This is a genomic window from Alkaliphilus crotonatoxidans, assembly GCF_054658015.1.
In genome coordinates this window covers 1268775-1730147 of the sequence record NZ_BAAHXS010000004.1, presented here as the reverse complement: position 1 = coordinate 1730147, position 461373 = coordinate 1268775, and the positions used below count along the sequence as shown (strand labels likewise).

The window sequence follows — 461373 nt, the reverse complement described above, 5'->3', positions numbered from 1 at the left end:
ATGGCTATTTTTTTCTCTTCCGTTTCTACGCTATAGATGGGCAGTACCCTGTTTTGAGGTGCAAAAACGCCCAAAGCCAATTCCCTAAAGCCCGTAAAATATATCAGTATTCCAGCTATAATCACCAGAAGAACCAGTACCAAAATCACATTTTTCTTGGGTAGTATAAAAAGCCTCATCGGTCTCCCCCTGTCCTAAAATTATTCTATTAAAGTTTATTCCATTGGGTCAATTTTATGACTACCTTTTTGCTCCACCGTCTCTGTAAAAATTAAACTGCATGAAAGGAGGCCTGCCCACGTATATTTTAGCAGGGGGTGATTTTATGTTTTCCTTTATTTCATTAGCCCTATGCGGCATCAGCCTTTTTTTATTGGGAATGAGCCTGCTGACCAGGGGACTCCAATCCCTTGCCAGTACCCGTCTGAAAAAACGAATCAAGCAAAGGAGCCCTCACCCCCTTCTGGGAATGCTAATGGGCACCTTGATTACCATGGTAATTCAATCCAGCAGTGGAACCACCCTTTTACTGGTGGGCCTAGCAGAGGCAAAGCTCTTAACACTGGATGGAATTGCCCCCATGATTATGGGAGCTAATATAGGCACCACCATTACGGCCCAGCTAATTGCCTTTAATGTTGCAGCCTTAGCCCCCTTCTCATTATTCCTGGGCGTATTTACAGGCCTAGTATGGAAACGGGGCAGAAGCCTGGGAGACACGATAATAGGCTTTTCTCTAATTTTTATCGGAATAGACCTCTTGAGTAAGGGTCTTTCCCCTTTACAGGAGGTTCTGCGCTTTCAGGAAATCCTGTTGGAATTGGGCAGAAAACCCTTTCTGGGAATGCTAATGGGCTTATTTAGTACCGCAATTATTCAAAGCAGCAGCACGGGGGTGGCAATTTTGCAATCCATGGCTGCCGGCGGCAGCCTTACCATTACCTCTGCCGTTCCAATTCTTTTGGGGCAAAATATTGGAACCTGTGCCACCACCCTTTTAGCCAGCCTGCAGCTAAGCACAACAGGAAAAAGAGCCGCCTTGATTCACCTGCTTTTTAATTCATTGGGAGTCATGCTGATTTTTCCATTTATCAACTGGCTATGTCGTTTGGCTGTTTTTCTCTCCCCCAATAACCCGGTCAGACAAATTGCCCATAGCCATAGCCTCTTTAACCTTATCTCAACGATCATACTACTGCCCTTTTGCCCTTATTTGGTGAGGATTGCCAGGGCCCTGGCAAGGGATTAATCACGATGTTCAATGGTTAATCCCTTGACATATTTTTTCTCCATTATTTTTTTCTTTTTTCGATTTTCCTTGGTCTCTAATACAATATCCAGATCGTAGTCTTCTGGATACAGCTCATCACGGTCTATATAGGGGGAGAGTCGCTTGTGGTTGATTTTGAGCTTTTTTTTCATCACCATTACCCCCACCTCACCTTTTTGGTTGGGCAGCTCACATACAATCCCTATTCGGTTTAGATTACTGATATAAACACTGTCTCCTATTTTAAACTTCTCGGCCAGTTCCTTCTGGGCATTTTTTGCCTTGCTCTGAAATAATATTTCTTTTTTAACAGATTTGTTTTCCTCAAGGATTTCAGAAGCCCTTGCCACATTCATTTCCGCAGTCTTCTCTAATTGTTTAATGATTTCATGGTAATCCTTGGCCTCTTGATAGGTAAATTCATGGGCCCTGGAAATAACCTGCTGTGGCATGCCCAGCCTTAATGCGATTAAAAAGCCATTGCTTTCCCCTGCTTTACCAATGCTCAATTGATAGAGGGGTCTTAAGGTTTGAATATCAAATTCCATACAACCATTTTGAAAGCCTGGCTGCTTCATGGCAAAGTTTTTGATTTCACTATAATGGGTAGTGGCCAGGGTAATGGCTCCCCTTTGATATAACAGCTCCAGCACAGCCATTGCCAACCCCATTCCCTCACCGGGGTCTGTACCAGCCCCCAATTCGTCTACAATGACAAGGGTTTTTTCTGAGACAAAATTGATGATATTAATTAGATTTTTCAAATGGGCCGAAAAGGTGCTCAAGGATTGCTCGATACTTTGACCGTCCCCAATATCCACCAAAATATCTTCAAATACTGCAAATTGACTTGCCCCCTCCACAGGGACATGAAGTCCTGACTGAACCATCATGGTCAAGAGGCCCACCGTCTTCAGTGCCACTGTTTTTCCGCCGGTATTGGGACCAGTAATGACCAAGGTACGATAATCCTTACCGATGCTAAAATCCAGTGGAACACTGTCCTTTATAATTAAAGGATGTCTGCCCCCCTGAATATGAATTTGATTTTCTTCGTTCAGCTCCACCGGGTTTCCATTCATACTGCGGCTGAGCTTTGCCTTGGCAAAGAGAAAATCGTAGTTCACCATAGTTTCTTCATTAATACGAATTTCCCTTTCATGGGCCTCGGCCATGACTGTAAGCTGGGCCAATATTTTGTATTCCTCTTGTTCCTCTTGAATCTTTAATTGGCTAAGCTCACTTTGAAGCTTTTGGACTTCCTTTGGTTCGATAAACAGGGTTGAACCACTGTTGGAATGGTCCAGAATCTCTCCTTCGAGATTTTTTCCATATTCTTTTTTAACCGGTAGAACATAACGACCTTGTCTCATGGAAACCACCTGATCCTGAAGATAATCCTGGGCACCCATTGACTTCATGAGGCCTTCCAGCTTATGCTTCAATCGTTCCTCTAAAATTTGCATTCGCTTTCTGATTTTTGACAGGGTGGATGAGGCCCTGTCATCTACCCGGTTATGACGTATACAACGCTGAATTTCTTCAATTAAATCTGTTAATTGATAAATAGATTTTCCATAGCTGCTGACCAAGGGGGCCATTTCCTGAACTTTTTCCATAAACCGTCTCATACGAATGGCATTTTCTAAAAAGTCCCCCAGATTTGATAATTCACCGGGCCGCAGCACCATTCCCTTTCCCAGCTTTTCAATTACATCATCAATTCCCTTCAGGCTGTGGAGGGGAATTGATGATGTGACCCCCAGGATCGATTTTGCTTCGGTTGTTTCCGTAAGCCACGTTTTTATAACTTGCCCCTCGGTAATTGGTTCAAGGGCTTCCACCCGTTGAAGCCCCTTGGGGGATAAAATATACTGAGCAAGCATTTCCTTAATTTTATTGAATTCTAGTTGTTCCTTTGCTGAATGATTCATGTTTAAAGCCTCCTTTTTAATATTTTTTTGCATAAAAAAAACCGTAAATGAACACAGTCATCTACGGCCTGGCTTGACAATAAGCTGCACTATTGTCTCTAAAAGGGATAACAAATGGAAAAATTAACCATTTATTGGATGCAAAAAAACCGTGGTTCACACGGCTTCATTTACTTCTATAGGGGCCTGTGTTCTTAACAATTGGCAGAAGAAAGAAAGCACAACAAAGCAACCCAGCTTGCAGGCAGAAATTAAGAAGGCTCTATTTCTTCTACTATTCAATTACTTGTTAAGAACAACCTCTATCATAAAACAAACTCCCTTTAAATTTACTTTTACAAGGTAATTATATGATGAAAAAATGGTATTGTCAACCATGGCCTATTCCAAGGAATAGGTTTTAAGGCTGCGCCCTTCTATCGCGCCATCAAGAAGGTCGGCATATTTTTCTGGAACCGTTACGATTTCAGGGTTACCATCACTGATAAACCGGATTCTTCTTCCCTCTTCAAAGGCCCGCAGCCAATCATACATACCCACCCCGTCTACCTTGGTTTCGCTGGCTCTGACCCGTCTTATCCGCTGGGGATCAAAGCCTTGGTGGTAGGGGGAATGATAAGGGTCCCAGCCCACCTCCAGGATAGCAATGTTTTCATAATCCCTTCCCTGCCAGCGGCTCTTTACAATATGCTGAAACAGCTCTTGATTCCTGGGCTTTGAGCCAAAGGGAAGGGCCAGGGTATTGACCTGGTAGTCGGGCAAATAGGTGCTAACCAGTTCAATTAAGCTTCCGATTTCTGATTCGATCACACCTTGATCAGCACTGGTAAAATTTACATGGGTATTGGTGTGGTTTCCAATATCCATGCCATTTTCAACTAAATAATTTAATTTGTAATCCACCCATTCCGGTTGTCCGAAGGGAACCCCGCCATTAATAAAAAAGGTTGCCTCCAAGGGGAAATCCGGATGCCTTTCATGAAACTCTGTCAAGATTCCAACTGCCGAATCTGGGTCAATCCTCCATTGACCATCTTCTTCCTGAAGCATATTGAAATTATTTTGATTTCCATCATCGAAGGTCAAGACCACCGGCGTAAACCCGGCCTTTGTGGTAATATTCCCCCTTACATAGTCTGTAAGGCTAATAGGACGAAAACCCTTTTCATAAAGCACTTCCAAATCTTTTCTAAAATTTTCAGGGGTTCTGGACCACTCTGCTTCGGGCTCTTTGATATGATGATACATTAATACCATGATTTCCCCCGCTTCATTGGGTTGAATTTCAGCCAGGTCAATAGGCTGATCCCCTTCTTCTATCTCTTCTTCCTTAGTCACATCGGAAGCATGATTTATTGCTGGCTGACCTTGACCGACTTCCTTCTCAGGGGGATATTCATCAGCTACGGGCTTTTTTGAACAGGCAGCTAAAAAAAGGGTCAAAGCCACAATTAAGAAAATAATGATTTTTTTATTTAACATAATTTTCCTCCCGACCTTAATCTTTCATTGTTTTTAATCCTTCATGGCGGTAATAATATGATTACAATTTATCTTTTTAAAATATGAGTGCCTTTGCTGCAAACCTTAACACAAATTCCGCAGACTGCACCTCTGCCAATTTTCTGGTATTGCCGTTTCATGTGATTACTGCAAAGCTCAGGGTCAAAGAGATCCTCCCGGGGATCACCAGGCACCCATTCCTTACCGGTTAATGCAGCCGCCGGACAGGCTTCAACACAGGCTTTACAATCACCACATTGGGATTTCAGTATTGGTGTACCATATTGAAATTCCATGTTGGTTAAAACGGTACCTAACCGAACCCTTGGCCCAAATTCCTCGGTAACTAGGCAGCAATTCCTTCCAATCCACCCCAGGCCCGACATGACCGCCCCGGTTCGGTGGGGAAAAAGACCACGATAATTCCAGCCCTCTATATTAATAGATTGGGAGGCAGCAATGGGTAGCGCAGAATAACCCCATTCCTGAAGCCTTGAGCTAATTTTAAAGGTAACCTGATCAATTAAAGCATTGGCCGTGCGATAATGATGGAAATAGGTGGGGGTTGGTCCATTTTTTACATCAATTTCACTTACCACCTCGTCTGCCAGTCGCAGGGCAATGGTAATACCGCTTTTTAAATGACGGTATTTTGTCGGCAGCAGCTCTGACAATTGACTGTAGCCGACCCGATTTATTCCTTGCTCTAAAATATATTCTGTCAATTGCTTTTGTTTTTCCATATTTTCACCTCATTTATTATTATAGCAAAATTTCACAGGACAAGCATCCTCTAGTATCTTATGTATTAATATAAGATAAGACCTGAGACAAATTTACCACCATTCCATTAATTCATATTTGTACAAGGAACTTCCTAACATAATATTTTTGTTGGGGGAAAAAATATAATTAATACAACAGCCATCTGTTGTATTTGGCTCAGTAGTTTAAACTTCATTAGATAGCTTGAAGGAGGCGGATATTATGGCAGCAAGAAATCGAATTGTTGTTCCCGAAGCTCGACAAGCATTAAATCAATTGAAGATGGAAATTGCCAATGAGCTTGGTCTTTCCAACTACGAAAGCATTGACAAGGGAAGCTTGACTTCTCGACAAAATGGTTATGTCGGCGGATTTATGACAAAAAGACTTGTCGAATACGCTGAACAGAACATGAGCAGACAGTAATATAACTATTTGTAAAAAGGAGACGCTAATTTTTAGTGTCTCCTTTTTTTAATTGTTGCATTACATTATCATTTTCTCGACAATTATTCCTCTTTAAAAAATCATCAAAATGAATTAATATATTAATAAGGGCATCGAAAGGAGGGTGAAAAATGTTTGTCAATTCATCCCAACAACTGGCTGAAAAGAAGCTACTTCTATTATATATTTTTGAAAAGCTTGAAATTCCCATTACCCATAGTCAGATCACTGATTTTGTTTTAGAGAATGACCTGATGAATTACTTCATGTTTCAGCAGTTTTTTTCAGAACTACAGGAATCTGGCTTCATCATCGAAGAACATAAAGAACAGCAGCAATTTATTATAACCGATAAGGGAAGAAATACACTAAAATACTTTATTAATCGGTTATCAAGGGAGCAGCTGGAAAAAATCGATCATTTATTAAGCATCAAAAAAAAGCAGCTGTTAAAGCGTGCCGAGGTGGAGGCAGACTATGTCAAGCTTGACGAAAATGATGTTTTAGTCACCCTTAAGGTGATTGAAAGGGATACACCCCTGATCAACATCAGCTTGAATGTTGCCAATACAAAACAGGCTAAAATTATATGTCAAAATTGGAAGGAAAATACACAAAAAATTTACAGCAATCTCATTTCCATGTTAATAGAAGAAAAAAATATAAAGGGCTGATGTCAACCCTTTAATTTTCTTTATTATAGGTTGTTGAATAGATTAAATATTTTGCATAATTTAAGGCCTTGTATTGATTTATCAACCTCTATTAGATTATAACAACACTGGTGGGCTCCTTCCCTACGTTAATCTGATTAATCAGGGTAAGCCTGCCGCAATCTATAATATCTACTACGTTTTTTTGTATACTTGTGACATAGATCAAGCCCCGCTCATGGTCCATATCAATACCATGGGGCATGGGACTGACGGGAATTTCAGCAATGATTTTTTTATGCTTCAATTGATAGACATAGACTAGACTGGCATCAGAATCTGTAATATATAAATGCTCATTATGGATATCTCCAATAATCTCTACGGGCATCCTGCCAATTAGTATTCTATCTATCTTTTCCATGACATGAAGGTCGTAAACATCAATGATTCCCTTTTCACCGTTAAGATAGCCGTAATTCACCACATATAAAAGCTTCCCGTCTTTACTTAGTCTTAGATGCCAGGGATTTAAATCAACTGATATGCTTGACCCCTTTTGATTTGTCAGGGTTGAAATTTCGGTAAGGGTTTTGGTATCTCGATTTGCTACAAATAATCGCTCCTGATCCCTTGTCAGGGCCATGCCATGGGGCATTTCTCCTGTGGGTATCTGCAATAATACCTCAAAGCTGTCTAAATCAAGAACAGTAATACTATTAGAATCAGAATTGGCCACATATAATGCGTTGTACTTTTTGCAGATTATCACCTGACTAGGACAGCTTCCAACAGAAACTACCTCCAGGGTTTTTTCCTGTATTAAATCCACCTTTGACAGACTATTGTGATGCGAGTTGGTTACATATAAATACATTAAGTTACTGTCAATGGCAATATGGTGAGGTCCTAAAGGCTCCGGCGGGAAAAGCTGCCTTGTTTTATTCAATGAAATCCTTTTAATTTCCTTCCATTCCTTGCCATCAACTATTGAGATCGTATCCTCACTAAAGTTGGAAATAATCAAATTGCCTCTCGCTAAATAACCCATTCCATCACCCCATCATCACCCTACCCCTTCCAGACGTCAAAGCTATATATCTAATATATGAAGGGTTGATAGATGTGTGATTGAATGGCAAACTGCTAATTACTCATCTATATAATATAATATTTTTCTCCACATTTCCTCCTGCTGTAAAGCCAGTCCCCTTAATTTAGCTTCACGAAACAGTTGATTTAAATTATCTAAATACTGGTGCTGATGATTTTCTCTGTTTCGTTTCAGCGTATTTTCTATTTCCTCCAGAATCCGTTCCTCGCTCCAGTGCTTATATTGCCGAAAGGGAATTACCCTCATAAAAAAACCCCCTTAACCTTGTTTATAAACAGTATATTCAAGTTAGGGAGTTGTATACTTATTCTGTTAAGAGATTTTTAATATACTTCCTGGCTTCACCAATCATATAAAGGGAACCGGCCACAATTATTGCTTCATTTTCTTTTGTTATTCCATAGGCTTCTTCAATTGCCCGGGGTATATTTTCCTGTATCCATACCGGCTTTGAATACCCTTTAATTAGCTCTGCCAACTGGATCGGCTCCATGGCCCTGGGATTATCGGGTCTTGTTACAACCACCCGTTGAACATGGGGAATAATCAGATCAAGGTATCCCTTCACATCCTTATCGGCCAGCATACCAATGACCAGTGTAATCTGGTAATCCCTTAAAAGCTCCACAATACTTTGCTTCAGGGCCTCGGCTCCATGGGTATTATGGGCACCATCAATAATGGTCAGGGGGCTTTTTCTTAAAACCTCAAGTCTTCCTGGCCAGATGGTTTCATTAAGACCCTTGTACAGATCCTCTTTTTGAATTTTTAAATCGGCATACCGCTTAAGGGCTTCTATAACCCAAAGGGCCGTACAGCAATTGTCAATTTGATGCTGCCCCAGCATTTTTATTTTAACCTCATGATAGAAAGTATCCATCATTTCTACCGAAAAGCATTGGCCCTCCAGGCTGCTGGAATGGACCTTAAGATTTCCTGGCTGGACTGGAACATATCGGCTGTTCCTTTCCAGGCACAGCTCCTTCAAGACCGTCATTGCCTCCTCCTGCTGGGGAGATATGACTGTTATACAATTATTTTTAATAATTCCCCCCTTTTCAAAGGCAATCTCTTCAAGACTGTTTCCCAGGTATTGCATATGATCGAAGCCAATGGGAGTAATGACAGAAACCAAGGGGGCTTCAACCACATTGGTGGCATCCAACCGTCCTCCAAGACCCACCTCCAGTACTAGGTAATCCACCTGTTCCTCTTGAAAATAAGTAAAGGCAATGGCAGTAACTACCTCAAACTCAGTGGGGTGGTTTTTTCCCTCCTCCACCATCTGCTGTATTTTTTCCTTTACCCTTGCTGTATAATGAGCCAGCTTTTCCTCTGGAATTTTTTCACCATTTATTTGTATTCGTTCTGTAAAGGTTTCTAAATAGGGTGAGGTATAGAGACCTACCCGATATCCTGCCATTTTTAAAATACCGTGAAGAAAGGCCGATGTAGAGCCTTTGCCATTGGTACCGGCCACATGGATTATCTTCAGCCCTTGCTGGGGACTGCCCAATAGCTTCAACAAGTATTGTATGTTTTCAAGGCCCAGCTTGCTGCCAAATTGATTGGTACCATGGATAAAGTCCAGTGCTTCAAGATAATTCATTGTTGTTTTCCTCCGTTTTTATAATGTATGCTCTATCTATCCTCTTAACAAAACCCCAATGGAAGTGGTAAGCCCCTGCTTAACCAGTGTCGGCCAGAAACTCCTATTTAAGAATAATCGTCTGTAGGCCGCCGGTCAGCAGGAGCTTAAGTATTTATTGTTTTTTTCCTTTAAGTGAATTCAATCTTTCCATCACTGTTGACATCATCTGTTGAAATTTGACTTCTTTTTGACGTTCCTCCTGAATCAAAGCCTCTGGAGCCTTAGACAGGAAGCCCTCATTGGAAAGCTTTCCAGTTACCCGCTTTATTTCGGCCTCCAGCTTTTTCTTTTCCTTTTCCAGTCGTTCTATTTCCTTTTCAAAATCAATCAAATCATCCAATGGAATGAAGAGCTCAGCCCCCTGCACCACAATGGAAACTGAATCAGACGGAATTTCATCCTGGTTTGAAAGCACATTTATTTCTGATATCCCTGCCAACGTATTGAAATATTGTTTTCCCTCTAGAATTATATCTGCCGTTATGGAAGAGGCCGCCACCATGAACAGCTTGGCCTTTTTAGAAGGAACCACATTCATTTCGGCCCTTACATTACGGATATTTTTAATGGCACTCATAATTAATATCATTTTCTCTTCCGCTTCCCGATGGCTTTGATCCTCCTGGAATACCGGCCAGGGAGCAGTAATAATGTGACTTTCTTCTTTTTTTGGCAGATAACTCCATATTTCCTCGGTAATAAAGGGCATATAGGGGTGCAATAGCTTTAGAATATCCTTTAATACATAAATCAGCGTGTATTGGGCTGCCCTTCTTTTTTCCTGATCCTCTCCATAGAGCCTTGGCTTTGCCAGTTCAATATACCAGTCACAGTATTCACTCCATATGAATTCATAGAGTTTTTGAGCCCCCAGCCCAAGTTCGAACTTATCCATATTATCGGTTACATCTTTAATTAATTCATTTAATCTCGACATAATCCAATAGTCGGCTGAGCTAAAATGATCCTTAACCCCTTCATAGTCGGGGGTCTCCTCATCAAGGTTCATAATCACAAATCGGGTGGCGTTCCAAAGCTTATTGGCAAAATTTCTGCTAGATTCCAGCTTTTCCATATGGAACCTCATGTCATTTCCCGGGGAATTTCCTGTCAATAGGGTAAAGCGTAGGGCATCGGCTCCATACTGCTTGATTACCTCAAGGGGATCAATGCCATTTCCTAGGGATTTACTCATTTTTCTTCCTTCATTATCCCTGACAATCCCGTGAATCAACACATGCTTGAAGGGAACCTCCTTCATAAATTCCAGACCTGAAAAGGCCATTCTTACAACCCAGAAGAAGATAATGTCGTAGCCTGTCACCATCACATCGGTTGGATAAAAGTATTCTAATTCTGGTGTTTTTTCCGGCCAACCCAGGGTGGAAAAGGGCCATAGGGCTGAACTGAACCAGGTATCTAATACATCCTCATCCTGCTTGAAGGTGTTTGACTGGCATTTTGGGCAGGCTTGAGGAGCTGTTTTTGAAACAATTACTTCACCGCAGTCCTGGCAGTAGTAGGCCGGAATTCGGTGACCCCACCAAAGCTGCCTGGAAATACACCAGTCTTTAATATTTTCTAGCCAATGAAGGTAGGTTTTGCCATATCGCTCGGGTACAAATTTGATGCTGCCATTTTTGACTGCCTCAATGGCAGGAGCGGCCAATTCCTCCATCTTAACAAACCATTGCAGCGACGTTACAGGCTCTACAACTGTATTGCACCGATAGCAATGGCCCACATTATGATTGTGCTCCTTTACCTTTACCAGATACCCCTGGGCCTCTAAATCCTTTACAATTTGCTTTCTGGCATCATAACGGCTTAGCCCAGCATATTGACCGCCCTTTTCATTAATAGTAGCGTCTTCGTTCATTACTAAAATCTGAGGAAGATTGTGTCTTAACCCAACCTCAAAGTCATTGGGATCATGGGAAGGGGTAATTTTCACGGCCCCTGTTCCAAATTCCGGATCAACATATTCATCAGCTACAACGGGGATTTCCCGATTCATTAAGGGCAATATAAGGGTTTTGCCAATAAGATGCCGATAGCGTTCATCATTGGGGTTAACTGCTACAGCCGTATCACCCAGCATGGTTTCCGGCCTTGTGGTGGCAATCTCAACTGTTTCATCACTGCCCTTAACCGGATATTTGATATGCCAGAAATGGCCGCCTCGTTCCTCATGCTCTACCTCTGCATCTGAAATGGAGGTTTTACATTCGGGGCACCAGTTGATGATTCGGTTTCCTCGATAGATTAAGCCCTTTTCGTAGAGCTTGATAAACACCTCAGTGACTGCTTTGCTAAGGGTTTCATCCATGGTAAAGCGCTCCCGCTCCCAATCACAGGAATCCCCCAGCTTTTGCATTTGCTCCAGGATTCTACCGCCATATTCTTCCTTCCACTGCCATGCTCGCTTCAGAAAGCCCTCTCGGCCTATATCCTTCTTTGTTAAGCCCTCTTCTTCCTTAAGCCTTTCCACCACCTTTACCTCAGTGGCTATACTGGCATGATCGGTACCCGGCTGCCACAGGGCTTCAAACCCCTGCATTCTCTTCCAGCGAATTAATACATCCTGTAGGGTATGATCTAAGGCATGGCCCATATGAAGCTGCCCTGTAATATTGGGGGGAGGTAATACAATACAGAAGGGCTTTTTATCAGGATTCACCTTGGCATGAAAATAGTGATTATCGAGCCATTCCTGATAAATTCTGTCTTCAAATTCCTGGGGGTTGTAATTTTTTGGTAAATTGTTATTCATAAGTTTTCCCTCCTAAATTTATAAATCGTAAAAACTCCAATTCCTGCGGAAATTCACTTAATATTATCAATATTGCGCCCAAAATAACCATCAAGAGACCCACTGCTTTAACCCAAAGGGCCTGTTGGGCCGTTAAGGAAGTGCGTTTTTCAATGAATTTGTTTAAATACACGGCAATGGCCCCTATCAATAGAACCACCAAACCTAAATAAAACAAGGCTCCCTCTCCTTCCCCTTAATACTTGATTATGTGCACTAAAAAACCCTTCATCCTCAATAAGGACGAAGGGTTCGATTCGCGGTACCACCTTAATTCCTGCACTTATAACAATAGCAGGCACTTCAACAAATTAACGGTCACCCGACTGTATTTACTACGATTTCAATACAGCAGCTCCAAAGCTACCTTCGATAACTCACTTCCCTGAAGAACCTTTCAGCCAAGGGCCCTTCTCTCTGATGGGGCTTATTATCTACTCCTCTTCTTCTCAGCCTTTACTTTATCAAATTGTGTCTTTAAGAATAACCTTTAATATATATTTTGTCAAGTATTAAAAAATATTATAAGGGTTTTATAGGATTTGTCAAGACAATTTTTCCGGTTCATTCTCCATTGAAGCTTGATTTTTGACAATTTTTAATCCCAGAATGAAATAATTAATAAAGGCACCGGCTGTAAAGGCTACTGCAAAAATCGTCAGGGGTCTGGCGAGGGGCAGCCCCAGGGCAACCCAAATAACAACTATATAAAATAGCACTGTTGCTATTTTACCGTAGTGATTAGCCGGTAAAACCGCCTTATTTTTTCGAGTGTAAAGGAAGATGCCCCCCATCACCAGCATGGTTTCCTTTAGACCTACAATCAAAATAACCCACGGAGGAAACAACCCCTTGATGGTAAAGGATATTAACACGGTTATTAACATGAGCTTATCGGCCAGGGGGTCCATAGCCTGGCCCCATTTAGTAATAAGGTTATACTTCCTGGCAATATAGCCGTCAAGCATATCTGTGGCCCCTGCCAAAAGAAAGATAATCAGTCCGTAAATTACATAATTGGATGAAGCTGAGAAAAATATCAATATAAATATCGGTATTAATGCAAATCTTATGGCGGTTAGTATATTTGGTATATTCATCGTATCCCTCTTTTCCTGCTGCTTACTGCTTTTTAATTATTTTTTCCTTATTATATCATATCATCTTTTTAACAAATTAGGAAGGAGCCTACTAAAAAGCTTGCAGCGAAAAGTCTTAAAAATATACCTTTAAGCAGTTTATTTCACCAGCCTAATTGAATATATCCTCTCTAAATATTCTATCAGGTATCGAATCATGGCATCATAACTGTTGTTGAAAACTTCCCATTTCCTTTTGTAATTGGCATAAATCAGCCTTTTGGTATAGGCCGACATAGGGATATCCTTATAAATGCAGAGTCTTGAAATCCTTCCCTTTCCATATTCCAGACTATAGGGATTGATCCCATATTCAACTGCTTCCTTATGAACCAATGCATACCAGCTAAAATGATCTATTTCACCTTTTATATATCCATAACGATTCTTACCGGGGTATATTTTAATGTTCCAGGACATCTAATCTCCTCCAAGTCCAATCAATCCTTTATTTCCATTGTATGCCTTTTTTAGTATTACTATTCATTACTGGGTAACACTTCACAGCAGGGCCGAATATGATAGATTATATTGTTAAATTGTAGAAATTAATGAATGGAGGAAAATTTATGCGGTCAAAGGTTATTGCTCTGGCAATGCTGTTATTGCTACTGCTTACTACTATTCTATTCTATGGCTGCCAAAAGGATACAATGACAAAGATTCAGCTGATGGAGGTTACCCACTCGGTCTTTTATGCACCCCAATATGTAGCTTTAACCGAGGGCTTTTTTGAGGAGGAGGGCCTCTCGGTGGAAATAATCGATGGCAAGGGGGCAGATAAGGTAATGGCGGCTCTGCTAAGCAACCAGGCTGACATAGGCTTTATGGGCCCTGAGGCTTCTATTTATGTTTATAATCAAGGAAAGGACGACTTTGTGGTGAACTTTGCCCAATTAACCCAGCGGGATGGTTCCTTTATTGTTTCAAGAATTCCCGAACCCGATTTTCAGCTGGAGGACCTGCGGGGAAAGGAAATTTTAGGAGGGCGTAAGGGGGGCATGCCCAATATGGTACTGGAATACGTGCTAAAGCAGCACGGCTTGATTCCTGGAAATGATTTGAACGTCAGAACCGATATTCAATTCGGTGTTATGGCCGGAGCCTTTGCAGGGGGCGAAGGGGATTATACTACATTGTTTGAACCCAGTGCCACCATTATTGAACAGGAGGGTAAGGGCTATGTAGTAGCCTCTGTCGGCGCAGAAAGTGGTTACATTCCCTATACTGCCTATTCCGCCACCAAGAGCTATATTGAAAATAATCCTGAAGTTATTCAGAAATTCACCAACGCCATCTACCGGGGAATGCTTTGGGTGGAATCCCATAGTGCTGAAGAGGTGGCCAAATCAATTCAACCCCATTTTCCTGACACTGATATAGCAACCCTTACCACCGTGGTGGAGCGCTATCGTTCCATCGGTTCCTGGGCCCCTAACCTGGTATTAACAAAGGATGGCCTGGATCGCCTTCAGGACATTATGATTGACGCCGGTGAGCTGACTGAACCAGTTCCCTATGAAGAAATTGTTATTACTCGATTTGCTGAGGATGCAATGAAAAATATACAATAAAGCTGAATAGCCAGGGCTTATCCCTGGCTATCTTTACACATTATATTTATTAATACCGAAGGACTAATCCTTAATCCATGGCACCGATGGCTGCCCTCAGCCCTAACAGGTAGCTGTCTAACCCAAACCCACAAATTTGCCCCTTAACGATATCGGCAAAAACAGAGTGGTGCCGGAATGCCTCCCTTGCATGAATATTAGACATATGTACCTCTACAATTGGTACTGTCAAAATAGCCAGGGCATCCCTTATACCATAGCTGTAGTGTGTCCATGCTCCGGCATTAATCACCACAGCATCCACCTTTTCTAAAAAGGCTTGATGGATTCTTTCGCACATTTCACCCTCATGATTTGTTTGAAAGGTGATTAGTTCAACCCCCAGCTCCTCCGCCAGGTTCTTTAATTTTTCATCAATTTCCTCCAGGGTCATATTTCCATATTGTTTTGGGTCCCTTAAGCCGAACATATTGTGATTAATACCATGGAGCATCAGCACCTTTTTCATCTAAATCGCCTCCTGCTTATCAGAATAGTTTAAAGCCGATCAAAACTACTAAGGCTAAACCCAACGTAATCCCTTGGGATAATGATTTTTCAGCCTTTGATCTACCAGCTTCCCCCAGCCCAGACTATAGCCCTCTACAGTCACAAGGTACCAGCCCTTGGGCCCCTGAGCTATAAGGGCTTCACCCTTTAAATATTTTACGACTTCGGGGGAATCAATTTTTAGGTTTATATGGTGGTTTACCTCCTCTGGTGTTAATGTCAATGCCAGGGCATGGGAGGGCTCAAAGCGATTTTTTTTAAGGGTACCCAGATGCCAGCCGGGGCGTACTACCCTCAGGTTTTTAAGGGAAATCATTTCCTCAGGCAATATATATAACTGGTCTCCAAAGAGATGATATTTTCCCCGGGGGGAATCTATCATGGCTTCCTTTAGAAATTGAAGATAATCCTTAGGAATTTTTGAATCGGTCAATCCCTCTGCCTCTTGTAAAACACCCGATTCTTTCCCCGTCGTCTTTTTTAATACAGCAATGTAGTGGCCTTCCCCATGAAGCCTGTGGGGCCACAAGCGTAGGGTTTTCTCAAGATATTCAGATCCCTCCGGAACCCACTGGGCCCTGCCCCGGCTGAAGCCTTCGTAGACTTGAACCCCTTCTATTTCAAAGAATGGATTGAGGCCAATGAAACGATTAATCACCCCTTCATTTTCCTCCGGTGAGAAGGTACAGGTGGAATAAACCAGCCTGCCTCCGGGTTTCAGCAGCTCTGCTGCCTGGGCCAGTATTTGACTCTGTCGATCTGCACAGGCCAGTACATTTTCCTTGCTCCATTCCAGACAGGCCTGGGGGTCCTTCCGGAACATTCCTTCCCCTGAACAGGGGGCATCCACCAAGATTCGGTCAAAATATGCAGGGAAGTACCTAACCAGTGCTTCTGGTTTTTCGTTCATCACCACAGCATTTTTAATTCCCATTCGCTCTACATTCTGGGCCAGTATCTTCGCCCGGGCAGGATGTATTTCATTGGCCACTAAAAGGCCCTGCTGGTTCATTTTAGCCGCCATATGGGTGGTTTTACCTCCCGGAGCTGCACATAAATCCAGTATCCGTTCGCCGGGCTGAGGGGCCACCAGCTCTGCCACTGCCATGGCACTGGGTTCTTGTATATAATAGAGGCCGGCCTCATGATAGGGGTGCTTGCCGGGCCGATCCAGGGAACCATAATAAAAGCCTGTTTGGGCCCAGGGCACCGGCTTCAACATAAAAGGGCTTTTTTCCATAAATTCCTTGACATCTACCTTCAGGGTATTGACCCTTAAGCCCTGTTTTTTTTCCTCTGAGTAGCTTTTTATAAAGGCATCATACTCTTCCTTTAAAAGGCCTTCCATTTTAATCAGGAAATCCTTGGGCATTTCCATATTTGTCACCTCAATTTCTTATTCAGACTCATCTGACCCGGCAGCTTTGAAAATAGGGCTTAATGATTTCAGCTATGGCTGCCAATTTCTTTTGTTCCATTGGTTTAAGTCTGCCCACTCCGCCTAAAACCATGTCTGAATCTCTAAAATTCTGTAAAAAATACCCCCTGGCCCCCTTTATATATTCCGCTATTTCCAGTATATCCTCCTGGGTAAAGAATTCCTCACAGACAGTGGTTCTAAATTCATAATCGATTGATGAAGCGCTGATCAGTTCAATGGATTCCTTAATTTTTTCTATCGCCACCGCCGTCTTTGTGATTGCTTGATATTTTGACAAGGGGGCTTTAATATCCATGGCTACATAATCTAAAAGTCCTTCCGACAAAAGCAGTCTGATAAGCCCCGGAGCGGTACCATTGGTGTCGAGCTTAACAAAAAATTCAGCCTGCTTCAGCTCCTTAATAAAATGGTACAGCCCCTGCTGCAGGGTTGGTTCTCCTCCTGAAATACAGACCGCATCAATATATTTTTTTCTCTTCATTAAGAATTCCAGTACCTCCCGGGCTTGAATGGGCTGCCCCTCACCTAAAACCATTTGCCGGTTATGACAATAGGGGCACCTAAAATTACAACCGCCGGTAAAGACGACGGTTGTAATTTTATCAGGATAATCTATAAAGGAGGATTTTTCTATTCCTAAAATATTCACTTTATCACCCTCTATGAAACGGCAAATGCCTCTTTTTCCTCAATTTTTTCAACATTCAGCAGGCTTTCTTGGGTATTGAATTCCCGCCGGTCCTTATATTCCTCTTGCTTTCCCTTGTTCCACGCTTGAACCGGCCGATGGAAGCCCACCACCCTTGTCCAGACCTCTGATTCCTTACCACAATCAGGACATTCAAAATGTTCACCTGAAAGATAGCCATGATCCGGGCAGATGGAGAAGGTTGGCGTAATGGTGATGTAGGGTATGCTGCTGTTTTCCATGACCTTTTTCAATAGCTGCTTACAGGTTTCGATATTATCTATTTCTTCTCCTATAAAGCCATGTAACACCGTTCCCCCTGTATAAAGGGTTTGAAGGCGCTCCTGCAATTCAATGGCCTCGAAGATATCACTGGTATGACCCACTGGTAATTGGGTAGAGTTGGTATAATAGGGCTCATCCTGCCCCTGGGCAAAGATTTTAGGAAACATCTTTTTGTCGATTCTGGCAAAGCGATAGGCAGTCCCTTCGGCTGGAGATGCTTCCAAGTTCCAAAGGCTTCCGGTTTCCTCCTGGAAAATTTGAATGACTCGATTCATAAATTCCATTACCTCTACGGCAAATTCATTGCCCTCAGGTGTGGTAATATCCTTGCCAAGGAGGTTAATACAGGCTTCATTCATACCATTCAGCCCAATGGTGGAAAAATGATTTTTAAAATATTCTCCTGTGCCATCCTTTACCCCCTGCAGATAATATCTTGAGTAGGGATATAGACCGGCATCCATGTAGCCCTCTAATATCTTTCGCTTGGCCTCGCAAATTTCCTTGGCATACTCCATTAATTCCCTTACACGTTTTTTAAAATCCTCTGGCGTTTTTGCCAAATAACCCACCCTGGCCATATTTAAGGTAACAACATTAATAGAGCCTGTTAAGGGGTTAGCCCCAAATAATCCGCCTCCCCGTTTTCGAAGCTCACGATTGTCCAGCCTAAGCCGGCAACACATTGACCGAATGTCTTCCGGCGAAAGGTCTGAATTAACAAAGTTTGCAAAATACGGTGTACCAAATTTCCTTGTCATTTCCATGATTGAATTAACCACCTCAGAATTCCAGGGGAAATCATCAGTAATGTTAACGGTAGGAATAGGGAAGCTAAAGGCCCTGCCTGCTCCATCGCCTTCCATCATAACCTCACAGAAGGCTATATTGAACATATCCATTTCTTTTTGAAATTGCCCATAGGTTTTATCCATATGTTTTCCGCCAATGATAACGGGTTGATTTTTTAGCAGCTGATGAGGGGTAATATCCAGTGTTACATTGGTAAAGGGGGTCTGAAAGCCAACCCTGGTCGGCACATTCAGGTTAAAGACAAACCGTTGAATCGCCTTTTTTACCTGATCGAAACTCAAATTGTCATAGTATATAAAAGGGGCCAGGTAGGTATCAATACTGGAAACCGCCTGGGCTCCTGCCGATTCACCCTGCAGGGTATATAATAGGTTCACCAGCTGCCCCAGGGCCGATTCAAAATGCTTTGGAGGCTTTGATTCAATTTTTCCCTTGGCACCTTTAAAGCCCATGGTCAAAAATGCCTCTAAATCCCAGCCACAGCAATAGGGGGCCAAAAGCCCCAGGTCGTGAATATGTAAATCGCCGCGGATATGGGCATCCCTGAGCTCCCTTCGGTATATTTTATTTAGCCAATATTTCGTAGTAATACTCTCAACTATGTGGTTGTTAAGCCCCTGCAGTGAAAAGCCCATATTGGCATTTTCATTGACTCTCCAATCCTCCAGATTGATGTATTCCTCTACCATTTTTTCGGCATCCATGAAAAGATTTTTGACCTCCCGCATCTCTTCATGCTTTTTTCGATAAAGTATATAGGCCTTTGCTGTTTTAGCATGGCCCTCTTCGATTAATACCTTTTCCACGACATCCTGAATATCCTCCACCGATGGAACCCCGGCGCCATAGGTTTCGTTGATAATGTCAACAACAATCTTGGTCAGCTTAACAGCCGTCACTTCATCATTTCCCTCAACTGATTTTGCCGCTGCAAATATGGCATCTCTAATTTTTTGGGAGTCAAAATCTACTATTTCCCCACTTCTTTTTTGTATCTTTGTCACAGCCATAATACCCCTCCTATTGTACTGATCTATGTCTTTTTCTACTACATATTGTATATATTACATGATTTAACATTCGATTTACAAGGATATTTTGGAGCGATATGATGGTTTTTTTCCCGGAATAGCTGGCCTTTACTTTCGTTTCCTTCTTAATTTATTTATTATAGCACTGGCCCCTTAATAATGGAATTAACGTTGAAATTTCAAGAAATCATATTCCAAAAATAAAAAAGATTTGGTAGGGTGTGTCTGAATGCTCCGAAGGGTGCAGATTTTACTGAATTTTTGTTCCAAGCAAGGCGCTTTTTTGAAGGCATACTAGGAGTACGTCAAGGAAAAGCAACGCTTTCAGACACGCCCTAGCCTACAGGTATTAAAAAGCTGTGGGCTAACCAACGGAAATATATAAAAGGGTTACTCTATTTTCAGGTCCATTTCGGAGGATTAAACTCGTTGTTAAAGGCTTTAATACGTTCTCCCTCATCCTCTGAAAGGATATAGGCCTCAATACCATCCCTGGCATACTGCTTTACCATTTCAATGGCCTGGTCTCGGCCCATGGGTGACGAGATGCCGGCTTCGGTTCTGATCACAAATTTCTGCTCCATAATGGTTCCTCCCTGTTTCATAGTTTTGAAAAAAGGGCCCCTATGGGCCCTAAGAAGTGATGTTTTATTGAAGCCCTCCACCATCCAGGGCCTCTTCTTCGGTGATAATATGGGAATTAATGCCATGATCTGCATAAATCATAACCTGTCTAACGGCTTCATGCTCTGTTAGCGGATCTGAAAGACCATGCTCTGACTGTACAACATATCTTTTTTCCATATCATTAATCCCCTTTCTTTTGATTATTTATTTAATTTTATTATTCCACCAATGGCCTTCATAATATAAAAGAAAAACCTCCCATTACGGGAGGTAATTCCTGCTATTTCAAGGCTTCTGTGGCTAATTCTACAAATTTTTCTGAAGCACTGGTGGCACCAGTGACCATATCAACCTGCTCAGGATTTTGATTTTCAATTAAGGAATTTTCCAATTGCTCATAGGCTTCGGGGGCACTAACCCCTGAGGCTTCTTCCCATCGTTGATTATATTCCTCATCTTCAGACTTCAGGTTTCCTTCTTCATTTTCTTCCTCATAGTTAACTTCTGTAATTCTTCCATCGGCCACTGTAATCTCGATCATTGCCTTCCAGCCCCGCTCATCGGGCTCTCCTTCTGCCGTATGGGTACCATCCTCGTAGTTTACTTCCTCATTGTTGCCTGTTGTGGGCGGTGGAGTAGTATTTTGTGGGGGAGTTTCAGGTTCTTGCGGCTCCTCGGGCTGCTGTGGCTGGCACCCTACCGTAAAACCCAGCACCAATAATACAACCAATAGGAATGTAATACCTTTTACACGTTTCAATGTAAAACCTCCTTATTCAAATAACTGGTTTTTTTAAAAAACCTTACTTCTATTATTTTGGACAAAATTATACCCACTATTCATTAAAAATTGAAAATAGTGGGATTTTTTTATTCAACTGATCTTAAATTTACTAAAATAGACGCCTTTTTTCAAAATCAATTGCACCAGTTAAATATAGTACAACAAAATAAATTATGCCGCCGATAAAAATCCCCCCCAGGGTAGCCACAGCTTCCCTCAAGGTTACACCATAGATAAAATGAAATGCACCCTTCACACAAGCTGCCATTACCAAGGTTGCCAGCCCCGGCTTAATGAAAAGCTCCAGGGGAGACATTTTAAATTTAATTAATCTTCTCAGCTGCAAAAAATTAAGGGCCATTATGACAAAATAGCTACAGATGGTACCAATAACCGTACCGATGATATTCAGGTGACTGGCCAGTAAAATATAGCTCACCACCAGCTTTACCAATACCCCTATTAATAAATTAAACACAGGAATAAATACACGGTTCATTCCCTGTAGAATTCCTGTCAGGGTTTGGGCCAGAGCAATGAAGATGACATTAAGGGCCACAATCTTTAAAATGTCTCCCCCGGCTTCATTGCTTCCCCACAGCAGGTGAACAATCTCCTCTGACAGCAGCGACAGCCCCACAGTGGCTGGCAAAGCAATGATGATGGTGGTTTTGATTCCTGAGGTTATTTTATCTGTAAGCTCCATGAGCCTTCTTTTACTAAGGGATTCTGAAACAGCCGGCACCAGACTGGCAGACATGGCCATGCTAAAGGTTAAGGGAACATTCATTAGGGTAGTGGCCTTTCCCGTTAATCTGCCATAAAGAATCGTGGCTCCCTCTAGGGTATAGCCACTTTGAATCAGCCTGGAATGAACAATAACGGAATCAATTACTCCCATTACAGAGCTTAAGACCGCCCCTATGGTGATGGGCAAAGCCAGCCAGGTTAATCTTTTTACAATTGCCCAGGCGGTATCACGATTGATGGATCTTCCCTTTTTTACTTTATTTTTTCTGTACTTAAGGTAATATACCAACAGAACCACAGTTCCCAAAAGGGCACCGCCGGTGGCCCCAAAGGATGCCGCCCCGGCAGCAAAGCCGATGCCCATTTCAATGGTGACATAGGCCAGGGAAAGGCCCACGACAACCCGACCGATTTGCTCTATAATCTGGGAAACCGCCGTGGGATGCATAATTTGCATTCCTTGGAAATAGCCTCGAAAGGCTGACATGATAGATACCAATAATGGTGCAAAGGCAAGGCCCATAACTGAATAATAGGCCTCCTGGGGCCAATCAAGCAAGCGAATAATGGTATTGGCACAGAATAGCAAAAACAACGAGCTACCGAGGCCTATGACTAATAGCATAAAAAAGGACACTCGAAAGACCTTATCAGCCCCTGCTTCATCCCCCAGGGCTATTTTTTCGGAAATTATTTTCGAGATGGCTGCCGGAAAGCCAATTAATGAGACAGAAAGCAGTACCGTATAAATGGGGTAAGGTAACCCAAACAGGCCCATTCCTTCATCGTGCAGCAGATGCTGTAGGGGAATTTTAAAGAAAATACCCAGAAATTTTGCAAATAGCCCTGCAGCAGCTAAGATAAAAGCACCCTTTAGAAAACTTTTATTGGACTTTAACATGGAAGGTCTCCTTCATATGGAAAATATTCTAATTAAATATATTCCAATACCTTATGCCCTTATGAGTGTCTTTATGCGAATGTGATTTTATCAATCCGGCTTACATCATATTTAATTAAGTTAAATCGTTGTCATGATCCTCTGTTCCCTTCAAGGATCATATTGTCAGAAACAATTTTCCCGTCAGACAATTCGATGACTCGCTTACTTTTTTTGGCAACATTTTGATCATGGGTTACTACGACAATTGTGATTTCTTTTCGATTTAGCTCTTTAAAAATATCTAGAATAATTTGCTCGTTTTTATCATCAAGGGATGCCGTTGGTTCATCAGCCAAAATTATGTCCGGGTTATTAACTAGGGTACGTGCAATGGCAACTCTTTGACTTTCTCCCCCTGATATATGCCGTGGAAAACGCTTTAATAAATGATTAATATTCAACATTTCTGATACTTCTTCAACCTTCTTTTCAACTTGTCCTTTTGTAAGACCTTGATACATAGAGGAAGTGAAATGTTATAGAAAACAGAATTATCCGGTATTAATGCAAAATTTTGAACTACAAAACCAATCTTGTTTTTCCTTAAATTTAATTGCTTCTTAAAGTCTCTTTGTCCAACCCTTTGATTATTATAAAAATATTCTCCCTTTGTAAAATGATCAAGAAAGCCTAGTATATTGATCAGTGTGGACTTTCCCGCACCGCTTCTACCGCATATTGCTATAAATTCACCCTTATCAATGGATAAATTAATATTTTGTAATGCAAATGTATTATTAGTTTTATATAACTTGCATATATTTTTTAATTCAATCATTTTTTATCTCCTTATTTGTTCAGGTATATTCATATTGTAAATTTTAATCAAAGATGGTATCGGTATTAAAACTAAAACAAGTAAGATTGAAGCCACCAGATACCAATTAGTTGCACTGTTACTATAAAATAAATACTGTAGTAAATATACAACTATCATTCCTATTAACATTGCCAAAAAGACCTCAAGTAGAATAAATGAAAGGATTGTTTTTTTCTTAGCACCACATATATAATGAATCGAGTAACACTTTAACATCATATCGGTTTTAGACAAAAGATTAATCATGATGGCAGCAATTGATATAATTAACAGCAATATGCTGATAGCTGCAAATATAATGACTATTTCTTTTGTTTTCAACCCCAGAAAACTAACATTTGGTAATCCGATTAAAACATACGGCGGTTCAATATCTAATTCCTCACAGTACCGTTGTATTTTATCCAGTATAACAATTGATGATAAGTCTGAATAGATAATTCCATTGGTGTTTTGAAGATATACTCTTTTTTGGAATTCATGATCTAGTCCGCCTACTGGATCATTAACACAGTCAATTGCGGGTAGTACAAAATATCTGTCTAAAAATACAGTATTTCTATTTCTGTCGACAATATAGCTGTCTTTTTCTAAGAAACCAACCACTTCATATTGTATCTGCCTTCCCAGATACCCAATAAGTAAGCTATCGTTCAATTTAAAGAATTCCTTTAACTCATAACCGATCAACACAGGTAGAGTTTTTCCGGCTTCATAACTGTATTCATCTTCATTAAATACTCTGCCATCTATTAGATTAATTGCTGAGTGTTCTAATACCACAGCATTGATTTGTATAGAATTATATGAATTATTAACCAAGTATTCGATAGGCCTTTGTCCGTAGCCTTCAAAAAACTTCATGTCTAAATCTAAATCGGGAATGTATATAGGCTGCTTCGTTAAAACACCATATTCAAAGGACTCGTCAGCCAATAATTTATGATATAAAGATTTTATTTTTAGAACACCATCTGTTCTGCTAAAAAAATCATCTTCATCTTTACCAAATAAAGAATCTGATAAACTATATGTGCTTTTATTAAGACTTTCAAATTGCTCATTCTTAGATGTAAATTGAATCAATAAATTCGTTGAAATCATGATGGCGATTAATGCCAATACTAAAAGTGATACTAGAGAATTAGATAATTTTCTTTGATTCATGAAGATTCGCAAATAATTTCGCAAAAACTCGCCCCCTACCTTATCTTGTCGCATATTGGTAAATTCCTTTTGTTGATAAAAGAAGCAACAAGAAGTATTGAATTACATCCGGTGATAAATAACAGTATAAATAATGTTACTAGAAATATTATATTTAAACAGGTTACCAAGAAAACTGAATATTATTAAATGAAACCTATGCCCGCACATCCTTCTTATAAAAAACTCTCTATGGCTCTTCTTTATCCAAAACAGAATTAGTACTATATAACCAAAGGATAGCATTGAAAATATTAATAGAAAGATGACACTACCAAAATTTCTTAAACCCAAAATTCTCTGAGCATTTGCATATTCCTTTTCGATTGTTATAATATCCTTTAAAATAGTCTGATTTTCTAAAAAATATTGAATATCTGATTTTTTATTTCCATCCACTATATATAAGCCTTCCATTTTGATGTTTTGAAGATTTGCAGACAGAAAAACAGTGTAGTCCAGCATACTGGCTTGATCATACCCTATGATGCCTATCACTTCATATGTTAAATTACCATATGTTAGATAATAAGTACCTTCTTCCGATTCAAGCTGATTCAAAATCTGACTTCCCACTACAGCATAATTAGATTGACCAAAAAAATCCTCTTTTTGAAAAAACCTGCCTTCGATCAATTGCGGGTGAATAAATTGATTAGAAGAGAATACAACCCTAACATCCTGTACTGGATTCACTAATTTATATAGCACCAAGCCTCGATTTGAAAATTTTGAATCTAATTGTTCAATATTGTCTATGTAAAACTCACCCTCTAAAGTGACTGCATTTTCACTATAATAATGATTGCTTATTCTTTGGTGTTCAACTACCCTTTGATAATTGTTGACCAGAATAATTGAGGCGAATACAAGAATAAAAGTCATAATTATGATTAGCATTGCAGTAGGTTTAACTAAGGTCATGAAACACCTCCTAAAAGTTTAATTAAAAGAGTAGTTTGAAAGGTTTAGTTTAACTATATCAAACATACGTTTATATTTTCAAGCAATAAATTTCCAGTATCATCCACAATTTGTTTTTTACGCATTTATCACAGAAGGGTATCTGCTCCTTATGATTTTCATAGATTAACATATCAGTACACTTTTAAGAAGTCTCCTTCCTAGTAATTTAAAGAAAAAGGCCACCCTATAATAAATTTAAAGGATGGCGATTTAAAGAATTCAGAAATCTATATGATTAATAAATTACCCCATGTACTGCTTTAAATCCAAACCCTGGATCATCATGAAGGATTATTTTATCCTTCTGGAATACAGCTCCACCCTCTATGGGATCCTCCTTGCACAAAACTGGTCCATCCAGGTCAACTTTGGTAATAATACTTTTTGCCGCAGCAAGATGTACTGCCGCAGTCACACTGATTTTACTTTCCAGCATACATCCGATCATACATTCCACGCCATATATCTCAGCCATGGCACATATTTTTAAGGCATGATGAAGCCCGCCGGTCTTCATCAGCTTAATATTGATTAAATCCGCAGCCCTCATCTGGATAATCTTCATGGCATCCATGGGTGAAAACACACTCTCATCTGCCAAAACTGGAATTGATATATTGTCTGTAACCAGCTTCAGCCCTTCCAGGTCATGGGCGGCAACGGGCTGCTCTACCAATTCTATCTTGAGTCCTGCATCCTCCATTTTTCTCAGGGTATAAATCGCCTCCTTGGGTTTCCATCCCTGGTTGGCATCAATTCTAAGGTCAATATCATAGCCCACGGCCTTCCGGATTGCCTTCATTCTCTTTATATCAGTATCAGCATCCTTTCCCACCTTGATTTTCAGTGTTTTGTAACCTTCAGCTACGGCCGCCGCACTATCCTGGGCCATTTCTTCAGGATCATTGACGCTGATGGTAATATCCGTTGCGATCTCCTTTCGAAAACCTCCCAAGAGCTTATATACAGGGGCCCCATATAATTGACCAAATAGATCATATAGGGCAATATCTATGGCTGCCTTGGCACTGGTATTCTTTACGACTGATTGGTCAAGCCTAATCATGATTTCCTCAAAGCAGGCAATATCCATCCCTATTAAATGCTTTTTAATATGCTCCTCGATGGCCCCTATGATGGCCCCCGTGGTATCTCCTGTGATCACCCCTGTGGGAGGCGCTTCCCCATAGCCAATATGACCTGTATCTGTTTCAATTTTCACAATTACATCCTCCACCCTATGAACCGTCCTTAGGGCAGTTTTAAAGGGTCTCTTTAATGGTATTGATATTTTTCCAAGGCTTATATTGGTGATTTTCATTGTCATTCCTCCAGTCAGGTCTTAAATATAAAAAAATCCAGCAAAGGCACAATCTAAATTGCTCTTTACTGGATTTTATTCATGATGGTATCCTGCGTATGCAACCATACCGATTGAATAAAGCAGCTTTAATAATACTTTTCCTTAACTTCGCAATATTTTTTCAGTGCATCCTTATAGGCAATGATGATTGCCTTTTGGGATGATCCGAAATATCTTCTCATTACTTCCTCTTCAATACCTTCATGGTATTTATCCAGCTTCTTTCCGACGAAGATACTGGCTATGAACTCCCGTGTCGTGTCTACGGTAGCCGCACAGCCCAGGTCAACAATCTCATCGGTAGTTACGTCGACTACAAAGCCGATAAAAAATATCTTGAAGTGGTGGGTTATGGCATTGTCATTACTGGTTCTTCCGTGCCCAATAATATAAACCGTATTTTTATCATACATATAATCACCCTTTATTGTCATTCTACAATTTGTTATTTTTCCAAAATGAACCCTCGAGCCCCATATAGGGCTTCCATGTATGTTTTTCCTGATGTATTTTGCACGATACTCAGGGGGGTTACCGCTACTTCCCATGTAGGATAGTAAACTAGTTTTCCATCATGATCATAGTCGTAAAACCCTGAAAAATCATGAATGATATAGTGCTCATCCTTATATTTTCCTAAATATAGCATAGCATGGCCATTCATATAAAGTCCAGTACCAGGTTCAAGCTTGTTAAGTATTTTTTCTCTTTCTTCAATAGACATCCCCTCTTCCATTTCATGAAATACTCCCGCCGCAAGCCTTCCCTGCTCTGAGGAGTTTCTTGGCAGCTTTATCCCCATGGTTCTGAAAATATCCATTAAAAAGGCCGTACAATCTCTGCCGTTAAACATTCCGCCCCAGCCGTATCGTTCCCCTTGCAGTTTAAAGGCCTGCTTAATTATATTTTCCTTTTTATAAGGCAAATAGCCAATGCTTACATCCTCTAGCCGAGGTATTAAAGCATAATCAATGACCAGCTTGCCTTCATCATTTCTGGTGGGTACCTTCACCACATAGTTTCCGGCGGGATTTTGTTTATATATATTCTGGGGAATTTCACCTGACTTTGCCAGCGGCAATTTAACCCCCATATCAAAGCCTATTTGAGATAATTTTTCATTTAATGGATTATAATTGGAGTACACCCTTTTCCCCGTCACCACTATAAAGGGCTCACTATTTACATAGGAAAATAACGTTTCCTTCGTTGTTAATGCCACATCCTCAACGGGAATCCAAGCCAGATAATTGTACATTTGTGCAAAATACCACTTTCCATCTTTACTTGTGGCTAATATAATTAGGGGTTCAGCAGGGTAGACGGCCGTCTCCATCAGCCTGTCAATTTCATAGTCCTCCGGGCTGCTGAACAATCTTATGTAGGTAGGAAACATCCTCATCTCTGTTCTTCTTACCACGATGCCATAGCTGATTTCATTATTGTCCTCTAGACTATCCAGATTTAAATTTTCCAGTAGAATAGCGTAATCAGCATCTGTCATGAGCTTTCCCCTTTGATCGTATCTCTTGGCAGAAGGCTTTTTGCTGATTTCTTGAATTTTTTTTATTAATTCTTCCCTGGTAAAATATTGCTGGTAGTTTTCTAAATCCACCACCGGGTCACAGCTTAGTATATTCTCTAAATTATAGGCTTCAATTTCATCCGGTGCAGCAATGATTTTTTTTGGTGCATGGGTATTTTTAATCCAAAATTCAGGATATAGCATAGCTTCAGTAACCTTCGGAATATTGGACTCAAATTGCCTGTACTCACCGGATGCAGCAGCACCTGCTGAGGTGGTTGAAAAAAGAGTCATAAAAATTAATATACAGCTCAATATATACTTTATATTTTTCATACCCAGCCCTCCATACATATTTTTATAATAAAGATAAAATCTTTCCTACCAGTAATCCGCCGCCGGTACCTACCACATATCCCATCATCGCCATTAAAACCCCTATGGGGATTAATGCCTCACTGTAGGAGGCAGCCAGAATCGGAGCCGAGGCCACCCCTCCAATGTTGGCCAGGCTGGCGACACCACAGGTAAATAAATCTAATTTAAACAGCTTTGCGATTAAGGCAATTACCAATGCATGTACTCCCAAAATCATAAACCCAGAGATAATATATAATGGCGCTTGGGTAAGCTCAGAAAAATTAGCCCTTGAAGCGATTAAGGCTACGATAATATACAGCATCGTATTGGATATTTGAGATGAGCCGGGAATCTTAGCCAAAGGAGTCATGGCTCCTAAAATTCCTGTAATGGTTACCAATATCACTGTCCAGGTCGAAGCAGAGAGAAAATCTGACTGGGGAAGCTTACCGGCCAGAAAGGTTGCCATGGCCGCAACAAATATACTGGTTCCCACAAGGAATATTAAGTCGGCAAATTCAATATTAGTTCTGACATTTTCCTGAGAACTGGCTATTTCTTCTCCAACCTGATCAATCACGGTTGTATCTGCCCCAGTCCATTTTGCAAATTTACCTGCAAAGGGAACCAAGGCCAATAATATCATAACCCATACTGAATAATTTATTGAATCCATTAGAAGGGCATACCCTAACTTAGCGTCTGGCACATTAAGGGCTCCCTGGACAGCAACCATATTACCGGTTCCCCCCATCCAGCTTCCGCACAGCGCTGCAAAGGCCTTCCACGTATCTGGTTCATAGAAGCCCTTAAAGATGGCATAGGTAACAATAAAGCCTATTCCGATACTAATGGAGGCAGCAAAGAATCCCAGCAGCATCCTTGGGCCCAGCTTAAGTATTTTTCTCAGGTCACATCGTAATAGCATTAAAAATATCATGGCTGGAAGTAAATTACTTCTAAAAATGCTGTAATATAAATTCACATCATCGGTCTTCTGCCATAGCCCGAAGGTAGAAAGCAGCATCGCTCCAAAATAAATAACCACAACAGCCGGTACATACTTAAAAAATTTCCCCGTTGACTTTTTTTCTGCCCACACCACCATAGCGGCGAAAAAAACCAAAAAAGCCAGGTAGGTAAAACCATTGGTAATCATAAATTAACCCCCTTTTATATATTGATTTGATCATGTTAGATCAAAAATAATAGCTGTATGCCTTATCCCAGGTCTTTACAAAAAAAAGGCCAAATAAATAAGTGCTATTTATCTGGCCTTGTTAACGATAATACCATTGGTATCTAATTAAACAAGTGATTATTTTTAGAATATTCAATTATTATTTATAATATAACATAACTTGTATAAAGTCAATATTTTATTCAGGGGGTACTGATCTTGCCCATCAAGAATCTGGCCGGATTGATTTCATAAATGGGATTAACTGACTTAAAAAATGGAGATTCCCCTGGGGAACCTCCATTAGCTTCTGATTCTCTCTTGTTTGTATATTAAGCCTCAATAATCGCTTCTTTATCCTTGTAGCCCTTCACCTTGTACAGGAAGAAACCAAATACGACAACTGCCGTAACTATTCCCACCGGGTAAGAGATGGATGTGGAAAGCTTAAAGCCTTCGGGCGCCTGCAGAATATAGGTGGTAATGACGGCTGTCATGAATACCGCCGGAATGGTGGCAATCCAATGGAATTTCTTTGTCTGCACCAAATACATGGCTGAAGCCCAAAGCATTAAGGTTGCCAGGGTTTGATTAGACCAGGCAAAATATCGCCAAATAATGTTGAAATCAATGAGGCTTAAGCCGAATCCAACGGCAAAGAGAGGTAATGCAATGGTTAAACGCTTACCAATTTTAGTTTGATTTGACTTCATAAAGTCTGCAATGACCAATCGAGCACTTCTAAAGGCAGTATCACCAGAGGTAATGGGACAGGCAATTACACCAAGCATTGCCAACAGCCCACCAAAGCCACCTAATAAAGCAGTTGAAATTTCATGTACCACGGCTCCTGGTCCACCGGCGCCATTTACCGCTGCCAGTCCTTCAGTACCATGATAAAAACTCATTGCCGCGGCAGCCCAAATTAAAGCGATAATTCCTTCTGCAATCATTGACCCATAGAAGATCGGTCTTCCATATTTCTCATTCTCAACACATCTTGCCATTAAGGGTGATTGGGTTGCATGGAATCCACTGATGGCACCACAGGCTATGGTGATAAACAATAAGGGCCAGATGGGCAGATTGTCGGGATGAATGTTTTCCACTCCCAGGGCAGGCAGTTGATATCCTTTCGCCACTAGCATTACACCAATTCCAACGGCCATAACTAATAAGGAAGCACCAAAAAGGGGATAAACCTTACCAATGATTTTATCTACTGGTAAAATGGTTGCCAAGAAATAATAAACTAAAACGATTCCCAACCAAATCTGATAGTTTTCTAGCCCTAAGAAATTTAAGTTGGCCAATAACCTGGCTGGGCCTGTCATAAATACGGTTCCTACCAGTACCAGCAATACCACAGAGAAAACCCGCATAAATTGTTTAGCACCATTTCCTAAATATTTACCAACGATTTCAGAAACACTATCACCATTGTTTCTAATGGAAAGCATACCTGAAAAATAGTCATGTACCCCACCGGCAAAGATACTACCGAAGACAATCCAGAAAAATGCCTTGGGCCCCCAAAGGGCACCGGCAATGGCACCATAGATTGGCCCTAGCCCTGCAATATTAAGAAATTGAATTAAGAATATCTTGTGCCAGGGCATCGGTACATAATCAACACCATCTTTCATGGCATGGGCTGGAGTTTGTCTCTCTTCTCTGATTCCAAAGATTTTTTCGACAAATTTTCCATAAACTAAGTAGCCCACTACCAGGACGACAACAGAGATTAAAAATAAACCCATATAAAAAACCTCCCTATAATAAGATAATAGCGGTCATCTTTATTATATAGGGAGATAAGGTAAGCGTTTTCAAAATCATCATGAAATGTCGAAATTACTGCTTGAAATGTTTTGATTGTAGTATGTTTTGTTTTAAGTTTGTCATTCTGGTTAATTTTCTAAACCAACCAGCTCTTTAAATTCCTTCAGCTTGTTTCTGCTGATGGGTATATGGTGATTATCAACACCCCTCATTTTTACCTGTAGGCTATTATTAAACCAAAGTACAATTTCATCGATTTCATCAAGATTAATCAAGTAGCTACGATGGGGCCTGAAAAACCCCAGGGCCTCTAACCGTTCCTCCCATTCTGTCATGGAGGTGGTGGTTATATATTCGCCCCGTTTACTAACCACCTTGGTATTACGCTCCTCTGTTTCAATATAAATAATATCCTTTAAGCAAAGAACAAATAGCTTTCCATCCTTCTCAAGGGTAATTTTTCGATTGTTATGCTCCAACTGCAGATGCCGCTCCAGCAATTGATGAACTGAGCTTAAGGTATGCTGGGGGCTATTTTTTAATTCCTCCCTCAGCTTTTGAAGGGTTTTTTGAAAACGTCCTTCATCCACTGGCTTGAGCAAATAATCAATGGCTGAAAATTCAAAGGCATCGATGGCATATTCATTATAGGCCGTAACAAAGACAATTTTAGGTGGTTTCCTTAATTTTATCAATCCCGCTGCAATTTCAAAGCCAGTCATGTCCTGAAGCTGTATATCCAATAGTACAATATCAGGCAGTTTTTCTCTGCAAAGCTCCAGGGCATCTTCACCATTTGAAGCTTCCCCTACTATAGTAAAATCCTGGTACTGACCCAGTAGATTTTTTAAATTTAATCTTGCCGGCATCTCATCATCAATAATTACTACTGAATAGCCCATCTGCCTACCCCCTAGAGATAATACTTGGTATTCTAATTTTCACACTGGTACCACCATTAATCATGCTTTCTACAGCCAGCTGATAATCCTTTCCATATAGGTTCACCAGTCGTCTATTTACATTGGTCAGCCCTACAGATTTGTCGTCTCCTCGGCCCTTTAAAAGGGCTTTAACCTTTTCTGTTTCAATTCCGACTCCATCGTCAATTACCTCTAAAAGCACATCATCCACCTGTTTTCTGGAGCGAATGGTGACAGACCCTCCATTTTTTTTAGGAAGGATACCATGTATCACTGCATTTTCAACAATAGGCTGGAGTATTAAGGGAGGAAGCTTACAGGTAATGGTTTCGTCTAATTCATAAGCTACCTTGAGCCTATCTCCAAACCGGGCCTTTTCTATTTCCAGATAGGAGGCAATATGGGCCAGCTCTGTTTCAATATCTACCATATCCTGATTACTTTTTAGGCTTTTTCTAAAGAGGTCCGCAAGGGAAATCAGCAAATTTTTTGCCTTAATGGTATCGAACTGCATAAATGACACAATGGTATTGATGGCATTAAAAAGAAAATGAGGATTAATTTGGGCCTGCAGGGTTTTCAACTCTGATTCAATTAATAATTTTTTTTGATAATCCAGCTTACTTAGCTCAATCTGGGTGGAAAATAGCTGGGCCAGCCCCAGGGCCAGCTCTATATCTACTGAGGTAATGCTGTTTTCATCCTTTTTGTACAGCTTCAGGGTTCCAACCACCTGTTCACGATCCTTCAGGGGAACGATGATAGCTGATTTTAACTGACAATCCCTTCGATTGCATTGAATATCTTTTTGATTTTCAATAATTTTAAATTTCCCCTTTTGAATAACATCCTTCGTCACCTCGGTTTGAACCAGGGCTCCTATAGCATGATGGTCTTCGCCAATCCCCTTGTGGGCTAAAATTTCTTTATCATCGGTAATGGCCACCGCAGCCACATCGACTGATGCATATATTATTTCCACAACCTTCTGAGCTACACTGTAGTTCAAGCCCTTTCTCAAATAAGGCAGTGTTAGATTGGCAATTTTTAATGCCTTTTCTGCCTGACTTGCAGCAATTCGTTCGTATTCGGTATAAATATTCTCAATAATTCCGATAAAGATTGAAATTCCCAGGGAATTTACCAGCACCATGGGCAATAGAATGATCTTCACCAGCTCCAGGGCATCCCAGAAGGGTCTGACAAGGAGGAGGATGATCACCATTTGAACGATTTCTGCAAAAACTCCGATAAAAAAGGCATATTGCCATTTACCTCGTTTATTTTTAATATAATAATAGCCATAGCCGCCAATAAGACCTTCTACAATGGTGGAAACAGCACAGGCAAAGGCAGTGAAGCCTCCGATGTCAATTAAATAGCGATGCCCCCCTGCTATGATCCCGGAAAGCAGCCCCACCAGGGGACCTCCCAGTAAGGCCCCCACCATAACCCCCACGACACGGGTGTTGGCCAGGGCACCGTAGATGGGTACACTGGAATAGGTACCCATAATTCCTACCAAGCCAAAGAAGAGTGCCAGCACAATTTTTTCCCTGACCCCTACATCCTTCTTGGTAATCAGCTTACGAAATATACCGATTTTAGATACAATAACCGCCAGTATAATAATGATTCCCAGTTTATTAATTAAGGCCAGTATCATTTCAATAATAATCATGGCTACACCTTCCTTCTAGGGGTATTATACCATAAATCGACGGTATTTGATCTATCCTAAATTTACATGCCTTCCTGCTGCGTAATCTCTCCCTTCAGGGGCAAGGATACCTTGGGCTCTCTAATTTTTGTGGTCAAATAGACGCCAAAGATAATGAGCCCGCCACTTAGCAGGGTTAACAGGGTCACCCTCTCTTTTAATATTATCACTGAAAGGAGCATGGAAAAGACCGGTACAAGGTTAATAAATATGGCTGTTTTACTGGCACCAAGCTCTTTAATGGATATTTGCTGTATCAAATATCCAATGGTCGAAGGAAAAATGGCCATATAAAATACACCGCCCCAGCCCAGGAGACTGGTATTTGGCAGGTATTCCAGGGGTTTTTCCAAAAGGGCAAAGGGCAGCGTAAAAATCCAGCAAAGAAGAAAGCTGTAGTTGGTTAGTATTAAAGGAGAATACTTGCTCATTACCCTGCGACTAACAACAGAATACAGAACCCAACAGACAACCGCCACCAGCATTAGCAAATCTCCCTGATTAACAGTAAACTCCAGTATTACCCTTGGATTCCCCCGGCTGATGGTTAGTAATACCCCCATCAGGGCAATCAGAATAGCTCCGATTCTTTTAAGGCCCAGCTTCTCTTTTAAGAGAAACGATGATAATAGCGTGGTTAAAAGGGGGTTAATGGCAGCAATCATTGAAGCATTTACAGCGGTAGTATATTGCAGGGCCTTAAAAAACAAGACATGGTACCCCACCATCCCAACGATTCCCAAAAAAAGCATGACAGGGTAATCTTCTCTCTTGAGCTGCCAATTCTTCTTTTCATATTTAACCATAATGGCAAACATCAATATTGAAGCAAAGAAAAACCGTAAAAAGGTTAAGGAAAAGGGCGGAAATTCTTCACCTGCTATTTTTCCCCCTATAAAGGCCCCGGCCCAGAAGACCGAGGACAGGATCATTAGTAAAACGATTATTTTCGTTTTTTTATCGGATTTCAAATTTACTCCCCCTTATTGAGCTGCCTAAACAATATTATCTACAGCGATATCTAAATCTCTTTTTAAGCTCAGTTCCAACTTCCCACTGAAATGAAATTCAGACAATCTTTGCATTAAAAGCTCTTTACTTAAATTCAAGAGATCCTGCTGCCCAGAAGAATTATACATTGTAACCTTGGTAGTACCTTGTTCCTGAGGCTGAATTAAGTTGCCCTTCCTCAGCAACCGCTCCACCTGCTTTACGGTACCATGGTTTCCATCAATTAGCTTGATCTGATCTCCCAGCAATTTTTTTATGGTTTCCTGAATAAATATATAGTGAGTACAGCCCAATACAATGGTATCTGCGGCCGTTATCCTGTATTCGTTAAACTTCTTTTCCAGATAGGCTTCCAGAGCGGACCCTCTGGCCCCTTGGGCTTCAATGATTTCCACAAGCCCCGGGCAGGGTAACCTGGTAATACATTGTCGGTTTACCTGGTTGATTAATATATCAAATTTTTTCTCCTTAAGGGTGACCGGCGTCGCCATGACGAAAATGGTTCCACCCCCATGACATTCTGTGGCCGGCTTCAGGGCGGGCTCCATGCCAATAATGGGGATAGCAAACCGTTGCCTTAGCACCTCAATAGCCGCACTGGTAGCTGTATTACATGCCACCACCAGGGCCTTTATACCTTGCTTAATCAGCAGATCTGCAATTTCTACGGATCTTTCTTTAATGACCTCAGTAGGCTTAATTCCATAGGGGGCATTACCTGAATCGCCGTAATAAAGATAACCTTCATTGGGCAGCCGACGAATCAGCTCTGCCAGCACACTGATGCCCCCTACACCTGAATCAAACACGCCAATTGGCAGTTGGACTTGTTCTTTGTTCATTGTTCCCACCATTCTTTCGATAAATTTAATATTAATATATTAGCACAAAGAATGAATATGAGCTACCATTTCGGTAGCTCATTCTCTGAAATATTATTGGCCTAATTCATCTATTTTAGTCGCTGAAGCAGCCTTTCCCTTTCCAGCTCATAGCCCGGCTTTCCTAAAAGGGCAAACATGTTTCGCTTATATGCCTCTACCCCCGGTTGGTCAAAGGGATTTACCCCCAATAAATAACCGCCAATACCACAGGCCTTTTCAAAGAAATAGACCAGGTATCCAAAATAATAGGGGCTAATTTCTGGAATTTCAATTACCAAATTAGGTACACCGCCATCCTGATGGGCCAACAGGGTGCCTTCAAAGGCACGCTTGTTCACATAGTCCATTGTCTTTCCCGCCAGGTAATTTAAACCGTCAAGGTCCTTTGACTCAGCCTTTAATTCGATATTTTCCGTACTCTTTTCTACATGAATTACAGTTTCAAACAGAATCCTTAGACCCTGCTGTATGTATTGCCCCATTGAATGCAAATCGGTTGAAAAGCTGGCGGAGGCAGGAAAAACACCTTTTTGATCCTTACCATCGCTCTCGCCATAGAGCTGCTTCCACCATTCCCCCATATAATAAAGGGCTGGCTCATAATTCACCATCATTTCTACGGTTTTTCCCTTATTATATAGAATATTTCTAATGGCTGCATATTGATAGCAGGGATTCTTTAATAAATCGGGCTCCCGATAGGCTTGACAGGCATCCTTTGCCCCCTGCAGCAGCTCTAGAATATCAATATCTGCAACGGCTATGGGTAAAAGGCCAACGGGAGTTAATACCGAATAACGACCCCCTACATCATCTGGTATGACAAAGCTTTCATAGCCTTCTTCGTCAGCCAGGGTCTTAAGGGCTCCCCTTTGGGCATCGGTTGTGGCTATAATTCTTTTACGGGCTTCCTCTTTGCCATATTTTTTTTCCATAAACTCCTTTAACACTCGAAAGGCTATGGCAGGCTCTGTAGTAGTACCCGATTTTGAGATGACATTAATGGTAACCTCTTGATCTTCTATTATCTCTAAAAGCTGCTTCATATAGGTACTGCTGATATGATGACCAGCAAAATAGATTTGAGGGGCTTTTCTTTTTCCCCTTGGCAATTGATTATAGAATTGATGCTTAAGCATTTCAATGGCAGCCCTTGCCCCTAGATAGGAGCCGCCGATCCCTATAACAATAAAAACATCCGATTGTGCTTGTACCCGGCGGGCTGTGGCTTTAATTCTTTCCAGAAGCTCGAGATCAATTTCATTGGGCAGCTCTAACCAGCCTAAAAAATCATTGCCCGGTCCACTTTTTTGGTGCAGTAATTCATGGGCCGCCCTTACCAGTGGTGTCATATATTCCAGCTCATGTTTTTCAACAAAACCTGCAGTTTTTGAATAGTCAAAGGTAATCGCTCTTTTCATAATTTCCTCCTTACAATAAACCCCTTTGGGTGGTCGACTCGGCCATTGGCTATGATATATAATTCTTTATATATATATTATTAACGATTAAAGCAAAAATTCCTCCCTTAGATCATTGTGAAATTTAATATAAAACAATTTTTCCCATCTAAAATTCACCAGTAATCACCTAAAGATCGTTATGTTACAATAGATTTAGGAGGTTGACGCCATGGAATGGAACGGTGCTTTACCCTATTTGTACTTATTTTCGGCTGTAGGATTGGTCATAGGGGGCCTTTGGCTCTATCGATTACGGCCCTTTTATCGCTATTTTGAAATTTCCTATGAAGAGACCTATAATTTGAATGATCTGTATCAAATTAAGCTGGTGGGAAGGATTACCCCTAAAATGGAATATTTAGATATTCCCTACAGCACCCTATCGGTTTCCATAGACAAGCCTGCAATCAAGGGCCATATTAAAAGTAATGAATTTACTGTGGAACTGATTCGCCCCAGGGATCGCCGAAGGGCCCTGGGATTGATTTGCAGGCATTATTTTAAGGCTGTTAATCCCTATATTACAGAGACCCTTCAAAATAAGAAGGAAGAAATTCGTCTTATTAAGCTCTCTAAAAAGCAGCTTCCCAAGCTCCAAAAATTAGCCTGCAACACTTGCAAACACAAGCTGCTTTGCCAGATATCCTTTGATAAATGCAGCTATGAACGGGAATATAAGGATAGTCTTTTAGGCAGGGGACTCAAGGTGAATTTCAAGGCCTCAAAGGAATTTCAATTTCAAAAGAGTACGGTAAAATAAAAGAATCCCTTCCAATGAAGGGATTCTCTTATTATTCAACCTTAAATTCTTTGTCCCTGCAGCCCAATTTTAACCTTATTAACAGTTACATCCACCTGGGCATTTTTTATTGCTTGATCGACAGCCATGACAATTCCCATACAACAGGGAACCTCCATATAGGCTACTGTAATTGATTTAAAACGATTAGCCTTAAACATTTCAGTTAGTTTATCGGTATAAAATGCGATATCATCCAGCTTCGGGCATCCAACCACCACTGCTTTTCCCTTTAACAGGTCTAAATGGTAGTTTGGATAAGCAAAGGGTACACAGTCTGCTGTTACCAGCAGATCGGCATTTTCAAAATAGGGTGCATTGACAGGCACCAGCTTTAGCTGAACGGGCCATTGCTTTAATTGAGATTTAATTTTGATTTCAATATCATTATTTCCCACTGCTGTAGCTGTTGTATTGACCGGCTCGTCATTAAAGGTCATCATTCTGCTGCCGGGGCATCCGCCTCCATGGCCATGACCATGGACTGGCTGGGGATGGTGCTGATGCTTCACTACATTTGGCTTACTTGGGGCTACACTGTGGCCCTCCAGGGTTCTACCTTGGCTTGCCAGCAGAGCCACCACTGCTTCTTCATCAAATTCCCCGGCATCTCTTTTTACTATTTTTAAGGCTCCCTCGGGACAGTGACCCAGACAGGCCCCTAATCCGTCACAGTATATATCATTAATTAGCTTTGCCTTTCCATTAACAATTTGAATGGCCCCTTCTGCACAATTGGGTACACAAAGACCACATCCATTACACTTTGATTCGTCTATTTCAATAATTTCTCTGATTGCCATGATTAATCCTCTCCTTTTGTTTTTATTCTAAACCTATTTTACCTGATTAATCATTGGCTGGTATGTGACGATTCGCACAAAATATAGTTTTTTTTAATTCATGCCTTTGCTGACGGAACGGCCACACAGGGGGCAATACCGTGCATCTTCCTCCAGCTCAATCTGGCAATGGTCGCAGTAGGCAATGTTTCTAATACTCAAAATAAGCCGCTCGTAGGTACGAATTTCTTCCTCTAAAGCCTCAACCTCTCTAAGCATTTCATATAGTTCATCCCTTGTAACAAGGTTTAGCTTTTTCAGTCTTCCGTAAATATATTGACCCATTTCCTCAAATCGCTTCGAGATCTCTTCTTCCTTTCTTCTAATACTCATACTCAATTTACTGATTTCTACCACTTCCGTAGACCTTTTTCCAATGTTCTTTGCAGTTTCCGAAACACCATTAGATAGCCTTTCGATCCAACTCATTTTTTTCCCCCTTTCCTTTCTCTTATATTATTTTTATTCTTAAGTCTGGTTTTGGTACCATCTGCCCTGTATCTTCATGCTGAGGCTCAACATCAAGAAGCCAACGACTGAAAACTAGCCATTGGCTTCTTAAGGTTGTTGTTTAACTTTAACTTTATATTAGATTACCAGGGTTCCATCCTCCTGTTCAATCATCAATAATACAGCCCTTTGCTGCCCATCGGCCGCATCAATATAGATTAAATAATCATCTTCTCCGAACTTAACCTTAAACTCATAGCACAGCGATTCCTTTCTTCCTGCAATGGGAATAATAGCCAGTCTGCTGTTTTCTAGCTTAACCCCGGAGGAAAGTCTTTCTCTGGCCGCCTCCTCCGATATTTTAGGCGCTGGGATCTCTCGTTCATGATGATTGATTAGAAAGCCCTCACTTTCAAAGCCTATGATTTCGCCATTGTCTAAGGCCACCTTTACCTTGATCAGGTCGGTGTAGATAATAACATCATCCTCTTCATAGGCAAAATTAATTACGATTTCCCCTTCAGCTGCCATGGAATAGGTAGGAGTCATAGATTCGTAGCCCTTATTCGCTAAAAATTTCTGAGCCCGATCAAAGGCTTCTTCCTTGCTTAATTTGCTTTCACCTATGGCCCGGGGATTCAAGTACCAGATCACCTTTCCACCGATTTGGCTGATGGCCGCCGAAACCTCCTGACCATTATTGCTTCCATTTTTATCAGCCTTTAAATAATAGCCGTTAATATTGGAATTTTCTATTTTTCCCACTACCCTTGCATTTGAAATGCCTTGATCCTTGAACTCTGATTCTAGTATTTGTATGGCTTTCCTTTCATCGATAGGCTCTCCCTCCAGCTTAGCCTGAATATCCTTTATATGCTCTGAAAAGGGGCCATCGTAGATCAGCTCCGGGTAATCCTGCATTCTTTCTTCAATATTAATTAAATTAAGATCCTTCATTTTATCATTTACAAGCTCTAAATTTTCATTGCCTTCCCGTCGCAGGTCTCCAAAGTTTACACCGCCCTTTACCACCTCTTGCTGTAATCCAACCAGCTCCTGGGATAAAAAGTTAGCATAGCTGTGGAGCTCTTGAAGCGTGTTAAGCTCCTCTGCCTCCAGTACAATTCCCTCCAGGGTCTTATTCACCATGGCAGTACAATAGTCACCCAACTGACTTAGAAATTTTTCTGTCTGCCGAATGGCTCCATGATAAAAGGGAAGCTGGGTTAGCTTTTCCTGTGCCATATAGCTCTGTTGAATGGTGTCATTAAGAAATTTAACCATATCTTGATTGGACCCCGAAACCATGGCCTTGGCAAGATCCACCTGAACATTTTCTACATGGCCTATTAAATCATAAAATTGTCTTTGAAACTGTATGTCTAAATAAGTATGGTAGTCATTTCTTTCGTTATATTGATAATAGCCCCAGACCCCCGTAATCACCAGGGCAATGGCCAATATAATCGGCAATATATATCTTCTCATTTGATCCCTCCTATTTAATCATGGGCAAAAACATGTTTTCCAATCCTTAAGGTAACCTTCCTTGACCAGATCCATTGACTGGTGGCAGTGGCAGGATTCCAGAAATAGATTGCCCCACCTGTGGGATCCCATCCATTTAAGGCGTCCCTTGCAGCACGGTAGGAGTCATCGTCAGGGGTTTCGTTGATAGCTCCCCGTTTAACCGGCTCGAAGGCACAGGGTTGGTAAATTACCCCTGCAATGGTGTTGGGAAAAGCTGCATTCCGTACCCGATTCAATATGACAGCCCCCACAGCTACCTTTCCTTCATAGGGCTCGCCCTTTGCTTCGGCATGGATTGCCCTAGCCAATATGTTTACATCATCGCTTCTGGAAACACCACTTCCCGCCGGGGTCGAGGAGGAGGGCGCCGTACCTGGCAAGCCCAGGGCACTTCTGGTTTGAGAGCCGATTATTCCATCTACTGTTAACCCGTTCCTCTGCTGAAATAATCGAACCGCCTGATAGGTCTCATATCCATATACGCCATCTACCGTTCCATCCAGATAACCCCAATCCCTTAGCTTGGTTTGGGCCTGCCTTACGACTTCCCCCCTTGAGCCCCAGCCAATATTTTGGGCGTAGATTCCCTCTATGTACAGGCTGGATACCATGACTAGTGAAAACACAGCGATAAATATCAAAACTCTTTTTTTCATCTGTTTCCCTCCCTATATTTGACTAATCCTATTTTTGGCTGAAAGGAAAAGAATTATCCAAAAAACAAAAATAAAAACCGAGAAGGTTTTTCTCGGTTATATGGCCATATTAAGGAATTCTTTGATATTCAATTTCTATGGGAAGCTCCAAGGGTTCATTGAAAATTTTATAGTAAAAACTGACTTCTTCCAACACGATCAAGTTAGATTCAAGAGGCTTTCCCTGGTAGAAAATATTTCCTGGCTCTGTATTAAGAACGACTCCCCATATTACGCTCATTCGATTATCTGTTGTACTATTTGTACTCCAATAATATGGACTGCCGCTTAATTCATACTCTTGCCAAACTTTATCAATGTCAACTACTCCGCCCATTAAGATTTCGCTATCTTGAAAAACGTAATAATGAATCTTACGTTCATCCTGGTAAATTGCTATATCTCTAGCAGATGAGGCAATTTCTATTAAATTTTCTCTATTAATATCTTTTCCCAGGACCTCTTGAATTGACTTAGCCGTATCATTCCTTTTATTATAATTACAACCACTGAGTAAGAAAAGCAGCGCTAACAGTATAAAAGATTTTTTTATTGTCACAATAATCACTCCCTAATCATGAGGCCAAGAAAAATTTAGTTTTTCTTTTTAGAATTTAATACTATTATAATTAGGTCTGTCCCATCTATCTTTTGAAGATGACCATGAAAGTCCAAAAGAACTTTTACCTATGGAAAATCCAGTCAATGAAGTGCTTTTCCAACTATGGGCATAGGTTGCATTAAAAGTGACTGTTTTTCCACTAGGATATCCATCATAAAAAGTAAAATATGCCCATCCACTACCTCTATACGCATTATATGTTCTGGCATCATAATTTATCCATGAGTCTTGAAATCTCATTCCTACTCCATAAGCTGAAGTCTCGGGTGAGAAATCTGAGTGGTAATATACAGTTCCTCTTTCATCATAAGTACGTAATCCCATTTCTATAACTGTTATTCTCTCATGTTCATTTCTTAAGCCAAAACCATCTGGACCACCCACTGTAGAATCAGGGTACATTTTATTCCATTTCCATCCTCCTAGCATTACATACATTCCCATATCTGGTTCATAATAGACAGAAGGTTTGTCAGTAGTTACATCAAATTCACTAGAAGAAATACTAATTAAATCGTCATGTCCATTCTCCTCCATCTTTATTATTCCTGCAATTTCATAAGAATGATTATCTAAATAGAGGTATCTATCTTTTGCATTTTTTAAAATAGCCTCATTATGCGCAGAATAAGCGTCATTAATTTTCTTCTGTTCCATGATTTCAACTCTAACCTTAGCCTCACTAAGTTCTTCTAAATATTTGTCTATTTCCCGGATCCTTCTCTCCAGTCTTAGTCTTAATTTATCTGGAATTTCATCCATTTTAAATCATGCAAACTTTCTATATCTTGATTTTTATTGATTACGCTACCTTCTTCTGCAAAAACTACAGTATTGGCCAGAATACTACACAACAACATTCCAAAGATAATAACCATTGATAATATTTTTTTCATTTGATTACCTCCTTATATTGCATTTTTTAAAATTTAATTATAGTGGCCACCATTTCTCATATTGTAACATATCACTATCAAACTATATAGTAATTAAATATATTTAGCCGCATTAAAATATTATTTAGCCATTTTTAACCATAATTATGTATTAATTCAAAAAAAGCATATTTTATCCATTGTTTTCATTAGAAGGTTATTTATATTCAGATAAACTTAAAGAAATCCCAAAATAATCTTATAAAAATTTATTGTAATTGTATCGTAAAGAGAACTTAACCTGAATTATTCATGAATCATAACCATACCCCAAATCATCATTAGAATTTGATTTTTGGGTCTGAACTTCACGTCAAAGAGACCCATATGCTTCATAACTCTAATAGAATTTAACCTATTTCGTATGGCCTTGAGATTCGAAGGATATGCTCTTTAATTAGTTTGTTTTCAATGATTCTAGGAGATTCTATAGGCTTTTGAAAATCGTAATAAAAACTACGAGGAATACCTAAGGTTTCATAGACTGATTTTATAGGATATTTGCTAGATATAATGTTTATTGTCTCGAAGATGCTACTTTTATCTATTTTTTCGCTAATATGGCCATAGCCTTTTTTAAGATTTCATTTTCCTCTCTATCTGTGCAATTTTCTTCTTTAGTTCAGCAATTTCACGAGGACTTAGAGAATTTTCATCGGTAGGATCAGTAGGGGTTAGATTTTAACCCATCTTTGTATCGTTGTAGCTGTTACGCCATATTCGCTTTCGAGACTCTTGAAAGTATGATTAGTAGTATTGTAAAGATCAACTAGCATTCTTTTAAAATTATCATCATATCGTTTACCATTTTGTTTCATATCGACACTTCCTTTCAGATATAAATATTATATCCTACTTTTCGTGTCCATGCTTTTATACAAACACCACGTTTATTTTATAGTACTACTGTGTATAGCAGATCAAATATACTTTACTACGACAAATTTTGTTAAAAATATTTAGAAAAAAAAGTGTTTCTTATATTACATTCTATATATTTTCTTAATCTGTATTTTACTAAATTTAGTTATAGTTATATAATCAAATTTTTATTCAATTTCTCAAATTTATATCTACTCATGTAGGCAGTTTTGTCTGTATTATGAAATTCGATAACATAAGATCTATTAACAAATTCAGTTATTCTTTTAATATGATCAAGGTTTATTATAAAAGATTGATGTACTCTGTAGAAATTATCAAACAATTGGTTTTCTAATTGTTTTAAAGTTTTGCACATTGTATATTCCGCTTGGGTTGTATGAACCATTATTTTTCTTCCATTTTTTTCAAAATATATAATTTCTTTAAGCGGTAATATTATTGTAGAATTACTATTATCTTTAACCGAAATCAAATATGTTAAATCAAGTCTATCGCTATAATTTCTTATCTCTATCCTCTCTTTGAATTTGAATAGATAATTGTATATTTCAATTAGAGAATATTCTATATTATCTTCTATAAGTGTAGTTATAAGTATACTTTGAACAAAATGATAGAGCTTGGATATAAGTTTTAATATTTCAAAATTATTTACTTGAATTGTACCAATATCAATTACAACAATATCAATCTTAACATGCTCCAATAAATCAATTACATCTTTTATCTTTGTTACCATATACAGTTTAATTGTAAAGTGAGTTTCTTGGATATTTGTTTGTAATACTTTACCTTTATCTTCATCATTACTGTATATTATTATGTTATACATTTAACTCCTCCTAAGCTTTTAACCCAAAAATTCTTCAATGAAAAATATAAACAAAAATTATTATAGGCATTCATATTTGAAAATAGTCTTTACTAATATCAGATATTGTAATAAATTACAAAATTACAATAAAGTGAATTATTTGTATATTGTTATATTTTCTTCATATTTCTTGGAAATCCTTTTTATTATTGAAGTCAAAAAAGAATAAATTAGCAAAATCTTTCTGTGGAATTCTCTAAAGTATAAGCAATTTGAGTAATTGTCTGCACTTCTCTTTACTCCTTCTAGTACTTTGCGTCTATTAAACATTGTGATGGTGAATTATTATGAAAACCAAGAAATATAAGGTGTTCTTGAGTCAAGAGCAACGAAGTGAGCTTGAAGAAATCACAAAGCGTGGCAAACACTCAGCTGAAACTATTAAACGTGCTAATATACTGTTAAATCTGGACGAAAACCATGGTGCTGTACAACAGCAGGATTAGATAGCCAGACTGCTTCATACAACTACAGTAACTATCTACAATGCCAGCAAAAAATTGCTGAGGAAGGACTTGAAGCTACTGTCTACCGTAAAGTCCGCCAAACTCCTCCTGTACGGCGTAAGGTTACAGGAGATATAGAAGCCAAAATCATAGCACTTGCCTGTTCTGAACCTCCTTAGGGAAGAACCAGATGGACCTTGCGTTTACTTGAGGAAAAGGTTGTTGAGCTGCAAATAGCCGATTCCATATCAGATAATACAATTGGACGTCTGTTAAAAAACATCACTTAAACCTAACCTAAAAAAAGTGCTGGTGTATTCCTCCTAAACAAAATGCAGCCTTTGTTGCAAACATGGAAGATGTGCTGGAGGTATATCGTCGACCCTATGATGAATCCTGCCCTGTTATTTGTATGGATGAAAAACCTTATCAATTATTGGGTGAAAACAAGGAGTCAATTCCAATGAAATCTGGTAATGTGAAGCTGGAATATATCCGTCATGGTACATGCAGCATATTTATATTTACCGAGCCACTCAAAGAATGGCGGACCGTTTCTGTATTGGAACGCCGGACCAAGAAAGACTGGGCAAGGCAGATTGCAGAACTATTGGAAGTTCATTATCCTGATGTTCCTAAGATTTGCCTTGTAATGGATAACCTGAACATCCACTCCATTGCATCTCTATATGAGACTTTCCCCCCAGTTAAAGCTAGCGAACTGCCAGAACGACTTGAAATTCACTATACACCCAAACACGGAAGTTGGCTGAATATCGCAGAAATTCAGCTTAGTGTAATGACAGCACAGTGTTTAGACCGTCGAATACCTGATATGACTAGTTTGTCTGAGGAACTTACAGCCTGGAAAATTGTCCGAAATGAAGCCTCCAAAGATGTAAAGTGGCAGTTTACTAATTTGTTCCACTACACTTTTTAGCATAACACTATCGTGTATATTTCCAGGAGTAACCTCTAGCCCTAGAACAAACTCTCATCACAAGCAGTATGGCATGAATATGCAAAACATCTTTATTTCTCACTTTTAAAGAACATACCTGCCTCAGAATCAGTTTTACTAACTGTTACTTCTACTGTATCTATTTTCTCTTTTTTTAGAGGAGCTTTACCGAGATTAGCTCTTTCAATGTTAATCTCAGCTTCTAAATCTTTTTGATAAAACTTAGCAGCAGATTCAATTAGAACTTTATCAAACTTGTTCTTATTGGCATTAGCTTTAATATGAGTTGAGTTTAGAAATTAAGCCTCGCTATTTACCAAGCCTTGATTTAAACACATTTGCAATATTTACTCAAACAAAACCTTAAACAATTGATTTTCACCAAAGTACCAACGTAGTTTTTAATATATGTAGTGAAATGAGGAATTATCTCATCCAGGCCATAGCCTAAATACCACCTATGTACATTATTTAACATTAATCTCATTTAAAGTTTTTCATAGAGTAGGGTATACCAAATATCTTTTTAATTAGAGCAATTTTTCACTAATATAACAAGGTCTATACTAGGTTTTACGTTTATTTTAACAGTAAGAATCTTTAACTTTATCATAAACAAAGTCTAAATTTAAATATTTATCAAGTTTTCTAACCATATGATCCTTTTGCACAAGATTCTCAAGAACAGCAAGTTTAATTTCATTACTTTTATCTATTTCACGAATTGTCATTACTAAGTATATATTCGCCATAAGTCCTCAGAAGTGCATGAATGGTCCGCCTTACGCACTAGTGTTCTCAATTTGCTGGAGGCCATAGGGCTTACCCTTATTCAGTCGCCTGCCTGAATACCTATAGGATGTATCCATGAACCGATAGGATTGAGATTTCATCTCTGCCATCTTATTACCATATATAAACAATTGTGGCAATCATCCTATGCCCCTATTTCAGGTAAGGCGTATTATCTTCATTTCGCCTTCTATACTTGACGATTCTGCAATACTTCACTTTTGACTGCACTTGTAAGTCTTAACGATGCTTCTTCAGTTCTTTACTTCGTTCAGCTTTATGGCACACACCTGACAACTTATGCTGCCTTTTATCCATGCGCTCAGTACCATAGCTACAGCACCCATGGGTGGTTTCTGATCTGCACCTGTATGCCGACCACGGTAGGCCCACTTCCACCTCTTAAAAAGTAATGCTTGAAGAATTGATTCATTCCCCCTCTCGATATCCTCTAGCATTCAGGACACACTATGTGCTAAACTTGATTGTAAATTTGGGACATACCTCCTTTTAGTTTTAGAACGGTCGGCAAACAATCAAATGGAGGTTTTTTGCTTGAAGATAAAGCTAATGTTACCCACTTGCATAGAAAGCTTTTTTTGTTTTAAAAGCTTGGCAATTCAAAATACACTAAAGTGTACAAAAAAGAAAAAGCCCTTAAAGGGACTTTTTCATCAGTTTGACCCCAATTTAAAAATTGGGGTTTTACAACAATCTGAAAAGATTAGATTTTTTTGTGAATATTAAGGCTTATTACTATAAACCTAATAAAAGCGTAGCCACATTAAAGTAAACAATGAGTGCCAGGGCATCGACAATGGTAGTAATTAGGGGCCCGGCCATAATGGCAGGGTCCAGCTTGAGCTTTTTAGCCAGCATTGGCAGGGTACCGCCTACCACTTTGGCCATGACAATGGTTATACCCAGGGTGAAGGAAACGGTAATGGCAACATTGACACTATTCTTTAGCAATATCATTCTTCCGAAGTTAACCAATGCCAACACAATGCCCACCACCGAGCTAACCCTTAGCTCCTTCCAGAATACCTTTAAATAGTCATCTATGCCTACTTCTCCCAGGGCCATTCCCCGTATAATCAGAGTTGAGGATTGTGATCCTGCATTTCCTGCAGTATCCATCAGCATTGGTATGGAAGCTGCCAAAATCACCACCGATTGAAGCACCTCTTCAAAACGGTTGATAATACTACCCGTAAAGGTGGCTGAAAGCATTAGAATCAAAAGCCAGACAATTCGTTTTCGAGCCAGTGAAAACACACCGGTCAAAAGATATTCCTCTTCGTTAGGCTCCATCGCAGCCATTTTTTGAAAGTCTTCTGTGGTTTCCTGATCAATAACATCAATAATATCATCAATGGTTATAATTCCAACAAGGCGATGCTCTGTATCTACCACCGGCAGGGTAATTAAATCGTATTTTTTGAACAGGCTGGCCACTTCCTCCTGATCGGCCAGGGTGGTGGTATAGATTAAATCTTCATTCATAATATCTGATATTAAAAGATGATCTTCTAACAGCACCAGCTTTCTCAAGGAAACAATTCCTTCCAGCTTTCTGCTGGCATTAAGTACATAGCAGGTATAGATCGTTTCCTTGTCAACTCCGGTCTTCTTAATATGGGCCAGGGCCTCTTTAACGGTCATTTCCTTTTTCAAGTCAACATATTCAATGGTCATGAGGCTTCCAGCAGAATTTTCAGGGTAGTTCAGGAACTGATTAATCAGTTTCCGTTCCTCCTCCGTTGAAGCCTTTAAAATACGCTTGACTACATTGGCTGGCATTTCTTCTAAAAAGTCAATCATATCATCGAAGTACAGCTCTTCAATAATCTCGGTCAGCTTCGTTTCGTGAATGGCGCCAACAATATCCTTTCTTTGCTGTGTCGAAAGATAAGAGAAGACATCTGCCGCCTTATCCTTTGGTAATAGGCGAAACAAAATGATACTGTGTTTTTTGTCCAGTTCATCAATTACCTCTGCAATATCAACGGCAATCATTTCTGCTAACTCACTACGTAGCAATGAAAACTTTTTTTCTTCAATTAAGTATTGGATTCTTTCATTCATTCTTTCACCTCTCCATTATGAAGAGAGGAGCTTCCTGGCTTGTAGTGAAAACTTCCTCTCTCCTATTAATTTTTCCCGTTTTTGACTAGTATCCGGGCTGGGATCCATTTCCACCACCTCCTTAAATTAGGTCTATTTTAAAAATCAGATAGACATTTTTTTAGAAATTAATTTTATCACGCCTCATATTGACATTCAATATAAAGCCTAAGGCAATCATATTAGAAAGCATAAAGGTGCCTCCATAGCTAATAAAGGGCAGGGGTTTTCCCGTGACCGGCATTAAGCCGATGGTCATGGCAATATTGGCAAAGATGTGGAAGGCCAGCATAAAGGTAAAACCCGTTACCAAAAGGGCCCCGTAATCATCCTTTGCATCCCTTGCAATATTAATACAACGGGAGAGCATTAATATATAGCATATAATCAGTAAAGAGACTCCTATAAATCCTGTTTCCTCAGCAACAACCGAAAAAATAAAATCAGTCTGCTTCTCCGGCAGGAATCCAAATTGAGTCTGGGTACCATTAAAAAGCCCCTTTCCTCGGATCATCCCGGAACCCACCGCCAGCTTAGACTGAATAATCTGATACCCCTTATCGATTGGGTCCATTTCAGGATTCAAGAATACCCTTATACGATCCTTGTGATAATCCTTAAGAATTCCGGTAAACCATGCAATAGGCAATAAAATGATCCCTGCAACAGCCGTGGTCAGTATATATTTATAATTTAACCCTGCGGCAAAGAGCATCCCAAATATGAAAAATGCAAAGGCCATTGTGGTACCTAAATCTGGCTGTTTATAGATCAGCGCCATGGGCAATGCAGCATAGGCCAATATTTTAAATAATGTAGCAGGTTTGTTAATGTGCTCTTTATTTTCTACAATAATTCGAGCCATACAGACAATAATACCAATCTTGACAAAATCCGAAGGCTGAAATTGAAAGCCTCCTATTCTGATCCACCGGCTGGCGCCCCAGCTCTCTCCTCCGGCTCCAAATAGAATAACTGCCAGAAGCAGTGCATTACATAGGATGTAGATGGGTATATGAAAACGGGCAAAGGTATGGTAGTCAAAAAATAAGATCACACCAATGCAGATTAAACCCAGTACAATAGAAATTACCTGGGTCTTAATAAACCCCTCACTTCCCATTGACATGGTTGAAGTGGCACTGCCGATCATGATTACCCCAAAGGTACAGATAATTAAAACAATAATCAACAGCTTATAATCAATTTTTTTAATTAATCTACCGTCTATTTTCACTGCTTTCCCCCCATTTTTCAATGGATATTTTAAAGCATATATTTCAAATCTAATTTGAGCAAAGCCTTCCTCAGAAAGACCTATAGGTGGACTTTCTTGAAATATATTATGGAAACTTTAACTTATCTTCATGTATAAAGGATATAATTTCTCATCCATTACAAAAAAGCCTTCTTTTTTATAAAAGAAGTTATTTTAAGACAGCTTTCTCGTAGCCTGTCTTTCAACCCAAATCCCCTGGTAAAATATGCTGAAAGACGCTGTAAAGGGTTCTTCCTAAGTACATAATAAGTTTACTCTAAATTATTTCATTTTTCAACCTAAATTATGTTTAATCCAGTCTCTGTAATCTTAAAAAAATGATATAGTTTTTTGACAGCCCATTATACTGGCAAAATAAAAGCGAAGCCTAATGGCCTCGCTTTTATTTTTTTAATGCTTGGATATTATCTTCCACTCATAGTTCTTTCAGCATATTCTACTAATCTCTTAGTAATTGTTCCGCCAACATAACCATTTTGTCGAGAAGATAAGTTTCCTTTGTCGATTTGCTCGTAATTAGAGATTCCTAATTCATTAGCAATTTCAACCTTCATTTGGTTTAATGCTTGACGAGCTTCTGGAACCACGATAGTGTTTCTTCCAGTTCTGTTCACATCATTAGTTGTACCTGTTTGGCTAGTAACGTTAGGTGTTGTATTCATTTATATTGCCTCCCTTCGAGATGTGTTTTTTAGTAGCGCTTGCTACAGTAGTATTATTTGTAGGAAATTCACTTTTACCCATTGTAAATTTTAACACCAGTTGAATTATTTAGAAATTTCCTCAAGATCCTTTACAAACCTCGATTTAAAGCCATTGATCATCATAACCCAATACTATTATTGTTCAATTGAATTTAAAAATTATAGCAATAAAAAAGACAGATTTTAAAATATAGGTCTCCCTTTAGCAGGAGTCTTATATTTAAAATAAATCTGTCTTAACTTCTAAAGGTAACGTTCTAACAGGGAAAGATCATCGATAATGATCTTTTTATTTCCGACTAATTTAAGTATACCCTCTTCCTGCATTATGCTCAGCTTTCTGCTGATGGTTTCCCTTGTAACACCAATGTAATTAGCCATATCTTCCCTGGTCAGGGGAATTGACAGCTCTATTCGATTATCTTTATTCTTGCCAAATTTATTAGTTAAATCCAAAAGCATCTGGGCTATTCTAGCTTCCACATCCTTAGTTCCCAGGCTTTGCACCAGATTTTCCAGCTTAGAAAGTCTACTGCTGATTACCTGGAGTATTTTTAAAGTAATTTCATTGTTATTTTTTAAAATTACTTCAAAATCCTTTTTTCGAATCAAGCATATTTCTACTGGTTCCATAGCCTCTACATTAAAACCAATTTCTTCTGATTCCAGCAGGCTTAATTCTCCAAAAAAATCCCCCTCCGATAAAAAATAGAGAATTTGTTCCTTCCCTTCTTTCGTATATTTAAATATTTTAATCTTCCCCTTGTTAATTACATAGAGCCCGTCCAACTGATTTCCCTGCAAAAGAGCTATTTCACCCTTTTTGTACCTTTTTCTAATGATTAATTGCACAATTTTTTTTATTTCAACTTCATTAAGCTCAGAAAAAAGAGGTACTTTTTTGGCACACATGGTATGTCGGCAATGTTGGCATTGATGAATAGCATTACTCATATTCTAACCTCCATGGTTCAATATCATCATAAATTGCGACTGATAAATTCGTTTCCATTAAGCCTTCGATCTAGCTTACTGTAAGTTTATCCATAGTATCGACTGTATACAAGGATATTTATCACAATTGATGATAAAAAAAGAAAAGCCAGATATAATCTGGCAATGACTAAAATTTAAAGGATTTAGAACCGCTAAACAGGATAATGAATAGTAGAAAAATAAGTATCAAATTTTCATCAAATTTTCCAAAAAAGCCGCCGCAGCCCTTTCCACCGCCGGCAAACAACAGCAGTATCACGATTAGAATGATAATAAAGCTGCTATTTTTTCCTCCTCCAAACCCACCAAGGAATTGACTTATCAGGTCTTTATTGTTTGTTTCACTCATTTTTTCACACTCCCTTTACTGGAATTAAAGAATCTCTTTCATGTTTACTGTTATCTTATGCACCATGGATAATTGTGTGCCGATGATTTTTCTTTTTTGTGATATTCATCATATTAATTTTCATTAAATAGGGCTATGCTAATAAATAATTACGGTTTAAAGGAGGAGTATTTCATGAGTGCCTTTTTAGGACCAATTCATCATTGGTTATTTAACAAAATTCGATTATTTGAGGAAATGGAAAATGCTATTAATCAAAACGCCATAGCAGCCTTCGGATCTGAAGCTGCTTCCATCATCGAGGCCACCCAAAGGGAATTTGGCAATCCCCTACCTGCCGTTCCCCTGGAAAATTTAATTGATACAAATAATATTCACGGATGGCTACAGGATAAAATTCAAAGGGCTGAAACCAGGCAGGCGGCTACGCTTCACCAGTTAATCCAACGATTTGGTAAGGATGCCTTAGCCATTGCCGAAGAAGAACATAAAAAACAAGGTACTTCCCTTGGCAATAGCCTGAGGGCCCAGCAGGAAAATTTGTCTGCTCCCGATTTATATCAACAGCTTAATAACTATCTGCTGGATGGTATGCCCTGTGATCATGTTAATAATGTAGTACAATCAGAAGACAACTTACTTCATTGGAAAACCAGCCGTTGCCTGCACCGGCCCTATTGGGAATCTGTTGGCATGGACATTGAAACCATGTATCAGCTTAGAGGGCAATGGATTCAATCCTTTATTGAGGCCGCCAATCCTGCCCTGACTTATCAATATGAAAGAAACCATGACAATGAAGGCATTTCTCATCAGATACTACTTAGATAGTCTTTAAAGAACACAAAAAAGCCAGGTCTGATTAAATTATCCTTGCTTCGGATCATTTAACAGGCGCTGGCCTTTAATTTGCTGTCTCAACAGGATTAACCGCTTCTAATAGTTTTTTTACTGCTTCAGTATCAACAACGTAGTATTCTTCTGCCGTCATGCTACCTGGCAGGGTATGGGCCCTAATATTGTCGTTGGTAAGGTGCTGGCTCAGGCTGGTGATTTCGGTGAGCTGCATCATATTTAGGTCACTTTCTGAATTTCGGTAGGCAGTATTCATAATGATGGGCAATTTCCCTGCCATGGCTTTTTCAATTGCACTCAGGATAAATTCCTGTTGAAGCTGATTTTCCTTGGTACCGTTTATGTATCGAATATATTTCAAGCTTTTTTCTCCATTCAGGGTATAGCTTCCAGGGCTCAATTCCAGTGACTGGTCATAATGGATGGGCTGTTCTATTGTAACATCAACGCCCCCAAGGAAATCAATAATTGTTTCAAATCCCCCAGCGTCTATCATTACATAATGATCTAGGGTTAACGAAGGCAGCAGGGCCTCAACCGCCTGTAGAAGTCCTTGTATTTTTAGAACAGAATAGATTTCTCCAATTTTATCTATATTGCTTCTGTTTCCTCCAGTAACCTGATAATAGGTATCTTTGGGGATAAAGATCAAATCAAGGCCTCCATTGTTTTTTGAAAGGGAGGCCACAATAGTCAGTTGATGATCCTTACCATCTATTGCAGCAACCAATATATTAATCCGTTCCTCTTTTTTCTGATTCTCATTAGGCTCCTTTTTGATCTCTTTAATGGTGGTATGAATGATGTCTTTACTGCCCAAAACAGTCTGTGGATGAGCATCCCCCCTGCTGGTAACCACCATAAAGCTAATAAAGGCGGAAAAGAACAGCAGAAAAATACATATCAGTATAAACAGGGCAGTTTTCAATAGGGCATTTTTCATCGACCTTCCCCCCTTTACTAAAATTTCTGCAAGATACACCTGCTCCTACTATTATACTATAGGAGGTTGTTAAATAAATACCAGTATTCAACAACCCTATATAGAACTTACGAATTTTTTATCTTTTTAAGGCCTTCCTCCCGCAGTTGCCGTTGATATAGGTCGTAAGCCTGTATTAGCTTGACAAAGGATTGTATCGCCAATTCAATCTGCTCATCTCTAGGTTCCCAAACGGTCAGCCTTTGGATTTTCATAAACACCCAATCCCAGGTCTTTGAAGCCTTATTAAAGGTCTTTTTTACAATCTGTATTGCCAGTAGAAAGAGCCCCAAAGTAAGGAGGATAGATTCCAGCTTTAGCAGATTGGCAATACCATAAAGCACTAGAAAAACAGCCACCAGATTGGTTCCGCATCGACGATTATAGCACTTAGCATCCTTTACCAAGGAAAAGCTGACCGCACCGTGCTGACAATAGCAGTTAATGACCTTATGCTCTGCTCCATGGTATCTTAACAGATTTTCAATTTTTTTATAATTCAGGATTAACAGAGCAACAATGGCAGCGATGGCCCACGGTTTATACGGCACCTCTCCCCTTAACAAGCCCCTTAAGGGAGGAATATAGATCCATTCATCCAACAGAAAAATCCCTAGTAAAAAAAGAAATAGCGTCTTCATCCGCTGATCAAAAACCTTCCACTGTAAATAAAGAAGACTGATCCCCCCGATAATTGGCTTTTTTTCCAACCTTCTAAGCCATTTAGGGGGAATAATCCAATCTATTTTATATTCATTTTTGCCACCCTTTTTGATTGTTTTCACCTTAAAAACATCACAAAAAAACGTAATTCCATTGGTATGGGAGTATCCTCCTAGTTTCATTGCTTCACATCGCTTTCTTTAAACTATCATTATTATTATAAGCCATATTTTCTTTTTTCAAAAGCTGCTGAACAAAATAAGAAAAGTGACAAATCTTACAAATTATTTTGATGTGAATCACATAGTAAAATAACCCAAGGGGGTATAATATAGAAAAAGAATTGAAGGAGGATTTTACCTATGAAGGCAATTGAAGTATTAATAGATGAACATCGCTATATATTAAGGATGCTGAAGGTAATTAGAAGGCTTTGTATTCATACCCTTAATACAGGAGAGGTCTATTATGACGGTTTTCACCAGGCCATCGATTTTGTGCGAAATTTTGCCGATAAATTTCATCATGGCAAGGAAGAGGATATTTTGTTTGAAGTAATGTCTAAAGAGCTTGGGCCGGCCATTAAGCAGGGGCCAATTTACGGGATGCTGGCGGAGCACGACCTGGGAAGATTATTTATTAAAACCCTTGAGGAAGCTTTATTGGAGGCTGAGAAGGGAAATAATGAAGCCAAGGTAGATATCATTGCCAATGCCATCTGCTATACCGACCTGCTTCATCGCCATATTGACAAAGAGGATAATGCTATTTTTACCTTTGCCCAGGGGCAGTTGAAGGAAGCTGTTTTGGCACAGCTAGATCAAGATTTTGAAAAGGCAAAAATTCGCCTGGATAGTGATGCCACCCGGCAAAAATATATTGCCCTTTTGGAATCTTTGGAAGGCTATGTTGCTAAGCTGCCATCATAAAAACGGTAATGGGAAAAGCCCGAATTTCATGAGCTATGAAAATTCGGGCTTTTATTTCTTATTCCCCTGAAACAGCCAGGGCTTTTATTTTTAATGTAGGTGACCCAATATAGCTTCCTGTAGGTAACCCGAAAATTAAGTCGTCGCCTATGGACTCAATGTCCTTTAAAAGGTCTAGAAAATTACCTGCAACGGTAATTTGCTTGACCGGTTTGATAATTTTGCCTTCCTTGACATAAAAACCATTGGCAGCCAAGGAAAAATCTCCTGAAATTTCATCGGCACCCGAGTGAAGCCCTTGTAGTTCAGTAATGATTAATCCCTCTGAAAGGGAAGCAACCAAATCCTCATAACGATTAGCTCCGGCTTCAATGTAAAGATTAGAAGGAGCAATGCCCAGGGTTCCCTTATAGGATGGCTTATATCCATGACCAGTTGATTCAACTCCATCTTTTTTTGCCGTCTTTAAGTTGTGCAGCAGACTTTTTAGCAGGCCATCCTCCACTAATTGAACCCTTTTACTGGCTACCCCTTCGCTGTCGAAGCTTCGGCTGGCCACTCCCCCTTTTAATAGGGGATCATCTACAATTGATACCGATGGACTGGCAATGGCTTCTCCCAGCTTATTGTTCAACCGGGAGCGACCTTTTTGAACATTTTCTGCCGAAAAGATACCGCTAAAGGTTTTTAATAATTCAGCCGCAGCCTTGTTTTTCATTAATATTGGGTAGCTCTTGCTCTTTACCGAGGTTCCTCCCAGCATGGCTACTGCCTCTTTAACCAAATCCTGGGCAATTTCCTCGGGGTCTAGCTTTTTAAATTCTTCAATAATTTTAACCTGATAGCTGCTTTGAATATCGTCCTGCTCCTTTACCACAACAGATAGGTAGAAATAGGCCAAATTGCTTTTTTCGGTCTTTGCTAGCCCCTTGGTATTAAAAAGCATCCGTTCTCCATAGTAATCCTCAAACACGCAAGAATCAACCTTGAAAACCCTTTTATCGGCCCTATAGGCAGCCTCCTCTAAATCCTTTAAAAATTTAATTTTTTCTTCTGTCGTAATTTTTTTCAGTTCTTCGTTATACAGGTCCAGCTTTTCATAAAGGGGTGATCCTTCAAATATCTCCTCTATATCATCACTATCAATGACCATGGCATTTTGCCTGGCGGTATTAATTAACATATCAATTGAGCTTTCATCTATTTTTTCTGTATAGGCATAGCCCATTTTCCCCTGATAAAGTCCTCTGAATGCCAGTCCTCCATTAATTGAAAGACTATAATCATCTATCTGGCCTTCATATACATTACAGCTAAATTTTTCGTTACTGCTGTAGCCAATTTCCATGTCTGAAAATCCTGCTTCTTGGCCCTGGGCAAAAATAAGCTCCTTTAATGCTTGTATTTCCATCATTATTCCCCCTTTCTGCCTCCAACAGTAATTTCACTTACACGAATCATAGGCTGCCCCACATTGGTTGGAATAGAACCGCTAATTGAGCCGCACATCCCTTGTCCATAATCCAGATTATCAGCTACCATGTCTATCTTTTTTAAAATTTCAGGGCCATTACCAATTAATGTAGCCCCCTTTACCGGCCGGTCTATTTTTCCATTCTTGATAAGATAGGCCTCCATCACTGCAAAATTAAAATCTCCAGTGGCAGGATTAACAGAGCCTCCACCAAGGTTTTTAGCATATATCCCGTGGGATGTATTGGCTATCATTTCCTCGGGCTTCGTGTCTCCTGCAGCAATAAAGGTGTTGGTCATTCTTGAGGTGGGAGCATATTTATAGGATTGCCTTCTGCCCGACCCCGTTGAAGGCTTGCCCATCCGTCTTCCATTTAATTTATCAATCAAGTATCCCTTTAAAATACCCTTTTCAATCAACACATTTCTTTGGGTTTTTTCTCCTTCATCGTCGATGTTGGATGAACCCCAATCATTGGCCAGGGTTCCGTCATCAATGGCAGTCACCAGTTCCGAAGCCACCTGTTCTCCCAGTCGGTTGGCAAAGACAGAGTTGTTTTTTGCCACAGCCGTTGCTTCAAGGCCGTGACCGCAGGCTTCATGGAAAATTACTCCGCCAAACCGATTGTCAATGATAACGGGAAACTTACCAGAGGGGCACAAGTCACCATGAAGCATGGTAACTGCAACCCTTGCTGCTTCTTTGGCAAAATCCTTTACATCGATATGCTCAAAAAGTTCAAAGCCCCTTTGGGCCCCCGGTCCGAAATAACCCGGCTGCATCTCCGCTCCCTTTACTGCAATGGCTTCTATCATCATTCGGGTACGAATCCTACGATCCTCCACCAGCTTACCTTCTGAATTGGCCACCAGTATTTTTTGATCCTCGTCTAAATAACCAACCGTTACCTGGGCAATTTCTGGGCTATAGGACTTGGCAGCCTGGTAGGCCTCATTCATAACATATATTTTGTCCTTGGCACTGACACTTCTTGGAATTTTACGAATTAAATGTTGATTATATATTGCTTCCTTAACGAGATTAATTGTAATATCTCCCGGCTGTTTTCCGATGGCCTTGGCAGCCTGCCGAGCCATAGACAGCAGCGATTCCCTGTCATGCTGATTGGTATAGGCATAAACCGAATTAAAGCCATCGAAAATTCTAACCCCCACACCGAAATCTCTTCCACAAATGCTTTTCTCTACTTTGCCCCCCTGTAGGCGGATACTGGTGTTATCCTTATCCTCTACAAAGACCTCTGCAAAATCTCCTCCCGTTGAAAGTGCCGCCATTAATATATCATCAATTAGTCTTTTATCCAGCATTGTTTCCCCTCCTTATGGCTTAAAAGTTATTTTTTAAATTAGATAACGACAGGCTAAAATCCTTTTTTATATCAAATCTTTTTTATAATAAATCAACCAATCCTATTCAAAAGCATCAAGGCCTTGAATTCGGATTTTAGGATTATCTGATTGTAGAATGTCCAGACTATTTTCCTTGGAGCCTTTGCATCTTTTTCGACTGTCTTCACTGAACAGATTATATTGCTCGGGATGCTTCAGGGCCTCCATTACCGGCACAATTTCATAATACCCTCTTTGGTTAATATAATATCGGTGAACCCAGGTGGGAATACAATCCACCGTCTCGATTGAAATTTCCTGGGTTTGCATATTTTTTTTCAGTGTGACAGACACCATCAGACCATCCTCGGTATAGCGATTTTTTAATATTTCATACCGTTGATTGGAAAGAAAGTTTCCCATGGAATAAACTACGAGGGTTTGGTGCTGATTAACCTGGGATTCTATGATTTCAATGGGCTGGACTACATGGGGATGACTGCCGAAAATAATGTCGACACCAAGGTCTGAAAGTCTTTGGGCAATTTTCCTTTGATAGTCATTGGGCTCCCTTTGATATTCTTCACCCCAATGGATATAAAAAACGATGATTTCTGCTCCCTCAGCCCTCATATCCTGAATTCGCTGCTTGATTCTTTCAAGGTCTTCCTCCAGATACTCGTAACTGAAGGTATCAATTAAGCCCGCTGCCTCTTCGGAAAGCTTTAAAGCATTGATGGTTTTATGACCTTCCCATCGTGGGGTTTCGTAGGTAAAGGCTGTTAACCCTACCTTAATCCCCTTTTCCTCGAGAATTACATAGCTTTTTTCTTCAGGACGCTGTCTTGTGCCCATGGTTTTTAAACCACGCTCCCATAGTACCGATAAGGTTCGCTTTACCCCTACTGTTCCTGTATCATAGGTATGATTATTAGCCGTAGAAATGGCATTGAAGCCTGCATCGACCAGGGAGTCGGCCAGGGCATCAGGGGTATTGAATTGGGGAAAGCTTGAATAGCCCCTTTCAGCCCCTGCAAAGGTGGTTTCTAAATTGGCTATGGAAATGTCTGCCTTCTGGATAAAGGGCTTGATATACTGAAAATTATTTCTAAAGTCATATGTCTTTGTCTCTGGCTGAAATTGGGCGCTAATTTGTGGCCCATGAACCATGATATCACCCACTCCGCTGATGACAATTGTTTTAAAGGCAGGTCCTTCTATCACTGGCTCCTTATGGTCTGTTAGATTAGGATAATCACCATCGGTTTCCCGCCCCTTCACTGGATTACAGCCAACAATTAAAAATAATGCCATCATCACAGCTATTAATCTATACTTTTTCATTTTTATCACCTACTCTTAAGATTGACCTGGTGCTGAACAAAACAATTTAAAAGCCTAGTACCCTGCATCTTTAAATGATGCAGGGTTTTCCCTAGAGAAAACAAACGAAGGACTAGAGCTAGATTAGCTTAGGTTTGGTATTTTTCAAGGTTCCCAAGGTTTTATCCAGGAGCTTGTATACAGATAATTGTCTTTGCTTTTCCTCCTGGTCCTGAATTTCCTGGATTTTTTGACCTAGCCTAGCAAGATCCTTTTCGGCATAATGAATAGCTCTAAAGTGAATTTCCGCCATTTCCTGATATAAAAGGGCCCGATACCGTTTTTCCTTCCTACTGCCTCGGCCCATGAGCCATTTTGTACTATGGTAGGCTCCGTAGGAAACTAAAATAACCGTAGCAATACCTGTAATAATTGAGTAATCCTTTGTATACTTTTTCATACCGAGCCTTTTCAAGCCCTTTACTATTCCCACCGGGCCAAAACCATGGAAGCTGCCGCCACTAAAATAAATCATACCTAAAGGAATCCCCAGAGCCATGGCCTTGGCCGTGGCCTCCTGGGCAATTTCTTCGTGTAAGTGGTGTTCTATGTTTACCTGAAAGGTTTGATCCTGTTCATGTTCGTCTAAAAAGAATTGAAGCTGTTCTTCACTGATGTCCAACAGATTAACCAGCTTTAACAGCAGTAGATTTTCTTCTGAGTCAACCACATAATCTGCCTTCATAATGATGACTAAATCCTTAATCAGGGAAAATCTAATGATATTCTTTTCCTGTTGATTGACTCCCTTCATCAGGCTATTGACCAATAAGGCCAAATTTTCATCATCCCTTATTAACAATTTAAGCAAGTTAATCCTCGCCTCGGCCCTAAGCTTAATGTTCCCCATTAACCGATATAGCTCTGCCAGCTTTAGCTGATTTCCTCCGTCTCCAGCCTTAACCATCAGCATCAGCAATTTGCAATAGGCCTGTTTTATTGCGGCAGGCATTTGATCTAAAGATCTGACACTCTCTTTTTTCATCTTTTTTCACTCCTATGGAATTATTGGCAGACATCTACCCTCGCCTAGTGGAGGCTGCCTCCAATTATTTTAATATCATCCTGATCTTCAGCCAGGCTTTTCAACGCAGCAATGATTCCCGTTACAAGGTCTTTCAGCTTCATATGAAAAATTTCTGAACTGCCCTCGGCTTGTTCATCAATAATGGGAATATGCATAAAGCCTGCCCGGAAGCTCGGCGCTGTTTCCTGGTTGGCATAATGAAGGGCACCGTACATAACATGGTTACATACGAAGGTACCTGCTGAATTGGAGACCGCCCCCGGAATACCCGCTGTCTTAATTGCTTCAACCATTTTTTTGATGGGTAAGGTAGTAAAGTAGGCGGCAGCCCCTTCCGGGTAGATTGCCTCATCAATTGGCTGGTTTCCTTCATTATCCGGAATCCTAGCGTCATCTATGTTAATGGCAATCCGTTCCATGGTTAAGGCATCCCGCCCTGCGGCTTGTCCAATGGCCAACACCACGTCGGGCTTAAATTCGTCAATGTAGTCAATCATCTGCTGTATTGATTTTTTAAATACCGTTGGAAGCTGTTGTTTGATGATTTGAGCCTTTTCTATACTGTCTGGCAAATACCTTAAAACCACTGACGACGGGTTGATTTTTTCTCCCCCAAAGGGGTCAAAACCTGTAACCAATATTTTCATATTAAGCCCCCCATATTGTATTAAGCCGTACTATAATCGGCTCGTTCAATTCCTTAATACCTCTATTATATTCCCTTTTCCTGCTCCTTTACCATATTAATTTTTTGGATATTCCAACTGAAATATTAATTTACCTATATTGTACCATATAGTTTGATGTTTCATGTCAAAAAGTTCCTGTACCATAAATAAAAGGATTAAAGTATTATTGTATTTACAGACAAGGCGTATAGTGATAACCTTAATGCGATATCCCTGCTTCACCAAAGTAAAACAGCCGAATTTACAAATATCTGTAAATTCGGCTACAAAAAGGGATGATATGAACTTTTCTAACATCTGTGTTTCCTGTATTCTCATGTGACCAATTATGTGGACAATTATTTTCTGGTTACCTCAACATTTGCCAGCTTTTCATAATGCTTTACAATGCTTGAATGATCCTCTATGCCACAGCCGTCAACCTTAATTGCCTGCATAATTTCCATTACCTGAGCAGTTAAAGGAAGGGGGACCCCTACATCATGGGACGTATCAATTACATTGTTCAGATCCTTTATGTGAAGATCTATTCTAAATCCGGGATTAAAGTTCCTATCCATCATCATTGGCGCCTTTGCATCCATAACAGTGCTTCCTGCAAGACCACCTCTTATTGCTTGATATACTAAATCGGGAGCAACCCCAGCTTTTTTGGCCAATACCAATGCCTCTGAAACGGCCGCAATGTTAAGGGCCACTACCACCTGGTTACACAGCTTTGCAACATTACCGGCACCGCTTTCACCTACGTAAACTGCTGAAGAAGCCATTTCCATGATAATATTGTAATATTTATCGAAGATTTCCTTCTTACCCCCTACCATTACGGCCAATGTACCGTCAATGGCCTTTGGCTCTCCACCACTAACCGGAGCATCTAACAGGTTTATTCCCTTCTCCTCTAAAGCAGCATATATCTTTCTGCTGCTTAAGGGGGCAATTGAGCTCATATCAATTATCGTCGTTCCTGGCTTAGCCCCTTCAATAAGGCCTCCCTCACCTAAAACAACCTCCTCAACCTGTGGGGAGTTTGGAAGCATTGTAATGATTACTTCGCATTGACTTGCCAGTTCCAGCTTTGTGTTTGCAGTTTCAGCTCCCAGAGACTTTAATTCCGCTACCGAAGCTTTGTTTAAGTCAAGTACTATTAATTTATGGCCAGCCTTAATTAAATTTTTAGCCATTGGCTTTCCCATTATTCCCAATCCTATAAATCCAATTTTCATATCTAATCATCTTACCTTTCTATTTTTATTTTTTACATAGCAACACAACAATATCATTAACATTGGTTCCTGTTGGGCCTGTTATCAGCAGGTCTTCACTTGCCATTAATGCATGATAGGAATCATTATTGTCTAGATAGACCTCAGGAAGTATCCCTTTGGATTTCATTCTTTCAGTTGTTTGTCCATCAATAATTCCGCCTGCCGCATCGGTTGGTCCATCTGTTCCATCAGAGCCTACCGCAAATATTACAGTGTCCTCTAAGCCTGCAATACCTATGGCTGCTGATAGGACCATTTCTTGATTTCTGCCTCCCTTGCCCTTACCGGTTAACCGAACAATGGTCTCTCCTCCGGCTATTATGGCACAGGGCGGCTTTAATAAAGGATTTATCTTAGCACTCCCCTTAATCTCCCGGGCAATTGATGCCATAAACTTGCCTGCTTCCTTTGCTTCACAGTCAAGGGTAGAGGAAATAACAACGGGCCTGTATCCGAGTCTTTCGGCACTCATTGCAGCAGCACTACATAATGCACTGACGCTTCCTGTAACAATTGTTTCACAATTTTCAACGGTCTTTGGGGTTTCTATATTAAGAACCGCCTTAATACGGTCGCCAACCCTTAGCTTGTATTTTTCAATTATATTTAGGGCTTCCTCAGAGGTTGAGACATCTGGGTAGGCAGGACCCGAGGCGATTACATCTAGCCTGTCTCCCAATACATCTGACAACACAATGGCATAAATTTTGGCCTTTTTACATTTCGAAGCGAACCTTCCTCCCTTTACGGCGGAAAGGTGCTTTCTGATTGTATTAATTTCAACAATATCTGCTCCACATGCTAACAGTTGATTGGTAATATCCATAATATCTTCCAGGGTTATTCCTTCCATAGGCATTTCAAATAGCGCCGAACCCCCGCCGGATATCAGTAATATAACATGATCCTCCTCTGTTAGATTTTCCACTAATTCAAGGACTTTATTGGCTCCCTCGACAGAATTTTCATCTGGTATTGGATGACCAGCCTCAACAATTTCAAATCCCTCTATTGGCCCCTTAGAATGTCCGTATTTAGTGACTACAATCCCCTTTGAAATTCTACTGCCTAAGGTGTTTTTAGTTGCCTTTGCCATATTCCAGGCGGCCTTTCCAATTGCTACTACAACAATATTTCCACTGAATCTTTGGTTTGCTAATGCTTTTATTACTGCGGCCTCTGGCAAAACAGCCTTGATTGATTCATCAATTATTTTTAGAGCATCCTGTCTGACTGTACTCATATAACCACCTACTTTTCCTAGAATGGTATACTATTTAATTAAGCCTAAATCGGTGAGAACCTTTTTAATTCCAGCTAGCCTCTCTTCTGTACAATGGTCGATTGGCCTTACCGGGTGCCCTACATTGATCCCCATAAGATTTAAGCAATCCTTCATCACCACGGGAAAGCTTCCATAATTATAGGTATTTCGCAATGGAATGAGCTTATATTGTGCCTCCATTGCCCCGGCATAATCTCCAGCCATATATTTTTCATAAATGTCTACTACCAGCCTGGGGGCCACATTTGCTGTCCCTGCAACACACCCCACACCACCATATGCCAGGGTTCCATATATAAGATAATCTGAACCACTCAGTACTTTAAAATTGGGTATTTCCTTTGTTACTCGAATATATTCGACTGTTTGAACAAAATCAAAGGAGGTATTTTTAATTCCAACAATGTTATCAATTTTAGCCAGTTTTTCTAATAATGCTACTGAAATATTATTGGTTGTCTTACCTGGATTATTATATAAAAGTACAGGCAGCTTTGTTGATTTTGCAATGGCTTCAAAATGGTTGTACATTTCCTTTTCGTTGGGCTGAATAAACATTGGTGTTAGTACTGTTAAAGCATCTGCTCCTGCTTCCTCTGCCATTTGGGCCAGTTTAATGCATTCCCTTGTGGTAACAGCACTGGCTCCGGCATAAACAGGTACCCTTCCCTTTACATGCCTTACAGTTACTTCGATTGCTCTTTTTTGATTTTCGAAGTCAAAGGCATAAAATTCGCCGTTGCTTCCCAGTACGAAAACACCATGCACACCTCCCTCCAACACATGGTCTATTACTCTTTGTAAAGCCGCTTCATCAACATTTTCATCCAAATCAACCGGGGTAATAATGGGAGGAATAACCCCCTTTAACTCATTAATGTTTAGCATTGTAGACCTCCTCAATTAAGGAATTCTTATTGATTTAGTTTCTCTTAATACTTATTTTAAATTATAAAGTCATTGTTTACCATGTTTCATGTGTATCAAATTAATAGATTTTATCGTGCTAATTATACAAAACTAAGTAATAGTTACTGGATTAAAATGGTATAATATCCATTTAACTCACGATTATTATGCGGATCTTTTTTTGTCAAAATAGAAAAAACTCCCGAGGCGAGAGTTCTTTATATAGTATTTTATAAAGTTTTTTTATTCTGATAATTCAAGATAAAATCAGGTTATTTTCGACTAAAATAATAGGCAAGCTCGTTAAGAAATTCTCGATCTATGGCACTGGCAATGGGATCAATGTTCAGCATATCCTTAATCTTATTCAACCTAAAGAGCAGGGTATTTCTATGGATATAAAGCTCCTTTGCACTATTAACAACATTGTAGTTATTCCTGCTTAACACATCTACTGTTTGAATTATTAAGGCCTTTTCGTCCTCCTCAAAAAGTGAATCATAGACATTAAAAATATCATCATAGGTCTTTATGGTTACAAGACTTCGATAATAATTTAATATATAATCATTAAAGAAATAAATGCCATGGTGTGTCTTTATTTGTAGAGATAATTCCTGGGCATGAATATAAGACGCCTTGTATTGACTAATTTTATTTTGTAATGAACCTATATAAAGGCTGAATTGCTCCCTTTTAAAGTTGGGCTCAATTCTCTTGTAAAAATCCTCAATATATTCCTCAATGATATACCGATAATCCTTAAGAACATCGGGAAATTTGCCTTTAATTGATTTAAATATGATAATATCATCATTTCTGGTAATTGTCATGAAGTCTTGAATTGAATATCCCTCTGCGGCTGTTAGGGCCTCCATAATTTTTTGTGTATGATACGCTTGATTGAATTTTATAATGATACAGATCCTCAATACATCCTTCGATAATCCCAACTCATCTGCCATAGCATTGGCAACGGCCATATCAACATTTTCTTCAAAGAGCAAATAATGAATAAACTGCTCTGTTTTATCCTTCCTTCTGCGCTCTCCCTCCATATGAAGCTCGTATTCAAGCATAGCCTCCATAAAGGTTTTTATCATTTCAGCAAATACTTTAACAGTATCTGGGTTTCCAGTTACACAAATTACGCCTACATGCTTATTTTTATAATCAATAAATAAATTGACCCCTGGCTTGGTACCCAAAAACTTCTGATTTTCCTTTACTACTCCAGAAACAAGGGTTCCATTTAACATACCGTAGGCAACCTCGTGGAAATCCCCTACTCTGGAGGCGTCTTTACTGGCAATTATGATTCCCTTTTCATTCATAATGTTTATATTATATTCAAAGAACCTTGCTGTTTTATCTATAAACTTTTGAGCTAATGTTGGCTCTAAAACTGACACCCTAATTCCTCCTTCCCTTTATGCAGCTCTGGGGTTTGCCCCATTGGGAGGTAATTGCCTACTTGAAAAGTATTCGACAAAGTTTATTATTTTCCTTCATGATTAACTGGTGTGATTGTTTAAAGGGTAAGGAAATTTTAAATATTTCAACATCATCTTGACTTTGGGAATTTATATTAATTTATTTCGCTCCTTCATGTTATACCTCAGTATTAATAAATGTAAAATCATGAATGTCTGTAAATAGTATCACTTGCTCTCCTAACGTAAATATGAAATCGTATTGATCGTATAATGGATCATCAACGTAAATGGATTTTTCTAAATATTTATCAGTATTCTCTTTTCCAATCCGATTTTTTATATCTCTAATTGATATTTTAAAACGCTTTAAAAAGCTCTCTTTATTTTCTTTATCAAACTGAAAATAATAAATACTTTCATTATTTCTAGCCACAATAATTTCGTTTCTATTATCTCTCTCAAATACCAAATCAACACTTCTATAGTACTTTAATCCATGTTGATTTTTTAGCCATTTTATGAAATCATTATCTTCCAATAAATGAGTATAGCTCCTATATACGTAGACCCCTTCTGATGAATTAATAGCATTAATAATAATTTCGTCAATTATATTTGTATCGTCATCACAGTTCCAAACCTGAAATTCTGCAATATAAAGCTGCTTTTTAATATCATTGTCTTCTGTTTTCATAGTTATAAATCCTTTCATTCAGTTAATTTTTTTAAAAACATGTTATAGTCACCAGATTCCTACTCACAAAATTTTCAAACAGAAGGATGTAAGACCAAAGGGGCGTTTTGTTTGCCACTAAAATTATTTAATTTTATCTAATACGCCTCTTTCTATTTTTAATACTCTTGATAACTGTCTATTACTTGCATCAGTAGTCTCTTTTATCCTTTTAAGTAAATTATCTCTAGATTATTTATCTAATGTTTGTAGTTGGGAAATATCCTCTATTAATAAAGATAGTGTTTCTTTTAATCCTTCTCAATATATCTTTTTTCATTAATATACTTTAAATTTTGCCTTTTCCTTTGATTTTCTGACATACTCAAAAAATTTTTCATAGTCGGCCTTTCAAGGCAATATTTCTTTCATCTATTCTTCTAAGCATTATATGATATATTTTGTTTCACTTTTTTCTCTTGCTGTTCTTGCCATATTTTTCACCCATTTTTATTCTGTCATGCCAACAGGTATATGGCAAACAAAACGTCCCCTTGGCCCTTTATATGGATTTTATCAAGTTTTATTAGGTTTAATTTAAAAGGAATTGTTCTGATGTAATCAAATAGCGGGAGATATTGTTTTTTTGAATGACATCTTCCCCAAGATATGGTAAACTAGACGAAAGGCAGTCAAAAAAGCAGGTGTGGTTGCCGCTTCCACTTCACGATGAAGGGAGGTGGTGCGGATGGATAGTTACCAGGCAATTTACTTAATGATTGCATTTGGTTCATTTATCCTGGCATTAATCTCCTTGATTATTAGCCTGATCAGGATAATAATTAGAGATAAAAAATAACTACCCTGCTGGCACAGGATAGTTATGTGTAAATAACCAATCTTGTGGCAACCGCACCTTGCGGTATGACTGCCTTTTTTATATTATACCATAAAAATCAAAAAGTAAAACAGTAGAAAGAAAAGTTTCTTTTATAATTGATCACAAGTATTCTCTCTGATATTTATCGTTTGTGTTTTGAGATTCGTGAGAGATCAAGTACCTTGTCAATTATTTCCTTCAGTCATTCAAACTTTTCATCTTCGAGGGTCTCCCCTTCTTTTAGGTATCCTTTTTCCTTTAATAACTCAATTATTTCATTAGCGATAGTCTCTTCGCTAATTTTTGTACTAATTTTTGAAGTATCTTCCCCCAATAGAAAAGCAACGGTTGTGGGCCAAGGCCAAGGGGACGTTTTGTTTGCCACTAAAATTATTTAATTTTATCTAATACGCCTCTTCCTATTTTTAATACTCTTGATAACTGTCTATTACTTGCATCAGTAGTCTCTTTTATTCTTTTAAGTAAATTATCTCTAGATTGTTTATCTAATGTTTGTAGTTTGGGAAATATCCTCTATTAATAAAGATAGTGTTTCTTTTAATCCTTCTCAATATATCTTTTTTCATTAAGCAATATGCATATACTTTAAATCCTGCCTTTTCCTTTGAGGCCTTTCAAGCAATATTTCTTTCATCTATTCTTCTAAGTATTATATGATATATTTTGTTTCACTTTTTTCTCTTGCTGTTCTTGCCATATTTTTCACCCATTTTTATTCTGTCATGCCTACAAGTGTATGGCAAACAAAACGTCCCCTTGGCCCTAGAAACGTCCCTAAATCTTTTTATAATGATAACATTGCTAGGGATTTTTTTATGTCCTTTGTATAAGTACCTCCATGATAGCATATAATTTTCTCGATTTCATAATTTATTAGCTTTTTAATAGTTCTTTTTGCTTCTTTAATATCTATCGTATATTCTGGAAACGGAACCGCTAGTACACCCTTGTCTATTACTACGGCATCTCCTGCAATAAGTGTTTTACTATCTCTAACATAAATCGATATATGTCCTGGCATATGTCCTGGTGTAGAGATTATCTCAACACCTCCACAACAATCTAAAAAGTCCTTGTCTTTTAAGCATATATCTACATTACAGGGTTCTACTGATTGAAGCATGCTATGAAAATCTTTAGCATGTTCTTTTTCCTTCTGTGATAAAGAATGGTATATAATTTCTGCTTGTTGTAATCTTAATGATTTCATAACACCACTAATATATTTTTCATCATCAAAAGATGCTAATACTTTTATATCAGGATACTTTCTCTTAAATGCTGCCAAAGACCCCATATGATCAAAATCATGGTGAGTTATGATAATTTTAGTTAACCTTTTTATATCAATACCTTTATTCACTGCTTCTCTTTCTATTAGGTTTAAAAAATTTGGATATCCACAATCAACCAAGATCATCTCTTTTTCATCTTCCAATATCACAGGATAGATCGTATTTATTTCATCCTTAAAATTAAATTTGATTTCTAGAACATTTATTTTGTTCATACATAATCCTCCAATGCATATTGATTCTTCTATAAATGATATATTTTTTGAAATATAATACTAAACACAAGCAAGACACTTTTCATTATCACTTCCATTCCACCAAAAACCTAAATAACCGCTGATTAAATTCCTTTGTTTCCTCCTGGGCACCGTGGCCATAGCCTTCAAATAGTGCCAGTTGGGATTTAGGTATTAAAGCTGCCATTTCTTCTGCTGCTCTCTGCCCTACAATCTGATCCTCTGTACCACCTAAAATTAAAGTAGGCTGACTGATTTTGGGCAGTTCAGAGAGGGCCTGGTGATTCATACAGGCCCTGGCCTGAATAATAAAGGACTGGTAGGAATTAGGACGATTGATTTTCTTAATCATAGGATACAGGGGTTTGTATTCATTAATTTTAGCTGGTGTAAAGGTCTTTTCCAATATTTCTGTCACCAGATGGTCTCCCTCATTAGCCTCTGCCAGACTGACCCAATGGTTCAAAATGGCCTTCATTTTCTCGGTTACGTTGGCCGTAGTCACCGCCAGGGCCAAGGAAGCAACCTGTTCCGGAAAATCGATGGCCAGGTATTGGGCAAGCATGCCTCCCATGGAGCTTCCCAGTACCGCTGCTCTGGTTAGACCCAGGGTTTTAAGGGCAAGACCTTGGGTTTGGGCCATTTCTCTGATGCTACTGGATGGAGCAAGGTTTTTGCTTCTACTGAAAATATAGACTGTAAAATCCTCTGTAAACTGGTCATATTGCCAACTAAGGCTGACGGCCTGCCTCTGAACCGGTCGCAGGCTATCGTTGATGCCTGGCAAAATAATTAAGGGGGTATCCCCCCTGCCAAACACAATATAATCCAATTCCTGGCTATTTACAATAATTGTCTTGTTTTCTGGTCTGTTCATTTTTTCCCCCTTTACTATTATCTACGAAAACCAAAGGGCTATTTCCCGCTCTGCTGCAGCCTGACTGTCAGAAGCATGGATAATATTTTGGGTAAGGTTGTTGGCGTAGTCTCCCCGAATAGTACCGGGAGCAGCCTTTTCTGGGTTTTTATCGCCAATCATGCTTCGAGTAACGGCCACTATATTTTCTCCCTCGATCTCCATGATTAAAAGGGGCCCCTCTAAAATATACTGAACCAGCTCTTGAAAAAAGTCCTTTCCTTGTTACTATTTTATAATAATTATCACAAAATTAAAAATATTTTATTGCTACAATGACACCCAATTAAAAATAGGATGCCTTGAAGGTCTTTATTTTAAAGAGGATTCTCTCTTAATTGCTCTTCTTTTTCCTGAGCTGGTGATTTGAATTTCGGGAATTTCTACAAGGGCCTTTTTTACCTCCATCAGTTTTTCAGGATTTTCTTTCGTGATATATTTTGTTTCACTTTAAATTTTTCTAAACATTTTTGAGCTTCCATTATTAATTATTTATAGTCTTTTTATCTTAAAATCACTGTGGTTTTATCAATTTAATGTTAAATTAAAATCTTTAAAATTAAGTTTTGGATAATACTCCTCTACAGGACTATAATCGAGTATATGATTTTCATTAAGTAGCAGCGTTTCTAATTTGCTAAGCCTTTTAAGAGGGGTTATATCAGTTATTTTATTATTATTTAATTTTAACTCTGTTAGATTTACTAACCCACTTAGAGCTCTTATGTCTGAAATCTGATTATTAGACAAATCTAATTCTGTTAAACCCTCCAAATTGCTAAGAACACCTATGTCTGTAATCTCGTTATAAGCTAAATTCAATTTATTTAAATTCTTTAGACTTTGTAAAGAACTTATCTCACTTATTTCTGCATCGAACAAAATTAACTCAGTTAAATTCTCCAGTTTATTTAAAACACTTATATCTCTTAGATTACTTTTACCTCGAAAAAAATAACTAGATAAATGTAATTTTTGAAGATTGGATAGATTGCTTAGATGACTTATGTCTGCATTCCCATCATAGTCTAAATACAATTCAGTCAAATTAGTTAAGGTCTTAAGAAAGCTCAAGTCAATAGACTCATAGAATCCTAAATTTAACCAAGTTAATTTTGTTAATTTATTTAAGGCTTCCAAATCAGTAACCTTATTTAGATATAAACTAAGGTTAGTCAAGTTTGTTAGATTATTTAAAAAATTTATGTCACTTAATTCATAATTATAGAAGTATAATTCGGTTAAATTATTCAACTCTCCTAATACATCGATATTTTTCAAATCAATATGCTCACAATATGAAATATTAAGTATCTCCAATTTGGGTAAATTCCTTAGAGATGTTATATCCTCAACCAAGGTATTTCGTATATTTAATTGAGTTAAATTTTTTAAGTCATCTACAGCACTTATATCGCTAATATAATTATCAGACAGATTTAACTTAACTAAATTGGTCAAATTACTTATATTGCTTATATCCCTTATATCATTAAATGATAAGTTTAATTCTTCTAAATTGATTAAATTTTCAATTCCACTTAAATCTTTTATATTAGCCGAAATAACCTCAAGCTCAGTAATATTCTCCAAATCAACTTTATAAATTTGACCTATTGGCTTTGATATCTTTTCTCTAATTGCTTCCTCTAAAGAAGAATCAGCAAAAGCAATAGAATCATTATCGTAGTTTTCTGTAATACTATTAGAACTTTGGATTAGTCCCCTAGATCTACCTTGATTATAATGCATACCTATCCATATTATACAAATACAGGCTATAATAACGGCAAGATATCTTTTCATTAAAATCCCCCTTACACATTAAAAATCTTATAGTGTATATTTGTTTTATTAAAATTTAAAAATAACTTTTTCTCATAAGTATTGTTTGTATAAACCTACATATGTATTTTAAAAGAAATAGCCAAGAGATTCTGCATGAAGTTCTTAGCCTCTGCCAGACTGACCCAATGGTTCAAAATGGCCTTCATTTTCTCGGTTACGTTGGCCGTAGTCACCGCCAGGGCCAAGGAAGCAACCTGTTCCGGAAAATCGATGGCCAGGTATTGGGCAAGCATGCCTCCCATGGAGCTTCCCAGTACCGCTGCTCTGGTTAGACCCAGGGTTTTAAGGGCAAGACCTTGGGTTTGGGCCATTTCTCTGATGCTACTGGATGGAGCAAGGTTTTTGCTTCTACTGAAAATATAGACTGTAAAATCCTCTGTAAACTGGTCATATTGCCAACTAAGGCTGACGGCCTGCCTCTGAACCGGTCGCAGGCTATCGTTGATGCCTGGCAAAATAATTAAGGGGGTATCCCCCCTGCCAAACACAATATAATCCAATTCCTGGCTATTTACAATAATTGTCTTGTTTTCTGGTCTGTTCATTTTTTCCCCCTTTACTATTACTACGAAAACCAAAGGGCTATTTCCCGCTCTGCTGCAGCCTGACTGTCAGAAGCATGGATAATATTTTGGGTAAGGTTGTTGGCGTAGTCTCCCCGAATAGTACCGGGAACAGCCTTTTCTGGGTTTTTATCGCCAATCATGCTTCGAGTAACGGCCACTATATTTTCTCCCTCGATCTCCATGATTAAAAGGGGCCCCTCTAAAATATACTGAACCAGCTCTTGAAAAAAGTCCTTTCCTTGATGTTCCTGGTAGTGTTTTTCAACGGTTTCCCTTTGGGGTTGGATCAGTTTCATATTATGTATCTGATAACCTCTTTTTTCAAAGCGGCTGATGATCTCCCCCATTAATCCTCTTTTAATCCCATCTGGCTTAATCATTACTAGGGTCTTGTCCATATTTAATGGCTCCTTTCTAAAAATGATATACCCCTTATCGTTGCCAATTTCAAGCAATTATATTACTATTTTATAATAATTGTCTTAAAATTTGAAATGTTTTTTCAAAAAAAGACACCCGTTAATTAGGGTGCCATATGACACTTTATCGCTTTAGGTGAGCTTTATATCCTTTTTGGAAAGAAGCATTTTTATATAATGGACCCGTTCATAGGCCCAGGGGTCCTTTAAGTTCTTTTTGCTTAGCTTTCCACTGAAATCCTTGAGGCTGTTGTACTGTTTTTCCTCCATCCAGTCCTCAAGCTCCTTTAGCATGGTAAAGAGGTAATCTATTTTATTTTTGTACAGGGTACTGACCACCTGTACTGCTGCAGCCCCTGCCAAAAGCATTTTAATCACATCATCAGTTGTTATAATCCCTGTATTGCTGATTATATCTGCCTTCAATTCATCACTCAATAGTGCCGTCCATCTTAGGGTCAGCCTATTATCATAGGAATCAGAAAACTCAAAGGTGGCCTTTTCCTCCTCCCTGACAAGGTCGATATCGGGCTGAAATAGCCTGTTAAACAAGATAATTCCATCGGCCCCTGCGGCCTCAAGGGCCCTGGTGAAGGCCGTCAGATTAGTATAGTAAGGACTTAGCTTAACCGATACAGGTATTTTGACTGCAGCCTTTACTCCTTTTAAAACCGCCAGCTGATGCTGCTCTATTTCTGAAGCCGATAGATCACTGGCCCTGGGAAGAGAGTAGAAATTCAGCTCCAGGCCATCTACTCCTGTCTCTTCAAGGGCCTTGGCATATTCTATCCAGGCATCTGCATCAACAGCGTTAATGCTGGCAATAACAGGGATTTTCAAAGACTCCTTGGCTCGTTTTACCCAGAATAAATGCTCTCTGGCACCACCGTGTTCCAAATGGGGATAATGGGTCAACATTTCTGCGTGCAGGTCATTATACCGATTTAGGCTGTGGTCAAAATCAATGCTTTCTAGCTGAACTTCCTCTTGAAACAGGGATTTAATCACCACCGCCCCGGCACCGGCCTGCTCAATGGCCTTTAGGGCCTCCATATCTCCTGTCAGACTACTAGCCCCTGCCACAATCGGATTTCTCAATTGAATTCCCATATATTGAGTCGATAGATCCTTCATATTAATTCCCTCCATTCTCTTTGTTAATGATGCGGTTCTAATTATATTTATTTCTACCTGAATATATGCATCATAAACAAAATTTGGAGGGCTCATTTGGAAAATATGTTTTATTACAGGGGATTTTCTCCTAGCTGCTTTCTTGGATCAAGGATTTTTTTCTTTAGCAGATATTGAATTCCGTTTTCTTCATTACTTTTAGTGACCCAATCGGCAGCCTTCAACACAGCTTCTTCGGCATTGGCCATGGCGATTCCCAAGCCAGCAAATTTAATCATGGATAGATCATTAAGCTGATCTCCTACAGCCATTATTTCTTCTGGATCAATATTAATTGTTTTGGCCACTTCACTAAGGGCTGAGCCCTTGGTGGCCATAGGATCTAATATTTCCAGGTTATTTTTTCCTGAGCTGGTGATTTGAATTTCGGGAATTTCTTCAAGGGCCTTTTTTACCTCCATCAGTTTTTCAGGATTTTCATCATAAATAAACAGGCTGTTTAATTGCACTCCCTGGTTTGCGTATTCATTAATATTAATCCGTCGATGGCTATCCTTTAAAAATATGGTGCTTAAGGCTTTTATGGAGGCTTGGGGCCAGTTGAGTCCATGATTTCTCATAAACCCATGATAAAGCTTAATTCGTTCTTTGTAGGAGCGAATATAAGTATAATTAATATCTGCTCCATGATAATAGATTTCAGCGTCATTTAATATTGCAAGCACCTTTTTAAGAACAGCTTGCTTTAGATTAATCTGCCGAACAATCCTTCCGCCTTTGTCCCGTATAACGGCCCCGTTATTGGTCACCAGCCAGCAAGGGAAGCCTATTTGGGTTAAATAGGGCTTTAAAGCTCCAAAGGGCCGGCCTGTACAAATCACCAGCTCCATTCCCAGGTCTACAGCCTCATGAATTGCCCTTAAATTTTCTTTGGAAATTGTTTTATTATCCTTTAACAAGGTACCATCCATATCGGTGGCTAAAAGCCGGTAGTTCATTTTACATTCCTCCCCTAGCTGAAAAGCTTGTATGGCTTAATGTTAATTGTTAATATCTTGTTAGGATTGATGGACGATGGGTATGATATAAGATAGTTGCTATTGAATTGACTTTTAACTGATTTCATTTTAACATGAATAATGGGGTTATACCATTATATTTCATTAGATTAACTAAATCTTAAAAAAACAGGAGGGTTTTTTATGTTATCGGAAAGATTACTAAATGAATTTAACCTACAGGTTAAACACGAGTTTTTTTCTGCTAATTTCTACTTAGCCATGGCAGCCTATTGCAAGCACGAAGACCTGGATGGATTTGCCAACTTTTTTCTAGTGCAGGCTGATGAGGAACGATTCCATGCCATGAAATTTTTTAATTTCATCAACGAATTAGGGGGCCGGGCAGTCATTACCGCCTATGACGAACCTAAAAATGAATTTGCTTCCCTGGAGGAAGTATTTGCAGATGCTTTGAAGCACGAGGAATTTGTGACAGAGCGAATAAATTATTTAATGAACATTGCAGTTGAAGAAAAGAACTATGCCTGTATTAGCTTCCTTAACTGGTTTGTTGATGAACAGGTAGAGGAGCTTTCATTGTTTACTGGTCTTTTAAACAAGCTAAAACGAATTGGAGAAAATGGACACGCTATTTATATGCTGGATGCAGAGCTGAGCCAAAGAACCTTTACGCCCCCTGCAGAATAATATGTATAATATAAATTAGGAGCAGACAATGTCTGCTCCTAATGCATGATATGCTAATATCTTTTAGATTTTGCAACTTCAACGTTTATTTTTCTACCTTTAATTCTGTTTTTATCCATGGCATTCAGAACCTTCATTTCATATTTTTTGGGAACCTCAACAAAGGTAAATTTGTCGTACATGTCAATTACACCGACCAGCTTACCACTTATGCCGGCTTCTGTTGCCAGACTGCTTAATATATTGCTGGGTTTTACACCATGATTTTTCCCAATATTAATAAACATTCTTACCATACCATCTTTGCTTCGCCGCTCGTTGAAGGAAATTTCCTTCGCTGATTCCAGCGATTCCTCTTCATTGAAGTTAATCATTAGCTTTAACAGTGCTGCACCAATATCAATTGTACTGTAGTTTTCAGCCAATTGCTCAACAAAATTGGCATACTCTGAAAGTCCGCCCTGCTCTATGGCCTTGGCAATATCCTTGCCAATTAGCTCTTTTTGTTTTTCAACGATGTCATTTATTGATGGTACAGGCTTTCTCTTTAATCTGGATTTGGTATAGCTTTCCAGGGCCTTAAGGGTTCTAATTTGCCTTGGTACCACCAGGGTGTAGGCTAGCCCTTCCTTACCGGCTCTGCCGGTTCTTCCGATTCTGTGTACATAGTATTCAAAGTTTTCAGGCAGGTCGTAATTAATCACCAAGGCTACATTGTCAATATCGATTCCCCGGGCGGCTACATCGGTTGCCACCAGTAGATCCAGGGTACCGTCACGGAACTTTCTCATTACCCGCTCACGTTGGGTTTGACGTAGATCGCCATGGATTCCTTCCACAGAATAACCTCTATTTTGAAGCTTCTCAACTAAATCATCCACACCTTTTTTGGTGTTACAGAAGATAATACCCAAATCAACCTTTTCCATGTCTAATATACGAATTAAGGAATCTATTTTTTCATGGGGCTTTACTTCAAAATAATATTGCTCTATGAGGGGTACAGTCAGCTCCTTATGAACCACCTTAACCTTAACAGGCTGGTTCATATGCTTCTTGGCAATCATTTCAATGGCTGGGGGAAGTGTTGCAGAGAACATGAGGGTCTGTCTTTCCTTTGGAAGCTCATTCAAAATCAACTCGATGTCTTCTAAAAAGCCCATATCTAGCATTTGATCTGCTTCGTCCAATACAATGGCCTTAACATTACCAAGCTTTAAGGTTTTTCGATTAATATGGTCAATAACTCTGCCTGGGGTTCCCACCACCACCTGAACGCCTTGCTTCAGAGCCTTAATCTGACGCTCAATAGGTTGTCCCCCATAAATGGTCACTGACTTTAATCCATAGATATACTTAGAAAATTTTCCGATTTCATCGGTTACCTGCATTGCCAGTTCCCTGGTGGGGGTCAAAATAATTACCTGAACAGATTTATCTTTAGTGGAGACCTTTTCGATTAGGGGTATACTAAAGGCAGCGGTTTTTCCCGTTCCCGTTTGGGCTTGTCCAATTACATCTTTGCCGGCGATCACCTGTGGAATTGCCTGGGCCTGGATTGGCGTAGGTGCTTCAAAGCCCATTTCTTCAATAACTTTTAGTATTTCTCGGCCAATATTCAGTTTTTCAAATTCATTCATTTTCATTTAATCTCTCCCGATATTTAGATTCATACCGTAATATTATATCCTTTTTATCGGCTTATGTAAACATTATTCTACACAAGCCGATAAATATGACAATGGTACTAGGGGACTTCATAATATCTGATACGATTATTATTGACATTTATGACCATTAAAATTCCACCTCGATTCAACATACTATTAAAAAGCTATGACACAAATTCAACCGCACTTTTTAAATACTTTGTAAAATCAGACGGAAAATAATGACCTAAGGTATTAACCTTAATTAGCTTGCAGGGAACACCAGTATGCCTTAAGGCCCTTTGAAGGGAGGCCGCCCATGGAAAATATGGGTCCTGCTCACCTGCAATAATACAACCCCGAAGTCCCTTCCTCTTTGCTAAGCTTTGGGAGGAAATTAAAGCATCTATTCGTTCAACCGTTGGTATAACAGCAATAAAGCCCTTTAGGGGATAGGTATTATCACCAAGGGCAATTTTAATAGCCAGTCTGGCCCCCTGGGAAGCCCCTGCGATTATAATTTCCTTTTGATTGACCGAATATTGACCTACTAACTTTTTAAGGGCCTCCCCCACCTCCTGCTCTCCCAGAATTTCGTTATCCCAATTATATTCATTTACAGCCGAAATTTGGGAAGATTGAGGAAAGGCCATAATATATTCCTTGGCAAGGGGATGCTTCACCCATTGAACTTGGTAATCGGCTATATTTCCGTTTTGCCAATGGAGAGATAACAGCAAGGGGTATTCCCGATGACTGCCGTATCCCTTTGGAAGATGGACAAACAATTCCGGTCGAGCTTTTTCCTTCGCTTTCTCCTCCATAACTCTTGATTTTTCAATAATTTCATGGAAGTCAAGCTCCTGTTGTATAGGAAATAGGTCTTCATCCTCTATTAGTCTTTTTGGTGACCACCATATTTCGTTGTTAATACAGTTCCTTAAAAGCTCAATGGCCCTTTTTCTTTGCCCTAAGCGGCTGTACAGACATATGAGCCAGTAGCTGGTCTGCACCTTTTTTTCCGGAAAATGCTCTGCCGCCAGGATGGCCACATCCAGTGACTTCTCATAATTCAATTTGGCGTAATAATCAAAAACTAGCTTTTTTAAAACATCGAATTTAAGCTCTCCCATTTCAAATCGCTCCCCTGTTTGCCATACCAATGGCTATTCTGTTAACGATATCAGTCCATTGTCCATTTCAAATAAAGCTGCTGCTTCCAGTTGAGGGCCTTTTATTAACACACTGTCCTGCCTTACTCCCCATTCCCTTAATTTTTCGTCACTGCCTATCCATACGATGGTGGAGATTGGAACGATGTCGAACAGCTCCTCGACATCAGAGTTGATCATACGTACACATCCTAAGGAAGCGTTTGTTCCAATTGATCGAGGATTATTGTTTCCATGAATACCATACCGGCCTCCTCCTCCGTAGGATATTCCCATCCAACGATATCCAAGAGGATTTTGGGGGCTTCCTCCCTGAACCGGCTTGGCGACTCCCGCACCACCCCAATAGGGATTTACAACTTTGTTAACAATGGTGAATTTCCCAACAGGTGTCAGGGAGTCATTCTTCCCCTGGGCAATGGGATATTTCTTGACAACCTGGGTTCCCTGATACAAGGTCAGAACTCGTTTGGTTTTATTAATGGTGATCCAGTAAGCCTCTGTAGGAGCCTTTTCTACCACATCAGGATAGATAAATGACTCTGTAATTAAGAACTGCTCAAGGGCTGTTTGGGATTGGGGACCAAAAATGCCATCTACAATTAAATTATGTTGGCTTTGAAACCTTAAAATTCCATTTCTCAGATCAATTTCTGAACCGTATTCCTGCCGAATATAGCCAAAATCTGCAAGGGCTACTTGATAATCTACTTCTTGATATCTTTCAAAAGGAGCCTCTTGAATTTCTTCCTTTGCATCTTCTACTTCCTCATGCAGCTCTTCCTGTTGAACCTCTTCCAATATGACGTCGTTCCCTTCAATAATCAAATCCGGATTTTCGATAATTTCCATTTGTATTGAAGGAATAATTGCTGAACAGGTAAGCATTAAGGCTAGTAAAATGCTTTTCATTTCATCGACCTCTTTCAATTTAGAATATATTTTTTATGCCCTATAACAGCAAAAAAGCTGCCTTTTATAGTTTATTAAGGCAGCTTTAAATCTTGACTAATTATAATTAAATTTTTATAAAAAAATAAAACCCTCTTATATGATAAGAGGGTAATCTATAATCGAAATTGTGCTCTCTATGGGAAATTTACGATTATAACTTAGTTACGTTGGAGGCTTGGAAACCTCTTGGGCCTTCAACTACTTCAAACTCAACTTTTTGTCCTTCTTCTAATGTTTTGTAACCATCTGTTTGGATTGCTGAGAAATGTACGAATACATCATCTTCTCCCTCAACGGAGATAAATCCAAAACCTTTTTCACTGTTGAACCATTTTACTGTACCAATTTTCATTTAAGTTCCTCCTAAAAAAAATAATAATTTACACTTATTAAAAGTATCATGCCCAGTCAAATTTGTCAATAGCCATTGCGATAATTATTTAAAATTTTTCCACAATTTACTTTTTTATCTTAATTGACCAGAACACTACCTTTAAAGTTGCCCGCATTTTTTTATTTTATTCATATTTTTTGAATTTAAATTGTTTTTTCACAAATTCGTTTCATAAGCAGGGTCACAGCCCAAACCGGCATTGGTTCATCTATTTTTTCCTTCCACAGGTCTAAATCATTTAATATGCCAATTTCATGTAAGTAATTCAGGCCATCGTATTTCCAAGATCGATCATTAGCTGCCTTGATCTGCTTTAATTCTAATTCCACGGCATTTAAAAATTCCTGCCAGCGGGGCAACAGCTTGTTGGGGCAATTTTTACCGCTCCAGCTCTTGTGGGTTCTCACTTGAGTTGTCGTCCATTGTCTTTTATACAATAATTGAGCTGTCAAAGACACTGCATTGTTCCAGGTAATTTCCTGATTACCGCTTTCGCATACCTCAATTCCAATGCTGGTCTGATTTCCCAGGGAAGTACCTGTATGCCAGGCAATTTCATCCTCAGGAATAATGGCAACAGCCTCACGGTCGTCAACAGCATAATGAAAGGAGGCCTTATCAATTCTATTCAAAACCCAATTCCTCTCATTAGCTGCCGTACTGGTGGGATTGGCTGTATTGTGGATGGTAATCCACTGCATATTGGCCTTTGTACCCGGCCTGTTTCGATGACCCTGGGGAATGTAATCAATACGAACCTTCATTGTTGACATTAAAAATCCTCCTTTTTTCAAATCTAAAATATTAGTGTTGTTGTTTTCCCAAAAAAACAAGAAGCAAGGGAGTAAAACCCTTACTTCTTTATTCAATCTTCTTCTATCATTGATCTTCAACCAAATCAATGGCGCCCAGTAAAACATGGGCTAAACCAAAGCCAATGACCCCGCAAGCAACCATGGGCAAAATGTCATTGTTTCTCATGTCATCTCTTCTCATGCTCATGGTCTTCATGGCCAAGCCCGTTGCCGTAACACCGGTTCCTAATATGGTGGGAATCAAACCTTCTCGCATAGGTAATTCCTCCTTGTTTGAAGATATAGATGAAGATCTAAAGTTAGGATTTGTCTGTTTGATTTGTTTTATCCTTGGTAAATTTACGCTATAGCACGAAAAAGCAATTTAAAATGCCGGCATTCTATAATATTAATTTAACATATTGCCCATTGAAGTTTCGGTCTGTTTTCGGCTTTAGAACGGCTGTTATGAGGCATAGGTTTCGTTATAGCCAAAAATGGCAATTCTCATTTTTTTCAGGGCCCTGGTTTTTAATTCCCGGCACCATCGTTCATTGTACTGGGCCTCATAGGCCACTCGATACCATGGATACTGCTGAAAGTATCTTAATTCTATAATTTGCTTTTCTGCTTCGCACAATACCTCAAGGCCACAATCAATTTGGAAGATATAATTTTTAGACTTGGCCAGCTTTCGGTTTAGCCTGTTGCGCTTATCCTCCCGATGCATTGCCATTTCCTCGACACTGGATGACCCATAATAGCCATGGGTTGAGGTTTCCCGGGCCAGGTCGGCCGCCTGTACCGAAACGTCCCCCTCTAGCTCCTGAAGCTGCCTCTCCAAATTAATAATGCTCATTTTGATCGTGGTATAGTCATATAAGAGCTTTTCAATTTCATTAATTTCTGTATTTTTTTTCCTCATTTAACATTCCCCCTTTTATTCTCTCTCACTTACCCAACAATAAAAACAGCCCTGGTAGCAGATACCAGGGCTTCAGGAGCCTCCAACGGGAAAATAATTTAATGCTTTGCATCTCGGGCAAACAATTTCCAGATTAATACTTGACTTTCCCTTGGTTTTAGCCAATAGCTTGTTACATTTAATACACCTTAGCTGATTCGACTGATCAGTCTGCGATAAAAAACCCATCTTTTTATTCATTATTTAAACACCCCTTAATCAGTACCTCTCAGAAGCTTCCGTAGTTTTAGAAAACAATCGAACGTATGTTCTGTTTTCCCGTAACTAAATTATACCATCTTCTATTTTGAATATCAATGGTTTTTTAATTTAAAAATGTAACTTTTAATTGACGCATGGGTGTTTTTTAAATACACTATTTTAACCCTTTTCTTTTCCCTGGCAGAGGTAATTTTTAATGATTTATGTCATCTACATGGTAAATTCCATTATTGATATAGGATGAATTCTAGAAAGTGATTCCCCTCCGAAATAAATACAGCTTGGTCGATAATTCTTGTAATAGAGCTGTATCGAATTCTTGAATAATTTGAATAAATGCTGGTACCTTCGATCTTATCAAAAGAACCTTATTTAAACTAAGAATCGCCCATTTTTTCTTTAAGAGAAGATGGACGATTTTATTAAAAAATAACGATTCAATTTTCAATAAGAATTATTTAATGATCTTAATGCTGTCATCATTGTTTTCTTCTTCTATTAGCTCCATCCTGCCGCCGGTTACTCTATATCGCCAGTAGCTGATGGGTTGGGTGCCATTGATCTCTGCCTGCCAGGTTTTAGTAAGTAGTACTTCATATACCCCTTCTTCAACCTCGAAGCAACGGGTTTCCAAAAGGGCCCTGATGGCAGCACCAGGATGTTTCCCTCCGGTTCCTAGCAAAATTTCCGTTGTACCCTCCCAATTTGGAAAGAATGTTCGTATGTTTGTTACCAGCGCAATGGCACGATTTTTCTCTTGATCATCCCTATCTTTATCAACGAAATCCTTAATTTCTGTATCGGGTCTGCCAATTTCCTGTAAGTAATCTCTGGCCTTCATTCGCTGTATTTCCATCAGCTCCCCGATCCTATCCTTGTTATTGGCTAAAATAATCGCTACTATGTCATCAGGAAATAGCTGACGAATCGAGGTTCCCCACATTGACCCATCCATAGGCTCTTGATAGTCGACTACCTCGTAATGCCCTTCATTTTGCTGAAGCACCATTACCACCGGAGTTAAACCACTTCCAGAAACAGGTGTAAAGTAACCATTTTCGAAGCCATACCAGGAAAAGGCCACCTCCATATAAAGGGTTACTTGATTTCCCTTCTCCTCTATACGATGAATTTTGTGGGCCTCAATGGCCTTTTCTCCCAGATGATAATAGCGAAGCCTGTTCCTGGCTAAGATATAGTAGGAAACAACCTCCTCTAAATCCTTTGTATCGATACTATTGGGATAGATTATTTGATCTCTGATTTCCTCCCCCAAAAACAGATCACGATCTGCATCTACCAAACTAAATTGCTCTTCGGGCTTAATTACCTCTTTATATTTGTAAAACCATTCTCGCCCACTGTTGATGCCGATTCCCCTTTCCTCATCGTAGACCCCGATAATTTTGGCGCAGGCAATCGCCATGACATATTCCCGTAATCCGTCTTCATTGGCTTTTTCAAAGCTGCCCAGCATGTAGTCCAGGGCAGCGTAGCCAAGCTCCACCAGGTCGTCAACAGCCTGATGCTCATTAATATAATTGTAGGGATCAGAGGAAAGCTGCCCTTCTGCCAGGATTTTCTCCAATATGCCCTCCACCGCTTCTCCGACAGCTTGATCAAAGGTCTGCTCTATTCCAGGTTTGATAATTGGCTCAACGTCCTTTAAGGTCTTAGGCTCCTTCGCCTCGGTTAAAAGGGTGACACCCAGAACAATTACAAGCATAACTGAAGCAGCCCTGGCTATCATGGAATAACGTTTAAATTTCACCACATCCATCACTCGCTTTCTAAAATTGCTTTCACCAAAGGCCAGTCCCCTAAGGCCAACTTTTTGCTGCTTAAGGGATGCCATTTTCAACAGCGTAGCGGCGTATTCCCGTCTTTCTTCCTGACTGTATTTTCTAATTACCCTGGCATCACAGGCCGATTCACAGTCCCTAATCATGTGATGGAAGGCAAGCCATACCAAGGGATTAAACCAATGAAGGCCCTGGGCAAGGAGCATTAAAATTCGGATTGAATGATCCTGCCATTTGATATGCTGTAGCTCATGCCTTAAAATTGCCCTTAGCTGGGGCTCTTCCAGGCCATTAACGATCTCTGTCGGCAAAATAATCCTTGGCCGAAGAATTCCCATCACAAAGGGCTGGTAAAAGCTATTAACCCCCTGAAGCCTTACCCTTTGCATGATTCCTTCCTCTTGCAAAAGGCTTTTAAATTCCCTTTGAACCCAAGGGGCTAGATCACTGCCCTCACTTTCTACATTTCTACGGATTTTACCGTAGGAATAGAACCCACTGCAGCAGACTAGCAGCATCCCAGCCAACCAAAGGACCCCCAGAAGCTCCCAGTAGGTCGGTTGAATACCATGGGGCCAGTTTCTGGCTTCTTCTGCCCCTGGCCAGGCCTGACTCGGGCTAATTGGATTCTTTGGGATAGGCTCAGACTCTGGTAATATGCTATCCTGAACAGGAATGAATCTCTGCTCAATCCGATTCACCGGCTCTGGCTGTACAGAAGATTGGGGTAGATCAACCAATAGATTATTGATGCTCAAGCTGCTGGTTATGGAAAAGGGCAGCAGCAGTTTAATCAGCACCAATAGCCAGACAAAGTAGTGCCATTGGGGAGAAAAGCCATCTTTAATGATTTTCTTTAGCAGAATAATAACCAAAATGATAAAGGAGGCCCCTGCACTGATTTTTAGTATTCCTTTAAAGAGCAGGGCATTTTGCTGCAATAGACCCTTAAGTAGTGTAATCCCCATCATGACGCCCTCCTATTCACCCTTTTTCTCAATCAATTGCTTTAATTCATTAATTTCTTCCTCTGACAGCACCTCGTTATTAATAAAGCTTGTTACCAATACCTTCAATGAACCTTCATACATGCGATTTAAAAAGCTTTTAGCCTCGGCGACCCTTACTTCCTCTCTGGAATAGCGGGGGATGCAAACAAAGCCCGGCTCCCTTCGTTCTATAATACCCTTCTCCACCAAACGATTGATAAAGGTATAGGTCGTATTACGATTCCACTGGGCCCGCTCCTTCAGCAGTGCTACCAGCTGGCTGGCCTGGGCTTCTTCCATTTCCCACAGGGCCTCCAGCACCTTTAATTCTCCATCGGTTATTTTTGGTACCTCTTTTTTCATATTTTGCCTCCCGAATTGACGAATGTTTTAGTCATTTTTAGACTAACACATTCGTCAGCCCGATTCAAGATAATTTTAGATTACAATCTAATTACAATAAAAAAGCCCTGTACTGGCCTTTTGGCTTCCTACAGGGCCTATAGAAATTATTGAAACTGCGGCAGATATTCTTTATTTTCTGCCAAAATGTCTGCCAGTATTTTTTCAGCCACCAGGGCATCCTGCACCAAAGGATTGGCGATTAAAGCTAATAGGGCCTTTTCCCTGTCACCTTGTACTGCCGCTTCAATGGTTAGTTCCTCGTAGGCCTTGACGCTTTGCAATAGGCCTAAAATAGCAGGGGACAGGGGAGCAGCATTAAGGGGATGGGCCCCACGACAATCAATCACCGCATTGGTTTCGATGGCCACGTCCTTTGACAGCTCACTAATGGTACCGTTATTTTGTATATTAACTGTCATGATAATTTTCTTATCATTGTATATTCCATTGATCAGCTCACAGGCAGCATCTGAATAATATTGACCGCCACGTTTTTCAAGCTCCTTGGGCTTTACCTTTAAATCTGGGTTTTTATAGAGCTCAAACAGGGCCGCTTCGACCTTTTTTACCACCTCACCCCTGGTTCCTTCCTCCCTGGCAGCCCGCATTTCCTCTGCCAGCATTTTTTCAGGCAGGTAGAAATATCGATGATAGGGGCAAGGAAAAGCCCCCAGGGCCTTAATATGTTCAATAGACCAGCCCATATCCTTGATGTTTTTCATGGTGAAGGACTTTCCCTCTGCCAGTAAATTCAAAGCATGCTGGGTGACATCCTGATCCTTTAAATATATTTTTCTACCCCAGATTAGGTGATTTAAGCCCACCAGTTCCATATAAACATCCTCTGGCCTGGCCTGCAATATTTCGGCAGCCATCATCTTCATCACAATGGGTACGTTGCACAGACCTACGGTTTTGATATTACTATGCTTTAATACCGTTTCAGTAATGATTCCCGATGGATTGGTGAAATTCACCAGCCACGCATCGGGACAAAGCTCCTCCATGTCCCGGCATATATCCAGAATGACGGGTATGGTCCTTAAGGCCTTGGCAAAGCCCCCGGCCCCTGTGGTTTCCTGGCCAATTCGATTATACCGGAGGGGAATTTTTTCATCCCTTATTCTGGCCTCCAATAGACCTACTCGAAATTGAGTGGTAACAAAGTCTGCATCCTTTAAGGCCTTCCTTCGATCAAGGGTCAGATGAACAGTACAGTCTATCCCCGCTTCCTTTACCATTCGCTGGGCCAGCCTTCCAACAATCTCCAGCTTCTCCCTTCCTTCCTCGATATCTACCAGCCAAATTTCCTTTACAGGCAGCTCATGATATCGTTTTATAAAGCCTTCAATGATTTCTGGGGTATAACTGGAGCCGCCACCGATGGTTACAATTTTCAAGCCATTTTTCATTCAACCCACTCCTTCTTGATTTTTTTCACTGTATAAATCAAGGATTTCTTCTATCAAATCCTTTGCCAGTATCGATGTCATCAGATGATCCTGGGCATGGATCAGCAGTAAATTTAGTGCTGCCCTTTCACCCTTGGCCTCCCCCTGTATCAGCTGGGTCTGTACCCGATGGGCCTTAAGGGCCTCTTCCTTGGCAATAGTTAATTTTTCCAATGCCTCCTTTTGTTTTCCCCCCTTGGCCAGTCTTAGGGCCTGGAAGGCCTCGCTTCTGCAATTTCCTGAGTGGATAATCATTTCCATGGCAATTGTCTCTGTATTCATACCTTTAGTCCTTTCTACGGGTATTGATCAAGGCCATCAATACTAGGCCCCTTGAGCACCTTCACGATTTTTCTGCTCCTCTGCCAATAGCTGCTTTTCATAAAGCTTGAAGAAGGGATAATAGACAACACCAGATACAAAGAACAGCACAGCTACCAGCAATAGGGCACCTATATGCCAATTGGCGGCCCACATGGCTCCGATTGGGGCGGGTGTTGTCCAGGGGGGCATAGAAACAATCTTGGCCACTAGATTTAATCTTAATACAAAATAAGCTATGGTGGCATTAATCATGGGCGCTAGAATAAAGGGAATACCCAAGGTAGGATTCATCACCACCGGGGAAGCAAATATGATTGGCTCGTTGATATTAAATATGCCTGGGAAAACCGCCACCTTCCCGATGGCATTCAAATGGGAGGATTTACTCCTTAAATAAAGGAAACACAATGCCAGGGTAGCGCCGGAGCCCCCCAATACGATATAAAAGGCCCAAAAAGGTTGGGTAAAGATATAGGGCAGTGCTCCCCCTGCCTCTAGGGCAGCCTGATTTGCCGATAAATTGTTGAGATAAAAGGGTGTTAGAATTCCTCCCACAATACTGGCACCGTGGATCCCTGCAAACCACAAAATATGAGCCAAAAATACAACGAAAAGGATTGCAGGTAAGGTATCAACCCCCGCTACCAGGGGTCTGAAAAGGGCCATTACCCCTTCTGGAATACTCATACCGGTAAGATTTTGAAAGATAATACTGATGGGGTACAGGATACAAACCATTAGAAATACAGGAATCAGTGCTTCAAAGGAGGCGGCAATGGCCGGTGGAACCCCTTCAGGCATTTTAATAGTGATATTTCTGACCTTTAAAAAACGCATTAGCTCAATCGAGAAAAAGGAAGTAAACAGTGCTGTAAAGACCCCCTTTCCGTCCATATAGGTGGTAGGAAGGGCCCCATTTTGTGCTTGGGCTGCAATCAGTAAAAAGGCAGCCAGCGACAGCATGGCCCCTGAAAGGGGATTCAGCTTGTAGGTCTTGGCAAGGCTGTAGCCAATGGCAATGACAATAAACAGGGTCATAATACTCATGGTCATGTTATAGGGTACAATTAATGTGTCAAAGTGCCTGGTAGCAAAGCTAACCCAGGCCCTTCCGAAGAAATTAGTAGTTTCAGCGGGAAAGGGCGGGTAGGCTAATATTAATAACAGGCTGCCTATGATCATAAAGGGCATGGCTGCAATAAAACCATCCCTCATGGCGGAAATATGCCTTTGGTTTCCCACCTTAACCACCACGGGCAGCATTTTTTCTTCTATCCATTTCATCAATTGATTCATTTCTCATATCCCCCTTATATTAAAGCTCCCTTAGCGCTTCTTCTAAAATTTTCTCGCCCTTTAATAATCCATAATCCATTGAATTAATAACAAATACCTTAATTCCATACTCATCGGCGATTTTTTGAAAATCGTCCCGTTTAAATTTAACCTGGGGACCCAACAATACAATGTCGTATTCGCTTACCACTTCTGAAAAAGCTTCCACCGGCACGGCATCAATCTTCACCTCAATTCCCTTTAATTTTGCAGCCTGCTCCATTTTTGATACCAATAGACTGGTTGACATACCTGCTGCACAGGCCAATAATATTTTTTTCATATTCATCCTCCTTTCTTGCCAGCTAATAAGAGCAATTTTTGTGCCAATACAGAAAAACCCCTTAATTCCATAAGAGATTCTCAGAGAGGCTCAATTTCAATACACTTAAAACACTATTTAGCTGATCAGAATACACTTAGGAGGCCTTAAAAAAGAAGGGGGATATGGGCCTAGATGGCCCTGCAACCATCCAGGAGAATTGAAGTAATTAGCTGAATTTCATCGTGGGGTATGGTGACCTGATATTTTTCTTCCAGTACTTTTAAAGCTTTCTTTACAATTTTTTGGCTGTGGTGGTCTACCTGCCCCTCCAGCTTTCTGGTCTTTAATTCAAGGTTGTTCAATAGCCTTTCAAATAAACAGCCTATATGCAATATTACGCCTATTAACACATCATTATTCAATTGAATTTTCAATGAAGCACCAATGCCCATCAGGGCGGTCTTTATATCGTAAACCAGTTCATGGTGAGTTGAAAAATTCAGGTTGGCGGTCAAGGTGTCGGCAACCTGTAAAAATAAATTTTCATTATAAACAATTTCCTGCAGCTTTTTTCGGCCCTGCTCAGTAAAGATTTCTTCCAGGGTAAAAAAGGGAATAATTGGGATTTCAGGGTTGACATAGCTTATAACGGCAATGATATTTTTAATTCGGGACAGCCTATTGATTTGTCTTCTAAAATCCTTCAGGTCACAAAAGCTCAAGGGAATCACCTCCAGGGGACAATCGGTGAAATCAATGTTTTTTAGAATATAGGATTTGATCTTAACCGAGCCTCCCTCCCCTGTGTAGCAGCCTGTAATAATTACATTTTTAGTTAAATTTCCAGGGGATGGTTCCGTTGTCAGCCGTTTACCCAAATAGGGATTAATATCGATGGCGGCATGATAAACCTGCTCCAGGCTTGCCCCCATCATGGCCTTCCGTACGGCCTCAATCACCATAGGAGTGCTGACCATTTCCACTGTTTTGGTGACGATCCCGGTCTCCTTGGTAATCATGTCTCCAAAGTTAATTAGTGAACCCATATCGGCCAAAATTAATACTCCCTTCCCCTGATCAATCTTTTTTACTTTTCCCTTGGCCTCCTGATAAATTTTTTCAGGGTTAACGGTAAGGGGCATATCAATGGCACAGGCCAGATCACAGGACAATAGCGTATTGGCTACCTTGGCAATGCTGGCGGCAGCACTATTACCATGCATCAGAAGTAAAATCCCTACATTTTCAATTTTTTTATCGATCTCTCCATTGAATTGTCGATTGACAAAGAACATTGTTAAAAATCCGATTTCATCCAGGGGAAGCTCAATATTAAGGCGCTCTTCTATCATCGAAGCTGCCTCTACCGCAACAGTAAATTCCCTGGCATATTTCTTTCTGGCTTCATTAAGGTTTGGATTTACAATGGGCTTTTGCTGCCTGATTCGTTCCTGGGTGGCACCAATATGCATGGCCAATCCATATAGTAACGTATCCAGATGAGGATTTTTCAATCGTGCTTTGGCCAATGCCAGTATCTCCTTTGATAAATCTAAAAGCTCTCTGCCTATGAGCTTTTCCACCTCGGTATCCCTGGTACGCTGTTTAAACCTTCCCATAAAATTGATAAAATAGTTTTCAATGTCTGTACCCATGATCTCGCTGATATCTTCATCATTGATCCCCTCTTTCCGCAACCGTTCTACTCGCTTCTCCATCAGCTCATAAAAATTGTTGGGTACCGAATATTGGTCTTCTTTACTTGTATAAACCTCCTCTTGATGGGCACAAAATTTATATTGAAACTTTCCATCGCCCAGGAGCTGATTGATTTCCTCCCGGTAATCCTTTAGCTTCAAAATTCCCTTCTTTACCTCATCAGGTAAAATTCTACTATTTACCATCACAGTGTCCCTTGTCTGGCTCATAAGGTCTAAAAAAGCCCTGGCACAGCTCAACTGTATATCGCTTTTCAATTGACCAATATTGTTAGGGCATTCATATAGCAGCAGGCCCCTCAAGGCATTCAGACTAACTATGATTTCCTTCCCAATTCTAGCTGATTCCTGTCTAAAAAAATCCCGTATCAGCTTAAATCGCTCACATAGTCTGCGGTCCCTTAAAGGGGGAATATTGATCATCATGGGTATACGCCTAATGAATGTATCCAGTAGGCTTGATTTGGGCTCTTCGGTGGTGGCGGCAATGATTAAAACCCTAGCCTGCCTTGTATAGTCGGGCTCCCCTAATCGTTTGAATTTTCCCTTATCAATGAAGGTAAAGAGCATTTCCTGTCCTTCCGCAGGGAGACGATGGACTTCGTCCAGAAAAAGGATTCCTTCGTCTGCTCGTTCCAGCTGTCCCGCCTGATCATGGACTGCTCCGGTGTAGGCCCCTTTTGATACCAAAAATCTGCCCCATCAATAACTGGGGATTTTGGGAATAATCTGCACAATTAAAGGTCATAAAGGGAGCCTTGGCAGAAAATCGGCCCGTTTCCCTGCCATAATTGTACATCAGCTCTGCAAAGAGGGTTTTGCCCACTCCGGTTTCACCAAATATTAAGGTGTGAAGTCCATGGGGCGGATAAATGATGGCGGCCTTCCCCTGTTGAACAGCCATTGACAGGGTTCCTTTGGCTCCAATAATGGTATCGAATACATCCCCTTGGCCCTGAACTTTGATACTGCCTGCTGGCTTAAACAATACCGGACGGCCGATTTTCTTTTGGGCCTTGCCTTCCCTTACCAATATATTCAGGTCATTGCTGACATTGGCCCTGTGAAGCCCCAGCTCCCGGGCGATTTGTTCAGAGCTGATTCCTTGATAGCTCGTTTGGTACAGCCTTTGAAGTGCTTCCATAACCAAATCTATTCTACGCAATACAATCACCCCTTGGTAAAAAAGCTATGTGTTTTAATTAATTCACATTGCAATTTATATACCAAAATTCATCTGTTGATGTCTTTTGACCAAAAAGAATAAAGTCTTGCTCTGAAATATTCGTCGGTTGACTTTCTTGAAATACATGACGAAAATTAAAAAGCCCACCCTCTGTAGTAAATTCCAGAAGGTGGACTTTTTTTAAGCATATTAATTTATTTTCTGCTTTCTTCCCTGAACATAAACGTCCAGTAAATTCCAATTATCATCAATGACTAATAAGTCTGCATCCTTTCCTGCTTCAATGGAGCCTTTATCATGATCGACCCCAATATATCGGGCCGGGTTCTCTGAGGCCATTTTAACAATATCTTTAATAGAGGCATGGACATTTTTAACTACATTTCTTACAGAGCCTAAAAAGCCCAGCTCCAGCTCCTTAACCCTTTCATTGTCGTGCTTATTAATTCGCTCCTCGGTACCATCATCAAAAACCAGCTTAACATGATCACCATCTGGAATAAAGGTACATTTCCGAATATAGTGGTAGAAGGGCTCCTTTACATGGGCCAAGCCAGTACAATCGGTGGTTAATATAATTCCCTGGGGTCCCTTCAGGCGATAGATGATTGCAAAGGCCTCTGGCCGAACAGTCATGCCGGTTTGCTTCCCGAATTCTGCGTACATATCGTCAAAATACATGGCCGCCCCTACGACCCCCAGTCTTCGATGGTGAAAGCCCCGCATACCGCTGAAGGTATGGGTAAAGCCCCCCAGTCCCAGGTCCTTTAACCTTTTAATGTCTTCAAACTCAGCAGCGCTGTGGCCCACCGAAATTTGTATTCCCTTCCGGCTTACATATTTAATCAGCTCTTCAGCCCCCGGCAGCTCCGGAGCCAGGGTAATCAGCTTGACATTGCCTTCTCCCGCAGTATTCAGAAAGCTTGCCATGATTTCCACAGATGGTTCCAAACAATGGGCCTCTTTTTGCATACCTTTGAATTCCTTGTTAATGAAGGGCCCCTCCAGATGAAATCCAAGGATATGGGCCCCTTCCTCAGGATGCCAGGTCTCAAGGGCTGCTCGACCTTCCGCCAAATAGTTGTTAATCGTTTCAACGGCATCGGTGCCGGAGGTGGCCAGGTAGGAGGTTACCCCTACCTTCACCAGCTCTCTGGACATATTTTTAATGGATTGCTGGGTACCTTCATACCAGAAGGAGCCTGTGGCCCATCCATGAAGATGAATATCAATGAACCCCGGTATGATGATGTTGTCCTTGTAATCCATCACTGGTTCGTCTGTTTTTTCAATTTCCTCTGTAATTCCGTTAATCTTTCCATTTTCAATCTTTAAATAGCCCCGCTGAAATCCCTCGGGGGTATAGATATTCTCTGAATATAAATACACTGTATCACCCCATTTATTTTAGGTACCAATATTCACTGTTCACCGCCATTAAATCGTCCAATACAGCCTTGGCCTTACTAGGATCAACCACGGTACGGTTTAATGTGAGGGCCTGCAAGGCCTTCTGATAATTTGATTCCAGGCAAGCCTCCACCGTTAGCTTTTCGTAGGCATATTGGTTTTCCAGCAGCCCTTTATAGAAGGTTTCTACTTCCCCATAGGGGTACGCCTCTGCTCCATTTTTAGTAAGCTCTCCGGCACATTCTACCATGGCGTCACCGGGTAAATTAGGAATAATTCCTTTATTTCTTACCATGACTACAAATACCTTCTTTAGGTCGTAGGCAATGGATTCCGCCACTTCTACCATCATATTGCCATGAACCTCACCAATCAGCAGTGGGATATTGTCTAGGCTGTTTTGTTCCCTGGCCCTTCTGCATAGCTCCAATACCTGCTTTTCTCTACCGTTTTTCGCCTCATCGGCCCTGGTATATTCCGGGTTACTGTGGGCAGCAATTTCCTCTGGAAAGAAGTAATACTGCAAATAGGTATTGGGCAGATAGTCTGGAAAAAACTTCATCATTTTATTGACATTTCGGTAGGTTTCTAGCCAGGATGGGTCCCGTTGCTCTGCGTTAAAGGGTTTAAACTCATGGTTCATTAAATGGGCCTTCAGGCTAGGCAATAAATCTTCTCCCGTTGGGGTATGGTATAGCTTTGTAAACCAGCCGAAGTGATTCAAGCCAAAATAACGGGGCTCTATATCGTACATGTCAACCTCCAGAATTTTGGCAAAGGATTTGATCATGGAATAGGGCTGATCACATATATTCAGTATTCTTTTATCCTCTGGAAATACCTTATCTAAAGCCACTGCAACGATGGCAGCAGGATTAGTATAGTTTAATATCCATGCCTCGGGAGCAAATTCTCTAATCTTTTTCACCATGTTGATCATGGGCATAATAGATCTCATCCCATAGGCAAAGCCCCCTGGCCCGCAAGTTTCTTGCCCCACCAGTCCATATTTCAAGGGAATTTTTTCGTCATGGCTTCTCATTTCAAAGTTTCCGGCCCTCATCTGACAAAATACATAATCGGTTCCCTGATAGGCCTGATTTTCGTCATCGGTGAAGAAAAGCTCCACATCTGGACAATGCTTTTCCATTACCAGGCGAATGTAATCCTGCTGGGCCTTAATCCGCTCCATTGAAATATCAAATAAGATCAATTTTTTAAGGGGAAATCTCTCTTTATAGTTTACCAGACTGCCAATTAAGGCAGGGGTTCTGGTACTTCCGCAGCCGACAATGGTTACTACCTGTTTTTCTCGCTTCATTTGAATTACTCCTTTCTGTCTAGTCCAATGTAGGTAATCAGAATTTGAATCAGTACATGAAGCCCAATTCTCGAAATCAAGTCATTATATTTTGTTTCTGAGTCATGGGCAAAGCAAAACATATTGTAATTTGCCAATCTTTGCAGGGTATTGTTAGAAAAGGCGGTTAGGGCAATCACATCGATTCCCCGGGCCCTGGCGGATTTGGCTATGGTTAATATTTTTTCGGTTTCTCCTGATAAGGACATTACCAAAACGGTCTCATCAATTCCCAATCCCTCCCCCAGCACATCAATTAGGTTGGGGTCATTGATGAAGATAGATTTTACCTTCAGCATGGCCAGCCTGGAGCTTAAGAGGTCGGCAATGGGCTTAGAGGCTCCCCTGGCAATGATATAGACGATTCTTGAGTTGATGATTTTCTGAGCAATGGCTTTAATGTTCTCTTCCCGCTGGAGGGTCAGGGTTTTGGTCACCTCATCACTGATTGCACCCAGGATTCCTTCATAGGAAAACTGTTCTTCTTTTTTGTCTTGATTTTGGACATAATCCTTCACATAATATCTAAGCTCGCTGTAGCCGTCGAAGCCCAGCTTTTTAGAGAGATTGATAATGGAGGTTTTGGATACAAACAATATTTCTGCCACCTCATGGGCCGTTAGATGAATGATGGTCTCGGGATGATTCAAGATATATTCCACAATCTTTTTTTCGAGGCCTGTCAGCCTGTCAAAGCCTTCTGTTAATCTGTTTAAGGTCACTCCTTCACCACCCCACCCTGAAGCTCTTGATCTACAGCATTTTTGACAAATTCAACATTGGGCCCGAATACAATATGAATGTGATTCTTGGTGGGGAAGAAAATTCCTGAAGTACCTGATTCCTTCAGCATTTCCTTATCAACAGCCTTCATGTCCTTTAAGTCTATTCTAAGCCGGGTAACACAGTTTTCTACATGGACTATATTACTTCTTCCACCGATGGCCTTAATCACAATTTTGGCCACCTCGTCATAGCGTTTATCCTTCAGTAGGCTGTTGTGTCCCACTTCGTCCTCTTCACGACCGGGAGTGGCAATATTCCACTTTTTAATGGCCCAGGTGAAGACAAAATAGGTGATGACAAAGAGGGGAATTCCCACGATGAAAATGTTGTACCACCTGGTGTTTTCATACATTAGCCCAAAGATGGCAAAATCGAAGATGGTTCCCCTAATATAGCCCACAGAGGTTTTTAGAAGATAGAGGAAGGTTGAACCCACCCCGGCCAATAGGGCATAGAATACATACAGCACCGGTGCAATAAATAGAAAGGAGAATTCCATGGGCTCTGTTACGTTTCCTAAAAAGGGTGTTAATACCATGGTAATAATAATTCCCTTTACATAGGGCCTGTTTTTGGCATAGGCTGATTTATACATGGCCAGACCAATGGCAGGAATAATAAACAGGGTCACCAGCATTTGGGTTTGGGCCATGAATCTCGTTAGCTCAGGCATCATTTGCCATACTTCATGGTTAGGACCCAGTTCAAATAATATTTTATTCAGTGCCGGTAAAACCCCTACAAAGCTCTCTCCATCAATTACATAGGTTCCCCCTGCCGGTGTAAAGCGAATGAGGGCGCTCCAGACATGGTGCAGCCCAAAGGGAATGAGAAGCCTTACCATGATGGCATTTAAAAATGCACCAAAGGGACCATTAAGGATTATTGATGACATAGAGATTAAAGCATTGGTTACAAGCTTCCATAGGAAGGGAATAATAACCCCGATCACCATGGTAATACCGATGGAAATTATGGGTACTGATTTCTTACCACTGAAAAAGGCAAAGGCCACAGGCAGTTCCAGCTGATAAAAGCGATCGGCCGCTATAGCCCCCACCAAACCACTGATAATGCCGCCCAATACATCAAGTCTGAGGGTTTGTATCCCCAATACCATTCCCTGTCCCACCTGGGCCATTTCATCAGGTGAGGCCAGGCTTCCCGTTGCCTTTAACCATACATTGATGGTGGCATTTAAAATTAAATAGGATATAATGGCTGAAAAAACGGCAATTCCTTTTTCTTTTTTAGACATACCATAGGCTACCCCCATGGCAAATAGCACTGGAATATTGCTAAAGATAACGTTTGCAATATCCCTAAGGCTGGTCAATAAAAGCTGAATTGTGGGATTGCCCAGCAACGGAACCCTTTCAATCATGTAGCTTTGTATTAAGGCTCCCGCCAGCCCCAACACCATACCTACAGGAGCCATAACGGCGATTGGTAATAATAAGGACCTACCAAATCGTTGAATTTCTGAACTTAATTTACTGCCCTTTAACATTTTTCCACCTCTTTTTTTCAAATATTTTGATAACTGCTTCTATCATAGAATCTCATAGTCACAGCTGAAATTCAATAGTATCAATAGTTTTAAGACTATAGCTTTACAATTTAATTTTGGTTAATTTTAATTACTTTAGTCATTTTTTTTACATTCCCGTTGTACATCAATTCTATAATAATAATTTTCTAGAATATATCTGGGCGGACAGTATAAAAATATAGGACCCTATCCAACCAACCATTCCTAATAAGTATGAATCAATTACTGTAAAGCGGTTGAAGAAAGGGCGGAAATTACCTAATCAAAATGAAAAGAGCTATTTTGTAAATGATAATTAACTCTTATAAAGCCACCGTTGCTTTATGAGTAAAAAACGGTGGCTTTAATTTGTTTTTTCTGGCTACTCCATAAAGATGTTTTGTTTTTATGATTAATACAATAGACATCGGCCGGTTTTGCCATTTATATCAATGCCTTTTTATGCCCGGGGTGTTCCCAAAATAAAGAACAGTAAGGGCCATATAATGCAATGCGTCAACAATACGATCATACTTATGCCGATATTTTGTACCTGTCCGTTTAACATATCCATCAGCCCATAGAAAGTGGCACTTGAAGGCAGAAGATACGATAACAAATGTAAGGCGCTGCCTGCCGGTACTACCAAGTAGAATAGGATTGGGAGAGCTAGGAATAAAATCATTACGATTTTGATGTAGGTGATGCCTCCCATCAAACTATTTGCAGAATACCCGATAAATAACCCCACTAATGCCGCAATAAAAGCGGACAGTATGATAATTAGCAACAACGGAAAGATGTGTCTTGCCTCAACTCTCGTGCAAGCGAAAGCGGTTAGAATGGTAGATAGAACGCCACCACTAAACCCTAAACAAACTTTTTGTACAATAAAGTCCATTTTTGTTATAGGTAGCACTTCATTGATGAAAGCGATGCCATCTTCCTTTTCTCCGATCATACTCATAGCGTTAAATGTACAGCCCATAAACATAGCAGTAACCAACGTTATGGCAATCAGCAGCGATTTTCATCCCCTCGTTGCTATTAGCGGTGGGGATAACCGTTATTTTGGAGGCTACTACTGCTTCACGTTCAGCATAGAGTTTTGGAAGCGTGTTCCCAATAATTATATTCATTTGCAGTTCATCCCCGGACAAAATTGTTTTTATCCCGTTTTCATCCCGGAGAACACCAATCATTTGAGAAGCAGGATCAAGTACGGCAGCTTTTAGTTCGTCTACATTTTCAAACTCCGCTACCCTTCCATTGCTTTTAAGCCACTCGACGGACTGTTCGGAAAGATCATTTTTCACGGTACCAAAGGATATTTCACTTAAAGAAGAAAAACTCACTTCCGAAAGCATATTAATGGCCAAGCCCACGATTACAGGCAACAAAAAGGAAAGGATGCACATTTTATCCCTGCGTATGTTTTTTAGTTGATATTTAATGCCTTTCATGTTATCCCTCCTTTGCCATCTCACGAGTAAGGGCTCGGTGTGCAACCAGGAACAGCAATACAATTACCAACCCACAGGTAAGATAATAACTGGCACCAGGGGACGAGTTAGCAAAATACGCATTTTTCATTCCCATAAACAGGTGATACATGGGATGGTAATTGATCCAATTCCAATCAATACTCGTCTGCCCCACTAGAAAGACAGGCGTTGAAATAAAGATTGCAAGGACGAGATACAGCAAAGAGAACTGTTTGAAGTCAGGCAGTTGTACAGCACAGAAGAAGCCTACCAGAGCCATAATTAAGGACAGTATTCCAGCTTGAACTAGAACGACAGGTAAAACATTTAGCCCCGCCGATATGCCGAGATTTATAACGGTGAGTAAGCAGGTAAAAACGAGATCGGATAGCAGGAACAGACATAGCTTTGAAAAGATAAAGGCAGATTGATTCACAGGAAGTATGCTGTGAACGCGAATGACACCCATCTGCTTTTCCTTGAATAGCATAGCTGCCAATCCTAAAAAGCCTACCGCAGTCAATTCAAAAAATAAGAATTCACAAGTGATTTCCCGTCGGTTTTTCATTTCTTTATCATTTGTCCCGATAATCTCTGCAGTGTAGCTGCTCTCCGGTGACAGCAGGGAAAGCCCATAGGCAGCACGATAACGATCAGTACTAGTTATACCCGATGTAACCATGATAACTTCCAACTTGTTTCCCGAGGCGTCGATACCAACGGAATAGCCATCAGAGCATTGCGCCTGTAAATCCTCTATGGCATCAACCTGCGTGACTTCAGAAGATACTTCGACCTGTGTTTTTATTGGGTCATAAAGATAAACGGGATAAATGTCCTGATCTAATCTAATATAGACAATGTTGATATAGAAGGAGTACAGAAAAAGAGATCCGATGGCAAGGAAAAGGAACCTGCTTGACAACATCAGTTTGAAATCTTTTTTTAGTATGGAGGGAAAACCACGCCACATTAAGATAACCCCCTCCCTGTATAATGGATAAACATATCCTCCAAAGTTGGTTCTTTTGAATGGATACTGATAATCTCGTCATGGGGGAAAGGGATACTCGCACCCAGCTCAGCCACCTCGATTGTTACGGTGATACGCTTTCCTTGATATAGATAATCGATTTCCACCTGATGATTGCTGTTTTTCTCTTTAAGCTTCTTTGGCGTATCCAACGCTTTGATCTCTCCATCTGCAATAAAAGCCACCCGATCACACAATAAATCAGCATCCAGCATGTTATGGGTGGTTAAAAATACAGTAGTCCCTTTTTTCTTTTCTTCCTCAATAATTTTTCTGAACAGCACTGCACCCGACGGATCAAGTCCGCTGGTGGGTTCGTCTAAAAACAAAAGTCGTGGATTATTGAGAAGTGCCCTTGCCATGCTGACACGTTGCCGCATTCCTTTTGAGTACGAGGAAACAGGCTTTTTCAGATATTCCATTTTGAAATCCAGTATTTCTAACAATTCGTAGATGTCACGACATTTTTTCACGGGATAAAATGATGCAAAATAGTTTAGATTATCCAGTGCACTTAAATTGGTATAGAGATACGGAAATTCAAACAATACGCCGATTTTTTCTTGAAACTTTTTTTGCTTAACAGCGGGGGATTGATTGAAAATGCGCACTTCACCCCCGTGTCCGCTCAGTATACCTGTCAAAATTTTCTGCGTTGTAGATTTACCGGAGCCGTTTGGCCCTAAGAATCCAAAAATCTCGCCATCTGATACCGAAAAAGTGAGCCCGTGTAAAGTTTGCTTATTCTTTTGATAAGAAAAAGTTAAGTCCTTAACTTTTATCATACATCATCGCCCCACTTATCTTTTTGGTTGCTGCTTTGCCGGCGTTTTTCCCACCATTTTATAAACCTAAACTTAAATGGTATGGAAATAAGCAACAGGGCAATGAGAAGAAGCCACCAATACCAATCCAATCCCAGAAACATAAAAATCATCCTCCCTTTTTTAGTATAATCAATTTATAAAAACCCATTGAAATCGAAGTGTGGCTACTGTGAAATCGGTGTGAAATAGAAAATGCCTTGCCACCCCAAGATGGGAAGCAAGGCATTTTTATTGGTTTATCATCAGGCTGTTGTCGGGAATTGAAAATAAAATTCAACTCCATTCGGCAAGTTTTGTACTCCATAATCGATTTTATACATTGACAGGACTTGGGCCACTATAGCAAGCCCCAAGCCGGAGCCGCTGCAGCTGTTGCTTTGGGGACTGTCTCCCCGATAAAATTTCATCCATATTTTCGGTAAATCTTTTTCAGGTATCAATTTCCCTTGATTATAAATGGAAAATCGAAGATTATTCTTTCCTTGGGTTACAACCAACCGTATTTTACCCGCAGTGCATACATTCTTTTTGGCGTTTTCAATTAAATTATCAAGCACTTGTTCAATTCGGTGTTCATCGGCATGGATATAGATTTTTTCTTCAGGTAGTTCATAGCTAAAATGATAATTTGCGTTTGGTGTATCTATCAGTAAGCGCCCTGCTACTGTTTCAACAAGCTCTATAAAGTCGAATCGTTCTTCCGATAATTTTATTGCCCCCGCTTCCAATGCAGATAAATCCAACAAAGATACAATCATGCTGCTCATGCGCTCTGTTGCAGACAGAATCACATCCATATACTGCTGTTTTTTTATCTCGTCCGTTTCATCTTTTAATCCCTCTGTATAAGCGCGAATAATGCCTAGAGGGGTTTTCATCTCATGAGACAAACTATCAACCAATTCTTTTCTTTGGGCAAGTAATAACCGCTCCTGTGTAACGTCTTTTTTAAGCTGTGTATTGGCTATTTCCAGATTTTTGAGTGCTTCCTGAAGATTGGCAAACATGACGTTCAAGCTATGAGCTAACTCACCAAATTCATCATTTGTCTTTATTTCGCAATGTGCGGAAAAATCTAGTTGTGCCATTTTCTCTGCCGTATCGTTGATGGAATTGAGGGGCTTTGATATAAAACGATCGAGCATTACATCCACCCCGATGACAACAATAATTAGCAGTGTGACCCATATCCAAAATCCACGATTTCCGCTAATCGGCAATTCTTCCGCCATCATATAAAACAGTATCATGATGCCGCCAACCAATTTTGAAAGTAAAAAGACTTTCTTTCTAACTGTATTCATGCCGAATATCATATTCTTCTTTTTCATTTTACACCTCAAGCTTATAACCGGAACGGATCAGCGTTACAATACGTCGTCCCTCGTTGCCTAACTTCTGCCGCAGCGTTTTTATATGGGTATCTACCGTCCGGGTATTTCCCTCAAAATCATATCCCCAAATATGATTTAAGAGCTGTTCCCGTGAAAACACTTGGTTTTTGTTTCGTATAAAGAAGTATAGCAATTTAAACTCCTTATGTGTCAATTCTACCTCATTGCCGCCTACAATAACCATATGTGATGATGGAATCAGAACGATCTCCCCGACGCTTAAAGTGTTTTGCGGGGCTGTAATGGAAGAACGCCGCAACAGGGCATTTACTTTTGCCAGTAATACTTTTGGGCTAAAAGGCTTTGTCATATAATCATCCGCGCCATAATCGTATCCCTTTAATTTGTCCTCCTCATCCCCCTTTGCCGTGAGAAATATGATGGGAAGATTATACATTTCCCTTGCTAGCTTGCAGACTGAAAACCCGTCCAAGTGCGGCATCATAATATCCAAAATCGCTAAATCGACAGGATTGTTTTTTAATATCGTTACAGCATCTATTCCATCGCCTGCTGTAACACAGGAATGACCGCCTCGCTTCATATATTCCACAATAATATCCTGCATGCTCCTTTCATCTTCTGCTACTAAAATAACAGCCATATATTTTCACTTCTTTCCCATGTAATTTTCTTTTCTCCCGTGGGTTTTGATGTATGTATTTTAACTATTTTTTTCAATATAGTTGCTTATTAATTCCTTTTAAAAATATATGATAGATGCCACTTTCGCTTTTTTTCTTGTTTTTCTTGGCATAAAAATCACCTTCAAATATATATTACCATATATTTGAAGGTGACTAAACCCTAGAACCATCCCATCGGTCTTCTGTTCAAGCAAAAATTAATACTTCTTTGTATATTCCTGCCAAGTATCCGGGTAAAGCTTTTTTATTTGTTCAAGAGTGAACTTATTAATTTCAGCATCCCAATAATTTACGCCTTGTTGTACAAATTCTTCAACAATTTCCATTTTAACTTTATGTCTATCTGAACCCAAATCATAAACCCAATTTCTTAATATGCTTACTGAAAAGAACTCTTCATTAGGATCATCATTTCCATATGTCTCTCTTCTAAAATAAGGGTCTGTTATCTTTGCTTTCTTTTCAACAATCAAATAATGTGCATATTCAAGCTCTTCCAAAATTGCATTTTTACCTGTACCTAATGCTTTTATTGCTGCTGTAGTTCCAGTTTTTGTTTTGTAGTTAATATCAGCTCCTGCCTCTACTAAAGCCTTAGTTTTCTCAATACCACACCCAATTGAATTCATTAATGGACTGGTTCCTGGCTCAATAACTGTTTTACTTCCGGGAATATCCGATCCAATATAATTTATATTCGGATCTGCACCATATTCTAATAAGAGATTTACATATTTAGGATCTTTTTTAGCTTCTCTGCCTATCCATGAAAACCCGGCCGCTATGAAAAGCGGAGTCTCTCCATGCCTGATAATTGAAGCTATATTTGGATCTGCACCTAATCTTAATAATGCCTCTACTGAGTTGTATTTTTCCATTCCAACTGCCCATAATAGCAAAGTAGCATCATATTTGGGATCCTGATAATTTAATAGTTCAGGCTTATCTTTTGCAATTTTCTCTATGGTTTTAGTTTTTTGATCTCTTACGGCTAATGCTAATTCCCATACGGGAGTATTTTTGTAAATATTAATATTAGTAATCTCATAATCCTCCTTCTCTACTTCTGTGTCATCTAATTGACAAGAATATAATAACACAGAAAAAACAATAATAACTAGTATGACAGAAACTATTCTCTGATTCATTCCTTCCTTTCCTCCCATTCTTTTATTGCATTCTTTACAGCATCCATAGAATGGTTATGAATCGGATCCCAAGATTGTTTAGGTAAATACTCTACTTTATCTATTGGTTTTGAAATGGGACTAAAAATAGTATTTAAAATATCACATTTTACAATATAAGCAGTATTTCAGTAGTATAGTTTGAACTATCTAATCCATATGCTTTTAGGTTTGCTGTTGTAGGATTAAATATCTTTGCCTCCTGTCCAGTAATTTTTTTCGATTTTTTTATTTTTTTACACTTCACCAACTAGATCATGAAATGTTGTTGATGGAATGTTGTTCTTTTACTTGTATTTTTATCATTTCATCTTGTTGTTTACTTATAATTCAAAATTACAAATTTAAGGTGTATATCTTTTTAGCAACTTCATAACATTTGCGATAATCAAAAACAATACTTTTACTATCAATTCTACTTAAAAAAATTTTTCTTATTTTATGTGCTAGATTGCTAGTATCAATAATGCTTTCACTATCGATATAGCTTAAAATTTCACTTATTTCTACCTCATACTCATCAATAGGTGCATATGGTAGAACACCTATTGGATCCCAATCATTAATGATTTCGGTAATAATATCTTTTCTGTTAATAATAATCACCCCTTAATTCCCAAACAATGCTTCTACAATTTAACCACCAGAACCGTCCCCTCGGTTTTACTGCATGCTCCTTTCATCTTCTGCTACTAAAATAACAGCCATATATTTTCACTTCTTTCCCATGTAATTTTCTTTTCTCCCGTGGGTTTTGATGTATGTATTTTAACTATTTTTTTCAATATAGTTGCTTATTAATTCCTTTTAAAAATATATGATAGATGCCACTTTCGCTTTTTTTCTTGTTTTTCTTGGCATAAAAATCACCTTCAAATATATATTACCATATATTTGAAGGTGAATAAACCCTAGAACCATCCCATCGGTCTTTTGGGAATTTATTTTTGCCGAATAATTCTTATTACTTTCCCTTTTTTAGGATTCAAGATATTCCAACTATATGTAACCTCAAAGACTGCCTCTCCTTTAGTTACTTGTACCTCCCATATTGCAAATATATCAGAAAAATTGCATCTAAGTTTATGATGACCATCATCAAGGGCAATGTAGCGTTCACCATTCTCATTCAGAAGCTGGATTTGGTTAACCTTATCAATTACAATTGTTGATTCTCTTCTTAATATAATCACATTTAAAAGCGCAACCAGCGAAATAATAACCATTATATAGCAGCACAATTTTATTAGCACTTTCTTTATTTTTAAGTAATTTATCACTTACACTTCTTTTTAATAATCTTAATCCTCCCATAAATTGAATGATTATTACTCCATAAAACCCAATGGCTACAATACTTATAAGTTTTGATAAGTTCATTAAAGAAGCAAAGTCCTTTTGTGGTAATTACATAACCAACTTATGTATAGCTATCCCAGCTATAGGAAGTTTTTCTGTGATGTAGGAGCTAAAACAGCCCTATTCTTTTGGGAGAACTACCCATCCCCACAATATTTAAAGGTGCTTACAGTAGAAGAATTGGCAGCCGAATTAAGACAAGCCAGTCGTAATTCTTGCTCTGTAAGAAAGGCACAGCAGATTTTTGACCTTGTTGGGGATGGAGATACTAAAAGGGATTACCAAAGCGAAAGGGACTTTATTGTAAAAAGCATTTTATGCGATGATAAAGATGTTGCAGTTATACGCCAAGGGACAAATGGCATAGAACTTAAATGGTATGCAAACAAACAAGATTTAATTGTTCCCATTGATTGGATTACAAACTTACTATTTGAGACTAAAAGGCGATTAGAAAATAAAAAATAACTATTGGGTATGGCATGCTTTCGGAGTGGCTGACACCTTTTCAGCATAATAACTAGAGCAACAAGGGAAAATTCTAATTTCTTTTGTCGCTTTTCTTTTCTTCTCTTTTAACCACCAAAACCATACTAGGTTAAGCTTTTTAGAGTATTTAAAATATTTCCCCTCCCCCATCAAAAAAGTAAGCTGTGGAAGTCCACAGCTTTCATATTTTTGGGGGAGGGGAAAAGATTTAATAAGACCCTCAAAGGATTGCTTTAGTGGGATTTTGGGGGTTGAAATAAAAGGAAACTAAGCGACGAGGATTGAATATTTTCCAAGCCGCTTAGTTTATTATGTTTGGAGGTTCTCAACTACTCCTATCCCCTGACAACTTTAGTAGGTTATCAAACTACTCTGTCCCTTTGGCACTTTTACAACTTTTAATAAGAGCATCTGCTACTTCTTGTCCATATCTCCTAAAGTTTGACTCTAATTCAGTAAATCTTATCTCTTCAAGTCTATTAATAGCATCAAACAACACTTTTGAAAGAACTTCTTTATATTCATCAGATACTAAAACAGTTTCAAGTCTACTTTGGAATTCCTCAATCTCGAATTTGTTGTATTTATAAGCTTCACAAATATTAGTTATAACTTCTAGATTATTCATATTAATTCGCTCCCCTATTTAGTAATTATTGTAACTACTGCACCTTCTGGGTTAGTAATTACTCGTAGTGAGCCAGAAGTATAAGATAGATTTCCATTTGACTGTATAATTGGAGCAGTAGAATTAAGAACATCTTCTACATATTGAGGAGCTACACTTCTTCCATAATCTCCACCTGCTAGAGTTATCTGAGAACCATATCTATTGCCACTTGGTTGCATTCTATCAACAGCATGTTTTGAATATAGTCTATCTCCAACTTTAGCATACTCTTCATCATTCACAGTTGATTTGTTTCATACTCATCCCAGCTACCCCAATATGTTTTACCACCACTCGCCCCCTGTACACCCTTTGCTGAATTAACCTTATCTAGTCCCTCCAGTGCTCCTTGTGCCGCATTACTGATAACATAACCAGTCATTAACTTTGCTATTATCTCAGACTCTTCTTTTGACATTAATACGTATAGTTCCCCTGTTTCTGGATCATAGAAAACTGGCTGAGTATTATACAGCACTTCTCCATAAGGTTCAATAATATTTTTATTAAACCTCTGGATAAAATCTTTGCCGAAGTTGACAATACCTGTCCTAACTTCTTCTACCGCATCATTAGTTATCCCCAACATAGATAGATAATTATTATTTACTGCATTATTATTACTCGTCCCCTTACCGCCTCCTATTCCAGGATCCAAACTTGCTAACAATGGGCCTTGTACCATTCCAATTGATCCCCTGCCCTGGATCAGCTTCGTTACATACGCTATATCGGCGTCTGTTCCTCCGCCCATTCCATTTCCTCGATATACATCGTCTTTGGTTGCTTTGCTTTTTGTTGTTATTGAAGTATTTACAATAGTCCTGTTATATTAGGTAATGTTATTGTAGAAATAAGCCCCACAACAAGATTATTTAGAGTTTGTACTTCTCTTTCATAGCTTTTACTTTCACTTTGTTGATTTGAATAACCTTTACTGGAGCTACTGGTGCTATTATTCTTGCTATTCCTTACCCCTTGCTCATTAACGGCAGACTGCATAGTTTTTGGTATAAGCTGTTTTTGCGTATCGATTGTTAAATTATACTATTACCATAAAAAGTATTGGCAAAAAGCATTTTAAAGCGTAATTAGGTATGTCAGCGGCTGTAACTTAGGAATTTGATAAGAATCTATGTAATCAGAAATAGCCACCATTCGAATTTTAATTAATGGGCGGCTATTTCTTTCCTTTTTTATTCCTTTGGTTTATAAATACCTGCTATATTCATGTCTTGCCAGTAAGTGAATTGTGTATCTTTATCTTCAGCTTTGATTACACGCAATGTGTACAATCCTGCATTATTAGGGTTTATACTGTCTTCAGTATAATCAATAATGAAAAACATATATTTATCCTTATCTGTTTCTACTGTATACCAAGATCTGAGCATTACTGATTTTTTGCCATGTTCTATTGATTCGCCAGAAGACCACTTATCCCTCTTCCAAGACTTTACATCCCCCTGAAAAAAACTAAGTAAATAATCAATTCCACTATCAAAATCTTTGCTTTCATCCAATGCTTGATTAGAAAATAATGCTTTTATGGTTTCCCTATCTCTATCTTTAATTGCTGAAAGTATTTCTTCAATTCGTGCATCTGCTTTATTATCCTCATTGCTAACAAGCATTCTCCCACTTCTAAACGAACATGACGTCAATATGAAAGTACTTACAATAAATATTAATAATACTACTTTCTTAACCAATTATATCACCTCTTTCATTTAAATGTGAATGTTGCAGTATGTGTCTGCGCATTAAAATTCCATCTTTTATCACCGCTCCATGTATTATAAAAGTCATTATACATACCTTCCTTACCAGAAAAGCTAACTATGTAATTAGCTATCAGGTTACTGGACTGTACTTTAATAATCCGATTAAAGCCCGACACCCACCATTTATCTACGCTTTGCCTTTTGATTATCTTTCTTGGGATCATAAGCTATTATTTGCTTTCCGTTATAGTCCAATTTTAATGTCATTGGCATAGCAAGACTTTGGTCTACAAACCAGTGATCCGTTTGTGCACCTAAAACTTCCATTCTCGTATATATCCCCATTTCTGCCCTTGCACCTAAGTTCAAATAACCACCCTTCCATGCCCAGAAGATATAATCTTTACTGCCTGAATTAAATTCAAATTGACTCTTGCTACTTCCCACCTTAACTGTATTTCCATCACCAGTTCTGACTTCGTCTTCTGCCCTTTGGGTATTCCTTATTGCTTCTGCTGCCTTATGGGCTTGATCCTTAACTGATTGAATTCCCAGCTTATCTGCCATTACCCACATTCGGATATACTTCTCTATTTCCTTAATTTCTGAGGTGTTTAAGTTAGCATTATCCCACTCGGTTACGGCATGACCTGATGGGTCTACATATTTTATCGGGTCATTATGTCCATAAGTGTAGCGGTTTAAGCTCAGTGGGCTTGTTTCTTCTCCCCAGTAGCTGTCTTCACTGATAAAGCGTCCTGTATAGGGGTTGTAGTATCTTGCCCTTAGGTAATAGTATCCTGTTTCTTGGTTATAGAATTCCCCTGCATAGCGAATGGGGTTTTGATGCTGTTCTATTTGGAGGGTTGGGTTTCCGAATATGTCGTAGTAATACTAGTTTAGGATTTCCCCTGCCTCGGCCTTTTAATATTTTGCTATAACGTACAAGGGGACAAGGTATAAACTGACCCCTTGTCCCTCCTCAAACTATTCCTTGGTGCTGCAGTGCTACAGTTTATCTACATTAATTAATGTTCCTCTGTTTTTATTAGATTCACTCCACCTATAAGTTACCTTATACGTACTTGGAGTTTCTTTAGCAGTATTTTCTCTCATAGATTTAAACAAACGATATTCATCTTCGTTACATTTAATCTTTATATCTCTCTCTTTAATATAAATGTAGTAATTTTTGTTTTCTTGAATTGCAATTACTTGAGAAAATGAATAAATTACTATTTTATTTTCATGTTGATAGAATCTATCTACTGCTTTAAATAATATAAATATAATTACCATAATTATTATCAAAATTAATAAAGTTTTAATCATTTTTCTTATATCTCTTCTAGTATCTTTGATCGGGGTTGTTCTTATTAATCGAATACCTGCAATAAACTGTATGCCTATTAAACCTCCATATAATAATATTAATAGTGGTAACATAGCAAGTTGAGAATATATTCTAAAACCTTTAATTATCATTAGTATAAAAAATGGTACAGATATAACACTGCCTATTAACAGAAACCATCCAAGATACTTTTGTTTGCCTGGATTCGTAATGTAAGGAGGTAAATTTCCACCAGTATAAGCACCTGGGTTATATTGTGAATTTTGCCATTTGGTAATCTCCTTTATATAATTACTATCCTTTGATTTTTTTTCTGACTTCATATAATCAACCTTTCTGGGACATTAAAGAAGAGTTGGGACCTGTCAAGAAATTTGTGTAAAGTTATTGCCTAGTATCGTAGATGCTGGGTAATTCTGTCTTTAAATAATACCACTAGCTGATTGAGTACTTTTGCCCAATTCTGGACTGGTCGATCCCATGTTTTCTTAATATCGGTGACTCTAAGATAGACCAAACTTGAAGAGTGCTGTCTCACTGGGAAAGGCTCCTTTTCGATTGGTTACCTTCCTTAATTGGTTATGATAGCTTTCTATGGTATTGGTTGTATAGATGATTTTTCTAATATCACTGGGATAGTTAAAGAGATTTTCTACCGATGCCCAGCTGTTTTTCCATACCGCTAACGCGGCAGCGTATTCTTTCCACTTAGTCTCAAAGTCTTGGAATAAGCTGTTAGCTTCATCTAAACTAACCGCTCGATAGATTCCTTTGATATCTTTAGCAAATTCAGCCCAGTGCTTACGGGGGATATATCTGGTGCTATTTCTCATGAGATGAACAATGCACCGTTGTTGGATTGCACTAGGATAGATGGCTCCTATGGCTTCTTCTAGCCCTGGAAGTCCATCTAAAGAAATGAAGATTATGTCCTCTACACCACGGCTCTTGATTTCTTCTAGTATCTGTAGCCAGTGTCTACTGCTTTCATCTTCGGATAACCAAAATCCTAGAACATCTTTACGACCCTCTGGATCAATTCCTATCACGTTATAAAGGGCTTTCTGGCCTGTACCTGACTCTGTTTTTACTGGTGTGTACATGGCATCTACAAATACAAAGGGGTAGCACCTTTGTAGCGCTCTATTACGGAATTCTTTGATAAGGGGAATAATTTTGTCGGTAATCTTTGAAACTGTTTCATGGCTGATATCAAAGCCATAAATGTCTTGGATTGTGGCTTCAATATCTCTTTGGGATTGTCCTTTTGCGTACATAGCCAGGATTTTTTCTTCAATTCTTGCGACATCCTTCTGGCCTTTAGGAACGATGGCAGGATCAAAGGAGGCTTCCCGGTCTCTTGGAACATTAATCTGAGTATCTCCCAACTGACCGATCACGGTTTTGGTACTGTGACCATTACGGCGGTTACTGGTGGTCGCTTGATTGTTAGCATTTTTGGCGTAGCCAAGGTGATCATCCAGCTCTGCTTCGAGCATGGCCTCCAGGGTATCAGCAAACATGTCCTTAAGAGCATTATTCCTTCGGTTTATAAATACCTGCTATCTTCATGTCTTGCCAGTAGGTAAATTGTGTATCTTTATCTTCAGCTTTGATTACACGCAAAGTGTATAAACCTGCATTGTCGGGATTTATCGTGTCTTTGGTATAATCTATTACGAAAAACATATACTTATCTTTATCTGTCACAACTGTATACCAAGACACAAGCATTACAGATTTTTTCCCGTATTCACTCGATGTTTCAGAAGTGAATCTATCTCGTTTCCAAGAGTCTACATTACCTTGAAAAAATCCAAACAAATAATCCATACCACCGTCGAAATCATTAGCTTCATTCAGTGCTTGTTTAGAAAACATTGCTTTGAAGGCATCTTCGTCTTTGTTCTTAATAGTCTCAAGTAATTGTTCCATTCTGGCATCTGCTTTTTTATCGCTATCATCAGAAATCATCAACCTACCACCTCCCAATGAGCATGAACTAAATAACAAAATACCTATAAGAAGCAAAAGCATTATGAACTTTTTACTCATGTAATCCCCCCTAAAATTTAAGTGTAGCAGTATAATTTTTCTTGTCAAATGTCAATCGATCATCTTGACCATACCATTGCACATAAAAGGAATGTTCGATTCATTGTTCTCTTTGTTCCCCGAAAAATCAATAGATATGTAACCCTTAAGTCCAGAAGATATAATCTTTATCACCAGAATTAAATTCAAATTTTCTTTCGCCATACTTGTAGCGTAATGAAAAACAGTATCTAAAATTATTGTATCCTGAATACTCAGATAAAGGGTTGATGGAAACAGGAGAGCGAAAAGGAAAAATCTCTATCGCAGAATCATTTGTCGCCTTGTCACCTGTTCTATCACCTGTTGGTTCATTTCACCCATTCCGCAATTTCTTCTTCCTCTTCAAGATTTACTTCTTTAAAGTAATATACAGTTTTAAATATATCGTATTTCTTTTCTATATCTATTTTACTGTAATATTTCAGACCAGTTTATAGTTACAATCAAGTCACTATTATGGTGTTCACATTCATAAAAGTCTCATTAGGTTGCCAATCTCTTGGGAAATTTTTACTTTCCCTGTAAAAACATATTTCAAGATATTTAGGCTTATTATTGTTATCTACCGAACTATCTTCATTTAAAGAATTGTCTTTATAGAACTGTTCCACTAAGCATTTTAATTCCTGTAGATCTTCAGGTGGATTAATAATCATATAGTTTTTTCGTACAGTGATCATTATACTATCAGGATAATCATAAACCTCCTTTGTATTCTTAATTTCAAATATCTGAGTTGTTTCATCTAATGTTCTGTAAATATATGAATATGAAAATAGTAACACTGATAAAGTCAATAAAAGTAACAACACTTTCTTATTTTTTAAAGATATTTTATTCATTATTTAATTCTCCTTCAAATTCAGCGGATTTCTTTCTTCTCCCCAGTAGCTGTTTTCGCTGATAAATCGTCCTGTGGATGGGTTGTAGTACCTGGCCCTTAGGTAGTATAGTCCTGTTTCCTTGTCGTAGAATTCTTCTGCATAGCGAATCGCATTTTCGTGCTGCTCTATCTGTAGAATTGGGTTACCGAAAATGTCATAGTCATACTGATTTTGTATTTCCCCTGCCTGGGTAACGGTTTGTACCACGTCTCCATGACCGTCATAGAGGTAATACACCAGCTGCTCGTTTCTGTCATAGCGGCCTATATAGTTGTTGCCTCTGATATATCTTGCCCCGACTATTCCCGCTTCATCGGTTTCCAGAATTACGTGCTGACGGTCATAATGGTAATTGGTATAGACTGGATTATAGTTGTCCTTTGAGCTTCTGCTTTTCTTTTGGGTCCTTAATCCGTCTCCATCATAGGTAAAGCTGATAACAACCCTTTCGCCTCTTTGATTTTTTCTATTTCCTTCAGTCTGTTAAATCCATCAAATTGGCTGTTAACCTTCTCAACGAGGTAGTTTATTTCTTCTGTCTGATGGTCTCCATGTATGTCGCCTGTGGTGCTTTGCCTCATCTGTCTATTATGGGGCAATATATAGCTTACGGCCTGTCTTACTTCGTTTCCATTGGCATCGTATTGGTAGCTTGTTGTTTTTTGAATAACCTTCTCCTTTTTCATTCTCTAGCTTTTCTACCAGCTTAACGAGCTTATTGGCATTGGTATAGACATAATCGCTTTTCTTTATTCTATATTGTACCGCTTCCTCTGTAACCACGTCAATATAGCCGCTTGGCTGATCAGAGGTGTATTCTCCGCTTTCATCAACCATGGTTTCCCGATTTCCTACTGCATCATAGCTATAAGTAATATTATCCATTGGATCAATTATGGTTGTCAATCGATTCATAGAATCGTATTGATAACTGGTTATGTTTCCTTTTTCATCTACGGCCTTTATTTGGTTACCAAGTACATCATATTCGAACTGTTGGCTAACCTCCTGGCCACTAATGCTCTCACTGATTTCTATAACACGGCCCAGCAAATCGTAGCTATAGCTTACTTGGTTGCCCCTAGGACACTTTGAAATACGCTCCGTTATTGTGATTACATTCCACGGACCATCGTTTTACTGAATAGTCTCTCCCTTCATAAAAATATCTTTCCAGATAAAGGGTGTACCCCACGAAAAAGCCGTCGACCGGTTTGCCTGATCGACGGCTTCTTACCCATTATTCTGAACAGATCATTGTTCCTTCATCTTGAGTGACGGCATTATATGCATTCTCTAGGGATGTAATAATTGCTTTTCGATCCTTTCCATTCCGTGTAAATTTAATAGCCGCCTCAACCTTTGGCAGCATAGAGCCAGGGGCAAAATGTCCTTCTTTAATGTATTGCTCTGCCTCGCCAATTGAGATACTGTCCAGCCATTTTTGGTCGGGTTTACCGAAATTAATGGCCACCTTTGGCACCGCCGTCAAAATCACAAATATATTGGCATCGATAATATCTGCTAATTTTGCTGCCGCCTTATCTTTGTCAATCACAGCGTCAACGCCGTGAAGGATTCCCTTCTCCTGATATACGGGAATTCCCCCTCCGCCGCAGGCAATGACCACATCACCATTTTCCATTAAGCAGCGGATTGTCCCTTTTTCTTTAATATCAACGGGCTCTGGGGAAGGAACGACTCTTCGGTAGCCCCTCCCTGAATCCTCCACAAAGACATAGCCTTTTTCATTGGCGATTTCCCCAGCCTCCTCCTGTGTATAAAATGCCCCTACTGGTTTAGTAAAGTTCTGAAAAGCAGGATCATTTCTATCTACAATTACCTGGGTAATGGCTGTTGATACATGATTGGTCATTCCGTGGATACGAAAGGTATTTTGCAGAGCATTCTGTAAATGGAATCCGATGTAGCCCTGACTCATGGCACAGCACTCAGCAAAGGGCATTGCGGCAACATTGGGATTATCCTTACAGACCACTTCAAAGGCCTGATTAATCATGCCCACCTGTGGGCCATTACCATGCACAATAACGACCTGATAGCCTTCTTTCACAAGGTTCATAATATGATTAGCTGCTGCTGATACAGCCTCTTTCTGTTCCTCTGGAGTATTTCCCAGGGCATTGCCCCCTAAAGCAATGACTAATTGTTTTGACATTTTAATTCTCCTTCACGATAGATTTTGCAGCTTGGTGCTCCTGTTTTAAAATACTGTAGTCAATTTCCTTTTCACTGCCGGCAATTGCCAGGGCAGCCAAAGCATCTCCATCTACATTAAGGACTGTTCTGAACATTCCAGAAAACCAATCAATACCGGCTAGGAGTGCTATACTTTCTACAGGTAATCCAATGACAGGTACGATAATTGTCAGGGCTACCAGCCCCCCTCCTGGCACAACAACGGTTCCCAAGCAGGCAAGGGTTGAAATAATTACGATTTTAACAATTTCACCATAAGTGGCTTCTATTCCATAGAATTGTATTAATGTTAATGATGCAATGGCAAGATACATCGACAGGCCGTTGGAATTTAGAATCATTCCCAGGGGATTGACCAAATTAGAAATCCGTGGACTGACCCCCAGCTTGTTAACACTATCGTCCATTTTTACGGGAAGGGTCACAGCAGAGGAAGTAGTGGTGAAGGCCATGATGGTCATTGTCATCATTTTCTTCCATAGCACGATCGGGCTAACTTTGACATAGGCCGCAGTCAAGGTAATTATTAACATCAAATATATCAATGAGGTTGTTCCAAGGGTAAGTAAAAACTTGGCCAGAGGCTTTACAACACTAATACCATTTGTTCCGGTTACCCAAGCCATCAAGGAAAAAATACCGATAGGTGCAAGCTTCATCACCATTTTCAATACATTAACCAGTACCCTATTTAGATCTTGAATAAAGGATAAAACCCGCTCTTCATGATTTTTAGCTCGAATCGTACTAATGGCGATTCCAAATGGAATTGCAAATACAATTGTCTGTACCATGTTTCCCTCAGATAAAGAGCCCATAATATTCGTTGGAAAAAAGCCAAGAATGATCTCAGTTATGGTTTGGCTGGGCACCTTAGCAAAGGATTGGGGCAGTGCCATATTAATGCCCACCCCGGGATTCACCAGCATGGCTGCCAGGATTCCGAAGGCAGCAGCAACAACTGTATTTACGAGGAAAAGTAGAAACGTTTTCCCGCCTAGCTTGCCAATTTCTTTGGCCTCCAGGCTTCCCAAGGATTCAATAACAGAGCCCCCCACAAGAACCACCACAGACATTTGGATCAATCTTAAAAATACGTCTCCAATCACTTTGACTGGGGCAACAGCGGGTCCTATCAAAAGACCTGCTGTTATTCCCAATATTAAAGCAATCAATATTTGAAAGGTTTGATTTTTCAGTACTTTTTTCATAAATAACCCCCATGATTGGATTTAGCGTATCCTAAGCTTCAAAATTTACCTGTTTCAATGATATAACTATAGTTCTACATCTCGATTACAATCTTTAGAATAAACATAGCTGAAGTTTTCATCCCGCCCTACAGCGTAGCAGCCCTGTAAGCAATAGGCACTCATAAAAATATAATCACCTTTTTGAACAGGAATCCAATCATTATCCAGATTATACATTCCTTGACCGCTCATACAGTAAGCACCGTGCTCCTGAATATGAGTTTCAAGATATCCATGGGAGGCCCCTGGTTTAAAGCTGAGAATATGGAAATTGCAATCAAAGGCTAAATCCTTTGGTAAGAAGTCCTTGATCAGTACATCCTCCATCCCCTCGTAATTTGTCCATTCCATCGCTTCGGTATTACCTGTAACCACATAGGGCTCATATCCTTCCAGGGGAATATAATTTCGTTTATACAGGAATGCCTTGGCTGGTTCACCGCTTTCGTTAAAAAAGTAAAGCTTTGTTTCTGGAGGACAATATACAAAAGCGCCCTTTTCCATTGGATAGGATGTATCCCCTGCCTTTACAGTTAATTTTCCTTCCAGTAAATAGAATAATGTCTCTATTTGTCCGACACCGCCAAATCCAAGCTCGTTTTTTCCGCCCGCATGGATGGTAACTAAGTAATCTACAAAGCTGGCCCCCAGCTTTGGCGACCCAAGGATTGTGACATCACAATTTTCAAAACCAGGAATTATGTTTTTGACCAAACCGTCTGGTTCAATTAATACATAGTTATCCTTCTTCACAACTGAGCGATTGGTTAGAAGATCCGCTCGATATCCAGTAACTTGATTAAGATAGCTCATGATTTAACTCCTTTTTCATATTTTTATTGTTTTTATTGTTGGCAACATAGAACACAATAGTTCCAACCAATAGGAGCATTGCCCCCAGGTAGAATCCCCAAACTCCGGAACCGGTCTTATCTATAATATACCCTGTAAGGGCCGGAGCCACAACGGAAGAGGACATACCAAAGAAATTAAAGGTTCCCAGGGTAGTACCCATAGACTTTTTATCTGCCTGGTCAGAGACATAGGAAATTAAAACAGGGTCTACTGCCATTTTACCTAAAAATCCATATAATAGCAGGATCATAGACAGGGTGGCTGTATTCGGTGCAAACATAGAAACCGCAATCAAGGCAAATGCTGAAATTTCTAGGAACAGAATAATTTTAGCTTTTTGATCACGTTTTTTATCAGACATTCTTGCAAAGAACAGCGCCCCTGGAACAGCAGTAACGGCAATCATGGATACGATCAGGCCAATCATTCCCCCTGTGATTCCCCGCTCCGATTCTAAAAATTTAGGCAGCCAGGTTACGATCAAATAATAGGCATAGCAGGTGGTAAAATACAGGAAGTAGCAGGTTAACAGTGAAAGACGGAAGATAGAGCCCTTTGATGCCTCTGAAGCTTCTACTTTGATACCCGTATTTGACTTCTTGTTATCATCAGCCTCTGGTACCTGGGCAACCTTGCTAGGCTCAACAATAGCAAATATAAACCAAAGTACAAGGAAAATCAAGAGACAGCCTGAAACAATGACCATTGTCTGCCATGGCAGGCCGAGGGTTTTAACAAGGTAGCTTGAACCAGTCATTCCTAGAATCATCCCCAGGGCAGAGCCACTATTCACAATGGCTGTTTGCAAGCCCTTCTTTTCTGGCGGAACATGCTGAGATGTCAATGAGTACGCTGATCCATAATAGGTGCCGCATCCAATTCCAGCCAATACAGAACCAAAGTAAATAGGGGCAATGGATTTCGCAAAGGCGATGCTAAAAACACCAATAGTAAATAGGATAAACCCAGGAACCAAAACCCGTTTCTGTCCAAATCGATCCACTAAAAAGCCTGAAGGAATTTGTAAAGCAGTATAACCAAAAAAGTAGCAGGATGCAATAAGACCCATGGCGGCATTGCTCTGTTCCCCAATGGTACCTTGAATTTCGGTGTAGATGGGAGACAGCATAGACCGATAAATCCAAATAATTGTCCAGCCCATGCAGAAGGTAAATACTAAGAGCTTCCAATAATTTTTGGGGTAGGACTTGGTTGCTGCTTGTGTTTTCATAATCAACTTCCTTTCTTTTTGGATTAATAAGCAAGTCTGTATAAGGCATAGGCAAGGGTTTTAATTCCCTCACGCAAATCCTCAAGCTTTGTATCTTCTGCAGGGTTATGGCTGACTCCCTTAATACTGGGTACAAAGATCATTCCTGTAGGTACATGGGGAGCAATAATTTGAGAATCATGGCCGGCACCACTATGCATTACCTTGTAGTTAACTTGATTGGCTTTACAAACCTCCTCAATCATATCAACCACCTTTTTATTCATAAGAACAGGCGCTTCATTCATCCAGTTGTCAATTTCAATTGAAATTCCCATTTTATCGGCAATGGCCTTCATATCTGCCTCCAGACCGGCGGTAAACTCCTGTAGGAAAGCGGCATCGGTATGACGGCAATCCATCGTAAACATGGTCTCTCCCGGAACAACGTTTACAGTATTGGGCTTTGGTACTACTTTCCCGAAGGTAAGCACCAAGGGGTCCCCTTCTGCCTTTGCCTTATCGATTCCATTGGTGATTATTCTAGCCATACATTCCACTGTATCTTTTCTATAGCGCATTAAAGTAGTTCCGGCATGGTTTGCCTCCCCCTTCAGGGTGATGTTATAGCGTTTCTGCCCCACAATAGAGCTTACTACCCCCACCGTATAGTTTTCTTCTTCAAGGAAATTACCCTGTTCAATATGCAGCTCAATAAAGGCCTCTATGTCATCTCTTTCCTGAATCTCGGTTGGAAAATCGAAGCCACAGCCCCGCATTGCTTCAACAAAATCAATACCATTGGCATCTTTAATGCCCTCAACATCTTCCTTTTTGGCCAACCCGAAAATGTTTTTACTCCCCCAGAAAACATAAGGGAATCGAGAGCCTTCTTCCTCAGCCATTGAAATAATCTGAATATTTTTCTTTGGTTTACCGTAGGCTTTAATTAATTCTTTCACAGCAAGATAACCGCCAAAAATCCCTAATTGCCCGTCAAGCTTTCCTCCATTCACCACTGTATCCACATGGGAGCCTGTGGCAATGGTTTTATCTGGGTTTTCTGTTCCTTCCAGGGTTGCGTACAAATTACCGATGGCATCGAAGTGGCATTTCAATCCCAGGGCTTCGAAACGTGCCTTAAGGGTCTGCTGAGCCTCTAACCAGCTAGAGGAGTAAAGCAGTCGTGTTGTTCCAGGTCCCTTCCCATCACTAATGGATGACAGCCAATCCATTGTCTCCTGTATTTCTTTCAATTGAATGTCCATGTAAATCCCCTCCTATATCATTTTGACATCTTCAAGGGCAGCTTTGTCAGGAATTTTAACCCCAATAAAAATCCAAATAGTGTGTCACTTCCTGAGGTATGGCCCATAGACTGGATTGCATAAATGGTACTTTCTATTCCATCTGTTTCCCCCTGGTTTATCAGTTTTGCAAGGCTGATTAAGCTCTGGCTGGCATACCCCCTTAATAAAGCCTTAGTATAGGCCACGCTTATCATGGTAGTACGGCTGACTGTAACCGTTAAGTCCAGGGCCTTATCCCAGATATCAAATTGATCAAATAATCTCAGGGCAAGGGTGAATCCAATCAATATATCATCCCCGCTGGGGGTTAACCCTTTGCCTCTCCCTGCAAAATATTTGATTACCCTGGTGTTCATATCAAAATCAGCTTTATCTGTATTGAGCAGTAGCTCTAGATAACTTAAGGTTTTTTCATCCAGCGTAATTCCGATCGTTTCCTTCCACTCAATGCCTTCTAAATATTGAAATAATTTTGTATTTTTAATCTCTGATGTTGATAAAAATATTTTGGGAAGCTTTAAATCCACTTCTTCTGCATTGTGATAATCTACATTGATTAGCCCATAAACACTGTAAAAAATCAGCCGATTCCCTTTATTGACCACCACATCATCGATTGTTACAGAATCCAGCAGTACCTTCAGCTTACCTTCCGGGACATTCAGCCCAAAGACAGACAAAGGGGCTTTACTGCACCCGATATAAATCAAGGTATTAGCCAACTGAACATTAATCCCTTGACGAAATTTACTATGTACTTTACCTGCACAATGGTTATTTAGAAGGAGGGCGAGGAAATTGCTCTTCACCCCTCCAAAATTTGCACTTTCACCTTTACTCAACTTCTATTCCCAGCTTCTTTGCATAGGCTATAATTGCCTTTTCAAAGCAAGCCAGTGGTGCCCTTACGGTACCTGCGCCGATCTGACCTACCCCTGCATTTTTATGGGCAATTCCTGTATTGATTAATGGAGTAATACCTGTGGCGACCACTTTTCTAGCATCGATTCCAAGGCAGGTTCCCTTAAAATTCCATGTTGGAATACTCCAGTTGGAATTGCTGGCTATACAAATTTCATCCATTTCATCTGATACCTTTAAGGCATCGTCGAAGCCTCCTGCCCCAACAAATCTTGTTACCCCCGGGGCCGCCACCATTGCCATTCCCCCTACGCCAACGGTTTCTGTAATGGCACTGTCACCTATATCAGGGTTGGCATCTTCTTCAGAATATCCGGTGAAATACAGGCCATTGGGGGTGTTCACCGGAGCAGTAAACCACTCGTCTCCCATGCCGCTGATTCTGATTCCAAAATTCCGCCCATTTCTGCTCATGGTTGTGACTACGGTACCCTCGGTAATTTTTCTTGCACAATCTACAATGGCTTTACTGGCTGCCATCATAATATTTAAGAAGAATTGGTCAGTATCCGCCAAGAATTTAATGACGCTGTATTTTTCCTTTTCGTCAATCTCCAGGGCAACGATCAGTGGTGTAATTTCCTTAAGGAAGATCAACGAAGCGGCAATGTTTCTTTGGTGGAATTCGTCCCCCATAGTAATGGCTTTAGCAATGATGACATTCAAGTTCAGGCCTTCTGCCTTCCCTTTCAGTGCCTTTGACAATACAGGCCCCAATACATCCCGCATCCATTTCAAACGATTTACTACTTCCTCTGAGAAGGCCCCAAACCTAAGAACCTTTCCAATTCCTTCATTCATGGTTGAATAGGCGGTTGAGCCATCCAGCTTGTTTTGTACCACCAACACCGGCATATTCCCCGAGGTGATCCCGCCCATTGGCCCCACAGCATTAACATGGTGGCAGGGAACAAACTTGATTTCCCCCGCCTCCAGCATCTGTCGTGCCCCTTTTTCATCTTCGGCCCAGCCTTCAAACAATACTGCCCCTACACAGGAGCCCTGCATTGGTCCTGTCATCTCTTCATATTTGATTGGCGGCCCTGCATGGAGCAGCACCTTCCCATTTAATATGTCGATGACTGATTTTGCAGGAACCACATCCATCAAAAAGGGCTGTGAGCTCTTCATTAGACCAATCACCTCTTGATTAGATTGATCGATTGTTTCAACTGCAGTCAGTTGATTTAAAATGGAGATCAGCTTCCTGTTGCCTCCTGCCAGTGGCTTCCAATCATATTGTATGGTACTGCCACCATAGGCAAGAATTGATTCTGTAAAACTGGCCAGACCAATATTGACAATTCGAGGCTTTGAATTCAGCAGGTCCATAATCCCTTCACTGATTGGGGGCAATGTTTTTTTCTGCACTGCTTTCTCTATTACCGGTTTATCTGCTTCCCGATAGTCGATTCCCTTTAGCTTTAACGCCAATCTTACCGCCTTGGCATTACTTTCCTCTACTAAAACACCACACTGCTGCAGGGTCTTCACGGCTGCCTCATAGCTTTGAGGGTCACGCTTTGTACCACATACTGTGGCAACGAAGTAAAGGGCCTTTCCCTTTTCTTTGGCCATCTTCAGTGCCTCTTGAATCGCTTCAGCTAATGCCCCTGCCATATCAGGATGGGAGCCGTATCCCAGTACACAGTCCAGTAGAATTACCCCTGTATCTTCATCCATGGCATACTCTTTAATTTTATTAATTCGAATTTCTGGGTCAATCATTGGGTGGGGCTTACCCTGGGTGTAAAGGTCGTCTCCCAGGTCAATTACCTCATAACCCCTTGCCTTAAGAATGTATCCTTCTTTTTTGGTCAGCTCTCCAAGCTCCAGTGCTTCCGCTATCAACATTCCTGCTTCCGCCGCCAGGGTTCCTCCTGAATAGAGACCCTTTACTGTTTGGTTCGCTGCCAGGTAGGTATCGATACAATTGGCCACCTTCTCCAGGTAATTTAGCTTTACCGGTCTGTCATTGGCCAAGTCAACCGCTATCCTTGCTGTTTCTTCTAGGGTATGGGCCAAATACACTTTGCCTTCATGGTGTGTTGGCTTTTCCCCTAGAAAGATGGCCACCACAGGCTTTGAAAGGCTATGCAGCAATTCTATAATTTCATCCCGAACCCTTTTGGCTGGTGGCTTGGATATGACCACGATAACATCTGTAGGATCATGGTATTCTAGCCCCAGAATTGCATCTCTCATTGTAATTCCATTCACTGCTTCACTTAGATCCCGTCCGCCGGTTCCGATGGCATGAACAACGCCACCCCCCAGTCTGTCAATCATCGTGGTTACCTCTTGAATACCAGTGCCAGAAGCCCCTACAATACCAATATTTCCAGGTCTCACAACGTTTGTAAAGGCAATAGGAATACTGGAGATAATTCCGGTGCCGCAGTCTGGCCCCATCAGCAGAAGACCTTTTTCCTGGGCCTTTTTCTTAAGCCTTACTTCGTCTTCCAAGGGTATATTATCAGAGAAGGAAAACACATGTAGTCCTTTGTCAAGTGCCTTTTCAATTTCATCTGCAGCGTATTCCCCAGGAATTGAAAAAAGGGCTAGATTGGCATCAGGCAACGCCTCCAGGGCCCCAGCCAGATTGGTTACGTTTTCAATATTATTTTTCTTCTTTTTAACGGCCAGATCACTTAAGAATCGATCAGTTTCGGCCAGAACATTTTGAAGGATACCTTCGTCTGAAGCTTCCACCACAATTACCATATCACTTGGCTCAGCAGTTTCAACCTCTGCTGTAGCAAGACCACTATTTCTAAAAATATCTTTATTGGCATTTGTCCCCATCATAATCGAGCACTTTTTCACGCCTGGCAGGGTATTAATTGCATTGGTCAGCAGCATAAGATTGATTGAATCTTGATAAGTATTTTTTTTAATTACTGTATATAACACTTGAAATCCCCCTTTGATGTGCTAGTATAAATATATCACTATTTTATTAGATAATCATTGGCATAAACATATAGATTATAGGCCATTTTTTATACCTAAAGGATAAAGGGGTGGTAATTTGAAACTTAAATGAAAGGCGAGATGCCATTTTGTAAAGTGAAACGCAATATTTGAAACCGACAACTGAATATTTGTAAACGAAACGCAGTTTTTGTACTCGAGAAGCCAGTTTTGAAAACAAAAAGCCACTATTGTAACCCAAATGCAGTTTGATTTTCCGAAAAATCTGGTGTATTATGGGTTAAAATGGGCATGCCAAACAGAGATCGACTCCCTCTCGATTTTTTTGTAATCGGAGAATCCACCCCTGTTTTATGGATTAAGCATGGATAGTTGGCAGCGCAGTACTTAGTTTCTAATGTTACTTTTTGAGAAGACTTTGTTTTAGCGTGATGTTATCGGCTGCAACCGGTGAACATCCGAGTTTATGCAAAACCTCTTCTCCGTGGTAGAAGCTGAACGTTTCGTATGGGCTACGATTGTTCAGCTTTTTTCTTTTGTAGGAATTGATATGATTCATCATCGTTGTGATGTCTTCCTGAACTAGGTGATTAAAGCTTGTCCCTTTAGGAAGCACTCTACGAATCAGGCAATGATTGACTTCAATAGCCCCCTTCTGGTGAGGACAACCGGCATCGCAGTAATAAATCCGTGTGCGCAAATCAGGCCCATACTCAATAGCCTTGGGATTGGAAAACTCACTACCATTGTCCGTAAGAATAACAGGAAACAGTTTTCGAAACGGTTCACGTCCGAGCCGTTGATCAAGGTCATTAAATATATCAATTACCGATTGAGAGGTATTGGATTCCCTCAGGAAAGCAAGCATCAGATTAGTTTCTACGAAATGTATTGTTAGTAGGCACTTACCACCCTGGGAACCAATTACAGTGTCCATTTGGACGATCGCAGTATCAGGATTATCGTCAATGAAGCTTTGGAACGCCTCGTAGTTGCGACCAATTCTGCAGCCCTTGTCTACTTTAAATTCCGGCTTTTTATATCGCTCGCGGAACTTTACTTTCCTGGGTAAATCAATATTGCGCACATCGAGCAAGCAGGCATCGATGTAGTTATAGATGGTTTTTTCACTACACATTATTTCATCTTGATGAGTAACATAAATCTGATGGATGGATTGTCCCTGCTTCACCAGCGGACTGATAATTGCATTAAGTCTGGCTATCTCTTCTTCGCTGACACACAGACCACTACGGGATTCAGAAATAATTTTATGAGCTTTAACATGAGCATGCTCCGCATGGTAGAGGTTTTTCATCAAAGTACACTTACTGATCTGCTCGCAGCCATTGCAGACGTAAGGTACCCGAAATCTTGCAGTACAGATTTCCTCAATGAAGTCAGGGCAGTTGTGGTTACACTTTTGACAGAGTTTGCAGTATGCTGCTGAAAGCCTCGAGCATTCCTTGCCGCAGAGCCTTTTCTTTCTACAGTTAATACGGTTTTTGCAAGCATTGTATGGAAACCCTGGATATCCAGTGGCTACTTCTGCAAGATGCTTACGGACTTCTCTGGAAATCGTTGTCGGATTCTTATGCAATCTCCGAGCAATTTCTTTAAATGATACACTCTCTTTTAGGTATTTTTGAAGGGTTAGCCTCTCTTCGTATGTAAAAAACTTAGACATATTTTACTCTCCTTTTTGCCGCCAACCCATTTAGAATATATGGCAGAGAAAAGGTTTGTAAATAAAAAGATTGGTTCAAGACCAATCTTTTGTAAGCCAGATTGCAACCACCTGGAATTTATTCATTTTATCGCTTTATATATTTTAATTTCAATTGAAAGGGTTGCATTTCGATTTGCAATTAAAGGGGTGGTAATTTGAATATTAAAGACATGATGAAGATTAAATCCCTTCAAAGAGCCAAATTAATAGCAGGTCAAGACGGTATCTTAAACAAAATCAATGGGGTTAACGTGCTAGAGGCTATTGATATTGAAAACTGGGGCCAGCCTGGAGAGGTTATTCTTACCAGTTTTTTTGCACTGCACAATCTTAGTGACAATGAACTGGATCAATTTTTTCAAAAGCTCAGGGCCATCGGTACCAGTGCTATTATTATCAAAATTGACAGATTGGTTCAGCAGATTCCGGCCCACATTATTGGTTTGTGCAACAAGCATTCCATTCCCCTTGTACAGATTGGCAAGGAGGTAAAATATGAAGGGATTATTCTTGAAATATTGGGGCCTATTATCAACAAGAACGTTAATCTCCTGAACAAATACTATGAGGTACATAGTGAGTTAACATCCCTTGCACTGAAAATGCCCTCAACCGAGGAAATTCTTCGGGAATTTAAGAAGATGATTCAGCGGGAGGTGAGCTTAATTAATCTATTAAAGGGTACTGAAGTCAGCACAAATCCAAGGCTTTGTCATATTACCCCCCTTAGTACAAGGGCCATATCCCCGGAGAAATATATGCATTTTAATTATGAGCGTAAAAAGGTGATTTATCATGGTGCCAGCCCTGAGATGATCGGCCAGCAGATTCGGGTGAGAATCCCCTATTTGGGCTATGAGGATTATGAGTTGGTTATCCATGAGCTTCTAGATGAGATTAACGCAGAGGACTTCATGATTATTGAAAACGCCGTTAAATTTCTTCAAATGGAATTATTAAAGAAATACATGATCTCACAAAATAAGTTTCAGCAGAAAAATAGTATTACCAATGATTTATTAAATGACAGGCTTTATGAGGAAAAGGATATTGATGAAGTACTGGAATCTTTAGATATACACAATCATCGGTATTATCAGGTAATTTTAGTGGCTTTACATCAACAGGATGAAAATAAAAAGCCCGATAAAAACCGGATGCTTCAGATTTTAAGACAGGTTCGATGTAGGTTTATTGCCAGCTTTAAGAAAATAGCCTTTATGGAAAATTTGGACAGGATAGCCTTTATCATTAATTATGATGACCTTCAATATGGCCCAAACACTACTCAAATTGTAAAGATCATGAATGACATGGTCGAGGATCAGCTTTTTAATGGGCTTCACTACTATGTCAGCATCAGCTCAAGGGTGGAAAAATTGGGAATTCCCAAGGCCAACAGGGAGGTTTTAGATACCCAAAAGGTTCTCAGGCTATTTCACGATGGTAATAAAATATTACCCTATGAGGAGCTGGGAATCTACAAGCTTTTCTTAGAATCAAACAGCCTTGGAAATCTGGAGAAGTTCATTTCTCCAAGGATAAATGCCTTTCGACTGGATTATCCTCAGCTATTTGAAACCCTGAAGACCTTTTTAGATACAAATCAATCCTACAGCCTTACCTCAGAAAAATTATTTCTGCATCCCAAGACCGTGAGGTACCGAATTGACAAAATCAAGGAGTTATTGGATATCGACTTTAAAAATCAGGAAGAAGTCCTTCAAATTCAAGTTACGGCAAGATTATTGAAACTAATGGAGGGAAGAAAAAAATCATGAATCAAAAAGAAGTGATTAGTTTTAAGACAACAGCAGGAATCGAATTGAAGGGCAGCCTTTATCGGGCAACGACCCTTAGAAAGGAAATTACGATTATCTACTTCCATGGAGGAGGCCTGTTCTTCGGAGACAGGGACGATTTACCAAAGGTTTATGTTAATCACTTTTTAAGGGGTGGCTATGATTTCCTGGCCTTGGATTATCCCCTGGCACCCGAAACAAAGATTGGAGGTATTCTACAGGCCTCCTCTGAAGCCCTACGCTTCTACCTAAAAAATTACAATGACCCTTTGGGTCTGAAGAGCAATCAATATATTCTTTTCGGCAGATCAGCGGGGGCATATCTTTCCTTTATGGTATGGGATCAATTAATGTCTCAGGGAATAACCCTTCCGAAGGCAATCATTAGCCTCTACGGGTATACCCGCTTTGATGAGCCTGAATTTAATATGCCAAGCAAATATTATCATAAAATGGCCAAAATTCCCGATGAAATTATAAAGAAAATCGTCTCTGACACGCCAGTGACCTATGGGCCAATGAATACCCGATTTTTCCTTTATGTTAAGGCAAGGCAGGAGGGAACCTGGATAAGACAGCTATGCGACTGCCAAAGTCCTGAAGGGTATTCATTGGCCGGAGAGAAGCTGAAATTACTGCCACCAACCTTCCTGGCGGCGGCATCCCAGGACCCCGATGTTCCCTACCGGATTTCAAAGACCCTTTCAAAGGAAATTCCCGATGCGAAGCTCATTACCATTTATGGAGAGATGCACGACTTTGACAGGGAGCCCAGTAGCCCTTCAGGCAGCCTTGTATACGAAGAAATGACCCAATGGCTGGAATCCCGCGGCCTTTAGGGAAAAACTAGGTTAAAGATGTTTGGGTTGCAACATTAATTAAGGCCTTAACAAAATTGTTAAGGCCTTATAGTATGGATTAAATTGAAATGCTTTTAATTGGCAAAGGTACCCCTTCCATCATAGCCATTATAATGAACCACGTCACTGGTCAAATAATCATAGATTTCTTTTACAATGGGAATACCATTACGTTCATATTCCGCCGCAACTCGCTCAGAGGGCTCACCTGGCACCAAAACCTCATCGAACCCTGGGGCAGGCCGAAGCCTGTGGATTTCATCCACCATCTGGGACACATTATTTTTAAAGGTTTCAAGGGAGCTGAAATATTCAGGATTAATAACTAAATGGATCTGACCTAATTCACGCCCTGCTGAAAGATCTGCATACATGGAGGACACATGTTTGCCAAAGGGAACTCCCAACAGGGAGCCGCACAGAATATCTACCATCATCATTAGGCCATAGCCCTTAGGGCCTGCAATAGCCTGAAGGCCACCTACTGCAAAGGGGTCGGTGGTAGGACGTCCGTTTTTATCCACTGCCCAGCCTTCTGGAATAGGCTTGTTTTTAGCCCTGGCGTCTAAAATCTTTCCCCAGGCTCCCACCGTTGTGGCCATATCAAAGATTATGGGTTCTCGCCCGGCACATGGTGCTGCAAATCCAATGGGGTTTGTTCCAAAATATGGATCAGCTGCACCGTAGGGCACTACCATGGGATCAGATTGACACATGGACATCGCAATCATCCCTTCATTGGCCGCCATTCTCAGAAAATACGACAGGGTACCGCAATGTCCCAGCTCCCGCATCCCAACAAGACCGATACCGTTTTCCCTGGCCAGCTTAATTGCTTCTTCCATACCATTTTTAGCCACCACCATGCCTACAGCATTATCTCCTTCATAAATTCCCGTACATGGCCCGGTTTTTATAAAGGAGAGGTTTGGATGAATAGTGCTTCCCCCCTTGGCAATCCGTTCTGCATAATATTCAACCCTTACAGCCCCGTGGGAATGAACACCCCGACTGTCGGCATAGGTTAAATGGTTAGCCACCTCCTGGGCATGCTCCTCAATGAGACCGGCCTTCATCAGCTTATCTTTAATCAATTGATGCAACTCTTCATACTTTACTAATACCATTTCCTGACTACTCATAAGATAGCGCTCCTTTTCATTCTCTTTTCCTGAAACCAGGTTAGATCACTTACCTTTATTGTACAGATCAATGCTCTTTTTTGCATCATCCCCCAGGGATAATTCTTCCCTTAGTGATTTGTCCAATATAGATAAATCAGGGATAGATCATACAAATATGCCCCAAAAAGGGTCTTTCTTTAGCTAAGTAAAACTAAAAAATTCAAGTATACTTTTCTCTTGAATTTTGGTTAGATTATGTTAATTATTTATTATATCCCTTAAATTATTAAAACCAGTACCCTTATAACAGTACTGGTTCTTTGATGAAAACCCTATTCCAGCTCCATGGCCACGGCCCGTACCGGCGAACCATCGGCCTGATCATACTTTAGCGGCAGACAAGAGAACAAAAAGGTCTTCCCTTGAATTTGATCTAAATTCGTTAAATTTTCAATCACAATCATGTTTTCCTTAAATAATCGATGATGAATAGAAAAGCTGGTGGTTTCCATGGAATCAATGGAGATGGCGTCAATGCCGATTCCCTTTAAATGAAAACTGATGAGCCATTCAACCCCTTCAAGGGATAGGGCAGGAAAGTCTTTGAAATACTTTTCATCACCCCAGTTGTGGCTCCAGCCGGTATTGATCAGTACAAAATCTACTTCCCTTAAGGTTTCTTCATATCCCTTTAAATCCGCCAGTTGTATTTCCTTTCCCCTCAGGTCAGTACAATCAATAACCGTAGCCCTTCCTACGAAATGATTAATGTCCAGCTGATCAAGGCTCTTTGCTCCCCATACCATATGGGCCGGGGCATCAATATGGGTTCCGGTGTGGGAATACATTAAAAATTTCGTCTCGGCAAAGCCATGGCTTCTGATGGTGTTTGCAGGTAAAAAAATAGGCTCCTCTGTACCTGGAAAAACAGGCATCCTTCCATGCATTTTATGAGTTAAATCTATCACTCTCATCCTTCCACCTCCATATACTTTTCTAAATTTGTTGACCACATTAATTCGTATGGGCCTTCAGGCGTTTTCTGGCCTCCTCAGCCACCCATAGCCTGTTTCCTTGCTGGGCAATTTGCCGATATTTTTCCTTTGCTGCCGTTAAGTTCTTCTCCTGCTCTTCTATTTGGGCTAAGCCAAATAATGCACTTAATTTTAGACGGGTATTTAGCCTTTCCTTTAAAAGCGCCTGTAAGTGGGCTTTGCATTCTTCGTATTTACCTAAAATAAAAAATCGTTGCGCCACCAATAGCTTTGTGCTGATGGCTAAATCTCTTCTGACGGGGGCTAATGCAGGCAATTGACCTGTAAACAGACTTTCTGCCTGGTCCATCTGCCCCAGATTTTGATAGCAGACTATGAGATTAATGGTATAAGCCAGCAATGATCCGTTTTTAGGGGACAAATATTGTTGATCCTGAGCCAGCAGCAGCTCCTTAGCCTTTTCAAATTCTCCCATGGAAATTAGGCCGGCAGCCATGTCTATATTAAGATAGCATCTATACTTGGGATCCTTGCCAGTAACCTTGATTTGTTTTTCTGTGGCTTCAATAAAGCGCTGGGGATCACAGTCTTCATTTAAGAGCCTGCTTCTTTTTGTATTTTTCACCAGGACAATGATTATGTAGCCTGCCATGACGATAGCTAATGTAATGGCTCCGGCTAAAATAATACGATTCAATAGTATTGTCAAGGTAATCATTAAAACAAAGGTAATGGCCATAAGTTGACCTCTTCTAACCAGCATAATTATATTCAGTTCCTTTCTTTTTCATTCTCGATGCGATTAGTTAGAATGAATTATTTTTTTCTTTAGTTCATTATAGCCCATATAAAAAATCAATACAAATTTTTCCCCTTATGATTAATATTCTGGATGCAAGCTAAAATAGAAACAGCCCCTTACCTTTTACAAGGCCAATAGGGCTGTTTGATCATTCCTTTTTAACTTAAAATATCTGCTGCTCGATTCCTCCTGGTCTCTGCCGTGACGGCAAAAATACTACTGACAGATAAAAATATATACAGCAAAGGTAAAAAGTACTGGGGCATATTGATCTCTGTCATTCTATAAATCAACCATTTAAAAATAAGGCCAATGAATAAAGCCCCCAGTGGAATCTGAACACCAATCAACGTCATATAATTGGGTACCCGATTAGAGATAACGACTACAATTAAAGTTGTCACAAGGGCTAAAAGATAAATGCCTGCCACGGTTAGAAGTATATAATTCATAAAGGTCAGAGGAAACCATGATACAAAATAAGAGTTAAATGAGGTCACACTGGCCTTCAAAAACATGGCTGTTTCATTTTTGGTATATACCAGGAAAAAGAGCAACAGCTGCAATGTTGTGATGATCAAGGTTGCCCCCATGGCCGCCAGGAGCTTTTTATGAAATATACCTCTGCCTGTTTTAGAGGTATATTGAAGATAATTTACTCTGTTCAATCGATCCTTTAAATGAATAGGCGAAATCATCAGCATGATACTAATTAAAATGAGAGTCGCCATATAGGGAATCATATCATTGTAATTTTCAAATACGATATAGGAAAAAACTGCTGTTTCCTGTTCAGCATTAAAAATTTCATTTAATCGCTTTTCCTGTTCCGTTCCCAGATGGGCATAGGATTGCTTCAAATTGTTTTGTCGATTTTCATAGGTTCCGATAATCCTCTTTTTTTCCTGAAGCTGCCAGAAAACCTCTACTTGCTCCTGGAACAGGATCTGGTTTCGAAGCTCCTCCGTCACCTCATCATGCAGGGAAGTGTCTAAAAAGTCCTCATAGGTGGTAATACCGGCCTTAACGAAGTCCTCTCTGGACTGCAAATATTCATTGGCTTCATTGATTTGCCTTTCATAACCCGCTTTAAAATCTAAAAATTCTGCTTCATTCATATAAAGCCCGTAGTTTTCCAGCATTTCGATGCTAATACGGTATTCATCTAGTGCCGGTCTGCCATTGGGAAAATGGCTGATATAAAAGCTGATAAATAAAAAGTAAAACAGGCCTGTAATTAACACCATCAAAAGGACCTTTTTGAGGGTGAAAATCTGCTTTATTTCATTGACTATAATTGTCATGGTTCTTCTCTCCTTACAAAATATCTCGTCTCATAAACTTGCTAGTTAACAGACCTCCTAAAAGGGCAACCATCATTCCCCAGCATGCCATTGTCAGCACTTCGTAATACTGAAAAGTTGCAAAGGCGCCTCCTTCCATGAACCAAGCCATTGGATTCAATATCATCGTAAAGGGGGTAAAGCCTGCTGCCAGGATCAAAATACTGCTTTTAGGCATATAGCCCGGCAATAATAAAAGGCCCCCCATTAAAATAGCAAAGGCAAAAAATACTCGATAACTGCCAGAGATTATATTGGCCAGAAGGTAGGTAATGCCTGTAAATAATATCTGACAAAGATAAAGAAGACCTGCGCTTAACAATAAATAGCTCTGAAGGCTCAAGGGCCACCAGGAAATATAGGGTAGTCTATATTCACCGTTGAAATAGCTGCTGATGGGAACATTTTTCAAGGCTGAATAATCAAATATCATAAAATATGCCGTTAAAGTAATTCCTAATACAAGGGTGGTTGCCAGTATGGTACTGAATAATGAGGCCCAGAGCTTGTCTATCTGAAGGTTTCTTCCCCTTTTGGTACTGTAGGCCAGCAGATGGCTTTCATTTTCAAACTCGTAGCTCATTATATGACTGGTGATTAAAACTGCTAAAATCATTACCTCGAAAATAATCCACCTATAGAGGGTTTTAAAGAGCAGGCTATGCATATGATAAATGGGCCCAATAAAGAAAAGGTGCTTATGCTCGCCGGCATCCTTCAGATCGTTTAGGCGATCTGTCAGTAATAAATACTGCTTCCTTACAGCATCAGCAGCCCTTCCCTGAAGACCAAATTTTGTTATTTCATCCTCTGCCACCGCCCCTAAATCAATTTCCTCATAGATTTGATCAATATCATCAATCATATCACGAAGCACCTCCAACAGATTTCCCTTGATAATCAGAGACCGCTCCCCTTGACTCAGTTCATGGGGGTTTTCAAGCAGGCTGATGACCTCTACCCCCTTGTCCTTAGCAATACTATTTATGTCATCTAAGGCTTTCTGGTACTGTTCCTCTAGTTTCACCCTCATATCTTCATTTATTTCTGTTCCCACCTGCTGGAATATTTGATTCATGATTTTCAGTTCATCCCTTGCCCAGTAATGACCATAAATAACAAAGAGATTAAAGGCGATAAAAATCAGTATTAATGCAATTACAACGGGAGAAGCAGCAGCCTTTTTAAATTCGTTGATGATGGTAGTCATCCTGTGCTCCCTCCTCTGGGTTTTGGTCTTGATAGATGTATAGAAACACATCCTCCAGCCCGGGGGCTACAGGCTTCCATTGGGCTTGGAGCCGTTCCCTGCTAATAAACCTAATTTTCATCTTGCCCCCCTCCTGCTTTTCAGCAAGGGACAAATAGCCCTTTCTAAAGGCCGGCACATCTGAATATGGCATTTGGGTTTCGTATACCATGCCCTCAACCAGACTACAGATTTTTTCTACAGAGTCGTGATGAAGGATTCTTTGGTCCTTCAGCAGGATAATTTCATTGGCAATAGACTCCACATCGGAAACAATATGGGTGGAAAGTATGACAGTACGATCAATGGCCAGTTCTGAAATAAGGTTTCTGAAACGGGCCCTTTCCTTCGGGTCTAGGCCTGCCGTAGGCTCATCAAGAATAAGAATTTTAGGATCATTTAGCATCGCCTGGGCAATACCCACACGCTGGATCATTCCACCGGAATATTTTTTTAGCTTTTTATCCATGACCTCCTCCAGCCCCACCAGCTTTAAAAGCCTTGCTGTCCGCTCCTTGGCTGCTTTTCTTTCAATTCCCTTTAAGGCGGCAAGGTACATCAAATATTGCCGGGCACTATAATTCCGATAGTATCCAAAGGTTTGTGGAAGATACCCCAATATATTACGGTATTCCTCGTCCAGCTTGATAATATCCTCTCCATGATAAAGAATTTCCCCCTTGCTGGGAAACAACAGGGTAGTCAGCATCTTGATCAAAGTAGTCTTTCCTGCTCCGTTGGGGGCCAGCAAACCATAGACACCTTTATTAAATTCGATATTAATATCCTTTAATACACAAAAGCTGCCATAGCTTTTTTCTACATCCTTTACTAACAGCATTAAATTGTCCCTCCTTGACTTCTATAGTAAAATAGCTTTTTCAGTTTGTTGATATAAACCATCAGACCAGCCAATGCCAGTACCCAGTATAGAAAAACAGGTACACTGGTTAATATGCGGTAATACAGCTCAGTCGCAAAGTAGACTGGTAATAGATTACCCAAGATCCATCCGACAATCACTATTTGCTTTGAATAGGACCTGTTTGTTTCCATCATTCCATACAACAAAAGGGTTGAAAAAATGAACAAAGCGCTGATGGATATGGCAAAGGCCAGTATATAGTTAACCCCTTCATATCGCCCGGCAATCCAATACAGCAGCAAACCATTAATGAGGATAGTAATGATACTAAAAACCAACATTTTAAAGGCCGCCAGTTGATATAGATTGTATTTACATGCCATTTCAACCTCATAGGTGCTGCTCATTTTCATTTTGATTAAAAAAAATAGGGTAGTGGTCAAGTATAATAAGGGGGAAAAGGTAAACAGCATAGGATAAAAGGCAACGACAGTAAAGGTAGCCTTCAAATTAAATAGGATTGTCACCAGGGCCAATACCATGAGACTGATGACGAAAATAATTTCAGTAAAATCTCTAAATATATATTGAAGGCCCAGCTGCTTGTACATTTTGATCAACATTGTCAGGAAGCCTTCTCCTTCAGGAAGCCCCTTTTTAAGAATGATCTGTATTTCCTGTTGAATACGGTCGTCACTGGGATATGGAACATGAAGCCTTTCTTTTTTCATTACTTACCCTCCCCAAGGTTTTTTTTGATTTTCTTGATCATAGCGTAATATCTCGTTTTAACGGTGGATTCTGGTATTTTCATGAGGCTGGCTATCTCTAAAAAGCTATATTCACCAAAGAGCTTTAGCCTAAAAATTTCTTGATTGGATGTTTCAAGCTGTCCTACCAGTTCTGTAATCTTCTCGATATCTTCTTTGTACTCAATACGATGGGTGAAGTCGTCATATTCAGTGGCCTCCAGATTATTATGTTCATCAAGGGAAATTGTCAGCTGACTTAATTGATGGTGTCTGGAACGGAAATAATCAATTATACGGTTGGTGGCAATTCTATAGAGCCAGGTTCTGAAGGCGCTTTTTTCCTCATCATAATACTTGATGGATTTAAGCGCGCTGATGAAAATTTCCTGGGTTAAATCCATTGCCAGCTCTTTGTTAAGGGTTTGGCGGTAGGCATAGGAATAAATTTCTCTGTAGTATTTTGTAATTAAGCTGTTGGCAGCCTCCGAGTGATTTCTTTTTTTGATTTTCCTGATCCATTGCTTCTCTTCTTTCAATATTCCACCACCATCCCTTCGCCGGCATCGGTTTTAATGTCCTATTGATATATTCGTTATACTTACTAAAATAGTTTTAGTCAGATGAAAGTTTATTATTGCCAATTTATTGTTAATAAAAAGAAGCTACCTAAATCAATTTACTGATCTAAGTAGCTTCCAAATATGATAGTGTTTTGTACATTCATTTTAACACAATTCTGTTATCTCTAATCTCCTGAATTCACAAATTTTTACTTTACAATATTTGACATCAATTTCTTTTTGTGTTATTCTCACCTTGTAAGTTGTGTGGAGTTTAATAAGGGGATTATTATGATGAACACTGATTACATTTATATTATTTTAAGTTTTATATTTATAGTTGTATATATTTTAAGATATCGAAATAATCTAAGTAAGAGATTAGGGTTCTTAGCTATTGGTTCATTTATTATATATATGATATTAGCTAAAATGTTAACAGCAAAATTTAATTTACTATATGTATCGAAAAGTATATTACTATATATACTTATTGACCAAGCGATTTTTTATCTGAAAAACAGTAAAAATAAAAAATAATATCATTAAACTTTACACAACGAAGCATCTTTAGTATTAATGATTTTAAAAGATAATAACTAAAAACAAAATCATTGATAAAAGTTTTGCCACCAAGTAGTATGTATAAGTTTTATAGATCCTTTCTGACATTAATTATCAAAGTTCATGTCAGAGAGGACTTTTTTTATGATGGCCGTTACAAGGGTATTTTTAAGAAAAATAATAGCGAGGAAATCTATAATACATACCCTAATTTTTATGGATGCTATTCACTACAATCGCACAGACGAAGAATATGCTAGAGAAGTTAGTTGCATTGAAGGATAATTCTGGAAACCCCGGTTGGTTGGGCGAAATTTTTTCTTATCAAATGGTCGGTGTAGTTTACGGAGGATTAATTTTAATAGGTATTTACATTTTTATTTTGCCCAATCGTCAAGATGTACGTGTATTATATAATCAGGAAATTTAGTAAAATCAATGCAAAACCAAAAAGTTAATTTTTATATGGGGCTTAGAACCAGATTTTATTATTCCGTTCCAAGCTGTCAAAGTAACATAACCCATTGATTTTCATACTATACCATATAGGAAAATCGTATTTTCTTGGAAGGAGGAGCCCTATTGAATGCTGCAAAATTTGTTGAAATACAGGATATATCCATGACATATCATACCCTGGAGGGGGAAACCAAAGCTCTTCAGCATTTATCCTTTGTAGTTAACCAAGGCGAGATTATCGCCATAGTGGGCCCCAGTGGCTGCGGCAAATCAACGATATTATCAATTATTTCTGGTCTAATAAAGCCTACTATAGGCAAAGTATTGATAAACGGGCAAAGGGTAGACGGAACCAGTAAACATGTGGGCTATATGTTTCAAAGTGATCATCTATTCCCATGGCGTAATATAATGGACAATGTATTGATTGGCCTTGAAATTCAGAAAAAGGTCAGCGATGATAGTAGGCGTAAGGTAATAAGACTGCTGGATACCTACGGGTTGGGAGAATTCAAGTATCATTATCCCCATCAGCTTTCCGGCGGTATGAGACAGCGGGTTGCTTTAATTCGAACCTTAGCCATTGAACCAGATTTACTGCTGCTGGATGAACCCTTTTCCGCCCTGGATTATCAAAGTCGACTGGCAGTTAGTGATGATATTGCTAAAATTATTAAAAAGGAAAAAAAGACTGCCATCATGGTAACCCATGATATTGCAGAAGTGATGTATTGCTAAATACTACTCTTTTATTCTAATATTTATTATCTTCTATCTCATTAGTTTGCAGATACCATATATACTAACATTAATGGATTTTTTCAATTTCGATTTATATACAAATGAATTGTAAACCAAAGCCTTAAGAAAAATACCTCTACACTAAGGATACTTTTTTATTTTTTACATACCCTATACTTAATGATTTTTTTATAAAGGAGGGGTTTTTATTGCCTAAAAGAAAGCTGGTTGTTCCCAATGCACGCCAGGCCCTTGAAGAGTTTAAAATGGAAATTGCCCAGGAATTCGGCGTTGATGACCCAAGGTCTCTGGCCTCAAGGCATACTGGTCAAATTACCAGAAGATTGGTTGAAATGGGTGAAAAACAGCTAATTGACCAAAACAAGAATAAATGAGGTCAGCCTGTACAATATTTTATTTACCTAAGTCTTTTAGCTGTTATCTAATTTCTGTTTTGTCTTTAAATATTTCATTAAATTTTGATAAGTTGAAATCTGATTTTCTTCAGAAAGGCTCATAATCTTTATATGAATTAAATCAGCAATTGCATTGGCCATATTCTTACCTGGGTCTTCTTCACCAGGGTAGATAACGATATTAATTTGCCCCATTCCAAACACCTCCACTTTATCCTATGAAGAAAATAGATTGTACTATGTTCAGGAAGTACTGAAATAGCCTGCTGATAAAAAAAGTCCAGTTAAGAAAGGAAAACAACTTAACTGGGCTCTTTTAATGTTACTATCATCGCTTTGCTAATTTAAGTAAACCTAAGGAAATAAAATACCCCTGAATAGGGGTATTTCATATAGCATGCTATTAATCAATGAGGATTTGGATTATTAAAGCTTGGAGGCTGTGCATTGCTGGGATCAAAATATTGTCCGCCGGGGGTTGAAAGATTGAAGTACAGCTTAGAATCCTTTGTGATACCCCAGTCCTTTAAAGAGCCGGTATCCTGAATTCTGTTAAAGGCCTCTCTGAACATAGTATTATGAGCCTCTTCACGATTTAATAGGAAGTCAATGGTATTTCTAACACCTTTATCGCTAATTTGGCGATATAGATATTCATAAACCACCTTAGCTCTTTGTTCAGCAGCAATATTAGAGAGTATGTCGGCAGCTAAATCACCTGTTTCATTAATGTAGGCGGCTGTCCACAATTGACCGGAGGCATTACTTAGCATAGGGTTTAAACCCGTCAAAACGTGGGCTTCAATATTCCCTACAGTTGCCATATTGGCATCGGGATCGTGTCCATTTAGTAGATTAATGGTTGTGGCCACCATTTCCATATGGCTTAGCTCCTCTGCTGCTATGTCCAAAAATAAATCCTTTATTTCCGGGTCTTTGATACGAAAGCTCTGAGAAAAATATTGAAGCGCAGCCTTTAATTCTCCTTGGGGCCCACCCAGTTGCTCCTGCATCATAGCCGCATAGTTGGGATTAGGGGCATCAACCCTAACCTCATGTAATAGGTTTTTATCATGCTTAAACATTGGCTCATCTCCTTTTTTTATTTAGTTTTCTATTTATTCACCAGAATATTCATGATTATATTAAATTTTTTACATAATCTATGCTCCTCAGAGTTATACTAGGTTTAAAATCTAACAATAATTGAGGAGGCAAGAAATCAATGGGTATTTTAGGAGGAAATCAAAAAATGAACCAATGCATTATGGAGAGGTATTTGGCGTTTGGAGTCATTTAATGGAGGCACAGGCTGCCCTAGTGAATCATCAGGTTATGATTAATCACACAGGTGATAAGGAACTGAAGAAATTTCTTGAGGATTTAAACGATAATGTAGTTAAACCAGAAATTCAACAGATTGAAGACCTACTAAAGGTTAATGGTATTGCACTTCCACCAGCCCCTCCAGAGCGTCCTGTGGCCAACCTAGAGGATATACCGGTTGGTGCAAGGGTAATGGACCCAGAAATTGCAGCAGCCACAGCCAAGCATATTTCTGCCGGTTTAGTTTCCTGTAGTAGCATAATGGGTATGGCAACCCGAGAAGATATTGGTATGATGTTTGGTCAATTCCATATGAAGAAGGCTCAATACGGTAATATGCTGCTAAAATTACAAAAAGAAAAGGGTTGGCTGATCTTACCTCCGCTTCACAACCCAAGTCATTAGTAAGGAGGTGAAAAAATGAGTAATACAACAACTGCTCTATTAGTAAAGTTTGCTATGACCTTTGTGGCAGCTTGGCTTACTTTAGGCTATATGGACAGAAATCCGTTTATGTGGATTCTACTGGTAGCTATATTAGGAACCGTTCTAAATTATCTTTTAGGTGACCTAGTTGTTCTTCCTAAAATGGGAAACGTTGTGGCGGCCCTTGGAGATGGTGTAATGGCTGCCTTGGTGGCCTACGTAGTAGCATATTTCACTAGGAATTTCAATACAACCCTTCGTACCCTGGTAATCTTCGGAGTGCTGGTGGCAGTAGTAGAATATTTCTTCCATAATTATTTGCTTAAGTCAGACACAGTGGCACCAAGGGAAAAATAAAAAACAAAGACATTTATCCGTCAAAGTAAAACGCTTCATTTGTAGAAGACAACTGCAAATGAAGCGTTTCTTTAAATATATTGTTAAAGGGCCAAATACATTATAGTCTTTCTGCCAGCTTAACTCCATAGGCTCTGCATTGCTCCAGGGCTCCTTCATCGGGCTGCCATAATGCACCGAGGCCCTCCTCAGTAACGTTAAACCCACATTCCTTAAGGGCTTTAGTCATGATTTTAGGAGATTCACCGCTCCAGCCATAGCTGCCGAATCCAGCCGCTTGTTTATTTTTAAATCGAAGCCCCTTCATTATTTCAAGCATAGCTGCCATAGCTGAAAGAATACCGTTATTAATAGTAGAAGAGCCTGCTACAACTAGCTTTGCCTTAAAGACTTCAGCGATTACATCATTTTTATCTGCCTTTGCAACATTGAAAAGCTTAATGTTGAGGGTTGGGTCCACTGACTTAATTCCTTCTGCAATGGCTTCAGCCATTCGTTTAGTGGCATCCCACATGGTATCATAAATCAATGTAACTTGATGCTCCTGATAATTCTGGGCCCACTTGAGATATTGCTCTACAATTTGAGTTGGATGATCCCTCCAAATAACACCATGTGCTGGACAAATCATGCTTACTGGCACATTGAAATCCAGTACTTCTTTAATTTTCTTAACTACCAGTGGGCTGAAGGGTGTCAAAATATTGGCATAGTACTTAATCGCCTCTTGATAAAGCTCTGCCTGATCTACCAGGTCATTATACATTAACTCAGAGGCATAGTGCTGACCAAAGGCATCATTGCTGAATAGTATCTCGTCTTTGGTATAATATTCAAACATACTGTCCGGCCAATGCAGCATCGGCGCCTCAATAAAAACAAGCTTTCCTTCACCCAGGTCCAGGGTGTCGCCTGTCTTAATCTCAATAAAATTCCAATCCTGATGAAAATGCCCCTTTAATGATTTAATTCCGTTGGCTGTACAATAAATGGGAGTATCAGGTATTTCTTTCATCAATTCCGGCAACCCACCACTGTGATCTATTTCGGCATGGTTTGCAATGATGTAATCAATTTTCTTTAAATCAATTACTTTTTTGAGATTTGCCACAAACTCGTCGTCAAAGGGCTTCCAGACGGTATCGATTAAAGCTACCTTTTTATCCTGAATCAAGTATGAATTGTAGGAGGATCCTCTATGGGTTGAATATTCTTCTCCATGAAAGGTTTTAAGCTCCCAGTCTATTTTTCCCACCCAAGTAATTCTTTCATTAATTTTAAACATTTTAATACCCCTTTCTAAACAAATCTTTTAAATAGAATATTATTTTCTGTATGAACATGCATATACATGTCGGCTACAAAGGCCTTTAGCTTCTCATATACCAGCTGAAAGGTGGTACAGCCATCTGCCGGTGCTTTAAAATGCTTGGTCAAATCAGTAATTTGATGAAGCGCATCCCCGGCATCGTCATGTTCTCCTTCTAGGGCTTCAACTAACTCCTTAAGCCTTGGGCCACCTTCACTTATTTTAGGAAACAATTGAACCTCTTCCTTTACCAGATGATTCTCAAGCTCTGTTTTTAACCCTCCAAAGACTTTATGAAGCTCAAAAAGCTCTGGATGTTTATCACCATGTACCATAAGGATTTTAAATATCAATTCAGATATAACCGGCAGCTCTTTTTTTAAGTAGCTGTGGTGTTTGTTAACAATCCGTTCAATTAATTGCTCTGTTGAAAAATCGGAAAGCTTCATTTTTTTAGAATCAACTTCTAATTTTTCAGCCCTTTCCATCGCCTCCTCTGCATCCTTAATCAGCCCTTCGATATCCCTGGCATCCCTTTCTATAGCTTCTTTAATCGTTCTGTCACCGCCACAGCAAAAATCTACATCATAGTCCATATAAACCTTCACCAATTCCGGATGTAAAGTGACACTTTCTCCAATTGTAAGATTCATATCTAGTTTTTTCATAAATATAACCCTCCCTTAAATTATGGTTGTATATTGATTTCATCATACCACCCTATACACATTGATAATGTGATTCGCCTCACACCATCTATATTTTTTATGTATAGTCCTTCTGATCCTACAGCTTATTTTTACAGCAGCGCTGCTTTTACATGCCTTTATTTATTCAATATATTTCTTTTAATTTAGTATTCTTAAAGTATCTTTTGGCTATACGATTTTTCTATATTGATTAATTTTACGGATCATGTTACTTTTCAAGGCTTATGAAGTAAGTATTGAAAGTATCAGTATTGTAAATACTATAACCGGCAGAACTAATAATAATTGGAGGTGCAGTATGTACAGAAAATTATCTAGATTATTTATGCTCTCTTTTCTCATAATAAGTCTGCTGCTTATCTCATGTGGCAGAACAGAAAGGCCACCCGAAGGAGAAGGCGTTGAAAATCCCTATAACCCTGTCGGTGAGGATGTCAGTAATGAACTGAAGTTACAGTTGGAATTGGAATCAGGTGTTTCCAGTATTAGTCTCCTGGAAAAGACAGACTGGCTTATTGCCACCATTCTGATAGAAGAGGGTCTTAATGAAAATAAAGCTGAACAGCTGGCTAAAGGATATGGACAAAAAATTAAGGAAAGGTACCCGGATAGAAAGGTAAGAGTTCAGATTGAACAAAAGAAGCATATCGTTTATGATTACGAATTAGAATGAAACTACCCCTAATGTAAAAGCTTAGTACCTGGTCATCTAAATAGCGAAACCACCTGGAATATCCCAAAATAGCTTTATCTTTAATTCGCCATATTATCGATATGGCTTCCTTTTCGCTTGTTTTTGGAATAATAACACCATGCCCCTATCTCGTCATTTAAATGACCGGCGTACTGCAATAAAGAAGGGATTAAAAACAATCCATGGTACTGATACCAAAGGTATTGCAAAGATACAAATAAAGTTCTTCATCTATCTTTAGATTTTTAACATATTTTTTAGAAGTTGTAAATTTTTTAGGTTTACCCAGAACATGATAGTTTCCCCAATAAGTTATTTGACTGACGGAAAGATAAAAGCTATCCATACAGGTAAAGCATCTACGAAGCTTAATCCTGGTATATGTGTCCTTTGAAGAATCTATTTTATTAAGCATTATTAAAGATGAGTAGTAATGATTTTCAAGTTCCTTCTTAAGCTTTTTAGGGTCTGGTATAAGCTCTAAAGGCTCGATTATCTTCATATTTTCCACCCAATCTCTACACTTTTCACAGAAGGGTCTTACCTGTAATGATGGATAGCTTGCAGCAATGGCTGGTAATAACAGTATTAAAAACTTAACTAACCAGATTAAATATATCGTCTGGCCCCTTATGATATACGGATGATACCCACCTATGTATATTTCCCATCCTGAATCAGCCATAAACATTATGGCATACAATAAATCCCTTGGATTCCAAATAAGTAGCTTTCTCTTAAAGTTAAAAAATACCCAAAAGACTCCGGTAAAGTACTCCGCCATCAAAATAATCCCTGCGAACAGGAAAATAGCTATAATTCGATGTCTTACATTACTAATCCATATACTTACTCGGGCAATTAATCCTAAAATCCCCCCATAGATTAAGGTTCCAAAAGTAACCGCCATATAAAATATTGGCCCATAATTATATAGCAATATCACTGTTATTAAGCTATATATAAAGCTTAGCAAAAAGATTACAATGCTTGAAAGGAGTAACATAATACTAAAGGGTTTAATTGACAGCTTCAGAGATTGTTGATAATATAATTGTTTTTTCTTAAATAACCATTGCACAGACTTTTCTCCCCTTTAAATGGCAAAAATACTATATACTAAGATAGCACAGGACAAATTTAATTTGTGTCGAACATTGTATAATTATAGAAAATAGTGCCATATTCCTACCTTTTTCTTCAAAAACTAAAAAACCCAATATGGAATATATGAAAAAATCTCTTTTATCAGCATACACCAAGCCTATAACTAATATAAGATATTGTAGACAGAAATACTTTTCAATTTAAGGTGATGCGATGGGAGAGCACATTGTAGTGGCCATTTATGCCAGAAAATCCAAGGAAACTGACAAGGGAGAGTCCGTAATCAATCAGGTAAAATCCTGTAAGGAATACGCCGAGGCTTTTTTAGCTAATGAAAATATTCAATATCTGATTTACATTGACGAGGGCTTTTCTGCTAAGGATACCGATCGTCCCGAATTTCAAAAATTGCTTCATGATGCCAAGCTAAAAAAATTCCAAATTTTAATCTGCTACAGGCTAGATCGTATCAGCAGAAATATTTCTGATTTTACCGGCATCATTGATTTATTTGAAAAAAACAATATTGCCTTTGTATCTATCCGGGAAAGATTCGACACTGCTACTCCCATGGGAAGGGCTATGATGTATATATCCAGTGTTTTCGCACAGCTGGAAAGGGAAACCATTGGGGAACGTATTCGAGATAACTTTCTTAAGCTTGCCCGAACTGGCCGATGGCTGGGCGGAAAACCCCCAACCGGTTACTGTGGAAGCCCTGTGGAGTATCTGGACGATAATTTTAAGAAGAAAAAAATGCAGCAGCTAAGGCCTATACCCCAGGAGCTGGCTTTAGTAAAGCAGCTCTATCGTAAATACATTGAGTTGGGCTCTCTGAACCGACTTTTAAATTGGTCCCTCGAAAATCAGATTAAATCAAAATATGGAAATGATTTTAATCTTCGGTCCTTAAGGCTTATTCTCACCAATACCGTTTATGTGATGGCAGATGAAAAAATATATACATGGCTTCTGAAAGAAGGTATTGATATTGCCAGCGCTAAGGCCGAATTCAACGGTATAAACGGCCTATTTATTTATAACAAATACAATAATCAAAGAAACTGCTCTGCCAAAATTAGAAAAAAGGAGGAGTGGATTGCCGTGGTGGGAAGCCACCCCGGTGTTATTTCTTCAAATGACTGGATTCATGTTCAAGAAATGCTTAGAAGAAATTCCGCCAAGGCGCCAAGGAGTGATACCGGGGAATATGGGTTGATTACATCATTGTTAAGGTGTGCTTGCGGGTCTGGCATGAAAATCACCTTTAAATACACTAATGGCCGGGTTCGTCATTACTATTATAAATGCAAAATGAAGGAAGCTTCTCGGGGAAGCCGATGTCAAGGAACTAACTTGAATGGTGCTGAAGCCGATGCCTTGATAATTAAGGAAATACAGAAATTACAAGCCCACCCCGAAGAAGTATATTCCCTGCTGGCGGAAAAAAACAGTGGCCTTGAAAAATCTACTACTCAATTTAATGGAAAAAGGGGGCTATTTGAAAAGGAGTTAACAGAATGTAGGGCTGCTATTCAAAACCTGACAGTTCAACTATCCCAAAATCATAACTCTACGGCAGCTAAATATATGATTAATCAAATTGAAGTCCTTGACCAAAGGATGAAAGAAATCGAGCACCAGCTAAAGCTCATCAAAACCCCTAATATATCTTCTCTTGAAAAACAAAGCCTGGAAATTATCTATTCCCTGGCCAGTCAATCAAATGATTTTTTTCACAAGCTGACCATCACCGAGAAACGAAGAATATTAAAAGCAATCATCAAGGAAATTCAATGGGATGGGGAAAACTTGAAAATATTTTTTAAGTGAAGTTTTTCTGTACTGATGGCATCCACCTAAAGAATCTTGCCTGATATTTGCCTTTCATCATAAAGTTTATCCCTCCCTGTGTAAGTATATTGAAATATCCTACTTCTTATAGCTTCTGGGTTGCGGAAGGGGCAAGCGCTGAAAAATTAACAACTAAACTGCTATTTAGATAGAGAATTTTTGAAGTCTTTGGTATAATAATAGCAAATTCACCTGTAAAGGAGCATATCTAATGTATAAAACCATTCAAAAGGGCAGTAGGCGCAGGCATAAGGGGGGTATATTAAAAAAGCTTCTATTCTGCCTTTTCGGACTTATCTTTTTGGCTTTTCTTATTTTCACATATTGGCTGGGAAAGCAGGTCGCAGCAGGTTTGTTATATCAAAATGTCGACAACGATACGAAGGAGAATAGTGTTAAGCAGTTGGAAAAGTGGGGCTATGACCTAGCCGCCTTTGAGATGGCCTATACGCCTGAACAATTTACTTTAAAGGCTGAGGATGACAATATCATTCCTGTTTATGCCTTTACCGCCAATGGAGAAGCCGATAATGATACGGTGATTCTAGTACATGGAGCTGGCGGTGATCATGTTAGTGTGTACCCCGTAGCTGAAGTCTACTTGAAAAATGGCTGGAATGTAATTACTATTGATCAACGGGCCAGCGGAGATTCTCTAAATGAAATTGTCACCTTCGGTTATTATGAAAAACTAGATGTAAAGGCCCTGGTAGATTATACTCAAGAAAAGGTTAAGAATCATAAAGTGGTTGTCCATGGCATCTCCATGGGGGCTGCCACCTCAGGCCTTTATGCTGCAACGGAACATGCTAAAGATAGTCTGGATTATGTCATTATGGACTCCTCCTATGATAGCATGGAAAATATGTTTTTAGCTGTTTGGAATCAAATGGAAGAAGCTAAAAGCTTACCTACAGCTTATGTCCTATGGAGCGGAAATTGGTATTTAAAGCTGCGCTACGGCTTTGGTTTTAATGATGTTGATATTGTAAATGCCCAAAAGAGTAATGAAATTCCCACCTTGGTTATTCAGGGTACAAAGGACACCCTGTGCCCACCGGATATGGGTGAACAGATATATGAAAATATCGCCTCAGCTGAAAAGGAGCTATGGATGGTGAATAGTGCCCATATCGAAGCCTATATAGATTATCCTCAGCAGTATGCTGCCAAAGTAATGGACTTCTTGAATAAATAATCTTGCTGTAATGAATCGTTTAAGCATTATATGTATTAAGGTTACTTTCGTATTGTTCCTAAATTTTAAAGGCTAGTCTATTCAAAAGACCAGCCTTTTTTCATTCTTTAATAGCTATTCTTGGTAATTTAACTCCCAAATATAGTCGAAGGGGTCCTGCACCTTGGCGTAGATAGAACCCCAAAAGGTGGGTTCCAATGGAGTAATGACTTTACAATTCCTGTCAATAAATTCCTCGTAAATGGATTTAATCGCTTCTTCTGATTCGATTTCCAGCCAAATTGAAATGGTATTCCCCCTGGTCAAGGGATGGTTGTCCACCACATCGGTGGCAGATATGGTCATGTCTCCAAAGGCCATAGTGGCATTCATAATATAGTTTTTTTGATGAGCATCGACCTCCATTTCTGCCTCTCTGTAGGTAACCCTTTCCAGAATAGGCACCTTAAACACTGTGGAGTAAAAATCCAAGGCCTCTTGACAATTACCATTAAAATATAAAAAGGGAAGTATGGTTTTAATCATGCTACAGCCTCCTTCAATTTTTTATATTATACCACGCCTCCTTTAAAAAAACTTCTTATTATTGCTGTCTTATCATGCAAGTTTATTTTATCATACTATAATCCCTTTCATCTCAATAAGCTGTTATTTCTCCTGGTCGCATTTTTATTGACATACCTGAAGCCATCTCTATGGCAGACCGGGTTATGGTTCTTTCCAATCGCCCTGCCACTATCAAGAGCATATATGATATCAAGCTCACCTGCCAGGACGGAGAGGCTTCGCCGATTAAATGTCGAGAGGCCCCCGAGTTCAGACACTATTTTAATCAAATATGGAGGGAGTTGGATGTTTATGTTCAATAATCGTAGACAGAAGCTACAGGATGAAAAATATTCCCCCAGCCACTTGGCCTATTTAAAGGGATTAAAAATGGAAAAAACTCAAATCCTGCTCTCTCAAATAGGTCTATTGATTTTTCTTCTGGTATTATGGGAGCTGGCAGCCCATTTGAAATGGATAGACCCATTTTTCACCAGCAGACCCACCTCCATTGTCAAGCTCATTGTAAACTTGGCAAAGGATGGTTCAATTTTTATGCATACGGGCATTTCCCTATTTGAAGCAATTATGGGATTTTTATTGGGGACAGTTTTGGGCACCCTAATCGCTATTTTACTATGGTGGTCAGATTTCGCCGCCAGGGTTTTTGACCCCTACCTGGTGGTATTAAATGCCTTACCTAAAATTGCCCTGGGCCCTATTATCATTATCTGGGCCGGTGCCGGAATGCGGGGAATTATTGTAACTGCCCTGACAATTTCATTGGTGGTCACAATTCTGGCCACCTACAATGGCTTCAAGGAGGTAGATGAGGAAAAAATAAAAATGCTAAAAACCTTTGGCGCCACTAAGCTACAAATATTAAAAAAGGTCGTCCTTCCCGCCAATGTTCCCAATATGATTAACACCATGAAAATAAACATAGGTATGTCCTGGGTTGGGGTAATTGTTGGTGAATTTCTGGTTTCCAAGGCAGGATTGGGTTATTTGATCGTTTATGGCGGGCAGGTCTTTCGATTAGATATTGTCATGGCAGGGGTAATCATTCTAGCTGTGGCAACAGCATTAATGTATCAGTTTATTGCCAGACTTGAAAACAAATTTTTAAAATGGAAGCAATAATATCATGAGGAGGCCCTTCATTATGATGAGCCTCCTTCTTTACTCCTTTTCGCATTTATAAATCACACAAATATAAAATTCCCTCAATTAAACAACATTTGTACAGGTATTTATTTTTTCCAGATCATCAAAAATGTTCTTTGACTATAATTGATAGGCTTCACCTATATTATATTGTATACTAGGTAAATTACAAAAAAATAAGAATTGGCTCAAGGCGAATTCTTTATTCTTTCCGTATAGACCGTCATCCTCTAAAAACATGTTTTTCCTCTTGTACCATCCGAATTGATATAAAAACCATCAACAATTTCGTTTATTCCACCATCAAATAACCATTTATTTGATTCAATAAATTCTATGAATTGATTATAAAACATACCGTACGTTACCGCTTCCGGTACAGATACACATCCTCTTATCTCAAATCCTTTAATTTCGTTGAATCTATCCAAATATCATCCTAATAATCATGAATCCTATCGAAGGAACCAATAAACTTCCTAGCCCTGTATAAAAGGTCGCTATCATCGCCCCATAGGGGACAAGCTTAGCATCGGTGGCAGCTAATCCCCCAGCGACACCGCTGGTTGTACCGATTAACCCACCATAGACCATGGCAGCCGTTGGGCTGTTAAGTTTAATTACAGGTGCAATAAAGGGTGTAATTACCATTGTTAAAACAGATTTTACTACTCCCGCAGCTATGGATAAGGCGATGACTTCAGAGCTTACCCCTAAGGCTGTTCCTGCTACAGGACCAACAATGAAGGTAAGGGTGCCCCCACCGATCGTTGTGATCTCTGCTGGATCTGTATAGCCCAGTAATACAGCTACAAAAGCTCCTACAAAGAAGGAGAAAAACACGCCTACCAGCAGGGATACAATCCCTGGCAGCCCGGCCTTCTTTAAATTTTCCATTTTAACACCGTAGGCTGTAGAAATAATTGTATAGTCCCTCAGCATAGCTCCTCCCATTAGCCCTGTACCGGCGAATATTGGTATATCAGCAATACCACGGGAACCCCCGGTATATTTACCTGCAATATAGGCTAATATTAACCCCACTATAATGGCAACAGCCGAGCTCATTCTTTCCTGCTTGAGTCTTTTTGTAAGCCCGTAGGAGACAAGCATAATTAAGGCAATTAGCCCAAAGGCAGCCACTAATCCATAGGAAGTAAATATTGTTACAATATGATCCTTGACCATTCTATTCACATCTCCCTTTTATCCAAATAGGTACTAATTTTTAATCAATTGATGATTGACTTGTCGTCCGGAAATTCCTCCCGGGGTACTAGCTTTGAGATCAAAGGCACTAAAAACAGGGCACCGATAGTAGCGCCTCCCCCTGCTACAAAGGCTACTAAGCCTCCTGAAAAGGCAGATACTACATTTTGAATAGATGACATAGCCACAATAACAGGAATATAAAGGGCGCTTAACAACAAAATACCATTTTTTGTCTTTTGACTGAAGTCTTTTCCCTTCCCTTCATAGTAATTGCTTATTAAAATTAAAAGCAGCATGGCGAAGCCTACTCCACCCACATCACCCTGAACGCCAAGAATACTTCCCAATACTCTTCCAAAAAGAGTACCAATAAACATACAAAGTGCCACCAGGCCCAAACCATATATTTCCATATACTTTGCCGCCTCCTTTAGCTTTTATAATACTGGTGCTAGAAAATATTCATTTCCTTCAACCGCTGAATTTCTTCATGGGTAAGGCCCACAAAATCCTTCAATATTTCCTCTGTGTGCTGTCCTAATACAGGTGCGGGCATCCTAACGGTTCCTTGACTTTCTGACATTTTAATCGGAACCCCCGGTATTTTTACGCTTCCAGCCTTTGGATGCTCTACCTCCACCAGCATTTCTCTAGAAATAACCTGTGGATCATTAACAACCCCTTCCATATTGTTAATAGGTCCATTTGGAACTCCTGCATCATCCAATATGCTTTGCCATTCCCTGGTAGACCTTCGTTTAATTGCTTCTGCCAGCTCCGGCCGTAGGGCATTATAATTTTCTGCCCTCAATGGATTCGTTTTAAATAGCCCATGATCTGCCAGCTCTTCCTTACCAATTTCTACGCATAGCTTTCTAAACAGGGTGTCGTTACCTGCTGCAATCATAATCTCTCCATCTGCTGTTTCAAAGGGCTCAAATGGAACAATTGATGTATGTCTATTCCCCTCTGGCTTAGGTGCAACCCCAGTGGCAAAATATCTTGCTATTGCATTTTCTAATATGGATACCTGACAATCCAGCATGGCCACATCCACCTTCTGTCCTACACCAGCTATATTTCTATAATTAATGGCTGCTAAAATACCTATAGCAGTATACAATCCTGCTGTAATATCGCCGATGGATGGGCCAACTCGTGTAGGTCTACCGCCCTTTTCTCCCGTAATACTCATAATTCCTCCCATTGCCTGCACTACCCCGTCATAGGCAGGGCGGTTACTATAGGGACCTGTATGCCCAAATCCAGAGGCAGCTGCATAAATAATTTGAGGATTTACTTCCTTTAGAAGCTCATATCCCAAGCCAAGCTTTTCCATGGTACCTGGACGATAGTTTTCTACTACCACATCTGCTTGCTTCACCATTTTGATAAAAAGGTCCTTTGCCTCCTGCTTTTTTAAGTTCAAGGTAATACTTTTTTTGTTTCGGTTAATATTCATAAAATATGCGCTTTCCTCATTAATATAAGGACCAAACTGCCGGGAATCGTCTCCTGTTTTTGGGACTTCAATTTTAATTACATCTGCCCCCAGATCACCTAAAATCATTGTTGCATAGGGCCCTGCCAAAACCCTCGTTAGGTCTAGCACCTTTATGCCTGCTAATGCCTGTTTCATTTTCATACCTCCTTAAATGTAATTATTTTAATCATTTTAATTACATTGCAAAGTTCATACCAGCTACTAGGTCCCTATTTATGAGGATATTTAGGCATTACTGTATCAAAAAATAAAAATAAGTGGTAAATAAATTACCACTTTGGTAAAAACATTACCACCTTAATCATTCTTTTATATGCTTAATTTATATTTTTGTATCTTCCTTCTGAGGGTAAGCCTAGAAAGCCCTAAGTCTTCTGCCGTCCTGGTAATGTTCCAATCATGCTTTTCCAGTGTCTTTTTAATAATAGCTTCCTCAGCAATTTCTAAGCTGTTAAAGTCCTCTGGCTTTGGCTCCTTTGGAATAAAGTTTACAATTTCCTTAGGTATATCCTTTAAAGATATGATCTTATCTTTTTGAAAAATCATAACCCTCTCAATCATATTTCTTAACTGCCTTACGTTTCCTGGCCAATTGTATTGCCTTAAGACCGCCATAGCATCTGGGTCAATTCCAATAACTGCTTTATTTAACTTTTTATTATATTCATCAAGAAAATAGGCAGATAAAATAGGGATGTCTTCCCTACGTTCTCTAAGGGGAGGCAAATTTATGGGAACAATATTCAATCGATAATATAAATCTTCCCTGAAGGTTCCCCTTTGAATTTCTCTAAGAAGGTATTTATTGGTGGCAGCTACAATGGTAGCTTCAAATTTCCTTTCCTTTAAGCCGCCTACGCTTCGGTAACTTTTTTCTTGTAACACCCTTAGCATTTTGGCCTGGAGCTCAATATCCATATCAGCAATTTCATCAAGGAAAAGCACACCTCTATTGGCAGCCTCTATTAGTCCGGCTTTGTAAGATTTTGCATCTGAAAAGGCTCCTTTTTCATAGCCAAAGAGCTCACTTTCCTGTAGATTTTTGGGAATAGCTGCACAATTAATGGCCATAAACCTATGATTATCTCCAACCTTCAAGCTATGAATTAGTTTGGCAACAACCTCTTTACCGGTTCCACTTTCTCCCTCTAAAAGAATACATGTATCATAGGGTAGTTGCCCAATCTCCATTATGGTTTCTCTAATAGCTTGTATTTTCTCAGAGTTGCCAATTAATAAAGTATTACTAGTGCTAATGTCTATTTCTTTTTTTATACGTATATACTGTAGCGTTTGTTCAATGGATTGCTGTATTTCGTTTAAGGAAAAGGGCTTAACGAAATAATCATAGGCACCATCCTTCATTGCCCTTACTGCCAGCTTAATTTCGTTCAAGTAAGTAATCATAATTACAATGCAGGTGGGTTTTATGCTTTTAATATGCTTTAAAACTTCTAATCCATCTATGCCTGGCAGCCTAATATCAACTATAGCCAGGTCAGGTGATTCATTCTTTAATACCTTTAAACCTTCTTCTCCCGTTTCTGCTGCTATAACCGTTAATCCTAGCTTTTCTAAGCCCATCTTCAGTGAAAGTCTTATACTTTTCTCATCATCGATAACTAATATTTTCACCAGCTTCACCTCCGCTTAACGACAGCTTACACATCTGTAGGTAGCTCAACGCTAATCTTAGTTCCCACCCCCTCATTACTGTCTACATTAACAAGGCCATCATGCTCCTTAATTATTTTATAAGCAATAGAAAGTCCTAAACCATTTCCATCCTTTTTCGTAGTATAGAAGGGATAAAATATTTTGTCGAGACTTTGCCCATCTATACCAATACCATTATCCTGAATCGAAATTAACACAGACTTCTCCTTTCCCTGAATACTGATGGAAACGTTTCCACCCTCTTTGACTGCCTCTATAGTATTTTTAAAAATGTTTATGAAGACTTGTTTAAGCGCTCTTCGATCCCCCTTTAGGGAAATGCATCTATGTTCATAATTCTTTTTTATTTGTATTGCTTTCTCACTGGCTTTAGCTGTGAAAAGATAGACAATGTTATCGATCAAATCAGCTATGTTGATAATTTCTTTTGTTAGTATCGAAGCTCTGCTAAAGTCTAAATAGTGAATAACCAACTTATTTAAATCTTCTATTTCCTCTTGTAAAGTAATTAACACCTCATTTTTACTTACAGCATCATAGGAGTCATCCCTTAAAATCTCCATCAGATTCCTCATACCTGCCAAGGGATTACCAATATCATGAATAATGGAAGCCGATAGCTCTCCTAGGGTACGAATACGATCCTCTCTTCTAAGTTCCAGCTCTATCATTTTTATTTTAGTTAAATCCTTAAACAATAGGACTACGCCAATAATATTATTCATTTTATCCAATACACAGGAGACCGTAAAGCTGATAATCATCCTTCGCCCTGAAAGGCCCTTGGCAGTCATCTCAATATCTTTAACAACCTTATTGTTTATCATTACATCCTCAATGATGGAACCCAGGTCTACACCAATGCTATCTAAAAACACCTTAATATGCCTTCGCAGAAATGTATTCTGAGGAAATTCTAATAGATTCTCTGCTTCCTTATTATAAATTGTAATCAGGTATTCTTGATTAATTACAACGATACCATTAGCTACACTACCCAATATATTATTTAGATATTGCTGAAGATGATTTTCCCTGATATAAGACTGATTCAACTTATTAAAGCTTTCATTTAATTGAATTGTCATACCATGAAAGGCACCTTCAAGCTCTCCTATTTCGTCTTTAACCTGCATCTTTAAGTCTTCAGCTATTTCACCCCTGAGACCATAGCTTAACTGCCTGACTTTATTTACTAGCATTTCTATAGGATTAGTAATTTGTTTTGCCAATATAAAACCAGATAATAGGGCTATAAAGATAACTGCCATTATCACAAGCTTTAATTGTCTTTTTAACTGAATTACCTCTAAAAAAACTGTGTCTTGATGTTGCTCTACGACAACCATCCAATCCTCATCAGGTACAAAGGAAATCGCTCCATAATAAATTTCATCTTCAACCTTGTAGGAAGCCATCACATCCCGTTTATTCCTTAAGATGTTGATAAAATCAGTTACTTCCTCCTCTACTTGAACATGGCTGTTAGGAATCATAATTAAATCCTTTGAACTGGTAATATCAGGATGAATCGCCATAACCCCCTGGGCATCAGCTACCCATATGATACCGTTAAAATGGGCTTGCGTACGCTGAACGATCTGTATAATATTTTTTAAGGGGAGTCCAGCACCTATTAATCCAATAATTTCATTTTTAGAATTATACACAGGAGCAGCAATAATAAAGTGGGGTTCATTTAACACACTGCTAACTAACAAAGGGCTTACCGTAACCTCTTTACCATCCATAATGTCCCAATAATAGCTTCGATCCTCATAGCTTCTACTCTTAACATGGTCATTGGCTGGTTTAGAAAATACCATCTGGGATTCGTTACTCATATAAAAAATTAAATCAAAATAAGTAAAATTATCATATATTCTAAAGATCTCTCTTTTTACCTCCTCTAAATCTCCATAGCTTTGGGAGGAAAAATTTGCTGCGGTAATCACCGTACTTTTTGCATTTTCTAAGTAAATATGAATCTGCTGACTAATCATTCTGGAAATCACAAGATTTTTATTTACAACATTTACCTCTATATTTTGGGTTGCTATATATTGAGATAACATCCCCGTTAAGAGCACACATGCAATTGCAAAAACCATAACAAAAAATGGTATTTTAAATTTTAAGCTTCTTTTATTCATACCTTTTACCTCGTCAAAGATCATTCATTTAGTATTCTGTATTTCTATGACATATCCTGTTATCATAGTACTTTTTTTAAAGTTAATCTAATGTGGAATAGGGCTAAAACAAGGACAGTATTAATAGGGCTAGAAATATAGTTATGTTATGGATAGGCGTGATTGCGGATAAGCTTTTGCTTTAAAGACAGGGCTAGACTACGTTAATAGGGGAACAGGCCTCTCAGCTAAATATTGCTTTGACAAGAATTATTCTGGCTGTTACAAAAGTAAAACAAATTTTTAAAATAGAAGCAATAATACAGCAGGAGGCCCACTATTAGTAGTTGACCTCCTGCTCCTTTACTCAGCAGCCAGTAATTGCTGATAGCCGCCTTCTTTTCTCATTTTTTGAATCACCACGAAGCACACAATGGCTGCCGTTATACCCACCATGCTGTTACTGATCATCATGGCAAGGCCTACGCTTTCACTGCCTAAGCTGGTGAATCGCTGCAATAGGTATAAGCTGGGGATTCTAAATAAAAATAAACGAAGAAAGTTAATCACCAGTGTCAGCCTTGTATAGCCAAAGCCATAGAGAAGCCCCATAACCGATGAGGCAAGGGTCAGAGTCACAAGGGCATATCGTTCATACCGATAGATATTTTTAATTTCCTGGGCAAATTGAAGATCGCCCTTAGAAAATATGTTAATAATAGGGTCCATGAAAATAGTGGATAATACCAGGCCAATTCCTCCCATCACCAGGCTGATTACCAGGGTTTTTTTAAAGGCAGATATAGCCCTTTCAAAATTTTTATTCCCCAGGTTTTGGCTGATAATAGAGGCTTCACCATCCTGAAACCCATTGCAGGCGCTGGTTACGACTCCAGCTATATTATTTGAAACCCCCAGGGCCCCTACCACCATACTGCCATAGAAGGTACTCATGGAATTGACAATTACCTTTCCAAAGCTAAAGGCAAATTTTTCAAAGAATATGGGTAAGGCAAGGATGATAATTGGCCTTACCGTTTTCCTGGAAAAATCAACACTTTTTAATGACAATCTAAAAATATTATCTCGCTTTAGCATACTGATCATGGCATAGATTGTCAAAACAAGGTGAGCAATTAAAGTAGCTATGGCCATCATGGTAATACCATAGTTTAAAACATAGACAAATAGGGCCGTAAGGGGAAGCTTTATACCAATGACAATTAAATTCAAATATAATATTTTTTTGGTATTGCCCTTTGCCTTTTCTACAGCAATATAAACATTGTTGATAAAGATTGCAATAATCATAATAATTTCTACTATAAAATAATTGGTACCAACATTAATTAATTCTTCTGGGGTATTGGCCAGCCGCAGAATGGGCCTTGCCATGGGTACCATAATAAGTAAAATAAGGGCTCCAATTATTAAAGCCAGAAAAAATACCGTATTGACATATTTTTTTGCTATATCTATTTTACCTGCACCATAATATCTGGCTACAATGATTCCGCCCCCGACTGCCAGGCCGGCACCAATTGCGGCAATCATGGTTTTAATTTGAGCCAGATAGGCTACGGCTGAAACCACCTCTGTTCCCAAATGAGAGGCCATCATGGTGTCCAGAAAGCTAAATAGATGATTAAAACCATTATAAATAGCCAATGGCAGGGAAATAAGCCATACTACCCGCCACATGTTTCCCTCTAACACAAATTCTCTTCTGCTACGATCCTTAGAATTTAAAATTGCACTCATTTTTTGTCCGTCCTCTTTTATTTTGTCCTGGCCCAAGAAAAAGCCAACAGGCACTTACATTATACTTGAATCACAAACCCTATTCTGCACAAATCTTGCTTATTTTTTTATATTCTTTGCATATCTTGCTTTATTTTCGTAGCAGCATTATGATATATTTATGGTAGGTGATATTCGTGACTTAAATGAAAGGCGAGATGCCATTTTGTAAAGTGAAACGCAATATTTGAAACCGACAACTGAATATTTGTAAACGAAACGCAGTTTTTGTACTCGAGAAGCCAGTTTTGAAAACAAAAAGCCACTATTGTAACCCAAATGCAGTTTGATTTTCCGAAAAATCTGGTGTATTATGGGTTAAAATGGGCATGCCAAACAGAGATCGACTCCCTCTCGATTTTTTTGTAATCGGAGAATCCACCCCTGTTTTATGGATTAAGCATGGATAGTTGGCAGCGCAGTACTTAGTTTCTAATGTTACTTTTTGAGAAGACTTTGTTTTAGCGTGATGTTATCGGCTGCAACCGGTGAACATCCGAGTTTATGCAAAACCTCTTCTCCGTGGTAGAAGCTGAACGTTTCGTATGGGCTACGATTGTTCAGCTTTTTTCTTTTGTAGGAATTGATATGATTCATCATCGTTGTGATGTCTTCCTGAACTAGGTGATTAAAGCTTGTCCCTTTAGGAAGCACTCTACGAATCAGGCAATGATTGACTTCAATAGCCCCCTTCTGGTGAGGACAACCGGCATCGCAGTAATAAATCCGTGTGCGCAAATCAGGCCCATACTCAATAGCCTTGGGATTGGAAAACTCACTACCATTGTCCGTAAGAATAACAGGAAACAGTTTTCGAAACGGTTCACGTCCGAGCCGTTGATCAAGGTCATTAAATATATCAATTACCGATTGAGAGGTATTGGATTCCCTCAGGAAAGCAAGCATCAGATTAGTTTCTACGAAATGTATTGTTAGTAGGCACTTACCACCCTGGGAACCAATTACAGTGTCCATTTGGACGATCGCAGTATCAGGATTATCGTCAATGAAGCTTTGGAACGCCTCGTAGTTGCGACCAATTCTGCAGCCCTTGTCTACTTTAAATTCCGGCTTTTTATATCGCTCGCGGAACTTTACTTTCCTGGGTAAATCAATATTGCGCACATCGAGCAAGCAGGCATCGATGTAGTTATAGATGGTTTTTTCACTACACATTATTTCATCTTGATGAGTAACATAAATCTGATGGATGGATTGTCCCTGCTTCACCAGCGGACTGATAATTGCATTAAGTCTGGCTATCTCTTCTTCGCTGACACACAGACCACTACGGGATTCAGAAATAATTTTATGAGCTTTAACATGAGCATGCTCCGCATGGTAGAGGTTTTTCATCAAAGTACACTTACTGATCTGCTCGCAGCCATTGCAGACGTAAGGTACCCGAAATCTTGCAGTACAGATTTCCTCAATGAAGTCAGGGCAGTTGTGGTTACACTTTTGACAGAGTTTGCAGTATGCTGCTGAAAGCCTCGAGCATTCCTTGCCGCAGAGCCTTTTCTTTCTACAGTTAATACGGTTTTTGCAAGCATTGTATGGAAACCCTGGATATCCAGTGGCTACTTCTGCAAGATGCTTACGGACTTCTCTGGAAATCGTTGTCGGATTCTTATGCAATCTCCGAGCAATTTCTTTAAATGATACACTCTCTTTTAGGTATTTTTGAAGGGTTAGCCTCTCTTCGTATGTAAAAAACTTAGACATATTTTACTCTCCTTTTTGCCGCCAACCCATTTAGAATATATGGCAGAGAAAAGGTTTGTAAATAAAAAGATTGGTTCAAGACCAATCTTTTGTAAGCCAGATTGCAACCACCTGGAATTTATTCATTTTATCGCTTTATATATTTTAATTTCAATTGAAAGGGTTGCATTTCGATTTGCAATTAAAGGGTGATATTCGTGAAAAGAGAAAATATAGATTTTCATTATCCGGACGAATCCTTTTATCTTTCATATCGTGAGGTCTTTGGAAATTTCACTATGAAGGTCAATCATTTTCATAATCAATATGAACTATATTATCTTTTAGCCGGAGAACGGTATTATTTCATTAAGGATCGGGTTTTCCGAATTCAACCTGGTAATTTAGTCATGATTAATGCCCATGACCTTCATAAAACAACCGATGCTAACACCCAAAATCATATACGGATTCTCATTAATTTCAACAAAGATTTTTTGCCCTCCAGCCCAGGAATGAACCAGCTTTTAGAGACATTATTTGTTGATTCCTGTCATGTGGTTCCCTTTTTACCTGCCGATCAGCAATATGTTGAAACAGTCTTTAATCGCCTTATTTACGAGGCCCAGAGTCAGGGCTTAGGCTTTGAAATATCTTTGCAGTCTCTATTGATGGAGCTTTTGGTCTACACAAGACGATACATTGAAGAAAATCAAAATGTCAGGCTGGTTCCTCCCAGCCCAATGCACGAAAAGATATCTGAAATTGTTCAATATATTAATCAGCATTACGGTCACCCCTTATCCCTTCCTGGCCTGTCAAAAAAATTTTTTATTAGTCAATATCATTTAAGTCGAACCTTCAAACAAACTACGGGCTTCACTGTTGTTGAATATATCAATAACATACGAATCCGCGAGGCCCAAAGGCTATTACGGGAGACCAATCTTAAGGTAATTGATATTGCAGAAGTTGTAGGCTTCAAAAACGTATCTCATTTTGGAAGAGTTTTCAAAAATATTACCAATTATTCGCCTTTACTTTATAAAAGGCAGAATCGTTAGCCTAAAATCAAACAAAAAAAAAGGGACTGCTACAAGACGATTTTTTTCGTTTTATAGCAGCCCTTTTTTTAATTTTAGGCTTCCTTGGCAAAGGTTTTATACATAGACGCCTTGGCGCCACAGATTGGACATTTTTCAGGCAACTCTCCCGCCACTGTATGACCACAGACCTGACAGACATGGATGTCATCAATCTCCATATCCCTGCCCTGCTTCACAACATCCTGGGCATCCTGGAACAGCTTTGCATGGATCTTTTCGGCCTCCAGGGCATAATGAAAGGCCCTTTCTGCTCCTTTTTCTCCCTGAAATTGAGCTGCATTTAAATATACTGGGTACATTTGCTCTATTTCATGGAGCTCTCCATCAATTCCACCCTGCAGGTTTTGAACTGTATCTCCCAGTCCAAATACTGCCCCCGCAGTTACCGTATGATCCTTTTTTTCTGTTCCCAGCTCTCGAAAATGATTGTCTGCATGGGCATATTCTGCATTGGCGATGGCCCTGAAAAGCCTTCCGACATTGGGATAACCCTCTTGATCGGCAACATCGGCCCAGATTAAATACCGCATATGGGCCATACTTTCTCCACCATAGGCTGATCGAAGAAAGTCAGCGGTCATTGCATTTTTAACAGTCATATATAACTACCTCCTTTTGCTTTTATTTCTAATTATATCCATCTAAATTTAATATCATACCTACCATTCCCCCATGTTTTCTATCATTATTCATTGGTCGATCTGGCTGAATTCAAAAGTTTTTATCGCATCTTCCACCAACGTAGTGTCTGCAGCTGCTACAATTACGTAAAGACATAACAAAACTTTCCTGCCCCATTGTATACCTGGTCTTGTATTGGGGGCAAAGCTTAGCCCGCCAGTTCATTTCCTTCTTTTTGGCGGCCCAGCCCTTTCTGCCCGTGAAATATAAAATACCTGAAACCGCTACGGTTCCTATGGCTATTATGGAAACTAAAAATTCGTTATTCATAGTATCCACCTGACATTTCCTTTAATTTTTCATAATCTAATATCTTTAGCCCCTCACGGGTTCTTTTAATGAGCCCTCTTACGCATAGGTTCTTAATCACTCGGTTTAAATGCCTGTAGCTTACCCCCAAAAATGTCGCCAGCTCAGTCATATTACTGGTTTTAATCTCACTGATTAGTTTATTGTTATCATCACAGGCTATGGTGATCAAATAGCTGGCAAACCGAAGGGATAGGATTGATTTAAAGCCGTCATATTTGAAAGGGTATAGAGCTTATGGCTCAGGTTTTCTATGACAAATTTCAAAAAGATATGATCATTAGCGGCATATTCTCGTATATCCTCCATTTTTATACCAATTGCCAGGGTTTTTGTAATCGCCTCTACATTACATCTCACTTTATAATTCTTGAACATTTCCAAATCTCCAATAACCGAAGCGGGAAAGTAAAAGCGAACCAATACTGATTTGCCGTTTTCCAAGATGGTGTAGATCTTTAGCTTACCCTTTACAATAAAATAAAAGAATTTCAACTCTTCATCAATGCTGCAAACCAATTCCCCCTTTTCAAAGGAATAGAGGGTCATCAATTTTGCCATATCCCCACTAAACCTATCATCCAAATGAAAGGCCTTAATATAATGCCTTAGTAAACTTTCATTTTTTACTATTTCCATTGTTATTCCCCCTCTCCCTTTAGTATAGTGTTCTACGCTAAAGGAAAAAAGGACAGATGTCCTATTACTAAAAATAATATAGGTGCAGTTTTATGACAACCTATAGTAGTTACCTCCGAAGCTGAATATAATTATGAATTTTGTCATAAAAACACCCGCTGCAATAACCTTCTCAGCGGGTGAAATATAAATTTTAATATGGCTTTGTTGTGGTCAATCGGAATACATATATGGAAATTTCCCTATACATAACCTAAGTTTTAACTGCTTAGAAGTTCATTTAAAATAGCTTTTTCACCCCATAGGAATATTTTCTAGCATACTTAATTACTTCAATAAATCCCGAGACTGTATCTAAAGAGGTAAAGCAGGGAATCTTGTAATCAATGGAGCTTCTTCTCAGCTTAAAGCCCAGCCGGTCTACAAGCTTACCCTTTGTTGGGGTATTGATCATCATCACCGTTTCCCCTGCTTTAAAGGATTGAACAGCGGCAGTTAGGTCTTGATAAACCTCATCAACCTTAATCCCATTGTCCCTTAAGAAGCTGCCTGTTTTCTGGGTGGCCGTCAGCCTAAAGCCCAGGCTATGGAGCTTTCCGGCAATTTCAAGGGCTTCCCCCTTATCCCGGTCTGATATGGATAACAGCACTGATCCAGTGGAAGGGATTTTCAGTCCTGTGGCTTCAAAGGCCTTAAACAGGGCCTCCTGGTAATCAGCCCCTACCCCCATTACTTCACCGGTGGATTTCATTTCAGGACTCAGGCTGATATCCACCTCTGCCAGCTTTTCAAGGCAAAAGACCGGTGCCTTTACAATGACATAATCGGGCGGCTTGGCAACGCCATCTTCATAGCCCATTTCCTTCAGGGTTTTCCCCGTCATCACTGCCGTTGCCAGGGAAATCATGGGAACACCCGTTACCTTCGATACAATGGGAACCGTTCGGGAGGCCCTGGGATTCGCCTCCAGCACCATTACCTGTTGATCCTTTACAACAAATTGTATGTTAATCAGTCCCCTAACCTTTAAGGCCCTGGCCAGCCTGCTGGTATATTCAACAATATCATGAATGGCCTTTTCACTGACATTTTGTACAGGATATACACTCATACTGTCACCGGAATGAACCCCTGCCCGTTCAATATGCTCCATAATGGCTGGTATAAACACCGTTTCTCCGTCACTGATTCCGTCAATTTCTACCTCCTGGCCTTCTATATACTGATCAAGTAATATTGGGTAATCCTGTTGATCCTGCCAGAATTGGCCGGCATAGTGCAGCAGCTGCTCACGATTCCAAACAATTTCCATGGATTGACCGCCGATCACATAGGAGGGTCTTACCATTAATGGAAAGCCCAGCTGCTTCATTGCCGCTTCCACCTGCTGCAGATTAATTGCAGTGGCACCCCTGGTCTGGGGAACTTTTAATGATGTCAGGAGCTTTGAAAATTTTTCCCGATCCTCTGCTATGTCGATGGATTCCGGGGAGGTTCCTAAAATCGGAAGGCCGTGTTCATGGAGGGCCTTTGTCAGATTAATAGCCGTTTGGCCCCCATATTGAACGATGACTCCATCTATTTTTTCCATCTCTGCAATATTGATAACATCCTCAGGGGTTAGGGGTTCAAAGTAGAGCTTGTCGGAGGTATCAAAATCTGTACTGACGGTTTCGGGATTATTATTGACAATCAAGGTTTCGATCCCCAGCTCCTTCAGGGCCCAGGCCCCGTGAACACAGCAGTAGTCAAATTCAATTCCCTGACCGATTCGAATGGGCCCCGAGCCCAGTATCATCACCTTCCTTTTGTTAAGGATTGCTACCTCATTTTCCCTTTCATAAGTGGAGTAAAAGTAGGGTGTAGCCGATTCAAACTCCCCAGCACAGGTGTCCACCAGCTTATAAACCGGGGTCAGTCCTACCTCCCTGCGATAATGACGAAGAGCCGCCTCTTCCATATTCAACAGAAGTGCCAGATGACGATCGGAGAACCCCATCTTTTTACAGTCCCTTAATAGTGGCTCCCGAAGACCGACCTTTTTGATTTCCCCTTCAAGCTCAATAATATGATGGATTTTAGATAAAAACCATGGATCAATCCCCGTTAACCGGTTTATTTTCTCTAGATCCATACCCCTTCTGACAGCCTCAAAAATACCAAACAGCCTTTGATCATTAGGATAAGATATGATTTCATCAATGAATTCCTGACTCCAGGCTGCCATGGTGCTGGTATAAATATCTCGACGCTTCCCCTCCAGGCTTCTAATGGCCTTCAACAGGGCCGCTTCAAAGGTTCTTTCTATGGCCATTACCTCGCCGGTGGCCTTCATCTGGGTTCCCAGGCTTCTGTCGCCGGTATTGAACTTATCAAAGGGCCATTGGGGAATTTTAACCACCACATAGTCCAGGGCAGGCTCGAAGCAGGCAGTGGTTTTCCCGGTAACAGGGTTTTTAATTTCATCCAGGGTTAGTCCAATGGCAATTTTAGCTGCAATCTTGGCAATGGCATAGCCCGTTGCCTTGGATGCCAGGGCACTGGAACGACTTACCCTTGGGTTTACCTCAATGACCACATAACTCATATTATAGGGGTTAAGGGCAAACTGAATGTTACAGCCCCCCTCCACCTTCAGCTCCCGGATAATGTCAATGGAAGCGCTTCTGAGCATTTGGTACTCTTGGTCACGCAGGGTTTGGGAAGGAGCCACCACAATACTGTCCCCAGTATGTACCCCCACCGGATCAAAGTTTTCCATATTACAAATGATAATGCAATTATCATTTTGATCACGCATGACTTCATATTCAATTTCCTTCCAATTGGCAACACTCTGTTCAATCAATACCTGACCAATCCGACTGTAGCGTAGCCCTCTGGATACAATCTCTGTAAGGGCCGCCTCGTCAGGGGCAATTCCGCCTCCGGTTCCCCCCAGGGTATAGGCTGGTCGAACAATCAGGGGGTATCCCACTTGCTTTGCAAACGCCAGGGCTGCCTCCAAGGATTCAACGATGGTGCTGGCAGGAATGGGTTGGTTTATTTTTTCCATGGTTTCTTTAAATAACTGACGGTCCTCTGCCCGTTTAATTGCCTCTACTGAGGTGCCTAACAGCTTAACATCATATTTTTCCAAAATTCCTGCTTCATAAAGCTCTATAGCCAGATTGAGTCCGGTTTGCCCTCCCAGGGTGGGTAAGATTCCCTGGGGCCTTTCTATTTCAATTATTTTTTCCAGGGCAGGCAGGCTTAAGGGTTCAATATAGATATGGTCTGCAATATGCTGGTCTGTCATGATGGTGGCAGGGTTGCTATTAACCAAAACCACCCTTAGGCCTTCTTCCTTTAAGGACTTACAAGCCTGGGTGCCTGAATAGTCAAACTCAGCCGCTTGCCCGATAACGATTGGCCCTGAGCCGATGACTAGTACTTTACTGATTTTATTGTCCTTAGGCATTGTTATTCCTCCTATACCGCTTGCTGATCCCTTTTGACATAATTAAGAAATTGATCAAAAAGATATTTGGAATCCATTGGCCCGGAGCAGGCTTCAGGATGATATTGTACGCTGAAAACCGGTAAATATTTATGTTTGATCCCCTCGATGGTGCCATCGTTCAAATTTCTATGGGTAACTGTAAGAAGGTTTGTGTTTAAGGTGCTTTCATCGATGGCATAGCCATGATTTTGGGAGGTAATATAGACCCGATTGGTTTTTAAGTCCTTTACGGGATGATTGGCGCCACGATGACCGAATTTGAGCTTATAGGTCCTTGCCCCCGAAGCCATGCCCAATAGCTGGTGCCCCATACATATTCCGAATATTGGCAGCTCCTTCAGCAGAGCCTTAATGGTTTCAACGGAATTTTGAAGGTTTTCAGGATTTCCAGGGCCATTGGATAAAAATAGTCCGTCGGGCTTGAGCTTTAAAATCTCTTCTGCTCCTATATCATAGGGCACTACCGTAATTTGACAGCCATAGGATTGCAAAATCCGAATAATATTCAGCTTGACTCCGAAATCCATTAATACGATTCTGGGCCCTGAACCAGGAATCATATAGGGGCTTTTGGTTGATACCTCTTCGGTGTAATTCTTTCGAAGGATATCAACCTGATCTATGGCCTGAAACAGTCCATCCTGATCCGCCAGACTGGTGGTAATGATTCCCTTCATGGTTCCCTTGTCTCTTAAATGCTTCACCAGCATTCTCGTATCAATTCCCTCAATTCCCATAATTCCGTTGGTTTGAAGATATTCCTCCAGCATCATTTCATTTTTCCAGTTGCTGGGTTCCTTACAGTATTCCCGCACCACCAGACCTTTAATAGCCGGCCGTTGGGCCTCTATATCATCATAATTGAGCCCATAGTTACCAATCATTGGGTAGGTCATTACTAGAATTTGGCCATTGTAGGAATAATCAGTGAAGATTTCCTGATAGCCTGTCATGGCAGTATTAAAAACCACTTCACCTACCTCACCCTTTAGGCTGCCAAAGGCCTTTCCTTCGAATATACTGCCATCCTCCAATACTAAATAGGCTTTCATTGTGCTCCCTCCATTTCCTGAAAGATCTCCTTCAAAACTGCCACGAGGCCATCGATTTCTTCTTTGGTTACAATAAGGGGTGGTACAAATCGAAGTACCTTCTCTGCCGTACAGTTGATGATGAAGCCTTTTTTAAAGGCCTGCTCCACAATGGGAGCCCCCCCTATAGTTAACACCAGCCCCAGCATTAACCCCATGCCCCTGACTTCCTTTACAAAGCTGAATTCATCCACCAGCTTTTGAAGCCTTTCCCTGAAATAGGCTCCGGTTGCTTCCGCTTGTTTCCATAGCCTTTGCTTCAGCATCGCTTCCAAGGTGGCTACCCCTGCCGTACAGGCCAGGGGATTCCCGCCAAAGGTAGTGCCGTGGTCTCCGGGCTTCCAGGCGGAAGCCACCTCATTGGTAGCCACAATGGCCCCAATGGGGAATCCTCCTGCCAGGGCCTTAGCCAGCGACATGATGTCTGGGGTTACGCCAAAGTTCTCATAGGCGAAGAGCTTTCCAGTTCTTCCAATACCACATTGAATTTCATCAAAGATTAATAGAATGTTCTCTTGATTGCAGAGCTCCTTAACTGCCTTTAAATAGGCAGCTTCAGCCGGGGTGACGCCCCCCTCTCCCTGCAGGGGCTCTATGATGATGGCGCAGGTATTGGGGGTGATGGCCTTCTTGAGGGCATCAATATCATTATATGCAGCAAATCCATAGCCTTCGGGCAAGGGGCCATATCCCTCCTGATATTTTGGATTATCGGTTAAACCAAGGGTCCCCAGGGTTCTTCCATGGAAGGAGCCCTTCATGGCAATAATCTCATATTTATGGGCACCATATTTTTGATAGGCATATTTCCTCGCCAGCTTGATGGCCGCCTCGTTGGCTTCGGCACCGGAATTGCAGAAAAACACCTTATCACCAAAGGAGCTTTCCACCAACAGCTTTGCCAGCCTTACCTGACTTTCATTCCAGAAATAGTTAGATACGTGCATTACCTTGGCAGCCTGGTCTTGAATGGCCTCAACCAGCTCCTGAGGGCTATGTCCCAGGCTATTGACGGCGATTCCGCCAAGAAAATCGATATATTCCCTTCCCTCGGTATCATACAGGCGGCATCCCTTACCTGAAACAAAGGCAATGGGCAGCCTTTTATAATTATTCATTAAGTATTGATTGCCAGTTTCCACAATTTCGTCGATTTGCATTTCAATAACCCCCTTAGGTCGTAATCATCGTTCCAATTCCATCATCGGTAAATATCTCAAGCAAAATTGAGTGATATTTTCTGCCGTCAATGATGTGGCAACGCTCCACTCCCTGGGTGACAGCCCCCATGCAGCAATGGATTTTGGGGATCATACCCCCTTGAATAATGCCCTTTTCAATATAGCCCTTCACCTCGGTGGTTTTAATTTCAGTAATGATTGTCTTTGGGTCCTTGGGGTTTTTTAATACACCTTCCACATCGGTAATCAGCACCAGCTTTTTAGCCTCCAGGGCCACCGCCAGCCTACCTGCCACCTCATCGGCATTAATGTTATAGCTTTCACCGCCGGCACCCATGCCAATGGGCGATATCACCGGCACATAGCCTTCTTTAATGACGGTATGAATAAGGCCCGTATTGATTTTTGTAATTTCCCCAACATAGCCCAGCCTGGGATCTTTTTGGGTGGCTTCAATCAGCCTACCGTCTTTACCGGTAAGGGCCAGGGCCTTAACATCATTACAATTCAACAGGCTAACAATTTCGCCGGCAATCTTTCCACCCAAAACCATTTCTGTAATTTCCATAGTCTTTTCATCTGTTATCCGCAGTCCATCAATAAACTGCGGCTCCTTCCCAAAGCAAGCCATCATCTCTGTAATTTCTGGGCCTCCGCCATGGACAATCACCGGGTTCATTCCTACATATTTCATGAGGGCAATGTCTTTGATGACATATTGCTTCAGTTCTTCATTAACCATGGCGTTTCCGCCGTATTTGATCACAACAATCTGATTGTGGAATTTTTGAATATAGGCCAGGCTTTCCACCAAGACGTGGGCCTTCTGCTGAGGTGTTAAATCCATTTTTTGCTTCCCCCTAGGTTCGATATGCTCCGTTGATTTTTACATAGTCATAGGATAAATCACAGCCCCATCCTACTGCCCTTTCATTGCCATTATTCATATCTACATGAATTTTAATATCCTGATGCTTTAACAGGGCTGCCACCGATTCCTCCTGGTAATTGGTTCCCTGACCCCCCTCGACGATTTTCACAAGATCAGGGCCGCTGCTAAGACTGATTTCAATTTTGTTTATGTCAAAGTTCGCATCGGAATAGCCTATGCTGCAAAGAATACGGCCCCAGTTACCATCCTCTCCAAAGAAGGCTGTCTTTACCAGATTAGAGGTCAACACCGCCTTTACTGCTTTTCGGGCATCTGACACATTGGGGGCATGATCTACCGCCACCTCGATGAATTTGGTGGCCCCTTCACCGTCCCTTACAATGGCCTTGGCCAGATATTCATGAACATACAGAAAGGCCTGCTCAAATTCCTTTCTTTGGGGATGCTGATGATTCATTATTTCATTGCCCGCCAGGCCATTGGCCATTACTGCCACCATGTCATTGGTACTGGTGTCTCCATCCACCGAGATCATATGGTAGGTTTGATCAGTGGCCTCCTTCAATAGGTCATTAAGATAGTCTGCTTCAATTAAAATATCGGTGGTAACAATGGCAAGCATGGTGGCCATATTGGGATGAATCATTCCTGATCCCTTGGCCATTCCCCCTACGGTAACCCTTTTCCCGTCAATTTCCACCACCACCCCGATGGTTTTGGGGGCCGTATCGGTGGTCATAATGGCCTCTGCCCCGGAACCCCCGCCTTCAGCGGAAAGGGCCGCTACGGCCTGGGGAATCCCCTTCTTTAAGAGGTTCATTGGCAATGGTACACCAATAACCCCTGTAGAGGATACAATGATATTTTCTTCAGGTATTTTTAAAGCCGCTGCTGTAATGGCCCCCATTTCCCGGGCATCCGCCAGCCCCTGCTGACCGGTGCAGGCATTGGCATTGCCACTATTGATTATAATGGCCTGAATCTGATTATCCTTTATGTTTTCCTTTGATACAATAACAGGAGCGGCACAGGCCTTATTGGTGGTAAATACCCCTGCCCCCACTGCTGGTACCTGACTGTAAACCAAAGCCAAGTCTTTTTTTACCCTTTTCATTCCTATATGGACCCCACTGGCTAAAAAGCCCTTGGGGGAGGTTACATTTCCTTCTATTATTTCAAATTGTTCCATTTCTTTAAGCACCTCCATCGTTATGGCCAAAGGGGCGTTTGATTAATTCCCAGTGACTCTTCTATTCCAAGCATGACATTCATATTTTGAACCGCTTGACCGGCGGCACCCTTGATTAGATTATCAATGGCACTGACCAAAATAATTTTATTTGTTCGTTCATCGACAATATGGGCAATATCACAGAAATTTGATCCTGCCACGGCCTTTGTCTGGGGCAGCTCTCCCTGGGGAAGAAGCCTGATAAAATGCTCCTTGTCATAATGGCTTTGATAGATACGTTCCAGGGCAGCTTCATCCAGGCCCTTTGGATTATCTACGTAAATAGTACTTAAAATTCCCCTGTTCATGGGTGTTAAATGGGGAGTAAATTGGATTACCATAGCTTCTCCGGCCATTTTGCTCAATTCCTGCTCTATTTCAGGGGTATGCCGGTGGCTTCCAATGCCATAGGCCTTAATATTTTCATTGCACTGAGCATATAGCCCACCATCGTGGGGGCTTCTGCCGGCCCCCGATACACCCGACTTGGCATCTGCGATTACCCCGGAAAGGGATACGGCCTTTTCCTTAATCAACGGGTAAAGGGCCAAAAGGATACTGGTGGGATAACAGCCAGGATTAGCAATTAGGTCTGCCTGGCGAATCTCCCTTCGATATAGTTCCGTTAAGCCATAGACAGCCATTTCCAGTTCTTTTTGGGCAACGTGGCCGGTTCCATACCATTCCTCATAGATCTTCGAATCATTAATTCTAAAATCAGCAGACAAGTCAATTACCTTGATTCCCCGCCTCATACCCGCCATTACTGCTTTTTGGCTTAGACCGTGGGGTAAGGCACAAAATAGTACGTCAATTTCATCAAATTGACCGGGGTCCTCAATATTCACTGAAATGCATCTTTTTTCCAGCTTTTTTCTAAGGTTTGGATAAACCCTGCTGAAATCCATATCTAAATAGGTTCTTGAATCTAAAAAGCTGATTTCTACCTCAGGATGATTGGTCAATAGCCTTACCAGCTCTCCGCCGGTATAGCCTGTGGCCCCCAATATACCGATTTTAAACATACTGCCCACCTCACATTTTATTCATAATATGTATATTTATTATGTATACATGTATATTTATTCTAAAAACCTTGTTATTAATCATACAGCAATTTTTATAAAAATACAACTGTTTTTTTACAGATAGGCAAAAAAAATACAGCCCCCCTTTAGGGGCTGCAGTATGGCTAAATCCTTGGAATAGATTATAATATGTACATTGATTTAACAGCCTAATTAAGCCTGATCAATCTTTATTTTCGGAATAGACCTTTTTTCTTTTCCTTAATAAATATACCCTTTAAAAAGCTAAAGATTTGAAACAGCTCACTGATGGGCAGTACAACATCCTCTGTTAATACCTGGGCAGTTGATGCAGCATATTCCACCGTTTCTTCAATACTCTTAACTGTTCCGGAAACATGCTTCATTTGTTCATTAAAGCTATCCGTTATCTCTTCGGCATTATGTAAAATCTTTGGAATGGTATCGATTGAAGCGTTGATATTGGCCTCATTTTTAACGACGATATGATTCACCTGCTTAAGGATTTCATTTAGCTTTAATACCACATTAATCAAGGCAACTACCAGAACGATTCCAGCGATCATCAAAAACCCAATTAACAGTTGTCCTAGGGTAATACTGATTTCCATGGCTTCTATTCTCCCTTCACGAGGCTTTAAGCCTCTTGATCAACAATTTCTTCCTCTGCGTCTGCAGCTTCCTCGTCATCCAGACTACAGGCAGTCTTGGAATTTAATTTATTTTTAAGTACAACCATTTTTTCTTCCAGTACCTCTTTTTGGTCTTCAACAAATTCACTGACCTTCTCCTTGCCAACTGCATAATTAACCTCTAATATTTCCTTAGCCTTTTCAAGCTCTTCCCTGGCTTTTTGTCTGGTATTTTCCCCCTTGTCGGGTGCAAAGAGTACCCCTGCCAAGCCTCCCAAAAATGCTCCCAAGGCCAAGCCCTTCATCAGACCCTTAGAACGCTCAGCCCGCTTTTCACGCCTTGCCCGCTCTGGGTCAAGCAGATTTTTTAAATGATTCATTCGCCTTTCCACTTCTCTCAGGTTCATACCTGTCACTCCTTTATATATATTTATGAAGATATGGTAAATTATACCCCTGAATGACCTTAGAAAACAATGGATTTTTCAAGCCTTCAGTTATCAAGGGGCAAAAATCTAATATTTTCCTCTTAACTATATTTATTCGCTCCATGAAACTATTCTCCTTCCTTGTTCTGATTAAAAAAAGAAAATATGTAAATACAGACACATAAAAAGCCCGAGAAGTCAGCAGTCTATACTTCCCGGGCTGGTTTTGAACATAGATTTAAAAATCTCCATTGGTAATATCTAATAGGTTTCGCTTATATATAATATACAGTTGCTTTAGAAGGGTTATTTTTTCTGCCATCTCTATTTGCAGCTGTGAAGCCAATTCATAGTTTTTACCTTCAAGGGCATCTCTGATTTGGGTAAAGAGGGATTTCCGCTCTAGGCTATCCTTCATTAAATAGTTTCTGAGGCTGTTGATTTTTTCCCAATTGACCACATCAATATCTGTAGCATGGTCAGCATCGTGAAGCCTTTTACAACTACGAACAATGGCAGCGTTATTGGGAATAATTCTACCTAATATTTCTGTTACCCATTGATCAAGGGTAGCAACCTGATAGGAGCTTAAAATGGCCTCATCAAAACATTTTCCCGCAAAGAGAATATTCTTCTTTTCAGGGTAGCTGACAAAGCCCTGAAGATTTTCCCAAACCGTTGCCGGTGGTTTGCCGAACAGTCGATTTCTTTCTTCATCCGAATAGTCTTCAAAGACGTCATGCTCGCTTCTGTAGGCCCTGTCATTTTCAAGATATAGCTTATCTTCTCCGGCGGTTTTAGAAATTTCATTTTCCAGGTCCTTGCTGGTGAGCTTATTTTCTACTGCATATTTAATTCCGTCCATCATGGCCAGATAGCAGGCACTGATATACAAATAGGAATTTGAAGTGGGGTTTGGTGCCCTTAATTCATACCGGGTCGCCAGGGGATTATTAATGTCTCTGACCAATCCAACCAATACCGTTCTGTTTCGAGAGGGTGCTTCAGCATTATGACCCACTGAACTAACAATACAAACCGGTGCCTCAAAGCCTGGCTTTAATCTGTTAAAGGCATCGTTGGTGGCGGTGACAAAGGGATTAATGACTTCGTAATGCTTTAGCATTCCCATTAGGGCTCCCCATCCAAGGGGGCTGACAAAATCTGATTTCATATCCCTTGGTGAAAACAAGTTGATGTATTTTCCATTTTTCAGCTTTACATTGGCCCCCATATGGGTATGCTTGCCGCTGCCTGCCACCCCTTCAACGGGCTTTGCCTGAAAGGTGACCTCCAGACCGTATCGTTCAAAGGTTTCTTCTATAAATTCTCTGATAAACAGCTCATTGTCTGCACATTGCAGAGCACTGCTGTATTTCCAGTCAATTTCCAGCTGTTCCATAACATGATTTAGCTTTCCAGAGCCGGCAATGGTGGCCCGAATGCCCCCTACCTCCTTATGGCCCATTTCAGGTTCCAGGCCATAGCTTTCTAAAAGCATAATGGATTCCTCCAGGGCTGATCTGACTGACCCCTTAGTCCGTTTCCAATATTGCTCCTTCAGGGTTTGGGAGGTAGACAGCTTTTCTTCATCCGCCAGATCTTCAGGGGTTTTCACCCAAAACTCCAGCTCTGTAGCACTGGTCAGGTTGACGGCCTCAATCTCATCGGCCGATTCAATTCCGTATTCGGCCAATAGATGAGGATATTTTATAAATAATTCCTTTACTTCCTTTGTAAAATAGTCCACGGTTCTTTTTAATATAGCCCTGGAATCTACCCATTTGTTATTATGCTCTAAATATGCAGGAATTTTTAAGGTTCCAATGGGAAGCCCCGTACTTTCCTCCAGCAGCTCATAATTATAATCAATAAACCAGGTTACATCAAGGTCAGGGATGATATCTACCTTTGCATTATTCAGGGTGGCAATTTCATGCAGTACAACGCTGGAGCCGTCGGTTTGGACTCCTACCTTTAAAAAATCCTCTACGTCATCTAAAAACAAGGAAATAGGTACTTTTTCGTCGGTGCTGTTTCCCCCTAAATCTACCCCTACCAAGGAAACAAAGCGAATATTAGGGTGGCCCTCTAACAATTTAGTAATGCTTTCCTTATCGTGGGTCCAGGGTGGCAGAAAATAAAGCATTGGCTCGGCTAATAAGTCTTCAAGCGTCTTTTTCATCAATATCCCTCCTATTTTCATATAAATCACGAACAAAATAAACTCAATCTAGCTTTTCATTTGTATTAAAACGAAAATTTTTATTTGGTTTTGAATTTTAATAATGATTATACAAGAATTCTGCAAAAATGTAAACACTACAGCGTTAGAAATATTAAGGTTTGGTAATTTTTTATAAATAATTGTAATATTTCAATTATTTTTTGCAGCTGGTCATCCTTTAAATTCACCCAAAAACAATGGCATTGATATAGGCAGATGATGTTTAAAAATATATCGTATCAGTATAATAAAACAAACAGAATACCAAAGATAATTTTGGTATTCTGAATTCTGAATACAGTATACTTCAAAAGTGACAAGTAGGCTCGACCAAATTTCATCGACCCTATTCCCATTTTTTAATGTTTACCCCAAAGAGAGGGTTTTTTCTTTCTTTATCCCTCAGGGTCATTACTTGGCAGTCCCAATAAAGGAACTGATCTTTCTAATTTCCTGACAATTAATACTACCTACAGCTATTCATCTTCATTGAGCTTGTTCTCAATTAAATCTACCAATGCTTCCATTGCTTCTTCTTCATCAGAGCCATCTACCCTAAGAATAATCTCATCGCCCTTTTTAGCACCCATGCTTAACACATTCATGATGCTTTTACAATTGTATTTGTTCCCCTTTTTAATTAAAAATGTGTCTGCCTTAAACCTGCTGGCTTCCTTCACCAGTAAACTGGCAGGTCTGGCATGTAAGCCAATTTCATTTTTTATTGTTACTACCTTCTCTAACATCCCGATCAACCTCCTATTTTAGATTTTTTGATTTTATTATTAAATTGCTTGATTTTATCGGCTTTCCCTTTAAAGGGACAGAAAGCATTGAAAACTCAATCATACTGCTGAAGGTATTACATTATATCATAACAGCTTTATGCCTACATTTCAATTATCCTTTTTGAAAAATTACTATACAAATTTAATCCATTTCATTTCAATAAAGGATAAATCGTCCTTTAGCTTCAGCTGATTTCTTGACAGCTTCTTTAATCCCAGGGTATAGTGATGGCTTTCCATCTCAATTTCTTTCCTAAGGTGGTCAATGAAGCCGTCATAATCAATGTATCGCCCCTTTTCATCCTTTAGCTCCAGCACACCATCTGTATAGGCAATAATGGTATCGCCTGAATCAAGATATACTGTCTTTTCTTCGTAATCCTCTCCCAGCTCAAAGCCAATGGGGGTACCATATCCATCCAGCTCTATGATTTCTCCATAGGTCTTTATCAATAAGGGGGTAGGATGACCTCCCCGGACATATTTTAATACGCCTGTCTTTACATTTAGAATCATATAGACAATTGTGAAGTAATGCCCGTATTTCTCAAAGGGAAAACGTTTATTTAAATAATGGATGACCTCCTTGGGAGAAATAATTTCATAATAGGGGAAATCGTTAATTTTTCGTTTTAACGGTGATCCCCGTTCCACATCCAAAATTAAGGATTCTGAAAGGGCTACCGCCAGCATGGAGGAAGCTAATCCATGGCCCATCACATCAATAACATATAGCCCCATATGATCCTCGTCCAGCATGAATACATCGAAAATATCCCCGCCAACCCTACCGGAAGGCTGAAAGTGCCAAACAAAGGAGCAGTTAGGTATATTCCCAAGGCTTTTGGGTATTAAGGCCTCTTGAATTTTGGCTGCCAAGGAGAGGTTATTTTCTAATTCCTGTTTTTGATTTTGTATTAACAGCAGGCTTTCCTCCAAGGCCCTTCTGCACTCCGTCAGGTTTTTGTTTAAGTTCACCCGCTTTAGCAGATTGTTGATTTTTAGCAGCAGCTCTGATTCTAAAAAGGGGTACGCTACATAGTCATCAATACCCTGCTGTATTAATTTTTCCTTTCCTTCGGGTGAATATTGGTGTAAATTGGCCAAAACAGGAATATCAGCAGTATGCTGATTGTTTTTTAACTGCGCTATTATCTCTATTGTATGATCATCATCAGAAAAAGTATTCATCAAAATAATTTGAGGCAGCTCTTTCAGAACGACAGAAATCAAGTCTTCTGCAATATAATTCTCAATAATTTGAAAACCGTATCTTCTCAATAGGTTTTTCAAATAGCAAGGGGGGTTATCCTGCGGTTTGAGTATCAGTATTTTTTTCGTCATCATTGGGGGCCTCCCCTCCTATCCTTTGTGTAGTATTTTGGTTATTTAGAGTTAACCTCCCCACCCTATAAACCTATATAGTTGTAAATAAAACAATCCTTTTTATTATTATAACAGTCCGACCAGGGAAGGTATATATTCTTTTTCCCTTTTAATCTATTCTCCATGACGGCATGGAATTCCTACCAGAATTAATGAAATATTTTAATGAAAAAAAGCCTGGCCATTCCATAGAATAGCCAGACTTTTTAGCAGTTTATTAGAAGTGTATTGGCTTACCCATAATTCCGTGGGCCGCCTCCATTACAATTTCTGAAAGGGTAGGATGAGGATGAATAGCCTTCGCCACATCATGGGCAGTTCCCTCAAGCTCCATTGAAATTACAGCCTCTGCAATCATGTCAGTGGCATGGACAGCCATGATATGGGTTCCTAAAATTTCTCCATACTGCTGGTCTGCCACTACCTTCACAAATCCGATGCTTTCCCCTTCTGCCAGGGCCTTTCCGTTGGCACTTAAGGGGAACCTGCTGACCAACACCTGATACCCTTGGGCCTTGGCTTCCTCCTCAGTTAAGCCCACCGAGGCAATTTCAGGGAAACTATAGATGCAGGATGGAATAATTTTATAGTTCAAGTACTCTTCTTCACCCATGGCATTGCTGGCGGCTACTATTCCTTCTGCACTGGCCACATGGGCCAGCATATATTTTCCATTTAAGTCGCCGATGGCATAGACACCCTTTATGCTGGTTTCCAGCTTGTCATTGGTCACAATGCCCCGTTGGTTTACTTCCAGGGATAGGCCCTCCAGGCCCTTTAAGTTGGGTTTTGTTCCCAGGGAAAGCAGTATTTTATCACCCTTAAATTGCTTTTCTTCACCATTGATAGCGGCAATAACGATATGCCCATCAATGGCCTTAACCGATGCCTTGGTAATGATATTAACACCATTATGGGTCAAATGCTTGCTGAGGGTAGCTGCCATTTCTCTTTCTGTTCCTGACAAAATTCCCTCTGAACGCTGCAGCAGGGTTACCTTCACCCCCAGGGTATTTAAAAGGGTTGCAAATTCAACAGCAATTACACCGCCGCCCAGTATCACCATGGTTTCGGGCAGCTTTTCCATTGATAAAAGCTCTTTGCTGGTTAAAACGATCCCCTTCTCATAGCCTTCCTTCAGGCCCTTTATATCGGGCATCATGGGTGATGCCCCAGTGGCCAGGATCAGCCTGTTACCTTCAAGCCTTTGATCGTTAACCTCGACATGTGTTGCATCCAATACCTGCCCAAAGCCCCGATACAGGTCTATCTTATTTTTTTTCATTAATCCCTCGACACCCATGACAAGGCGTTTTACCACTTTATCCTTCCGTTTCAGCATTTGAGGCCAATTTACTTTAATTTTTTCCTTTTCTATTCCCTCAATTCCATAGAAATCGCTTTTTAATATGTCTTGGTAAACTCTGGCGTTTTTTAACAAGGCCTTGGTGGGAATACAACCCCAGTTTAAGCATACTCCCCCCAGGGCTTCCTTTTCTATCAGGGCAACTTTTCCGCCCATCTGGGCCGCCTTAATAGCGGCCACATAACCACCGGGCCCGCCGCCCAATACAATTACATCGTATTTCATATCGATTCCCCCTAGCTTAGTAACAATATATTGGGACGCTGGATATACTTCTTAAAGGACTTAATAAACCTGCCGGCGTCTCCACCATCCAGCACACGATGATCAATGGCCAGGGATAGAGGCAGTATCCAACGGATTACAATTTGATCATCGATAACAACGGGCTTCTTTTCGATTCTTCCTACACCCAAAATGGCCACTTCAGGATAATTGATGATGGGGGTTCCAAAGCTGGCTCCCAGGGCCCCGTAGTTGGTAATGGTAAAGCTACTTCCCTTCAACTCATCAATTTTTAGACTTCGCTCCCTTGCTCCATTGCCCAGCCGCTGTATTTCTTCCATCAATCCTACAATTCCCCTGTGGTTGGCATCCCGAATGACAGGCACCAACAGGCCATCCTCAGTGTCAACGGCAATACCAATATCAATCATTTGCTTGATTAAATAATGTTCACCATCTTCATCTAATTGACCGTTAAACTTAGGATTTTCCGCCAAGGCCAGGGTGGTGGCTTTAATTATAAAAGGTAAAAAGGTAATGGAAAGACCCTTTTCCTCTTTAAAAAGCTCCTTGATGGATTGACGGTATTCCACCAGCTCGGTAACATCTATTTCCTCCATCACGGTGGTATGGGGGGCAGTAAAGAAGGATTCCGTCATCTTCTTGGATATGGTCCTTCTCAGGCTGGATAGCTTAATTCTTTCTACCTTGGAACCCTCTGCTTCACGGCCCAGGGGAGCCATTTCCGGTGCTGGGCTATGAACGGCCTTGGCTTGATGAGCTTTTTGAATATCCGCCTTCATAATCCTGCCTGCGGGGCCGGTTCCAATGACATTTTCAAGGTTTATTCCCAAATCGTGGGCCATTTTTCTAGCAACAGGGGTTGCCAGAACCTTCTTCCTTGATTCGCTTAAAGGACTGTCAGAGGCCCTTCCTTCCTGGCTGACAGGTACTACTTCATTTGATACCTCCAGGGCCCCCACTACTCCTGCATTATCTTCCTCTACGGGCTCCACCTTCGTTTCCGTATCACTTTGGGATACTGGTTGAGCCTCGGAAGCTGTACCTTCACCATTGTCTATGACAACCAATATATCTTCAACATAAATGGTTTCCCCCACCTCTCCATGGAGGGATTGAATGGTACCTGCTGCAGGGGAAGGCAGTTCGGCATTTACCTTATCGGTTTCCACCTCGCACAGGGAATCTCCTTCCTTCACCTGATCCCCCACCTGTACCAGCCATTTTAGTAAAACACCTTCGGTGATACCTTCTCCAATATCTGGAAATCTGAACTCTATCATCATGCGTTCCCTCCCCTTAGGTTAAATAATTTACCACTTCAGTAATTTTCTTTAATATACGGTCTGGGCCCGGAATATAGTGATGCTCACCCCTGGGCAGCGGAAATACGGTATCAAAGCCTGTTAATCGGGTTGGGGGGGCCTCAAGATGCAGGAAGGCCTGCTCGTTGATAATTGAAATCAGCTCTGCCCCGACTCCCAGGGTTTTGACGGCCTCATGAACGATTAACACCCTGCCGGTTTTCTTAACGGAATCTATGACGGTATCCCTGTCAATGGGGGCTATGGTTCTAAGGTCGATCACCTCTGCTTTAATTCCCTTTTCCAGGGCCATTTCTGCAGCCTTAAGGGTTTCTCTCATGGAGGCTCCCCAGGAGATTAAGGTAATATCACTACCCTCCTGTACTACCTTGGCCTTACCAATGGGAATTAAATATTCCTCGTCGGGAACCTCTTGCTTAAAGGCCCGATAGATTCGCTTTGGTTCCATAAAGATAACGGGATCTTCATCACGAATAGCCGAGGCCAATAGCCCCTTGGCATCATAGGGGGTAGAGGGAATGACCACCTTTAATCCCGGTATATGAGCAAATAGTGACTCAGTTGATTCGGAATGGTGCTCCAGGGCCCGAATTCCGCCACCATAGGGCATTCTAATGACCATAGGAACTGTATATCTACCCCTTGAACGATTTCTAAGTCTTGCTACATGGGTAATAATCTGATTAAAAGCAGGATACACAAAGCCCATAAATTGTATTTCAACAACGGGAATCATGCCGTTGACAGCCATCCCAATACCGACACCTACAATGCCCGATTCAGCCAATGGCGTATCCATGCAACGTTCCCTGCCAAATTCTTTCTGAAGATCAACAGTGGCTCTAAAAACGCCCCCCTCATAGCCTACGTCTTCACCAAATACAACAACCCGATCATCTCTTTTCATTTCCTGCCTTAGGGTTTCATTAACAGCCTGTAATAAATTCATAACAGCCATTATGCTTCACCTCTTTCCCTTAAAAATTGTTGGTATTCAGCTAGTTGCTCCTGTAACTGAGGGGTCATTTCCTTAAATTGATATTTGAAGATATCCTCCAGCTCTGTTTGTCCGTTGGCTTCTACATATTTAAAGGCAGCCTCAGCCTCTTGGGCATATTGTTCAATAATTTTTTCGTTTTCTTCTTCACTCAGCAACCCTTCCCTGATTAGATATTTTCTCATGCGGTCAATCGGGTCCTTTTTCTTCCACTCCTCTACCTCAGTATTATCTCGGTAACGAGTTGGATCATCGCTGGTGGTATGGGCTCCCAGGCGATAGGTGTAGGCCTCAATTAAGGTAGGGCCTTCTCCCCTTCTGGCCCTTTCTACGGCGGCCTTGGTAGCGACATACATTGCGAAGATGTCGTTACCGTCCACCAATATGCCAGGGAATCCAAAGGCAATGGCTTTTTGAGCGATGGTTTCTGCAGCCGTTTGTATTTCCCTGGGTACCGAAATAGCCCATTGGTTATTTTGGCAGAGGAAAACTGTTGGTGTCTTGTATACACCGGCCCAGTTTAAAGCCTCTGAAAAGTCTCCCTGGGAAGTGGCTCCATCACCAAAGTAGGTGATTGCAACCTCATCCTTATTTTGTAGCTTCGCTGCCCATGAGATTCCTACTGCATGCTGCAAATGACTGGCAATGGGTACCGAAACGGGTAAAATCCTCAAATCCTCTGGTACATAACTGCCAAATTCATTTCCATACCAATAGAGGTATATCATTTTTAGATCGGCCCCCCTGGTAAGCCATGCCCCCAGCTCACGAAAGGCTGGTACCATCCAGTCTTGCTTCCTAAGGGGATAGGCACTGGCCACCTGGGCTGCCTCTTGCCCCGTATTGGGGGCGTAGGTCAACATTCTGCCCTGCCGCTGATACATTAATGCCTTTTTATCGGTTTCCCGGGTTTGAACCATTAGTCTATACATTTTTAATAGATCTTCCTTGGTTAGCGCCGGCATTAGTTCAGGCTTTACAATATTTCCTTCATGATCCATGATTTGGAGCATTTTCTTCTCTAAAGGATTATAATCTTGAAAATTCATAACCATCCCTCCAATTCTGATTTAGAATTTCTCTTGTTATTCTTATATCCGTACCCCAAAGAAAATAACAATTATTTTCAATTAACTATTATTTTTTTCAAAAAAATAAAGTGTCGAAAACTCGACACTTTATTTTATGCTATGTTATTTGGTTTTACATAATTTGCTTGGTCTTGAGGATGGGGCATTTCAAGAATAATTGCCAGGGCAATTAATGAAAAGGCTGTGCCCAACAGCAGCCATAGTATGGGATTCTGCTTCTTTTGCCTTGCCTTAAAGGCTGTGAAAATTCCCACTGCAACTTCGAAAAAAACGATATAATTTATTGGCATTTTATCCACTACTTTCCAGTTTCCAAATTTCATCCTCCTGGTCTATACTCTATATATGGGAAAACCTTTGCTTTCCTGTAATAAAATCATACCATACTTTTAATGGAAAATAAATAATAATGATTCTCCCTCGAAAATTTATTTAGATAACTGGACTGTAGCATATACTGATGCAGCGATCCAATATTTTCTCTTATTTTATTCCTTTATATCGGCAAACTCCGTCTGGATTTTTTCAGTAAAATTATCATTGATTTCATTAAATTCAATCCCCATGGCACCAATATTGATTTTTTTAGGCAGTACGACGGTAAATTCACAGCCCCAATCCGCTTCACTATTTAGACGAATTTCTCCTTCCATCAGCTCGACAAACTTCTTTACTAACGAAAGACCGATTCCTGTGCCATCGTTTTTTCTGCTCAAGGAACCATCGACAATATAGAAGCGGTCAAAAATTTTCTTCTGCTTGCTTTTAGGAATTCCGACTCCATTATCCTTTACACCAATATAAATGCAAGTTTCATCCTGCTGTAGGGTAATGATGATTTTCCCTTCTTTGTCTGAAAACTTGATGGCATTGGATAATAAATTCAGCAATATTCTCTCATACTTTTCCGGGTCAACGGCTATAACCAGATCCTGGCATTGATTGATGAAATAAATTTGGATATTTTTCTTCTGGGCAATGGGCTGGATAGATTCCAAAAGGGATTCCGTCAAGGCAGCAATTTCTACATTGCAATAATTAACGTTCATATACCCTGCCTCAGCCTTTGTTATATCTAAAAAATTATTAACTAGCCGCAGCAATCGATAGGTATTTTTCTCGATTTTCTTCAGCATTTTGATGTTACCAGCACTGAATTCTTTGGCATATAATTCCCCTGTCAGCAGCTGGATTGCAGAATGGACAACGGCAATGGGTGAACGAAGCTCGTGGGAAATCACCGAGAAATATTCCTCCTTCATCCTTGCCAGCTCTTCTGCCTCCTTCTTGGCATTGATCTGATTGGTAATGTCTACACCAACGGCAGTAATATTGCATACTTCCCCAGACTCATTCATAATGGGGGTATAAATTACTTGAAGATGCCTTTCATGGCCCTCTGGGTCTTTAAATTGTACTACCCTTGTATCGACCACCTTTCTTTCATAGGCAACGCTGTCGGCCACGTCATGCCATTCCAGTGCCACATCGGGGTCTAGGGTTTCCCTGAAGCTCTTTCCTTCAAGCTGCTGCGGGGTGTATTTCTTTCCCGTAACATCTTCAATAAAATTGCAATAACGACTATTCAATGCTTCAAAAACACATTGGGGATAGCTGATAACCACCATGGGAGCCCCCAGACTTTCCATGATGCTTTTAATGAATTGATTGTTCTGGTAAATCGTTATTTGCTGCTGTTGAATTTTGGTAATATCACTATAGCTTATGACAGCATATTCCACTTGGTTTTGGGAATTTAATACAGGAATACCATTAAAGGAAACATACTTCGTTTCTCCTTTAACCTCTACCTTAAATATCTTATTCCTGATTTCTTGACCCTTCAGCACTTTAAAGACAGGAAAATTTTCATGGGTAATGGGCTCACCGTTGAGTTCCATAATGTTTCCATAGGATAAAGCCATACCGGCATAGTAGTCTTTGTCTTTTACAAGGCTTTTATATTGAAAAATTTCATCGCAGGCAGGATTTAAAAGCGTGTATTCTCCCCTTGCGTTAATAATTGCTACCCCATCAGAAATAGTATTAATTACATTTTCTAGCTCATCAGCCTTGAGCTTATATTGATTTTTAAGGCTGTTCAGCTCTACAAAATCCGTTATATTTCTTAATATACCAATGGCAAAGTCTCTGCCCGAATGGTCCTTAAAGGAAATTGCATCCATATAATAATATTCCTTTTTGTCTTTAAAGTGTATACATATTTTTGAATTTCTGCAGCAGTAGCCTTTAAAAACCTGATAAACCGGGTCGTTATCAATAGAAATAATGTTACCCTCAAAGTCTGTGATCTTCATTTTGGAATAGATATCTGTCAAATTCTTAGCCTTCATTCGTTTTAACAGCTGTCTTCCTGTTTTATTGACCTTAATAAATGCCTTATCTTTATTCATAATAAAGACCATATCACTCACATTATCGAACATATGGTCCAACAGATTGGCCTGAACTCGATATCGATTATTTTGTATTTCTAATTGTTGATTAAGGGCTTCTATTTTTTGCTTATATTCCTGATGATATAGCTCCCGCTCAATCCCCTGTACTGCAGTCATCATCAAAGCATCAATGATTCGGGGCCTTGTTCCTTCTGGCAACAGCAAATTTAAGACGTAGATTACCTGTCCCTCAGTATCATAAATTGGCATACCAATGGCCCCATATTGATGATATCGTTCCTGGTAATGCTCTGTACCCGAAATTCCAATTGGGTCCTTATACTTCAATGCAATACCGGCGGCAGTGGTTCCTCTTTTTTCGATACTCCAATTGCTTCCAATGGTTAAGGCTAATTGCTCTAATACTTTATCAGCAAAATTGCTGAGTACCTCCAGTATAAATCCCTCTTGGTTAATGAGAAATACTGAAAACTCACATTCCTTAAGTAAAGCATCGGCAATTTTTACCATATACTGCTTGATCAGGAAAAGATTTTGTCGATTCCGCTCCTTTAACTGTTTAATTAGGCTTTGGTCAACCGGCGCCTCTTCGTAGGGGTCCTGATAGGGAACCTTCATTGTTTTGGATATTTGCCAGCTTTCTTTAATTTGTTGATGAACATCATCGTTGATGATTTCCTTCTCAACAAAATTCAACCAGGTAAAATAATTTGTCATTGTTTTCACCTTTCAATTCTGTTTTCATTCTTATTAATTAGTATTCCATTCATTTTACAAAAATCCTCTTATCGTGTTATAATATTTCATAAATTGTTTTATTTTGTCGTTTTTTGAGAATGAATCTTACTTTTATAAATAGCTGAAGCAACAAGACATAAAATTCGCACCCTTTTATTGTACAGAAAAACCGCCATAAATCAAATTGTGATGAAGAAAAAAAAACTCTTTGCTGAAATAGAAAATTAAAAGTGCACCTACAAATGTTTGTCTAACATTTAAGGTGCACTTCATTTACGGGGCGTCTTCATTGGTATACTTCTTTTTTGTCTATTCTCCAGTAATATTTTATACGTCTTCTCTATCTCTGTATGCTTTTTGGCTTGTTCTTTGATGAACCGATGTTCAAGATATTTTTTTTCGTCCATTCCCCTTCCTCCTTTAATAGAATGGTTTAATTATTCTTGTTTTTGTATATTCATTCATAATTTTATTTTATATTGCCCCTCTGAAATTGTCAATAAAAAGCCCCTAGCTTCCCTGTAAATAAAACTGTTCTTTATTCACAGGAATGTCTAGGGACCATTTTTCAGGTTTATAATACTAGGGCGTGTCTGAAAACCCACTCAAGGGCATCTTTCACCGCTTTTTTGCCCCACGCAGCGTTGCTTTTCCTTGACGTACTCCTGGTATGCCTTCAAAAAAGCACCTTGCTTGGAACAAAAATTCAGTAAAATCTGCACCCTTCGGAGTATTCAGACACACCCTATTACCTGATCTTTATAGAATTATTTTTGAGCTTCTGGCATTGCAGCATTGATCGCTTCAATTAGACCATTGCTGGTTCCTGTAGCCCCTGAAACTGTATCTAAGCCTTCAGCAGATTGCTTTTCTAAAAGCTGCTCTTTGATTCCCTCAAAGGCTGAGTCAGAAATTCCTTCTGTTTCTTCATGGGAAAGTACATTCATGTCAGAAATTTTTCCATTCTCTACTACAAGTTCAATTTCAATCGGGCCATTGTAGCCTTCACCAGTTCCTTTATATGTACCATCAGTAAAGGCTCCACCGTCGTCAGTTCCACCGCCACCGCCTCCACAGGCAGTTAAAGCTAACATACTTAAACCTACTACTCCAATTAAAGCCTTTTTCTTTAAACTCATTTTTCTTCCTCCTTCTTACTTATTCATCTTGACATTGATAAAATCAAGACAAATCGTGAAATAGATTGCTGATAAATTAATGAAAGACTGTTTACTATCATTAATTTATTAAACAAACCTTATTTTATTCCATATTTACATAAAAGTCAAATGAAATAAATGTAATTATTTGGATAACATTTTTTGTATACGACTTATTTTTGATAGAAATATATAATTTGGGTTAATCTATTTCATAAGAGACCAAATTACCTTATCATATGAACAAAAACAGGGGGTGTACTGATGATCAAAAAGCTAATGGGCTTATTTCATTATTTAAAATATCATTCCAGCAGTGGTAATCAAGATTCAGCTCCTACTTATGTAAAGGATAAAATCCCCCGCAGCTTAAAGGAGGTAGCCGATTTAATCAGGGAAGTAATCGGCGAGTCTACTGATGTCATCATTCGAAACCTTACGATCCATACGCCTGAACCACAGAAAATTTTAGTGGTCTTTATTAACGGTCTCAATGATTATCGTAATGTAGAAATAAATGTTTTGAAACCTATATTAAACCATGAATTTAAAGCAGCCCCTAAAAATTTGTTGGATTATCTGACAGAAGAGGTAATTACCTCCCTCCATAGTGCCCCTACCTATTCCTTTAATAATGTAATCGAAAGCATAATGTCGGGCCGTTGTATACTGTTTTTAGACGGCTATCAGGGAGCCATCTGCACCGGTGCAGTAGGCTGGGAAACCAGGGGAATTATTGAACCTGAAACGGAAGCCTCTATAAGGGGCCCTCGGGAGGGGTTTAATGAAGATATTCTCACAAATATAGCGTTAATTAGGAGAAAGCTGAAAAACCCAAGACTAAAGATAGAAAACATTACCCTGGGAACCATTTCTCAAACAGAAATTGCCCTTTGTTATATTAATGGAATTGTGGATGATAATATTTTGAATGAGCTTAAAAAGCGAATCAATAAAATCAATATAGATTCAATTTTAGAAACAGGCTATATCGAACAATTTATTGAAGATCATCCCCTTTCCCCCTTCCCCACCATCGGCTCTACGGAACGCCCTGATGTGGTGGTGGGAAAAATCCTTGAAGGCAGAATTGCCATTCTCTGTGACGGCACCCCTTTCGTTTTAACCGTACCAAGGATTTTTATGGAAAACCTCCAGGTAAGTGAGGATTATTATCGCCGCACCCTGTTTGCCTCAACCATAAGACTGATTCGGATTATGGCATTCCTGGTCTCGACATCATTGCCGGGAATTTATGTGGCTCTTCAAACCTACCATCATGAAATTATACCCTTTAAGTTATTTTTAACCATAGCCGGAGCAAGGGAAGGAATTCCTATTTCATCCTTTACTGAGGCCCTGATGATGCTTTTTATTTTTGAATTTTTAAAAGAAGCCGGGTTACGAATGCCAAAGCCCGTCGGACAAACCGTAACCATCGTAGGAGCCATTGTAATTGGCCAGGCTACGGTAGAAGCAGGAATTGCCAGCCCCTTAATGGTAATTGTCATTGCCCTGACCGCCATATCTGGTTTTATCACCCCTGAGCTGGATTTTACCATCTTTTTTATACGGATCGTACTATTGATTGCCGGTAATATTTTAGGTTTCTATGGCATTATCATGGCGGCCGTGGGGATATTTATTCACATGAACAATATTAAATCCTTTGGTATCGAATACCTGTACCCTGTAGCTCCCACCTCACAGGAGCTAAAGGACAGCTTGATCCGATTTCCCCTTTGGTCGCTGTTTTTTGACCATACCTCATTGAAATCGGAAAATCGAAAATAAATATGATTGGTATTTTAATAAAAGGAGCAAGCCTATGGAAAAGCGACTCATTTTAATTATCATATTATGCTTATTTTTAACAGGCTGTTGGAATAGTCGGGAGGCCAGCGACCTGGGTGTGGCAATTGCCATGGGAATTGATTTGATAGAAGACGATCTACTGGAGGTTACGGTTCAGGTGTTGGTTCCCAGGATGCTTGAAAGTGAAAGCCTTGAAGAAAACGCCGTGATTACTTTTAATGCTACGGGCAGTACGATATTTGAAATCCTGCGGAAGCTCACTAATATTTCCAGCAGAAAAATTTATATAGGCCATATTCAGATAATTGTTATCGGAGAAACCCTGGCTAAATCAGGTATTGATCAAATGGCTGATTTTTTCGCAAGGGACCACGAATTTAGACGCCAAGCCCTGGTGGTCTTATCAAAGGATGTAAGTGCCAAAACGGTACTGGAAACGAGAAGTATTTTTGAAGCTATTCCTGCCATGAATCTTGTAGGAGTTATTGAAAACAATGTTCATGTGGGAACGAGCCGAAAGATGAATTTATTACAATTTTTCGCCGAAATCAACAGTAAGGGACACAATCTAGTATTGCCGTCTATTAGTCCTCGCTTTAATGAAACCCCTAAGATTGTTCGTGATTTAGAGGCAGAGGGGTCGGGGGTATTTAAGGATGGAATGTTGGTAGGTTTTCTAAACGGGCAGGAGAACCGTGGATATCTTTGGGTGATTGGAGAGCTTTCCGGTGGAATTTTGGTTATTCCCGCTCCAGATGATCAAAATAAGCTGATTGCTATGGAAATTTTAAGAATGAATTCCCATATGGATGTAAAAATTAAAAATAACCAGCTTACCCTGATCGTTACCGTAGAGGAATATAGTAACATCGGAGAACAGCAAACCAATACCGATCTTACGACAGAAGAGATGATAAAATACCTGCAGGATAAGAAAAGCGAATTAATTAAAAATGAAATACAATTGGCCTTTTCTAAAGCCCAGGTTGAATATCAGAGTGATATCTTCGGTTTTGGTGAACTGGTTCGTAAAAATCACCCTCAAATCTGGAAAGAAGTTGAGGATCGGTGGGATGAGGTCTTCGCCACATTACCCGTTGAAATCAACGTTAGTACCAAGGTTGAAAGGAGCGGCCAGTTGCTCAAGCCAAGTAAAAATCAATAGGAGGGTTTTTCTTGACGATCGTATATTTATTTCTCATAGGCCTTGTTCTGCTTTCCATCGATTATCCACTACTAAAGGGAAATAAGTCTAAAACACTGAAATTTCTTTACGGATTCCTTTTAATCATTGGGCTGGGAATCAACTATATTGTCATAAAACGATTACCCATTGATTCTCCGTCTGTTATATTCGAGCGTATTATCATGTCTTTTATAGAGAGGTAATAATAATGAACAAAGAGGCAGGTATTTCAAATTATCAATTTTCCATATTACTAATGGGCTTTATTATGGGGAGTACCATGATCATTGTTCCTGGAAGTCATGCCCTGCAGGATGCCTGGATTGCCTATATTCTGGCCTGGGCAGGGGGAATGGTATTGTTTAGCCTATATTACCTACTTTACAGTTTAAATCCCAATCACACCTTAATTGAGATGAATCGCAATCTTTTAGGGAAATGGCTTGGGGGCTTAATCTCAATACTATATATATGGTATTTTATTCACCTGGCTGCCTTAATTCTTCGTAACTTCGGGGAATATGTACTCACCATTTCATTGCCCGAAACCCCTTTATGGTTCATTGTACTTTGCTATATTTTAGTTACGGGCTATTCCGTTAGAAGTGGCCTGGAGGTTACCTGCAGAACCGCTGAGCTGGTGGTACCTGCTATCTTCATTTTTCAATTAATTATTTTTTTCATACTGATGCCCCATTTTGATTGGACAAACTTTAAACCATTTATGCAGGGAGGCCTTAGCACCATCGGTAATGCTACCTTTTCTGTAATTGCCTTTCCCTTTGGTGAAACGGTTGTTTTCTTAATGCTCTTTCCCTACGTAAAGCAACAAAAAAAGTTAAAAAACACCTATCTGCTTTCCCTTTTATTGTCGGGAAGCCTTCTTTTTCTGGGAATTATCAGAGATATTGCCGTCATTGGCCCCGGTGGGATAGAACGGAGTATATTTCCTCCTCACCTGTCCATCCAATATATTCCTTATCTTAATATTGACACCTTAATAGGGGTAATCTTCTTTGCCAGTGGGGGAGCAAAGATTTGCATCTGCTTTTTAGGGGCCACCATTGGTATTTCTCAGTTAAGCAAAACAAAAGATCATCGCCCCTTTGTAATTCCCGTTGCGGTTATTTTAGTAGGCCTTACCATTTGGTTATACCAAAGTGCTCCTGAAATGCTCCATTGGGCCCTGAATATCTGGCCAATTTATTCGGTTCCTTTTCAAATGATTATTCCTGCAGCCTTGTTGATCGTCAGCTTTTTTAAAAGGGCCCTTGGAAAAAACCGCTCCCCTTCCATTTAAAAAGTCCTCCTTTAAAGGAGGACTCTTTTTTTAAGAAAATTATGGCTCTCGATTATCAGTATATTGATCTAATGCTAATTGCAGCTGATCGTAGGTATTGACCCCGACAACGCCGTCTGCAACAAGGTTAAAATCCCTCTGGAAGGCCCGAACAGCCTCCGTTAAAGCTGGATCAAAAATACCATCAATTTCACCATCATAATAGCCAAGGGTGGTTAGGGTTGTTTTAACAGAAAAAATATCAGGGCCTGGTTCAACACCCTCCCTTAGAATCCTTCCGGTAAAAACTTCACCAGTGATTTTTACCCGGGTACCCAGGGGAACAATGTCGTACAATTCATTGACATCCTCATTATACATTCTAATACATCCATTGCTGGCCGCTGTACCAATTGATTCAGGATTATTGGTTCCATGGATACCATAGCCACCCCAGGGGATATTACAACAAGCACATGGTATAATTAGGCCAATGGAGATTTAAAACGATAGTAAATTTTAATTTTACAATCTTCAAATACCTCGATTTTTTCTACCAGTTTTTCTAAAATTCTCTCATCAATAGATTCCATGTTAAGGAGCCCTTCAGCCATGGACTGAATATCTATTTTTTCATGGCCTTGCCTCTCAAGCTCAAGCAACTGGATATTAAGCTTTTCTTCCAGTAATAACAAATCATTCTTTTCATTGATAAACCCTTGGGTCAATTCAGAAAACTGCTGGGCAGTAATTAGCTGATTCACCCGATCGGTGTATAGGGTTTTAATGGCACGATCTATTTCAGTCACCCTACTATTTAGCAGCCTGATTCTTTTTTGCAGCTTCAGTAGGGGCCTCTGGGCCCCATCATTGGGAATTTTAACATATTGCCTCAACCTGCTGGCATCCAAAAATGCTGTTATCTGTTTAAGGTCTCCCAGCACCAGATTCTTAAGGGTTTCCTCATTAATGGAATGCCTGCTGCAATAACGTGCCGTATATCGCTTATAGGTTGAACAGATCAGGTATACCTGATCTGGGCCGCTGGTCTGAAATGTCATATACCTTCCGCAGTCGGCGCAGTAGACCATACCTGAAAAAATCCTCTTTGTTTTTCCATATTTGAAATGTTTCTTCTTTTTATTGATCTTATTTTTAACCTCCATAAAAAGGATCGGGTCAATAATCGGTGTATGGGTTCCCTCCGCAATAATCCAGTCCTCCTCCGGAACACGAATTAAGCCCTTTGATTTATAATTAATCTTTTTATTGACCCGCTGCCGAAGATTGCCCATATAGGTTGGATTCTGCAAAATCATCTTTACTGTAGCATGATTCCAGGGGGATGATTTTTTTATTTCTCCAAGCCCCCTTAGCTTATCTTTACGCTCCAGGGGGGTAATAATCCCCTCTTCATTTAACCACCGGGCAATTTGAGAAAGACCCCAGCCTTCGACGTACAGCTGAAAAATCTGTGCTACCACCGGCGCTGTCTCCTCATCAAGGATCAGTTTATTTTTATCTGTGGGGTCCTTAAGGTATCCATAGGGAGGAAAGGCCCCGATAAATTTTCCTTCCTTACGTTTACTGTCCATGGCAGCCCGAACCTTAACCGAAATATCTCTGGCATAAAGATCATTAATTACCGATCGAAAGGGTGTAATATCATTACCCATCGAATCAATATAGGTATCGATATTATCATTTACAGCAATGTATCTGACCCTTTTTTCAGGAAAATATCTTTCGATATAATGCCCGGTTGTAATATAATCTCTCCCTAGCCGACTAAGATCCTTGGTGATAACCAGATTTACCCTTTTAGCCTCAATATCTGCCAATAGCCGTTTAAAACCCGGCCGGTCAAAGCTTGTTCCTGTAAAGCCATCATCAATATACACATCATAAAGCTGCCAACCCTGCTCCTTTACGTAACGCTGTAAGAAATCCCTTTGATTCACGATAGATTCTGACTGTTCAAGTCCACTGTCCTCCCTGGAAATCCTGCAATATATTGCGGCTCGAAAGCCTGCCGTCAAGCCGCTGTTATTGATTAGATTCTGCACAAAAACCTCCCTCCCTGGAATCATGATCAATGAGCAGTCAATCCTTTAATACAATATCAAGATTGATTTTTTCCTGTAGTATTTCTGCCAGTAGAATCTCAAGAGCCTTCCCAGCCGGATTAAAAACAGACTCTACCGAATATGATTCATCCTTTCCCATGTCTTCGCCCCCTTTTGACTTATATATATGTTTCAATGGGATTGTCTTATATATAAAAAAATCCCTCAATATAAGGGAAGATAAAGGGGCTTTTATTGATGTGGAATACAAGGATGGATTTTAATGTAGCTATTGAATGGCTTCAATAAAAATGGCCCTCCCGGTTTAATCTTTACCAGCAAGACCATTTTATCCTTCCCTTACTTTTCTATCTTTATATGCTTTAAGTACTCTTCAAGCCAAGCAGCCTATAAACCCAGCAGTATAAATGCCATATCAATGGAGCGTCTTAGTTACTCATTTAAAATATAATAGAAAAACAATATAGATCATAAATTATATAAGAAATATTTTAGCCCATTCAAGCTAAACCTCCATTCTATTAACGTTGTTAGTTGATAGAATGACCGCTAATCCCCCTGCAACTATGGCCAACACCATAGCCCCTAAGCTCACTGTCACAGAACCTTCCATTAGTATATTACTAAGTATATTGCCTAAAATTGCAGATAAAATTACTGCCGAAAGGATTGTGGCAGGTAAAGATTTTTTGGCAAAGCCAATTCCCATAGCAATCAACCCCAATCCCCCCGATGTTAGGGCCGTAATAACAGTCATGTTTAACATTTTTATTATAATTTGCTTTGTCAACATATCCTCTACAATTGAAAAGATTGACTCAGTTCCACTAAAAATGCCAAAAACCAATAGGCTGCTTACTAAGGCGACAACCGTTGTAAATAGGAACACAACAATACATTTTGCAAAAAAGAGCTTTTTTCTTCCTATTGGATAGGAAAATAATAAATAGACACGATTGCCTGTGTATTCTGTTATTACCATACGGCCATACATTACCGCAGAAAGTACTGCAAAGCATACCATTGCCAAAGATGAAACAAATGCGACTATTGTATCGTAGCTAGTTAATATTTTTAAATCAGGTTCATTTTCTAACATTGTCATATTGGGCATTATAGCAAATAGGTAGATGAATCCCAGTAAAACTAAAGTGATAATTCCACTGGCCATTAAATAGGTTTGAAGTCTGTTTCTCTTCCACTCTAATAACATTAACTTAAGCATTTATATTTCCCCCTTCCATCATACTTAAAAAATAATTTTCCAGCCCACCAGCATACTGCTTTCTAACAGCAGATAAGGAAACCTCTTGACGAAGGGCGCCGTTTACAATAACACCAACTTTATCTGCAATATGTTCAACCTCACTGAGTATATGGCTGGAAATTAAAATTGTTTTTCCATATTCCTTAGCCAGTATAAGAAGTAAATCCCGCATATGACGAATCCCCATAGGGTCAAGACCATTTATAGGCTCATCTAATACTAGAAGCTTTGGATTATGAACTAAGGTCCTGGCAATCCCCAGCCGTTGGCGCATACCAAGGGAGAAGTCTGAGACAGGCTTTTTATTTATATGGTTAAGACCCACCATTTTCAATATCTCTGATAAATCCATCCCCTTTACGCCCATATAAGCTAAATGCAACTCCAGATTTTCTATTGCCGACAGATGCTCATAAAACACTGGCATTTCAATTATACTTCCAATATTTCTTAAAATTTTAATCTTATCCTTCCTCATATCCATTCCCAATACCATTACCTCACCAGCTGTTGGCTCAAATAGCCCTGTCAGAATTTTAAAAATTGATGTTTTCCCTGCACCATTAGCACCCAATAATCCGTATATCGTCCCAGTTTCAATCGTCATACTGCAATCCTTAATGATCTCTACTCCAGAAATTGCCTTAACAAGATTGCTTGTTCTTACTGCTATTGATTGATTCATTCTGTTCACTCCTTCATTAATGATACCGACTGAATGTATGTATAATATTAAAAAAATAATCTGCCTTAAGCAGGTTATTTTTAAAAACTATTTAGTAAGGAATTTGCAAACCCATCACATTTCTTTAAGATATCGTTATCTATAATTGGAACACCAATACGCTCCATCAGGTCTTTTAAAAAACGAAATTTATTCATTAATTGATCTTTGTCCACCTCAAAAATCATAGGATTACACCAGACATTAATTAGTAGCATAATCACCTCAGCGGCTTCCTTAGGTTGATTAGTATGAATTGATCCGTCGGCAATTCCTTCTTTCACTAGCTTTTCTACCAGTGGAGCAACAAAGGTAATCGTATCGGTTAAATGTTGGGTTATAAATTTAGGATTTTTCGTAAGGGAGCTCATAGAATGAAATAGTTGGAGCTGATTTTTATCACTTAATGCTAATGAAAGTATTTTTTGTATTTTCTGTAGCCCATTTAGTTCTGTTTCCGCTTCAACGGTGCCGAACCAATTATTTTCTTGAAAAATCCTTTCAGTGACTGCATCAATAATTTCTTCCTTAGATTTAAAATGATGATAGATGGCTCCCCTGGTAAGTCCCCCTAAATGATCTACAATATCTTGAATAGTGGTCTGGTCATAGCCCTTCTCTAAAAAGAGCTTTAACGAAACATCTAAAATTTGATTAACCGTCTCTTCCGGATACTTATTTCTAGCCATATTTTATCTTCATCCTTTTCATACATTCATTTGGTATGTTTGAAGAATATCATGAATTGATTTTATTGTCAATCAGAAACTTTCGTAATATCACGATGCCAAAGCTTATTGCAATACAATATATTGTTACTATTTTAAAATCTATTTCCAATGCGCTGGTCGAATCAGTGACTCAGGTATTCTGGTGGCGGCATCTCCCTTGGCTGCATTAATTTGAGATTGGATAAGGAAAATGCTTTTAAAAAGATCGGCCCCCCTTAGGTCGGCATCTCTGAAATCAGCTCCGATAAAATTAGCCCCTGTTAAATTACTCCCCCTCAAATCGGCAGCAATCAAGTAGGCACCTCTAAAGCTGGCTCCGACGAGGTCTCTTTTTCTAAGATCGGCACCAATTAAATCAGCTCCCCGTGGGAAGGCTTTCTGGGCCTTCATGCCCCTGCGTGCATCGGCCTGTACAAGCCGACTGACACTAATGAGCAGTTCATTAACATCCGACCGATATGGTTCTAAATCAAGGTTCATCAGATCATCGGCGTTACGGTGGGTTAGTTCCTCTATCCTGCCGAACATTGAACGAATCAGGTTATGAATAGATTGGGCTGGCTTCAGCCTTAAGGACTCCGCTAAATACCACAATAACTCATGGAGCTGCCGCATGATTAAAAACACCTGAAACATTTGTGAGGAATGTCGATTATCTTCCCAGCTAACTCCTCTATAGGTTCCTTGGGCCACCTTTTGGCCCGCTCCAATACAGTCAAAGCCTATACAGCCCGTAAAACCACGGTTCTTGAGGTCTTCATGGACACCGCATCGAAAATCGGCCTGTAAATATTGACAAGGCTGGCCCGGGGCTTTATCCACCGGAAAACCCTCTGAGGCAGAAAAATAGAGTGCAATACAGCATAGCCCAAAACAGTTTTTGCAGTCAGCCATGAGGCTCTTGACAGAAATATTAGTCGAGGAGGTCGATATATGCTTTGAAGATGGGCCCTTTGAGTTATTTTTATTTGAATATTTCATATTTTCACCTCATATGAACATATAAATTAGTCTTATGTTCCATTTTATCATAGTTCATAAACAATAGAAAAACATGATATAATAAAATAAAAAATTGAGGCGATAAAAATGATCATATTAAAATCAAAGCGAGAAATAGAAATTATGCGTCAAGCAGGCCGAATCGTCGCTGAATGCCATGCTTTGTTGGCTGAAACCATTAGGCCTGGTATTACAACAAAAAAGCTGGATGAGATGGTAGAACGGCATATTGTCAAAAGTGGCGCAATTCCCAGCTTTAAAGGCCACCATGGTTTTCCGGCCTCTATTTGTGTAGCCATAAATGATGTGGTCTGCCACGGGTTTCCGACTGATCTCCCCCTACAGGGAGGCGATATCGTAACCCTTGACATTGGTGCCCATTTTCAAGGCTATCATGGGGATTCTGCCTGGACCTATGGTGTAGGAGAGATTACAAAGGAAGCAAGGAAGCTAATGGAGATTGGAAGGCAATCCCTCTTTATTGGAATTGAGCAGGCTATAAAGGGCAACCATTTGGGGGCCATCGGTTTTTCCATTCAACGCTTTATTGAATCGGAGGGCTACAATGTAGTTCGTGATTTTTGCGGCCACGGAGTAGGCCAGGAGTTATGGGAGGAACCACGAGAGGTGTTACACTACGGCAATAATCCAAAGGAGGGAATCAAGCTAAAGGCAGGCATGACCTTGGCTATAGAGCCAATTATTACTGCTGGGAAATATTATACCACAATCGATAACGATGGTTGGACGGCTCGAACAGCCGACGGGTCCCTTTCAGTTCAATACGAGCATTCAATTGTCATTACAGAAAATGGCCCCGAAATATTAACTGCCTTGCCTGGAGCATAAATAGCTATCAAAATGGACAGCACCAATTGTAGATTGGGCTGTCCATAATTTGTTTTTACAGTTAGATTAAAGTCATTGCCCTTACCCCTGTCTCCTCTGGATTCGAGTAATTCCCTTAAACAGTATTGGTGTGACCACAATGGGGATGGACATATAGCCTGAATAATTGTAGCCCTTGGCCACCAGGGGAATCACCCTTAAGAGCAATGACCTAGGCAATTAAGACAGAATTGTAATTTTTAAAATAAATGCTCCCTTACGCCAGTAGAAATTAATATAATTTTCAGAAAATATCGTTAGATTTTCCGTTTAAACAACCTCTTCCTGGAAATATATGAATAGTAACAAATAATTGCTAAGGAGCTGATACTATGTTTAATTGGACACCGGATTTGGCATTGGGTAATACAACAATTGATAAGCAGCATCAGGAGCTAATTGAGCATGCATCTAAAATCTATGATGCTTTAAGGGCCGGCCAGGGCAAAAGTTTAGTGAGGGAGCAGACGACATTTTTGAAAAAATATATACAGGAGCACTTTGAAGAAGAAGAGAGACTTCATGCTCAGCATCAATATCATTATGCTCAAAATCATCGGGAAGCCCATCGAAATTTCCTAAAACATGTTACAGAACTAGAAAATGAACTGCTTTCAGCCGGAGAGTCATCTAGTCTTGCTATTAAAATCAATAAAATTATGAATATCTGGTTTAAGGAGCATATTAAACGAGCTGATAAGGATTTTATTGATTTTATGGCTAAGAAAAAGGCATAGGCCTTTTAAGATATGTGTTCCTGTTGAAAGCCACCCCAGGGAATGTTCAGTCTCATCCACCGGGTACCAAAGGCTCCCCCTGGATTCATGATTTTTTGTATGATCTGCCAATCCCCCACCGGGGTGGGTGTAGAGGGTTTTCCTACTGCAACAGGATAGGTATTAATTATTTCTGTGAATTGTTTCAAGGTTAAGGTCTTTTGCATTAAGTCAATTTCTATAGAATACCCCTCCTCTGGTGGTGGATAATACTGATTGGGGCTTAGCCCGATGGCATTCCATGTGTCGGGCCCCACAATGCCGTCAGGATTCAGGCCAAATTCTGTCTGGTAAGTTCTGACTGCCTCAAAGACATCTTCATCATATATACCGTCTATTGTCTGGTCATAGAAACCAAGCTCTGTTAGTCGTTCCTGTACATGTATGACATCTGGTCCTTCCATATAGGGGTCTAATAATCTTAAATATCTACTGGCTAACACCATCCTAAACGCCTCCTCTCTTTATTATACGATTAACTATTTAAAAGAGTGTCTTAAGCTGCTCTACAATAAAAATACCCTATGGAAATACCTTTTTATTTCCATAGGGTTGATTTTAAGCCTATTTTTTATTTTTCTATTACGTCTACTGCCTTAGGCGCCAATTGAAGGATTCCTTTACCCCAGTTTGTGGCACCAGTTTTTGTATCTACTTCGTCAATTGCTTTATTTTCCAGGAACTTATCAATCATTCCCTGTTTGATGTCTAATTGATTTCTTCCCTGTAGTACATCTGGTGTTCTGCCTGCCCATCTTTCCAAGTATGATGGATTGTGGGGTTTAGCTAAGGGAGAACCAGTTTGATATTCTACATAGTCAGCATCTACTATTTTACCACCTTCAGCCAGAGCTAGGAACTGTACATAATAAGCACTGGAAGCAGTAGGCTCTCCATGGAATACGTAGATTGTAGAATCTTCTGTTACTTCAATATCTGCTCTTTTTGCTTGATTTAAAGCTCCAGCAGTCAGCAGCTTTAGGTCAGTTCCCCATCCGGTTGCTCCTGTGGCAACGTCAACCATATTAGGATCTTGTGTTTTAACTAATTGAGCTTCTCTTTCTGCAATAATTGCCACTGGATCAACATCAGGATATCTGTTTGTCCAGTTGGTCAAGTACCCAGCACCATTTTCTCTCTTGCCTTCGCCTGCTTCGTTGTAGGAATTATACACAACAGATACAATTTTACCATCTTCTACCACAAGGTCTACCTGTGGAGTCCAACCGTTTGAAGCAGTTAGTCCAATAATTACATATTTACCATCTCTGTAGGAGGCATCTACTACTTCGCCGCCAAGGGCAACAATTTCATCTTCTATGGCCTTGGCTGCCATGGCTTTACCAAGGGCTTCCCTAACTAAGGCCTTGAAGCTTGAGCTGGCACCTGTGGCACCACTTACGGAATCAACCAATACTGGTGTTTGTACAGCAAGCAGATCTTTTTCAAGGGAATCGATGGCACTGGCCAAATCAGCCTCAGGGTATCTGGCCTTCCAGTTTGTATTGTATTCTTCATCGGTTTTCTTACCTCTGCCATCTTCAACATTGTATTCATTGTAGGTAACAGCAGTAATTTTTCCACCGGCAATTGTAACATCTACCTGTGGAACCCAGCCTCTGCTGTCTAATCCCACAGCAGTATATGTTCCGTCCTTTAATGCTGAGCCTTCGCTAAAGAAGTATACACTATTGCTTAAAACATCTTCATAATAGTATAGTCCCAGGGCAGCAGCAAAGTTGGAAGCTGGAATAAGAGCCTTATTATCCTCGTTGATAATTACAGGTGTATCGATCTTTGCATTTTGTACAAAGATGTTCATGGTTTCTGCCTTTTCAGCAGTTGGAAGATTGGAAGCGTTTTCACTATTTAAGATATAAACACTTCGGGTAGCTTCTGCATAATGAATATGTAGTCCTAATAATTCAGTAATCTCTCTTACAGGAAGATAGGTAACACCTCCCTTATATTGAGTTCGTGTTTCTAATGTTTGTTTTACCCCATCCAAAAAAACGATAGCAGGCTTAACACCAGGTCCTTCAAATGCAGTGGCAGGCGCGTCTGCAGCATTTACGAATCCAGCCAACACCATTGGTAAGACCATTGCTACGGCTAATAGTACAGCAAGCATTTTTTTCATTAAACGTTCCTCCTTTTTAAAATGTGTAGCATTTTGAGTCGTTATTTACAATAAACAACTTCTCGTTTAATATTTATTTAACAAAAAACTAAGAAATCCTTCTTTTTTTTTAATTTTTTTAAGATTATTTATTATTTAATAAAAATTAGGATGTGTCTGAATACTCCGAAGGGTGCAGATTTTACTGAATTTTTGTTCCAAGCAAGGCGCTTTTTTGAAGGCATACCAGGAGTACGTCAAGGAAAAGCAACGCTGCGTGGGACAAAAAAGCGGTGAAAGATGCCCTTGAGTGGGTTTTCAGACACACCCTAATTACATATTGTAGAATTGATGATATTTATGATTGTGCTGGTTTTCTTCCTTTCTTTACTTTTTTTATGACAGTTGATATAATAATCTGGAATTCAAAAGAGGAGTGTTATCTAATGATCAATAAAAAGCTAAAATATCTAATTTTATTTGTTACAGTTTCCCTTATAACTACATTATTGGCCGGCTGTGGTGAAACAAAACTGGAGCAGGCGGATATGGAGGACCTGGTGTTGGGAACCTTTGGTTCTATGCGGGTATTTGCCTCCTCTACCAAAAAGGGTGAAGCCGCCATGGAAAAGGCCTTTGAAAGAATAAACGAAGTTGAAAATAAAATGAGTACCTCCATCGAAGGCAGCTTTATTCAACAGATTAATCAATCGGCAGGCAAGGAGGCCGTTGAGGTGGACGATGATACTCTTTTTGTCATCAAGGAAGCCCTCAACTATGAAGATGTTACCCAGGGGACCTTTAATATTGGCCTTGGCTCCTTAATCGATCTATGGGGAATCGGCAAGGAGTGGCAGAAGGTTCCTACCCCGGAGGAAATTACCGAGGTGCTGAAGCATATCGATATCAATGAACTAGAAATAGATGGTAACAACGTTTTTTTAAGGGATAAAAATATGATGCTGGATTTAGGCGGCATTGCCAAGGGCTATGCCGTTGACGAGGCTGTAAAAACCTTAAAAGAGAATGGAATCGAAAGTGGATTTGTTAATTTGGGAGGCGATATTTACGCCATTGGAGCAAAGCCCGATGATACCCCCTGGATAATTGGTATTCAAAATCCGGTAATTGGCAGTAATACCGTTATGGCAAAGATTCCCGTTGTCAATCAATCAGTTGTCAGTTCAGGTGATTACGAACGTTATTTTATTGAAGACGATGTTCATTACCACCACATTTTAGACCCTGAAACCGGGTACCCTACCGACAATCAGCTTTCCAGCGTGACTGTGATTTCTGAAAAGGCTATTGATGGTGACGTCCTGTCAACCGCTGTATTTGTCATGGGGCTGGAAAAGGGACTTCTTTTCCTTGAGGAATTGGAAAATATAGAGGGTGTTATGATTACAAAGGATAAACAGGTTTTTGCCACCTCAGGGATCGTAGATAAGCTGGAAATTATGGATAACAGCTACCAGCTGGTAAGGTAGATTACATTTTCAAATAGATTTTACTTTTAAGCTAATTTAGCTCCAGGGTAGCCTGGGGCTTTATCTATGGATTTTTTATTATTGAGAGGACTTATAAAATCTCTACGTCGGCAGGGAGCTTATAAATAACATCCTTTCTCTCAATAATGACGGTGGTTCGATCCTTCAGCTCGGGATCCTTTTTAATGTTTTCCAGAAGCTCGTAGGCTGGGTTAATTGCAATGGGGTTTCCTACCCGCTTCAGCATCGAATAATCCCCGTTGGTGTCACCATAGGCGTAGCTAGCCCTTAGGTCAATATGATACTTTTCGATCAATTCATCTATAGCAGCATGCTTATTGATTGAATCCCACATTTGTGAGATTTCACCGGTGAAATTTTCCTTCTCATCGACATAATAAATGGTGGCCCGATAATCTGTAGCACCATATTTCTCAGCCATCTTTTTCACCAGATAATCAGGACTGCCAGAAATAAAGAAAACCAAGTGCCCCTGTTCCTTATGCCACTCAATACGGTCTCTGGTATAACGATAAACACGATCCCCCTTTACATCGATCACCTGGTTAGCGATAAATTCCATCTCGTTTCTATTTAAGCCCTTCATTGTATCTAGGTAAATGGCAGCCACCTCCAGCAAATAATCCTCAAAATTTCCCTGTCTTTTATCCCAGTCATGATAGGTCTTTTTTGCAATATTATGCCAGAGGGCAGGATCAATAATTTCATATTTTAGGAGCTTTTTAAAATGTTCAATCATTAAAGAGTTACGATATAAGGTACCATCAATATCTATGAAAACACCTATTTGTTTCATTTTTCAATTCCCCCCTGCATTTATGTTTACTCAAATTTTGTTACTTAATAGATATATTATTAATATATACACAAAAAAGTAAATTTTAAAACAGCATGATTTTTAGGCTGTCTGTTCTTTCAATCATAACGTTAATAAGAACCCCTTTCAATAGGAAAGGGGCCCTTATAATCCATTCAACCCTTATACGGTTACCAGGCTATCTTTGCTGCTGAAACCTCTGTTTCCTTGTTAGATAAAAGGGCGGCGGTGGACTGGTAGTTTTCTACCAATTTAATCAAGGGTTCCAGCTCCTCGTAAAATACAACAATCAGGTCCCCCTCCCGGGCATTACTGATGGCCATTTCCAGGGCCTGTACCTCACAGGGTTCAATGATAATTTTGTCTTCTGCCATTCCTGCCATGATACAGCCCTTTTTCAGGAGCTTTGCCACCTCCTCGGGGCTTCGACCTCTCAAATCCTTGTCCTCTTTAATATATACCTGGTCAAAATATTTACCTGACAGTTCCCCCAATTTAATAATATTGATATCGGTTCTGTCACCAGGTACACCGATTACTCCGACCAATCTTGAACCTTCCATCTCCTTTAAGGCATTTAGAACATTGATATAACCATCCAGGTTATGACCATAATCGATGATAACCTTAAAGGTATTCAAATCAAAGACGTTAAATCTGCCAGGATTATTTTTTACATCTGCCTTAAATTCCTTTAAGGTTTGTGCAATAACCTCTAAAGAAATTCCCATTCCGTAGGCACCTGCCACGGCAGCCATACTGTTTTGTAGATTATGCTTTAAAAGTCCCCCAAAGGATATTGCAATGTCCCTAACAGGTATTAATGGAAAGGCCTTTTCACCATCAAATATATATACATGATTATCGTATACATATACTGCCTTACCGCCTTTTTTTATGTGGCCTACCATCACAGGATGATCAGAGCTCATACTGAAGTATATTTGATTACACCTGACCCCCTTGGCAATTTCGCCGGTATAAGGATCATCAGCATTTAATACTGCCCAGCCGTCCTTTTTTACCGCTTCCACCACCAGCCCCTTTACATGGGCCATCTCTTCCAGTGTATTGATTCCATCTATCCCCAAATGGTCATCGGCAACATTAGTGATAATCCCTACATCCGCCAGGTCATAGCCAAGACCCCTATTAATAATTCCTCCTCTGGCGGTCTCCAGCACAGCCGCTTCTACCCGTTGATCCATTAACACCGTTTGAGCACTTTTAGGTCCGGTTGTGTCACCCTTATAAATTAGCTCTTCATCTATATAAATCCCAGAAGTTGTTGTCATTCCAACAACCAGCCCACTATTTTTCAACATTTTACCCAGCAATCGAGTGGTGGTGGTTTTTCCATTTGTTCCCGTTACAGATATAATTGGAATACTGGCATTTTTCCCATTGGGAAACAACAGCTCAACAATTTCCTTTGCCACATTACGGGCTTTACCCGCAGAGGGATAATGATGCATTCTAATGCCAGGACAGGCATTGACCTCAATTACGGCGCCGCAATTTTCCTTTATGGGAATGCCGATATCCTCTGTAGTGATATCGACTCCAGCGACATCTAATCCGATGATTTTAGCTGCCAAAATAGCCAGCCTTGCATTTTCAGGATGCACATCATCAGTTACATCAATGGCTGTTCCGCCGGTGCTCAAATTGGCATTTTCCCTTAAAAACACCACCTCATCCGGAGCCGGAATATCATCAAGAGATTTGCATGTCTTTTCTAAAAGCAGCGACATAACATCGTCTATTTTAATTTTTGTCAAGGGCTTTTCATGGCCATCCCCCCTAAGGGGATTTTGATTTTCCATTTCAATTAGCTCTCGAATGGTGTTTTTTCCGTTTCCAATTACATGGGCCGCCAATCGTTGGGCGGCTGCCACCATACGGTCACCCACCACCGCCACTCGATAGTGCTTTCCCTTTATATATTCTTCAATCAAAATTCTCTCACTAAAACCCCTGGCAATATGGAAGGCCTTTAAAACCTCCTTTGAACTTCTTAAATCTATGGAAACACCTTTTCCCTGGTTGCCGTTGTAGGGCTTTACCACCACAGGATAACCTAAGTCCTGGGCCGCTTCCATTGCCTCAATGGGGTCTCCAACAATTTTTCCCATTGGTACCGGTATGCCCGCTCCTTTAAGCATTTCCTTAGTCAGTTCCTTATCACTGGCCGAGTCAACGGCTAAACAGCTGGTTTGATCTGTAATGGTAGCCTGTATTCTTCTTGCATTTTTTCCATAGCCCAATTGAATCAGGCTATTTTCGCCCATTCTTATGACAGGTATCTTGAGCTTTGCAGCTTCCTCTACAATAGCGGCAGTGCTTGGCCCAAGACCTTTTTGATAAATTTTTTCTCTGATTTTGTTCAGGCCTTGACTAATATCTAATTTTTTAGAGTTAAGTAATGCTTGAATTAACTCAAAGGCCAGTTTACCAGCCTCCAGACCGGCAATGTTATTTTCATAGGCGTAGACGATATAATAAATGGTTTCATTCTCTAAATATCTGGCCTTACCATAGCTTAAATCATACCCCAGCATATTTTGTATTTCCAGAGCAGTATGCTCCATTACATGGGCCAGATAGGTACCCCTTTCTAATCTTTCTAAAAATCCCCCTTCTCTACCCAGGCAACAATGGTGCTTTTTCAGGCCAGGCAGAATCTCAATCAGGCCCTCATTAAATCCTTCAATATCACAGGTTGGAATATCTACATATTTGCCTAGGTCAACATGTATCCTTACCACAGGACAATGGCTATATATATTCCTTCCTGAATAAAGACGAATATCAATTAATTTCATTAAAGATCCTCCTCAACCTTTAATCACTCACTGTATATTTAATCTTCTTTAAAAAGAATTTTTCGCTTCTCCATATGAAAGCCATACTGGTTAGGTAAAATATGCACTTTTACATTGGTAATTACCAATGGCTCATCGGGGTATTGCTCAGAAATATTGGTAAATTCAATTTCACTTCCATCTACAATCGTTACCACACCTGAACCGATCACTTCAATTTCATTTTGATGATTTACGACTATAGCCGTATCTTCGTCAATTCCAATGCCCAGGGGATAGGGATTTTGGGCCACCGCTCCCAGTAACCTGCCAATTCTTCCCCGTTGGTTAAAGTGTTGATCAATGATAGCTCCCTTTAAAAAGCCCATGCCCGGAGCCAGGCGAATGGCACTTTTTTTAGGTGCCTCCTCTTCCATTCCTTCTACCACCATAATTTCGCTCATCATGGAGGCGCCAGCACTGGTGCCTGCAATGATGCCTCCTTCCTCCATAAAACGATAAATTGCTTTATGAAAGTCAGTTCCTCCCAATAGGCTCGATATTCGCAGTTGATCACCGCCAACAAAAAAAATACAGCTTAGTCCCTCAAGATTTTTAATTACCTGTCGGCGATTTGCCTCCTGCCGACTAAGTAAATTAATAGTTTCTACCCGACTAGCCCCCAGTTCATAAAATAGTTCCTTATATTCTTCTCCAACCTCTAAAGGGTAATTGGTGGCAGTAGTTACTATGGCTATTTTAGACTGCTCATTTCCAGCCCTTGATACAATTTCCTTTAATATTTCTTTTCCTGCTTTTTTGTCCTCTCCACCACCAATAATGATTAATTTTGTAGATTGATCCTTTCCCATAGGCTGCTCCTTCCAAAATAAACTATTGTTATTTTATCCTCAACTTTTGTAAATATACTCTTTCAGCTTTAAAAAACTAGTCATTTCCAATTATCACCAACACAGCAACTATTCTCTATAACGGCTGGACAATGGCTATGACCAAGTCACAAATAGCACGGGCCGGTGATTTTAGCGCAATATATGTACGGCTTATTATGGTAAGGATCATACTACAATCGCTACAGAAACGACTGTCGAATCAGGAGGCTCATTCAATATATCCGTTTAATTCTAATAAAAAAGATCAAAGCGTGCTCTCTAAAAGAACACGCTTTGATTAAAGTTGTTTTATTTATTCCGGTTGCTGGCCTTAATTTCGTCCAGCACTGCCATGGCAATGTTGGAGCTATGGTCTGAAATTCGTTCCATATTACTGATAATATCAAGAAAAATTACGCCGGAGCCGGGACTGCATTGTTGATTGTTAAGCCGATGAATATGATTTGCACGAAGGGATTTTTCCATCAGGTCAACCTTCCCTTCAATTTCAATAACCTTCATAGCCAGATTATTGTCAAGATTTCTCATGGCTCCCAGGGCATTGATATAACCCTTCATGACAAGCTCCTCCATTTCCTTCAGCTCCTTAAGAGCGATTTCAGAGAAATGCAATCCATTGTCTATTTTATATTGAGCCAGCTCTGCAATATTTTCCGCATGGTCTCCCACCCGTTCGATGTCATTGATCGTATTAAACAGGCCATCCACCAATTCACGGTTACGATTTGAAATATTTGTATTGGATAATTTAACTAAATATGCTGCCAGCTCCCGCTCAAGCTCGTTTACAACCTTCTCCAGTTGGAAGCATTCTTCCACCTTCTTCTGGTTATTCTTAAAGAAGCTTTCCATAGCATGGGTAAGGGAATCCTTGGCAACATTTCCCATGTGAAGGGCCTCTTTGATGGCACTCCCCAGGGCGATAGAAGGGGTTTCCAATATACGATCATCAATGTACTTAATTCCGTGGGACACCTCTTCTTCCCCGGGAATAATTTTCTTAGATAGGTAAACCAGCAAACCTGCAAAGGGTAATTGAATCAATGTGTTAGAAATGTTGAAAATAGTATGGGCATTGGCTATCTGCCTGGAAATATCCGTCGGATTCAAATAGGTAATAATTCGGTAAATGGGTTTTTGTAGAACAAATATGAAAATCAATGTACCCACAAGGTTAAAAATAAAGTGAACCGCTGCCGCCCGCTTGGCGGTTTTATTGGCTCCAATACTCGATAATATTGCTGTAACAGTGGTACCGATATTAATTCCAAACAGAATTGGAAGCCCCGATTCAATGGGAATTAATCCCTCCATGGCCAGGGCCAGGAGTATACCCGTTGAGGCCGAGCTGCTCTGAACTGCAACAGTTATGGCAAAGCCTGCAAGTATCCCTAAAAATTGATGATCCCCAAAGCTTACCAATAAGTCCTTAAAGGGCTGATAGGTTCTCAAGGGTCTTAAAGCTTCGCCCATATAGCTCATACCAATAAAGAGAATACCAAACCCGATAAAAGCCTCAGCAAATTGTTTAATTTTACGATTTTCGGTGAATAACCATACCCCCACTGCCAGTCCCACAATAATGGGAGCGTATTTTTCAATTTTAAAGGTTATAATATGAGCAGTAATGGTTGTCCCAATATTGGCCCCCATAATTACCCCAACAGCCTGGGTCAGCTTCATCATTCCCGCATTGACGAAACCTACCACCATCACCGTCGTGGCGCTGCTGCTTTGCACCACAGCTGTAACAAGGGCTCCAACTGCAACCCCCATTAAGCGATTGCTGGTAAGCATACTGATTATGGACTTAAGCTTGTCACCTGCCGCCTTTTGGAGTCCGGTACTCATAACGTTCATTCCGTAGAGAAATAGTCCCAAGCCCCCTAATATGCCAAAAACGATTTCCATTCAAGCGCCTCCTTATTGAGCTTCCAGCTCTAACTTACACCCTTTCTAGCTTAAGACTTTTTTCCTATTCTTTCGTTAATTACATGTTAGAGAAGTGTTAAATCTATGTTAAATGTTTTAACATAGATTTAACACAAATTTCACTTTTCTGATTATTCTAACTAATCATTTTCTCTGAGACTACAGCTATTTTCCCCATCGCTTTCTTGAAAACAAGGATCCAGGTGAACAATAACATCCTCCAAATGCTGTATTTCTTCCTTTACGATTGATTCAATCTGATCAGCCACCCGATGTCCCTCGTGGACTTCCATATAGGGATCAACGCAGACCTTGACATCAACATAGACCACCGAACCATGGACCCTAGTTCGAATGTCATTGATGTTGTATACATCCTTTAACCGAAGTATTCTTTCTTTAATTTTCGTTAAATCCTCCTGCTGTATTGACACATCAATGAGTCCGTGAAAGCTATCCTTTAGAATATCCCAGCCTACCTTTGCCACAATAAAGGAGACCACTACTCCCATTATGGCATCTAAGGTCATTATGCCGAAGGATGCGCCCACCAAACCAATCAAGGCGGCAACAGAGGAAAGGGCATCGGAACGATGATGCCAGGCATCTGCCTTCAGGGCATTACTGTTTAGCTTTTTGCTGACCCTGATGGTAACCTGATATTGTGCCTCTTTGATTAAAATAGAGACCAATGCAGAAAAATATGCCAGTTTGCTGACATAGACTATTTCACCCTCAAAAATAGCTTTAACCGATTGTATTCCCGTTCCCAGCCCTACCAATATCAGTACTATAGCTAATAAGAAGGCCGCTACGGTTTCTATCTTTTCGTGACCATAATGATGCCGCTCATCTCTTGGCTTCTTGGCTAAAAACATCCCCACAATTACTCCTAGGGTGGTAATCACGTCAGAGGCCGAGTGTAACCCATCGGCAATTAGTCCCTTACTGTTCGACACTGTTCCAGCAGTCACCTTTAATATCACCAAAAACAGATTCAGTAATACTGTCATGATTAAAACCTGATTCAGCTGCTGATTTTGGAAGTTCTCCCCTGGATACTCCTTCATATACAGTCCCCCAATTATCAATTGATATTTATATATCATTATATGTTGTAAAGTATAAATTGTAAACACATTAATTTTTCTGAATTTTATTATCTAAAGGGATTGATTTGTATTATCAATTGAAATTAAACACCCCCTACTCTGGTCCTTTCTCTAAAGAAATCGATAAAATCAAAGATTAGGGGATATACATTCAATATAATATGTGGTATATTATAAATGAACTTTTTGACAGTGAAAAAGGAAATTAAGGAGGCGTACATAGAATGTTTCAAAGAATCAGAGAAATTATCGCTGAACAACTGGGAATTGATGATGTTGATACCATTGAAAAAAATACTTCCCTCACAAATGATCTTGATGCCGATTCACTAGATGCAGTAGAAATTATCATGGCCATCGAAGATGAATTTGGTGTGGAAATACCAGATGAGGAAGCAGAAAATTTCAAAACGATTGGCGATATCGTTGAGTATGTAGAGTCCCATCGATAATTTTTGCTAATTAAAAATTAACCCAACAGGTACTGTTCAATAATTGACAGTATCTTTTTTTATTGAATAAGAAAAATATCTATTAGACAAGTTTCCTTTCCTGAATAACTTCATAACCTATATATTAAAGTAACTATGCTTTAAAATATATGGTTTAAGGAGGTTTTTCTGTGGAAGCAAATAATCATTTCATGTACCCTCCTATGGAGGATTTCCCTGCTAGTCCTTACCCTATGTCCCCTATGATGGCTCCTATGGGCGATATGGGTTATTTCCCAGGCCATGGTGGAATGCCCGGCTGCTACCCACCGGTTTCAAGTCCGTGTCCTCAAATGCCCATGCCCAGCCCCATGCCGCTGCCAACACCAATGCCTATGCCTATGCCCAGCCCCATGCCAATGCCAATGCCCCCCGGCATAATGCCTTTACCAGATCACTGCATGCCTGAAGATGCGGCTGATCATATGAAAAAGATGTATTATATGCATATGTATATGGCGGCAATGCACAAGGCAGAGGCTTATAAGCACAAGATGATGCATTGTGATCATGAGTGCCATAAGCGGGATGAAGACCACTGTTAGGTTGATGCAGGATACATAAAACAGGCCAGCAAAGCTGGCCTGTTTTATCCTTTTATTCTCATATTTTTTTGATTGACTAAAGCTGAATATCCTGAACAAATACATTGACTCGTTCTACACTGATTTCAGTCATATTTTCAATGGAATCTTTAATTCGTTGCTGCAGCGTTTTAATTAGGTCAGGAATGACTGAACCATAGGTCACCACCACAGATAGATTGATTTCCAATTGCTTTTCTTCATTATCTATTTTGACTCCCTTATTGCTGTCTTTGGCAAAGACCTCTGTTATTCCCTTCGATAGCCCCCCTGTAAAGGAAACGATACCTGGCACCTCCTCCACAGCTTTTTGCGTAATAGTCATAATTACATCATTTGATATTTTGATTTTTCCCTGCTCTCCTACTATTTCCATTGCATTTTTAGACATCCCGGTTCCTCCTTATTTCAAATAATATTTATGAACTGATTATTCCTCTTCTAACAATTTTCCTGTTAAGCAATTGATCAGTAACCTTTTTTGAATATATTACGGCAATCATAGCTGATCCGCAATTATAAAAAGTAATTATTTTTTTAAATTTAAAAAAGCCTGACTTACATCCAGATATTGCTGATAGGTGTTGATATTAACAAAGCATTTCATCTTTGGATCAAATTGTTTAATGATATCAGGCAGCACCTTCTTTACTCTTAACATCTTTAATAGCTCCGTAATCTTGAATCGATCTCTTTGAAGCATTTCTTTAATAGGCTCCATGCAATCCCTTTTATACAGGGCGTAAAGAGGCTCATAATGGGGTTCAATATAGGGAATAACCACATCCTGCCCCTCTATCTGCTCAATCATATAGTGCACCAGCTGCAGGTTGACAAAGGGCATATCACAGGCAATTACAAATATATAGGGGTGACTGGCAACCTCCAGCCCCGAATAAATCCCCAACAGGGAATTTTTCTTCCCCAATGCTATACTATCCTTAGTCAGCTTTACATCAATCAAGTGACTATATTCATCGGGACAGTCGGTTACAATAATGATCTCACGAAATCCTTCCCTTAGGACTTCAACAATTCGATCGATCATTGGCTTGCCCCCCAGCTCCATCAATGCTTTGTTCCGCCCCATTCGACTACTGGCCCCACCTGCCAATATAACTGCCGATACTGATTTAAAATTCATCATAACCTCCCAAAATAGGTCTATTAAAATTTGGCCTTATTTATTCGTCCTCCGGCAACCATTAGAACATTGACTGCAGTTATTTTGAGTCTTGGTTACAGCATCAAAATCTGCCTTTAAATCTATATCAACCATTAGAATCATCTGACTTTCCTTCTCATCAAAAAATATGATTTCACATTCATGATTTGTACAAATATAATAGCCTGCCTCAACAATTAAAGGCTTAATCTCATCCTTGACAACGGATTGAACTACTGGAGGATGAACGAATTCCCCCATACGATGACAAAGGGGGCAGGGTTTATATTGTTTTTCCTGCTTATGGCTACAGCCGCCACATTGACCCATAATATCACTTCCTTAATTTTATTAGATGACTTACTATTCTATTAATGGGCCCGGCAGCCAGATATCAATCCATATTAATTCATTTATTTAACTTCAGGCAATGCCAAAGCGAATTCATAGAAATCATCATAATTTCCCATATAATCTATATTATCTTCATTGGATTGGCCTATCTTATGGTTTTCAATTAAATAGGTTTTCATTCCCAGCCCCTTGGCCACCATATCCTCCTGAAGATCATTCCCAACCATCATGCATTCTTGGGGTAACCGTTCAATTTTTTCTAATATTTCTTTATAATAATTGAGCTGGGGCTTACAAAAATGCATCTTTTCAAAGGAGGTAATCAAAGTAAAGTCCTCTTCCATAAGACCTGCCCACGCTATTCGCTGTCTTACGGCCTCGTAGGGAAAAATAGGATTAGTCGCAACAATTAAAGTATACCCTTTTTTCTTTAAGACCTTAACCGCTTCAATCATTTTTTCATTTTGCCCAACAGCCTTTTTCACCTTGATAAAATCATTAAGATAAAAATCATTAAAAATAGGGTAAATCTCCTCTTGTTTGTGATGCGTACGGGTAAAAAAGTCTTCAAAAAATGCTTCTTCATTGGTTTTATTGGAATCTATATTTTGTACCATGTATTTTGTAGAGGCCCATACCAGCTTTGTCAATTGTCCCTTTGGAAAATAAGCTCCAAACCGATTCTCCAGGGCATCAAAATAATGCTTTAAAAATTCTTCCATTTCAAGGGGAAGTAGTGTACCATCTAAATCAAATAAAATTGTGTTAATCATTTCCCTAACTCCATTCGTTTTTTCTTATCTTATCATAAAGTATCATAATAGAAAAGACGCCGAATTAGTTTACGGCGCCTTTGATTTCCTGTTCCTTCTTACATTTTAAGCAGAATATCTCTGCTTCTGAATCGTCTTCAGAATTAAAAAAACTCGCTTCACACTGGCTACATTGCCTTTTGCTGAGGGCCTTCATTAAATAGAACCCTTCAAGCTTTGAAATTTTAAGCACGTCTTCTTTTATAGCACTTTGTGGGCATAGTTCCTGACATAGGCCGCAGCCTACACACCGCCCCGGCCCATGGCTTACTGTAATTGATTCAGATTCCTTTTTAACCTGCCATGCTTGCCCAGGGCATACTCCCTGACATAGACCACATCCGTTACAGGCTGCATCTACCCTCCAGGCATTTATAGAGGCCAGTTCTGAAGGAATTACCGTATTGTCTGACAGTTTTAAGGCTTTTAATGCACCTAAAAACAGATTACGGTTGATCTGCCGCTGATTTCTTTCCCCCACAAACTCCTCTGCCACGTGGTCAATGGCCCGCCCTGCCATCTGGGTGGTTTCCCTCTTAAAAAAGCTAAAAAGCTCTCGCCTGGTCAGCTCCGGCTGTGGTATCTGAAGGCTTTCACCTTCAGAGTCGACTGCATGAATCACAATTTCAATCCCCAGGGCCCTTCCTAACTCCTGAGCCCTATGGAGGATCTCATCATTCCATTCCTGATTCATATGCTCACAATGATGACATTGTGTTCTATTTAAAAAGATTTCCCGCTTTCCCGATAATATTGCCAGCGTAATATAATCCTCAACTGTCATACCCCTAAGACAGGGAACCGATAGATTCCCTTTGTTACCTTCCTGAGAACAGCCCAATATAACCTTTGGCTTTTTGGCAGCTTCTGTAATTAACCGTTCTAAACTAAAGCCCTTTAGGGTCAAGGCCTGGGTAGGACACAGCCCGCGACAGCTGCCACAGCCCTTGCATCGATTTTCATCTATTTTAATGGCAGCCCGAGTAGTGGTAATGGCCTGGTGGGAGCAGGCATCCTGACAAATTGTACAGCTTTTTAATCTATTTTTAAAATGAAGGCAATGTTTAATGGCCAATTGAGGTCGAATATCTTCAGTTAATTTTTCCAATAAAAATTTCATTAGCATTTTTTCCTACTCCTCACGCCATATTTTGGTGCTAATTTCACTTTAATAATAACAGCAGGGAAGGCTGCCAATTGACATTCTTCCCCTAATATTATGCTTGTGCTTTCTTACGGTATATGATTGAAGATAAGATTAAACTTAATTCAAATAATAAAATCATGGGCGCTGCCATTAAGCATTGTGAAATAATATCTGGTGGTGTTAGTACCGCTGAAACCACAAAGATTACCAGAATAATCATTTTACGATATTTTTTTAGGGCAGCAGGGGTAATTAGATTTAAATGGGTTAACAACAAAATAATTAACGGCATTTCAAAGGTTAATCCAAAGGCTAAAAGCAATGAGCTGATAAAGCCAATATAGTTTTCAAAGGAAAACAATGGTGCAATTTGTTGGGTCGACACCTTGACAAAAAACTGAATCGTTAGGGGGATAATTACATAGTAGGCAAACAAAATTCCAAGAAGGAAAAAAATGATTGCCATAAATAGGGCAAACAGTAAATTAGCCCTTTCCTTTTTAGTTAATCCCGGCTTAACGAATAACCAGATTTGAAACAGCGTAATAGGTAAGGTTAACACCACCCCTACCACCAAAGAAATTTTAATATAGGCCACAAACAGCTCCGGCGGACTCAAATAGATGAAATCCAACTGACTGGCAGGCTTGGTAACAATTTCGATAATAGTATCTATAAATTGGTAGCTGATCACCGCTCCTGCTATCATGACAATGGCAATAATAATAACTCTTTTCCTCAGTTCTTCTAAATGTTGTATTAAAGTAAGACGCAATTCATCCAACTGGGTGTCCTCCCTGAAACAGAAACTTTTCTACTACTCGCCCTTCTTTTCAATTTCTACTGATTCAGCAACATCCTGTGAGATTTTATTGGAATGGTCTTTAAATTCTTTGATTCCTTTTCCTAAGGCCTTTCCAATTTCAGGAAGCTTTGATGGCCCAAAAACAACCAATGCAATTGCTAAAATTAAAATTAATTCTGAAGCGCCTAATCTTCCAAACATGGGTACTCCTCCTCTTTAATAATCAAGATAATACTTCACAGCCTTATTGATGTTTTTTTAACAAGAATTGATATTTTTATTATAGCTTATCCTGCCCGTAATAGCAAGGATCGTCTTATCAATTGATATTTCCAGGTATATACAGCTAGTATCGAATTAGGCGCTGTTTTTTGAATTCAATCAAAGAACCTCCCCATGGACTTCTCCCCTGGTCTGCTTTAATATTTGGTTATTTTCCCCCAGAATGACCACCTTCGGCTGAAAATTACCGACTTCAGATTCCTCTATTAAACAATAGGCAATAATAATTACTTGATCACCGGGCTGCACCAATCTGGCCGCCGCCCCATTCAGGCAAATTACCCCGCTGTTTCGTTCCCCTTTAATAACATAGGTTTCGAAACGGGCCCCGTTGTTATTGTTCACAATTTGCACCTTCTCATTGGGATAAATTCCCGCTGCCTCTAAAAGAGCCTCATCAATGGTAATGCTGCCCACGTAGTTTAAATTGGCCTCAGTCACCGTTGCTCTGTGTAGTTTTGATTTAAAAAAGGTTAAATACATCTTAATGCACCTCCACAATAATATTATCGATTAGCCGCACCTTGCCTACCCGAGCTGCCAGGGCAATTAACACTTTTCCCTGTATATATGGTACGGAATTTAGCGTTTCAAAATCAACAGCTTCAATATAATCAACGGTCACTGCAGGCTCCCTTTTAATGCACTGTTCAATGCTTGATACGATCAATTTTCCATCCCTTTCTCCTGCTTCAATCATTGACTTGGCCTGAAACAGACTTTGAGAAAGCACCAGGGCTGCCCGTCGCTGCTCTGCAGTTAAATTGACGTTCCGGGAGCTCATGGCTAAGCCATCTTCCTCCCGTACAATTGGGCAAGGAACGATTTGAACATTCATGTTTAAATCCTTGACCATTCGGGTAATCACCGCCACCTGCTGGGCGTCCTTTAAGCCAAAGTAAGCCCGCTGAGGCATAATAATATTAAAAAGCTTGGCAACCACCGTCGTTACGCCTCTGAAATGCCCCGGCCTTGAGGCACCGCAAAGCCTACCTGTTAAGCTTAAAACCTCTACATAGGTTTCGTAGCCCTCGGGGTACATTTCCTCTATGGTTGGATGAAAAAGGTAGTGGGCACCACCGGAAGCCGCCACCTGTCGGTCTCTGTCCAGATCCCGGGGGTATACATCAAAATCTTCATTTACACCAAATTGAGTGGGATTGACAAATACGCTGACCACCACCACGTCATTTTCCCAGCTGGCCCTTTCAATTAATGAAAGATGCCCCCTATGCAAATACCCCATGGTGGGAACAAAGCCTATGGCCTTATCTTCTTTACGGGCTTCCCGAAGGATTTTTTTCATTTTTTCAATTCCAGTTATAACTTTCATCGTAAGCCTTCCTTCTAATATAATTTTTCCAGTATTGATGCCTCGATGGAAAAGCCATGCTGCTTCTCTGGAAAGCTGCCTTCTCTAACCTGCTGGCAATATTCCTTAACGGCAGACTGAATTTGGCTGCCGATATCAGCATAGGTTTTTACAAACTTTGGCGTAAAGTCTGGGAACATTCCCAGCATATCCTGTATGACCAATACCTGTCCATCGCAGCCCTTCCCTGCACCAATACCAATGGTGGGAATATCGAGATTATCTGTAATGAGGTCTGCAAGCCCTTCAGGGATACATTCCAAAACAATGGCAAAGGCCCCCACCTCCTGCAGTCGCTTTGCATCTTCAATTATTTTTTTAGCCTGCTCTGAATCCCTTCCCTGAACCTTAAAGCCCCCAAAGGCATGAACCGACTGAGGGGTTAGGCCTAGGTGCCCCATGACTGGAATTTGAGCCCTGACCAGGGCCTTGACCTGGTCAACCACCTCAGCTCCCCCCTCCAGCTTTACCCCCTGGGCACAGCCCTCCTGTATTAGCCTGCCAGCATTTTTTAAGGCCTCCTGGGGGCCCATATGGTAAGACAAAAAGGGCATATCTGCTACAATGAAGGCATTTTTAGCTCCTCGGGCTACCGCTTTGGTATGATGAACCATGTCATCCATCGTTACCTGCAGGGTATTTTCATAACCCAGCATAACCATTCCCAGGGAATCCCCTACTAAAATACAATCCACTCCTGCCGCATCCAAAAGCTTCGCCATGGAATAATCATAGGCAGTCAGCATCGAAATTTTACGCCCCTCCCTTTTACATCGGTTAAAGGACGTTGTGGTAAACTTATTCATTTTACTCCCTCTTTCCATAATTGATTCAATGCTTCTATTTGATCTGTCCCCTTGAGCTTTTCCTTCGACGCCAGCTCAGTGGCGGCTTTTCCCAGGGATTGATAAAGGGCCATTCCCCTGGGCATCTGCTCCTTTAGGGCGATTAAATGCTTCTTAACAGTTTGACTGTCACCCCGGGCGACTGGGCCCGTAAGGGCCTGACTTGTTCCCACACTTTCAATATTCCTTAAGGTGCCATTCATTAGAGGTAACAGGACTTGATAGGCCTCCTTTTCTTCAAATCCAGCGGTCTTCATCATATTTAAGGCCATATCAATTAGTGTAACTAAGTAATTGGATGCCACGCAGGCAGCAGCATGGTACATCGTCTTTTGATCTCCCCTGATTAAAAAATATTGGTTTCCACATTCTTTAAGAATTTCCTCAATTACCTCCGGCTGATCTGCCTCCAGGGTAAACATCGTATGGCTCAAGGCCTTGACAGCCTTTTCGACCCTGGCAAAGGCCTGTAGGGGATGCAGGGAATATAGTCGATTTAAGGGATGTCTTTTGGTAATTTCCTGCATAATAGATGCCCTGTGGGCACCGCTCATGTGTACAAAATGCTTATTTTCTATACTGGTCTGTAGATCGGCTATAGTACTGGCAATTTGCTGAATCATATCGTCAGGAGTAGTAATAAAAATAATATCAGCCACCTCAACCAGCTCCTCCATACGGGAAAAGCCCCTTCCCCCCACTAGTGCAGCGCCAGACCTGGCAGAATCAATACTGCGACTAAAATAACCCACAACATGAAATCCCTTTTCATAAAGATAGCTGCCAAAGCTCTGACCTACCTTTCCGCTTCCGATAAAGCCAATTTTCATCCGATCACCTCCCCAAAAACGTTAAAAAACCTCTTCCCAAGCCCAAAAGGACTTAGAAAAAGGTTAAGAAAAAATCCTTATTTGCAGTAGCAAAAAAGGCATCATATCCCTATCGTCTTTTTCTCTGTCTCGGTCCCCTATGGCTCAGAGCAGAATCATACATAAAATAACTTCATATTATCAAACCGGTATAGCTCCGAAGATACTATCCTTACCCACAGTTTATCATATGGGGCAGTAATTGACAAGAAAATCATTTTTTAACTTTTCCCCTTGTAAACGTTTATATTTTAACGATCAAACCAAATTACTTTACAACAGGTATTAGTACCTGGTATTATATTTATAGAAGCCTTTTAAGGAGTGATTATTGTGATGGCAAATATTCAAATTATTACTGATAGTACAGCCTATCTGGATCGTAATTTTGTTCAAAAATATGAAATAGAAGTTGTTCCCTTGTCTGTCAGCTTCGAAGGGGAAATTCTTCAAGAGGGGTTTCCAGGTGAGTTCGATGCTTTTTTTAATCGGTTATCCAGGTCAAATTCATTTCCCACCACCTCCCAGCCCTCGGTGGGAGCCTTTAAAGCTGTTTACGAAAAGGCCCTGAAGAATAAAAAGGAGGTCATCGTCTTAACCATTTCCTCAAAATTAAGCGGCACCTACAGCAGTGCCGTAACCGCTGCAACCCTGGTTGACCAGAGCAAAATTTCAGTTATTGATTCTCTAACTGCCGCAGCCAATTTAAAGGCATTGATTGAATCGGCTCTGGGTATGATGGCCCAGGGAAAAAGCCGACTTGAAATTGCAGCTGCCCTGGAAGTCGAAAAAAATCACACCGGTATTCGTTTAACCGTAGGAACACTGGATTATTTAAAAAAAGGCGGTCGATTGACTAATACCGAGGCCCTTATCGGTTCCCTCTTAAATATTAAACCCATTATTGCCCTGGTGGAGGGAAAGCTGGAGGCCGCTGGAAAGGTTCGGGGGAGAAAAAAGGCCATTGAAAAGCTAATAGAAGGAATTCCACCCCAGGCTAGGGTGATTCATATTGCCCAAATCGACGCCATGGATGAGGCCCTAACCCTAAAGGAAACCCTGCAAGGAATGTTTTCAGGTGCAACGGTTGAAATATGTGAACTGGGCCCCGTTGTAGGGGCCCACCTTGGCCCCAAGGCCCTGGGGGTTCTGTTTAAATGTTAATTTGATCATACCCTTAAAACTTTCTTAATTCAGCTCAAATCCCCTCTAAAAAACAGAAGAGGGGATTGTTGTTATGGTTAATTTAGTCTATACTAAGACTGTAGTAAAAGCATTGACAGAATGGAGGCAAAAAGGTGAAGCAAAAAATATGGAATAAGACCTTAAAGCTCTTGAAAATATCTGTATCCAGTATATTGATACTGTCCCTTATTTCCTTACTCTACAGCCTAATCAAAAAAGGGCCTATTTTAAAAAATATTTTCAATTTTAATTTCTTCCTCGCCAGCATCATCATTGCCTATGGGGTAGTAACATTTTTTCTGCCGATCAGCCTCAAAAAAACCAAACGTCTGGTGGACCATTCCAATGTGGCAGATGTGGTTCGGGAGGAAAAGGAAAAGAAATATGAAGGCGCCATTGAAAGCATTCTCTGGGGCATTATGAATATTCTAATTGTGGGTATCATTGAAATAATTGTCAAGGCTGCCATATAGCAATAGATATCCTCTTTTTACCAATTTGTTAAATAAGTTTAATCTTTCAGTGAAGAATTTTTAAAGAAGATTCGACTAGATTTAACCATTTCTTCTCCTTTTTACTGTATGATAGATGATAGCTTACACTTTAGGGGGAGAACGCATGAATACATTGCAATCTATTATTCGACTCTTTGAAATTAAAGAAACCCTGGAGGCAGGACCCCTTAGCCCGAACCTGCGGCCAAGGGTTCACAGTGAATTTAAAACCATTAAAGCAGCCCTTTTGGATTCTAACTTTGCCTTCGATAATGTCAAGGAATTAATATCGGAAATTGAATATATCATTGAAGAAAAATAGATTGCCTATTTGACAGCAATGACTCGTTTTATTGTTTTCCCCTGGGATCTAAATTTCATCTCATATTCCGTCATGACGACTCCTTGAGGATACAGACGATGAAGATCATAAGTAACCTCAAGGGGAGTGAACCCAGCTTTATCAAGCTGATCAAGGGTAAACTCAAAAAGATCAAGGCCATCGGTCTTGAAATGAATTTCCCCCTTATCAGATAATATCGATCGATATTGTTTTAAAAAATGAAGATGCGTAAGCCTTCTTTTTTCATGCCTGGCCTTGGGCCATGGGTCACTGAAATTTAAATAGATACGCTCTACTTCCCCCAGGGCGAAGTAGGAAGCTATGTTCTCAGCCTTTAAATTCACCAGCATCAGGTTTTTCAACTGGGCCTCCTCCAATGATTTGCATACCTTCCAAAGAAGCTCCTTTGACTTTTCAATTCCTATATAATTAATTTCTACATGATCAACAGCCAGCGTTGTCAAAAAACGTCCCTTACCCATGCCAATTTCAATGTGTATGGGATGTGGATTTCTAAATAGTTTATTCCATTTTCCCGGCGAAGGGGACCCTTCCTTAAAGAAATAGGGACACTGCCCAAGTAATGCTTCGACTCCAGGTATGTTTCTAACTCTCATAGGCTACACCTCGTCCAATAGTTTATAACAAATAATACTATATCATTATTCAAAGTGTCATGTCATCTGTGAATTTTCTATTCCAGCCATTTTATTTATCCTGTTGAATTGAGTTATCCTTGATAACTTTTATTTCAGTCAAAAAAATTGTATAATAAAATAAGGTTACGATAAAAAAAGAAAGGGGTGAAATATAATGTCCATTTACATAGAACGTCAAAAACTAAAGGCATTTTTACCCTTTATGATTTTTTTACTGGTCATTTTTTTAATCGGAATTAGCCTTCCAATGGAAAATTATTTGATAAATGAGCTTAATCCATCGAAGTCCATTTATTTTCACCGTATATCCTCTTCTTCACCCTCCATTGCTTATTTCCGTAACAGTGAATATTTTAAACAGCTTATCCGATCTACCCCTGTTAATTTACTATGGTCTTTACTATTACTTTCGTCACTTATATTAATTAACCATCGTCCTGCCATTGGCTATGAAGCCAAATGCTGCTTTTGGTTATACTTAAGGCTGCACCAATTATTGCTCCCTAAGCTGCATAGGAGCAGCTATAAAAAACCCTGATTAGGACCTTAGAATACTTCAATTAAATCCTGCTAATCCATGATATGTTCCTAAAACCTCGATTGATTTCTAATCAGTCAAATCAAAAACTGCTTTCCCAAAATTCAGTCAGAACAAACATCTAATCCAATGGAACATGTACTATTAATTGCTTTGTCATGGAGTTGATTAGCCAATAGTGAAAGGAAGTGAATTGCATTTGAATATATTTACTGAAAAATTTAGAGAAGTTCTTTCTTCAATTTTGCCTATTACGATCATTGTCTTGATCTTGAACTTTACCCTTACCCCCCTGCCCCTGCCTCTATTGATTAGGTTTTTATTGGGTAGTGTATTGATTTTACTAGGCCTGTCTGTCTTTTTAATCGGAATCGATATTAGTATAACCCCCCTCGGCAGCCTGGTGGGATCAACACTGGCCAAAACCAATAAGCTATGGGCTATTATCATCGGGGGCCTTGTGCTGGGCTTTTTTATCTCAATTGCCGAACCGGGCTTAATTGTCCTGGCCAATCAGGTGGATATGGTGACTTCCGGTCAGATATCCAGCTTAAGCATTTTAATTACCGTGTCAATTGGCCTGGCCATCATGCTTGCACTGGGGTTCATCAGAATTGTTTCAAATATTCCCCTATATAAGCTATTAACAGGATTATACGGTTTAACCTTTATATTGGCCTTATTTACCTCCACGGAGTTTTTGGCCATTTCCTTTGATGCCTCCGGGGCCACTACAGGAATTCTGGCGGTTCCCTTTATATTGGCCCTGTCCCTGGGGATATCCACCCTAAAGAAGGACAGTAAGGCATCGGAAAAGGACAGCTTTGGCCTCGTGGCCGTTGCATCTGTCGGTGCCATCATTTCTGTTATGCTTTTAAGTATTTTTACTACAACCGAAGAATTTACTTCTGGGCTGGAAATTAATATGGCTGAATCAGGCTCCATAATCGGACCCTTTATTCAGATCATTCCCACCGTATTAAAGGAGGGCTTTCTTACGATACTACCACTGTTAATCATTTTTCTTATTTTGTATCGAATGTCGTTAGATATGAGCAGAAGATCCTTTGCAAGAATGATTAAGGGCTTTGTCTATGCCTTTATTGGCCTGTTCCTATTTTTAGTGGGCGTTAATGCTGGCTTTATGGACGTAGGAACACTAATCGGCCACCGTCTTGCTTCCCTTGACAACAAGCTTTATGTTATAATAATTGGATTCGTACTAGGTATTGTGACCATTCTGGCAGAACCGGCGGTTTATGTATTAACCCATCAAATTGAGGAGGTTACCAGCGGTTATGTCAAGAGAAAGGCCGTTTTAATTGCCCTCTCCATCGGTGTAGGCCTGGCTGTGGCCCTTTCTATGATAAGAATCGTAATACCCTCGATTCAATTATGGCATTACTTATTGCCTGGCTATTTAATTTCCATTGGAATGACCTATTTCGTTCCCAAGCTGTTTGTTGGGATTGCCTTTGATGCCGGGGGCGTGGCCACAGGCCCTATGACGGCCACCTTTATTTTAGCCTTCACCCAGGGGGCCGCAGAAGCAGTGGAGGCTGCCAGTATTTTAATTGATGGCTTCGGAATGATTGCCACCGTTGCCTTAACACCAATTATTACGCTGCAGCTATTAGGTTTTATCTTCCAGTTAAAGTCTAAGAAAGGAGGTATTTTAGAGGATGTTCAGTAATCCTGTGGATCCAAGCTACGAATTATTATGTGTCATCGTAAACTATGGCTTGGCAAGCAAAGTTATCAAGCACGCAAAAAATTATGGTGTAACAGGTGGTGTAATCTTTCTAGGCAAGGGAACTATTCAAAATCCTATTTTAGAATTTCTTGAGTTAAATGAGGCGAGAAGGGAAATTATTCTAATGGCTGCGACAAAGGAAACGGCCTATACTGCCCTGGATGAGCTGAACAAAAAGTTCCGCTTTGACAAACCTCATCATGGCATTGCCTTTAGTACCTCTGTCATGAATATATTGGGAACCAAGAACTTAACCTGTACGGATGTAAAGGAGTGTAGGAAGATGGAAAATCAAAAATATAACCTAATTTTTGTGGTTGTCGATAGAGGAAAGGCAGAATTTGTGGTGGATGCCGCCAACAAGGCTGGCTCCAGGGGAGCAACCATTATTAACGCCAGGGGTTCAGGTATTCATGAAACCAGCAAGCTCTTTTCCATGGAAATAGAACCAGAAAAGGAGATTGTACTAATTATTTCAGAAAGCAGTCGGACAGAACCAATAGCTGCCTCCATCAGAAATAACCTTGAAATCGACAAGCCCGGCAATGGTATTATTTTTATCCAAGATATCAATAAAACCATCGGCTTATACTAAAGGGAACAGGCCCACCCATTGGCAGACTGTTCCTAGAAATAAAACCCATCTATATTAAAAAGCTATTAAGGCTGCTGATCAATGATTTATCATTTTCAGCAGCCTTATCTATTGTTTTTTGAAAACTTCCTTCTAATTCAGCTATTCACTTTTTGCCACAATAGGTATGAAACAAATTCCTTCTTCCCATACTATAGTTATCCTTGATAAACAACTATATTAGTGTTATATATATTACACCTAGCCAGGGTGTAACTTATTCAGATTGTCAACAATAATGTGGCAAGGAGGTGAACAGCATGTTAGACGAAAGAAAAACACAGCTAATTCAATGCTTATTGGGTCAGGATGATTTTATCACCATTAAGGAGATGGCTGATCAATTTCATGTGGGCTTAAGAACCATTCGTTATGACCTGGACGCAATCGATGCCTGGCTGGCAGAGAATGGCTTCAGGGTTTTAACCAGGGCTCCTCGTAAGGGCGTGTTCCTGGAGGCCGGGGAAGGCGACAAGGAATCAATTCAAGCCAAACTAAAGCCCAGTGACTACTATTCCTACGTGCTTTCACCAGAAGAACGCCAAAAGCTGGTACTATTAAATATTTTAAGTGAAAACAGGCCGGTAAACCTGATCGAACTGGCCGATAAAACCGCTGTAAGTAAAACCACTATTGCGAACGATTTAGATCATATCAGCAAATGGCTGAAGGAGTTTCATCTTAAGCTCATTCGCAGAAAGGGCTATGGAATCTATGTGGAGGGTACGGAAGAAAATAAGCGGAATGCCATCAGTACACTCCTTAAGATATTGGCGAACCCTGGCAGACAGGTTTACAGTGATCAATCCATTGAAAAATATATCGAATCATTAAAGGAATGGCTGCCTAAAATTGATCTGAATTTTATTAAAACGGAGATTGAAAGGGTTCAGGAGCGGCTAATGATCAAATTCAGCTATGAAGGCTTTGTCAGTCTAATGTCGCATTTAGCCTTGGCCATTGAGCGGGTTACCCTGGGAAAGGACATTTTAATCAGTAAGGAGCTTCTGCATGATTTAATGGCTAAGGAGGAATTTGCCATAGCCAAGGGCTTAAGCGAGCGTATTTCCCAATATTTTAATATTAAAATGCCTTTAGATGAAACGGGCTATATTACCCTTCATTTAATCGGAGCCAAGCTAAGCTTTGTGGGGGATCAGGACAAATACGTTAGAAAAAACAGTCAGTTGGCCTATGTAATCGATCAAATCATCAGCCATGTGGAACGGGTGCTGGGGGTTTCGTTTACAAGCCGATCCTCTCTTAAAAAGGATTTGTATATTCACCTGATGCCTACGATTCAACGGCTAAAATATAATAAGCCCCTACAAAACCCTTTGCTCAGTGAGATTGTTTCAAGATATAATGCTGTATTTCAGGCATGCAGCGGTGCCAGACAATACCTTGAAAGGGAATTTCATATTAAGGTAAATGACCATGAGGTAGCCTATATCGCTATGCATTTTGGAGCCGCATTGGAGGCTCAGCGACCCAAAAACAATGAAACATCCAATATTCTACTGGTTTGTGCCAGCGGTATCGGAACCTCCAAGCTGTTAGAGGCCAATTTGTTATCTTATTTTCGAGCCTTCCACATCATTGATATTGTTTCTCATCAAGATGTATCCAGGTATATGGACTCTGATGAAATTGACCTGATTATCTCTACCATTCCAATTCAGGAGTCTAAAATACCCGTTGTTGTAGTTTCGCCGCTGTTAGATCAAAAGGATATTCAAATGCTTTCCAGTTACCTGACGGCCAACCATCATTTTAAATATAACAGCACTGGTTTGATTATGGACGTGATGAATATTATTGGTAAGCACTGCACCATACAAAACTATGATGGCCTTCAGACTGAAATTGCATCCCTCTTTAACAATATTAATCGTTTATATAGCCCCCTTACTTCCACTCCCCAAAGAAGGATATTGTCGAAGGAAAATATTCAGCTTCAGGTTGAATGCAGCACCTGGGAGGAAGCGGTTGAAAAGGCTGCCCAGCCACTATTGGATAAGGGCTATATTGAAGGGGGTTATGTGGAACGAATTATTGAAAAAATAAAGCGCCATGGCCCTTATATGGTAATTGCCCCCGGTATCGCCATGCCCCATGGCGGAATAGATGATGGTGCCAATAAAACCGCCTTGGCCATTATGACTTTAAAAAAACCTGTTAAATTTTATCATCAGAAAAATGACCCGGTGCATACGGTGATTTTTCTGGCAGCAAAGGATAATTATACCCATATTGAAGCCCTGACCCATGTACTGGAACAATTATCGATAAAGGAAAACATTGATAAATTAATTGCTTCATCAAGCTCAAAGGAAATTTACGAGCTATTGAAATAGAGGAGGAATGACCCATGATTAATGAATTTATTAGCCCTGAAACCATAGCGGTAAAGGTAAAGGTTGATTGCTGGAAGGAAGCTATTAGAAAGGCAGGTGAGCTCTTACTACAGGCAGATGCCATTGAGGAGGGATATATTGATGCAATGATTCAAAGGGTTACGGAGCTGGGACCCTATATCGTTATTGCTCCCCAGGTGGCCATGCCCCATGCCAGGCCTGAGGATGGAACAAAGCGTACCGCTTTAGCCATGATTACCCTTGCAGACGGGGTTAACTTTGGTCATGAAAAAAATGATCCTGTCAGGCTGGTGATTGCCCTGGCAGCAGTGGACAATCAATCCCATATAAACGCCTTAGCAAAGCTAATGGATTTACTTGGTGACAATGAAAAGCTGAATCATATTTTAGAAAGCAAGTCCAGCCAAGCATTGTATGATGTTTTGTTATAGTAAAGTCTTCCTTTGAAAAATTGATAGGCGACTTTATTGAAATCATTACAAAAAAATTTAAACAAACACTAATTTAAAAAATGAAAGGATGATTAATTATGTTAAAAATATTTACTGTATGTGGTGCTGGAGTAGGAAGTAGTATGATGCTGAAGGTATTTACCCAACAAATTATATCAAGTGAAAATTTAGATGCACAAATTGAAGCCACTGATATTGGCTCCCTTGACCCAAATGCTGCTGATATCATTATAACCACTACTGATTTTGCCAATGTAATTAGAAATACCACTGCTAAGATAATCAAAATAGACAATCTTACTGATAAGCAATATTTAAAGGAGCAGCTATTAAAAACCATACAGGAGCTTGAAAAGTAGCTAATGCAGCACCTTATAAAAATATATAAGGAGGTAATCTTATGAACATTATTATGTATATTATTTCCAACGTATTAAGCGAAGCAGCCTTTCTTATTGGTATGGTGGCCCTGTTGGGGTTAGTGGCCCAAAGAAAGAAATTCAGTGATGTTGTGGCCGGTACCGTTAAAACCATGGTAGGATTTCTACTCATCACAACTGGGGCCCAAAGCATGGGTACAACCCTGCTGCCGATCCAATCTATGCTTCAGCATGTATTCGGCCTTGAGGCGAATCTGACAGATCTTAATACAGCCATCGGATCGAGTATGGCAGCCTTTGGGGCCTCTGCCACCCTCATATTTGCCCTGGGCTTTATCGTCAATATATTGCTGGCACGCTTTACAAAATACAAGTATATCCATCTGTCAGCCCATGTTTCCTTCTTTTATGCGGGATTAATCGCAGCCCTGTTAACGGTAGGAACAAGCCTTTCTCCCCTTTGGGTTACTGTAATTGGTTCTATCCTGCTGGGACTTTATTTAACCTTTACCTGCGCCTATATGGCACCATTAATGAAGGACGTACCCGGTGGTGAAGGCTTTACCATTGCCCATTCCAGCTCAATCGGCTGCTGGATTGCTGCAAAGGCGGGTAAACTGGTGGGGAATAAGGACAAAAGCCTGGAAGACATAAAGCTTCCAAAGGCCTTAGGCTTTTTAAGGGAAACCACCATTGCCTTAAGTGTAATCATGACGATAATCTTTTTCATTATTTCATTAATTACAGGGCCAAATTTTGTTATGAATAACCTCAGTGATGGAAAGGATATTGTTATCTTTTCAATTTTAAACGGTCTAACCTTTGGGCTCTGGATCACCGTTATTATTACAGGGGTTCGTATGATGCTTTCTGAAATTATTCCAGCCTTCCATGGTATTTCAGACAGACTGGTGCCCAATGCCGTACCAGGGTTAGATATTCCCCTATTATTCCCCAGCCACCCCACCTCTGTTATTGTTGGATTCCTGACAAGTCTGGTGGCAAGCTTAATTGGTATGCTGGTTCTGGGAATTGTTAAATATCCTGTTATTGTGTTTCCAGCCTTAATCCCTACCTTCTTCACCGGAGCAATAACAGCTATTTTTGGTAATTCCACAGGGGGTAGAAGGGGTGCAATTGTAGGTTCATTTATAAATGGTTTGATTTTAATCTTTGGGCAGGCCTTCCTGCTTCCCTATATTGGCGCCTATGAACCGATCATGCGGGTGCTGAGTGAAACAGACTATACCTTCTTCGGCCCGATTCTTGGGTGGCTATTGGGGTTAATTGGATAATGGAAAATATTAATAGAATTTTCAAGAATCAAACCAAATGTATTACCCTCTATCTAACCCTGGGGTATCCCAGTGTGGAAGAATTTTTCAGGCATGTTGATATACTGGTTGAAGCAGGTATGGATATTTTGGAAATCGGCATACCCGTTACAAACCCTTGTCTTGATGGCAATACCATTGCCGATACCCACCATCGGGCCATAGAATTGGGTTTTAATGAAGATATGTTGGTATCATCATTAAAAAAACTGAGGGAAAGATACCCAAAGCTGCCTATTGTCATTTTATCCTATCACGAGGGAATCAATCAATATCATTTACTTGATTGGCAAAAGACACAGCTCTACGACCTCATCCTTTGTCCCGACCACTTTGTTACCACCCGGGATGAGGACTCAAAGCTTGTACAGATCTACCATGAGGACATGTCTGATGAAGTCATTCAGGAAAGACTGGCCCATAATAAAGGCTTCGCCTACGTCATGTCAGGCCATGGCACCACCGGTGGAAAGGGTTCATTGCCCCAGGGATATCTTAACACCATGCAGCGAATACGGAGTTTTACCGATATTCCCATTCAGGTCGGCTTTGGAATTCACCATCCTGATCAGGTGAAAAGGGTCATTGAAAATGGTGCCGATGGTGTGATTATAGGAAGTGAAATTATTCGAATCATTAATCAAAGGGATGATGATCAGCTAAAGAGCTATGTACAATCAATTGTCAAGGCCAGGGGATAACCCCCTGGCCTTTTTCCTGCTTTATTATCTGGACTCAATTGAAGAATCCACTACAATAGGATAAAATAAATAGTATATTCTAAAGACAAAATACTCGATGATTGAACAGGAGATATTAACATGGAAGAAATCTGGATTGACTCAACCCTTTACACAACCAAACCAGATGGGGAAGGGAGGCTGGCCGTTGAAATGGCTGTTTATGACCTGCTTGACGACCTTGACATTCCCTACTGGCGGTTAGACCACGACGCCACCCCATCAATTGAGGCCTGCAGGCAGGTTGACCAGCGGTTGGGGATTAAGCTATGTAAAAATTTGTTTCTGTGCAACACCCAGAAGACCCGCTTTTATCTATTACTGATGCCAGGGGAAAAAAGGTTTAGAACAAAGGAGCTTTCAAAGCAAATCAACTCCTCTCGACTATCCTTTGGTGAAAGCCAGGATATGGAACGACTGCTAAGGGTGGCTCCAGGCTCAGCCACTGTTTTATCGTTAATGAATGATACAGATAAAGCGGTTCAGTTAATCATTGACCGTGAAATATTAAAGGAGCCCTATTTGGGCTGCCACCCCTGTATTAACACAACCAGCCTGAAAATTAAATTAGATGACATTTTGAACAAGTTCCTGCCCTATATAGGCCATAGCCCTCTTTGGGTTGAGCTGGAATAAAGGAAGGCTTTATTGACCCATTATGGTAAGCTTGCGTTGAAATCTTTTCACAGAAATAAAAACAAGTTTTTTGCAATCAATCCTGGATAGTATTTGATATTTTTCAATTATCTCCCTGATAGATTTGTACAGCCTTTCCATTAGCCATGATAAATGTAAAGGTCTGTTGAAAACCACCGGCTAAATCCGACTCCAATACCGCCAAAAACTCATCCCTTGAAACGGGTACCAGGGTCAATTCCGTTGCCATAAAGGCTGTAAAGTCATCCGATAAAGTTATCTTAATTGCTTCTCCGGCCTCTTTACCATCCTTATTTGTCTTCTTTACGGTTATAATAATTTCATTGTCGATTTCAGCCTCTACAATCTCACCACTAATTTTATCTAGCTGCAAGACTTTATATATTAAATCCTGCAGTCGGCTGTATTCAATTCGAGTGATATTAATAAATTGCTGCAGATCTTCATTGGGCAGATGTTCTTCTATTGTATTCAAACGATTGATCATGTCTGCCTGAATTTCCCCTATGTTTTTGATTGTCTCGTAAGAAGAACCTGCCGTCATTTCAGCTGCCCTCAATGTTTCTACAGTTTTGCTTAACTGAACCAGCTCAATTGACAAAACTAAAATTCCAAGAAAAAGTATTGCCATCACAATAGCGCTAGCCTTAGAAAATTTTAGCTTCAATTTCAAGACCCCCTTTTATCTCCGTTGGGAGTTATTTTATTTTCCATTTAGTTTGTCACCTACCTTTTATTTATCAGTTTTAATACCTTTTTATGGTATTTCACCTAGAAACAGGATTTACTGTTATGATTTTATCCCCAGGCTTCCTTTAAAATATTTCGAAATAGTTGGTCTAACTCTTCAATATTACTTGTCGATCTAATATTCAAGCTTTTTACATAAATGCTAAAATATTCAATCTTCGCTTCTAAAAATTCGTTAATTATCTTTATTTGCTTTTCTTCATTCATTTCCTTCCCTGCTTTTTTTCGAATGAGTAACTTATCGATCTCTTTTCTAAGCTCTTTATCTAATTGAAGCGAGTCTAATAACTGTTCAAATAGCATGGGTGGCTGAGTTCCATATCTTTCAACCCACATACAGGCCATAATCGGCCTTAGTACATAGAAATACTTTTTAATTCGAACCATATCACCTTTTAGATATTCACGATAATTCCCTTGAGCCATGTGCAGATAATGGTATATACAGGTCTTTGAATAGAAATATTGTCCAAGTAAGGCCTTTAATTGATCCACAAAAGTAGTTTCCTGTTTATATATAATTGGAGAGCTCAGCCACTCAAGTAAAGTTGGATTAGACTTTTTATATAAAACCAATGATTTTCTGATATCCCAACCATTAATATCTAACAAACTGTCTATCGGTAATTCTATGACATCTCTACGATCTTGTATGGAAAGATACCATTCCGGTTTATGAATATAAATGAATCTTACATCGTAATCACTATCCTTTGATTCAAATCCCCAGCCTCTACTGCCCGACTCAATTGCATAGAGTATTTTGATCTCATTATTTTTTTCAATCTCCTGCAATTTTTCAATAATTACTTTTTTTCAAATTTAACACCTCCTGATTAGGGTGTGTCTGAATACTCCGAAGGGTGCAGATTTTACTGAATTTTTGTTCCAAGCAAGGCGCTTTTTTGAAGGCATACCAGGAGTACGTCAAGAAAAAGCAACGCTGCGTGGGACAAAAAAGCGGTGAAAGATGCCCTTGAGTGGGTTTTCAGACACGCCCTAGTAGATAATGACATTATTTTATCATATTAAATACAATAATGTAATCTATTGTCTTATTTATATCAAAAAAGGAGGTAGCCCTTTAAAAATTTGTTATGTTGTTATCTCTATATTTTTAGTATGAACTGCTCAATAATGTGTTCAAAAAAGAAAAAAAATCACTCTACCCAAAGGCAAAGTGACCCTGTATGAAAATGTATCAGTAACAACACCGCTTATCACGTTATTATTTTTAGAAATCAACACTATGGTAAATATCTTTCTCGAACCTCTATTATCGTTCCTTCCTGTATCTTTAAAACATAAGGAGAAGGCTGGTAGTCTATTCTGACAGCCAGTTCTTCTTTATCGACCTTCTTCTCCCTCGGCAGATCCTCTAAGTCTAAAATGTACAAATCTGCATCGGTCGATAGTGGGTAGGACTCCTTTTCTTCTACTTCATTGTGGACCTTGAAACCAGTGGGAAGGTCTCTGGCAGCATTCAGATTCAATTCATTCAATCGCTCCTCATCTTCTGGAGTCAGCCACTCTACAGGGTCTATTAACAATGAGTTCTCTTCTATATTGAGTTCCAAAATATAAGCAGTAATTTCACCATTTTCATCAGTTTTAACACTATTTTGGCCCTGTTGGGAGGTTGATTGGGTACAGGCTGTAAGAACAAACATACCGATCAGCAATAAAATATAAGCTGCTTTGATATTTTTTTGATTGAACATATAATTATCCTCTCTTTATAAATAATATTCTCCATAGAAGGAAATGCTTTCTAATAATAGTATAATCGACAGTGAAGCATAGAACAAAGGATATAATAACCAATTATTTGACTTTTTATTTTTTTAGGGTATTATTAAAAAAGCAGACTAAAACGAGGTCCCTAGATTTTTTCGGTTAACCAGTGTGCCTAAACCAATTTTAATTTAATTCTAAAAAAATCTTAAGAATATTCTAATCAATCCTTAAGATCACTCCTTTAACATAAACGATAACAATTATAAAAGGAGCGATAAAAATGAAACCGATTAAAAAAGATATTATGGCTTTATGCCTTATGATTTCTATTCCCATTATCAATATCTTCTATCTCATTTTAAACCATGGAGAAAGAGGCGCCCGCACTCTTATGACAAATATAGATCAGGCAATCCCATTCCTAAAGGTATTTGTTATTCCCTATTTGGCCTGGTATTTATTTATATTTTCTACCTTTATTTATTTTTGCCTAAAAGATCGGGAAGTTTATTACAAAACATTACTTTCTACGAATTTAGGTCTTCTGGTCTGCTATATCGTGTATTTTTTCTATCAGACTACAGTATCCAGGCCTTTACTGGCAGGCGAGGATCTTTTAACTAAAATGGTGGGATGGGTATATGCTACCGATCAACCCTTTAATTGTTTTCCCAGCATCCACGTTCTAACCAGTTATCTAATGTTTAAGGGAATTAGGCACAGCCACATTAGAAATAAATTAAATCAGCTGGTAATTTCCAGCATTGCCTTTACCATTATTCTCTCTACCCTTTTTATAAAGCAGCATGTTATTTTAGATGTGATTGCAGCTATTATTCTAGGAGAAGTGCTATTTAATCTGCTTAGTACCCTCTTCCAGAAGCAAAGGGCGATAAATGGTCATTATATACCAAATGCAAAAAAGAACTATTAGCTGTAAAACCTTGATTAAATGTAATTCAAATTTACATTATGGGTTAATATTTCTTTACTTTGATTTAAATGAAAAAAGTAATCGGTACCCCATAATGCAGTAGCCAACACAGGGTGATTACTTCATTTATGTGAGTTATTTGAAAGAAGTTTAGATTATTTACTTTTTATGGGTTTATATTTTTCAACACTATGATATAATATAAAAAAAGGTAATCGGTACCGCATGGTGCGGTTGCCATAAGGGATATTTTACTTAATCACACTGCATGGCCGTGCAGGGTGATTATTTCTTTTGGTTGTTATTCCTATCTAAGTAGGAGATAAGCGATATTAGAAACGTACCGAATGCAATCATTAAATAGATCGCCTGATAGGCCTCCATCCGCACCACCTCCTTTCATTTCTGAAATGAGGTGACAACCAACACCCTGCTTTTCCCGATTACCTTATCTTTATTTTACCATAATTGTCTATTTATTGGTAATCAATTAATATGGTATGGAAGATTTGTTATTTTATTATTACAGAAAATGAGGGACAGTTTGTCTATTTATCATGCCCCTCGTAAGAACACTAATTCTATACTTCCTTCATAGTTGATTTTCTCCTCAAAATTATGAATCAAGTCCTATTTTTCACATATTGATCTACATTCTTAGCCTTAACCGTACCGCTCTACGCTTAAGTGTTTTTCATATTAATAAATCTAATTATAAAATTTTCACTCCATTAACACCTGGCAGCTCTCCTAAATCCTTTAAAAGATCACCCTTGGCTAAATGGCCGGGAATCTTTCCGATGGTGGTTAAAAGTGCATATTGGCTGTCCTCTGAATCCATTTCCAGGGATATTTGTACAATGGAAACCCCTTTTTTCCCTAGCTCCTCTGTTACTCTGCCTATTTGTCCTGGCCTATTTTCAAGGTTAAATTGAAATGTAATGGCATTTTTTCTATTGGGAATTAACCGTTCAACCCTGGAAAAAACTCTAAGGGAAATTAAAACGATGGCGGTTGTTATGAGGCCGCCCATTATGAAACCTGCCCCCAGGGCCAGGCCGATACAGGCCACAGCCCAAAGGCTGGCAGCGGTGGTTAAGCCCTTGATGGAGCTGCCATCCTTTATAATGGTTCCTGCTCCTAAAAAACCAATTCCACTGATTACCTGAGCTCCCAAACGGGTAGGATCAATATTGGTATAGCTTCGATAGGATTCGTACATAAAAAGGGACAGCAGCATGACCAACGCTGAACCACAGCAAACCAATATGTGGGTTCTAAAGCCAGCCGCCCTTCTGGCACTTTCCCGTTCCACCCCAATAATTCCCCCAAGAATAGTTGCTAAAACAAGCCTTAATAGGATGATTGGAAGCGATAGCATTTATTAACAACCCCATTTCATAACTTTATTTAATCCTATGCCCCACCCTCGGTGATCGTTCTCCCATTGATTATATTTAAAAAAAATTGTTCTGTCATTGAATAAATTTTCTTATTTTAATGATTTTTCATGGGCTTTCGGTTACAATATTTGAAGGAGTAAATTTTAGGAGGAGCTTTAATGGGTTATTTATATGCTGGATATAATCTACTCTTTGAGTGGTTTAAAACCTTTATTATTTTTTCAATTATTGATCGAATCTTCATGGGGCGGAAATTTAGTACAACCATCAGAAATCATGATACATATCTTTCTTCTTTAATTGTAGCAGCCTTTTTAATTATTTTAAGAAATCGCCAGCCTACCTTCTCCTCATTTCTATTATGGGCAGTAATGGTCATGGTTATTTACACCTTTGTAGGAATACTCTTCAGAATGTTTGTTAAGCCTTAATTTTCAATAATCCTGTTTTTTTTTCAATAATTACCTCTATATTTTTTGAAAAACTACAAAAAATAGATTTAGCCGAAAGTTTTAAAATAAAACTGCGGGGGACCCGATCAATTGGGGTGAATCGTTTTAAACGAAGGCTATTCCCAAGCCTAACCCGTCAGCTAACCTCGTAGGCTATAGGGAGGTAATAACCATGAAAAAATTGTTTGTAATGCTTTCGATTACCCTATTGTTTTCTTTACCAGGGGTCAAAGAAATCAATGCTTATAAGGATTATGAGTCTGATTTCTTAATTATGGAGGAGCCCCAGGAAACCTATGCCATGGCTCCCTCACTCAGGCACCGTTAATAGCCAATATTTCTTTGGTTATCATTATCAGGAGGTCTACTATCTGGCCAAAATTATCCATGCAGAAGCAAGGGGAGAATCCTTTGAGGGGATGGTTGCTGTAGGTGCGGTGGTTTTAAATCGGGTTGAGTCACCTGGTTTTCCTAATAGCATTGAAAAGGTAATTTATCAACCAAATCAATTTTCTTCCCTTTATGATGGTCAATTTGAACTGGAGCCTGATGATGTTGCTTTTTCAGCAGCGGCTAAAGCAATAATGGGCCATGATCCCACCGATGGTTGCCTTTACTTCTATAACCCCTCCATTGCTACGGCGGCATGGAGCTTTCAAAGGCAGCCCGAGACAAAAATAGGGAATCACGTTTTTACAAAGTAAAAAATAACAGATCCTTTTAGGATCTGTTATTTTTTGGTTAATTACTCTCTACAGCCTTCAAAAATTCTATAGGCTTTTCCCGAACAACGGCTGGAATATTAATTTCATCTTCAAATTGGATCGTTGAACGAATTCCATTATTTTTCATTATCTCAAAAATAAAGGTACCATGCTCTATATATCGTTGGAGCTTTTTGGTATCGCCAATGGCCTGAATTTGGTAGGGTGGCGCAATGGGTACACCATTAATATTAATATGATTTCCTGCAAATACAATCTCACTTCGGGCCGTTAAACGCTGTCCATTAATTGCTATTACCTCCGCATCAAAATACTTCAGCTCGTTGACCAGGGTAATTAAATACTTGTTGCCTTCAATGACAGGGGCAATGTTTTCCTCCAGTACTCCCTCTAAAATAACTGTAACCCCCGGCCCAACTGCAGGGCTATGGCCCGAGAGCATTTTATAGTGATTCACATCGCTTTTGAGCTTTTTTAAAATAATATTCTCAGTAGCCCATTCCTTTTCATAGGCCTCAACCTGGGCAGACAGCTCTTCTATTCTCTGCTTCATCTCTTCATTGGCTTTTATAATATCAGACACTTCCTGGGTCTCGGTTTCACGATTAGCATTGTAATTGTCTTCTTGCACCTTTATATTGGCATTCAGGTGACTGCCTGCCATTATTCCAAAGAGCACAAAAAATATAAATGATATAATAATTCCAGTATGCTTCAAGGCATCACATCCTTTACTTAACCACAGGTACAAAATTTTAGGCAAATTAGTCCTTATCAAAAATGATAACCTCTAAAGCCCCTTTAGTCAATGCTAAAACAATCCAAATATATATATTCCAGAAAATTTCAAAGCCATCGGAAATATAATGGGAAGCAAAGATTGCTCCTGGCTTCCCATTTTGCTTACCGCTCTGTATCTCTGCTTATCAAATTTTGTTCTGCCTCTTGCACCATTTTTTTCACCATGTTACCACCCACATAGCCTGCCCTGGTGTGGTTTTCCAGGCCCAGTTCCCGGGCAATTTCCTCTTTAAAGGAATCTAAGGCCTGTCTAGCCTCGGGTACAACATTTCTTTTGCGGTTAGCCATTTTTCATCACCTCAGTTATAGTATCATCCGTCTATCTGCTATTATGAATAACATTTTTTTCAAAACAATGCATATTCTGCTTATCAATAACTATAATGGATATACATATATATAATGCAGAGCATATCACGAATTGATAAGGAGGTCTGCCATGATTTCACTAAGCTTTTTATTAGCAAAGGAAAACCTGACACTGATTGACGGAAGTCTAAATCTTAAAGATGCACTGACTATACTGGAATCAAACAATTTTTTATCTTTACCCGTTGTCTCAAACAACAAATTTATAGGGGTTGTATCGAGGGAGCAAATACTTAAAAAAATGCTTGCAGAAAATAATTCTGATGAACAGGTCATTACCATAGCCCGCAGGGATATTCCCCATATCACCCTGGAAAACGAGGTGGAGGAAGCAGCAAGAATTTTAGCTGAAACCAATACTCCCTTTGTGGCAGTCAACAATGAGCTGGGAGATTTTATGGGCATCATTACCCACAAGACAATTTTCAAGCATTATACTCAATTATTTGGCATTAACAAAGGCTACAAGCTGGTTTTAAACACCTATGATGTGCCCGGAAGACTGGCGGTTTTAACGGAGCTTATTTCAAAAAATGAGGGCAATATCATTAGCCTTATTGTGGATAATCCCCAGGTTTCAACCAATGTGGTGAAGATTATTTTAAGGGTGGAAAGTAATAACATCGATAAGCTAAAGACAAGTATTGAAAATGCGGGCTTTTCTATTCGTAATTAGACATAAGACACATATTTGGGGCCTTCACTGAACAGTGAAGGCCCTGTATTGATTATTTTGTCACCAAACCTATATTTTTTCTTACCTTCTTCATGGTCTCCTCGGCCAGTTCAATGGCCCTTTCGGCTCCCCTTTTATAGATTCCTTCCAAATAATCCAGGTCATTCATATAGCTGCTGTACTTTTCCTTGAAGGGCTTTAATGTATCGATCATCAATTCTGCCAGTTCCTTTTTAAAGGCCCCATAGCCCTTGCCATCATAGCGGGCCACCACCTCTTCAATTGAAATACCGCCGATGGTTGAATAAATTATAATGAGGTTTTTAATGCCTGGCTGTTCATCGTTGTAACGCACCAGATTCTCACTGTCGGTAACTGATTTTTTCAGCTTTTTTAAGATAAGGTCTTCTGAATCCATTAGAAAAATCGTGCCATTTACATTTTCATCAGATTTAGACATCTTTTTGTCAGGCTCCTGAAGACTCATGATTCTGGCCCCCATTTTAGGGATATGAGCTTCTGGTATCTTGAAGGTTTCTCCATATATTTGATTAAACCGTATGGCGATATCTCGGCTCAGCTCTAAATGCTGCTTTTGGTCTTCACCTACGGGAACAATATCTGTTTGATACAGCAAAATATCGGCTGCCATTAAAACAGGATAGGTGTAGAGTCCTGAATTGATATTATCCCGATGTCTTTCTGATTTTTCCTTGAATTGGGTCATTCGATTCAGTTCACCTAAATAGGTATAGCAGTTTAGCACCCAGGCCAGCTCTGCATGCTGGGGCACATGGGACTGAAAGAAAATAATATTCTTTTCAGGGTCCAGGCCACAGGCTAAATATTGTGCTAAAAAAGACAGGCAATTTTTACGAAATTCCGCTGGATTATGGCGAATCGTCAAGGAATGTAAATCGACTATTGAATATAGACATTGATAATCAGCTTCCATGGCCTTCCAATTTTGTATTGCTCCGATGTAATTCCCCAGGGTTAGGCTGCCCGTTGGCTGTGCCCCGCTGAAAATGATTTTTTGCTTGCTTTCCATTGTTAGTCACCTTCCTCTATTTTTTGATTACATATAAAAAGCCCCTTGCCTCTAGTTAATCTAGAGACGAAGGGACTATTCTCCGTGGTACCACTCTAATTGTGCTTTAAACACCTCTTTACAGCTTCATTTTCTGAAGCCTTTCCCGATAACGGAGGAAAGCCGTCTTAACCTACTTTAATTCGGCCAGCACTCATAAGTCCATTCAAAACAGCCTTTGCATCGATCTCTCACCATCATCGACTCGCTATAGCAAAGTCACTGTTTCTACTCGTCTTAATCATCGCTTTAATATTATTATTTGCATTATAATCAAAAAATATTGATATGTCAACAAGAAATAACCATGATTGAAGGGCTGATTCATTATTCCTGCCTAATTATCCTGACCTCATCAATGTGCAGGGTGGTTCCTCCCGGGGAATCTACATAAAACCCTACATCTATTTTCCCACTGGTTACATAGATATCTTTAATTGTTATGAGCTTCCAAATCCCGCCCTTATGAATATCGTAGTAAATTGGAGCACCTCCATAATCCATGATTTCCGCCCTGGCAACCTGGGGAGTGGTATTTTTCAGCCTGACCCATGCCTCAAGGGAATAGTAGGCATTATTCTCTGGCACATTGATTACCTGATGGATACTTTGCTGATAGGGACCTGCGGCATAGAAATAGGCCCTTTGATTGCCATTAATGGGAGCTTCCGGGGGATTCACACCAGAACCGCTGTCTATTCCATAGGCCAGGCTCTGACCGCTGGGGTGCCACTCTGTCCAATTGCTGGGTAAACTAGCTTCTCTCTCAAAGCCTGGATTATCCAGCAGATTTTTTTCTGATTCAGAAGGCATAATTTCTGTATGAGAAACGAGAATACGGTCTAAATTCACATTTCCACTGTCTCCTGAATCGTACTGATAACGGATTGTATTTTTTCCTGCATTCAAGGGTACGGTCTGAATCAGTTGATTCCAAGTGCTCCAGTTACTACCGGGGCTAGGTAAGCTAATCTGATTCTGCTTCACCCCATTTAGATAGGTGCTTAATGTTTTTGTACTGCCTGTGCCGTTGGCATATTTTAAAGCCACCTGATGGCTTCCTGACTCTGGTACCCATACTTCAAACTCTACCCGGGCCCCAACACTGGTTATGCCATCCACAAAGCCTGTACCTGAATAGAATCCATGATTTTGATTCATGCCCGCTCCTCCTGAAAGCCTGGCAGCTTCAGCTTCATATTTGGCCTGCAGCGGATTAAAGGGAAGGTTAATATAGTCAATATTAACATTTCCTGTGTCACCGGCTGCTTCATCATTTTGCAGGGTGATAATGTTTTGACCGGCATTTAAGGGCAGTATCACTTCTTTGGTGACCCAATCGCTCCAACTGGAAAGATTGCTAAAGACAGCCTGCTTAACCCGTTGACCGTTTACGTATATGCCCAGGGTTTGGTCGGAGGTCGTTCCATTGGCATAGCCAATTTCGATTGGGTAGTCACCTGCCGTCTTCACATTGGCATAGAAGGTAACGGCTGCCCCTTTATGATGTAAGCCATTTACAAAGCCCGTGCCTGAATAACCTGGATGATTACTGGCTACTGCAGCCCTTTCATTGGTGGTCCTTCCTGAAAGGGAGGCTTCCTCTGCTTCGTACTGAAGGGAGTCGGTCAAAGCGGTTGTATTGCCTGTTATACTAATATTTTTATCATAGGCCTTGGCAGCTTCCACCTTAATATAGGTAACATCGCCATAGATTTCTCTGCCGGTGGCCCAGCCTTCGCCATTGGCCTGCTTCAAGCTCTCAAGGTTCTGATAAGCTGTTATAGGGCCATCATTGATGGTTACATCGGTTGCCCCCCTGCCCTGTACCTTGACTAAATAGTATTGAACATCCGGCAAATAGCTTCCCTCTTTAGCCTTTATTTTCACAGAGGTATCGGCTGCCCCAAGGTCCTGGCCGGTTATGGGCTGTTTGAAGTATTGACCTGCTTCATAACCATAGCTGTCACCATCATCATCATAGTAGGTAAAGCTGGTTTCCTGGTCATCGGGAAATACATCAATATTGACCATTGTAATGGGACTTTGACCCACATAGTCCAATACCCTTTGGGTGGGAATAATGGCACCCTTTTTAATAAACAGGGGAATATCGGTCCAGCTAACTGAATTCAACGGGTAATGGATGGTTTGTCCCCCTGTATAGGTATTACCTCTAAAGTAGTCAATCCAGGTTCCCTGGGGCAAGTAGATATTTTTGCTGGTCTGTTCCTGATGAATGACGGGGGCCGCCAGTAAATAATCTCCGAACATCCAGGCATCGGTGTAGTTCTTAACATGTTCATCCTCCGGGTAATCAAAGATTAACGGCCTTACCAGGCCTAATCCCTTTTCATAGGCCAGCCTTTCATAGGCATACATATAGGGAATGAAAGAATACCTCAAATGAATTGCAGCCTTGGAGACCTCCTCGGCGGTTTTTCCATAGAACCAGGGCTGGCGCTGCTGTTGATGATTGCCATGAACCCTAAATACCGGTGTCAAGGCGCTGAATTGCATCCATCTGGTATAGAGCTCAGGTGTAGGGTTATCTATGGTTCCATCCTGCTTATTGAAGCCGCCGGCATCCATTCCCCACTTCATTTGTCCCAGGTTGATGGAGGAAAGCATGACATCTGTCTGTTCCTGCATACCCGCTGCCCAATCGATTTTTTCTCCCTTATGGTATTGTATGCCAATATCACCAGACCAAAGGGTAGTAGCATAACGATGGGCCCCCGGGTAATAGGTTCTGGCGGTTTGCCATACCCGTTTTTTATCGTTGGTATAGCTTCTTTGCCCTTCATAAAATCCCTGGGAAAGATGGGTGGTGGTAAAGTTTCCGAACCAAAACTGGGCACTGCCGGAGGAAACCTTGTCTGTCTCATCATTCCACCAGCCTATGATTCCCTTATCAAAGGCATCAATAGAGCTTTCCCAGAACCAGCTTCTGGTAGCCTTCGAATAGGGGTCAATGCTTCTGACTGTGACGGGTATAAAGTAGTCTGTATATTCGCTGTGGCCTGGATACCAGTATCCCCCTGCCTCGGCATCATGATATTGAATCGTTCGCTGATTGTTTAAATCCCTGGTAACAATACGGGGCTTTGTAATTCCAATCATTTTAATTCCCTTACTGTCCATGGTTGATTTCAGGGAAGTGGTGGCGGCATCGGGAAAATTAGCTGTATTCCATCTGAATTCTCCATAATTGTTTTCACCATACCGCTTCCAATCATAGTCTAGGGCGTATCCGTCTATGGGAATATTTTTAGCTCGATAATTATCCACATGCTCCATTAACTCATTTTGATCCATATCCCATTCAAAGTTCATAAATCCCAGAGACCATTTAGGCAGCATAGGTGCCCTTCCAGTTACTTCAAAGTAAGCCTCCATAATGTCCTCAGGCTCCCCAATCATCACATAGTACTCCACATTATTTTTAACATAACGTCTTCCCTCCACAGGGGTTTCGCCATAATAGAACTCTAATTTCCCTGTCAAATCCTCTGTGTAGGGATACCCACCATCACTGTCAACTAAAATTCCATATCCTGAGGTGGACCACATAAAGGGGCCACCGGCATCTCCCTGCTCTCCGGCATGGGCCGGGTGATTGCTGTTGTTTCTTAATATTCCTTCGGCCTCTTCAAAGGCACCGAAGCTTCTGATTCCATAGATATTATCTCCAGTGGCGTGCTGAAGCCTGACACCGTCGTGGAATATCCCCCCCGATTGGGGTTCCCACAGCAAGGGGGTGCCATCGGCCTTTCGGTAGGTCATTCTGACAGGATACTTGCTAATTTCCACCCTCATTTCTGAAGTGGTAATAATGATTGGGTCACCGGAAATATCAATGGAAGCCCCAACCCCCTCCCAGGTTTTATTGGGGTCAATCATAGGGGTACCGGGACTCTGGCTGATGCCATTGGGCCGATAATCTACCCTTAAAATATTTTCACTTAGCACCTGGATTTCCAGTAAATCGTCCTGTGGCTCAGAACCATTGTCAATGACCAGGGTCAAGGAATCCTCTGAAGTATAGACATCGATTACATTGCCCAGGGCCTCGACATAGGCATGGGCAGGTATCGTTGGTATGGTTAACACCATGGTAAAAAAGATGACATGTAACAGCATAACAGACATTTTTTTGGCTATTCCCAATTGATAAGCAAGCATTTAATTCAACCACCTTTCTAGTTACTCCCCTTAACCTTGTTTATTTTACATTTATCGAATTGTAATGGGCTGCTTTATTGACTTCATTTAATATAACCGTTTTAACAGCTCCTGGGGCAGTTTTGATATAAGTAAAGCCCTCAGTTGAGTCATAGTACCATCCCTGGCCGGCTGAAATGAGCTGGTCTTTGCTGTTGTATTGGTTTAATTGGGAGCCGTTTACCATTACCGATGCCGGTTTTGAAGTAAATACCTGTAGGGTACTGACCGTATCCATGGCCGGCAGCGACACGGTTACCATGCTTTCTTCATAGGCCTCTGTAGCTGTAATTGTCTTTACTGCTCCAGACAGATCATCATACCAATCATAGGCTGTATTTCCACAAGGATAAATTCTAAAGGTTAAATTGGTATACTGGATCAGATCGTTTCCTATATTGCCTCCCAGCTCGTATTGCTGGTTCAAATTTAGGGGCAGAATACTTCCTGCCTTTACAAATACCGGAATATCATCAACTCCGGCATAATAGTCGATGCTTCTTTTGCCAGGCCTTGGGACACCCCACCAGAAATCAATCCATTCCCCCTCTGGCAGGTAAATACTTTTAATGGTCTCCCCTTCATGGGCGATGGGAGCCACCAAAAGATGATCGCCGAGCATATATTGCTCTGTTAAACCATAGGTATTGGTATCGTGGGGGTATTCCAATACCATTGCCCTCATTAAGGGTACACCTGTTTCGCTGGTTTTTTTAGCCTCACTGTAAAGATAGGGAATAATATTCATTCTTACATTGGCATATTTTCTAAAGGTACTGATAATGGTTGAATCCCCTGTTCTTGCGGCGGCATTCCAAGGAGACCGCTCTTCACTTGGCGATGGGTCGGCCTTTTCGGAGTGGAATTGCATTAAGGGCATAAAGGCTGACATGGAGGCAGATCGTTTATATAGCTCTGCTGAGGGATAGTTGCCTGTAAAGCCGGCTAAATCCCATGTCCAGAAGGGTACCCCGGAAATATTGGCGGTCATACCAGCCATTATTGCTTGACGATAAGCATTAAAGCTTGAATCCTGATCTCCTGCCCAGAAGGCTGGATATTGCTGCAAGCCCGTTGTCCCCGCTCGACTGAAGGTGATTGCCTCTGGATTCTTTGATTTTCCAAAATCATAATAGGCTCTGATATATTCGTTGGGATATTGGTTTCGCATTTCATCCCCGTTTCTGCCATCATTAAAGGTATTCCATCTGCCCCAAACCATTTCTCCACCGTCGGTCTTAAAGCCGTCAATTTTCAAGTCATCCAGCAGATAAGCCCTTTTTGACATCCACCATTGGGTCGCTGCCGGGTTGGTGAAGTCCAGTAACAGGCTATTATCGAACCAGGTTCCCCATGGGGTTCGATAGGCCCCACCCCTTCCGTCACCGACTGCATAGCCCTGGGAAATCATATAGGCTTCATCGTTGTCCCTTTGTTGATAGGGATATGAGGTATATTTCATAACCGGTATCTGCCATAATAAAACCTTCATATGATTGTCGTGTATCTTCTCTACCAGCCCCTTTGGGTCAGGCCATTTGCTGTTGGCCGGGAAGGTAAAGTCCTGGTAGGTAAGGGCCTCTTCCCCTGGCTTTGGTGTATATTGTGCCTCATTGAAAATGTAGAAGGTATGTTCGTCACTCCACTGCTCCAATACAATTACAGAGGCAGGTATATTGTGATTGTTGGCCTGCTCTATGGCCCCCAGCACCTCTGACTGCCGGTCCCACTCATTGGCCGACATCCATAGACCAAATGCCCATTTAGGCAATAAAGCAGGCTTGGCTGTGATGGTGGTATAATTAGATACTACATTCTTCAGGTCTGTTCCATAAATCAAGTAGTAATCTAGCATAGAATCTATGCTGCCGCTGGTATCGGCCGTAAAGCTGTACATGTCACTGCGTTCCGTAGCCAGCTTGAATTTGGAATAATAGGTGCTGTTTAAAAACAAACCGTATCCCCCGGTGTTGATGAAAAAGGGAATAGCCATATAGGTTCGTTCATTTTGGTTTAAGTATTGGTTATAGACATAGGTATCTACTTCAGTACCTCTTTTTCTAAAGTCATTGTATCGTTCGCCGAAGCCGTAAAACTCTTCATTGGTTGGGGTATAGAAGCTGTTTTGAACTTGATTAATTATTGAATTTCCATTGGTTAGCCACCCCATTGTGGGCTGAAGGGTACTGTCATATTCCTGGGTAATCAGGTTATTGTTTTGATCGTACACACTCATACGATAGGGTGATTTATCGATTCTTACCTTTAATTTTGATGTGCTAATCATATAATGGCTTCCCTTGTCAACAAGGGTATAGTTGTTGTTTCCCGTTGCAAAGGGTCCACTGCCATTGGGAGCCAACTGAACCCGAAGTACATCTTCATCTGTAAAGAGAATATTGATTATCGGAGTAAAGCTTCCCGTATTTGCTACTGCCTCCAGCATTACATGGTTCCCTTTGTCGGTATAGCCATTGACGCTGTTGACGTATTCCCAATCGGTTACGGTAAATTCAAAGGGACCAACAACCTTTTCATTGGTGCCGTTCTGATTGGCATGAACGCGATAACTGATTACATCTCCCTTGTTGAATTTTCCCAGATCGGCCTCCCAGTAGGAATTGTTATCACTGTTATACTTCCACCCTCCATTGATTATAGGCTGGCTGACACCATTTTTTGTCCAGGTAATCCAGGTGGCCTGGCCAAATTCCACCGGCCAGGTGTTCATTTTAATGTAGACATTTTCCCCTGCCATGGGGTCCCTGGGGAATCGCTCTGTTGCTTCAATATTGTACAGATCGTCTATTCCATAGGGATGATGCCATACCCCTTCAATGGCATGGACATTGACTCCCGCAGAAAGGAACAGTACCAAGAAAACAATGATTGAAATCCCCCTTTTTCTGCTGATTAACCTTCTCAACATGTGTAACCTCTCCTTTCATTGTTCAAATTTGAATTCTTCCCTTTTGAAAACCACCTTTATTTATATTTCATCCTCCTTTGGAAGAGAAATAACATAATAACCATTTTGAACGGGTATTTTCTCTATGTATTTAACGTTCTGATTTATGACAATGCTTTCATCGCTATTGATTAAGCTGTAGGGAATCATTATTTTGGTTCCCCTGGCCCCTTCAAGCCAAATATGCCACTGTTTTTGTTCCCTAAAAGCCTTAATATGCCATCTTTGGGAAAGATGATCCTGAAGGGTTGCCTCCATTTGATCCTTTAAATAAAGCCTGATAGCGGGTACGTGGTAACATTGAATATCGTTCCCCACCCAAGCGCCTAAGCGCAAGGACTCGTCACAATTGGTCAAAATAGCACTGCCCCTTCGTGCATAAACAGGAATCTCCATCAGCTCAGCCTTTACCCGTTTCCATAGGGGCCCCTTTATCACTTCATTTCCCCACAGGTTTACCCATTCCCCCTGGGGAAAATAGACCTTTCTTTCTGTCTGCCCGGCTTCTATGACCGGGGCTACCAGCAGGTCATCGCCAAGCAGGTACTGGTCATAAATTGTATGGGTAGCTTCATCCTCGGGAAATTCCAGCATCAGCGGCCTCATCAGGGGAATTCCCGTTTCACTGGTTTTTCTGGCCTGAACATAGAGATAGGGCAATAGATTCATTCTGGCATTGGCATAAAAACGATAGCCCTCGATGGCCCTGTGATCACCTGTACGGTCTGCAATATTCCATGGGGTACGGTCTTGATTAAATTCCCCCTTGCTCTCGGCATGGTATTGCATAATGGGGCAAAAAGCCGCCATTTGGGCCGATCGAACAAACAGCTCGCAGGAAGGAATGTCTCCATTAAAGCCTGCTAAATCCCAGCCCCAGAAGGGAATACCTGAAAGGGACGAGGTTAATCCTGCTATTAGGGAATGCCGAAAGGCTTCAAAGGTTGATCTTTCGTCCCCTGCCCAATGGGCGGGATAATTTTGCGCCCCGGTAAACCCAGCCCGGCTAAAGGTTAGACCATCTCCCCTACGGTATGCTGTTACAAAGCGATAGTAGGCCTCAATGTAGGCATTGGGGTAGAGGTTCCTCATTTCCATCCCCCTTTTTCCGTCATAGAACTGAAGGTCCCTGCCAAAGACAAATTCTCCCCCGTCGGTTTTGAAACCGTCCACACCGATCTCCAGCAAATATTTCCGTTTATTAAACCACCATTCTACTGCCTGGGGATTGGAAAAATCCATTAAAAGACTTCCGGTAAACCAGCCCTCCGGTATTCGGTAGGGGGTATTATCATGGTTCTTTACAGCATAGCCTGCCTCCAGCATGTGGGCTTCGTCGACATCCTTTTGGGGATGTACCTGTCGATTTAAATATTTCTGAATGGGTATCTGCCATAATATTACCCTTAAGCCATTTTCATGGAGATACGTTATAAGCCCCTTGGGGTCAGGCCATCTTCCCCATGAGGGAAAGGTAAAATCCTCATAGCTGAAGTAATCCTGCCCTGGCTTTAACTGATATTGGGCATCGTTAAAGATATAGTAGGTTGCTTCATCGCTCCACTGCTCCAACACCAGGACGGTACTGGGAATTTGCAAGGCGTTGCCCTTTTCCACCTGCTCTCTGACGACTGAATCCCGATCCCAGTTATTACTTGACATCCATGGTCCAAAGGCCCAGGGGGGAGGCAGTGCAGGTTTTCCTGACAGTTGAGTGTACTGCCCCAACACTTCTCTGGGAGTACCAGGAAAAATCAACAGGGTCATGTCACCACCAGCGGGGTCTAAATCGGTTTGTATTTTCAGCAAATCCTGTGATGCTTTAGCAAAGTCAAAAATTGAATAATAGGACTCCTTTAGCAACAGCCCGTAGCCCCTGGAGCTAATATAGAAGGGAACAGGCATATAGGTACGATTCCCCTGGTCTCGATATTGATTATATACGTAGCAATCCAATTCTTCCCCCCGATGGGTAAAGGAGTTGTAGCGTTCTCCTAGACCATAGAAGTGTTCCTCCGGCGGAGTATTCAAGTGCCAGGAGGCCCTTATGGCTTCTCCCCTGCCATTTACCCACCACTGCAGCACCGGAGAAGCTTTGTTACCCGACAATAGGGTTTTTCCCCTGGCATCCACTAGCTGAACTTGAAAGGGGCTTTTCTTAATTTGCAATCGCCACCCTTCATGCCACACCTGGATATATTCAGATGCTTCTTCCCATCCTAAGCTTCCCATTCTTCCCCGGTTCCCCCGGGATTGAGAAATATCTTTGTTTAAAGGAGGTCTTACTGTTGACTGTAGTTTCAATGAGCCTTCCTCTTCCGATATTCCCAGGTATATAGGGGATAAATCTAATAAATCCCTTCCCCGTAGCCAGAGGGTATTTTCTGTAACCCAATGTCCGGCTATGGCGGCCAGTCCATTAACCTTAAAGGGTTGAAAAGTATATACCTCCCCCGTTTCCACCACTTGCTTATCATCTACAACAACCAATTGATAGGTTACCGTTTCGTCAAAATCAAAATTCCCCAGCGTGGCCTCCCAAAGCCTTTCTCCATCTCTTTCTATCGGCTGACAGCAAACCTTGTACTGGCGGTGATTGGTCTTCACTACTGCATCAACCTTGATACCCGGCAGCTCAGGCCAAATTTGTACATAGACCTTTACCTGCTCCCCCGCCTGGGGTTCCCTGGGCACCCTTTCGGTTTTTAATGCCTCATAGGGGCTGCCGTTGCCAAAGGGAGTATGAATAATTTGTATGGCCCCGTTATGCTTATTGGTAGCCTCCATATAGCAAAGTACGATTTTTAGAATTACCCGGGCCAGCTCAGCTTCATCCCCTGAAGAAGCCTTCATTAGCTCTTCAGTCAGGTTTATATAGTCCTTTGCTTTTTTAATGTCTTTTTTCTCAAAATAGTACCAGGCCAGCCATGCAGCCCCAACGGGGGAGATCTGATTTCTGGCCACCAGTCGGGCTTCCATTTCCCTTACTGCCTCCACCATGACCAAATCCTCCGGCGACAAAAGTCCAAAGGGCATCACAGCTAATAAAAGATCTGGGGAAGCGACCTTTATTTCTGGGGCCCGAACCACCATTCCCCCGGAAAGCCCCGAGGAAAATACACTGTCTCTGATGTCTGTTAAGGTTTTTTGTATTTCTTGATTTCCTGTTATTCCCTTGGCACCACTTAAAGCACCATAATAAATTCCCAGATTGGCCATATATAGCCTTGGCTCATCCATTTCAAATAGTGGGGGGCAAGGCTTATGCCAGTTTTCCATTACCCTTGAGATGGCTGAATCGACATAAGGTCGATAAGCTGTCACAAGTGCCCTTTCCCGACCTCGCTCCACCTGCTCTGACAGCAGCCATAGCCATAGGGCCATTTCGGGCAAGCGCTTTTCTTTAAAAACAGTAATGACGGCTTGATGGAGCAATTTTTTTGAACCTTCAAGGTCTCCCTTAAGCTGATGGAAGTGACCTTGAAACAGGTTGATAACTGCCTTCATTTTATTTCACCTCCTGAACAATCCCATCAAAGCCCTTTAGTTTCCCCGGCCTAAAGCCATCCTTCGTTGCCAGAATTGAAACGGTAGATACAAACTCGGCACAGGCCCAGGTAAGGGGATTAATAAAGGCATGGTCTTCATTTTCGGCATCAATTGCCTCGGGCATGAGCCCATATCCATTGGAATGTTCCATCATCCAGTTTAACTTCGCCAGGTATTGCTCAACCTTTCCTACCAAGGCTTGGTATTGGGCACAGGCTCCGGTATTAAAGAGCCAGGGGCCATGATGGTATTCTTGCTCGGTATAGCCAATTCCATTTTCAAAAAATGTACTGTATTTTAGAAAGAATTCATTATTCTGGGCAACCCTTTCATTAATGGGGTAGCCATATAAAGTGCCAAAGTATTGGGGTGTATCATATTTTTTAACGATCTCCGGGCCATAAAGCACGTAGCCGTAGCCATAGCGTTCCTCTCTTTCTACCCAGGTGGATTGAATGCCGCCATCAATTGTCTCGGCCATTTCCCTCCATTGGGCTGCGGTATCTGGTTCCCCATGGATTTTGGCCATTTCAATTGCAGCCATTAGTCCTCCGTAAATAAACATATTTGAGGAAGTAATATAGGCTGGGCCAAAAACCCCTTCATTGACACCCCCTTCGGGCCCAACGAGGCCTGAAGGCCCTATACATTGCCGAAGCACCTCGACATAAGGCTTGACTTGCTCCAATGACAGAAGCCATTGGCCCGTTCTTTGAAAATAGGTATATATATTTCTTAGAAAATACCCTTGGGAATCCAACTGGTGGGGTACGTTATTGTTGGCTCCTTCACTGGGTTCCCCCAGGGCATTATAGCGTTGATAAAATTCGCCACTATTATTTTTGGTGGGCCGTTGAATTAGATAATTGATAATATCCCTAGCCTCCGAGTAATGACCACTCAATAAAAAGGCCCTGGCAATCATCATGGCATCCCTGGCATAGTAGCAGGGAGAACCATGGGAAAAATAGTGCCCTGTAATATCAGCCGGAACAAAGCCATTTAGAATGGCCCCCTTGATGGCTACTAAATTGGCTTCATAGTGACATTTTACATCGCCTGATGGCTTTAATCTTTGATAAACTTCATTTTCTATCCAGCCTTGCCAATACCGGGATGCTTTCTTTCTCTCGTACTGCCAATCCCATCGATGCCGTTGCAGCTGTTGAATACTGCCACTGGCTGCTATTCCCCACCTGACCCTTACAGAGCCATGGGGAGGCACCTTGACATGACGCCCCATGGTGACTCCAATAAAGGTATTAGCTTGAAGGGCTGAGGTATCAGGGTATCCCCCTCGAAGCATTTGCAAGGTCCGATAAATGAAGCCAGTGGGGGCCTCTGTATTGATATTGAATACCTGTGCCCCCTGGAGAGAGATCTTTAGGGCACCGCCCCTTCCCTGCCATAGCACGTCCATATTAGTTTTTTCTGCCCGGCCCGCCCCAGGGTTTCTAAGAATAACATAGCACCCCAGTTCCAGCGGATAGGGTTCTTCACCTTCATTGAATACCTCTGTTTCAAAGATAATACCGTTATCCTGGGTAGCATAAACCGCTTCTACCCAGGAAATATCACGAATCTTTTGGGATTGAAAACGGGTTTGATATAAATAGCCATCGATTGTCTTGACTTCTTTGGGATGCTGGTGAAGGGGATGGCTTTTTCCGTCTATTTTACGATTTCCCAGCTCCACCGTATGGTTGGAATGCTTGAGGTAGGTGACGCCTGAATGAATTAAATCATACTGATAGCTTTCATAAAAGAAATGCTGAATCCCTATCCCCTGCCAATCTACGATTCCATTATCGACTCCATAGAGGGCTGAAATTTTTTCTCCCCCCAGCACTGCAATGGCCGGATATCGCTTTTTAAGCATGGCTTACTCTCCTTTTTTACCATAGGCATGATAGATTCCATAGGCTAAAAAACCTGCACAGGTGGCAAAATGCTCGCCTGTTCTGGATACCCCTGTATGGGGATCAATGCTTTCACAGGCAATTCCTCCATCCATGGGGGCCCTTAGTACCAAATCCCTTGCCTGTTCTTTTCGGCCGGCCAGGAAACTGTTGCCTATGCTTAACACCCAGGGGTAGTTGGCATGGGCACAGCCTAACTCCTCAAATTCACATCCCAAAAAGGAATAGTGGTTTTCTGGTGACCGAATGGTTGCCACTGTATTGATATAGACTGGATCATCTGCTGGGCAAAAACCGTAATAGGACAATAGCTGAAGGCTTCCTGGCGGCTCGTCATATACATTGAAGTTTCCTTCCAAATCCACCGACCAGGAGAAAATTTTCTTCCCCCTATAATCCACCACCATGTATTCATAGATTGCGGCCTTCACCTGTTCTGCCAGCCCCTGGAAGGATTGGGCCTTCCCTTGACTTATTCCCTGGTAAAGACTGCTCAAAATACTGTATACCTTCCAAACCAGGACATTGTTATAGGTTAGGTAGGGATAGACAATGGGGTCATCTGTGGGCTGCAGGAATGTATCATATAATGAAATTTTGGGATGACGATGCTTTTCCAGCTCCTGAATAATCTGCTTCAAGGATTCCTGAACGTGGGCAGTATTCAGGTATTCCCAATCATCGGTGGCCCTCAAGTACTTATCCAGGGCCAGTACCGGGGCACATAGTTCATCTAGCTCAAAGCCCGGCTCCAGTACGGTACCGTCGATATAGCGGCTATGGATTCCAATATTTTTTCGCTGGGTGGTAAACACATAATCCAGCATGCTGCGGGCCCGACCTGCATCTGTGACCAGGATGGAGGGAAAGCTCCACAAAAGACTGTCCCGATCCCAATAGGCTGCACTAACATAATACCGGGGACTGCGGGAGGTCATCAGAACATCCTCCTCTGTATCAAGGGAACGGCCCGTCGCAAAGAAGAAGTTGAAAAATAGATTTAAATTCATGACTTCATCCAACCTTGAGTCGCCTGTTGTTTGAATTCTCTCCTGCAGCCATTTAGTGGTTTCTCTCCTCACTTGTTCCCACCCCTTTCGAAGCATTTCCTTAGCCCCGGTGGCCGCCCCCACCTCCTCCAGGCCCAGCCCCCAGTAAAAGCAAATTCTCGCCCCTTCGCCGGGCTTTAGGCTCAATTCCTTAAGCAGCCTGTAGGTGATGCCATGATTTTCCTTCTGCTGCCATGTCACTGAATCCAGGGCTATATCTGTCATGGGAGCAAGGGCAAAGAGGGGGGTTTCCCCAAGCAATTCAAAAACAATTAAATCATTCCACCCACTTTCAAAAACCGTGGGTAGTGCCCGTACCGCCTTACTTTCATTAATGGTATGTAATGTCCTGTACCAGCATCCCTCAAGGCCCATTTCAATGGACTTAACCTCATGACTGTTGTTTACTGCCTCCAATTGGTAGTAAAATCCCCGTTCCCCCGTGGGAACGCAGATTTCTCCCTTCCATTCCACCCCTTGATAATTGACATAGAAGCTGGGAATCCAATAGGCACTGCGCTGCCATTGTAGGACTTCATGGCAGCCATTGCCATTGACGGTTAAGAAGGGCTTGATTAAAGGATTATCCCTGGATTCCCCTGTGATTTCCATAAGCCCCCGATGCTTCATGCTGATAAAATTAATACCTTCGATGGCCCCCCTGCTGCACAAGGTCGGTATGGATATCTGCTCATTTCCTGTAGGAATATAAATATCTTTTAAATTGATTTTCATCTCTCTCACACCCTTCTATGTTTATGCAATCCCGATTGAAAGGGAAAATAGCTCCCTTTCTCAATCAGGTTACGTATGGAATTAATTCATTAAATTCCTGACATAATTGTTTGCATCGGTCAGGGCCTCCTCAGGGGTTTTTTGTCCTAATTTCACCAATTCCAGCTCTCTGTCGATGATATCTGTCATTTCACTCCACCTTTCAATCACTGGAGGAACCACCAGGGTATCCAGCGCTTCAAAAATAACCTGCCGGCTTTGGGGTGGGCTTTTTTTCAAGTAGTCCTCCACCAGGGTTTGATCCCCTACGGCGGGCAGCTCCCAGGAGCTTTCTACTCGAATTTTTACCGCTTCTTCACTGACACTCATAAATTTAATCCATTTCCAAGCAGCCTCTTGATGCTTCGTATTTCTAGATATGGCCAGCCCATTGGCAAAGAAATGGTGGGCTTTTTGAATATTCCCCGGCTCCAGAGCAATATCCCAATCGAAGGGCACATCCTTAAAGGAATCAAACATCCAGCTGCCGGTTCTCAGCATGGCGATCCTGCCTTCCTTAAACAGATCGCCCTCCAGTTGACCAGACATTTCCAGATCAGACGGGGTCACCTGATATCGATTGACCTTATCTACCATCCATTGCAGGGCTTCAATGTTTTCTCTGCTGTTGAGGGTTACCTTGGTTTGATCCTGGTTAAAGACTGCCCCACCATTTTGGGCAATTGTCTTATAGAACTCCCAGAACTGTATGGGTGAGAAGGTACCCCATATTCTTTTCTCCCGATCGGTCAGCCTTTGGGCGGCTTGCAGCTCATCCTTCCAGGTCCAGCTGGGTTCAGGATATGATACCCCCGCAGCATCAAACAGGTCTTTGTTGTAAAACAGTACCACATTGGAAAAGCTCTCTACCATTCCATATTGCTTATCATCATATCGGAAGGCTTCGTAGGCTTGCTGGTTTAAACTGGAGAGATCGAAGTTCTGATCTGCCTGAATCATTTCGTCAAGCTTCAGTAGGGCACCCTTGGCTGCATAGCTGACAAAGTTTTCATAATTAAGCTCAAAGGTATCGGGTGGATTCCCCCCAGCAATTTGACTTTGCAGCTTGGTAAAATAGTCATTAAAGGAGGCAAGCTCATATTTTACCTTAATTCCCGGATTTTTTTGTTCAAAGGCCCTGATCATGGCCTGTAAATCCTTTTCATGGGCTTCACCGGGTGAAAAGGCAAAATAGCGGATTGTAATTTCATCATTGTCGGAATCAACAGTTTCAGAACTGCATCCAATTAACAACCAAAGAACCAGGCTAAGTATACAAATGACTGCCAACCATCTTTTCATAAAGGTATTCCTCCCTTTTTAAATGATTTCAAGTAAACCAAGCTGTAAATATGTAATACCACCACCTCTCAGGTTCGTTCTGTGGCTACTCCTTCAGGCCGCTCAATGTGATTCCCTCTATAAAATACCGCTGGGCAAACAGGTAAACAGAAATTATAGGAATGACGCTAATAACTACCCCTGCCATCATTAAATTCCAGTCGGTCTCCCAGCGCCCCTGTAACATGGATAATCCCAGGGGTAAGGTCATGTATTCCCTTTGGCTAACAATAATTAAGGGCCATAAAAAATTATTCCAGGACTGCATAAAGGAAAACACCCCCAGGGTCGCCAGGGCCGGCTTCGACAGCGGTAAAATCAGCTGCCAATAAACCCTGAAATGCCCTGCCCCGTCGATGAAGGCCGCTTCTTCCAGAGAACGGGGGATAGACAGGAAAAACTGCCTCAATAAAAAGGTTCCAAAGGCACTGAATACCCCTGGTAATATTAAGCCCCGATAGGTATCAAGCCAATTGAGATGCTTCATTAAAATAAACTGGGGAATCATCGTCACCTGGGATGGAATCATTAACGTGGCTAAATAAATTAAAAATAATGTATCTCTGCCTTTAAACCTTAATCTGGCAAAGGCATAGGCCGCCATGGAGCAAAACAAAAGCTGACCCAGAGTTGAAAAGACAGAAACAATGACACTGTTTAATAAAAACCTTTTCATTGGGAAGGCGTTTGTAACCCGTATATAGTTATCCCAGCTGATACTTTCAGGAATCAACCGAGGTGGAAGGGTCATGGTTGCTCCGCCGGTTTTGAGGGAAGTGGAAATCATCCAAATAAAGGGAATGATCATAATGAAAGCTCCAAGACTCAAAACAACATAGTATAAGCCTTGTTTGACGAAGTTGATACGATTAAAGGATAATACTTTGGCTGTTTTCTCAGTTTTTACAATGGCTTTACTGTCCATAATCAACCCACCTTTTTTGTAGCTTTATTTGTATGTAGGTGACTGCAAACACAAGAAGGAAAAGTACCCAGGAGATTGACGCTGCATAACCCATCTTGAAATATCTGAAGGCGTTATTATAGATTTGCTGCACCAGTACGGTGGTGGCACCGACCGGGCCTCCGTTAGTCATAATTAGTATTTGGTCAAATACCTGGAAGGAATTGATTAATGAAATAACGAAGACAAAAAAGGTTGTCGGTGCCAGCATAGGCAGGGTGATATGCCAAAACTTTTGAAATGAACCTGCCCCATCTATATCGGCTGCCTCGTAATAGGACTTTGAAATTCCTTGCAACCCTGCCAAATACAGTACCATAATAAATCCAATATCCTTCCAGACGCTGGTCAAAATAATGCCTGCCATGGCCCATTTAGGATCTTGCAGCCACGCCGGGCCATTGATTCCAATTAGAGACAGTCCGTAATTTACCAGGCCGTATACGGGATTTAACAGCCATTTCCATATTAAGGATACTGCCACCCAGGAGGTAACCACAGGAAGAAAATAGGCCCCTCGAAAAAACGTTTTCATCTTAATTTTTTTATTCAACATCAATGCAATCCCCAAGGATATTGACATGACCAGGGGTAGATAGCCCACGATGAATCGAAGGGTATTCTTTAAGGCCAACCAGAACTCCTCATCCTTCAATAATGTTTTGTAATTCGCAAGCCCAATAAACCTGGGGGTTGTAATTAAATTCCACTCTGTAAAGCTAAGGACAAAGGAATAGATAATTGGAATTCCTGTAAACAGAATAAATCCGATTAAATTGGGCAGTAAAAATAATCCAATTACCAGGCCCTTTTTCCATCCTCTTTCACCAACCATAGTACCCCTCCCTTTTCCCCTGCTATATAACCCTGGTTTTGGGATTAGTATTTTTATAAATAGGCATCTGAAACAAATGGTCTATGGCCAGCAGTGCGGCCCCAACTACCCATGCATTATTCCCCAGCTCTGATACATGTATAGTCGTATGATAATTCACTGGCGAGAAAAAGTTTTCCCGGGCCACCTTCAGCGTATGATCAAGAAACAAATCCTTGACCACCATTCTTTCCCCAACCAATACGATGATGGATGGATTCATAGTATTAATGACATTGACTAAGCCATAGCCCAGGTACAGACTGCTTTCCTTTAGAAGGGCCAGTGCCAGCTGATCACCTGCCATGGCTGACCGATAAACTTCTTCAGAGGAGAATTTTCCACTTTTCAGGCTGGATTGGGGAAACTCCTTTAATAATATCGGCCCCCTGTTGACAAAATATTTATCGGAGGCATATTCCTCTAAACAACCCTTTTGACCACAGTGACAGGGATACCCAGCAATTTGAATAATGGTATGGCCCATCTCCCCTGCACCGCCAAACTGACCATAATATAGCTTTTTGTCAATGATGATACCTGCCCCAACCCCGGCACCCACCGAAACACATATGAAATTATCATATATTCTTCCATAGCCCAGCTGTAATTCTGCCATAGAATAGGCATTGACATTGTTGTCTAAAAAGACAGGAACATGAATAACTGCCTCAATGGACTGTTTGATATTCACCTGATGCCAGCCCAGCATGGAGGACCTGATTAAAATTCCCTCCTGGCCATTCACCAGCCCTGAAACGGCAATTCCAATCCCCATTAACTGTCCTTCTGTCAGGCCATTATTGTCAAGAAGCTGCTGAACCCCCTGAATAATAAGGGGCATAACCACCTCTGGCTTTTCACCCTTGTTAAAAAACAAGTCCAACTTATCCTGAATATCGGCCTTCAAGTTGGTAAGGGCCAAAATAAGATGATCTTCTTCGATTTTCACCCCAATGGTATAGCCAAACTCATAATTGAATTTCAAAAGGATTGGCCGCCTTCCCCCGGTGGAATCTGCTTCACCGGTTTCAAAAACCAAATTGTCATTTTCAAGCTCTTCTACTATATTAGTAATAGTAGAAAGCCCCAGGTTCAGCGCCTTGGAAATATCGGTACGGCTAATGGGCCCATCCTTTCTGATCTTTTCAATTACCAGGGATCGATTGAGATCTTTGATTAACTGCTTATTTCCAATTCTTAAATCACCCAAAATCAATTCCACCTTTACTCTTTAGATTAATTTTATTGTAACTTACTTTTTTCAGTGAAGCAAGTATTTATTTTTTTAAATACATAGAAAATTATGTACTTTTACCTATCAATCTTTCAAGAGGTCTTTGGCCTTTTTCTAAATTTTTCGGAATCATTGGCGAAAAAAGGGTAAAAAATGAGACGGCTGCATCAATTAAAAAAGCCGTCATCAATCTGTTTTAATATTAATACTCTGTTTGAGATTATGGGATTAACTGAGCTACATTTTATCCTCAAGCTGCCGTATTCGGTCCTCCAGCTCCTTTATTTTTTCCTGAAGCCCGGTTTCCTCTTGGGGCTGATTTTGAAAACGCTTAAACAGCAGCAGGGTAACCACAACTGGTATTCCTAATAAAATCAATACGATTAATAGATTAACACCCTGGTATAGAAATGACATTTGATTATGCCTCCTTATCTGATTATAGGACTAATTATAGCATATTTTATATTTTTAGTGACGAACAAAACTGATTATATCTTGCTTTACAAAAAAGATTTTATTTTGTTTTAGTTTTTATTTCCCTATCTCTAAAAGTTTTTTTTTGATATAATTTAGGATAATATAAAGGACTTTGTCATTATATTTTTTACAATGAAAATAAAGGAGTGATAAGGGTGAAGGGAACTGTTGTGTCTACCTGGCTAAACAGTCTGGAAAGGCTGTTTGGCGAAGAAATTGTAAGGGCAGCTGTAAAATCTGTAGACTGGCAAGAAAATCGTATTATCAGCCCCCTTGAAGATATCCCTGATGAAGAGATTTTTTCAGTGTTTCAATTTGTATCGGATCATACCCAGGAGCCCGTTAATCAGATTTGGCGCAAAGTCGGAAACCAAAATATCAAAACCTTTCAGGCATGGTTTCCCTCTTATTTTGAACGCTATAGCCTAAAGGGATTTCTGATGATGATGGATGATGTTCATGGGCAGCTGACGAAGATTATTAAGGGAGCCAATCCACCTCGACTGCTGGCCAGGGAAATCGGCGAAAAGGAAATTGAAATTACCTACATATCTAAGCGGGGTCTGTTTGATTACTTTTTAGGTCTTTTAGAGGGAAGCTCTGCTTATTTTAATGAAAAAATTGAATTCAATATATTGGATACAGGATATACTGAAGATCAAAAAGCCTTTATGAAGGTAAACATACGGTTGGAAAAATCGGCTGACCAAACTATTTCAAGCCCAATGTCCAGGATAATGGGGCTGGGTATCTTTAAAAGCCTTGCCCTTAAGGTTAGTTTAATTCCATCAATCTTACTTTTCATTGGACTGATGATTTTAAATTCAAGCCAACCCCTGTTGATCAATTTAGGGCTCCCCCTGGCCAGCTTCGTCATTACTTTTCTGATTGCCTCTATTGTTCTAAAGCCTCTGAAAATAATGGAAGGAGAGCTTAACAGGTTAAAAAGCCTGGATTTTGCCCATAAAACCCTGTTAAAAACCGGCGATGCCAATGAAGATATGGTTGCCGTTCTTAACGAGGCCAAGGACGTGGTAAAAAAGGATTTCCTCTTTTTAAAGGGTGGAACCGATGATATGAACAATTACTTACGGGAGTTTTCTCAAATTGCAAACAATATGAAGGAGCTGTCGGATTCGATTTCTTCTGTAGTTCATGAGGTGGCCCTCAGTGCTTCAAGTCAGGCTGAGGAAACCGAGCACGCCGTCTCAATACTGGATCAATATATTCATACCCTGAACCAAATTGTTGTAGAGGAAACTGAAGGAAAAAACCAACTAACCCATTCCGTTGATAGCCTTAAAAGCTCCTTTGAATCGATTCAAAGGGTTAACCAAATGATCAATCAGGTAAGAAATAACTTTTCCAGTGTGAATCAACAGGGCCAGGATTTATCCCAGCAGGCCTCTAAAATAATGGAAATTAGCTCAACCGTTGAACAAATTGCCGATCAAACCAATTTATTGGCCCTGAATGCCGCCATTGAAGCAGCCAGGGCCGGTGAGGCTGGCAGGGGCTTCACTGTGGTGGCAGAGGAAATCAGAAAGCTGGCGGAGGACTCCAAAGAGGCTGTACATCATATTAACGATAATCTGGTCTATTTTATTCAATTGATTAATGGCTTCGTGAAGGAAATTGAGGCCCAGTACCAGCAGCTGGAAGCCAGTAACAACACCCTTGACCAAGTAACAAGGGACAATGAGGCATCAACCTCGGCCCTGGTGCAGGTGGCCAATGTCATTGTAAAATTAATTAATCAACTGTCTACTGAAACCAATCAGCTTACCTCTGTTGTAGAGAATATCCATTCTCTAGCTGCCATTGCAGAGGAAAACTCTGCTTCTTCAGAGGAAATGAGCGCCAATGTTATTCAATATTCCGAAAAGGTAAAGGATTTAACGGCCCATATTAACCAATTAGAGACCCTGATAGGAAACTTCAAGGCGGAATTGAAAAAGTATCAAATATAAACTAAAGGCCGGCGCTTCATCCCTTAGATGTAAGCACCGGCCTTTAGTTTATTTTTCTCTATGTTTTGGTCAATACTATCTTGGGAGGTGTTGACCATGTCTTTTCGTTGTACCCCTAAAATAGGTATAATCCCTTTATTGAGCCTCATGCTGCTGTTAGCTGCCTGCGGCCCAAATCAAGCTGGAATTGTAAAGCATTCTTCTATTTTTCAAGAGGCCGAGGTGACCAGGGTCATGGTCTCGGTTCATCACACCCCCATTTACCCAGGCCTTAGTACTGATCTGCCTGCCCTTGACTTGGCACCTGATCAGGCGGTGTACCAGGTGGTGGGCAAGGTCGATGAATGGTATGTTGTTTTGTTAGAAAATCGTCAGCTTGGTTGTATTGAAAAGGCCAATGTGGTTCCTTACATAGAGGGGAAAAATACTGAGGTGAATCAACATCGCAGAGAAGCCCTGTCGGCCCAGGAACAAACTATGCTGGATCTCATCAACGAGGAGCGTCTGAAGGCCGGCCTGAAGCCCCTCATGCTGGATCTTCAATTATCACAATTGGCCCGGATGAAGTCCCAGGATTTAATTGATTATAGCTATTTTAGCCATTATTCTCCAACCTATGGGAATCCCTTTGAAATGCTGGAACAGCATCAGATCGACTTTGTATTTGCAGGGGAAAACCTGGCGGGAAATAAAGATGCACGAAAGGCCCATGAAGAATTGATGAATTCTGATACCCACCGTCAAAATATTCTTCATCCGGCCTTTACCCATGTGGGAATCGGAGTCGTAAAGGGCGGACCCTACGGCTATGTTTTTACTCAGCTTTTTATTGGAATTTAGGCAAAACAAAAGACCCGAAAGGACAAATATTTACGACACTGTCCTTTTCGAGTCTTTTCTTGTATAAGCCCTAAAGGCCTATCCCAATAGATCCTCTATTCTGTCTCGATCGAAGCCAACAACAGTTTCTCCATCGATTTCCACAACGGGAACTGCCATAATGCCTTTTTTCATTAATTCTTTTCTTGCCGTAGCATCAACCGATACATTTTTTTCTGTAAAGGCCACGCCCTTATCTGATAAGTATTCCTTTACGGTTACGCAATGGGGGCAAGTGTTGCTGCTGTAAACAATAACTTCCTTTGCCATTTTATAATTCCTCCTCTTATCTTAGCCTTTAGGCTTATTGTTTGAGATTATTTTTTCCCTCTGGATTCCTTCAGTATCCCAATACATTTTAACACATTTTGTATGAAAAACAAACTTATGACTCTGCCCTGAGAATGGCATCGATCACTGCCTCAAGATCAACCGACCTATTTCGTGACCCCTTTTTCAACCTGGATTCATTAATGTGGGCCCTTTTATCATAGGCCCCAATTTTAGCTGTTTTACAGCCAGCCCTTAGGCCGGCGCTTATGTCTGTATCTCGATCTCCCACCATCCAGCTTTGAGACAGATCGATTTGATGCTCCTCAGCAAGCTTTAACAGCATCCCCGGGGCAGGCTTTCGATAGGGACTTGGCCTTTTAAAATCAGGACAATATTCAATTCCCCTTATATCACAATACCCCATTAGCTGCTCCTTTAAACGTCCATGAATTTTTTTTAACATTTCATGGCTCAGCTGACCCAGCTCGATTCCCCCTTGATTGGTGACAATAAATATTTCGTAACCTGCCTCATTGGCCTTCTTTAAAGCCTCTGGTACCCCGGGAAACAGGATTAAATCTTCCGGGGTATTTACGGGCTTACGATTATCGTTGATTACACCATCACGATCGAAGAAAATGGCTCGCATCTGCCTCCTCCTCAATTTCAAATAGTCTAGTCTGTTATCCAGCCTTCGAAATACTTTTTCAAACCCTGCCTGATTTCCCGACGGGTAAAGAGGGGCTTTCCCAGTTCTTTCACATTTTCGTACTGAATCAGCTCAATAATGGCATCAATATTTAATCGATTAATTTCTTCGACATTTTGAAAAAAGCCCCGTTCCTTTTCCAAGCTCTCTAAATGCTTCATGATGTCGTAATGCTTATCATCCATATTGATTCCTCCTTAATTGATACCATTATTTTGGTATTTTACGTAGTTTTGTATTCAATTTTTTAATACAATTTTTAAGTTATATATTTTTTTTACTCAATTATCAAGTCATAAATTTAGGTAAGTAAAGGCTTTTTATATGAGATAAGGGTTCAGCCCCCTTCCTTTTACATGGAAGGGCTGAACCCCTATTATATGTTATTAATCTACAATTTCATATTTTCTAGCTTTGAAGGCCACTGTCTTATGGGTTATACCCAGGGCCTTGGCGGCTCTGTTAAAGCTGCCGAATTGAGCAAGGGCTTTTTTAATAATTTCCCTCTCGTATTCATCCATTGTTGCGATTTCGCCATTATGACTCATATTCACCAGACTATGCTCCTTCATGGGCTCAAATCGGCCCCTGTAGGTGTGGGAAATATGAGAAGGCAAATCATCCAGGGTTATTTCTTCCCCGTCCACCAGCACCATCAGTCTTTCCATCAAGTTTTCCAGCTCCCGCACATTTCCGGGCCAATGGTAGCCACTGAAGGCCGTCAAGGCACTCTGATCAAATTTCTTTTTAGAAAGTCCTGTCTTGACCTTGATTTTTTCCATAAAGTGGTGACATAGATCAGCAATATCCTCTATTCGCTCCCTGAGGGGAGGCAGGTTAACTGGTACTACATTAAGACGATAATACAGATCCTCTCTAAACTGTCCCTCTCGAATGAGCTCCTGCAGGTCTCGATGGGTGGCAGCAATAATTCTAAGATTGCATTGAATGGTTTCGTTTCCTCCAACCCTTTCAAACTCCTTTTCCTGTAATACCCTTAAGAGCTTTACCTGCATATCTATAGGCATGTCTCCAATTTCATCTAAAAATATGGTGCCGCCATTGGCCAGCTCAAATTTACCAATCTTTCTTCTGATGGCCCCTGTAAAGGCCCCCTGTTCATGACCGAAAAGCTCTGATTCCAATAAATTTGATGGAATAGCACCGCAATTCACCTTCACAAAGGGGCCCGTTGCCCTGGGCCCTGCTTCATGAATGGCCTTTGCCACCATTTCTTTTCCGGTTCCGCTTTCCCCCATAATCAGTACGGTGGATTGAGTCCTTGCAGCTTTACAAGCCATCGTTAGGGCCTCCCTCATGATCTTGCTATTTCCCACAATGGTATCAAAGGGAGCCAGCAGCCGTTGATTGCTGCATTGACATTGATCTTTAGGGCCAGCTGCCTCCCCCAGGCTTTCCTCCCGATAGATGGCCAAAAGCCCCTGGAACTGCTGTTGATCCATTAAGGGAGAAGCTGTTGCGCTGATCTTTTTATGATGGAAGGGCAGCTTAATATATCCTTGAATTTTCCTCTTGTTTTTCATAGAGGTTAAAATAATATCATCATTGGGTATTTGATAGATGGTTTTTCCCACTACTGCAAAGTTACTAACACCAAACATTCTTTCATAAGCCGGGTTAATATATTCTACCCTGCCGGTAGAACCTATGATTAATATTCCGTCCAATACCTGATGAAAAAGCTGTCGGTAAGAAAATACTGCTGTGTCTTCGTGACTGCCCTTCGTGTAGTTTAAGTGAGTAACATTTGCTCTTCTCATAATTTTTCCCCTACCTTTTTACATACTTCGTGTGGCAATTATGTCGATCTCCAGTCCCAACAGGTTTTTGACTATTACGTCTCCTACCTTAACGGGACCCTCCACCTCTATTTGGTCTAATGTTCTCATGCACTCAAATATTTTATCCTTTGGTATGGCATCACTGGTTCGAACGGGAAGACGACTTAAGTGGCCATTTTTCATGACAACGGTTGACGTAACCATTCTGGTGGGGTTGCTCATTTCCTTAATGCCATACTGCTCTCCCCTGGGGCACTGATTTCCTGACACCACATATTTTGTAACCCCATTAGATACGGCTTCCACCTCCATCTGACATCCCCGGGGACAGGCGATACATACCATTGATCGTTTACTCATTGTCTATACCTCCTCCAGTTGAAGGGCGATGGTTATTTCATTGCCCGCTATAGCTTCCAAATCCTTTTTCATAAGGGTAACTGATTCCATCTCACCCGGCGCCAGGTGGGATTTTTTAACGGATTTAATGATCTGATCCTTCGATTTAACCACCAGTTTTGCCCGTTGATAAACATTATCTACCCTAAACATAAGGTCTAGGCGATTTTCAAGATTTTCCATTCTAATTTGATGGGGTACAATGTATCGAACCCCGGTACCGGGTTGAGTAGCAATGATCGTTGATTGATTGACCAGCTCTTTGAGGACATACCTGGCTGCATTTTTTCCTGCCCGCCTGCTTTCCTCGGTAACCCAGTCTACCAAATCGTGAACATGGACAACATTACCACAGGCGAAAATACCAGGTACCGAGGTTTCCATGGATTCATTCACCAAGGGTCCCCCGGTAACGGGATCCAGCTTAATGCCAGCCCCCTTGGAAAGCTCGTTTTCCGGTATCAGCCCCACCGATAAAAGCAGGGTGTCGCATTGAAATGATTCCTCGGTTCCCGGAATAGGCCTGCGGTTCTCGTCTACCTGGGCGATGACCACCTCTTCCACCCGGTCTCTGCCTTTGATATCAATCACTGTATGGCTCAAATACAAGGGAATTTCATAATCCTCAAGGCATTGTACAATATTCCTGGTCAATCCTCCTGAATAGGGCATCAGCTCCACCACAGCATGAACATTGGCTCCTTCAAGGGTCATTCTTCGTGCCATAATCAAGCCAATATCACCAGAACCTAAGATAACAACATCCTTACCAACCATGTAACCCTCCATGTTGACAAATCGTTGAGCGGTACCGGCTGTAAATATCCCTGCCGCCCTACTTCCAGGAATGTTGATGGCCCCCCGGGTACGCTCACGGCAGCCCATGGCCAGCACAACGGCCTCAGCCCGATATTGAACAAATCCATCAGTAGTATTAATTGCACTGACCAATTTATCCTCTGTAATATCCAGTACCATTGTATCGAGCTTATATTCAATATTTTGCTGCTTCAATTCCTCAATGAAGCGCTCTGCATATTCAGGTCCTGTTAATTCCTCTTTAAACACATGGAGCCCAAAGCCATTGTGAATACACTGCTGCAATATGCCTCCCAGTTCACGATCCCGCTCGATGACCAAAATTTTATTGACACCTTGCTTCTTTGCTTCTATGGCCGCCGCCAGGCCAGCTGGCCCGCCTCCGACAACAATAATATCATAGGTTTTCACGTCATATTCCCCCTCTATTTATCCTGTGAAACGGCCACCAGTGCCTCTGAAGTGCTTGACTTTGTGGGGCCCGTTAATAGATAGGATTGCTTTGAATCCTTCACCACTGAAGTAATATCGATATGAAGCTCCCTTGCCAGGATTTCCATTACCCTGGGGCCGCAAAAGCCCCCCTGACATCGACCTGCTCCAGCCCTGGCCCTGCGTTTTACGGCATCTAAATTGGTGGCTCCGGCTTTACGATGGATAATATCAACAATTTCTCCCTCGGTAATTCCCTCACAGCGACAGATTACCCGACCATAACGAGGATCCTTTTTGATTAGTTCAGCCTTTTCTTCATTTGACAGCTCCATAAAATGAATGACCGGCCTTCGTTTTGCGATAAACTCAGGATTCTTTTCAAATTTTCCTGCTGCCTCCATCAACTTTTCCACAGCCAGCTGCGCCAGTGCAGGGGCCGCAGTAAGGCCGGGGGAATCAATGGCAGCTACATTGATAAAATCCTTCGTATCGGATGCAAATTCCAGGATAAAATCATTAGTTGCCACCTTGGCTCGAATTCCTGCAAAGGAGGTAATTACTGTATGAAAGGGGAAATCGGGAACCACTTTCTTCGCCTTTTCCTTTAGGAAGCCTAAGCCTTCCCCAGTGGTTTCCAGGGCCCCTGGATGATTAACGGCATCGGCGGTTGGGCCGATTAAAAGATTACCATGGACTGTCGGAAGCACCAGCACTCCCTTTCCCTTCGTGGTTGGTGTTTGAAAAATTACCCGTTGTACGTAATTGCCCACACTTTTATCGAATAGGTTATATTCCCCCCTGTTGGGCAAGATTTTAAAGTTAGGCTCATTGACCATATCATTTACCTTGTCAGCATAGAGACCGGCACAGTTGATAATATATTTTGTTTGAAAGGTCCGTTCTCCGGCGGTAACCAAATAACCCTTATCGTTTCTAACAATGGCAGTTACCTGGCTGTTTAGCAATAGCTCCAGGCCATTTTCAACGGCGTTTTCTGCCAGGGCAATGGCCAGCTCCCAGGGGCCCACAATTCCCGCCGAGGGCGCATAGAGGGCTCCAATGATCTGATCATTCAGGTTAGGCTCCATTTCCTTTACCCTTTTTCCATCGATCAGCTCAATACCAGGCACGCCATTGGCTTCTCCCTGTTGGTAGAGCCTTTTTAAAGAGGCCATATCTTCCTCATCAAAGGCCACCACCAGGGAACCAATTCTTTGAAAGGGCACCTCCAGCTCCCTGCAAAGGTCTTCATACATGGCATTTCCCATGACATTGCTCCTGGCCTTCAGGGTACCGGGCTTTGCATCGTACCCGGCATGGACAATGGCACTATTGGCCTTGGTGGTACCATTGGCTACATCGTTTTCCTTATCTACTAAAATCGTTTTTATCTGATATCTCGACAGTTCTCTTGCAATGGCTGTTCCCACAATCCCTGCGCCTATTACGGTCACATCATACATGATTTTCCACTCCTTTATTTTGCTCCTAGTCTAAGGCTAAAGACCTTTCGTTCATACAATTTATGAGAAATAAAAAAAGCCACACAAAACAGCCCTATTCTTCAATAGGTGTTTTATGTGGCTCTCCAAGTCTCAGCCAATCTATTCGGTTAACTTATTATATCATTTATTTCTTATTCTGTACAGAGCTTTATTAATTAGGAAGGATTCTCTATTCCTCTTCCCAACCCATGGAACGCTCTACGGCACGCTTCCAGCCTCGATACAGCTTTCCTCTCTTTTCTTCATCCATATCGGGAGTAAAGCTTCTGTCTACACTCCACTTATTGGATATTTCAGACTTGTCGTTCCAGTAGCCCACTGCCAGCCCTGCCAGATAAGCGGCTCCCAGGGCGGTGGTTTCTGTTATTTCAGGACGATCCACCTTAACATTGAGAATATCTGATTGGAACTGCATTAAGAAGTTGTTAGCAACGGCTCCACCATCCACCTTAAGGGCTTGCAGGTTAATGCCTGAGTCCTCTTGCATGGCCTCTAAAACATCTCTGGTTTGATAGGCGATGGACTCCAGGGTCGCTCTGATTAAATGCTCTGCCTTGGCCCCTCTGGTTAAGCCAACTACAGTTCCTCGAGCATACATATCCCAATAGGGAGCTCCCATACCCACAAAGGCCGGAACAACATACACACCGTTGGAATCCTTTACCTTGGTGGCCAGGTATTCAGTCTCAGCTGCATCACGAATAATTTTCAATTCATCCCGCAGCCATTGAACTGAAGCCCCTGCCACGAAAATACTTCCCTCAAGGGCATATTCCACCTTTCCATCTACTCCCCAGGCCAGGGTGGTCAGCAGACCATTTTTAGAGGGAACAAACTTATCACCGGTGTTCATTAACATAAAACAGCCTGTACCGTAGGTGTTTTTTGCCATTCCCGGTTCAAAGCAGGCCTGACCAAACAAGGCAGCCTGTTGGTCACCCGCAGCACCGGCAATTGGAATATCGGCTCCGCCAAAGGTTTCATGATCGGTATAGCCATAAACGTGGCTGGATGGCTTCACCTCGGGCAGCATGGAGGCCGGTATATCAAGCTCCTTTAATATTTTTTCATCCCATTTTAATTCCTTGATATTATAGAGCATGGTTCTGGAGGCATTGGAATAATCCGTAACGTGGACTTTTCCCCGGGTCAGGTTCCAAATCAGCCATGTATCAATATTTCCGAATAGTAATTCACCCTTTTCGGCCTTTTCTCTGGCCCCTTCCACATGGTCCAAAATCCATTTTATCTTTGTTCCAGAGAAATAGGCATCTACCACTAAACCGGTATGATCTCGAATATAGTCCACAAGGCCCCTGGCCTTTAAGTCATCACAAATGGCAGCGGTTCTTCGGCATTGCCAGACGATTGCGTTATAAATCGGTCTACCGGTGCTTTTTTCCCAGACCACAGTTGTTTCCCGTTGGTTGGTGATTCCAATGGCGGCCACCTCTGTAGGCTTTATTCCCGTTTTCTCCAAAACCTCCCGGGCTACACCGCTTTGGGTACCCCAGATTTCCATGGGGTCATGCTCTACCCATCCGGCCTTAGGGTAAAATTGAGTAAATTCTTTTTGTGCAGTAGCAACCACCTTTCCGTCATGGTCAAAAAGAATGGCCCTTGAGCTGGTGGTACCCTGATCTAATGCCATAATATACTTTTTCATATAAATTTCCCCCTTTTATTAATTTTGATTAAGCCAGTAATGAAAGAATGAAACCGCCTATGACTCCTCCTAAAATAGCATAAAATAAATTAACTAAACCCTTAGAAACGTTATCACCCGATAGGGCCGAAGCCACAAACAGCCCTGCACCTGCCGCAAAGGCCATATCGATCCAGGCTCCTCCTGATTGAAAAATTAAGCCTACACCATGATTAATTGTCCAGGCAGTACCAACGATAAAGCCCGCTGCCATGTAGCCCCCTGCCGGGCCCCAATTTTCACACATTTTACCCCATAATAGTCTGATTAAAAATGGAAAAATAAAGCCTCCAGCTATGGTTGTAATTGCAAAACCGATTGTCATCCCTTTTCCTCCTCTCAAAATTGATAATTAAGCTGTTTCCTTCGCTGCCTGCTTATCACGCTCTGCAATGTATTGCTCTACCTTAAAGGCCGCCAAGCCACCAAGGGCTCCCCCTAAAATAACAAGCACCAGGGTTGGTAATGAATCAATTCCTACCTGTATACCTTGAGAAAAGACATCCCTCATAAGGCCAGCCACACCAATTCCACAGGCCATATCGACAAAGGCTCCATCATTGTTAATCACACCAATATAATGGTTCATTAGCCACATGGTGCCAATAATAATAAGTCCTGCAAACCATCCTCCGATGATGCCTGCCTGATCAACAAAGGCCCCCCATACAGACATAACAAACATCCCTGCAATTGCCGATCCGATGATTGTTCCTACATGCTTCATAATACAATTGCCTCCCTCCATATTTTTAAATAACCAATAATATTTATAACCACAGGTTGAAAACCTGGATTATCCTATCATTTTGAAAAGCTATGCAAAGGTTTTCCTGACGGTGATTAATTTTACCAGCCATTTAAGGGGCTGGTAAAACCCATTCCATGAAAATTACCTTTTAAAGCTCCCATACCTGTTCCTTACTGGTAGATACCCCCATGGCTCCAGCCTTTAAGGTTTCAATGACATCCTCCTTATCGATAATCAGCCCCCCTGCAATTACCGGGGTATTGGTTTCCCTGCTGATCTGTCTGACTATTTTAGGCATTACCCCCGGCAGAATCTCAATAGCATCTGGCCTGGTCATTTGAATAGTTTTAATAGCTGTATCCAGAGAAAGGGAGTCGAGAATAAAAAGTCTTTGAATGGCAAAGATTTTCATATCCTTGGCAAGCTTAATAAGGTTACTTTTAGTAGTAATGATCCCATCGGGCCGGATATGCTCGTGGATGTATTTTAGAGCAATGGCATCCTTTGAAAATCCATCCATTAAATCAAGGTGAATATAGATATCCATGCCACGGTCCTTCACTCGCTTGACAATCTCCTTCAGGTTCAGTATGTTCCCCGTCAACAGAAAGATAATTTCACTGGGGGATTGGATTGCTGCCTCCAGCTTGCTTAAGTCATTAACAGCAGCAATAATGGGATTATTCTGTATTTTTTCAAAAAACAGACCTGCCATATCAATCTCCTCCCTATTTGCAATATTAATGTGCAATTCTTGTGCCAACTTTTCCATGGCCTTATCAGTTGATTTTTGTATCAAAAACATCCTTTTCTTGTACCTTTTTACCAACCCTAATATAAAAATATGATATTTCTTGGGAAAGATGTACAAGTAATACTAAATCATCAAAAAATTAATTTTGTGAATTTGAACAAATAGACTACTATCTTACAGCTTATCAAATAATTAACCAAAAAAATAGATGTCTCTCCAATATTTCCACATTTAAAAAACACCTATTTTTATCAGTTTAAGAAGCAAATGGAAATTGCTTACAACTTCTGTTTTCTTTTTTAGTGGTTAAAAAATAGCTATATATTATTTTGACATTTTTACTTTATAAATTTGATAATATCTTTAATAACCGCTTCGATCTCTTCGGAGGTTTATCATATGTACTTAGTGCCAAAAAGTCAACAACCTCCAGGTTAATTCACCTGAAGGTCACTAAGCTATTGAATCCAATTTTTTAACTTTTGTAAATCCTTTACAATTATTTTTTTTCCGCTGATTTCAACAGAGCCTTCCTTTTTAAACTGTCCCAGGGCCCTGCTGACGGTTTCCCTGGCCGTTCCAATCATATTGGCCAATTCTTGCCTTGACAAATTTAACTTTAGCTCAATTCCTTCCTTGGTTTCGACCCCATGCTCCATCGAGAGCTGAAGAATCATTTGGGCTGTCCTCATATAGGTATCTGACAGGGCCAGCTCCTTTACTTTTTGCTGTGAGCTGGCCAGCTTTTTATTCAATACCTTAATAATTCTAAGGGCAATTTCCGCATTGCTGCTTACCAACTTTTCCAGGTCGGCATTTTTTATCATGCCAATGCTGGCATCCTCCAGGACCTCAGCCGAGGCTGGATACGGTATATCATTTAACAGCGTTACTTCAGCAAAGACGTCTCCTTCACTCAGGATCGTAAATATTAACTCTCTGCCATCGGCAGTGGTCTTGTAGACCTTCACCTTTCCATATTTAATAAAATAAAAGGCCTCACCGGGATCCCCTTCCATAAAGATAATGGCTCCCTTTCTCAATTTCCTTTCGATTGTCATGGCCCAGATTTTCTTTAAGTCTTCATCCTTTAGCGTACTAAAGGCAGATATTTTTTTCAAGATATGATAGGAGTTATTTATCATCCCTTTAGCCCCCCTTTCACTGTTTGTCTACTCTAATTTTTTATATAGTAAGATTATAGCATATATATCGTATTTTCCCCAGCATATTCGAAATTGACTGTTTATTGAAAATAATTTTTGTGTTAATTCATTGTTTGTTAATATTGTATCACGTATCTGGTTAACCATTTTATTTTAAATGGGATAACGTTTTCCCTCGTGACCTTTACGTATTTAGTATATTACTTATTTTTTTAAAATTTCTAGGGTTCTAGGATTCTGAATAATTCCTATATTTTTTAGTCTTTTTATTTAATATTCCGAATTTTTAATAGATATTTGTTAAAATATTATTTGACAAAAGAGATTTTCAAGAGCATAATAGTGGTGTAGAGCTATGGAATTTATTAAAATATTTTACTTATGACTTAATTTTTTTTATTGTCTAAAATGGCTTGAAGAAATTAAAGTAGGAGGAAGAAAAAAATGATTTTGGAACACTTGATGGAAGCAATTATACCCTATGTTATTCATTTACTAGAGGCCATGGGAGTATTTGTAATAGCCTTTACGGCCTTAAAAGCATTTGCGCAATATGCACTGAAGACCTTTAATTTTACTGATGACACAATAAAAATTGAATTAGCCAAGGCTTTAGCCCTGGGTCTAGAATTTAAGCTGGCAGGTGAGATCTTAAAAACCGTTACAGTAAGAACCCTGGACGAAATCTATGTTTTGGCTGCGGTAGTTGCCTTAAGATTGATTTTAACCTATGTTATTCACTGGGAAATCCAATCTGATACAAAGCATTGCAATGAATTTTTACAATTAAAGCAATTAAAGGAAAAGGAAGTATCTAAGAAAAAGATATCTGCCCATTCCTAAGATTTAAAGTGAAGGAGCCTCATCTGGATTAGAAAACAGATGAGGTTTTTTTATTTTGAAAAAATCATGTCTTTGGGTATAACTTTCTGATGAGCTTGGGAAAATAACTTAAAATCAATGAAAGAGAGGTAAGAAAATGTCTAAGGATGATCAAAGAAATTTAGAAAACAGTACCAATACCATTGGTAAAGGAAAGGTAGGCTTAAAGGCAGATGTTACAGGACTAAGCGCTACCAACGACCCAGCTCATCATGAAGATTTACATGAAAAAATAGAAGTTAATTATGAGAATATAAAAAAATCGCCTAATCCCGATCAGGTTCACCAGTGGCAGCGGGAGCATATTCAGGTTGATGATCAGTCGCCCGAGGGCTACCCTTTAAATGTCATCGTTGACCCCGCCATGCGGGAAATGTACCAGGTTGTACATAATGCTTCCTTCACCAATGTTTTTGATCGTTTTTCGGAACAACAGCCTCAATGTCGTTTTTGCGTTGAAGGTTTATCATGTCAGCTCTGCGCCAATGGCCCCTGCCGAATCCACCCCAAGGCTCCCCGGGGAGTCTGTGGTGTTGATGCCCACACCATGGTGGCCCGTAACTTCACCTATCGCCACGTAACCATCGGAACCTCGGCTAACATTTTTCACGCCCATCAGGCCGCTAGAACCTTGAAGGCTGCTGGAGAAAACCCAAACAGCGGCTTAAAAATCAGAGATCCTCAGAAGCTAAAAAAATATGCAGAAATGGTTGGGCTGGATTCTGGTATGCCCATTGAAAAATTAGCTGTGGCCTTTGCTCAATTTGTTATAGATGACATTCACCGGCCTAATCATGAGCCCTCCAAGCTGGTGGAAGCCTTTGCTCCGTCAAAGAGAAAGGCCCTTTGGAATCAATTGGGGCTTTATCCCGGTGGCGGCTATAGTGAAGTGGCCTATGCCCAGACTAAATGTATGACCAATTTCACCTCTGACCCTGTAGACTTCTTGTTAAATTGTGTCCGTCTGGGAATTGCCAATGAATATCAGGGATTATTTGCCCTGGATATTCTTCAGGAAATATTAATTGGAACCCAAAAGATTACTCTGCAAAAACAAAACATGGGCCTTTTAAGCCCCGACATGGTCAACATTATTACCAATGGTCATATGCCCCTATTGGCCCATGTAGCCATTGAAATGGCATCAAGTGATGAATGGCAGGAGAAGGCCCGCCAATTGGGCGCCAACGGTATTCAAATTTTAGGCCACGTTTGTGAGGGCCAACAGCTATTAAATTATTCTGGCAGTCAAAGCCAAAGGGCCTATGGCGGTCAGGAGGGAGAATGGCTGTCTGAGGAATATTTATTGGCCACAGGGGTAGTTGATCTATTTATGTTTGACTATAACTGTACTATACCCACCCTGCCGGTTTATGCCAAGCGTTTTGGAACCAAGCTGGTCAGTACCCATCCTGTTATCAAGCTGCAGGGTACTGAAACCCTGGATTTTGTTCCTGAAAAAATGAATGAACAGGCTGAAAAGGTACTGAATATGGCTTTAGAGGCCTTTAAAGCCAGAAAGGCTGAAAATAGAAAGGTCTATATTCCATCTTATACCTCAGAATGTATGGTTGGCTTTAGTACCGAGTCAATTCGTGAAGCCCTGGGGGGCAGCTTTGATCCACTAATTGAACAGATTGCCAAGGGTAATATCAGGGGAATTGCCACCATTGTTGGCTGTACCACTGCACGCTACGGCCAGGGAGGAAGTAATATATTCAAGATTACCAAGGGTTTGATAGAAAACAATATTCTGGTTCTATCTGGAGGCTGTACCTCTGCTGTGATGGAATATACCGGCCTTGCCCACCCGGCGGCGGCTGACGAGGCCGGAGAAGGCCTAAAGGCAGTTTGCAAGCAATTGGGTATTCCTCCGGTTTTATCCTATGGCGCCTGCGTTGATATTGGTAAGATGACCCATACTGCAATGGAGCTGGCTGATGCCCTTAATGTCGATACCAATAAGCTACCACTGGTTATTGGTGCCCCTGAATATTTAGAGCAAAAAGCTGTTGCCGACGCTTGTACTGCCATTGCCCTTGGCTGGCTGGTCCACGTGGCTCCGGTACCCTCTGTGACTGGAAGTGATGTGGTGGTGAAAACCCTAACCGAAACCACCGAAAGCCTGGGCCTGGGTAAGCTGATGATTGAACTGGATGCCGAAAAAACAATTCAAATTTATGTTGATCACATTGAGAAAAAACGAAAAGAACTGGGAATTTAAGTTTTGTGATAATTATCACATCAAAGCGTGACTTATGTTGTAGGGTCATACTGGCTGCTTTGATATACTTTTAATATCAAAGATTACCAATTTAAACAGGTTGTTGAATATATTAAAGCTACATTTTGCCTACTTAGACTTCAACAGCCTTTAATCAGTTTAAAACCCAAAGGAGGTTTAATTATGACAATTACAAAGGATATGCTGATAGGAGAAATTCTAAAGGTTAAGCCCGAGGCGGCTTCCATCTTAATGGCCTTTGGTATGGGGTGCTTAGGCTGTCCCTCTTCTCAAATGGAATCCCTTGAGCAGGCAGCGGCAGTCCATGGCATTAATGTCAATTCCATCTTAGAAAAGCTAAATGAGTAGGGCTTAAGCAAATAAAAACGAGTAGCGGAATTAACTTCTTCCGACTACTCGTTTTTTTAAGCCGTTTCTTCTTCCTTTGGTTTTAGACTGTCACTCCATTTTCCACATTTGTCACCCCACCGGGCTGCCAGCTGGTTGTCTTTCATTATTTCAATTACTTCACAGCCATTCGAGCAGTCTGAACATTCGAAGCCCTTTACCTGATAGCCCGAATTGACAATTTCAAAGCCCCTAAAGGCAGTATGACGATGCTTCATTTGATGCTCCTGGGCCAATAAACAGCAGCCTATGGCCCCCATCACCTCATGATGGGCCGGAACCGTTACGGTACAGCCCAGAGCCTCTTCAAAGGATTGTTTAATTCCTACATTGGCTGCAACGCCTCCCTGGAATACCACCGGACCTGCCAGCTCTTTGCCCTTGGCAAGATTATTCAGGAAATTACGAACCAGGGCATCACAAAGACCTTTGATGATATCCTCTTGGTTATGGCCCAGCTGTTGTTTATGAATCATATCTGATTCGGCAAATACTGCGCATCTGCCGGCAATTCTAACGGGACTTGTGGCCTTTAGGGCCAATTTACCAAATTCCTGAATGGGAATTCCCAGCCTGGCGGCCTGCCGATCTAAAAAGGAGCCCGTACCTGCGGCACAAACGGTGTTCATGGCAAAATCATTGATAATACCATCCTTTAATAAAATAATCTTTGAGTCCTGGCCCCCAATTTCAATGATGGTTCTGACTCCTTCTACGTAGTTTAAGGCTGCAATACCATGGGCGGTAATCTCATTTTTCACCACATCAGCTCCCACAATCATGGCAGCCAGATGTCTTCCACTGCCGGTTGTTCCTACACCCATGACCCGCAGTTCTTCCTTCAGGTCCGCCTGAGCCTCCATAAGCCCTCTTTTAATGGCATCAATGGGTTTACCCTGGGTCTTGGTATAGACCTTTGCCATAATTTCCTTATCTTCGTCCATCAGCACCACATTGGTGCTAACTGAACCGACATCAATACCCAGATAACAATTTTTCATTTTGCTTCCTCTCCTTTCTTCTTCTGAGAAGATCAACAAATGCCTCCAGTCTGGTGGTATAACCTGCATCCCCGGTTAATTCGTCAACAATTAGGCATAAGAAGGGGATATCGTAATCCTTTTCCACCTTTGGCAAAATACTTTGGGCCACAATTTCCGGCATACAGGTAAAGGGATAGACCTGAATGACGCCATCAAAGCCAGCCTTGGCAAACTTAACGGCGTACCCAAGGGTTTCCCGGGCATGGCCGCCAATCATGGTTCTTAAATAGGGCTTGGCATATTCTCTGATGTCCTTTTCCTGTGTTAGCTTTAAGGGGTGAAGGAACAGATGCTCAGTCAACCATCGGCTGACCTTTAAAGACCTGTCTATTTCAACCCCCATTTCTCCCAGCTTTTTTTCTATATTCATATTGACAAAGGGTTCAATAATTGTATAGATTTCACCAATAATGCCAATTTTGATGATTTCCCGGTTTGGGTCCTCCTCCACTTCATTGACCCTTTCCCTTGTTGTTTTTAACAGTTCCATGACAGCTTTATAGCCCTTCACATGGTACAGGGCCTTTCTAAGGCTTTCCAGGTGCCTGTCTACCTCGCCAATTTGTTTTTGCCTGGGCCTTTTATAGAAGGCAGCCTGGTCAATGGCATCTATTTCATACAACACCCTGGTGGTTTTGGCCAGGGCCTTCATAACCTTAAAGGGATTCTTCGTCTGGGTCAGACTGACAATGCTGTTAAAAAATCTTTTATAATCTCCCTGGGGCGGATCAAGTAAAATAAAATTCACATGATGCCCGACCTCCTTCAATATTTCCCTTTCCAGTACAGAATAGTAACCAAATCGACAGGGCCCACAGCTTCCGATAATAACCACTGTGTCGGCTCCCTGGCGAATACTTTCGATATAGTTTCCTATATTAATCTTTAAGGGCAGGCAAATGGATTCAGGGGAATATTTCGTTCCTATGTCTAGGGTTTCCTTGCTGCATTCCGGAGGCACGATATTATCGATTCCCAATTCATCTAATAATACCTTTGTACCCACGTATTGATTACCCATGTGCGGGAAAGTTACCTTCATTTCGCTTCCTCCAATCAATCATATCAATAAAGGCCTCCAGCCTTGTATTCACACCGGCTTCCCCTGTATGCTCGTCGATGGTGATCAATAAAAAGGGAAGGGCCGCCTTGTTCTTGGTCCATCGTTCAAAGAGCTCGGCCACCACTGAGTCAATTCCGCAGCCAAAGGCAGAAACATAAATGGCCCCATCTATTCCCTGGCCCTGTTCCAGTTGAAGGGCAGTACCCAACACCTTCCTGCCATAGCTCCAGAATATTTTTTTCTCCAGAGTTCCAGCCAGCTGATTAATGGTCTTTAGACTCATCATTTCTGGAGTAATGATTTCTACATTATAATCAGTCAGCTTATTGATGATACTCATTGAGCTAAAGCTGTCATACAAATGATAGGGATGCCCTAGTAATGCAATTTTTTTTCTTTTATGATCTGAAGAAGATTTTTGTTTCATAAGATTGCCATTCACCGGAATATACCCCTGCCGAAGCCTGTCATGATAAGTACGATATTCTAATAAAGCATTTTGGTAAGCCTTATAGATTTTTAAGGGATTATTATTGACATAGCTGCCAAAACGATAAATGGTTTTCATCAAATGCTTACGGGATTTGTTAAAATTAATTTCGTCGTCAATTAAAGGGGGTAAATCTTTGATGGAGTGGCTTACCATTTCAGGCAGCCCGCAAAACTTAGGGCAAATATATTCATTTTGATAGACACTCATCATTTTGGGAACAAAAATATAATCTACCCGATCCTTTAAATCCAGCACATGACCATGAAATATTTTAACCGGCAGGCAGGCTTCGTCTACTGTACTTTTTACTCCTCGATCCAGTATTTTTTTATTGGTTGGACTGGATACCACCACTTCGGCCCCCAGATTTTCGTAAAAGGCCTTCCATAGGGGAAAATAGTCATAATACCATAAGCCCCTTGGAATACCTATTTTAATTTTCATATAATTCCTCCCTTCAACATTAATATAGTCTTTCCAAATATTTGAATTTTATTCCTTATAATACTGCTGTTAATCTTTGGTACCCTGCATCACCTAAGTGGTAGATAAGACCTCACCTGCTAGGCAAAGGGGATAATCAACCGACCAATTAAATACTTGATCCGTTGAACGACGGTAATCTGTTTAAACTCATCATAGGTAACCTCAGTACTGTTTTTTAGGTAATCCTCAAATTCTCGATTAATGGCATCACAGGTCTGCCGGTCATATATAACCCCATTAACCTCATAGTCTAAAAAGAGGCTTCTGGTGTTCAGATTAGCCGACCCCACCGAAGCGATTCGATTGTCTTTAAGCAGCACCTTGGCATGGAGAAAGCCCTCATCATATAAATAGATTTTTACCTTTGCCTTCAGCAGCTTCTGAAAGAAAGATTCATTGACCCACCCCACCAAAAACAAATCAGGCTTATGGGGGATGATAATCCTGACATCGACACCCCTAAGGGCGGCGGTTTGAAGGGCCTTTAGCATACTGTCGTTTAAAATCAAATAGGGCGTGGCAATATAAATCTTCTCCTGGGCGGTAGCTATCATTGAAAAGTAAACCTGACTAATTTCATTCCAATGGGTATCAAAACCGCTGGTTACCATTTGTACAGCAACTTCATCTTTAGTCTCCACCGGCGGGAAGTACGCTGTATCAAGTAATTTTTCCTTTGTAACATAATGCCAATCTCCCAAAAATATCTGCTGCAGCCCTTTAATTGCCTCTCCTTCTATTTTAATGTGCAGGTCCTTCCAATTTCCTACAGCCTGATCTCTTCCCAGGTATTCGTCGCCAATATTGAATCCCCCTACAAAGCCCACCTTGCCGTCAACAATCAATATTTTACGGTGATTACGATGGTTGAGCTTTCCCTTCAGCAGCGAGGCTATGATTCCATCATAGGAATAGACATGGACACCGGCATCCCGCAGGGACCTTACATAATTCTTTCCCAGATGGCCACTGCCAAGGCCATCGTATAAAAACCTTACCTCCACCCCTTCCCTGGCCTTTTCAATCAATATATCCTTAAATTTATTGCCAATCTGATCATCTCTGACGATGAAAAATTCAATATGTACATGATGCTCTGCCTTATCAATTGCTTCAATCATTTCATCAATGATGCTTTTCCCTCCATTAAACAGCGTTACTTGATTGTGATCTGTTACGGGAATCCCTGTATTGGCTTCAATTAAATTAATTAACCCCTGTTCGGGCTGGGAAAAGGTACGCTGGCTTGGAGCCCCCCTTCCTAATTCCATTAATTGATCCATATATTGACTACGGTCATTTTGATATCCGTTGGCCAGCCTTGTATTTTTCCAGATTTGAAACAGGGTAAAGGTAAAAAATAATATGAGGGTAATCATGAAGACATCAATCATATTTAGATAATACATTCCTTCCAAAAGACGATGGAGCAGCCAGGCAATTCCCAATATGACTGTCATGGCAGCCACATAGGGGTAAATACCGATCATTAGGCCATGGGAAATGAATAAAAACAGATTAAGAAAAAATATCATAGCGAAAAACAGCATAAAGCCATATTTGTACAAATTCACCATAGAATTGCCTCCAATCAACGATTCTCTACTATTACATCATTTCCCAAAACTATAAATGTATGCTTTCCAACAATAAAAAAAGAGACCGATATCAATCGTTCTCTTAATTATTTTTCCATATAAATTCTTTTTAATGAAGGGCCTCTGGTTCCCAGCACCTAACATGGTTTTTACCAAAGCGCTTCGCTTCGTAGAGGCACTGATCAGCCAATTGTATCAGCTGGTTTTTTTCTACATGACAATTGGTAAAGCTGCAAATACCTATGGAAACAGTTACCCCTACTCCCCGAATTCGGAAGGAGGCAATGGCATCTCTAATCCTTTCGGCTATTTGCTTTGCTTCCTCCTCTTTAATATCAACCAGCAGTACAATTACCTCTTCGCCGCCGTAACGGGCCACCACGTCTTTTTTTCGTACATTTCTAATGATCTTTTCGGCCACCTTCTTTAATATTTCATCCCCAAGCTGATGCCCATATTGATCATTAACCTCTTTAAAATTATCTATATCCAGCATCATCAGGGTAAAATCCCTGCGTTCTCTTTTATGCTGATCATAGATTTCTTCATATAGCGTTTCAAAGGTCAGCCGATTATATAAGCCGGTTAAGCCGTCAATACGGGCCTTCCTCTGAAGGTCTCCGATATATTGTATATTAGAAATCATCAGACCGATCTGCTGGGCCATCAGCTCCGTAAAACGAAGCTGCTCCTTAGAAAAAATGTAATAGCTGTTATGTCCCAGGGTTAAGGTTCCCAAGGCAGTTCCCTGGTAACTGAAAATGGGCAGCGTTACAAAGGAGAAGATATTCATTCTTTGGGCCCACAAGAAATCGCATCGTGGATCAGTTGATGCATCATATACGATAACCGGTTTTTTTGTTTCAAGGGCCAGTCGGCTAATGGTATGGGGCACCTCCCCCAACCCTTCTATGGAGTCCTTTTCCGGTAGATTTTGAAACAATACCTGCTTTCCTTCTCCGGTAAGGGTCATCAAGCATCGTTTTGCTCCCGTTACGTCTGTAATGATTCGATAAATATGCTGAAGGCCCTCTTCCAATTGAAAGGATTCTGCAGAATGACAGGCCAGCAGCCCTTCCAGGGAGGTGGCTCCCAGGATTTTTTCCATGATTAAATTTTGCCTTTCTATTCTTGAAAATAAGGCCGATATTTCCTCAGTAATCGATTCCAGTGCATTTCTAACTTCATTAAGATAAATCTCTTTACGGGAACTGTAGTTCAGCAATAGGCCCACCAGCTTTCCCTTACTGAAAACCGGAGACGTCAATACAATCTGGGGAGCATAATACAGGTGAAGGGTCGGGAAAATTTCCTCCAGCATCCTTTGCTCCTGAATTAGCTGTCCTTTTTTATAAAAATCCAAGGGGGCCCTTAGCTCATATATTTTGCCGTCGTTTAAAAAGGATTTCCGTTCTGTAGCCACCAGGGGAATCATCAGCATTTTTTCAAGATTAATATTAAAATAAATGCCCTCATAGCCCATTTTGTTTTTAATAAAGCGCAGGGCCATATGGAGGGCCCTTTCCTTATCGTATTGGCGAATTAACCCCCTGAAAAGCTGCATCAAATTAAAGCTGTCTTCTCCTTTAACCCGTTGATCAACTTCTGAAATAATTGGTTCAATGGCATTAACTAAATTCTGATAAATCTGATCAGGCTTAGTCACCTTTGGTGTTCCCCTTAGGCCCAGAATAAGGGTACCATTCGTACGCTGCATAGGTATTTTTACAGCACAAAGCCGGCTCAAGAGCTTGTCTTCCCTTTCAATGGGCGGCAGGTCGGTTTCAGACAATTGAACATATTCCCGACCGTTCCGGCTAAAATAAACCAATAGCTCCCCTGAACCCAACAAGGAATTTGAAAGCGCTAAAATTCCCCGTAGCTTTTCCTTTGTCATGTTAATAAATTTTTTCTCTAGCTTCCCCTGACTCAATATACCCTCTCCATTTCCATCGGTTTCATAGATATATATGGGCTATTGTCTAATAATATGTATCTATTTACTGCCTTCCCCCTGAAATGACCCTCTGCCTTTTTCAAAATAGTTATATTTTCCTATAGACATTACATTTACTTTTATTTCCACTCCTATTTTATAATATTTAGAAAATAACTGCAATTAATATCTTTATTTTCTGCCCCTTATGTTTTGATAATTTTTTGGAATACTAGTACTGACCTCACATGAAAAAGACAGGTTTGAGGAATTTTTATTTAAAGGAGTCATTCTATGTTTGGCATTCCTATGCAATCCTTTAAAAAGGAAATATGGTATTTCCTGGCCTCCATTGTCATTGTCCATACAGCCGCCTATTTGGTTACACCTATTCTTCCTATTCTGCTTAAAAATGAAAAAGCCATGGGAGTAATGGAAATTGGTATCATCATCAGCATTAGTTCCTTTTCTATGCAGGCAGGCAGCTTTGCTTCGGGCTTATTGTCTGATCGTATAGGAAATAAATACAGCATTTTAATTAGCAATGCATTCCAGGGAATTGGACTTTTGGGCATGGGTTTATTCCATAGCTTTTCCAGTCTGATTTTCTTTTCTGCCCTTAACACACTTGGTACTGGAATCTATATTCCCTCTACCAAGGCCGCCATTTCCTATATTGCCTCCGAGCAGGAGCTGACAACGGCCTTTTCCCTTAGAAGCATTGCCTCCCATATAGGCATCAGTTTGGCCGGGCTACTGGTCTTTGTTTTTGCCTCCGCTTATAATTTTTATTATGGCGGCATCCTCTATGGCCTCCTGTTTATAATATCTTTTTTATTTTTGCCCAGTAATTGTGGCGGCGGCTCCTGTCCGCCGATTCCCCTTAAGGCCTATCAAACAATTTTTCGGAAGGGGGAATTTATCAGGTTTTTGTTAATATCTGTTTTAATCTGGAGTCTTCACTCTCAATTGGCATTCTTGCTTCCGTTAAGGGGAGATGCAGTTTTGAGGACATCCGGAAGAATTGGTATGATTTGGAGCATCACCAGTATCAGTGTTATCCTGTTTCAAAGTACCGTTGCCAACAGAATTCTTTCCAGGTATCCTTCTAAAACCAGTATGATCATGGGGGTATTGATGGTAGGCCTGGGGGTGACAATGATCGGCCTTGCAGACAGCTTTTCGTTTTTGATTTTCTGCGGAATTGTGTTTATTGTGGGAGAAATGCTAACCATGCCCACCCTCGACAGTCTTACAGGTCAATTTTCTGATCCGAAGCTGGTGGGAGCTTATTACGCTGCTTCCAGTATTGCCACGGGCATAGGCAGTGCCCTGGGTACCTATGCCAGCGGCCAAATTATTAATCGCTTCACCATTATGGGCAGCTACATTCCGTGGGGAATTTACGGGGGATTTACAGTATTGCTGATGATATTTATTTTTATTTATTTTAAAAAAGCATAACCAATCTATTGACCAGCTGGTTATGCGCTATTAGTTATTTTTCTTAAGGCTTTGGATTGCCTCTAAAACCTCCCTGCCGATTTCATATTCCGGTGCAATTTCTACAGATCTTCTGGCATATCGTTCTGCCTTTTCCAGATCGTCTAAATTTAAATAGGTAACGGCTAAATCACAAAGCAGCATGGGATGATTCAAATCATAGGCCAGGGCCTTTTTAAAGGACTTCAGGGCTTCTTCATAATTTTCCTCTTCAAGACACTGGGTGCCATAGCCTTCATAGGCCTCAATAATATGAAGCTTTATTTTTTCATTCTTTTTTAAGTCGGGACCTTTACTCACTAAATTTTCAAAATACGTAACGGCTTCCTTATAGCTTTCTTCCTTATTGAGTTTAATTCCTGTCCATAGAAGCTGATGGATTTCATCCTGACATTTTTCTTCATTGATGCTTTCCCTCATTCTTCGGTAGGGGTTATTCCCTTTATTTTTCAAGGAAAGTTCAAAAAGCCTGTCTGACAGGGCCAGCAGCTCTTCGACATTGCTTATTTTGTTGACATAGCCCTTTGGTATATGGGGAAAGCCCAGGTAGGCCCCTGCCAGGGTTAAGGCAATGCTGGCGGTACTGTCTGAACCCTTCGACAGCAGGCAATCCTTTAATACCCTTTCATAGTCGTTTGGATTTTTTAAAAAAACATAAAGGGCAAAGGGAATCGACTCCAACACATAATCACCATTTCCCCATTCCCTTTGAACCTTTTCTATTGTCCAGTTTTCAATTAAGGCTTCCTTTAAATCACGGTTAATTCTCGTATAGAGGTTGGCGATTTCATTATTTTTTCTGGTACGGTAGACCTTTGTCTCGATTCCTTTAATACTTTTGGCCAGGGATTCTACAAAGGCAATAAGCTCGTCCTGTTCCCGCAATGAAAAGGGGGCACAATTAACTAAAAGGGCAATGGCAGTGCTGTGCAGAATACTGGAGGCAATGGCCATTTGATCCATATGGGTAATGGCCGCCTGCATTCCTGCAAGCAGCTTTAAACCATTGAAATCGCCATAGTTTATGAGGGCTCCTGGAGCACATCGTTTAGCAGCCCCGTTTCCTGCTGATTCAACCCCACTCTTATACCATTCGACCCTTCGCTCGTGATAGTTCATTCTGAATTCCCGTAATGTATTACCCATTGTGACAGGAGAAATTCGAACCAGGCGATTGGCCAGATCTTCAGGATGAAAGCCCTGATTGATAATTAATGACTCGGCAAATTTAATAGAAAGTTCTGTATTGCTTGTAATGCTTAAGGAAACAGACCGCTTTTCGCCCCTTAGAAAATTATTGATATTTTCAATCTCCCTCTGGTGATTAATATCCAGGTAACTGCCAAAGGCATCACCAATAGCAATACTGACCATCGTCCCCCGAATTTTTTCCCGATATTCAATATTGGGTAGCGGGATCAGATTAATGGCCTCGCTATATCTCATAAAATCTGGCATATCGCCATGTTCAATTAACAGCTCGTAAGCCTTGCTTAAGGACATCATATACATGAAAAGGCACCTCTTCGTTTGTTTGTATAGTTGTAATTCTACATAAATAGAACATTTCCTTCTGTAATAGGGCCCATATTGACAATTAATATAATTCGTGGTATATTTTGAAAAGATTAATATACCTTTAATTCGGTCCTGTGAGGCTGACAAGGAACTACGATGCATTTTGAAATGTATTCTATTTTGTGTGCATTTAAACCCTTTCATCCTTCAGGATCAAAGGGTTTTTTTATCTGATTCACCTTTAATTTAGTCCCGGGAGGCTAAAAAGGGAGTATTGCTCCCATCAAAAAAAGAAAGGGAGGCATATTATGAAATTAAAAGGTAAGCACTTAATTGACCCCAATGATTTTACCCTGGATCAGCTGCAGGAGATCATTGACCTGGGCCTGGCATTTTATCAAGGCTCTAGAGATTACAAGGATTTATGTAAGGGAAGGATTTTAGGTACTCTTTTTTATGAACCCAGTACCAGAACCCGCTTGAGCTTTGAGTCAGCCATGCTCAGGCTGGGAGGCAGTGTCTTGGGCTTCTCTGATGCCAATACCAGCTCTGTTAAAAAGGGGGAAAGCATTGCCGATACCATTCGTGTACTGGATGATTACGCTGACCTGCTGGTCATGCGCCACCCCAGGGAAGGGGCCCCCAGGCTGGCCTCTGAATTTTCAACCGTACCCATTATTAACGGGGGTGACGGTGGTCATCAGCACCCTACCCAAACCTTAACGGATCTGATCACCATTCAATATTATCATGGTGAAATTAAAAATCTTACAGTGGCCTTCTGCGGCGACTTGCTTTTTGGCAGAACTGTCCACTCCCTTCTCAGAACCCTTAGTCGGTATCCCCAAATATCCTTTGTATTAATTTCTCCGCCGGAGCTAAAAATCCCCCATCACTTAAAGCTGGAGCTAACAGAAAATCAGCAGGCTAAAATCTATGAGACCACTTCATTAGAGGAATTTTTACCCGAAATAGACATTCTTTATATGACTCGAATTCAAAAAGAACGCTTTTTCAATGAAGAAGACTATGTAAAGTTAAGGGATAGTTATATTTTGAATCAAAACAAGCTATTTCATACTAAGAAAGAACTGTTGATTCTTCATCCCCTTCCCCGGGTCAACGAAATACATTATGATGTGGACCCTGACCCCCGGGCTAAATATTTTGACCAGGCCAGGCTGGGGGTCTATGTTAGAATGGCCCTGATTGCCAAATTACTGGGGGTGACTGAATCATGCTGAAGGTGACGGGTATTGAACGGGGAATTGTTTTAGACCATATCAGTTCGGGAAAGGGCTTGAAAATATTTCAGAAGCTAAACCTTGATAGGCTTGATTCACCGGTGGTTTTACTAATGAATGTACCCAGTCAGCGGCTGGGGAGAAAGGATATTATTAAGGTACAGGATGAAATTGATATAGACCTGGCTATTTTGGGGGTGATTGATGAAAATATTACAGTCAATATCATTGAAGGCGAGACCATTAAAAAGAAAATAGCTGTTAAAATCCCCCAACAGATTAAAGGACTCCTTCAATGCAAAAATCCCCGCTGCATTACCAGCGAGGATCATTATGCCGAAGCAGTTTTTACCTTGGTTCCCAATGGTAAAATTCAATACCGCTGCAGCTATTGTGAAGAGCTTATAGAATATAGGCTATAGAAAGGCTTACATCATTTCCTTTTCATAACAGGAACAGTTCCTTCGAGCTGTTCCTGTTATACGATTCTCTACTCTTATGGCAGAGGCAAACGGGCTGCCACGCTTTCGTAGTCTTGTCCCTGCTTTAACACTGAATTAATTGTCTCCCATACAGCTTCTACTTCAAAATCCTTTCGCCAGGCTGCTGCACCGGCCAGATTATATTGATTAACAAGGCTTGTCTTCAGAGCAAGGGAACGACTTTCCTCCAGCCAGACTCGATATTGCTTTCCATCGGCACTATATTCACCATAATATTGCCCTGTTTCTTGATTCCACTGAACAGAAGCTTCGTTTTCCAATAGGATTTGGTTAATTTGCTCCATTCCGTAGGCCTTGGAGCTAACCCTCACACCACCGCCGGCAAGGGGTTCCTCCTCCCATAGCCGGGTATAAAAGGGCAGTCCTAGTAGCAGCTTTTCCGCTGGAATTGATTCAAGGGTACGCTTAAGTCCCCTTTCAACCCACCCAATGGAGGCAACTGAACCGCTTTTGGGGCTGGATGCCCAATGTTCATCATAGGTCATGACAGCCACATAGTCTACAATTTCAGCCAAAGCCTGCCGATCAAAGACCATTGACCAGTTTAAGCTGTTGGAGGGAACGGTAACATCAATCGAAACAATCAGATTGTTTTGATGCAGAACCTCCGTCAGCCTGGCCACAAAGGCAGTGAGGGCCCTTTGATCCTGATAATGGATGTTTTCAAAATCAATGTTGATGCCATCCAGGCCATATAACCCGCTATAGAACAATAAATGGCGAATAAAGTTATCCTGGGCTGAATCATTGGCCAGAAAGGCACTGGTTAAGTCAGGGTCAAAGCTGTTGGTTACCAGTCCCCAAACCTGATAGCCCTTCTGCCGGGCGTTTTCCATATAGGTAAAATCCCCTTTATTTTCAAGGTTACCCTTTTCATCCGTCAGTCTAAACCAGGTGGGGGACAGTACATCTACTGCCGCCAGCTTTTCCTCCTGCCTGCGATCCTTTGTATATCGGCCGACATAATCCCATACCAGGCCTATTTTTCCCTGAAAGCCAGGCTGATGCTTAATTGAAAATGTGAGACTGTCGGGTTCAGAGACAGGCTCCTTTTCCTGAAGTCTGTCCTTTCGAATATAGCCCAGATAGCCCTCCTCTGTTCGTACATGGTAATAATCTTCTACGGAATCATAGAGGGTTACCGCTGCTCCCTCCGTCAGGGTAAGCTTTCTTTTTCCCAGTATCCCCGGTGACTCCAGTAAATAGGCTTTTTTAGTAATTTCCCCCCGGGAATAACTACCGTCTGCCCAATCAATCATCACAATGCCGCTGCTTTCTCCCTGACTCACTTTAATCCCCAGCAAGCTTTCCAGGGACTTTATGGGAACATATAGCTGACCGTCAATTTCCTCAAGAACAAAGTTCAACGCAAGGGGTGCCTCTTTTACCTGCCTGTCCAATAATTCATTCTCAAAATAAAAGCCATCCTCCTTAGGTGTTAAAAGCAGCTTTTGATTGTCCTTGTCAATAGAAACCTCCTGATGTATATACTGGTTTACACCCTCCAGGGCCATATAAACCTCTTGATCCATTACAATTACCTCTGTATCAAGATATTGATCCTCTAATATGGGCCTTCCACCCATTTCCATGGCTTCGTTGCCAATCAGATGACTGCCTTGAACAAGTCTTGAAATGACCAACAGCCCCGTCAAAACCATCATTGTCAGCACCAGCAGGACTGTCATGAGCTTTTTCATTTTGATCCCCCTAATCTAAAAAATAGAACTCCTAAGCATCATTATATAGGAGTCCCTTTTAAATCTAAAGTGTTAAAATACACCATTAACAGGCCTCTTCCTTGGGGAATTGACCCTTTAATTTTTTGTATAACTCAATACAATTGATATGTTCTACGGCCTTGCTGTCGTAGTGTCCGATCTTGAAGGCCAACTGTACCGAGGGCCCAATGGCGGTGGCGGCAAAGAGGGTTCCCAGCCCCACGGGGCCACCCAACAAATAACCAATGGTCAGGACCGTTACCTCAATGCTTCCCCTGATCAGCCATACTGGCTTTCCAGTTTTTTTAACTAATCCCTCCATTAATCCGTCCCTTGGCCCTGCCCCTAGCCGTACCCTCAAATAGAAGTAGGAGCCCCAGCCGATAATTAAAATACCTGTCAACAGCATTAGCATTTTTCCTGCGAGGGTTTCAGGAGTTGAGATAATTTTTAAGCTGTCGATTAAATCGACAATAAAACCAATAAAAACCATATCGCCCACGCTGCCCAGCCCTGGTGTTACCTTTAGAGCCATCGAGCCTGTTAAAATTACCAGCCCCATTAATTGGGTTACCTGCCCCAGGGTGAGGGGAGTATGAAGTGACACGCCCATATGAAATACCCCCCAGGGATTCATTCCCAGGCCTGCATCACGCATTAGCAGCACTGCCAGGGCATAAAGAAAATATCCCAAAAACAACGAAGGCAGCTTTCTTACCAATTCAATCCATTCCCTTTTTTGTATGCTATTCATTATGATCCCTTTCCTTGCCTAATTAAAATTTTGACCCTTATATATTATATCGGTTTCCTGAGGGAATGAAAAGATTTGTCTGGCCCTTTCTTTACTTTAAATTTTCTGGATTTAAGCCCTTTAAAGCATCCACAACAAACATACCGTCTTTACGAATTAATACATCGTCAAAATAAATTTCACCACCGCCATATTCGGGTCTTTGAATGGCCACCAGATCCCAGTGTAGTGCAGAGCGATTCCCATTGTCGGCCAGATCATAGGCATTACCAGGGGTGAAGTGGAAGCTTCCCATGATTTTTTCATCGAAAAGAGTATCCTTCATGGGTTTTAATATGTAGGGGTTGACACCAAGGGCAAACTCTCCAATGTATCTGGCCCCTTCATCGTTATTAAATATCTGATTGATTTTTTCTGTATCGTTGGCAGTGGCCTTGACAATTTTACCATTTTCAAATTGAAGGTATATATTTTCATAGGTAAAGCCTTGGTAAAGGGCCGGCGTATTATAGGTGATATAGCCGTTTACCGAATCCTTCACAGGGGCTGTATAGACTTCTCCATCGGGAATATTTCTTTTACCTGCGCATTTGACAACGCCAATGTCCTTAATGCTGAAGGTCAAGTCGGTACCAGGGCCCTTTATTCTGACCCTATCGGTTTTCTCTAAAAGGGTCACTAAAGGGTCCATGGCACGATCCATTTTGCTGTAATCCAGGTTACATACGTTAAAGTAAAATTCTTCAAAGGCATCGGTACTCATATTGGCTGCCTGGGCCATGGAATAATTTGGGTATCTCAAAATACACCATTTGGTGTTGGCCACCCGTTCCTGTAGATGAACCGGCCCCACCAGCCTTTCGGAATAAAGGTTTAGCTTTTCCACCGGTACATCAGCAAGCTCAGCACTGTTTTCCCCTGCCCTAAGGCCAATATAGGCGTCCATATCCTTCATTCTGGTTAATTCGTAATGGGCCATCAGCTTCATCTGTTCTTCAGTAGCCCCCATCAAAAGCTCCCTTGTAAATTGAGGGTCCTTTATGGTTACAAAGGGGATCGCCTGTACTCGATAGGCTTCCTGTATTAAGGCCTTTACCAGGGGATATTCTAAGCCGATGGCTTCAATTAATAATTTTTCACCGGGCTTTAATTGAACGGAATAATGGATTAAATTTTTTGCCAGTTGTTCAATTCTTGTATCCTTCAATTGCTTCACTCCTTATGGAATATTTTGAATGTTTTAAAACAATTATATCATAAAAATTCTTTCATACGTAACTATGTTTTTATTTAATTTGTTTGTTTAACTTTTTTAATTATAGGGTATAATGGAATTGTGTAATTCAACACAATAAACCGATTGAAAGGGGATAGAAAAATGAAATATGTATGTATTCCATGCGGATATGTGTACGATCCAGAAGTAGGAGATCCAGACGGCGGCATCGAGCCAGGTACTGCCTTTGAAGACATTCCAGAGGATTGGGTATGTCCTGTTTGCGGTGTTGGCAAGGACATGTTTGAACCAGAAGAATAATTACATAGTATTTAAAAAGGGGCCCAAGGAGCCCCATGAAAAAAGCCAGTAACCCTAACCAAAATGGAATGGGTACTGGCTTTTTGATATGCTCAATCTATGTTACCGGGGCGATTCCTCCAGGGTAATATTGGCACCCCGTTGCTGAAATACCTCTGTAATCGCTTGCCATAGCTGATCTATTCCTTCCTTTTTCAAGGATGAGATGGGCAATACTTTATCCTCTGGGGCCATTTTTAGAGCTTCCCTGATGATTTTAATATGTTTTTGATAATTGCCCCTTGAAATTTTATCTGCCTTGGTGGCCACAACAATGGTACCAAAGCCATAGTGCTTAATCCAATCGTACATTAGCTGGTCGTCTTCAGTGGGCTGATGCCGTATGTCTACCAAAAGCACCACCTCTTGCAGATTTTCTCTGGTGGAAAGGTAGGTTTCTATAATTTTTCCCCAGGAGGCCCTTTCAGTTTTAGAGACTTTGGCATAGCCATAGCCGGGTAAATCCACCAGATGAAATTCCTGATTGATCAGATAAAAGTTGATGGTTCTGGTTTTTCCTGGGCTGGAGCTGACCCTGGCGAGCTTTTTCCTATTCAAAATGGTATTAATGGTTGAAGATTTTCCCACATTTGATCGGCCTACCATGGCGATTTCCGGAAGCTGCCCTTCAGGATACTGCTTAGGGGAAACGGCACTAATAACAATTTCTGCTGTTTTAATTTTCATTTTTTTCTCCCCTCTTTAAGGCATGATTCAATACTTCATCCATATGGGACACAAAGACAAACTCAATTTTCCTTCTTACATTTTCCGGAATGTCCTCTATGTCCCTTTCGTTATCCTTAGGCAACAGCACCTTGGTGATTCCAGCCCGTTTAGCCGCCAGCACCTTTTCCTTGACACCACCAATTGGCAGTACCCTTCCCCTGAGGGTAATTTCACCAGTCATGGCCACCTGCTTATCTACCGGCACATTGGTCAGGGCAGAAATGACCGCTGTGGCCATGGCAATGCCTGCCGATGGGCCGTCCTTGGGAATGGCCCCCTCAGGAATATGAATATGAATATCCAGCTCGGTATGAAAATTGGGTTCAATTTTTAACTCCTCAACCCTAGATCGTATATAGCTGATTCCTGCCCTGGCAGATTCCTTCATGACATCCCCCAATTGACCGGTCAGCACCAGTTTACCTGCTCCCTTCATGGGAGTCACCTCGATCGACAGGGTATCTCCCCCTACTGGGGTCCAGGCCAGGCCTCTGACAATACCCACCTCATCCCTGACATTGATCAACTCGTAGCGATAAATGGGATTCCCTAAATATTTTTTTAGATTATTAGGGGTAATTCTAACGGCATTGACCTTATCTTCAACAATCTTCTTTGCAACCTTACGGCATACATTAGCAATCTGCCGCTCCAGGTTTCTGACTCCTGATTCTCTGGTATAATTGTTAATTATATCCCGAAAGGTATTTTCAGACAGCTTTATATGGCTTTCCTGAAGACCATGCTCTTTTATTTGCTTTGGCAGCAGGTATTTGGTACCGATATTCAGCTTTTCCTCCTCGGTATAGCCCGCAATTCGGATTACCTCCATACGGTCAAGAAGGGGCCTTGGTATGGTATCCAATGAATTGGCCGTGGTAACAAACATTACCTTGGAAAGATTAAAGGGAACCTCCAGAAAATGATCTGTAAAATCTGAATTTTGCTCAGGGTCCAGTACCTCCAGCAGTGCTGAAGCAGGGTCACCTCTAAAATCACTGGCCAGCTTATCGATTTCATCCAATAGAAATACAGGATTTTTACTTCCCACCTGACGCATGGCAGAAATAATTCTACCCGGAATGGCTCCTACATAGGTTCTTCGATGACCCCGAATCTCGGCTTCATCCCGAACACCTCCCAGAGACATTCTGACGAATTTTCGATTTAATGCCCTGGCGATTGATTTGGCAATGGAGGTCTTCCCCACCCCCGGTGGCCCTACTAGACACAGAATAGGCCCCTTCATGGTTTTGGCCAATTGGCGAATGGCCAAATATTCCAATATTCTTTCCTTTACCTTTTCCAATCCATAATGATCTTCATTTAAGATTTCAGCTGACTGCTTTAGATCCAGCTTGTCCTTTGTTTCTTTATTCCAGGGCAGATTTAAAACCCAGTCTATATAGTTTCTAATTACACCGGTTTCTGCCGAAGAAGGAGAAAGCTTGAGCAGGCGGTCAATTTCTCGTTCTACCTTTTCATGAATATCCTTTGGAAATTTAATTTTTTGGAGCTTTTGCTTAAATTCGTCAACCTCTTCAACGATGCCTTCATCTTCTCCAAGTTCTTTTTGTATTGCCTTTAGCTGTTCTCTTAAATAGTATTCTTTTTGAACCTTATTGATTTGTTTTTTTACTCGGCTGTTGATCTTTTGCTCTATTTCTAAAATTTCGATTTCTTCAAGCAAGATACGATACAGGGTCTCTAGGCGTTCTCTGGGAGAGAAGGCCTCCAGTATCTCCTGTTTTTGGCTTGGCTTCAGATTAATATTGGCAGCAATGGTGTCGGCTAAACGGCCTGGCATTTCTATTTCTGATACGGTTAATAGAATTTCTGGTGATATTTTATTACTGACTTCTATGTATTGCTCGAAGGAGCCCAAAACACTTCTCATAAGGGCTTCAATATCTCTGTCACCAACAATTTCTGTTTCATGGATCTCCTCTTCGACCTCTACCATAAAATAGGGCTCTTCCTGATGAATTTCCTTAATTCTGGCTCGATTAATGCCTTCAACCAATACTCTGATGGTGTCTCCGGGCAGCTTTAGCATCTGTTTAATTTTTGATATGGTCCCTACCTGATAAAAGTCCTCTGGATTCGGCAGATTGATCTCAGCTTCCCTTTGGGAAGCCAGAAAAATTAACTGATCATTGACCATTGCTTCTTCCAGGGCATTGATAGAACGCTCTCTCCCCACATCAAAATGTAATACCATGTATGGAAAAACAGTAAGGCCCCTAAGGGGTATTAACGGAAGGCTGCGACTTTTCACTTCTTTTCTTGGGCTTTCTTGTTCCACTATGATCACTCCTTTGTTATAAAATCTTAAGCATGCTCAATTCTATTTAAATTATATAATAGTCCAAATAATTGGTCAGATTACTTTATTTTAGCAGTTGAATATTATTATATCGGTTAATGAATCTTTTTTCAATATTTTACCCTAATTGCCCTAAATCTATCAATTCCATTATAACATTGTACCAGAAAACTGCCAAAAAAGCACACATCATTCTATTATTTCAAAGCCAGCAAACCATATAACCTTTCTACACAGTCTGCTGGCTTTATTTAAGGAGTATTATTTTAATTGATCCATGGGATTCCCCAGGGCTGCAACAAAATCGATTTTTTCATTACTGTACTGCTCTTCCTTTTTCTCGCTACGGCTGTTCATAGCCAGTTGAATTACCTCTTGAATGTCCTCTGCCCCGATCACATCAATCTTAAAGTCTTTAAAGCGTTCTTGATAGTTCCCCTTTGGGATAATCACAACCTGACAGCCGGCCTTAATGGCGGCTTCAATTTTAGCTGCAATGCCCCCCACCGGCTTTATCTTGCCCCGTATTGAAATTTCCCCCGTCATGGCAACCCGGTGGTCGACAGGCTCATTGACAATGGCCGAATAAATGGCCGTCACCATGGTGACCCCTGCCGAGGGACCATCAATGGGAATGCCTCCCGGTAAATTCAAATGTATGTCGTAGTCTCTTGGGTCAACCTCTAAAAATTTACGAATAACCGTTAAAACATTGTCCACGGAATCTGAGGCGGTGCTCCGACGCCTCAGGGTTTTTCCTGAGGCATTGGTTTCTTCCGATTCAATAATACCGGTTACAATCATTCTTCCCTTGCCCTTTTCGGGAACCTTAATGGCCGATGCTTCAATTTCAATCAGCATTCCCAAATTGGGCCCATAGACCCCCAGTCCATTGACATATCCCACACTGGGCTTTTCCTCAATTTTCTTTTCGGGCCGTGGATGATAATGACCGCTTTCAATGACCCATTCTACATCCTTCAGGGTAATTTCCTTATGCTGATTGGTGATGGCAATCCCGCTGGCTACCTGAATAATATTGACCGCCTCACGGCCATTGGTAGCATATTTCTTGATCTCTTCAATGCCTTCATTTTCAATATGAAAGCCGCTTTTTTTACATGCGTTTTCGGCGATCATCCCTATATCATCCTGAGACAGGGGTCTAAAATATATTTCGACACACCTGGATCTAAGGGCCGAAGGAAGCTCCTGGGACGTTCTGGTGGTGGCCGCCACCAAGCGAAAATCAGCCGGAAGACCCTTCTGAAAAATCTCATGAATATGACCGGGAACATTGGTATCCTCTGGACTGTAGTAAGCACTTTCCAGGAATACCTTTCTATCTTCCAATACCTTTAACAGTTTATTCATTTGAACCGGATGAAGCTCTCCAATTTCATCAAGAAATAAAATACCCCCGTGGGCTTTGGTTACGGCCCCCGGCTTTGGCTGAGGAATTCCCGCCTGTCCCAGAGGTCCTGCCCCCTGATAAATAGGGTCATGAACGGAACCCATGAGGGGGTCGGCAATTCCCCTTTCATCGAACCGAAGGGTTGTGGCATCCATTTCAACAAACTTTGATTGTTCATTAAAGGGGGAATAATCGCTTTTCTTTGCCTCCTCCAGCACTACCCTGGCGGCAGCAGTTTTTCCCACTCCCGGCGGTCCATAAATAATCACATGCTGCGGATTAGGGCTGCAAAGGGCTGCTCGAAGGGCCTTCAGGCCATCCTCCTGACCGACAATTTCTTTAAAGGATGTTGGTCTGGTATATTCAGAAAGGGGAATCGTTAAGGAACGATCCCGCATTTTTTTCAATTTTTCCAGTTCTTTTTTAGATTCCCTTTCTATGGCGCTTTTATTACCCTGCTGGCTTTTAAGCAGGCTTAGGAAATATAGCCCAATTACGATGGCAAAAAAGAACTGTATTAAGAAAAAGACGTTGGACAATTTCTTTGCCTCCTTCCATTGACACCTAGTAGTAGTATGTACTGGCCTTTTGTTTTTATCCTGTGTAAAAAACCTACCTCTTAAGGCAACAATAGGAAGAACATTAGTGATATAATGAAATTATTACAACAAAGGCGATCGTAAATGGAATGCACTTTAGGAGGCGTAGAAATTGAAGAAATACTTAAAGTTCTTTTGGATTTTTTTCAAAATAGGGGCCTTTACCTTTGGTGGAGGCTATGCCATGATTCCCATTATTCAAAAAGAAATGGTTGAAAAGGAAAAGCTGATTGATTATGAAGAATTTATAGATATTATTGCTGTCTGCCAGAGTCTTCCGGGGGCCATTGCCGTTAATACTACCATTTATGTGGGCTATCAATTATCGGGGATCATGGGGGCAATATCGGCTCTGTTTGGAACGGTACTGCCTTCATTCCTGGTTATTATCATCATGGCTGTTTTTTACAATCAAATTAAGGATATAGCTACTATTCAGCTATTTTTTAAGGGTGTTCGGCCTGCTATTGTGGCTTTAATCTTTGTCTCTGCCATGAAGCTGGGTGCAGCCATTGAAAAAAAGTATTTCAATATATTGCTCATGACTGGGGCCTTTGCCGCCATAGCTGTCTTCAATGCTTCTCCTGTTTTTGTCATAATTGGCTGTGCTGCAGCCGGACTAATTTATCGGAAAAGGAGCCATCAAAATGATTTACCTTAAGCTGTTCTTATCCTTTCTAAAAATCGGTGTTTTTAGTTTTGGGGGTGGCTATGCCATGCTTCCCTTAATCGAACAGGAAATTGTTCATATTAACCATTGGCTTAATCAAGATGAATTCGTTGATATTATTGCCATTTCCCAAATGTCACCGGGCCCCATTGCCATCAATTCAGCCACCTTTGTGGGCTTCAAGCATCTCGGAGTGTTAGGGGCCTTGGCGGCTACCCTGGGGGTCATTTTCTGTTCCTTTTTCCTTGTAACCTTTCTGGCCAATGTCGTTATGAAATACCATGATTCTACAGCCATTCAAGGAATTTTTGCAGGTATCAGGCCCGGTGTAATCGGCTTAATAGCTGCCGCCTGCGTCTCACTTTTTAAAAGCTCCATTGTGGATTTTAAGGGCCTGCTGATTGGACTAATGGTGTTAGGGATATTATTAAAGACTAAAATACACCCCATTGTCATGATAATGCTCTCAGGACTATTGGGAATATTCATTTACTCAATATAGAAACCCGACAATATTTAAAGGGAATCTCTATCCATAGAGATTCCCTTATTTGATATTATGAAGCTGTTTCTTCGTTTTTCTTTTTTCCTGCCTTAGCTTTTTTATACAGAATTGTTGGTTTAGCCTTTTCATTGACCGTTTCCTTGGTAATGATGACCTTATCAATGGTCTCTTCTGAAGGAATGTCGTACATAACATCCAGTAGGATTCCTTCGATAATTCCTCGAAGCCCCCTGGCACCGGTCTTTCTTTCGATGGCTTTCTGGGCGATCAATTCCAAAACACCCTCGTCAAATTCCAGTGTAACGCCATCAATTTCGAAGAGTCTGTTAAATTGCTTCACCAGGGCATTTTTAGGCTCTGTTAAAATCTGAACCAGAGCCTTTTCATCCAATTGGTCAAGGGTTACCATTACCGGCAATCGCCCTACAAACTCTGGAATCAAACCATATCTTAACAGATCCTCGGGCTGCAAATGCTTTAGAAGCTCGCCTACATCCTTAACTTCTTTGCTTCTTACATCTGCTCCAAAGCCCATGGCTGTTTTACCAATACGCTTTTGAATGATTTTCTCTACCCCATCAAAGGCACCACCACAAATGAATAGTACATTGGTGGTATCAATTTGAATGAATTCCTGATGGGGATGCTTTCTGCCACCCTGAGGGGGTACACTGGCTACAGTGCCCTCCAGTATTTTTAAAAGGGCCTGCTGTACACCTTCTCCGCTTACATCCCGAGTAATTGAAGGGTTTTCAGATTTTCTAGCAATCTTATCCACCTCATCAATATAGATGATTCCCTTCTCTGCCTTTTCAATATCATAATCAGCCGCTTGAATTAACTTTAGCAGGATATTTTCTACATCCTCGCCCACATAACCGGCCTCTGTTAAAGAGGTAGCATCGGCGATGGCAAAGGGTACATTTAATATTTTAGCCAGGGTTTGGGCCAAGAGGGTTTTCCCTGAGCCTGTGGGCCCCAGCATAATGATGTTGCTCTTTTGAAGCTCCACATCATCCGACTTAATATCCATATTAATTCTTTTATAATGATTATAGACGGCCACTGCCAGGGCCTTTTTAGCCTCATCCTGACCAATAACGTACTGATCAAGAATGGCCCTAATTTCCTTGGGCTTTGGCAGATTCATCAGGTCTATATCGATATTTTCCTCAAATTCCTCTTGAATGATTTCCTGGCACAATTCAATACATTCGTCACAAATGTACACATTGGGCCCTGCAATCAGTCTTCTTACCTGATCTTGGGATTTACCGCAGAAGGAGCATTTCAACTGCTTCTTATCCTCAAATCTTGACATTTTCACACCTCTTTCAATCGGCTTTATTTCTTGCTGATCACTTCGTCAATGATGCCATAGGCCTTGGCTTCCTCTGCTTCCATAAAGAAATCCCTATCTGTATCTTTTTGAACCTTTTCAAGGGGCTGACCAGTACGCTCAGCCAGTATTTTATTAATTGTATCTCTGCTTTTCAGTATTCGTTCCGCATGGATTCGAATATCCTCTGCCTGACCTCGGGTTCCTCCCAGGGGCTGATGGATCATGATTTCTGCATTGGGCAGCGCAAAGCGTTTCCCCTTTGCTCCAGCGGCCAATAAAAAGGCTCCCATACTGGCGGCCATACCAATACAAATGGTTGAAACATCGGGTTTAATATAGTTCATTGTATCATATATTGCCATTCCGGAAGTAATCGAACCTCCTGGGCTATTAATATAAAGCTGAATATCCTTATCTGGGTCATCTGCCTCTAAAAACAACAGCTGAGCCACCACAAGACTTGCAGTTACATCATTTACTTCATCACTTAAAAAGATAATTCGTTCCTTTAACAATCTGGAATAAATATCATAGGATCTTTCGCCTCGATTTGTTTGTTCTACAACAACAGGCACCAACGCCATCACAATCCCCTCCTCATCTTTTAATATAAATTAAGATTTAAGCAAGCTTAGCATTTTCCACCAGGAAGTCAATGGTCTTCCTTACAACAATGGTATCTTTAAAGTATGCTAAGTCAGCCTCTCTTAAATTTTCCTTAAATTTATCCAGCTCTTGCTTATACTGATCAGCCAGCTTTTGAACTTCTTGCTCCACCTCTTCCTCGGTGGCTTCTATTGCTTCTGCCTGGCTGATTTTATCAAGAACCAACTGGGTCTTTACTCGATTAATGGCATCTTCCCTCATTTGATCTCTAAGGGCTGCCTCATTAGACCCGGTCATTTGATAGTAATAATCCAGATTAATTCCCTGGTAACCCAGTTGATAACTAAAATCTCGAATCATACCATCAATTTGACGTTCTACAACGGCCTTTGGTAATTCAAGCTCTACTTGATTTACAATAGCCTCCACTACCTTATTTCTAACTTCTTGCTCTGCATTTCTTTTACCCTGTTCATCTAGCTTTGCTCTAATATCAGCCTTCAGCGCTTCAAGGGTATCAAATTCTGATACATCCTTTGCAAATTCATCGTCAAGGGCTGGCAGTTCCTTTTCTTTAATTTCATGAATTTTAACTTCAAAGGTGGCTTCCTTACCCTTTAATTCCTCTGCATGGTATTCCTCTGGGAATGTTACATTTACCTTCACTTCATCCCCAATATTGGCACCAATCAACTGATCTTCAAAGCCTGGAATAAACTGACCTGAACCAATGGTTAGGGACTGCTTTTCGGCAGTACCACCCTCAAAGGCTACACCGTCTGCAAAGCCCTTATAGTCAATAATAACCATATCGCCTTCCTTAACGGGTCTGTCTTCCACAGCAATCATTCTGCCATTCTTTTCTTGCATTGCTTTAAGTTCATTTTCTACATCTTCTTCTTGTACATTATACTCTTTTTTCTCAACTTCTATACCCTTGTAGTTTTCAACGGAAAACTCCGGCATAACCTCTACAACAGCTGTAAATACTACATCTTCACCCTTATTAATTTCGTCGAAATCAATTTCTGGTCGGTCTACTGGATCTATCTTATGGGCTTCAAGGGCCGCTTCGTACACCTGGGGCAGGCAAACATTAATTGCCTCATCATAAAAAATTTCCCTTCCGTAGTGGCTTTCAATTATCTTTTTTGGTGCTTTACCCTTTCTAAAGCCAGGAATATTGAATTTACCCTTTATTTTATGGTAGGCCTTATCAATGGCCTTTTCAAATTCTTCTGCGGGTACAACTAGTTTCAGGGTAATTCTATTGTCTTCCTGTTTAATAATCTCTGAACTCATTAAATTGATCCTCCTCTATTAATTTTACCATTTTTTTGATTTTATTAACAAATATTTTTGAATCTTTAATAATTTCCATGGCTTTTTTTTTGATATAATTCCGCAGACTATGAAAAAACATCCATATTGTGGATGTTTTCATTCATCAGGATGCTTATCATATTAATACTATCTAATTATCCTATTGATGTCAACAGATAGCTCCTGATCAAGAGAAATATTTTATAATATTACCCTTCAATCGTCTTTTTAATCACATTTTTATACAGAGGATTTTGCAGGAATTTCCCCTGCCCTTTGTATGGCAATCTTTGCTGCGATGGGACCGATGATTTCATAGACAAAGACACCCCCCAGGACAATGGTGCTTAACCGTCCTCCCAGGTTGGGTAGCTGCTGCTTCGCCACCATGGCAAGGCCAATGGCTACTCCTGCCTGGGGTAATAGACCGAGTCCTAAGTTATGGATAATTACCTTCGGGTAGCCCACCACCTTGGCACCAAGGGCAGCGCCGCCAATTTTACCGACTGCCCGGGCAATGACATAGCCAACCCCCAAGATACCTAGCTTGCCAAGTACGCTCAAGTGCAGCCCTGCTCCTGCCAGGGTAAAGAAAAATACATAAAGGGGCGGTGTAAAATAATGCAAGCTGTCAAAGGCCTTACGGGAGCTTTGCATCATGTTGGTAATAGTAGCCCCCAGAGACATACACAGTAAAATTGGGGAAAGGTGAAACATATTGGCTAAGCCGCCGCCAGCAACGATGAGGGCTAGAACAATACCCAGCAGTTCGTCCTGATTGGCGGCCCGATTGGCAAAGAAAACCAATACCAAACCTATGATGATGCCCAGTATCAAGGAGCCTGCAATTTCAATTACCGGCTGGGTCATCATCTGAAAAAATGAGACGTCAGCCCCACCTGAGGTAATTCTGACCAGTGCCATGGCGATTCCAAAGCTCATAACACATACTGCATCATCAATAGCCACCACCGGAAGAATGGTCTTGGTTAAGGGGCCATTGGCCCGGTATTGATTAATAACCATGGTGGTGGCAGCCGGTGCTGTGGCAGCGGCAATGGCGGCTAAAAGTATACTGAATTGAAAGGACTGATTTAATAAATAATAACTGGTTAAAAAGACCATCAGAATAGTGATAAGGGCCTGAAATAAGGTAACGGTGAATATTTTTCCCCCTACCTTCTTAAGCTCCTTCCAGGAAAATTCACTGCCTATGCTAAAGGCAATGGCAGCAAGGGCTATATCATTGACTATAGAAAAGCCTTCTATATCGCTATCGGTAAGGAGCTTTCCTATAGAAGGACCAATGATGAGTCCACCCAATAAATACCCTGTTACACTGGGCAGATGCAGGCGCTTTGCCAATTTTCCTCCTAATATACCAGCTAATAAAACAATACTAATTTTAACAAGAATGTCCAACTATAATACGCCTCCTATTTTTCTTTGTCAATGGATTTTGGCAAGCCGCAAACCCGGCCGATGGGAACAGAAAACATCAGACCAATGCCTGGCTTGCAAAAATCCCCCACCAGTCGATTGACAGACTCCATGGCCATATCCAGCAGCTCGTCGTTTTGTACCACTGTAAAAATTGTTTTGTTATAGGGTCTGGAGCTATCCAACAGACTTCTTAAGGAGCCGAAAATAGGGATTTTTTCATGGTCATTAATGGCTCTGGCCATTCCTTGGCTGTCCAGTACCGTTGCGCCACTAATACCTATGTTGACAAACTCGGTTAGAATATCATCCAGATATTCTACCTGATTCAAAACAATAAACAGTACATGCATTTTTTTCACTCCAATCTAAATGGGATTACATTTAAATTATAACTCTTTTTGTATACACATTTCAAATTTTTTTAGACCTTTACAATTAATGTTGAGAAAAGAAGCTATCATTACAACGTAAAAGTCCATCCTGAAGGATGGACTTTTAACAGTGACTTAACAGTGCCTCTGAAAGGGTAAGCTGCTTAATATTGGGCTTAGTCAATGGTAAGCTGGAGTATAGAATTTAAGGCTGCTTCTTGTATTTCTGCTTCTGTCTGGGCCAATACCTCAATGATTACCTCATAGGAGCCCTTCTTCAATGGTCTGCCCTCTTTGTCTGTCAGATCCCATTCCTCCTGCCAGCTGATGCTTTCAGTCGGTAACAGGGTTTTATTTATCAAGGCCATGGTAAAGAATTTATCATCCGAATAACGGTATACTTCCTGTCCCTCCTGGTCGATGATGGTGATCTCGTACTGTTGCCCGGAACCAAAGGTCAGCTCCTTTGGCTCTTTGTCACGATTTGTCAGTGAAAAATCAAATGTAATTTTGTCCCCTTGCTTCTCATAGGCTGCGATGGTTTGCAGTGAAGTATTAGCAGAATCCATTTCCTCCTTCACTCCTTTATCCTTTTCATGCTGCTCAATCAGCTCATCTAATCGGGACAACATGACCACAGCCTCTCCATAGGTTAGCTCCTCCTTTGGAGAGAAGTATCCGTTTCCTCGTCCCTTTGCCAAGCCGATAAAGTTAGCATTTCTTACGTTCCAAAGAAATTGCTCATCAATTTGATCTTCATCCTGATATAATAGTATCATAGGCTGAACCAGCTCATCCAAATTGGTGTTGGTTTTTTGTGCCCAAATGAGTACCAGGTTATGAGCTACCTCCTGTCGTGTAGTTGTTTTTAGTTCCAACTGCTGGCCTGATCCAATGGTTTTTGCCAGCAAACTATTAAACTCCTTCACCGAGATGATCTCTCCCAGCCTGGCTGCATCTATCAATGTCTTTATATTATATTGCTTTTCAAGGGATTCCAAGTAGGTCATAGCCCAATGGTCTGGGTTGCTGCTTCCAGGAATTTCGGCTCCAAAGGATGCAACATAGATTGAGGAAGCCAAAATACTGCCCAATACCAAACTACTGATTAATTTTTTATTCATTTTCATCATCCTCCTTTTCTTTACCTAATAGACGATAAAAAATGAATTTAGTTCCATAAAAAGGCAATTAGTTTTGTCCTTAGCTGCTTTCTCTTTCTAAAAGGCTGTAGTTTAACACAATTTTATGGGTTTCAAGGGTTTCTTCATTTAATATTTTAGTCAGCACTCTCATGCCAATGGCTCCCATTTCGTACATGGGCTGAGCCACAGTGGTCAGTGCCGGATAGATTTTTCCTGCCATGTCAATATTGTCAAAGCCCACAATGGCCAGCTCCTCGGGAATATTGATTCCCTGCTCCAGGGCAGCCCGCATGGCACCGATGGCCATTTCGTCATTAGCTACAAATATGGCAGTGGGTGGCTGCTCCATATCAAGGAATTTCTTTGCACCCTCATAGCCGCTCTTAAAGCGAAAGCCTCCCTCTATGACCAGCTCCTCTAAAAAGGGAAGATTATTTTCTTCCAAGGCCTTTTGATAGCCTTCCATTCTCGTACCATAGGTCACCGGGTCAAAGCGTTTGCCTGTAATGATACCAATTCGCTCATGACCCTTCTTGATTAAATATTTCATCATGGCCCTGCTGGCCCCCACATGGTCTATGGTAACCGAAGGAATATCCTCATAGTCGGTACCAATTAGTATAATCGGAATTCCATAGGTTTTGAATTTTTTATAGAGCTCCTCAGAAACCTCATTTCCGATAAAAACAACACCATCCACCTGCTTTTCGGCCATCACATCGAAATATTGTATTTCCTTTTCCTTGTCAAGGTCTGTGTTGCAAAGAAAGATATTGTACTCGTACATATTGGCAATGTCTTCAATTCCCCTTACAACCTCGGGGTAGATTTGATTTGATATGTCGGGGATTAAAATTCCAATTGTCTTTGTATTTTTAATCTTAAGACTTCTGGCAATGGCATTCGGTTTGTAGCCCAATTCCTCGATGGCCTTCATTACCTTTTCATGGGTTTCGGGCTTGACAATTTTACTTTCATTGATTACTCGGGAAACCGTAGAAATGGAAACCCCGGCCTTTCTAGCTACGTCCTTTATGTTAAACTTCACGAAATACACCTCCAATTTATTGTTAATATTAACTAATTATTCTACTTCATTCTCTAAGTTTAGTCAATATTTTGTCAATTATTTTTCTCTATTGTTCATTAATTATTAATCTTTTTCAACTATTTTAATATCGTGCAATGTCAAATCGATAAATACTAATCGCATCAGCCTCATTTTTTATTGTGGCCCTGGCATCTGCTATTTCCTTTTTTATATCATTATCCTCCACTAATCTTGGTATAATCAGGGATTTTTGCCCGCCGGCTTCGATAATAAGACCATGGTAAGCTTTGTCATCCAGGCTGCCTTCATCCTGAACAATTTCAGGAGTTCCAATGATATCCACACTGATCTTTAATTCATGGAGTATTTCCTTTTCGATCGGATGAAATCGTGGGTCCTTTGTAGCCGCCAAAATGGCATTATGAATGATTTCTTCAGCAAGATTTTTTTTAACAGGCTCAACGGTTCCTATGGAGCCCCGCAAGCTCCCTTGATGATACAGCGAGACAAATACCCCCAAAGCCTGAGCTTCCAGGGTTTCCACCAGCTCACCCTGCAGGATCAGAGTCTGATATATGTCCCAATCCAGCTGCTGTTCATGTCTAAGCCATTCCTCTATGGCTGCCCGTGCCAGGGCAACATAAATATTCTCAGGCTCCTTTGATTCCTTAGAAGAGTCCTGACAACCTAAGGATACAAATTGACTGGAAATTTTGGTATTTCTATCGAACTCAATTTCTGCTGCTGCCCCTCCCCTGATTTTCCCTTTATTGGTGATACAAAGGGGAAAATGGAGACCAGGGGTCATACCACAAAAATATTGCATTCAACCACCTCCAGTAATCCTATATAAATTAACATTCCCTAAAGTATGAGTAAATTAACAATTTTATACATGTTTTTACGCTTTATTTCAATTTAAGGAATGATTAGGGGTTGAATTCATTCTATCAAAGATAAATGAAAATAAAAAGGGGCTATTGGGCTAAATGTTTAAAGCTTTGTTAAATGTGATATAAACCTAATAGTATGGTAAAGCTTTTGACAGGAGGAAACGGTATGAATGAAACCATCAATCTATTAAAGTCTCATCGTTCAATAAGAAGATTTAAGGATACACCATTGGAGCCTGAATTACTTCAATCGATTATTGGGGCCGCCCAGGCCGCCTCTAGCTCCAGCTTTTTGCAGCCCTATACCATTATTGGCGTAAAGGACCCGGTGTTGAAGGAAGCCCTGGCAGAGCTTTCAGGAGATCAGCCCTATGTGGTCAGGGCCCCTATTTTTCTTGTCTTTTGTGCAGATTTGAACCATTTAGACCAAGCCTGCCAAATGCATGGTGTTGCCATGCCCAAGGATTACATGGAGACCTTTATCATAGCCACCGTTGATACTGCCCTGGCGGCTCAAAATGCCATGGTGGCTGCCGAAGCCCTGGGCTTGGGCGGGGTTTACATTGGAGGAATCAGAAATAACCCCCGGGAAGTTTGCAGGCTTTTGAACATTCCCAAGTATGCCTTTCCTCTATTCGGAATGTGCCTGGGATACCCCGACCAGCAGCCCCAAATAAAGCCCCGGCTTCCGCAATCCATCATCTACAGGGAAAATTACTATACTTCAGTAAATGAGACTGAACTCATTGCTGAATATGATGAAATAATCAGCCAATATTATCTGGAAAGAACCAAGGGAAGGCGAAATGACCAATGGTCCAGGCAAATGGCTGAAAAATTCAGCCTTGAGTTGCGACCCCATATGGAGGCATTTTTAAAGGAGCAGGGATTTGCTATGAAATAAAAAATCAGGGCCCTATTCAAATATGGGCCCTGATTTTTGTTTAAAGTCTTGTTATTTTGATTCCAGTTTCATGGTCATTTAAATTCTGCTTTTCAAGGCTATCATCCTTGACCGATTCAATGGAAACCGCCAGGGTTTCTGTCATGATGTACTCCTTAAAGGTTTCCACCGCCTTGGTAATGGCTTCATCTCCATCATAGACGATCTTGATTTGGTCTGATACCTCATAACCGTTATTTTTTCTCATTTGCTGTATCTTTGAAACGAATTCCCGGGCATAGCCTTCATCGAGAAGGTCCTCTGTCAGGCTGGTATCCAGAATAACAAAGAGGTTATTCTCTGTTTCTACGGTAAAGCCCTCCTTAGAGGCAATGGTAATCTGTACATAGTCCTTTAGAATTTCCACCATCTCTCCATCCAGCTCCAGCATTAGGCTTTCCCCTGCCTCCAGCTTGGCTGCCACCTCTGCTGCATTGAGACCTGCCAGGGCCTTGCCTAGGGATTTTATTTTGGATCCCAGAATGGCCCCTGCTGTTCTGAAATTGGGCTTGAGGTTAAAGTCCATGTATTCCTTTAAATTCTTCTCAAACACAACTTCCTTTACATTCAGCTCCTCCATCATCAAGGGAACTAAGTCACTGATTTGGGCCTCAAACTTTCCATCCACCAGAATCTTTTGAAGGGGCTGGCGAACCTTAATTTTCGCCTGGGCCCTTGCCGCTCGGCCCAGACCCACCAGACTTCTTACCAGGTCCATCTTTTCCTCCACCTGTTTATCAATCAAGGCTTCCTCCGTTACGGGATAATCCGCCAGGTGGACAGAAAGCTCCCCTGTCAGCTTCTGGTACATTTCATCCGACATGAAGGGTGCAAAGGGAGCCACCAGCTTTGAAACCCCCACCAGTATTTCGTAGGTGGTATTATAGACAGATTTTTTGTCATCTGTCAGCTCCACGGCCCAGAATCGTCTTCTTGCCCTTCGAATGTACCAGTTCGATAAATCTTCATTGACAAATTCCTGGATTTTTCTGACGGACTTGGTTAAATCGTAGCCCTTCATATCTAAATCGATATTCTTCACCAGGCTGTTGAATTTGGAAAGTATCCAACGATCCAGCTCGGGCCTTTCATCATAGGGCACAAAGAAGCTGGTGGCATCGATTCCATCGGTATTGGCATACAGGGTAAAGAAGGTATAGACATTTTGTATGGTGGTAAAGAATTTACTTTGAACCTCCTTTAATCCCTCTATATCAAAACGGGTTGGTGTCCAGGCAGGTGATACATGCAATAGATACCACCGCAATACATCGGCCCCGTACTGATCAAAGAGCTCAAAGGGATCAACGGTATTGCCTCTGGATTTAGACATTTTTCTTCCGTCTTTATCGAGTATTAAGTCATTAACCAATACATTTTTATAGGGGGCCACGCCCTTGACAAAGGTAGAGATGGCCAGCAGGGAATAGAACCAACCCCGGGTTTGGTCAATACCCTCGCAAATATAGTCGGCAGGGAACAGTACATCAAAGTTTTCCTTGTTTTCAAAGGGGTAATGGTGCTGGGCAAAGGGCATGGCCCCGCTGTCAAACCAGCAGTCGATTACTTCTGACACCCGGGTCATGGTGCCTCCGCATTGATCACATTTTAAATGGACATCATCCACATAGGGTCGATGCAGCTCAATGGATTCGTCGATTTCCTCCAAAGCCCTTTCTGCCAATTCCTTGCGGGAGCCCACAGAGGTGGTGTGACCGCATTGACAGCGCCAGATATTTAACGGTGTTCCCCAATAACGGCTTCTCGATAGGGCCCAATCATTCAAATTCTCAAGCCAGTTGCCAAAACGCTTTTCACCCACATAGTCGGGGTACCAATTGACGCTGTTATTGTTGGCAATCAGCTGATCCTTCATTTTAGTCACCTCTATATACCAGCTTGGCTTTCCATAGTATAGTAGGGGTGTTGAGCATCGCCAGCAATGGGGGTAATTATGGTCAAATTTCTCTTTCTTGTATAGCTTATTTTCCCCATGGAGCCATTTTATAATGTCAACATCACAATCCATTACAAACCGGCCCTCCCAGGGGGTGGTGGTATATTTGCCGCTTTCATCCACCGGCTGCAGTACAGGCAGATCGTATTTTCTTCCTACCTGGTAGTCATCCTCACCGAAGGCAGGGGCGATGTGTACAATCCCTGTACCATCATCGGTGGTAACATAATCGGCATTGGTTACAAAGAAGGCCTTCTTGTCGGCATGAACAAAGGGCATTAGCTGTTCATACGCTACATATTCCAGTTCTTTCCCCTTTAATTCCTCTAATATCTCAAAATCTTCCCCCAATACCTTCTTGGCAAGCTTATCGACAACAATATATACTTTTCCGTTTTGTCTAACCTTTAAATAGGTTTCCTCCGGGTGAACAGCCAGCGCCACGTTGGCCGCCAGGGTCCAGGGGGTTGTGGTCCATACCAGGAAATATTCCTCGGCATCCTTCCGTTTAAAGGGCACAATCACAGTATTGGATTTGATTTCTTTATAGCCCTGGGATACCTCATGGGAGGCCAGACCTGTTCCACATCGTGGGCAATAGGGCAAGATTTTGTGGCCCTCATAGATATAGCCCTGCTTAAAAAATTGGTCTAAAATCCACCAGACCGATTCAATATAGTTATTGTCCAGGGTGATATAGGGGTTATCGAGGTCAATGGAATAACCCATCCTTTTGGTCATTTCACGCCAATGCCTTTCATAGGTGAAAACCGATTCTCGGCATTTTTCATTGAATTTGTCGATACCATAGGCTTCAATTTCCTGCTTGCTGCTAAGCTTTAATTGCTTTTCCACCTCAATTTCCACCGGCAGACCGTGGGTATCCCATCCGGCCTTTCTTTTTACCTGATGGCCTGTCATGGTCTTATAGCGGCACACCGAGTCCTTTAGGGTTCTGGCTAAAACATGGTGGATTCCCGGCTTTCCATTGGCTGTTGGGGGGCCTTCATAGAAAATAAAGGATTTTTGTCCTTCTCTCATCTGAATACTTTTTTCCAGCACATTATTTTGATCCCAATGGTCTGCAATTGTCCCTTCACGCTGGGCAACAGGGGAATTAGACAACGATTGATACTTTTCCATAGGCTTCATCCTTTCAAGCTATTTTATACATAAATAAAGTCCCTAAGCATTACACTTAGGGACGATTTTACCGCGGTACCACCCTGATTATAGGCAGCATACTGCTTCCTATCACTTAATACAAGTTAACGTATGTCTACGGGAAACCCTACTGCTTTTCAGGAATCCGGCTCAGAGGTGATCTTCATAAAAGGCCTCATCATAATCTTTCAGCATATGATTATGTCTCTGTAAATCAGCTGTTTTTACTACTGTCCTCTTCTTCGCCAATTTATTACATTTTATAAGATTATACACTGATTTGAAGGACTGTGTCAAGTCCTTGGAAGGAATACTCCTTATGGATTATACCCATTGGCACCATTCTTATACACCCCAACAGGTATTATGCCCTAACAGTAAATTTTTCGATGGCATTTTTTAATATATCGGCCAGCTCCTGAAGCTCCCTGGCATGGGAGGCCACCTCTTCAATAGAGGCCAACTGTTCTTCTGTGGCAGCCGAAACCTGCTGGGTGGCAGCAGAGGTTTCCTCTGCCGTTGCCGATACATTTTCTATCACACCTACAATTTCATCCTTTTTAAGGGCCATTTCATCGGAGCTCTGCTCTACTTCATTAACTTTTTGCTTTACAGCAGTAATTGCACCAGATATTTGATTAAATATCTCCTGGGTCATAGTAACGGCCTTATCCTGTTCCATAACGATATTTTGTGCCGTATCCATGGAAACCACAGCATTGTTGGCCTGATTTTGAATTCCTTCAATGAGCAGGTAGATTTCCTTAGTGGCATTGCCCGATTGCTCTGCCAGCTTTCTGATTTCATCAGCCACCACAGCAAAGCCCTTGCCGGCCTCCCCAGCCCTGGCTGCTTCAATAGCGGCATTCAAGGCCAATAGATTAGTCTGCTCTGAAATCTGGGTAATGGTCTGGGTAATAATGCTGATGGCATCGGCGCTTTCATGTAAGCTGTTGATAATTTTACTAACCTCTATAGCGGAATCCCTGGTTTGAATGGTCTTTTCCACCAGCTCCTCCAGGGTCCTTAGCCCTTGACTACTTAACTCATTGGTCTCCTCTGCCACATCCTTCACTGATTGGGTAGACAGCAGTACCTCTTCGATTTTTCCAGCCAGCTCATTGACCTTCACGGCCCCTGTTTCTGTGTCTCTGGCCTGCTCGCCGGCACTTTTGGCTATTTCCTCCACCGTCAGGGCCACCTCGTTGGTGGCGGCACTGGTTTGCTCCGTTATACCGGCCAGGGCTGTGGCTGTTTCTACAACGGTTCTGGAGGAGTTTTGCACATCCTCTATTAAGGCACGAATATTTTCCATCATCGTGTTGAAGCTGGCGCTTAATTCCCCAAATTCGTCATTGGTATTAATTTGAGAAAATACGCTTAAATCTCCTGTGGAAGCCCTGCCGAAGGCTCCTTTAAGCTGATTTAAGGGGCCTGAAATTCTTCTTGAAATGATAATAGCAATACCTACCCCTAAGATGGAAGCAATAATTACTCCGATCAATATATAATTTAAAAGGTCACTGGTGCTTGTCAGCAGCTCATGGGCCTCCATGGCTCCCATCAGCTTCCATCCGGTGCTGGGTATAGTGGTGAAGCTCATGAACTTGTGTCCACCGTCAAACTCATATCGTATAAAGTCTGCTTCATGGCTGACCACGGTTTCCCAAAAGCTCTGGCCTGTAATGTCATTGGTTCCGATCCGTTCAACATCGGGATGAGAAATGACAATTCCCTGCTGACTGGCCAGGACTAAATAGCCCTCATTTCCCAGATGAACATTGCCTATTTTTTCTGCAAGACCCTCGATGTCGACGTCAAAGGCTACCACTCCAAGGGTGCTGCCATTATCCTGAATGATTTTCGAAGCCGTAATGGTATATTGACCGGAATTTGTATCTATGTAGGGATCCGTCCAGGCTACCCTGTCGGGGTTTTTCAGCGCCTCGGAATACCAGGGTCTATCGGTGGGATCATAACCCGCTGGCACCTCGGAACGGGGGTAAAGATACATTCCTTTACTTTCTGTTCCTACATAGGTATTGAGAACAGACTCGTTGGGATGATTGGCATTGGCTAATAATTCCATGGCTAAATCAAAATATTGATTTTGACTTGCTTCGTCGCCCCCCAGCTGACCTTCTCTGGCCAGCTTGATCACTAAAGAGTTTTCCGCCAGGGCCTTCACCTGCCTCTCGATTCCCAAGAAGTACTCATTTAATGAATCAGCCGCCTGGTTAGCAGTTTGCTCAGTGGTTAACTTCAGCTTTTCTTCCAGTATGGAATAGGCCCTTCGATAGCTCAGAAAGCCCAACAGGCTTACGGGTAGTACAATGATTAAAATCATTACAATGATAAGCTGGTTTCTGACACGATTACTGCTTTTAACTTTGTTTTTTTTCATTTTGTTATCCTGCCCCTTTCTCATCCTTAGTTAACAACCACACCCCTAGCCATGACAACAGGTTTTAACATCTTAGAGGATGTTTATTCCTTTTTTTATGTAATCAAAAAAATCCCACGGCAGCCTGGCAACCCTAGGAGCTAACAGCTCCCTTAGGTCCATAGCTTTGCGTCCTTGCCTTTCAACAAGTTTGCCAGTATCAGGGTTGATTTAAATTTACACATACCTTTACACTTAAATATAACAAAAATCGACAATAAAGTAAATATGTATTTAGTTATCATCCAGGTGGCCTGTGACCTTTACCAATCACGGTATTGTTTAAAAAATAACAATATATAAAATGCAGCGTTAAATTTATATATACATTATATATGATATGTCCCATTTTCTTTTTCTGTCCCCTTGCGCTACTTTTTTCTCTTTTTATAGGGCAGAATGGTCCCCTTTCTTTCTGTGGCTGAAACCGCCACCGCCACTGCTCCGTCCCCCACCACATTGGCAAAGGTTCGAGCCATATCCAATATCCTGTCGACCCCTGCAATCATTGCCGCTCCCTCTAGGGGCAGCCCCACCGAGGTTAAGACCATGGTCAGCATAATCAAGCCTGCCCCTGGTACACCGGCAGTCCCGATGGAGGACAGGGTAGCGGTTAATACAATGATCACCTGCTGGGAAAGGCTTAGGTCAATTCCTGCAATTTGAGCCACGAAAAGGGCGCATACACCCTGATACAATCCAGTTCCATCCATATTGATGGTGGCTCCCAGGGGCAGTACGAAGCTGGCAATCCCTCCAGGTACCCCAAGGTTTTCCTTTACCGCCTTAATGGTTACGGGAAGGGTGCCTACACTGCTGGAGGTACTGAAGGCCACCGTTGCGGCCGGCAGGATTCCTCTAAAGAATTGAATTGGGCTAATTCGGCCAAAGCAGCTGACAATTGTGGAATATACCAATACGCTGTGGAGCAACACCCCCAGGTATACGGCTAATATTACCTTTCCCAGGGGAAGCAGCACCCCTGGGCCATTGTTGGCCACCACAGGGGCAATTAGGGCAAAAACACCATAAGGGGCCAGCTTCATAATAAAGGCCGTTAAGGTATACATGGTTTCTGCCAGGCCGTCAAAAAAACTAAGAAACACCCGGCTTTTTTCCTTTACAGCTGTGGCAGAAATTCCAAGAAAGATGGCAAATATGATGATTTGCAGCATATTCCCCTCCACCAGACCCTTTAGGGGATTGGCAGGGATCATATTGAGGAGGGTTTCAGACAGGGCCGGTATTTCCGTTACCTCTGGGGCCGTAGTAAGGGAAAGTGTCAAGCCTGCCCCAGGCTTAATTAAATTGGCCATGAAAATACCAATGGTTGCAGCGATGGCTGTGGTGCCCATGTAAAAGGCAATGGTTTTTCCTCCGATTCGGCCGATTTTTTTAATATCGTTCATGCTGGCGGTACCTACAATAATTGATGAGAATACTAAGGGTATGATCAGCATTCTAACAAGGTTTAAAAACAGGGCCCCAAGGGGGGCGATATAGCTGTCAGCTATATGGGGCATTCCTCCCAGTAATAAACCAAAAACAATTCCCGCCACTAAACCCAGTAATATCTTAGTTGTTAATTTCATCCCCTCTACTCCTTTCATAGGCTTATTGTATTAAATACTATGAAGGGAGGGATTTATTTATTATCAAATTGTAGTTTAACAGTATCTGAAACAGCATAAGGGTTAATGAAAAAATGCTAAAATGAAAAATGGCCTATATAAGGCCGAAGGAAGGATTCAGAATAGATTTAATATAGAATGGGCCCGCATTTTACGGACCCAACATGAACCTTTATTGAAGGGGTGGCTGCCCCCCAGGGTTTTTCTGTTGTTCGGCCAGAATTTTTTCTCCTAGCTCCACCAGCCTTCTGGTCATGGTTCCTCCCAGGCTGCCTCCCACAAACCCCAGCTCCCGTGAGGCAATCTCGCCCCGGTCGATCACTGGTGGCTGAGGTTGGTTAAATTGATTTCCCTTTGGTGTTTCCATATGACAGCACCTCTTTTCTTATAGCTCGCCACAGTCATTAAAATGTTGTGGGATCTACATTAAAGTTCATGATTATTTTTGCTGTTACATGTTCTTTTATACCAGGAAAAATCTTGTTTTAGCCAATAGATTCCAAAGCCTCGGCCGCATGATAGGAGCTTCTGACCAGGGGTGCCGAAGCCACATGGCTGAAGCCTAAAGTCAGAGCAATTTTTCGATAACGTTCAAATTGGTCGGGGTGAACATATTCCTGTAAAGGATAATGGGCCTGGCTGGGAGGTAAATACTGACCAATGGTGACAAAATCGCAGCTTACTTCTCTAAGATCTTGAAGCACCTTAATTACCTCTTCTTCTGTTTCTCCCAGGCCCACCATAATTCCAGATTTTGTAATGATATGAGCATCTATTTTTTTTGCAGCTTTAATTAAATCAATCGACCGTTGATAGATGGCTCCAGGCCGAACCTGGGGGTAAAGCCTGGGTACCGTTTCCATATTGTGATTGATGATTTCCGGCCTGGCCTTTACCACCAGTTCCAGGGAATATTCATCGCCCTTCAGGTCGGGAATTAAAACCTCCACAATCATCCTGGGATTCTTTTCCTTAATGGCCCCTACCACCCGGGCAAAATGATCGGCTCCCCCATAAGGCAGGTCGTCTCGGGTAACCGAGGTTACCACCACATGCCTCAGATCCAGCTCTACAGCAGCTGTGGCCACATTTTCAGGCTCCAGCGGGTCCAGCGGCTGGGGTTTTCCATGGGTTACATTACAAAACCGACAATTTCTTGTACATTCCTTCCCCATAATCATAAAGGTGGCGGTTTTTTGACTGAAGCATTCTGCCCGATTTGGGCAATTGGCTGCCTCGCAGACGGTATTTAAGGTCAGCTTATCCAATACGGTTTTCACATAGCTTAGGTTTCGACCACCTCTAAGCTTTACCCTGAGCCAGTCTGGCTTTCTTTTTACTTCCACTGATTATCACCTCTGTCTATTTGACCTTTCCAATCAAACCTGCTTTTCATAATGGAAGGCCTTCATAAAGTAATCCACCACCAAGGGCTTAATTTCCTCAAGATTGTATTCCCTCCCCAGCAGGGCCTTCAGGGAGGTAACTCCTTTGTCTGGAATACCGCAGGGAACAATATAATTAAAATGCTCCAGGTTGGTGTTGACATTAAAGGCAAAGCCATGCATGGTGACGCCCCGTTTTACCGCCAGGCCAAGAGCAACAATTTTATGATTCCCCACCCAAACCCCACGATGATCACAGTGGCTTTGGGCCTCAATTTGAAAGTGATCCTTAAGCAGATGAATAAAGCTTTCCTCAAGACCCTTGACAAAGGCCCTGATTCCAATTTTAGCTGCCTTCAAGTCAACAATGGGATAGCCTACAATTTGTCCGATTCCATGGTAGGTTACATCGCCCCCACGGTTGGTTTGATGAAGGGTGATTCCTTGGGTCTTTAAAAATGTTTCACTGACCATAATATTGCTGCTATTGGCCCGGTTGCCCAGGGTAATCACCGGGGGATGCTCTACTAAAATCAGTGTGTCTTCTATTTCTCCCTGCCGTCGCATGGTCAGGTATTCCAACTGCTGATCCAAGGCTTTATCATAATCACAGCGGCCCAAATCAACCACCTTTAACTTCATTGCCTTACCCCCTTACTTCTTAATCAATCGAGTAGGAGGTGAACGAAATCATCATTCACCTCCTACTGAAATATTTTCTTAGAATAAGCCTACAATTTCTCCATTTTCCAGTATGTCAATATGGTTGGCTGCCGGCACCTTCGGCAAACCGGGCATTGTCATAATATCTCCTGTAATGGCTACTAAAAATCCTGCCCCTGCCGAGGCTCGAAGGGTGTTAACGGTGATTTTGAAGCCCTTTGGTCTGCCCAATAGCCTAGGGTTATCCGATAGGGAATACTGGGTTTTTGCCATACAGATTGGCAGCTTATCTAACCCAATTTTTTCATAGCTTTCGATTTCCTTCAGGGCCTTGCCACTGAATTCAACTCCGTCGGCTCCATAGATTTCACGGGCAATGATTTCAACCTTTTCCTTAATGGGCAGATCAAGGTCATATAGGGGTTTAAAGCTGCTCTCGCCCTTTTCAGCCAGTTCAACCACCCTTTCAGCCAGCTGAATGCCGCCTTCGCCGCCCTTGGCCCATACCTCAGACAGTACCACCTCAACCCCCTGGGCCAGGCATCTTTCCCGAACAAATTCCAGTTCCCTTTCTGTATCAGTGGGGAAGGCATTAATGGCCACTACAGCGGATACACCAAATTTTTTCACATTTTCAATTTGTTTTTCTAGATTTTCAAAGCCATCGGCCAGGGCCTGCATGTTTTCCTGATTGAGGTCGGCTTTAGCCACGCCTCCATGGTTCTTCAAAGCCCTTACGGTGGCCACCACCACCACTACGTCGGGCTTCAGTCCGGCATAGCGGCATTTAATATTAAAGAATTTTTCTGCCCCTAAATCTGCTCCAAAGCCTGCCTCTGTTACAACATAGTCGGCTATTTTCAGGGCTGTTTTGGTTGCCAGCACCGAATTACAGCCATGGGCTATGTTAGCAAAGGGGCCGCCATGGATAATGGCAGGGGTATTTTCCAGGGTTTGCACCAGGTTGGGCTTGAGGGCATCCTTCAGCAGCAGTGCCAGGGCTCCTGTGGCCTCCAGGTCTCCTGCCGTTACTGGGGCATTGTCATAGGTATAGCCGATAATCATCCTGGACAGACGATCCTTTAAATCCTCCATACTGGTGGCCAGACACAGAATTGCCATGATTTCAGAGGCAACGGTGATGTCGAAGCCATCCTCCCGGGGGATTCCATTTCCTTTGCCCCCTAAACCAATGACGATATCTCGAAGGGCACGGTCGTTCATGTCCAGGGCCCTTCGCCAGGTCACCCTTCTGGGGTCAATGTTTAACCTGTTCCCTTGATGGATGTGGTTGTCTATCAAGGCCGCCAGCAGGTTATTGGCCGTGGTGATGGCATGGATGTCTCCTGTAAAGTGAAGGTTGATATCTTCCATCGGTACCACCTGGGCATATCCCCCTCCGGCGGCTCCGCCCTTTACTCCGAAGCAGGGCCCAAGGGAGGGCTCCCTCAGGGTGGTAACGGTCTTTTTACCGATTTTATTTAGCCCCATGCTCAAGCCCACATTGGTGGTAGTTTTACCTTCGCCGGCGGCAGTAGGATTGATGGCTGTTACCAGAATCAGCTTGCCATCCCTTTGATTTTCCAGCCTTTTATAGAGGTCAAGGGATATTTTACCCTTATATTTTCCGTATAGATCAAGGTCATCCTCTGAGATATTCAATTGCTTAGCGATTTCAACAATCGGCAGCATTTTAGCCTCCTGGGCTATTTGTACATCGGTCTTCATATTCTTCACCCCTTATATTTTTTTAGCAGCCATCACGGTATTGTAAAGCAGCATGGTAATGGTCATGGGTCCTACTCCACCGGGAACGGGGGTAATGGCCCCTGCAATTTCCTTTACCTGTTCAAAATCAACATCCCCCACCAGCTTGCCCTCCAGACGGTTTACTCCGACATCTATTACCACAGCTCCCGGTTTGACCATATCGGCTGTGACAAAGTTGGGTTTCCCTAGGGCCGCCACCAGAATATCTGCTTGGCGGGTCATTTCCTTAAGGTTTTTGGTTCGGGAATGACAGATGGTGACTGTAGCGTTTCTTTGCAGCAATAGACTGGCAGCAGGTTTACCCACAATATTGCTCCTGCCTATGATCACAGCATGCTTCCCTTCGATTTCTATTCCCTCTAAATCCAATAGCTTTATAATTCCGTGGGGGGTACAGGGCAGCATGGTTTCCTCTCCCACCGATAGCTTTCCTGCATTAATGGGATGGAAGCCATCTACATCCTTTTTCGGGTCAATTTTTTCGATAACCAGCTTTTCATTAATGTGCCCAGGCAAAGGCAGTTGCACAAGAATTCCATGGATATCGGCCTTTTGATTTAAAACTTCAATTTTTTGTAATAGCTCTTCCTCGGTGGTAACTGCCGGCATCTCATAGACCTCTGAGTGGATTCCCAGCTCAAGGCAGGCCTTGTGCTTTTTACTGACATACACCTTTGAAGCGGGGTCTTCTCCTACAATAATAACGGCTAGGCCCGGTACAGTTCCCTTTTCATTTTTTAGGTTCTTTACCTGCTGTTCCAGCTCTGCTCTAATTTTTTTGGCTGCTGCTTTTCCGTCGATTAAATACATATCCTCACCACCCATGTTTATATTTTTATTCCTGACTCCACTTCAACACCAATTCCCTGGCGGCCTTTGCCTCATCAATCCGCCTGACAGGGGTATGATAGGGAGCCTCCTTAAGGATTTGCGGATTTTCCCTGGCTTCCTCAGCAATTTTAATCATGGTTTCGATAAAGCCGTCAAGGGTCTCAAGGCTTTCGGTCTCGGTTGGCTCAATCATAATGGCCTGGTTGACAATCAAGGGGAAGTAGATTGTCGGCGGATGATAGCCATAATCCAGTAATCGTTTGGCGATATCTAAGGTTGTAATTTCTTTCTCGTTTTTATCCAAGCCTCCCAATACAAATTCATGCTTGCACACCTGCTGTATGGGGAGGTAATAATGATCCTTTAAGCGACTCATCATATAATTGGCATTGAGGACTGCCGTTTCGCTGACCTCCCTCAGGCCCTGGGGCCCCATGGATCGAATATAGGCATAGGCCCTGACCATTACACCAAAGTTACCATAGAAATTTTTGATCTTTCCGATGGAAAGGGGGCGATCATAGTCCAGTACAAAGGTGTCTCCCTGTTTTTCAACCACAGGAACCGGCAGGAAGGGTACTAGATCCTCCCTTACCCCAACGGGGCCGCTGCCCGGTCCACCGCCGCCATGGGGGGTGGAAAAGGTTTTATGAAGGTTAAAATGAATGACGTCAAAGCCCATATCACCAGGCCGTGAAATTCCCATAATGGCATTCATATTGGCGCCATCATAATATAACAGGCCCCCGGCTTCATGGACTAAATCGGCTATTTCCTTAATATTGCTTTCAAATAATCCCAGGGTGCTGGGGTTGGTCAGCATTAGGCCTGCCACCTCATCACTTAGGGCTGCTTTTAGGGCATCTAAATTCACGGCACCCATTTCGTCGGATTCAATTTCAATAATATCAAAGCCAGCCACCGCCGCACTGGATGGGTTTGTGCCATGGGCGGAATCGGGAACGATGATTTTTTTCCGCTTCAAATCACCCCGATTTTCATGATAGGCCTTAATAATCATCAGCCCCGCCAGTTCCCCGTGGGCTCCAGCAGCAGGCTGTAGCGATACCCTGGCCATACCTGCAATTTCAGAAAGCATTTCATCAAGGCTGTACATCAATTCCAGGGCCCCTTGAACCGTTTCCTGGGGCTGATAGGGGTGAAGGCTGCTGAAACCCTCCAGGACAGCGGCATCCTCGTTAATTTTGGGGTTGTATTTCATGGTGCAGGAGCCCAAAGGATAAAAGCCCGTATCTACCCCATAGTTTTTATTTGATAGATTGGTGAAGTGCCGAACCACATCCACCTCACTGACCTCGGGTAAATTCAGCTCTTCTTCTGCCAAATAATTACCTGGAATCAGCTCCTTCAGCTCCCTTGCCTCTACATCGTTTTGGGGCAGGGAATAGGCTCGTCTTCCTTCCTTTGACAGTTCAAAGATGAGTTTATTGTATGCCTTCATTTGATCACCTCCATCAGGGCTGCCAGGCGGTCAATTTCAGCCCGGGTGCGTTTTTCAGTGACACAGAGGAGCAGTCCGTTTTTCAGCTGCGGGTAATCCCTTTCCAGCTGGTAACCGCCGATGATTTGCTCCTTTAACAGCTCCCCGTTGACATGGTGGCTGTCCAGATCACTGGTGATGGCAAATTCCTTGAAGAAGGGTCGATTGAAAAGTGGTTTGAATTTCTTTGTTTCAGTAATTCGCTCCAGGGCATAATGGGCTTTTTGTGTGCTTTGAAGGGCTACCTCCCGTAGACCCTTTTTTCCCATGGTAGTCAGGTAAATGGCCGCCATCAAAGCATTTAACCCTTGATTGGAGCAGATGTTTGATGTTGCCTTATATCTTCTGATATGCTGCTCCCGGGCCTGTAAGGTTAGGACAAAGGCCCGTTTTCCATCTACATCAACTGACTGCCCCACAATTCTGCCGGGCATTTTTCTGACCAGCTTTGATTTGGCGGCTAAAAATCCCAGATAAGGTCCACCAAAATTCAAGGGATTACCAAAGGCCTGGGCATCACCAACGGCAATGTCGGCCCCCAGCTGCCCGGGACTTTTTAAAATCCCCAGGGAAATGGGGTCCACCACCATAATCAGGCTGCCCTTCCCCTGATGAATCAAGGCCTCTGCCTCTGTTACATCCTCTATGGCACCAAAGAAGTTGGGGCTTTGTATAATCACCCCTGCCGTATCCTTGTTCACCAGCTCCCTCAGGGCCGATGAATCGGTGACGCCATCCTTCATGGGAATTTCTATAACCTCTACCTCTCTAAACTTCAGGTAGGTATGTAATATTTTTCTGATTTCAGGGTGTACGGTTTCTGAAACGGCAATGGTGCTTTTTCTGGCGGCCTCAACAGCCATCATGGCAGCTTCAACACAGGCGGTGCCCCCGTCATACATGGAGGCATTGGCCACATCCATTCCCGTTAGCTGACTCATCATGGTTTGATATTCAAAGATTACCTGCAGGGTTCCCTGGCTGATTTCAGGCTGATAGGGGGTGTAGGCGGTATAGAACTCTGATCTCATGGCTAAATGCTTGACAATTGATGGAATGTAATGGTCGTAGGCCCCCGCCCCTAAAAAGGTGGCCATTTGACCAGTGCCTTTGTTTTTTCCTGCCAGCTGCTTCATGTGCTGTGACAGCTCCATTTCTGAAAGGGCCTCAGGCAAATCAAGGCTCCCCTTCATCCGCAGGGCTTCTGGAATATCACAAAAGAGCTCCTCTACAGCCTTTACTCCTATTTCCTCGAGCATTTGGGCTCGATCGGCTTCAGTATTGGGTATGTACCTGTGCATACTGATCCTCCTTATTGTTCTTCACAGAATTTATGGTAATCTTCTGCACTCATTAATCCTTCCAGTTCTGATTCATTGGTTAGTTCCACCACAATCATCCAGGCAGAAAAGGCATCTTCGTTAACCAATTGGGGAGAGCCCACCAGTTCTTCATTTACCTCTAAAACCTTGCCGCTTACCGGCATGTAGGCATCCGATGCTGCCTTAACAGACTCAATGACACCGAAGGAATCTCCGGAATTAAGCTCGTCATCCACCTCTGGCAGCTCTACGAATACAATTTCGCCCAATTGGTGCTGAGCATAGTCGGTTACTCCAATGGTGGCCTGGTTACCTTCTACCTTTACCCATTCATGATCCTTTGAATAATATAATCCCTCAACTGTTTTCATATTGACTTCCTCCTTCATTTTTTATTGACCAGCTACCTTCAATTATATGAATAAATGACTTGAAGTTAAATTACTTTTTATATTTTTTGGTATAGAATTTTTTACTGACTACTACGGCCTTCAGCAGTCTTTTTCTGACTTTAATTTCAAGGGGAGTACCTAAGGCACTGTATTCAATGGGTACCATGGCCAGACCTACGGGCTTTTTCAAGGTTGGGGACAGATAGCCAGTAGTGACAAAGCCCACCTCTTTTCCGTCAACCACCACCTCATAGCCATGACGAGGAATCCCCTTGTCTAGCAGCTCGAAGCCGACAATTTTTCTTTTCAGACCTTCTTGTTTTTGTTTTACCAGGGCATCCTTTCCAATAAACTGAGCCTTATCAAGCTTGACAAAAAAGCCAAGGCCTGCTTCCAGGGGGGTAATTTCTTCAGAAAGCTCATTGCCATAGAGGGGCAGTGAGGCTTCAAATCGCAGGGTATCTCGAGAGCCAAGGCCTGCTGCCTTAATCCCCTTTTCCTTCCCTGCCTCCATGATTAAGTCCCAAATTTTGGGGGCACTTTCATGGTTTAAGTAAATTTCGAAGCCATCTTCACCGGTATAGCCAGTTCTTGAAACCAGGCAGCTAACTCCTTGAATTTTGACATCTCGGTTACAATAGAAGAATTTAATTTCTGATAAATCTGTATCGGTGAGCTTTTGCAGTATCGCCTGGGCCTCGGGACCCTGCAGGGCCATTTCGGAATAGTCTTCAGACACATTCTTTAATTCAATCTCATAGTCCCCAACTTGGTCGAGCATCCATTGAAAGTCCTTTTCAATATTGCTGGCATTGATCACCAGAAAGAAATGATCGTGGGCAAATTTATATACCAATAAATCGTCCACAATGCCCCCATGGGGATAACACATTAGACTGTAAAGGATCTGATTATCTTCCAGAACCGAGGCATCGTTGGTTATTAGGTTTTGTACAAAGGCCAGGGCATCCTTTCCCTTTACCTCTACTTCACCCATGTGGGAAACATCGAATAACCCTGCCGCATTTCGTACCGCCTCGTGCTCCTGAATAATTCCCTCGTACTCCACCGGCAGTGACCATCCGGCAAAATCAATCATTTTACCGCCATACCTGCTGTGGCTATCGTATAGGGATGTTTTTCTTGGCTCTGACATGGCTTACCTCCTCCTTTCAATTTTAAAACCTGAATACACTTTATTGTTAGCTTTTTCCCAGGAACCTTAGATTATGAATTTTTAGTACATAGATTTATCTACCCCTAAAAATCAAAGGTACCCTGACAATTTTTTTGCAGCAAAAAAGGGGCATAACAGCACACTATTGATGCCATTATACCCCTCTGTTTTTAGGCCTGAGAGCTTCTACAATAATTGTATTTCTCCTTCGGCGCCGATTGAACGGACTCTTCAGAGTTCCATCCAATAGCGATACGGGTGCCTGAAAGTTTCTATAAAAAGGTGGCACTTTTTATATTGCTTCTTCGGCTATCTCAGCGTTATATGAGATATCTCTCGCTATTTTCATCTGGGCTTTTATTCAGTTATTGTAAAAATATATATTATCTTCTAAATTATATTACAATTCAGGATGAAAATGCAATGGTGGTTAATTTTTTAACCTATTCTTTCAACTCCCGTTGAACCTGTTCACGCCAAAGGGTAGGCACCTGTTCAATGGTTCTGAGGCCTTTTTGAATCAGGCTTACGTATACCGCAACCATTATGCCTCACCTCCCGCCAGTAGCTCGGCAATTTCAGCCAGGGCCAATTGCAGAGCTGTATAGTTTTCTTCGTTTTGTGTTCTTAAATCTGCTATAACTGCTTGCAGGCTGCTGTTTTCTTCCTCCAGGTCTTGAATTCTTTGCTGGAGCAATTCGAAGGATACAGCAGGCTCATGGGTTTCCTGGCTCCACTGGTCGCCTTCCCATTTTCGCCACAGGAAGGTTTGATTATATTCGGGCAGTTTAACATAGCACGATAGCCCTGCTGGAAGCAGTTCTGTTCGGGTTATAATTTCGGTACAGATTTGGTTTTCGTTTAGTTTTGCGTAGTAAAGCATTTTATCATCGTCCTTTCTTATTTTCCAAATGCAAACCATTGTACAGGAATGTCATAATTGATAATACTAGTAATTTTTATTTTAAAGTTATTTTGTCCAAATATTGGAGCAGGATCGGTATACCCTTCGAATAGACAATCACTATTAATATAGTAAAACATATGTGCCATTGCATTCCTATTTTTCCTATCATCTGGAGAAGAATTAAATCTAAAATCATCATTTTTCTGTAGGAAGGGTGTTTCATATGCTACAGCAGTATTTGTACTATCCCTTGTGCCTATAAATAAAATATGTGGTCTAGGGCCCTGCGAATAATTAGTTCTACCAAAAACAAATTCTGGTTCAAATGGTAATCCAGATATCTCCACGCTCCCATTCACTAGATTTGTTGTGCCCGTTGCCATTTTATATCCCTCTTGCAACGTCCCCACAACCCCACCAATATTTACCCCCTGCCTCACATTACCTGGTATAAGGTTCGGAAAACTTGCCATTACTTTTCCACTGCCGTTATGATACCCTTGAGGAATTATATATTGCCCCCCCTGGGTCGTAATGGTATTTGTTACTGCCCCTCGATTGGCCATGGTGCCTATTAGCTTTGATTTGGGATTTGTAGTGTAAAAGGTTTTTCCACTTAAAACATTGGCCGCTGCTGCATCCCCTGTTAGGGCCAATTCCCCTGTTACTAATCCTTTTTTTGTTCCAAGGGTGTATCCTTCCATTACCTCTGCGGAGGTGGCTGTTCCGTACTCACCTCCTTCGCCCAGGTCTTGAAAAACCGAGTTTAACTGGGCAATCATTTCTGTATTCCCCTGCTGCCCTGCTGCTAAATTAAGGGGGTATGTGTACCCAACTTGTGGCAACGGATAGGGTATGGTTTCGTATTCGATTTCCAGTCCTGCCAGTTGCTCTTTTGCTTGTTCTACGGGGATGCCCTTGGGGAAGATGAAATACATATTCCCATTTTGATTTACGTACCATTTTCCTATCTCAGAAACTCTGTCCGGGTTTGTGTAGCAGGGTAATTTCCCCTTAACATCGAAAATATAGTTGTCGTTATGCGTTGTTCTTACAGGTCTGCAGCTCTTAAATATACTTAATGGAGAATACAATACATCAACATTTGAGAGAACAGTACTCAATCCCACTATATCATCAACCTGTAAAATATGTTTCCTTCGATTCTGAAACATCAGGGTACCGTCTTTGAAGCTAATTAAAGGCGGTATGTTTACCTTTGAGGTTACTGGGGTCTCTAATTCATAGATGACTTTAGTACCTGCTAGGGCTACTTGTGCTGCTGCTAGGTTGGCATAGGTGCCCTTAGGGAAAGTAATACAATACTCCGTGAGTGTCCATCCTGCCAACATATACACATTTTCAGATGTATCAAATACTGTCCAGTTTTTTGTCCTAAAACTCTCTATTTTAGCCGAGCCTGATAATTGTGTTGTGACATTATAACCTGTATGGTCTGTGGGTTTTTTGACTCTCAAAAAGTCGAAATTAGTGCTAGTCGTATTTAAGGCGAATATGTCGCTATTCTTCAAAATAATCTCATTTGTCCGTCTAACATAATTCCCATCTGAATCTATTGTGTCGGCCACACCGTTAGGAAGCTGACGAAGCGGTACGGGTAGGAACATAGTAGATTCCTGGTAGGGTTCGTAGGGGGTAGGGATAGCACTATTTTCAATCATAAAGCTGTTTTGCATGTTTATTATGTCTTCCGTCGTAAGATTGGACTGGTCAATTCTACGTAGAACAGCCCGAATATAATATATATTTTCTGGAATTGTAATGTTTCCGCTAGACGTAATAAGCGTTTTCTTGTTGTCGTAAAGCCTGAATGCACTAAGCATATATTCGCTTCCAATAGAATTCCGTATGTTCATTCCTGGAATCACTTGAATAAAATTCGTTCTACAATTAGTTAAGAGAGATTGAGGAGCACCATTTGTTGTGGAGAGCGTCCCTATTTCTAAATGTCCATCAAACAAATTCTTCCCCACACTAACCATTTTCACATTCTCAACGCTCTGCATACCGTCTATATAGCCAGGTATCTGTGCGTTAATTTCTTCTGCTGTCAAGCCTTGGAGGTCTGGGTATTGGTCTAAATCTAGGGCTATGACTTCTTGTACTTCCATTACTTTTCCGTTTGCTGTGGCGGCATCAGGGTAGGTATGCCTACAGTAAAGTCTTGAAGGGGCTCCTTGGTCTGTAGTTGTCGTTATAATTGCGTAAGCCTCATACCACTGATTTGCGACAGGGGATGAAACTTCTGCTCTCCCGGCATGATGCGACCCGGAGGAGTCATAAAACATCAGTGACAGGAACTCCGCGTCTGCGTTTGTTACTCTTGCTCGTAACCTTATGAAGTACTTTTTACCGGTTTTAAATTGCGCTTTTAATGCCGTCGTATACGCTTGGGGCCAACGCGTAGTACCCGAGCCGGTAATGGACATTATTTGATTTGTCGCGGATATCGTAGAAACTCCTGGTACCCACCCACTAATGCCATCCTTAAAATTCCCATTTTGTACTAAATTCGTGAGTGTCCTCCCCTTCAAGGTATACTTCAACTTTCCATCGACAGTATTTTCCATTGATATTACTGATGCCACGGTTGTTTTTTGATCTGAGTATTGAGGAGAATAAATCTCATTTTGAATTGCTTCTACTTCTTCTGTAATGGTTTCAACGGCAGAGTCAATGATCTGATTATCGTCAACAAAATCCTGTCTTTTCACATATTCATTGCCCTGCCATTGGTTTAAGCCTAAATGCTTTGTTTTTTCCTGACTTGGCATTATATCGCCTCCCCATAGGTTTCTAGTTGATTCCAGGTTAGATTAAGGGCATCCCATTGATCCCAAGTGCGGTTATAGGCATCCAGCTCCTTCCAGGCTAAGTAGGTATACTTAAACTGGAAGGGCAAATGGGCCGGGCGAATATCCTCAATGGCCCTTTCTAAATCCTGAATGTTGGGGGGAACTCCCCGGGTACCAATGAATTTCACTATCATTTTGCCATTGAAGCTTACGGCCACCTCGCCGTTGGAATAGGCTTCAGCTACAATTTGTATCAGCTTGGCATCTACCTTCCCTGTTCCCCGCCATTTTGATTTAATCACACTTCTGCGTTCCTCCAGGGGTTTGTTTAGCTCGGTTTTAATTCCAAGCTCCTCTTCGTAAACTGCCAGTGCCCAGGTGGCTGTATCGATATTTAATTGTTTTTCAATATCGGCTATATCGGCCTCCAACAGTGTAAGCTGGTTTTCCTCCCCCGTAAAGATCTCTTGATATATTTTGGAGCTTCGCATAAAAATCGGAAGTCTTTTAATTAGCCCCCCATTCATCGAGCTTCACCTCCCCTAAAACTGCCACCTCATCCTGCTGGAGGATGACATTGACAGTGTCATTATTTAGCCTTAAATCGGCATAATCAATGACACCATCGGCCTGTAATATAATACTGCCGATCATGGCATAGCTAATATAATCCTCTGTAAAGGTTACATTCCGAAGGTATTGAAGTATCCCCTCCGTAATATTTTCCAGCACCTGCTGGGCCGCATAGGCACTGTCACGATTAACTCTAAGGCTAATATCAATGGTCTTGGGGGTGGCACTGACCACCGTACAAAGGGCCCCGATTGGGGCTACTCCTTCTCCCAGTCCCTTGACCCCCGGGTCAATGTATTCCTGCACCCTTTCAACAATTTCATCACCGGCCGGCCCCCTCAGGGCATCAACAATCACTACCTTTACAGTATTGGGCCCCTTCCACAGGGGAAAGACCCTGGCATCACCCACACCTTGAACCTCCTTGGCCCAGTTTTTGTAATGGGCCCTGTTGCCGCTTGTGGCAGGGGTTTTAATTCTCTCATAGTATCGCTGCAGAAGGGCCTGATCTGTTTCCGCCTCAAAGCCGCCGGTCAGCGCCTCAGGGTTATTTACCTCGGTAATACCCCCCAGGGTTACGGGCATACGGGTAATTTGGTTGGCAGGCACGTTGCCAATGATGCCGGCCAAGCTGCATTGTATTTTGATTAGCCCTACCCCTGAGATTGCCCCAGACTCCACTGCCTCGAAGGTAATTCCTCCCTGGGTTTCAAAGAGGGCCCCCTGGTGAATGGTTCCATTACCCTTGACCTGTAAAAAACCTGTAGCCCTTGTGGCTGGCTTTCGACTGATACCTGTTACCTGATGAATTCTTGCCTCAAGCTCCTCACCCGAAAGGTTTTCCAGCCTTAGCTTATCTACCACCTTCCCCAGGCTTCCATAGATTTCTTCCAGCTCCATGGCAGCGGGCATGGTGGCATCATAGATAAAGCTGCCCTGGGTTTTATCGTATTGGTCGCTGATTTCCTTCATCATGGCTTCATGTATTGCTTCCTTGGTTTTATCCTTAAACATTAAAAATCACCTCCTGATCGATGGAATGATTCACCTTAAAGGAAATAATCAACTGGGAGCTGTTCTTTACCAGCTGCCAGTCTGAAATATCGGTAATATGAGGATGGGCCAGAAGGGCTTCTGTCACCTCACGCTTTACCTCGCTCTTGATGAATTCCAGGGGCAAATTGTGCCCGATGATTAAATCCTCCAAAGAAATTCCATACTCCCTTGAATAAATGGAATATTTGTATTTGTCGGTTCTAAGTACCTTTTCAATCCATATCCTTAGGGCGGCTTCATTTTCTACAGCCACCAGCTTTCCATCCCTTAAGATAAAATCTCCCCTTTGAAAATCAAACAAAAAAGACTTCCCCATGGGTAAGTCCTGCTGTTCCTGTTCCGCTTCAATTTTTAAATAACCTATTTTAGGTAGCATTATAGCCTCACCGCCTTATCAATTACATAATAGCTTTGTTGATCCCTTGCAGCCATGAGAATTACCTCGTCCCCTGTTTTCAGCCCTGCTGCAAGGGTAAGCTGCCCCAAAGCACTGCAGGAGCTGTTGGTGCCGGCAAAGGTTAGCTCTCCTTTTAAGCTAAACTGTCTTTCATAATTATTTAGTAGGTGGGCAGAAAATATTAGATGCTGTCGAGTAAGGATAATTTTATCTCCCAGGGCAATTTTAATTTCTGGCAGAGGGGCAATGACCCGCCCCGTCTGTATAGGAGAAAACCGATCATTTTCCCTCTCCTTTAAAATTTTGGCCAGCTCAACAATTCCATTCATGGAGTCACCCCCAAATCTAAAGACATGGTATGGATACCATTTTTTACTGTATGGGTACAGCCTTTAATTAAATAGTCTCCTGTCATCCCCGTTATGGGCTCTTCTATCTCAATAATTCTGCCTGCCCTGATTCCGGCATCCCCCAGCATGGTAACGGAATTACTTTCCAGTATTTTTCCCATCTCCCTTAGCATTTCCTCTGCCATGCTTTTAGCCCTTGGCAGCTCATCCTCATCAATCTCCTCCACCTGCTGCAGCAATCCATACTTTTCAATTAGACTATTGTCTTGAACATGGGCAACCACCTGATTTTCATGAACAAGCTTGATACTGGTCTTGATGTCTTCAATCGATTGGCTCCTTGATGGGGATGAAATGGCCGCCTGCAGGTCATGGCCCTGTAGGTTTGAGGCCAATTTGAAATAACCTTTAACCTTAAGCTCCACTTGGGGATAGATGATTAGGCCATTTGCATGCATTTCCATATGATATTTTTGACCCGTTGCATAGGAAGCCGTGGTCAATATATCTTTGATTATATCGCTGATGACCATATCCTGATAAATTTTACTGATGGTTGCACCCATAGGGGGGATAAGGACTATGGGAATATTGTAATCCTTTAAAATTTCCGTTATGGCCTGGGAGGCCTCAATGGAATTGAATTGATAGACCCCCTCTGATTTATTCAGATAGAAGGCAAAATCCATTACCGTATATTGCCGGGGCTGGGTTTCATTAATTTGATTGGATACGATGATGCCCCGAAGGATTTCTTTGCCTTTTTTGAGTAAAACCATATCACCCAATTGGCAGGGGTCCTTCGGAATATATCGTGTATCTCCCCTTGCAAAATTAAAGGTCAGCTGCTGCCCCAGTTGGTCAACATGGCTTTCCCAGCTGATTTCCCCCACCATGGGGGTAAGATTTATCATTTCAGTTTCTTTAATTAGCCAAAGCTGATAATCCATATTACACCTGCCTTCTATCCAGCTGAATGAATTTGAATTCCTCTAGCGTCAAGGTGTAATGAATATCTTTGCTGCCCGGTTTAAGACCATAGGTAAAGTCTTCGATGGTACAGGCCATATTAATGGGCGTATTGGCAATTACAAGTCTGATGGGTATTCGCTTTGTCATCCATCCCTGGATTTTCTCAACGTATTCCCACCCCCACAGGCTGCGGCTTCTTAAAAAGGGGTAGTCCTGTCCTGGAAAAAAGGATTCCAGGGTTAAGGACTTTAGCCCTGCCAGACCGATGAGTTTAATATCCCCCTGGGTAATGGTTTGATAGTTCTCATTGTTGTGGGGTTCTTGTATGGTAAATTCTTGGGGTACAACGGGCAGCTGAATCACTTCTTCTCGGTTGTTAATGGAAAGAAAAATATCGATCATTTGTCTGCCCTCCTTACATATTAGACAGGGCCAATTTTAACTTTGGCACCATCTCATTGACCACATCGGCAGCTGTTAAATTGCTACCGTTGATGTTGATTGTAATATTACTACCATGATTGATTTTTTCAATCATCTGCTTTGATTTATCAGCGGGGATAATGGTTTCCCCCCGGCTGGTATACCTGATTTCGCCACCCCGTTCATGGATTAAGGCAAAGCCCTCCCGGGCATAGGCTGTACCCATGGCAAATTGGGGCAGGCTTATGGTAGGAATATTAATTTTAAATTCCTTTCCCCCCAACAGATTGGGCATTTTGAAATTTAGCTTGTTAAGCCCCTCTATAACTCCATTTATGAGGTCAATGGCAGGAGTAAAAAAGTTAACAATTCCTTCAAAGGCGCTGCTGAAGGTTTGATGGAAAAATTCAGCTACACCCCCGAAAATGCTTTTAATTGATTCCCATAGCATCAGGGCCTTTTCTTTGATGGTATCCCAGTTTTTGTACAGCAGCACTCCAATAGCTATTGCAGCCCCAATACCCAACGCTATCAATCCAAAAGAAGAATTCATAATCAGCATGGCATTATTAAGGCCTAGTGCTATGGTATTGGTTGTGGCAATGGCCAGGGCCCACAGTTTTGTTTTGAGGGTAGCCGCCATCATCCCAATTTTATAAACAGCTAAAGCACTAACGATACCATAAATCATTGGTTCAAAGATAGCCCAATTGTCTTTAATATTGTTGTATAATAGTAGAGCTATATCTATAATATCAGTGATAAAATTAGCCACTCCAGATAGCCCTTCTTCCTTTAGCCACTGCAAAATTGGTTGAGCTCCTTCAAAGGCGTTACCAAAAAATACACCTAAATTTTGAGCTGCGACCTTTACATCATCAATAACCACCTTTACACCCTCAATAACACGCTGATTACCAAGTATTCTTTCCTTCATGTTATTAAAGGCTTCTACACCCCAATCTTTAACCTTTAAGATTGTATTTCCGATTTTCTTAATCAAATCATCCACTAGGCTTAGATAAGGTGAAACATTGTCAATAGCTTTACTGACTCCATCAAAGGCCTTATCTGTAATCTGTCGGATTAATGGCATATATTGTACAAACCATTTAGCTAGTTTTCCTTGAAGCTCTATTACTGTTTTACCGACTTGTTCCTTTACGTCACTCCATGCATTTTTTAAATTTTGGACACTCCCTAGGTCTGTATCTGCCAATGTTTGACTGACTCCCCCTATATTTCTGTTAAGCACATCTGCTAAAGTTGCAGCCCTTTCAGCTTCAGACCCATACTTCAAAATGTCCTCCTGAACTTTGCTGAATTGTATACCCATGGTTTTTAAATCATCAGTTTGGCCACCCATTGCCTTTGCCAACAGATTTCCTACATCTGCTGCATCCTTTTGGGTTGCATTCAAGCCATGCTGATAGGCAAGCAAATCATTAATTCCAGGTAATAACTTTTCTATTGTCTCAGCCTGTAGACGGTAAGCAGCCAGCTGTCTTGCCCCCGACAATTGTACTTCATCACCAATTACACCTAAATTCTGCAATTGATTAGCATAGCTTTTTATACTGTCAATTTGAACATCAGTAGCTCCGTTTAATAGCTTCATGGCAGATTCCAGCTTCATTTCTGAATCTATTTGGGTTTTGGCAGCTAGAACACTTTCTTTGGCAATCTTTTTAACCTCTTTATATGCCACATTTCCATATTTTTTACTTAATTCTGATACCCCTTTTAGAAATCGTTTATAATACTGCACACCCGTTTCTTCATTGGAAGTAGACATTTTATCACCCTCTTTCTACGAGATCTATCATTTCCGCCCTTCTCTTTCCTCTTCAAAAAACAGCTCTAAGCTCGCCGATAAAAATAGTCTTTCATCATAGCTTAGATTAAGCAAGTATTCAAGTGAAAAACCTTTTTGAAGGTAGTGATGGAGCAAATAAAAATCTCCATCACTACGAATTAGTTTTTTAGGTCTTTAACCGCCTTAACCCTATCTGAATAACCGGCCATTTGTAGGCAGTAGCCTGAAATACTACCAATTTCCCCCGGTTCAAAGATTTTCTCAATGATATCGGTAGGTTCTACACATCCAAATTCCTCCTGCAGCTTTGAATCCTTAAGGTTGGGCTCGATTACACACTGATAGACAATTTGTAAATCTGCCCTATCCTGCGTACTTTCATCTTGAGCAGCAGTTAAGGCCTCCATACATAGGGCCCTGGTGGGCTTTTGAACGACAATATAGGAATTTAGCGAAGGAATATAGATTTCCTCGGTCATATTTTGCTTTTGTTTTAGCTGTTCCTTTTTCTTAATTAGATCGGTTAATGTTAGCTTTTTAACGCTCTTGTTTGACATAAAGCTCACCTCTATTCTTCAATTAGGTCTGGGAAGTCAAAGTCACTAAAACCAAAGGGAATATCCTCTTCGAGCTTTGCCTTTTGTTCAAAGGCCATAAGCATTACCTCTGAAAACCAGACATTGTATAGTACAACCCTTTGGGTACCATAGGCGTCTGGGTCTGCCAGCTTGGCCACAAGCTTTGATCGAACGTCTCTGCCCTCTTTAATGGCCATGGCTATTTTCTTCTGGGCCCTTGAGTACACTTTTTTCAGCTTCAGGGTACCTTCACCGCTCCAGCCCAACATTTTTGAATCCTTTGACAGGGAGCCTGCCATGTTGATTTCCTCTCGGTCGATGGTGATCTTCGCCTCAAAGCTTTCGATATCTGCCAAAAGCTCGCCATCCCACCAGACTGAACCAAATGTACCGTTTATTAATCGACTGCCTTCTAATTTTTTCATTGTCTATTCATCCTCTCTGTTTTTCTTTAAAGCATAATACTAAATTTAAGGTCTTCTACGGAATCTAGGAATTTAAGGTTACCCTTAACAAAAATGGTGCTTTGGAAGGATTTTTCTTTAATCTCCTGATCGTTCAAATCCTCTACAGAAATACCAATTCCTTGCCACGCCTGCCTTTGGGCCTCAATGTCGATAGATACGCTGTTTGGATAGGCCGGGTCAAGAATTTCTCCCTCTAAATCCTTTAAATAGGCATTGACTGCCGTTAGGAACAGTACCTGGTTATCGTAGGAATTGTTGACCTTGCCAATATATTCATCTTCAAAGGTGCGGGTAATGTCTTCCTTGACTAAATCCATTCCTTCAAGGATTTTAATTTTCTTGAATTCTGCCCCCTTTTCAACAGTGGTGGAGGTCAGGGAATTGACTGCCCTGGCGATTTTGATTTTTTCGCCGTCGTTGATTAAAATTAACTTACCTCCATCAATATCCTGATCAGGATCAGCGGATTCTGAAATGGCCTCTACCTCGGGTAATATATAGTAGGTGGCTGAACGGCTATAGGGAAGACCGGCTAAGATACCCGCAATCCGACAGCTGTATTGGGCGGCTGAATAGGCCTTGCCTGCCACAATAATATTTTCTGTAGTAAAGTTGATAATGCCCTCATCATCGGCCTCATGGTTTGCCACTACAGCCTTAAAGGTTTTGTGTTCATGCTGTCTTAAGCCCTTTATCCAGGTGGTCACCTCTGAGGAGGCTGCTTGATCAGGCACCGCAAGGTAATTAAATCGCTTGCTCTTTAGTCTGTTTAATGCTTCGCTGTAGCCCTCTGCAGTGGTATCAATTCTTTCAACAATGAGCTTCCAGGGATTCCCTAAGAAGGTTTTTTCAATTAAGTCCAGACTTTCTGGCGACCAATCGGCAGTATCTACATCAGCCAAGGCTTTATATTCCCTGGCTTCAAATTCCCCCTGATCATCCTTTAGAATTAGGGCCACAATGCCCTTTTGACTTCTTTCAATTGCACTGACTGACTTTGTTTTAAAAATAATATCAATTGTTGGTAAACCCATTTTTTCAACTTCCTTTCTCTTTTTATTTGTAGTTTAACTGCTGCATTAAATCTTGATTTTCATTAATCACCCTGGATTCGTGGTAGTTTAATGTAAACTCAAATTGAAAAACTTCATCGACTATTTTCGATGAAGTTTCTAATATTTTAATGGGGCGATTATTAATATTTAGGGTTAATTCAAATATTTCCTGGAGCCTCTCGATGATTTCCAGGGTTTCGTCAGATCCATTTTCCCCATTGAGGGGGTACAGATAGATTCTGGCGGTAACGCTTCTTTCGTAATTGTACAGGCCGCTGGTTTTGATTATGTTGTCAAGCTCAATGTAGATAGCGTTTGTGTCAAGGCCTTCGGGGCCTTTTTGGTGTAGTATTTGAAGCGTTGGTAAATTGTTTTGTATGGTTTGTTTGATGGTGTTTTTGATTTGTATTAGGGTTAGCATGGTTTTCTCCTTTTTAGGGGATTATATTTTAGGTAATTCTTTAATATATTTAGGTAACATATTTCAATATGTCTTGATATATTTGATTTTTCGTTGTCTTATAACGTTTCCTTGAATATAACTTAATTGTAGCTATATTGACCTTGGTTTATGCCAATCCAATAGCTTGAACTCCCTCTAATCTTACATTATAATTATCGGGCTCATAATAACTAAAGTCTGCTTCAACTACTAGCGATAGTGTTGTTCCAGTTTGTGAAAATGAATTTAATGCACACCAAACCATTCCTTCACCATTCATTTCCAAAGACATACTATCTCCAACTGTAAGCATCCCTCTAGCATATGCCGTCTCGGGGCTAGTACCGCCTGTCTGCCCGTTCATAATGTATGCTTCTAAAATAACTGTGTTGATATTAAAATTGAATAAAGTAGAATTAACCTCAATTACTGTTGGACCTGATCCGACAGATGGAAACTTGGATATGCTTACTCTAACTGATTTAAATTGTGACTGTAAACTTCCAACAACTCCACCAATATTAACTCCCTGCCTCACATTTCCAGGTATAAGGTTTGGAAAACTAGCGGTTACCTTTCCACTTCCATTGTGGTATCCAGCAGGTATTGTATACTGCCCTCCTTGGGCTGTAATAGTATTTGTGACTGCTCCTCTATTAGGCATGGTTCCGGTAATGGGTACGCCTTTAGAATATCCTTTTTTCCTGACAAAACATCACTAGCGAGTATAGTTCCGTCTGAAGTAAAGGTTCCTACACAGCCAGAATTTGTTGGTTGATTGTCACTTATGTTCACACCATGTTTTATATTTTCTGGAGATAAGTTCTTAATTACTGCACCAATACTATGTGCATTTGCATAATATCCAGGTGGAACAGTAATTAGCGTATTAACTCCATTCCAAATATTAGAGTTATTATAACAGTATACAGTACTTGCTTTAACTGGGTTCTGATTAGCACCTCCACCGCTGTAGTCTGCCATACCACCTGTTAATTTGATCTTAGGGTTTGTCGCATAATATGTCTTTCCACTTAATACATTAGCTTGTGTTGCATTCCCGGTTAATGCAAGAGTACCGGATAAAACACCTTCCTCCGTCCCTATTGTATAGCCCTGCATTACTTCTGCCTGGGTGGCTGTTCCGTATTCACCTCCTTCACCCTGTAATTGAAAATTTGAGGTTGATGCACTATAGCGCAGGGTTAACCTGGCTCCATTGGGTATTTTCCCTGCTGTTACTGGGTTCCCCTTCGCATCGACAATGGGTATTGCACCCAGACCATTCCAATTTAGGGTGGCGGCTCCGGTATTGGCTCGATTAGCCCGGATGACTATACCCATACCGTCAACATAAGCTGTCGGGGCTGGATCAGTAGTAACTATATAGGCATTACCTGTACCTGATGTCACACTATAGCCTGGTTTACGAACGTAATCTGATTCTTGTTGGGAAAGATTATCTTGCAATTGCTCAAAGCCTTCATCGACCTTGTCCCAGTTTTCATTCAGCATCGTTTCAATATTAAAGCTCATATCCCCATCTGTTTCTGGGTCAACCTTATATAATTTTAAATTTGGCGTTTGCTTCGCCATGGTTTTACACCTCCAGTTTGTTTAATTTATTGTCATAGATTTTTTTATTATTTTGATTGATAGTGTAATATCGTACTAGTTTCCTATTGCTTAATAGCCTCTGCCACTGCATCTTTCCAAAGGGAGGGTATCTGTTCCAACGTTCTAAGCCCCTTTTGAATCAGGCTTACGTATACCGCAACCATTAGGCTTCACCTCCTGCCAGTAGCTCGGCTATTTCAGCCAGAGCTAATTGTAAAGCTGTATAGTTTTCATCATTTTGTGTTCTTAAATCTGTTATAACTGCTTGTAGGCTACTGTTTTCTTCCTCCAAGTCTTGGATTCTTCGTTGAAGTACTTCAAAGGATACAGTAGGCTCATAGGTTTCCTGGCTCCACTGGTCACCTTCCCATTTTCGCCATAGGTAGGTTTGATTGTATTCAGGTAACTTGATATAGCCCGATAATCCTGCTGGAAGCAGTTCTGTTCGGGTTATAATTTCGGTACAGATTAAATTTTCGTTTAGTTTTGCGTAGTAAAGCATTTTTTATCATCCTTTCTTAATTTATCCAATTGCAATCCACCTAACAGTTGTTCCTTGTGGACCTGCATTATTGCAGGCTAGTTCAAAACCATTTGCGTATATTCCCTGTAAATACTGTTCATTAGTCACCTCATTAATGAATGCACCATGTAAATTTTCTCCTGTCATATTCACACCGAAACGCACCGGAACAATATCTTCATTAGCTACAGCATACCTAGTTGGGTCATCGCTTCTAAATACAAAAACCAGTTTAGGTTTAAATGGTAATGATCCCACACGTGCGACACTTTCCATCCACCCACTAGGTTGAAGATTTACCCTCACCGTCACTGTTGTACCTTCAATGATTCTCAGCATATTAGAACCATCTATAAGCGTACCAACTATCCCACCAATATTCACTCCCTGCCTCACATTACCAGGTATAAGGTTAGCAAAACTAGCTGTCACCACACCGCTCCCACTATGATACCCCTGGGGAATGGTATATTGCCCTCCCTGGGTCGTAATGGTATTTGTTACTGCCCCTCGGTTGGCCATGGTACCCGTTAGCCTTGATTTGGGGTTAGTATTGTAGAAGGTTCTTCCGCTTAATACTTGGGCTGCTGCTGCATCCCCTGTTAAGGCAAGAGTACCTGTAATTTTACTCTTGGGATTAGTGTTATAGAAGGTTTGACCTGCAATTACGTCCCCCGCTGCGGCATTCCCCGTAAGGGCAAGGGTACCGGGTAAAACCCCTTCCTCTGTTCCTATTGTATAGCCCTGCATCACCTCTGCCGGGGTGGCTGTTCCATACTCACCTCCTTCACCCTGTAATTGAAAATTTTCGGCTGCCGAGCTGTATCGAAGGGACAGCCTGGCCCCGTTGGGAATTTTCCCTGCTATTAAGGGGTTCCCCTTGGCATCGACAATGGGTACTGCTCCTAGGCCGTTCCAATTTAGGGTGGCGGCCCCGGTATTGGCCCGATTGGCCCGGATAACTATCCCCATACCATCTACATAGGCTGTGGGGGCAGGGTCTGTGGTGATGGTATAGGCATTGCCTGTGCCGGCTGTGACGGCATAACCAGGGTGCCTTACATAATCAGCCCTATGGGTCGTAATCTCTTGATGGACTTCTCCAATACTCTCATCCAAGCGATCCCAATTTTCATTCAACATTGTCTTCACATTAAAGGTCATCTCTCCATCGGTTTCAGGATTAACCTTATACAGGTTTAAATTTGGTGTTTGACTAGCCATGTTTTCTACCTCCTGCAAATTTGTGTAGGGGTTGATTTTGCAGCTCGTTAATGGTCATAACCCCATGGATTTCCTTAATTAAATAGTAGCTAAATTCATATAAAGCCTTTAAATGGGCCGGCTTAATTTCTTCAATGGCCCTTTTCAAATCCTCCAGGTTGGAGGGAATGCCCAGGGTATCTATAAATTTTACTCGAAAGGCGTACTGGTCAAAGTCTTCAGTTACCTGAACAGTTCCCCGGTCGTAGCTGTCGGCCACAGACTTGATTAGTTCCCTGGTGACCGTTGAATTTCCCCTGAGGCGGCCAATAATGGCGCTTCTTCTTTGATTAGGGGGCTTTGTTGGGTCAGTGGGAATTTCCAAAAAAACCTCCATGGCCCTCAGCCCCTCGTCGCTGGCGGTTTCTACAATTAGTTCAGCCTCCAGATGGTTGATTTCTTCCTGCAGCTGGTCTAATAGCTTGCCATAGACAGCCATTTCCTTGTGATTTAAGGTGTTTTTATCGTCTCGGTATAAACCGTAGGGCAATAGCTCCAGCATTTTTTCCTTATAGGACATTAATCTCACCTGCCTGGGCCACCACATCGCCGGCCAAGCTGATATTGGCGGTGGGCTCGATTATTTCTACATCCTCTACCTCTTCAAGCTTATATAATTCATTGATAAGGGCGGCAATTCTGACTGTACCGCCAATTTCAACAGACTCAATGGCCTCCCTGAGGGCTTCGACAACTCTATCGGTAATACCGGCCAGGGTATAGGAGCCGGCAGGGGTGATTTTGGCCACAACATCCACCAATTGAATTTGAGGTTTAATTACCAATACATCGGCACCAATGGGCCTGCGTTCATCTATATATTCCTGTACCGTATTGACCAATTCGTCGCTGGGCAGGCCTCCCGGGGTGGAAATTAAAACATCGACAGTACCTGGCCCCCGATTAAGGGGCAGTACCTTTACGCTAGATACCCCCTCCAGGGATAAAGCCCAATTTTCATAGTCTCTGCTGTTGCCACCCAATTGGGGGCTTCTGACCTTGTCTAAGAGCCGCTTCCGGTAGGCCCCTTCCTCCTCCAGGTCGGTTCCATCGGTAAAAGGCTCAAAATTGGTTACATATTCAATTCCTACAGGGGGGGTATTCAGTATGGTAAAGGCCCCGGCCTCTACATTCCCCTCTTTACCCGGCAGCTCGGCCTCGGCCTGGATATCCACAAAGGTTTCACCAGCCCTTAAAATGGCGTCTTCGGTGGTAAGGCCCCGGAGGGCCTTCTTGTTGTTTCGGTCCTCCGTTGAAAAGATGGTACCCTTGGGGATAAAATAGTCCTCCAGGGCGGCGGTGCTTCTTCCCATTTGCACCCTTCCCCGGGCCTTGTTGGGCTGCTTTCTGTCAACGCCATAAATAAAGCCGTGCAAATCAAGATATTGACCTGTAGCCGTTTGGGGAAAGGCCTGCTTTAAAATATACCCCTGATTATAGTAGAGGCCTTCGATCTGGGCCGCCAGCACCTTGGCCTTAATGGCAATATCTGAAGCCCCTGAGATTTGACTAACCCCCAATTGAAGAGCAAAATCTGAAAGCATTTGTTCTATAATTTCCTGCATGGTTTTTTGTATCATATGATCACCTCCAAGGAATCCTCTATTCCATTCCAACGGTAATAGACGGTCAAAAGTATACTTCTTCGGCTTCTCCATTGAATCTCTACACTTTCTACATCAACATCCTGCTCTACCGCCAGGGCCTCTCTGACATAGAGATCGGCCAGGGCCTTAACCTGTGAAGGCTTCGCCCGGTGAAGCTCTTTTAAATGACTTCCCAGCTCTTCATCATATTGAAAGCTGCCCTTTTCTATGGTCAGCCTCAGCATCAGCCTTTGTTTGACTGCCTCCTGCCCCAACACCAGCTTTAAATCCCCTAAGCCCTTTTTTACCAGATCTCTTTGATTAATTTGATAATCCATTTTTTCACCTGCCTATAGAACCTGGAAGGTTCCGTCTTGTTTTATGAGTAATCGGTTATTAATTAAAATGGTTCCGTCGTTTCTTAAGTGAAGGCTGGCGCCCCCCTGGGAATATAGCTGTATTTCCCCCGGAGGAACAGCTTCATCTACAATGGTTCCCAGGGCCACCGCCGCCTCTGCAAAATTCCAGTTCTTCATCAGCTGTACATTGCTTCCCCCCGGGGGGTTCCAGCGAATACCAAAGGGAGCAATCAAGGGTACCTCCCGATACTCTCCTGTTCCCAGGGCGTTAATGGTCTTCCCTGGACTGGTGACGGTGGTTATTTCCGACGCAATAGCGGTATGCCGCTGAATATCACGAATTCTGGCATTTCTAAAGCCCATTATAATCCCTCCCCTAATGGTCTTAATCGAATGATTTTTTCTTCGCCTATCCTGGTGTTTTTTCGGTGTTTAATGCCGACTATAAAAAAAACACCCTTCATTCCGGTGATATGATCCTCCAGATAGGCTGTTTCATTAATCTTTATTTGATGCTTTCCATTGATGGTTATTTCAATTTCGTGGCTTCCCTCAACTCGGTCTTTGATATACTTTTTGGCAAGGGCTTCTGCCTCGGCCACATTTTTGGTAAGGCCTGAATTGATGATGGCCCGCTTATGATACCCCTGACGCATCAAATCTTCATTTTGATGCTTTACTATAAAGGCTTTGCTGCCATGGCCCCTGACCCAAACCTCACCTTTTATTCTACTGCCCTTTATTTTATTTTGAAGCTGCTTGATTTTAATTGCATTGCCTAACTGATTGGAAAAATGATAAATTGGCTGCTTTTGATAATTTAAAGCCTCTGCAACGATGGCTCCATGGGCATCACACCAGAGCTTCATCTTAAGCCCTTCTGCCTCACGGTTCAGAGCGTCCCATATGCTATCGCCAGACTCAACTACAATTTTCTCGATCATTACATCTTGAGAAGATGCCACCTTAATTTCTTTAAAGCCATAGGGAGCAGATAGTTGTTTTAGGAATTCGCTGTATTTTAAACGATGATAGGTTCTGGGCTCGGCATCATTGTCAAGAAGCAATAGGCTTTTATCCCTTCCTGTGATTTCAATTGTTGAACCTGACGAATTCCAGCTTTCCTTTATATCATCAATAATCCCATTCAAAATTACTTCATTATTTTGCTCAATTTTAATGACATCATTTGGCCCAAGCATACCCCCATAGGCCCCCTTACCGGTTTCATCCACGGTATTTTCCAGTACAATATTAAAGTGATCAGCAGGAATATCAAGACTGGTTTCGATATAATATTCACTCATTCTTGATACTCTATATTGTTTTTGATTTCTCTTGCTTTCAACATGAACAAGCATTTTATCACCTACACTTTTATTTCTTGACCAGGATAAATCAAGTTAGGGTTTTTTATCTGGGGATTTTTTTCAGCCAGCTGCTGCCAGGTAGTGTTGTATACCTTGGCAATTTGCGAGAGGGTCTCTCCCCTTTTCACCACATGGATTGCAGCAGAAGACTGTGAAGTGCCTGATTCAGCCTGAGGCGACTCCTCTCGTGTCGTTTGTATTACCGTTAATACCTCTGGCTGAGGAATATGCTCGATAAAGCTAAAGCTATATCTGACATAATTAGGTGTCGGCTCCTGCTGAACCTCAAGCCTTGAAAAAACAGCCTGTTGAATTTGCCAGATGGGGTGAATCAGCGGCCCCGGCCCACGATTATAAAACACTGTGGCCAATTTTTTAAATTCTTCATAGGCCCCTTCCCCGATAAATTCGCCTTCACCGGAAACCTCCCTGGGTTTCATACCAGTATCGTCAATTTCATTAATATTGGTAAAGGGATAATGGTGAACAGCCGTATTCTTTTCAAATCGAATTGAATAGCTTCTGGGATTGTTGGGCCAGGTATAGGTTTTATATTTTAATGCTGATAATTTCAATTTAATTCCCCCTTATCCCATTCTGATGGCTTCCTTGCCATAGCGTATGCTGTCAATTTCATCAAAATTAGAAACCCATTCACTTATTTCTCGAGAATCAATAATCGTTGCACTGCTAGGGATATTTTTTCCATCAATGTTTACTTCTACAGAGAAGGATGGCTTCGTAATTATGCTCTGCTGTAGATTTTGATGTAAATTGATCTGCTGTTCCAGGCTTCGGTAATCTGTCAGGTTTTTAATTATTGGATTCTGGCTCTGATATTGCTTAAATCGTTCCATATTCTTTTCTTCTCGAAACTGTATAAATTTCTCTACCAGCGTGTCAGTTAAAGTACCATTGGAACCATGCTCAATCAAGTAATCCTTACCCTGGGCAATGTTTATCTCCATCTCACTCGCTAGGTTATTGACAAATTCCTGCATCGTTTCCTGGGTATGATATCTTTTATCAGCCGAAATTGATCTTACAAAATCTGTAATTTCTTGATATTGTTTTTGATCAATCTGATCAGAATTCTGCTCTTGAATTTTTTCAATTCGTTCATATCCTGAATATTCATCTAACGCCTTAATTTCTTGATAGGAAGGGTCATATTTTTGTAGTTTTTGACCAAGGGCTAATGTGCCATACATCATGCCTCCTGCTAAAATTCCTGGTAATAATGCAGGCGCTAGGGCCTTACCCATCAGCCTGGTTAAAACAATGCCCAGTTCTCCACCCGTAAACCCTAAAATTTTTCCTAGCGTATTAAGAAAATTTACCATAAAGACAAACTCCTTAGCATAACCATAAGCATTCTCCAATCCGCTTTTGCCCCCAGTGTCTGTAGGGCCTTCCCCAGGAAGAGAATAGTTCTGCTTTAAAGCTTCTATCAGTTCCCTTAAAGTTGGATTTAATTCATTCAGCTGTCTTAGAACGTCGTCTAATATCGGTGATGCTCCATTAGCCCCAATTGGAATACTGCTGTTGAGTTCAGCAGGATACATTTGGTTAAATGACTGAAGATATTGAAAGGCCTCTATGAGCTGATAAACTCCGTTTTCTAAATCCTTAACACTCCTCAGGGTGGTGGTTAAGTAGATACTGGACAAAACAGCTAGATTTCCTCCAAATATTTGCCCCCATCTGTCAGCTTCCTTTAGCCTGTGGCTCAGGGTCAAAACCGCCCCACCAGTTCTTTCAATACCCCACCAATCTAAATTTTCTATCAACCCAATTCCTTGATTGCTACTTTCCATTTTTCTCACCTACTCCCTTGCCTGTTTTTGAAAGGCATTATCATCAAATTGCTGATTAACTCCATGGAATTGATGGGTTAAAGCTGTTCCGCATCCCACGCACCGGGCTTCTTGAAGCGCTCCCTTACACTTGGGACAGAGGGAATCCATTCTTTCCTCCTGATCTAACTGCATATTGGCATAGATCCAGACTAATTGCCCCCCTGTGAGGCCTTTGAAGCTAGGGTCAGATGGAAGCGTTTTAAAATAGTCAGCAATTCTCCATCGAAGTCTTTCAAGGTCATCTGACCCAATTGCTTTTTTAGGGCTTCAAAGTCATCAGTGGTCATCATCTGTAAATCGGACTTCATCTCATTTTGTACCTCTAAATATATTTGATGAAGCTCGTATATCTCTAAGGGAGTCGATAACTCTTCAAGCTCTTCAATGGAGCTGATAAAGGGTTCTTTTAAGCTTTCTGGATTCCTCATGGCCAATTGCAATATATAAAGGTTTAATACCAAATCTGCTGTATTGAGATCCACCTGCTTATTTTTCAGATATTTCATTGCCCCTTCCCGGGCCTCAATAATTTCCCTGGAGCTTAGGGCCACCACCGCCACCTTTAAATCGGTACCGGGATAGTTCACAATCCGATGATTGGGTATTCCCTCCCGCAGCATTGCCAGCTTACTTTTTTCCATTTTTATCCCTCCTGGAATGGTTGATAAAAGGAGTAGCCGCAGCTACTCCCTATTTCATAATCCTCTTAAACTTGGCGGCGCTGAATTTAATATTTTCAACAACCTTGTCCTTCAGCTTTCCATCCTCTGAAATTTCGCTCCAATTGCAGCCCGAGTAAACCTCTGAACGGTCGGGCTTTTCAATAACAAACTCAAAATTTTCTAGCTCATCAAGGAAAATACCATCATTAATAGCCGCCTCTGTGGCATAGGCCTTTGAAATTTCCAGCTCATAATCGGTTGTTCCGCCGAAGGTGGCAATGGCCTCGTGCTCACCAAAGGCCTCTTGTCTTTTGACTTCCTTCTTTTTATTAACCCGATAGCTTTCAACGATGGCCACCTTTTTAGATGCACCATTATGGATAATTCTGAAATAAATATCATCACTGGTTGGTATTGTTGCAAACAGCTGTAAATCCATTATAAAGTTTTTCATTCTAAATCCCTCCTATACCAATGCTTTTCCATGAAGGAAGATTGTATTTAATGGTAGAACTACCTTGTAGCTATAGTAAACATGGAACCTGGACCGAAGATCAGCCTGCTGTTCAATTTTGGTGATAACAGGCTCTTCAATAATGGCCAGGGCCTCCTGTTCCTTTAGCCAGGCCATGGTATCGGCCTTAATTTCATTCATTACGCTTTGGCTTGCCTTCACCCTCGGATGCAGGGTAGCCAGACGATTTCTTAAGCCCTCATCAATATAATCCTTTACTTTGGCGACGGTTCCCTCTTGATAGATATCGTCTGCCACCGGCGGATTCACTTGGTCATTTTGGGTGTAGGTTGTCACCCACCGGTCAATGTAAATTCTGCCGTTGACGGCTCTGCAGGCGGCAACGCCCCCGCCATAAAGGGCTTCGTACTGGGCTTCTTCTAAGCGATTATAGAGGCCTCCAAAGAGGGAAGCAGGTAATTGTACGTTGTGAATGGGCATGGCAGGATCCAGCTCTAAAGCATCCTGGGCTGCGGCGGCGGCGGCTAAATAGACAGAGCTGTCATGGGCCGTACCATCAAGCCTTAAGGGTACACTTCCCCAAAGGGTTACTCTGCCGCTGTTGAGAGCTGCAGCCTGGTTTGTCATGGCTGATACCGAAAGCTCCTTATTCAGGCCCAGGTGGCATCTTCTTTCCTTTCGGTTTTCTGAAGCCGCCTCACAATGTAGCTTAATGGCCTGATGAATTTCTGGATCAGTCGTATCGCTGATCACAATTTTTACAGCCTCTTCATTGGCCAATAGATTCAGGGCTGCCTCATAATCGGCTTTGCTGATTCCCTCCTCTGACCCTAATACTGGTACGGCAATTATTCGATTTACACCGCTGAGGGTGACAATCTCAATCAGCTTAGCCATCTCACTGTCTTTCCCGAACAGCTCCTGGGCTTCCTCCTTCAGCTGAATACCATGGGCCTTGGCTTCACCGGTATAGACTGACTCATCTACAGTAGCCACAATCCCCACGGGCAGGCAGGTACCTGGAAAGCCCGATACCTCCTTTGATACAATGGATTCTGAAAATACACCGATACGTTGGGTGTTTTTAATTGACATGGTTTATTCCTCCCTTTTCAATTCTGTGTGGGGAATGATTTCCTCCACCATTTCGTAAATAAATTCCTTTTCCCAAAACAGTTGAAGCTTTAACTGACAGGTTAATTTCAACAGATTCTCCCGGGTAGATTCCTTTACTATTTTTTCTGTGTTAAAGCCCTTTAGATTGATTCCACGGGACTTCAAGGCCGCCTCATCAAAGGCAAAGATTTCTTCAAGGTGTTGTTGAAGGGTCTTAAGATCAGCCTCAGCTTCCCCTTGATTATTTTCCAGTATTTCGTTCCAAAGCTGCAATTGATAGGTGATTTGCAGCAGCCTGCCCCGTACTTCGATCATCCTGTTGCTTTCCTGATCGAATCTTTCCCCAAGATAATCTTGAAATGCCAGGGGTTCAACCTCCCTTTTCTCTTCAAGCACAACCATTAACGGCTGCACCAGAGGTAGCTGGGATTCTATTTCAACCTCCTGACCCAGAATGGTTATCTGGCCTAATGCTTCCTTTGCTTTTAAGTAATCGACTAAAAATGCATGACATGCCTCTGGTGAAGTTATCTTCATTTCACCACTCCTTGCTAGATGAATTATTGAGCCTACAGCTTACCTTTCTCTGCAGAGAAAAAAGGGTAAAATAAATGCCGCTCCTTGGTGGAGCAGCTTCAAGAATGCTTTCTTGATAATATTATGATATAACATTTTGAATGCTGTGGACGGTTGAAAAAGGGAAGCAAAACGGCTTGATGTCGGCTGTGGAAATATTAAAAAGGGGCATAAAATAAACCCCTGTTAATGGCTTGCCAGGGGCTGGCCGGCCTCAACAGGGGTTTAAAATGCCTTTCAATATGTAATTATTAGAAGCCCTGGGATTTCAACCAGGCATCTGCCTCTTTAGGGTCTGTAAAGGCCTGGGGATAAACGGTTCCCTTTACACTTCTATTCATTTGCATTTTAATGATGGCGCTTTCCACCAAAAGGGCGGCATGGGTTAGACCATTTTCCTCGCACCAAATATTCAGCTCTCCGATTTCATCTGTAATATTAGAGGTTCGATAACCAATTAGATCACAGTACTTAGCCCATTTTTTTCCTTTAATTAGGGGGCCTACCTTATTGATATAATCATTTTTAAATCTTTCAAAGTCTGATTTTTCCCATAATCCATTGGGATTTTCGTAAACAATTCTTCTTTGGGTGTCTACCTTGATTTCGTACTTGCCCTGTACATCTTTAATAACCATTTCAATTCCTCCTCAAATTTTTTTCATACACAGACTACCTTAGAAGGGTCGCCCATTAACTTGAAAGGCTTCAAAAACACGTGCCTTCCTTAGCCTACATGATTTCTTCGGCAGCCTGGCAGTCATAGAAGCTTCTGCTCCCTTAGACCCATAGCTTTGCGTCCTTACCTTTCGACAAGTTTGCCATTATCGCTCAAATCATATTATTTGAGGATACTGGTTTCATTGCTATTTTTCTACTTAATTCGACAATATTTGACGAATTCCTTCAAGCCATATCACTTTTTTAAAATAATTTTTCATTTATTTTAACCGATTGAACTGATATAATGTTCAATATTGTCATTAGACTTTTTTTGCTGAATGTACCATCGCAATGATTGACAAGGCTTTTTAGATATGTTTAAATTATAGCTATGCTTGTGGAATATTTATTTTCTATCTACTTAATTACTTCCTTGGATTGGAGGATTAAAGGATGAATAAAACTAAATTTTTAACCCAATCGGCCATGATCGCTACCATTTATGTGGTGATGGTGGAAGCCTTCAAGCCCTTTAGCTACGGTATTATGCAGGTTCGGGTGGCCGAGGCATTGACAGTATTGCCCTTTTTTACGCCTGCCGCCATACCTGGCCTGACCTTAGGGGTATTGATTTCTAACCTGCTGGGCCCCTATGGCCTGTTAGACATTGTATTGGGTACACTGGCCACCTTAATTGCTGCCTATCTTTCCTATAAAATGTCAAGAAAATCCCTGGTACCCCTTCCACCGGTTCTGGTGAATGCCGTAATCATTGGAGCAATGCTATACTATATCTTTTTAGGTACTCCCGATGCTATGCCCCTGCTGCCCATCATGGCCTGGGTAGGCCTGGGTCAGGCCATTGCCTGCTATGGTCTGGGGTATCCCTTAATGAAGGTTTTGGAAAGATATAAGGATAAAATATTTGGTCTACGTAAGGAAAATATTTAGTCTGTAAATTACAGAACTAGAACTAAAAGAGAGGCAGTGATAGCACCGCCTCTCTTTTTTTATTCTTCATAAATAATAGTACCGCTTTTTCCCACCAAGGCCTCTCGAGCCCTTTCAAGGGAGGCAATCACTGCCTTTCTTCCCTTTTTAGACTCGGCAAACTTGATGGCTGCCAACACCTTGGGAAGCATACTGCCCGGTGCAAAATGATTTTCCTTAATATAATCGTAGGCCTGACGGGTGGAAATTCGATCTAAATCCATTTGATTGGGTTTGCCGAAATTGATGGAAACCCGGTCTACGGCAGTTAAGACAAATAAATATTCTGCGTCTATAATTTCTGCCATCCTTTCACTGGCCAGGTCCTTATCAATCACGGCTGATACGCCCCTTAGGCCATGGCCCTCCCGAACAACGGGTATTCCTCCCCCGCCTACGGTAATTACCACATGCCCTTCCTCGATCAGGGTTTTGACAATGTCCTTTTCTACCACATCCACTGGAACAGGGGAGGGAACGACCCGTCTATATCCCCTGCCGGCATCCTCTGTCATCACGTAGCCCCGTTCCTTTTCCAGTTGAGCGGCGGCTTCCTTTGTATAAAAGCCTCCTATTGGTTTACTCGGATTTTGAAAGGCCTCATCGGTGGGAGAAACCACCACCTGGGTAATGACTGTAGCAACGGATTTTTTTATTCCACGACGGCCTAGCTCCTCACCCAGGGCATTTTGAAGGTGATAGCCAATATAGCCCTGGCTCATGGCCCCACACTCTGCAAAGGGCATGGGAGGAATTTCTGACACAGTACTGGATGCACTTTCCATAGCCATATTGATCATTCCCACCTGGGGCCCGTTACCATGGGCAATGATTACTTCATGGCCCTGTTCAATTAAGTCAACTATGGGCTTTGCGGTATCTTTAACCAGGGAAAGCTGCTCTGTGGGGGTATTCCCCAGGGCATTGCCTCCCAGGGCAATCATAATTCTACTCATGGCTGTTCCTCCTTTTAAGTTATTTGCTCATTTCCAGCAGGGCCTTTTCAAAGCAGTCCATAGGCGGATTCACCAGTCCTGCCCCCACCTGGCCGATTCCTGGCATTCGATGGGCCATACCGGTATTGATGATAGGCAATATACCTGTTTCCACCACCTTTATTACATCGATTCCAATGGCAGAGCCACGGAAATCCAGGGTGGGTATCGAGTAATTGGTGTTTTCTCCTGTAGTAATTTCATACATTGACTCGCTATAACCCAGGGCATCTGCCACAGTTCCGCCGACAAACTGAACAATGGCGGGGGCGCCGCCCATGACAAAGCCTCCAATACCCATGGTTTCGGTGATGGTACTGTCACCAATATCTGGGCTGGCATCCTCGGGTTTAAAGCCTGGGAACATCAGTCCTTGAATCATATTGGCAGGGCCTGTAAACCATTGATTTCCCAATCCACTGACCCGTATACCAAATTCTACCCCGTTTCGGGCCATAGCTGTGACGATGGTGGAATTTTCAACTCCATGGGCCGCATCGGTGGCTGCTTTACAGGCAGGCATGGATAGATTCAGGAAGTAGTGGTCATTTTCTTTCATAAAACCTAACACAGTCTTTATTACATCGATTGGCAAGCCTGTTTGTAAAATATAGGGCGTAATTTCCCTAAAGAAAAGACTGGTGGATGCTTTATTACGGTTATGACATTCGTCTCCCATATGAACCCCCTGGGAAATGATTGCCTTTAAGTCTATGCCTCCCGGTGTTAGCTTCAAGGCCTTTTTCAGAACCGGTGCCAGCTCCTTTTCCAGCCACTTTAGCCGGCGGATGACGATTTCGTCAAAGGCACCATATCGCAGTACCTTTCCCAGCCCCTCATTAATGGTACAGAAGGCATAGTTGCCATAGGTTTGGTTATAAACCACATGCACCGGCATGGAGGCCGATACCACCCCAGCCATGGGGCCCACGGTGTTATGCTCATGACAGGGAGCGAATTCTATTTCTCCGGAAGCGGCAAGGCTTCTGGCACTTTCCTCATCCTGGGCCAGCCCTTCATAAATCAGGGCTCCGATGATGGCTCCCTGCATGGGCCCGCTCATATTGCTCCAGCCAATGGGCGGACCGGCATGGAGAATTAAATTTTTCTTCATACCTGGTATCACCTGCAGGGCACGATCCACATCCACCAAAACCGGGTGGGAATTCATCATAATTTCCACGACCTTCTGATTGGCTTTTTGAATTTCTTCCCTTCTGCCTGCCAATTGATCCAGGGCTTCAATCAAAGCCTGGCTGCCCCCCGCCGGAGGAGCCCAATCCAATTGCAGCACCTCTTTTCCCTGCAGCAGCAGGTCATCTCGAAAATTACTTGTTCCTATATTGATAATCTTTAGTTCTTCAGTAAATAGCTGATTGATACTTTTCATCCTTAACCCCCCTCTATTGTAGAATCCTTGCGGCCATGTAGGCAGCCTCCACATTACTTTGTGCCACCAATACACCCTCTGTCTCCAGTAATTCAAGCTGACTGCGGTAACCCTGTTTATCCAGCTCGGTACCGCACAGATAAGCAATAAAGATAATACTTCTTCCTTCCTGGGAAGCCAGGGCCTTTGCTTCTTTTATGGTATCTAAGGTCACCCCCACCGGAGTTTCATGGGAGCCAAAGCCCAATTCAAAATCCAGCAGAATAACGCCTACGGTCTCGTCTTTAGCTTCCTGCTTAATTCGATCTAATCGAAGGGCCGGTTCAATCATGGGATGAGGCTTACCCAGGGTGAATTCATCCTCTCCCAGGTCCAGCAATACATTTCCGGTGTAACTGTCTAAATCCGCCAGGGCCTCCTGGGGTCTTTTACTGATATTACTCTTGATACTTCCCAGTTCTTTTCGCAAAATTGTCAGGGCTTCAGCACAGAGGGTTCCCCCACCGAAAAGTCCCCTAACATATTTTTGCTGGGGCTTTAAATTCCCCTTAGCCCTCTGAATGAATACTTCTACCTGGGCCCTTCGTTGGCTTTCCGCCTCTGAATTTAATTCATGGCCCGATGCCCTTACAGCCTTTTCAGCAGTATCATACAAATTGTAGGCAAAAATAAGATTGTCTGCTGCTATCCCTTCAGGGTCTCCTTCTAGGAAGCAAAGCACTACGGGTTTTTGCAGACTCTTTACCTGTTCTAAAATTCGCTCTTCCACCGATGGAGCCGGGGGCTTGGAAATTAAGACGATTACCTGGGTTTCCGGGTCCTGATCAAGGGCCTTTAGCCCCTGCAGCATCATAATACCGCCAATTTCTTCCTTTAAGTCCCTACCGCCTGTACCAATGGCCTGTGAAATGCCGCCCCCCAGTCGATGAATTTGTACCATGACCTCCTGTAACCCCGTACCCGAGGCGGCCACGATGCCAATTCCCCCCTTGCGAACCTGATTGGCAAAGCATAGACCTGTTTGGTTAATGGCTGCGGTTCCGCAGTCGGGCCCCATCATCAGCAGCCCCCTTTCCCGGGCCAGCTCCTTGAGTCTTCGTTCTTCCTCCAGGGTGACATTATCGCTGAACATCATTACATGGAGTCCATTTTCCAGGGCTATTTTAGCCTCTCTGGCAGCATATTGACCCGGAACGGAAATTACTGCCAAATTGGCCCCCTCCATTGTCTTAAGGGCCCCCGCTATGGTCTTGGGACTGGGGGCTTCGCCCTTATCCCTTCCCTTTTTTCTTGTATTGAGCAGCTCATCCACCTTTTTTTCGGCCGCCTCAAGGGCCCCTTGATGATCAGCCCTAATGGCAATAATTAAATCGTTGCCCCCGGCGTCCTGGGCTTCCTTGGTGGAGAGTCCCACCTTTTCCAAAAGCTCCTTATTCATTGGGGTGGCCATAGAAATAACGGCCTCCGTTACGCCCTCCATGGCCAGCACCTTACTTGATAATGACATTAAGGTAACTGAATCATAGTATGCATTTTTCTTGATAATGGTAATTTCCATCGTCATCCCTCCATTCTGTATTATTCATCATCCATTGAAATCCTGTGATCATACCGACGGCTATATCTGTACCGGAGGTAGAGCCCACCATCAACAGCTCGGCAAGGCATTTCCTTAATTGTTCAGAATCATTTACCATGAAGGCTTTAGCCAGCTCCTCAATTTGCTGTTTAAATTCACCTGCTACGGCGGCCGTAAGCATTTGGCGGCTTACGTCGGTAGTTACGGCACAGCTGTTTTTGACGGCAGCCTTCAGGGCATTGCTTATTTCTTCTGTTTCTTTAAAGGGAGCCAGCTCCAATGCCGCCATCAGACCTGTAATAAAATCGTCACCCGAAGGGGTTAGCCCAATGCCAAAGCCGATCAGGGACTTCACTGCCCCTTCAATGGTTCCTTTCCCAGAAAGTGCCCCTATTAATAAAGTGATTCGCTGGGCCAGCTCCCGTTCCATCAGAGTAGGGAAATTGTTTACATAACCTTGCATTTGGTGATAAAAATGGCTGCACCCCCCTGGGGCAGCCTGGGCCTTTAATTGGTTTTCCACCAGCTTGCAATTTTTAATCAGAATGTCGGCTGAAGGTCGAAGGTTCCTAAAACTTCTGTGTTGCCACAGCTTAATATTTGCCAGCTTGATTTCAATCGTTTCTCCAACCAAAATACTGCCCCTCTGCCTCCTCAACCTTTGACCCGGCAAGAGCCCCAGTTCCATTAGGGATTGACCGCCGGTATCAATTCGAAGGGTATAGGGGCCATTGTCGGTTTCTTGGCCCCCAATGGAATAGAGCTGGCCCTGAAGGCCACGAAGGTTCATTACGCTGGCGTAAACACTGTGGATTACCCCAAGGGTTTGGCCTTCCTTGTATTCCCGATAAAGCCCCTTAAAGTGCTTGTCCCAGGTCAGGGCAGTCAGGACCCGTTTCTTTTCCATTGTAATCCCTCCCTTCAATTTTTGTGTTTACTGCCGGGGCAGAAGCTGATCCATGGCAATGGCCACCAGGGATGCCGGTACGACTCCTGAAGTTAAAAATAGCTGTAAATCCTGATGAAGATATTGTACTGTTTCTGGTACAATGTTTAACCCAAGGCCGATTCCCAGGGAGACGGCAATAATCAGTAGATTACGGCTGTCGTACCTGACTTCCCTTAGGAGGGAAAGACCCGAAACCGCCACCATGGAGAACATGGCAACGGAGGCCCCGCCCAGTACAGGCCCAGGCATAATGGAAATCAGGGCGCTGAATTTGGGCAGCAGGGAAAGGATAATGAGGATAAAGGCGCCAATCTTCACCACGTGTCTGCTAAATACCCCGGTTAAGCTCACAACCCCTATATTTTGAGAATAGGAGGTATTGGGAAAGGCATTAAAGAGGGCTGCAAAGCTGCTGGCCAATCCATCGGCCATCACCCCGCCGCTCATTTCTCCCTGGGTGGCCTCCCGCCCCTCGGCACCGGCTGTTAAGGCCGATATGTCACCGATGGTTTCGATGGCGGTGGCAACATACATAAACATCATTGCCATTATGGCAGCCGGTTCAAAGCGCCATTGATACTGCAAGGGCATGGGTACCGAAACCCAGCTGGCTTGAGCCACCGGGGAAAAATCAATCAACCCCAATAGATGCGAAGCAAGATAGCCCACCAAAAGCCCCAACAGTATTGATGTGGATTTCAAAAATTTACTTCTGCTTTGATTGAATATAATAATCACGATTAAAACCAGTCCGGCAATCAAAAGGTTGACAGGATTCCCCATATCTTCGCTTCCTCCTGCAGCCTGTCTGATGCCAACGGGAATTAAGGTCAGCCCAATGGTCAATACTACAATTCCTGAAACCAAGGGGGTAAATATTTTTTTTAAACGAATCAGGTTTTTCCCCAGGAAGGCTTCAAAGAATCCCCCTACAAAGGCGGCACCGTAGACGGCACCAATACCGTATTGCCTGCCAATGGCCAGCACTGTGGGTAAAAAGGCATTGCTGGTTCCCATTACAATGGGGAGGCCCGACCCAATTAATTTATTTTTTCTAATCTGCAAAAGGGTTGTTACCCCTGCCACCAAGAGGGCACATTGAATCAAAAAGGTACTTTCTGTATTACCCATCCCCAAAAGCCCCGCCAATAACAATGGAACGGTGATATTGGCAGTAAACATGGCCAATATATGCTGTAGGGCAAGGGGAATTCCCTTTGGGAGCCTTGGTTTATCCTCAATTCCATAAATTATGTCTATTTGCGTGGATTTTTTCTCCATCATAGACCACCTCCAATCGGCCTTCAATCTGGTTATCAGAATAGAAAAACCTGTGGGCTTATACTATTATCACTGCTAAAATAATTAAGAGAACCAGTGCCCCTAATACATATTTTAAATTTCCTTTAATAATATCAATGATTTCCAGATCAAAGCCCTTTGCCAAGGCCGCTACGTTAATTTGAACCGGGCTGATCTGGGTTCCCAGCCCCGTGGCGATGGCAACAAAGCCCATGGCTTCAGAGGGTAGCCCCAGCACTGACAGGGTTGGTAAAATTAAGGTCAATACCCCGGCGGTGAAGGCCCCTGAGGGGATGGCGATTAAGAAGGCCACAATTATCGCTGCCGGCACAATGATTGGTTGAGGTGCCTTGTCTACAAGGGCTGCCAATTGTTGAAAGGTGCCTAATTCAGCAATCATATTGATGAAGGATAAAAATATCCCCACAGCAAAGAGTGTTGTCAAAATAAATCTCGAACCCTCTATTAAGGCTTCCGAAGTCTCATCAGTATTTAAAGGTGTCAATAGAACGGTTAAGACAGCAGTTATAATTACGGAAGTAGCTGGTGAGAATAAGCTGATTCCAATTAATGTGTTAATATAGCTCCCTGCCACCACCATGGTCAAAAGGGCTATGGCTGGAATTGCCTTTTTAATCAATACAGAGGTGGATTCTGATTCCTGATGCTTGGTATCTTCCTTTCCAGCCTGAATCATAGCACCTCGCTTGTAGACTCCGTAGACTGCCAGCAGGGCAGCCAGTATATAGAAGGCTATGGTGTAGGGCATCATGGCTGTGGCATGGGCTGCCACCTCTCTACCGGCACTTTCTGCGGCTAAAATGGTTTCAGTGGAGGCCGGCGAAGTGGTAAACCCGACTGCCGTGGCGATGGCCATGGCTGCCACAACCTCTGGTATGGCCCCAAGGGCTGCGGCCATTAGCGGGGCTGTTACCATGGTGTTTCCTGCCCCCATCCCTGCCATATAGGTGGCAAAGGCCTGGATCAGCACGATGATACCGGCTAGAATACTGATTTTACCCTTTAAGCCTCGCTTGGCCAGCTCTACCAGTGCCTGGATACTGCCGGCCTTAGAAACCATGACGGCAGCTGCGGCATAAAGGATTGGAACGGTGATACTGAGCATATTGGATATACCGCCGATGAATATTCCTGATGCTTCTCCGATGGAAATTCTACCGAAGATCATTGCCAGGATTCCGCCCACAAGGCCAGCAAACAGCATGTGCTTTTTCATAAACAGCATGACCAGAATTACAATCAAGGGCAGTACACTAATTAATAGTTCCATCGATTTTCCCCCTTTCTAATTCCTTCACTTTATTATTTTTCAATGATAACGGCCACAGGTCCGCCTCCTGCTGGGCCTTGATGCTCTGCCCCTCCAGAGACATAGACCATGGGGTCACCAACAATGGAGGCAATTACACCATTTACGACAGCCCTTGCATGTCGGGTATGGTTAATATCTGAATCTGTCAGCATCGTATTTCTTCTTCCCCTTACATAGCCATCGGGGGAAGCCTCTGCCTTAGCCAGAATATTAATAATTTTTTTCTTGTCATCTTCAGTGGGTAATTGATTGACTGCCAGTCCACTGTCTTTAATGGCCTCTATTACCCCCTCCAGGTCTATGGCGTCCTTCATGATACTATGGCCAATACGATATTTACTTACAGATTTTTGAGAGTTACCCATTAGGATAATTTCACAGTTTAATAGCTCTACCCCGGCAGAGGTGGAAGCAACCTGTGAGTACAGCGACCAGTCCTTTAGAATGGAATCTTCCGTTACAGCGTCGGCTTCCACTTCATCCAGGGCAACGGCTACCCCAAGGGCCGATGCTCCCCTTGTATAGCCCATTGACTTATAGGTATCCTCTACAACAACTTTTTTACCTCTCCTTTGGGCATCTATGATTCTGTCAGAGGTTAGCAGGGGACATTTAATTTGAACAAAGTGAACATCTTTTTTGTCCTCTATCCCTGCAGATTTAATCAGCTCTAGTACAACCTTCTTCACTTCTTCCACCATCACCAGGGTTCCCATCTCTTCCGGCAAAAAATCTCTGGTGAATCCAACGCCAATGGCCAGGGATTTTCCAGCCTGGGCCTCTGCTTGTACTTCTGATTTTGTAAAGATTGTGGCATGGGGTGACATGACTCCCTCGGTGCCCCCCGACATAACAAAGGCAACTCGTTTTTCAATTTCCTCACCGGGTATATTCAGCACTTCAGCCAGATAAGTTCTAAAGGCCATTGTGGTGAAGCCCCTTGTAAAGTCATTGACACAACCGTTCCCTTCGGTTTTTCCAAGAATGGCTACAATATCCCGGGGGTCAATTTCCCCCTGGTCAATAAGCTTTTTTAGTCCTGTGACATCATCGGGTGCAGCCATGGAAATTTTGAATACGTTTACATCCATCATTGAACTCATCCTTTCTAATCCCTCTGGTTTTCATTGCAATTGTAATATCTGTATTATTTGCAAAAGTCCTTCAAAACATATCTTTAAATTAAACCTTTGGTTTACTCAAATCATATCATGGTGGTTTTTCAGAGTCATCATAATATTTAGACAAAAAAACAGGCACTTAATTGTCACCTGTTGCCAATCAAGCGCCGCTGGAAAACGTTTTTAATTGTGATTAATATACATTTAAAGCTGATGATTAGCCCTTAGCCAGAGGTAAATATTGTAGGCTAAAACCAATTCACCAATTTGAAGGCCATTTTCAAATTGAACCCCTAGCTCTTTGATTTTTTCAACCCGGTATCTCAAGGTATTGTAGTGTACATAAAGCCTTTCTGCTGCCCTTTTTGCATTAAAGTTTTCTTCCATCAGTACCCTAAGGGTGTTCATCAGATCCGTTTCGTTGGCTTGATCATACGCCATTAACCGGCCAAGCCTATCGGTCATGAATCGCCTTAATAGGTCGGGCTCTTTAATTTCTTTGATGAGGTGAAACATTTGATAGTCGTCATAATGGCTAACAAAGGAGCCCTTGTTAAGGATGGCTCCTAAATTCAAGGTGTCCTGGGCCTCTCGATAGGCCTGGGGAAAGCGATTAATATTTTCTATAATGTCAGATATGCCGATTCCCAGCTTTCCATCATGCTTGTAGCTTTCAATAATGCTTCTTCCAATTTCCATACAGGATTCCTTGATACTATTAATAAAAAGTGCATTCACAAAAACCACCAGGGAATCGTCTAAGTAAATGGTTTTAATTCGATTGGTATTGATGGAAAGTCTTTTGGAAAAGGTTCCTTCAACAATCCCTGAACCAATTAGATATTCATAGCGACGTTTTTTCATCAGCTCATTTTCTTCAAACACTCGAATCACCCCAATAACCTGGGGAAATTCCAAGCTCCAGCCGAAGGCCTTGGCCTTATTGATGGTTTCCAGCTGGGATTTTATTTTTCCCTGTAGTATATCTCGAATGAAGGCATCCTGAAAGTTTTTTTCCTTTTCCAATACCGCATTGTTTTTGTAAAAAACTGAGGCAATCAATAGGGCGGCTTGCTCGACGGCCACCAGCAGATTAGGGTTATTACCGTCTCCTTTAAGTAATACAATATAGCCAAAGCCGGTTTTTCCGGCCTTGATGGAATATTCGATGTAGCGGTCTCCAAGGTATTCCCTGTCATTCACTTTGATACGAAGGGCGGCATTCTCCCGCTGATTTCCTTCCAGGGGGTGAAGGGAAATTTGCTGATTTTCCAGCTCCTGGGACAGGCTGATGATTTCTCGATTCCGGTCTAACAGCAATATCGGGTATCCCACCATTTTTGCCAGACTGTCGATAAGGGTCTTGATATCGGCTCCCCTTAAAAATAAATTCATCAGTTCCTCATGAACAAAGTTTCTGAACTTCAATGTATTAATATGCTTATTTAAAGCTAATTCAAGTATTTGATTCACCAGGGTCGACAAATTTGCATCGGGGGGAAGCTCAATTACCGGAAAGTTCAATTCATTGGCCTGTTGTAGCATGATTGCCGGTATTTCTTTGACATATCGAATAGGTTTAATACAGATTCCCGCCAGATTTTTCTCTGCCAGCTTTGGAATTAGTGTCTTAATTGCCTCCTCATTGTTATAAATTGGGTAAAGGGTGGTAATTAAGAGATTGTTGGCATCTACATAATTAAAGATATCTGGCACCTCCATCAGGGAGGCATGATTGATGATATTATGAATCCCCTTGCTGCCCGCCACAATTCGAGCTCCCTTAAAGCTGCTTAGCGTTAAAACTGAAGCCACTGTTATGGTCATAGCCATCACTCCCTTCCTTTTAGAAAATGAAATATCTTATTGTAGCATATTATACCCAATTAGTATAATCAAATCGTTTTTATGATGATTATCAACATGAAAAAGAGCAGTCCATTGGTGAATGGATTCTGCTCTTCTAAAGGTTTTTTCTTTTTAATGATGGGCGGCGTTGGTAATGGTCACCACCATGCTTACCTCACCGGATGCATTGGCCCGGTTAAAAAGTGCCCTGAGGCTATTCCAGACCTGTTCCTCGGTTCCATGGATATGGGTATCCATTGAACCCACCTGATACTCTACTCCATGATTTTCCAGGGCATTAATTGAGCTGGTGATAATTTCACTGGCCTGGGTTGTCTTTAATGGGTATAAGGCTACCTCTGCATGGATCATGGCTAAAGCCCTCCTTTATCATAATGTAATTATATTATGGGATAATTACCGGTGTATTATCCATGGGGTATGATTATAGACGAAAAATGCTAAAAAACCGGAAAGCATACATAAAAGGTGGTTCCCACCCCAAGCTGACTTTCCACATCGATTTTTCCATTGTGCAGCTGAACAAGCTGTTTGACTATCACTAAGCCAAGGCCACTGCCCTGTTGCTTATTATTGCTCTTCTGACTCTTATTTCGATAGAATCTATCCCAAATATGGGGTAAATCTTCATTGGATATTCCTGTACCATTGTCCTTAATACTGAGAATTACCTCACCCCCGGAGACTTTAACTTTAACCTTGATTTCTCCATTAGCCGTGGCATTGATGGCATTTTGCAGCAGATTTTTAATTACCTGTTCGATTCGATCGATATCGCCCATAATCATGGCCTGGTCAATGCCTTCCTCAAATATAATTGTTGAACCCACGGATTGAGCCATTGCTTCCATAGATTCAACAACCTTCTCTACCAACGATATTAAATTAAAGGGAAGTTTATTAAGACTGATGCAGCCAGTTTCTAATCGGCTTAGCTGTAGCATATCATCAACTAATCTGTTTATATGTATCGTTTGAGTATAAATAATTTTCAGATACTTTTCAAGTAAATCCTGATCTTCAACTACGCCATCCTGAATAGCCTCTACAAAGCCTTGTATAGCAGTTAAGGGTGTACAGAGCTCATGGGATATTTCAGCAAAAAGCTTTGTTCTTTCTTCTTCTACACTCTGATTTTCCTTCTGCATTCTTTGCATCGCTTCGGCTAGTTTATTAAATTGATTAATTAATACCTTAACTTCATCGAGGCTAGAATTATCCTCATGAATAACATAGTTTCCGCTGTTTAGTTCAGCTATAGAGGTAGTTAACCTTGAAATAGGCCTGGAAATATGTATGGCCTGGTAGACAGAAGCAACTATAATAAAAAGCAGTAGAAAAATTCCTCCCAGTATTAGATACGAACGCATTCTGATTCTATTAAGATCAATATTGGATTTTTTTACTTCTAACAAAATACCGTTTACAATAGTATCTTTACTGTCTCCCATGGGAATGGCTGCTATAAATTCCAATTCTTCCGTCTCTTGATTAATTTTTTTTTCTGAAATAGTTTCACCACTTGTGATGGTCTCAATATATTTTTTATCTACCTGGGCCCCTGGTACGATTTCTTGTTTTGCAGATGTAGCTACGATATTACCTTTGTTATCAAAGACTAATATTTTTACATCAAAGAGATCAGATAAAAATTTGAGCTGCTCCTGTTGCGTTACGTTGATGTTGGTACCTTTGTTTTCAGACAGAATCATACTTTCTAAATGATCTTGCTGCAGTAATGCAAAATTTACTCGTTTAGCCTTTCGGAATAATTCCTGTTGAATCTGGCTGTGGGTTACCTGCTTTACTGAAAAGTCAAAAAATATGATTACGGTAATCAGACAGATCACAAAGCAGATTACATTCGAAAATAAGACTCTTGTATAAATATTCTTATTAAACTGCTCTAGCATAAATTGCTTAAAGGCCAATCCGACTTTGCAGATTATTTCAAAGAGCCTTCTTAGTAGCTTCTGCACCTGTGATATATGCTTATTCATAAGCTACTTCCTTTAATTTGGACGGAGCGGTAAATTGATAACCGACACCCCAGATTGTTGTCAAATATTCATGCTTTAAAGGAGTTAGCTTTTTTCTTAGCCTTCGTACATGAACATCTACCGTACGCTGATCCCCAAAATAGTCATATCCCCAAACAGCAGACAAAAGGTTTTCTCTCGAAAAGACACGCAGCGGATTCTGTGCAAGATAATATAGCAGATCGAACTCTTTAGGTGTGACCTCCACTTGTTTATCATTAATAAACACTTTTCTGATATCTGGCCTAATCTCTAGTCCTGGGTATTTTATATTTACATTCCCCAATGTATCAGGTATTTTAGTTCGACGTAGTACAGCTTTGACCCTAGCCACCAATTCCCTGGGACTAAAGGGCTTTGCTACATAGTCATCAGCTCCCATTTCCAGTCCCAGAACCCGATCAGCCTCCTCGCCTTTAGCAGTAAGCATGATTATGGGAATCATACGTATCTTTCTTAAATCATGGCACAGGGTCAATCCATCCTTCCCAGGAAGCATAATATCCAGAATAATAACATCAGGATTTTCTCTTTTAAAAGCTGACAATACTAGATCTCCATTATTTGCTCCTATTACTTCAAAGCCTTCCTTTTCACTGTATAATCTTACTAATTCTAATATGTTTGGATCATCATCCACAACCAAGACCTTACCTTGATAGTTCAACGCTAATCACCTCCGTTACGATACTAACAATTTACGCTTCAATCTAAGCTGACTCATACCAATTCTTTGACAGCATTACACCTCCCTGCCATTGCTGTTGAAGCCAAATTCTAGTAATTTAGGTTTTGACGATTTCACGTCACGTTCTTTTCAAAGTCTTTGTGATCATAAAATATCATAAGTTCTTGAAAAAATAGTCTTAACTTGTTCCCCATTCACTTTTTGGGATTCATTTCATTTACTAATAATCAAATACTGGCATAGTTGAAAATGCATTTTAATTATATCATTAGGTATTAACATTATACTAGTACGATAGTTCTCGAAAATTTAAGCATAATAAATATTTATTTGTTAAAAAGATTATTTATTCATAAAATCACTACATTAAATCCCTTCTATATAAAGAATTAAAAAGAAATACCCGTATTGAATCTTAAAATTTTAAAATGTATAAATATAAATTTTGGTAACAAATTATAACAATTTAGAAACAATTGTTAAAGAATTGGCAATGTACTGGAAATAATATTCTTCTATAATTATTTACAGAGATTCACTTTTATGGTAAGTGAATCAAGGCTTAGATGGAGCAAAATGCTGAATAGGAGATGAGACAATGCTAAGAAGGCAGCTTATTTGTGGATTCCCATAAAATATTTAAGGTAACAAAAAATGTACCAAAACCGTATTTTATTATTTGGCTTAAAAATGGACAAGCAATTAAAATTTAAGGGCAAATTACCTATTGCCTTAGAAGAATGAGACTAAGAGGAGGTTATGGTTCACTGGAAAGGGATCGACAAATTAATAATCTATCTTAACAGGACATCTACGGATCGATAAATGACAAAGTAGGAGGGGTTAAATTGGTTATAGTAATCTTTTTATTTCTTGTTCTGCTGTTGCTGGGGATATTGGAACGAGTCAATCATAATAAGAATTTATCTAAGATAAATACCCGTATTAACGTTAACGGAACAAGAGGTAAATCTACTGTTACAAGACTAATAACCGGAGTATTAAAGGAAGCTGGTATTAAAGTAGTGGGGAAAACCACCGGAACAAGTGCAAGAATTATATATTGGAACAAAGATGAGGAAAAACCAATAACCCGTGGTCCCTTAGGGCCAAATATTATTGAACAAAAAAAAGTTGTCAGGGAGGCCGCCAAACTGGAAGCAGAAGCCTTTGTTACAGAATGTATGGCAGTCAACCCCGATTATCAAATTACTTTTCAAAATAGCCTGGTTAAAGCGACTATTGGTGTTATCGTGAATGTACGGGAGGATCATTTAGATTTATGCGGTCCTACATTAGATTTTATCGCTGAATCCTTTACCTCCACCATTCCCCAGGACGGTTATTTAATCATTACGGATAGTAAGTATAATGATTATTTTATAAAAATAGCGGAAAAACGGAATTGCAAAACAATTATTGCAGATGAATCTAAAATCCCCAGTGGGTATTTAGATAAGTTCGGATACATTATTTTTCCTGAAAATGTTTCCATTGCCCTGGCTGTAGCTGAAGCTTTAAATATTGATAGAGATATTGCGCTAAGGGGCATGTTGAATGCTAACCCTGATCCCGGAGCCCTGAGTATCTATCCTATTGGAAAAGAAAACAACGGTTATTTCGTTAATGGCTTTGCGGCCAATGATCCAAATTCAACTTTATTTATATGGAATCACATTCAAAGTATCGGATATCAGACAGATAAAAATCTAATTCTAGTAAATTGCCGCCCCGACAGGGTTGATCGAACAATACAATTTGCAGAGGATGTTCTACCTAACATGGATATCGATATATTGGTGGTTATGGGTGAGAATACTAAGCCCATCACCGAGGCCCTGAATAAGAAAAGCATAACTGCCAAAGAGTACATAAACCTAGAAGGCTTAACACCCCATGAGGTTTTCAATGAAATAGAAAAATACTTTTCTAATCGTGTGGTATACGGAGTTGGAAATATTCATGGTGGTGGTGAAGAAATTGCTGAATTGATAATAGAAGAATCAGCTATTCTTTGCAAAAGCGCTTAGGCTAACCAATTTAAGGAGGTATGTGATTTGATTACAACAGATATCTACATAGCAATCATTATAGGGATTATTTTAAGTCTATTGTTCACCGAGCTGACTGGCGTAATGCCGGCAGGTTTGGTGGTGCCGGGATACTTATCGTTAATGATGGGACAACCACAGACCATATTATTAATATTTCTGATAAGTTTAGTCACTTACCTGATCGTTACCCATGGTATTGCAAGGATTACCATTCTATACGGAAAAAGAAAATTTACAGCCATGATCACGATCGCCATCATTATTAAATATGCCCTCAGCTTTGCGCTTCCAGAGGCCTATCTAGGTATCATCGGGCTGGCAGCCATGGGTGCTGTGATTCCGGGACTTATAGCCAATACAATTCAAAGACAGGGATTAGTCTCTACTGTTACCAGTACAGGACTGCTGACTATTATCACCTATCTTGCAACCCTGTCAGTTCGATTTATCGGTTAAGGAGGTGAGGAACATGAAAGGCCTGTCATTAAAAGAAAAATACCTATATTTTATTAAGGTCAGCAAGAAAAATACAAGCTCTCAGGTAGTTGCAACTTTTTCAATTTGCATGGCCCTGATGCTGTTAAAGTTCATTTAGTGGCGTAACTGCTTGGCCTCGTAAGCCCTACCCTTGATAGGAGGTGATTCAAAAATGAGGTAGTGTACCAAGGCTATAACAACCATTCTATTAAAAGGAGGAAGAAAAAAATGAAAAAAACCCGTGTTCTTCTAATCATTTGCTTGGCTTGTCTTACCTTAGCAGGAAGCTTTGCCTATGCTTCATCCTCATTGGGTATTTATCGAAATTTTGCAGAATTGAGCCAAAATGAAACAAAAGATGTTGATTATAAGATTACAAGCAGCAACAAGAACAGTGATATGACCATATTTACCATTCATGGCGGTGCTATTGCAAAGGGTACCTCTGAGTTAGTTACTGCTTTGGCCAACAAAGGAGGATTTAACCACTATCTATTTGAAGGTACAAAGCCAGCTGACAATCTGTCGCTGCACCTAACTTCCACCCGATTTGATGAACCAACAGCCCTGAATATGATTAAAAACTCAAAATATACCGTTTCCTTTATTGGCATAAAGGAAGAAGATGCGATGATCACCTATGTTGGAGGTCAAAACAAGCTGTTGGCCAGATTAATAACATTACATCTTCAATCGGCAGGCTTTAGTGTTCAAGATTCACCTTATGTTCCTACCAATATTGCCGGGGTTCTCAGCAGTAATATTGTCAACCAAAATAAGCTGCTATTCGATGAACAAAAATTAGGCGGAGTACAAATAGCCGTATCTAAAGGTTTAAGAGATTTACTTTTAGAGGACGAGGTATCCTTCCAATCATACATTGCCAACCTAAATAAGGCCCTAAGTAATAGCTGGCCATTGGCAGCCAATATTTTAGAATCTCGTACCGGCAATGCAAGTCCAAGCTTTAGAGCCTTAGAAAAGGCCAGCAAAAATGCTTCATTCAATAGAAATGATAAAGATAAAGTGATTAAAGAGGTTTTAGAAAACAGCTTTAATTCACCGGAAGAATTATTAACTAAGCTGCAGGAAGCAGCAGGAAAGTAATTAACGATGCAACCCACACGAAACCATCGTGTTATACCCCTATTCCCATTTCTACTCAATTTAAAAGAGATTAGAATACAATCAATCTTTAAAAAGTGAAAGGATTGATTAAAAAGGCCACTTTCTAGGCAGAGAAAGTGGCTTCTTTTTATGTGCATCATTTATTTAAATACCAGTGGCATTTAGGGCCTCCATTAAGGCATTTACGTACCTATCTAGCACATCCCTTTTCCCATTAGGCTGCAGAAAGTGAGCCCTTAGGCCTTCAGATATTTCCAACTGAACCCCTTTCTTTCTTGCATTGCGGTTAACGATATTAGATTTGTGTACCCCGGCTAAATGCTTAGGCGGGTCTAATACGGTAAATCCATGGCTTTCAAGGGTATACCTGATTTTCTCAACCAACTCCTGATCTAATCCGCCAACATAGGTAAATTCATCTTTGCCACTGGTTCCATGGATCGATACTGTAATTTCAGATTTGGAAACCATATCAAGGGCCATAGGTTCATCAAAGCAAGTAGAATCAATATGAAGAAGTGAATTATTCTTCTTTTTTATTCCTTCAAAGGAATAAAAATTATAATTGCCCAGGGATGCCAATTCATAGGCTAATTCAGAGCTGCCCTTTTCTATTTTGCCGCCATGAATTGCAATAATAGCAATATTTGAATCAGAATAGGCCCCAGTAATTCTATAATCTGTATTTTTCTCTTTATTTAATTTTAGTTCCTTAAAATCGCCGAATCGATCAGTTACAGCAAAGGACTTGATTTTAAAAAGTATAATCATGATCATGATAAAAGCTATCATAAATCTTATAACATTATTTCTCATATTCACATCCCCCCTATAGGCATTTAACCTACTAAAAAACATTAAAGATTTAAGGTTTATTTGGCTTAAAATGCATTTTAATTATATCATCGGTATTGATATTATACCAGTATGCTAACCGCCTTATCTGGGGAAGTGGTGAATATTTATTAATCTAGCAATATACTAATGTACCATGGATATTAATACAATTCGGTTAAATTCTAATTTATAACAAAACTCACGTAATAAGGATTAAAAGATAATTGTATAAATATAAATTCCGGTAACAATGTTTAATACCTTTGTAACAAATGTTCAAATTTTATCCCCCAGCCTGGGCCGGCTGGGGGAATCTATTTTAAGGATGAGAAACAATTAAGGTACATTTCCCTTCTATGGAAAATTGATCAATGGTCGAGGGTAATATAAAGTGCTGGCCTATAGCAAGCTCATAGGTGCTTTCTTGATGCTGCAGCCTGCCTTGCCCCTTGATTACACTGCATAGAAGAAAGGAACCTTCCCTTTCAAGGCTTGCTTTTCCTGCTACTTCCCAATGATAAACGGAAAAATATTTGGCTTTTACCAGGGTCGTTATGGTAATACCTTTTCTCTTTTCAACGGCCGGAGCAGTATGATAATCAATATGGGGAACAGTAATGACTTCAAGGGCCTTATCAAGATGAAGTGTTCGACTGGCCCCCTTGTCGTCTTTTCGATCATAATCATATACCCGATAGGTGGTATCGGAGCTCTGTTGGGTCTCAAGGACTAAAATGCCGGCCCCCAGGGCATGAAGGGTTCCACTGGGGACATAGAAAAAATCACCAGGCTTCACTTTAACCCGCCTAAGGAATTGATTCCACTGTTTTTTCTCAATCATTTCCACCAGCTCTGTTCTGGTTTTGGCCCTGTGCCCCAGAATAATTTCGGCATCCTCTTTGCAGTCTAATATATACCAGCACTCGGTTTTTCCCAGACTTCCCCCTTCCCTGTCCATGGCATAGGCATCATCAGGATGCACCTGGACAGAAAGGGCTTCTTTGGCATCTAAAATTTTGGTTAAAAGAGGGAATGTCTCCCCCTCATCATGATTAAACAGCCCACGATGATTTTTCCACAACTCATGTAGGGTCATTCCTGCGTATTGGCCATTTGTAATGATGGAGGCCCCCACAGGGTGGGCAGATATAGCCCAGCATTCCCCCGTCTGATGGGATGGAATCGAGTAGCCAAAAATATCCCTCAGGGCCGTGCCGCCCCAGATTCTCTCCTGAAAAATTGGTTTTAAAAATAATGGCTGCATTCATGTACCTCCTATTTTTTACTGATATTAACCGTCGTAAAAACAAACCGATCGTACCGATGTCTGGAAAAGGAATATTCAAAGGCCACTCCGGTATTTAAGTAGGCCACCTGCTCTACCTCTAAAATGGGATCATCCGATTGACACCCTAAATAGGTTTGATCCAACTCATTGGGTTTACAGGCCCTGATCCTTCGATGGGAGCCGGCAATGGTCAACTGTAGTGTTTCTGTGATATATTGATAAATAGAACCATGGAGTACAGCTTCATTTACCCCCCTGATCAAATTGGTAGGCATATAGGTTTTTTCAAGAACATAGGGCTCATCCTCTACATAGCGCAATCGAATAATATAGTACACCGGTGTATTGGTATCGATGGCTAAATGGGAAGCCACCTCTTCACTGGGAAAGTGTACGTCAAATTCAATGATCTTGCTTGTCACCTTTTTATGCTTTAATAGACCTGTTAATCCTCTGTTCTCCTTATCAACCACATTGACATGGCCATGCTGCAAGGCTGATTTGACTATAAAGGTACCGTGTCCCCGTTTCCTAAAAAGCAGGCCTTCCATGACCAGAATATCTAAAGCCCTTTTCATGGTCATCCGGCTGCAGCTAAATTCCTTCGATAGAGAAACTTCATCGGGAATGGGAAGGTCAATTGAATAAAATCCTTCCAATATCCTTCGTCTTATTTCCTTAGAAATCATTTCGTACTTGTTCATATCCATTGTCCTCCATTGGAATCCTGCCCTACAATTAAATTCCAGGTAACCCCTGGTTTAATTTCCATATAGCTTCATTGTTGTTATTTTACCTTGCCCTATGGAAATTTTCCTCAGGGAAACTTAAGCTTTAACTGCGACGAGGTCTAATATCATATTGATTATCATTATAGTGGTTTTTCTTGAAAAAGACTATACCTATGCTTATCCTTTCGTCAGAGAAGGCGTTTTTCCTCTTTACTGTAAAATATTGTCCCCAGGATCACAAATAATCTGCAATGGATACAAAAGAGTCCTTACCCTTTCTATAATTGGGCAAGGACTCAACTCTATTAACCTCGCTAGAACCCGTTATTTTGGGAAACCATTTGAAACCATCGACCGCTTTTTTTAATGGTTCGCTCACCAGCCTTATCAAGGTTGACAGAAATGAAACCATATCGGTTTTTGTAGGCATTGCACCATGACCAGTTGTCCATAAAGGTCCACATATGGTATCCCTTCACATTGGCCCCCGCCTCAATGGCTCGATGTATCCAAATCAGATGGGATCGAACAAAGTCAATTCGGTAATCATCCTGGATTATACCCTTTTCATCCCGAAAGCGTTCTTCATTCTCTACCCCCATTCCATTTTCAGAAATAAAGCATTCAATATTACCGTATTTTTCTTTTAGATTTATCAAAATATCGTATATACCCTTTTCATAAATTTCCCAGCCCCGATGGGGATTCATTTTTCGCCCCGGCATGACGTAGTGGTCAAAATAGCGGTCGGGCAGGAATGGTGCCTCTGGATTAGGCAGATGCTCCTTGGCCTTCACCCGCCTTGGCTGGTAATAGTTGATGCCCAGAATATCGATGGTATTATCTTTTATCAACTCCAAATCCCCGGCTTCGATTACCGGCATGTAGTTTTCTTTTTTCAAAATTTCCACCAGCTCTTGGGGAAATTGACCCTTAACGGCAGGATCTAAAAAAGATCGGTTGAAAAAGGCATCGGCAATCACAGAGGCCTTTAAATCTGCTGGATTTTGACTTCGGGGATAGGAAGGGGTAAGATTCAATATGATTCCAATCTTGCCCTTCTGCCCCGATTCCCGATAGGCCTTGATGGCCTTGGCGCTGGATAGGGTCGTATGATAGGCCACCTGTACAGCCTTTCTAAAGTCAACCTCGTTGGGGTAATGAAAATCATAAAGATACCCCCCTTCAACGGGTACAATGGGTTCATTATGGGTAAACCAATGCTTCACTCGATCGCCAAAGAGCCGGAAGCAGGTGGCTGCATAGACCTCGTAGAAATCTACCACTTGACGGCTGGCCCAACCGCCCATTTCCTGCATTGCCATCGGCATGTCGAAGTGATAAAGATTTACAAAGGGAATAATTTCATGGGCCATTAGTTCATCAATCACCCGGTTATAAAAATCTACTGCTTTTTGATTAAGTTCACCCCTGCCTGATGGAAACAGCCTTGACCATGAAATGGATATTCTGAAGGAATTATGGCCAATTTCCTTCATGAGTCTGATATCCTCCCTGTATTTCTGGTAAAATTGCGAGGTATCCCGAGGGCCCACTTCATTAAAAAAACGATTAGGCTCTATTTCATACCAATGATCCCATATATTTTTGCCTTTTCCATCTTGATCGGCTGCCCCCTCTATCTGGGGAGCTGAGGTGGCCGATCCCCACCAAAAGCCCTTTGGAAAAGAATATTCTACCATCTTATCGCCCCTTTACATTTCTTTTTCACTGATTGTTTTTTCTTCCTGCTCTCTTTTCAAATTGGTTCGATCTATAAATTTCAGGAAGTGAAACCAAATTATAAATACAATGGCCAGGTTGATCAACTGCAACAATCCGCCCGCCAGGGAATTGGTGGCCATTAGCCCACTGAAAAAAATGGGGACTGTCCAGGGAACAGTTTTGCCTAGTCTACTCATTTGTATATTGGCATCAAATATTGTTTTCTCCTTGGCTTCCTTTTTTACCGTCACCTCCCGCTAATTCCGAAATATCCGAAAATCTTTACATTTATAATTATATACTTTTATTTATAAATGTCTATACATTTGACATAAAAACTTATCATTTTATTATTTATATTCATATTTGCGCCTTTTCAAAAGGTGGAATGTCAAATTTCACCTTTTTCCCAATAACTTTAATTTTAAGCATAAAAAATGCCAGGCAATTTGCCTGGCAAAACTGAAAAATATTAATAATTAGCCGCTGAAGATTGCTGTTTTCTTTCTATTGAGCGCTTCCTTACAACATAGGTTCCTGCCATTTTATCGTGCAGCCCTTGCTTTCGCTCTGTGAAGGCAGCCATAATGTAACCTATTCCAATGATTAAACCGGATACAATGCTACCAAAAAACCGACCGGTGGCTTTACCAAAGGATATACGGTTGACATTGGCATCCACCACCACGATCCCCAGAGCCATTTTTCCAAGGGTAGCCTGTTTACTGGAGGATTCCATCAAAGTACAGTACAGCCAGTTTATGGTCAGCCCCAAAATAGCTCCCAGGGACTCTACCATTTCTATTATCTCATACTGATAGAATCCCATTAATACCATGACAAAGGCCACAACAAAGCCCATTATTCCCCCTGTTATTATTCCAATACTACAAAATCAATTAAGGCTGCCGCCACACGCTGGAAAAAACCTGCGTACTCTACTACATTTAGGCTGGTAGCCCGATTCAACAGCTCACAGCCACATGCTACACAAATTTTTTGATTTGGCTTCGTACTTGCCCCACATTCCTGGCAATAATTACTCTCTGCCATCGGATCGAATCCGCATTCGCCACATATTTTTACATCTTCACTTACCTCTTTTCCACAATTTCTGCATCGCATTTCAGCTTCCTCCTTAAATATTCGACTCTGTTCATATGGAAAGGGGATGACCACTGCCCTATTAATAATTCATTCATATAATTCCAGTTTGCGGCATAATTCCCTCCTATTGTATATGAACTGTCATTTTATTCGACGTATCAGGCACTGGCACCTGCAAAGATAACAAATTCAAATGAATAAATAGGATAATAGGACATAAGGCCCAGTGCCTATATGTATCATACTAAAACTCCCTGTCAATCCTTTGGTGGATATTAACAGGGAGTCTTATTTGCTTATTACTTCTCTGGGCGCCGGCCAGATCCTCTACTATTCTATGGAAATTACATCCTGTATCCTTACCTGCCTTTACCCATAGCTGATCCACCCTTGAAAGCAACCTGCCTAGCCTATCACAGGCCATTCTTATGTTTGCATTTCATGATACAGGGCCTTTTTACTCAACCTTTTCATTTCCCTTAAAACCAGCTGTTTTTCCTCATCAGTTAGGTTTTTGAAGGCTTTATAGTCTTGATATATTTTTTCTGCCAGCAAGCTTAATTGATTACCTTCCATAATTCTCCCCCCTAATTCGTCCTAATATGATTATACAGAACGTATGTTCTTAATTAAAGCGGTAAATATTTGCAGCAGCAGTTGAGGATCTCAACCGATTAAAGATATTCCTACCTAAGGCAGCTTCACTTCATCACCCTTCTTTTTTAAAACATCAATGGCCTGGGTAATCACTGGCGGTAAATCGACGCCCATAAGGCCGATGTTCTCTAATATACTGATCAATTCGCCCACTGTGAACCCTATAATCGTAGCATTTCTGACCAGTTCTCCCGTATCCATCAGCATATCGAGGCTGGTTCCAATTAATACTACCAAAAGAACAGCCCCCTTTCTAAATAACCCCTTAAAGCCTGCTTTACTTTCCAGGGTTCCGGTGTCTGTTTTGGGGCTGGTTTTAAAAACTGCCGCCACCACTAAGCCTGTCATATAGTCTGTTGCCATGAATAATACAAGTGTTTGCAATGCTGTATCCCACCCTCCTAGTTTTTGTGCGGCGGTGCTTAAAATTGCTGCCAAGCCTATTTTAATTCCATTTCCAAGATTCATCCTTTTTTCTCCTTTCTAATTTTGATCATAAAAAATAACACCCTTTGGTGTTTAGTTTGCCTGCCAATTAAATTTTATTTGGTCTAAATCAATCTTTCAGGGGGATTGTTTTTATCATATCATATAGGCATACTGTAACATGGTATAAATATGGCTGTATTCAGGGTTTTAAAACTAAGCCTTTCTTTGAAGGCTTGAAAGGACAACTATTCTCTAGCATTTTATTGATTATAGGGAATAAAAAATACCAAACCCATAGCGGAATTGGTATTTTTTTATGTAAAACCTTATAAACATTAAACGCTGATTGTTTCAACAGGACCGGTTCTTCTCCTTGATTTAGCCACAAATTGAAACCAGATTCCCATTACGGTGGCAGCGGCCCCAATGATAATTAAAGGGAGCTTGGCATCTCTTATTACCTTCTTCATTTCTGTCAGCCCCGCTTCCACCGTCATATCTTCGGCACTTCCAACAAAGTATCCGGAATCAAAAACGAATACAGTTCGCCTTGTGCTCTTATTGGCCAACAGGGATTGAAGAATGGCCGTACCCTCAGGCAGCTCTTCATATAGCTCATATAGTCCATTGGAGGATATATAGTAAATACTATATCTGGTTTTTGTGCTGGTAGCCGAGCCTCCCCCATAGGTTTTAATGGTATATTTCCCCGCCGACCGAGCATGGAATAAATGATTACCATCGCTCGTTATTTCCTTCGGTAATGCACCTAGCTCCTTGATTAATCCAAAAGAATTACTTGCCAGCATTACGATACCAATAATTAAAGCAGCTATTCCAATGATTTTGTAGTGTTTTTCCGTAATTGCATAGGTTGCCATACTTTCCCTCTTTTCTCCATATTTTCTATGAAATAGCTTACAATATATTTTATAGGAATGCAATTACAAAAAACCGTATAAAGCGCTGCTTTTATTCTTCAGGTGCTTATAAAGGCCCTTTTCCCATAAAGGCCACAAAAAATATAGTACAATAGTCCCTGTCGGGTTATGCCAATAGGGTGCCAAGAAACCAAAAAACACCAACCCACAAGGTGTTGATGTTTTTTTGGTTATGATGCCTGGGGCTTGAATTGGCTTTAGCCTATTTCCCTCCCACAATAACAGTTAATCCCCTTTCCTCCATCCTTCGTTGAATAGCCGCAATTTCTTCCTGGGTAAGGGGCTTTAAAGAGGCCAGTGAATAGTCTCTGCCCAGGGCTTTATATTTTGAACTGCCGTACTGATGAAAGGGAAGGATATGAACCTCCTTGAGTTTATGGGAGGTAATAAAGTCGATAATGGCATCGATATTTTCCTCATCCGTTGTAAAACCAGGAATGAGGGGAATTCTAGGAATAACGGGAACTCCTTTATTCACCAGACTTGAAAAGTTGTTTTTGATGATATCAATATCCGCCTTTAAGATATCCTTAGCTTTTTTTCTGTCCATAATTTTAAGATCAAATAGTACTCGATTCAAGTAATCAGACATTTTATCAAGGGTTTCCCACTTACCAAAGCCAGTGGTTTCTATAGCTGTATCGATTCCCAATAGCTGAAGCCTTCTTAATAATTCAACAGCAAAGGTACCCTGATTTAAGGGTTCTCCACCAGAGAGGGTAACGCCGCCCCCGGTACTGTCATAAAATACCATGTCCTTTTTAACTTCCCTCAGCAATTCTTCTACCGTCATTTCCCTGCCTACTGTTTCTAAAGCTCCTGTGGGGCAATCCTCCGCAGTAGCACGACAGGTAAAACAGCTGTCACTGGAGCAATTGATACACAGGGACTCCTTACGCATCATTTCCGGCTCAGGGCTTTGGGATTCGGGATTGGAACACCAGGGGCATCTTAAGGGGCAGCCCTTAAAGAAAATAATTGTTCTAATTCCCCCTCCATCATGGATACTGTACTTCTGTATATTAAAGACAATCGCCTTTTTCATTTCGATCACACCTTGGTTTATAATCTATGCTCTGTTCTATTAATGATATCATCCTGAATGGACTTGTTTAACTCAACAAATAAAGCACTGTATCCTGCAACACGAACAACTAGATTTTTATATTTATCTGGATGCCTTTGTGCTTCCTTCAAGGTGGCAACGGAAACAATGTTAAATTGGATATGCTGAATTTTTAATCGCATAAAGGCTTGAAGATAGCCAATGAACTTCTGAATACCCTCTGTTCCTTCCAGGGCAGAAGGGCTGAATTTGACATTGAGAAGGCTTCCGTTTGTAGTCAAATAATTGTCTAGCTTACTGACACTTTTTAGTACCGCTGTAGGGCCCTCCAGGTCTCTACCTACCATAGGTGACAGACCTCCATCCGCCAGCTGTTCCTTGGCTAGTCTGCCATCGGGTGTAGCACCTACTGCCTCCCCCAATGGGATATGGGCAGAAACGGTATAAGACCCTGGCTGGAAAATTCCGCCTCTGATATTCTTGTATTTTTCTACCTCTTTACAATAGTAGCTTAGTATATCGCTTCCAATATAGTCAACCTCATCTATATCATTGCCGTACTTAGAAAATTTATTTATAAATCTTTGACGCTGTACTTCGCTGCCATCATAGTTGTTTTTTAGCATCATGATTAATTCTGATAAGGCCATATCCTTATTTTCAAACACGACCTTCTTAATAACGTACAGGGAATCACTCAAATTACCTATACCAATTCCTTGTACGCCAGAGAAATTGTATTTTGCCCCTCCAAGGGCCACATCTTTTCCATTATCTATGCAGTTTTCGATAAAACAGGATAGTAGTGGAGTCGGGGCAAAGGCACCATGGGCTTCGTCAACAATATTTGAACCCTCCACCATATAAACCACATATTCCTTAATAGTTTCCTTAATGGCCTCAATAAGGGACTCAAAGGTTTCAAAATTTCCTTCGTGCTTATTTAAAGTTACCTCCATCACCTTCAATAGGTTAAATAGTGCAATATCGTGAAGTCCATAGGTTTTGCCCGGCAGAGACAGCTCTACACAGCCAACAACGGCATAGTCCCTGGCATCCTCTAAGGAAACCCCTCTATTAAGATACCCTGGGATGATCACTTCATCATTAAAGAGCTGGGGTATTCCTGTTCCTAATCTTATGGTTTCGGCAACTTTAATTAGAAACTCTCTAGGGGACTTTTCATGGATTCTGGCCCCCAGATTAGGCTGGGGAAGCTGAATATCTGCATAGGTGTCCAGCACAAGGTAGGATAACGCATTGGTAGCATCTCTTCCCTGTCTGTCGACCCCTCCTAAAATGATGGTATAGCCTGTAGGGAAGCCAGCAAAATATTTGGCACTGTCTTCACTTCTCAATAGAACGACATCGTTCATTTTAAGCCAAAGGCATCGTAAAAGCTCCTTGGCTGACTCTGTATCCATCCCCGCTTCTATTGAAGCAGCATAAAAGGGGTACATATACTGGTCAAATCTTCCTGGAGAAATGGAGCTTGCATTGGACTCATACTGAAGCGCAGTATTGATATACCAAAAAAGCTGCAGGGCTTCATGGAAGGAATCTGGTTTATCTTGGGCTATTTTATAGGAAATTTTACTTATCTCCAGCAGTTCTTCTTTTCTTGTTTCATTTTCCTCTTGATGGGCCATGGTTTCAGCTAGCTTTCCATAGCGCTTAATATATCTTTGGGTAGCCTTAAGGGTGATTAAGGCTGCTTGATAGAATTCATTGGAAGGGCTTTTTTTCAAGACCTCCTCGACTTCCATTACCATATATCCCAAGCCATGATTTAATAATTTATTATAGGATGGAATAATATGCCCCTGCCCCTTGTCTGTTTGGTTAATTTTAACGATGCCCTCTTTACTGGCCTTTTTTACTTGGTCTGTCATTTTGGAATTAACATAATTTTTTAAAGACCTGCCGTCCCAATAGGAGAATAATTGCTCTCTAAAGTAGGCTTTGTCCTCTTCAGAAATAGAAAATTGATCCTGGGGTCTTGTCGCTAGGGTATCTAGTTCCTCTAAAATCCAATAGGGAGACATTTCAGGAGAAGCAATACCAGATCGTGGCTTTACAGTTCTACCGCCTACAATGAGCTCACCTTCATTAATTGTAATTTCAACATGATCCATTATATAGGCCGTAGCTTTAGCTCTCCTGATAATGGAGGGTTCTCCTTCTGTCTGCCTGTAGCTCTCTGTGTAAAGCCTTGCCCTTTCAAGAGAAATCTCTCTTTTATCAGCAAACAACGAATTTTTCAAGCTTTGGATTCTTTTACTGATTTTATTCATCATACCACCCCTTATTCATGTATTGTTTATTATTATTTTATATTATTTGTTATTACTTTGCAAGAATAAACTATTAACGATACCAGTGGCAAAGTAAAATACATATGTAGTTTCAACAATAAAATTCAGTTGAAAATAAATAAAAAGTTTTATATAATCGTAAACAGGATAAAATAATATAAACTAATAAAGGAGAAGGCTATGTTTGCAAAGGAGCGATTGAATCAAATTACACAGATACTCTTTACAGAAGGAAAACTCATTGTAAAGGAGCTGAGTGACAGGTTTAATGTTTCAGAGGATGCCATAAGAAAGGATTTGAAAATCTTAGAAAATCAAGGAATTCTTGAACGAACCTACGGAGGCGCCATATTAAAGAAGCAGATGGCTGAATTTGTAAAGCTAGATGAACGAAAGCATTATAATGTTGAATCGAAAAAGATCATAGCTGCCAAAGCCTTTGAAATCATTAAAAATGGTGAAACCATACTATTAGATATTTCTTCGATCAACTTAATTCTAGCAGAAATGATCAGGGATTCTTCATTGGAGATTACAGTAATTTCAAATTATATAGATATATTATATACCCTGGCTAAAAATTCTAACCTGCAAATTATATCACCCGGAGGCATATTATACCAAAACGTTGGCGGGTTTGTCGGCTCGGCAGCCATTGAATCTATTGAAAAATATAAGGTTCAAAAAGTCTTTATCGGAAGCTGTGGTGTAGACCTGGCCACTCAAAGTGTTACTACCTTTAACATAGAAGACGGAAATACTAAGAAAGCCATTATTAAAAGTGGTATGGAAGTAATACTGGTAATGGAGAAGCAAAAGTTCTTTTATGACGGCACCTATAGGTTTGCCAATATTAGTGAAATAGACACGATTATTACCGATGAAAGGCCCTCTGAGACGATCGTTACCAGCCTTGAAAAGCATAGGGTAAAAATCCTATAAAAACCACCTCATAAATGGCCAATCCTTCGGGAGCAATAGGCCTTTTTTTCGACATTGATAAAAAGAGAAAATATACTTAAACATTAGTTGAATGCTATCGTACATTACATAATTAATATCAATACAGGATATATTATCAATATTATTGAAATTTTCATAATTTGATACACCCATTAAAACAGTCTGTTTCAGCCTGTTTTATGTTTTTATGTAAACATTTGCCCCATTAATACATAACAATTTATTACGTTTAAAGCGTTGAAAATACTATATAGTTATGATAATCTCTTTTTGTAAACACATTTTAATTTATGAAATGCCACATTTAATAAACCTGTTAAGTGAGGTTTAAACATGAAGAATATCTTTAATGAAAGATGCCAAAAAATTTTGGAAATTTTAATCAGTAGGGACACTAGCATTACAATAGACCAGCTGGCCAGTATGCTAAATGTTTCTAATCGAACCATTCGAAGCGATCTAGAAAAGATTGATATGTATCTATCTGATAATCCCCATGTAAAGCTGCAGAAAAAACCCAGAATAGGGGTATGGATCGATGGAGATCAGCAAGGTAAAAATCGTTTAAAGGAAATCATTAATAGTGACGAGGTTTACGTACAGCCCCATTCCCCTGAGGAAAGACAGCTTTATATTATCAGAAGACTGATTCAATCGAGGGAATCTATTACTATGCAGGCACTGGCTGATGAGCTATATGTCAGTAGAATTACTATTTATAATGATTTGCATGGTGTGGAGGAATGGCTAGGTAAATATGAGCTAAAGCTTAGAAGAAAAAAAAGACAAGGTATAGAGATCACCGGTAAAGAAAAAAATTGGCGTAAGGCAGCTACAGAATTACTATTACTATTAAAGAAAGATGATGAAATTAAGAGTCTATTGACTAATAACGAAACGTTGCCATTAGATAGCCGATTAAGCCAGAAGGATTTAACGCATATTAAAGAGTTATTGCCTAGCATAGAAATAACCAAAATCGAAAAAATTTTAAATGAGGCTGAAGGAAAAATGGAATTTGCTTTATCTGATGAAGCCTTTGCCAGTCTGCTTATTCATATCGCCATCGGTATTGAAAGACTGAAAAACAACAAAGACATTAAAATGGAAGCAAAGCAGCTATTTACAATCAAGAATCAAAAAGAATTTCAAATGGCTAAGTGGATTGCAAAGTCCATTGAAGAATCCCTGGGAATTAAGCTGCCAGAACCGGAAGTTGGGTATATAACCCTTCACCTTCTTGGTGCTAAGGTGTATGAGCCCTTTGGCACCAGCAGCAGTGTTAACGAAATATTAAAAAATATCGAACCAAAGATAGTAGAATTGACCAAGGAAATTATTGCCTTGATAGAAAATGTTCTATCGGTGGATTTTCAGAAGGATGAAAAGCTTTTAGCAGGTCTGGCCCTTCATCTTAGGCCGGCTATCAATAGATTAAAATATGGGCTGAGCTTAAGAAATCCATTGCTGAAGGATATAAAGTCAAAATTCCCAAGTGTGTTTGGAGCATCATGGAGCTGTAGTGCCTTATTTGAAAAACATTTCGGGGTAAAGGTAACGGAAGAGGAAGTCGGATACCTGGCCATGCATATTGGGGCAGCCCTAGAGCGATTAAACCGAAAGACAAGGGCGATAATTGTATGCACAAGTGGCATAGGAACAGCCCAACTGGTGGCTACAAGATTGGAAAGCAGTATTAAAAAGCTTGAGATAGCGGGTGTCGTTTCTGCCTACGATTTAGAAAAGCTAAACCCAACGGATTTCGATATCATCATCTCTACAATATCACTTCAATATCCTGCAAAACCTACAATTAAAATTAGTGTTTTTGTTACAGAGGATGATATAAAAACCATTAATCAATATATAAAAAATGTGGAGAGCACAAAGCGTTTTAATAAAGCAGCGTTAGAGAGCAAGGAAGAACAGGATTTATTTAGTGAAGATTTGGTTTTTATTAATTTATCAGTTAAAAATAAGGAAGAATTAATCAAACGGCTGGGCAGCGTGCTTTTGGAAAAAGATTATATCGATAAGGCCTTTATTCAATCGGCTATTGATCGAGAAAGGATTAGCTCCACCGCAGTGGGAAGAGGGATAGCGATCCCCCATGGTCAGCAAGTCTATGTAAAAAAGCCCGCCATTGTGGTGGCAACACTAAAAAACCCCATAGCATGGGCAGAGAGCAAGGTAGACATCGTTTTTCTATTAGCATTAAAATTTGATACCGATACCAATACGAGAAGGTTCTTTAAAGGCTTTTATGCCATGCTAGATAATGAAAAGATATTATCAGAAATACGACAAAAGACAGATGTCAAAGAGCTACACAGCTTCATCATAAGAAAGGGTGACATAAATGAGTGAACTTATTAATAAAAGACTAGTTAAGCTGAATTTAGAAGCCAATACTAAGGAAGAAGCCATAAAAGAGCTGGCAAAGTTAATGGATCAAGAGGAAAGATTAAACAGCTATGAAGATTATATAACGGAGGTTCTGCGAAGGGAAAACCTTTCCACTACAGGAATTGGCTTTGGAATAGCCATCCCCCATGGGAAGTGCGCAGCAGTAAACATACCTACAGTGGCCTTTGGTAGAAAGGCCAATGGAATAGAGTGGCAGTCTTTGGATGAACAACCGGCTAAAATTGTTTTTATATTAGGGGTACCAGAAGCTGCTGCATCTAATGAACACCTAAAAATATTGGCTGTTTTATCAAGAAAATTGATGAATGAAGATTTTAGAGAAGCGTTATTAAGTATTGAAGAAGAGGACAAGCTGATGGATCTATTAAATGAAGTGTTTCAATCAGTAATGGAATAACAAAAGGGAGGGAACGGCTCATGGAATTATTTTTAGATACAGGAAATGTAAAAGAAATTAAATATCTGGCGGATATATTACCGATTGATGGTGTTACAACCAATCCAACCATCGTTTCAAAGGAAAAGAAACAGTTCGCTAAATTAATTACAGAAATAGCAGAAATAATAGGAAAAGATAAGGCTATCCATGCTCAGGTAATTAGTAAGGATTTTAAGGGGATGCTGGAAGAGGCAAAATTCATTTCAGGCCTTAGGGAAAACATGTATGTAAAAATACCTGTAACCTTTGAAGGCTTAAAGGCCATCAAGCATTTAGCAGCCCTTAATATTAATACAACAGCAACAGCTATATTTACAGCTCATCAAGCAACCCTGGCAGCAAAAGCCGGAGCAAAATATGTTGCTCCCTATGTAAATAGATTGGACAATATCTCTGGAGAAGGGGTTAATGTTGTAAGAAAAATTACAAAAATTATTGACACCTATGGATTTGACTGTAAAGTGCTGGCCGCCAGCTTTAAAAATGCACAACAGGTAATCGATATCATTGAAAGCGGCGTTCACAGTATGACTGTGCCTACAGATGTAATGACGGTTATGATGCAGCACCCATTGACAGATTTTAGTGTGGATCGATTTATATCTGACTGGGAAGAAGCCTATGGTAAAGAAATAAGGGTAATGGACTAGCGAAAAAGTGCTAGTCCACCCTTAAACCATAGAATGAAAACCTTTTCTTAATATAAGAGAATGTTTAAAGTATTTGCAATAAATAGCGCTATTTAATATTAGCCTTACAGGCTATAACAATGAGGTATTGAGAATCTTTTTGCAAAAGAATAAACAAAAAGGGGGAATTTAAATAGTTGTAAACCCTAGAGGTAATTCTATACTATTAAGGAGGAGTTATAAATGTTAAATTTATTAAAAGATACTAGAAAGCATTTAATGTCAGGTGTCTCCTATATGCTTCCCTTCGTTGTTGCAGGTGGGGTATTACTGGCACTGGCAGTTATGCTGTCAGGTACACCCTCTGCCCCAGAAACTGGTGTATTAAAGCATATGTGGGATATTGGTGCAGCGGGAATGGCATTGTTTGTTCCGATTTTAGGAGGATTCATAGCCTTTTCTATGGCAGATAGACCAGGTATTGCCCCGGGTATGATTGGAGCCTATCTTGCAAATTCAATTGGCGCAGGGTTTTTAGGGGGTATTATTGCTGGATTACTGGCAGGTATTATCGTTTATTATTTAAAACAAATTAAGGTTCCAGCAGTAATGCGTTCCGTAATGCCCATATTTATTATTCCTTTAGTGGCCACGTTGACAGTTGGAGCGCTAATTATTGGGATAATAGGTGCCCCCGTGGCGGCCGCCATGACAGGCTTGGAAGCCTGGTTAAACACAATGACTGGTACAAGTAAGGTCGTATTAGGACTCATATTAGGTACGATGATTGCCTTTGATATGGGTGGGCCAGTTAATAAAGCAGCCTTTTTCTTTGCAGTAAGTACCATTCCTACCAATCCCCAAATCATGGCGGCGGTGGGGGTAGCAATTTGTGTCCCTCCATTGGGATTAGCATTAGCTACCATATTAGCTCCCAAGAAATATACTATGGATGAAAGAGGAAGCGGTAAAGCTGCTATCATCATGGGGCTGATCGGAATAACCGAAGGTGCAATACCATTTGCAGCGGCTGATCCATTAAGGGTGATCCCTTCCATTATTGCAGGAAGCGCCGTTGGGTCAGTAGCAGCATTACTCTTGGGAGCAACCAACAATGCACCGTGGGGTGGATGGATTGTTCTGCCAGTGGCCGGTAATAGAATTGGTTATATCATCGCTACAGTATTAGGGGCTATTGTTACCGCACTACTGGTAAATATATTAAAAAAACCTGTAAAAGAAGAAACTCTAACAGATGCAGCCAACGATGATTTAGATGAAATAGATCTTGATTTTGAATAGGGTAAGGTTTTGTTGTAGATAATAATTCAAGCGAAGGATAAAAAAGATGAATGAGGTGGTAAATATGAAAATAGTAGCAGTTACAGCCTGCCCATCGGGTGTTGCCCATACCTATATGGCGGCAGAAGCATTAGAAAAGGCAGCCAAGGAAGCAGGCATGGAAATAAAGGTAGAAACCCAGGGTTCTATAGGTATTGAAAATGAGTTGACACCCCAGGATATTAAAGAGGCGGCAGTAGTTATTTTAACAAAGGATATGGCAATTAAAAATACCGAAAGATTTAAAGACAGTACCGTGGTAAAAATCGCCATAGGAGACGCAATTAAAAAGGCCAACACCCTTATGAAAAAAATCAAAGAGCATGTAGATAATAAAAAGTAATTCATTTGCTTAGCTGACTTGAAAAGGACCTTCAGACACCCATTCTGTTCTGGAGGTCCTTTTAACTAAGTGGGATTATTCTCTGTCAAAGGGTAAAATGTAAGGGCACTATCGTATATCAAAAGAAAACCTTTATATTATTTAAAAGGGCCTATTATATCACTATTTAATTTGGAGGGAAAGTAAATGATCAGATTCGGAGTGATAGGAACCAATAAAATTTCAGATGAGTTTATAAAAAGCGCTGGTGTTTTTAAGGAATTTGTGCTAAATGCGGTATATTCAAGAACAGAGGAAAGGGCCAGGGAATTTGCAGGAAAATATTCGGTAGAAAATATATTTACGGATTTAGAGGCTATGGCAAAGAGTGATCTGATTGATGCTGTTTATATAGCCAGCCCCAATTCACTGCATGCTGAACAGTCAATATTATTTTTAAATAACAAGAAGCATGTATTGTGTGAAAAGGCCGTTGCATCCAATACGAAGGAACTCAATGAAATGCTTGAGGCTGCAAGGAAAAACAACGTTCTTTTAATGGAAGCTATGAAATCAATTTTTATGCCTAATTTTGAAAGCATCAGAGAAAATCTTTATAAAATCGGTAAAGTAAGAAGATATTTTGGAAGCTATTGTCAGTACTCCTCCAGATATGATCTATATAAGTCAGGGAAAACCCCTAATACCTTCAACCCACAGTTTTCCAATGGCTCACTGATGGATATCGGTATCTATTGCCTGTATCCTGCAATTTATCTGTTTGGGAAACCCAATATGATCCAGGCAAATGGAGTTATGCTGAAATCCGGGGTAGATGGGGAAGGCAGTATTTCCTTAAAATACGAAGATATGGATGCTGTCATGATGCATTCCAAAATAACCAACTCGTCACTCCCCAGCGAGATCCAGGGTGAAAAGGGAAATATCATTATAGATAAAATCCATACACCAGAAAACGTTAAGATAATCTACCGAGACGGTACAGAGGAAGAAATATCAGTACCACAATCACAGGCTCCTATGTCCTATGAAATAAAGGAGTTTTTACAGCTAATCAAGGAGCGTAAGCTGGAATCCACCATAAATACCCATGAACTTACCATGACGGTGATGCAGGTATTAGAAACTGCCCGGAAGCAAATGGGCTTAATATACCCTGCCGATTCTATCCTGTAGTTGGAGTAAAGGAGCTTCCAGTGAAATTATAAAACTAGCCGATACAAATAAAGTAGCTTAAAAGCCCCCTGCTTTCTTTACTCAAAGGCAGGGGCATCTTGAATTATGTGAAACTAAAAAAACCGTAGAGTCTATTTCTGAATATTGGGTACTTTAGATATTTATTTAACCTTTGCATTTACTACAATCTATTAAACTGTAATGCTAGCTTCCCTTCACCTGTATTATCAATACTGTTAAAAATTAAAGTCCACTCTCCAACTATTTTTTCAAATTCTCTAATTTCATTAATCGATTTTTTTGATGTAGCTTTTCCATCCCATTTTATATCTCCGTTTGGGTCTTTAAGCTCAAATTCTACCTCACCTTTTGTGAGTGTTAAATTCATTTCTAATTTCATTCCATTGAAGTCTTCTTCAACAGTATAACTATAGGTATCAGTAATTTTCTGACCTTCCGTAATAGCATAGTGTGCTGAACTTTGATTTCTTACAACACATCCTGTCATTCCCAAAATTAGGCTTACCATAATAAGTAGGATCGGAAGCTTTCTTTTCATATTACCTTACCCCCTAAGTTTTTAATTCACTGTTTCTTGCTAACCCGATTTATCGAACAAGAAAATTATACCACATTTTCTATGTTATTATAGTAGTTCTATTTTAAATACCGTATCATTTAGTTTAAAAGAAAATATTATCTATATTTAAGTTTCATACTTATGTTTTAATTTTTACCACATTGCAGTAAATTTCTCGTTATTTATATATGTGAAAACAAGCCTTTTGTATATAATGGTAGTACTTTTGATATCGATAATTATAGGAATAGTTTTGCACAGTCGTTCTGTAGTTTCTAATAATGATCGTTCTAAAGAGCAAAATTTATAATTTTATTAGTTGCGGCTTTTACTTGTAATGCGACATAAAAAATACCGCAAAATAATTGTTTAACTTTTATATTTCTTACATGAAGTAAGAAGGTTGCGAACTATTTTTATAAGTTCTTACTTTCTATAGTAGGCTCTAGCTTTGTCCATAATGCCCATAATGCAATCGGTCTTTGCTTCAACATATTCTCTAGGGCTATAACGAAATTTTAATGAAGCCTCTTTTTTTACTCTTTCATATTCCTTAAATGCCTCTTTATCAATTCGAAGATAATCTCTAAAAATTTATGTATTCATTTTCACATCTGGCCTTCCGTTACTTCTAACGATGTCGATAGTTTCAGAATGGGTATATCCTTTTCCATGGTGTTCCTTGTATAAGAGCCATTGACCACTCTGCTTATACTGTACTTTCAATTCGTGTAGTAATTTATTCATTTCATTACCACTCATTCCATAGTCCTTTGCAATTTGGGTGATTCATGATAATCTTAATGACCTGATTCATTTGTTCTTCGTTCAAGCATCTCACCTCCTTAATTTTAAGCCGTCAGCTGTTTAGCTTTAAGTCTCCTATACTGCTGTTCCAGAAGTCGTATCCTCAGCCGTCCAATTAAGTTGCTTAACTACGTTAAAAGTTTTGCAAAAACTTGGTGTACTAGATGAATTTACAGATTAAGCGGCTTTTGTGGGGCTTTCTTTTGGATTTTATTAATGCCGATTATAACCTGCTTAATCCAATCATCTTCATCGACAGTTACTTCTACCAGTTGCTCCTGAACTTGCCCTTCGAGAGCAGCTATCTTCTTTTCCAAATTCTTAATTCTTTCTTCCTTGGTCATCCCTCTCACCTCCTAAAACCATTTAGTTCTATTTTCTGAACTTTTGGAGTAAAAAAAATATATCGGTATCTCAGAGTCTTTTAAGCCCAATATCTTGCAGACCTTATGAATTTCTTCTTGCTAAAATCGAGCATATTGTTCAACCTTTGACTTAGAGATACTCTGCCTATCCCTAGGGCCTTAGCAAAATTATCTTGAGTACCGAATACTTCTTTAATTTTACCCCTAAGCTTATTATAGTCAAATGCCATTTACATCACCTTCGTTCTTGTTTATGAACTAATAATGTCATGTGCACTTTACGATGTCAATAGCTCTTTTCGTCTTTCTGAACTTTTTTATGTATTTTTTATTTTTTTGTTGTATTTTCTGAACATTACTGTTATTATATTCATAGAGGTGATATAAATGGCTACCATAGCCCAACGGATAAAAGAAGCATTAGAGTTTAGGAATATGAAGCAAGCCGACTTGGTAGAAAAGACAAAAATAGGAAAATCCTCTATAAGCACATATATCTCTGGAGAATATGAGCCTAAACAAAGAAACATCTATAAAATTGCAAAAGCGTTAGATGTAAATGAGGCTTGGTTAATGGGCCATGACGTACCTATGGAAAGACGTTATGTTCCCGGTCAAGATTTGGGTATCTCGTCTCAGTCCCTAGATCTGCTGAAGAATTTTGATAAACTAAATGATTTAGGCAAAATAGAAGCTACTAAAAGAATTGAAGAACTTACCCAAATAGACAAATATACAATTAAAGAAGAAACCAAACCTTGTTTCCAACCTATAGTAGCCCACAACGATGAGGAATTAACAGAAGAAGAATTAGAACTAATGAAGCAAGATATAGATGAATTATAGAAAGGGGATAATGAAATGAATGGCGAAGATAAATTATTTGACCTAATGACTAAAATGTATGCCGATTTAAAAGGCAGTCAGGAAAAGATGTATACCGAAATGAAAGAAGGCTTTAAATCTATCAATGATTGTTTAGACGGTGTTGAAGATAGACTAAACAAAGTTGAGACAAAACTAGAAAATAATATTGAAACTAAAATTGATGCCCTCTTTGATGGCTATAAGCAAAACGCTGATAAATTGGACCGTATTGAAAAGGAGGTTTTAAAACACGATGAAATCATTTTAAGAAAGGTTAATCCGTAATTTTTAATTCAGGGGATAAATTGGTGGATACTATGAATTTGTACGAAAAGATGACTATAGAATCTGAAGAAAATTATATAGTTGTAGTGGAAAAACAATTCAAATCAAAGGCTAAAGGTCTTTGCAAAAATAATAAAATTAGGATAAGAAGAGATCTCGGCACTGTCGCTGAAAAAGTCTGTATCATCACAGAGGAACTAGGCCACTACCACACCACCGTTGGGAACATCTTAGATCAATCCAAAATTGAGAATCGAAAACAGGAAGAGATCGCTCGCCGATGGGCCTATGAAAGATTGGTTAAGATTCAAGACCTCGTCAGGGCCTCACGTGAGGGCATCAGAAACCGTTTTGAATTGGCCGAATACTTAGGGGTTACTGAGGAGTTTCTAGATGGTGTATTGGTATACTATAAAGCCAAATATGGCACCTACTATCAGATGGATAATTGCCTTATCTGTTTTGAGCCGTTGGGAGTCATAGAGAAATTTTTTTAACTATTTTTAAGAACATACGTTCGCAACGAAAGGAGGTGAAAACAATAATAGGTACAACCAAAAACAAAAGAAAAGAGAAGTTCCTTTTCCAAAAAAAACTGGTTCCTAAACTAAAGGAGTATAAAAAATTAAAGGCTACACAAGAATTGAAAGCCGATCATGGGGTGTATGAGGATCAGGGCTTTTTCTTCAGTAACCAGTTTGGTGGCCCAGTAGATTCTAGAAACCTAAGAAGATCATTTGCCCGGATTCTTAAAGCTGCCGGCATATCCTATAAAAAATTCCATACCTCAAGACATACCTTCGCTACAAAGCTATTTGAGAAAGACGTTCCTCTCTCAAGTGTCCAGGAGCTTTTAGGACATAGCAGTTCCAAAACCACTGAAATTTATACCCATGTTTCTAAGGAAAAGAAGGTGGAGGCGGTGAATAAAATTAATGATTTATTCATATAAATACATTTTCCAGTTTCGCCCAAGAGGGAAAAAGAGGGAAAGTTCCAAAACGTAAAAAATACCAACGTATTAAACATTGGTATTTTAACAAAATGGCGCGCCCTGAGGGACTCGAACCCCCAACCTTCAGATTCGAAGTCTGCAACTCTATCCGATTGAGCTAAGGGCGCCTGTTATTATTAAATTGATTGTGGTTGTTACTGGCGTGCCCACAGGGATTCGAACCCCGGACACACGGCTTAGAAGGCCGTTGCTCTATCCTGCTGAGCTATGGGCACACGTTATGGAGCGGAAGACGGGACTCGAACCCGCGACCCTCGCCTTGGCAAGGCGATGCTCTACCACTGAGCCACTTCCGCATAGGAAAAGCCAGTGTGCCAAATTTAATTTTTAATGTGGTGCGGGTGGAGGGACTTGAACCCCCACGGTCACCCGCTAGATCCTAAGTCTAGTGCGTCTGCCAATTCCGCCACACCCGCAATTAAAGCTAAAAAATTAAATGGCTGGGATAGCAGGACTCGAACCTGCGAATGACGGAGTCAAAGTCCGTTGCCTTACCGACTTGGCTATATCCCAATGTTTGTTAATGGGGTGGATGATGGGATTCGAACCCACGCATGCAGGAGCCACAATCCTGTGTCTTAACCGCTTGACTACATCCACCATACTCTTTGGCGTGCCCACAGGGATTCGAACCCCGGACACACGGCTTAGAAGGCCGTTGCTCTATCCTGCTGAGCTATGGGCACAAATTGGAGCGGGTGAAGGGAATCGAACCCTCGCGGTCAGCTTGGAAGGCTGAAGTTCTACCACTGAACTACACCCGCATTTTATCTCTCGTTATTTTTCCTGACATTTAAATATGTTATCATAAATCTTATAACTTGTCAAGGGTTTTTCAATCTTCAAAAGGGCCCTTAACTAGGCACGAGATTTATTATATAGGAATTATGGTGGATGGTCAAGAAATTATTGTTCCCACTAATAATGATTTACAAAGATATTCATTATTATACTTGTATTATCATTAATTTACTATACATTTTGAAACGATACGCCGACTTCCTCATCCAGCTTAAGCAGTGCATAGGACCTTCGGGAGCCCCCCCTTGGAAAAGCAATACTGCCAGGATTTAATAGCACCAGACCATCAATTACTTCATACACCGGTACATGGCTATGGCCAAAAATGACAATATCTGCTTGAACCTCTTTGCCACGATAAAACAGATTGTTCAAACTCTCCTTTACGCCGTATCGATGTCCATGACATATTAAAAAGCGTCTTCCTGCAATTTCCTCAATGATCTCCTCTAGTCCCTTGGGGTCACAGTTGCCTTTGACTCCTATGCCTTTTATTTTTAATTTCTCCATGATATATTCAAAATCGCAATAATTGTCTCCTGTATGGATAATATAATCCACCTGCTTTAATTCTTTTATAACCTTATTCAAGTATTCCATATTAAGGTGGCTGTCCCCTAATACTCCAATCTTCATGCCCTTACTCCTCCACATCTTTACTCAAGGCTGTCATTAGTTTCTCCAAAGCCTTTGCTCGATGGCTAATTTTGTTTTTTTCTTCCTGAGATAATTCTGCAAAGGTTAGTCCAAGGCTGGGGACGAAAAACAAAGGATCATAGCCAAAGCCATTACTTCCCTTTGGCTCCGTACCAATTAACCCAAGGCATTCTCCCCTTACAACCACCTCTTTTCCGTTGGGGTATACAGCTGCCATGGCACAAACAAATCTTCCGGTTCTTTCTTTCTCTGGTATCTGTGCCATTAAGGCCAATAGCTTTTCATTATTTTTTTCGTCGGTGGCTCCTTCTCCTGAAAAACGTGCGGAATAGATACCCGGCTGATTGTTTAAGGCATCCACCTCAAGGCCTGAATCGTCTGCAATGGTTAGATAGCCTGTTTTTTTCATCACAACCCTTGCCTTAATCAGTGCGTTTTCTTCGAAGGTAGTACCATCCTCTATTATTTCTAGCTGACCCAGTCCCACGTCCTTCATTGATTTAATTTCTACATCAAAGCCCTGAAATATTTTTCCGATCTCCACCAGCTTATGCTGATTGCCGGTGGCTACTACGATGGTTTTTTTCATGCTAACGCCTTCCTTTTCCCTTGTATATTATTTTATTTCTTCAGCAATATCCCCCAGGACTTCCCGCTGAAGCTCAATTAACTGCTGGTTACCCAATTCTGCAAGTCTTAAGAGCTCCATAAGATCCTCTCTGGAAAAGGGGGCTTCCTCTCCGGTTCCCTGGACCTCAACAAATTGCCCTTGGTCAGTCATCACTACATTCATGTCAACCTTAGCAGCAGAATCTTCTTCATAGCATAGGTCCAACCGAGGCTGGCCATCTACAATCCCCACACTAACAGCCGATACGAAACTTTTAATGGGAAAGCTACTGATCTGCCCTGACTCCTTCAATTGATGCACTGCGTCCATCAACGCCACAAAGGCCCCTGTAATGGAAGCTGTTCTGGTACCACCATCGGCCTGTATCACATCACAATCAATCCAGATGGTACGCTCACCAATGGCATTTAAGTCTACAACTGAACGCAGGGCCCTGCCTATCAGTCGTTGTATTTCCTGGGTTCTCCCCTCAACCTTCCCCCTGCTAGATTCCCGCACCTTCCTGACCTGGGTGGCCCCGGGCAGCATGGCATACTCGGCAGTAATCCAACCCTTTCCGGTATTTTTAAGAAAAGGCGGAACCCGATCTTCTATTGTAGCAGTACAAATCACCTTTGTTTCTCCCATTTCAATTAAGACCGAGCCCTGGGAATATTTTGTATACTTTCGTTGTATATGTACCTCCCTAAGCCTGTCAAATGCTCTACCATCTATTCTAATCAAATGATCTCATCCCTTCTTTAATGCAATTATGTCTCTTAGTATTGTATCACACTTTATCATATTTTAGTGATAATCGAACAAATTCTTCCTTTGGAAGATTTAAAGCACTTTGAAGCATCAGCTCCTATAGATTATAAAAAAAATAATCCGGGAAACCCGGATTATTTTAAATTTGAGTAGGTTGGCAGATTTAATTTTACTCCTGCTCCCAGTTCCAGTTCTTTACCGCCTGAGAGGATTCTTACCTGACTGATGGTGGGTTCGATTGCCTTTAAGGTTAATCCGATTTCATATACCATAGATTGCTGCAGTTCAGCATTATCGGGTATTCTTTTAATTTCCTCAGACAAATCTATATAGGCAATACCATCCTTGACATAAACATCCTCCACCACGACTCCCTCTGGAATTTCACTATAGAGATTAGTTCCTTCGGGGGCTCCTTCCAATAACGCCACCAGGGCTGACTTAATATCGGCCTTAAGGGCCTGAATTCCCTTGGTAACCGGAACAAAATAGCTATCTACACCGTTGGTAGTGGTTTTATAATAAACCGTTACAGGCACCATTTCATCATCTATTACTGCTGAAAGATTAATTTGCTCCCGTCTAAGGGCATCGGCTGTCTGGGTGCCATGCTTTAGTCGATCTACCTTCTCTCCATTAACCAACAGCTCTACCTGGTCAATGGCTTCAAATTCTGTTAGGGTATAGACAAGGGATTGAATCATGGCCCTTTCTTCAAGCTCAGAGGGATGATTCAATACTGCCTCATTGAAATCTACCTTACAGAGTCCCTCGTTGATTGACATCCCCAGGATTTCTGTACCCGTGGGAAAAACAGGGTTGAGCCCTACCTTATTTAGTTCTTCTCTAACCTGGGGCTCATCTATTAATTGTCTAAGGGCACTTTTAGCAATTCCCTCCTCCCAGGGAATTTTTTTCATAACCGGAATTAAAATACCCTCCTGATCACGATAGTATAACATTGTTTCCCGTAGGCCATCCTGAAGGGTAAAATCAAGATCATTTTCTATATTTAAATTCACATCAGTTTCTTTATCCCCTATTAATTTAGTTAGGGGATTACCACAGGCTGTTAATAAAAAAACACAAATCATCATGCAAATCAGAAGCCCTTTATTCCTTCTCATATTTTAATTGTCCCCCTCTTAATCCTTTCCACAGGAAAGAAAACTTTATACCATTATATTAAGGGGGCCAATGTTGTATTCTTTATTTCTTTTTAATGGCAGGAAAATAGCCTCCACGAATTGAACGGGCATCCATAACCGTTACAAAGGCATTTTTATCCTGCTCATCCAGCAGCCTATAGAGCCTGCCCAGATTTTTTCGCTGCAAAGTAACATTTAATAAATGTCGAATTCCCTGTCTGCCGTAGCCCTCAAAAACCGTCACACCAAACCCTTCATTTCTAAGCTTTTCGACAGTCTTTAAAACCTCATGCTCTGTAATCACCTGAACAACAATGCTTCCCAAGGCCATTTTCTCCTCCAGGAATATTCCCATGTAATTTCCTGTCGCAAAGCCCGAGGCGTACATGATAACATTGATGGGATTGTCTAAGCCGCTTAAAACCTTACCGATGGCCAGTACATAAATGGTCACCTCAACAAAGCCAATTAGCGCCGCCTGCAATCGCCTTCCCCGTACCACCATAATCATCCTGATTGTTGCCATACTTACATCTGTCACCTTTGCAAAGAAAATAAATAAATAGCCAAATAGGTACTCCATGAACCATCCTCCTAAATTTTATCCTATTTTATGTGTGCACCTAATTTCATTTTAATCGCAATTTGTCTAAATAGATAGTCTCAATTTAATTATTTAGACAATCTAAAAGGCCAAACAATTGGCCTTAGATTTAAATCGTACTATTAATTGAATTTTGTTTGTTCAAAATATTGTACCGTTGCATTAAATAGCGCTTCAGCAGCCTTTTGACGATAGCTTTCTGTGGTCAGCTTCTTTTCCTCCTCGGGATTGGTCAAGAAGCCCAGTTCAGTTAATATGGCCGGCATGGTCGTCTCCCTTAATACAAAGAAGTTGGCTGTCTTGGCACCTCTGTCATGGCCTTCCAACTGCTTCACCAGTTCTTTTTGAAGGAGCTTGGCCATGGTGCTGCTTTGATTATACTTGGTCAGATTTTCTTTATTTGGATGATAATAGGTCTCTATACCATAGGGTGCAGGATTTGGTATTTGTTTCTTTGTGACTGGGTCCAGCATGGTTGAAGCATTGGCGTGAATACTGATAAACAGATCAGCCTTCAGCTGATTTGCCACATCAGACCGATCCTGTAGGGCAATATAGGTATCATTGTTTCTAGTCATATAGGTTCTAAAGCCTGCCTCTTTTAGCATCTTATCAAGTCGCAGTGCTACATCCAGCACAATTTCTGATTCCTTTTTATTTAATATGGCAGAGGTCGTACCTGGGTCATGGCCTCCGTGTCCCGGATCAATGACAACCAAAATCTGACGATTCCGATTGGAGTTTTTAAGCTCCAGCACCAGTTCACTGCTATTGGAGGCAGCAGGAACATTCAGCTCTACATCACTTTCCAAGGTAATAAGAACCCGATGATTTGTTTTGTCGCTACTGTCTACCTTCACATCCCTGATCATGTGATCTCCGATATTAATATCTGAAAATTCCAACGTTTGATTTTTTCCCTTTGGAATCAATACTTCCACTAGATTTGACCCAGGCTTTGAAACTTTGTAATTTCCTGCGCCCTCACCCTTAAAGATTAGCTTTGCTGTTGTCCAGCCGGTCTCCTGATAGCTGATTTGACTATAGGGCTTGCCTTCCAGATGAATCAGCAGCTGATGATCCTTTAGCTCATAATAAAAGTCTTTACTATTGACGCCGTTTTGCAGGTCTATCGCTACACGAACGATCTTATCATCAGGCTTGTAGTGTTCATCGGGAGTAAATTGAGCAACCCTAACTCCCTTTGCTACACGCCCATTGACGTTTACTTCATAGGATTTACCCTGAAGGTAGGAATCTTTAATATCTACCACCAGACGTCTTGGATTTTCCAGCTGGATTATATTGTAATTTTCAACGAAATCCCCTTCAATTACAACGACTTCCTTCAGATTAATTAACTCCGTCTTAACCGACCTGACATAGTTTTTAAACTGAATGACCAGCTCGCTGGTCTTCTCATCAAAGCTGATCTCATGACCTATTTCGCCGTTCATTTCCACAACCGCCCTGGTAACATAGGGGTCTTTGCTGAATTGAGACAGCCTGACAGCCTTTAAAACCGAATGTGTTATGGACTCACTATAGGATCCGTTGGCTAATAAATTCTTTGAATCCTCTATATCAAATTGAACATCCTTCAAATCCAGCACTAACCGGGTTGGATTGGTTAAATTCATTTCATCATAGTTTACCTTGCCAGTGGTTTTTATTCTTATCTCTGGAAGGCCCTTATTGATATTTACTTTAACATCTTTTACAGCAACCCTTTCCTCTGTCTCGTTAGGGGGCAGGGAATCATCAGGCTTATGGGGCTCTTCCTCTTCTTTTAAGCTGAGGAGTACGGTTCTTGTTTCATCCTCCCAGCCCACTTCCATTCCAATGGTTTCTGCAATAAAGCGAATTGGCACCATGGTACTGTTGTTAATCAGCTTTGGGGGCACATCATCGGGAAGCCTCAGGGCCTCCCCATTGACCATGGCCACTTCGCTGTCAATTTTTAATAGAATCTCCTTTGAGGCTGTTTTAACCATTACTTGATAGTTTTCTCCGTCCCACTCTATTTCTGCATCAAGATTTTCCATAATGGCCCTCAGAGGAACCATGGTACGCTCGTTATATAATACGGGAGGCACATCAGATTTGATTAGTTTATCATTCAGCTTCAACTGCACCACATGGAATTTGACCAGTTTTCCATCCATGGTCATCTGGACAGTGGACTGGCTTTGATTTCCATAGGCTGCAATTGTGGCAACAAAAATAAACTGTAGAACTAACAAAATTGAAATTATTTTTTTCATCGACATGTCCTCCCTCTACTGATGGTTTCCTCGTGCCAAAGACTATATCGGCATCATCGTTACTGAATGTTCAAAAACATAAAACAACAGTTTTCCCGGATATTTTCACCACTCTATATTAGTTATATCATTTTAAAAAAACTTATGTCAACAAATCCCGACAAATGTCATGAACATGTAATAATGACTTTCATTTGTAATAATTGGGTTTCTTTTAGCCTTTTATAATGAAAAAAAGGCCCTGGGGCCTTTCCTTTTATCCTCTTTCGATTACCTTATAAAGCTCGTCCACCTGGGGAGCCTCCAGGGGGGTTCTGATTCCCTGCTTCAGCAGTACCCGTTCTTTCTCTATAATCCTCCCCACCTCTGCTGCTGGTATGCCAGCCTGCTTAAGGGTGTCGATTAGGGTATTTTTATGTTCCTGGGCCACAGTCATCACCATGACACCGCTTGAAATCAAACGATAGGGGTCGATATCCAGGGCCTCAGCCAGTCTTTTAGTCTCCAGCCTAAGGGGAATTTTATCGAAGTAAACCTCTATACCCAGGTCTGAAGCCTCGGCTATTTCCCATAAGGCGCCCAAAATTCCGCCTTCGGTTGCATCGTGCATGCTGTTGACAATTCCCAGGCCACCAGCTATGACGCCTTCTTTTACAACACTTATGTCCTTTCCATAGGACTGAAGCTCCTGCAATAGGGCAGCATCAAAGGTTTTAATCAGCCTGTCATAGAGGTCTGTTGCGATAATCGCCATTCCTTCCAGACCAGCATGCTTAGTCATGACGACAGCGTCACCCCTTTGGGCACCGCCGGTGGAAATCATCTGCTTTTTCAGCTGGCGTCCCAGAGCGGTGGTGGATATGACCATTTTATTAACTGCATCAGTAATTTCTGTGTGGCCGCCTATAATCTCTACATTAATTGAGGCAGCGGCTTGATTAGCATCGGCCATTACCTGGGCCAGTTCCTCCTTGGTGGTGCCGGGGGGAGCTAAAATCGTCATCATAATTCCCAGTGGTGCCACTCCATTTGAAGCAATATCATTGCAGGAAATATGTACAGCTAAACTGCCTATATCCCTGGCGGCTCCTGTAATGGGGTCGCTGCTCATAACACAAACATACTCACCAAAATCAATGACAGCACAATCTTCGCCAACACCCGGAGCCACCAGTACCTCCCTTCGACGACGCTGTATATTTGAAAAAACAATTTCCTGCAAAATTTCTGTTGGTATTTTTCCAATTTTCATTTAGTCAACCCCCTTTAGCCATTCTAACCGTATTATATCATATGGCGGGACTTCTTACATACAGAAAATGCGCTTCCACTGAGCCGGGGTCAGCAACCGGTGATCTGATATAATATAGCGAATTTCTATATCTTCCGGTGGTATTGACTCCATAACCAATACCTCTGCATCATATTTTTCTGTTAAGTCCCTTCTCTTTTTAAGATTATCTTCAAAGCTCAAGGAAGTTTCCCAGTATTCCTTAATCATCTCTGCTCCCTTAGTTTTCAAGTATTGATTGGCCCCCTCCAGCCCCTGGGTATGCCTAAGAATAAAGGGCTCATACAACTGATTGGCACGACTTTCATTGGCGATCCAGCACCTTTTCGGATTCACCCTAATGGCTAAAACAGCACTGTGGGAATGGAAGCTGGGGGAGCTATGATAGTTCATGGTGGCAAATATGGCCTTTTTTCGTATAACCCACTTAGGCAGCCAATGGGGCTTGTGCTGATCAATCCAGTTATGAAAATCGAAATATTGATTTTGATAGCTGATTTTATCATCAAAGCTGATTCCACAGGTGATGGTTTTATTTAAATCCTGTATGGGGATGATATGGTACACCCGGCCGGTTTCTTCAAAATCAGGAAAATACATTGAATCGCTCCCTTACAAAAATTTTCTAATTTAAGTAGCAATTATTACAATGAATTGTCTGCATCTTTATGATTAAACTAATTACAGGAGGTGGATTTCATGACAACAATAAACTGTAATCATCCATGCTTATATGAAAGCGATGGTGTATGTACCCTTACCCACGCAACCTCAATTACTGCAACCACAGAAAAAAGCTGTGCCTATTTTAAAGATAAAGCTGAACAAAAAAAGAATCTAAAGCTATTATAAGCAACGTTGTAAAATTTATTTCATAAAAAAACAGTACCTTTGAAGAAAAGGCACTGTTGCTGCTTATAGGTTCAAATTATTTTATATTTTATTTACAGCTCCCCTTCTGCCGTTGAACAGGGTAAAGAGGGCAAAATAAAGACCGCTGACCAGAAACACAAACCAAAATGTTACAAAGCGTAAAATAATGGCCATGGCCATTCCTTGATAAAGGGGAATTTGAAAGGGTGTCAGCAAAAAAGACATACTGCCTTCAAAGGTCCCCAGTCCCCCGGGCAGCAGGGGGATCATGGCCACCATGTAGGTTAAATAGGTAATAACTGTAATAGCCACAAAGCTAATGGGTAAGTTTAGGCCCCGGCTGATAAAGTAGGCCTTGAAGGCATAAAAGAACCAAATAAACAGGGCAAATAAGAGCTGTCTTCCCACTACATTCCTTTGCCTTAATGCCTCCTTGACTGAAGTAATAAACTGCTCAGTTAGCTTTTGAAGCCTTTTTCTTTTCTCTGCCTTTAAAAAGCGCCCGATAATGCTTTGTATACGATGGGGATAAAGCAATAATAATACCAATAAAATCAGGAACAAACATAATACGACAAAGCTCCCTAAAAGCAGTTTACCATAAAAGCCCTTAAAGCCTATGGTTAGCATAAACCAAAGCATTGAAACAAAATTTAGCATTAAGAATGCCGCCATACTGACGGTTTTTTGAAGGCCTACCATGGCAGCAGCCTTTCCCCCGGAAAGCCCCAATCGGTTAATCAGCATATAGACTTTGGTAGCTTCACCACCAGCCTTGACAGAGGGAGTAACGCTTTCTACAAAGGTACCTGCCATATTTACATGAAACAGCTGAATAAAGGACAGTTTTTCCCCCATTTGCCTTCCAATGCTGTACCATTGAAAGGTAATTAAGAATATGGTTAACAGCTGCATGATACAAGCCAAAATCACAATACGATAATCCACCTGTCTAAGGGCACCATAGACCTTTTCCAGATCAGCCAACCATAGAACCAGCCCCATCGACAACAAGGTGATCAAAAGCAGCAGGTACTTTTTCATTGACTTCCTCCTCCCCTTCCTTCGTAAATAAAAGGGTAGAATTCATTGTCAAATTACGCTGCTCTATTTGCTTACATTTGCCGCAGGGGCACTCAGCAGCCATATAGTCATAAAGACTTTTCAAAAAGTTTCTGGGACTTCTCATTAAAATTCTGGTACCACAGGGAGCCTTTTTCCAAATATTTTTAAGGATTTCCTCGTGGGGATGGGCTTGTAATGCCACATGCACCACTGAATAATGGGATGCATCGACAATTTGCCCCGAAGCCAGAGACACCTTCACCTGCTTTGACATATTCAAGCTCCGAATCACTCGCCTGGCTATATTGACCGCCTGGGGATCTATATCAACCACCTGAACATGGGCTCCGGTTTGGCAGGCAATCTCTAAGGCTGTACAGGGAAGGGGGCCTCCTCCAATACAGAGAACCTGGTCACGACTGGATATTTCGCCCAGGGCTACCTCCCGCTTGACTATTTTTTTATAATAGATGCTCATCAGCTTGACTAGAAGCATTGAAGAGGCACATATTTTTTCTAATTTTGTGGTGAAGAATGGGATCAATTTCACCGGTTCCACGCTCCTAACTTGCTAAAACAACGCTAATATTAAAGATCCCACTTGATTAATGAGACCACCCGCCAAAATGGCTATGACAAATGTGGATAATCCAATTAAAAGGGCTGTTTTTAATTTAAATTCCTTGATTAATACCCCCAGAACTGAAAGGCATGGTAAATAGAATAAAGCAACCACGGCTCCCACCAATAACTGAAGGGTAGAGAGCTCCAGCTCCAATAGGGGCAATACTGCCAGTTCTCTTCTAATGATACCCAGAATCAACCCAATGGTAGCTTCCTTGGGAAGACCCAGCCAGCCTTCAATTACAGGCTCGATATATACCCCCAATGCGTTCAGGGCTCCTGTTTCGGCAACAAGGGCTGCAAAGGCGATTCCCAATAGCATCGGCACCTCTGCCTCAATCATGAAATGCTTGGTTCTCATCAAGACCTTTTTTAAAAAGGATTGTCGATCTGGCATAAGCAGATTGGGAATTTCAATCAAAATTGGGTCAGTCTTGCCTGGTATAATCCTGTTTAAGGTTTTGCCGGCAAGAAAAATAGCCATTAAGGAAATTAAATATACTAGTATTAATACTAAAACAGAACGATCACCCAATAAAGAGATAAAGGCCCCGGTCTGAGCAACACAGGGAACTGCCAGTGACACCATGGCGGCAACCATTACCCTTTCCTTGTGGGTGGTGGCAGCCCTGGTACCCAGTATAGCCGGTACCGCACAGCCATAGCCCATAATCATGGGAACGATATTTCCCCCTTGAATACCAATACGATGCAGGATTCCATCTACCAGAACCGCCAGTCTTGGCAGGTATCCGCTATCTTCTAAAAACGACAGGGCAATATAGAATAAAAATACGTAGGGAAGAATTAATGCCACCGGCCACTCAATTCCCTTAATCAACATTCCATATTCCCCTACCAACACATTATATAGAATTCCTTCTGATACAAATTTAGAGACAATCGAACTAATAAAGGGTACATAGACGTTATTAAGTAAAGGTAATAAGACCGTAGCTCGAATTGCCTTTCCACCACCTACTACAATCCCCAGTACCAGCGCCAAAGTCAGGATTGCAAAGGGAATACCAGGGAAGGGTCTGATCAAAGCGTCACCAAACTTCTCTAAAAACGTCGGCTGCCTGTCTTCCAGCCTTTGAACTCGATTAATAATTTGTCCTACCCTTTTCCAACGCTCGTCCTGGGTCATGGAAGCAATGGGCTCCACCTTGTCTTTTTCATTGCTCAGTCGCCAGGTCTCTTTAAGAATTTCCCTTAATCCAATATTTCTAATGGCAATTGTAGGGATTACAACGGTTCCCAGCTCCTCTGCCAGGGCCTTGGTATCAATTTGAATTCCCTGTTGCTCTGCCACATCCATTAAATTCAATGCAAAGACAACGGGGTACTGATAACGGCGTAGCTGCAGGGCCAGGTTTAGATTTCGCTCAAGGTTGGTGGCATCCAAAACACAAATAATGACATCGGCCACTTCCCTTTCCAGCATTTGTACAGCCACTTCCTCGGCCTGAGAAGTGGCCTCTAGGGAGTAGGTACCAGGTACATCAATTAGTTGTCCCTTTTTTCCCTGATGAGTAATACCCCCCTGGGTAAAGGTAACGGTTGTACCGGCATAGTTCGATGCAATGACGTCCATCCCTGTTAATTTAGAGAAAATAACACTTTTCCCTACATTGGGATTTCCCATTAGCAGAACCTTTATTTCTCCCTCAGCCGTGGTTATTTCAGCTTCCTGCACATGACAACTCAATTAAATTACCTCCTTAACGGTAATTAGCTCTGCCACTGATTTAGAGATGGCAATGCTTCTTCTTCCAAGCTGCAGTACAATTGGGCCGCCAAAGGGTTGCTTTGACATGACATTAACCTTCATGCCCTCCCTCATTCCCAGGGATTTTAAAAGCCCCAGAGATGGCAGACTTTCTATAATACAGCTATTATTTCTTGAAAGTTGGTAAATGCTCATCCTTGAACACCTTCCTTTTGATAGTGATTATCATTTATATACGATATAAATTTTATCATAAGAGTACTTATCAGTCAATTAATTAACACAATATTTTCCCAAGGGATTATAAATTGAAAAAGCTAAATTTTTTCCCCTGAAAGGGTCATTTTATATTTGGTTAATCTATGTTAAAATAAATTAAAACCATAAGGAGGGGAACCCATGGATTTAAAAGGAACACAAACAGAAAAGAACCTTTGGCTTGCCTTTGCAGGGGAAAGTCAAACCAGAAATAAATATGTTTTTTATGGTCAAAAGGCCCTTGAGGAAGGATATAAGGAAATAGCCGACCTGTTTTTTAAAACGGCTGAACATGAGGAATCTCATGCCGAGGGGATCTATGGGTTTCTAAATGGAACCAAGGATACTTTGACTAATTTAAAACGATCTGTAGAGGGAGAACGCTATGAAACTGTTACCCTTTACCGTGAATATGAAAGGGTTGCCCGGGAAGAAGGCTTCGAGGAGATAGCCAATTACTTCAAGGAGCTAAGGGTTACTGAAGCGGAGCATGAAAGGGCCTTTCAGTCACTAATTAAAAAATTAAAAGAAATAAATTCATCCCAGAAATAGAAATTCCCCCATCAAAATTTTAAAGAATGGGGGAATTTTTAACACCTCCTTTATTATTTTTCATAGACTATAGTACAAAAACTTATTTTTTTCATCTAAAAGGAGGTGTAAATGTATGTCAACAGGTATAGGTTCTCTTTGGGGAGGCAAAAGTAGCTTGTTGTTCTTCTTCCTGCTTCTGGTGATCATTTTCTGTAATTGCGGTATCTTTAGGGGATCAGGTGACAGCCTTCTATTCTTCTTCCTGTTACTAGTCCTATTATTCGGCGGCCAACACTTCTTCTGCTAATTACTGAACCTTTATTTAGCAGCAGATTGAAATATGCTGCCATACTGCAGATAAAGCCACTTTCCCCTAAGAAAGTGGCTTTATATCAAAAAAGACCTCAAGCCAGCTATATTCTGGTTTAAGGTCTTTTAAACGTTTTATATCATTTTGATAAAGTCATCTTCCTGTAATATTTTCAAGCTGGTTTCTACTCCTGAATTTAAGATTTCCATGGCCTTATCCAGCTTAGACCCGGCAGCCTCCCCCGCAATTAAATAATCTGTATTTTTGCTGACGCTGCCAGCCACCTTGGCATTAAGCTTTTCTAATAAATCCTTGATTTCCTTACGGCTGAAATGATTTAAAGTACCGGTCACCACAATGGTTTTACCACTAAAGGGATTTTCAACAACAGCCTGGGCTTCATGATGGGGCTTGACCCCCGCCTTCAGGAGCTTCTCAATACTTTTACAAATTTTTTCATCTTCAAAAAATTCTATAATACTGTTGGCTACGATCCCCCCTACATCGGGAATGGTGATCAGTTCATCATATTTAGCTTCCATGATGGCATCGAGGGATTGATAATGCTTGGCTAAATCTGAGGCAGTCTTTCTGCCCACATTGGGAATCCCTAAGGCATAAACAAAGGCATCGAGGCTGCAATCCTTGCTTTTTTCTATGGACTCCAGCAGATTTCTTGCTTTTTTGTCTCCGAACCGCTCCAGAGAAACCAAATCCTCATATTTAAGCTCATATAAGTCAGCAATTCCCTTCAAGCCCAGGGCCTCATAGAGCTGAGCAGCGGTTTTTTCACTGAAGCCTTCAATGTCCATGGCATCTCGGCTGGCATAGTGAACAATTCTTGATACCAGTTGGGGTTTACAGGAGAGGGAATTGGTACAGAAAATATGGGCTCCCTTTTCATGCAGCTCACTGCCACAGGCGGGACAATGGGTCGGCTTTTGAATTTCTACTGCCTGGTCACAGGTCTCTTCAATGGCCCCCATGATTTCCGGAATAACATCGTTAGATCGCCTTAACCATACCCGACAGCCTACCTTTACTTTTTTTCTTTGTATATCGTCCCAGTTGTTAAGGGTGGCCCTTCCCACGGTAACCCCGCCAATATCAACAGGCTCCAGGTCAGCCGAGGGGGTTAGCTTCCCAGTACGCCCCACCTGCCATATGACTGCCCTTACCCTGGTGGTTACCTCCTGGGCCTCAAACTTATAGGCCATGGCCCAACGGGGAAACTTTTGGGTATATCCCAGTATTTCCCGTGCCCTTAGGGAATTGATTTTTATAACAAGCCCATCAATTAAAAAGTCCAGCTCCCCCAGGGCTTCCTTCAGCCCTTCGATGGTTTTAATCACCTCATGAATGTCGTTACATCGCTGAGTGAATCGACTGACAGGGAATTTGTTTTCCTTTAGGAAATCAATCACCTGGGTATGGGTTTCAAACTGAATTCCTTCGTAGTATCCGATATTATAAAAATATGCATCGAGGTTACGGGAGGCTGTCACCTTGGGGTCTAAATTTCTTAAGGCTCCTGCCGCAGCATTTCTCGGGTTTTTGAGGGGCTCTGGGGCTGATTCATTATACTTTTCCAAAACCGAAAGCCGCATTAGCCCTTCCCCCTGAACCTCCAGTTTTCCTTTAAAATCAATGGTCAAGGGAACCGACCTGATGGTTTTTACCTGTTCCAAAATCCCCTCACCCACTATGCCGTTTCCTCTGGTGGCGGCCTGTACCAGCCTCCCATCCTCATAGGTCAGGTTTAGGGTTAACCCATCAAACTTATATTCCATCACATATTCAATGGGTACGTCATGCCCCTCTAAAAGCTTTTTCACCCTGGTATCCCAGTTAATCAGCTCTTGGTCGGTTTTGCATTTATCCAGACTCCATAATTGTGCCAAATGCCGATGGGACTGGAAGGTCTTTAAAGGATCCCCCCCCACCCTGAGGCTTGGAGAATCCGGCAGAACTTCTCCAGTCTCTGACTCCAGCTGGGTTAATTCATCATAAATTGCATCATATTCCTTGTCTGAAATAATAGGTTCATCTAATACATAGTAGCGATAATTGTGCTCATTAAGCTGATGAATCAATTCCTTCATTCTTTGAATTTTTTCCATATCTTCACCTCTATAGCCCTTTTATTCTATTATGTCTAATTGGATAAAGGTTGACGCAATTTTTTTAATTCCTCCCTGGGGAAAAGCGATGCTTAGCATATCCTTATCAACGGCCACAATGGTGCCCTGACCAAATTTAGGATGTCTCACCTTTGTTCCTGCCTTATATTCTCCCGTATTGGAGGAAGGAGCAGGGGTGGCCCTTCGCCCTGAATGAAGCATCTCGCCTCTAAAAAGCGGCGAGGTTTGCATCTTAAGCATCTCTTTTTTACGGTCATAGGCCCTTTCCTTCGTAATGAGTTCCTGGGGAATTTCATCAATAAACCTAGAGGGAGTATTATAGCTGGTTCGTCCATAGAGGGTCCTCATTACGGCATGGGTCATATACAGTCTTTCCATGGCCCGGGTAATCCCCACATAGCATAGCCTCCGCTCCTCTTCCTCATTTTGCTCCTGAATCGACATATAAGAGGGAAAGATTCCTTCCTCCATTCCTGGAATGAATACCACAGGAAACTCCAGGCCCTTGGCACTGTGCAGGGTCATCAGTACCACTGAATCCTGCCCCTCCTCCAGGGTATCGACAGAGCTTTCCAGGGAGGTTCTGGCTAAAAATTCCTCCAGGGTTTTAACCTCTGAATTTTGATCAAAATCCTGGGTTAAGGAGCGAAATTCCTGAAGGTTTTCGATCCGGCTGGCTGCCTCCACTGTATTTTCCATTTGAAGCTCCTTGAGATACCCGGTTTTCTCATAGATTTCATCTACTATCTCTGTCACAGTTAATTGATCTTTTCTTTCAATCAGACTCACAATCATTTCTGTAAACTGATTGCCCTGTACCTTTACTCGGGTAGATAGACCGCCTATGTCGTCTACATCCAAAAAGGCACTAAAGAGGCTTTCCCCCCGCTGAGCAGCATATTCTGCCACCTTTTCGATGCTTTTCAGCCCAATTCCTCGCTTCGGTACATTGATAATTCGACTAAGATTCACATCATCTACAGGGTTTTCAATAATTTTTAAATAGGCTAAAATGTCTTTAATTTCTTTACGATCATAGAATCGAATGCCCCCATAAAGACGATAGGGGATGTTTTCCTTCATCAGGGCTTCCTCTAAAACCCGGGATTGGGCATTGGTACGATATAATATGGCAAAGCTGTCGTAGGACTTATGTTCTTCCTTTATTATTTTCTTAATGCTGGTAGTAATATACTGGGCCTCATCATATTCATTAACGGCCTTATAATACTGAATGATCTCACCCCTTGGATTATCTGTAATCAGCCGCTTGCTTTTTCTCTGACGATTATTGGAAACCACATGGTTGGCTGCATCCAAAATGCTACCCGTAGACCGATAGTTTTGTTCCAGCTTAATGACGTGGGCCCTCGGAAAATCCTTTTCAAAGCCCAAGATATTTTGAATATCGGCCCCTCGCCAGCTATAAATGGATTGGTCGTCGTCTCCTACGACACAGAGGTTTTGATGGGCTCTGGCCAGCATACTGACCAATTGGTATTGGGAAAGGTTAGTATCTTGAAATTCGTCTACCAATATATATTGGAATTTTTCCTGATAATAATGTAATATGGTTGGGTTGGCAGAAAATAATTCTACGGTTTTCATAATCAGATCATCAAAGTCGAGGGCATTATTTCCCCGCAGCTTTTGCTGGTACATTTCATAGAGCTTACCGATTTTTTCTTTTCTATATTCGCCCCGGTAGGTCTCTAGGAATTCCTTGGGCCCCATCAGTTGATCCTTGGCCCTGCCTATTTCCCCTAAGACCGCCCTTGGCGCAAAAGTCTTATCATCCAGCCCCAGTCCTTTAATACATTCCTTCATGACAATTTCCTGGTCAGAGGTATCATAGATGACGAAGTTTCTCTCAAAGCCGATTTTATCTATATCTCTCCGTAAAATCCTGACACAGGAGGAGTGGAAGGTACTCACCCAGAGGTCCCGACAGTTGTCTCCCAATAGCGTCTCTACCCGTTCCCTCATTTCCTTTGCAGCCTTATTGGTAAAGGTAATGGCTAATATTCGATAGGGCGATATTCCCTTTTCCTCCACCAAATACGCAATTCGATGGGTCAGTACCCTGGTTTTTCCCGAGCCGGCACCGGCCAAAATTAGCAGCGGCCCTTCTGTATGACGAACAGCCTCCTGTTGCGGGCCGTTTAAATGTACTAGGTTCATTAAAAACTCTCCTTTTGTTTAGCTTAATATATATTATCTTACCTTATTTGAAGTATATCTTCAACAAAAGGACATAATGAAGCAAAAATAACAAAAAAATATCCCTTCCAGCCAGTTTTAATTACTGCATCGGGGTTGAATCATAACCAATAAAAAAGTCGCCCCTGCCATAAGGGCGACTATGCTTCGTTATTATTTACTTCTATGCTGATAATATGATATCTTGGGGGCTTTTTCTCAATAATAATCCCTTAATTGATTCCCTGGCCTGTAATATTTGCTGCCTTTTTACATCTGAAGCCCTGGTGTCTCCGTAAAAGCGCCACCCATCCACCTTGGTCAGCTTTAGGGCAGGGTGGCCCATAAATCCAATGACATCCTTCAAGGGGTACCCCAGAAATAGTCCGATCTCATCGGGAACCCTGCCACCATCCATTTTTTGTAATAGAAAAGCAATATAGCTTTCCAGGGTAAAGACTTGAGGATACCCCAATTCCATTAAAAATTTATGATTTTGTTTGTGGGTCAGGGTTTGAATCAGTGCGCTGCTGTTGTAGAAAAGGATTTTTTGACATCTTTCATGATGATGAATATTGATAAACTGTATTTGTCTGGATTGACTAAATAATGCCATAACTCCTTCAACGATTTCCATATTTCGCTGATTATGCTGGGGAAAGCTCAATATCTCTGCCGGTTTCACCCCCAATAGTACGGGCCCCAGCAGCTCTACATACCATTTTAAAAAATCGTCATTTTTATTATTTAAACAATAGCAGTGATTCAGGTTCATGGTATCCTCTCCCAAAATATTAATTGATATAGATTATCGTTATCATATGTATATTATTATCATATACCATATAGTTTGGGCTGTCAAAAACAAAAATAAAAAACCCAAATCAAATTAATCGATCTGGGAGGGCTTCTTTCGCCTGATAAATTCCTTTAATGCCTGGGTAGAGGTGTTAACAATTAATTCTTCAGGTACGGAAAGCCCCTCAAACATTGCCTCAACATGGGGAAAGTGACCTAAATGATGGGCAAAGTGAGCATCGCTTCCCAGGGCCAGTCTGGCCCCCTGTTTCAGGGCTTCCTTTAATATTTCCTGACAATTTTCCCTACTGCCCTTTCTGAAGCTGTCGGGCTTTAAAGAGCTGTTATTCAATTCAAGCAGGGTATTGGTTTCCTTGGCCGCCCTAACCAGGGCCTTGACTTCAACCGGATAACTGGGATTTCCCGGATGACCAATCATCTGGATATAGGGCTTTTCCATTAACTCGATCAGGGTTTTGGTATTTTCCTTAGCAGAGCCTGGCTCGATACACTGGTTATGAAAGCTGGCAATAACAAAATCCAGCCTCGACAGGATTTCTTCGGGGATGTCCAGCTTTCCCTGATGGTTTAGAATATTGACCTCTGCACCCTTTAATATTTCAACTCCCTTTAAAGTTTGAGGGATTACCTTCAGGTTGTTGAAATGAAGTAAATTGGCACCGGCAGGCATGGTGGGCCCATGGTCTGTCATGGCAATTAACTGCAAATGATTTTTTGATGCAAAGTCTGCTAGCTCCAAGATGGTGCTATAGGCATGGCCGCTGGCAATGGTGTGACAGTGAAGATCTAGTACAAATTCCATTGAATTTTCCCCTCCATGATTCATTTACTATATTTTCTAATATTATACCAAAAAAAATACCATTCAACATGAAGGGTTTGTAAACTTTAAACATCAAAAAAGGAGGATTTCTCCTCCTTTTTTGATTCATTGGCTAAAATGCAAAGAACCGTCTTCCACCAAATAAAAGGACCAGCAGTAAGAAGAAGAATAATAAGCTGTCGCCTGAGCCCTTAAAGATACCACAGTTGCAGAAGATAATTACCAGCAATAAGAAAAAGAACAAAAGGCTGGTATTGTTAGTAAATATGCCGCCAATGCCGCCTCCGCAGCCGCTAGTTGTACCTACATCACTCATACATTTTTCACCTTCCCTATTAATAATATATGGATTTAAGAACGGCTAACGTTCTACCATATACTATGAGAATGCTAATTAAAGTGTTCCATTTTAACATCCCGTAATATAAATAATCAAATTATATTTTAATTAGCATAAAAAACGTCTGCCACTTACCCCACAGAAAAGAATAATTAAAATCAAGAAGAAGAACAGTAAACTGTCTTTATTAGTAAATACCTTACAATTACAGAAGATAATCACCAAAAGCAAAAAGAAGAATAATATACTGCTTTCCCCAAAGAAGTTAGAAACAGCCCTATTACTCATATATTCCTCCCCTATTTCCAGATTAACCTTTTCAATGACTTGAGGTGTCTGACAGGTTCAGCTTGTTGACTAATAAAAGGGTAGTTCCCTACCCCTTTATTAGCAACCAAATATCCAGCGGCCTCCAAATAGGACAACCAGCAGTAATAAGAAGAACAGTAAGCTATCACCTGATTCTCTGAATAGACTACAGTTGCAGAAGATAATTACCAACAGCAGGAAGAAGAACAAAATACTGCTTTCGCCTTTAAAAAAACCACCTAGTCCCCCTGTACCACCTACAGCTTCACTCATATCCTACACCTCCATTATAGTATCTGACCCTTATGGTCTCATTACATGATATGTTCTTTAAAAAAAGTTGTGCTTTTTCTTATGAAAATGTACAGCCTAGTCGATTATCATTGACTTTATCTATGAACCTTTATAAGATATAAGCATAATTTAGATAATATAGGCTTATAAACGATCTTACTATACGAGGTGATCTCCTTGAATATTATTGTGCAAAAATTTGGCGGTACATCGGTTTCTACTAAGGAAAGACGCACTAAGGTAATCGATAAAATTATTGCTGCACGAAACAATGGAAAATCGGTGGTGGTGGTGGTATCTGCCATGGGCAGAAAGGGTGATCCCTATGCTACCGATACCCTTAGAAGCATTGTTTTGGGGGATAACCCCTATTGCAGCCCCAAAATCCTTGACCTTTTAATGAGCTGTGGTGAGATAATATCAGCCGCCGCCCTGGCAGCTCAGCTGGAACTGGCAGGAATTCAGGCAGTCCCCATAACCGGATGGCAGGCCGGAATTGAAACGGATGATTATTTTGGTCATGCAGAAATTAAATCAATTGATGAAAAAAGAATTCTATCTTTGTTAGAGCAGGATTTAGTGGTAATTGTTTGCGGCTTTCAAGGCGCAACCCAAGGGGGAGAGGTAACTACCCTGGGTCGAGGGGGCAGCGATACTACCGCTACTGCCCTGGGTGTAGCCCTAGGGGCCGAGGAGGTTGAAATTTATACCGACGTGGATGGTATCATGACGGCTGATCCCAACGTGGTTCCTTCTGCCAAAATCATTGATGAAATAAATTATGAAGAAGTTTTTCAAATGGCTGAAAAGGGTGCCAAGGTCATTCACCCCAGGGCGGTGGAAATTGCCCAAAACAGTAATTTGCCTGTAAAAATAAAAAATACCTTGAGTAATCACCCCGGTACGATCATTCATTATCACCGAAAATCAGGGGTAAGCCCCTTTTCAACGGAATTAACCCCAAGGCTGCTGACGGCCATTACCCATCGAGATTCCGTTGCCCAGGCTTCTGTTATGATTGCCAATGACCTTAATAGTGACAGTATGCTGTTAGAAACCCTGGCCAATGCAAAAATCAGCATTGATATGATTAACTTTTTTGTCGATAAGAAGGTATTTGTCATTGAGGAAAATCAATGTCAGCTTTTAAAAAAACTGCTGGATGACTTAAAGCTAAACTATGAGATTGTAACGGATTGCAGTAAGGTAACAATTATCGGCAGTAGAATTACTGGTATTCCAGGGGTGATGGCCACTATTGTTCATGCCCTGGCCAAGGAAGGAATAAACATACTTCAAAGCTCCGACTCCCATTCAACAATTTCCTGTTTAGTTCACAAAACCCATGCCATTAAGGCGGTCAATGTTTTGCATGAGGCCTTTCATCTGAATCGCTAAACTTGAAAGGGACCCGATTTTTTAATCGAGTCCCGTTTTGTCTTAATGATATTCGTTAGTTGTTGTCCAGCTTTTCCAAAATCAGCTTATAGCCATCGGCCCCATAATGAAGACAGCGATTTACCCGGCTAATTGTAGCGGTACTGGCTCCGGTTGCATCTTCAATTTCGCTGTAGGTTTTTCCATCCTTCAGTAATTTTGCAACCTCCAGTCGCTGGGAAATTGACTGCAGCTCTTTAATTGTACAGATATCCTCAAAAAAACGATAACATTCTTCAATGCTTTCAAGCTTTAAAATGGCTTCAAATAATGCATCTGTAAATCTGTCTTTTATCTTTGACTCATAAGACATTCCTTCACCCCCGCCAGGTTCATTATAGCTCATGAATATTAAGAATCAGCTTGTCTATTGCTTCCTCCAGATTTTTACCAACTTCTTTTTGATCCTCAGAAACATTATTGAGCTTACTGATTTCTTTTGAGACATTAACCACCTCTTCTGTAATGCTCTTTAGAATCGTTCCAATTTGCTTTGTGAAGTTTTCGCTGTTGTTGGCCAGCTTTTGAACCTCCTTCGCAACAATGGCAAAGCCTTTGCCCTGTTCTCCTGCTCTGGCAGCCTCAATGGAAGCATTCAGGCCTAAAATATTGGTTTGTTGTGTAATTTGTCCCATAATTTTTATGATCTTATCAGTTTCCCGAACCAAATTCATTGTATTTGAAGCAAAGGAATTGAGTGTTACACTTAAATTTGCAGTATTGTCAATACTCTCTTTCATTTTTTCAATGGCAGAAGATGTAACCTCGCTAATTTTTTCTACTTCTTTGATCTGTGATTCTATTTTTTCCACTAGTTTCTCTTCGTTCTCAACCAATAGCATCATTAAATTGGCAGCTTTACTGCACATAACAGTAATATTATGACGATTAAACTGATCAATCTCCTCCTGAACCTGCCTTAACCCTGTGGCTTCAATAACAATATCCATTCTTTTATCCAGCAGCTCGCTAATCCGATTGGTATGATAGACTCCTAGTAATTTTGCCAATTGTATTCCTGGTGCATTCTCTTTTATGTCAACAATACCAGCCACGGTAATTTCAGGCATTTTTTCCAAGGTCTTCAGTATCGCTGCACCACCTTTACCGCCTCCGACTATTCCAACTAACATTCATTCTCCTCCTTTTATCTATCCATAGAAAAATGCAATCGTTTTTATTCATTTATATTGTAGCATTTTTTTAGTTGAAACGGCATATTTTTTAATAATTTTTCCAATTTATTAAGATGCATTTCTACATATACTATGGAAAGAAGTTAAAATTAGTTGGATTTAAATGTCACTGTTCATCTATTAAATACGAAACCTTAAGGGAGGTTATTTGATGAATCGAAAAAGTAAAAACAGCTTCCGGAATCCACAGGATATAATCGATTCTACCTACAATAAAAGAGATGCTGAAATCCTTGAAAAGGATATGAACTCCTATGTTATGCCCCTGGATATGGTGAAAAATGTAGATGCCCTAAGCTCTGAACCCTTTTACAAAGAGGAATGGGACAAAGGGTTAAAGGCAAAGAGGAAACGTTAGTTAATTTCAATAAAAACAATTTCACAATCGGAAAACAACCGCATGGGCGGACCCCATGTTCCGGTTCCAGATGTGGTATAGATAAAGGAATCTTGAAAACCCTTGAGACCATAGGCATAGGGATAAAAAAGATATACTAATAAATTCAAAGGTGGAATCTGGCCCCTGTGGGTATGGCCAGAAAGCTGCAAATCTACCCCCATTTCAGCCGCCTGATGAAACCCAACGGGTTGATGAATCAATAATATGTTAAACTGTTCTTTAGAACAGTCCTTTATTATTTTTTCAAGTCGCTGTTGAAGGCCGCCGAAACGGGAAACCCCCAAATCATCAATACCGATTAAATTGATCCCGTTGGCCAATTCATAGTATTGATCATTTAATAGTGTAATATCGGCAGCCTCAAGAAATTTAATAAAATTGTCTATTCCTTGATAATGCTCGTGATTTCCTGCAACAGCAAAGGTTCCATACCTGCTTTTTATGTTTTTCATAATAGGAGCAAATTTTTCTACTGCAGCGAAGCTGTCATCCACCAGGTCACCGGTTATAACCACGAAATCAGGCTTAAGCTGATTTATCTTTTCAACAATCCCCTTTAACCATGCTTCTGTAGTCATGGAGCCCAGATGTACATCTGAAAGCAATACCAAGGATGCCTTCTTACCCTTCAGCTTTTGATGGACGATGGGTACCCTTTTTATTTTAGGCCCCTTGGAAACATTGAGTAACGAAAGTAATATGAGAAACCCACTGATTCCAAAGGCAGCTCTGCCAGCAAGCTGCCGGCTAACCGGAACAAAAAACAATATGATATCCTTTAGCATAAATACAGTTAGTGAAATTGACAATACTCCCATCCAGGCGGCCCCCAGGTAGGATAGACCTGGAAGGTGTCGCTTTCTTTTTATAAGCTGAGTAATCAAATAGGCACCGCCCAGCAGCCAAAACAACAGCCTTAAGGCAATTAGGCCATATCCCTCAAATAGAAAGACCTGCGTCAAATTCCAATACAGGTAGTAATTCATTCCTCCATAGACAATTGCAAAAACACCAAAAAACAAAATATACTTTATTATTCGCTTAATCATAAGGTCCTCCAATCACTATCGATGTCAATTCAGTAGGCGAATTTATTTCCTATTGATCAATATTGCCTGTTTGACGGTAAATAATCAATTAAATTAAAGGGAATTAACCTAATTATAGCATTTTATTGGATTGATAGTTGATTTCATTTATTAATTTTATCTAAATTCTTGCTGTCAGTTTTCTCACCTAAAATAAACAGACACCCCGCCAAGGTGTCTATTAACGATATGGCTATAGTGAATGTAAATCTTCGTTATATTGATGAATCAGATTGGCGTACTTAAGGCATTGTAAATAGTTTTCTGCCCTGCAATGCAAACCGATCAAACAAGCATAGGCAGCTAATTCCTTGACGGTAATCTCCCTTTCGCCGATCAAATCTTCCAATCTGGTTAATTCTTCATAGGCCTTCTGCCTATTTCCCTGCTGAAGCTGTATGTCAATTAACAAACGATGAAGCTCCAGTCTAGTTTCAATGGAAACCTTTTCTTCTGCTGCGTAACCGATTCCTGCCTTAACCCGTTCAATTGCTTCTTGTATTTGGTTCAGTTCAACAAGGCATTTTGCTTCTTTATAAAGGAGTCTGGCCATGTTTTCTGGGGCCAATGATCTTCCGTATATCTGTGCTTGCTGTAAATATTGAAGACAGGTCTTCGTATCGCCATTCTTTTTATGTAATACCGCATAGTTTTCATTTACCTGCATATAAATTTCGGGTGTTAGCTTGTCAAATTTCGTCATAAGCTTGTCATAAAGCATACTGGCCCTTTCCATATTCCCTAAATCACGATGGGTATTGGCTTCAATCAATAACATTTCACTATAGCACTCATCTGAATAATAATTTAACTCTTTAAAATCATTTATTTTATTTAATATTTTGTCAAATCGTTTCAACCTACTATAACATAGGGTTTGATCAAGTAATAACTTCATTTTTTTCTTGGCCCCATACTCTACATTTCCCTCAGTGAGTAACTCGTAGGCCCGATCATAATATAACAGAGCCTGCTCATAAAGAGCCAGATGGTAATGACAGCTTCCAATTTGACAGTAGAGGGTATAGATATGATTTTGTTGATTTTCTCTAAGATAAAATCCGATCGCCTTTAAAAAGTCATCTAATCCCTGATTATATTGTCCTCGATTATAGAAGAATTGTCCTCTTTCCCATAGTAAATAGGCTAAAGTACTTTCTAAATTCCAATGCCTGGACATTTTTATCAGATAATTAAAATCTGCTTTGATTTCTTCTTCGTTGTTTAAATCAGACTTTTTCAATATATATTGCACTTTCTTAAACTTTGCATGAATCATCTTTTCAGCCTGTTCTGTCTCTGACTCCATCAAATATTCAGGTGTTATTTTCTTGCCAAGATTTTTGTAATATTGATTTAATGCGTCGGCAATAATTAATGCCGCCTTATGGGTCAAGGGCCTTTTGTTGTTTTCGATCATGCTCACTAAGCTTCTAGTAATTTCTTCGTTGGTTAAATGATCCTGCCTTAAACCAATGCTCTTTCTCAAACGTTTAATTTTTTCACCTGGACTTAGAATCTCCACAAAGCATTCTTCCCCCTTTTCATAAAATTAACTGAAATTTTTCTTATTTGATTACAATTATACCATAAATATTTGTATTTTTTTACAAATTTGTATAAAAATCTAGTTTTTTTAGATGAAAAAAGAAAAGCACTTTCAAGTTATTGAAAATGCTTTGTTCTATTTCTTATATCCATCCTATTTTTATTGTCTAAAATTATAATCAACATCGATATTTTCCCATTAAATCAAGGTTTATCCAAAAATAATTAAATTTTGTTCAAATTTAAAATATGATAATGCTTCAGTAAAAGAAAAATCTCAATTTCCTTGCTTTACTTAATCAATAATAAACCTGTTTCATCAGTTTTAAAAATATTTTAAAGTCAACCCATTAAAGGTTATTTTAAAATTGAAAATATCGATATCTTTTTTTCTACTTTACCCTAACAGGAGGCCTTATCGGGTAGCGTAGAATTCCACTACCAAATTCTCTTGTATTTCTATTGGTATCTCATGCTTTTCGGGTATTTTAATAAGGATTCCAGCCTTTTTTTGGTGTTTCTTTTCAAGGTAGGGCAGACTCACAAAGCCAGCCTCTTGAAAATTTTCAGCAAACAGCTCTACATGCTTTGATTTTTCAGCCAGGGCGATTTCATCCCCTGCCTTTACTTCAAAGGACGGGCGGTCTACCTTATTTCCGTTAACGATAATATGGCCATGACTAACCATTTGTCTGGCTTGTCTGATGGATTTTGCAAAGCCCAATCGATAAACCAGGTTATCTAATCGACATTCCAGTAGCTTTAACAGGGCATCTCCAGTCATTTCCTGACTTTTTTTAGCCCCTTCGACATATCGTCTAAACTGCCTTTCCAAAACGCCGTAATAGGCCTTTAATTTTTGCTTTTCCAATAGCTGCCGCCCATAGGTGGAAAGCTTGCCATCTGCCCTGCTGCTTCCCTTGGTGGCCCGATTCATGGCCTTGGGGTGACCGTATACATTTACCCCCAATCTTCTGCATTGCTTAAATCTTGGGCCCTTCATATTTGCCATTGAATTCCTCCTTTCTAATTTAATATATATTTAAAGTATTGATAATGAATGTCATTTTCATTATTATTGTATACAATTTACGCTCATTTGTCAAGATTTCATTAATCAAGGCCGGGGATCCCCCGGCCTTTGAACTATTTTAATGCGATATCTTTTCGATAGATTTTGCCATTAAATTTGATTTTTTCCACTGCCCCATAGGCCTTTTTTCTGGCCGTCTCAATGGTTTCTCCTAATGCGGTGATTCCCAGCACTCGGCCCCCATTGGTTACCAGGCACCCATCCTTTAGCTGTGTTCCAGCATGAAAAACCACAAGATCCTCTTCATCCTCGACCATTTCAATAGGAAGCCCCTTCTGGTATTCCTTGGGATACCCACCGGAGGCTAAGACGACACAAACCGCCGCTGTCTCATGCCACTGAATAGGCAGCTCATTCAAACGATCCTGAAGCATATGCTGAAAGATTACCACCAGATCTGTTTTAAGCCTGGGAATAACCACCTGGGTTTCGGGGTCGCCAAAGCGTACATTATATTCCAGTACCTTTGGCCCCTTTGTGGTTAACATCAAGCCCACAAAGAGAATTCCCCTGAAGTCCATCCTTTCTGCCTGGATTCCCTTCAGGGTGGGTATCAGTATGGCCTTTTCCACCTGCTTAGCCACCTCTTGCGTATAGCTGTAACTAGGAGAATAGGTGCCCATGCCCCCAGTATTGGGCCCCTGGTCTCCATCATAAATTCGTTTATGGTCTTGGCTGCTGACCATAGGGACAATAGTTTTTCCGTCCACAAAGCAAAGAATTGAGGTTTCGGTTCCCTCTAAAAACTCCTCTAAAACCACCTGCTGTCCAGCCTGACCAAAAATCTTCCTTGTCAATATATCTTCTAAGGCCCCTTGGGCTTCTTCCTGACTCTGGCAAATGATTACTCCTTTTCCTGCCGCCAGTCCATCGGCCTTCACCACCACCGGCAGAGAAAAATCCTTTAGGGCTTCCAGTCCCCCTTGAAGGCTGCTTACCTTTTTATATTTGGCAGTGGGAATTTTATAACGCTCCATAAATTCCTTTGAAAAGGCCTTGCTGCCCTCCAGACGGGCCCCATGGGCAGTTGGACCGATAATATTTAACCCGGCCGACCTAAAGGAGTCAACAATTCCCGACACCAGGGGAAGCTCCGGTCCGACAATCGTCATATCGATTCCTATTTCCCGGGAAAATTCGACCAGAGACATAATTTCCTCGGGATTAATATTGACACATTTTGCAAGCCTGGCTATGCCAGGATTCCCTGGGGCACAGTAAATATCCGTTATCAGAGGGCTTTGCTTGAGCTTCCAGACCAGGGCATGCTCCCTGCCCCCGCCACCAATCACCAGTATTTTCATCCTATCACCCGCCTCGCTTCCATTTTATAACATAATGTCAATCAAACTGAGGTTTTTTCACCGTTTAGTGCTTAAAATGTCTCATGCCCGTAAAGACCATGGCGATCCCTGCCTCGTTACAGGCCTCTATGGACTGCTGGTCTTTAACAGAGCCCCCAGGTTGAATGATAGCCCTAATGCCAGCCTTAACTGCGGCATCGACACAATCCCTAAAGGGAAAAAAGGCATCTGAGGCTAAAACGCTGCCCTCTAGGGAATGCTGAGACTGCCGGAGGGCATTTTCAAGGGCCCAAATTCGGCTTGTTTGCCCCGGACCAATGGCCAGGGTCTGCTGATTTTTTACAATGACGATGGCATTGGATTTAATATGCTTGACAACCTTAAAGGCAAATTCCAAATCATTTAGCTCCTGGGCCGAGGGAGAACGGTCTGTCACCGTTTCACAGCCTGCCATTAGGGAGGCGTCCGAATTTTGTATTAACAGCCCACCGGCCACCCGTTTCAGGTCGTAATCTCTCCCATTGATCTGATCAATATTGTCTAATTGCAGCAGCCGTAGGTTTTTCTTTTCTTGAAATACCGCCAGGGCTTCGGCTGTAAAGCTGGGGGCAATAATTACCTCTAAAAATACCATTTTCATGGCCTCGGCCGTTTGTTTGTCGATTTCCCGATTAACAGCAATGATTCCCCCGAAAATGGACAGGGAATCGGCTTCATAGGTCCTTTGATAGGCCTCATATATGGTGTCTCCTGACGCTACACCACAAGGGTTTGTATGCTTTACAGCCACCACAGTGGGCTCGCTGAATTCCTTTAAAAGCTGTAGGGCCCCATTGACATCGTTAATGTTATTAAAGGACAGCTCCTTTCCCTGGAGCTGCCTGGCATCGGCCAGGGTACCGGGCCTTCGCAGTACATCCTGATAAAAGGCCCCCTGCTGGTGAGGATTCTCACCATAACGCAGATTCTGCACCCTTTCATAGGTTAGGGTCAGGGTTTCTGGAAACTCAACATCATTTCTGCTCAAATAGCTTGCGATCATGGTGTCGTAATGGGCGGTATGCTGAAAGACCTTTTTGGCCAGCTCATAACGGGTTTCTAAGGTGGTATGGCCCATTTCTCCCAGCTCTGCCAATACCTTGCCGTAATCCTCAGGATTCACCACCACCGTTACATCCTGGTAATTTTTAGCCGCCGACCGGAGCATGGCGGGGCCTCCAATATCAATATTTTCGATGGCCTCCTCCTGGGTTACACCGGGCTTTAATATGGTTTCCTTAAAGGGATATAGATTGACCACGATTAGATCAATGGGTTCAATATCCATTTTCTTAAGGGTTTCCATATGGGCTTCATTATCCCGGATAGCCAAAATCCCTCCATGGATGGCTGGATGCAGAGTCTTTACCCTGCCATCCAGGCACTCAGGAAAGCCAGTTGCCTCCGACACATCCATCACCGATACCCCCGCTTCCCTCAGCAGTTTGGCTGTTCCACCGGTGGATAAAAGTGATACTCCCATTTCCTCCAGGGCTTTAGCCAGCTCCACCATTCCCCGCTTATCTGATACACTAAGTAATGCTCGTCTAATCATCACTTCACCCTCTTTTCTTTAATCAAAACTTTATTTTGTTCTATCTGTAATTTCCCCTGGGCAAACAGCTGTACGGCCCTGGGTAAAATTTCATGCTCAACCGCCAGCACCTTTTTCTGAAGTAGCACGGCATCATCCTGAAAGTCGACTGCTACGGTTTGCTGTAGAATGATTGGGCCGCCGTCGGTTTCTTCGTTGACGAAATGCACCGTTGCCCCCGAAACCTTCACCCCCCGTTCTATGGCCGCCTGATGAACCCGTATACCATAATAGCCCTTACCCGAAAAGCTTGGCAAAAGGGAGGGATGAATATTTATGATTTTATTTTGAAAGGCCTCAATAACCCCCTTCGATAGGATTTCAAGATAGCCCGCCAAAACCACCAAATCGATTGATTTTTCCCTCAATTGCTTTAATAGGGCCCCTTCCCTTTGAGATGGCCCGGGATAACTTTTTCGATCAATTACAGCAGTTTCGATTCCCGCCGCCCTGGCCCGCTCAAGGCCATAGGCCTGGCTGTTGCTGGAAATAACCAGACTTACCTGTCCATTAATTTTCCCCGCCTTAATATGGTCAAGCAAGGCCTGAAGGTTACTGCCGCCCCCCGATATCAGTACCGCAATTCTTATTCCCGGCATAGCATCACCTGTCCATCCCCTTCAACGATTTGACCAATAATTTCTGCTGCCTCCCCCTGGCCTCTGATGATTTCCAGGGCCCCTTCTGCATCCTGCTGCCTTACAACTGCCATCATGCCGATTCCCATATTAAAGGTTTTGTACATTTCCCCTTCATCTATCTTTCCCTTTTCCTGAATCAATTGAAATATCTGTGGAATTTCCCAGGTACCCAGTTGAATGGCAGCCGTTACATTGCCGGGTAAAATCCTTGGTACATTCTCATAAAAGCCTCCCCCGGTGATATGGACAAGGCCCTTTACGTTTATTTCCTTAATCAATTCCAATACTGGTTTTACATAGATTTTCGTGGGCGTCAGCAATACTTCCCCAAGGCTTTTTGAAAAGCCAGGCGGCTGATCTTCAATAGTCATGCTCAGCTCCTGGAAGAAAAGCTTTCTGACAAGGGAGTAGCCGTTACTATGGAGCCCGCTGGAGGCAATACCAATGATGACATCCCCCGCTTCTATGTCGGCCCCTGTTATGATTTTAGCTTCGTCTACAATTCCCAGGGCAAAGCCCGCCACATCGTATTCCCCTTCGGGATAAAAGCCAGGCATTTCTGCCGTTTCTCCCCCAATTAAAGCACAACCTGCCAGTTGGCACCCCCGGGCAATTCCCCCAACAATTTCTGCTGCCCTTTCTGCCTGAAGCCTTCCAGATGCGATATAATCAAGAAAAAACAACGGCTTGGCCCCTTGGCAGAGAATATCATTAACACACATGGCTACACAATCCTGACCAATGGTATCGTGGCGACCCGTCATAAAGGCCAGCTTTAGCTTAGTGCCCACGCCATCGGTTCCAGCCACCAAGACCGGTGACCTTAGGCCGGTTAAATCGGGCTTAAAGAGGCCCCCAAAGCCCCCTAACCCCGTCAATACGCTTTTATTGAAGGTGGCCTTTACATGCTGCTTCATTAATTCCACTGCCCTTTGTCCCTCTTCTACATCTACGCCCGCATCTCGATAGGTTAATCCATCCATTAGTGCCCGCTCCCTTCTAACCTTTCAAATACCTGCCTTGGCTTTCCCGCTGGTACCTCCAGGGGATAATCACCGTTAAAGCATGCCGTACAAAAATGGGCTGCCGGAAGACCAGTAGCCTGAATTAAGCCTGGCAGGCTGATAAAGCCCAGGCTGTCGGCCCCTATGGCTCTTCTTATTTGCTCTACTGTTTTAATGGCGCCTATCAGTTGGTTTCGATCAGGGGTATCAATACCGAAATAGCAGCCATAGGCCACCGGCGGCGAGCTGACCCGAACGTGAACCTCCTTGGCACCGGCCCGTCTTAGACTGCTGACAATCTGTTTACTGGTGGTACCCCGTACAATGGAATCGTCAATCATGACAATTCGTTTTCCGACCACATTTTGCTTTAGGGGATTCAGTTTTAATCTAACGGCCATTTCCCTGAGGGATTGCTCTGGCTGGATAAAGGTTCTCCCCACATACCGATTTTTGATCAAGCCCTCACCATAGTCAATTCCTGCCGCCTCAGCATAGCCAACCGCCGAAGGAATCGAGGTGTCAGGTACCGCCACCACCACATCGACCTCTGCCGGATGCTCCTTAGCCAATACCCTTCCTGCATTTTTTCTGGCCTGATATACGCTGACCCCATCTACTATGCTGTCGGGTCTGGCAAAATAGATATATTCAAAAATACAAGAGGCCCTTCTTTCTGTCTGAAGCTGTTTGATGGTCATACCCTTTTCGTTAATTGTCACAATTTCCCCCGGGGCCACATCTCGAATAAATTCTGCCCCGAGGATATCCAGGGCACAGCTTTCAGAGGCCAATACATAGCCAGCCTCCAGTCTGCCAATACAGAGGGGCCTCAGGCCCAATGGGTCTCGAACCCCGACTAGCCCCTCCTCGGTCATTACCACCAGGGCATAGGCACCCTTCACCAGCTCCATGGTTCGTTCAATGGCATATTGAATCCCTTCGTTGCTGTAACGGGCAATCAGATTCACCAAAACCTCACTGTCAATGGAGGTTTGGAAAACCACACCGTCGTCCTCCAGTCGTCTTCTTAATAGGGAGGCATTGACCAAATTACCATTGTGGGCCAGGGCAATACTGCCGCCTCGATAACGTACCACCAGGGGCTGGGCATTTTCCACGTAGCTTTCCCCCGTTGTGGAATAGCGAACATGGCCAATGCCTATATGCCCGGGCAGCCGATTAAAGCTGTCATCGTTAAAGACCTCCGGCACCAGACCCATGGCCTTATGATAATGGGTTCTGAGGCCGTCATTGGTGGCGATTCCCGCACTTTCCTGCCCCCGGTGCTGCAGGGCATACAATCCATAATAGATCATTTTAGAGATGTTATCCTTACGACTGTGATAGATTCCCACCACGCCACATTCCTCTTTTAATTTGTCTAATTGGTTTCCATGATACATTGCAAAGCCCCTCTCCAAGCCTGCTCCATTTCTTTAACCGGCAAATTCACCACTTCTTCATGATTAATGGTAATTTTTAAATGCTCACCTTTAACGCTGCCCAGCAGCTGATAAGGAATTTGATGATCCCTTAGCTTCTCCTCCAGTTTCTTCAGGTCTTGGGTCTTGATGGTTATGACAAATCGAGACTGACTTTCGGAAAACAGCGCTTCATCTCTTCTAAGGACTGTGACAATATTGATTTCTGCCCCCAGCCCATGGTCCATAGTAGCTTCTGCCAGGGCCACCGCCAGCCCTCCATCACTTATATCATGGGCCGAGGTCACCACCCCTGCCTCAATGGCTTCTAACAAAAGATTCTGAACCCTTTTTTCCAGGGCCAGATTTAAATGGGGTATCCGCCCCCCTTCAATTCCATGGATCTGAGCTAAATATTCACTTCCACCGATTTCAGCCCTGGTTTCCCCCAGCATCAGCACCAGGTCCCCCGCTTCCTTGAATGCAGCTGTACAAGCCTTTCTTACATCTTCAATGACGCCAACCATCCCGATAATGGGGGTTGGGTATATGGCCTCCTGCTCTGTTTCGTTATAGAAGCTGACATTTCCGCTGATAACAGGGGTATCCAGCTCCCGGCAGGCTTCACTAATTCCCATGACCCCTTCTCGAAACTGCCAGTACCGATCTGGCCTCTCGGGATTACCAAAGTTTAAGCCATCGGTAATGGCAAGGGGTCTGCCTCCGCTGGCAACAATGTTTCTGGCAGCCTCTGCCACAGCAATTTTACTGCCTTCCCTTGGATTCAAATAGCAGTAACGGCTGTTACAATCAGTGGTGAGGGCAATTCCCCTGTTGGTATCAGGGATTCTTAACACGGCTGCATCGGAACCGGGTTTCACCACGGTATTGGTTCTGACCATGTGGTCATATTGCCGATAAATCCACTCTCTGCTGGCCAGGTTGGGGGAGGTTAAAAGCTTTAGCAGTACAGGATTATAGTCATGGGGTTCTGTTATCGTAGATAAGTTAATATGCTGCTTTTCATAGAAATAGGCCGGTACCTCATAATCCTGCTCATATTTGGGAGCCCCCGAGGAATCCAGGCTGGCCGCCGGCATGTCTCCTACCACCTGATCTCCCTCTTTAATAATAAGCCGGTTGTTATCGGTTACCTTCCCGATGATTACACCATGCAGGCCCCATTTCTCCACAATCTTTTGAACCTCAGGCTCTTTTCCCTTCTTAACGATCAACAGCATCCTCTCCTGGGATTCAGAAATCATCACCTCAACGGGCAACATTCCCCGTTCCCGGCGGGGCACCTTCAGTACATCAATTTCCATTCCGCCTTCCCCCCGGGTGGCGGTTTCGCAGCAGGCTGAGGCTAAGCCGGCTGCTCCTAAATCCTGAATGCCTACAATATAATCAGTTTTCAGCAGCTCAAGGCAGGCTTCCATCAGTAGCTTCTCCATAAAGGGGTCCCCCACCTGAACGGCAGATTTCTTTTCCTCTGATTCCTCTGTCAGCTCTACAGAGGCAAAGCTGGCTCCCCCCATGCCGTCACGGCCGGTGGCAGCCCCGACATACATTACGGAGTTGCCTACCCCGGAGGCATTGCCCCGATGAATTTGATCATGCTGGATGATTCCCACACACATGGCATTGACCAGGGGATTACCATTATAGGAATGGTTAAAATACACTTCCCCTCCGACGGTGGGAATACCGATGCAGTTACCATAGCCTGCGATTCCCGCCACCACTCCGTCTAATAGGTACTGCACTCGCCGATTATTTTCAATGTCTCCAAACCGCAGTGAATTCAAAAGGGCAATAGGCCTTGCCCCCATGGCAAATATATCTCGAATAATTCCCCCTACCCCTGTGGCCGCCCCCTGATAGGGCTCAATGGCAGAGGGGTGGTTATGGCTTTCAATTTTCATGGCAATGGCTAAATTGTCACCTATATCTACAATTCCTGCATTTTCACCGGGCCCCTGTAAAACCCTGGGGCCACTGGTGGGAAAATGCTTGAATAAGGCCCTTGAATGCTTATAGCTGCAATGCTCCGACCACATTACACCATACATATTCAGCTCTAATTCATTGGGGGTACGCCCTAGGAAATTGATGATTTTTTGATATTCTTCCTGGGTTAAGCCCACTAATTCATAGGGTTTACTCATTTTTATAGCCTCCTTCTAAATAGTTCAGAATGGACTGAAAAAATCCCTTTCCGTCTTCGTTTCCCAGAAGGGCTTCACAGGCCCTTTCGGGGTGGGGCATCATTCCCAGTACATTGCCTTGCCGATTACAAATTCCTGCAATATTCTTCATGGAACCATTTGGATTTTCAGCATAGGTAAACACAATTTGATTGTTGGCCGCCAGTTGTTGAAGCACTTCCTCCTCTGCCACATAGTTGCCTTCTCCATGGGCAATGGGAATTTGAATTAGTTGGTGGGCCCTATAGCCATTGGTAAAGCGGGTTTGATTGTTTTCTACCTTTAGGGTAACTGTATCGCATATAAACTTTAGATTTTGATTTCTAACCAAGGCCCCCGGCAAAAGACCCATTTCCGTTAATATTTGAAATCCGTTGCAAATCCCCACCAGCAGCTTTCCCTGCTGGGCATGAAGCCGAACAGCATCCATTACCTTCGAGAAGCCCGCGACAGCACCGCACCTTAAATAGTCGCCATAGGAAAAGCCTCCCGGCAATATCAAGCAATCATAATGACCCAATTCTGCTGTATCGTGCCAGATATATTCCACCTCCTGGCCAAAGACATCCTTTAGGGCCCGGTAACAATCTATATCACAGTTGGAACCTGGAAAAACAATTATACCAAATCTCATCTTTTAGCCTCCTACCTCCTGCACGGATTGTTAAAATTTATGCATTATAAAGCTGCCAGCAACCTTATTCCAGCTCAATTTGATAAGCTTCTATTACCGTGTTAGCCAACAGTTTTTCACACATTTCCCTCACCTGTATCTGGGCCTCTTCCTTTGAAAGGCCCTTCAGGTTTAATTCAATCAGCTTACCGATTCTGACCTCTTCCACATTACCATAGCCCATCTTGCTAAGGGCCCCTTGAATGGCTGTGCCCTGGGGGTCAGCAATGCTTTTTTTCAATGTAACGTACACCTTTGCCTTCATTCTCCATTCCTCCTACTGATTTAGTCGACGCAATACCTCTTGGTAGGCCTCCTCTACGGCCCCTAAATCCCTTCTGAAACGATCCTTGTCCAGCTTTTCACTGGTATGGGAATCCCATAGCCTGCAGGTGTCGGGAGAAATTTCATCTGCCAGGATAATCCGATTCTGATAGCGACCAAATTCTAATTTGAAGTCCACCAGAATCAACCCCCTAGAGCGGAAAAAATGCCCCAGAAAATCATTTATTTTTAAGGCCTTTTCCCTTATTTCTGCAATTTCCTCCCCTGTGGCCAGTCCCAGGGCCAGGGCATGGTCGTCGTTAATTAGGGGATCACCCAGGTCATCATTTTTATAACAAAGCTCCAGCACTGGTTTTGTCAGCTTTTCACCTTCCTTAAGGCCTAGACGCTTGGCCATGGAGCCGGCGGTAATATTACGAACAATTACCTCCAGAGGGACGATTTCCACTGCCCTTACAGCCATTTCCCGCTGGTTTAACAGGGCAATAAAATGATTTTCAATACCTGCCGCTGTGAGTTCCTTGAATAGAATAGCCGACATCTGATTGTTTACTCTGCCCTTATCGACGATGGTGCCCTTTTTTTCACCATTAAAGGCAGTGGCATCATCCTTATAGGAAACAATCAATTGGTCAGGATAATTGGTTTTAAAGACCTTTTTAGCCTTACCTTCATAGAGCATTTCTTGTTTTTCCAGTTCCATCATGATAAACCTCCCCTATTTATCCTTCATTAAGCCCTTGTCATGTGCTCCAGGTATTGTTGATAGCCCTGGCTGGTTAATTTGTCAGCCTTGTCTTCTACCATTTCCCGAAGCCCCTTCCGATAGGCAATGAGTCTTTTCTTTAATTCAAAATCCTCGACAGCTAATATTTGAGCTGCCAGAATTCCTGCATTTTTTGCTCCATTAATGGCCACTGTAGCCACCGGTATGCCCGGGGGCATTTGGACGATAGAATAGAGAGAATCTAATCCATCAAGCTGTCTGCCCTTGACGGGGACACCGATCACCGGCAGGGGGGTTAGTGAGGCGGTCATACCAGGCAGGTGGGCGGCCCCTCCGGCCCCGGCAATAATGACCTTGATTCCCCTTTGATCTGCTTCCCGGGCATATCGATAGAGGGCCTCCGGTGTTCTATGGGCCGAAATGATTCGGCATTCAAAGGGTACTTCAAGGGCTTCCAGCAGCCCACAGGCTTCCTTCATAACCGGTAAATCTGAATCACTTCCCATAATAATTCCAACCACTGGCTTCATACTATTCCTCCTTAATGGCTCCTGTTATCTTAACCGTTGATTTTAACCCTTCTGCAAGGGATCTAGCTTCTTCCAGGGTATCGGCCAAAATATTGATATGGCCCATCTTTCTTTGGGGTCTTGTTTCTTTTTTGCCGTAATAATGCAGATACACCCCTGGAAGCCTGAGGGCTTCTTTAAGGCCAATTATGCTACCCTGCCCATGATATTTTTGGGCCCCCAGCAGGTTTAACATGACGCAGGGACTAATCAGCTTCGTATCACCCAGGGGCAGGGCCAATAGGGCCCGAAGCTGCTGCTGAAATTGGGAGGTTCGACAGGCCTCAATGGTAAAGTGCCCTGAATTATGGGTTCGGGGCGCAATTTCATTAACCAAAATTTTTCCATCGGCCAGCACAAACATCTCTATACAAAAGAGCCCAGCCCCATCAAAATGCTTCATGACCTCCCTGGCAATTTTTTGGGCCTGCTCCTGGGTGCAGGGGGAAATTTCAGCCGGTACCAGGGTTTCATGTAATATATTGTCTTTATGAATATTTTCTGCCAGGGGAAACACCTTGATTTCTCCGTCCCATCCCCTGGCTGCAATGGCTGAAATCTCTTTGACAAAGGGAACATATTTCTCTGCCATAAGGGAATCCCGGCCAGCTCCCATCAATTGATAGGCTGTTTCAATGGAGATTTCCCTATGGAGCAGAAGGTTTCCCCTTCCGTCATAGCCGCCTCTTCGCTTTTTTAGTAGCAGCGGAAGGCCCCATTTTCCGACAATCTCCTTTAAATCCTCTACAGCATTAATCTCCTGAAAGGCCCCTACCGGAATACCATGGCCTTTTAAAAAATTCTTTTGCTTTAATTTGTCCTGTATAAGGATTAGGGTACCGGGCTTGGGTAGGATGATGTGTCCTTCTTCTGCCAGCTTTTCCAGCATTTCACCGTCTATGTGCTCGAATTCGTAAGTAATAATATCACTATTTTCAGCCAGCCGCTTAAGTCCTTCTGCATCATAATAGTCTGCCTGTATAAATTGATCAGCAAGGGAGGCCCCAGGGCAATCCCCATCGGGGTCCAATACAACAAATGTTATTCCCATCTTTTTTCCCTCAAGGATTAACATTTTTCCCAGCTGGCCTCCCCCAATGATTCCTATGGTTTTTGGTTGATCATTACAATTCATCTAGCTGTTTTCCTCCCATTGCTTCAATTTTCAATAAACTCAGGTTAAGAAAAGCAGCTAAGAAAATCTTAGCTGCTTTATGAAGTTTGTAATGATTAATGGGGTAATATGGTGAATCTTAGCACAAAGAGAATTGACAGAATAAACAGGGTTGGATGCACTTCTTTTAGTTTGCCTGTAAAGGTTTTAGTCAGGCAATAGAAAATGATTCCGAAGGCAATACCGTTGGCTATACTGTAGGTAAAGGGCATCATGGCAATGGTAAAGAAGGCAGGCATGGCCTCTGTAAAATCATCAAAGTTTATTTTGGTAACAGCTCCCATCATCAATACCCCTACAATAATCAAGGCAGGCGCTGTGGCGGCACTGGGCACCACCAGGGCCAAGGGTGCTGCAAAGATGGCTAAAATAAACAAGATTCCTGTGGTAACAGATGTAAGGCCTGTTTTTCCCCCTTCTGAAACACCGGCTGCAGATTCTACAAAGGTAGTGACGGTTGAAGTACCCAGCATAGCTCCGGCAGTTGTTGCAATGGCATCGGCCAAGAGGGCCTTATCCATATTGGGAAGCTTACCCTTTTCATCAAGCATACCCGCTTTTTGACCTGTTCCAATGAGGGTACCAATGGTGTCAAACATATCGACAAGGCTGAAGGAAATTACCACTGTCGCAACACTGGCTAGGGCCCCTACAACTCCAGCTTCACCTATTTTTAACAGGCCTGGAAAATCCATTTTAAAGAGGGTTGGGGTAATATCTAAGGAAAACTTGGATAGCTGGGTATTAGTTACACCCATGGGGATTCCAATAATGGTTGTGACAATGATTCCGATCAGCATTGCCCCCTTAACACCCTTGGCCATTAAAATACCAGTAAGAATTAATCCGATTACTGCCAGAATTACTGCTGGCTCTTGAAAACGGGCCAGTTCCACAAGGGTGGCTTCGCTGGAAACAACAATACCTGCATTTTTAAATCCGATTAGTGCAATAAACAATCCGATACCGCCGCCAATGGCATGCTTTAAGGAATTAGGAATTGCTTCTACAATCGCCTCTCTGGCTCCGGTTACTGTTAAAATAATAAATAAGATTCCTGAAATAAAAATTGCTGCTAGGGCTTGCTCCCAGCTATAGCCCATACCTATTACCACACCGAAGGTGAAAAAGGCGTTTAATCCCATTCCTGGTGCCTGGGCAAAGGGTAAATTGGCATAGAGCCCCATAACTAATGTACCAATTGCAGCTGAAATACAGGTGGCCATAAATACCGCATTAAAATCCATTCCTGTCAAAGCCAGCATCTCTGGATGAACAAATAAAATGTAGGCCATAGTAATAAATGTTGTAATACCTGCAATAATTTCTGTTTTTACATCTGTTTTGTTTTCTGATAGCTTAAAATATGAATCTAAGCCTGAAAGTGATTTTTCCTGAGCCACAAAACATCCTCCTTTGTTTAAATTTATAAAATAAAGCCCGGATGGATAGGCACCCTTTATATAAGTGAAACCTATCCGTCCGGGCTTTTATCCCCTCGGTGTAGCATTTAAAAATGCCTGTACCGCTCGGACCAAACCACTAGCAGCAATGAGGTCTGGAACCCTAGGTACACTTTCACCCATAGTAGAATAATTTACGGTTATTCTGTAGAGACTGTCGAACCATATTATCGACATTATACGAGCTATCTATGCAGTTTTATTTTTTATTACGAAATAATCATAACAAATTTCATCCGGTCGGTCAATATTTTTTCGAATATTTTTAGTTAAATTAAGTTATTTAATTTGTACTTATACATACATTTAATCTATATCAACCTTATATAGTTCGTGTTTTTCGCTACATCTGGACTATTATTCCCATTCCACCGTTGCCGGTGGCTTTGAAGTAATGTCGTACACAATTCGATTGACACCCTCTACTTCATTGACAATTCTTCTGGACATGCTTTCCAGAACATCAAAGGGGATTCGGGCCCAGTCGGCCGTCATGGCATCGGAGCTGGTGATGGCCCGAATTCCCACTGTGTGGGCATAGGTCCTTTCATCTCCCATGACACCAACACTTTTAATATCTGGCAAGACGGCAAAGTATTGCCAAATTTCTCTATCGAGGCCTGCCTTTTTAATTTCCTCCCGCACAATGGCATCAGCCTCTCGAACAATCTCCAGCTTTTCTTCGGTAATTTCTCCTAATACTCTAACCGCCAGACCTGGCCCCGGGAAGGGCTGTCTCCAGACGATTTCCTCAGGCAGCCCCAGCTCAGTACCCACTTCTCTGACCTCATCCTTAAACAGATATTTAAAGGGTTCAATCAGATCAAATTCCATATCCTCTGGCAAACCGCCCACATTATGATGGCTTTTAATGACCGAGGCGGTATCTGTTCCGCTCTCAATGATATCGGGATACAGGGTTCCCTGTACAAGGAAGTCCATCTCCCCTAGCTTACGGGCCTCTTCCTCAAATAGCCTGATAAATTCCTCGCCAATAATTTTTCGTTTTTTTTCAGGATCAGTAACCCCCTTAAGCTTTCTAAGGAATCGATCTTTGGCATTGACTCGAATAAAATTGATTTTAAACTGGTTTTTAAAAATATCCTCTACCCAATCACCTTCGTCCTTTCTCAATAGCCCATGATCGACGAAAACACAGGTTAAATTATCACCAATGGCTTGATGTACCAAAACCGCCGCAACAGAGGAATCGACTCCACCCGATAGGGCACAAAGTACCTTTCTGTCACCTACCTTGGCCTGGATTGCTTTAATTTCCTCTGCAATATAGTTTTTCATCGTCCAGCTTCCACTGAGACCACAAATTTCGTATAAGAAATTCCGAATTAACGCTTTACCCCCTTGGGTATGCTCTACCTCTGGGTGGAATTGTACAGCATACAGGTCTTTGTACTGATCCTCCATGGCTGCCACAGGGCAATCCTGGGTAGAGGCGGTTACGCTGAATCCTTCGGGGGCCCGTTCAATAAAATCCGTGTGGCTCATCCAGCAAACTGAATTTTCTTCAATTCCCTTAAATAATGGTGATGCTGTTTTGATTTCTAAGGTGGTTTTGCCATATTCTCTGTTTTTGGCACGATTTACCTTCCCCCCCAGAAATTCTGCCATTAGCTGCCCCCCGTAGCAAATTCCCAGAATTGGAATTCCTAACTGAAGGATGTCGGGGTCACACTTGGGAGCCCCTTCTCCATAGACACTGGCGGGACCACCTGTAAAGATAATACCCTTGGGGGATTTTGCCTTGATTTCCTGAGCAGAAATCTTGTAGGGAACAACCTCGCAATATACATTGAATTCCCTAACTCGACGGGCGATTAACTGGTTATATTGTCCACCAAAATCTAATATCAATATCAATTCATTATTCATGCTTTCCATCCTTTCGGCATTCCTTATTCATTTACGCTGTAATTGGGTGCTTCCTTTGTTATGCTGATATCATGAGGATGGCTTTCCTTAAGGCCTGCTCCTGTAATTTTAATAAATTTGCCGTTTTCCTGTAGATCTTTGATGGTTTTGGAACCACAATAGCCCATTCCGGCCCTCAAGCCTCCCATTAATTGATAGATGGTATCTTTAATAGGACCCTTGTAAGGAACCTTTCCTTCGACGCCTTCGGGTACCAGCTTTTGATTTTCTTCCTGAAAATAGCGGTCTTTGCTTCCTTTTTGCATGGCTGCAATGGAGCCCATTCCCCGATAGGATTTGAAGCTTCTTCCTTTATAGATGATGGTTTCCCCTGGGCTCTCTTCTGTTCCAGCAAAGAGGGAACCTATCATAACAACACTGGCTCCGGCGGCAATGGCCTTTGGAATGTCTCCTGAATACTTGATTCCACCATCGGCTATAATGGGCACCTCGTAGGACTTGGCAGCCATGGCACAATCATAAATAGCTGTAACCTGGGGTACACCAATACCGGCCACCACCCTGGTGGTACAGATGGAGCCCGGGCCAATTCCCACCTTAATGGCATCAGCACCAGCTTGAATTAAATCTACAGTCGCCTCGGCGGTGGCCACATTTCCAGCAATCACCTGAAGATCTGGATATTTTTCCTTAATGCTTCTAACGGCCTCAATCACCCCTTTAGAATGACCATGGGCTGTATCGACCACAATGACATCTACCTTGGCATGACTCAGGGCTGCCACCCTTTCCTTCAGATCCTTGGTGACACCCACCGCAGCCCCCACCAGCAGTCTTCCTTGATGATCCTTGGCGGAATTGGGATATTTGATGGCTTTTTCAATGTCTTTGATGGTGATTAGACCCTTTAGCATTCCCTCCTGGTCGACAATGGGCAGCTTCTCAATTTTATGGGTCATTAAAATTTCCTGGGCCCTTTCCATGGTGATTCCCTCTGGGGCTGTAACTAAATTATCCTTGGTCATGACCTCTCCAATGGGTCGATGATAGTTGGACTCAAAACGAATATCTCGATTGGTTATAATTCCTACTAATTTGCCCTTTGTTGTAATGGGTACACCAGAAATGTGGTACCTTTCCATTAATTCCAGGGCATCGGAAATAATATGCTCAGGACTTAGGAAAAAAGGGTCCACAATAACGCCATGCTCGCTTCTTTTAACCTTATCTACCTCCAAGGCCTGTTCCTCTATGGTCATGTTTTTGTGGATAATACCGATTCCACCCTCCCGGGCAATGGCAATGGCCATCTTCCCCTCAGTCACCGTATCCATACCAGAGCTTATCAAGGGAATATTGAGTTTAATTGTTTTTGTCAAATTGGTGCTGGTTTCTACCTGATTTGGTAAAACCTCAGACTTGGCCGGTATTAACAGTACATCATCAAAGGTTAATCCTTCCTTTACTAGCTTGCCCTCCATCATCGGTATTCCTCCTTATCATTTTCTGCTTCTTTTTATTATTTTTCAACAGCTTTTTATCATACATGCCTCTTGAAAACCCCAGGTAAAAATTAAAATGCTGAAGTTAAATAAATAAACAGAAAGGCTGTATGATAAATCCACTGTAAATGAGTGAAAATATCATACAGCCTTTAAGCAAAAAACAGGCCTAAACAGGCGTCGCTGAATAAAGCCCTTAAAAGACAGATCGTATAATATATTTCACCCATAGTCAAATGATTTACGGTCATTTGGTAGATACTTCCGATCCATATTATCGGCATTATATGAGTGGTTCGATTAAATTGTTATAACTAAATTATCAGAAGCCCCCGACCTTGTCAAGCAAAAACAGACAACTTTTTCAGTACTTTTCATTGTTCCAAATACATGGAAAATTCCGAATTCTCTACCCAACTGAATTAAAGTGATGTCTTTGTGTCAAAGACATGGTAAAGCTGCACCTTTAGATATGCTTTTAACTCAGTAATGAGCTTAAAAAAATAGAAGCCTGGTGAAATAAAACTTACACTAAGATCATACGTTTTTTTCTTCAGTTCTTTTAATGAATTTATCCAGTTGAATAATATATCGCTGATGGGTTCCTTCTCCGATTTTTTCCTTTTCGTCAAAGGCCTCAATGATAAAGGTCAGCTTTTTCCCCTCTATGGCTGTCAGCTCTGCAGTGGCATAAACCTTCATACCCACAGGGGTTGCCGCCAAATGCTTCACATCCAGATGACTGCCAACGGTGGCAAAGCCATGGGGCAGATGGGGGTCTACAGCCTTTAAAGCTGCCCCTTCCATGATTCCAATCATCATGGGGGTTGCAAAGACCTTCACGCCTCCGCTGCCAAAGGACTCAGCCGTATCCTTTTCCTGAACCTCTATTTCTAACCTTGCCTTCATTCCGATTTGTAGATTAAAATCCAAAATTAATCACCTCAACTTTAGTATTGAATAAGAAAATCGCTGTCATTTTAACCCAAAGCCATGATTTGGCTCATTTCCTTAAGCCGCTGTATAATAGGGAGCTTTTGTGTACATAATTTTTCGCAGGCACCACAGGCGATGCATTCAGCTGGACTGGCATCGGTTTCCTTTACTCTGCCCCGTTCCCTCTGCCACTTCAAATGATGCTTCATTCGTTCTTCTGAATCCAGCATCATTAAATTATAGGCCTCAAGATAGCTGTCTATTTTAATCTTCTTGGGGCATTTCAAGCAATAGCCACAGGTGGTACAAAGGTTATTGATACCCTTGCCAATCTTCTCGCGAATTTCTTCCTTCTTTTCCTTTGAGAAGGTCAAGGGATGATCCAGAGTTCTTATATTTTCCTCCAGTTCCTCCATAGTGCCCATACCCGCCAGAATAACAGTAATACCCTTTTGGGCAGCATTAAAGCGCAGGGCTGCCTGACTCACGGTTTCATCATCAAATTGCCTTAAAAAGCTAAAATACTCCTGATGCTGTGGTATTAGGCCCCCTCCCAGGGGATTCATGGTGGCTACTCCCAGCTGATGCTCCAGGGCTGCTTCGACCCCCTCCTGTCGATAGGGATGATTGATGGCATTGTAGCCCAGCAATACACCTTCGAAGACCCCATCTTCAATAATTTTTCTAATGTCAGCGCCTTTACAATGGGTAGAAAAGACCAAATGATCTATTAGCCCCTCTTCCTTGGCCTTCAAAGCGCCTTCATAGGGACCGCCTGGTGCCATGACCCTTTCATATTGATTTAAATCTTTAATACACCACATATGAAAGAAATTAATTTTTTCAATTCCCATTCTATTTAAGGAATTTTCAATTCGCCACCTGACCTTATCGGCAGTTGGCTCACTATTGATGCTGCTTTTGGTTGAAACATAGTAGTCAGCTGGCATGTTTTTAAAGGCTTTACCAAATATGTATTCACTTTTATCGTCACAATAAAAGGGCGCTGTATCAAAATAGTTGATACCTAAAGCATTGGCCCTTCTAACTACCTCGGCAGAATAGTCTTCATCGGGGCCAAACCGCATACCGCCAAAGCCAATTACCGATACTTTTTTTCCTGTTTTTCCATATTCGCGATATTCCATTCTATGCCTCCCCTTTTTCTTTCAGTGATATTTTTATTATATATTAAATAAAAAATTTTTTCCAATTTTTTAGAATACATCCTAAGCTACCTAAAACAGGAGATCCTTTTGAGATTTTTCTTGTCAGATAAGGGAACACTAAATTGAAGCCCTAAAATCTAAATCAAGAAGGGAGAATGGCAATGTTTGAAAAAATTAAAAATTTTACCGACAGGTGGTTTGAAAATCAAAAAAATCCACAATTAAGACATGAATTCCCTCTATATAATATTAATGATAATTTTTTTAGTACTATAAAAGGAGAACCTGGCCAAGAAAATCAAAATCAAGTAAATATAATTCAGCGCCATCATGAAGATAACAACCAATAGCCTGCCTTTAATTTCATGCTATAGAAAGCCTGTTATTCTGAAATAATATAATTGAAATTTAGAATAAACAAAAACGTTTTCAGGAGGTATTTAATTATGACTGATCAGCAAAACCAAAATGCAGGTGGTAAACAGCTGGATGCCAACAATCTTAAAATTTTAGAGGATCAATTAAGCTATGAAAGCTTAATGAATCGGAAATTTTCATCCTATGCAGAATATTGTACCGATACTGAATTAAAAAGTCTGTGTCAGCAGGCTGCTCAAAAGCATAAACAGCACTATAACGAGCTGTTTAATTATTTAAATTCACATCAATAGTCTTGCGTATGCAATTATTAATTTAGAGGAGGAGCTGCTAAATGAATCATCAAAGAAGCTTATCGGAAAAGGAATTAATGCACGACCTTTTGGCATCTGAAAAACAGGTTTGCTCTGCTTATAATGTCGGAATCACTGAATCTTCCTGTGATAACCTGAGAAATCACTTGACCAATTGCCTAACCGATACACAAAACATTCAATCGCAAATATTTAATGCAATGCGCCAAAGAGGCTGGTACCAAATTAAAAAAGCACAGCCCCAGGATGTGCAAAGTGCAAAGACAAAGTTCTCTCAAGAACAGCAACAGCTGCAATAGGATAAAAAATAAAATGACCGAGTATTCAATATAATTCCTGATACTCGGTCATTTCCTAAATCCTTCTTTATTCCACTGATTCTTGGAGGTTTTGGTACAGCTAAAGCTCATTAAATTCCTTCTTTCATTTAAATCCGAAACAAAATGCTGAAAAGCCTATACATTTTACTCAAATCACATTATTAAACGATACTTCTTACTTCTGTTCTTACTTCTTATAAATTTTGCTACGTGTAAATTATACGTTACCAGCTTCATAAGAGAAGGATTTAGAAGAAGAAGTTTCTCTTCTTATTTATATTATATCATGTTTACATAAATATTCAAGACCTATTCTTAATATTTATAAGTTTCTGCTTACTTCTATGCAGCCCTTTTATTTTCAAGTGTAAATCTATACGAAAAGGCATGAAACCAAACTGTTGCGTATTAAACCTTTACATAAAATCTTGTATACATTCCCTATTATAATAAAAGGCTGCTAAATAAATTCCGATATAATAAAAAACTGTAATCATGCAACCTAAATAAAGTATAATATCAATTTATCATTTCACAGATTCTCCATAATTAGTATCAGATTTAACATTATAAAAAACCACATAACAATAGCTCTCAGTTCAAATTTATGTATATACCGAATAATATGCTCTTGCCTCTGATCCTTATTGCTTTCCTTTAAAACCTCGTTAAAGCTCCTATGTCTGGAGTAAAGGAAAAGCCCAAAGAGTATATAGGTGCCAATTCTGACCCATTTTATGTTCATCAATTTATCCCCCCGATAATCATGATATCTGAATTCCTTTAGCTTAATGAAAAAAGGAGTGGATTTTCATCCACTCCCTTTATTGTATTACATCATTGGCATTCCGCCGCCCATTCCACCTGGCATTGGTGGTTCATCTTCCTTAATATCAACCACTGCACTTTCTGTAGTTAATAGCATAGAAGAAATTGATGCGGCATTTTGAAGGGCTGATCTTGTCACCTTAGTTGGGTCAAGGATTCCAGCTTCAATCATATTAACATATTTTTCATTTAAGGCATCAAAACCAATACCTACCTCTGAATTTACAACCTTCTCAACAATAACTGAGCCTTCTAGGCCTGCATTGGCTGCAATTTGTCTTACTGGCTCTTCCAGGGCTCTTCTAATGATCTTGATACCAGTTTTTTCATCACCTTCAGCATTGGCTAAAAGAGCTTCAACGGCAGGAATCACATTGATTAATGCTGTTCCTCCACCTGATACGATACCCTCTTCAACCGCAGCTCTGCAGGCATTCAGTGCATCTTCAATTCTTAGCTTTCTTTCCTTCAGCTCAGTTTCAGTGGCAGCTCCCACTTCAATTACTGCAACTCCGCCGGAAAGCTTAGCCAATCTTTCTTGCAGCTTTTCTTTATCAAATTCAGAAGTTGTTTCTTCAATTTGAACTTTAATTTGATTTACACGATCCTTGATGGCCTTTTCGTTTCCTGCGCCCTCAACAATAGTAGTGTTTTCCTTGTCAACCTTAACGGTTCTTGCTGTTCCAAGCATATCAAGGGTAGCAGTTTTTAATTCATATCCTAGCTCATCAGAAATTACAGTACCACCAGTTAAGACTGCAATATCCTCCAGCATGGCTTTTCTTCTGTCGCCAAAGCCTGGGGCCTTAACGGCAACACATTCAAAGGTTCCTCTTAATTTATTTAACACAAGGGTTGTAAGGGCTTCACCTTCAACATCCTCGGCAATAATTAATAGCTTTTTACCCTGTTGAACGATTTTTTCCAGGATGGGTAGTAATTCCTGTACGTTACTGATTTTTTTGTCAGTAATTAAGATATATGGATCATTTAAAACTGCTTCCATCTTTTCAGTATCGGTTACCATATAGGCAGATAAGTATCCTCTGTCAAATTGCATACCTTCTACAACAGATAGGTTTGTTCCCATGGATTTTGATTCTTCAATCGTAATAACACCGTCATTTCCTACCTTTTCCATGGCGTCGGCAATCAGCTTACCAATTTCTTCGTCGCCTGCAGAAATGGCACCTACCTGTGAAATGGCTTCTTTGCCCTCTACAGATTTAGAGATTTTCTTTAATTCAGCAACAGCCGCATCTACAGCCTTTTGAATTCCTTTTTTCAGGATCATTGGATTAGCACCCGCTGCAACATTTTTTAAGCCTTCTCTGATAATTGCTTGGGCTAAAAGGGTTGCTGTTGTTGTACCGTCACCTGCAACATCATTTGTTTTGGTGGCAACCTCTTTAACCAGCTGCGCACCCATGTTTTCATAGGCATCTTCCAATTCAATTTCTCTGGCAATGGTCACACCGTCGTTGGTAATTAATGGAGAACCGAATTTTTTATCAATAACAACATTTCGTCCCTTTGGTCCTAATGTTACCTTTACTGTATCAGCCAGCTTATTTACCCCTGCCTCTAAAGCACGACGGGAGTTTTCACCAAATTTAATTTCTTTAGCCATAATATAACCTCCTCTACATTATTTAACGTTTATTTAAGTAATCTTATTTCGGTCTTTAATCAAACCTATGTCTATTCAACAATAGCCAGGATATCACTTTGCTTTAAGATGGTATATTCTTGTCCATCATATTTTACTTCTGTACCGGCATATTTAGAAAAAATAACTCTATCGCCAGTCTTTACTTCCATTTTAACTTCCTTACCCTCTACAAAACCACCTGGGCCTACTGCTACTACTTCAGCCATTTGAGGTTGCTCTTTGGCACTTCCGGGTAAAACAATTCCGCTTTTTGTTTTTTCTTCTGCTTCAAGCCTTTTGATAACTACTCTGTCGCCTAAAGGTTTAATATTCATAAATTAACCCTCCTTAATTTATTTTTATTTTCTTTACTTTCAAATTATTAGCACTCATCACCAGCGAGTGCTAACTACATTTATAATGTTATAGAAAAGTAAATCACCAGGCAAACCCAATTAAAGATTAATATGTCCGTTTATTGCCAATTATAATCATTTATATTATTATTTTACACTATTTCATTGAATTTCTTATTATTTTAGCTTTTTTAATTGAATTTAACCCAATTACAAAATTTTTTCCCTAAAAATTAAAAGGCCAGCACACCCAGCCTTTAAAACAAGTCTTCCTTAACAAGATTTATAGGGAGACTTTCTTGAAATATATTACAGAAATTAAAACCTTTTGGAAAATGAGAAGGTATATATTTCCTACGCATTATAAAAAGCTCCCAAATGCAAATAGAAGCTGCTGAATTACCAGGGTAATCTTACTGAATAATGACATCAGTAATGGATAAAGAATGGGCAAAAACACCGCCGGCAGCATATTTCCCACATTGATTTTTTTAATCTCCAATATGTTCAAGGAAATACCCATAATTAATAACCCGCCAATAGCAGTCATTTCGTTGATGACACCTTCTACTAAAAATGGTTTCATCAAGGACGCTGAAAGGGTAATGAGCCCTTGATAAATCAAGACTGCTATGGAGGAAAAAACAACTCCGATTCCCATGGTGGAAGAAAAAATAATGGCTGAAATACCATCAATCAAGGATTTTGCAAAGAGGGTTTCATGATTTCCTGTTAAGCCGCTTTCCAGGGAACCAACGATGGCCATAGCCCCTACACAATAGATTAGGCTGGCCGTAACAAAACCCTTGGCAATGGTACCCTGTCCTCCATTATTAAATCTTTTCTCTAACCAGTTTCCCATGGCCTCCAGCTTATTCTCAATAGCCATGGCCTCTCCTAAAATACTGCCTACGGCAACACAGGTAATCATAATCAAGATGTTTTCACTTTTGAAGGTACCTGACAGGCCCACTACAAATACGCTTAGCCCCAGGCCCTGCATAATGGTCTTTTTATATCCCTCTGGAATACCCTTTTTTAAAATTATCCCTAAAAAACCCCCTATTGAAATAGCTAATACGTTGACAATCGTTCCCAGCACTTAACGCTCCCCCTTACCAATTCCTAAGCTTCTACCGTAATAAAATAAATACTGTTGTGCATAGCCTGCATATTGACCAAATTTTGTTTTCGCATATCGTTCAATATATGGGGCCGGTTTTTCTTCCTTAAAATAAAAATGCTCCATTAATCGCTTAATCCAAACATCCACTGGAAAGGCCTCCAGCTTAGACATGGAAAAAAAGGCAATACAATTAGCCACTTTGGGTCCAACACCAGTAAATTCCATTAACCAACGATGGCAGTTTTCCCAATCTGCCTCTTGAAGCCTGTCTATCTCTGTCTGCCGCTGAAGGAGCTGGGCAGCTGCAGCAATAATATAGCCCGCCCGGTACCCTGTATTGCATGCCATCAACTCTTCTTTACTGACCTCCTTAAGTACAGCAGCTTCAGGAAAGGAATAGTAATCCTTCCCTTCAAAGGTTCCTAAATACTGACCGTATCGTTGGCTGATAAGACCAATAATTTTTTTAATTCTAGGAATATTGTTATTGGCCGAAAGAATAAAGGAAATCAATGCTTCCCAGAAATCCTGCCGAAGAATTCTAATTCCACCCCCAAAGGCAACTGCCTGCTCCATGACAGCATCTTCCTTTGCCAGTGTTTGCTTAATACTTGCATAGTCTGTATTTAGGTCAAAATAGCCTGTCCATATTTCTTCAAAATCTTTTTGATTGGTATGATTAAAGTGAATTTCCTGCCCTATTTTATTGACATTCAGTATTTTGCCATAGGCAACCCCTGTATAGCTGCCGTCGGGTTCCCTTTCCCATCGAAAGCATTGACCACAGTCAAATATATGGGACAGCTCAAAATCCTGTTGATTTTTTAAAATGATGCCATTTTCCTTTTCAATCACGTTTCGTTGCTCCATTGGTCCTCCTGACTACATTGATTATTCTTCAAGGGGCTGATAAATATAATACAGCTGATAAATTTGTCTGCCTGTTTCGGTATCGAAAAACACCAGCATTTGTTGTTCATTTTGTACGGTTGAATAACGATGGGCCACTCTGGGCCGATAATAGGTTTGAAAGGATCGAACAACACTAATACCGCCAAATTCCAGATTGCTGAATTCTGGAAGGTACCTTTCCCTTATTTCTTCCTCAGTAAAGACCACCTCATAATCGGGTACCAATGTATTTCTAAAATCATTGGCATATTTTAATATTTCTCCTCCAATTGACGACACATTCACCATATGGGCATCAGAAATAATTTGTATATTTTCAATTACCGGTGTAAAACGAAAGGCATAGATGGTTCCAAAGTCTTGGTCCTCGGCTTTCATTTTAAACATCTCGGTAATCAATTCTCCTTCGTGATACTTTGACACATAATCCTTTGCAATTTTAATTGCCTCCTCCTGGGAAATTTCTTCTCGGGAAGGGCTCTTAAGCTTCTTTTCATAATTTCTCAGGCAGCCGTCAATTGCATCTATCCAGAGAGTATAAGCCAAATCTCTGCCATGATAGTAGTTTAATTGATAATAGTGTACTCCGTCCCTTAAGGATGGGTTGGTACCTTCGGCGGACAGCTGATACCGTTTTAGCTCAGGAAATGCTTCCTCTGCCGCCTTAACAGCCTCCTGACGGGTGATATACTGTGGATGCTGATTGGGTGTCAAGCTATGACGATACAGCCTTGCCAGTTCCTCGAAATTGGCAGCCACCTGAATCAAGCCCCCATCATATTCATCATCGTTTCTAAGCTTGGGAATTTGATCCTTAATATTGTTATATACATTTAACAAATGACTTAACCCTTCATAGGACCGTTCCAAAAATACCTGGTCATATTCACTTAACTGGTTATCATGTATTATATATTGATTATTTAAATGATGTATAATGGCGTTACGCAGGGCTTCAATTCCGGCCAGTCCCCGTTCCATAGGTTCATTAGGCCTTAGCTCCGATTGGTTTAAATCTAACCAGTGCTTAAAGGCCACCGATAAATCCTGTAACGTACGCTGCAGGTTTTGCAGGGAAACCTGGCCCTGATCAGCCTTTAGCTCTGTCATGTACCCCATACTCTGTCGTATTCCCTTTTCCACCTGTAATGAGATTAGTTGATTTGTCTCTTCTATTTTTAAATTTGCATCACGTAGCCTTACATAAAATATGCCATTTAAAAGCAAGCTGGCAATAATGACCACATAGGGGCCATATCTTTTGATGTATGACATGCAATAAAACCTCCTTATTCACCCGGTCTCTCTTTATCATACCATATTCTAGCCCTTAAAGATATGCTCCGTTAAGATCACATATTTGGGCTCTAAATGGGTTCTTTCGCAGTTAAGCCTTTTGTTAATCCCCGAGGAAAACTTCCATAGGGCAAGGTACAGGAGGAGAATCTGCCCAGGGATAATCTATTCATATCGGTAATGTAAGATACTAGGGTGTGCCTGAATACTCCGAAGGGTGTAGATTTTCCTGAATTTTTGTTCCAAGCAAGGCGCTTTTTTGAAGGCATACTAGGAGTACGTCAAGGAAAAGCAACGCTGCGTGGGACAAAAAAGCGGTGAAAGATGCCCTTGAGTGGGTTTTCAGACACGCCCTAGGGCTCATAGATCATTTTTTTAGTCATTCCCCCGTCTACTGTAAAGTTTTGCCCTGTTATAAAGGCTGCCTCATCTGATGAGAGATAAAGGCAGAGCTTTGCCACATCCCCCGGTCGGCCGACCCTCCCAACAGGATGCTGTTCATGATCTATTGGTCTAAGCTGCTCATAGTGTTGGTTTTCAATCCAGCCCGGACTAATGGCATTGACCCGTATCCCATACTTTCCTAGGGAAATTGCCAGGGCATGGGTTAAGGAAAGTATTCCGCCCTTAGAAGCTGAATAGGCCTCTGTATGGGCTTCTGACATAAAGGCACGGGTTGACGCCATATTGATAATATTTCCGCCACCCTGCAGCTTCATTGCCCTGCTGCAGTGCTTGGAGCACAAATAGGTACCGGTTAAGTTGACTCCGATAATCCTATTCCATTTTTCTAGACTCATTTCAAGGGGATCTTCAGAATAGTATGATATGGCTGCATTATTGATCAATATATCAATTTTATTGTATAGCCTTAGGGTTTCAGCCACCATATATTTGACATCGCTTTCCTTAGCCACATCGGTATAGAGGAAGCTGGCTTTGATATGGGCCTCCTCCATTTCCCCCTGAAGTTTATTACCTAATTCCCGATTGATATCTGCGATGATAATACTCCCGCCCATTTTTCCGTAGGCCCATGCAATTTCCCGGCCAATTCCCTGGGCACCCCCAGTAACAACAATAGTTTTTCCTTGGTAGGCCATTTTCCTCCTCCTCTCAGACATTATGTCTAATTTCACCCTTACCCTTAATAGTAATATTTATAACGTTTCTTAAACATCTATTATTCGCTATTTTTCTACAAATCACCTTCTTTATAAATTATCTGACATGATAAAATGTTTGTCAGTTTTCCATGATTATGATTAATATTTTCTAAAAGTCTCGCTATATATTTAATAGAATAAGCAGGAAAAAGTATTCTATTGTAGAATAATAGACATGGTATAAAATGTGGGAAAATAAGGGGATTGACTATGGAGAATAATAATGGAAGCATCAATCAAATGGAAAATGTTTTGAATAGCATCCCGGGAATTATTTCGTCAAAAATTGTGTTCAATGAAAATAATGAAATAGAAGAGATGCATATTATGGCCACCACTGACCGGAACCCAAAGCAAATTTCCAGAGACATTCAATCGGTCATGCTGGCAAAATTTGATGTGAATTTTGATCATAAAAAAATCAGTATTGCACAGGTTACAGAGCCGACTTTGCAAAAACCCGATCGGCGTATTGAGATTGAAGAAATTTCATATTCTTTAAATGGAAATATGATACGGGTGGGAGTAAAGCTCAAACAGGATGGCACTATTTTTGAGGCCCATGAAGAGGGCTATAATACCGTCAGTAATAATAATCGAGTCATTGCTGGGGCCACCATCAAGGCATTACAACAAATGATTCAGGGAAATTGGGTTTTTTCCATCGAAGATATTGAGCGTTCCAATATTGCTAAACAAGACATTATCATTGCAGCCGTCAGTGTAATTAATTTTCATCAAGAGGAATTACTGGTGGGCACTGCTATTATTAAAAACGATTTGAGGGAGGCTGTTGTCAAAGCAACCTTAGATGCAATTAATCGGAAGCTGATCAAATTAACAATATGATTAATTTTTGTAATTTAGATCGACTATTATAGGTTTCGTCTATAGCGTAGCGTAGCCACCTGTCTGCATTAGCGTCGCAGCAGAGTTTAACGTAGGGGGCTGGAATAATGGCGATACTAACAACCATTTTAAACATATTGGCAAGTGCTGCTGCTCATTTAACCTGGAGATAATTAAAACTAGTCGATCTAAATTGCTTTTATTCTGGAGGAATATTAATGAATACATTGCCCAGATCAGTCAAACTTTACGTCCTAATCATTCTGTCGGCAGCCACCGGCTTGGGCGTTTATCTGGCCTTTCAATATGGAATTCCCAATCTACCGGCCTTTTTTCTTTTCGTATTTTTATCCTTTGCGGTTGAATCGATGGCAGTTCCATTGCCTAATGACAGTGCCGTTTCAGTGGGCTATGCCATAGGCCTGGCAGTGATGATTATTAATGGTCCCTTTGCCGCTGCCCTTTGCTGTTCTATCGGAGTCACTTTAAGAATATTAAGGGAGGCTGATGGAACCCACAGTCATATCGGCAATACATCCCCCTATAAAACACTTTTTAATGGCGCCCAATGCTTTTTATCCATCGGGATTCCCGCCCTTCTATATTATCAATTTAATACCCAGGTGGGAAATCACACCTTTTATCTTTATATAATGCCCCTTTTATTGGCGGTAACTGCTTACCTGTTGATTAACACTACCATTGTAACAACCTTGTTCACCCTTCTGACAAGGGAATCCTTCTGGCAAATGTTCCTTAATAATTTTAAGTGGACCTTGCCCAATTCCTTTATAATTGCTACCCTTGGCATTTTTCTCAGCCTCCTGTATTTAAACTACGGCAGTATCATCATGCTTTTGTTTTTTGGTCCGCTGCTTTTAGCAAGACATTCCTTCAAACTCTATTTAGACATGAAAAAGCTATATATGGAATCTGTCTATGCTCTGACCCGAGCGGTAGAAGCCAAGGACCCCTATACCAACGGACATTCCCAAAGAGTTTCTGATTATGCCCAGGCCCTGGGGGCCCATTTAGGGTTAACTGATAAGCAAGTTAGCAATCTTGGAACCGCTGCTCTTTTACATGATATTGGAAAAATAGGAATTGAAGACTCCATCCTTAATAAGCCCGCCAGACTTTCTGAGGAAGAAATGAGCAAAATACAAAGCCATCCTGCCATTGGAATTAAAATATTAAATGATGCAAATTTTTTAAACGAAATTAAATCGATCATTTACCAGCACCATGAACGATATGATGGGAAGGGATACCCGGAAGGGCTCAGTGGTGATGACGTTCAAATAGAAGCCTATATTTTGTCTGTAGCGGATGCCTTTGATGCCATGACCAGTGATCGATCCTATCGAAAGGGAATGACCCGGCGACAGGCCCTGGAGATTATTCAGAATGAAACAGGACACCAATTTCATCCCCAGGTGGCCAGAGGCTTTATAGAAATGCTCTCCTGCCATGATAAAACCCATCTTTTGCAGCTAACGGAGTCTTTAAATAGAGCAGGAGGCAGATAAGTATATTATCTGCCTCCTGCTCTTATTTTGTATTCATTATATTTAATCTAGGCAATTACTTTTCCGGGATTTAGAACGTTTTTGGGGTCAAAGGCTGCTTTAATCCCCCTCATAATGGCAATCTGCTGACTATTAAAGGATTCCTTTAAATATTCCTTCTTGGCGATACCAATACCATGTTCCCCTGAAACCTGGCCATTTAATTCCCTTGCACGTTTATACATGCAGTCAAAAACATCACTGAGCTTCTTTTCCCATTCTGCTTGATCCAATTGATCTCGCAAAACATAGATATGAAGATTCCCGTCACCGGCATGACCAAAGGATTTAATTCTGATATTATATTCTTTTTGCAGCTCGTTTGAATATTTTACGAACTCAGCAATTTTATTCCTTGGAACCACCACATCACATTCATCCATTTCAGTGGTAGATGCCTTAATCGCCTCAAGGAAGGCTCCCCGGGCAGACCAAATGGCCTCGTGTCTTTCCTGGGTTTCTGAAATATACACATCTAAGGCTCCAGACTCAAGACAAACCTCTGCGACGCTCTCGTAGGCCTTTTCAATATCCTCCTTTGAGCTCCCATCAAAGGACAGCAATAAGTAGGCATCTGAAGATTTATCGGGGAATGGCTTACCTAAAAATTCTTCGGCAGATAAAATGGTATCCCGTACCATGTATTCAACGGCTGTTGGTATTGATTTAGACCTGATAATTTTAGGTACCGTTTCAATAGCTTCCTCTAGTGTTTTAAAGGGCACCAAAAGACTGATTGTCTTTTTAGGCAATGGTAATAATCTTAATATTGCCTTGGTAACAATTCCAAGGGTTCCCTCTGATCCAACAATTAGATCCTTAAGGCTATAGCCGGAGCTGTTTTTTACAATTTTCCCCCCAACCTCCATGATTTCGCCATTGGGAAGCACAACCTCCAAGCCCCTTACGTAATCCCTTGTTACACCATACTTAACGGCCCTCATGCCGCCGGCATTGGTATTGATATTCCCTGCAATGGTGGCACTCTTTTCGCCCGGGTCCGGTGGATAAAAGAGATCGTGGGCCTCTACATACTTACTGATTTCCATTAACAATACGCCTGGTTCTACTGTTAGGGTAAGATTTTCTTCATCCAATTCCAGTATATTATTCATTTTACTCAGGTTCATCATAATTCCCCCATAAAGGGCTACTGAACCACCGACCAGGCCTGTTCCCTGCCCCCTTGGGGTTACAGGAATATTGTTTTCATAGGCATATTTCATTATTTGAGATACTTCCTGGGTTGACTTTACCTCCACCAGTACCTCTGGCATTTTTTTTACACTGGCCAATTCATCATGGGCAAAATCTTCATTAATCTGTTCACCAACATATACCCTGTCTTGGCCTAATATCGAGATTAAAAACTGAATATCCTTCTCGTCTATTTTTTTATAATTCATCCTATTCACCTCTTACATTGATTTGATTTTTTCCAGTAGACTTGGAATCACTTCATAGATATTTCCAACGATACCATAATGAGCGACATCAAAGATTGCTGCCTTTGGATCTTCATCAATGGCAATGATCACCTCGGAATTGCTCATACCTGCTTTAAACTGAACAGAACCCGATACGCCACAGGTAATAATTAACTTTGGTCGCACTGTTCTACCACTCAAACCAATTTGCTTTCTTGGATCACCCCATCCAGCCTCAATGAGGGGTCTTGTACAAGCCACCTGGGCACCCAGGGCCTTGGCAAGCTCGTTAATCATTTCCAAATCCTTTTCCTTTTTTACACCTCGTCCTGCCACCACAATCACTTCAGCATCGGAGATATTTTCCTCAACCTCTTTTTCATTGATTTTTAAAACCCTGATGGCAGAATTCAGCTTATCCCCCGGTACCTGGCAGATCGTCACTTTCCCTGTGGCCTGGTGACTACGCTCCGGTGCATTAAAAATTTTATATCGTACCGTTGCAAATTGGGGTCTGTGGTTTGGCGTAATGATTTGAGCCATAATGTTCCCCCCAAAGGCCGGTCTGATTTGAACTAAGTCTGTATTTTCCTTGACATCTAAAATAGTACAGTCTGCCGTTAAGCCTGTTTTAAACCTGGCGGCTATTCTGGGTGCCAGGGAACGCCCCAGGGTGGTGGCTCCCACCAGAACCGTTGAGGGCTTGACCTTTTCGATGAAATCTTCAAAAGCAGCCGTATAGGGCTCGATTCTAAAATCCTTCAGCTCTTGATGATCATATACAAAAACCTCATCTACTCCGTAATGAAGCAATTCCTGGGCCTTGGCTTCTATATTACCTCCAATAAACAAGGCATATACCGGATGACTGATTTTTTCTGCCAGCTCTTTGGCCTTTCCGATTAACTCTAGTGTAACAGGATGAATATCACCATCTAAATGATCTACGTAGACTGCAATTCCCTTCCACTTAGATTTATCAATTTCAACAACCTCATCCTTCTGGAAGATAAAGGCCCCCTCCGGCCCTTTTTTGACACAGATCATACACTGCTTACAGCCTGCATTGATTTGAACCTCACCATCTTTAAACTCAATGGCACTAAAAGGACATAGGCCAATAGCCGCATCAATATCATTAATTTTACTTTGATTTACAATTATACCTGCCATAAACTCCCTCCTAAATGAATAGAAATCTTACTTGTTTGTTATATAAACTTAAGTTCAGCCAGCTTATCAAACAATTTATCAGCCAATTCTTCACCTGTACCATTCCAGACTTCCTTATCGGTATTAACCGCCGGCGGAAACACCCGCTCAACTCGAGTAGGTGAACCACTGCCCCCGTATTGCTTTTCATCTTTATCCAGCAAATCCTGAAGGGTTAAACTGGTAATGGCTTTATATTTTGTCTCTTTCTTTCGTTTGTAGGAGGGCAGCCTGGGCTGAAAGATTCCCTTTTCTACCGTAATCAGACAGGGAAACTGAACCTCAACAGTTTCTAAGGTGGTGGGCATATCCATCTCTACTACAATAGAACTTTCCTTCACCTCAATTATTTTTTTAACATTGGCAACATGGGGTATTCCCATATATTCTGCCATTTCGGGCCCAACCTGGGCCGTATCACCATCGGTTGTCTGCTTTCCACAAATAATTAACTGAGGCTTGCCTATCCTTTGAACTCCTTGAGCCAGCGTGTAGGAAGTGGCCAATACATCTGCTCCTGCAAACTTTCTGTCTGTTAACAGATATCCCTCATCAGCCCCCATCATGAAGGCCTCCCGAAGCACTGCTTCAGACTGAGGTGGTCCCATGGTGATCACATTGAGGGCAGCCCCCTTCTCTTCCTTGATTTTTAATGCTGTTTCGATGGCATATAGATCATAAGGATTCATTTTTGAATCAATACCATCCCGCATTAAATTTCCATTTTCATCTAATTTAACCTCTGTTGTTCCTGGAACCTGCTTAATACATACAACGATTTCCATATTCTCCCTCCTATAATAATGGTATTATGGTAATACCAATAATAACATAAAAAATAGATTGAAAACGATTTCTTAAATAAAATTATTAAAAAAAATTTTATTCCCCCTATACTTTATATAATTTTCAAATAACTCTCAATTGCTATTTACCTGATATTGTCCATTTTTTATAGCTCATCCCTTCCGATAGCGCATAATCCTGTATACTATGTAGCACCTTACATCCGTTGACTATTACCAAGAAGGAATCCTTTAAATACAGGATGGTAATATGGTCATACCAGTATATGATAAAGTTATCATAATTTTTGAAACATTTCAATATTTATTTATTTTTTAACGCACACTATGTCGATAAAGGAGATAAATTTATATTATTATAAAAATTAGTTGCTTTGTAGATTCCACCTTTTTCAAGGAATTACAAAGCCTTCTGTCGGTGGCTTAAATTTTTATGGCTTCTTGTTGCCGATATCGTTGATATATTTTATTGAAAATAGAGAAGAAATTACCTTAGATATCGTTATATATTTAACGTATCGTTTGTTTTCTACCTCTACTCTATTTACTACAAAGGTAAAGGCCGGGAATCCCAGCATATATACACTGTTTTACCGGCCGAAGGTTTCGTAACATTAACCTGACTTTAAATATGAGAGGTATTGATCATTACTCAATTTTATTTAGATATTCTTGGATAATTAAATTAATATGGGTTTCCATGGCCCCTGCTGCTGCCTTTGGATCTCGCCTGGCTAAGGCCTTATAAATATTTTCATGCTGTTCAACCAGGAGCTTTTTGTTTTTTTGATTCATTAGGATCATTCCTCTGGCATCCTCAATAAAATTATCCATCAGGGCTGAAATAACATTTAAAATGTTTAATAAAAGATAATTTTTAGACGCCCTGGCAATTCTATAGTGAAATTCTTTGTCTACCTTAACGCTATTTTTTTCATCCTGGGCTTCACTCAATAGCTTTAGCTGATTAATCAGCTCTCCCAGCTCTTTAATTTCCTCATCTGTAATTCTCTGGGCCGCCAACGTAGCAGTTTCCACCTCAATGACTCTTCGTAAATCTACTATTTCCTGGGGTCTGCTTTCCTGCAGCATAAATAAGGCTGAAAGGGGCTCGAAAAGACAGTGGTCAAAGCTCTCGGTAATAAAGTTTCCATCTCCCTGCCTAACTTCAATTAATCCGATAATTTGCAATGCCCTCAGGGCTTCTCTGACAGAGGTTCGGCTTACCCCCAACTGCTCTGCAAGCTGTCTCTCAGAGGGCAGCTTATCACCCTTCTTTAAATCTCCATTGGCAATCATGCCCTGTATTTGTTCGATTACCTGCTCGTATACCTTTGTGCTCTTAATTGGGCTAAACATTCCTTCACTCCTTCATCCATACAAATGCTGTCCTGATCCTATCATCACAATACCCAAAGGGACAGCCCCTAATCTATGTATTTTTAATTTTTTTATCGATACATTTATGATGTTATTATATCATATTTTTCATGGCTAGATGATCATTTTTGTCTATTTTATCCATCAAGGATTTTTATTTAAAACAGCATAAAATCAATAATTGGCAATTTCCCTCGGCTTTTCTGACAAATAGAAAAGCTCCTAATATCTAGGAGCTTTAAAACTACGAAATAATCTTATTAATTTAAATCCCTCTTAGTACCAGCCTCTTAGCTTCATTGCAACAGCAATTCTTTTAATTGACATCATATAAGCAGCTGTACGCATGTCAACCTTATGTTCTTCCTTAAGGGCCCAAATTTCTTCAAAGGCTTTCACCATCAGCCTTTCTTGTTTTTCTTGAACCTCTTCAAAGGACCAGGAATATCTCATCAGGTTTTGTACCCATTCAAAATAGGAAACGGTTACACCACCAGCATTGGCAAGAATATCTGGTACAACAATAATTCCCTTTTCATATAATACCTTGTCTGCTTCTGGGGTTGTGGGGCCATTGGCTCCTTCGCAGACGATTTTTGCCTTTATATCATTCACATTATTTGAAGTAATTTGATTTTCTAAGGCGCAGGGCATTAAAATGTCACACTCAATTCCCATTACTGCGCTTCTGTCTAATTCCTTGGTGACTCCTGGGAAGCCTTTAACTGCTTTATGTTCTTTTACATAACTCATTAATGCTTTTACATCTAATCCATTTTCGTTAATAATGCAGGCAGTATGGTCACCCACTCCGACAACCTTGGCACCCATTTCTACTATATAGTGGGCTGCAAAGCTACCTACGTTTCCAAAGCCTTGAATCACGACTTTGGCACCCTGTAGTGGCAAACCAATCTTTTTAGCAGCATCTCTCGCCATGATCGCTACACCATAGCCTGTTGCCTCTGTTCTTGCCAATGAACCATAAAATTCTACTGGTTTTCCAGTAAATACGCCGGGCTCGAATCGGCCTGTTGCTCTCTCATATTCATCTACAAACCAAGCCATAATTTGTCCATTGGTATTTACATCTGGAGCTGGTATGTCTATTCTTTCTCCAATAATTGGAGCAATGGCCCTTGCGAAGCCTCTTGATAATCTTTCCAGCTCATCCTTTGACAGCTCTGAGGGATCAACTGTAATGCCGCCTTTTCCTCCTCCATATGGAATACCTACTACGCCGCATTTGAAGGTCATCCATGTTGAAAGGGCTTTTACTTCATCTCTGGTTACATCAGGATGGAACCGAACACCGCCCTTGTAGGGACCTACAGCATCGTTATGTTGTGATCTGTAGCCGATAAATGACTTAACTGAACCGTCATCCATCTTTACTGGAATTGAAACCTCTAACACTCTTCTTGGATTCTTTAAGATTTCGTAAACTGCAGGCTCCGTACCTAGCTTGTCACAAGCCGTCTTAACTTGCTGCTGGGCAATTTCAAATGGATTTAATGTTTTTTCAGACATTTAAATACCCTCCTAATGATATGTTTTGAAAAAAAGTTGTAATACATTTTTTAAAAGAGCAACGCTCTAATAAAAACGTTTTCATTGATAAAATTTTAACGATGACTTAATTTCAGAATTGTCTAAAAAAATCATCCTTAACAGCAGAAATAGGGCACCACAGGCCCCTTTTTCTCTTACAATTGCATTATAACATAACCCTTTTTTATTGTAAACATGTTAGGGTTGTATTAATAGATATTTAACAAATATGTTGACGGCTAAAATATTTAAAGAGGTCATCTCCGATACCTCGTCCTTAATTTTTTGCTGTACCGATTCACTGAGGGATTTAATGGGATAACCGTATTTAAACGATGCATCTATATTAATAACAACCCCCGTAGGATAGCTCATTAGTTCCACATATAAGACCCGGCTGACACCCTGAATTTTACCGGCAGCATACTGGGCCAGCTCTTTAATGACCCGATCAGATATGGTATACCGCCCCATATAGCTAAAGGTCGGTCTTACCACCGACTTTTCGTCAATCTCAAGATACCCTCCCTTCCCCAGGCTTCTTAAAACCTTTAGGGGATTTAAAAAATACCCTGAAAAGTGCTTTTTAATTTCAAAGGTAGGTACCGGAATAACATGCTTTCCCTCCTGAACCCTTTGCCTTCTTGCAGCTTTTATTTCTTCAGGGGTAACCAGCTGATGGATATAAAACCTTTCGTTAATGGGCGCTAAATCGAGATTTTTTACAATGGAATCCACCATTTTGTCGGAAGTACCTAAGATTAATATTCCATCAGGTTTTTCATTTTCAATCAATTCCTTAATTTCCCGTTGATGTCCACTGTCTAAAAATAAGGCCCGTTTCACTGCCGAAAGCTTGGTTTTTTCCCTTTTGGCCGAGTAGCCACCAAGCACCTTGTTTCCTTTAATTAACAGGCCATCATCAATAATATAGGGTATCTTTTTTTTCTTAGCCAGCGCAATGGACTGGTAACTTTTCCCTGTACCGCTGGGGCCGATTAGGGTCGTAATATTCATCTTATTCCCTCCTGAATAAATCTTCCTATTATTTTATCACACTGCTTTCGCCTTTATAAGTACTATTTATGCTTCAACAGACAATTCCTTTCACCGGTCTATGATAAATCAATGATTCCAAATTAGGAATTCCTTATAAATATACAATGAGAATCATTATATATTTATGTTTTTTTGACAAGAAAACAAAATTAATAGTGTTTTCCAATTGCAAATGTTGGTATAATACACTTGTATACAAATTTAAGAATTACCAAAACTATTTAAACGTACAAGGAGGAGTTTATCATGGCTTATAAGATTACTGATGCCTGTATTAGCTGTGGTGCTTGCGAACCTGAGTGTCCAGTAGATGTTATTTCAGCAGGAGATAGCATTTATGTAATTGATCAAGACGGATGTATCGAATGTGGAGCCTGTGCTAATGTTTGTCCAGTAGATGCTCCAGTTCCAGAAGAATAGGATTCAAGGAAAATTACATTCTAAGAAAGACAGCATCTCATTTAAATGAATCAAGGTGCTGTCTTTTCTATTATGGGTGGCCTTGTCTTTTTAACATATCCAGTTTAACGAGAAATTTTAAAATTGCCTTTTCTTCATTAAAGGAAAAATCGTTTAATATGGTATGAAGCAGCTCCTTTTCCTTCTTTAAAAGGGCTTCATGGGCGTGCCTCCCCTTTTCTGTCAAAACCAAAACCTGAACCCGCTTATCTTCGTCTGATTTTTTCTTCATAATATACTTTTGGGCCTGAAGCTTATTAATGATTGTACCAAAGGAATTACGGTCAATATCCAATTCCTCCATCATTTCATACATTTTAATTTCTTGGTGGCTCCCCATCAGCTTTAAAACATACCATTCAATAAGGGAAAAATGGCTAGTATGGCTTTTAATCCCATTTTTATCAAGGATCAAAATGCCATGTACCAACCTTTCTAAATATTGATGGATCTGTAGATAATAATTTCTCATTAGAATATCACCTGTCTAAAGGATATACAAATTAAAAATCCAGTTTACCTGGATTTTTATTGCTACCGACCTTGCAGATTTTCTTTTTCATTAAGTAAATATGACAAAATAAATAGACTTTCGCTCAAGTGAACATTTTCAACGATTACATCAGTAGGAACTTTAATATCAATGGGTGCAAAATTCCAAATTCCCTTAACATTGGAGGTAGCCAGCTTATCTGCCACCTCTTGGGCCACTTCCTTAGGAGTACAAATGATTCCTATTTCCACCTCATTGTTTTTAATAAATTCCTCCAGGTTATCTAGGTCATAGATATCAATATCTCGAATTTTCATACCGATCAGCTTTGGATTAACATCAAATAACCCCAGCAGCTTAAAACCATAACGAATGAAGCTTGGATAATTGGCAATGGCCTGACCTAAATTACCTGCGCCAATAATCACGGTCGTATAGGTTTTGTTAAGTCCCAGTATTTTCCCAATCTCTTTGTAAAGCTCCTCTACATTATACCCATATCCCTGCTGTCCAAAGCCTCCAAAGCAATTTAAATCCTGTCTGATTTGAGAAGCGGTGAAGCCAATTAGTCGGCTTAATTCCCTGGACGAGATACGATAAATCTCTTTGTCTAATAGATCCTTTAAATATCTATGGTATTTTGGTAATCTTCTTATGACAGCCATTGAAACATTTGAAAAATCTCTGTTCACAAAATCGCCTCCCATTTTTAATTTATTATATTAGAAGATTCTGTAATTTTATTCTAGCCAGTGATGGAACTAAATAAAGATTTTACCTATATTTTTTATTGTTCCTCAAAAATAAAAACTTTTTCATACAGCTTTTGTATTTTTAGATATTATTATAACAATCTTTTAAATAAATGTCAATCAGTGAAGTCATTTAAAGCATGTTAAACCCAGGCTTTTAGCCTCATTATTTGAAAAGAAAATTTTTGTACGATTTCCTGGAAATGGGCATATGTTGGGAAAACTACAAGGTTTTGCCATCGTTTTCATTGGTTATAAAATAAACAATGTTACATATTTAGCTTTCCTGTAATGCCGCAACGAAAATTAGGATGGTTAAACGAAACCACCCTGCAAATCTAACGAAGGACTATTCTCTTTGCCATCTGATTTGTCTAGCAGGTTCATTTACGGACAGGTAAAAATCTGAAATCATTAGAAGTTCAATTTACAATTGAGAATGCTTCTATTTTAAGCTATTTTGATTTAAAAAGCAACAAGAAATCTGAAAAATCTATAAATTAATTTTTAACAATCTATTATTTTGATTAAACCGCCTGCCAGCATCCATTGCTGACAAGGTTCTTTCTTACAGTATAATTTTTTGTTAGAATATTATAGAGCACAACGATTGGAGGAATAATGATGATTATTTTATCATGTAATCATTTAACAAAATACTTTGGTATCGATTTAATTTTAGAGGATATCACATTTAGTATACAAAATCAAGAAAAGGTCGGTTTAGTAGGTGTTAATGGGGCAGGTAAATCAACTCTTTTTAAAATATTATGCAAAGAGCTTTCCTACGATGAGGGGGATTTATTCATTGCCAAGTCTACTACCCTGGGCTATTTGGATCAATCTAATGAAATGACCGAAACCAATTGCGTATATGAGGAAGCTCTGCTTCCCTTTGCCCACCTGATGGAAATGGAAGCTAACTTACGAGGTCTGGAAAATCGTATTGCCGAATTAAGCCATCATGCTGCTGATCATCCTGACCTGACGGCCCTGATGGAAAGCTACGGAGCCATGACAGAGGCCTTTGAAAAAAACAACGGCTATGGCTTTCGCAGTGAAGTAAAGGGAGTATTAAAGGGGCTTGGCTTTAAGGAGGAAGAATTCAACCAGCCTGTCAGTACATTGAGTGGTGGGGAAAAGACGCGGCTATCTCTGGCTAAGCTGCTTTTAACAAAGCCTTCTATTTTAATGCTTGACGAACCTACCAATCATCTGGATATTGAAGCGGTAGAATGGCTTGAGGGATTTTTAAGGGACTATGAAGGAACAGTACTGATGATTTCCCATGACCGCTTTTTTCTTGATCAGGTAGTCACAAGGATACTGGAAATTGAAAATCGTCGAATGACAAGCTTTAATGGTAATTTTTCGAGCTATATTAACAAGAAAAGGATTCTACAGGAGCAGCAGCTAAGGAATTATCAGAGTCAGCAGCGTGAAATTGAACGCCAGGAGGATATCATCAGACGACTGCGTCAGCATGGCACTGAAAAGTTAATGAATCGAGCCAAAAGCCGGGAAAAAATGCTTGATAAAATCGAACGTTTGGATCAGCCTCAGCTCTATCAAAAGCGTGCTAAAATTCACTTTGAAGCTGAAATTAAAAGTGGAAATGATGTATTGAAGCTCGAGGGTGTCGGTAAAGCCTTTGGTGATACAGCACTATTTAAAAATGTAGGCTTTCCCATTTATCGTGGTGAAAAGGTAGCCCTGATTGGTCCCAATGGAATTGGAAAATCAACCCTTATGAAAATGATTTTAGGTGAAATCCCTGTAAATGAGGGAGAAATTCATATTGGCCACCAGGTCTTTCCCGCCTATTACGATCAGGAGCAAAAAGAACTTCATGGACATAAAACAGTAATTGATGAAATATGGGATGAACACCCCCTTAAAACTGAAACAGAAATTCGTACCCTTCTAGGGGCCTTTCTATTTCAAAATGATGATGTATTTAAATTGGTCTCTTCCTTAAGCGGAGGTGAACGGGCCAGATTATCTCTTTTAAAGCTGCTTTTATCAAAGGCAAATTTTCTGTTGCTGGATGAGCCGACGAACCACCTGGACATCCTCTCAAAGGAGGTTCTTGAGGAAGCCTTAATCAATTATGAAGGGACTTTGTTGGTTATCTCCCATGACCGGTATTTTCTAAATCGGGTTGCTACTAAAATTGTTTCTTTGGATGCCTTGGGTTCAGAATTATTTTTGGGAAATTATGATTACTACCTCTATAAGAGGCGGGAACAGCTTATGGAAATGGAAAACCCAGTTTACGAAGAAAAAACTAAAACCCAGATAAAAGAGGAGAAAAGAAGAGAGCGGGAGGAAAGGATAAAACAGCGGGAACAGAATAAACGAAGACAGGAGCTTGAGGAGGAAATTATGGCCTTAGAGGAGGAATTGTCTAATCTGGAGGCCCTTATGTGTTTAGAAGAAGTTTATTCCAACCCTGAAAAAAGCAAAGAGGTTCAGCAGAAAACAGCATCTAATCGGGAAAAGCTGGATATATTATACCAGGAATGGGAAATGGCTATTGACATCTCATCCTAAAAGGATTACACTGTTTTTGTTAACCAATCTATAAAATAAGGTTAACGAAAAGGAGTGATTTAATGAAGCTTTCTCCACGAAATATGCTACTCACAGCCATGTTTACAACCATCACGGCAGTATTGGCTCAAATTTCCATACCCCTGCCCTTTTCTCCAGTTCCCTTTGCAATGCAAATTTTAGGTGTTTTTTTGGCTGGCGGAATTTTGGGGTATAAATTGGGCGCCCTTTCCCAAATTATCTACTTATTATTAGGTGCCGTCGGAGCCCCCATATTTGCTCAAATGCTTGGTGGAATCGGGGTGATAGTAGGCCCCACCGGGGGCTATTTAATTGCTTACCCCTTTGCTGCCGCTCTAGTTGGCTATACGATGGAAAAATACCAGCATTTTAAGGGTGCATTTTGGGGAATGTTTCTGGGCCTGTGGCTGGTTTATACCGTAGGTTTAATTCAGTTAAAGATCGTAACCGGCCTTAGCTGGCAGGCGGCCTTTTTGTCAGGGGTTGCACCCTTCATAATTTTTGATCTGATTAAAGTGTTGATAGCAGCCATGTCATCAGTAACAATTATCAATGCATTAAAAAGGAATAATTTACTGCCTCATCAAAATCCTAAAACCCTTTAAAGCCTTACCATAGCCATCCTAAGGAAATATCCACAGGATGGCTTAATATTGATTGACAGAAAAAATGATGACTTTTTCTTTCTTTCTACAATATGCACCTTTATTTCTTAATTTTATGTAAACACAATTTGTTGAAGTCCCTTCGATTTTGTTAGCAAGGAGGAACTTGTTTGAATAATATCCACAGCTATCCACATTGTATCCACAGATTCCACAACTTTATCCACATAACTTTCTTGGGCATATAGGTTTGATTCAATATTAATCCACATTATTCACATTTTACTGCCCCTGTCCATGTGTACAGTATGTTAATTATATGTTAATAAAAATACTCCATCGGCTTGAATTCCGTGGAGTATTTATTTACATAACTAAAATTACATAAGTATGCTTTAGATGATATAATTGCTTATCTTTATCATATAGTATGTATTCGGTACAAAACCCCGCTATTCGTTGGCAGCGCCCTTCAATTTTTGGATCAATATACTTTTTTCTTTATTTTCTGCCAACAAAGCATCAATTACTCCATGCATATGATCGATTAATTCCAGCAAGTCCCTTCTACTCATGTCAGTATCTACCTTTTTCATCCATGACAACCTTTCCACCGTGCTTTTCCCCCCTTTTCATTCTTGCTTCAACACGATTATATCATAGGGGGAAAATGCATTTATACCAGCAATATAATCTAGTAAATACAACAATTACCACTGAACTTGAGTTGGGATTTAATTACCATGGGTAACTAGGGTGTGTCTGAATACTCCGAAGGGTGCAGATTTCACTGAATTTTTGTTGCAAGGCGCTTTTTTGAAGGCATACCAGGGGTACGTCAAGGAAAAGCAACGCTGCGTGGGATAAAAAAGCGGTGAAAGATGCCCTTGAGTGGGTTTTCAGACACACCCTAGTGGCGCTCACCAATTTTCAGGTTGGGAATGGCATTTAAGGTCAGATCTGATCGATGCCCTGAAATGTAATCATAATAGGCCACACAACCAATCATGGCAGCATTGTCGGTGCAAAGCTTCAGGTCAGGATAGTACAATTCCATCTGATTGGCTTCACAGGCCTGCTTCAACATGGTTCTTAAGGCACTGTTGGCAGCCACCCCACCGGCCAGTACGATCTTTTTTACACCTTTTTCCAAACCACAGGCTATTGTCTTTTCAGTTAATATTTCAATGACTGCCTGTTGAAAGCTGGCGGCCACATCGGCAATATTAATTTCTTGACCCTTCATTCTCTGGCTGTTTAAATAATTTAACACGGCTGATTTAAGTCCGCTAAAGCTAAAATCGTAGCTTCCATCTTCCAAATAGGCCTTGGGAAACTTAATGGCCTCTGGGTTTCCCTGGCGGGCCAGCCGATCTATTTCCGGCCCGCCAGGATAATTTAATCCAAGGGCCCTGGCCACCTTGTCAAAGGCCTCCCCGGAGGCATCGTCACGGGTTCTGCCCAGTATTTCGTAGCTGCCATAATCCTTCATATAGACTAAATGGGTATGTCCCCCCGATACGATTAAGGCCATAAAGGGAGGCTGTAACTCAGGATGTTGAATAAAATTCGCGTAAATGTGCCCTTCTATATGATTGACGCCATTTAAGGGCAGCTGACGGGCCAGGGCGATGGCTTTAGCCGCCGAGAGGCCTACCAACAGGGCACCCACCAAGCCCGGCCCATAAGTTACCCCTACATGGGTAATCTGACTAAAGGTTATTTGGGCCTCAGATAAAGCAGCTTCGATAACATCATTAATACTTTCTATATGCTTCCTTGAAGCTACCTCTGGAACAACCCCACCGAATTTTTTATGCTGTTCAATTTGAGTTGCAATAATATTTGATAGTACTTCTCTTCCGTTTTTAAGCACACTTACCGAGGTTTCATCACAACTGGTTTCTATCGCAAGGGTAATAATATCTTTTGACTTTTCCTCAACTGTCATTCCTCATTCGCTCCTTCTCTTTTTTGCTCTCTATATTATAGCATTTAATTAAGCCCGTTGGGTAATTCTTCATTTCTTTCAAGGAATTAAGCTGTTTTTTTAGTTCCCCAAGGGAAAATAATATAACTAAAGGAGTTGATAATATGAAGCATCGACGTGTTAAGCGGAGGGTTGACAAATCAAAAACCGTAAATAATGATATTAACATCATGTCAGATGGTATGCTGGAGGCCGTCACACCAACTGACCTGGCTATTTTGTCGGTGGCAATTCAATCTCCTGAGGCAGCAGCTAATCAAGGATCCGATAGAAAGAATCAAAACAATCATTAACCCTTAAGGCCCCTATTGACAGCCATTGGCCAGCATATTAGGGGCCTTACCTTGATCTTCTTGATAACTAATTACGATTCAAGCAATCGCTTCTCTCCTTGAAGATTCCTCAGGGGTGCAATATTTTGGGTGACCTCCAGGGTTCCCATAAAGTTTCCATCCTGATCCCTCACAGCGAAATATTGAATATAGATGAACATTCCCTTCATTTGAATCCAAAAGTCCACATGATCCTTTACGCCCTCTTGAAAATCCTTCACGATTTGCTCCACCACATGAACACTGGCCGGCGGATGGCAATTTTCTACCCTTCTTCCAATAATCGCCTTGGTTCTGGTGAAAATTCGATCCTTACCTTCTGAAAAGAATTTTACAATGTTATCCTTATCGACGTAGGTAATGTCAAAGGGTAAGTGATTAAATATTGCACTGACCTCTTCCAGCTTTAATATACCTGTATTAAACCTTAAATATCCGCTTGGCGCTTTACTTTCTGCTATTTCCTCCTTGGCCTTCTCAGCCTTGGGATTAGGCTTCCAATTTCCTTCGGGCTCGATCAGACAATACCCAATTTCTATACTTTCCTCCAAAATACTTCCCCATTCCATCTCAGTTAAAAGCTCCAGCGCTGTAGGGAACAGAATGTTTTCTTCTTTATAAATCATTGACTGAAGGGCTGATGTTAAATCCTCCGCCTTTTCGACGAAATCGGAAATATCAATTTCCATGGTATGAAGGGCTTTTTTCGTAATTTCTATTAATTCCTTCAAGCTTCTTCTAATATCATCATCAATCCCCCACATAACTGAGGTTGGACCGGTAAACTTGTACTTTTCCAGATAGGGGAACAATAGGTTTTCCTTTCGGCTATAGTGCTTATCAACATCAGCCAATTGGCCCAGGGCATCTCTAATGGTCAATAGATTTTCCTTATCCAGAGCCTTTTCATCCTTTAATTGATCTAATGCTGGTAAAAGCTGAAGATCAATTACCTTCTCTATGGCACGATTCTCCTGCCTAAAGGTATATACGGGGTGGCCCGGTATGGTTTCGGCCTGGGGCCCTTCATCAAGGCTTTCTTTAAACACAGCCACGTGTACATCACATAAACGTTTTATTTCACTGGTCTCAAGTCCCTCTTGAATCAGAGCCTCTTCTATTTCTGCAATTTCCCTGGGGCCAACATGTTTAATCAATTGGCCGAAGCGTTCCTTTACATCTTCCACCCCAGCCCCATCATGAAGCTCTTGAATTAACCCCTTCAGGATCTTCTTCCGCTCTTGTCTGTTATTAATTAATTCACTCATACTTCCACATCCTCTCCATCTGATATAATTTCGTAGCCTTCTTCCTTCAAGCGATTAAGTACCGTCTTTAGTGGTATTCCCTTCATGGCAGCCCCTTTTTCCAAGGTCATAATTTTTCCGGCGGTTTTTCTAACCACTGGATTGGCTATATCTTTGAAGCCGAGAGAAACCATTATCTCAATTAAATCTGGATGTTCCTTTGTTAAATCGTAAATGCTCTTCCTTAAGTTTAGTATGCCCAAAAGATTGCCTCCTTTCCATTTGTTCTTAACTTTAGTTTATCTTTTTTTAGATTAATTACTGTGATTTAAATCATAATTGTTCAATTTAACTAACTTTTTTCAAAAAAATAAAGCAGAAGGCTCTCTGCTTTAAAAAGGATGAACATGACGATTAATGGTTTTGTGTTTATAGCTCTTTAGAGCTTGAGTAATAGGTTTTTATCATCATAGATTTCAAGCCAATTCCCAAGCCAATTATACCAAGGGTGATCAACCAGCCCAAATATGGAATAAACCTTAAGGAAGCAATCAGCAGGCTTCCGATGATAAAGGATAGGTAGGGGCGATCATCCTGTCTTAAAATCTTTTTTCCCAGCCACAATTCAACAGGAATTTTAGCCAGATATATCAAAATTCCGTAAAGGGCCATTGCCAGAATCGCAATGGGTATTCCAATGATTGAAATTAATAACAGAAAAGATATTACTGGTACCATTACCAATAGGACAAGACCTATTCCCAGGGCCAACAGCGGTTTTTCATTTAAGAAGGCAGCTGACCTCCCAGCAGGCCCTTGAAAAAGCCTTAAAAACAGCAGTCCAACTAAAAGATAGCTGATTAGAAATAGGGTCCTCAAAAAAACCGACTTGTTTAACTGAAGCCGCTTTTCATCTGCTGGCCGATATTCAATTATTCCCTTTACGCTGCTGGGATCGATTTCCTGAGGACTTGAGCTGGTATAGATCAAATCCCCCTCGATTATGGCATTGGGCTCTAGATAAAGCTTATCGGCACGAAGCACGACATCGCCTTTAATCCTTCCGGTGATAATAACGGTGCCGGCTGCCCCCCTGATATCACCACCAACGGTACCTTTAATATTTAAATAGTTGACAAAGGCATATAGGCTGCCGTCGATGGCTCCTTCCTCTTCCAGGGTAAAGTGTGAAGCCAATACAGAAGCATTTTTATTGACTTCTCCCTGAACTCCTATACTTTGTACAATACTGCGTATATTCCCCTTTACTTCTCCGTCGATTAAAGCGTGATTAACAGCGCCAATAAAATCACCTTCTATGGTTCCGGATTGGGTGACCTCCTGGGCTGCAACAATGAAATCACCTTTAATGTTTCCCTCGTTAACTACCCGATTAGCACCTTTAATATAATCCCCTTCAACGACTTCCCCGCCAGCGATATTGACCGGACGGCCTGGTTGGCCTTGGACACTAAAGCTAAACAAACCTGTTAACATCAGCACAATGATAATAATGGGCCATACTAGATATTGTTTTTTGGACATAATTATCCTCCCCTTAAATTAAGTCCTTTTTGATCTCATCTCCAAAACGGCTGTCTAGCAGCTCTCCAATACCAATTAGTTTTAAAGCAAAGGTAATCAGATGACCCACAATTGTAGCCTCCAGCAGTAAAAACACCAGAGTTCCTGCCAACAGCTCCATTAAAAGGCTCCAGCTTTTATTAAAATGTGATGCCATTTTTCTTCCTATTGTCACCTTAATGGTAGTATTCCCTAAAAAGCCTAGAATCAAGACAACCGGTATCAACAACAGGGCAACGGGGGCACCAATCACAGTCATAATTAATATAGAAAACCCGATTAAGGCCCCAAAGTACACTAATAAGCCAACCAACAGTTTTTTTCCGACTTCCTGTTGCGCCCCTGCTGCCATTCGATCAAATCGCTCACCAAAAATCAATACGGTAATGACGGAAATTACCAGGGCAAAAAATTGCTTAGCCAAAATACTAAAGAAAATCAGTAGAAAAATCATTCTAAGGATAGAGACATGTTTGGGGATAATCCCCAATATACTGATCTCTTCTTGTCTAATTATGCCTCTGTTTTCAATTCCATGGCCCAAAATGGCCGTTGCATCTCCATAGACTATTCCAGTATGTGCTATGGTTATACCTCCAAAAATAGAAACCGTATCCCCGGCGACTATACCATCAATATAAGTTTTACCAAAGATTGAAGCCACATTCCCCGTCACTTCGCCATGAATATAAATGTCACCAAATATAGCTACGACATTACCATTTATCAAGGTGTCTTCACTCACATTGATGGTTCTAAAAAAGCTGGTTAGGTCACCTCTTTGATTAACTGCCGTCACAAGGGAAGCAGACATAATCATTATCATCAGCGTTAGGAGGAATAATTTTCGATATCTACTCATTTCGACCATCCTCCCTTGTTGTCAGTATTCTATATAGGGTTCCCTGAATAATAAACATCAAAAGCATCATCGTTGCGAAGCCTAAACCATAAATTAGTAGTAATGAAGTCTTACCCTGGGATAAATAGCCTATTAGGGTTTTAAGCAGATTTCTAGGATAAAGGACCAATAGGGCAAAGGCTCCCACAACCAGCTTCTGAACAAGCTCACTAAATAATAGAATCCGTTCCATAATGGTGAACAAGCCTAAGGAAAAGTGATCTACCCCCTGAATACCCAGTAAAAAGGTATAATAAATACCTATACTGAAGAAAAGCTCCTTATAACCAATCAGCTTCCATTTCGATTCAACATATTGATTTGGGTCAATGGATGTCATAACCCTTTCTTCAAATCCTTCATTGGGTTCAAGAAGCTCAAGATCATCAAGCATTTCATTTAGTTGACCAAGAAGATCAAACTCCTCCCGGCAGCTTTCACAGGTGGCCAAATGCTGTTGAAGATTTTTCCATTCCTCTTTGGAAATGGTCTGGTCCATATAACTCATCATTAAATTTGAACTTGTCTTGCAGTCCATTGGGCCCCCTCCTCTTTTATTCCTTTAAGCTGTTCCTTTAATAAATTTCTTCCTCTATGAAGACGGTTTTTCACCTTAGACATCGGAAGCTTGAGAATATCTGCTATGTCCTGATAACTCAGGCCATGATGATGGTATAAAATGACTAAAATCCGATAATCTGCCGGAAGCTTTTGAATTGCCTCCTCAATCAGCTTTTTGTTTTGATGATGAAAGAATACCACTTCAGCACTGGCCCCTTCCTGCTTTGACTGGAGCTCTTCCTCCAGTAAAAGGGTTTCTGGCCTTCTTTTCCTCAGGTGGTCGATGGTGGTGTTGGTGGCAATTTTTAAAATCCAGGATGAAAATTTGTATTTTGGATTATATTTTTTGAGATTTTGATAGGCTTTAATAAAGGTTTCCTGTGATAGATCCTCGGCCTCCTGTTTATTCTGGGTCATTCGGTAGCATAGGGAATAAATTGCTCCTTTGTATCGGCTAACAATTTCCGAGTAGCATTGGCTTTCACCCTTTAAAATCTGCTGTATTACATCCCAATCAGACATAGCCCCTCACCACCTCTTTTCCAAGCCATCAAATTTCCCTGTCTTTTCAGGGCTAATTTAATTATAATACTTTTTCAACCATTTGGTCAGATACAATTTCTCCATCCCGAAAGGTAACAATCCGCTTGGTCTGCTGGGCGATTTCCGGTTCGTGGGTAACCAAAACGATAGTTGCCCCGTCTCGGTTCAGCTTTTTAAAGATCTCCATTACCTCGTCACCTGATTTAGAGTCAAGGTTCCCGGTGGGCTCATCGGCAAGTATAATTGCCGGCTGATTGACCAAGGCCCTGGCGATGGCAACCCTTTGTCTTTGACCCCCAGACAGTTCATTAGGCTTATGATCCATACGCCCCTCCAGGCCAACCCACTTTAAGGCCTCAATGGTTCTTCGATGCCTTTCCTGCCTAGATAATTTATTATAGATCATGGGCAGCTCGACATTTTTGTAAGCCGAGGTTCTGGGTAACAGGTTAAAGGATTGAAATACAAAGCCTATTTTTTCATTTCGTATTTCTGCCAATTCATTGTCAGAGATGTCTTTAATGGCCTTGCCATCTAAAATATAGACTCCCGAGGAGGCACGATCGAGACAGCCCAATACGTTCATGAAGGTAGACTTTCCAGAACCAGAAGGCCCCATGATTCCCA

At 41.1% G+C, this 461373-nt stretch carries 465 protein-coding genes, 8 tRNA genes, 4 pseudogenes, 7 riboswitches and 3 other annotated features (2 of these 487 running past the window's edge); of the genes and pseudogenes, 92 read left to right on the top strand and 385 right to left on the bottom strand.

Translation table 11 applies throughout. From position 1 onward, the window contains the following. Nucleotides 1–179, bottom strand: the start of a protein-coding gene (locus ACYQ1I_RS10890; RefSeq protein ID WP_459765164.1) for a polysaccharide deacetylase family protein. Its footprint begins 589 nt before the window's first position; only the first 179 of its 768 coding nucleotides appear in the window; the start codon lies at nt 177–179; the stop codon falls past the left edge of the window. A gap of 146 nt (nt 180–325) precedes the next feature. On the opposite strand from ACYQ1I_RS10890, the gene ACYQ1I_RS10885 reads away from it, so the two are divergent. After that, on the top strand, nt 326–1249 hold the full coding sequence (locus ACYQ1I_RS10885; RefSeq protein WP_459765162.1) for a Na/Pi cotransporter family protein: 924 nt from the start codon (nt 326–328) through the stop codon (nt 1247–1249). On the opposite strand, the gene ACYQ1I_RS10880 is transcribed toward ACYQ1I_RS10885, so the two are convergent. The 3 genes from ACYQ1I_RS10880 to ACYQ1I_RS10870 form a co-directional block, all read right to left on the bottom strand. Next, nucleotides 1246–3204 (bottom strand): endonuclease MutS2, encoded by a 1959-nt coding sequence (locus tag ACYQ1I_RS10880; RefSeq protein WP_459765160.1) that lies wholly within the window; start codon nt 3202–3204, stop codon nt 1246–1248. The genes ACYQ1I_RS10885 and ACYQ1I_RS10880 overlap by 4 nt on opposite strands. 381 nt (nt 3205–3585) lie before the next feature. Then, the gene (locus tag ACYQ1I_RS10875) at nt 3586–4686 is read right to left on the bottom strand and encodes a polysaccharide deacetylase family protein (protein ID WP_459765158.1); all 1101 of its coding nucleotides are present in this window, start codon (nt 4684–4686) and stop codon (nt 3586–3588) included. Between the two features lie 68 nt (nt 4687–4754). After that, nucleotides 4755–5450, bottom strand: coding sequence for a 4Fe-4S double cluster binding domain-containing protein (locus tag ACYQ1I_RS10870; protein ID WP_459765156.1), 696 nt, complete (start codon nt 5448–5450; stop codon nt 4755–4757). Nucleotides 5451–5694: 244 nt separating this feature from the next. Here ACYQ1I_RS10870 and ACYQ1I_RS10865 point away from each other — a divergent pair, with 244 nt between their 5' ends. Both ACYQ1I_RS10865 and ACYQ1I_RS10860 read left to right on the top strand, forming a co-directional pair. After that, on the top strand, nt 5695–5898 hold the full coding sequence (locus tag ACYQ1I_RS10865; RefSeq protein ID WP_459765154.1) for an alpha/beta-type small acid-soluble spore protein: 204 nt from the start codon (nt 5695–5697) through the stop codon (nt 5896–5898). A 152-nt stretch (nt 5899–6050) separates the two neighbouring features. Further along, nucleotides 6051–6593 carry a DUF4364 family protein gene (locus ACYQ1I_RS10860; protein WP_459765152.1) on the top strand — a complete coding sequence of 181 codons (543 nt, stop codon included), beginning with the start codon at nt 6051–6053 and terminating at the stop codon, nt 6591–6593. A gap of 91 nt (nt 6594–6684) precedes the next feature. On the opposite strand, the gene ACYQ1I_RS10855 is transcribed toward ACYQ1I_RS10860, so the two are convergent. The 7 genes from ACYQ1I_RS10855 to ACYQ1I_RS10825 form a co-directional block, all read right to left on the bottom strand. After that, nucleotides 6685–7623 carry a YncE family protein gene (locus tag ACYQ1I_RS10855; protein ID WP_459765150.1) on the bottom strand — a complete coding sequence of 313 codons (939 nt, stop codon included), beginning with the start codon at nt 7621–7623 and terminating at the stop codon, nt 6685–6687. Nucleotides 7624–7722: 99 nt separating this feature from the next. Next, nucleotides 7723–7932, bottom strand: a complete 210-nt coding sequence (locus tag ACYQ1I_RS10850) for a hypothetical protein (RefSeq protein WP_459765148.1) — start codon at nt 7930–7932, stop codon at nt 7723–7725. A 58-nt stretch (nt 7933–7990) separates the two neighbouring features. Then, a complete protein-coding gene (locus ACYQ1I_RS10845; protein WP_459765146.1) occupies nt 7991–9295 on the bottom strand; it encodes a bifunctional folylpolyglutamate synthase/dihydrofolate synthase in 1305 nt (434 codons plus the stop codon). A gap of 154 nt (nt 9296–9449) precedes the next feature. Further along, the gene (locus tag ACYQ1I_RS10840) at nt 9450–12110 is read right to left on the bottom strand and encodes a valine--tRNA ligase (RefSeq protein WP_459765144.1); all 2661 of its coding nucleotides are present in this window, start codon (nt 12108–12110) and stop codon (nt 9450–9452) included. After that, a complete protein-coding gene (locus tag ACYQ1I_RS10835; protein WP_459765142.1) occupies nt 12103–12327 on the bottom strand; it encodes a hypothetical protein in 225 nt (74 codons plus the stop codon). The genes ACYQ1I_RS10840 and ACYQ1I_RS10835 overlap by 8 nt, the downstream gene beginning before the upstream one ends. Before the next feature lie 58 nt (nt 12328–12385). Then, nucleotides 12386–12609: a binding site (T-box leader), on the bottom strand. A gap of 85 nt (nt 12610–12694) precedes the next feature. Beyond that, entirely contained in the window at nt 12695–13249 is a 555-nt protein-coding gene (locus ACYQ1I_RS10830; protein WP_459765140.1) for a CDP-alcohol phosphatidyltransferase family protein, read from the bottom strand. 138 nt (nt 13250–13387) lie between these two features. After that, on the bottom strand, nt 13388–13708 hold the full coding sequence (locus ACYQ1I_RS10825) for a DUF7678 domain-containing protein (RefSeq protein WP_459765138.1): 321 nt from the start codon (nt 13706–13708) through the stop codon (nt 13388–13390). 149 nt (nt 13709–13857) lie between these two features. Here ACYQ1I_RS10825 and ACYQ1I_RS10820 point away from each other — a divergent pair, with 149 nt between their 5' ends. Then, nucleotides 13858–14862 (top strand): ABC transporter substrate-binding protein, encoded by a 1005-nt coding sequence (locus tag ACYQ1I_RS10820; protein ID WP_459765136.1) that lies wholly within the window; start codon nt 13858–13860, stop codon nt 14860–14862. A gap of 70 nt (nt 14863–14932) precedes the next feature. Here the strand turns inward: ACYQ1I_RS10820 and aroQ are convergent, their stop codons facing one another. The 22 genes from aroQ to ACYQ1I_RS10710 all read right to left on the bottom strand — a co-directional run bounded on the left by aroQ (nt 14933) and on the right by ACYQ1I_RS10710 (nt 37934). Further along, the gene (aroQ, locus tag ACYQ1I_RS10815) at nt 14933–15370 is read right to left on the bottom strand and encodes a type II 3-dehydroquinate dehydratase (protein ID WP_459765134.1); all 438 of its coding nucleotides are present in this window, start codon (nt 15368–15370) and stop codon (nt 14933–14935) included. A gap of 54 nt (nt 15371–15424) precedes the next feature. Then, entirely contained in the window at nt 15425–16789 is a 1365-nt protein-coding gene (locus ACYQ1I_RS10810) for an RsmF rRNA methyltransferase first C-terminal domain-containing protein (RefSeq protein ID WP_459765132.1), read from the bottom strand. A gap of 28 nt (nt 16790–16817) precedes the next feature. Beyond that, entirely contained in the window at nt 16818–17501 is a 684-nt protein-coding gene (locus ACYQ1I_RS10805) for an anaerobic ribonucleoside-triphosphate reductase activating protein (RefSeq protein ID WP_459765130.1), read from the bottom strand. Nucleotides 17502–17512: 11 nt separating this feature from the next. Then, nucleotides 17513–19648, bottom strand: a complete 2136-nt coding sequence (locus ACYQ1I_RS10800) for a ribonucleoside triphosphate reductase (protein WP_459765128.1) — start codon at nt 19646–19648, stop codon at nt 17513–17515. A 422-nt stretch (nt 19649–20070) separates the two neighbouring features. Continuing rightward, nucleotides 20071–20253 carry a hypothetical protein gene (locus tag ACYQ1I_RS10795; protein ID WP_459765126.1) on the bottom strand — a complete coding sequence of 61 codons (183 nt, stop codon included), beginning with the start codon at nt 20251–20253 and terminating at the stop codon, nt 20071–20073. A gap of 64 nt (nt 20254–20317) precedes the next feature. Then, nucleotides 20318–20473: a hypothetical protein gene (locus ACYQ1I_RS10790; RefSeq protein ID WP_459765124.1), complete on the bottom strand. Its 156-nt coding sequence runs from the start codon at nt 20471–20473 to the stop codon at nt 20318–20320. Nucleotides 20474–20576: 103 nt separating this feature from the next. Further along, a complete protein-coding gene (locus tag ACYQ1I_RS10785) occupies nt 20577–21056 on the bottom strand; it encodes an FMN-binding protein (RefSeq protein ID WP_459765122.1) in 480 nt (159 codons plus the stop codon). 133 nt (nt 21057–21189) lie between these two features. Beyond that, nucleotides 21190–22731, bottom strand: coding sequence for a putative polysaccharide biosynthesis protein (locus ACYQ1I_RS10780; protein WP_459765120.1), 1542 nt, complete (start codon nt 22729–22731; stop codon nt 21190–21192). A 131-nt stretch (nt 22732–22862) separates the two neighbouring features. Next, a complete protein-coding gene (locus tag ACYQ1I_RS10775; protein WP_459765118.1) occupies nt 22863–23177 on the bottom strand; it encodes an ATP-binding cassette domain-containing protein in 315 nt (104 codons plus the stop codon). Then, entirely contained in the window at nt 23171–23551 is a 381-nt protein-coding gene (locus ACYQ1I_RS10770) for an ATP-binding cassette domain-containing protein (protein WP_459765116.1), read from the bottom strand. The genes ACYQ1I_RS10775 and ACYQ1I_RS10770 overlap by 7 nt, the downstream gene beginning before the upstream one ends. Before the next feature lie 3 nt (nt 23552–23554). Continuing rightward, nucleotides 23555–24760 carry a hypothetical protein gene (locus tag ACYQ1I_RS10765; protein WP_459765114.1) on the bottom strand — a complete coding sequence of 402 codons (1206 nt, stop codon included), beginning with the start codon at nt 24758–24760 and terminating at the stop codon, nt 23555–23557. Between the two features lie 102 nt (nt 24761–24862). Further along, nucleotides 24863–25723 (bottom strand): ABC transporter permease, encoded by an 861-nt coding sequence (locus ACYQ1I_RS10760; RefSeq protein ID WP_459765112.1) that lies wholly within the window; start codon nt 25721–25723, stop codon nt 24863–24865. A 277-nt stretch (nt 25724–26000) separates the two neighbouring features. Further along, nucleotides 26001–27086, bottom strand: a complete 1086-nt coding sequence (locus tag ACYQ1I_RS10755) for a dipeptide epimerase (protein WP_459765110.1) — start codon at nt 27084–27086, stop codon at nt 26001–26003. 128 nt (nt 27087–27214) lie between these two features. Next, nucleotides 27215–27541 carry a DUF3870 domain-containing protein gene (locus ACYQ1I_RS10750; RefSeq protein ID WP_459765108.1) on the bottom strand — a complete coding sequence of 109 codons (327 nt, stop codon included), beginning with the start codon at nt 27539–27541 and terminating at the stop codon, nt 27215–27217. 32 nt (nt 27542–27573) lie between these two features. Then, the gene (locus tag ACYQ1I_RS10745; protein ID WP_459765106.1) at nt 27574–28989 is read right to left on the bottom strand and encodes a C40 family peptidase; all 1416 of its coding nucleotides are present in this window, start codon (nt 28987–28989) and stop codon (nt 27574–27576) included. A gap of 22 nt (nt 28990–29011) precedes the next feature. After that, nucleotides 29012–30172 carry a DUF819 family protein gene (locus ACYQ1I_RS10740; protein WP_459765104.1) on the bottom strand — a complete coding sequence of 387 codons (1161 nt, stop codon included), beginning with the start codon at nt 30170–30172 and terminating at the stop codon, nt 29012–29014. A 353-nt stretch (nt 30173–30525) separates the two neighbouring features. Next, nucleotides 30526–31953, bottom strand: coding sequence for a carbon starvation CstA family protein (locus ACYQ1I_RS10735; RefSeq protein WP_459765102.1), 1428 nt, complete (start codon nt 31951–31953; stop codon nt 30526–30528). A 150-nt stretch (nt 31954–32103) separates the two neighbouring features. Beyond that, entirely contained in the window at nt 32104–32877 is a 774-nt protein-coding gene (locus ACYQ1I_RS10730) for a LytR/AlgR family response regulator transcription factor (RefSeq protein ID WP_459765100.1), read from the bottom strand. Nucleotides 32878–32881: 4 nt separating this feature from the next. Beyond that, nucleotides 32882–34579, bottom strand: a complete 1698-nt coding sequence (locus tag ACYQ1I_RS10725; RefSeq protein WP_459765098.1) for a LytS/YhcK type 5TM receptor domain-containing protein — start codon at nt 34577–34579, stop codon at nt 32882–32884. 62 nt (nt 34580–34641) lie between these two features. Further along, a complete protein-coding gene (locus ACYQ1I_RS10720) occupies nt 34642–35589 on the bottom strand; it encodes a DMT family transporter (protein WP_459765096.1) in 948 nt (315 codons plus the stop codon). A 24-nt stretch (nt 35590–35613) separates the two neighbouring features. Next, nucleotides 35614–36471 (bottom strand): glutamate racemase, encoded by an 858-nt coding sequence (gene murI, locus ACYQ1I_RS10715; RefSeq protein WP_459765094.1) that lies wholly within the window; start codon nt 36469–36471, stop codon nt 35614–35616. Nucleotides 36472–36581: 110 nt separating this feature from the next. Then, nucleotides 36582–37934 (bottom strand): glucose-6-phosphate isomerase, encoded by a 1353-nt coding sequence (locus tag ACYQ1I_RS10710; RefSeq protein ID WP_459765092.1) that lies wholly within the window; start codon nt 37932–37934, stop codon nt 36582–36584. Nucleotides 37935–38145: 211 nt separating this feature from the next. Between ACYQ1I_RS10710 and ACYQ1I_RS10705 the strand changes: the two genes are divergently transcribed. Then, entirely contained in the window at nt 38146–38736 is a 591-nt protein-coding gene (locus ACYQ1I_RS10705; RefSeq protein ID WP_459765090.1) for a hypothetical protein, read from the top strand. 41 nt (nt 38737–38777) lie between these two features. Here ACYQ1I_RS10705 and ACYQ1I_RS10700 read toward each other — a convergent pair whose 3' ends face one another. From ACYQ1I_RS10700 to ACYQ1I_RS10665, 8 genes are all read right to left on the bottom strand, one after another. Beyond that, nucleotides 38778–39578, bottom strand: coding sequence for an ATP-binding protein (locus tag ACYQ1I_RS10700; RefSeq protein ID WP_459765088.1), 801 nt, complete (start codon nt 39576–39578; stop codon nt 38778–38780). A 93-nt stretch (nt 39579–39671) separates the two neighbouring features. Then, nucleotides 39672–40046 carry a zinc ribbon domain-containing protein gene (locus tag ACYQ1I_RS10695; RefSeq protein WP_459765086.1) on the bottom strand — a complete coding sequence of 125 codons (375 nt, stop codon included), beginning with the start codon at nt 40044–40046 and terminating at the stop codon, nt 39672–39674. A gap of 159 nt (nt 40047–40205) precedes the next feature. Then, nucleotides 40206–41555, bottom strand: a complete 1350-nt coding sequence (gene ypeB / locus ACYQ1I_RS10690; protein ID WP_459765084.1) for a germination protein YpeB — start codon at nt 41553–41555, stop codon at nt 40206–40208. A 14-nt stretch (nt 41556–41569) separates the two neighbouring features. After that, nucleotides 41570–42253, bottom strand: a complete 684-nt coding sequence (gene sleB / locus ACYQ1I_RS10685) for a spore cortex-lytic enzyme (protein ID WP_459765082.1) — start codon at nt 42251–42253, stop codon at nt 41570–41572. A 109-nt stretch (nt 42254–42362) separates the two neighbouring features. Continuing rightward, a complete protein-coding gene (locus ACYQ1I_RS10680; RefSeq protein WP_459765080.1) occupies nt 42363–42851 on the bottom strand; it encodes a hypothetical protein in 489 nt (162 codons plus the stop codon). Between the two features lie 48 nt (nt 42852–42899). Then, a complete protein-coding gene (locus tag ACYQ1I_RS10675) occupies nt 42900–43676 on the bottom strand; it encodes a hypothetical protein (protein ID WP_459765078.1) in 777 nt (258 codons plus the stop codon). Continuing rightward, nucleotides 43652–43810: a hypothetical protein gene (locus ACYQ1I_RS10670; RefSeq protein ID WP_459765076.1), complete on the bottom strand. Its 159-nt coding sequence runs from the start codon at nt 43808–43810 to the stop codon at nt 43652–43654. Before ACYQ1I_RS10670 ends, ACYQ1I_RS10675 begins: the two co-directional genes overlap by 25 nt. 1072 nt (nt 43811–44882) lie before the next feature. Next, the gene (locus ACYQ1I_RS10665) at nt 44883–45566 is read right to left on the bottom strand and encodes a LytR/AlgR family response regulator transcription factor (RefSeq protein ID WP_459765074.1); all 684 of its coding nucleotides are present in this window, start codon (nt 45564–45566) and stop codon (nt 44883–44885) included. 350 nt (nt 45567–45916) lie between these two features. Here ACYQ1I_RS10665 and ACYQ1I_RS10660 point away from each other — a divergent pair, with 350 nt between their 5' ends. Together ACYQ1I_RS10660 and ACYQ1I_RS10655 are read left to right on the top strand one after the other, a co-directional pair. Next, nucleotides 45917–46054, top strand: a complete 138-nt coding sequence (locus tag ACYQ1I_RS10660) for a hypothetical protein (RefSeq protein ID WP_459765073.1) — start codon at nt 45917–45919, stop codon at nt 46052–46054. A 316-nt stretch (nt 46055–46370) separates the two neighbouring features. After that, entirely contained in the window at nt 46371–46994 is a 624-nt protein-coding gene (locus ACYQ1I_RS10655) for an IS630 family transposase (RefSeq protein ID WP_459765342.1), read from the top strand. A gap of 605 nt (nt 46995–47599) precedes the next feature. Here the strand turns inward: ACYQ1I_RS10655 and ACYQ1I_RS10650 are convergent. The 6 genes from ACYQ1I_RS10650 to ACYQ1I_RS10625 all read right to left on the bottom strand — a co-directional run bounded on the left by ACYQ1I_RS10650 (nt 47600) and on the right by ACYQ1I_RS10625 (nt 53262). After that, complete coding sequence (locus ACYQ1I_RS10650) at nt 47600–47746, bottom strand: hypothetical protein (RefSeq protein WP_459765072.1); 147 nt, start codon at nt 47744–47746, stop codon at nt 47600–47602. Between the two features lie 817 nt (nt 47747–48563). Next, nucleotides 48564–49895: a magnesium transporter gene (gene mgtE, locus ACYQ1I_RS10645; RefSeq protein ID WP_459765070.1), complete on the bottom strand. Its 1332-nt coding sequence runs from the start codon at nt 49893–49895 to the stop codon at nt 48564–48566. 160 nt (nt 49896–50055) lie between these two features. Next, the gene (gene rodA, locus ACYQ1I_RS10640) at nt 50056–51171 is read right to left on the bottom strand and encodes a rod shape-determining protein RodA (RefSeq protein WP_459765068.1); all 1116 of its coding nucleotides are present in this window, start codon (nt 51169–51171) and stop codon (nt 50056–50058) included. A 446-nt stretch (nt 51172–51617) separates the two neighbouring features. Next, nucleotides 51618–51875: an alpha/beta-type small acid-soluble spore protein gene (locus ACYQ1I_RS10635; RefSeq protein ID WP_459765066.1), complete on the bottom strand. Its 258-nt coding sequence runs from the start codon at nt 51873–51875 to the stop codon at nt 51618–51620. A 285-nt stretch (nt 51876–52160) separates the two neighbouring features. Beyond that, complete coding sequence (locus ACYQ1I_RS10630) at nt 52161–52871, bottom strand: Crp/Fnr family transcriptional regulator (protein ID WP_459765064.1); 711 nt, start codon at nt 52869–52871, stop codon at nt 52161–52163. Between the two features lie 169 nt (nt 52872–53040). Further along, entirely contained in the window at nt 53041–53262 is a 222-nt protein-coding gene (locus tag ACYQ1I_RS10625) for a hypothetical protein (RefSeq protein WP_459765062.1), read from the bottom strand. A 174-nt stretch (nt 53263–53436) separates the two neighbouring features. Between ACYQ1I_RS10625 and ACYQ1I_RS10620 the strand changes: the two genes are divergently transcribed. Continuing rightward, entirely contained in the window at nt 53437–54093 is a 657-nt protein-coding gene (locus ACYQ1I_RS10620) for a hypothetical protein (RefSeq protein WP_459765060.1), read from the top strand. A 73-nt stretch (nt 54094–54166) separates the two neighbouring features. Here ACYQ1I_RS10620 and ACYQ1I_RS10615 read toward each other — a convergent pair whose 3' ends face one another. Beyond that, nucleotides 54167–55060 carry an LCP family protein gene (locus ACYQ1I_RS10615; protein WP_459765058.1) on the bottom strand — a complete coding sequence of 298 codons (894 nt, stop codon included), beginning with the start codon at nt 55058–55060 and terminating at the stop codon, nt 54167–54169. Nucleotides 55061–55167: 107 nt separating this feature from the next. Further along, entirely contained in the window at nt 55168–55944 is a 777-nt protein-coding gene (locus ACYQ1I_RS10610) for a DUF1385 domain-containing protein (RefSeq protein WP_459765056.1), read from the bottom strand. 180 nt (nt 55945–56124) lie between these two features. Between ACYQ1I_RS10610 and ACYQ1I_RS10605 the strand changes: the two genes are divergently transcribed. Beyond that, nucleotides 56125–56691 (top strand): hemerythrin domain-containing protein, encoded by a 567-nt coding sequence (locus ACYQ1I_RS10605; protein WP_459765054.1) that lies wholly within the window; start codon nt 56125–56127, stop codon nt 56689–56691. Nucleotides 56692–56749: 58 nt separating this feature from the next. On the opposite strand, the gene ACYQ1I_RS10600 is transcribed toward ACYQ1I_RS10605, so the two are convergent. The 10 genes from ACYQ1I_RS10600 to ACYQ1I_RS10555 all read right to left on the bottom strand — a co-directional run bounded on the left by ACYQ1I_RS10600 (nt 56750) and on the right by ACYQ1I_RS10555 (nt 68205). Beyond that, nucleotides 56750–58102: a TldD/PmbA family protein gene (locus ACYQ1I_RS10600; protein ID WP_459765052.1), complete on the bottom strand. Its 1353-nt coding sequence runs from the start codon at nt 58100–58102 to the stop codon at nt 56750–56752. 2 nt (nt 58103–58104) lie between these two features. Next, nucleotides 58105–59493, bottom strand: a complete 1389-nt coding sequence (locus tag ACYQ1I_RS10595) for a TldD/PmbA family protein (protein ID WP_459765050.1) — start codon at nt 59491–59493, stop codon at nt 58105–58107. A gap of 102 nt (nt 59494–59595) precedes the next feature. Next, nucleotides 59596–60858: a CapA family protein gene (locus ACYQ1I_RS10590; RefSeq protein ID WP_459765048.1), complete on the bottom strand. Its 1263-nt coding sequence runs from the start codon at nt 60856–60858 to the stop codon at nt 59596–59598. 118 nt (nt 60859–60976) lie between these two features. After that, entirely contained in the window at nt 60977–61882 is a 906-nt protein-coding gene (locus ACYQ1I_RS10585) for a hypothetical protein (RefSeq protein WP_459765046.1), read from the bottom strand. A gap of 44 nt (nt 61883–61926) precedes the next feature. Further along, complete coding sequence (gene pcp / locus ACYQ1I_RS10580) at nt 61927–62571, bottom strand: pyroglutamyl-peptidase I (protein WP_459765045.1); 645 nt, start codon at nt 62569–62571, stop codon at nt 61927–61929. A 380-nt stretch (nt 62572–62951) separates the two neighbouring features. Next, nucleotides 62952–63839, bottom strand: coding sequence for a 2-hydroxy-3-oxopropionate reductase (gene garR / locus ACYQ1I_RS10575; RefSeq protein ID WP_459765043.1), 888 nt, complete (start codon nt 63837–63839; stop codon nt 62952–62954). Nucleotides 63840–63864: 25 nt separating this feature from the next. Then, nucleotides 63865–65124: a glycerate kinase type-2 family protein gene (locus ACYQ1I_RS10570; protein ID WP_459765041.1), complete on the bottom strand. Its 1260-nt coding sequence runs from the start codon at nt 65122–65124 to the stop codon at nt 63865–63867. 30 nt (nt 65125–65154) lie between these two features. Further along, the gene (gene dapA / locus ACYQ1I_RS10565) at nt 65155–66054 is read right to left on the bottom strand and encodes a 4-hydroxy-tetrahydrodipicolinate synthase (RefSeq protein ID WP_459765039.1); all 900 of its coding nucleotides are present in this window, start codon (nt 66052–66054) and stop codon (nt 65155–65157) included. Between the two features lie 293 nt (nt 66055–66347). Next, complete coding sequence (locus ACYQ1I_RS10560) at nt 66348–67487, bottom strand: CdaR family transcriptional regulator (protein WP_459765038.1); 1140 nt, start codon at nt 67485–67487, stop codon at nt 66348–66350. 199 nt (nt 67488–67686) lie between these two features. Then, entirely contained in the window at nt 67687–68205 is a 519-nt protein-coding gene (locus ACYQ1I_RS10555) for a hypothetical protein (protein ID WP_459765037.1), read from the bottom strand. Between the two features lie 727 nt (nt 68206–68932). On the opposite strand from ACYQ1I_RS10555, the gene ACYQ1I_RS10550 reads away from it, so the two are divergent. Continuing rightward, nucleotides 68933–69043 (top strand): putative holin-like toxin, encoded by a 111-nt coding sequence (locus ACYQ1I_RS10550; protein WP_459765035.1) that lies wholly within the window; start codon nt 68933–68935, stop codon nt 69041–69043. Nucleotides 69044–69266: 223 nt separating this feature from the next. Here ACYQ1I_RS10550 and ACYQ1I_RS10545 read toward each other — a convergent pair whose 3' ends face one another. The 9 genes and pseudogenes from ACYQ1I_RS10545 to ACYQ1I_RS10505 form a co-directional block, all read right to left on the bottom strand. Further along, on the bottom strand, nt 69267–69398 hold the full coding sequence (locus tag ACYQ1I_RS10545; RefSeq protein ID WP_459765033.1) for a hypothetical protein: 132 nt from the start codon (nt 69396–69398) through the stop codon (nt 69267–69269). Between the two features lie 471 nt (nt 69399–69869). After that, nucleotides 69870–70595, bottom strand: coding sequence for an MBL fold metallo-hydrolase (locus tag ACYQ1I_RS10540; RefSeq protein WP_459765031.1), 726 nt, complete (start codon nt 70593–70595; stop codon nt 69870–69872). 88 nt (nt 70596–70683) lie between these two features. Continuing rightward, entirely contained in the window at nt 70684–71493 is an 810-nt protein-coding gene (locus ACYQ1I_RS10535; protein WP_459765029.1) for an alpha/beta fold hydrolase, read from the bottom strand. Nucleotides 71494–71514: 21 nt separating this feature from the next. Continuing rightward, nucleotides 71515–71745, bottom strand: a pseudogene (locus ACYQ1I_RS10530) (nucleoside-diphosphate kinase); the annotation flags it as partial. A gap of 315 nt (nt 71746–72060) precedes the next feature. Next, nucleotides 72061–73338 carry a leucine-rich repeat domain-containing protein gene (locus ACYQ1I_RS10525; protein WP_459765027.1) on the bottom strand — a complete coding sequence of 426 codons (1278 nt, stop codon included), beginning with the start codon at nt 73336–73338 and terminating at the stop codon, nt 72061–72063. 95 nt (nt 73339–73433) lie between these two features. After that, complete coding sequence (locus tag ACYQ1I_RS10520) at nt 73434–73925, bottom strand: alpha/beta fold hydrolase (RefSeq protein ID WP_459765025.1); 492 nt, start codon at nt 73923–73925, stop codon at nt 73434–73436. A gap of 20 nt (nt 73926–73945) precedes the next feature. Next, nucleotides 73946–74344, bottom strand: coding sequence for a nucleoside-diphosphate kinase (ndk, locus tag ACYQ1I_RS10515; RefSeq protein ID WP_459765023.1), 399 nt, complete (start codon nt 74342–74344; stop codon nt 73946–73948). Nucleotides 74345–74497: 153 nt separating this feature from the next. Next, nucleotides 74498–75499 (bottom strand): dihydroorotate dehydrogenase-like protein, encoded by a 1002-nt coding sequence (locus ACYQ1I_RS10510; RefSeq protein ID WP_459765021.1) that lies wholly within the window; start codon nt 75497–75499, stop codon nt 74498–74500. Between the two features lie 113 nt (nt 75500–75612). Further along, nucleotides 75613–76497: a Cof-type HAD-IIB family hydrolase gene (locus ACYQ1I_RS10505; protein WP_459765019.1), complete on the bottom strand. Its 885-nt coding sequence runs from the start codon at nt 76495–76497 to the stop codon at nt 75613–75615. A gap of 204 nt (nt 76498–76701) precedes the next feature. On the opposite strand from ACYQ1I_RS10505, the gene ACYQ1I_RS10500 reads away from it, so the two are divergent. Beyond that, on the top strand, nt 76702–77208 hold the full coding sequence (locus tag ACYQ1I_RS10500; RefSeq protein ID WP_459765017.1) for a ferritin: 507 nt from the start codon (nt 76702–76704) through the stop codon (nt 77206–77208). 53 nt (nt 77209–77261) lie between these two features. Here ACYQ1I_RS10500 and ACYQ1I_RS10495 read toward each other — a convergent pair whose 3' ends face one another. The 30 genes and pseudogenes from ACYQ1I_RS10495 to ACYQ1I_RS10350 all read right to left on the bottom strand — a co-directional run bounded on the left by ACYQ1I_RS10495 (nt 77262) and on the right by ACYQ1I_RS10350 (nt 105717). Beyond that, nucleotides 77262–78854: a DEAD/DEAH box helicase gene (locus ACYQ1I_RS10495; protein ID WP_459765015.1), complete on the bottom strand. Its 1593-nt coding sequence runs from the start codon at nt 78852–78854 to the stop codon at nt 77262–77264. 188 nt (nt 78855–79042) lie between these two features. Continuing rightward, a complete protein-coding gene (locus ACYQ1I_RS10490; RefSeq protein ID WP_459765013.1) occupies nt 79043–80020 on the bottom strand; it encodes a hypothetical protein in 978 nt (325 codons plus the stop codon). A gap of 3 nt (nt 80021–80023) precedes the next feature. Next, nucleotides 80024–80941, bottom strand: a complete 918-nt coding sequence (locus tag ACYQ1I_RS10485) for a L,D-transpeptidase family protein (RefSeq protein ID WP_459765012.1) — start codon at nt 80939–80941, stop codon at nt 80024–80026. A gap of 193 nt (nt 80942–81134) precedes the next feature. Then, complete coding sequence (locus ACYQ1I_RS10480) at nt 81135–81335, bottom strand: cold-shock protein (RefSeq protein ID WP_459765010.1); 201 nt, start codon at nt 81333–81335, stop codon at nt 81135–81137. Between the two features lie 185 nt (nt 81336–81520). Further along, nucleotides 81521–82150 (bottom strand): peptidoglycan recognition protein family protein, encoded by a 630-nt coding sequence (locus ACYQ1I_RS10475; RefSeq protein WP_459765008.1) that lies wholly within the window; start codon nt 82148–82150, stop codon nt 81521–81523. A gap of 106 nt (nt 82151–82256) precedes the next feature. After that, on the bottom strand, nt 82257–82448 hold the full coding sequence (locus ACYQ1I_RS10470; RefSeq protein WP_459765006.1) for an asparagine synthase: 192 nt from the start codon (nt 82446–82448) through the stop codon (nt 82257–82259). Between the two features lie 189 nt (nt 82449–82637). Beyond that, complete coding sequence (locus ACYQ1I_RS10465) at nt 82638–83096, bottom strand: DUF722 domain-containing protein (RefSeq protein ID WP_459765004.1); 459 nt, start codon at nt 83094–83096, stop codon at nt 82638–82640. A 72-nt stretch (nt 83097–83168) separates the two neighbouring features. After that, on the bottom strand, nt 83169–83336 hold the full coding sequence (locus ACYQ1I_RS10460) for a Com family DNA-binding transcriptional regulator (protein ID WP_459765002.1): 168 nt from the start codon (nt 83334–83336) through the stop codon (nt 83169–83171). Between the two features lie 475 nt (nt 83337–83811). Beyond that, complete coding sequence (locus ACYQ1I_RS10455) at nt 83812–86127, bottom strand: M56 family metallopeptidase (protein ID WP_459765000.1); 2316 nt, start codon at nt 86125–86127, stop codon at nt 83812–83814. A 12-nt stretch (nt 86128–86139) separates the two neighbouring features. Continuing rightward, nucleotides 86140–86511: a BlaI/MecI/CopY family transcriptional regulator gene (locus tag ACYQ1I_RS10450; RefSeq protein WP_459764998.1), complete on the bottom strand. Its 372-nt coding sequence runs from the start codon at nt 86509–86511 to the stop codon at nt 86140–86142. 146 nt (nt 86512–86657) lie between these two features. Further along, entirely contained in the window at nt 86658–87965 is a 1308-nt protein-coding gene (locus tag ACYQ1I_RS10445; RefSeq protein ID WP_459764996.1) for a 6-phospho-beta-glucosidase, read from the bottom strand. Next, nucleotides 87966–88286 (bottom strand): PTS lactose/cellobiose transporter subunit IIA, encoded by a 321-nt coding sequence (locus ACYQ1I_RS10440; protein WP_459764994.1) that lies wholly within the window; start codon nt 88284–88286, stop codon nt 87966–87968. Nucleotides 88287–88328: 42 nt separating this feature from the next. Further along, nucleotides 88329–89624 (bottom strand): PTS sugar transporter subunit IIC, encoded by a 1296-nt coding sequence (locus ACYQ1I_RS10435; protein ID WP_459764992.1) that lies wholly within the window; start codon nt 89622–89624, stop codon nt 88329–88331. Nucleotides 89625–89643: 19 nt separating this feature from the next. Next, a complete protein-coding gene (locus tag ACYQ1I_RS10430) occupies nt 89644–89946 on the bottom strand; it encodes a PTS sugar transporter subunit IIB (protein WP_459764991.1) in 303 nt (100 codons plus the stop codon). A gap of 170 nt (nt 89947–90116) precedes the next feature. Then, nucleotides 90117–90380, bottom strand: a complete 264-nt coding sequence (locus ACYQ1I_RS10425) for a PRD domain-containing protein (RefSeq protein ID WP_459765340.1) — start codon at nt 90378–90380, stop codon at nt 90117–90119. A 456-nt stretch (nt 90381–90836) separates the two neighbouring features. After that, nucleotides 90837–92550, bottom strand: a pseudogene (locus tag ACYQ1I_RS10420) (sigma-54-dependent transcriptional regulator); the annotation flags it as partial. Between the two features lie 471 nt (nt 92551–93021). Next, a complete protein-coding gene (gene nagA, locus ACYQ1I_RS10415; protein ID WP_459764989.1) occupies nt 93022–94221 on the bottom strand; it encodes an N-acetylglucosamine-6-phosphate deacetylase in 1200 nt (399 codons plus the stop codon). Between the two features lie 13 nt (nt 94222–94234). Next, entirely contained in the window at nt 94235–95563 is a 1329-nt protein-coding gene (locus ACYQ1I_RS10410; RefSeq protein WP_459764987.1) for a family 4 glycosyl hydrolase, read from the bottom strand. A 5-nt stretch (nt 95564–95568) separates the two neighbouring features. Next, nucleotides 95569–96324 (bottom strand): MurR/RpiR family transcriptional regulator, encoded by a 756-nt coding sequence (locus ACYQ1I_RS10405; RefSeq protein ID WP_459764985.1) that lies wholly within the window; start codon nt 96322–96324, stop codon nt 95569–95571. Continuing rightward, nucleotides 96321–97898 carry a PTS transporter subunit EIIC gene (locus tag ACYQ1I_RS10400; RefSeq protein WP_459764983.1) on the bottom strand — a complete coding sequence of 526 codons (1578 nt, stop codon included), beginning with the start codon at nt 97896–97898 and terminating at the stop codon, nt 96321–96323. The genes ACYQ1I_RS10405 and ACYQ1I_RS10400 overlap by 4 nt, the downstream gene beginning before the upstream one ends. 481 nt (nt 97899–98379) lie before the next feature. Beyond that, a complete protein-coding gene (locus ACYQ1I_RS10395) occupies nt 98380–98886 on the bottom strand; it encodes an ABC transporter permease (protein WP_459764981.1) in 507 nt (168 codons plus the stop codon). Between the two features lie 4 nt (nt 98887–98890). Continuing rightward, complete coding sequence (locus ACYQ1I_RS10390; protein ID WP_459764979.1) at nt 98891–99382, bottom strand: ABC transporter permease; 492 nt, start codon at nt 99380–99382, stop codon at nt 98891–98893. 1 nt (nt 99383) lies between these two features. Then, a complete protein-coding gene (locus ACYQ1I_RS10385) occupies nt 99384–100376 on the bottom strand; it encodes an ABC transporter permease (RefSeq protein ID WP_459764977.1) in 993 nt (330 codons plus the stop codon). After that, nucleotides 100376–101221 (bottom strand): ABC transporter ATP-binding protein, encoded by an 846-nt coding sequence (locus ACYQ1I_RS10380; protein WP_459764976.1) that lies wholly within the window; start codon nt 101219–101221, stop codon nt 100376–100378. Before ACYQ1I_RS10380 ends, ACYQ1I_RS10385 begins: the two co-directional genes overlap by 1 nt. Continuing rightward, the gene (locus ACYQ1I_RS10375) at nt 101218–101364 is read right to left on the bottom strand and encodes a hypothetical protein (RefSeq protein ID WP_459764975.1); all 147 of its coding nucleotides are present in this window, start codon (nt 101362–101364) and stop codon (nt 101218–101220) included. The genes ACYQ1I_RS10380 and ACYQ1I_RS10375 overlap by 4 nt, the downstream gene beginning before the upstream one ends. Before the next feature lie 141 nt (nt 101365–101505). Beyond that, a complete protein-coding gene (locus ACYQ1I_RS10370) occupies nt 101506–102594 on the bottom strand; it encodes a sensor histidine kinase (protein WP_459764974.1) in 1089 nt (362 codons plus the stop codon). A gap of 1 nt (nt 102595) precedes the next feature. After that, entirely contained in the window at nt 102596–103261 is a 666-nt protein-coding gene (locus tag ACYQ1I_RS10365; protein ID WP_459764973.1) for a response regulator transcription factor, read from the bottom strand. Between the two features lie 240 nt (nt 103262–103501). After that, entirely contained in the window at nt 103502–104470 is a 969-nt protein-coding gene (locus ACYQ1I_RS10360; RefSeq protein ID WP_459764971.1) for an ankyrin repeat domain-containing protein, read from the bottom strand. Between the two features lie 357 nt (nt 104471–104827). Beyond that, nucleotides 104828–105097, bottom strand: coding sequence for a DUF1871 family protein (locus ACYQ1I_RS10355; protein WP_459764969.1), 270 nt, complete (start codon nt 105095–105097; stop codon nt 104828–104830). Between the two features lie 335 nt (nt 105098–105432). Beyond that, nucleotides 105433–105717, bottom strand: a complete 285-nt coding sequence (locus ACYQ1I_RS10350; RefSeq protein WP_459764967.1) for a hypothetical protein — start codon at nt 105715–105717, stop codon at nt 105433–105435. A 295-nt stretch (nt 105718–106012) separates the two neighbouring features. Between ACYQ1I_RS10350 and ACYQ1I_RS10345 the strand changes: the two genes are divergently transcribed. Continuing rightward, nucleotides 106013–106318: a hypothetical protein gene (locus ACYQ1I_RS10345; RefSeq protein WP_459764965.1), complete on the top strand. Its 306-nt coding sequence runs from the start codon at nt 106013–106015 to the stop codon at nt 106316–106318. Between the two features lie 388 nt (nt 106319–106706). Here the strand turns inward: ACYQ1I_RS10345 and ACYQ1I_RS10340 are convergent, their stop codons facing one another. The 21 genes and pseudogenes from ACYQ1I_RS10340 to ACYQ1I_RS10240 all read right to left on the bottom strand — a co-directional run bounded on the left by ACYQ1I_RS10340 (nt 106707) and on the right by ACYQ1I_RS10240 (nt 125458). Next, nucleotides 106707–106967, bottom strand: a complete 261-nt coding sequence (locus ACYQ1I_RS10340; RefSeq protein ID WP_459764963.1) for a hypothetical protein — start codon at nt 106965–106967, stop codon at nt 106707–106709. Nucleotides 106968–106981: 14 nt separating this feature from the next. Continuing rightward, nucleotides 106982–107251, bottom strand: coding sequence for a hypothetical protein (locus ACYQ1I_RS10335; RefSeq protein WP_459764961.1), 270 nt, complete (start codon nt 107249–107251; stop codon nt 106982–106984). Continuing rightward, complete coding sequence (locus tag ACYQ1I_RS10330) at nt 107248–107763, bottom strand: hypothetical protein (RefSeq protein ID WP_459764959.1); 516 nt, start codon at nt 107761–107763, stop codon at nt 107248–107250. The genes ACYQ1I_RS10335 and ACYQ1I_RS10330 overlap by 4 nt, the downstream gene beginning before the upstream one ends. Before the next feature lie 442 nt (nt 107764–108205). Beyond that, nucleotides 108206–108721 (bottom strand): DUF5104 domain-containing protein, encoded by a 516-nt coding sequence (locus ACYQ1I_RS10325; RefSeq protein WP_459764957.1) that lies wholly within the window; start codon nt 108719–108721, stop codon nt 108206–108208. A 195-nt stretch (nt 108722–108916) separates the two neighbouring features. Further along, nucleotides 108917–109300 (bottom strand): hypothetical protein, encoded by a 384-nt coding sequence (locus ACYQ1I_RS10320; RefSeq protein ID WP_459764955.1) that lies wholly within the window; start codon nt 109298–109300, stop codon nt 108917–108919. Between the two features lie 90 nt (nt 109301–109390). Further along, a pseudogene (locus ACYQ1I_RS10315) lies at nt 109391–109615 on the bottom strand (RHS repeat-associated core domain-containing protein); the annotation flags it as partial. A gap of 126 nt (nt 109616–109741) precedes the next feature. After that, on the bottom strand, nt 109742–110410 hold the full coding sequence (locus ACYQ1I_RS10310) for a hypothetical protein (RefSeq protein ID WP_459764954.1): 669 nt from the start codon (nt 110408–110410) through the stop codon (nt 109742–109744). A 180-nt stretch (nt 110411–110590) separates the two neighbouring features. Then, entirely contained in the window at nt 110591–111610 is a 1020-nt protein-coding gene (locus ACYQ1I_RS10305) for an IS256 family transposase (protein WP_459764952.1), read from the bottom strand. 13 nt (nt 111611–111623) lie between these two features. Further along, nucleotides 111624–112142 carry a DUF5104 domain-containing protein gene (locus ACYQ1I_RS10300; RefSeq protein WP_459764950.1) on the bottom strand — a complete coding sequence of 173 codons (519 nt, stop codon included), beginning with the start codon at nt 112140–112142 and terminating at the stop codon, nt 111624–111626. 485 nt (nt 112143–112627) lie between these two features. Beyond that, nucleotides 112628–113026 carry a hypothetical protein gene (locus ACYQ1I_RS10295; protein WP_459764948.1) on the bottom strand — a complete coding sequence of 133 codons (399 nt, stop codon included), beginning with the start codon at nt 113024–113026 and terminating at the stop codon, nt 112628–112630. A gap of 3 nt (nt 113027–113029) precedes the next feature. Then, nucleotides 113030–113305, bottom strand: a complete 276-nt coding sequence (locus ACYQ1I_RS10290; RefSeq protein ID WP_459764946.1) for an RHS repeat-associated core domain-containing protein — start codon at nt 113303–113305, stop codon at nt 113030–113032. Nucleotides 113306–113475: 170 nt separating this feature from the next. Next, on the bottom strand, nt 113476–113649 hold the full coding sequence (locus ACYQ1I_RS10285; protein ID WP_459764944.1) for a hypothetical protein: 174 nt from the start codon (nt 113647–113649) through the stop codon (nt 113476–113478). 7 nt (nt 113650–113656) lie between these two features. Further along, nucleotides 113657–114166 (bottom strand): RHS repeat domain-containing protein, encoded by a 510-nt coding sequence (locus ACYQ1I_RS10280; protein ID WP_488193073.1) that lies wholly within the window; start codon nt 114164–114166, stop codon nt 113657–113659. A 142-nt stretch (nt 114167–114308) separates the two neighbouring features. Next, entirely contained in the window at nt 114309–115247 is a 939-nt protein-coding gene (gene arcC, locus ACYQ1I_RS10275; RefSeq protein WP_459764940.1) for a carbamate kinase, read from the bottom strand. A gap of 1 nt (nt 115248) precedes the next feature. After that, the gene (locus ACYQ1I_RS10270) at nt 115249–116499 is read right to left on the bottom strand and encodes a dicarboxylate/amino acid:cation symporter (protein WP_459764938.1); all 1251 of its coding nucleotides are present in this window, start codon (nt 116497–116499) and stop codon (nt 115249–115251) included. Between the two features lie 66 nt (nt 116500–116565). After that, complete coding sequence (gene allE / locus ACYQ1I_RS10265; RefSeq protein WP_459764936.1) at nt 116566–117354, bottom strand: (S)-ureidoglycine aminohydrolase; 789 nt, start codon at nt 117352–117354, stop codon at nt 116566–116568. Beyond that, entirely contained in the window at nt 117341–118627 is a 1287-nt protein-coding gene (locus ACYQ1I_RS10260) for an MFS transporter (RefSeq protein ID WP_459764934.1), read from the bottom strand. Before ACYQ1I_RS10260 ends, allE begins: the two co-directional genes overlap by 14 nt. A 23-nt stretch (nt 118628–118650) precedes the next feature. Continuing rightward, complete coding sequence (allC, locus tag ACYQ1I_RS10255) at nt 118651–119874, bottom strand: allantoate deiminase (protein WP_459764932.1); 1224 nt, start codon at nt 119872–119874, stop codon at nt 118651–118653. A 17-nt stretch (nt 119875–119891) separates the two neighbouring features. After that, nucleotides 119892–120725: an oxamate carbamoyltransferase subunit AllH family protein gene (locus ACYQ1I_RS10250; protein WP_459764930.1), complete on the bottom strand. Its 834-nt coding sequence runs from the start codon at nt 120723–120725 to the stop codon at nt 119892–119894. Nucleotides 120726–120750: 25 nt separating this feature from the next. Next, entirely contained in the window at nt 120751–123750 is a 3000-nt protein-coding gene (locus ACYQ1I_RS10245) for a bifunctional FdrA/YlbE family protein (protein WP_459764928.1), read from the bottom strand. Between the two features lie 421 nt (nt 123751–124171). After that, a complete protein-coding gene (locus tag ACYQ1I_RS10240; protein ID WP_459761661.1) occupies nt 124172–125458 on the bottom strand; it encodes an IS30 family transposase in 1287 nt (428 codons plus the stop codon). A 197-nt stretch (nt 125459–125655) separates the two neighbouring features. Here ACYQ1I_RS10240 and ACYQ1I_RS10235 point away from each other — a divergent pair, with 197 nt between their 5' ends. Both ACYQ1I_RS10235 and ACYQ1I_RS10230 read left to right on the top strand, forming a co-directional pair. Beyond that, nucleotides 125656–127281 carry a PucR family transcriptional regulator gene (locus ACYQ1I_RS10235; RefSeq protein ID WP_459764926.1) on the top strand — a complete coding sequence of 542 codons (1626 nt, stop codon included), beginning with the start codon at nt 125656–125658 and terminating at the stop codon, nt 127279–127281. Further along, on the top strand, nt 127278–128141 hold the full coding sequence (locus ACYQ1I_RS10230; protein WP_459764924.1) for an alpha/beta hydrolase: 864 nt from the start codon (nt 127278–127280) through the stop codon (nt 128139–128141). The genes ACYQ1I_RS10235 and ACYQ1I_RS10230 overlap by 4 nt, the downstream gene beginning before the upstream one ends. 95 nt (nt 128142–128236) lie before the next feature. Here ACYQ1I_RS10230 and allD read toward each other — a convergent pair whose 3' ends face one another. The 8 genes from allD to ACYQ1I_RS10190 form a co-directional block, all read right to left on the bottom strand. After that, complete coding sequence (gene allD, locus ACYQ1I_RS10225) at nt 128237–129304, bottom strand: ureidoglycolate dehydrogenase (RefSeq protein ID WP_459764922.1); 1068 nt, start codon at nt 129302–129304, stop codon at nt 128237–128239. Between the two features lie 314 nt (nt 129305–129618). Further along, entirely contained in the window at nt 129619–130260 is a 642-nt protein-coding gene (locus ACYQ1I_RS10220) for a cyclase family protein (RefSeq protein ID WP_459764920.1), read from the bottom strand. Between the two features lie 40 nt (nt 130261–130300). Beyond that, on the bottom strand, nt 130301–131044 hold the full coding sequence (locus ACYQ1I_RS10215; RefSeq protein WP_459764918.1) for a tetratricopeptide repeat protein: 744 nt from the start codon (nt 131042–131044) through the stop codon (nt 130301–130303). Nucleotides 131045–131241: 197 nt separating this feature from the next. After that, complete coding sequence (locus ACYQ1I_RS10210; RefSeq protein ID WP_459764916.1) at nt 131242–132387, bottom strand: hypothetical protein; 1146 nt, start codon at nt 132385–132387, stop codon at nt 131242–131244. A 13-nt stretch (nt 132388–132400) separates the two neighbouring features. Next, nucleotides 132401–133636, bottom strand: a complete 1236-nt coding sequence (locus tag ACYQ1I_RS10205; protein ID WP_459764914.1) for a hypothetical protein — start codon at nt 133634–133636, stop codon at nt 132401–132403. Continuing rightward, complete coding sequence (locus ACYQ1I_RS10200) at nt 133611–134516, bottom strand: ABC transporter ATP-binding protein (RefSeq protein ID WP_459764912.1); 906 nt, start codon at nt 134514–134516, stop codon at nt 133611–133613. Before ACYQ1I_RS10200 ends, ACYQ1I_RS10205 begins: the two co-directional genes overlap by 26 nt. Further along, complete coding sequence (locus tag ACYQ1I_RS10195; RefSeq protein WP_459764910.1) at nt 134516–135271, bottom strand: hypothetical protein; 756 nt, start codon at nt 135269–135271, stop codon at nt 134516–134518. The genes ACYQ1I_RS10200 and ACYQ1I_RS10195 overlap by 1 nt, the downstream gene beginning before the upstream one ends. After that, on the bottom strand, nt 135271–135828 hold the full coding sequence (locus tag ACYQ1I_RS10190) for an RNA polymerase sigma factor (protein ID WP_459764909.1): 558 nt from the start codon (nt 135826–135828) through the stop codon (nt 135271–135273). Before ACYQ1I_RS10190 ends, ACYQ1I_RS10195 begins: the two co-directional genes overlap by 1 nt. Nucleotides 135829–136669: 841 nt before the next feature. Between ACYQ1I_RS10190 and ACYQ1I_RS10185 the strand changes: the two genes are divergently transcribed. The 3 genes from ACYQ1I_RS10185 (at nt 136670) to ACYQ1I_RS10175 (ending at nt 138011) form a co-directional block, all read left to right on the top strand. Further along, on the top strand, nt 136670–136846 hold the full coding sequence (locus tag ACYQ1I_RS10185; protein WP_459764907.1) for a hypothetical protein: 177 nt from the start codon (nt 136670–136672) through the stop codon (nt 136844–136846). A 152-nt stretch (nt 136847–136998) separates the two neighbouring features. Continuing rightward, nucleotides 136999–137613, top strand: coding sequence for an ABC transporter ATP-binding protein (locus tag ACYQ1I_RS10180; RefSeq protein ID WP_459764905.1), 615 nt, complete (start codon nt 136999–137001; stop codon nt 137611–137613). A gap of 212 nt (nt 137614–137825) precedes the next feature. Continuing rightward, nucleotides 137826–138011 carry an alpha/beta-type small acid-soluble spore protein gene (locus ACYQ1I_RS10175; RefSeq protein WP_459764903.1) on the top strand — a complete coding sequence of 62 codons (186 nt, stop codon included), beginning with the start codon at nt 137826–137828 and terminating at the stop codon, nt 138009–138011. A 36-nt stretch (nt 138012–138047) separates the two neighbouring features. On the opposite strand, the gene ACYQ1I_RS10170 is transcribed toward ACYQ1I_RS10175, so the two are convergent. Then, nucleotides 138048–138227: a hypothetical protein gene (locus ACYQ1I_RS10170; RefSeq protein ID WP_459764901.1), complete on the bottom strand. Its 180-nt coding sequence runs from the start codon at nt 138225–138227 to the stop codon at nt 138048–138050. 212 nt (nt 138228–138439) lie between these two features. Then, nucleotides 138440–139117, bottom strand: coding sequence for a manganese catalase family protein (locus ACYQ1I_RS10165; RefSeq protein ID WP_459764899.1), 678 nt, complete (start codon nt 139115–139117; stop codon nt 138440–138442). Nucleotides 139118–139238: 121 nt separating this feature from the next. On the opposite strand from ACYQ1I_RS10165, the gene ACYQ1I_RS10160 reads away from it, so the two are divergent. After that, nucleotides 139239–139763: a DUF3231 family protein gene (locus tag ACYQ1I_RS10160; protein ID WP_459764897.1), complete on the top strand. Its 525-nt coding sequence runs from the start codon at nt 139239–139241 to the stop codon at nt 139761–139763. A gap of 15 nt (nt 139764–139778) precedes the next feature. After that, nucleotides 139779–140141: a DUF2512 family protein gene (locus ACYQ1I_RS10155; RefSeq protein ID WP_459764895.1), complete on the top strand. Its 363-nt coding sequence runs from the start codon at nt 139779–139781 to the stop codon at nt 140139–140141. A 100-nt stretch (nt 140142–140241) separates the two neighbouring features. On the opposite strand, the gene ACYQ1I_RS10150 is transcribed toward ACYQ1I_RS10155, so the two are convergent. Together ACYQ1I_RS10150 and ric are read right to left on the bottom strand one after the other, a co-directional pair. Further along, nucleotides 140242–141426 (bottom strand): anaerobic nitric oxide reductase flavorubredoxin, encoded by a 1185-nt coding sequence (locus tag ACYQ1I_RS10150; protein ID WP_459764893.1) that lies wholly within the window; start codon nt 141424–141426, stop codon nt 140242–140244. A 14-nt stretch (nt 141427–141440) separates the two neighbouring features. Then, nucleotides 141441–142118, bottom strand: coding sequence for an iron-sulfur cluster repair di-iron protein (ric, locus tag ACYQ1I_RS10145; protein ID WP_459764891.1), 678 nt, complete (start codon nt 142116–142118; stop codon nt 141441–141443). A gap of 340 nt (nt 142119–142458) precedes the next feature. On the opposite strand from ric, the gene ACYQ1I_RS10140 reads away from it, so the two are divergent. Next, the gene (locus ACYQ1I_RS10140; RefSeq protein ID WP_459764889.1) at nt 142459–142833 is read left to right on the top strand and encodes a hypothetical protein; all 375 of its coding nucleotides are present in this window, start codon (nt 142459–142461) and stop codon (nt 142831–142833) included. A 190-nt stretch (nt 142834–143023) separates the two neighbouring features. On the opposite strand, the gene ACYQ1I_RS10135 is transcribed toward ACYQ1I_RS10140, so the two are convergent. Next, a complete protein-coding gene (locus ACYQ1I_RS10135; RefSeq protein WP_459764888.1) occupies nt 143024–143764 on the bottom strand; it encodes a hypothetical protein in 741 nt (246 codons plus the stop codon). Nucleotides 143765–144174: 410 nt separating this feature from the next. Between ACYQ1I_RS10135 and ACYQ1I_RS10130 the strand changes: the two genes are divergently transcribed. Together ACYQ1I_RS10130 and ACYQ1I_RS10125 are read left to right on the top strand one after the other, a co-directional pair. Next, nucleotides 144175–145794, top strand: a complete 1620-nt coding sequence (locus ACYQ1I_RS10130; protein ID WP_459764886.1) for a recombinase family protein — start codon at nt 144175–144177, stop codon at nt 145792–145794. Between the two features lie 232 nt (nt 145795–146026). Next, complete coding sequence (locus tag ACYQ1I_RS10125; protein ID WP_459764884.1) at nt 146027–147013, top strand: alpha/beta hydrolase; 987 nt, start codon at nt 146027–146029, stop codon at nt 147011–147013. A gap of 114 nt (nt 147014–147127) precedes the next feature. Here the strand turns inward: ACYQ1I_RS10125 and ACYQ1I_RS10120 are convergent, their stop codons facing one another. Continuing rightward, nucleotides 147128–147538, bottom strand: a complete 411-nt coding sequence (locus ACYQ1I_RS10120) for a VOC family protein (protein ID WP_459764882.1) — start codon at nt 147536–147538, stop codon at nt 147128–147130. A gap of 170 nt (nt 147539–147708) precedes the next feature. Here ACYQ1I_RS10120 and ACYQ1I_RS10115 point away from each other — a divergent pair, with 170 nt between their 5' ends. Both ACYQ1I_RS10115 and ACYQ1I_RS10110 read left to right on the top strand, forming a co-directional pair. Continuing rightward, entirely contained in the window at nt 147709–147882 is a 174-nt protein-coding gene (locus ACYQ1I_RS10115) for a hypothetical protein (protein ID WP_459764880.1), read from the top strand. Continuing rightward, the gene (locus tag ACYQ1I_RS10110; RefSeq protein ID WP_459764878.1) at nt 147866–148702 is read left to right on the top strand and encodes an ABC transporter permease; all 837 of its coding nucleotides are present in this window, start codon (nt 147866–147868) and stop codon (nt 148700–148702) included. Before ACYQ1I_RS10115 ends, ACYQ1I_RS10110 begins: the two co-directional genes overlap by 17 nt. Nucleotides 148703–149149: 447 nt before the next feature. On the opposite strand, the gene madM is transcribed toward ACYQ1I_RS10110, so the two are convergent. From madM to ACYQ1I_RS10075, 7 genes are all read right to left on the bottom strand, one after another. Further along, nucleotides 149150–149914 carry a malonate transporter subunit MadM gene (gene madM, locus ACYQ1I_RS10105; protein ID WP_459764876.1) on the bottom strand — a complete coding sequence of 255 codons (765 nt, stop codon included), beginning with the start codon at nt 149912–149914 and terminating at the stop codon, nt 149150–149152. 44 nt (nt 149915–149958) lie between these two features. Next, nucleotides 149959–150351: a malonate transporter subunit MadL gene (gene madL / locus ACYQ1I_RS10100; protein ID WP_459764874.1), complete on the bottom strand. Its 393-nt coding sequence runs from the start codon at nt 150349–150351 to the stop codon at nt 149959–149961. A gap of 38 nt (nt 150352–150389) precedes the next feature. Beyond that, nucleotides 150390–151577, bottom strand: coding sequence for a CaiB/BaiF CoA transferase family protein (locus ACYQ1I_RS10095; protein ID WP_459764872.1), 1188 nt, complete (start codon nt 151575–151577; stop codon nt 150390–150392). Between the two features lie 174 nt (nt 151578–151751). Then, entirely contained in the window at nt 151752–153077 is a 1326-nt protein-coding gene (locus ACYQ1I_RS10090) for a sigma-54-dependent transcriptional regulator (protein ID WP_459764870.1), read from the bottom strand. Nucleotides 153078–153103: 26 nt separating this feature from the next. Further along, complete coding sequence (locus ACYQ1I_RS10085) at nt 153104–155272, bottom strand: ATP-binding protein (RefSeq protein WP_459764868.1); 2169 nt, start codon at nt 155270–155272, stop codon at nt 153104–153106. A gap of 342 nt (nt 155273–155614) precedes the next feature. Next, on the bottom strand, nt 155615–157012 hold the full coding sequence (locus ACYQ1I_RS10080; protein WP_459764866.1) for an MATE family efflux transporter: 1398 nt from the start codon (nt 157010–157012) through the stop codon (nt 155615–155617). Nucleotides 157013–157489: 477 nt separating this feature from the next. Next, complete coding sequence (locus ACYQ1I_RS10075; RefSeq protein WP_459761661.1) at nt 157490–158776, bottom strand: IS30 family transposase; 1287 nt, start codon at nt 158774–158776, stop codon at nt 157490–157492. 197 nt (nt 158777–158973) lie between these two features. On the opposite strand from ACYQ1I_RS10075, the gene ACYQ1I_RS10070 reads away from it, so the two are divergent. Continuing rightward, nucleotides 158974–159819, top strand: coding sequence for a helix-turn-helix domain-containing protein (locus tag ACYQ1I_RS10070; RefSeq protein ID WP_459764864.1), 846 nt, complete (start codon nt 158974–158976; stop codon nt 159817–159819). Nucleotides 159820–159893: 74 nt separating this feature from the next. Here ACYQ1I_RS10070 and ACYQ1I_RS10065 read toward each other — a convergent pair whose 3' ends face one another. From ACYQ1I_RS10065 to ACYQ1I_RS09955, 23 genes are all read right to left on the bottom strand, one after another. Next, nucleotides 159894–160460: a rubrerythrin family protein gene (locus tag ACYQ1I_RS10065; protein ID WP_459764862.1), complete on the bottom strand. Its 567-nt coding sequence runs from the start codon at nt 160458–160460 to the stop codon at nt 159894–159896. A 112-nt stretch (nt 160461–160572) separates the two neighbouring features. Next, entirely contained in the window at nt 160573–160812 is a 240-nt protein-coding gene (locus tag ACYQ1I_RS10060; protein WP_459764861.1) for a hypothetical protein, read from the bottom strand. Continuing rightward, nucleotides 160805–161023 (bottom strand): helix-turn-helix domain-containing protein, encoded by a 219-nt coding sequence (locus ACYQ1I_RS10055; protein ID WP_459764859.1) that lies wholly within the window; start codon nt 161021–161023, stop codon nt 160805–160807. Before ACYQ1I_RS10055 ends, ACYQ1I_RS10060 begins: the two co-directional genes overlap by 8 nt. Continuing rightward, complete coding sequence (locus ACYQ1I_RS10050; RefSeq protein ID WP_459764857.1) at nt 161020–161490, bottom strand: cyclic nucleotide-binding domain-containing protein; 471 nt, start codon at nt 161488–161490, stop codon at nt 161020–161022. Before ACYQ1I_RS10050 ends, ACYQ1I_RS10055 begins: the two co-directional genes overlap by 4 nt. Nucleotides 161491–161770: 280 nt before the next feature. Beyond that, a complete protein-coding gene (gene carB / locus ACYQ1I_RS10045) occupies nt 161771–164950 on the bottom strand; it encodes a carbamoyl-phosphate synthase large subunit (RefSeq protein ID WP_459764855.1) in 3180 nt (1059 codons plus the stop codon). An 11-nt stretch (nt 164951–164961) separates the two neighbouring features. Beyond that, nucleotides 164962–166044: a glutamine-hydrolyzing carbamoyl-phosphate synthase small subunit gene (carA, locus tag ACYQ1I_RS10040; protein ID WP_459764853.1), complete on the bottom strand. Its 1083-nt coding sequence runs from the start codon at nt 166042–166044 to the stop codon at nt 164962–164964. Beyond that, the gene (locus ACYQ1I_RS10035) at nt 166041–167243 is read right to left on the bottom strand and encodes an acetylornithine transaminase (protein WP_459764851.1); all 1203 of its coding nucleotides are present in this window, start codon (nt 167241–167243) and stop codon (nt 166041–166043) included. Before ACYQ1I_RS10035 ends, carA begins: the two co-directional genes overlap by 4 nt. 13 nt (nt 167244–167256) lie before the next feature. Then, nucleotides 167257–168111 carry an acetylglutamate kinase gene (gene argB, locus ACYQ1I_RS10030; protein ID WP_459764849.1) on the bottom strand — a complete coding sequence of 285 codons (855 nt, stop codon included), beginning with the start codon at nt 168109–168111 and terminating at the stop codon, nt 167257–167259. A 13-nt stretch (nt 168112–168124) separates the two neighbouring features. Next, nucleotides 168125–169345, bottom strand: a complete 1221-nt coding sequence (gene argJ / locus ACYQ1I_RS10025) for a bifunctional glutamate N-acetyltransferase/amino-acid acetyltransferase ArgJ (RefSeq protein ID WP_459764847.1) — start codon at nt 169343–169345, stop codon at nt 168125–168127. Nucleotides 169346–169365: 20 nt separating this feature from the next. After that, the gene (argC, locus tag ACYQ1I_RS10020; protein WP_459764845.1) at nt 169366–170412 is read right to left on the bottom strand and encodes an N-acetyl-gamma-glutamyl-phosphate reductase; all 1047 of its coding nucleotides are present in this window, start codon (nt 170410–170412) and stop codon (nt 169366–169368) included. A gap of 233 nt (nt 170413–170645) precedes the next feature. Continuing rightward, nucleotides 170646–171047: a hypothetical protein gene (locus ACYQ1I_RS10015; protein ID WP_459764843.1), complete on the bottom strand. Its 402-nt coding sequence runs from the start codon at nt 171045–171047 to the stop codon at nt 170646–170648. Nucleotides 171048–171073: 26 nt separating this feature from the next. Continuing rightward, nucleotides 171074–171475, bottom strand: coding sequence for a YtxH domain-containing protein (locus ACYQ1I_RS10010; protein WP_459764842.1), 402 nt, complete (start codon nt 171473–171475; stop codon nt 171074–171076). A 259-nt stretch (nt 171476–171734) separates the two neighbouring features. Next, nucleotides 171735–173681 (bottom strand): type I glutamate--ammonia ligase, encoded by a 1947-nt coding sequence (locus tag ACYQ1I_RS10005; protein WP_459764840.1) that lies wholly within the window; start codon nt 173679–173681, stop codon nt 171735–171737. 518 nt (nt 173682–174199) lie between these two features. After that, nucleotides 174200–174469 (bottom strand): HPr family phosphocarrier protein, encoded by a 270-nt coding sequence (locus tag ACYQ1I_RS10000; protein ID WP_459764838.1) that lies wholly within the window; start codon nt 174467–174469, stop codon nt 174200–174202. A gap of 174 nt (nt 174470–174643) precedes the next feature. Then, the gene (locus tag ACYQ1I_RS09995; protein WP_459764836.1) at nt 174644–175855 is read right to left on the bottom strand and encodes a SpoIIE family protein phosphatase; all 1212 of its coding nucleotides are present in this window, start codon (nt 175853–175855) and stop codon (nt 174644–174646) included. A gap of 259 nt (nt 175856–176114) precedes the next feature. Continuing rightward, the gene (lpdA, locus tag ACYQ1I_RS09990) at nt 176115–177488 is read right to left on the bottom strand and encodes a dihydrolipoyl dehydrogenase (protein ID WP_459764834.1); all 1374 of its coding nucleotides are present in this window, start codon (nt 177486–177488) and stop codon (nt 176115–176117) included. A gap of 11 nt (nt 177489–177499) precedes the next feature. Continuing rightward, the gene (locus ACYQ1I_RS09985; RefSeq protein ID WP_459764832.1) at nt 177500–178792 is read right to left on the bottom strand and encodes a dihydrolipoamide acetyltransferase family protein; all 1293 of its coding nucleotides are present in this window, start codon (nt 178790–178792) and stop codon (nt 177500–177502) included. Nucleotides 178793–178808: 16 nt separating this feature from the next. Continuing rightward, nucleotides 178809–179792 carry an alpha-ketoacid dehydrogenase subunit beta gene (locus ACYQ1I_RS09980; RefSeq protein ID WP_459764830.1) on the bottom strand — a complete coding sequence of 328 codons (984 nt, stop codon included), beginning with the start codon at nt 179790–179792 and terminating at the stop codon, nt 178809–178811. After that, nucleotides 179792–180880: a pyruvate dehydrogenase (acetyl-transferring) E1 component subunit alpha gene (gene pdhA / locus ACYQ1I_RS09975; RefSeq protein WP_459764828.1), complete on the bottom strand. Its 1089-nt coding sequence runs from the start codon at nt 180878–180880 to the stop codon at nt 179792–179794. The genes ACYQ1I_RS09980 and pdhA overlap by 1 nt, the downstream gene beginning before the upstream one ends. A 134-nt stretch (nt 180881–181014) precedes the next feature. Then, entirely contained in the window at nt 181015–181245 is a 231-nt protein-coding gene (locus ACYQ1I_RS09970) for a hypothetical protein (protein ID WP_459764826.1), read from the bottom strand. 165 nt (nt 181246–181410) lie between these two features. Next, complete coding sequence (locus tag ACYQ1I_RS09965; protein WP_459764824.1) at nt 181411–184059, bottom strand: ATP-binding protein; 2649 nt, start codon at nt 184057–184059, stop codon at nt 181411–181413. A gap of 290 nt (nt 184060–184349) precedes the next feature. Continuing rightward, nucleotides 184350–184487, bottom strand: coding sequence for a hypothetical protein (locus ACYQ1I_RS09960; protein ID WP_459764822.1), 138 nt, complete (start codon nt 184485–184487; stop codon nt 184350–184352). Between the two features lie 360 nt (nt 184488–184847). After that, nucleotides 184848–185219 carry an FMN-binding protein gene (locus ACYQ1I_RS09955; protein WP_459764821.1) on the bottom strand — a complete coding sequence of 124 codons (372 nt, stop codon included), beginning with the start codon at nt 185217–185219 and terminating at the stop codon, nt 184848–184850. A 285-nt stretch (nt 185220–185504) separates the two neighbouring features. On the opposite strand from ACYQ1I_RS09955, the gene ACYQ1I_RS09950 reads away from it, so the two are divergent. Genes ACYQ1I_RS09950 through ACYQ1I_RS09935 form a run of 4 tightly spaced genes read left to right on the top strand, consistent with a single transcriptional unit; the run spans nt 185505 to nt 189541 of the window. Then, nucleotides 185505–187034, top strand: a complete 1530-nt coding sequence (locus tag ACYQ1I_RS09950) for a spore germination protein (RefSeq protein ID WP_459764819.1) — start codon at nt 185505–185507, stop codon at nt 187032–187034. 34 nt (nt 187035–187068) lie between these two features. Further along, nucleotides 187069–188220, top strand: coding sequence for a Ger(x)C family spore germination protein (locus tag ACYQ1I_RS09945; RefSeq protein WP_459764817.1), 1152 nt, complete (start codon nt 187069–187071; stop codon nt 188218–188220). Nucleotides 188221–188231: 11 nt separating this feature from the next. Next, nucleotides 188232–188444, top strand: coding sequence for a hypothetical protein (locus ACYQ1I_RS09940; RefSeq protein WP_459764815.1), 213 nt, complete (start codon nt 188232–188234; stop codon nt 188442–188444). 5 nt (nt 188445–188449) lie between these two features. Beyond that, nucleotides 188450–189541, top strand: a complete 1092-nt coding sequence (locus tag ACYQ1I_RS09935) for a GerAB/ArcD/ProY family transporter (RefSeq protein WP_459764813.1) — start codon at nt 188450–188452, stop codon at nt 189539–189541. 39 nt (nt 189542–189580) lie between these two features. On the opposite strand, the gene ACYQ1I_RS09930 is transcribed toward ACYQ1I_RS09935, so the two are convergent. The 7 genes from ACYQ1I_RS09930 to ACYQ1I_RS09900 all read right to left on the bottom strand — a co-directional run bounded on the left by ACYQ1I_RS09930 (nt 189581) and on the right by ACYQ1I_RS09900 (nt 195310). After that, nucleotides 189581–189982: a L,D-transpeptidase family protein gene (locus ACYQ1I_RS09930; RefSeq protein ID WP_459765338.1), complete on the bottom strand. Its 402-nt coding sequence runs from the start codon at nt 189980–189982 to the stop codon at nt 189581–189583. A gap of 23 nt (nt 189983–190005) precedes the next feature. Next, nucleotides 190006–191586 (bottom strand): recombinase family protein, encoded by a 1581-nt coding sequence (locus ACYQ1I_RS09925; protein WP_459764811.1) that lies wholly within the window; start codon nt 191584–191586, stop codon nt 190006–190008. 37 nt (nt 191587–191623) lie between these two features. Next, nucleotides 191624–191746 carry a hypothetical protein gene (locus ACYQ1I_RS09920; protein ID WP_459764809.1) on the bottom strand — a complete coding sequence of 41 codons (123 nt, stop codon included), beginning with the start codon at nt 191744–191746 and terminating at the stop codon, nt 191624–191626. A 366-nt stretch (nt 191747–192112) separates the two neighbouring features. Next, on the bottom strand, nt 192113–192832 hold the full coding sequence (locus ACYQ1I_RS09915; protein ID WP_459764807.1) for an ABC transporter permease: 720 nt from the start codon (nt 192830–192832) through the stop codon (nt 192113–192115). Continuing rightward, nucleotides 192825–193559: an ABC transporter ATP-binding protein gene (locus tag ACYQ1I_RS09910; protein WP_459764806.1), complete on the bottom strand. Its 735-nt coding sequence runs from the start codon at nt 193557–193559 to the stop codon at nt 192825–192827. The genes ACYQ1I_RS09915 and ACYQ1I_RS09910 overlap by 8 nt, the downstream gene beginning before the upstream one ends. A gap of 80 nt (nt 193560–193639) precedes the next feature. Next, nucleotides 193640–194287: a TetR/AcrR family transcriptional regulator gene (locus ACYQ1I_RS09905; protein ID WP_459764804.1), complete on the bottom strand. Its 648-nt coding sequence runs from the start codon at nt 194285–194287 to the stop codon at nt 193640–193642. 141 nt (nt 194288–194428) lie between these two features. After that, nucleotides 194429–195310, bottom strand: a complete 882-nt coding sequence (locus tag ACYQ1I_RS09900; RefSeq protein WP_459764802.1) for a pentapeptide repeat-containing protein — start codon at nt 195308–195310, stop codon at nt 194429–194431. Between the two features lie 108 nt (nt 195311–195418). Between ACYQ1I_RS09900 and map the strand changes: the two genes are divergently transcribed. Then, nucleotides 195419–196180 (top strand): type I methionyl aminopeptidase, encoded by a 762-nt coding sequence (map, locus tag ACYQ1I_RS09895; protein ID WP_459764800.1) that lies wholly within the window; start codon nt 195419–195421, stop codon nt 196178–196180. 81 nt (nt 196181–196261) lie between these two features. Here the strand turns inward: map and ACYQ1I_RS09890 are convergent, their stop codons facing one another. Next, nucleotides 196262–196399: a hypothetical protein gene (locus ACYQ1I_RS09890; RefSeq protein ID WP_459764798.1), complete on the bottom strand. Its 138-nt coding sequence runs from the start codon at nt 196397–196399 to the stop codon at nt 196262–196264. A gap of 152 nt (nt 196400–196551) precedes the next feature. Here ACYQ1I_RS09890 and ACYQ1I_RS09885 point away from each other — a divergent pair, with 152 nt between their 5' ends. Then, on the top strand, nt 196552–196956 hold the full coding sequence (locus ACYQ1I_RS09885; RefSeq protein WP_459764796.1) for a bacteriohemerythrin: 405 nt from the start codon (nt 196552–196554) through the stop codon (nt 196954–196956). A 5-nt stretch (nt 196957–196961) separates the two neighbouring features. Here ACYQ1I_RS09885 and ACYQ1I_RS09880 read toward each other — a convergent pair whose 3' ends face one another. Both ACYQ1I_RS09880 and ACYQ1I_RS09875 read right to left on the bottom strand, forming a co-directional pair. Next, on the bottom strand, nt 196962–197441 hold the full coding sequence (locus ACYQ1I_RS09880) for a L,D-transpeptidase family protein (protein ID WP_459764794.1): 480 nt from the start codon (nt 197439–197441) through the stop codon (nt 196962–196964). Between the two features lie 125 nt (nt 197442–197566). After that, nucleotides 197567–199135: an FMN-binding protein gene (locus tag ACYQ1I_RS09875; protein ID WP_459764792.1), complete on the bottom strand. Its 1569-nt coding sequence runs from the start codon at nt 199133–199135 to the stop codon at nt 197567–197569. A 425-nt stretch (nt 199136–199560) separates the two neighbouring features. Between ACYQ1I_RS09875 and ACYQ1I_RS09870 the strand changes: the two genes are divergently transcribed. Continuing rightward, the gene (locus ACYQ1I_RS09870) at nt 199561–200604 is read left to right on the top strand and encodes an FAD:protein FMN transferase (RefSeq protein ID WP_459764790.1); all 1044 of its coding nucleotides are present in this window, start codon (nt 199561–199563) and stop codon (nt 200602–200604) included. A 91-nt stretch (nt 200605–200695) separates the two neighbouring features. On the opposite strand, the gene ACYQ1I_RS09865 is transcribed toward ACYQ1I_RS09870, so the two are convergent. From ACYQ1I_RS09865 to ACYQ1I_RS09845, 5 genes are all read right to left on the bottom strand, one after another. Further along, nucleotides 200696–201421 carry an HAD family hydrolase gene (locus ACYQ1I_RS09865; RefSeq protein ID WP_459764788.1) on the bottom strand — a complete coding sequence of 242 codons (726 nt, stop codon included), beginning with the start codon at nt 201419–201421 and terminating at the stop codon, nt 200696–200698. Between the two features lie 191 nt (nt 201422–201612). Beyond that, complete coding sequence (gene cphA / locus ACYQ1I_RS09860) at nt 201613–204267, bottom strand: cyanophycin synthetase (RefSeq protein WP_459764786.1); 2655 nt, start codon at nt 204265–204267, stop codon at nt 201613–201615. A 38-nt stretch (nt 204268–204305) separates the two neighbouring features. After that, the gene (locus ACYQ1I_RS09855; RefSeq protein ID WP_459764784.1) at nt 204306–205118 is read right to left on the bottom strand and encodes a cyanophycinase; all 813 of its coding nucleotides are present in this window, start codon (nt 205116–205118) and stop codon (nt 204306–204308) included. 330 nt (nt 205119–205448) lie between these two features. Further along, nucleotides 205449–207071 (bottom strand): Na/Pi cotransporter family protein, encoded by a 1623-nt coding sequence (locus ACYQ1I_RS09850; protein ID WP_459764782.1) that lies wholly within the window; start codon nt 207069–207071, stop codon nt 205449–205451. Between the two features lie 161 nt (nt 207072–207232). After that, nucleotides 207233–208162 carry a cation diffusion facilitator family transporter gene (locus ACYQ1I_RS09845; protein WP_459764780.1) on the bottom strand — a complete coding sequence of 310 codons (930 nt, stop codon included), beginning with the start codon at nt 208160–208162 and terminating at the stop codon, nt 207233–207235. Nucleotides 208163–208428: 266 nt separating this feature from the next. On the opposite strand from ACYQ1I_RS09845, the gene acpP reads away from it, so the two are divergent. Together acpP and ACYQ1I_RS09835 are read left to right on the top strand one after the other, a co-directional pair. Further along, the gene (acpP, locus tag ACYQ1I_RS09840) at nt 208429–208656 is read left to right on the top strand and encodes an acyl carrier protein (protein WP_459764778.1); all 228 of its coding nucleotides are present in this window, start codon (nt 208429–208431) and stop codon (nt 208654–208656) included. 170 nt (nt 208657–208826) lie between these two features. Next, nucleotides 208827–209240, top strand: coding sequence for a hypothetical protein (locus ACYQ1I_RS09835; RefSeq protein WP_459764776.1), 414 nt, complete (start codon nt 208827–208829; stop codon nt 209238–209240). A 76-nt stretch (nt 209241–209316) separates the two neighbouring features. On the opposite strand, the gene ACYQ1I_RS09830 is transcribed toward ACYQ1I_RS09835, so the two are convergent. The 11 genes from ACYQ1I_RS09830 to ACYQ1I_RS09780 form a co-directional block, all read right to left on the bottom strand. Further along, the gene (locus tag ACYQ1I_RS09830; protein ID WP_459764774.1) at nt 209317–209670 is read right to left on the bottom strand and encodes an Asp23/Gls24 family envelope stress response protein; all 354 of its coding nucleotides are present in this window, start codon (nt 209668–209670) and stop codon (nt 209317–209319) included. Nucleotides 209671–209808: 138 nt separating this feature from the next. Next, the gene (mobA, locus tag ACYQ1I_RS09825) at nt 209809–210423 is read right to left on the bottom strand and encodes a molybdenum cofactor guanylyltransferase (RefSeq protein WP_459764772.1); all 615 of its coding nucleotides are present in this window, start codon (nt 210421–210423) and stop codon (nt 209809–209811) included. A 36-nt stretch (nt 210424–210459) separates the two neighbouring features. Beyond that, entirely contained in the window at nt 210460–210774 is a 315-nt protein-coding gene (locus ACYQ1I_RS09820) for a hypothetical protein (RefSeq protein WP_459764770.1), read from the bottom strand. 83 nt (nt 210775–210857) lie between these two features. Further along, nucleotides 210858–211571: an HAD family hydrolase gene (locus ACYQ1I_RS09815; protein ID WP_459764768.1), complete on the bottom strand. Its 714-nt coding sequence runs from the start codon at nt 211569–211571 to the stop codon at nt 210858–210860. Between the two features lie 64 nt (nt 211572–211635). After that, nucleotides 211636–212736: a 4Fe-4S dicluster domain-containing protein gene (locus ACYQ1I_RS09810; protein WP_459764766.1), complete on the bottom strand. Its 1101-nt coding sequence runs from the start codon at nt 212734–212736 to the stop codon at nt 211636–211638. Nucleotides 212737–212827: 91 nt separating this feature from the next. Continuing rightward, nucleotides 212828–213541, bottom strand: coding sequence for a twin-arginine translocase subunit TatC (gene tatC / locus ACYQ1I_RS09805; protein WP_459764764.1), 714 nt, complete (start codon nt 213539–213541; stop codon nt 212828–212830). A 33-nt stretch (nt 213542–213574) separates the two neighbouring features. Beyond that, nucleotides 213575–213763, bottom strand: coding sequence for a twin-arginine translocase TatA/TatE family subunit (locus ACYQ1I_RS09800; RefSeq protein ID WP_459764762.1), 189 nt, complete (start codon nt 213761–213763; stop codon nt 213575–213577). A gap of 180 nt (nt 213764–213943) precedes the next feature. Continuing rightward, nucleotides 213944–214327 carry an aspartate 1-decarboxylase gene (gene panD / locus ACYQ1I_RS09795; RefSeq protein WP_459764760.1) on the bottom strand — a complete coding sequence of 128 codons (384 nt, stop codon included), beginning with the start codon at nt 214325–214327 and terminating at the stop codon, nt 213944–213946. 1 nt (nt 214328) lies between these two features. Further along, on the bottom strand, nt 214329–215177 hold the full coding sequence (gene panC / locus ACYQ1I_RS09790; protein ID WP_459764758.1) for a pantoate--beta-alanine ligase: 849 nt from the start codon (nt 215175–215177) through the stop codon (nt 214329–214331). Between the two features lie 14 nt (nt 215178–215191). Next, on the bottom strand, nt 215192–216022 hold the full coding sequence (gene panB / locus ACYQ1I_RS09785) for a 3-methyl-2-oxobutanoate hydroxymethyltransferase (RefSeq protein ID WP_459764756.1): 831 nt from the start codon (nt 216020–216022) through the stop codon (nt 215192–215194). Further along, nucleotides 216019–216891 (bottom strand): Rossmann-like and DUF2520 domain-containing protein, encoded by an 873-nt coding sequence (locus ACYQ1I_RS09780; RefSeq protein ID WP_459764754.1) that lies wholly within the window; start codon nt 216889–216891, stop codon nt 216019–216021. Before ACYQ1I_RS09780 ends, panB begins: the two co-directional genes overlap by 4 nt. 375 nt (nt 216892–217266) lie before the next feature. Between ACYQ1I_RS09780 and ACYQ1I_RS09775 the strand changes: the two genes are divergently transcribed. The 3 genes from ACYQ1I_RS09775 (at nt 217267) to ACYQ1I_RS09765 (ending at nt 218931) form a co-directional block, all read left to right on the top strand. Next, nucleotides 217267–218094 (top strand): DegV family protein, encoded by an 828-nt coding sequence (locus ACYQ1I_RS09775; protein WP_459765336.1) that lies wholly within the window; start codon nt 217267–217269, stop codon nt 218092–218094. A 134-nt stretch (nt 218095–218228) separates the two neighbouring features. Beyond that, on the top strand, nt 218229–218588 hold the full coding sequence (locus tag ACYQ1I_RS09770; protein WP_459764752.1) for a hypothetical protein: 360 nt from the start codon (nt 218229–218231) through the stop codon (nt 218586–218588). A gap of 145 nt (nt 218589–218733) precedes the next feature. Then, nucleotides 218734–218931, top strand: a complete 198-nt coding sequence (locus ACYQ1I_RS09765; RefSeq protein WP_459764750.1) for a hypothetical protein — start codon at nt 218734–218736, stop codon at nt 218929–218931. A gap of 5 nt (nt 218932–218936) precedes the next feature. Here ACYQ1I_RS09765 and trmB read toward each other — a convergent pair whose 3' ends face one another. Beyond that, the gene (gene trmB / locus ACYQ1I_RS09760) at nt 218937–219569 is read right to left on the bottom strand and encodes a tRNA (guanosine(46)-N7)-methyltransferase TrmB (RefSeq protein WP_459764748.1); all 633 of its coding nucleotides are present in this window, start codon (nt 219567–219569) and stop codon (nt 218937–218939) included. A 196-nt stretch (nt 219570–219765) separates the two neighbouring features. Between trmB and ACYQ1I_RS09755 the strand changes: the two genes are divergently transcribed. The 9 genes from ACYQ1I_RS09755 (at nt 219766) to ACYQ1I_RS09715 (ending at nt 228456) form a co-directional block, all read left to right on the top strand. Next, the gene (locus ACYQ1I_RS09755; protein WP_459764746.1) at nt 219766–220149 is read left to right on the top strand and encodes a hypothetical protein; all 384 of its coding nucleotides are present in this window, start codon (nt 219766–219768) and stop codon (nt 220147–220149) included. A gap of 199 nt (nt 220150–220348) precedes the next feature. Continuing rightward, nucleotides 220349–221842: a DUF1538 domain-containing protein gene (locus ACYQ1I_RS09750; protein ID WP_459764744.1), complete on the top strand. Its 1494-nt coding sequence runs from the start codon at nt 220349–220351 to the stop codon at nt 221840–221842. Then, nucleotides 221832–222497: a P-II family nitrogen regulator gene (locus ACYQ1I_RS09745; protein WP_459764742.1), complete on the top strand. Its 666-nt coding sequence runs from the start codon at nt 221832–221834 to the stop codon at nt 222495–222497. Before ACYQ1I_RS09750 ends, ACYQ1I_RS09745 begins: the two co-directional genes overlap by 11 nt. A gap of 299 nt (nt 222498–222796) precedes the next feature. Beyond that, nucleotides 222797–224893: a BglG family transcription antiterminator gene (locus ACYQ1I_RS09740; protein ID WP_459764740.1), complete on the top strand. Its 2097-nt coding sequence runs from the start codon at nt 222797–222799 to the stop codon at nt 224891–224893. A gap of 14 nt (nt 224894–224907) precedes the next feature. Further along, complete coding sequence (locus ACYQ1I_RS09735; protein ID WP_459764738.1) at nt 224908–225345, top strand: PTS sugar transporter subunit IIA; 438 nt, start codon at nt 224908–224910, stop codon at nt 225343–225345. 98 nt (nt 225346–225443) lie between these two features. Then, the gene (locus tag ACYQ1I_RS09730) at nt 225444–225725 is read left to right on the top strand and encodes a PTS sugar transporter subunit IIB (protein WP_459764736.1); all 282 of its coding nucleotides are present in this window, start codon (nt 225444–225446) and stop codon (nt 225723–225725) included. A gap of 41 nt (nt 225726–225766) precedes the next feature. After that, nucleotides 225767–227041, top strand: a complete 1275-nt coding sequence (gene ulaA / locus ACYQ1I_RS09725) for a PTS ascorbate transporter subunit IIC (RefSeq protein WP_459764734.1) — start codon at nt 225767–225769, stop codon at nt 227039–227041. Beyond that, nucleotides 227041–227781 carry a tryptophan synthase subunit alpha gene (gene trpA / locus ACYQ1I_RS09720; RefSeq protein ID WP_459764732.1) on the top strand — a complete coding sequence of 247 codons (741 nt, stop codon included), beginning with the start codon at nt 227041–227043 and terminating at the stop codon, nt 227779–227781. Before ulaA ends, trpA begins: the two co-directional genes overlap by 1 nt. 120 nt (nt 227782–227901) lie before the next feature. Next, nucleotides 227902–228456: a prolyl-tRNA synthetase associated domain-containing protein gene (locus ACYQ1I_RS09715; RefSeq protein WP_459764730.1), complete on the top strand. Its 555-nt coding sequence runs from the start codon at nt 227902–227904 to the stop codon at nt 228454–228456. A gap of 103 nt (nt 228457–228559) precedes the next feature. Here the strand turns inward: ACYQ1I_RS09715 and ACYQ1I_RS09710 are convergent, their stop codons facing one another. From ACYQ1I_RS09710 to ACYQ1I_RS09700, 3 genes are all read right to left on the bottom strand, one after another. Then, nucleotides 228560–229144, bottom strand: coding sequence for a hypothetical protein (locus ACYQ1I_RS09710; protein WP_459764728.1), 585 nt, complete (start codon nt 229142–229144; stop codon nt 228560–228562). Between the two features lie 131 nt (nt 229145–229275). Further along, nucleotides 229276–230034 carry a nucleotidyltransferase domain-containing protein gene (locus tag ACYQ1I_RS09705; protein WP_459765334.1) on the bottom strand — a complete coding sequence of 253 codons (759 nt, stop codon included), beginning with the start codon at nt 230032–230034 and terminating at the stop codon, nt 229276–229278. 440 nt (nt 230035–230474) lie between these two features. Continuing rightward, on the bottom strand, nt 230475–230948 hold the full coding sequence (locus ACYQ1I_RS09700) for a hypothetical protein (protein WP_459764727.1): 474 nt from the start codon (nt 230946–230948) through the stop codon (nt 230475–230477). A 296-nt stretch (nt 230949–231244) separates the two neighbouring features. On the opposite strand from ACYQ1I_RS09700, the gene ACYQ1I_RS09695 reads away from it, so the two are divergent. Then, nucleotides 231245–231898 (top strand): phosphatase PAP2 family protein, encoded by a 654-nt coding sequence (locus ACYQ1I_RS09695; RefSeq protein ID WP_459764725.1) that lies wholly within the window; start codon nt 231245–231247, stop codon nt 231896–231898. A 285-nt stretch (nt 231899–232183) separates the two neighbouring features. Here ACYQ1I_RS09695 and ACYQ1I_RS09690 read toward each other — a convergent pair whose 3' ends face one another. Further along, a complete protein-coding gene (locus tag ACYQ1I_RS09690) occupies nt 232184–232282 on the bottom strand; it encodes a putative holin-like toxin (RefSeq protein ID WP_459764723.1) in 99 nt (32 codons plus the stop codon). A gap of 328 nt (nt 232283–232610) precedes the next feature. Then, a complete protein-coding gene (locus ACYQ1I_RS09685; protein WP_459764721.1) occupies nt 232611–233279 on the bottom strand; it encodes an MgtC/SapB family protein in 669 nt (222 codons plus the stop codon). A 180-nt stretch (nt 233280–233459) separates the two neighbouring features. Between ACYQ1I_RS09685 and ACYQ1I_RS09680 the strand changes: the two genes are divergently transcribed. The 3 genes from ACYQ1I_RS09680 (at nt 233460) to ACYQ1I_RS09670 (ending at nt 234457) form a co-directional block, all read left to right on the top strand. Next, nucleotides 233460–233732, top strand: a complete 273-nt coding sequence (locus ACYQ1I_RS09680) for a hypothetical protein (RefSeq protein ID WP_459764719.1) — start codon at nt 233460–233462, stop codon at nt 233730–233732. Nucleotides 233733–233792: 60 nt separating this feature from the next. Next, nucleotides 233793–233923: riboswitch (cyclic di-AMP (ydaO/yuaA leader) on the top strand. A gap of 2 nt (nt 233924–233925) precedes the next feature. Then, the gene (locus ACYQ1I_RS09675) at nt 233926–234081 is read left to right on the top strand and encodes a hypothetical protein (RefSeq protein WP_459764717.1); all 156 of its coding nucleotides are present in this window, start codon (nt 233926–233928) and stop codon (nt 234079–234081) included. Then, a complete protein-coding gene (locus ACYQ1I_RS09670; RefSeq protein ID WP_459764715.1) occupies nt 234050–234457 on the top strand; it encodes a cell wall hydrolase in 408 nt (135 codons plus the stop codon). The genes ACYQ1I_RS09675 and ACYQ1I_RS09670 overlap by 32 nt, the downstream gene beginning before the upstream one ends. 37 nt (nt 234458–234494) lie before the next feature. On the opposite strand, the gene ACYQ1I_RS09665 is transcribed toward ACYQ1I_RS09670, so the two are convergent. Together ACYQ1I_RS09665 and ACYQ1I_RS09660 are read right to left on the bottom strand one after the other, a co-directional pair. Beyond that, entirely contained in the window at nt 234495–235157 is a 663-nt protein-coding gene (locus ACYQ1I_RS09665) for a DUF881 domain-containing protein (RefSeq protein WP_459764713.1), read from the bottom strand. Between the two features lie 224 nt (nt 235158–235381). After that, on the bottom strand, nt 235382–235567 hold the full coding sequence (locus ACYQ1I_RS09660) for an alpha/beta-type small acid-soluble spore protein (protein WP_459764711.1): 186 nt from the start codon (nt 235565–235567) through the stop codon (nt 235382–235384). A gap of 151 nt (nt 235568–235718) precedes the next feature. Between ACYQ1I_RS09660 and ACYQ1I_RS09655 the strand changes: the two genes are divergently transcribed. After that, the gene (locus ACYQ1I_RS09655; protein ID WP_459764709.1) at nt 235719–236324 is read left to right on the top strand and encodes a CBS domain-containing protein; all 606 of its coding nucleotides are present in this window, start codon (nt 235719–235721) and stop codon (nt 236322–236324) included. A gap of 52 nt (nt 236325–236376) precedes the next feature. On the opposite strand, the gene trpS is transcribed toward ACYQ1I_RS09655, so the two are convergent. The 11 genes from trpS to ACYQ1I_RS09600 all read right to left on the bottom strand — a co-directional run bounded on the left by trpS (nt 236377) and on the right by ACYQ1I_RS09600 (nt 256730). Beyond that, nucleotides 236377–237375, bottom strand: coding sequence for a tryptophan--tRNA ligase (gene trpS, locus ACYQ1I_RS09650; RefSeq protein WP_459764707.1), 999 nt, complete (start codon nt 237373–237375; stop codon nt 236377–236379). A gap of 59 nt (nt 237376–237434) precedes the next feature. Continuing rightward, nucleotides 237435–237668, bottom strand: a binding site (T-box leader). Between the two features lie 73 nt (nt 237669–237741). Next, nucleotides 237742–241599: a TIM-barrel domain-containing protein gene (locus ACYQ1I_RS09645; RefSeq protein WP_459764706.1), complete on the bottom strand. Its 3858-nt coding sequence runs from the start codon at nt 241597–241599 to the stop codon at nt 237742–237744. 40 nt (nt 241600–241639) lie between these two features. After that, nucleotides 241640–244567 carry a TIM-barrel domain-containing protein gene (locus ACYQ1I_RS09640; RefSeq protein ID WP_459764704.1) on the bottom strand — a complete coding sequence of 976 codons (2928 nt, stop codon included), beginning with the start codon at nt 244565–244567 and terminating at the stop codon, nt 241640–241642. Between the two features lie 60 nt (nt 244568–244627). Beyond that, nucleotides 244628–248113 (bottom strand): glycoside hydrolase family 31 protein, encoded by a 3486-nt coding sequence (locus ACYQ1I_RS09635; protein WP_459764702.1) that lies wholly within the window; start codon nt 248111–248113, stop codon nt 244628–244630. 1 nt (nt 248114) lies between these two features. Beyond that, nucleotides 248115–250034, bottom strand: a complete 1920-nt coding sequence (locus ACYQ1I_RS09630; RefSeq protein WP_459764700.1) for a glycoside hydrolase family 15 protein — start codon at nt 250032–250034, stop codon at nt 248115–248117. A 3-nt stretch (nt 250035–250037) separates the two neighbouring features. Further along, the gene (locus tag ACYQ1I_RS09625; protein ID WP_459764698.1) at nt 250038–251858 is read right to left on the bottom strand and encodes a glycoside hydrolase family 125 protein; all 1821 of its coding nucleotides are present in this window, start codon (nt 251856–251858) and stop codon (nt 250038–250040) included. An 81-nt stretch (nt 251859–251939) separates the two neighbouring features. Further along, on the bottom strand, nt 251940–253199 hold the full coding sequence (locus tag ACYQ1I_RS09620; protein ID WP_459764696.1) for an ABC transporter substrate-binding protein: 1260 nt from the start codon (nt 253197–253199) through the stop codon (nt 251940–251942). An 85-nt stretch (nt 253200–253284) separates the two neighbouring features. Further along, nucleotides 253285–254163 carry a carbohydrate ABC transporter permease gene (locus ACYQ1I_RS09615; RefSeq protein WP_459764694.1) on the bottom strand — a complete coding sequence of 293 codons (879 nt, stop codon included), beginning with the start codon at nt 254161–254163 and terminating at the stop codon, nt 253285–253287. Further along, nucleotides 254153–255037: a carbohydrate ABC transporter permease gene (locus tag ACYQ1I_RS09610; protein WP_459764692.1), complete on the bottom strand. Its 885-nt coding sequence runs from the start codon at nt 255035–255037 to the stop codon at nt 254153–254155. The genes ACYQ1I_RS09615 and ACYQ1I_RS09610 overlap by 11 nt, the downstream gene beginning before the upstream one ends. A 22-nt stretch (nt 255038–255059) precedes the next feature. Beyond that, nucleotides 255060–256289: an ROK family protein gene (locus ACYQ1I_RS09605; RefSeq protein WP_459764690.1), complete on the bottom strand. Its 1230-nt coding sequence runs from the start codon at nt 256287–256289 to the stop codon at nt 255060–255062. 261 nt (nt 256290–256550) lie between these two features. Continuing rightward, nucleotides 256551–256730 carry a hypothetical protein gene (locus tag ACYQ1I_RS09600; RefSeq protein ID WP_459764688.1) on the bottom strand — a complete coding sequence of 60 codons (180 nt, stop codon included), beginning with the start codon at nt 256728–256730 and terminating at the stop codon, nt 256551–256553. 218 nt (nt 256731–256948) lie between these two features. On the opposite strand from ACYQ1I_RS09600, the gene ACYQ1I_RS09595 reads away from it, so the two are divergent. Both ACYQ1I_RS09595 and ACYQ1I_RS09590 read left to right on the top strand, forming a co-directional pair. Continuing rightward, nucleotides 256949–258763, top strand: coding sequence for a heme NO-binding domain-containing protein (locus ACYQ1I_RS09595; protein WP_459764686.1), 1815 nt, complete (start codon nt 256949–256951; stop codon nt 258761–258763). Nucleotides 258764–258859: 96 nt separating this feature from the next. Further along, nucleotides 258860–259603, top strand: coding sequence for a CAP domain-containing protein (locus ACYQ1I_RS09590; protein ID WP_459764684.1), 744 nt, complete (start codon nt 258860–258862; stop codon nt 259601–259603). 78 nt (nt 259604–259681) lie between these two features. Here the strand turns inward: ACYQ1I_RS09590 and ACYQ1I_RS09585 are convergent, their stop codons facing one another. The 12 genes from ACYQ1I_RS09585 to ACYQ1I_RS09530 form a co-directional block, all read right to left on the bottom strand. Further along, entirely contained in the window at nt 259682–259912 is a 231-nt protein-coding gene (locus tag ACYQ1I_RS09585; protein ID WP_459764682.1) for a glutaredoxin family protein, read from the bottom strand. Between the two features lie 115 nt (nt 259913–260027). Beyond that, complete coding sequence (locus tag ACYQ1I_RS09580; protein ID WP_459764680.1) at nt 260028–260564, bottom strand: D-glycero-alpha-D-manno-heptose-1,7-bisphosphate 7-phosphatase; 537 nt, start codon at nt 260562–260564, stop codon at nt 260028–260030. Nucleotides 260565–260590: 26 nt separating this feature from the next. Continuing rightward, nucleotides 260591–260809: a hypothetical protein gene (locus ACYQ1I_RS09575; RefSeq protein WP_459764678.1), complete on the bottom strand. Its 219-nt coding sequence runs from the start codon at nt 260807–260809 to the stop codon at nt 260591–260593. A gap of 201 nt (nt 260810–261010) precedes the next feature. Beyond that, nucleotides 261011–262405, bottom strand: coding sequence for a sigma-54 interaction domain-containing protein (locus tag ACYQ1I_RS09570; protein ID WP_459764676.1), 1395 nt, complete (start codon nt 262403–262405; stop codon nt 261011–261013). Nucleotides 262406–262423: 18 nt separating this feature from the next. Further along, nucleotides 262424–262786, bottom strand: a complete 363-nt coding sequence (locus ACYQ1I_RS09565) for a DUF1667 domain-containing protein (protein WP_459764675.1) — start codon at nt 262784–262786, stop codon at nt 262424–262426. Nucleotides 262787–262789: 3 nt separating this feature from the next. Next, nucleotides 262790–264055 (bottom strand): NAD(P)/FAD-dependent oxidoreductase, encoded by a 1266-nt coding sequence (locus ACYQ1I_RS09560; protein WP_459764673.1) that lies wholly within the window; start codon nt 264053–264055, stop codon nt 262790–262792. A 14-nt stretch (nt 264056–264069) separates the two neighbouring features. Then, the gene (locus ACYQ1I_RS09555; protein ID WP_459764671.1) at nt 264070–265542 is read right to left on the bottom strand and encodes an NAD(P)/FAD-dependent oxidoreductase; all 1473 of its coding nucleotides are present in this window, start codon (nt 265540–265542) and stop codon (nt 264070–264072) included. A gap of 211 nt (nt 265543–265753) precedes the next feature. Next, a complete protein-coding gene (glpK, locus tag ACYQ1I_RS09550; RefSeq protein WP_459764669.1) occupies nt 265754–267250 on the bottom strand; it encodes a glycerol kinase GlpK in 1497 nt (498 codons plus the stop codon). A gap of 28 nt (nt 267251–267278) precedes the next feature. After that, on the bottom strand, nt 267279–267614 hold the full coding sequence (locus tag ACYQ1I_RS09545; RefSeq protein ID WP_459764667.1) for a Lin0368 family putative glycerol transporter subunit: 336 nt from the start codon (nt 267612–267614) through the stop codon (nt 267279–267281). A 27-nt stretch (nt 267615–267641) separates the two neighbouring features. Beyond that, complete coding sequence (locus ACYQ1I_RS09540; protein ID WP_459764665.1) at nt 267642–268016, bottom strand: Lin0368 family putative glycerol transporter subunit; 375 nt, start codon at nt 268014–268016, stop codon at nt 267642–267644. Between the two features lie 172 nt (nt 268017–268188). After that, nucleotides 268189–268812 carry a glycerol-3-phosphate responsive antiterminator gene (locus ACYQ1I_RS09535; RefSeq protein WP_459764664.1) on the bottom strand — a complete coding sequence of 208 codons (624 nt, stop codon included), beginning with the start codon at nt 268810–268812 and terminating at the stop codon, nt 268189–268191. A gap of 440 nt (nt 268813–269252) precedes the next feature. Further along, the gene (locus ACYQ1I_RS09530) at nt 269253–269939 is read right to left on the bottom strand and encodes a Crp/Fnr family transcriptional regulator (RefSeq protein ID WP_459764663.1); all 687 of its coding nucleotides are present in this window, start codon (nt 269937–269939) and stop codon (nt 269253–269255) included. Nucleotides 269940–270404: 465 nt separating this feature from the next. Here ACYQ1I_RS09530 and ACYQ1I_RS09525 point away from each other — a divergent pair, with 465 nt between their 5' ends. The 3 genes from ACYQ1I_RS09525 (at nt 270405) to ACYQ1I_RS09515 (ending at nt 273435) form a co-directional block, all read left to right on the top strand. Continuing rightward, nucleotides 270405–270803: a DUF1622 domain-containing protein gene (locus ACYQ1I_RS09525; protein WP_459764661.1), complete on the top strand. Its 399-nt coding sequence runs from the start codon at nt 270405–270407 to the stop codon at nt 270801–270803. Nucleotides 270804–270939: 136 nt separating this feature from the next. Then, entirely contained in the window at nt 270940–273066 is a 2127-nt protein-coding gene (gene cooS / locus ACYQ1I_RS09520) for an anaerobic carbon-monoxide dehydrogenase catalytic subunit (protein ID WP_459764659.1), read from the top strand. 183 nt (nt 273067–273249) lie between these two features. Further along, nucleotides 273250–273435 (top strand): DUF1858 domain-containing protein, encoded by a 186-nt coding sequence (locus ACYQ1I_RS09515; protein WP_459764657.1) that lies wholly within the window; start codon nt 273250–273252, stop codon nt 273433–273435. 56 nt (nt 273436–273491) lie between these two features. On the opposite strand, the gene ACYQ1I_RS09510 is transcribed toward ACYQ1I_RS09515, so the two are convergent. The 5 genes from ACYQ1I_RS09510 to ACYQ1I_RS09490 form a co-directional block, all read right to left on the bottom strand. Continuing rightward, on the bottom strand, nt 273492–274475 hold the full coding sequence (locus ACYQ1I_RS09510) for an acyl-CoA dehydratase activase (RefSeq protein WP_459764655.1): 984 nt from the start codon (nt 274473–274475) through the stop codon (nt 273492–273494). Next, entirely contained in the window at nt 274450–275559 is a 1110-nt protein-coding gene (locus ACYQ1I_RS09505; protein ID WP_459764653.1) for a 2-hydroxyacyl-CoA dehydratase, read from the bottom strand. Before ACYQ1I_RS09505 ends, ACYQ1I_RS09510 begins: the two co-directional genes overlap by 26 nt. Then, nucleotides 275531–276517 carry an acyl-CoA dehydratase activase-related protein gene (locus ACYQ1I_RS09500; protein WP_459764651.1) on the bottom strand — a complete coding sequence of 329 codons (987 nt, stop codon included), beginning with the start codon at nt 276515–276517 and terminating at the stop codon, nt 275531–275533. The genes ACYQ1I_RS09505 and ACYQ1I_RS09500 overlap by 29 nt, the downstream gene beginning before the upstream one ends. 119 nt (nt 276518–276636) lie before the next feature. Further along, nucleotides 276637–278136 carry a cardiolipin synthase gene (gene cls / locus ACYQ1I_RS09495; protein ID WP_459764649.1) on the bottom strand — a complete coding sequence of 500 codons (1500 nt, stop codon included), beginning with the start codon at nt 278134–278136 and terminating at the stop codon, nt 276637–276639. A 130-nt stretch (nt 278137–278266) separates the two neighbouring features. Further along, entirely contained in the window at nt 278267–280090 is a 1824-nt protein-coding gene (locus ACYQ1I_RS09490) for a sensor domain-containing diguanylate cyclase (protein ID WP_459764647.1), read from the bottom strand. A gap of 297 nt (nt 280091–280387) precedes the next feature. Here ACYQ1I_RS09490 and ACYQ1I_RS09485 point away from each other — a divergent pair, with 297 nt between their 5' ends. Continuing rightward, complete coding sequence (locus ACYQ1I_RS09485; RefSeq protein ID WP_459764645.1) at nt 280388–281557, top strand: MFS transporter; 1170 nt, start codon at nt 280388–280390, stop codon at nt 281555–281557. A gap of 30 nt (nt 281558–281587) precedes the next feature. Here the strand turns inward: ACYQ1I_RS09485 and ACYQ1I_RS09480 are convergent, their stop codons facing one another. Continuing rightward, on the bottom strand, nt 281588–283108 hold the full coding sequence (locus ACYQ1I_RS09480; protein ID WP_459764643.1) for an ADP-ribosylglycohydrolase family protein: 1521 nt from the start codon (nt 283106–283108) through the stop codon (nt 281588–281590). A gap of 314 nt (nt 283109–283422) precedes the next feature. Between ACYQ1I_RS09480 and pyrB the strand changes: the two genes are divergently transcribed. Together pyrB and ACYQ1I_RS09470 are read left to right on the top strand one after the other, a co-directional pair. Further along, the gene (pyrB, locus tag ACYQ1I_RS09475) at nt 283423–284358 is read left to right on the top strand and encodes an aspartate carbamoyltransferase (protein WP_459764641.1); all 936 of its coding nucleotides are present in this window, start codon (nt 283423–283425) and stop codon (nt 284356–284358) included. Then, nucleotides 284352–284780 (top strand): aspartate carbamoyltransferase regulatory subunit, encoded by a 429-nt coding sequence (locus ACYQ1I_RS09470; RefSeq protein WP_459764639.1) that lies wholly within the window; start codon nt 284352–284354, stop codon nt 284778–284780. The genes pyrB and ACYQ1I_RS09470 overlap by 7 nt, the downstream gene beginning before the upstream one ends. Before the next feature lie 74 nt (nt 284781–284854). Here the strand turns inward: ACYQ1I_RS09470 and ACYQ1I_RS09465 are convergent, their stop codons facing one another. The 3 genes from ACYQ1I_RS09465 to ACYQ1I_RS09455 all read right to left on the bottom strand — a co-directional run bounded on the left by ACYQ1I_RS09465 (nt 284855) and on the right by ACYQ1I_RS09455 (nt 288552). Then, nucleotides 284855–286561 carry a glycosyl hydrolase family 18 protein gene (locus tag ACYQ1I_RS09465; RefSeq protein ID WP_459764637.1) on the bottom strand — a complete coding sequence of 569 codons (1707 nt, stop codon included), beginning with the start codon at nt 286559–286561 and terminating at the stop codon, nt 284855–284857. 85 nt (nt 286562–286646) lie between these two features. Next, nucleotides 286647–287336, bottom strand: a complete 690-nt coding sequence (locus ACYQ1I_RS09460; RefSeq protein WP_459764635.1) for a YczE/YyaS/YitT family protein — start codon at nt 287334–287336, stop codon at nt 286647–286649. A 91-nt stretch (nt 287337–287427) separates the two neighbouring features. After that, nucleotides 287428–288552: an aminopeptidase gene (locus tag ACYQ1I_RS09455; RefSeq protein ID WP_459764633.1), complete on the bottom strand. Its 1125-nt coding sequence runs from the start codon at nt 288550–288552 to the stop codon at nt 287428–287430. Between the two features lie 162 nt (nt 288553–288714). On the opposite strand from ACYQ1I_RS09455, the gene rd reads away from it, so the two are divergent. After that, the gene (gene rd / locus ACYQ1I_RS09450) at nt 288715–288873 is read left to right on the top strand and encodes a rubredoxin (protein ID WP_459764631.1); all 159 of its coding nucleotides are present in this window, start codon (nt 288715–288717) and stop codon (nt 288871–288873) included. Nucleotides 288874–288975: 102 nt separating this feature from the next. On the opposite strand, the gene yihA is transcribed toward rd, so the two are convergent. The 3 genes from yihA to lonB all read right to left on the bottom strand — a co-directional run bounded on the left by yihA (nt 288976) and on the right by lonB (nt 293920). Continuing rightward, nucleotides 288976–289599 carry a ribosome biogenesis GTP-binding protein YihA/YsxC gene (gene yihA / locus ACYQ1I_RS09445; RefSeq protein ID WP_459764629.1) on the bottom strand — a complete coding sequence of 208 codons (624 nt, stop codon included), beginning with the start codon at nt 289597–289599 and terminating at the stop codon, nt 288976–288978. Then, nucleotides 289589–291952, bottom strand: a complete 2364-nt coding sequence (lon, locus tag ACYQ1I_RS09440; protein ID WP_459765332.1) for an endopeptidase La — start codon at nt 291950–291952, stop codon at nt 289589–289591. The genes yihA and lon overlap by 11 nt, the downstream gene beginning before the upstream one ends. A gap of 276 nt (nt 291953–292228) precedes the next feature. Beyond that, a complete protein-coding gene (lonB, locus tag ACYQ1I_RS09435) occupies nt 292229–293920 on the bottom strand; it encodes an ATP-dependent protease LonB (RefSeq protein WP_459764627.1) in 1692 nt (563 codons plus the stop codon). Nucleotides 293921–294092: 172 nt separating this feature from the next. Between lonB and ACYQ1I_RS09430 the strand changes: the two genes are divergently transcribed. Both ACYQ1I_RS09430 and ACYQ1I_RS09425 read left to right on the top strand, forming a co-directional pair. Next, on the top strand, nt 294093–294641 hold the full coding sequence (locus ACYQ1I_RS09430; RefSeq protein ID WP_459764625.1) for a chromate transporter: 549 nt from the start codon (nt 294093–294095) through the stop codon (nt 294639–294641). Then, a complete protein-coding gene (locus ACYQ1I_RS09425) occupies nt 294628–295152 on the top strand; it encodes a chromate transporter (protein ID WP_459764623.1) in 525 nt (174 codons plus the stop codon). Before ACYQ1I_RS09430 ends, ACYQ1I_RS09425 begins: the two co-directional genes overlap by 14 nt. Before the next feature lie 55 nt (nt 295153–295207). Here ACYQ1I_RS09425 and clpX read toward each other — a convergent pair whose 3' ends face one another. The 8 genes from clpX to ACYQ1I_RS09385 all read right to left on the bottom strand — a co-directional run bounded on the left by clpX (nt 295208) and on the right by ACYQ1I_RS09385 (nt 303262). Further along, nucleotides 295208–296476 (bottom strand): ATP-dependent Clp protease ATP-binding subunit ClpX, encoded by a 1269-nt coding sequence (gene clpX / locus ACYQ1I_RS09420; RefSeq protein ID WP_459764621.1) that lies wholly within the window; start codon nt 296474–296476, stop codon nt 295208–295210. 23 nt (nt 296477–296499) lie between these two features. Next, on the bottom strand, nt 296500–297081 hold the full coding sequence (clpP, locus tag ACYQ1I_RS09415; protein ID WP_459764619.1) for an ATP-dependent Clp endopeptidase proteolytic subunit ClpP: 582 nt from the start codon (nt 297079–297081) through the stop codon (nt 296500–296502). A gap of 37 nt (nt 297082–297118) precedes the next feature. Continuing rightward, entirely contained in the window at nt 297119–298405 is a 1287-nt protein-coding gene (tig, locus tag ACYQ1I_RS09410) for a trigger factor (RefSeq protein ID WP_459764617.1), read from the bottom strand. A 261-nt stretch (nt 298406–298666) separates the two neighbouring features. Then, a complete protein-coding gene (locus tag ACYQ1I_RS09405; protein WP_459764615.1) occupies nt 298667–299848 on the bottom strand; it encodes a cation:proton antiporter in 1182 nt (393 codons plus the stop codon). A gap of 14 nt (nt 299849–299862) precedes the next feature. Further along, complete coding sequence (locus ACYQ1I_RS09400; protein WP_459764613.1) at nt 299863–300219, bottom strand: hypothetical protein; 357 nt, start codon at nt 300217–300219, stop codon at nt 299863–299865. Between the two features lie 197 nt (nt 300220–300416). Further along, the gene (locus tag ACYQ1I_RS09395) at nt 300417–301364 is read right to left on the bottom strand and encodes a BsuPI-related putative proteinase inhibitor (RefSeq protein WP_459764611.1); all 948 of its coding nucleotides are present in this window, start codon (nt 301362–301364) and stop codon (nt 300417–300419) included. A 79-nt stretch (nt 301365–301443) separates the two neighbouring features. Continuing rightward, entirely contained in the window at nt 301444–302433 is a 990-nt protein-coding gene (locus ACYQ1I_RS09390; RefSeq protein WP_459764609.1) for a LacI family DNA-binding transcriptional regulator, read from the bottom strand. Between the two features lie 124 nt (nt 302434–302557). Beyond that, on the bottom strand, nt 302558–303262 hold the full coding sequence (locus ACYQ1I_RS09385; protein ID WP_459764607.1) for an AMMECR1 domain-containing protein: 705 nt from the start codon (nt 303260–303262) through the stop codon (nt 302558–302560). 233 nt (nt 303263–303495) lie between these two features. Here ACYQ1I_RS09385 and nfsA point away from each other — a divergent pair, with 233 nt between their 5' ends. Next, entirely contained in the window at nt 303496–304233 is a 738-nt protein-coding gene (gene nfsA / locus ACYQ1I_RS09380) for an oxygen-insensitive NADPH nitroreductase (RefSeq protein ID WP_459764605.1), read from the top strand. Between the two features lie 40 nt (nt 304234–304273). Here nfsA and ileS read toward each other — a convergent pair whose 3' ends face one another. From ileS to ACYQ1I_RS09160, 44 genes are all read right to left on the bottom strand, one after another. Further along, complete coding sequence (gene ileS / locus ACYQ1I_RS09375) at nt 304274–307372, bottom strand: isoleucine--tRNA ligase (RefSeq protein WP_459764603.1); 3099 nt, start codon at nt 307370–307372, stop codon at nt 304274–304276. A gap of 54 nt (nt 307373–307426) precedes the next feature. Further along, nucleotides 307427–307645: a binding site (T-box leader), on the bottom strand. Nucleotides 307646–307757: 112 nt separating this feature from the next. After that, nucleotides 307758–309797 (bottom strand): methyl-accepting chemotaxis protein, encoded by a 2040-nt coding sequence (locus ACYQ1I_RS09370; RefSeq protein ID WP_459764601.1) that lies wholly within the window; start codon nt 309795–309797, stop codon nt 307758–307760. A gap of 115 nt (nt 309798–309912) precedes the next feature. After that, a riboswitch (cyclic di-GMP riboswitch) is annotated at nt 309913–310002 on the bottom strand. Nucleotides 310003–310207: 205 nt separating this feature from the next. Beyond that, entirely contained in the window at nt 310208–311428 is a 1221-nt protein-coding gene (locus ACYQ1I_RS09365; RefSeq protein ID WP_459764599.1) for a dicarboxylate/amino acid:cation symporter, read from the bottom strand. A gap of 211 nt (nt 311429–311639) precedes the next feature. Next, nucleotides 311640–311834 carry a small, acid-soluble spore protein, alpha/beta type gene (locus tag ACYQ1I_RS09360; RefSeq protein ID WP_459764597.1) on the bottom strand — a complete coding sequence of 65 codons (195 nt, stop codon included), beginning with the start codon at nt 311832–311834 and terminating at the stop codon, nt 311640–311642. Between the two features lie 118 nt (nt 311835–311952). Beyond that, the gene (gene lipA / locus ACYQ1I_RS09355; RefSeq protein WP_459764595.1) at nt 311953–312813 is read right to left on the bottom strand and encodes a lipoyl synthase; all 861 of its coding nucleotides are present in this window, start codon (nt 312811–312813) and stop codon (nt 311953–311955) included. Between the two features lie 33 nt (nt 312814–312846). Beyond that, entirely contained in the window at nt 312847–313494 is a 648-nt protein-coding gene (gene lipB / locus ACYQ1I_RS09350; protein ID WP_459764593.1) for a lipoyl(octanoyl) transferase LipB, read from the bottom strand. Between the two features lie 78 nt (nt 313495–313572). Then, on the bottom strand, nt 313573–315243 hold the full coding sequence (locus ACYQ1I_RS09345; protein ID WP_459764591.1) for a formate--tetrahydrofolate ligase: 1671 nt from the start codon (nt 315241–315243) through the stop codon (nt 313573–313575). Nucleotides 315244–315255: 12 nt separating this feature from the next. Then, nucleotides 315256–316095: a bifunctional methylenetetrahydrofolate dehydrogenase/methenyltetrahydrofolate cyclohydrolase FolD gene (folD, locus tag ACYQ1I_RS09340; RefSeq protein WP_459764590.1), complete on the bottom strand. Its 840-nt coding sequence runs from the start codon at nt 316093–316095 to the stop codon at nt 315256–315258. A 25-nt stretch (nt 316096–316120) separates the two neighbouring features. Continuing rightward, nucleotides 316121–317578 carry an aminomethyl-transferring glycine dehydrogenase subunit GcvPB gene (gcvPB, locus tag ACYQ1I_RS09335; protein ID WP_459764588.1) on the bottom strand — a complete coding sequence of 486 codons (1458 nt, stop codon included), beginning with the start codon at nt 317576–317578 and terminating at the stop codon, nt 316121–316123. After that, complete coding sequence (gcvPA, locus tag ACYQ1I_RS09330; protein WP_459764586.1) at nt 317575–318918, bottom strand: aminomethyl-transferring glycine dehydrogenase subunit GcvPA; 1344 nt, start codon at nt 318916–318918, stop codon at nt 317575–317577. Before gcvPA ends, gcvPB begins: the two co-directional genes overlap by 4 nt. Nucleotides 318919–318929: 11 nt before the next feature. Continuing rightward, complete coding sequence (gene gcvH / locus ACYQ1I_RS09325) at nt 318930–319310, bottom strand: glycine cleavage system protein GcvH (RefSeq protein ID WP_459764584.1); 381 nt, start codon at nt 319308–319310, stop codon at nt 318930–318932. A 70-nt stretch (nt 319311–319380) separates the two neighbouring features. Then, on the bottom strand, nt 319381–320487 hold the full coding sequence (gcvT, locus tag ACYQ1I_RS09320; protein WP_459764582.1) for a glycine cleavage system aminomethyltransferase GcvT: 1107 nt from the start codon (nt 320485–320487) through the stop codon (nt 319381–319383). Nucleotides 320488–320670: 183 nt separating this feature from the next. Further along, nucleotides 320671–320745, bottom strand: a riboswitch (glycine riboswitch). A 3-nt stretch (nt 320746–320748) separates the two neighbouring features. After that, nucleotides 320749–320857, bottom strand: a riboswitch (glycine riboswitch). 94 nt (nt 320858–320951) lie between these two features. After that, entirely contained in the window at nt 320952–321053 is a 102-nt protein-coding gene (locus tag ACYQ1I_RS09315; protein ID WP_459764580.1) for a CD1375 family protein, read from the bottom strand. Further along, entirely contained in the window at nt 321053–321391 is a 339-nt protein-coding gene (locus ACYQ1I_RS09310) for a hypothetical protein (protein ID WP_459764578.1), read from the bottom strand. The genes ACYQ1I_RS09315 and ACYQ1I_RS09310 overlap by 1 nt, the downstream gene beginning before the upstream one ends. Nucleotides 321392–321408: 17 nt before the next feature. Next, nucleotides 321409–324210 carry a hypothetical protein gene (locus ACYQ1I_RS09305; protein ID WP_459764576.1) on the bottom strand — a complete coding sequence of 934 codons (2802 nt, stop codon included), beginning with the start codon at nt 324208–324210 and terminating at the stop codon, nt 321409–321411. Next, nucleotides 324210–324758 carry a putative phage tail protein gene (locus ACYQ1I_RS09300; protein ID WP_459764574.1) on the bottom strand — a complete coding sequence of 183 codons (549 nt, stop codon included), beginning with the start codon at nt 324756–324758 and terminating at the stop codon, nt 324210–324212. The genes ACYQ1I_RS09305 and ACYQ1I_RS09300 overlap by 1 nt, the downstream gene beginning before the upstream one ends. Beyond that, nucleotides 324739–325818: a baseplate J/gp47 family protein gene (locus ACYQ1I_RS09295; protein ID WP_459764572.1), complete on the bottom strand. Its 1080-nt coding sequence runs from the start codon at nt 325816–325818 to the stop codon at nt 324739–324741. Before ACYQ1I_RS09295 ends, ACYQ1I_RS09300 begins: the two co-directional genes overlap by 20 nt. Further along, nucleotides 325811–326236: a DUF2634 domain-containing protein gene (locus ACYQ1I_RS09290; RefSeq protein ID WP_459764570.1), complete on the bottom strand. Its 426-nt coding sequence runs from the start codon at nt 326234–326236 to the stop codon at nt 325811–325813. Before ACYQ1I_RS09290 ends, ACYQ1I_RS09295 begins: the two co-directional genes overlap by 8 nt. After that, the gene (locus ACYQ1I_RS09285) at nt 326236–326586 is read right to left on the bottom strand and encodes a DUF2577 domain-containing protein (protein ID WP_459764568.1); all 351 of its coding nucleotides are present in this window, start codon (nt 326584–326586) and stop codon (nt 326236–326238) included. Before ACYQ1I_RS09285 ends, ACYQ1I_RS09290 begins: the two co-directional genes overlap by 1 nt. Continuing rightward, nucleotides 326583–327557 carry an XkdQ/YqbQ family protein gene (locus tag ACYQ1I_RS09280; protein WP_459764567.1) on the bottom strand — a complete coding sequence of 325 codons (975 nt, stop codon included), beginning with the start codon at nt 327555–327557 and terminating at the stop codon, nt 326583–326585. The genes ACYQ1I_RS09285 and ACYQ1I_RS09280 overlap by 4 nt, the downstream gene beginning before the upstream one ends. 1 nt (nt 327558) lies before the next feature. Continuing rightward, nucleotides 327559–327981, bottom strand: coding sequence for a hypothetical protein (locus ACYQ1I_RS09275; protein ID WP_459764565.1), 423 nt, complete (start codon nt 327979–327981; stop codon nt 327559–327561). Nucleotides 327982–327994: 13 nt separating this feature from the next. After that, the gene (locus ACYQ1I_RS09270; RefSeq protein WP_459764563.1) at nt 327995–329797 is read right to left on the bottom strand and encodes a hypothetical protein; all 1803 of its coding nucleotides are present in this window, start codon (nt 329795–329797) and stop codon (nt 327995–327997) included. 179 nt (nt 329798–329976) lie between these two features. Beyond that, nucleotides 329977–330375 (bottom strand): phage tail assembly chaperone, encoded by a 399-nt coding sequence (locus ACYQ1I_RS09265; protein WP_459764561.1) that lies wholly within the window; start codon nt 330373–330375, stop codon nt 329977–329979. An 11-nt stretch (nt 330376–330386) separates the two neighbouring features. Beyond that, nucleotides 330387–330821: a phage tail tube protein gene (locus ACYQ1I_RS09260; protein ID WP_459764559.1), complete on the bottom strand. Its 435-nt coding sequence runs from the start codon at nt 330819–330821 to the stop codon at nt 330387–330389. Nucleotides 330822–330847: 26 nt separating this feature from the next. Further along, the gene (locus tag ACYQ1I_RS09255) at nt 330848–331897 is read right to left on the bottom strand and encodes a phage tail sheath subtilisin-like domain-containing protein (RefSeq protein ID WP_459764557.1); all 1050 of its coding nucleotides are present in this window, start codon (nt 331895–331897) and stop codon (nt 330848–330850) included. Between the two features lie 22 nt (nt 331898–331919). Next, entirely contained in the window at nt 331920–332339 is a 420-nt protein-coding gene (locus ACYQ1I_RS09250; RefSeq protein WP_459764555.1) for a phage tail terminator family protein, read from the bottom strand. A 148-nt stretch (nt 332340–332487) separates the two neighbouring features. Further along, on the bottom strand, nt 332488–332898 hold the full coding sequence (locus ACYQ1I_RS09245; protein WP_459764554.1) for a hypothetical protein: 411 nt from the start codon (nt 332896–332898) through the stop codon (nt 332488–332490). Nucleotides 332899–332930: 32 nt separating this feature from the next. Then, nucleotides 332931–333956 carry a hypothetical protein gene (locus ACYQ1I_RS09240; RefSeq protein ID WP_459764552.1) on the bottom strand — a complete coding sequence of 342 codons (1026 nt, stop codon included), beginning with the start codon at nt 333954–333956 and terminating at the stop codon, nt 332931–332933. An 83-nt stretch (nt 333957–334039) separates the two neighbouring features. Then, the gene (locus tag ACYQ1I_RS09235) at nt 334040–334141 is read right to left on the bottom strand and encodes a CD1375 family protein (RefSeq protein WP_459764550.1); all 102 of its coding nucleotides are present in this window, start codon (nt 334139–334141) and stop codon (nt 334040–334042) included. After that, nucleotides 334141–334479, bottom strand: coding sequence for a hypothetical protein (locus tag ACYQ1I_RS09230; protein WP_459764548.1), 339 nt, complete (start codon nt 334477–334479; stop codon nt 334141–334143). Before ACYQ1I_RS09230 ends, ACYQ1I_RS09235 begins: the two co-directional genes overlap by 1 nt. A gap of 21 nt (nt 334480–334500) precedes the next feature. Next, nucleotides 334501–335724, bottom strand: coding sequence for a hypothetical protein (locus ACYQ1I_RS09225; RefSeq protein WP_459764547.1), 1224 nt, complete (start codon nt 335722–335724; stop codon nt 334501–334503). Then, on the bottom strand, nt 335717–336283 hold the full coding sequence (locus ACYQ1I_RS09220; protein WP_459764545.1) for a putative phage tail protein: 567 nt from the start codon (nt 336281–336283) through the stop codon (nt 335717–335719). The genes ACYQ1I_RS09225 and ACYQ1I_RS09220 overlap by 8 nt, the downstream gene beginning before the upstream one ends. Then, the gene (locus ACYQ1I_RS09215) at nt 336273–337343 is read right to left on the bottom strand and encodes a baseplate J/gp47 family protein (protein WP_459764543.1); all 1071 of its coding nucleotides are present in this window, start codon (nt 337341–337343) and stop codon (nt 336273–336275) included. Before ACYQ1I_RS09215 ends, ACYQ1I_RS09220 begins: the two co-directional genes overlap by 11 nt. Then, the gene (locus tag ACYQ1I_RS09210; RefSeq protein ID WP_459764541.1) at nt 337340–337687 is read right to left on the bottom strand and encodes a contractile injection system sheath initiator; all 348 of its coding nucleotides are present in this window, start codon (nt 337685–337687) and stop codon (nt 337340–337342) included. Before ACYQ1I_RS09210 ends, ACYQ1I_RS09215 begins: the two co-directional genes overlap by 4 nt. 12 nt (nt 337688–337699) lie before the next feature. Next, entirely contained in the window at nt 337700–338071 is a 372-nt protein-coding gene (locus tag ACYQ1I_RS09205; protein WP_459764539.1) for a hypothetical protein, read from the bottom strand. After that, nucleotides 338071–339069: a phage baseplate assembly protein gene (locus ACYQ1I_RS09200; protein WP_459764537.1), complete on the bottom strand. Its 999-nt coding sequence runs from the start codon at nt 339067–339069 to the stop codon at nt 338071–338073. The genes ACYQ1I_RS09205 and ACYQ1I_RS09200 overlap by 1 nt, the downstream gene beginning before the upstream one ends. Nucleotides 339070–339077: 8 nt before the next feature. Next, complete coding sequence (locus ACYQ1I_RS09195) at nt 339078–339653, bottom strand: LysM peptidoglycan-binding domain-containing protein (RefSeq protein ID WP_459764535.1); 576 nt, start codon at nt 339651–339653, stop codon at nt 339078–339080. A gap of 12 nt (nt 339654–339665) precedes the next feature. Further along, complete coding sequence (locus ACYQ1I_RS09190) at nt 339666–340895, bottom strand: hypothetical protein (protein ID WP_459764533.1); 1230 nt, start codon at nt 340893–340895, stop codon at nt 339666–339668. Nucleotides 340896–340904: 9 nt separating this feature from the next. Beyond that, entirely contained in the window at nt 340905–341045 is a 141-nt protein-coding gene (locus ACYQ1I_RS09185; RefSeq protein ID WP_459764531.1) for a hypothetical protein, read from the bottom strand. A 41-nt stretch (nt 341046–341086) separates the two neighbouring features. Then, on the bottom strand, nt 341087–341578 hold the full coding sequence (locus tag ACYQ1I_RS09180) for a hypothetical protein (RefSeq protein ID WP_459764529.1): 492 nt from the start codon (nt 341576–341578) through the stop codon (nt 341087–341089). A gap of 49 nt (nt 341579–341627) precedes the next feature. Next, a complete protein-coding gene (locus ACYQ1I_RS09175; protein WP_459764528.1) occupies nt 341628–342053 on the bottom strand; it encodes a hypothetical protein in 426 nt (141 codons plus the stop codon). Nucleotides 342054–342065: 12 nt separating this feature from the next. Next, a complete protein-coding gene (locus ACYQ1I_RS09170) occupies nt 342066–343169 on the bottom strand; it encodes a phage tail sheath subtilisin-like domain-containing protein (RefSeq protein WP_459764526.1) in 1104 nt (367 codons plus the stop codon). 3 nt (nt 343170–343172) lie between these two features. Next, nucleotides 343173–343727, bottom strand: a complete 555-nt coding sequence (locus ACYQ1I_RS09165; RefSeq protein ID WP_459764524.1) for a hypothetical protein — start codon at nt 343725–343727, stop codon at nt 343173–343175. A 290-nt stretch (nt 343728–344017) separates the two neighbouring features. Next, a complete protein-coding gene (locus ACYQ1I_RS09160; RefSeq protein WP_459764522.1) occupies nt 344018–344404 on the bottom strand; it encodes a hypothetical protein in 387 nt (128 codons plus the stop codon). Nucleotides 344405–344510: 106 nt separating this feature from the next. Beyond that, nucleotides 344511–344599: riboswitch (cyclic di-GMP riboswitch) on the bottom strand. Between the two features lie 283 nt (nt 344600–344882). On the opposite strand from ACYQ1I_RS09160, the gene ACYQ1I_RS09155 reads away from it, so the two are divergent. Further along, the gene (locus tag ACYQ1I_RS09155) at nt 344883–345380 is read left to right on the top strand and encodes a QueT transporter family protein (RefSeq protein WP_459764520.1); all 498 of its coding nucleotides are present in this window, start codon (nt 344883–344885) and stop codon (nt 345378–345380) included. 59 nt (nt 345381–345439) lie between these two features. Here the strand turns inward: ACYQ1I_RS09155 and arcC (ACYQ1I_RS09150) are convergent, their stop codons facing one another. The 11 genes from arcC (ACYQ1I_RS09150) to ACYQ1I_RS09100 all read right to left on the bottom strand — a co-directional run bounded on the left by arcC (ACYQ1I_RS09150) (nt 345440) and on the right by ACYQ1I_RS09100 (nt 358663). Next, complete coding sequence (arcC, locus tag ACYQ1I_RS09150; RefSeq protein WP_459764518.1) at nt 345440–346375, bottom strand: carbamate kinase; 936 nt, start codon at nt 346373–346375, stop codon at nt 345440–345442. 19 nt (nt 346376–346394) lie between these two features. Further along, a complete protein-coding gene (locus ACYQ1I_RS09145; RefSeq protein WP_459764516.1) occupies nt 346395–347804 on the bottom strand; it encodes a YlbE family protein in 1410 nt (469 codons plus the stop codon). 13 nt (nt 347805–347817) lie between these two features. Next, complete coding sequence (gene fdrA, locus ACYQ1I_RS09140) at nt 347818–349362, bottom strand: acyl-CoA synthetase FdrA (protein WP_459764514.1); 1545 nt, start codon at nt 349360–349362, stop codon at nt 347818–347820. Then, the gene (locus ACYQ1I_RS09135; protein ID WP_459764512.1) at nt 349325–350290 is read right to left on the bottom strand and encodes an oxamate carbamoyltransferase subunit AllH family protein; all 966 of its coding nucleotides are present in this window, start codon (nt 350288–350290) and stop codon (nt 349325–349327) included. The genes fdrA and ACYQ1I_RS09135 overlap by 38 nt, the downstream gene beginning before the upstream one ends. 27 nt (nt 350291–350317) lie before the next feature. After that, nucleotides 350318–351613, bottom strand: coding sequence for a uracil-xanthine permease family protein (locus ACYQ1I_RS09130; RefSeq protein ID WP_459764510.1), 1296 nt, complete (start codon nt 351611–351613; stop codon nt 350318–350320). A gap of 58 nt (nt 351614–351671) precedes the next feature. Continuing rightward, the gene (locus ACYQ1I_RS09125) at nt 351672–352925 is read right to left on the bottom strand and encodes a hypothetical protein (RefSeq protein ID WP_459764508.1); all 1254 of its coding nucleotides are present in this window, start codon (nt 352923–352925) and stop codon (nt 351672–351674) included. Nucleotides 352926–352957: 32 nt separating this feature from the next. After that, nucleotides 352958–354061, bottom strand: a complete 1104-nt coding sequence (gene atzD / locus ACYQ1I_RS09120; RefSeq protein ID WP_459764506.1) for a cyanuric acid amidohydrolase — start codon at nt 354059–354061, stop codon at nt 352958–352960. 231 nt (nt 354062–354292) lie between these two features. After that, nucleotides 354293–355921 carry a PucR family transcriptional regulator gene (locus tag ACYQ1I_RS09115; RefSeq protein WP_459764504.1) on the bottom strand — a complete coding sequence of 543 codons (1629 nt, stop codon included), beginning with the start codon at nt 355919–355921 and terminating at the stop codon, nt 354293–354295. Nucleotides 355922–356068: 147 nt separating this feature from the next. Then, nucleotides 356069–356308, bottom strand: a complete 240-nt coding sequence (locus ACYQ1I_RS09110) for a YkoF family thiamine/hydroxymethylpyrimidine-binding protein (protein WP_459764502.1) — start codon at nt 356306–356308, stop codon at nt 356069–356071. A gap of 89 nt (nt 356309–356397) precedes the next feature. Continuing rightward, nucleotides 356398–357957, bottom strand: coding sequence for a sensor histidine kinase (locus ACYQ1I_RS09105; RefSeq protein WP_459764500.1), 1560 nt, complete (start codon nt 357955–357957; stop codon nt 356398–356400). Beyond that, nucleotides 357950–358663, bottom strand: coding sequence for a response regulator (locus tag ACYQ1I_RS09100; RefSeq protein ID WP_459764498.1), 714 nt, complete (start codon nt 358661–358663; stop codon nt 357950–357952). Before ACYQ1I_RS09100 ends, ACYQ1I_RS09105 begins: the two co-directional genes overlap by 8 nt. 869 nt (nt 358664–359532) lie before the next feature. Here ACYQ1I_RS09100 and pgsB point away from each other — a divergent pair. The 4 genes from pgsB (at nt 359533) to ACYQ1I_RS09080 (ending at nt 362322) form a co-directional block, all read left to right on the top strand. Further along, on the top strand, nt 359533–360714 hold the full coding sequence (gene pgsB, locus ACYQ1I_RS09095; protein ID WP_459764496.1) for a poly-gamma-glutamate synthase PgsB: 1182 nt from the start codon (nt 359533–359535) through the stop codon (nt 360712–360714). A 27-nt stretch (nt 360715–360741) separates the two neighbouring features. Then, nucleotides 360742–361194, top strand: a complete 453-nt coding sequence (pgsC, locus tag ACYQ1I_RS09090) for a poly-gamma-glutamate biosynthesis protein PgsC (RefSeq protein ID WP_459764494.1) — start codon at nt 360742–360744, stop codon at nt 361192–361194. 13 nt (nt 361195–361207) lie between these two features. Further along, the gene (locus ACYQ1I_RS09085) at nt 361208–361333 is read left to right on the top strand and encodes a hypothetical protein (RefSeq protein ID WP_459764492.1); all 126 of its coding nucleotides are present in this window, start codon (nt 361208–361210) and stop codon (nt 361331–361333) included. Nucleotides 361334–361443: 110 nt separating this feature from the next. Next, nucleotides 361444–362322: a poly-gamma-glutamate hydrolase family protein gene (locus tag ACYQ1I_RS09080; RefSeq protein WP_459764490.1), complete on the top strand. Its 879-nt coding sequence runs from the start codon at nt 361444–361446 to the stop codon at nt 362320–362322. A 165-nt stretch (nt 362323–362487) separates the two neighbouring features. Here ACYQ1I_RS09080 and ACYQ1I_RS09075 read toward each other — a convergent pair whose 3' ends face one another. From ACYQ1I_RS09075 to ACYQ1I_RS09015, 13 genes are all read right to left on the bottom strand, one after another. Continuing rightward, nucleotides 362488–363159, bottom strand: coding sequence for a poly-gamma-glutamate hydrolase family protein (locus tag ACYQ1I_RS09075; RefSeq protein WP_459764488.1), 672 nt, complete (start codon nt 363157–363159; stop codon nt 362488–362490). 340 nt (nt 363160–363499) lie between these two features. Beyond that, the gene (gene manA / locus ACYQ1I_RS09070; protein ID WP_459764486.1) at nt 363500–364444 is read right to left on the bottom strand and encodes a mannose-6-phosphate isomerase, class I; all 945 of its coding nucleotides are present in this window, start codon (nt 364442–364444) and stop codon (nt 363500–363502) included. A gap of 11 nt (nt 364445–364455) precedes the next feature. Beyond that, nucleotides 364456–365172, bottom strand: coding sequence for a GntR family transcriptional regulator (locus ACYQ1I_RS09065; RefSeq protein WP_459764484.1), 717 nt, complete (start codon nt 365170–365172; stop codon nt 364456–364458). Between the two features lie 341 nt (nt 365173–365513). Beyond that, on the bottom strand, nt 365514–366902 hold the full coding sequence (locus ACYQ1I_RS09060; RefSeq protein WP_459764482.1) for a glycoside hydrolase family 1 protein: 1389 nt from the start codon (nt 366900–366902) through the stop codon (nt 365514–365516). A gap of 12 nt (nt 366903–366914) precedes the next feature. After that, a complete protein-coding gene (locus tag ACYQ1I_RS09055; protein ID WP_459764480.1) occupies nt 366915–367175 on the bottom strand; it encodes a hypothetical protein in 261 nt (86 codons plus the stop codon). A 221-nt stretch (nt 367176–367396) separates the two neighbouring features. Further along, a complete protein-coding gene (locus ACYQ1I_RS09050; protein ID WP_459765330.1) occupies nt 367397–367789 on the bottom strand; it encodes an RDD family protein in 393 nt (130 codons plus the stop codon). Between the two features lie 11 nt (nt 367790–367800). Beyond that, nucleotides 367801–368049: a zinc-ribbon domain-containing protein gene (locus tag ACYQ1I_RS09045; RefSeq protein ID WP_459764478.1), complete on the bottom strand. Its 249-nt coding sequence runs from the start codon at nt 368047–368049 to the stop codon at nt 367801–367803. 226 nt (nt 368050–368275) lie between these two features. Continuing rightward, nucleotides 368276–368455: a hypothetical protein gene (locus tag ACYQ1I_RS09040; protein ID WP_459764476.1), complete on the bottom strand. Its 180-nt coding sequence runs from the start codon at nt 368453–368455 to the stop codon at nt 368276–368278. A 2-nt stretch (nt 368456–368457) separates the two neighbouring features. After that, nucleotides 368458–368607, bottom strand: a complete 150-nt coding sequence (locus ACYQ1I_RS09035) for a hypothetical protein (protein ID WP_459764474.1) — start codon at nt 368605–368607, stop codon at nt 368458–368460. A gap of 114 nt (nt 368608–368721) precedes the next feature. Then, nucleotides 368722–369156, bottom strand: coding sequence for a phage holin family protein (locus tag ACYQ1I_RS09030; protein WP_459764472.1), 435 nt, complete (start codon nt 369154–369156; stop codon nt 368722–368724). Between the two features lie 296 nt (nt 369157–369452). After that, a complete protein-coding gene (locus ACYQ1I_RS09025) occupies nt 369453–369998 on the bottom strand; it encodes a hypothetical protein (RefSeq protein ID WP_459764470.1) in 546 nt (181 codons plus the stop codon). A gap of 262 nt (nt 369999–370260) precedes the next feature. Next, entirely contained in the window at nt 370261–371103 is an 843-nt protein-coding gene (locus ACYQ1I_RS09020) for a [formate-C-acetyltransferase]-activating enzyme (RefSeq protein WP_459764468.1), read from the bottom strand. Between the two features lie 17 nt (nt 371104–371120). Continuing rightward, nucleotides 371121–373418: a formate C-acetyltransferase gene (locus ACYQ1I_RS09015; protein ID WP_459764466.1), complete on the bottom strand. Its 2298-nt coding sequence runs from the start codon at nt 373416–373418 to the stop codon at nt 371121–371123. Between the two features lie 201 nt (nt 373419–373619). On the opposite strand from ACYQ1I_RS09015, the gene ACYQ1I_RS09010 reads away from it, so the two are divergent. The 7 genes from ACYQ1I_RS09010 to ACYQ1I_RS08980 all read left to right on the top strand — a co-directional run bounded on the left by ACYQ1I_RS09010 (nt 373620) and on the right by ACYQ1I_RS08980 (nt 380757). Continuing rightward, complete coding sequence (locus ACYQ1I_RS09010; RefSeq protein ID WP_459764464.1) at nt 373620–374381, top strand: DeoR/GlpR family DNA-binding transcription regulator; 762 nt, start codon at nt 373620–373622, stop codon at nt 374379–374381. A 354-nt stretch (nt 374382–374735) separates the two neighbouring features. After that, nucleotides 374736–376769 carry a BglG family transcription antiterminator gene (locus ACYQ1I_RS09005; RefSeq protein WP_459764462.1) on the top strand — a complete coding sequence of 678 codons (2034 nt, stop codon included), beginning with the start codon at nt 374736–374738 and terminating at the stop codon, nt 376767–376769. Continuing rightward, complete coding sequence (locus ACYQ1I_RS09000) at nt 376762–377226, top strand: PTS sugar transporter subunit IIA (RefSeq protein ID WP_459764460.1); 465 nt, start codon at nt 376762–376764, stop codon at nt 377224–377226. Before ACYQ1I_RS09005 ends, ACYQ1I_RS09000 begins: the two co-directional genes overlap by 8 nt. Nucleotides 377227–377246: 20 nt before the next feature. Next, the gene (gene fsa / locus ACYQ1I_RS08995; RefSeq protein WP_459764458.1) at nt 377247–377918 is read left to right on the top strand and encodes a fructose-6-phosphate aldolase; all 672 of its coding nucleotides are present in this window, start codon (nt 377247–377249) and stop codon (nt 377916–377918) included. A 222-nt stretch (nt 377919–378140) separates the two neighbouring features. After that, nucleotides 378141–379199: a PTS fructose transporter subunit EIIC gene (locus ACYQ1I_RS08990; RefSeq protein WP_459764456.1), complete on the top strand. Its 1059-nt coding sequence runs from the start codon at nt 378141–378143 to the stop codon at nt 379197–379199. A gap of 64 nt (nt 379200–379263) precedes the next feature. Continuing rightward, nucleotides 379264–379581 carry a PTS fructose-like transporter subunit IIB gene (locus tag ACYQ1I_RS08985; protein ID WP_459764454.1) on the top strand — a complete coding sequence of 106 codons (318 nt, stop codon included), beginning with the start codon at nt 379264–379266 and terminating at the stop codon, nt 379579–379581. 186 nt (nt 379582–379767) lie between these two features. After that, nucleotides 379768–380757 carry a Gfo/Idh/MocA family protein gene (locus ACYQ1I_RS08980; RefSeq protein WP_459764452.1) on the top strand — a complete coding sequence of 330 codons (990 nt, stop codon included), beginning with the start codon at nt 379768–379770 and terminating at the stop codon, nt 380755–380757. Nucleotides 380758–380938: 181 nt separating this feature from the next. Here ACYQ1I_RS08980 and ACYQ1I_RS08975 read toward each other — a convergent pair whose 3' ends face one another. The 5 genes and pseudogenes from ACYQ1I_RS08975 to ACYQ1I_RS08955 all read right to left on the bottom strand — a co-directional run bounded on the left by ACYQ1I_RS08975 (nt 380939) and on the right by ACYQ1I_RS08955 (nt 382739). Continuing rightward, a complete protein-coding gene (locus ACYQ1I_RS08975; protein ID WP_459764450.1) occupies nt 380939–381316 on the bottom strand; it encodes a hypothetical protein in 378 nt (125 codons plus the stop codon). A gap of 447 nt (nt 381317–381763) precedes the next feature. Then, a complete protein-coding gene (locus tag ACYQ1I_RS08970; RefSeq protein WP_459765328.1) occupies nt 381764–381931 on the bottom strand; it encodes a GrpB family protein in 168 nt (55 codons plus the stop codon). Between the two features lie 3 nt (nt 381932–381934). Beyond that, nucleotides 381935–382126, bottom strand: a pseudogene (locus ACYQ1I_RS08965) (phage antirepressor KilAC domain-containing protein); the annotation flags it as partial. A gap of 188 nt (nt 382127–382314) precedes the next feature. After that, on the bottom strand, nt 382315–382488 hold the full coding sequence (locus ACYQ1I_RS08960; protein ID WP_459764448.1) for a hypothetical protein: 174 nt from the start codon (nt 382486–382488) through the stop codon (nt 382315–382317). 80 nt (nt 382489–382568) lie between these two features. Then, nucleotides 382569–382739 (bottom strand): DUF739 family protein, encoded by a 171-nt coding sequence (locus ACYQ1I_RS08955; RefSeq protein WP_459764447.1) that lies wholly within the window; start codon nt 382737–382739, stop codon nt 382569–382571. 157 nt (nt 382740–382896) lie between these two features. Here ACYQ1I_RS08955 and ACYQ1I_RS08950 point away from each other — a divergent pair, with 157 nt between their 5' ends. From ACYQ1I_RS08950 to ACYQ1I_RS08935, 4 genes are read left to right on the top strand one after another with little or no spacing between them, the layout of a single operon-like run. Then, nucleotides 382897–383355 (top strand): helix-turn-helix domain-containing protein, encoded by a 459-nt coding sequence (locus ACYQ1I_RS08950; protein ID WP_459764445.1) that lies wholly within the window; start codon nt 382897–382899, stop codon nt 383353–383355. 15 nt (nt 383356–383370) lie between these two features. After that, nucleotides 383371–383661, top strand: a complete 291-nt coding sequence (locus ACYQ1I_RS08945; protein ID WP_459764443.1) for a hypothetical protein — start codon at nt 383371–383373, stop codon at nt 383659–383661. Nucleotides 383662–383693: 32 nt separating this feature from the next. Further along, nucleotides 383694–384158, top strand: coding sequence for an ImmA/IrrE family metallo-endopeptidase (locus ACYQ1I_RS08940; RefSeq protein WP_459764441.1), 465 nt, complete (start codon nt 383694–383696; stop codon nt 384156–384158). Beyond that, complete coding sequence (locus ACYQ1I_RS08935) at nt 384149–384613, top strand: tyrosine-type recombinase/integrase (RefSeq protein WP_459765326.1); 465 nt, start codon at nt 384149–384151, stop codon at nt 384611–384613. Before ACYQ1I_RS08940 ends, ACYQ1I_RS08935 begins: the two co-directional genes overlap by 10 nt. Nucleotides 384614–384706: 93 nt before the next feature. Here ACYQ1I_RS08935 and ACYQ1I_RS08930 read toward each other — a convergent pair. From ACYQ1I_RS08930 to ACYQ1I_RS08855, 16 genes are all read right to left on the bottom strand, one after another. Further along, nucleotides 384707–384783: transfer RNA gene (locus ACYQ1I_RS08930), tRNA-Arg, on the bottom strand. Nucleotides 384784–384814: 31 nt separating this feature from the next. Beyond that, nucleotides 384815–384891, bottom strand: a tRNA-Arg gene (locus ACYQ1I_RS08925). 6 nt (nt 384892–384897) lie between these two features. Then, nucleotides 384898–384972: transfer RNA gene (locus ACYQ1I_RS08920), tRNA-Gly, on the bottom strand. A 37-nt stretch (nt 384973–385009) separates the two neighbouring features. Continuing rightward, a tRNA-Leu gene (locus ACYQ1I_RS08915) sits at nt 385010–385092 on the bottom strand. A gap of 21 nt (nt 385093–385113) precedes the next feature. Then, nucleotides 385114–385189, bottom strand: a tRNA-Gln gene (locus tag ACYQ1I_RS08910). A gap of 11 nt (nt 385190–385200) precedes the next feature. Beyond that, nucleotides 385201–385276: transfer RNA gene (locus tag ACYQ1I_RS08905), tRNA-His, on the bottom strand. A gap of 9 nt (nt 385277–385285) precedes the next feature. After that, nucleotides 385286–385362, bottom strand: a tRNA-Arg gene (locus ACYQ1I_RS08900). 4 nt (nt 385363–385366) lie between these two features. After that, nucleotides 385367–385440, bottom strand: a tRNA-Gly gene (locus ACYQ1I_RS08895). Nucleotides 385441–385648: 208 nt separating this feature from the next. Beyond that, complete coding sequence (locus ACYQ1I_RS08890) at nt 385649–386113, bottom strand: metallophosphoesterase (protein ID WP_459764439.1); 465 nt, start codon at nt 386111–386113, stop codon at nt 385649–385651. 4 nt (nt 386114–386117) lie between these two features. After that, nucleotides 386118–386723: an XTP/dITP diphosphatase gene (locus ACYQ1I_RS08885; protein WP_459764438.1), complete on the bottom strand. Its 606-nt coding sequence runs from the start codon at nt 386721–386723 to the stop codon at nt 386118–386120. A gap of 27 nt (nt 386724–386750) precedes the next feature. Further along, a complete protein-coding gene (gene rph / locus ACYQ1I_RS08880; RefSeq protein WP_459764436.1) occupies nt 386751–387488 on the bottom strand; it encodes a ribonuclease PH in 738 nt (245 codons plus the stop codon). A gap of 161 nt (nt 387489–387649) precedes the next feature. Beyond that, nucleotides 387650–388642: a GerMN domain-containing protein gene (locus ACYQ1I_RS08875; protein WP_459764434.1), complete on the bottom strand. Its 993-nt coding sequence runs from the start codon at nt 388640–388642 to the stop codon at nt 387650–387652. A gap of 82 nt (nt 388643–388724) precedes the next feature. Continuing rightward, the gene (locus ACYQ1I_RS08870) at nt 388725–389246 is read right to left on the bottom strand and encodes a DUF2179 domain-containing protein (RefSeq protein ID WP_459764432.1); all 522 of its coding nucleotides are present in this window, start codon (nt 389244–389246) and stop codon (nt 388725–388727) included. Nucleotides 389247–389389: 143 nt separating this feature from the next. Beyond that, nucleotides 389390–391531, bottom strand: a complete 2142-nt coding sequence (locus ACYQ1I_RS08865; RefSeq protein ID WP_459764430.1) for an N-acetylmuramoyl-L-alanine amidase family protein — start codon at nt 391529–391531, stop codon at nt 389390–389392. A 256-nt stretch (nt 391532–391787) separates the two neighbouring features. Further along, on the bottom strand, nt 391788–392783 hold the full coding sequence (locus ACYQ1I_RS08860) for an AIR synthase family protein (RefSeq protein ID WP_459764428.1): 996 nt from the start codon (nt 392781–392783) through the stop codon (nt 391788–391790). 54 nt (nt 392784–392837) lie between these two features. Continuing rightward, nucleotides 392838–393422, bottom strand: a complete 585-nt coding sequence (locus ACYQ1I_RS08855; protein WP_459764426.1) for a hypothetical protein — start codon at nt 393420–393422, stop codon at nt 392838–392840. 99 nt (nt 393423–393521) lie between these two features. Between ACYQ1I_RS08855 and ACYQ1I_RS08850 the strand changes: the two genes are divergently transcribed. Continuing rightward, a complete protein-coding gene (locus tag ACYQ1I_RS08850) occupies nt 393522–393674 on the top strand; it encodes a hypothetical protein (protein WP_459764424.1) in 153 nt (50 codons plus the stop codon). 81 nt (nt 393675–393755) lie between these two features. On the opposite strand, the gene ACYQ1I_RS08845 is transcribed toward ACYQ1I_RS08850, so the two are convergent. The 4 genes from ACYQ1I_RS08845 to ACYQ1I_RS08830 are packed head-to-tail and all read right to left on the bottom strand — an operon-like array spanning nt 393756 to nt 397311. After that, nucleotides 393756–394739, bottom strand: a complete 984-nt coding sequence (locus ACYQ1I_RS08845; protein ID WP_459764422.1) for a lysylphosphatidylglycerol synthase transmembrane domain-containing protein — start codon at nt 394737–394739, stop codon at nt 393756–393758. Continuing rightward, entirely contained in the window at nt 394675–395310 is a 636-nt protein-coding gene (locus ACYQ1I_RS08840) for a nicotianamine synthase family protein (RefSeq protein ID WP_459764420.1), read from the bottom strand. Before ACYQ1I_RS08840 ends, ACYQ1I_RS08845 begins: the two co-directional genes overlap by 65 nt. Before the next feature lie 21 nt (nt 395311–395331). Further along, on the bottom strand, nt 395332–397095 hold the full coding sequence (locus ACYQ1I_RS08835) for a FeoB small GTPase domain-containing protein (RefSeq protein ID WP_459764418.1): 1764 nt from the start codon (nt 397093–397095) through the stop codon (nt 395332–395334). Next, nucleotides 397096–397311, bottom strand: coding sequence for a FeoA family protein (locus ACYQ1I_RS08830; RefSeq protein WP_459764416.1), 216 nt, complete (start codon nt 397309–397311; stop codon nt 397096–397098). A 204-nt stretch (nt 397312–397515) separates the two neighbouring features. Here ACYQ1I_RS08830 and ACYQ1I_RS08825 point away from each other — a divergent pair, with 204 nt between their 5' ends. Further along, complete coding sequence (locus tag ACYQ1I_RS08825) at nt 397516–397926, top strand: rubrerythrin family protein (RefSeq protein ID WP_459764414.1); 411 nt, start codon at nt 397516–397518, stop codon at nt 397924–397926. A 209-nt stretch (nt 397927–398135) separates the two neighbouring features. On the opposite strand, the gene ACYQ1I_RS08820 is transcribed toward ACYQ1I_RS08825, so the two are convergent. The 7 genes from ACYQ1I_RS08820 to ACYQ1I_RS08790 form a co-directional block, all read right to left on the bottom strand. Next, entirely contained in the window at nt 398136–398258 is a 123-nt protein-coding gene (locus ACYQ1I_RS08820) for a hypothetical protein (RefSeq protein ID WP_459764412.1), read from the bottom strand. A 94-nt stretch (nt 398259–398352) separates the two neighbouring features. Next, nucleotides 398353–400338 (bottom strand): NAD-dependent DNA ligase LigA, encoded by a 1986-nt coding sequence (gene ligA / locus ACYQ1I_RS08815; protein ID WP_459764410.1) that lies wholly within the window; start codon nt 400336–400338, stop codon nt 398353–398355. A gap of 21 nt (nt 400339–400359) precedes the next feature. Beyond that, the gene (gene pcrA / locus ACYQ1I_RS08810; protein WP_459764408.1) at nt 400360–402540 is read right to left on the bottom strand and encodes a DNA helicase PcrA; all 2181 of its coding nucleotides are present in this window, start codon (nt 402538–402540) and stop codon (nt 400360–400362) included. 202 nt (nt 402541–402742) lie between these two features. Beyond that, nucleotides 402743–403333: a DUF3793 family protein gene (locus ACYQ1I_RS08805; RefSeq protein WP_459764406.1), complete on the bottom strand. Its 591-nt coding sequence runs from the start codon at nt 403331–403333 to the stop codon at nt 402743–402745. Nucleotides 403334–403447: 114 nt separating this feature from the next. Continuing rightward, entirely contained in the window at nt 403448–404179 is a 732-nt protein-coding gene (locus ACYQ1I_RS08800) for a phosphatase (protein WP_459764404.1), read from the bottom strand. Nucleotides 404180–404312: 133 nt separating this feature from the next. Then, the gene (locus tag ACYQ1I_RS08795) at nt 404313–404516 is read right to left on the bottom strand and encodes a hypothetical protein (protein ID WP_459764402.1); all 204 of its coding nucleotides are present in this window, start codon (nt 404514–404516) and stop codon (nt 404313–404315) included. Between the two features lie 411 nt (nt 404517–404927). Further along, nucleotides 404928–405122 carry a hypothetical protein gene (locus tag ACYQ1I_RS08790; protein ID WP_459764400.1) on the bottom strand — a complete coding sequence of 65 codons (195 nt, stop codon included), beginning with the start codon at nt 405120–405122 and terminating at the stop codon, nt 404928–404930. 189 nt (nt 405123–405311) lie between these two features. On the opposite strand from ACYQ1I_RS08790, the gene dapG reads away from it, so the two are divergent. After that, complete coding sequence (dapG, locus tag ACYQ1I_RS08785) at nt 405312–406541, top strand: aspartate kinase (RefSeq protein WP_459764398.1); 1230 nt, start codon at nt 405312–405314, stop codon at nt 406539–406541. Nucleotides 406542–406596: 55 nt separating this feature from the next. Here the strand turns inward: dapG and ACYQ1I_RS08780 are convergent, their stop codons facing one another. After that, the gene (locus ACYQ1I_RS08780) at nt 406597–406926 is read right to left on the bottom strand and encodes a YerC/YecD family TrpR-related protein (RefSeq protein WP_459764396.1); all 330 of its coding nucleotides are present in this window, start codon (nt 406924–406926) and stop codon (nt 406597–406599) included. Then, nucleotides 406916–407713 (bottom strand): methyl-accepting chemotaxis protein, encoded by a 798-nt coding sequence (locus tag ACYQ1I_RS08775; protein ID WP_459764394.1) that lies wholly within the window; start codon nt 407711–407713, stop codon nt 406916–406918. The genes ACYQ1I_RS08780 and ACYQ1I_RS08775 overlap by 11 nt, the downstream gene beginning before the upstream one ends. 214 nt (nt 407714–407927) lie before the next feature. Here ACYQ1I_RS08775 and ACYQ1I_RS08770 point away from each other — a divergent pair, with 214 nt between their 5' ends. Continuing rightward, a complete protein-coding gene (locus ACYQ1I_RS08770; RefSeq protein ID WP_459764392.1) occupies nt 407928–408134 on the top strand; it encodes a hypothetical protein in 207 nt (68 codons plus the stop codon). Here the strand turns inward: ACYQ1I_RS08770 and ACYQ1I_RS08765 are convergent. From ACYQ1I_RS08765 to ACYQ1I_RS08675, 19 genes are all read right to left on the bottom strand, one after another. Then, nucleotides 408131–409225 carry a metallophosphoesterase gene (locus ACYQ1I_RS08765; RefSeq protein WP_459764390.1) on the bottom strand — a complete coding sequence of 365 codons (1095 nt, stop codon included), beginning with the start codon at nt 409223–409225 and terminating at the stop codon, nt 408131–408133. The two genes, ACYQ1I_RS08770 and ACYQ1I_RS08765, sit on opposite strands and share 4 nt — an antisense overlap. A gap of 232 nt (nt 409226–409457) precedes the next feature. Continuing rightward, nucleotides 409458–410789 carry a hypothetical protein gene (locus ACYQ1I_RS08760; RefSeq protein WP_459764389.1) on the bottom strand — a complete coding sequence of 444 codons (1332 nt, stop codon included), beginning with the start codon at nt 410787–410789 and terminating at the stop codon, nt 409458–409460. Nucleotides 410790–411227: 438 nt separating this feature from the next. Next, complete coding sequence (rpsD, locus tag ACYQ1I_RS08755; RefSeq protein WP_459764387.1) at nt 411228–411824, bottom strand: 30S ribosomal protein S4; 597 nt, start codon at nt 411822–411824, stop codon at nt 411228–411230. A gap of 134 nt (nt 411825–411958) precedes the next feature. Next, complete coding sequence (gene purD / locus ACYQ1I_RS08750) at nt 411959–413209, bottom strand: phosphoribosylamine--glycine ligase (protein WP_459764385.1); 1251 nt, start codon at nt 413207–413209, stop codon at nt 411959–411961. A 64-nt stretch (nt 413210–413273) separates the two neighbouring features. Next, a complete protein-coding gene (purH, locus tag ACYQ1I_RS08745) occupies nt 413274–414803 on the bottom strand; it encodes a bifunctional phosphoribosylaminoimidazolecarboxamide formyltransferase/IMP cyclohydrolase (RefSeq protein ID WP_459764383.1) in 1530 nt (509 codons plus the stop codon). After that, nucleotides 414803–415441: a phosphoribosylglycinamide formyltransferase gene (gene purN, locus ACYQ1I_RS08740; RefSeq protein WP_459764381.1), complete on the bottom strand. Its 639-nt coding sequence runs from the start codon at nt 415439–415441 to the stop codon at nt 414803–414805. Before purN ends, purH begins: the two co-directional genes overlap by 1 nt. Then, a complete protein-coding gene (gene purM, locus ACYQ1I_RS08735; RefSeq protein ID WP_459764379.1) occupies nt 415429–416466 on the bottom strand; it encodes a phosphoribosylformylglycinamidine cyclo-ligase in 1038 nt (345 codons plus the stop codon). The genes purN and purM overlap by 13 nt, the downstream gene beginning before the upstream one ends. Further along, on the bottom strand, nt 416466–417893 hold the full coding sequence (purF, locus tag ACYQ1I_RS08730; RefSeq protein ID WP_459764377.1) for an amidophosphoribosyltransferase: 1428 nt from the start codon (nt 417891–417893) through the stop codon (nt 416466–416468). Before purF ends, purM begins: the two co-directional genes overlap by 1 nt. After that, a complete protein-coding gene (gene purL / locus ACYQ1I_RS08725) occupies nt 417872–420079 on the bottom strand; it encodes a phosphoribosylformylglycinamidine synthase subunit PurL (protein WP_459764375.1) in 2208 nt (735 codons plus the stop codon). Before purL ends, purF begins: the two co-directional genes overlap by 22 nt. Then, nucleotides 420072–420752 (bottom strand): phosphoribosylformylglycinamidine synthase subunit PurQ, encoded by a 681-nt coding sequence (gene purQ, locus ACYQ1I_RS08720; protein ID WP_459764373.1) that lies wholly within the window; start codon nt 420750–420752, stop codon nt 420072–420074. The genes purL and purQ overlap by 8 nt, the downstream gene beginning before the upstream one ends. Nucleotides 420753–420816: 64 nt before the next feature. Beyond that, nucleotides 420817–421056: a phosphoribosylformylglycinamidine synthase subunit PurS gene (purS, locus tag ACYQ1I_RS08715; protein WP_459764371.1), complete on the bottom strand. Its 240-nt coding sequence runs from the start codon at nt 421054–421056 to the stop codon at nt 420817–420819. Between the two features lie 12 nt (nt 421057–421068). Next, entirely contained in the window at nt 421069–421779 is a 711-nt protein-coding gene (gene purC, locus ACYQ1I_RS08710) for a phosphoribosylaminoimidazolesuccinocarboxamide synthase (RefSeq protein ID WP_459764369.1), read from the bottom strand. A gap of 29 nt (nt 421780–421808) precedes the next feature. Beyond that, nucleotides 421809–422333, bottom strand: a complete 525-nt coding sequence (gene purE, locus ACYQ1I_RS08705) for a 5-(carboxyamino)imidazole ribonucleotide mutase (protein ID WP_459764367.1) — start codon at nt 422331–422333, stop codon at nt 421809–421811. Between the two features lies 1 nt (nt 422334). After that, nucleotides 422335–423507 carry a 5-(carboxyamino)imidazole ribonucleotide synthase gene (locus ACYQ1I_RS08700; RefSeq protein WP_459764365.1) on the bottom strand — a complete coding sequence of 391 codons (1173 nt, stop codon included), beginning with the start codon at nt 423505–423507 and terminating at the stop codon, nt 422335–422337. 95 nt (nt 423508–423602) lie between these two features. After that, nucleotides 423603–424949: an NCS2 family permease gene (locus ACYQ1I_RS08695; protein WP_459764363.1), complete on the bottom strand. Its 1347-nt coding sequence runs from the start codon at nt 424947–424949 to the stop codon at nt 423603–423605. A gap of 162 nt (nt 424950–425111) precedes the next feature. Then, nucleotides 425112–425213, bottom strand: a riboswitch (purine riboswitch). A 153-nt stretch (nt 425214–425366) separates the two neighbouring features. After that, nucleotides 425367–426899 (bottom strand): glutamine-hydrolyzing GMP synthase, encoded by a 1533-nt coding sequence (gene guaA / locus ACYQ1I_RS08690; protein ID WP_459764361.1) that lies wholly within the window; start codon nt 426897–426899, stop codon nt 425367–425369. A 23-nt stretch (nt 426900–426922) separates the two neighbouring features. Then, a complete protein-coding gene (gene guaB, locus ACYQ1I_RS08685) occupies nt 426923–428380 on the bottom strand; it encodes an IMP dehydrogenase (protein WP_459765324.1) in 1458 nt (485 codons plus the stop codon). Nucleotides 428381–428610: 230 nt separating this feature from the next. Then, a riboswitch (purine riboswitch) is annotated at nt 428611–428712 on the bottom strand. A 226-nt stretch (nt 428713–428938) separates the two neighbouring features. After that, nucleotides 428939–429334 carry a thioesterase family protein gene (locus ACYQ1I_RS08680; protein WP_459764359.1) on the bottom strand — a complete coding sequence of 132 codons (396 nt, stop codon included), beginning with the start codon at nt 429332–429334 and terminating at the stop codon, nt 428939–428941. Nucleotides 429335–429381: 47 nt separating this feature from the next. After that, nucleotides 429382–430485: an aldo/keto reductase gene (locus ACYQ1I_RS08675; protein ID WP_459764357.1), complete on the bottom strand. Its 1104-nt coding sequence runs from the start codon at nt 430483–430485 to the stop codon at nt 429382–429384. A gap of 182 nt (nt 430486–430667) precedes the next feature. Between ACYQ1I_RS08675 and ACYQ1I_RS08670 the strand changes: the two genes are divergently transcribed. The 3 genes from ACYQ1I_RS08670 (at nt 430668) to ACYQ1I_RS08660 (ending at nt 431497) form a co-directional block, all read left to right on the top strand. Next, the gene (locus ACYQ1I_RS08670; RefSeq protein WP_459764355.1) at nt 430668–430856 is read left to right on the top strand and encodes a hypothetical protein; all 189 of its coding nucleotides are present in this window, start codon (nt 430668–430670) and stop codon (nt 430854–430856) included. 96 nt (nt 430857–430952) lie between these two features. Continuing rightward, a complete protein-coding gene (locus ACYQ1I_RS08665; RefSeq protein ID WP_459764353.1) occupies nt 430953–431177 on the top strand; it encodes a hypothetical protein in 225 nt (74 codons plus the stop codon). A 41-nt stretch (nt 431178–431218) separates the two neighbouring features. Further along, complete coding sequence (locus tag ACYQ1I_RS08660) at nt 431219–431497, top strand: spore coat protein (protein WP_459764351.1); 279 nt, start codon at nt 431219–431221, stop codon at nt 431495–431497. Nucleotides 431498–432050: 553 nt separating this feature from the next. On the opposite strand, the gene ACYQ1I_RS08655 is transcribed toward ACYQ1I_RS08660, so the two are convergent. The 7 genes from ACYQ1I_RS08655 to ACYQ1I_RS08625 all read right to left on the bottom strand — a co-directional run bounded on the left by ACYQ1I_RS08655 (nt 432051) and on the right by ACYQ1I_RS08625 (nt 438790). Further along, nucleotides 432051–432263, bottom strand: a complete 213-nt coding sequence (locus ACYQ1I_RS08655; protein ID WP_459764349.1) for a hypothetical protein — start codon at nt 432261–432263, stop codon at nt 432051–432053. 87 nt (nt 432264–432350) lie between these two features. Continuing rightward, a complete protein-coding gene (gene groL, locus ACYQ1I_RS08650; protein ID WP_459764347.1) occupies nt 432351–433976 on the bottom strand; it encodes a chaperonin GroEL in 1626 nt (541 codons plus the stop codon). A 71-nt stretch (nt 433977–434047) separates the two neighbouring features. Then, complete coding sequence (groES, locus tag ACYQ1I_RS08645; RefSeq protein WP_459764345.1) at nt 434048–434332, bottom strand: co-chaperone GroES; 285 nt, start codon at nt 434330–434332, stop codon at nt 434048–434050. Between the two features lie 382 nt (nt 434333–434714). Further along, nucleotides 434715–435455: a DUF554 domain-containing protein gene (locus ACYQ1I_RS08640; RefSeq protein ID WP_459764343.1), complete on the bottom strand. Its 741-nt coding sequence runs from the start codon at nt 435453–435455 to the stop codon at nt 434715–434717. Next, a complete protein-coding gene (locus ACYQ1I_RS08635) occupies nt 435456–436349 on the bottom strand; it encodes a DNA-3-methyladenine glycosylase family protein (RefSeq protein WP_459764341.1) in 894 nt (297 codons plus the stop codon). It lies immediately after the preceding gene. Nucleotides 436350–436370: 21 nt separating this feature from the next. After that, entirely contained in the window at nt 436371–437666 is a 1296-nt protein-coding gene (locus tag ACYQ1I_RS08630) for a YcdB/YcdC domain-containing protein (protein ID WP_459764339.1), read from the bottom strand. Nucleotides 437667–438040: 374 nt separating this feature from the next. Continuing rightward, nucleotides 438041–438790: a glucose 1-dehydrogenase gene (locus ACYQ1I_RS08625; RefSeq protein WP_459764337.1), complete on the bottom strand. Its 750-nt coding sequence runs from the start codon at nt 438788–438790 to the stop codon at nt 438041–438043. 273 nt (nt 438791–439063) lie between these two features. Between ACYQ1I_RS08625 and ACYQ1I_RS08620 the strand changes: the two genes are divergently transcribed. After that, the gene (locus ACYQ1I_RS08620) at nt 439064–439702 is read left to right on the top strand and encodes a hypothetical protein (protein ID WP_459764336.1); all 639 of its coding nucleotides are present in this window, start codon (nt 439064–439066) and stop codon (nt 439700–439702) included. A gap of 218 nt (nt 439703–439920) precedes the next feature. Next, nucleotides 439921–441231 (top strand): HD-GYP domain-containing protein, encoded by a 1311-nt coding sequence (locus tag ACYQ1I_RS08615; RefSeq protein WP_459764334.1) that lies wholly within the window; start codon nt 439921–439923, stop codon nt 441229–441231. Nucleotides 441232–441278: 47 nt separating this feature from the next. Here the strand turns inward: ACYQ1I_RS08615 and ACYQ1I_RS08610 are convergent, their stop codons facing one another. The 6 genes from ACYQ1I_RS08610 to ACYQ1I_RS08585 form a co-directional block, all read right to left on the bottom strand. Further along, complete coding sequence (locus tag ACYQ1I_RS08610; protein ID WP_459764332.1) at nt 441279–442676, bottom strand: FAD-binding oxidoreductase; 1398 nt, start codon at nt 442674–442676, stop codon at nt 441279–441281. Nucleotides 442677–442688: 12 nt separating this feature from the next. Further along, nucleotides 442689–443870: an FAD-binding protein gene (locus ACYQ1I_RS08605; protein WP_459764330.1), complete on the bottom strand. Its 1182-nt coding sequence runs from the start codon at nt 443868–443870 to the stop codon at nt 442689–442691. A gap of 38 nt (nt 443871–443908) precedes the next feature. Then, nucleotides 443909–444694 (bottom strand): electron transfer flavoprotein subunit beta/FixA family protein, encoded by a 786-nt coding sequence (locus ACYQ1I_RS08600; RefSeq protein ID WP_459764328.1) that lies wholly within the window; start codon nt 444692–444694, stop codon nt 443909–443911. Between the two features lie 669 nt (nt 444695–445363). Continuing rightward, entirely contained in the window at nt 445364–446074 is a 711-nt protein-coding gene (locus ACYQ1I_RS08595) for a FadR/GntR family transcriptional regulator (RefSeq protein ID WP_459764326.1), read from the bottom strand. A gap of 297 nt (nt 446075–446371) precedes the next feature. Continuing rightward, complete coding sequence (locus ACYQ1I_RS08590) at nt 446372–447625, bottom strand: Glu/Leu/Phe/Val family dehydrogenase (protein ID WP_459764324.1); 1254 nt, start codon at nt 447623–447625, stop codon at nt 446372–446374. A gap of 219 nt (nt 447626–447844) precedes the next feature. Then, nucleotides 447845–448663 (bottom strand): Asp23/Gls24 family envelope stress response protein, encoded by an 819-nt coding sequence (locus tag ACYQ1I_RS08585; protein WP_459764322.1) that lies wholly within the window; start codon nt 448661–448663, stop codon nt 447845–447847. A 288-nt stretch (nt 448664–448951) separates the two neighbouring features. Between ACYQ1I_RS08585 and ACYQ1I_RS08580 the strand changes: the two genes are divergently transcribed. Then, on the top strand, nt 448952–449125 hold the full coding sequence (locus ACYQ1I_RS08580; RefSeq protein ID WP_459764320.1) for a 4Fe-4S ferredoxin: 174 nt from the start codon (nt 448952–448954) through the stop codon (nt 449123–449125). Nucleotides 449126–449195: 70 nt separating this feature from the next. On the opposite strand, the gene ACYQ1I_RS08575 is transcribed toward ACYQ1I_RS08580, so the two are convergent. Further along, nucleotides 449196–449636, bottom strand: coding sequence for a MarR family winged helix-turn-helix transcriptional regulator (locus tag ACYQ1I_RS08575; RefSeq protein WP_459764318.1), 441 nt, complete (start codon nt 449634–449636; stop codon nt 449196–449198). A gap of 62 nt (nt 449637–449698) precedes the next feature. Continuing rightward, nucleotides 449699–450349 carry a redox-sensing transcriptional repressor Rex gene (locus ACYQ1I_RS08570; RefSeq protein ID WP_459764316.1) on the bottom strand — a complete coding sequence of 217 codons (651 nt, stop codon included), beginning with the start codon at nt 450347–450349 and terminating at the stop codon, nt 449699–449701. A gap of 684 nt (nt 450350–451033) precedes the next feature. On the opposite strand from ACYQ1I_RS08570, the gene ACYQ1I_RS08565 reads away from it, so the two are divergent. Then, a complete protein-coding gene (locus ACYQ1I_RS08565) occupies nt 451034–452962 on the top strand; it encodes an ABC-F family ATP-binding cassette domain-containing protein (RefSeq protein ID WP_459764314.1) in 1929 nt (642 codons plus the stop codon). A gap of 62 nt (nt 452963–453024) precedes the next feature. Continuing rightward, nucleotides 453025–453588 (top strand): biotin transporter BioY, encoded by a 564-nt coding sequence (locus ACYQ1I_RS08560; RefSeq protein ID WP_459764312.1) that lies wholly within the window; start codon nt 453025–453027, stop codon nt 453586–453588. A 452-nt stretch (nt 453589–454040) separates the two neighbouring features. Here the strand turns inward: ACYQ1I_RS08560 and ACYQ1I_RS08555 are convergent, their stop codons facing one another. Together ACYQ1I_RS08555 and tsaD are read right to left on the bottom strand one after the other, a co-directional pair. Then, nucleotides 454041–454202 carry a hypothetical protein gene (locus tag ACYQ1I_RS08555; RefSeq protein WP_459764310.1) on the bottom strand — a complete coding sequence of 54 codons (162 nt, stop codon included), beginning with the start codon at nt 454200–454202 and terminating at the stop codon, nt 454041–454043. Between the two features lie 296 nt (nt 454203–454498). Then, nucleotides 454499–455539: a tRNA (adenosine(37)-N6)-threonylcarbamoyltransferase complex transferase subunit TsaD gene (tsaD, locus tag ACYQ1I_RS08550; RefSeq protein WP_459764308.1), complete on the bottom strand. Its 1041-nt coding sequence runs from the start codon at nt 455537–455539 to the stop codon at nt 454499–454501. 143 nt (nt 455540–455682) lie between these two features. Here tsaD and ACYQ1I_RS08545 point away from each other — a divergent pair, with 143 nt between their 5' ends. Next, nucleotides 455683–455871: a hypothetical protein gene (locus tag ACYQ1I_RS08545; protein ID WP_459764306.1), complete on the top strand. Its 189-nt coding sequence runs from the start codon at nt 455683–455685 to the stop codon at nt 455869–455871. Nucleotides 455872–455942: 71 nt separating this feature from the next. Here the strand turns inward: ACYQ1I_RS08545 and ACYQ1I_RS08540 are convergent, their stop codons facing one another. The 7 genes from ACYQ1I_RS08540 to ACYQ1I_RS08510 all read right to left on the bottom strand — a co-directional run. After that, nucleotides 455943–457178 carry a DUF438 domain-containing protein gene (locus tag ACYQ1I_RS08540; RefSeq protein ID WP_459764304.1) on the bottom strand — a complete coding sequence of 412 codons (1236 nt, stop codon included), beginning with the start codon at nt 457176–457178 and terminating at the stop codon, nt 455943–455945. Continuing rightward, on the bottom strand, nt 457175–457420 hold the full coding sequence (locus ACYQ1I_RS08535; protein WP_459764302.1) for a DUF1858 domain-containing protein: 246 nt from the start codon (nt 457418–457420) through the stop codon (nt 457175–457177). Before ACYQ1I_RS08535 ends, ACYQ1I_RS08540 begins: the two co-directional genes overlap by 4 nt. 166 nt (nt 457421–457586) lie before the next feature. Further along, nucleotides 457587–458702 (bottom strand): bactofilin family protein, encoded by a 1116-nt coding sequence (locus ACYQ1I_RS08530; RefSeq protein ID WP_459764300.1) that lies wholly within the window; start codon nt 458700–458702, stop codon nt 457587–457589. 13 nt (nt 458703–458715) lie between these two features. Next, entirely contained in the window at nt 458716–459603 is an 888-nt protein-coding gene (locus ACYQ1I_RS08525; protein ID WP_459764298.1) for a DUF8173 domain-containing protein, read from the bottom strand. Further along, nucleotides 459596–460180, bottom strand: a complete 585-nt coding sequence (locus ACYQ1I_RS08520) for an anti-sigma factor family protein (RefSeq protein ID WP_459764296.1) — start codon at nt 460178–460180, stop codon at nt 459596–459598. Before ACYQ1I_RS08520 ends, ACYQ1I_RS08525 begins: the two co-directional genes overlap by 8 nt. After that, entirely contained in the window at nt 460153–460725 is a 573-nt protein-coding gene (locus ACYQ1I_RS08515; RefSeq protein ID WP_459764294.1) for an RNA polymerase sigma factor, read from the bottom strand. The genes ACYQ1I_RS08520 and ACYQ1I_RS08515 overlap by 28 nt, the downstream gene beginning before the upstream one ends. A 61-nt stretch (nt 460726–460786) precedes the next feature. Next, on the bottom strand, nt 460787–461373 hold the 3' portion of the coding sequence (locus ACYQ1I_RS08510) for an ABC transporter ATP-binding protein (protein WP_459764292.1). Its footprint extends 100 nt past the window's final position; 587 of the gene's 687 nt are visible here — the last part of the coding sequence; the start codon falls outside the window, past its right edge; its stop codon occupies nt 460787–460789.

Bases quoted from the DNA above. Each gene is read 5' to 3' on its own strand.
- ACYQ1I_RS10885 (WP_459765162.1), top strand. From the start codon at position 326: ATGTTTTCCTTTATTTCATTAGCCCTATGCGGCATCAGCCTTTTTTTA.
- ACYQ1I_RS10880 (WP_459765160.1), bottom strand. From the start codon at position 3,204: ATGAATCATTCAGCAAAGGAACAACTAGAATTCAATAAAATTAAGGAA.
- ACYQ1I_RS10875 (WP_459765158.1), bottom strand. From the start codon at position 4,686: ATGTTAAATAAAAAAATCATTATTTTCTTAATTGTGGCTTTGACCCTT.
- ACYQ1I_RS10870 (WP_459765156.1), bottom strand. From the start codon at position 5,450: ATGGAAAAACAAAAGCAATTGACAGAATATATTTTAGAGCAAGGAATA.
- ACYQ1I_RS10865 (WP_459765154.1), top strand. From the start codon at position 5,695: ATGGCAGCAAGAAATCGAATTGTTGTTCCCGAAGCTCGACAAGCATTA.
- ACYQ1I_RS10860 (WP_459765152.1), top strand. From the start codon at position 6,051: ATGTTTGTCAATTCATCCCAACAACTGGCTGAAAAGAAGCTACTTCTA.
- ACYQ1I_RS10855 (WP_459765150.1), bottom strand. From the start codon at position 7,623: ATGGGTTATTTAGCGAGAGGCAATTTGATTATTTCCAACTTTAGTGAG.
- ACYQ1I_RS10850 (WP_459765148.1), bottom strand. From the start codon at position 7,932: ATGAGGGTAATTCCCTTTCGGCAATATAAGCACTGGAGCGAGGAACGG.
- ACYQ1I_RS10845 (WP_459765146.1), bottom strand. From the start codon at position 9,295: ATGAATTATCTTGAAGCACTGGACTTTATCCATGGTACCAATCAATTT.
- ACYQ1I_RS10840 (WP_459765144.1), bottom strand. From the start codon at position 12,110: ATGAATAACAATTTACCAAAAAATTACAACCCCCAGGAATTTGAAGAC.
- ACYQ1I_RS10830 (WP_459765140.1), bottom strand. From the start codon at position 13,249: ATGAATATACCAAATATACTAACCGCCATAAGATTTGCATTAATACCG.
- ACYQ1I_RS10825 (WP_459765138.1), bottom strand. From the start codon at position 13,708: ATGTCCTGGAACATTAAAATATACCCCGGTAAGAATCGTTATGGATAT.
- ACYQ1I_RS10820 (WP_459765136.1), top strand. From the start codon at position 13,858: ATGCGGTCAAAGGTTATTGCTCTGGCAATGCTGTTATTGCTACTGCTT.
- aroQ (WP_459765134.1), bottom strand. From the start codon at position 15,370: ATGAAAAAGGTGCTGATGCTCCATGGTATTAATCACAATATGTTCGGC.
- ACYQ1I_RS10810 (WP_459765132.1), bottom strand. From the start codon at position 16,789: ATGGAAATGCCCAAGGATTTCCTGATTAAAATGGAAGGCCTTTTAAAG.
- ACYQ1I_RS10800 (WP_459765128.1), bottom strand. From the start codon at position 19,648: ATGGCTGTGACAAAGATACAAAAAAGAAGTGGGGAAATAGTAGATTTT.
- ACYQ1I_RS10795 (WP_459765126.1), bottom strand. From the start codon at position 20,253: ATGGAGCAGAAATTTGTGATCAGAACCGAAGCCGGCATCTCGTCACCC.
- ACYQ1I_RS10790 (WP_459765124.1), bottom strand. From the start codon at position 20,473: ATGGAAAAAAGATATGTTGTACAGTCAGAGCATGGTCTTTCAGATCCG.
- ACYQ1I_RS10780 (WP_459765120.1), bottom strand. From the start codon at position 22,731: ATGTTAAAGTCCAATAAAAGTTTTCTAAAGGGTGCTTTTATCTTAGCT.
- ACYQ1I_RS10775 (WP_459765118.1), bottom strand. From the start codon at position 23,177: ATGTTGAATATTAATCATTTATTAAAGCGTTTTCCACGGCATATATCA.
- ACYQ1I_RS10770 (WP_459765116.1), bottom strand. From the start codon at position 23,551: ATGATTGAATTAAAAAATATATGCAAGTTATATAAAACTAATAATACA.
- ACYQ1I_RS10765 (WP_459765114.1), bottom strand. From the start codon at position 24,760: ATGAATCAAAGAAAATTATCTAATTCTCTAGTATCACTTTTAGTATTG.
- ACYQ1I_RS10760 (WP_459765112.1), bottom strand. From the start codon at position 25,723: ATGACCTTAGTTAAACCTACTGCAATGCTAATCATAATTATGACTTTT.
- ACYQ1I_RS10755 (WP_459765110.1), bottom strand. From the start codon at position 27,086: ATGAAAATCACCAATATAAGCCTTGGAAAAATATCAATACCATTAAAG.
- ACYQ1I_RS10750 (WP_459765108.1), bottom strand. From the start codon at position 27,541: ATGTATGATAAAAATACGGTTTATATTATTGGGCACGGAAGAACCAGT.
- ACYQ1I_RS10745 (WP_459765106.1), bottom strand. From the start codon at position 28,989: ATGAAAAATATAAAGTATATATTGAGCTGTATATTAATTTTTATGACT.
- ACYQ1I_RS10740 (WP_459765104.1), bottom strand. From the start codon at position 30,172: ATGATTACCAATGGTTTTACCTACCTGGCTTTTTTGGTTTTTTTCGCC.
- ACYQ1I_RS10735 (WP_459765102.1), bottom strand. From the start codon at position 31,953: ATGGGTTTATTTTTAATCTCTGTTGTCGTCCTGGTAGTGGGCTACTTA.
- ACYQ1I_RS10730 (WP_459765100.1), bottom strand. From the start codon at position 32,877: ATGGGCTATTCAGTAGTAATTATTGATGATGAGATGCCGGCAAGATTA.
- ACYQ1I_RS10725 (WP_459765098.1), bottom strand. From the start codon at position 34,579: ATGATTATTATTGAAATGATACTGGCCTTAATTAATAAACTGGGAATC.
- murI (WP_459765094.1), bottom strand. From the start codon at position 36,471: ATGAACAAAGAACAAGTCCAACTGCCAATTGGCGTGTTTGATTCAGGT.
- ACYQ1I_RS10710 (WP_459765092.1), bottom strand. From the start codon at position 37,934: ATGAAAAGAGCGATTACCTTTGACTATTCAAAAACTGCAGGTTTTGTT.
- ACYQ1I_RS10705 (WP_459765090.1), top strand. From the start codon at position 38,146: ATGGAATGGAACGGTGCTTTACCCTATTTGTACTTATTTTCGGCTGTA.
- ACYQ1I_RS10700 (WP_459765088.1), bottom strand. From the start codon at position 39,578: ATGGCAATCAGAGAAATTATTGAAATAGACGAATCAAAGTGTAATGGA.
- ACYQ1I_RS10695 (WP_459765086.1), bottom strand. From the start codon at position 40,046: ATGAGTTGGATCGAAAGGCTATCTAATGGTGTTTCGGAAACTGCAAAG.
- ypeB (WP_459765084.1), bottom strand. From the start codon at position 41,555: ATGAGAAGATATATATTGCCGATTATATTGGCCATTGCCCTGGTGATT.
- sleB (WP_459765082.1), bottom strand. From the start codon at position 42,253: ATGAAAAAAAGAGTTTTGATATTTATCGCTGTGTTTTCACTAGTCATG.
- ACYQ1I_RS10675 (WP_459765078.1), bottom strand. From the start codon at position 43,676: ATGGATGAAATTCCAGATAAATTAAGACTAAGACTGGAGAGAAGGATC.
- ACYQ1I_RS10670 (WP_459765076.1), bottom strand. From the start codon at position 43,810: ATGAAAAAAATATTATCAATGGTTATTATCTTTGGAATGTTGTTGTGT.
- ACYQ1I_RS10665 (WP_459765074.1), bottom strand. From the start codon at position 45,566: ATGTATAACATAATAATATACAGTAATGATGAAGATAAAGGTAAAGTA.
- ACYQ1I_RS10650 (WP_459765072.1), bottom strand. From the start codon at position 47,746: ATGACAATTCGTGAAATAGATAAAAGTAATGAAATTAAACTTGCTGTT.
- mgtE (WP_459765070.1), bottom strand. From the start codon at position 49,895: ATGAATGAAAGAATCCAATACTTAATTGAAGAAAAAAAGTTTTCATTG.
- ACYQ1I_RS10635 (WP_459765066.1), bottom strand. From the start codon at position 51,875: ATGAATACAACACCTAACGTTACTAGCCAAACAGGTACAACTAATGAT.
- ACYQ1I_RS10630 (WP_459765064.1), bottom strand. From the start codon at position 52,871: ATGAGTAATGCTATTCATCAATGCCAACATTGCCGACATACCATGTGT.
- ACYQ1I_RS10625 (WP_459765062.1), bottom strand. From the start codon at position 53,262: ATGAGTGAAACAAACAATAAAGACCTGATAAGTCAATTCCTTGGTGGG.
- ACYQ1I_RS10620 (WP_459765060.1), top strand. From the start codon at position 53,437: ATGAGTGCCTTTTTAGGACCAATTCATCATTGGTTATTTAACAAAATT.
- ACYQ1I_RS10615 (WP_459765058.1), bottom strand. From the start codon at position 55,060: ATGAAAAATGCCCTATTGAAAACTGCCCTGTTTATACTGATATGTATT.
- ACYQ1I_RS10610 (WP_459765056.1), bottom strand. From the start codon at position 55,944: ATGAAACTAGGAGGATACTCCCATACCAATGGAATTACGTTTTTTTGT.
- ACYQ1I_RS10605 (WP_459765054.1), top strand. From the start codon at position 56,125: ATGAAGGCAATTGAAGTATTAATAGATGAACATCGCTATATATTAAGG.
- ACYQ1I_RS10600 (WP_459765052.1), bottom strand. From the start codon at position 58,102: ATGGAAATACAAGCATTAAAGGAGCTTATTTTTGCCCAGGGCCAAGAA.
- ACYQ1I_RS10595 (WP_459765050.1), bottom strand. From the start codon at position 59,493: ATGCTGGATAAAAGACTAATTGATGATATATTAATGGCGGCACTTTCA.
- ACYQ1I_RS10590 (WP_459765048.1), bottom strand. From the start codon at position 60,858: ATGAAAAAGTATAGATTAATAGCTGTGATGATGGCATTATTTTTAATT.
- ACYQ1I_RS10585 (WP_459765046.1), bottom strand. From the start codon at position 61,882: ATGAAAAAAGAGAGTGTCAGATCTTTAGATCAAATGCCTGCCGCAATA.
- pcp (WP_459765045.1), bottom strand. From the start codon at position 62,571: ATGAAAATATTGGTTACAGGTTTTGACCCCTTTGGGGGAGAAAAAATC.
- garR (WP_459765043.1), bottom strand. From the start codon at position 63,839: ATGAAAATTGGATTTATAGGATTGGGAATAATGGGAAAGCCAATGGCT.
- ACYQ1I_RS10570 (WP_459765041.1), bottom strand. From the start codon at position 65,124: ATGAGTACAGTCAGACAGGATGCTCTAAAAATAATTGATGAATCAATC.
- dapA (WP_459765039.1), bottom strand. From the start codon at position 66,054: ATGCTAAACATTAATGAGTTAAAGGGGGTTATTCCTCCCATTATTACC.
- ACYQ1I_RS10555 (WP_459765037.1), bottom strand. From the start codon at position 68,205: ATGAAAACAGAAGACAATGATATTAAAAAGCAGCTTTATATTGCAGAA.
- ACYQ1I_RS10550 (WP_459765035.1), top strand. From the start codon at position 68,933: ATGGATAGTTACCAGGCAATTTACTTAATGATTGCATTTGGTTCATTT.
- ACYQ1I_RS10540 (WP_459765031.1), bottom strand. From the start codon at position 70,595: ATGAACAAAATAAATGTTCTAGAAATCAAATTTAATTTTAAGGATGAA.
- ACYQ1I_RS10535 (WP_459765029.1), bottom strand. From the start codon at position 71,493: ATGAACAGACCAGAAAACAAGACAATTATTGTAAATAGCCAGGAATTG.
- ACYQ1I_RS10525 (WP_459765027.1), bottom strand. From the start codon at position 73,338: ATGAAAAGATATCTTGCCGTTATTATAGCCTGTATTTGTATAATATGG.
- ACYQ1I_RS10520 (WP_459765025.1), bottom strand. From the start codon at position 73,925: ATGAACAGACCAGAAAACAAGACAATTATTGTAAATAGCCAGGAATTG.
- ndk (WP_459765023.1), bottom strand. From the start codon at position 74,344: ATGGACAAGACCCTAGTAATGATTAAGCCAGATGGGATTAAAAGAGGA.
- ACYQ1I_RS10510 (WP_459765021.1), bottom strand. From the start codon at position 75,499: ATGAAGGATCTATCGACTCAATATATGGGAATTCAATTGAGAAATCCG.
- ACYQ1I_RS10505 (WP_459765019.1), bottom strand. From the start codon at position 76,497: ATGAACTACCGGCTTTTAGCCACCGATATGGATGGTACCTTGTTAAAG.
- ACYQ1I_RS10500 (WP_459765017.1), top strand. From the start codon at position 76,702: ATGTTATCGGAAAGATTACTAAATGAATTTAACCTACAGGTTAAACAC.
- ACYQ1I_RS10495 (WP_459765015.1), bottom strand. From the start codon at position 78,854: ATGAAAATGAATGAATTTGAAAAACTGAATATTGGCCGAGAAATACTA.
- ACYQ1I_RS10485 (WP_459765012.1), bottom strand. From the start codon at position 80,941: ATGAAAAGCATTTTACTAGCCTTAATGCTTACCTGTTCAGCAATTATT.
- ACYQ1I_RS10480 (WP_459765010.1), bottom strand. From the start codon at position 81,335: ATGAAAATTGGTACAGTAAAATGGTTCAACAGTGAAAAAGGTTTTGGA.
- ACYQ1I_RS10475 (WP_459765008.1), bottom strand. From the start codon at position 82,150: ATGTCAACAATGAAGGTTCGTATTGATTACATTCCCCAGGGTCATCGA.
- ACYQ1I_RS10470 (WP_459765006.1), bottom strand. From the start codon at position 82,448: ATGCGAGAAGGTTTGATTCCCACCATATTAGGAACCGGTGTTACGGCA.
- ACYQ1I_RS10465 (WP_459765004.1), bottom strand. From the start codon at position 83,096: ATGAGGAAAAAAAATACAGAAATTAATGAAATTGAAAAGCTCTTATAT.
- ACYQ1I_RS10460 (WP_459765002.1), bottom strand. From the start codon at position 83,336: ATGAATAAAAAGATGGGTTTTTTATCGCAGACTGATCAGTCGAATCAG.
- ACYQ1I_RS10455 (WP_459765000.1), bottom strand. From the start codon at position 86,127: ATGGGGATTACACTACTTAAGGGTCTATTGCAGCAAAATGCCCTGCTC.
- ACYQ1I_RS10450 (WP_459764998.1), bottom strand. From the start codon at position 86,511: ATGAAAAAAGAGGTACCAAAAATAACCGATGGAGAATTAAAGGTGCTG.
- ACYQ1I_RS10445 (WP_459764996.1), bottom strand. From the start codon at position 87,965: ATGAAAAATGGCTTGAAAATTGTAACCATCGGTGGCGGCTCCAGTTAT.
- ACYQ1I_RS10440 (WP_459764994.1), bottom strand. From the start codon at position 88,286: ATGAATACAGAGACAATTGCCATGGAAATGATTATCCACTCAGGAAAT.
- ACYQ1I_RS10435 (WP_459764992.1), bottom strand. From the start codon at position 89,624: ATGAATCAATTGATGAAATGGATAGAAGAAAAAATGCTGCCCGTGGTG.
- ACYQ1I_RS10430 (WP_459764991.1), bottom strand. From the start codon at position 89,946: ATGAAAAAAATATTATTGGCCTGTGCAGCAGGTATGTCAACCAGTCTA.
- ACYQ1I_RS10425 (WP_459765340.1), bottom strand. From the start codon at position 90,380: ATGGGCATTGGTGCTTCATTGAAAATTCAATTGAATAATGATGTGTTA.
- ACYQ1I_RS10410 (WP_459764987.1), bottom strand. From the start codon at position 95,563: ATGAAGCGAGAAAAACAGGTAGTAACCATTGTCGGCTGCGGAAGTACC.
- ACYQ1I_RS10400 (WP_459764983.1), bottom strand. From the start codon at position 97,898: ATGTTAAAGGGCAGTAAATTAAGTTCAGAAATTCAACGATTTGGTAGG.
- ACYQ1I_RS10395 (WP_459764981.1), bottom strand. From the start codon at position 98,886: ATGAGTATGATCGGAGAAAAGGAAGATGGCATCGCTTTCATCAATGAA.
- ACYQ1I_RS10390 (WP_459764979.1), bottom strand. From the start codon at position 99,382: ATGAAAGGCATTAAATATCAACTAAAAAACATACGCAGGGATAAAATG.
- ACYQ1I_RS10385 (WP_459764977.1), bottom strand. From the start codon at position 100,376: ATGTGGCGTGGTTTTCCCTCCATACTAAAAAAAGATTTCAAACTGATG.
- ACYQ1I_RS10380 (WP_459764976.1), bottom strand. From the start codon at position 101,221: ATGATAAAAGTTAAGGACTTAACTTTTTCTTATCAAAAGAATAAGCAA.
- ACYQ1I_RS10375 (WP_459764975.1), bottom strand. From the start codon at position 101,364: ATGTTTCTGGGATTGGATTGGTATTGGTGGCTTCTTCTCATTGCCCTG.
- ACYQ1I_RS10370 (WP_459764974.1), bottom strand. From the start codon at position 102,594: ATGAAAAAGAAGAATATGATATTCGGCATGAATACAGTTAGAAAGAAA.
- ACYQ1I_RS10365 (WP_459764973.1), bottom strand. From the start codon at position 103,261: ATGGCTGTTATTTTAGTAGCAGAAGATGAAAGGAGCATGCAGGATATT.
- ACYQ1I_RS10360 (WP_459764971.1), bottom strand. From the start codon at position 104,470: ATGGGAGGAAAGGAAGGAATGAATCAGAGAATAGTTTCTGTCATACTA.
- ACYQ1I_RS10350 (WP_459764967.1), bottom strand. From the start codon at position 105,717: ATGGTTATTATTTCGCTGGTTGCGCTTTTAAATGTGATTATATTAAGA.
- ACYQ1I_RS10340 (WP_459764963.1), bottom strand. From the start codon at position 106,967: ATGAATAATCTAGAAGTTATAACTAATATTTGTGAAGCTTATAAATAC.
- ACYQ1I_RS10330 (WP_459764959.1), bottom strand. From the start codon at position 107,763: ATGGGCGGAGGAACAGACGCCGATATAGCGTATGTAACGAAGCTGATC.
- ACYQ1I_RS10320 (WP_459764955.1), bottom strand. From the start codon at position 109,300: ATGGCAGATAAGCTGGGAATTCAATCAGTTAAGGATCAAGCCCATAAG.
- ACYQ1I_RS10310 (WP_459764954.1), bottom strand. From the start codon at position 110,410: ATGAAGTCAGAAAAAAAATCAAAGGATAGTAATTATATAAAGGAGATT.
- ACYQ1I_RS10305 (WP_459764952.1), bottom strand. From the start codon at position 111,610: ATGTTTGCTGATACCCTGGAGGCCATGCTCGAAGCAGAGCTGGATGAT.
- ACYQ1I_RS10300 (WP_459764950.1), bottom strand. From the start codon at position 112,142: ATGAGTAAAAAGTTCATAATGCTTTTGCTTCTTATAGGTATTTTGTTA.
- ACYQ1I_RS10295 (WP_459764948.1), bottom strand. From the start codon at position 113,026: ATGAATAAAATATCTTTAAAAAATAAGAAAGTGTTGTTACTTTTATTG.
- ACYQ1I_RS10285 (WP_459764944.1), bottom strand. From the start codon at position 113,649: ATGAGGCAAAGCACCACAGGCGACATACATGGAGACCATCAGACAGAA.
- arcC (WP_459764940.1), bottom strand. From the start codon at position 115,247: ATGTCAAAACAATTAGTCATTGCTTTAGGGGGCAATGCCCTGGGAAAT.
- ACYQ1I_RS10270 (WP_459764938.1), bottom strand. From the start codon at position 116,499: ATGAAAAAAGTACTGAAAAATCAAACCTTTCAAATATTGATTGCTTTA.
- allE (WP_459764936.1), bottom strand. From the start codon at position 117,354: ATGAGCTATCTTAATCAAGTTACTGGATATCGAGCGGATCTTCTAACC.
- ACYQ1I_RS10260 (WP_459764934.1), bottom strand. From the start codon at position 118,627: ATGAAAACACAAGCAGCAACCAAGTCCTACCCCAAAAATTATTGGAAG.
- allC (WP_459764932.1), bottom strand. From the start codon at position 119,874: ATGGACATTCAATTGAAAGAAATACAGGAGACAATGGATTGGCTGTCA.
- ACYQ1I_RS10240 (WP_459761661.1), bottom strand. From the start codon at position 125,458: ATGTCTAAGTTTTTTACATACGAAGAGAGGCTAACCCTTCAAAAATAC.
- ACYQ1I_RS10230 (WP_459764924.1), top strand. From the start codon at position 127,278: ATGAATCAAAAAGAAGTGATTAGTTTTAAGACAACAGCAGGAATCGAA.
- allD (WP_459764922.1), bottom strand. From the start codon at position 129,304: ATGAGTAGTCAGGAAATGGTATTAGTAAAGTATGAAGAGTTGCATCAA.
- ACYQ1I_RS10220 (WP_459764920.1), bottom strand. From the start codon at position 130,260: ATGAGAGTGATAGATTTAACTCATAAAATGCATGGAAGGATGCCTGTT.
- ACYQ1I_RS10215 (WP_459764918.1), bottom strand. From the start codon at position 131,044: ATGCTGGTTAGAAGAGGTCAACTTATGGCCATTACCTTTGTTTTAATG.
- ACYQ1I_RS10210 (WP_459764916.1), bottom strand. From the start codon at position 132,387: ATGACAATTATAGTCAATGAAATAAAGCAGATTTTCACCCTCAAAAAG.
- ACYQ1I_RS10205 (WP_459764914.1), bottom strand. From the start codon at position 133,636: ATGACTACCATCATCAACGAATTTAAAAAGGCTGCTGCTTCTCCCGTT.
- ACYQ1I_RS10200 (WP_459764912.1), bottom strand. From the start codon at position 134,516: ATGCTGTTAGTAAAGGATGTAGAAAAAAGCTATGGCAGCTTTTGTGTA.
- ACYQ1I_RS10195 (WP_459764910.1), bottom strand. From the start codon at position 135,271: ATGAAAAAAGAAAGGCTTCATGTTCCATATCCCAGTGACGACCGTATT.
- ACYQ1I_RS10185 (WP_459764907.1), top strand. From the start codon at position 136,670: ATGCTAGAGAAGTTAGTTGCATTGAAGGATAATTCTGGAAACCCCGGT.
- ACYQ1I_RS10170 (WP_459764901.1), bottom strand. From the start codon at position 138,227: ATGGGGCAAATTAATATCGTTATCTACCCTGGTGAAGAAGACCCAGGT.
- ACYQ1I_RS10165 (WP_459764899.1), bottom strand. From the start codon at position 139,117: ATGTTTAAGCATGATAAAAACCTATTACATGAGGTTAGGGTTGATGCC.
- ACYQ1I_RS10155 (WP_459764895.1), top strand. From the start codon at position 139,779: ATGAGTAATACAACAACTGCTCTATTAGTAAAGTTTGCTATGACCTTT.
- ACYQ1I_RS10150 (WP_459764893.1), bottom strand. From the start codon at position 141,426: ATGTTTAAAATTAATGAAAGAATTACTTGGGTGGGAAAAATAGACTGG.
- ric (WP_459764891.1), bottom strand. From the start codon at position 142,118: ATGAAAAAACTAGATATGAATCTTACAATTGGAGAAAGTGTCACTTTA.
- ACYQ1I_RS10140 (WP_459764889.1), top strand. From the start codon at position 142,459: ATGTACAGAAAATTATCTAGATTATTTATGCTCTCTTTTCTCATAATA.
- ACYQ1I_RS10135 (WP_459764888.1), bottom strand. From the start codon at position 143,764: ATGGCGGTTACTTTTGGAACCTTAATCTATGGGGGGATTTTAGGATTA.
- ACYQ1I_RS10130 (WP_459764886.1), top strand. From the start codon at position 144,175: ATGGGAGAGCACATTGTAGTGGCCATTTATGCCAGAAAATCCAAGGAA.
- ACYQ1I_RS10125 (WP_459764884.1), top strand. From the start codon at position 146,027: ATGTATAAAACCATTCAAAAGGGCAGTAGGCGCAGGCATAAGGGGGGT.
- ACYQ1I_RS10120 (WP_459764882.1), bottom strand. From the start codon at position 147,538: ATGATTAAAACCATACTTCCCTTTTTATATTTTAATGGTAATTGTCAA.
- ACYQ1I_RS10115 (WP_459764880.1), top strand. From the start codon at position 147,709: ATGGCAGACCGGGTTATGGTTCTTTCCAATCGCCCTGCCACTATCAAG.
- ACYQ1I_RS10110 (WP_459764878.1), top strand. From the start codon at position 147,866: ATGTTTATGTTCAATAATCGTAGACAGAAGCTACAGGATGAAAAATAT.
- madM (WP_459764876.1), bottom strand. From the start codon at position 149,914: ATGGTCAAGGATCATATTGTAACAATATTTACTTCCTATGGATTAGTG.
- madL (WP_459764874.1), bottom strand. From the start codon at position 150,351: ATGGAAATATATGGTTTGGGCCTGGTGGCACTTTGTATGTTTATTGGT.
- ACYQ1I_RS10095 (WP_459764872.1), bottom strand. From the start codon at position 151,577: ATGAAACAGGCATTAGCAGGCATAAAGGTGCTAGACCTAACGAGGGTT.
- ACYQ1I_RS10085 (WP_459764868.1), bottom strand. From the start codon at position 155,272: ATGAATAAAAGAAGCTTAAAATTTAAAATACCATTTTTTGTTATGGTT.
- ACYQ1I_RS10080 (WP_459764866.1), bottom strand. From the start codon at position 157,012: ATGAGTGCAATTTTAAATTCTAAGGATCGTAGCAGAAGAGAATTTGTG.
- ACYQ1I_RS10075 (WP_459761661.1), bottom strand. From the start codon at position 158,776: ATGTCTAAGTTTTTTACATACGAAGAGAGGCTAACCCTTCAAAAATAC.
- ACYQ1I_RS10065 (WP_459764862.1), bottom strand. From the start codon at position 160,460: ATGACTGTTAAAAATGCAATGACCGCTGACTTTCTTCGATCAGCCTAT.
- ACYQ1I_RS10060 (WP_459764861.1), bottom strand. From the start codon at position 160,812: ATGAATAACGAATTTTTAGTTTCCATAATAGCCATAGGAACCGTAGCG.
- ACYQ1I_RS10050 (WP_459764857.1), bottom strand. From the start codon at position 161,490: ATGGAAATAGTAAAAAATGAAAGTTTACTAAGGCATTATATTAAGGCC.
- carB (WP_459764855.1), bottom strand. From the start codon at position 164,950: ATGCCTAAGGACAATAAAATCAGTAAAGTACTAGTCATCGGCTCAGGG.
- carA (WP_459764853.1), bottom strand. From the start codon at position 166,044: ATGAAAGCCTATTTAGTATTGGAGGATGGCAGTATATTCGAAGGAAAG.
- ACYQ1I_RS10035 (WP_459764851.1), bottom strand. From the start codon at position 167,243: ATGCAAATCGACGAAATTGTGGAAACTGGCAATCAATACTTAATGAAT.
- argB (WP_459764849.1), bottom strand. From the start codon at position 168,111: ATGGATTTAACACCTCAGCAGAAGGCCCACGTCTTGGTGGAAAGCCTG.
- argJ (WP_459764847.1), bottom strand. From the start codon at position 169,345: ATGGAACAATTTGAAATAATAGAAGGAAATGTAACCTCCCCCAAGGGC.
- argC (WP_459764845.1), bottom strand. From the start codon at position 170,412: ATGTTTAAAATCGGTATATTGGGGGCCACAGGCTATACCGGCGGAGAG.
- ACYQ1I_RS10015 (WP_459764843.1), bottom strand. From the start codon at position 171,047: ATGGAAATCAGTATTACCCTAGGACAACTGTTAATTGGGTTTTTGATG.
- ACYQ1I_RS10010 (WP_459764842.1), bottom strand. From the start codon at position 171,475: ATGAACCTGAGAGAAGTGGAAAGGCGAATGAATCATTTAAAAAATCTG.
- ACYQ1I_RS10005 (WP_459764840.1), bottom strand. From the start codon at position 173,681: ATGAAAAAGACGCTTGAAGACTTATTAGCCGAGCCAATGCTTTATTTT.
- ACYQ1I_RS10000 (WP_459764838.1), bottom strand. From the start codon at position 174,469: ATGTTAGAGAAGGTAGTAACAATAAAAAATGAAATTGGCTTACATGCC.
- ACYQ1I_RS09995 (WP_459764836.1), bottom strand. From the start codon at position 175,855: ATGACGAAAAAAATACTGATACTCAAACCGCAGGATAACCCCCCTTGC.
- lpdA (WP_459764834.1), bottom strand. From the start codon at position 177,488: ATGAAATACGATGTAATTGTATTGGGCGGCGGGCCCGGTGGTTATGTG.
- ACYQ1I_RS09985 (WP_459764832.1), bottom strand. From the start codon at position 178,792: ATGATAGAGTTCAGATTTCCAGATATTGGAGAAGGTATCACCGAAGGT.
- ACYQ1I_RS09980 (WP_459764830.1), bottom strand. From the start codon at position 179,792: ATGGCTGTTATGAATTTATTACAGGCTGTTAATGAAACCCTAAGGCAG.
- pdhA (WP_459764828.1), bottom strand. From the start codon at position 180,880: ATGAATTTTCAAGATTATAATCCTTTAGAGAAGAAAATGCTCCAAATC.
- ACYQ1I_RS09970 (WP_459764826.1), bottom strand. From the start codon at position 181,245: ATGAAATTTGGAAACTGGAAAGTAGTGGATAAAATGCCAATAAATTAT.
- ACYQ1I_RS09965 (WP_459764824.1), bottom strand. From the start codon at position 184,059: ATGACAAATTATTTTACCTGGTTGAATTTTGTTGAGAAGGAAATCATC.
- ACYQ1I_RS09960 (WP_459764822.1), bottom strand. From the start codon at position 184,487: ATGGACGAAAAAAAATATCTTGAACATCGGTTCATCAAAGAACAAGCC.
- ACYQ1I_RS09955 (WP_459764821.1), bottom strand. From the start codon at position 185,219: ATGAGTTTAAAGAAAAAGGCTTTAATTGGAGTAGTAGGTTTAAGTATG.
- ACYQ1I_RS09950 (WP_459764819.1), top strand. From the start codon at position 185,505: ATGATCAAAAAGCTAATGGGCTTATTTCATTATTTAAAATATCATTCC.
- ACYQ1I_RS09945 (WP_459764817.1), top strand. From the start codon at position 187,069: ATGGAAAAGCGACTCATTTTAATTATCATATTATGCTTATTTTTAACA.
- ACYQ1I_RS09935 (WP_459764813.1), top strand. From the start codon at position 188,450: ATGAACAAAGAGGCAGGTATTTCAAATTATCAATTTTCCATATTACTA.
- ACYQ1I_RS09920 (WP_459764809.1), bottom strand. From the start codon at position 191,746: ATGGGAAAGGATGAATCATATTCGGTAGAGTCTGTTTTTAATCCGGCT.
- ACYQ1I_RS09915 (WP_459764807.1), bottom strand. From the start codon at position 192,832: ATGCTTAAGTTAATGTTATTAGAGTGGAAGAGAAACAGACTTCAAACC.
- ACYQ1I_RS09910 (WP_459764806.1), bottom strand. From the start codon at position 193,559: ATGAATCAATCAATAGCAGTAAGAACAAGCAATCTTGTTAAGGCAATT.
- ACYQ1I_RS09905 (WP_459764804.1), bottom strand. From the start codon at position 194,287: ATGGCTAGAAATAAGTATCCGGAAGAGACGGTTAATCAAATTTTAGAT.
- ACYQ1I_RS09900 (WP_459764802.1), bottom strand. From the start codon at position 195,310: ATGAAATATTCAAATAAAAATAACTCAAAGGGCCCATCTTCAAAGCAT.
- map (WP_459764800.1), top strand. From the start codon at position 195,419: ATGATCATATTAAAATCAAAGCGAGAAATAGAAATTATGCGTCAAGCA.
- ACYQ1I_RS09885 (WP_459764796.1), top strand. From the start codon at position 196,552: ATGTTTAATTGGACACCGGATTTGGCATTGGGTAATACAACAATTGAT.
- ACYQ1I_RS09880 (WP_459764794.1), bottom strand. From the start codon at position 197,441: ATGGTGTTAGCCAGTAGATATTTAAGATTATTAGACCCCTATATGGAA.
- ACYQ1I_RS09875 (WP_459764792.1), bottom strand. From the start codon at position 199,135: ATGAAAAAAATGCTTGCTGTACTATTAGCCGTAGCAATGGTCTTACCA.
- ACYQ1I_RS09870 (WP_459764790.1), top strand. From the start codon at position 199,561: ATGATCAATAAAAAGCTAAAATATCTAATTTTATTTGTTACAGTTTCC.
- ACYQ1I_RS09865 (WP_459764788.1), bottom strand. From the start codon at position 201,421: ATGAAACAAATAGGTGTTTTCATAGATATTGATGGTACCTTATATCGT.
- cphA (WP_459764786.1), bottom strand. From the start codon at position 204,267: ATGAAATTAATTGATATTCGTCTTTATTCAGGAAGGAATATATATAGC.
- ACYQ1I_RS09855 (WP_459764784.1), bottom strand. From the start codon at position 205,118: ATGGGAAAGGATCAATCTACAAAATTAATCATTATTGGTGGTGGAGAG.
- ACYQ1I_RS09850 (WP_459764782.1), bottom strand. From the start codon at position 207,071: ATGGAAATCGTTTTTGGCATATTAGGGGGCTTGGGACTATTTCTCTAC.
- ACYQ1I_RS09845 (WP_459764780.1), bottom strand. From the start codon at position 208,162: ATGAAGGAGTATCCAGGGGAGAACTTCCAAAATCAGCAGCTGAATCAG.
- acpP (WP_459764778.1), top strand. From the start codon at position 208,429: ATGTTTCAAAGAATCAGAGAAATTATCGCTGAACAACTGGGAATTGAT.
- ACYQ1I_RS09830 (WP_459764774.1), bottom strand. From the start codon at position 209,670: ATGTCTAAAAATGCAATGGAAATAGTAGGAGAGCAGGGAAAAATCAAA.
- mobA (WP_459764772.1), bottom strand. From the start codon at position 210,423: ATGAATTTTAAATCAGTATCGGCAGTTATATTGGCAGGTGGGGCCAGT.
- ACYQ1I_RS09820 (WP_459764770.1), bottom strand. From the start codon at position 210,774: ATGGGTCAATGTGGCGGCTGTAGCCATAAGCAGGAAAAACAATATAAA.
- ACYQ1I_RS09815 (WP_459764768.1), bottom strand. From the start codon at position 211,571: ATGATTAACACAATTTTATTTGATTTAGATGGTACACTACTTCCCCTT.
- ACYQ1I_RS09810 (WP_459764766.1), bottom strand. From the start codon at position 212,736: ATGCTAATGAAATTTTTATTGGAAAAATTAACTGAAGATATTCGACCT.
- ACYQ1I_RS09800 (WP_459764762.1), bottom strand. From the start codon at position 213,763: ATGTTTGGAAGATTAGGCGCTTCAGAATTAATTTTAATTTTAGCAATT.
- panD (WP_459764760.1), bottom strand. From the start codon at position 214,327: ATGTATTTAACCTTTTTTAAATCAAAACTACACAGAGCAACGGTGACT.
- panC (WP_459764758.1), bottom strand. From the start codon at position 215,177: ATGAAAGTTATAACTGGAATTGAAAAAATGAAAAAAATCCTTCGGGAA.
- panB (WP_459764756.1), bottom strand. From the start codon at position 216,022: ATGAATAAGTTTACCACAACGTCCTTTAACCGATGTAAAAGGGAGGGG.
- ACYQ1I_RS09780 (WP_459764754.1), bottom strand. From the start codon at position 216,891: ATGAAAATTGGCTTTATCGGAAGCGGAAAGGTAGGTCAGAGCTTTGGC.
- ACYQ1I_RS09775 (WP_459765336.1), top strand. From the start codon at position 217,267: ATGGCAAATATTCAAATTATTACTGATAGTACAGCCTATCTGGATCGT.
- ACYQ1I_RS09765 (WP_459764750.1), top strand. From the start codon at position 218,734: ATGAATACATTGCAATCTATTATTCGACTCTTTGAAATTAAAGAAACC.
- trmB (WP_459764748.1), bottom strand. From the start codon at position 219,569: ATGAGAGTTAGAAACATACCTGGAGTCGAAGCATTACTTGGGCAGTGT.
- ACYQ1I_RS09755 (WP_459764746.1), top strand. From the start codon at position 219,766: ATGTCCATTTACATAGAACGTCAAAAACTAAAGGCATTTTTACCCTTT.
- ACYQ1I_RS09745 (WP_459764742.1), top strand. From the start codon at position 221,832: ATGTTCAGTAATCCTGTGGATCCAAGCTACGAATTATTATGTGTCATC.
- ACYQ1I_RS09740 (WP_459764740.1), top strand. From the start codon at position 222,797: ATGTTAGACGAAAGAAAAACACAGCTAATTCAATGCTTATTGGGTCAG.
- ACYQ1I_RS09735 (WP_459764738.1), top strand. From the start codon at position 224,908: ATGATTAATGAATTTATTAGCCCTGAAACCATAGCGGTAAAGGTAAAG.
- ACYQ1I_RS09730 (WP_459764736.1), top strand. From the start codon at position 225,444: ATGTTAAAAATATTTACTGTATGTGGTGCTGGAGTAGGAAGTAGTATG.
- ulaA (WP_459764734.1), top strand. From the start codon at position 225,767: ATGAACATTATTATGTATATTATTTCCAACGTATTAAGCGAAGCAGCC.
- trpA (WP_459764732.1), top strand. From the start codon at position 227,041: ATGGAAAATATTAATAGAATTTTCAAGAATCAAACCAAATGTATTACC.
- ACYQ1I_RS09715 (WP_459764730.1), top strand. From the start codon at position 227,902: ATGGAAGAAATCTGGATTGACTCAACCCTTTACACAACCAAACCAGAT.
- ACYQ1I_RS09700 (WP_459764727.1), bottom strand. From the start codon at position 230,948: ATGTTCAATCAAAAAAATATCAAAGCAGCTTATATTTTATTGCTGATC.
- ACYQ1I_RS09695 (WP_459764725.1), top strand. From the start codon at position 231,245: ATGAAACCGATTAAAAAAGATATTATGGCTTTATGCCTTATGATTTCT.
- ACYQ1I_RS09690 (WP_459764723.1), bottom strand. From the start codon at position 232,282: ATGGAGGCCTATCAGGCGATCTATTTAATGATTGCATTCGGTACGTTT.
- ACYQ1I_RS09685 (WP_459764721.1), bottom strand. From the start codon at position 233,279: ATGCTATCGCTTCCAATCATCCTATTAAGGCTTGTTTTAGCAACTATT.
- ACYQ1I_RS09680 (WP_459764719.1), top strand. From the start codon at position 233,460: ATGGGTTATTTATATGCTGGATATAATCTACTCTTTGAGTGGTTTAAA.
- ACYQ1I_RS09675 (WP_459764717.1), top strand. From the start codon at position 233,926: ATGAAAAAATTGTTTGTAATGCTTTCGATTACCCTATTGTTTTCTTTA.
- ACYQ1I_RS09670 (WP_459764715.1), top strand. From the start codon at position 234,050: ATGCCATGGCTCCCTCACTCAGGCACCGTTAATAGCCAATATTTCTTT.
- ACYQ1I_RS09660 (WP_459764711.1), bottom strand. From the start codon at position 235,567: ATGGCTAACCGCAAAAGAAATGTTGTACCCGAGGCTAGACAGGCCTTA.
- ACYQ1I_RS09655 (WP_459764709.1), top strand. From the start codon at position 235,719: ATGATTTCACTAAGCTTTTTATTAGCAAAGGAAAACCTGACACTGATT.
- trpS (WP_459764707.1), bottom strand. From the start codon at position 237,375: ATGGAAAGCAAGCAAAAAATCATTTTCAGCGGGGCACAGCCAACGGGC.
- ACYQ1I_RS09645 (WP_459764706.1), bottom strand. From the start codon at position 241,599: ATGCTTGCTTATCAATTGGGAATAGCCAAAAAAATGTCTGTTATGCTG.
- ACYQ1I_RS09640 (WP_459764704.1), bottom strand. From the start codon at position 244,567: ATGTTGAGAAGGTTAATCAGCAGAAAAAGGGGGATTTCAATCATTGTT.
- ACYQ1I_RS09635 (WP_459764702.1), bottom strand. From the start codon at position 248,113: ATGAAGGCAGTTATCAACCTGTTTCAAGGTCACTTCCATCAGCTTAAG.
- ACYQ1I_RS09630 (WP_459764700.1), bottom strand. From the start codon at position 250,034: ATGCTTAAAAAGCGATATCCGGCCATTGCAGTGCTGGGGGGAGAAAAA.
- ACYQ1I_RS09625 (WP_459764698.1), bottom strand. From the start codon at position 251,858: ATGAAAATCAATTTAAAAGATATTTATATTCCTACAGGAAATGAGCAG.
- ACYQ1I_RS09620 (WP_459764696.1), bottom strand. From the start codon at position 253,199: ATGAAAAGATGGTTGGCAGTCATTTGTATACTTAGCCTGGTTCTTTGG.
- ACYQ1I_RS09615 (WP_459764694.1), bottom strand. From the start codon at position 254,163: ATGGACAGTAAAGCCATTGTAAAAACTGAGAAAACAGCCAAAGTATTA.
- ACYQ1I_RS09610 (WP_459764692.1), bottom strand. From the start codon at position 255,037: ATGGTTGGTGAAAGAGGATGGAAAAAGGGCCTGGTAATTGGATTATTT.
- ACYQ1I_RS09600 (WP_459764688.1), bottom strand. From the start codon at position 256,730: ATGTCATTTCTATACCAGGGTGTTAATCTATTAATCGTATTGATTTTA.
- ACYQ1I_RS09590 (WP_459764684.1), top strand. From the start codon at position 258,860: ATGTCTTTTCGTTGTACCCCTAAAATAGGTATAATCCCTTTATTGAGC.
- ACYQ1I_RS09585 (WP_459764682.1), bottom strand. From the start codon at position 259,912: ATGGCAAAGGAAGTTATTGTTTACAGCAGCAACACTTGCCCCCATTGC.
- ACYQ1I_RS09580 (WP_459764680.1), bottom strand. From the start codon at position 260,564: ATGCGAGCCATTTTCTTCGATCGTGATGGTGTAATCAACGATAATCGT.
- ACYQ1I_RS09575 (WP_459764678.1), bottom strand. From the start codon at position 260,809: ATGGATGATAAGCATTACGACATCATGAAGCATTTAGAGAGCTTGGAA.
- ACYQ1I_RS09570 (WP_459764676.1), bottom strand. From the start codon at position 262,405: ATGAGAAGAGCAAATGTTACTCACTTAAACTACACGAAGGGCAGTCAC.
- ACYQ1I_RS09565 (WP_459764675.1), bottom strand. From the start codon at position 262,786: ATGAGTAAACGATCAATGGTATGTATCGCCTGTCCCCGGGGATGTCAG.
- ACYQ1I_RS09555 (WP_459764671.1), bottom strand. From the start codon at position 265,542: ATGTATGATGTGACCGTAATAGGCGCAGGGATTGTGGGAACAGCCATT.
- glpK (WP_459764669.1), bottom strand. From the start codon at position 267,250: ATGAAAAAGTATATTATGGCATTAGATCAGGGTACCACCAGCTCAAGG.
- ACYQ1I_RS09545 (WP_459764667.1), bottom strand. From the start codon at position 267,614: ATGACAATCGGTTTTGCAATTACAACCATAGCTGGAGGCTTTATTTTT.
- ACYQ1I_RS09540 (WP_459764665.1), bottom strand. From the start codon at position 268,016: ATGAAGCATGTAGGAACAATCATCGGATCGGCAATTGCAGGGATGTTT.
- ACYQ1I_RS09535 (WP_459764664.1), bottom strand. From the start codon at position 268,812: ATGGAAAAGTTGGCACAAGAATTGCACATTAATATTGCAAATAGGGAG.
- ACYQ1I_RS09530 (WP_459764663.1), bottom strand. From the start codon at position 269,939: ATGATAAATAACTCCTATCATATCTTGAAAAAAATATCTGCCTTTAGT.
- ACYQ1I_RS09525 (WP_459764661.1), top strand. From the start codon at position 270,405: ATGATTTTGGAACACTTGATGGAAGCAATTATACCCTATGTTATTCAT.
- cooS (WP_459764659.1), top strand. From the start codon at position 270,940: ATGTCTAAGGATGATCAAAGAAATTTAGAAAACAGTACCAATACCATT.
- ACYQ1I_RS09515 (WP_459764657.1), top strand. From the start codon at position 273,250: ATGACAATTACAAAGGATATGCTGATAGGAGAAATTCTAAAGGTTAAG.
- ACYQ1I_RS09510 (WP_459764655.1), bottom strand. From the start codon at position 274,475: ATGAAAAATTGTTATCTGGGTATTGATGTCGGTTCAGTTAGCACCAAT.
- ACYQ1I_RS09505 (WP_459764653.1), bottom strand. From the start codon at position 275,559: ATGAAGGTAACTTTCCCGCACATGGGTAATCAATACGTGGGTACAAAG.
- ACYQ1I_RS09500 (WP_459764651.1), bottom strand. From the start codon at position 276,517: ATGAAAATTAAAATAGGTATTCCAAGGGGCTTATGGTATTATGACTAT.
- cls (WP_459764649.1), bottom strand. From the start codon at position 278,136: ATGGTGAATTTGTACAAATATGGCTTTATGCTGTTTTTCGCTATGATA.
- ACYQ1I_RS09485 (WP_459764645.1), top strand. From the start codon at position 280,388: ATGTTTGGCATTCCTATGCAATCCTTTAAAAAGGAAATATGGTATTTC.
- ACYQ1I_RS09480 (WP_459764643.1), bottom strand. From the start codon at position 283,108: ATGTATATGATGTCCTTAAGCAAGGCTTACGAGCTGTTAATTGAACAT.
- pyrB (WP_459764641.1), top strand. From the start codon at position 283,423: ATGAAATTAAAAGGTAAGCACTTAATTGACCCCAATGATTTTACCCTG.
- ACYQ1I_RS09470 (WP_459764639.1), top strand. From the start codon at position 284,352: ATGCTGAAGGTGACGGGTATTGAACGGGGAATTGTTTTAGACCATATC.
- ACYQ1I_RS09465 (WP_459764637.1), bottom strand. From the start codon at position 286,561: ATGAAAAAGCTCATGACAGTCCTGCTGGTGCTGACAATGATGGTTTTG.
- ACYQ1I_RS09460 (WP_459764635.1), bottom strand. From the start codon at position 287,336: ATGAATAGCATACAAAAAAGGGAATGGATTGAATTGGTAAGAAAGCTG.
- rd (WP_459764631.1), top strand. From the start codon at position 288,715: ATGAAATATGTATGTATTCCATGCGGATATGTGTACGATCCAGAAGTA.
- yihA (WP_459764629.1), bottom strand. From the start codon at position 289,599: ATGAAAATTAAAACAGCAGAAATTGTTATTAGTGCCGTTTCCCCTAAG.
- ACYQ1I_RS09425 (WP_459764623.1), top strand. From the start codon at position 294,628: ATGATTTACCTTAAGCTGTTCTTATCCTTTCTAAAAATCGGTGTTTTT.
- clpX (WP_459764621.1), bottom strand. From the start codon at position 296,476: ATGTCAAGATTTGAGGATAAGAAGCAGTTGAAATGCTCCTTCTGCGGT.
- clpP (WP_459764619.1), bottom strand. From the start codon at position 297,081: ATGGCGTTGGTGCCTGTTGTTGTAGAACAAACAAATCGAGGCGAAAGA.
- tig (WP_459764617.1), bottom strand. From the start codon at position 298,405: ATGAGTTCAGAGATTATTAAACAGGAAGACAATAGAATTACCCTGAAA.
- ACYQ1I_RS09400 (WP_459764613.1), bottom strand. From the start codon at position 300,219: ATGCATGTACTGTTTATTGTTTTGAATCAGGTAGAATATCTGGATGAT.
- ACYQ1I_RS09395 (WP_459764611.1), bottom strand. From the start codon at position 301,364: ATGAATAAAAAATTAATCAGTAGTTTGGTATTGGGCAGTATTTTGGCT.
- ACYQ1I_RS09385 (WP_459764607.1), bottom strand. From the start codon at position 303,262: ATGCAATATTTTTGTGGTATGACCCCTGGTCTCCATTTTCCCCTTTGT.
- nfsA (WP_459764605.1), top strand. From the start codon at position 303,496: ATGAATGAAACCATCAATCTATTAAAGTCTCATCGTTCAATAAGAAGA.
- ileS (WP_459764603.1), bottom strand. From the start codon at position 307,372: ATGGAAAAGTATCAATCGTTGTCTAATTCCCCTGTTGCCCAGCGTGAA.
- ACYQ1I_RS09370 (WP_459764601.1), bottom strand. From the start codon at position 309,797: ATGAAAAAAAACAAAGTTAAAAGCAGTAATCGTGTCAGAAACCAGCTT.
- ACYQ1I_RS09365 (WP_459764599.1), bottom strand. From the start codon at position 311,428: ATGAAATTAACAACTAAGATATTACTGGGTTTAGTGGCGGGAATTGTT.
- ACYQ1I_RS09360 (WP_459764597.1), bottom strand. From the start codon at position 311,834: ATGGAAACACCAAAGGGAAATCAATTTAACCAACCTCAGCCACCAGTG.
- lipB (WP_459764593.1), bottom strand. From the start codon at position 313,494: ATGAAGTTAAAGGTGGTTGATTTGGGCCGCTGTGATTATGATAAAGCC.
- ACYQ1I_RS09345 (WP_459764591.1), bottom strand. From the start codon at position 315,243: ATGAAGACCGATGTACAAATAGCCCAGGAGGCTAAAATGCTGCCGATT.
- folD (WP_459764590.1), bottom strand. From the start codon at position 316,095: ATGTATTTAATCGACGGAAAAGCAGCAGCCAAAAAAATTAGAGCAGAG.
- gcvPB (WP_459764588.1), bottom strand. From the start codon at position 317,578: ATGAAGGCATACAATAAACTCATCTTTGAACTGTCAAAGGAAGGAAGA.
- gcvPA (WP_459764586.1), bottom strand. From the start codon at position 318,918: ATGCACAGGTACATACCCAATACTGAAGCCGATCGAGCCCAAATGCTC.
- gcvH (WP_459764584.1), bottom strand. From the start codon at position 319,310: ATGAAAACAGTTGAGGGATTATATTATTCAAAGGATCATGAATGGGTA.
- gcvT (WP_459764582.1), bottom strand. From the start codon at position 320,487: ATGTCAGAGCCAAGAAAAACATCCCTATACGATAGCCACAGCAGGTAT.
- ACYQ1I_RS09315 (WP_459764580.1), bottom strand. From the start codon at position 321,053: ATGGTTGCGGTATACGTAAGCCTGATTCAAAAAGGCCTCAGAACCATT.
- ACYQ1I_RS09310 (WP_459764578.1), bottom strand. From the start codon at position 321,391: ATGCTTTACTACGCAAAACTAAACGAAAACCAAATCTGTACCGAAATT.
- ACYQ1I_RS09305 (WP_459764576.1), bottom strand. From the start codon at position 324,210: ATGCCAAGTCAGGAAAAAACAAAGCATTTAGGCTTAAACCAATGGCAG.
- ACYQ1I_RS09300 (WP_459764574.1), bottom strand. From the start codon at position 324,758: ATGAATGGGGGGCTAATTAAAAGACTTCCGATTTTTATGCGAAGCTCC.
- ACYQ1I_RS09295 (WP_459764572.1), bottom strand. From the start codon at position 325,818: ATGTTTAAGGATAAAACCAAGGAAGCAATACATGAAGCCATGATGAAG.
- ACYQ1I_RS09290 (WP_459764570.1), bottom strand. From the start codon at position 326,236: ATGCTACCTAAAATAGGTTATTTAAAAATTGAAGCGGAACAGGAACAG.
- ACYQ1I_RS09285 (WP_459764568.1), bottom strand. From the start codon at position 326,586: ATGAATGGAATTGTTGAGCTGGCCAAAATTTTAAAGGAGAGGGAAAAT.
- ACYQ1I_RS09280 (WP_459764567.1), bottom strand. From the start codon at position 327,557: ATGGATTATCAGCTTTGGCTAATTAAAGAAACTGAAATGATAAATCTT.
- ACYQ1I_RS09275 (WP_459764565.1), bottom strand. From the start codon at position 327,981: ATGATCGATATTTTTCTTTCCATTAACAACCGAGAAGAAGTGATTCAG.
- ACYQ1I_RS09270 (WP_459764563.1), bottom strand. From the start codon at position 329,797: ATGTCTACTTCCAATGAAGAAACGGGTGTGCAGTATTATAAACGATTT.
- ACYQ1I_RS09265 (WP_459764561.1), bottom strand. From the start codon at position 330,375: ATGTCAAACAAGAGCGTTAAAAAGCTAACATTAACCGATCTAATTAAG.
- ACYQ1I_RS09260 (WP_459764559.1), bottom strand. From the start codon at position 330,821: ATGAAAAAATTAGAAGGCAGTCGATTAATAAACGGTACATTTGGTTCA.
- ACYQ1I_RS09255 (WP_459764557.1), bottom strand. From the start codon at position 331,897: ATGGGTTTACCAACAATTGATATTATTTTTAAAACAAAGTCAGTCAGT.
- ACYQ1I_RS09250 (WP_459764555.1), bottom strand. From the start codon at position 332,339: ATGCTAACCCTAATACAAATCAAAAACACCATCAAACAAACCATACAA.
- ACYQ1I_RS09240 (WP_459764552.1), bottom strand. From the start codon at position 333,956: ATGGCGAAGCAAACGCCAAATTTAAAATTATATAAGGTTGACCCAGAA.
- ACYQ1I_RS09235 (WP_459764550.1), bottom strand. From the start codon at position 334,141: ATGGTTGCGGTATACGTAAGCCTGATTCAAAAGGGGCTTAGAACGTTG.
- ACYQ1I_RS09230 (WP_459764548.1), bottom strand. From the start codon at position 334,479: ATGCTTTACTACGCAAAACTAAACGAAAATTTAATCTGTACCGAAATT.
- ACYQ1I_RS09225 (WP_459764547.1), bottom strand. From the start codon at position 335,724: ATGGCTAGTCAAACACCAAATTTAAACCTGTATAAGGTTAATCCTGAA.
- ACYQ1I_RS09220 (WP_459764545.1), bottom strand. From the start codon at position 336,283: ATGTCCTATAAGGAAAAAATGCTGGAGCTATTGCCCTACGGTTTATAC.
- ACYQ1I_RS09215 (WP_459764543.1), bottom strand. From the start codon at position 337,343: ATGATACAAAAAACCATGCAGGAAATTATAGAACAAATGCTTTCAGAT.
- ACYQ1I_RS09210 (WP_459764541.1), bottom strand. From the start codon at position 337,687: ATGGATTATCAAATTAATCAAAGAGATCTGGTAAAAAAGGGCTTAGGG.
- ACYQ1I_RS09205 (WP_459764539.1), bottom strand. From the start codon at position 338,071: ATGGGCTTTAGAAATGCCAGAATTCGTGATATTCAGCGGCATACCGCT.
- ACYQ1I_RS09200 (WP_459764537.1), bottom strand. From the start codon at position 339,069: ATGCTTGTTCATGTTGAAAGCAAGAGAAATCAAAAACAATATAGAGTA.
- ACYQ1I_RS09190 (WP_459764533.1), bottom strand. From the start codon at position 340,895: ATGGAAAGTAGCAATCAAGGAATTGGGTTGATAGAAAATTTAGATTGG.
- ACYQ1I_RS09185 (WP_459764531.1), bottom strand. From the start codon at position 341,045: ATGGATTCCCTCTGTCCCAAGTGTAAGGGAGCGCTTCAAGAAGCCCGG.
- ACYQ1I_RS09180 (WP_459764529.1), bottom strand. From the start codon at position 341,578: ATGGAAAAAAGTAAGCTGGCAATGCTGCGGGAGGGAATACCCAATCAT.
- ACYQ1I_RS09175 (WP_459764528.1), bottom strand. From the start codon at position 342,053: ATGAAAAACTTTATAATGGATTTACAGCTGTTTGCAACAATACCAACC.
- ACYQ1I_RS09170 (WP_459764526.1), bottom strand. From the start codon at position 343,169: ATGTCAATTAAAAACACCCAACGTATCGGTGTATTTTCAGAATCCATT.
- ACYQ1I_RS09165 (WP_459764524.1), bottom strand. From the start codon at position 343,727: ATGAAGATAACTTCACCAGAGGCATGTCATGCATTTTTAGTCGATTAC.
- ACYQ1I_RS09160 (WP_459764522.1), bottom strand. From the start codon at position 344,404: ATGGTTATTAAAGATGTACAGGGCAAGTACGAAATCAAGGTAGACACC.
- ACYQ1I_RS09155 (WP_459764520.1), top strand. From the start codon at position 344,883: ATGAATAAAACTAAATTTTTAACCCAATCGGCCATGATCGCTACCATT.
- arcC (WP_459764518.1), bottom strand. From the start codon at position 346,375: ATGAGTAGAATTATGATTGCCCTGGGAGGCAATGCCCTGGGGAATACC.
- ACYQ1I_RS09145 (WP_459764516.1), bottom strand. From the start codon at position 347,804: ATGAAAAGTATCAATCAGCTATTTACTGAAGAACTAAAGATTATCAAT.
- fdrA (WP_459764514.1), bottom strand. From the start codon at position 349,362: ATGGAAATTACCATTATCAAGAAAAATGCATACTATGATTCAGTTACC.
- ACYQ1I_RS09135 (WP_459764512.1), bottom strand. From the start codon at position 350,290: ATGGAAAAGAAACGGGTCCTGACTGCCCTGACCTGGGACAAGCACTTT.
- ACYQ1I_RS09130 (WP_459764510.1), bottom strand. From the start codon at position 351,613: ATGGAGAAAAAATCCACGCAAATAGACATAATTTATGGAATTGAGGAT.
- ACYQ1I_RS09125 (WP_459764508.1), bottom strand. From the start codon at position 352,925: ATGGAACTATTAATTAGTGTACTGCCCTTGATTGTAATTCTGGTCATG.
- atzD (WP_459764506.1), bottom strand. From the start codon at position 354,061: ATGATGGATGTAAACGTATTCAAAATTTCCATGGCTGCACCCGATGAT.
- ACYQ1I_RS09115 (WP_459764504.1), bottom strand. From the start codon at position 355,921: ATGGCTATGACCATAACAGTGGCTTCAGTTTTAACGCTAAGCAGCTTT.
- ACYQ1I_RS09110 (WP_459764502.1), bottom strand. From the start codon at position 356,308: ATGATCCATGCAGAGGTAGCCTTATACCCATTAAAGACAACCCAGGCC.
- ACYQ1I_RS09105 (WP_459764500.1), bottom strand. From the start codon at position 357,957: ATGAATAAGCATATATCACAGGTGCAGAAGCTACTAAGAAGGCTCTTT.
- ACYQ1I_RS09085 (WP_459764492.1), top strand. From the start codon at position 361,208: ATGAAAGGCCTGTCATTAAAAGAAAAATACCTATATTTTATTAAGGTC.
- ACYQ1I_RS09080 (WP_459764490.1), top strand. From the start codon at position 361,444: ATGAAAAAAACCCGTGTTCTTCTAATCATTTGCTTGGCTTGTCTTACC.
- ACYQ1I_RS09075 (WP_459764488.1), bottom strand. From the start codon at position 363,159: ATGAGAAATAATGTTATAAGATTTATGATAGCTTTTATCATGATCATG.
- manA (WP_459764486.1), bottom strand. From the start codon at position 364,444: ATGCAGCCATTATTTTTAAAACCAATTTTTCAGGAGAGAATCTGGGGC.
- ACYQ1I_RS09065 (WP_459764484.1), bottom strand. From the start codon at position 365,172: ATGAACAAGTACGAAATGATTTCTAAGGAAATAAGACGAAGGATATTG.
- ACYQ1I_RS09060 (WP_459764482.1), bottom strand. From the start codon at position 366,902: ATGGTAGAATATTCTTTTCCAAAGGGCTTTTGGTGGGGATCGGCCACC.
- ACYQ1I_RS09045 (WP_459764478.1), bottom strand. From the start codon at position 368,049: ATGCGATGCAGAAATTGTGGAAAAGAGGTAAGTGAAGATGTAAAAATA.
- ACYQ1I_RS09040 (WP_459764476.1), bottom strand. From the start codon at position 368,455: ATGGCCTGTGATAGGCTAGGCAGGTTGCTTTCAAGGGTGGATCAGCTA.
- ACYQ1I_RS09035 (WP_459764474.1), bottom strand. From the start codon at position 368,607: ATGGAAGGTAATCAATTAAGCTTGCTGGCAGAAAAAATATATCAAGAC.
- ACYQ1I_RS09030 (WP_459764472.1), bottom strand. From the start codon at position 369,156: ATGAATCTTGGAAATGGAATTAAAATAGGCTTGGCAGCAATTTTAAGC.
- ACYQ1I_RS09025 (WP_459764470.1), bottom strand. From the start codon at position 369,998: ATGGCAACCTATGCAATTACGGAAAAACACTACAAAATCATTGGAATA.
- ACYQ1I_RS09020 (WP_459764468.1), bottom strand. From the start codon at position 371,103: ATGAAAAAGGCGATTGTCTTTAATATACAGAAGTACAGTATCCATGAT.
- ACYQ1I_RS09015 (WP_459764466.1), bottom strand. From the start codon at position 373,418: ATGAATAAAATCAGTAAAAGAATCCAAAGCTTGAAAAATTCGTTGTTT.
- ACYQ1I_RS09010 (WP_459764464.1), top strand. From the start codon at position 373,620: ATGTTTGCAAAGGAGCGATTGAATCAAATTACACAGATACTCTTTACA.
- ACYQ1I_RS09005 (WP_459764462.1), top strand. From the start codon at position 374,736: ATGAAGAATATCTTTAATGAAAGATGCCAAAAAATTTTGGAAATTTTA.
- ACYQ1I_RS09000 (WP_459764460.1), top strand. From the start codon at position 376,762: ATGAGTGAACTTATTAATAAAAGACTAGTTAAGCTGAATTTAGAAGCC.
- fsa (WP_459764458.1), top strand. From the start codon at position 377,247: ATGGAATTATTTTTAGATACAGGAAATGTAAAAGAAATTAAATATCTG.
- ACYQ1I_RS08990 (WP_459764456.1), top strand. From the start codon at position 378,141: ATGTTAAATTTATTAAAAGATACTAGAAAGCATTTAATGTCAGGTGTC.
- ACYQ1I_RS08985 (WP_459764454.1), top strand. From the start codon at position 379,264: ATGAAAATAGTAGCAGTTACAGCCTGCCCATCGGGTGTTGCCCATACC.
- ACYQ1I_RS08980 (WP_459764452.1), top strand. From the start codon at position 379,768: ATGATCAGATTCGGAGTGATAGGAACCAATAAAATTTCAGATGAGTTT.
- ACYQ1I_RS08975 (WP_459764450.1), bottom strand. From the start codon at position 381,316: ATGAAAAGAAAGCTTCCGATCCTACTTATTATGGTAAGCCTAATTTTG.
- ACYQ1I_RS08960 (WP_459764448.1), bottom strand. From the start codon at position 382,488: ATGACCAAGGAAGAAAGAATTAAGAATTTGGAAAAGAAGATAGCTGCT.
- ACYQ1I_RS08955 (WP_459764447.1), bottom strand. From the start codon at position 382,739: ATGGCATTTGACTATAATAAGCTTAGGGGTAAAATTAAAGAAGTATTC.
- ACYQ1I_RS08950 (WP_459764445.1), top strand. From the start codon at position 382,897: ATGGCTACCATAGCCCAACGGATAAAAGAAGCATTAGAGTTTAGGAAT.
- ACYQ1I_RS08945 (WP_459764443.1), top strand. From the start codon at position 383,371: ATGAATGGCGAAGATAAATTATTTGACCTAATGACTAAAATGTATGCC.
- ACYQ1I_RS08940 (WP_459764441.1), top strand. From the start codon at position 383,694: ATGAATTTGTACGAAAAGATGACTATAGAATCTGAAGAAAATTATATA.
- ACYQ1I_RS08890 (WP_459764439.1), bottom strand. From the start codon at position 386,113: ATGAAGATTGGAGTATTAGGGGACAGCCACCTTAATATGGAATACTTG.
- ACYQ1I_RS08885 (WP_459764438.1), bottom strand. From the start codon at position 386,723: ATGAAAAAAACCATCGTAGTAGCCACCGGCAATCAGCATAAGCTGGTG.
- ACYQ1I_RS08875 (WP_459764434.1), bottom strand. From the start codon at position 388,642: ATGAGAAGGAATAAAGGGCTTCTGATTTGCATGATGATTTGTGTTTTT.
- ACYQ1I_RS08870 (WP_459764432.1), bottom strand. From the start codon at position 389,246: ATGGAGTACCTATTTGGCTATTTATTTATTTTCTTTGCAAAGGTGACA.
- ACYQ1I_RS08865 (WP_459764430.1), bottom strand. From the start codon at position 391,531: ATGAAAAAAATAATTTCAATTTTGTTAGTTCTACAGTTTATTTTTGTT.
- ACYQ1I_RS08860 (WP_459764428.1), bottom strand. From the start codon at position 392,783: ATGAAAATTGGAAAAATACCAACAGAAATTTTGCAGGAAATTGTTTTT.
- ACYQ1I_RS08855 (WP_459764426.1), bottom strand. From the start codon at position 393,422: ATGTATTTTCCTGATTTTGAAGAAACCGGCCGGGTGTACCATATCATC.
- ACYQ1I_RS08850 (WP_459764424.1), top strand. From the start codon at position 393,522: ATGACAACAATAAACTGTAATCATCCATGCTTATATGAAAGCGATGGT.
- ACYQ1I_RS08845 (WP_459764422.1), bottom strand. From the start codon at position 394,739: ATGAAAAAGTACCTGCTGCTTTTGATCACCTTGTTGTCGATGGGGCTG.
- ACYQ1I_RS08830 (WP_459764416.1), bottom strand. From the start codon at position 397,311: ATGAGCATTTACCAACTTTCAAGAAATAATAGCTGTATTATAGAAAGT.
- ACYQ1I_RS08825 (WP_459764414.1), top strand. From the start codon at position 397,516: ATGGATTTAAAAGGAACACAAACAGAAAAGAACCTTTGGCTTGCCTTT.
- ACYQ1I_RS08820 (WP_459764412.1), bottom strand. From the start codon at position 398,258: ATGGCAGCATATTTCAATCTGCTGCTAAATAAAGGTTCAGTAATTAGC.
- ligA (WP_459764410.1), bottom strand. From the start codon at position 400,338: ATGGAAAAAATTCAAAGAATGAAGGAATTGATTCATCAGCTTAATGAG.
- pcrA (WP_459764408.1), bottom strand. From the start codon at position 402,540: ATGAACCTAGTACATTTAAACGGCCCGCAACAGGAGGCTGTTCGTCAT.
- ACYQ1I_RS08805 (WP_459764406.1), bottom strand. From the start codon at position 403,333: ATGAACCTGAATCACTGCTATTGTTTAAATAATAAAAATGACGATTTT.
- ACYQ1I_RS08800 (WP_459764404.1), bottom strand. From the start codon at position 404,179: ATGGAATTTGTACTAGATCTTCACTGTCACACCATTGCCAGCGGCCAT.
- ACYQ1I_RS08795 (WP_459764402.1), bottom strand. From the start codon at position 404,516: ATGAGTGATGTAGGTACAACTAGCGGCTGCGGAGGCGGCATTGGCGGC.
- ACYQ1I_RS08790 (WP_459764400.1), bottom strand. From the start codon at position 405,122: ATGAGTGAAGCTGTAGGTGGTACAGGGGGACTAGGTGGTTTTTTTAAA.
- ACYQ1I_RS08780 (WP_459764396.1), bottom strand. From the start codon at position 406,926: ATGAGCTATAATGAACCTGGCGGGGGTGAAGGAATGTCTTATGAGTCA.
- ACYQ1I_RS08775 (WP_459764394.1), bottom strand. From the start codon at position 407,713: ATGTTAGTTGGAATAGTCGGAGGCGGTAAAGGTGGTGCAGCGATACTG.
- ACYQ1I_RS08770 (WP_459764392.1), top strand. From the start codon at position 407,928: ATGAATCGAAAAAGTAAAAACAGCTTCCGGAATCCACAGGATATAATC.
- ACYQ1I_RS08765 (WP_459764390.1), bottom strand. From the start codon at position 409,225: ATGATTAAGCGAATAATAAAGTATATTTTGTTTTTTGGTGTTTTTGCA.
- rpsD (WP_459764387.1), bottom strand. From the start codon at position 411,824: ATGGCAAATATGAAGGGCCCAAGATTTAAGCAATGCAGAAGATTGGGG.
- purD (WP_459764385.1), bottom strand. From the start codon at position 413,209: ATGAAAATACTGGTGATTGGTGGCGGGGGCAGGGAGCATGCCCTGGTC.
- purH (WP_459764383.1), bottom strand. From the start codon at position 414,803: ATGATTAGACGAGCATTACTTAGTGTATCAGATAAGCGGGGAATGGTG.
- purN (WP_459764381.1), bottom strand. From the start codon at position 415,441: ATGCCGGGAATAAGAATTGCGGTACTGATATCGGGGGGCGGCAGTAAC.
- purM (WP_459764379.1), bottom strand. From the start codon at position 416,466: ATGGATGGATTAACCTATCGAGATGCGGGCGTAGATGTAGAAGAGGGA.
- purF (WP_459764377.1), bottom strand. From the start codon at position 417,893: ATGTATCATGGAAACCAATTAGACAAATTAAAAGAGGAATGTGGCGTG.
- purL (WP_459764375.1), bottom strand. From the start codon at position 420,079: ATGAGTAAACCCTATGAATTAGTGGGCTTAACCCAGGAAGAATATCAA.
- purQ (WP_459764373.1), bottom strand. From the start codon at position 420,752: ATGAGATTTGGTATAATTGTTTTTCCAGGTTCCAACTGTGATATAGAT.
- purS (WP_459764371.1), bottom strand. From the start codon at position 421,056: ATGAAGGCAAAGGTGTACGTTACATTGAAAAAAAGCATTGCTGACCCC.
- purC (WP_459764369.1), bottom strand. From the start codon at position 421,779: ATGGAACTGGAAAAACAAGAAATGCTCTATGAAGGTAAGGCTAAAAAG.
- purE (WP_459764367.1), bottom strand. From the start codon at position 422,333: ATGAAGCCAGTGGTTGGAATTATTATGGGAAGTGATTCAGATTTACCG.
- ACYQ1I_RS08700 (WP_459764365.1), bottom strand. From the start codon at position 423,507: ATGAATTGTAATGATCAACCAAAAACCATAGGAATCATTGGGGGAGGC.
- guaA (WP_459764361.1), bottom strand. From the start codon at position 426,899: ATGAATAATGAATTGATATTGATATTAGATTTTGGTGGACAATATAAC.
- guaB (WP_459765324.1), bottom strand. From the start codon at position 428,380: ATGGAGGGCAAGCTAGTAAAGGAAGGATTAACCTTTGATGATGTACTG.
- ACYQ1I_RS08675 (WP_459764357.1), bottom strand. From the start codon at position 430,485: ATGGAATATCGCGAATATGGAAAAACAGGAAAAAAAGTATCGGTAATT.
- ACYQ1I_RS08670 (WP_459764355.1), top strand. From the start codon at position 430,668: ATGTTTGAAAAAATTAAAAATTTTACCGACAGGTGGTTTGAAAATCAA.
- ACYQ1I_RS08665 (WP_459764353.1), top strand. From the start codon at position 430,953: ATGACTGATCAGCAAAACCAAAATGCAGGTGGTAAACAGCTGGATGCC.
- ACYQ1I_RS08660 (WP_459764351.1), top strand. From the start codon at position 431,219: ATGAATCATCAAAGAAGCTTATCGGAAAAGGAATTAATGCACGACCTT.
- ACYQ1I_RS08655 (WP_459764349.1), bottom strand. From the start codon at position 432,263: ATGAACATAAAATGGGTCAGAATTGGCACCTATATACTCTTTGGGCTT.
- groL (WP_459764347.1), bottom strand. From the start codon at position 433,976: ATGGCTAAAGAAATTAAATTTGGTGAAAACTCCCGTCGTGCTTTAGAG.
- groES (WP_459764345.1), bottom strand. From the start codon at position 434,332: ATGAATATTAAACCTTTAGGCGACAGAGTAGTTATCAAAAGGCTTGAA.
- ACYQ1I_RS08635 (WP_459764341.1), bottom strand. From the start codon at position 436,349: ATGGAGCAACGAAACGTGATTGAAAAGGAAAATGGCATCATTTTAAAA.
- ACYQ1I_RS08630 (WP_459764339.1), bottom strand. From the start codon at position 437,666: ATGTCATACATCAAAAGATATGGCCCCTATGTGGTCATTATTGCCAGC.
- ACYQ1I_RS08625 (WP_459764337.1), bottom strand. From the start codon at position 438,790: ATGGCCTACCAAGGAAAAACTATTGTTGTTACTGGGGGTGCCCAGGGA.
- ACYQ1I_RS08620 (WP_459764336.1), top strand. From the start codon at position 439,064: ATGGAGAATAATAATGGAAGCATCAATCAAATGGAAAATGTTTTGAAT.
- ACYQ1I_RS08615 (WP_459764334.1), top strand. From the start codon at position 439,921: ATGAATACATTGCCCAGATCAGTCAAACTTTACGTCCTAATCATTCTG.
- ACYQ1I_RS08610 (WP_459764332.1), bottom strand. From the start codon at position 442,676: ATGAATTATAAAAAAATAGACGAGAAGGATATTCAGTTTTTAATCTCG.
- ACYQ1I_RS08605 (WP_459764330.1), bottom strand. From the start codon at position 443,870: ATGGCAGGTATAATTGTAAATCAAAGTAAAATTAATGATATTGATGCG.
- ACYQ1I_RS08600 (WP_459764328.1), bottom strand. From the start codon at position 444,694: ATGGAAATCGTTGTATGTATTAAGCAGGTTCCAGGAACAACAGAGGTT.
- ACYQ1I_RS08595 (WP_459764326.1), bottom strand. From the start codon at position 446,074: ATGTTTAGCCCAATTAAGAGCACAAAGGTATACGAGCAGGTAATCGAA.
- ACYQ1I_RS08590 (WP_459764324.1), bottom strand. From the start codon at position 447,625: ATGTCTGAAAAAACATTAAATCCATTTGAAATTGCCCAGCAGCAAGTT.
- ACYQ1I_RS08585 (WP_459764322.1), bottom strand. From the start codon at position 448,663: ATGAATATTACGACCCTAATCGGCCCCAGCGGTACAGGGAAAAGTTAC.
- ACYQ1I_RS08580 (WP_459764320.1), top strand. From the start codon at position 448,952: ATGGCTTATAAGATTACTGATGCCTGTATTAGCTGTGGTGCTTGCGAA.
- ACYQ1I_RS08575 (WP_459764318.1), bottom strand. From the start codon at position 449,636: ATGAGAAATTATTATCTACAGATCCATCAATATTTAGAAAGGTTGGTA.
- ACYQ1I_RS08565 (WP_459764314.1), top strand. From the start codon at position 451,034: ATGATTATTTTATCATGTAATCATTTAACAAAATACTTTGGTATCGAT.
- ACYQ1I_RS08560 (WP_459764312.1), top strand. From the start codon at position 453,025: ATGAAGCTTTCTCCACGAAATATGCTACTCACAGCCATGTTTACAACC.
- tsaD (WP_459764308.1), bottom strand. From the start codon at position 455,539: ATGACAGTTGAGGAAAAGTCAAAAGATATTATTACCCTTGCGATAGAA.
- ACYQ1I_RS08545 (WP_459764306.1), top strand. From the start codon at position 455,683: ATGAAGCATCGACGTGTTAAGCGGAGGGTTGACAAATCAAAAACCGTA.
- ACYQ1I_RS08540 (WP_459764304.1), bottom strand. From the start codon at position 457,178: ATGAGTGAATTAATTAATAACAGACAAGAGCGGAAGAAGATCCTGAAG.
- ACYQ1I_RS08530 (WP_459764300.1), bottom strand. From the start codon at position 458,702: ATGTCCAAAAAACAATATCTAGTATGGCCCATTATTATCATTGTGCTG.
- ACYQ1I_RS08525 (WP_459764298.1), bottom strand. From the start codon at position 459,603: ATGAGTAGATATCGAAAATTATTCCTCCTAACGCTGATGATAATGATT.
- ACYQ1I_RS08520 (WP_459764296.1), bottom strand. From the start codon at position 460,180: ATGGACTGCAAGACAAGTTCAAATTTAATGATGAGTTATATGGACCAG.
- ACYQ1I_RS08515 (WP_459764294.1), bottom strand. From the start codon at position 460,725: ATGTCTGATTGGGATGTAATACAGCAGATTTTAAAGGGTGAAAGCCAA.